This window comes from Rhodoblastus acidophilus (genome assembly GCF_900187365.1).
Lineage (GTDB): Bacteria > Pseudomonadota > Alphaproteobacteria > Rhizobiales > Beijerinckiaceae > Rhodoblastus > Rhodoblastus acidophilus.
In genome coordinates, this window is record NZ_FYDG01000004.1 from 1 (window position 1) to 348,697 (window position 348,697).

Here is a 348,697-nt window from a genome sequence, read left to right on the forward strand (position 1 = left end):
GATGGCGAAAGCTCAATTCGCCATCCTGTTCCCGGATCGGTTCAGCTTGGCATGAAAACGGAACCCGCCTTCACACGGAATTCCTGACAGTCTCCAAAAATCCCTTGCGGCGGCGCAAGTCCCCGAAGAATTCGCGCCACGCGTCCGTGTTGCGGTCGCCGCGCGCCCCCGTCAACCGGGAGACGCCGCCGAACCAGCCAGCAATCCGCCGTCGATATTCACCTCTGTTCCCGTCACGTAGGTCGCTTCGTCGGAAGCGAGAGTGACCGCGATCGCCGCGACCTCCTCGGGCATCCCAAACCGCTTCAGCGGCGTGTCGGCGACCAGCGCCCGCATCCTGGCCTCTCGATCGGGACCCGAGCCAAGCATCGGTTCCCAAATCGACGTCAGTATGGCCGCGGGGTGGATCGAGTTGCATCGAATCGTCCAGCCTTGCTGAGCGCAGTAGAGCGCCACCGTCTTGGTATGGTTGCGGATGGCCGCCTTCGATGAGGCATAGGCGCCGGCGAGCGGGATGCCGACCAGGCCGGAGCGCGACGAGATGTTGATGATCGAGCCGGCGCCTTTCCCCTTCATCGCGCCGATCGCGTAGCGACAGCCCAGAAACGTCCCGTCGAGATTGACCCGATGGACCTCCCGCCAGTCCGCGAGGCTGGCATGTTCAGGATCGTGGGCCGCCATGCCCTGTTCAAATCCTGTCACGCCGGCATTGTTGACCACAACGTCGGCCATGGGGACGCATCCGGCCAGCCGCAGCCAGTCGGCCTCCTCCCGCACGTCGAGCTTTTCAAAACGGCACCCGATTTCCGCAGCGGTCGCGGCGCCAGCGGTCTCGTCAAGATCGGTGACGATGACGCGCGCGCCTTCCTCATGGAAGCGGGCGGCGATCGCGCGGCCGATGCCTCGCGCGGCGCCGGTGACGACGCACGTCTTATTGTTCAGTCTTTGCATGATAGACTCGAAATGGATTCAGGTCGGCGGATGGCTCCGCTGGCGAATGTCTTGCCGCCTTAGCGGTGACGCTGGATCATTTCGAGAACTCCTGACGATGGACCTGTCTACGCAGATCCGGCGGGGCGGGCAACGCCGAATTGCCGCGAAGTTTGGAATCCCCGCGTGGAATGCCAGGGCCGTTTTTCCGTTTTCCATCCATTTCTATCGTTGCATCGAGCTCTTCCGCTCGCGCGCCACTTGGTTTGCGCCCGATGAGGTGCTATGAGCACCCGCCAACTCACCTCAACCGGCGCGACGCGATTTTCCGCGCACGGCGCCCAACCCGGAGCTGGCCTTGACCCAAATCCCCGTTTTGACCGAAGCCCTGACTTTCGACGACGTTCTGTTGCGTCCGGGCCATTCGGAGGTCATGCCCTCCGGCGTGATCATCAAGACGCGCCTGACGCGCGACATCACGCTCAACCTGCCGATCATCTCCTCCGCCATGGATACGGTGACGGAAGCGCGCCTCGCCATCGCTATGGCGCAGGCCGGCGGCCTCGGCGTCATCCACCGCAATCTCGAACCCGAATTGCAGGCCGAGGAAGTTCGCAAGGTCAAGCGCTATGAGAGCGGCATGGTGGTCAACCCCATCACCATTTACCCCGACGAGACGCTGGCCGACGCGCTCGCCCTGATGAAGCGCCATTCGATTTCCGGCATTCCCGTGGTGGAGCGCGGCGACAGCCTGCCGGGCAAGCTGGTCGGCATCGTCACCAACCGCGACGTGCGCTTCGCCGAAAATCCCGACCAGCCGATCTTCGAGCTGATGACGAAAAAGCTGGTGACGGTGGCCGAAGGCTTCGCCAAGGACGAGGCGCGCCGCCTGCTGCACCAGAACCGCATCGAAAAGCTGCTCGTCGTCGATGACGAATACCGCTGCGTCGGCCTCGTCACCGTCAAGGATATGGACAAAGCCACGCAATATCCGGAAGCCGCCAAGGATGAAGCCGGCCGGCTGCGGGTCGCCGCCGCCTCCACGGTGGGGGACAAGGGCTTTTCGCGGGCGGAAATGTTGATCGACGCCGGCGTGGACTGCGTCGTGATCGACACGGCGCACGGCCATTCGCAAAGCGTGCTGGATCAGGTCACGCGCATCAAGAAAATCTCCAACAGCGTCGGCGTGATCGCCGGCAATATCGCCACCGCCGAAGGCGCCAAGGCGCTGATCGACGCCGGCGCGGACGCCATCAAGGTCGGCATCGGCCCCGGCTCGATCTGCACCACCCGCATCGTCGCCGGCGTCGGCGTGCCGCAGCTCACCGCCGTGATGGAAGCCGCCAGCGAGGCGCGCAAGGCTGGCGTTCCCGTCATCGCCGATGGCGGCATCAAATATTCCGGCGATCTCGCCAAGGCCATCGCGGCGGGCGCCGAAGTGGTGATGATCGGCTCGCTGCTGGCCGGAACGGAGGAGGCGCCCGGCGAGGTGTTCCTCTACCAGGGCCGCTCGTTCAAGAGCTATCGCGGCATGGGTTCGGTCGGCGCGATGGCGCGCGGCTCGGCCGACCGCTATTTCCAGCAGGACGTGCGCGATTCGCTCAAGCTGGTGCCGGAAGGCATCGAGGGGCAGGTGCCCTATCGCGGCCCGGTCGGCCCGATCCTGCATCAGCTCGCCGGCGGCCTGCGCGCCGCCATGGGTTATGTCGGCGCGCCGAACATTCAGGAGTTCCAGCAGAAGGCGCGGTTCGTGCGCATCACCGGCGCGGGCCTGCGCGAGAGCCACGTCCACGACGTGGCGATCACCCGCGAAAGCCCGAACTATCCGACGGGGCTGTGAGCCGAATCGTCCTTGTGAGACATGGGCCGGTCGCATGCGACCGGCCTTTTTTGCCTGACCGCGAGCAATTCGTCGCGTTCTGCGCGGCTTATGAAAAATCGGGCCTCGCGCCGGGCGATCCGCAGCCGGGGCTCGCCGCGCTGTGCGAGGGGATGCGCCTTCTGGCCAGCCCGGCGCCGCGCGCGCGGCGATCGGCGTTGCGGCTCGCGCCGGAGGGCGATTGGCTGTTCGCGCCGATTTTCCGCGAGGAGGCGATGGTCCCTCCCGTTTTGCCGGGCCGCTGGCCGCTGCCGCTGTGGTTGGCCGCGGCGCGCGGGCGAGAATTGTGGTCAGGCGGGGCGGCGGCGCAACGCGAGGCGCTGCGGCGGCGCGCCGAACAGGCCGCGCGCATGCTCGCCGATCACGCGCCCTGCCTGCTGGTCGGGCATGGCTGGTTTAACCGCGCGCTCGGCGCGGCCTTGATCCGGCAGGGGTTCCGCGCCGACGGCCCCGCCCACGCGAGCGGGCCGTGGAGCGCGCGAGCCTATCGACCGGCCTGAGCGCGTCTGTTAAGACCCGCCGACCTGACCACGCCTCATCGCGGAAAGTGCGCATATGGCCACGATGGAAATCACCACCATGGCGGGCTGCCCGCTCATGTGTACATTCTGCCCGCAGGACGAGCTGAAGGCCGCCTATGGCAAGCTCAAGGACAAATATATGTCGCTTGAGACGTTCCAGACCCTGCTCGAAAAAATCCCCGCGCATGTCCGGATCGACTTTTCCGGCATGGCCGAACCCTGGGCCAATCCCAGGGCGACCGACATGGTGCGCGCGGCGCTGGAGCGCGGACGGCGCGTGGCGATCTACACCACGCTTTATGGAATCTCCGTCGAGGATTCGGCGTTGCTGACGCAGGATCTGCTGCCGCGTTTCGCCGCGCAGATTGAAGTCGTCTGCCTGCATCTTCCCGATGAATCCGGCAACATGCGCGGCTACAAAGGGTCCGACTCCTACCGCGCTGTTCTGAAGAATTTTCTCGACCTGCCGAACAACGGCTTTCCGGCCAAAACCCTTAACATCATGACCATGGACGGGTCGGGCCGCGTCCATCCCGATCTGCGCGACCTCGTTCCCGGCCTCGGCAAATGGACGGGACATTCGCGCGCCGGCAGCCTGGGCGAGGCGCAGGGCGAGAGGGTCGGCGCCAGCGCGACGCCGCGCAACGGTTTTGCGCTCGCCTGCGCCAGCACGCCGTTCTACGACCACAATGTCGTCCTGCCGAATGGCGACGTCGTGCTGTGCTGCATGGATTACGGCCTGCAGCATGTCATCGGCAATCTGCTGGACAGCGGCTATTACGATCTGTTCGCCGCGCCGGAACTGAACCGGCTGCGCGTCGAGAATCAGAAGCCCGGCTTTTCCGCCTGTTCGATCTGCAAGAGCTGCGACAATGTCGTCAACGCCGACGCGCCTGAGGCGCGCGAGATCAAGTTCCGCGACGTGCGCCGCTATTTCGGCCGCAAAATTTCCGCGCTGTTTGGCCGCGCCTGAAACCTGAACGCTTTTGCGCCGGCCGCGACTTCTGCTAGGAAGCCGCACGGCCTTGGCCGCAAATCCCGTTCGCAGCGCGGCGCCCCATGCACATCCTTCTGGTCCATAACGCCGTCATCCCCGTCTTCGCCTATGGCGGCACCGAGCGCGTCGTGTTCGACCTTGGCAAGGCGCTGACCCAACTCGGCCACAAGGTGACGTTTCTGGTTCGCCCGGGGTCGCATTGCGATTTCGCCGATGTGCTGCCGCTCGACCGGAAGAAACCGCTCAAGCCGCAGATTCCGCGCAATGTGGACATCGTCCATGTCCAGACCCTGCCGGAATTCGACGCCGACAATGACTTCGACCCGCCGTTCATCATGACCGAGCATGGCAACGCCACCACGGCGCCGACGCACCGCTTCCTCAATACCGTGTTCATCTCGAAGGATCAGGCGGCGAGGCACAATTCCGATCAATACGTCTATAACGGCCTCGACTGGGACGCCTATGGCCCGGTCGATTTCGCCCATCCGCGCAACGCCTATCACTTTCTCGCCAAGGCGGCGGCGCCGGAGAAGAACGTGCGCGGCGCCATCGACATCGCCCGCGCCGCCGGCGTGCGGCTGGAGGTGCTCGGCGGGCGCCGGCTCAATTTCAAGCGCGGCTTCCGGTTCACGCCCTGGCCCAGCATCGGCTTTCACGGCATGGTCGGCGGCGCGGAAAAGGCCCGCCTGCTCAACGAGTCGCGCGGCCTGATCTATCCGGTACGCTGGACCGAGCCGTTCGGCCTGGTGGTGATCGAAAGCCTGTATTTCGGCTGCCCGGTGTTTTCGACGCCCTATGGCTCGCTGCGCGAACTGGTGACCGAAGACGTCGGAATCGTCTCGACCTCGCAGGCTGAACTGGTCGCGGCGGTCAAGGCCAACGCCTTCGACCCGCGCCGCTGTCACGATTATGCGCGCGAAACTTTCAGCGCCCTGAACATGGCGAAAGGCTATCTCGAAAAATACGAGATCGTCGCCAACGGCGGCAAGCTGCACGCGCGCCAACCCTGGCTCACCGACAAGAGCACGGACATGCTGCCGTTCAACCCGTAATCGGATCCCGCATGATCTTCGACGGCTTCACCTTCTTCAACGAACTCGACATTCTCGAAATCCGCCTCCACGAAATGGCGCCCGTGGTCGACCGCTTCATTGTGGTCGAGGCGCGCCAGACGTTTCAGGGGGCGCCGAAGCCGCTGGCGTTCGAGGAGAACAAGGCGCGGTTCGAAAAATTCGCAGACAAGATCATCCATGTCGTCTGCGACTTTCCCGACGACGTTCGGAGCCTCTACCCGAAAGCGGAATCGGAACATTGGGCGCGCGAATATTTCCAGCGCGACCAGATCGCGCGCGGCCTCGCCGGCGCGAAGCCGGACGATCTCGTGATCGTCTCCGACGTCGATGAGATCATCAGCGCGGACAAGTTGCGCGATGCGCTGGCGCGGCGCCGCCCTCGCGAACTCACCGTGTTCGAAATGGCGTTTTACCGCTACGCGCTCAATCGGCGCATGAAGGGCGAGATGTGGGACCGCCCGCGCATGTTGGAGGTCCGGGATTTCACCACGGCGCAGGACGTGCGCAATCTCGTCTATTACGCCTCGTCATTCCTGAAAAAGATCGGGCTGTGGCAGGCCCACGCCCGCCGCCGCAACCGCCGCCGCTGCGGGATAGACTGCCCGATCCGCGCGGTGACCGACGCGGGCTGGCACATCTCCTCGCTTGGCGGCTGGCGGGATTATCGCGAGAAACTCGACGCCTTCGCCCATGTCGAGGAAAAGGCGAAGGCCGCCTATCTCGATGAACTGGCCTATCTCAAGCGTCTCGAAGACACGACGGAGGTCGTCCCGCTGGCGGCCATGCCGGCCTTCGTGCGGGAGAACCGCGAGAGATTCGCGCCTTACCTCGCCGCAGTTTAAGGAAACGCCCCATGCAGATTGTCGCCGGCCCGGACGAAACGCTCACCGTCGCCATCGTGCATTACAACACGCCGGATCTGACCGCGCGCTGCCTCGACTCGGCGCTCCGCGTGTTGCGCGCGGGCCTGCCCGGCGCCTTCAAGATCGTGGTGGTGGACAACCGCTCCGAGAATCATAATTTCGAAGCCCTCCGCGCCGCCGTCGCCAAACTCGACGCGCCCGAAGAACTCGTGTTGATCCGCAATTGCATCAACGCCGGTTTCGGCCTCGGCTGCATGATGGCGCTGAATCATTCCGCCGGCCGCTATATCGCCTTCGTCAACAGCGATACGCAATTTGACGGCGACTGTTTCTCGCCCCTGATCAAACATCTGGAGGCGAACCCCGACATTGGCGTGATCGGCGCGCAGCAACTGTCGGCGGCGGGCGAGCCGGTTCGGTCGTTCGGCTTCAACGAAAGCTTCCTCACCCGGCTGAAATTGCGCCGCAAGCACGATGTCTCCGTGGTCTCGCGCGCGCCGGTCGACGTCGATTATCTCTTTGGCGCCTTCATGCTGTTCCGCCGCGAGGCTTTCGCGCAATGCGGCGGCTTCGACCCGACCTTGTTCCTGTTCTACGAGGAAATGGACGTCTGCCAGCGCCTGCGCGCCGCCAGTTGGCGCGTGGTGTTCTTCCCCGGCGCCGCCTATCGCCATCTCGGCCAGGGCAGCGTGCGCGCCATCCCCGACACCAAGCCCGAATCAGACCTGTCGTTGTTCTACGTGCTGCGCAAGAACCAGGGTTTTTGGGCGTGGCGGCTGATGGCGCTGTCGAAACTGGTCTCCTATGGCCTGCGTGCGCCTTTTAACGCGCGCGCGCGGCTGCTGCTGCGCCGTCTGGTCGCCATGGGACCGCCGCAGGCGCTGTCGCTGCGCGCCCGCGAAACCTGCAATTTCGATTATGTGAATCGCTGAATCCGCCCGAAATCTGCTTTGCGGCGCGCATGTTCTCCTGTAGAGCGGACGCGCAAGGCCCATTCCAAGGCCAAAAGTAGATTGACTGAGGGTTCAGTTTCGTTTTGGCGATCGAATACCGTGCCGAAATTGACGGCCTGCGGATGGTCGCCGTCCTGCCCGTGGTGCTGTTCCACGCCGGCGTCTCCACGCTGCGCGGCGGATTCCTCGGCGTGGACGTGTTTTTCGTCATCAGCGGCTATCTGATCGTCAGCATCCTCGCGCGAGAGATCGCCCGCGGCGAATTTTCGCTGCTCCGCTTCTACGAACGCCGCGCCCGCCGCATCCTGCCGGCGCTCTATGGCGTCATTCTGGCCTGCGCGCCTTTCGCCTGGCTCTGGCTCTCACCGGCGGATTTCGTTCGCTTCGGCGAAAGCGTGGTCGCCACCGCGCTGTTCGGCTCGAATATCTATTTCAACGACAAGATCGGCTATTTCACGCCGGATGTCGAAACCTATCCGCTGATTCACACCTGGTCGCTCGGCGTCGAGGAGCAATTCTACGCCGTCGCGCCTGTGCTGCTGCTGCTGGCGTTCCGCTTCGGGCGGCGCGGCGCCTTCGCCATGCTGCTGGCGGCGACGCTGGCCAGTCTCGCCGCCGCGCAGGTCATGTCGGCGCGGGATGCGCAGGCGGATTTCTATCTGCCGCACTACCGGGCCTGGGAGTTGGGGCTGGGCGGGCTGATCGCCCTGGCGCCGCCCAAAGCGTTACTGCGCGGCCGGGCGTTCCGCGAAGGCGCGGCGCTGCTCGGCCTGCTGCTGCTGGTGGGCGCTTTTCTCGCCCTCGACCGGGACATGCGGATGCCGAACCTGTGGGCGCTCGCGCCGACCGGCGGCGCCGCCCTCATTATCGCTTTCGCGCGCGGCGACACCTGGGTCGGCCGGCTGTTGAGCCTGCGTCCGTGCGTCGCCGTCGGGGCGATCAGCTACAGCGTCTATCTCTGGCACCAGCCGCTGTTCGCCTTCGCGCGCGTCGTCAAGGATGGCGCGCCGCCCGCCCTGACAATGGCGGCGCTGACCATGCTGACCTTCCTCCTCGCCGCGCTCTCCTGGCGGTTCGTCGAACGGCCGTTTCGCGCCCGCTCCGGCTTGACCCGCCGCGCCGTCTTCGCCGGCGCCCTGGCTTGTGGGCTCGTTTTGGTCGCGGGCGGACGCATCGCCGCCATCGCGCATGGTTTTCCGGCGCGCTCGCCGGAATTCGCCGCCATCGCCGAATGGGAAAATCTTTACGCCCATCGCGCCATCGCGTGCCAATCGGACGCCCGCAAGCAGATCCCGCCGGAGCAAGCGTGCCTTTTCCCGGAAAACGGAGCTTCGCCGCATTATGCGCTGCTGGGCGACAGCCACGGCGGCATGTTCGCCGACGCCCTGGGCAAGGCGCTCGGCGCGCGCAGCGAAAGCCTGCTCGACCTGCGGTCCTCGGGCTGCCCGCCCATCCGCGGCCTCGTCTTTTCCGACAGCGCCCGCCGGACTTGCGCGGCTTTCAACGAACGCGTCTTCGCGCATCTGAGCCCGCGCGCCGATGTCGGCACATTGATCCTCGCGGCGCGCTGGGCGGTGGCCTTTGAAGGACAGCTCTCCGCGCCGCCGGGGCGCGAGGCTGACGGGCGCGCGCAGCCTGCGGACGCAAACGGCGTGCTGCTGCAACCGCCAGAATTATACGAAGCCTTGGGCGCGCTCTACCGCGCCCAGATTCAGGCTTGGCTAAACATGGGACGCCGAGTCGTCCTGGTCTATTCGACGCCGGAAGCGCCGTGGAACGTGCCCCGGCGCGTGGTTCACAACAGCTACGCCGGGCGTCCCTTCGGCCCGGCGCCGCTGTCGATCGGCTATGACGCCTATCTCGCCCGCGTGCGCAACGTCCATGCGCAGCTCGACCGAATCCCCGACCATCCCAACCTGTTGCGCGTCCGGCCGGAGGAGATTTTCTGCAACGGCGCCGCGCCCGGCGGCTGCGTTGTGGAGAGCGACGGCAAGCCGCTCTATTATGACGACAATCACCTTAACGACATCGGCGGCGCCATGCTCGCGGACGCCGTGGCCCAGGCGATGCGCGGTCGCGGATGGTGAGGCCGCCGGCGGGCCGCCCATAAAAACGCCGCCGAACATTCGGCGGCGGCGTGGCGCGCGCGAAAGTCCGGCTCACCAGTAATAATAATAATGGCGATGCCAATGACGGCGATAGTGCGGCCGATAGTAGTGGTGCGGGCGGTGATAGTAATGATGCCGGCGATAGCACGGACCCCAGTGCAGGAAGCGGCCGGTATAACGATTGTAGCAATAAAGCCGGGTCTTTTCGGTCAGGTCGGGCGCGGCGGTCTGTCCGGCCAGCGACGAAGCGGCGAGCGGGGCGGCTTGAACCGTTTGCGGGGTCAGGGCCGGCGCCGCGACGCCGAGCACCACGGCGAGCAATAAGAAACGAATGAGACGCATCGGGCAACTCCTTCGAAATCGGAGCGGCGTTGCTCGTCGCCCCGGCGCAATCTGCGCCCGGGCCGCGCTCAAGGCAAGCCGCGCGGGCCGACGATCGCGAGAGGAATGGTTGCGCGACGGGCGGCTTCGTGAAAAGACAAGCGTCCCTCCGCAGAGCCGCCCCATGCATCCGTCCGCCCGTATTTCCGCCGCCATCGAAATTCTCGAAGATCTTGAAACCCGCCGCCGTCCGGCCTCCGACGCCTTGAAGGACTGGGGGCTGTCGCACCGCTTCGCCGGCTCCAAGGATCGCGCCGCCATCGCCTCGCTGGTTTACGACGCGCTGCGCCGCCGCGCCGGCGCGCGCTATTTGATGCAGTCAGAGGCGCCGCGCGCGGAAATGATCGGCGCGCTGGCTTTGGCGCGCGACATGACCGCCGACGAGGTCGAAAGCCATTTCTCGGGCGTCGGTCACGCCCCCGCGCCGCTGACAGACGAGGAACGCGCTCACTTGCGCGCGAAGAATTTGGCGGACGCGCCCGACTGGGTTCTCGGCGATTATCCGGAATGGCTGGCGCCGCATTTCGCCCGCGCCTTCGGCGACGAGGCTGTGGCGGAGGGCAGGGCGCTCGCCGCCCGCGCGCCGCTCGATCTGCGCGTCAACGCGCTGAAGGCGACCCGGCCGGAAATGCTCGCCGAACTGGCGCATCTCGGCGCCCAGACCTGCCGCTTCGCCCCGTTCGGCCTGCGCATCGCCCAAGGCGCCGCCGGACGCGGCGCCGCGCTCGACGCCGAACCGGCCTACGCGCGCGGCATGGTGGAGATTCAGGACGAGGGCTCGCAGGTCGCCGCCGCTTTGTGCCGCGCCGCGCCCGGCGAAAAGGTTCTCGACCTCTGCGCCGGCGGCGGCGGCAAGACGCTGGCGCTCGCGGCGGCCATGGACAACCAGGGCGAGCTGTTCGCCACTGATTCCGATGGCCGCCGCCTCACGCCGATCTTCTCCCGCCTGGAACGCGCCGGCGTCAAGAATGTCACGGTGCGCGCGCCGCGCGGCAAGGCCGATCCCGTCGCCGATCTCGAGGGCGCCTGCGATCTGGTGGTGATCGACGCGCCCTGCACCGGGGTCGGAACCTGGCGGCGCAATCCCGACGCCAAATGGCGCACCCGCCCGGGCGCGCTGGAGCAGCGCCAGGCGGGGCAGGACGAGGTGTTGCGGCGCGGCGCCCGCCATGTTCGGCCCGGCGGCCGTCTCGTCTATGTCACCTGCTCGCTGCTCCGCGAGGAGAACGAGGACAGGCTGGCGGCCTTCCTCGGCGAAAACGCTGATTTCTCCTGCGAAAACGCGGCGGAAACCCTGAGCCGCGCGGGGCTGGAGGGGCTGGACGGCGCCGCTTCGCCGCACGGTCCCGGCCTCAGGCTGACCCCGGCGCGCCACGACGTCGATGGCTTCTTCGTGGCGTTGCTTCAGCGCAACGGCTGACGGGCGGCGCGCCGTTCTCCCTCTCAAGTGTCGCTGGACATCGGCGCGCGGCGCGGCCATAGTCCCGCGCGAAAGTTTCTCGGCCCGGCACAATTGGATTCGCGCGATGAAATGGCTCCTGCAGCTCTTCACCTGGTGGAACGAGCAGACCCTGTCCACTCGTATCCACACCTTTTTCCATGGCGAGCGCGTGGGCCAGGATGAGTTCGGCAACACCTATTACCGCTGGAAGAACGGCAAGATCGATCCGGCGCTCGGTTTTAATCGCCGCTGGGTCATCTTCAAGGGCGTCGCGGAAGGCTCCAAGGTTCCCCCGGGCTGGTACGGCTGGCTGCACTATCTGACCGATGAAACCCCGATCAGCGCGCCCTATACGCCGCGCCAATGGGAAAAACCCTATATCCCCAACCAAACCGGCACGCCGAATGCCTGGCGCCCGTCGGGATCGCCGCTCGCCGCTGGCGTGCGCCAGCCTGCGGGCGGCGATTATCAGGCCTGGTCGCCGGACGCCTGAGCAGGCGCCGCATGATGAAATCCCCCCGTTTCCGGGCGTCGCGTCCGGCGCTGACGCTGGCTTTCGGCCTGATCGCCGGACTGGCGGCGCGGGCCGACGAGATTCGCAATCCCACCGCCAATTTCGCCGGTCTCGACAAGATCACCGGCCGCATCATTTCTTTCGACGTCGCCATCGACGAAACGGTGCAGTTCGGCACGCTGCAGATCACGCCGCGCGTCTGCCTGACTCGGCCTCAGACGGAGGCGCCGTTGACCGAGAGCTTCGTCGAGGTCGATGACGTCGACGGCAAGAGCGAGCGGCGGATTTTTTCCGGCTGGATGTTTTCGGCCAGCCCGGGCCTGCATGGCGTCGAGCATCCCGTTTATGACGTGTGGCTGAAGGATTGCCGGGGCGGCAAGGACGTGATCGCCTCGCCGGCGCCGAACGCGGCGCCCAATCTCAACGCGCCGCCGCCGCCCAATGCGCAGCCCGCGCCGGCGCCCGGCCGCAAACCGCGCATTCTCAAGCCGCAGGAGCCGGAGGAGCCCAAGGTGGACGCGCCGCCGGCCTCCGATACCGGCCCGACGCCGCCGGCCGATCCCGCGCAGGGGCCGGTCGAGCTGACGCCGGCTCCGACCGTCGCCGCGCCCTTGCCGCCGCCGGTCGAGGTCGGGACGCCGCCCGGCGCCGCGCCGGGCTCGCCGGCCGCCGCTGCGCCTGGAGACCCGACGCAGCCCAAGCCGAAGAAACCGAAAAAGCCGAAGCCGAAACCGCAGGCGGAGCCCGGCGTCGAGCGGCTGCCCTTGCAGCCGCAGGAGCCACGCCGCGATCGGGATGGCTTTCCCAACATCCGCGACCTGTTCTGACAAGAACTGCGTAGCTTAGGGGCGGGCGCTGTCGCCGCCCTCCCGTTCCCCGCCGCCGCGCGCCAGTTCGAGAATGGCTTCGGCCGGCGCGTCAGCCGCCAGCGCGGCGAAATCGGCCGGGATTTGTAGCGCCGCGCGCAGCCGCCTGTGGTAGGCGGCGCGCGGAATCTCCACCGCGCCGAGGCTGGCGAGATGCGGCGTGATGAACTGGGTGTCGAGCAGGGTGAACCCGCCGCGCCTGAGCCGCGCCACCAGATAGGTCAGGCAGATTTTCGACGCGTCGGTCGCCCGGTGGAACATGCTTTCGCCCATGAAGGCGCCACCCAGCGCCACTCCATAAAGCCCGCCAACGAGTTCGTCGCCACGCCAGGCCTCGACGGTGTGGACGAAGCCCGCGTCGAACAAGGCCCCGTAAAGTTCGGCGATGCGGCGGTTGATCCAGGTTTTCTCCCGGCCCGGCTTGCTCTCGGCGCAACCCGCGAGCACGGCGGCGAAATCCGAATCGACGCGGATCTCGAACGCGCCCGCACGGATGGTTTTGGCGAGACTTTTCGAGACCTTGAAGCCGTCAAGCGGAAAAACGCCGCGCCGCTGCGGATCGTACCAGGACAGAGCCACGTCGTCGGCGTCGTCGGCCATGGGAAACAGCCCCGCCGCATAGGCGCGCAGCAGAACTTCGGGCGTGATCGCGTCGGATTTGGAAGTCATGGGTCCGATTGTGGGCGCCCGAGGCCTTCTGCGCAAGCGGCGCCGCGTCAGTCGGCCCGGCTGACGTGCCCGTCGAGAAAGATCAGCTTTTCGTTGAGGTCGACCCGCCAATAGACATAGGCGTCGGGCGCGCCCCAGGTCCGGCCGCGCCAGCGCGCGCCGAGCACGCTGTCGTCGTTGGCGCAGGGCGTCACTGTTTCAAACCCCTCCGCCGTCAAGGTTTCACGCAAAATCTCGCCGGGCGTCCCCAGCGGAAATTTTTCGCGCAAACGCAAGGCGAAGACCGAACTTGGCTGCGGTCCGCGCTTGCGGCGCGCGTCCTGCTCATAGATCGAGCGCGCCGGACAGGGCGCGCCCGAAAGCCCCTCGGCGGAGAGGCCGGCGATCAGCTCGGGGGCCGGTCGAACCGGGCGGCTCCAGCCCCACCAGCCGAGAGCGGCGGCGACAAGGATGAGGACGAGCGCCAGCCGCACGGCTTACTGCTCGAAATTATCCATGCCACCGGCGGCCAGGAATTTCTCTAGCCAATGGATGTCGTAGGCGCCGTCCTGGATTTCCGAATTGCGCACCAGGGCGCGGAACAGCGGCAGCGTGGTGTCGACGCCATCCACGATGAATTCGTCCAGCGCCCGGCGCAGGCGCATCAGCGCCTCGTTGCGGGTGCGGCCTTGCACGATCAGCTTGCCGACCATGGAATCATAGTTCGGCGGGATGACATAGCCTTGGTACGCCGCCGAATCGACGCGCACGCCCACGCCGCCCGGCGGGTGGTAGTACAGGATCCTTCCGGGCGAGGGCCGGAAGGTGGCGGGATGTTCGGCGTTGATGCGGCATTCGATCGAATGGCCGCGCAGGTCGAGGTCTTCCTGTTTGTAGGCGAGCGGCGAACCGCTGGCGATCTTGATCTGCTCGACAATCAGATCAAGGCCGGAGATCATTTCGGTGATCGGATGCTCCACCTGGATGCGGGTGTTCATCTCGATGAAATAGAACTCGCCGTTCTCGTAGAGAAACTCGATGGTGCCGGCGCCGGAATATTGCAGCTTGCGCATGGCGCTGGCGCAGATCTCGCCGATCCGGGTGCGCTGGTCCTGGTTGAGCGCCGGCGAGGGCGTCTCCTCCAGCACTTTCTGGTGGCGGCGCTGCAGCGAGCAATCGCGCTCGCCGATATGCACGGCGTTGCCGAGGCCGTCGCCGAGAATCTGGATCTCGATGTGGCGGGGCTTTTCCAGATATTTTTCCAGATAGACCGCGTCGTCGCCAAACGCCGCCTTGGCTTCGGTCCGCGCCGTGGCCAGAGCCTCGGACAAATCCGCCGCCGTGTGGGCGACCTTCATGCCGCGTCCGCCGCCGCCGGCCGCCGCCTTGACCAGCACGGGAAAGCCGATGCCCTCCGCGATCTTCATCGCCTCATCGTCGTCGGTGACGCCGCCTTCGGAGCCGGGCACGCAGGGGATGCCCAAGGCGCGCGCGGTGCGCTTGGCTTCGATCTTGTCGCCCATGATGCGGATATGATCCGCCTTCGGGCCGATGAAGACCACGCCGTGATCGGTGCAGATTTCGGCGAATTTGGCGTTTTCCGACAGGAAGCCGTAGCCGGGATGGATGGCGTCGGCGCCGGTGATTTCGCAGGCGGCGAGCAGAGCGGGAATGTTGAGATAGGAGTCGCGCGCCGCCGGCGGGCCGATGCAGACCGATTCATCGGCCAGCTTGACATGCATGGCCTCGGAATCGGCGGTCGAATGCACGGCGACGGTGGCGATGCCCAGCTCCTTCGCCGCGCGCAGAATGCGCAGGGCGATTTCGCCGCGGTTGGCGATGAGGATCTTTTCGAACATTTAGGCGATCACCATCAGCGGCTGGCCATATTCGACGGGCTGGGCGTCTTCGACCAGCAGGGCGGTGACGGTGCCGCTCTTGTGGGCGACAATGTCGTTGAAGGTTTTCATCGCCTCGACCAGCAGCACCTTCTGGCCCTCGGTCACATGCGCGCCCACCTCGATGAAGGGCTTCGAATCCGGGGAGGGGCGAAGATAGACGGTGCCGACCATCGGAGACTTCAGCACGTCGGCGTGGTCATGTTCGGGGGCGGCGGGGGCGGCGGACGCCGGCGCGGGCGCAGCGGCGGCCGGCGCGGCGGCGACATAGGTCGCGGCCGTGGCGACGGGGGCGGGCGCGTAGGCCTGCCGCGCGACGCGAATGCGCAGGTCGCCCCGCTCCACCTCGATCTCGCTCAAATCCGTCTCGCTCAGCAGCAAAGCAATTTCGCGGACCAGCCCGGCGTCGATCTCGGAGGAGGTGTCGCGGGCGGGTTTGGAGGCGGGGGTCTTGGGCATTCTGGCGAGGGCCTCTTGATTTTTAGGGGACATTTTTAGGGGACACGCGGCGCGACGGCGCATGAATCGCGCTTACGCTGTAGAACAAAGGCCGTATAGTCCTTTTGGGCGCCCAAAGGAAGGGGCGCGGCTCAAAACGGGCGCGCGACAGATTTGCCCGGCTCGTTCCCGCCGCCGCCTTGTTTTTGCAAGCGACCGGCACTAGGTTCCTCGGCAAAATTCAATTCGGAGGTCTGCGTCATGGGCGGCTTGTCATTGCCCCATCTCTTGCTTGCTGCTGTGGTCATTCTCATCCTGTTCGGCGGGAAGGGCAAGATTTCCGAGCTGATGGCGGATGTCGCCAAGGGCATCAAGAGCTTCAAGAAGGGGCTGAGCGACGACGATTCGGCGCCCAAGCCCGCCGATCCCGCGGCGCCGGCCAAGACGATCGATCATCAGACGCCGGCGCCGATCGACGCGGCTCGCGACCCTAACAAGATCGGCTGAAACGCTCGACCTGCGCTGTTCTGTCGCGGGGCGCTGGACGCCTGTTCTCTCCTGCCGGTTCTCCCTTGCGGCGAGACCCGGCGCCTCACCTTGCTAGAAGGGCGCCATGTTCGATTTCGATGTGGGCAAACTGCTGCTGATCGGCGTGGTGGCCCTGATCTTCATCCCGCCCAAGGACCTTCCCAGTGCGCTGCGGCAGTTTGGGCGGATGCTGGGCCAGGCGCGGCGCATGGCTTCGGATTTCCGCGCCCAGTTCGACGAAGCCATGCGCGAAGCGGACATGCGCGACCTCAAGGACGAATTTTCCGATCTCAAGCAGAAGGCGTCGATCGAGGGGACCATGAACCGCATCGCCGACATGATCGACCCGGAGAAAGCCAAGAGCGTCGAGGCCTCGCCGGCGGTCGCGCCGGAGCCGGCCCCCGCGCCGGAGCCGACGCCCATTCTTGAACCTGCGGAAAAACCGATGATCGAAAGCGCCGAACTGCCGCCGCATCCGACGGAAGCCAAATCATGACGAAATCCAGCCGATGACGGACTTCAGCGCATGACTCAGGCCGACATCGACGCCACCAAGGCGCCGCTCATCGAGCATCTCATCGAATTGCGCGCGCGGCTGATCAAGGCGCTGCTCGCCTTCGTCGTCGCGTTCATCGCCTGTTTCTGGGTCTCGCATCACATCTACAATATTCTGCTCGGCCCCTATGTCTCCGTGGTCGGTCCCGACAACGCCAAGCTGATCGCCACCCATTTTCTTGAACAGTTCTTCACGCAGTTAAAACTGTCCATGTTCGGCGCGGGTTTCATCGCCTTTCCGATCATGGCGCTGCAGCTTTACAAATTCGTGGCGCCCGGCCTTTACAGCCATGAACGCCGGGCGTTCGCGCCTTATCTGCTGGCGACCCCGTTGTTTTTCTTCCTGGGCGCGCTGCTGGTCTATTTCGTGGTCATGCCGTTTCTGATCAAATTTTCGGTCAGTTTCCAGCAATTGGGCGTGAAGGGCGAGGCGACCATCGAATTGCTGCCGAAAGTCAGCGAATATTTGTCGCTGATCATGACGCTGATCTTCGCCTTCGGCATCGCCTTCCAATTGCCGGTGATCCTGACCCTGCTCGGTCAGGCCGGGATCATCGACCGGAAATTTCTGACGGAAAAGCGGCGCTACGCCATCGTGCTGATCACGGTGGTCGCGGCTATCCTCACCCCGCCGGACCTGATTTCCATGATCGCGCTTGTCCTGCCCATGGCGCTGCTTTACGAAGGCGCGGTCTTGGCCGTCGGTCTGATCGAAAAGAATCGGGCCCGGGCCGACAACGAAATTTCCCAATAGCCCTCAGGGCGAGGCGGCGCGACGCGCCGCTCCGCGCCGGGGGCGGTCCCGGACCAGCCCGTACGAGCCCGCCATGCACGACATCAAGACCATCCGCGACGACCTCGCCGGCTTTCGCGCCGACCTCCTGCGACGCAAACCCGACGAGGCCGCCGCGGACGCCCTGATCGTCCGGCTGATCGAACGCGACGACGCCCGGAAAACCGCGATCCAGAAAGCCCAGGCCGCGCAGGAGCGCCGCAACGCCGCCTCCAAGGAGATCGGCGCGGCGATGAAGGCCAAGGACGCCGCGTTGGCCGACGAGCTCAAGGCCGAGGTCGCCGCGCTCAAGGACGGCATGGGCGCGCTGGAGGCCGAGGAGCGCGACGCCATTGCGGCGCTCGAAACCGAACTCGCCGCCATTCCCAACCGCCCGCTGCCCGAGGTTCCGTTCGGCGCGGATGAGAACGACAATCCCGAAATCCGCCGCGTCGGCGAACCTAAAAACTTCTCTTTCAAGCCGAAGGAGCATTTCGAGATCGGCGAAGCCTTGGGCCTGATGGATTTCGAGGCGGCCGCAAAACTGTCCGGCGCCCGGTTCACCGTGCTCAAGGGCAAACTCGCCCGTCTGGAGCGCGCGCTCGAACAATTCATGCTCGACCTGCACACGGACGTTCACGGCTATACCGAAGTCGCGCCGCCGCTGCTGGTGCGCGACCGCGCCATGTTCGGCACGGCGCAATTGCCGAAATTCCGCGACGATCAGTTCGCCGCGCTCAGCCTGGTCGAGGCGGAGCAGCATTTCGCCGCGAACGAACCGGGCGAACTCGATCATTTCTGGCTGATCCCGACAGCCGAAGTCCCGCTCACCAATCTCGTCCGCGAGCAGATTCTCGACGAGGCCAGCCTGCCGCTGCGCATGACGGCGGGTACGCCCTGCTTCCGCGCCGAGGCCGGGGCGGCGGGCCGCGACACGCGCGGCATGATCCGGCAGCACCAGTTCTCCAAGGTCGAGATGGTGTCGATCGCCACGCCGGAGCAATCTCAGGCCGAGCACGAGCGCATGACCGCTTGCGCCGAGGAAGTGCTGAAGCGGTTGGGTCTGCCTTATCGCGTCGTGCTGCTGTGCACCGGCGACATGGGCTTCGCCTCACAAAAGACCTATGACATCGAGGTCTGGCTGCCGGGACAGGATCGCTACCGCGAAATCTCATCCTGCTCGGTCTGCGGCGATTTCCAGGCGCGGCGCATGGGCGCCCGCTATCGCCCGGCCGAGGGCAAAAATACGCGCTACGTGCATACGCTGAACGGTTCGGGCGTGGCGGTCGGCCGCGCGCTGGTCGCGGTGCTGGAGAATTACCAGAACGAAGACGGCTCGGTGACCGTGCCGGAGGCGTTGCGGCCCTATATGGGCGGGCTGGAAACCATTTCGCGGGCGTAAACCGTCGGTCGTCGTGGCGCGTCCGGGGCGCGGGCCTGCTCCTGCGCTTTGCGGCGTTTCGCCTGGGCGATGACCACAAAGGCCAGCGCCATCAGCAGATAGACCAGCGTCTGGTTTTCGCGCTGCGACAGCGCCAGCCGGTAAAACTCATAGGCGAGCAGCGCGCAGCCGAGCGGCCCCGCCAGCGCCGCGCGGGGATCGCGGTCGCGCAGGTAGATCGTCAGGCAGGCGCAGGCCGTCAGCGCGAGCGCGCCGAAATAGCAGACGGCGCCGGGAAAGCCGGTCTCGACCAGCAGCGAAACCAGATAGGAATCGATGCTGCCCGGCGCGTCGGGCGAGGGCCGCCAGTCCACCACGATTCCGCCCAGCCCGAGCCCGTGACCAAACACGGGGCTGTCGAAAATATGCGGCCAGGCCATGTCCATCTGCTCGGATCGCGCCGCGGTGCTGCCGAGGGAATCGTCGCCGCCGAAGACGATATTGAACAGCCGCCGCGACGCGAAAACGGCGGAGAGCGCCGCGCCGCCGACAGCAAGCGCGCCAGCGGCGGCGATCGGACCGGCGAGGCCGTTCGGGCGCGCGCGCGCCAGCCGGATCGCCGCCAGCAGCGCCAACAGCGGCATCGAGATCAGGAAGCCGACCGCGCCGCCGCGCGATCCGCTCACGAACAGCGCGGCCATGGCGGCGAGGATGGTCGCCAGCCCGAGCGCACGGTCGCGTCCGGATTCGCCGTGCAGCGCCAAAAAGCCGCCGAGCGGCGCGCAAATCGCCGCGAATTCGCCGAAGGACAGCGGCGTGTTGTAGATCGACACGGCGCGGAACAAGCCGTTGCGCCAGGGATTGAACTCCATCAGCACGCGGACGCCGGGGTTGGCGTCGGCCATGGCGGCGAGCAGCCCGTGCGGCAGAATGTCGAGCGCGAAATTGCGCGCGGCGAGGAAATCCGCGACCCCAAGCGCGGCGACGGGCAGAGACAGCGCGGCGATCAGGCGGACCAGCGCGGCGGCTTCCGCCTCATCGGTGACGACCAGCACGCAGGCGAGAAAAGGCAGCCGCCAGGCGAAGGTGAGGTCGGCGAATTGCTGCGCGGAAACGGCAGGGTCTGGCGACGCCAGGATGGACGCCGCGGCCATGAGGTCGAAGCCGAGGCTCAACGCCAGCAGAAGCGGCGCGGCGGCGAGCGTCGAGAGCAGTTGGCGCCGCGCCCGCGCCGCCGTCGCCAGCCGCAGCAACGCCAGGGCGATCAGCGCCAGCAAGGCGATGCGCCGCAGCGAAATCCAGGGCAGACCGGGAACCTGCGCGGTGTAATAGGCCGGAATGCAAATCTGCGCCGCCGTCATGACCGTGAAAGCGGCGGCGAGCAGACGCGGCGAAACCAACTCCCGTTCAGGCATTAGCCACAACAGGATGGCGCAGGCCGGCAGCATCAGCGCCACGCTGGCCAGCGGCGGCGCCAGCGCGGCGGTCGCTCCCAGCAGGACGGCGTAGGCGGCGAGAATCGGGAAGGGCGCGGCTTTCGCTGTCATGGCGGCGCGCCCGCTCGTAAGGGAGACGCCGCGCCGCCGAACAGGGCGCGCGCGAAAAACCCGCCGGCCAGAGCCGCGCAGACGATGGCGCAAGCGGTTGTCGAGGAACCAAGAGGCAGGCAGGCCGCCAGCGTCAGGCCACAGGCGAGCGCGAGGGCGCGCAAGGAGTCGTGCGCCGCCGTTCCGAGCAGGGGCCGCGCCAGCTTGAAAGTGACCGCGAGCGCCAGCGCCTCGCCGCAGAGGCGGCCGATCAGCGCCGATTCGACTTGCGGTCGCGCCAGCATCAGCGCGGCGGACAGCAGCAGCGCGAGCAGGGTCGCGAGGTTGCCCAGCGCCACCAACCGGGTGCGCTGTTCGAGCAGTTGCAGCGAGGTGAAGGGCTCGGCGCGCGCGATGCGCAGCATGGCGGCGCCGCTGAGCAGCGCCAGGACTTCGGGCGTCGGGACGAAGCGCGCGCCGAACGCCAGGGCGATGCCGGCATTGGCGCAACCCAGCGCGCCGCAGGCGTAGAGCGCGCCCAGCGCCGGGGCGGCGCGCGCGATCAGCCGGATCGGCCCGGCGCGGCGCTCCCCGGCGTTGTAAAGCGCGGCCGCCGTCACCGCGCCCATCAGCCGTTGCGCCAGCGAAACCGGCACCAGCACCGCCAGCATGGCCACAGCATAAAGCCCCAGCGTCTCCGGCCCGAGCAGCGCGCCGACCAGCACGCGGTCGCCCTGGGCGGCCACGGCGAGGCCGAGTCCATTGGCCATCAGGGGCGCGCCGAAACGCAGCGCCTTGCGGAAGGCGGGGCCGGCGAGCGTCAGCCGATACGGCGCGCGGGCGACCAGATGGCTGGCGACGGTCTGCCCCAAAGCCAGGCCGCAAAGCGAGGCCGTCAGCGCGTCATGCCCGCCGCCGAGCGCCAGGGTCGCGATGAGCGCCAGCAGCGACAGGACCGCGCCGGCCAGTCCCGCGCGCAATTGCGGACCGAAGCGATAGTCGCGCTCGGCCACCCGCGGCGCCAGATGCTCGAAACCGCGAATCGCCAGTGGACCCGCCAATGCGGCGAAATCGCCGGCGCCGCCGGGCAGGCCGAACAGAGTGGCGGCGAGCGGGGCCAGCGCGAGGGCGCCCGCCGCCAGCAGCAGTCCGCGCAATACGAGCAGGCCATGCGCGCCGGCCAGCGCCGCGTCCAAATCCTCGCGCCGCTCCGCATAGACGTAGCGGTGAACCGCCATGTCGGTGACCTGATCGTAAAGCGCGTAGGCGGTCGCCAGCGCCGAAGCGAAGCCGAGTTCGCCCAGAGGCAGCGCGCGGCTGAGCAGCAGCATCCGCACAAACGGCACGGCGATCTCCAGCGCGGCGCTGGCGCCGAGCGTCGATCCCTTGCGCAGGGTCTGCCCCTCCATATCCGCCGCTCCTATGGCGCGCGGCGGACATAGGCGCCGGGGTCGACCGGCGCCACGCGCAGGCGGCCGTCGGCGTCGCGCTCCGGCGCGCCCTCTGCCGCGCCCGGCGGCGGGGCGGCGGCGAGATGCAGATCGACCAAGCCCGAGGCGGGGGCGAAGCGCCGGAACAGCGGCGCCAGCGGCGCGACGTTGTTGCCGCCGTCCGCCACCCGCGCCTGTTTCTGAACGCGGATCGGCTTGGCCGTCACATTGTGGTCGAGCGCGACATCAGCGTTTTCGATCACTATGGCGGTCGCGATATTGTTGCGCGCGATGGCCTCGCCGCGCACGGAATGATCGGCGGAATCGTGGATCATGATCCAGCTGTCCCGGCCGGGCCGGGTCGCCGCCAGCGTATTGTTGATCACCTTGGCGCCGCGCACGCCATAGAGCGCGATTCCGTGCCAGGCGTTGGTGGCGATGGCGTTATTCTGGACGGTGACGCCCTCCCACCGGTCGGTGAAGATGGACACGCCCTGCATCTCGTTATCCTCGGCCGGATTGAGATTGACGATCACATTGCCGTCGATGAGAATGTCGCGGTTGGTCGCGCCGTGCAGCGCCCAGCCCTGGATCGCATCGGGGTGCAGCGGTTCGGCCGGAGTATGGCGGCTGGCGGAAATATGATTGCGCCGGATGGTCACGCCGCTGGCGTGGAAATCGACGGCGTCATTGCCGAAGTCGTGGATGACATTGTCTTCGACCAGCGATTCGTCGCCGCCGACGTCCAGGGCGTTGCGCAGGTTGAAAAATTCGTTGCCTCGAAACAGCGCGCAGCGCGCCTGCGACACCAGCCCGTAATTTTTCGGCCGGGCCACCCAGTCCTCGGGGCGCCAGTCGGTGACGGTCTCGGCGGCGAAAAAGCGATTGGCGATGAAGGCGATATGGTCGCTGGGGCCGAGCGAGGCGTGCGAATCGGCCTCGACAATGGCGTTGGCCGGCCCGCTCTCGCCCGATCCCGCGGAAAAGGTCAGCCCGCGCAGCAGCCAATGCGAGGCGCCGGCGATCCACAGGCTGTGCAGCACGGGCGCCTGTCCCGGCGCGGCGGCGATGGAAATGAAGCGGTCGTTGACATAGCCGATCAGCTTGACGTCGCCATAAGCGCCGTTCGCCAGTTCGATGACGTCGCCGCCATGGATAGGGCCGTTCGCGGCCGGCTCCATGGCGAAGCCGCCGTCGGGCCGCCGCTTCAGGCGCGGCGCGGCGATCAGGCCGCGCGCGGGGTCGAGAACCTGGGCAAGGCTGCGCCACGGGCGTTGCGCCGACCCGTCGCCGTCGTCGGCGCCGCGCGCGGGATCGACATGGAACACCCGCCCGGTTTGCGCCGCCGGCGCATCGCAGACGGCCCATGCGGGAGCCCCGAGGAGCGTGGTCGCCGCCAACCAAAGAAGGACGAAGGCGGGAACCGTCCGTCTCATGGTCGCGCGTCCGCGTCGGGCTGACGCTCCCGCGCCAGCGCGGTCGCATAGGCGTCGGCGAGAATGCCCCATTTTCGGGTGACCACGCCCGAACGCAGAATTTGCGCGGGATTGCCAGCGACGATGCAGCCTGCCGGCACATCTTTCGTCACCACCGCGCCGGCGCCGACGACGCAGCCGTCGCCGATCCGCACGCCCGCCATCACAATGGCCCGGGCGCCGATGAAACAATGGCGGCCGATATAGGTGTCGGCGTGGAAATGACGCGAGAGGTCATGCGAGAAGACCACCGCGTCGAACGCGATCAGCGTTCCCTCGCCAATATGGACGCCACGCGGGTTGGTGTGATCGAGCTGAGCGCGCAGCGAAATCAGGCAGTCGCGGCCAATATCCATGCCGGCGCGGCGCAGCAGGCCCAACCGGGCCGCAATCACCGCGCGGCGCAACGCCAGCGCCAGTCTTTTCAAAGGCGAGGGCGGGACGCCATTGCGGCGCGCCGCCGGCGCGCGCTCCAGCGCATGGCTTTCGAGGCTCACCAAGACGTCATTCCTCTCCCCTCAGACCGCATTGCGCCCGCCCACCACCGCCGCCAAGGTGCGCAGCAGGATCGACAGGTCGAGCGCCAGGCTCCAGTGCCGCACGTACCAGAGGTCCAAATCGACCCTGCGGCGGATTTGCTCGACCGTGTGCGTCGGCCCGCGCGCGCCGTGAATTTGCGCCCAGCCGGTCAGGCCGGCCTTCACCTGCTGGCGCAGGGCGTAGTTTTCGACGCAGGCGGCGAAATCCCGGTCATGTTTCACCGCATGCGGCCTTGGCCCAACCAGCGACATGTCGCCGCGCAGCACGTTGACCAGTTGCGGCAGTTCGTCGAGGCTGGTTCGGCGCAACAGCGCGCCGATCCGGGTGACCCGCGGATCGCGGGCGCGCGCCTGCTCGACCGCCGCGCCGTCCTCGGCCACAGACATGGTGCGGAATTTCACGATGCGGAACGGCCGGCCGTTCAGACCGCCGCGCGTTTGCCGGAACAGCGCCGGCCCCGGGCTGTCCAGCCGGATCGCCAGGGCGATCGCCGCCATCAGCGGGGCCAGAAGGGTCAACGCCATCGCGGCGACGCACAGGTCGAGGCCGCGCTTGGCCGCGCGCTTCCATGCGCTGAACGCCTCGCGCCGGATCGCCGGCGGTTCGCGGCCGGCGACGGGCAGGCGCCGCGCCGCGCGCCCATTGACGCGGAGGGCCAGGCGGCCCGGCGTCGCGCGCGATCTCAGAACAGTCCCGGACATGTCGCTCACGGCTTGCTCCAGGTTAGGCTCGACTCGGTTCGGCTACTCGACGCTATTCGCAATTCATCCGTGCGCCCGCAGTGGCGCACACAAGGTTGTTATTTGAAGCTAGTTCAACCTTCCGTTGCGAATTGTTGCATTTGTTCCACTCCGGCACAGACCAAGCGGATAAATTGCTGATACTCATCAACGGAAAGGCGCGTCATGACGGAGGTGCTGGAGTTCGAACCGCGCGGCCGAGGCTGGGGCGAGGTCCAGGATTTCGCGCGGGACGAGGACGCGCAAAGGTCCGAGTTCGCCGGGCGGTTCTCGCCCCTGCTGGGCATGGTCGAGAGGCCCGTCGGCGGCGCCGCCGAAACCATCCGGTCGATTCGCGCAGCCTTGATGTCGGCGGGATTCGGGCGCGGCGGGCTGGCGCTTGTGGCGCCGCGCGGCGGGCAGGGGACGACGGTTTTGGCGGCCAATCTGGCGCTGGCCTTCGCGCAACTGGAGGTCAAGACTTTGCTGGTCGACGCCAATCTGCGCCGGCCGGGTCTCGGCGCCCTGTTCGGCGTTGCGGGGCCGCGCGCGGGGCTGGCCGAATGTTTGGCGCGGCGCGAGGCCGAACCGCCGCTGGTGCGCGGCCTCGCGCCGCATCTGGCGCTGCTGCCCGCCGGCGCGCCGCCGTCCAACCCTCAGGATCTGATCGCCTCCGTCACATTCGCCGGACTGACGGCGCGTTGGGCCGAGGCCTTCGACCTCGTGATTTATGATTCGCCGCCGGCGCTCGAATCCGCCGACGCCGCGCTGATCGCGGCGCGCGCGGGCGCGGCGATGATCACAGCGCGGCTCGATTCCGCCCGCTATGACGAGGTGCGCCGGGTCGGCGACGATCTGCGCGGGAATGGCTGCGTCATCGCGGGGGTGGTCGGCGCCGGCTTCGCCTGAGTTGGTCGAAGCGGACGGCGATCAGTGCCGGTGCAGCGCCGCCAGCCGCGCGCCGAGCCAGCGGCGCCACAAGGGAATTCGCGGCGGCGGGAAGACCGGCGCCGCCAGGGTTTCGGGGCGCGGCTCCAGCGGCGCGAAGGTGGTGGTCATCGCCGCGCCGACGCCCGCCAGCCCCGCCGCCTGGATGGCGAGCGTCAGTTCGGTGATGTGCAGCGTGAAGTCCGTCGGCGGAAAGGCGGGGCGGCCCTGTTCGATCGCCTCCGCCAGTTCTGCGACGCCCAACGTCTTGTCTTGATCGTTGATTTCCCGGCGCTTCAGCGCCGCCAGCAGACCAGCGGGAGTCCATTTCACACGCGGCCGCCGCCCGCCGTGCGGCAGGGGCGGGCTCAACAGCGGCAGGCCGCCAACGCCGAACAGCCCGCGCAATGCGCCCAGACGGCGCAGGCTGACGAATTTCCGCGCGTTGAGGCCGACATCGTCGAAAATTTCGAGAAAGACCGGGCTGCGGTAATGCCGGTAGCTGTCGAGGCTCAACATGCCGCGCGCGCCGATCACGCGCATCGAATGATCCGTCGGCGCGGAAATGCTAAAGGTCAGGCGCGCGACCATTCCCCCGGCGAAATTCAGGCAGGCCACGGAGAAGTCCGGCGTGTCCAGCGGCTCTGTGGTCTTGTCGGGCGCGATGACGCGCGAAAAGGCGGTGACGCTCGCCACCGGGCCGAACAGGGCGCACAGCCAGGCGAGATGATAGCCGGCGTGCTCCCATGTGCAGCCGGACTCATATTCCTCGCGCCAGGGCCAGGGCGCGCCGCTGCGGCTGCGCCAGCTTTCCGGCCGCATCAGCGGGATGACATTGTCGTCGAATTCGGCATAGGCGAGGCGCGGCGCGCCGATCAGGCCGTCGCGCAAAGCTCTCCAAAGCGTCTGCACGCTGTCGCTCAGCACGTTGCACGGCGCGCAGGACAGGCGCAGGCCGCGCGCCCGCGCCAGTTCGACCAGCGCGCGGGCGGAATCGAGATCGCCGGTCAGCGGCTTTTCCGAATAGACATGTTTGCCCGCCAGCAGCGCGGCGCGGGTCACCTCGAAATGGCTGTCGATGATGGTGAGATTGACCACCAGCGCGATGGCGGGATCGGCCAGCAGCGCCGCGTTGGAGTCATAGGCGTTGAGGCCGTAATAGCGCGCGGCCTGGCGCAGGCGGACGGGGTCGCGGTCGGCCAGTCCGGCGATCTCGAGGCCGGGATAGCGCGGCCATGTCGCCATATAATGGTCGAACACATAGCCGCAGCCGATGATCCCGACCTTCATCGCCCGGCCCCGCGCCACGTTTGGTCCGACCGCAACAGCTCCAGAAACCAGATCAGCCGGCGCCAGCGCAGCCGGAACAGCAGGGCGATGGCGGCGGCCTTCAGCCGCAGGCCGGAGATTTTGCGCGAGAACGCCAGCTTGAAGGCGTGAACGAAGGGCGAGGCGGCCACAGCCGCGAGATAACCGGCCCAGGCCAGCGCGCCCGGACGCTCGATCTGGCGCAGGCCGTGGATTTCCGCGACGACGCGCCGCGTCTTGCGCGCGAGGTCCGGCCAGTCGCGCCGCGCCGGATGGCCGACCACAACGGTTTCGTCGTAAACCAGTCGCAGCCCGAGCCGCACGGCGCGCTGGCTCCAGTCCTTGTCCTCCGGCACGCCGGAGCGGAACGGCCCGATCCGGTCGACATCGGCGCGGCGCGCGAACATGTTGCCCGCGCCGCAAAACCCTTGCCGGGTGTAGCGGCGGAAATCGAAGGCGAACACCGCCTCATAGGCTTCGGCCGGGGTGGGGCGCGCCGCGTCGGCGAACACCACGTCCACCTTGCCGGCGATGACGACGCCGTCGCGCAGCGCCCGAAGGCCGCGCTCGAGCCAGTCGGGCGCCGGGCGGCAGTCGGAATCGAGAAAGGCCAGACTGCGCCCGCGCGCCGCCGCGAGCGCGGCGTTGCGCGCATGGGCCGCCCCTTGCAGCGGCGCGGACGCCAGAACCACGTCCGGTCCGCAGGCCTCCGCCACGGCCGCCAGGCCGCAGGACGAGGCGTTGTCGGCGACGACGATCTCGAAATCGTCGCGCGGAAACGTCTGTCGGCGTAGCAGCGACAGGCACAGCCGCAGGTTTTCCAGATCGTTGTAGTGCGGGATGATCACCGAGGCGGCGGGGCTCACGCGCGCGCGCTCCCGAACGGCGGCGCGCCGGCGGGCGGCGAGAAATCGCCGGCCACGCCGAGCAGCGGCGCGCCGGCGGCCTCGGCGAGGTCCTCGGGGCGGCGGATGCGGCGGTCGAGCGCCTCGACGATCAGCGCCCCGAGCACGGCGAGGCCGAGGCCCGCGCCGCCCGCCAGCGCCAGGGCGGCGAGCGGCTTCGGGGCGGCCGGGTTGGCGGGCGGCGCGGCGCGGTCGATCACCGCGATATTGGAAAAGGACAGCTGGCTTTGCAGCCTGGCTTGGCTGGCGGCGCGCTGCAGCCGGTCGACCTCGTCTTGCTGAAACTGGATCTCGGCCCGCAATTGGGCGAGGCGGTCGCGCTGCGCCTGCACCCCAACCATGTCGCGCAAATTGTCCGCGTAGGTTTTCTCCATCCGCGCCACCCTGAGCATCTGCGCGGCGACGCGCTCGGCCAGCTTGGCGCGATAAGCGTCGGTCTGTTCGGCGATCTGTGCGCGCAGCGACTCGCGCAGCGCCTGTTTCTCGATCATTTTGGGATGCGAGGCGCCCGCCTCGGCCTTCAGCCGGGCGATGTCGGCTTCGGCGCTTGCAAGCGAGGCGCGCAATCCGACCAGCGTTTGCACATCGGGGTTCTGGGCGTCGTTGGCGCCCGCGCCCGGCGTCGCCAGCTGGCTTTGCAGCGCCACCAGTTCGGTCTTGGCGGCGGACAGCGCGTTGCCGATCGAGAGCAGGCGGTCGGCCTCCGAATCGTTGGCGCCGGGCGCCAGCAGCCGCGCCTCGGTCTGAAAACTCTCCAGCCGGCCGCGCGAGTCCGCAAGACGCGCGGCGGCCTTTTCGATCTGCGGCGCGAACCAGTCGGCGGCTTTCTGCGCCGACTGACCCTTGAGGGCGACGGCGGCGTCGATGAAGGCGGTCATGAACGCATTGGCGACCGTGGCGGCATGTTCGGGCATCGCGGCGCGAAAGCCGATGGTGAGCACGTTGGAGCCGGGCAGGAAGCGAACCTCCAGCCGTTCGAGCAGACGCTGCGCCGCGAACTGGCGGATGTCGGCGGCCGGCTGGCGCCAGACGCCGGAATAGGCGCGCTGGATCTCGGGGTCCCGGTCGAAATCCAGGCGGCGGACGACGTCGAGCGCGACCTGGTTGCTGCGCGCCAGCGCGGCGAGATTGCCCTGCACGATCAGCACGCTGCCGGGCGCAGGCCCGAGGCCGCTGACCGGATCGGCCGAGCTGGGGTCGATGCTGGCGACGGCGACCGCGTCATAGCGCGCCGGGGTTATCAGCAGCGCCGCGGCGGCGCCGCAAAGAGCGCAGCCCAATATCGCGGCGGCGAGGCGGAGGCGTTTGCGCAAGACGAGGAGAAACAGCGGCAGGCCCATGGGTTGCGCCTCAGAATAAGCGTTCGTTGACAATGATCGTGTCGTCGGCCTGCACCGTCTGGTCGAGGTCCGCCGGTTGCTCGGCGCCGTCCCGGCGAATCCTCAGGCCCCACGCATCGGAGCCGAGCGGCGCAAGGCCGCCCGCCAGCGCGATGGCCTGCCGAACAGTCAGCCCGGGACGGGCGAGCGCATATTGGCCGGGCTTGTTGACATAGCCGTAGAGATAAATGACGCGCGGCGGCTCGACGAAAACCGTGTCATTGTTGCCAAGCAGCGCTTGCGCGCCCTCGCGCCCTTCGAGCACGGCGCGCGCGTTGTAGCGCGCGATCCCTCGCGCGCGATGCACGACAATGTCCGAATCCGCCGCGTCCTCGCGCAGGCCGCCGGCGCGGGCCAGCGCCTGCGCCAGCGTGATCGGACGGTCGAGCGTGAAGGCGCCGGGCTGGCCGACCGCGCCGAGCACCGACACTTGCAGGCCGAAACTTTGCACCTCCACCGACACTTGCGGCGCGTTGACGAGGCCCTTGACCTTGAGCAGATCGGCGATCTGCGCGGCCAGCGCGCCCGTGGTGCGTCCGGCGGCGCGCAGCCGTCCGGCATAGGTCAGCGCCAAAGTGCCATCGGGCTCGATCCGCGCGGCGGCGGAAAACTCCGGCTGGCTCTGCACATTGATCTGCACGACGTCGTTGGTGTTGAGCAGGCGCCCGCCCGTCTTGGTCCATGCGGGCGCCGCCGCCAGGCTCGCCAGCAGCGCGCAGAAGTGAACGAGGCGGACGATGTGGCTCATGGCTCAATACGGCTTGAAGTCGACGCCGATCATGGCGACCGTGGTGGGGACGCGCCCGCCGGCCAGACGGCGCTCAACGCGTTGCACGCTGGCGCTGAGACTGGTGAAGGGCGTGAGTTGATAGACGGCCTTGCCGGCCACGGCGGTCAGCGTCGAGCCGCCATAAAGCCCGGCGGCGGGCGGCCCGCCTTCGAGCCGCAACCGCGCGACGCTCGCGGTGAAGGCGAGTTTCGCCGAGGCGCGCCAGCTGAGCGTGAGGCTCTGAGTTTCGGCGATCTGGGCGGCGGCGCGGATCGACACGGGCGGGCCGAGCGCGCGGCTCGCCGCGAGCACAGCGCGCCAGAGGTCGGACGGGGCGAAGACGAGTTCGGCGCCATAGGTTCCCACCTGACGCGGACGGCCGTCGCCGGGGCCGGGGGCCTGGCTCGCGCCGAGCGCGGCCCGCGCCTGCAAAGCAGACGAAAAGACGCGGCGATAAGCGGCTTCGAGGTCCGTCTTGTCGGCGTCGCGGGGCAGGGCGGACGCCTCCCGCCCTTCCAGAAAACGCGTCCGGGCGGCGCGGGCGAAGATTTCGGCGTGGTCGCGCGTCGAAACGTCGTAATCCAGCCCGAGCTTGCCATAAACGGCGTCGGCGTCGAGCGCGCGGGCGGCGAGAGCGGTATGCCGCCGGCTGGCGCCGCCGGCGGCGAACAGGGCGCCGAGCGCGCCGTAAAGCGCGCAACGGCCCTCCTGATCCACGCCGCGCAGCCGCAACGTGTCGAGGCCGGGGCCTGAGGCCTGCTCGGCCTCGGCCTGCTTGTCGCTGGCGGCGGCGGCCAGCCGCCCGGCGCAGTTGCGCCCGGCGCGCCAGTCCCAGCCGAGGTCGAATTGACGGTCGTGGCGAGAGGCGGATTTGTCGTCGAGAAAATCGGTCGCCGCGATCCGCGCCTGCGCGAAAAACCGTTGTGGACCGAGCGACAGGCGCCCAAGCGCGCCGACCTCCGTCCGCGAGACGGCGCTGGCCTTGGGCGTCCGTCCCGGCGCGCTGTTCAGGATGTTGTCGTTGAAGCCGCCAGACTGATGCAGGTCGAGCAGCACGGGCGAATCCGACCAGTTGAAGACGGGCAGCCAGGCCAGCGGATAGGCGGGCGAAGGCGCGGCGGCGAAAGGCCCGCGCGCGGCCGACGGATCGGGGGGCGGCTGGAGTGTGGACGCGACGGCCAGCGCCGGGGAAAATACGACGAAAGCGAAGGTCGCAATTCTCCCCCCGCCCTGCGCAGGCCTGCCGCGGTCCGCCCGGTTCAATATTTATTTCTCCAGCCGCCCGCGGAAAGCGGGGTCGTGGCGACAATGGCGAGCAAAAACTTAAACCGCGCAGCGACGCGCAATTGGCGCGAGGGCAACATTGTCGAGTCCTTTTTCTTCGTCATCGGCGGCTTGCGTGAAGGCGCGCAGCCGCTCGGGCCGGCGCGTGCTCGCCACCACCGCGCCGCCGGGGTTGCGCCGCAGCGCGCCCCTCAGCACGATGGCGATCTCCGATTCAGGCGCTCCGGCCCGCCGCGCCGCCGCGACATAGCCGTAGGTGAGTTGCGGCGGACATCCGCGCGCGATCAGCGGATCGGCCTGGCGCAGATCGAGACTGTCGGGGCATTGAATCACCGCAGCGAGGCCGGGCGCGCGGTCGAGAAAATCCAGAACGTCCCCCGCCCGCGTCGCGGCGAGACCGAAGGCGCCGATGCGGCCCTGCGCCGCCAGATCCTCCATCCAACGCAGCCATTCGTCGGCGGCGAGCAGGTCGATCCGGGGCGCGTGCAGCAGAAACAGATCGAGCCGCTCGCGGCCGAGGCGGCGCAGGCTCCCCTCCAGCGACAGCTTCGCCCGCGCCAGCGAAAAATCCGCCTGCGTCTTCGACAACGCCGGCGCCAGCTTGCCTGCGGCCTTGCGCAGGAAAATCGCCGCGCCGCAGCCATCCTCTCCACCCGGCGCGTAAAGGCCGACCTTGCTGGCGACGGTCAGATCGGGCCGCGCCCGCAACAGCGGGGCGAGATCGCGTTCGGCCATCCCGAAACCATAGGACGGCGCGACGTCGAAATGGCTGAAGCCGCAATCCGCCGCGGCGCGCAGCAGGCTTTGGCGCCGCCGCGCCCCGCCGGCGTTGAACAGGCGGGCGCAACCGAACGCAAAGCGGGACAGGCGCAGGCCGCAGCCGGGCAGGAGAATTTGGCGCATCGACCGCGACTATGACGCCGCCGCGCCCCCGCGCAACCAACCTTGCGCTTGCATCGCCGGCGACCGGCGCGGGGACGGACGGGTTCGTTCCGCCATGCGGGGTCTGCCGGGGAGTGCGCCGAAGCGCCAAGGCGCCTGCGCCCGGGTGATTCGGCCGGCGCATCCGTGCGAGACGCAAAAAAGCTCCGCTTGTGCATGGATGCAAGCGGCATGCGACGAATTGTGCATCGCCTGCCGCGCCTTAGGAAATACTCGCAAAAGATGTACACAACCAAATGATTGTATATCTTAAGTTGTAATTTTTAATTGACGCAACTGGATGGTCACCTTTTGCTGGCTTCACGCTGGCGTGGCTATGGCCCGCTCCCGATGGACTTAAAAATCCGGAGAAAACAACGTGTCTTCGACGCGAACGGGAAAGTCTTGCGTGATCGTGGTGGAAAACCTTCCGGTTCCCGCCGACCGCCGCGTGTGGCAGCAGGCGCTGGCCTTGCGCCGCGCCGGCCTCGACGTTTCAGTGATCTGCCCCGCCACCCCGGATCATCCGGCGCTGCACGAAATCCGCGACGGCGTCGAAATCCATCGCCACCCGCTGCCGTTGCGGGCGCGCGGGCGCTGGGGGTTCCTGCTGGAATATTCCAGCGCGCTGTTCCACCAGTTTCGCCTGCTTTTCCGCATTCACCGCCGGCGCGGCGTCGACGTGATCCAGGCTTGCAATCCGCCCGATCTGATCTTCCTCGCCGCCTTGCCGTTCCTGGCGCTCGGCGCCCGTTTCATCTTCGACCAGCACGATCTCTGCCCGGAGCTTTACGAGGCCAAGTTCGGCCGTCGCGGGCTGATTTACTGGCTGCTGCGGATCGCGGAGCGGCTCACCTACGCCTGCGCCCATGAAGTGATCACCGCCAATGACACGTTCCGCGACATCGCGCTGTCGCGCGGAGGCGTGGCGCCCGAGCGCGTCACGGCCGTCTATTCCTACCCGGATCGGAATTTCCCGAGCGGCGGCCCGGCGCCGCGCAAGCGCAAGAAATTCGTGCTGGGCTATCTCGGCGTGATCGGCGACCAGGACGGGGTCGACGGTCTGGTCCGGGCCGTGTTTCATCTCGTCCATGTCCGCCATTGCCGCGATTTCCGCGCGCTGGTGATCGGCGACGGGCCCGCGCTGGCGAGCGTGCGCGCCTTGGCGCAGGCGATGAACGTCGAGGACATGATCACCTTCACCGGCTTTCTCTGCGGCGAGACGCTGGCGGCGCATCTCGAAACCTTCGACATCGGCCTGATTCCCGATCCGCCCAATCCCTGCAACGACAAGATGAGCATGAACAAGGTGTTCGAATATTGCGCGCTGGGGATTCCCGTGGTCGCCTTTCCGCTGACGGAGACGCGCCGCCTGCTCGGCGCCGCCGGGGTTTACGCGCTGGGCGCCAATCCCGGCAATTTGGCGGATGCGGCGCTGGCGCTGATGCGCGACGAAGCCCTGAGGGCCGAACGCGCCGAGGCCGCGCGGCGCCGGTCGCTTGCTTTCGACTGGTCGCGCGAGGCGCGCAAATATGTCGGCGTCTATGGAAAATGCCTCGGCCTGCCGGAGGCGCAGGCGTTCGAGGATCGCCGCGCGGCGCCGGACGTCGCGATGCCGGACGCGCCCGCGCCATGAGCCGCGGCGTGGGCGCCGCCGCGGAGTCGGGAGCGGCGGAGCGGTTTCTCGGCGTTCAGATCCTGCGCGGGCTCGCCGCCGCGATGGTGGTGGTGTTCCACTTGGGCCGCATGGCGCAATTGCGCGCCGGCGCCGATGGCGCCGCAACGCTCGTCGGCGCCGCCGGCGTGGACTTGTTCTTCGTGATCAGCGGCTTCATCATGGCGCATACGACGCGGAACGGGCTGGCCCCCGGCGACTTCCTGCGCCGGCGATTGGCCCGCATCTTTCCGCTCTACGCGCTGGCGACGGCGCTGGCCTTCGCGCTGTCGTTCAAGACGACGGCGGGCGGCGGCGGCGAAACGCTGGCGCGGCTGGCGGCGAGCCTGGCGTTTTTCCCGACGTTCAGCCCAAAGGGCGAGATCGCCCCGGTGTTCGAGCCGGGCTGGACCCTGCAATATGAGGCCATGTTCTATGCCGCGCTCGCGCTGGCTTCGGCGCTTACGCCCCGGAATCGGCTGGTCCTGCTTGCGGCGATGCTGCTCGGGGCGGTCGGCGCCGGCGCGCTGCTTTCCCCGCGCGGCGCCGCATTGGCCTGCTGGACCAGCCCGTTGCTGCTGGAGTTTCTCGCCGGCTGCCTGATCGCGCGGCTGCACGACGCCGGCTTTGCGCCGCCGCCGCGCGTCGCCGCCGCGATGATCGCGCTCGGCGCCGGCCTGCTCTGCGCCGGGGCCGCGCTGGCGGCGGGCGCGCAGTTCACCCAGCATTGGCGCTGGCTGGTCTGGGGCGCCCCCGCCGCCGTCATCGTCGCCGGCGTGGTCGCGCTGGAGCGAACCGGCGTCTTCGCCCGGTTCGCTTCTTTCGCGCGGTGGGGCGACCGGTCCTATGCGCTTTATCTAACTCATCCCTTCGTGGCGTCCCTGGCGGGGCTGGCCTTGCGCGACGCCCATGGCGCCTATGCGCCGCCGGTCGCGCTCGCCGCCTTCGCGCTCAGCCTCGCGGTCGCGGCCGTGGTCCATGCGCGGATCGAACAGCCTTTGGCGCGGGCGTTCAGCCCGGGCGCGGCGGCCCGCGCCGTCCGCGTCGGGCCCGCGCGCGCTGCGGATCGCGTGAGCGTGCCGGATGAGCTTGGCGGGCAGGGAACTTTTTCGCGCCTGAAGTCTTTTCGATTGTGAAAGCTTCATCGTCGCCGCGCGGGTTCGACCCGGACGGCTCGAAATAACGCGGACAGGTGACCATGGAAGATGCGCGGCGCGTGTGGAACGCGGCCCTGCGAGAGCCGGAGGCCATTGCGCTTTTTCTCGATTTCGACGGCACGCTGGTCGAAATCGCCGAAACGCCCGAAGCCGCCAAGAGCCCGCCAGCGCTGCCCAGCCTGTTGGCGCGTCTGTCGCGCGGTTTGTCCGGCGCGCTGGCGCTGGTCAGCGGCCGCCCCATCGCCGATCTCGACCGCCGCCTCGCCCCGTTTCGCTGCGCCGCCGCCGGCGTTCACGGCGCCGAGTTCCGGCTCGACGCCGGCTCGGCCATCGCGATGCGGGCCGCGCCGCTCGATGCGCGCGTGCGCGGCGACGTGGCGAAACTGGCCGGGGACGACCCGCGCCTTCTGGTCGAGGACAAGGGCGGCGCCATCGCCGTGCATTACCGCCTCGCGGAGCATCTCGGGCCGGAACTTGAACGCCGGCTTGAAGATTATATCCGCGCCAGCGACGGGGACTTGATGGTGCAGCCGGGACGGAAGGTGTTCGAAGTCCTCGGCGGCGCGGTCTCCAAGGGCGACGCCGTCAGGCGTTTCATGAGCCAGCCGCCGTTCGCCGGGCGCCGCCCGCTGATGATCGGCGACGACCGCACCGACGTGTCCGCCTTTGAAGTTTGCGCCGCCCTTGGGGGCGCCGGCCTGCGCGTGGCCGGAGAATTTTTCGCGTCCGACGCGGCGGATTTCGCCTCGCCGGCCGAGGTTCGCCAATGGCTCGGCGCGCAGGCCGAGCTTTTTTTCGCGCCGGAGATCCGATGATGACCATCCGCCCCTCGCTCGATCTCGCCGTCATCGGCAATGGCAATATCGCTGCGCTGATCGACAAATCCGGTTCGTTGGTGTGGATGTGCTGGCCGCGCCTCGACGGGGATCCCGTGTTCTGCGCGCTGGTGGACGGCGAGACGCCCAACGACGGCTATTTCTCCATCGTTTTCGACGACGAGCAGACCAGCACGTTCGAACAGAGCTATTTGCGCAACACCGCCATCGTGCGCACCGTGGTCGCCTCCGACTCCGGCGCGGCTTTCTCCATCACCGATTTCGTACCGCGCTTCCTGCGCTATGACCGGATGTTCCATCCGCCGAGCGTCATCCGTATTGTCGAACCCCTGTCAGGCCTCTGCCGCATCCGCATCCGGTTGCGGCCGCGCATGTCGGCGGGCGCCTTGCGGCCGCGCCCGATCGTCGGCAGCAACCACATGCGCTTCGCCGCCGAGGGCGGCTCCATCCGGCTCTCCACCGATGCGCCGGTCTCCCATATCGTCACCGAGGGCGCGTTCATCCTGTCGCGCCCGATCACGCTGATCCTGCACGCCGACGAACCGCTGGCGGATTCCATTCCCCGCGTCGGGCGCGAATTTTTCGACAAGACCCAGGATTATTGGCAGGGCTGGGCGCGCCAGCTCAACGTGCCCTATGAATGGCAGGAGGAGGTGATCCGCGCCGCCATCACCCTGCAAATGTGCGCCTTCGAGGAATCGGGCGCGATTGTTGCGGCGCTCACCACCTCCATGCCCGAAGCGCCGGACGAGCAGCGCAACTGGGATTACCGCTTCTGCTGGATTCGCGACGCCTATTTCACCGTGCTGGCGCTGAACCGCGTCGGCGCCACCGCCACGATGGAGCGCTTCATTCATTACGTCACCAATGTCATCGCCATGGAGCGCGGCCCCAATCTCAAGCCCGTTTACGCCATTCTGCCGGAAATGCCGCTGGAGGAGCGCACCACCCCGCATTTGGCCGGCTATCGCGGCTATGGGCCGGTGCGCATCGGCAACGCCGCCGTCGATCAGATCCAGCACGACGTTTACGGCAGCGTGATCCTGGCGGCCTCGCAGATGTTTTTCGACGAGCGGTTGCCCACCAAGGGCGATGAGGCGCTGTTCGCCATGCTGGAGCCGCTGGGCATGCGGGCGCTGGCGCTGGCGCTGGTTCCCGACGCCGGCATCTGGGAATATCGCGACACGCTGTCCGTCCACACCTATTCCGCCGCGATGTGCTGGGTCGCCTGCGACCGCCTCGCCCGCATCGCACACAAGCTCGGCTTGCAGGACCGCGCCCAGCAATGGCGCAAGTCGGCGGACGGCTTGCGCGTGGAAATCCTGAACCGCGCCTGGAGCGAGGACGCCGGATGCTTTACCGGCCGGCTCGATTCCGACCATATCGACGCCAGTTCGCTGCTGCTGGCCGAACTGGGGCTGGTCAAGCCGGAGGATCCGCGCTTCATCGCCACGGTGGAGCGCATCGGCAATCTGCTCGGCGCCAAGGGCTATCTGTTCCGCTACGCCGCGCCCGACGATTTTGGCGAGCCGTCCACCGCCTTCACCATCTGCTCGTTCTGGTATGTCGAGGCGCTCGCGGCGATCGGCCGCCGCGACGAGGCCCGCGCCCTGTTCGAGAAGGTTCTGGCCCGCCGCAATCACGTCGGATTGTTGTCTGAGGATATTGACCCCGCCACCGGCGAACTCTGGGGCAACTTTCCCCAAACCTACTCGCTGGTCGGCATTATTTTGTGCGCCATGCGCCTGTCTAAAAATTGGGAGGAAGCGCGATGACCGACGCCGCGCCGCTGGCGGGATTGCGCCGGCAGATCGGTGGGGTGCTGAAAAGCCCGAAAGCCGTTTACGCTTCGCTCGCGGGCTTCGCCGGCGTGATCGTCGTTCTGGCCCTGAGCTCGCTGGCCTCGCTGATCGTCGACGGCTGGATTCAGCGCGACCTCGACCTGCGCTCCACCCTGATCTTCCGCTCGCTCGCCGACAAGGCGGCGCAGCCGGGCGCGGGCGAGCTTCAGGCGTTCAAGCAGCAAATGCAGAAAGCCGCCGACGAGGAGCGCATTTTCGGCCTCGCCTTCTGCACGCGCGACGGCGCGCTGGCGCTCGCCACGGCCGCCATGCCGCCTGCGCTCGATTGCGCGGAGTTCTCCGGTTCGAACGCCAATGAGGGGGTGACGCTCAAGATCGACAACGCGAAACTGCGCTTCAACCGCTTCGCGCTCACCCTGGGCGGAACGCCCGGCCAGTTGCTGGTCGCGCAAAACATCGACGAGGCCCGCAGCGGCCAGCGCGACGCCCTCACCTATGCGACGGCGGCGCTGGCGGCGGCGGCTTTTGGCTTCGGCTTCCTGGCGGTGGTGGTGACGGCGGCGTTGCGGCGCAGCTGGATGTCGTCGCTGCGCGGCGCCATCGCCGAAAGCATCCGCACGACCGAGCCGCCGGTCACCACCGGCCCGGCCGACCGGCGCATCAACGCCCTGCTGGGCGACCTGCGCGTGCGCCGCAAATTCGTCCACGGCATCTACGTGCGTTGGTCCCCCGAAAGCCTGCGCCAGCTTTTGCTCGACCAATTGCCCGACGCGCAGGTGATGATCGTCTCCAACCGCGAACCCTACATCCACAACCGCGAGAACGGCGAAATCAAGCTGCAGATCCCCGCGAGCGGCCTGGTCTCGGCGCTGGAGCCGGTGATGCGCGCCTGTCGCGGCGTGTGGATCGCCCATGGCGGCGGCTCGGCCGACCGAGAAACCGTGGACAAGAATTCGCGCCTGATGGTTCCGCCCGCCGATCCCACCTATGCGCTGCGCCGCGTCTGGCTGTCGGAGGAGGAGCAGGACGGCTATTATTACGGCCTCGCCAACGAGGGGCTGTGGCCGCTCTGCCACATCGCCTTCATCCGCCCGACCTTCCGCGAACAGGACTGGGCGATGTATCGCGCCGTCAACCAGCGCTTCGCCGATGTGGTGGTGGAGGAGGCGACCTGCGAAAACCCGATCGTGCTGGTGCAGGACTACCATTTCGCCCTGCTGCCGCGCATGATCCGCAAGGCCCTGCCCAAGGCGACGGTGGTGACGTTCTGGCACATTCCCTGGCCGAACGCTGAAACCTTCTCGATCTGCCCGTGGCGCGAGGAAATTCTCGACGGTCTGCTCGGCTCGTCGATTCTCGGTTTCCACACCCAGTTCCATTGCAACAATTTCTTCGATTCGGTCGACCGCTTCATCGAAAGCCGGATCGACCACGAGAATTCGCTGGTCTCGTTCGGCGGCCGCGAGACGCTGGTGCGGCCCTATCCGATCTCGATCGAATGGCCGCCGCGCGGGCTGTTGAACCAGCCCTCGGTCGAGCAATGCCGCATCAACGTGCGCGAACGCTTCGGCCTCGCGCCGGACACGCGGATTGCCGTGGGCGTCGAGCGTTTCGACTACACCAAGGGGATTCTCGACCGCATGCGCGCGGTCGACGACCTCCTGACCATGGCGCCGCAATGGCGCGGCAAGTTCGTGCTGATCCAGGTGGCGGCGCCGACCCGCTCCAAGCTCGACGCCTATGCGGCGCTCGAAGCCGAGGCGCGCAATCTGGCCGACGAGATCAACGCCAAATATGCGCGGGACAATTGGAGCCCGATCCTGCTGGTGGTGCGCCATCACGAGCCGACCGAAGTGTTCGAACTGTTCCGCGCCGCCGACGCCTGCGTGGTGTCGAGCCTGCATGACGGCATGAATCTGGTGGCGAAGGAATTCATCGCCGCCCGCGACGACGAGCGCGGCGTGCTGATCCTGTCGAGCTTCGCCGGGGCCGCCTACGAATTGCCGGAGGCGCTGATCGTCAATCCCTACGACACGCACCAGATGGCTAAGGCTTATGACAGGGCACTGACAATGAGCGAAGAAGAGCAGGCCGGGCGGATGCAGATCATGGTGGCGCAGATCAGCGAGCGCAACGTCTATCGCTGGGCGGCGCAAATGCTGTTCGACGCCTCATGGCTGCGGCGGCGCGAGAAGATCGTCCCCAGCGACAATCTGTGACGGCGCCGCCCAGGCGAGCAGCGCGGCCCGGCCACAGTTCGTCAGGCCGTACACCCCGCGCTCGACGCGCGCGAACCAGCCATAGACGTTGCGTTGCAGGATTTTCGCGGCGTCCGGCGCCAGGGATTTCAGGTCGCGCGGACGCTGCGGCGCGTCGGCCAAGGCGCGCGCCACGGCCAGCGCCTGCTGGCGATAGGCGGTCATCTGCGGTACGCGCGTCGAACCGCCAACGACAGGATCGCCGCGGCGGCGGCGATGCTCCTGAACGATGCGCGACCGCCGTTTGGCGTCGCGACGCGGTTTCCACGGCGCCGGCTCGACGAGCACCTCGACCCTGTCCCCGGCGAATACCGCAAGCAGGCCGAAGCCGAGCAGCCGGCACAGTTTTCGCACGCGAGAATCAGACTCGCGGCCACGCCCGCGCCGCGAGGCGGCCACCGCCAGCCAGACCTCGTCGCAGGCCGACGTCCGATCGACGCCCTGCAACACCAGTTCGAGCGTAAAACTTTGCTTCAGCTCGCCGATCACCACGCGCTCGGCGGCGTCGCCGCAAACCGCCACCATGTCGCAGCCGCACACCTCGCCCTTGACCTCAAATCCGAGACTTTCGAGATGGCGCTTGATCGGGAGATAGAGGTCGGTTTCCAAGGTCGGCTCCTGCGGGCGGGAGCAGACTGGCGAGACGCGGTTAACAAGACGTCAATCCGGTCCCCGCGCGACGAGCGCAGGGCGCGTTCCCGTCGCGGAGATGCTGCGCGGGCCGTGCAGGCCCGCGCAATGGACGTCAGCGCGGCGTGGCGCCGGCGTGGACGACGGTGCCGACATGCTCGCCGCGCAGGGCGGCGGTGATGCGGCCGGGAACCAGGCCGTTGACCACCTGCACGCGCTGCAGATGCCGCGCGTTCGGCATGACGTCGAGCAGGGCGCGGTCGATGGGCAGGGGGCCCTTGAGCGCGGCCAGCTCCGCCGCCGAGGTTTCCTTGATGAGCTTGGCCTCGGGGTTGACGGCGGGGTCGGCGTCGAACACCCCGTCGACATCCTCGACAATGGTGAGGCCGGCGGCGCCGAGGGCGTCGGCCACCAGGAAAGCGCCGACGTCGGCGCGATGCGTGGGCAGGCGCGAGGTCGGGAATTCGTGGTGGTGATAGGGCGGGAAGGCGCTGCCGACCAGGGCGCGCGCGGCGCCGAAATGGATCGACAACTGGTTGGCCACCGTCGGGTGCTCGACATAGGACACGCCGTCGGGCGCCAGCATGGACGCGAGAATATGGCCGTTCTGGCCGGCTTCGCTGGCGGCGAGCGGCGCCAGCGCGCCCACGGGCAGGCCGAGGTCGAGGCCCACGCCATAGAGATGCCGGGCGCGAACGCCGGCGCCGGTGAGGATCAGCAGCCGGTGCTCGGGCAGCAGTTTGCGCAGCTCCTCGACAACGGGCAGGATGGCCTGCGCGCCCCGGTCCATGATGGCGCGGCCGCCGATCTTGATGACCTGCAGCCAGGGCAGCAGACGGATCGGATTGCGGCCGGCGACGGGACGGGTCAGCTCGCTGTCGAGCAGGGTCTGGCGCGCAAGCGGCGAAGCCACATGCTTGATCGTGTTGGTCATGGCGTCCCCCTCAATTCGCGGTGATGATGGTGCCGACATGCTCGCCCGCGAGCGCGCGGGTGAGATTGCCGGGCGTGAGGCCGTTGATGACCTGCACCTCGCGCACATGGCGGGCGGCCTTGATCAGATCGAGCACGGGGAATTCCAGGATCGAATCGTGCAGGCCCTTGGCCTTCATCTCGTCGACGCTGATTTTCGGAATGAACACGGCGTTCTTGTCGGTCTTGGGATTGGCGGTGTAGAGGCCGTTTTCGTCCTTAACATAGATCATCTGCTTGCAGCCGAAGGTTTCGGAGAGCAGGAAGCAGCCGGCGTCGGTGCGATAGGGCGGGATCACCCCCTCGGCCGCCGGGCGCATCCACAGCTGGTAGGGCGGCATGCCGCTGAAGATCACCGCGTTGACCTGTTCGAGATAGAGCGGCACGGCGGACAGACCGGCGCCGTCCACCAGCGAAATCCCGTGTTTGGCGAGCAGATGGCCGAGCATGGCGGCGTTCTGGTCGGCCACCGAGGCGCCGAGTTGCGACAGCACGCCGGCCGGCAGGCCAAGGCCAGCGGCGATGGAATAGAGATGGCGGGCGCGGGTGCCGGCGCCGGTGCCGATCAGCAGCTTGTGATTCTTGCGAACGGCGACGATCTCGTCGACCAGCGGATAGAGTCCGGCGCGGCCGCGGTCGATCACGCTCTGGCCGCCGATCTTGATCACCGTGGCGTCGGGAAGAATACGATAATCCGCCGCTTTCTCGGCAGCTTCGAGAAGCTCGGGATCGGTGAGGGAGCGCTGCATCAGCAGGGCCTCCAGCTCCGTGGTCGTCTGGGTCATTTCAACCCTCCTTCTGGTCGCCGTGATGGGATGGGTGAGGGGGGCATAGCCGACAAGGGTGAACGCAGCAATATGAAGCGAGATTTCCGCGAATCAATACTGAGTGATTCCCGAGCGTTGCGCCTAAAAACTATGCAAAACGCTTCAAGATCAGCGGACTTGCTCATTTCAATGGATATGTAATCGCCGGTCCTGTTGCAAAATTGCATCGTATTTTGCTGAACTACCGCAATGTCCACTATGTTGTCACAATTCCTATTGAATCGCACTCGGGCCAAGCTCTAGACATTTCTCCTGAAATAACAGCGGCCCAGAGGTGTACGTTTTCGTACAATCTGGACGAAGGCGCCCCTTTGCTTTCGTCCCGGATTGTAAAGCAACGTCTCGTTCTTGACGCCGCAATACTTGGTCAAGGTCGGGATGGCGCAACACGCCCCTGTTTGTCTCGCATCTGCTGACGACGTCGGCCGCCCCGGCTCTTCGCCGCGCCTCGCGAAAAATTTTTAACCCTCTCGATAACCGGAGCCTCCCGATGGACACAAAAATCGCAACATTCGCGCTCGCGGGCGCACTGGCGGCGCCGCAGGCGGCCTTGGCGCAGGATGCGGGCGCCGTTTACAATCTCGGCGAAATCCACGTCACCGCGCCGGGCGAGACGCCGGACGACCGCGGCGTTCCCGTCGCCACGCCGACGACCCGGGCCGCCGCCAAGGTTCCGTTCCAGTCGGCGACGCCCGCGCCGATCGGCGGCGACACCATTTCCGCCGAAAAATTCGAGACGTTCGAGAAGGCCACGCTCGACAAGGCGGTGGAGCTGACCCCCGGCGTGATCGCCTATGACATGGCCGGTTCTCGCAACGAGCAGAACATCTATGTCCACGGCTTCGACCGCTGGCAGGTGCCGATCCTGCTCGACGGCGTGCGCATCTACCTGCCGGTGGACAATCGGCTCGATTTCGGCCGCTTCCTCACCAGCAATCTCGCGGAAGTCCAGATTTCCAAGGGCTACGCCTCGGTGCTCGACGGTCCCGGCGCGATGGGCGGCGAAATCAATCTGGTGACGCGCAAGCCCACCAAGGCGGTGGAAGGGGAGATCGGGACCGATTTCGATTTTTCACGCAGCGGCTGGTACACGGGTTCGCGCAGCTATGCCCGCGTCGGCACGAAACAGGACCTTTATTATCTGCAGGCGGCCGGCGCCTTCAACAATTCGCGCGGCTGGGAATTGCCCGACGCCTATGTCGGAAACGTCCATCAGGGCGAAGGCCTGCGCGGCAATTCCGCGGCGAAGGACAGGGACATCAACCTGAAAGCCGGTTACACGCCGAACGCCACAGACGAATATTCGATCAACTATCTGCGCCAGGAAGGCCAGAAGGGCGCGCCGTATAACGTGAGTCCCTACGGCTACTCGCCCTATACGTCGATGGCGCCGAAATACTGGACCTGGCCCTATTGGGACGTGCAGAGCCTCGCAGCGCTCACCCACACCCAGATCGATCCGACCGCCTATGTGAACACGAAAATCTTCTGGAACCGGTTCGACAACGCGCTGCGCCAGTATTCCGACGCGGCGCAAACCACGCAGAGCGATGGCAACGCCGGCAATTCCTCCTATCACGACTGGAGCCTCGGCGGCTCGGTCGAGGCCGGCAAGGACATTCTGCCCTGGGACACGCTGAAAGCCGCGCTGCACTATCGCCGCGACACCCATAACGAGCAATCTTTCGGCTTCACCAACCCGAAAACCGGCAAACCGGCCGGATGCGTCGCCAACACGCCCTGCTACGCCTCGCCGGTGATTAACGAATACGAGGACACGTATTCGGTCGCGCTGGAAAACACCGCCCATGTCTGGGACCATGTCGATCTGGTGCAGGGTTTCTCCTACGAATGGCGCAACACCCTGAAGGCGCAGGGTTTTAATGGCTCCAACGCGCCCTATGGCATGATCTACTACCCCAACAGCTATGCGGCGGCGCCCAACGGGCAAGTGGCGGCGATCTGGCGTTACAACGACACCGACAAGGTCTATCTGAGCTTCTCGGACCGCACCCGCTTCCCGACGCTGTTCGAGCGCTACAGCACCAAATTCGGCTACGCCATCGCCAACGCCAGTCTGCAGCCGGAGCGCGCCGCCAATGTCCAGCTCGGTTGGGAGGGCTATGTCGCGCAGCGCCTGAAGGTCGAGGCCGACGTTTACGGCAGCGACGTGCAGGACATGATCGGCACGGTGCAGAACATCCCGCTGCCCAATGGCAAGACCACCACGCAGAGTCAGAACATCGGCCATGGCCATATTCTCGGCGCCGACCTGAAGGCGGATTGGGCGGCGACCGACGATCTGGCGCTCGGCGGCCACGCCTCGCTGATCCATCGCTGGGTCAATTATTCCAAGGGCGTGACGGGGCAGTTGACCGGCGTGCCCGGCGTCGCCGCCTTCTTCTATGCGCAATGGCGGCCCCTGGCCAACGTGACGCTGACCCCCGACGTGCAGATCGCCGGACAGCGCTGGAGCAGCAATGCGGCGGGCAACGGCTATGTCCAGACCGGCGCCTATGCGCTGGTGAATTTCAAGGCGGAATGGCAGGCCTATGAGGGGCTGACCTTCACGGCCGGCGCCCGCAACCTCACCGACCGCCTCTATGTCCTGAGCGACGGCTATCCCGAGCCGGGCCGCACCTTCTATCTCGGCGCCCGCTACACGTTCTGATCGCTTCTTGTTGGCGCGCGGCGTTGTCGCGCGCCAATTTCTTTGGAGACCAAGAAAATGTTTGCAAGACTCTGCCTCGCTTCGGCCCTTTTGCTGCTGCCCGCCGCCGCGCAGGCGCAGGAGCCGAACGCCTGCGACAAGTTCAAATGGAGCGTGGCGCGCGAAAAAAGCTGGTTCGAGGCCGCGCCGCAAAAAGTCGCCTCGGGCGACGCCGCGCAGGTCGGCAAGGGCTATGCCGTCGCGCTCAAGCCGCTCGCTGAGACCGCTTTCGCCAAGACGCCGGCGCGGGCGCCCAAGCCTGAAACTTTCGCCGCGCTGCTGACGGTTCCGGCGATCGACAAGCCCGGCCTCTATGACATCACGCTGTCCGGCGAAGGCTGGATCGACGCGGTGCAGAACGGCGCGATCGCGCGGACGGTGGATTTCTCCGGCCTGGTCGGCTGCGCCGCCGTGCGCAAGAGCGTGCGCTACCAGCTGGAGAGCGGCCCGCTCACCGTGCAGATCAGCAATGTCGCGGGCGAGTCAGTCCTTCTCGCCATCGCGCCCGTCGAATGACCGGCGCGGGCGGATGAGCGGCAAGATCTTCAAACAAGATGAATTGTCGTGTTTCCGCCGATACCAACAAATTGTTAGGAGGCCGACGCGCACGACAGGCGTCGGCCTCCCGTTCACCACAACATGAAGTGTGAGTAAATAGCGGGTTCGCCTGTTGGCATGGAGTTTGCCGGGACTGATTGCGATTGTCGACCGCGTTTCCACGCGGCGCGGCGCGGGAGGAGCTTTCTCATGAACTCCAGAGCTTTCGAGTCGGCAAGGGCTTCCATTGTGGCGATCGGCGGCGCGGACAGCGCCGGCAAACGCGGCCTGATCGACGATTTTCTTCGACGGCGCCGCGCCGAGGGTCTGCGGGTGGTCGGCGTGGTCGAGGCGCGCGATCCCGGCGCAGAGGCCTGCGCCAGCCGCGCCGTCACCGATCTCGCCACCGGCGCCCGCATCGGCATTTCGCAAAATCTCGGGCCGGGCTCCACCGCCTGCGCGCTGGATCCGGGCGGTCTGGCGCTGGCCTGCGCCGCCGTGCAACGTTCGTTGCAGCAGGGCGCCGACCTCGTCGTGCTCAGCAAGTTCGGCAAGCTGGAGGCCGGCGGCGGCGGGTTGTGCGACGCCTTTTCCGCCGCGCTGGAGATCGGCGCGCCGGTGGTGACCACGCTGCATCCCGTCCTGCGCGAGGATTGGGCGCGTTTCGCCGGCGATCTCGCCGAGGAGATCGCGCCGGAGCCGCAGGCGCTCGAAAGCTGGTGGCGGGACGTGTCCCGCGCCGCGCGCGCCGCTTGAACGGAGGGAGCCATGCGACCGACCTCCGACCTCTACGCCTTCCAGAACCTCCGCCTCGCCGTGGTGATGGGAACCAACGAAATCGCCTCGGCAGTGGCGGTGAAGCTGACCGGCGCCGGCTATCGCGTCGTGATGGCGCATGACACGTTTCCGCCGGTGATCCGGCGCGGCATGGCGTTTCATGACGCGCTCTACGACGATCCGGTCGAGGTGGCCGGCGTGGTCGGCGAGCGCGCCGACGGGCTGCTGGCCATCGCCGCCGTGCTGGCGCAGCCGGCGCGGGTGGCGGTGACGCCGCTGTCGCTGATGGAGCTGCTGGCCTATCGCGCGGCGGACGTGCTGGTGGACGCCCGGATGCAGAAGACGCGGCTCACCCCGGATTTTCGCGGGCTGGCGCGCCTCACCATCGGCATGGGGCCGCGCTTCGCCGTCGGCGTGAATTGCGACATCGCCGTCGAAACCCGCCCGTCGCGCGCCGGCCTGCTGCTGACCGAGGGCGAGACCGATGCGCCCGATGGCGTGGCGCGGCGATTGGGCGGCGTCGGGCGCGAGCGTTTCGCCTATTCCGACCGCAGCGGCCTGTGGCGGACCCCGGTCGATATCGGCATGTGGGTTCCCAAGGCGTTCGTGGTCGGGCGCCATGACGGCATGCCGGTGGCGGCGCCCATCGAGGGCGTGGTGCGCGGCATGGCGCGCGACGGCGTCTACGCCCCGGCCGGGGTGAAGCTGGTCGAAATCGACCCGCGCGGACGCGACGCCTGCTGGACCGGACTCGACGAGCGCGGGCTGAGACTGGCCAACGCCTGTCTCCAGGCCATATCCGAGCGCCCGACGGTCGAGCGTCTCGTCGCTTTCGGGTGAAGCCCGTTCAGCCCTGCGGGCGGCGCCGCGCGGCGATCACCAGCGCGACCCCGCCGAGCACCAGCGCCGAGGCGCCGACCAGCCGCAGGCCCGGCGTCTCGCCGAGCAGGGCGGCGCCGCCGAGCGCGGCCAGAACGGGCGCGCTCAATTGCACGGTCGCGCCCTGCGCCGCCGTCAGCCCGCGCAGCGCGGCGTACCACAGGGCATAGCCCAACCCCGAGGCCGCCGCCCCCGACAGCAGCGCCAGCAGCAGCCCTTGCGGGGAGGCCGTCAGCGAGAATGGCGCGGCCAGGGCGAGCAAGGCGAGTCCCATCGGAACGGCGCGGAAAAAATTGCCGGCGGTGGCGGCGAGCGGATCGGCGCCGCCGCGCCCCAGCAGCGAATAGACGCCCCAGGCGACGCCCGCCGCCAGCATCAGCCCGGCGCCGAGCGGGGGCGGGGCGGCGGCGCCCGGCGCGAGCAGCCAGATCAGCCCGGCCAGGGCCAGCAGGAAACCGAGCGTCTGCCAGCGGGTGAAACGCTCGCCGCGCCACAGCCCCGCGCCGATCATGGTCGCCTGCACCGCGCCGAACAGCAGCAGCGCCCCGGTTCCGGCAGGCAGGCCGCGATAGGCCAGCGAAAAGCCCGCCGCATAGGCGAACAGCGCGAAAGCCGCGCGCCAGCTTCCCTGCGCCGCTCGAAGCTTGCCCGACAGCGCCAGCAGCAGCCAGAGCATGGCCGCGCCGGAGGCGAGGCGAACGAAGGTGAACGAGGCCGCATCCATGGCGCCGGCGGCCAGCGCGGCGCGGCAGAGCAGGGAGTTCGCCGCGAAGGCGACCATGGCGAGGGCGGTGAGGCCGAGGGTTTTGGCGTCGGGTCGGTGCGTTGCGCTCATGCGGCACCTTGCCGCAGCGCGCAAGCGCCCGCAAGCGCGGCGACTTATGCGGCCGAAGCCAGTTGGGGCTCTTCGCCGGTTTTGGGGGCGGGCGCCGCCCGACAGCGCCGCGACAGAGCGACGGCCCAGGCGTCGATCCGGCTGAATGGCCGCGCCAGCGCGAAAGTGGCGGCGACGGTCAGCAAGCCCGCCGCCAGCCCGGCGCCGGCGACGCCAAGCTTCGGGGCCAGCGCGATCAGAACGAACGAGCCCAGGCCCATCAGGATCGGCCAATGGACCAGATAGATCGGGAAGGACAGCCGCCCCAGCGCGACAAAGGCCGGCTTTGTCAGCAGGCGGCTCAACGGCGCCGAACAGGCGAGGCCGACGAAGATGAAGATCGCGCCATAGATTTTTTGCGGAAACGCCTGACAGGGCAGGCTGAACAGCGACAGGTCGCACAGCGCGCTTGTGACGGCGAAACGGCCGAACTCCGGGTATCGCCCGAACTCCTCTTGCACGCAGAGCAGGCCACCCAGCGTCAGCAGAGCGATGACCGCCGTGCTCGGCAGATAGGGCGCGCGCCCCGCCTTGCGCCGCGCCTGAAGCGCAAGGGCGAGCGCGTGTCCCGCCAGAAAGCAGATGAAATGCGACCGGAACATCAAGACGGCGAGAGCGCTGAGCCATAGCGGCCAGAATTTCACCTTGCGCGAGGCCAGGACCAGCCCCAGCACCAAAACCGAGCCCTGCAATTCCACGCTGAGCGACCACAACGGCGCGACATAGGCGTGACGGACCGATTCGGCGAAGCCGGGCGCCGCGAACGGATAGCTGCTGTCATAGCCCAGAAACAGCGGGTCGAGCGCCGCATCCTTGAGCCAATAGGCGAGACCGGCCGGCGGGCTCCAGACGTGGGTCAGCCAGTTCGAGCCGGTCAGGCGGCCTGCCTCCTGTTGCAGGCCGCCGAAGGCTAGCGCGAAGGGCGCCGCCAGCAGGCAGGCGCAAAAGGCCGGAATGAACAGCCGCACGACCCGCGCGCGCAGCGCGGCCAGCGGGCGGTCGGCCTGTCTCTGGAAGGCGAAGGTCAACACGAGGCCGCTGAGCACGAAGAATATATAGACGGCGCTATAACCGTCCCAGAGCAGGAACAGCGGCGAACCGTGCAGGATGCGCGCCCAGGCCGGTTCTGTCCCGAGAAACACCACAGCCGGGAAGAACGCGCTGAAAACATGCAGCAGCAGAACTTGCAGCGCCGCAAGGCCGCGAATCGATTCCAGATGCGTGAGACGGCCCGAGTCCGAACCGGCAAAATCCTGCGTCATGGCCGTCGCCGCTCCATGTTGACGGACGCAAGGGTAGCCCGGCAAATGTTAAGACTTGCGCCAGGGGGCGCGGAATCTTGCGGCGACGCCTTGCCAAACGCCCGTTTCTGAGCTAGACGCCCCCTCCATCCCACACGCGGACTTGTGCGTCCCTGCTTCAAGGCGGCGCTCCGGTGGCTGGAGGTCCAGCCCATCGTTCGCGGAGGTTCAACCGGAGAGAAATAATTATGGCGCTTCCCGACTTTTCCATGCGCGGCCTGCTCGAGTCCGGCGCTCATTTCGGTCACCAGGCTCATCGCTGGAACCCGAAAATGGCCCCCTTCATTTTCGGCGTGCGCAACAACATCCACGTCATCGACCTCGCCCAGACCGTGCCGTTGCTGCACCAGGCGCTGAAGGCGGTGTCCGACACCGTCGCCAAGGGCGGCCGCGTGCTGTTCGTCGGCACCAAGCGCCAGGCGCAGGAGCAGATCGCCGACGCCGCCAAGCGTTCCGCGCAGTACTACATCAACGCCCGCTGGCTCGGCGGCATGCTGACCAACTGGAAGACCATTTCGGCTTCCATTGCGCGTCTGCGGAAGATCGACGACCAGCTCAACTCCGGCGCCTCCGGCCTCACCAAGAAAGAGCGCCTGATGATGTCGCGCGAACGCGACAAGCTTGAGAAGGCTTTGGGCGGCATCAAGGACATGGGCGGCGTGCCGGACCTGATCTTCGTGATCGACACCAACAAGGAGCAGTTGGCGATCAAGGAAGCCGCGCGCCTCAACATTCCGGTCGCGGCCATCCTCGACACCAATTGCGACCCGGACGGCATCACCTATCCGATCCCGGGCAATGACGACGCCGGCCGCGCCATCGCGCTCTATTGCGACCTGTTCGCCCGCGCCGCGCTCGACGGCATTTCGCGCAGCCAGGGTTCGCTCGGCCTCGACATCGGCGCCTCCGAGGCTCCGCTGGCGGTCGAATTGCCGAGCGACGCCGTGCTGGCCTCGACCGACGTGTTCGAACTGCTGACCGCCCCGCGCGGCGCGCCGGACGATCTGTCCAAGCTCGCTGGCGTCGGCCCGCAGGTCGAGAAGAAGCTGAACGACGCCGGCCTGTTCCACTACTGGCAGTTCGCCGCCATGACGGAAGCGGACGCCGCCAAGGTCGACGCCGACCTCAAGCTCAACGGCCGCGTCGGCGGCTGGGTGAGCCAGGCCCGCGAACTCGTCGCCGCCTGACGCGCGACTTTTCGTCCCTGACGAAGTTTTGTACGGCGCGCCGAAATGGCGCGCCGTCTGTTTGATCGGCGCCCGGACGGCTTTCCGTCGAGAGCCGGCTGCAAGCGAAGCGACGGCCTGTCGCGGACGCTTCACGGATTTCCGTTTTCATGGCCGGGGCTCCAAGCCGATTCGGCCAAGCACAAGAGGATGACGTTCATGGCCAATATCACCGCCGCACTGGTGAAGGATCTGCGCGAGAAGACCGGGGCCGGTATGATGGACTGCAAGCAGGCGCTGAACGCGACCGAGGGCGACATCGAGGCCGCCGTCGATTGGCTGCGCAAGAAGGGCCTGTCCAAGGCGGCCAAGAAGTCCGACCGCGTCGCCGCCGAAGGTCTGGTCGGCATCGCCATCTCCGGGACCACCGGCGTCGTCGTCGAGGTGAATTCCGAGACCGACTTCGTCGCCCGCAACGAGGAATTCCAGGCGCTCGTCAAGACCATCGCGCTGGTCGCCGCCGAAAAGGGCGAGACCGAGGTCGAGACGCTGAAGGGCCAGCATTATCCGGGCGACGCCGGCACGGTGGCCGACGCCATCTCCAACGCCATCGCCACCATCGGCGAGAACATGACGCTGCGCCGCGCCGCTTCGCTCACCGTGTCGGACGGCGTGATCGGCCATTACCTGCACAACGCCATTGGCGAGGGCCTGGGCAAGATCGGCGTGCTCGTCGCGCTAGAATCGACCGGCGACAAGTCGGTGCTCGCCGACCTCGGCCGCAAGATCGCCATGCACGTCGCCGCGACCAATCCGGTGGCGCTGGATTCGACCGGCGTCGATCCGGCCACGCTGGAGCGCGAGAAGAACGTGCTGCGCGAGAAGAACGCCGGCAAGCCGGCCCATGTGCTGGAAAAGATCGTCGAGTCCGGCATGAAGACCTATTTCAAGGAAGTCACGCTGGTCGAGCAGGCGTACATTCATGACAGCGCCAAGACGGTTGGCCAGGCCGTCGCCGAAGCCGCCAAGACGGCCGGCGCCCCGGTCGCGCTCAAGGGCTTCGTGCGCTACGGCCTCGGCGAAGGCATCGAGAAGGCCGAAGCCGATTTCGCGGCGGAAGTCGCCGCGGCCGCTTCGGGCGCCTGAGCGTTTCCCGCGATCACATGACAAAGGGCGGCTCGCGCGAGCCGCCCTTTTTGTTTGGACGATGCGAGAGCGGGACGCCGCCCGTCATTGTTTACGTGCGTAAACAACCGCGAAATCGTCGCCGTACAGTCTGGTCCATTCGGGGCGCGTGGCTAAAACCTTGTTGAGCGGCACCGCCGGCGGCAGCAAAGTCCATTGGAAGCCGTAGCTGGCCACGCCCTCGTCGAAGGCGGCGGCGTCGCCCTCCACCATCCGGTCGTAGCGGAAGAAGAAGGCGTCGCCGAAAATGTCGAAACGGCCGTCGATGAAAGATTTGATCCCGGCGTAGATCAGCGGCCCGCCGAAGCTCAGTTCGTTGAGCACCGGCTTGGCGCGCAGCTCCTGGGGCAGGGCCGCGAGCGCCGACAGCGGCGCGGTCGGCGAATCCACCCGCGCGATCGGAACGAACAGGCGCAGCGCGACCATCAGCGCCATCAGCGCGAGGCCGCCGCGCCAGAGCAGGGCGTCGCGTCGCGGCTCCCCAATCTCGACGCGCGGAAAAACCTGCGCCAGCGGCCCCGCCAGCAGCAGCGGCGCGACGACGCCGAAAATCATCTGGTGCCGGCCGTGGTGCAGGGCCATGTGGATCAGGCCGAGCAGAACCAGCAGGCGCAGCGCCGGCAGCCGCACCGGGCGCAGCAGGGCGAGGCCGAGCAGCGCCAGCAGGGCCGGTTCGATCGGCTCGAAACGGTCGAAGGAGATCGCGCGCCATTCGATGATGTTCGGCAGCATCGTCATATGGGTGACCGCGAGCGGAAACAGGAAGATGTTGTAGCCCTGCGGATTGGCGAGACACGCCAGCGCCGCGCCCAGGCCGAACGCGGCCCAGCCGCCGAAAACCTTCAGCCGGTCGCGCGGTTGGGCCTCGATCAGCGCCTCCAGCGCGAACGGGCCGATCAGCGCCAGCCCGAGCAGGAAGCTCGCGTGCATGTTGGCCCAGAGCAGCATGGTCCCGGCCGCCCACAGCGGCGGCGCCCGGCCCGTCTCGCGCGCCGTCATCAATCGGTCCACCCAGAACGCCAGCAAAGCGAGGCCGAACAGATGCGGCCGAACCAGCAGGCTGGGGGCGATCAGGCAGAACGCCGTCAGCAGCAGCGCCAGCAGCGGCAGGCCGGCCAGGCCCGCGCGCAGCGCGCGGCGGGTGACGATCAGCAGCGCGCCGGCGACCAGCGCGCCGGTCAGCGCCGCCGCGCCGGACCAGCCCGCAAGCCGGAATGCGCCGGCCAACGCCAGTTCGGCCAGCCATTCATGGGCGTTCCAGAACGCGCCGGGCGCCGAGAAAGAGAAGACGTCGGTGGTCGGAACCGCGCGGTGGGTCAGCATCCACTGGCCTGCGGCGAGATGCCACCAGGTGTCGCCGTCATTGAGCACGGCCGGCGAAGCCAGCGTCGCCGCCAGCGCCAGTAGCGGCGCCAGTAGCGCGTAAACGGATGCGGGGAGGCTGCTTTGGGCGGCGGGGGCGGAGGCGGAGATCGACATGGCGTCAGGATGTCGTAAAGGAATTAACATTTGCCGTTCCGGGCCTGACGTTGCGTCGCCTTGCGCCGGAAAGGCGGGAAGCTTATGAAAGCGCCGCCTGGGCGGAGCGGCGTCCGGGCGATTCGCCGTGACCGCGCCGCGCGCCGGTCCGACGAACAGCGCGCCGCCAATTTGAAGCTTCGAGGACGTCATGGCTCCGCAGTCGCCGCAGTGGAAACGAGTGGTCGTCAAACTGTCCGGCGAAGCCTTGCAGGGCGGCCAGACCCACGGGCTCGACGGCCAGACCGTCGACCGGATCGCGGCAGATCTGGTGTCCGCGGCCGAACTCGGCGCCGAGATCGCCGTGGTCGTCGGCGGCGGCAATTTCTTTCGCGGCATCCAGGGCGCCGACAAGGGCATCGAGCGGGCGCGCGCCGATTCGATCGGCATGCTCGCCACCGTGATGAACGCCCTGGCGATGGAGCACGCCATCGAGAAGCTGGGCCAGCCCGCCCGCGCTCTGTCCGCCGTCGCCATGCCGACGCTGTGCCAGGCCTATTCGCGGCAGGCGGCGCTGCATCACCTCGGCAAGGGGCGAATCGTGATGCTGGCCGGCGGCACCGGCAATCCTTTCTTCACCACCGACACCGGCGCTGCGCTACGCGGCGCCGAACTGTCCTGCGACGCCATCATGAAGGCGACCCAAGTGGACGGAATCTACACCGCCGACCCCAAAAAGGACCCGACGGCGACGCGGTACGACAAACTGACGCATGACGAAGCCATCGCCAAGAACCTCGCGGTGATGGATACGGCGGCATTTGCCCTTGCGAGGGAGAACAGGATTCCGATAATCGTGTTCTCCATCTCGGAAGCCGGGGCCATACGCGCCGCGCTGGAGGGAAAGGGCAGGGCGACCGTCGTTCTGCCGGCCTGAACTTTTTTCGCGGAACCGGGGCGTTCCGCTCGGGGCCGGGTTGACGCGAGGCGCGCCGCAGCGGCCGCCTCGCCATCCGGCAAAAGGGGAAAACAATGTCTGCCGTATTCGACCTCGCCGACCTGAAACGCCGCATGCAAGGCGCCCTCGCCTCGCTGAAGCATGAACTTGGGGGGCTGCGCACCGGGCGCGCCTCGGCGGCCCTGCTCGAACCCGTCATGGTCGAAGCCTATGGCCAGGCCATGCCGCTTAACCAGGTCGCCACAGTTTCGGTTTCGGAAGCCCGCGCGCTGGCCGTGCAGGTTTGGGATAAAAGCATGGTCGGCGCCGTCGATCGCGCCATCCGCGACTCCAATCTCGGTCTCTCGCCGACCATCGAAGGCCAGATCCTGCGCATCCGCATTCCCGAGCTCAACGAGCAGCGCCGCAAGGAACTGGCCAAGATCGCCCATAAATATTCCGAGGAAGCCCGCGTCGCCGTGCGCCACGTTCGCCGCGACGGCATGGACATGCTGAAAAAGCTGGTCAAGGACAAGCTGATCAGCGAAGACGACCAAAAGGGGCATGAAACCGAGGTGCAGAAGGCCACCGACGCCGCGATCGGCGAGATCGACGCCGCGCTGGCGACCAAGGAAAAGGAAATCATGCAGGTTTAATAACCTTGCGACAGCGTGGCCCCGGCCGTTATGCTGACGGCATGGCGGCGGCGGGCGGACAGCTGGGCTTCGGACGGAACGGGATGAAGGACAAGCAGGCATCGATCGCCGAGGGCGCGTGCGGCCTTCCCGCGCCGTTGCACGTCGGCGTCATCATGGATGGCAACGGCCGCTGGGCCGCGCAGCGCGGCCTGCCGCGCTTCGAGGGGCATCGACGCGGGGTCGAGGCCTTGCGCCGCGCCGTGCGCGCGGCCGCCGATCTCGGCGTGCGCTATCTGACGGTCTACAGCTTCTCCAGCGAGAACTGGTCGCGCCCGCCAGCCGAAGTCTCGGAGCTGATGGGCCTGCTGAAATTCTTCATCCGCTCTGACCTGCGCGCGCTGGAGCAAGAGGGCGTGCGCGTGCGGGTGATCGGCGAGCGCGACAATCTCAAGCCCGACATCGTCGCCCTGCTCGACGAGGCGGAGGCGCGCACCCGCGCCAACACCAAGCTCGACCTGCTCGTCGCCTTCAACTATGGCTCGCGGCAGGAAATCGTCGCGGCGGCGCGCAGCCTCGCTCGCGACGTCGCGGAAGGCCGGATCGCGCCCGACGACATTGACGAAGCCCTGTTCGCCAGCCGGCTCGGCACGCGTTTCGCGCCCGACCCCGATCTCATCATTCGCACGTCTGGAGAAATGCGCCTGTCCAATTTCCTGATGTGGCAATCCGCCTATAGCGAACTGGTGTTCCTGCCGATCTACTGGCCCGACTTCGACCGCCAGGCGTTCCAGTCGGCGCTCGAAACCTTTCGCGCCCGCGAGCGGCGGTTTGGCGGCGTCGGCGATGCCGCCGAGCCTCAAGTGGCGTCCGCGTCATGACCGCGCCGCTGTCTTCGCGTCTCGCCGCGCTCAAGGCCGGCGGCGGCGGTTTCGCCGATCTCGGCTTGCGTGCGGCGTCGGCCCTGGTGCTGGTCGTCGCCGCCGTGGCCGCGCTCTATCGCGGCGGTCTGCCGTTCGGCCTGTTCTGGCTGGTCGCCGCCCTGGCCGCGCATTGGGAATGGGGCAATCTGATCGGCGGTCCGCTGCCTTGGAGCCGACGCATCGTCGGGGGCGCGGCGCTGGCGCTGGCCCTCGCCTTGCAAAGCCTCGGCCTGTCCGAGCTCGCCCTGTTGGCGCTGGCGCTGGCCGCCGCGTTCAACGCCTGGGCCGCGGGCGTCGGCTACCGCTTCCTGGCGGCGACCGGCGTGTTCTACTGCGGCGGTCTGCTGCTGGCGGTCACGGCCTTGCGCCAGCCGGACTTTTTCGGCGTCTGCGCCATCGGCTGGCTGTTCGCCGTTGTGTGGGGCACCGATGTGTGCGCCTATTTCGGCGGACGCTTCATCGGCGGCAAGAAACTGGCGCCGTCGATCTCGCCGGGCAAAACGTGGTCCGGCTTTCTGGTCGGCGTCGGCTGCGGCGCCGTTCTCGGCGCCTTTGTCGCCGCGTTCTGGCCGGATGTGCGCGCCCCCTTCTTCCCGGTCCTGCTGCTCGGGCTGGCGGCCGGCGCGCTGGCGCAGGTCGGCGACCTGTTCGAGTCCTGGCTCAAGCGCCGCGCCAATGTAAAAGACTCCAGCCGGCTGATTCCGGGCCATGGCGGGGTGATGGACCGGCTCGACGGGTTCATTTTCGCGGCGATCTTCGCCGCCTTGTTCGGCCTGTCGCGCGTGGCGCTGCAGGGTTGGCCCAGCGCCGCCGCCGGGCTGTTCTTCTGGTCTTGATTCAAGAGTTTATCCCATGTCCCTCGCGCTTGCTCCCACGCCCAAACCCAAAAAGCTCAACATTCTCGGCGCCACCGGCTCCATCGGCCGCTCCGCCGAGGCGGTGATCCTCGGCGCGCCCGGGCGGTTCGAAGTCGGCGCCGTGGCGAGCGGCCGCGACGCCAAGAATTTGGCGCGAGTCGCAAAAAGCCTGGGGGCGCGTTTCGCGGCGGTGGCCGACGAGGCGTCCTACGCCGAACTCAAGGCGGAACTGTCGGGTTCGGGCATCGAATGCGGCGCTGGCCCGCAGGCGCTGGAGCAGGCGGCGGTCGCGCCGGCTGATCTGGTGGTCGGCGCCATCGCCGGGGCCGCCGGGGTCAAGCCGACTCACGCCGCCCTGGTCGCCGGCCTCGACGTGGCGCTGGCCAACAAGGAATGCCTGGTCTGCGCCGGCGACGCTTTTATGCGCACAGCCCGGAAGAAGGGCGTCAAGGTGCTTCCGATGGATTCGGAGCACAACGCCATTTTCCAGGCGCTCGGCGGCGAACCCATGGAAAATGTCGAAACCATGTGGCTGACCGCCTCGGGCGGCCCGTTTCGCACCTGGAGCGCGGAGAAGATCGCCGCAGCCACGCCGGAACAGGCGCTGGCCCATCCGAACTGGGCGATGGGTCCCAAGGTCACGGTGGATTCCGCCAGCTTGATGAACAAGGGCCTCGAACTGATCGAGGCGCTGCACATTTTCTCGATTCCGGCGGAAAAGCTCGCTGTGGTCGTGCATCCGCAGAGCATCGTCCACGGCATGGTGTCGTTCGCCGACGGCGCCGTGACCGCCGGCATGGCCAATCCGGATATGAAGGCGCCGATCGCGCATTGCCTCGCCTGGCCGGAGCGAGTCGCCACCAGCGTGCGCCGGCTCGATCTCGCCAGCCTGGGAACCCTCACGTTCGAAAAGCCCGATCTCGAACGCTTTCCGGCGCTGCGCGTGGCCATGGCCGCGCTGCGCGCCGGCGGCGTCATGCCCACCGTCATGAACGCCGCCAACGAAATCATGGTTGCGGCTTTTCTTAATAAACAGATTGGTTTCAATGACATAGCGCGTGAAGTTGAAGCGGTGTGCGAGGAATTTGCTCGTCACAACGCGACGGCGGCGCCTGCGGATATTGAGGAAGCGCTCGCCGTTGACCATATTGTGCGAGAAAGTTCTCGCAGCCGGATCGCAGGGGTTGGCCGTTAACGTCCGATCCGGCATTGTTAAGCAGTTGGTAACCATGCCCCGCGCGCCCTGCGCCGAGGGGGGAGTGTTGATATGCCGCTGCTCGATTCGATCTGGATGCTGATCGTGACTTATCTCGCGCCTTTCATCTTCGTGCTCAGCCTGGTGGTGTTCTTCCACGAACTCGGACACTTCCTCGTCGGGCGCGCGTGCGGCATCAAGGTGGACGCCTTCTCGCTCGGCTTCGGGCCGGAACTCGCCCATTACACCGACCGGCGCGGCACGCGATGGCGGTTGGCGCTGCTGCCGCTCGGCGGCTATGTGAAATTCCACGGCGACGCCAATGGGGCCAGCGCGGCGGATTTCAGCGCCGTCGAGGCTATGTCGGCCGAGGAGCGCGCGGTGACCTTCGCCGCGCAGTCGGTGGGCAAGCGCGCCGCCACGGTGGCCGCAGGCCCGATCGCCAATTTCATCCTGGCGCTGGCGATCTTCACCGCCATGTTCTACGTCCAGGGCCGCGACGTGCTGCTGCCGCGCGTCGACAATCTGATCGACGGCGGCCGGGCGGTGGCCGCCGGCTTCCAGAAGGGCGACGTGGTCACCGCCATCGACGGCCGCAAGATCGAATCCTTCGGCGAGATGCAGCGCATTGTCACCGCTGGCGGCGACGTCACGATGAAATTCGCCATTCTGCGCGACGGGCGGCCGATCGAGCTGACAGCCACGCCGGAACGCCGCGAAATCAAGACGGCCTTCGGGCCGGAGCGCATTGGCGTGCTCGGCATTTCCTCCTCTGGCGCGCCGGAAAACTGGAGCAAGAAACATTTCAGCCTGCCGGGCGCGGCGGTCGAGGCGGGGCGCGAGAGTTGGTATGTGGTTTCGCGCACGGGCTCATATCTCGGCGGCCTGGTGGTCGGCCGCGAGTCGCCGCAGCAATTGTCCGGCCCGATCCGAATCGCCGAAGTGTCTGGCGAGGTGGCGAAATCCGGCTTCTGGCCGCTGATGAATCTTGCGGCCATGCTGTCGATCTCGATCGGCCTGCTCAATCTTCTGCCGGTGCCGCTGCTCGACGGCGGCCATCTGCTCTATTACGTCGCCGAGGGCCTGCGCGGCCGGGCGCTGACCGAGCGGGTGCAGGAGTTGGGCTTCCGCTTCGGCATGGCTTTCGTCGCCGGCTTGATGATCATCGCCACCTATAACGACGTGGCGCGCCTGACCATGCAATGGTTGAATTTAGGCTGATTCCGCCCCCCCGAACGCAAAGGCGCCTGCCGCGCGGACTTAACACATTCTTCACCATGTTTAACGCCCGTCGCGCCTTTTGCGGCGGGCTTTTTCGTCGGTTTGCCCCGGAAAAGCCGGAAAAACGTGGCTCTTAGGCCACGGCGCGGCAAAAAAGTTGGAAGCGCCGCCTTTCGGATTTGCAGGAAACCTTAAACCTTGTAGAAGCAGAGTCACGTGGCTTCGCTGGGACTGTGGTGTTCCATCGAGTTCTATTTATCGCCGGGTTTCGCCGGCGGCCGGAGCGGACGGGGTCCTCCCGAAAGCGACGGTGAAGTTTCAAGGGCCGGGTTTTCATGAAGTTTCGCCAAGCTCTCCTCGGTCGGTCCGCCGCAGCGGCCATTCTGGCAGCCGGTCTTTCGGCATCTTCGGCCGCGTTGGCTGAATCGATCGTCGTCCAGGGCAATCATCGCGTCGATTCGGAGACCATCCGCTCCTATTTCATCGGCGGCGACGCCAATGAAGGCGTGAAGAAGCTCTACGAAACCGGCTATTTCTCCGATGTGAAGATCAGCCGCTCCGGCGGCTCGCTGGTCGTGCACGTCGTCGAGAACAGCCAGCAGATCAATCACGTTGTGTTCGTCGGCAACAGCAAGGTCAAAGCGGAGGACCTGGAAAAGGAAGTCCGCCTGCGCTCCGGCGGGGCGTACAGCGATTCCTCCGCTCAGGCCGACGTGCGGCGTATCGCCGACATCTACCGGCGCGCCGGGCGTAGCGCCGCCAAGGTCAGCTACCGCACCGTGACCGTGCCGAACGGCACCGTCGATGTGGTCTATGACATCGAGGAAGGCGACAAGACCGGCGTCAAGGAGATTCGGTTCTCCGGCAATCAGGCGTTCTCGACCTCGAAGTTGGTCGGGATGATGGAAACCACGGAGATGAACTATCTCTCCTGGCTGAAATCCTCGGACGTCTACGATCCCGACCGCATCGCCAAGGACGCGGAAGTCATTCGCCGCTATTACCTGAAGAACGGCTATGCCGATTTCCACGTCACCGGCGTGGACGCCACCTATGATCCGGCGGCGGGCGGCTATGTCATCACCATTTCGGTGGAGGAGGGGCTTCCCTACACGGTGAGCTCCGCCACGGTGGAATCGCATCTGCGCGGCGTTGACGCCTCGGCGCTCGAAGGCGATCTGCGCATTCACGCCGGCGATCTCTACAATGGCGATCAGGTGGACAAGACCATCGAGGCGATGACGCGTGAGGTCGGCCGACTCGGCTACGCCTTCACCAACATCCGCCCGCGCGGCGACAAGAACCCGGCCGATCACACGGTGGCGCTGGCGTTCGTCGCCGAAGACGGTCCGCGCGTCTATATCGAGCGGATCAACATTCACGGCAACAGCACCACGCGCGACTATGTCATCCGGCGCGAATTCGACATCGGCGAGGGCGACGCCTACAACAAGACGCTGATCGACAAGGCGGAAAAGCGCCTGAACGCGCTCGGCTTCTTCAAGAAGGTCAAGATCGCCAACGAGCAGGGCTCCTCCTCCGACCGCGTCGTTCTCGACGTCGATGTCGAAGAGCAGAGCACGGGTTCGTTCTCGATCTCGGGCGGTTACTCGACCACCGAAGGTTTTCTGGCGGAAGTGTCGGTGTCGCAGTCCAACTTCCTGGGCCGTGGCGAATATATCCGCACCGCCGTGTCGGTTGGCCAGTACGCCAAGGGCATCGAGCTGAACTATACCGAGCCCTTCTTCCTCGATCAGCGCCTGGCCGCGGGCTTCGACGCCTATAGCAAGGTCAGCGAGGCTTCGACCTGGCAGTATTACAACAATTGGGTGACCGGCGGCACGCTGCGCCTGGGCATTCCGATCACGGACGAGATCACGTTCGCGCCGCGCTATACCGGCTATTTCTCGCGGTTGACGATCCCGAACAAGTCCAACATGCAGTATAACGACTGCGGCAATACGTCCCTCTATAATGCGGACAATAAATATATTGCTGGATCAGATGGGAACCAGTACACCTGTCTGACCAACGGCGAAGCTTCGCTCGCGTTGAAGCAGGCGCAGGGCAACTGGATCACCTCGATGGTCGGCTATACGCTGTCCTATAACGATCTGGATAACCTCCGCGATCCGCATGAGGGCTTCAGCGCCAATATCAAGCAGGATTTCGCGGGCGTTGGCGGCGATTCCAAGTTCATCCGCACCACCGGCGATCTGCGCTACTACCACGAACTCTATTTCGACAACGTGGTTGGCATCGCGCGCGTCCAGGGCGGCAACATCACCGCTTGGGGCAACGACAAGCTGCGCGTGGTCGATAACTTCAACCTCGGCAATTCGCTGGTGCGCGGCTTCGCGCCGGGCGGCATTGGCCCGCGCGACGTGACCGACACGACCAGCAGCAACGCCGGCAACGCGTTGGGCGGCACCAATTATTATGGCGCGTCGCTGGAAGTGCAGACCCCGATCTGGGGCATTCCCAAGGACCTCGGCCTGAAGCTCGCCGTCTTCGCCGACGCCGGCACGCTGCTGGGCTACAAGGGCGCGACGAATTTCAGCGCCCTCACCGGCAACAACTATGGTTGCGGCGGAACCAAGATTCCGAGCGGCTCGGTCAATGGCGTGAACCAGCCGACGACTCAGGCCTCCTGCATCACCGTCGGCGGCGACAATGGCATGATCCGGTCTTCGGTCGGCGTCGGCTTGATCTGGGCCTCGCCGATGGGTCCGATCCGCTTCAACTACGCCTTCGCCACCTCCAAGGCCAAGGAAGACGTGCTGCAGCAGTTCAGCTTCTCCGGCGGAACCAGCTTCTGATCCGCCAGGAACCAGCTTAAAAGGGCGCGGCCTGAGCCGCGCCTTTTTTGTTCAGGATCGTCAAATGGATGCGCTAAAATTCTTCCGCCGCGCGGTGGAGCCCAGCCTCGCCGATATCGTCGCCTGGACCGGCGCCAAGGCGCCCGAGGGCGCCGACCTCGCGATGAAAATCGTCGATGTGGCGCCGCTCGACAAGGCCCGGTCTGGCGACCTCGCCTTTCTCGACAATCCCAAATATGTGGGGCAGTTGGAGAAAACCCGCGCCAGCGCCGTGCTGATCGGCGCCAAACATGCGGACAAGACCCCGGCGGGCGTCATTCCCCTGGTCGTCGGCGAGCCCTATCGCGCCTGCGCGCTGGTCAGCGCCAAGATCTATCCCGAAGCGACGCGGCCCGGTTCGCTGTTCGACGGCGCCGGCGTCGAGCCGGGCGCCAATGTTCACCAGACCGCGCGGTTGGAATCAGGCGTGACGGTTGATCCCGGCGCGGTGATCGGCCCTCGCGCGGAAATCGGCGCGGGCACGGTGATCCACCCCAATGCGGTGATCGGGCCGGACGTGCGCATCGGCCGCAATTGCGTGATCGGCGCCAATTCCAGCGTGCTCAATGCGCTGATCGGCGACGACGTCATCATTCATCCCGGCGTGCGCATCGGCCAGGACGGGTTCGGGTTCGCCATGAGCCCGCGCGGCCATTTGAAAGTGCCGCAGATCGGCCGCGTCATCATTCAGGATCACGTCGAGATCGGCGCCAACACGACCATCGACCGCGGCGCCAACCGCGACACGTTGATCGGGGAGGGCGCGAAAATCGACAATCTCGTCCAGATCGCCCATAACGTGTCGATCGGACGCCATTGCGTGATCGTGAGTCAGGTCGGCATTTCCGGTTCGACCGAAATCAGCGATTTTGTGGTGGTGGCGGGGCAGGCGGGCATCACCGGCCATCTCAAGATCGGCATGGGCGCGCAGATCGGCGCGCAGGCGGGCGTGATGGCCGATGTGCCGCCCGGCGCGAAAATGGGCGGCTCGCCGGCGCGCAACGCGCGCGAGTGGCTGAAGTCCGTCGCCTGGGTCGACAATATGATGAAGAAGGGCCACGGAGAGCCGAAAGCCTGACGGCCATTGGTCGCAGCCCCCAGATTAACGCTGGCCTCGACATAAATCTGTCGCTAAAGCTGGCGACATCTTCGCACAAACATCCGGACAGCAACGGAATGACGACGGTCTCGCTCGAAACAATCGATATTCAACGGCTGATGCAATTGTTGCCGCATCGCTATCCGTTCCTGCTGGTCGACCGCATTCTCGAAGCGCGCGGCGACGAATTCGGCATCGGCATCAAGAACGTCACTATCAACGAGCCGCAGTTCACCGGGCATTTCCCGGAAAAGCCGGTTTTCCCCGGCGTGCTGCTGATCGAGGCGATGGCGCAGACCGCCGGCGCGCTCTGCGTCCACAACAAGCTCGGCGGGGAAAAGCCGCCGCTGGTCTATTTCATGACCATCGACAAGGCCAAGTTCCGCAAGCCGGTGACGCCCGGCGATCGCGTCGAATTCCACATGACGAAAATCAACCAGCGGCGTAACATTTGGTGGTACAAGGGCGAGGCCAAGGTCGACGGCGCGCTGGTGGCCGAGGCGGAGATCTCCGCCATGATCATGACCGACGGCAAGGCGTAACATGGCGATTCATCCCTCCGCTATTGTCGAGGACGGCGCCAGGCTTGGCGCCGATGTCGAAATCGGCCCGTTCTGTCATATCGGCCCGCAGGTCGAACTCGGCGACGGCGTGAAATTGAAATCGCACGTCGTGATCGCCGGCCGCACCCGGATCGGCGCCCGCACGCGCATCTTCCCGTTCGCCTCGATCGGCCACGAGCCGCAGGATCTGAAATATCGCGGCGAGGACTCGACTCTCTCGGTGGGCGCGGATTGCCTGATCCGCGAAGGCGTGACCATGAACCCCGGCACCGCCGGCGGGCGCATGGCGACCATTGTCGGCGACCGCTGCGCCTTCCTGGCCAATTCGCATGTCGGCCATGACTGCATCATCGGCAGCGACTGCATTTTTTCGAACAACGCCATGATCGCCGGCCATGTCAGCATCGCCGATTTCGTGATCTGCGGCGGCGGCTCGGCGGTGGTGCAATTCGCCCGCATCGGCGCTCACGCCTTCGTCAGCGGCATGACCGGCATTCCCGCCGATCTCATTCCCTACGGGCACGCCTTCGGCAATCGCGGCTATCTCACCGGTCTGAACTTGATCGGCCTGAAGCGGCGCAATTTCACCCGCGAGCAGATCCACGAGTTGCGCCGCGCCTATCGCGCCCTGTTCGCGCCGGAAGGCACGTTGAAGGAGCGCGTCGAGGACGTCGCGGAGGAATTCGCCGGCAATCGCGAGGTCGAGGAGATCCTGGCCTTCATCCGCGAGGGCGGCGACAAGCAGATTTGCGTCCCGCAGGCGGACCCCAAGGAATGAGCGAAGCCGTCGCGCTGGTCTGCGGCGGCGGCGCTTTCCCAATCGTCGCCGCCCGCGCCGTCCAGGCGCGGGGCGAACACGCGTTTCTGCTCGGCTTGCGCGGGATCGCCAGCGCCGAAATCGAGCAATTTCCCCATGTCTGGCTCGGCATCGGGCAACTCGGCCGCGCCTTCGACGAAATCTTCTCACGCGACATCAAGCGCGTCTGTTTCATCGGCGGCCTGAAACGGCCTGAATTCACCGATCTCCGGCTCGACTGGGGCGGCATCAAACGAATCCCCGATATCGTGAAGTTTTTGAAGGGCGGCGACGATCATGCGCTCAAGGGCGTGATCAAACTGTTCGAGAGCGAGGGGCTGGAAGTCGTCGGCGTTGATTCCTTCGCGCCGGAACTGCTGGCCGCGCAGGGCGATATGGCCGGAACCTTTCCGGCCGATCTCGCCGACGACCTGGCTTTCGCCCGCAAGTTCCTGAGCGATCTCTCGGCTTACGATTGCGGACAGGCCGTCGTGGTCGCCCATGGCCGCGTGATCGCGGTCGAGGCGGTCGAGGGCACCGACGCCATGCTGGCGCGCGTGGCGCATTTGCGCGAGATCGGCCGCTTCAGGGCCAAGGGCGGCCTGCTGGTGAAGGCGCCCAAGCGCGGCCAGGACCCGCGCGTCGATCTGCCGGCCATCGGCCCAGATACCCTGCGCAACGCCGAGACGGCGGCGCTGCGCGGCGTTGCTGTGGCCGCCGGCGGCGTGCTGATGCTCGACCGCGCCGGGCTGGCGGCGCAGGCGGCGCGGGCGGGCCTGTTCCTGCACGGATTTGCGGAGACGCCATGAACTATTTCATCGTCACCGGCGAGCCCTCCGGCGACGCGCTCGGCGCCAAGCTGTTGGCCGCCCTGCGCGCCCGCGACCCCGAGGCGGTCTTCGCGGGGGTTGGCGGCGAGGCCATGGCGCGCGCCGGCTTCGCCAGCCTGTTCCCGCTGGCCGATATTTCGGTCATGGGCATCTTGCCGGTGCTGCGGCGCCTGCCGACCGTGCTGCGCCGCATCGACGAGACGGCGCGCGCGGTGGTGGCGTCGCGGCCGGACGTGCTGGTGCTGATCGACAGTCCCGACTTCACCCACCGCGTCGCGAAAAAGGCGCGCAAGGCGCTGCCAGACCTGAAAGTGGTCGATTACGTCAGCCCGACGGTGTGGGCGTGGCGGCCCGGCCGCGCGAAAAAGATGCGCAAAATCATCGACCTCGTGCTGGCGGTGCTGCCGTTCGAGCCGGCGGCGCATCAGCGGCTCGGCGGGCCGAAATGTATCTATGTCGGGCATTCGCTGGTCGAGCGGGTCGAGGATTTGCACGGCGACGAGTCCGCGCGTGCGAACGGCCCGGTGCTGGTGCTGCCGGGCTCGCGGCGTTCGGTGGTGGCGCGCATGGGGCCGGCGTTCCGCGATGCGCTGGCGCGGCTCAAGGCGCTGCGGCCCGAGTTGGAGTTCGTGCTGCCGGTCGCCGGCCCGGTCGAGGCGGTGGTGCGCGCCGAGGTGGCGCGTTGGCCGGTTCAGCCGCGCATCGTCGTGGGCGAGGCGGAGCGATACGCCGCCTTTCGCGGCGCGGGCGCGGCGCTAGCCGCATCCGGCACGGTGACGCTGGAGCTGGCGCTGTCGGGAACCCCGACCATCGTGGCGTATAAAGTGCCGAAGCTGGAGGAATTCATCGGCCGGCGGCTGATTCAGGTTCCCACCATCGTGCTGCCGAACCTGATCCTCGGCGAGAACGCTTTTCCCGAATATTTGCAGGACGAGGCCGACGGCCAGACGCTGGCGCGGGCCGTCGCGGCGCTGCTCGATGACGGGCCGGAGCGGCGCCGGCAGGTCGAGGCCTTGGCGAAACTGTCGGACAAAATGCTGCTGCCGGGCGGCCAGACGCCCAGCGGCGCAGCGGCCGACGCCATTATCGCGCTGGCGGGCGGGGGGAAGCCGCCTCAAGCCGGATAAACGCCACCTGGAAGGTGACGTCGAATGGCCCGGAATGGGCCGCCAGCGCCTTGCGCAGGGCCGGGGCGGGCAGGGGCCGCCCGCCGGGGGCGCCTGTATGGGCGCCGGATTTTTTCAGGCTGCGCGCGAACGCCAGCGCGCTGTCGAAGCGGGCGGGGAAGGCGGCTAATTCGGCGCCGGGGAAACTGGCCGGGAACGGCCACAGCGAATCCTCAAGCCCGGCCTTGTGGAGAAAACTCCGCCACTCCTGCAGCGATCCCTGCACGGGAACCGCCACATGCAGTTCGCCCCCCGGCGCCAGCAGTCCGCGCCAGCGCGCCAGGGCGGCGACGGGGTCGGCCAGCCAGTGCAGCGCCATGCTCGACAGGATCAAATCGTAACGCGCCGCGCCGGAATAGGCGGCGGCGTCGGCCTGGATTGTCTCGACATCGGGGAATTTCGCCTTGAGCCGCGCCAGCATGTGGGGCGCGGCGTCGAGCGCGGCGATATGCGCTTGGGACCAGTTCGCGCGCGCGAAGCCGGTGACATGACCGGTGCCCGCGCCAATATCGAGAACGGTTTTCGGCGCCCGCGCGAAATCGGCCGCCGCCCGCGCCACCAAAGCGCGCGCGACCGCGCTCTGAACCTCGGTCCAGGCGTCATAGCTCTCCGCCGCGGCGTCGAAAGCGGCGACGATCTTTTGCTCACCAGCCATGATGGCGCAAGAAATCCCTGATTTTTTCGGCGCAAAAGGCCGGGTCGGTCCAGGGCAGGCCATGGCCGCCCGTCTCCCGCACAAAAAGTTCGCCGCCGCTTTGCGCCAATTCGCGCGCCGCGTCCAGAGGAACGAGCGGATCGTCCTCGGCGGCGAGCACCAGCGTGGGGATGGCCTCGGCGCGAACGTCCAGAGTTTCCAGAAACGCCAGTCCCTTCGCCAGCGCCCCGGCGTCGGGAGCCGGGCAGGGACCGCCGCCATGCCGCGCCCGGAAACCGGCGACGCATTCCGCTGGATCGCGCGCCAGCGCCCGCCCCAGAGCCCGCAATTCGGCTGGGCGCACGCAGCCGCGCCCGGCGCCGTCGCGCACGAAGCGGCGAAACGCGGCGATCGCGACGACGCCGGCCCAATCCTGGCGCTGCGACAGCCCCCAGCCCAGCCCAGCCGAATGTCCCACCAGCACGTCGCCGGGCCGGGCGTCGGGACACGCCGCCGCGCCGAAATAGCCGAGGTCGGCGCGAACCTGCGGCCAATCGGCCAAAAGCGGCGCCAGCGCGTCGAAACTTTCCGGCCCGAACCCCCAGCCGTGAACGAAATACAGCCTCATCGGCCGCCGCATTCGATCAGGGCGTCGGCCAGCGCCGCAATGTCCGCCGCGCTATGGGCGGCGGACAGCGACAGGCGCAGCCGGGCCGTTCCCGGCGGCACGGTGGGCGGGCGGATGGCGGCGACGAGAAAGCCGCGCTCGTCCAGTTGCGCCGCAAGGTCGAGCGTTTCGGTCTCGCCGCCGATCAGCACTGGCACGATCTGGCTGGCGCTGGCGCCGCAGTCGAACCCGGCGCCGCGCAGCCGGATGCGCAAATCTTCGGCGGCGGCCAGCAGCGCCGCCCGTTCGGCCGCCAGCTTGGGCGCGAGATCGAGCGCGGCCGTCATGGCGCCGAGCACGGCGGGCGGAACGCCGGTGCTGTAGATCAGCCCGCCGCAGCGGTTGATCAGGAATTCGCGCAACACGCGCGGCAGCGCCAGATAGGAGCCGTACCCGCCGAGCGCCTTGCCGAACGTGCCCATGGCCACATCGACGCCTTCGGAAAAATCCTCGCACAGGCCATAGCCGCGCGAGCCGAACACGCCGGTCGCATGAGCTTCATCGACATAAAGCAAAGCGTCAAATTGTTTCGCCAAATGACTGATTTGCCAGAGATCCGCCAAATCGCCGTCCATGCCGAACACGCTTTCGGTCACAACGAGGCAAAACTCGCCCCGGGACGTGCGCGCGCGAAGGAGGTCTTCGAGATGGCCGTAATCGTTGTGGCGGAACCGCATCAGCCGGGCGCCGGACAGCTGTGCGCCCTGCAGCAGGGAATGATGCGCCAGCCGGTCGGCCAGCACGGTCACGGGCCGTCCGGCCACCTCGGGGTCGGCGAGGGCGGCCAGAGCGGTCAGATTGGTCTGGTAGCCGGACGCGAGCACCAGGGCGCTCTCTTGCCGCTTGGCCTCGGCGATCTTCTTCTCTAGTTCGACGAAGGCGGGATGGTCGCCCGTCACCAGCCGCGAAGCGGCGACGCCGGCGCCGAACAGCTCCAGATAAGCGCGACTCGTCGCGATCAATGCCGGATGCAGGCTCAGTCCGAGATAGTCGTTGCCGGCGAAATTGATGAGCTTGCGGCCGTCGCGGAAAATCCGCCCGTCGGGCGCGAGCGCGGCGCTTCTCAGCGTGCGCAGACGGTTCTGCGCCGCGCGCTCCGCGCAATAATTACGATAAGGGTCAACTTTTGCCATTTTCCCGCAGTCTGATATGAAAGCGCATCGAAAAACGCCAGCCGTCCTTGCAACGGCCCGGCCGACACGAGACCGATATGAACGCGCAGCCGACCTTTACCGAAAAAGCCCCGATTCGCCACGACTGGACGCTCGAAGAAATCGAGGCCCTGTTCGCCCTTCCCTTGCTCGACCTCGTGCATCGCGCGCAAACGGTCCATCGTCAATATCACGACCAAACCGTGCAACTCGCCAGCCTGTTGTCGATCAAGACCGGCGGGTGCGCCGAAGATTGCCATTATTGCCCGCAAAGCGCGCATTTCTCCAAGCAGACGGGGCTGGTGAAGGAAACCCAGCTCGACGTCGATTATGTGCTGGGGCGCGCCAAAATGGCCAGGGAGGCCGGCGCCACCCGCTTCTGCATGGGCGCGGCCTGGCGTTCCGTCCGCGACGGAGCCGAATTCGACGCCGTGCTCGACATGGTGCGCGGCGTGCGCGCGCTGAACATGGAGGCTTGCGTAACCCTGGGCATGTTGCAGCCGCATCAGGCCAAGCGCCTCGCGGACGCTGGCCTGACCAGCTACAACCACAATCTCGACACCTCGCCGGAATTTTATGGCGAGATCATCACCACCCGCACCTACCAGGACCGCCTGGATACGCTGAACCTCGTTCGCGCGGAGGGCATCGGCATTTGCTGCGGCGGCATTATCGGCATGGGCGAAAGCCAGCTCGACCGGGCGTCGTTGATCCGCGAATTGACCAAAATGACCCCGCATCCGGACAGCGTGCCGATCAACGGGCTGGTGGCCGTGCGCGGCACGCCGCTGGAGGGCCGCCAGCAGGTGGACGCGTTCGAGATGGTGCGGATGATCGCCGTCGCCCGCATCACCATGCCGCAGTCGCGGGTGCGCCTGTCGGCCGGCCGCTCGGAAATGACCGCCGAGGGGCAGGCTTTGTGCTTCATGGCCGGCGCCAATTCGATCTTCTACGGCGAAAAGCTGCTCACCACCGACAATAACGATGCGCTGGCCGATCGTGAGCTGATCGAGAAGCTGGGCCTGCGCCCGGAGGAGATCGAGGAGCGTTCAGCCCATTACGATCTCGACAGCAACGAGCAGATCGCCGAGGTCAACGCCGCCAGCTGATCCCGCTCGATGGTGAAAGCCGGCGTGAGATAGACGATATCGCCGAAGGGGCGGATCCAAAAACCCCTTTCGGCGAATTCATGCCGGAGGCGCGGCGCGTCCAGGCTTGCGAGCTGAACCGCGCCGATCGCGCCCTTGACCCGCACATCCACCACGCCGGGCAAGCCGCGGCAGGGCTCCAGCCCCTCGCGCAATTGCGCCTCAATGGCCGCCACCTGCTCCAGCCGCGGCTCGGTCTCGAACAGGTCGAGCGAGGCGTTGGCGGCGGCGCAGGCCAGCGGATTGGCCATATAGGTCGGCCCGTGCATCAGGGCCTTGGCCGGATCGTCCGACAGAAAAGCCTTGTACACATGCGGCCGCGCCAGCGTCGCCGCCAGCGTCACGGCGCCGCCGGTCAGCCCCTTGCCGACGCAGAGAATGTCGGGGACCACCCCAGCCTGTTCGCAGGCGAAGAATGTGCCGGTGCGGCCAAAACCCACGAAAATTTCGTCGGCTATCAGCAAAACCTCATGTTTTGCACAAAGTTCGGCGACGCGCCGCAGCGTGGCCGCGTCATGCATTTTCATACCGCCGGCGCCTTGCACCAGCGGTTCGATCAGCACGGCCGCGACATGGTCTTTTTCGCGCGCCAGCAGCGCGTCGAACTGTTGCGCGCTGGCGTCGTCCACCGGCATTTCCGCCAGGATCTGCTTCGGCAGATAATCCTTGAACAGGGCGTGCATGGATTCGTCGGGATCGCACACCGCCATGCAGGCCATGGTGTCGCCGTGATAGCCATAACGGAACGACACCATGCGGCTGCGGCCGGCGAAGCCGCGATTGAGCCAATATTGCACCGCCATTTTCATCGCGACTTCCACGGCGACGGAGCCGCTGTCGACGAAAAACACTTTTGAGAGGTCGCCCGGCGCCTTGTCGGCGAGCCGCGCCGCCAGCCGCAGCGCCGGCTCATGCACGAGCCCGCCGAACATCACATGCGGCATGGTCTCAAGCTGCGCCCGCATGGACGCGATAATGTGCGGATGATTGTAGCCGTGGCAGGCCGTCCACCACGAGGCGATCCCGTCGATCAGTTCGCGCCCGTCGGCCAGCGCGATCACCGAGCCGGATGTCGAGGCCGCCTGCAAGGGCTGGCGGCAGTTGAGCATCTGGGTGTAGGGAAGCCAGATATGTTCGAGCAGATTTTCCATTGGGGGCAGCTTTGCGGCGTTATTTCATCACTTCGACCGGCACCGGGGTCGGCAAGACGTTCACGACTTGCGCGTTGATCCGACAGGCGCGGGGCCTTGGCAAAAGAGTCGTGGCGACCAAACCGCTTATTTCCGGTTTCGACAAGACGAAAATCGAGGAAAGCGACACCGGGGCGATCCTGGCGGCGCTCGGAGAGCCGCCCTCCGACGAAACCGTCGCCCGCATCTCGCCCTGGCGGTTCTCCGCGCCGCTCGCGCCCAATATGGCGGCGGCGGCCGAGGGAACGGCGGTGGATTGCGGCGGCCTGTTCGCCCACAGCCGCGCCTTTCTGGCCCAACACGCCGATGTGGCGCTGATCGAGGGCGTCGGCGGCGTGATGGTCCCGCTCGACGCGCGCACGACCGTGCTGGACTGGATCGCCGCCTGCGCCATTCCCGCGATCCTGGTGGTCGGCGATTATCTGGGAACCATCAGCCACACGCTGACCGCGCTGGAAGTGCTGAAAATGCGCGGCGTTCCCGTCGCGGCGGTGGTGATCAGCGCGGGCGAGGGCGCCGAGGTTCCGTTCGCGGCCACCTGCGACGATCTCGCCGCCCGCGTGGCGCCGATCCCGGTGCTGCCGCTGCCGCGCGGCGCCACTGGCGCCGAACTCGCGGGGCTGGTGACGTAATCATCGCCACAGGCCGCAACCTTCGAAGGGCTGGGAACTTCGCCAACATCAAGGCGTTGCGTGCCCGCGTCGGGGACGGTCCCGAGGCCTGGCGATTCGAAGGAGTTCCCATGAAGACTATGGCGTTATTGGCGGCCGCTGCGATCGCGGCGGCCTCGCTCACCACCGCCGCCCAGGCGCTGCCGGCCACGCCGGGCGCTTCCGCGCCGAACGACGCCATCGTTCAGGTCAAACACAAGAAGCACAAGACCCACAAGAAGTCCAAGACCACGGACGATCAGGGCGGCGGATCGGGAATGTCCGGCGACAAGAAGGGCATGTAGCGGCCCGGAAGGCGGCTGAGGAGGCGCGTGGATCGCGCCTCCGGTCCCGTCTAGTCCACGTCCTCGACGCTGTCCGGCCCGCCGCCATTGACGCGCTGAGCCAGCGCCGCCTCCATGAAGGCGTCGAGATCGCCGTCGAGCACTTCGTCCGGCGTGCCCGAGACCACGCCGGTGCGCAGATCCTTGACCATCTGGTAGGGCTGCAGCACGTAGGAGCGGATCTGGTGGCCCCAGCCCACCTCCGTCTTGCCGGCGTTGAGCTTGTCGGTCTCGGCCTGGCGCCGCTCCAATTCCTGCTCGTACAAGCGGGCGCGCAACATGTTCCAGGCGGTGGCCCGGTTTTTGTGCTGCGACCGCTCCATCTGGCAGGACACCACGATGCCCGTGGGGATGTGGGTGATGCGCACGGCCGAATCGGTCTTGTTGATGTGCTGGCCGCCCGCGCCGGAGGCGCGATACGTGTCGATGCGGCAGTCGCTTTCGTTGATCTGAATGTCGATGCGGTCGTCGACGACCGGATAGACCCAGGCCGACGCGAAGGACGTATGGCGGCGCGCGTTGGAATCGAACGGAGAAATGCGCACAAGGCGGTGCACGCCCGATTCGGTCTTGGCCCAGCCGTGGGCGTTATGCCCCTTGATCAGCAGCGTGGCCGACTTGATGCCCGCCTCGTCGCCGGACGTCTCCTCGATCAGTTCGACCTTGAATTTGCGGCGTTCGGCCCAGCGCGTGTACATGCGCAGCAGCATCCGCGCCCAATCGCAGCTTTCGGTGCCGCCGGCGCCGGAATGGACTTCAAGATAGGTGTCGTTGGCGTCCGCCTCGCCCGAAAGCAAGGCTTCGACCTGACGGCGCTCGGCTTCCTTCTTGATGGCCTTCAGCTGCTCGACGCCTTCATCCTGCGCGGACTCGTCGTCCTCCATCTCGCCGAGTTCGATCAGCGTGACGGCGTCGTCGAGTTCCGTTTCGAACTTTTTCAGCGTCCCCAGCCGGTCTTCCAACTCGGTGCGCTCGCGCATCAGGCCTTGGGCGGCTTCGGCGTCGTTCCAGAAATCGGGGTGTTCGGATTTGGCGTTCAGTTCCGCGAGGCGGCGAGTCGATTGATCGACGTCAAAGATGCCTCCTCAGCAGCCCGACTGACTGCTTGATCTCTTCTATGAGCGACACGGCTTCCGCGCGCATGGCGATTTCCCATCGTAAATGAGCGAGAGCCGTTCATAGGCGGCGAAACGCGCGCTGTAAAGCGCGCGATGCGTTCCACGACAGGCGCGGAGCCGGGACGATCAGATCTTACGGACCACCGCGAGGAATTCGCGCACGACGCCGGAGACGCGGCCGGTCTCCGCATCCATGCGCGCCAGCGCGCCAATGGCTTCCTGGGCGGCGGACAGCGTTTCCTCGGCGGAGTTGGACACGCCCGAGATGTTCCGCGACACGGCGCCTGCGCCGTCGGAGGCCTGCTGCACGCTATGGGCGATATTGGCGGTCGAGGCGGATTGCTCCTCCACGGCGGCGGCGATCACTGCGGCGATATGGCTCAGTTCGCCGATTCGGCTGTTGACCTGGTCCATGGCGAGCACGGCCTCGCGCGTCGCCGCCTGCACGCCGTTGATCTGGGCCCCGATCTCCTCGGTCGCCTTGGCGGTCTGGCTGGCGAGATGCTTGACTTCGCTGGCGACGACGGCGAAGCCGCGCCCGGCCTCGCCGGCGCGCGCCGCCTCGATGGTGGCGTTGAGCGCGAGCAGGTTGGTCTGGCTGGCGATGGCGTTGATCATGTTGACGATTTCGCCGATGCGCGCCGAACTTTCGGCGAGGCCCTGCACCTTGGCGCTGGCGCCGTTGGCGTCGCCGGTGGCGAGATCGCTGAACTTCCGCGCCTGTTCGACCTGGGTGGCGATCTCGCGAATCGCGCCGGTCAATTCGTCGGCGGCCTGCGCGACGCTGTGCACGTTGCCGGCGGTCTCCGTGGTGGCCCCGGAAACGTCGGCGGCGCGATCGCGCGTGCGCTCGGCCTCCGAGGCCAGTTTGCGCGCCGTGTCGGCGATGCTGGTCGCCACCTGTTTCACGGCGCCGAGAATGCCGGATATGTCGCGGTCGAACCGGTCCATCACCGAATTCATCTCCTTGTCGCGCGCCTGCCGCCGGCTTTCGCGCTCAGACAAATCGATGATGCTGGAATAGACCACGTTCGGGTTGGCGCGCGAACGCACCAGCGTGACCTGGGCGAGAAAACTCTCGCCGTTGGCGCGCTTGTGGGTCCATTCGAACCGATGCGATCCCTTTTGCCTGGCCTCGCCGGTCAGGCGCTGGGCCTTGGAGGACGACGCTTCGCCGTCGGGCTGCATGGCCGGCGAAATGTCTTCCGGCGTGCAGGAGGCGAGTTCGTTCCGGCTGGCGAATCCGAAGGTGCGGACGGCGGCGTCGTTGCAGGAGACGAAGCGCGCGCCTTGCATCACCAGAATCGGATCCGGCGTGGCGTTGAAGAAATCGCGCTCGATGTCGGCGGTCGGGTCATTTGCCTTGCGAAACAGCGCGCCCATGTGGTCTCCCATTCCATACGTGAGCGCCGCCTCAAGCGAGCGCGATCCGATGGAGCACAACCTGAACGCGAACGGTTAACAATGTCTGAATCAAGGCGATCTTGATCGTAACGATCAACAGCTTGCGGATGATGCGGAACCGCTCAGTACAGGCCGCCGGTGCCGCCGCCCACCTGGTTGTCGTTGGCCGGCGCATCATTGCGCTGTCCGCCGCCGCCTTCATAGGAATCCGGCGGCGCCGTGCCCGGCTTGAAGGCTTCCAGGATCGAGCCCTGGCCCGAGGCGCGCGCGCCGCTCTTCGGATCGACCGAAATCAGCTTGATGCCCGGCGGCACGCGGAACGGCGCGTCGGGCTTGTTGGCCAGCGCCATTTTCATGAAATCGCGGAAGATCGGCGCGGCATAGGTGGCCGCCTGGGCGGAATCGCCCATGGAGCGCGGCTTGTCGTAGCCGAGGAATACGCCGACCGCGAGATCCGGCGAATAGCCGATGAACCAGAGATCCTTGGCCTCATTGGTGGTGCCGGTCTTGCCGGCGAGATGACGGCCCAGTTCCTTGAGGCTGACGCCCGTTCCGCGCTGGATCACGCCCTCCATGATCGAGGTGATCTGGTAGGCAGTGAGCGGGTCGAGCACCTGTTCGCTCTTGTCCACGAGCTTGGGCTCGTTGTCGGGCGAGAATCGGTCCGCGTCGCAGCCGAGGCATTCGCGCTCGTCGTGCCGGTAGATGGTGTGGCCCCAGCGGTCCTGAATGCGGTCGATCAGCGTCGCCTTGATCTGCTTGCCGCCATTGGCGAGCATGGAATAGGCGCTGACCATGCGGATGACCGTGGTTTCGCCCGCGCCGAGCGACATGGAGAGCAGCGGCGCCATATTGTCGTAAATGCCGAAGCGCCGCGCCGTCTCGGCGATCAGCGGCATGCCGATGTCGCGCGCGAGCCGCACGGTCATCAGGTTCTTGGAATGCTCGATGCCATAGCGCAGCGTGTGCGAGCCGTAGTGGCCCGACTCGAAGTTTTCCGGGCGCCACACCGATCCGTCGGGCTGCGCGATTTCGATCGGCTCGTCCTGCAGCACGGAGGAGGGCGTGTAGCCGTTGTCGAGCGCCGTCGCGTAGACGAAGGGCTTGAAGGAGGAGCCGGGCTGGCGCTGCGCCTGGGTGGCGCGGTTGAACACGGACTGGTCGAACGAGAAGCCGCCGACCATGGCGAAGACGCGGCCGGTGAACGGGTCCATCGCCACGATGGCGCCGGAGATTTCCGGGATCTGGCGCAGCCGGACCTGACCGGGGCGGCCGTCGATCGGCTCGACGAAGATCACGTCGCCGACCGTGAAGGCCTGCCGCAGTTTTTTGCGCAAGAAGCGGGCGTTGTCGGCGGAGAGGGTGGCGATCTCGCGGGCGCGGGCGACTTCGCCGGACTTTTCCCTCGCCGGCTGCAGGCCGACGCGCAGCCCGGAATCGCTCACGTCCAGCACCACGGCGAGGCGCCAGGGCGTGACATCGCCTAGCGGCGGCACCTCGGCGAGCGCCGGGCCCCAGTCGCCGCCAATGTTGATCTGCTTGTAAGGGCCGCGATAGCCGTGGGCCTCGTCGAAGCGCACGAGGCCGTCGACCAGCGCCTTGCGCGCCATCAACTGCATTTTCGGATCGAGCGTGGTGCGCACCGACAAGCCGCCCTCGTAGAGCTTGCGGTCGCCGTAACGGTCGTAAAGCTCGCGGCGCACCTCTTCCACGAAATAGCCGGCCGCGAAGGAATTGGCGGAGACGCTGCGCGGGTTGACCACCAGCGGCTCGGCCTTGGCCGCCTCGCCGTCGGCGCGCGACACATAGCCATTCTCCATCATGCGATTGAGAACGTAATTGCGGCGGTCGACGGCGGCGTCGTGGTTGCGCCAGGGATTGTAATTGTTGGGCGCTTTCGGCAAGCCGGCGAGATAGGCGGCCTCCGCCAGCGTCAATTCCTGCACCGACTTATCGAAATAGTTCAGCGCGGCCGCGGCTATGCCATAAGATCCAAGCCCGAGATTGATCTTGTTGAGATAAAGCTCGAGGATCTTTTCCTTGCTGTAGGTCTGCTCGATGCGGACCGACAGCAGCGCCTCCTGGATCTTGCGCTCCATCGAACGCTCGGGAGTCAACAGGAAGTTCTTGGCCACCTGTTGGGTGATGGTCGAGGCGCCCTGCATGCGCTTGTTGCCTTCGACGAGCACCTTCACCGCGCGCAACATGCCTTCCGGGTCGATGCCGTTGTGGGTGTAGAAATTCTTGTCCTCGGCCGAGATGAACGCTTCCTTCACCAGCTTCGGAATGGCGTTGGCGGGAATGTAGAGGCGGCGCTCATGCGCGTATTCCGCGACGACGGAGCCGTCGGCGGCGTGAACGCGGGTCATCACCGGCGGCTCGTAATCCTTGAGCTGGGTGTGGTCGGGCAGGTCCTTGGAGAAGGTATAGACGGCCGCGCCGACGCCGACCGCGGCGACAATGAAGACGATCGCGCCCGCCGCGAAAAGAAAAGCGAAAAAGCGGGCGAACATGCGCATCCAACATCCCCTTCAACAACACGACCCGGCCACGGGCTGCTCGGCAAAGCATGGACCTGACGCCCCGGCGTATAGCATCGCCGGCTCCCGCCGGCCATGCGAAAATCGCCGGAACGTCCGACCGAAGCGTCTGGATCGCAGCAATCGCCCCGCTTTGTGTCGCTTTGAGGGCGAGGGGGCGCCCAAGCGTCAGGGCATACGCGGCTCGGCCGGCGCCGATTGCACAGCCGCCGCGTCGACCCTTTGGGCCGGCTGCGCGGCGGTCGCGGCGGAATCGCTTTGCCCGTCGCCTTGCGCCGTTCCCTCGGAGCGGCTGCGGAAGAAATCGTCGATCGCCAGCGCGGCCTGGGCTGCGGCTTTCTCGCGCCATTGCGGGGAGGCGAGGTCGGCGGCGTCCTGCGGGCTGGAGAGATAGCCAAGCTCCATCAGCACCGAGGGCACGTCCGGCGCCTTGAGCACGACGAAGCCGGCGAAGCGCCGGGGATTCTTGTTGAGCGTGGCCGCCATCTTCCAGCGTTCGCTGACATATTTGGCGAAAATATTTGAATAGGCGCGGGTTTCCCGCCGCGTGAGATCGAACAGGATGTCGTTGACCTCGCCGGACTGCTCCTGCGCCTCCTGCCCGGCGGCCGAATCCGCCTTATTCTCGCTCTCGGCCACTCGCGCGGCCTCCGCGTCCGAGGCGCGTTCTGAAACGGTATAAACGGTCGCGCCATGCACGCCGTCCGAGCCGCCGCGCAACGAATCGGCGTGCAGCGAGACAAACAGCGCGGCCCCGAGCTTGCGGGCGATTCGCACCCGCTCCTGCAACGGCACGAACCTGTCGTCCTCGCGGGTGAAGGCGACGCGATAGCGGCCGCTGGCGCGCAGCGGCGCCGCCATCGCCCTGGCGAAATCGAGCACGACGTTCTTTTCGACGGCGTTGCGGCCCCTCGCGCCCGCGTCGACGCCGCCATGGCCGGGATCGAGCACGATCAGCGGCTTTTGCGCTTCGGCCGCGCCGAGGGGAATGGCGGCGGTGGCGTCGGCCTGTTCCATCTGCGCCCGCGCGTCCTGCGCCTGCCGGTCGGCCCCGGCGTGGGCGGCGGCGCGGAAGGCGGCGGCGTCGGTCGGCTTGATCGCCAGCGTCAGAGCCGCCGCGCCGTTGGTCTGGATGCAGGAGGCGGAAACTTCGGAAGGGCCTGGCAAATCGACGACAATGCGCGACTTGCCCGGCGCCAGCCGCCCAAATCTATACGAAAGGGCCGGGGGCTCGGCCGCCTGCGGTTCGCGACTGGCGCGGGCGTGCGCGCGGCCGTGAGGCTGATTCGCCGCCACGCGTTTATTGGCCGCCGCGCCCTGGCTCGGATCGATCAGGAACCGGACCTCGGGCAGGTCGGCCACAGCCCGGGCGGGCTGGTCGAGCACATAGGCCTGATGCGCCACACAGGCGTTCAGCGTGAAGATCAGCCGGGTCTCCCGCCCGGCGTTTTCGACGCGGACATCGTAGGCGACGACGGCGTCCTGCGGCGGCGACGGTTCGCCCCGCGCCGCGCCGGCGATCACGGCGGACGCGAACAGGCCGGCGGCGATGGCGTGAGGGAGTTTCGGCGAAAACGACAAGGCTCTGACCATCCAAATGGAGGGGACATCCAACGCAACAACGGGCCCAAGTCAGAGCATGAAAGAATTAACAACCTTTAACGAAGCTTGCGCAAGCTTGCACGGCCTTCGCGGCAGGGGACGCGAGAACTTGCCAACGCCGAATGTGACGATTAAATAAGAAGGGTTCGTCGGCGCGAGGCAAAGAGTCGCAGCGCCGAACTCGAATGGGTTTCCCGTCGCGCAGGCGTCCCGGCATGGCCGGAGACATTCCACGAGACGGAGGGTTTTTGTGCGCGAATGCGATGGAGGCGTCGTTTGCGCGGCGCGAACAACCCGAAGCGTTAAATCTTCCGCCCGCGGCCGGCACGGACCGTTGGGCGCGGAACTCGAAATTGCTCCGCTGTCAGGGCCTTTTGCAAGGCTGAGGCGCGGAAGTTTGCAAAGGTTTGCACGTGGCGACGCCAAACCTTCGGCGCGGGGACCCGTCCCGCTCGAAGACAGAATCCGGAGAAGGTCCGCGCGCTTCGCTGCGCCGCGCCGTTCTGCGGTTTGGCGCGCCGCGCGCTGATGCGCCAGACTGCCCTTCACGGTCCCGCACCGGGAGCCGCGCTTCATTCGTGAAGCCCGGAGCCGCACCGGGACGATTTTCTTCGTCAACATCCAATAGCATGGCGCGCCAGTATGGGCGCGGCGCCGCGCGCGCGGCGGGACCGGACGGCTCGCAAAGTTTGAGCCCCGTCCTGCGCGCAAGCCAAGCGGCCAGCCTGAGCGGCGCCATGGAATCAAGAGTTCGCAATGGCAAACAAAATGCTGATCGACGCCTCCCACCCCGAAGAGACTCGGGTGGTGGTGCTGCGAGGGAATAGGGTCGAGGAATTCGATTTCGAATCCGCCGCCAGGAAACAGCTGCGCGGAAATATTTATCTGGCCAAGGTCACGCGGGTCGAACCCTCGCTGCAGGCCGCTTTCGTCGAATATGGCGGCAATCGCCATGGCTTTCTCGCCTTCAGCGAAATTCACCCGGATTACTATCAGATCCCGCATGCGGACCGTCAGGCCCTGATCGAAGAGGAATCCCGCGCCCATCGTGAGGAAGACGAGGAGGAGAGCCCGCGCCGCCGCAGCCGCCGCAGCCGTCGCGGCTCCGAAAAGCGCCGCAACGACGATCGGGTGACCGGCGAGGCCCAAGAGGCCGGCGACGTTCAAGAGGCCGGCGACGTTCAAGAGGCCGGCGACGTTCAAGAGGCCGGCGACGTTCAAGAGGCCGGCGAGGTCCAAGAGGTCGACGAGGGTCACGAGGTCGAAGAGGTTTTGGAGGCCGAGGCCGGCGCCGCCGAAGCGGCCGAGGCCGACGTAACGGAATCAGAAGGTCTGGAGCAGGACGTCGCGGCCGCCGCGCATGAATTCGTCGCCGCCGTCGAACCGGCGCAGGAACAGGACGAGGCCGCCGCAGTCGACGCCCCCGCTCCGGTCGAAGCGGCGTCCGAAATCGAGGAAGCTGCGCCGGGCGAAACCGCAACGGCGTCTGACGCTTATGTCGAGGCCGAGACGGACGCGAAGGCTGAAGTCTCAGAGAGCGAGTCGGCTCCGGCCGTCGATGACCCGGCCGCTGACGGCCATCGCCGGTTCCAGGATCCCGAAGGCTTCGCCGTCGTTGACGGAGATGACGAGCCTGCGGCGGATCTTGGCGCCGAGGATGACGATGACGCGTCCGAGCACGCCGCGCTGGCCGCCGCCGATGTCGAGGACGCCGAAGGCGACCGGGAGCATGGCGATCACGACCACACGGACCGTTATCATTCCGACCATTATCATGCGGACCATGACCACGGCGACCACGAGGAAGACGAGGTCGTCGAGCAACTGGGCGGCGATGCTATGGACGAGACGCCCTATCGCGCGCCCCGCCTGCGCCGCCAGTACAAGATTCAGGAAGTCATCAAGCGCCGCCAGGTGCTGCTGATTCAGGTCGTCAAGGAAGAGCGCGGCAACAAGGGCGCGGCGCTGACCACCTATCTGTCGCTGGCCGGGCGCTATTCGGTGCTGATGCCCAACACCGCGCGCGGCGGCGGCATTTCCCGCAAGATCACCGACGCTGGCGACCGCAAGCGTCTCAAGGAAATCGCCGGCGAGCTGGAGGTGCCCGAAGGCATGGGCGTCATCCTGCGCACGGCGGGCGCCGCCCGCACCAAGCAGGAAATCCAGCGCGACTTCGAATATCTGATGCGCATGTGGGAGAAGGTGCGCGAGCTCACCCTGTCCTCCAGCGCTCCGGCCCTCGTCTATGAGGAGGGCTCGCTGATCAAGCGCGCCATCCGCGATCTCTACAACAAGGAGATCGACGAGGTGATGGTGGCGGGTGAGCCCGGCTATCGCGAGGCGCGCGATTTCATGCGCCTGCTGATGCCGAGCCATGTCAAGAACGTGGTCGCCTATCGCGATCCCCAGCCGATCTTCGCCAAATGGGGCGCGGAATCGCAACTCGACGCGCTGTTCCACAATCAGGTGACGCTGCGCTCGGGCGGCTATATCGTCATCAACCAGACCGAAGCTTTGGTCGCCATCGACGTGAACTCGGGCCGCTCCACCCGCGAGCACAATATCGAGGACACCGCGCTGCGCACCAATCTGGAGGCGTCCGACGAGGTCGCCCGCCAGTTGCGCCTGCGCGATCTCGCCGGCCTCATCGTGGTCGATTTCATCGACATGGAGGAGAGCCGCAACAATCGCGCCGTCGAGCGCCGGCTCAAGGAGGCGCTGAAGGACGACCGCGCCCGCATCCAGGTCGGCCGCATTTCGCATTTCGGCCTGCTGGAAATGTCGCGCCAGCGCATCCGCACCGGCGTTCTGGAAGGCTCGTCCGTGGTGTGCCCGCATTGCGCCGGCGTCGGCACTGTGCGCAGCACCTCCTCCGTCGCGGTCCATGTGATGCGCGTGCTGGAGGATGCGCTGATCAAGAGCGCGACCCACAATGTCATCCTGCGCACCCGCACCGACATCGCCCTGTACATTCTGAACCAGAAGCGCGCGCTGCTGCGGTTGATCGAGGAGCGGTTCGGCGTCTCCGTGACGGTTGAAGCCGACGACAGCTTGGCCGGCGGCGCCTATCACGCTCTGGAGCGCGGCGAACCCGTCGATCCCGTTCGCCGTTACGACCCGCGCCGCCCGTTGGAGGAGGCCGAGCCGATCGGCGAGGCTGAAACCGAGGCTGAGTTCGACGAAGAGATTCAGGCTGAAACCTCCGAGCCGGAAGCCGAGGGCGAGGATCGCGACGAGGCCGAAAGCCGCCGTCGCCGCCGTCGCCGTCGTGGACGCGGCCGCAGCTTTGAGCGCGAACCCGCGATCGACCCGGCCGCGCCGCAGCCGTCCGATGAGGGCCTCAACCTGATGGCGACGATCGGCGGCGACCTGATGTCGCCGGCGGAGCCGCAGCCTGAGGGCGATGAGCAAACCGAGGAAGGCCGTTCGGAAGGTCGCCGAGGCCGGGGTCGCTGGCGTCGGCGCGGTCGCGGCCGCAACGGCGAATTCACCGATTTCTCGGGCGATTGGCGCCCGAGCGCGGCGGAAGGCGGCGAAGGCGAGGCGGTTGAATCCGCCTCCGTCGAAGGAGAGATTGCGGAGGTCGCCGCTGGCGAACCGACGCCGCTCGCGCCGTCCGAGTTTGAGGCCCAGCAGGCCGAGGCGCCCGCGCCGACGGAGGTCGAGGCCTTCGCCGCCGCCGAGCCGGAACAGATCGCGGCGCCTGCGCCGACTGCTGAGCCTGCACAGACTGCGGCGCCGGCTGAGTCCGAGTCTACGCCGGTTGGCGACAGCCAGGACGCGCCGGCTGAGCTGGCCGCGCCCGAACCCGTGGTCGAGGAACGGCCGGCCCAGCCGGAACTGCCGGTGATCACCACCGCCGATCCCGCCGCGCCCAAGCGCTCCGGCTGGTGGTCGCGCGCCAAGGCCAGCCTGTCAGGCAAGTAAAATCAAAACGGGCCGCGAAAGCGGCCCGTTTCATTTGGGTTTGAATTTTAGGCTGACAGGTCGGCGTCGAAGGCCCGGGCCGGGTCGATCTTCACTCCACGCGGCGCCCGAGCGCCTTCACCGCCAGTTCGGTGCGGCTGCGGGCGTTGAGCTTCTCCAGGATACGGCTGACGTAGTTTTTCACCGTGCCTTCGGCCAGCTTGAGCTGCACGGCGATTTCCTTGTTGCCTTTTCCGGCGACGATGAATTGCAGAATTTCATTCTCGCGCTCCGTCAGCGCCTCGCTCTGGTCGGGCTTTTCGTTGGCCGGCGCCGGGATGCGGCGCACGCGGCGGAACTCGTCGAGCAGCTTGCGCGCCACATTGGGCGCCAGCCGCGACTGGCCGCGCGACACGGCGCGGATGGTTTCGAGAATTTCCTCCTCCTCGGCGTCCTTGAGCAGATAGGCCTGGGCGCCCGCGCAAATGGCGTCGAAGATCAAATCGTCGCTGTCGAAGGTCGTGAGGATGATCACCTGCGCGTCCGGGCAATCCTTGACGATCTGGCGCGTCGCCGCAATGCCGTTGAGCCGGGGCATTTGAATGTCCATCAGCACGATGTCGGGTTGCCAGCGCCGCGCCGCCTGCACCGCCTCGGCGCCGTCGCAGGCTTGAGCGACGATCTCAAGGTCGGTCTCCAACGCCAGCATGGCGGTGAAGGCGCGACGGATCAGGGGTTGATCCTCCGCGATCAAAATGCGGATGCGTTCATCCTGCACCAGTCTTTGTCTCCGAGTCATCGGGCTGAAAACGATCTTCGCGGAACCACACGCCTGCGGACTTCAGTCCGCGAGAAAAAAAGCATGTGGAACCAGCAAAACTTGGGGGAAAATTTAGCCCTTTTGCGGCCATAATGCAATTTACAGTCATTTCAGCTACGTAAGCAAGTATACCGCAGCAATTTTGACGAATCGGACGCGTCGGCGCGCCATTCCTCTACGTTAGATCGTAGGTTGCGCGTGCGGCGGCCGGCGCTTCGACCACGATCCGGGCGCCGCCGCCCGGCCGCGACTCCAGGCTGAAGCGCGCGCCGATCATTTCGGCGCGTTCGCGCATGCCGACCAGGCCGTAATGTCCTTCCGGCGCCCGGTCCGGCTCAAAGCCACGGCCGTCGTCGGCGATTTCGAGGCTGGCGCCGCCGTCGCGGTCTGCGGTCAGGCGAAGACTGACGAGACTCGCCTGCGCGTGCAATTCCGCATTGCGCAACGCCTCCTCGGCGATCTGAAGGAAGGTTTCGGCGACATCGGGATCGGGCGTCGTCGCCCGCGCGTCGAGATCGACCCGCACATGCAGGCCGGTGTGTTCGCCAAAACGTCGCGCCAGCGTCTCCAGAGCGGCGGCCAGACCTTCCGGTTGCAGCGGCCGCGCCCGCAGGTCGGCGATGGCCGCGCGCGCCCGGGCCAGTCCGTCGCGCACCGCCTGCTCGGCGAACCCCAGCTCCTCCACCAGCCGCGACGACGCATCGGATCCGGCGGTCTTGCGGATCAGACGGATCTGCGGGGCGAGCGCCACCAGCGAATGCACCAGCGTGTCATGGAGCGCGTGGGCGATGCGCAGGCGCTCGCGGATCACCGCGTTGGCGCGCGCCTCCTCGGCCCGGGCGCTGGCCTCGGCCCGCAGCCGGCGCAAATCGGTGACGTCGCGGCCGACCGCCTGATATTCCGCGCCGGCGCCCACCCAATGCGCGCGCCACCAGATCCAGACCGTTTCGCCGCCCACGCGCAAGGCGTGCTCGAAGGAGATCGCGGCGTCGTTCCGCAGTCGCTCCGTCCAGAACTCCGGTTCCGAAGACTGCAACAGATCGTCCACCGGGCGGCCGATCATTTCGCCCTCGGCGAGGTCAAACATTCGCCGCGCCGCCGGATTGACGAAGGTGATGCGCAGATCCCGTCCAAGCCGCAGCACGAGGTCGCCGTCATTCTCGACAATGTCGCGGTAGAGCGCCGCCTGCTCGCGCAGAACCCGGCCCGCCGCCTCCGCCTGTCCGGCGAGAATTTGCGCGCGGCGGCGTTCGTGGGCGAGCTGGCGCTCGAAGTCGAGCATGCCGCAGTCCGCGCAGGCGTAGATCAGAAAGTCGCCGCCGTCGGGGTCGCACACGACGGTGAGGGCGAAGGGCGTTTCAGCCGGCGGCAGCCGCAGGCCCGGAAGGTCGATCCGCTGGCGCGCGCCCGCGCGCAACGCCGCCAGTTCGGCGTCCAGCCCGAAGAAAACCGCGCTGTCGACGAGCGGCGCTCCGACCGGCGGCAGCCAGTTCAACAACCGGCCCTCGACGACGCGCAGCCGCAGATCGGCGCCGGCTCTGGCGAAGCCGAACAGCCCCATGGCGAGCGCCGGCGTGAAATCGGCGGGATGCGTCACATGCGCCCCTCTGGACCGAAATGTCGGCGCGGAGCCGTCAAAATTTCTGCTGAACGCGAACGCGGCCGGACCATTCGGTCGAGGTGGTCCAATGTTCGCCGGAATTGGCCGGGTTCGGAGCGCCCGGAATTTCCGTCTTGCCCACGGTGTAGGAAATCTCGCCGCCGATCATGAGATTTTTCAAGGGCGTCCATACCAGATTTCCGCCGACCGTGGTCTCGTGATAGTCGCCGGCCCCGGCGACCCCGGTGTGACTGTTTCGCACCGCGTCGGGATAGCTCATCCCGAACACGCTGGCGAACAGCGAGGAGGAGACGTTTGGAGACCAAAAATGCTTCAGCGCGGCGACCAGAGCGTAGCCGCTGGACTTGTCGCAGCGCCCGAACGGCTGCGCCGCGAACACGCAATCGTAATCATAGGCGCCGAGGCCCTGCGCCGTGGTGAGGCGCGGGCTGGAGCCGGCGCGGTTGAAATCGCCGAACGTGCTCTGGGTGTCGCCGGCGATATAGGCCGTCGCGCCGCGGGCGTAGGTCGCCTGCAGGATCATGGCGTCGGCGTCGGAGAGGCTGGGCAGGTTGACCTTGAGGCCGCCCTGGGCGGCGAAACCCCATTGCGACGACGAGGCGTCCGGCTGGCCCGGCGCGACCGAGGCCGGCGCGGCGTAGCGCGTGCGCAGTTGATGCGCGGCGGCGCTGATCTGCGCCTGGCCGAACGGGCTTTCGACCCGGACCGCGCCGACGAGATCCGGCGCGCCGCCGTTCTCGTAGCCCGAGTTGGCGAACGGGCTGACCGCTTGGCCGACCGCGCCCCGCCGCTCGGCGCCGTTTTCGACCGACACGATGGCGGTGACCCCCGGCGTCGGCGCGAAAGCGTAGGACAGCAGTTCGGACCGGGCGTTGGAGCCGCGCAGCGCGACGAAATTCCAGGCGTCGGCGTAGAAGTCGAAGGCCGATTGCGCCCGGCCCGCGGTCCAGCCCGCGAAGGTCAGATAGGCGACGTCGAGCCGGCTGAGATTGGTCCAGTTCGACGGGTTGGCGCCGCCGTTATAGCCCGCCATGCCGCTGACATAGGCCGACACCAGCCCGGCGTCGGTCGGCAGCCGGGCGGTGACGGTCAGGCCCACCGCGAAGGCGCCGCCCAACGCGGCAGGCGGCCGCGGCGGCGGCGTGAAGGGCAGCGCCGCGCCGGCTGGAATGCGCGGCCAGCTCGGCAGGCCGCGCAGTTCAAGCTGGCCGGCGGCGCCGCCGCCGATCGCCAGACACAGATCCGATCCGGGAATGGCGAAATAGGAGTCCCCATAGGCGTTGCAAACGCGGGCGTAGCCCTGGGGCGCTTCCGAACCGACCGGAACCGAAGCGGCGGAAACGCTGGCCGCGGAGGCGGGATTCGCCGTCGAAGTCGCAGAGGCGCGCTCCGCCGCATGCGCCGGCAGCGCAGCGAGCGGCAGGCTCAAAACAGCGGCGATCTTGCGAGTCGACGCGAACCCCATCGGCAACCTTTCCATCCTTCCCCATAGAGGAGGCACCTGCCCAATTATAGCACGATTGGAACATTTCACCGCGCGACGTCAGGCGACAACCCGTTCTTCATCATCGTGTTGCGCTTCCGCCACAACCACGGCGGTCATATTGGCGATGCCGCGCGCGGTGACCGAAGGCGTGAGAATATGAGCCGGTTTGGCGGCGCCCAGCAGGATCGGCCCCACGGGCAGGGCGTCGGCCATCATCTTGGTCATCTGATAGGCGATGTTGGCGGCGGACAGATTGGGCATGATCAGGATATTGGCCACGCCCTTGAGCCGCGAGTTGGGGAAGACGCGCAGGCGCTTGATCTCGGACAGCGCGCTGTCGGCCTTCATTTCGCCGTCGACTTCGAGCTCCGGCGCCTCCCGGCGCAAAATGTCGAGGGCGGCGCGCATTTTCGCCGCCGAGGGCGAATCCTCCGAGCCGAAATCGGAATCCGACACCAGCGCGATCTTTGGGGTGATGCCGAAGCGGAGGGCGTGCGCGGCGCACAGCACGGCGGATTCTGCGATTTCGGCGGCGGTGGGGTCGCGGCGCACATGGGTGTCGGCGATGAAGAAGGCGCCCTTGTTGGTGATCATCAGGCTCATGGCGGAGAAGTCCGACATGCCCGGCGCCAGGCCGATGATGTCGCGCAGATTGCCGAGGCGCTCGGCGTAGCGCCCTTCAAGACCGCACAACAGGCCGTCGGCCTCGCCGCGGGCCAGCGCCAGCGCGCCGATCACCGTATTGTTGGTGCGCACCAGCGTGCGGGCGAGATCGGGATTGATGCCGCGCCGCCCGGCGATGGAGACGAGCGAGGAGACATAGTCCTTGTAGCGGCGGTCGTTCTGGGGGTCGATCAGCTCAAAATCGCGATCGATTTCAATCGCCAGCCCGAACTTTTTCAGGTGTTTCTCCACCACCGCGCGGCGCCCGATCAGGATCGGTCGGGCGATGGCCTCTTCGACCACCGACTGCACGGCGCGCAGCACGCGCTCGTCCTCGCCCTCGCAATAGACCACGCGGCGCGGGCTGGCCTTGGCCGCCTGCATCAGCGGCTTCATGATGAAGCCGGAGCGGAACACGGCGCCTTCCAGCTTGGCGTGATAGGCGTCGAAATCGGTGATCGGATGACGGGCGACGCCGCTCGCCGCCGCCGCTCGCGCCACGGCGGGGGCGATGCGCAGGATCAGGCGCGGGTCGAACGGCGAGGGAATCAGGCTGGCCTTGCCGAAAGCCGGCGCGACGCCGCCGGCGGCGCGGGCCACCACTTCCGAGGGCGGCTCCTGGGCGAGCGCAGCGATGGCCTCGACCGCCGCCAGCTTCATCGCCTCGTTGATGGCGGTGGCGCCAACGTCGAGCGCGCCCCGGAAAATATAGGGGAAACACAGGACGTTATTGACTTGGTTTGGATAATCCGAACGCCCTGTGCACAGCACCGCGTCGGGCCGCACCGCCAGCGCCTCCTCGGGGAGGATTTCCGGGTGCGGATTGGCCAGCGCGAGGATCAGCGGCGTGGCCGCCATATTTCGCACCATTTCCGGCTTGAGCACGCCGCCGGCCGACAGGCCGAGGAACACGTCGGCGCCGGGAATCACCTCCGCCAGGGTTCGCGCGGGGGTGTCTTGCGCAAAAGTTTCCTTGAGCGGGTCCATCAGGTCGTTGCGGCCCTTGTAAACCACGCCGGCGAGATCGGTGACGAAGATGTTTTCGCGCCGGGCGCCGAGCGCCACCAGCAGGGTCAGGCAGGCGAGCGCCGCCGCGCCCGCGCCGGAGGAGACGATTTTGGCGTCCTCTATGCGCTTGCCGGCGAGCGTCAGCCCGTTGGTCACGGCGGCGCCGACGATGATGGCGGTGCCATGCTGGTCGTCATGGAACACCGGAATCGACAATTTCTCCCGCAACCGGCGCTCGACCTCGAAACATTCGGGCGCCTTGATGTCCTCGAGATTGATCCCGCCGAAGGTCGGCTCCAGCGCGGCGATCGCCTCGACCAGCTTGTCGACGTTTTTCTCGTTGAGTTCGATGTCGAACACGTCGATGCCGGCGAATTTCTTGAACAGGACCGCCTTGCCCTCCATCACTGGCTTGGCGGCGAGCGGTCCGATGTCGCCCAATCCCAGAACGGCGGTGCCGTTGGTCACCACGGCGACGAGGTTCTGGCGGGAGGTGTAGAGCCCGGCCTTGTCGGGATCGGCGGCGATCTCCAGGCAGGGCGCGGCGACGCCCGGCGAATAGGCCAAGGCGAGGTCGCGCTGGTTGCCCAGCGGCTTGGTCGCACGAATCTCCAGTTTTCCGGGGCGCGGATGCGAGTGATAGACGAGCGCGCCGGATTGCAGGTCGGATGACAGACTCTCGCTCATGGAGGCTCCCTCGCGGTGGTTTGTATGAATGGGCGCGGCGATTCGATGCTCCAGCCGGGCAGTTCATATATGCGACGTGACGCCGCAGCGCCATGGCCGCCTCCGCCCAAGATGACGGCAGGCGCCGAACCTTTGGGGTTTTCGCCCGGGACGACCGGGCGTAGACTGCCCCCAGGCGACAAAGAAAAAGCAACAAAGGATTACAGGGCGATGGTCGAGATTGTGACGCGGGACCAGTTGAAACAGGGCTTGGCGGAAGGAAAGATTTTGCTGCTCGACGTGCGCGAGCCCAATGAATTCGCCGCCGGCCACATTCCCGGCGCGGTCAATTTTCCGCTTTCCACTTTCGATCCGGCGCGACTCCCGCACGAAGACGGCAAGAAGATCGTGTTCTCCTGCCGCTCCGGCCAGCGCACGCAGCGCGCCATCGAGATGGCGCGCCTGGGAGGGCGCAGCGACGCCGACACCCATTACGCCGGCTCGATGAACGATTGGCTGGCGGCCGGCGAGCCCGTGGCGACCTAGCGCGAAAAGAACGCGGCGGGACGGCGCTTCAAGCGGCGGAGGACGCCGCCGCCGTCCGGCGCATCTGTCTCAGCGTTTCGCGCAGGCCGGGCAGGTCAATTGGCTTGATGAAAACCTGCGCGATCTCGATCCCGATGTCCTGGGCGATCTTGCGGGTGTCTTCGATCAATTGTTTCGACGCGCCAGTGACGATCAGCACCTTCGCGTCTGGGCAGGTCTCCACGATCATGTGAAGCAAGTCGGCGCCGAGCCCGTCGGTCAGGCCGAGATCGACGGTGACGCAATCGAACGGTCGCCGATCCAGACGCGCCTGCGAAAAACGGGCCTCGGCCTCGGTCACCGAACAGGCTTCCATCGTCTCGTGTCCGGCCTGCACTGCGGTTTTCGCGATCAGGCGACGCTGGATGAGATCGTCGTCGATCACCAGGGCGCGTGTGACGCGGGCGGAATCGTCGGCTGAATTCATGTCGGGGCGCTCTCAGGCTGCGAGGATCTTGGCGACGTGCGAACGGGCTTCGTCCAGGGCGGCGCGCGCGGCTAGGCCGAGCGTTTCCACATACGGCGCGTCCTCGCGCCCGGCGGCCGCTTCCAGTTCCCGCGCAATGGCGGCGAGACGGGCCAGCCCCAGGCTCGCGGCGGAGCTTTTCAGCGCATGCGCCTGCCGGCCCGGTTCGCGCAATTCGCCCTTGCGAAGTTCGGCTTCCAGGATTTCAAGCCGCGCCGAGGCGTCGGTCATGAAATCGCTCAACAGGACGCGGGCGTCCGCGCCGCCGACCTCGGCGCCCAGCAGCGCGAACGACTCGAAGGCGAAAGCGGGCGCCTCCGGCTCGGCTCCGGACGCCTCGCCCGGCGGCGGCGCGGCGGTTTGCACCATGCCGATCGCCCGAGCCGCCATCTCGCGCAGCGGGCCGCCGCGATAAGGCTTGGCGAGAAAATCGTTCATTCCCGCCGCGCGGCAGCGGTCGCGGTCCTCCTGGAAGGCGCCGGCGGTCAGCGCCACGATCGGCGTGGCGCCGAACGGCGGGGGCAGGGCGCGGATGGCGCGCGTCGCCTCCAGCCCGGTCATGTTGGGCATATGCACGTCCATCAAAATCAGGTCGAACGCTTCGCGCGAGGCCGCAGCCAGCGCCTCGGCGCCGTCGCAGGCCTCGACCACACGGGCGCCGGTGCGAGCCAATATGGTCTGGGCGATGGCGCGGTTGGTGGGATTGTCCTCGGCGAGCAGGATCGAGCGGCCGCTTAAGTTGTGCGGACTCTCGCTGTCGGGGGCGGGCGGCGCGAACACCATCCGCACCGGCTCCGGTAGGTCGGCGGGCGCGCCGGGCAGGGCGGTCGGACGCTCCGCCGTCTCGGTCGGTTCGATCGCGGCCTCCGCCGAAGCTGGCGCGAAGGGCGCGCGCAAGGTGAAGGCGCTGCCCTGGCCAAGGGCGCTGTCCACGGCGATGTCGCCGCCCATCTGGCGGGCGAGGCGGCGCGAAATGGCCAGCCCGAGGCCCGTGCCGCCGAAACGGCGGGCGATGGACGTGTCGGCCTGCCAGAATTCGGTGAAGAGCTTGTTGCGAACCTCCTCGCTCATGCCCGGCCCGGTGTCGCGCACGGTGAACGAAATCTCGCGGCGACCGTCCTCATGCGGCGGCGTGGCGGCGACTTCGACCTTCACGCCGCCGCTTTCCGTGAACTTGATGGCGTTGGAGAGGAGATTGAGCAGGATTTGGCGGAGCCGCGCCGCGTCGCCTTCGACCCGCGGCGGCAGGTCGCCATTGATCCGCAGGTCGAGGTCCAGCCCCTTGTCGGCCGCCTGCTGGGCCATCAGCGCCACGGCGTTGCGCGCCGTCGCCTCGGGATCGAACACGCGGCTCTCCATCGAGAACTTGTTGGCCTCAAGCTTGGAAAAATCGAGAACGTCGTTGATCACCCGCTGCAAATGCTCGCCGCAGCGGGCGATGATCGCCACGGATTCGCGTTGCGGCGGCGGCAAATCCTGTTCGAGCAAGTGATCGGCCAGCGCCACCACGCCGATCAGCGGCGTGCGGATCTCGTGGCTCATGGCGGCGCAAAAATCGCTCTTGGCGCGGGAGGCTTCGCGGGCCTCGTCGCGCGCCTGACGCATTTCCGCCGTGCGCGCCGCCACCTCGGCCTCCACCGCATAGCGCCGGTCGACCAGCCAGACGATATTACCGGCGAGAAACAGCCAGGCGACCAGCAGAACTTCCGGCAACCGCCCGGTCTCCCGGCGCACGAATTCGGGCGTGGCGACCGCCTCGACCAGCCAGGGACGGCCTCCGATCCGCAGCAGGCGCGAGGTCGCCACGCCGCCCGCGCGCGCGGCGGATTTGGCGGGATAGAGCAGCGCCTCGCCGGGTTCGGCGGCGAGGTCGCGGATCGAGAGGGTGAGATCGGCGCGTCCTTCGCCGACCCCGGCGTAGCGTTTGACGACGTCGCCGATGCGAAACACGCCGAGCGCCAAACCGCGCAACCGATCCGAGTCGTCGAAAGCGGGAAAAATCACCAGGAAGCCGATTTCGTCGCGGGAGTCCTGAAGCAGGGTGATCCGGCCGGTCGTTTGCGGCGCGCGGGTGGAGATGGCTGCCTCGATGGCTGTGAGGCGGGCCGGATCGGAGGCCAGATCGAAGCCCAAAACCGTTTCATGGCCGGTGCGCGGCTCGATCATGGTCACCGGATAATGCCGGGCGCGCTCGCGCGCCGCCATCATGCCCTGCGCGTCGGGTTCGCTGATGCGAAAGCCGGGAACCTGCGCGGCGAGGGCCGCCTCGAACCGCGCGCGGTCGGCGTTCTCGACCACCTGCACCCATTCGAAGGCGTACACCCCCGCGCCGGACGCGAGCAGGGGCGCGGTGAATTTCTGGAACTTTTCCCGCGTGGGGTCATGGACGGCGGTGAAGAACGAGGCGATCGACTGAACCGATCCGACCGTGGTCAGCAGGCCGGTTTCGAACGCCGTGATGCGCTCGCCGGCGACACGCTCGAACGTGACCTGGACCCGGCTGGTTTCGGCCTGATCGCCCACCCGATAGGCGAAGACGGCGGCCACCAGCCCGATCAGGACCACGGCGAAAATCGCCAGGCCGCGCCGGCTCTGCGCGTTCGGAGGCATGTCGCTCATCATCGAGGCTCGGTCGGCCCGCGCCGTCCCTGTCCGCCAACGCCGCCTTGATGTCGGCCTTCGGCCTCTGTCGCTCAGGGGCCGCCCCGGCGTGCGGAAGCCGGGCCGGCGTGATGCCGGGAGGCGCAAGATGCCCGCCGTCGCTTAACGCGAGCTTGATGTGACGCTCTTCTCCGACGTCGCGCGTATGGGAATGAAGCTCACGGTTAAGCAGGCCTTCGCTCAGCCGCGCGATTTCCGCGGTTTCTTCACGCGGACGGCGCGCGGCCGCGTCAGGCCGGGGGCTGGTAGCTCAAAACCCGGTCGGTCGGGAAATCGTAAAGCTTTCCGGTCTCCGTCCAGTCGGGGGCGCAGAGCGCGACGAGTTTGGGCGCCAGGTCTTCCGGCGTCTTCAACGTGTTCGGATCCTCGCCCGGCATGGCGTTGGCGCGCATTTTGGTGCGCAGGGGACCGGGATTGACCAGCATGGCCCTCACGGCGGAAATATTTTCCGTTTCGGCCGCATAGGCGCGCACCATGGCCTCCAGCGCCGCCTTGGACGCCGCATAGGGGCCCCAATAGGCGCGAACCTTTTGCGCCACGCCGGATGACAAGGCCACCACGCGACCGGCGTCCGAGGCCTTGAGCAGCATGTCGAGCGAGCGCAGCAAGCGTTGGTTGGCGGTGACGTTGATGGCGAACACCTGCTCCCACTTGTCGGGATCGCAATGGGAAATGGGCGTGAGCGGGCCGAGGATGCCGGCGTTGGCCACGAAAATATCGAGCCGGCCCCAACGCTCGTGCAAGGCCGCGCCGAGCCGGTCGAGCGCCTCGAAATCCTTGATGTCGGCGGGGACGAGCGTCGCTTCGCCGCCGGCCGCGCGGATGGCGTCGTCGAGTTCCTCCAGCGCGCCCTGGGTGCGGGCCAGCGCCACCACATGGGCGCCGCGCCCGGCCAGTTCCAGCGCGACCGCGCGACCGATGCCCCGGGACGCGCCAGTGACGAGCGCGACCCGCCCGGCGAGAGGCAAAGCGTCTGACATGATGAACTCCATTGATCGGGCTTTCGGAAAATCAGCCGGTTTCGGCCAGAAGCGAAAGCTGCGCCTTGATATCCGCGCCCTTGAGGTCGGTGAGCGCGGTGGGGTAATCGCCCGTAAAACAATGGTCAGTGAATTGCGGCCGCAGCGGATTGCGCGCGCCGACGCCCATGGCCTTGTAGATGCCGTCCACCGACAGGAACGCCAGCGTGTCCGCGCCGATCAGCTCGCGCATTTCCGCGAGCGAATGGGTGGCGGCGAGCAGTTTTTCCCGCACCGGCGTGTCGATGCCGTAATAATCGGGATGGGTGATCGGCGGCGAGGAAATGCGGAAATGCACCTCGCGGGCGCCGGCGTCGCGCATCATCTGGACGATTTTCACCGATGTCGTTCCGCGAACGATGGAATCGTCGAGCAGGACGATGCGCTTGCCCTCGACCACCGCGCGATTGGCCGAGTGCTTCATGCGCACGCCCAGTTCGCGGATGGACTGGGTCGGCTGAATGAAGGTGCGCCCGACATAATGGTTGCGGATGATGCCAAGCTCGAACGGAATGCCCGACGCCTGGGAATAGCCGATGGCCGCCGGCACGCCGGAATCCGGCACAGGCACCACCACGTCGGCTTCAATCGGGTTCTCATGGGCGAGTTGCGCGCCCATCCGCTTGCGGATGTTGTAAACTGAGCGGCCGTGCACCATGGAATCCGGCCGCGCGAAATAGATGTATTCGAAGATGCAGGGGCGTTCCGACTGGTGCGGGAACGGCCTGATGCTCTCCACGCCGTCTTCGGAAATCACCACGATCTCGCCATTGGCGACATCGCGCACGAATGTCGCGCCGATAATGTCGAGCGCGCAGGTTTCCGAGGCGAGAATGTAATGGCCGTCGAGCTGGCCCAGCACCAGCGGACGAATGCCCAGAGGATCGCGCGCGCCAATCAGCTTCTTGTTGGACAGGGCGACGAAGGCGTAGGCGCCCTCGATCTGGCGCAGCGCCTCGATGAAGCGCTCGACGATCTGGTGTTTGCGGCTGCGGGCGACCAGATGCAGGATCACCTCGGTGTCCGAGGTCGACTGATAGATCGCGCCGGAGCGGATCAGGTCGCGCCGGATGGTCAGCGCATTGGTGAGATTGCCGTTGTGCGCCACGGCGAAACCGCCGGAATCCAGTTCCGCGAACAGCGGCTGGACATTGCGCAGGATGGTTTCGCCGGTGGTGGAATATCGGACGTGGCCGATGGCGCGGTCGCCGGGCAGGCGCTGGATGGTGGAGGCCTTGGAGAAGGCGTCGCCCACCATGCCCATGCGGCGCTCGGAATTGAAGCGGGCGCCGTCGTAGGTGACGATGCCGGCGGCTTCCTGACCGCGATGCTGCAGGGCGTGAAGGCCGAGCGCGGTGACCGCGGCGGCCTCGGGATGACCGAAGATACCGAACACGCCGCATTCCTCGCGCAGACGGTCCGCGTTCATGTCATCGTCGTCAAGCTCGGAACAATTTGGCATGGCGGCGCTCTCGACGCGCGCCGGCTTGCGGCGCGCGAAATGGGTTCAAAGGCGCAGAGCGCCCCTCACGAGCCCGGGGTTGAATTTGGAGGTTCAATAGACCGCAATAAGCAAAATAGGAAGGGGTCACAAAAAATTCATCCCCCGAAGCCCGCAGACAAATTGACGCTCACCGGCCGCCGCGCGTCAGCGAGTCCAGCCGGTTGCGGTCCAGACCGCCATCCGCTTTCGGCTCGGGCTTGGCTTGCGGCTTGGCTCCGGGCGCGGCCGGCGACGGCGTGGCGGGCGCGTCCTTGGGCTCGGCGTCGGAATCGGGCGCGGGCGTCTCCTCGGTGGCGGCCGGCTTGGGTTTCTTGAACTTGCTGATCAGGCCGTCGGGATCGTCCGGCAGCAGGGCGAGCAACTGGTCGCTGGCGGTTTTCAGCAGCGGCAGGCTCTTGGAATTGGCGAGCCAGTCTTTTTTCACGCCGGCCGCCTTGTCGGCGCCGGTGACCGCGTCCGGCGCGAGCCAGTTGAGAAAGATGAAGGCGATGGCGCAGAGCAGCACGCCGCGCCCCAGGCCGAACAGGAAGCCCAGCGATCGGTCGAGCGCGCCAATCTTGGAGTCGAGAATGGCGTCGGACATGCGGATCGTGATGATCGACACCAGAATCAGCACGATGAAGAAGATCGAGGCGCCGGCGATATAGGGCCGCAGCGTCTCCTTGGCGATAAAGACGGGCGAGCCGGGATCGGCCAGTTTCGGCACCAGCGCGGGATAGAGATAGATGGCGGCGGCGGCGGCGGCGCCCCATGAAAGAATCGCCATGACCTCGCGGGTGAACCCGCGCAGCATGGCCAGAAGCGCCGAAATCACAATAACGGCCAGAACGATCAGGTCGAGATAGGATGGCATCGGCGCCTCGGTCAGCAAGCGAATCCGCGCAACACGCGCCGGGCGCTTATAGCCAAAGCGCCGCGCGGCGTCGACTCGGGTAGGGGGCGAATTCGCGCGCAGGGCGTGCGCGTCACCGCACGAGCTTCGGAATCGACGGGGCGTTGCTCCATTTATCGGTCGAGCAGGTCGCCGTGAGGCTGAAGAAATAGTCGCGCGTGCCGCTCGCGGTCGTGTTGGAATCTTCCCATTCATATTCCGTCGCCACGCTTTGGCCGGCGTTGGCGGCGTAGCAGGGAAAGGCGCTGAGCAGGCCGATCTTGGTGTTCGACGGTTGCTCGACGCCATTGATGAAGAGATATTGCGAATAGGTCGCGCTATTGGTCGAAATCGTCTTGGAATAGCTGCTGAGCGTGCTGGAGCCCTGCACGGCGTTGGTGGAGCAGCCGACGTTTTCGTAGATCGTGCCCGATGACGAATAGACCGAGTTGTAAAAACTCTGATTTGCGTCGGAGGGAATTTTATTGGCGGTCGCGTAATAATATTGGTTGAGCGGACATTGCTGGTTGGCGACATCCATCGTCAGGTACAGATCATAATAGGGGGTGTTGAACACGATGTTGTTGCTGGCCGTATTGACCTTGGCGCCGATCGAGGCGGCCGCGGTCGTGTTCCAGGATGTGGTCACCACGCCGACGCCGGTGTCGCTGACGCCGCTGGTCGGGAAATAGGGAACAGTGGACTTGGGAATGGCCACCATGCTGGTGTTGGTCACCCGGTAGGTCCAGGTTCCCACAGCGACCGCCGAAGCGGTGGCGGACGGCTTCACCCACAGCCGGATGACCTTGTAGTACCAGCCCTTGGCGTAGCGGAACTGGAAGGTGATGCTTTGCGGCGTCGCGGGATGCGTCAGAATCGCCGTCGAGGTCAGGTTCAAATTGATCGAATTGACCCCGATGAGCGACAGCAGGCCGGTCGGAATGGAAGCGCCGACCGTCGCGGTGACGCCGCCATCCGAATTGGTGACGAAAGTGGCGGCGGCGCCGGCGATCGTCACGCCGTTCGTGGTGGCGTTGGCCAGGAAATTGGTGGAGGCGGTCGCGGATGACGTTGAGACCGCCTGCAAGGCGGCGCTGTCCAGCGCGGTCTGCAGCATGCTTTTGACTTTCAGCGCGCGCCCGTAGTCCACAGCAGCGCCCGACAATATCATCAGCGGCAAAATGGCGAAGGCGAATGTAATCGCGACATTCGCCTTGCGGTCGTCAAGAAAACGGTTCAGCAGCGGCTGAAAAGGCGAGAGAGCGGACATTCGGACCATCCTTGTTCCAACATCTGATTGGATACAAAAGATAATTTTCCGAATGCTTACGCGGCGTAATGCAATTTTTATCAACGTAAGGCGCACGCCGTCCGCGCACGCCCGGCTCCGCGCGCCAAGAGGCTGTTTTACATAACCTTACGTCAATGACAGAATGGCGGGAGGGCGCGGCGGTCGCGCGATTGTTTTTTCGGAGAGACGTCGCGTTAACGATCGGCCGGCGCGTTGGGCGCCTTGCGCCCGAGCGCCGCGATCTCGGCGATGGCTTCGCCAATATGGCGGATCGCGTTCATTCCCATTCCTTTCGGCGTCTCGCCCTTGGCCGATGCGCGCCCGTCGGCGCCCTGCGGCGCGACGGCGCGGGAAAAGCCGAGCTTTGACGCTTCCTTCAGCCGCAGGCCGGCATGGGGCACCGGCCGCACCGCCCCGGACAGGCCCACCTCGCCGAAAAACACCATGTCTTGCGGCAACACGGCGCCGACCAGCGAGGACACCAGGGCCGCCGCCGCCGCCAGATCCGCCGCCGGCTCGGCGATCTTCATGCCGCCGGCGACATTGAGATAAATGTCATGCTGTCCGAGTTTCACCCGGCCATGCGCTTCCAGCACCGCGACGAGCATGGACAGCCGGCTCGGGTCCCACCCGACCACCGCCCTGCGCGGCGTGCCCAGGGCGCTGGGGGCCACCAGCGCTTGGATTTCGACCAGAACGGGGCGCGTGCCTTCCATTCCCGCGAACACCGCCGCGCCTGCCGCCGAACCATCGCGGCCCGCCAAAAACAGCGCGGACGGATTGGCGACCTCAGTCAGGCCACCACCGGTCATTTCGAACACGCCGATCTCGTCGGTCGGGCCGAAGCGGTTTTTCACATTGCGCAGGATACGGAAATGGTGCGACCCGTCGCCCTCGAAGCTGGCGACCGCGTCCACCATATGCTCGACCACGCGCGGTCCGGCGATCTGACCGTCCTTGGTGACATGGCCGACAAGAATCACGCAGGCGCCGGAAAGCTTGGCGAAGCGGATCAGCGCCTGCGCTGCGCCGCGCACCTGGGTGACGGTGCCGGCGGTCGCGTCGGCCGTATCGGTCCACATGGTCTGGATCGAATCGATCACCACCAGGGCAGGGCGCCGGCCAGCCGACAAGGTGGCGATAATGTCTTCCACCGACGTTTCCGCCGCCAGCTCCACCGGCGCGTCGGCAAGACCGAGCCGCTCGGCGCGCAGCCGCACCTGCGCCGCCGCCTCCTCGCCGGAAATATACACGACGCGCTCGCCCTTTCGCGCCAGCATCGCGCAGGCCTGGATCAGCAGGGTGGACTTGCCGATGCCAGGTTCGCCGCCGATCAGCAGAACCGACCCCGGCACGAATCCGCCGCCGGTGACGCGATCCAGCTCCGCCAGGCCCGACAGGACGCGGGGCGCCGGCTTCGATTCGCCCGACAGGCCCTCAAGCGCGAAGATCCGCCCCTTCTTCGCCCCGCGCGCGGCGGCCGCGCCGATCCCGGAGGTGGGCGCCTCCTCGACGAAGGAATTCCATTCGCCACAGGCCTCGCATTTGCCTTGCCAGCGCGGCGACACGGCGCCGCAGGATTGGCAGATGAAATTCGAGCGGGCTTTGGCCAAGGCGAAGTTCCAGGATACGCAAAAAGAGAACAATTAAAGAACATAGGCGCGCAACGATGTCCAGCGCGATTTCGCGCCGCCACGCGCCTTGTCAGGCAAAGCGCAGGCTCACCCCAGCGTGGCCAGCCCCGGAAAGGTTTGGATCAGCCAAAACGACATATTTTGGACGCCGCCGGTGAGAAAGGCGAGGCCTGTCAGCACCAGCAGGCCGCCGACCGCGCGCTCGACCTTGCCGAAATGCGCCTTGAACCGGCGCAGAAAGCGGATGAACGGCTCCATCGCCAGCGCCGCCACAATGAAGGGAATGCCGAGGCCGAGCGAATAGACCGCCAGCAGGAAGGCGCCCTTGCCGACCGTGGCCTCCGATGAGGCCACCGCCAGAATGGCCGCCAGAATCGGCCCGATGCACGGCGTCCACCCGAATGCGAAAGCCAGGCCCATCACATAGGCGCCCCAAAGTCCCACCGGCTTTTCCACGGCGACGCGCTTTTCGCGATAGAGCACGCCGAGCTTGAACACGCCGAGAAAATGCAGGCCCATGCCGATGATGGCCACGCCGGCCGCCGCCGAGAGCAGCGGCAGGTTCTGCCGCACCGTTTGGCCGATAACCGAAGCCGTGGCGCCCAAGGCGACAAAGACCGTCGAAAAGCCTGCGACGAACAGCAGCGCCGCGAAAGTGGTGTCGCGAACGGCGCGGCGCGCGCCGCCCTCGGCCAGTTCCTCCAGGCTCGTCCCGGCGATATAGACGAGATAGGGCGGCGCCAGCGGCAGCACGCAGGGCGAGAGAAACGACAGCAGTCCCGCCAGAAGCGAGGCCGTAATGGTTACATGATCGGTCATCGCACACCTTTCCTGTTGGCCTTGATAAGCCATGCGCGCAGAATAGGGAATGTTTCACGTCGAGGCGTGCTCATGCGCAATCTCATCACCGATGTGCCCGGTCTTCTGATCGGCAACGCCGAAGACGCGACAATCGCCACCGGCGTCACGGCGTTGCTGTTCGACGCGCCGGCGATCGCCTCCGTGGCGGTGTCGGGCGGGGCGCCAGGGCTGCGCGACGCCGCCCTGCTCGAAGCCGACATGACCGTCGCGCGCGTGGACGCCCTCGTCCTGTCGGGCGGATCTGTCTACGGGCTCGATTCGATGGGCGGCGTGATTTCCGTTCTACGCGAGCGGGGCAGGGGCGTTGAAGTCGCCGGTCAGCTCGCGCCCATCGTTCCCGGCGCCATTCTGTTCGACCTCGCCAACGGCGGCGACAAGGATTTTTGGCGTGAGCCGGCCTATTGGCGGCTGGGCGCCGAAGCGGCCGGCGCGGCCTCGGGCGATTTCGCGCTAGGCTCGCACGGGGCGGGCTATGGCGCCACGCTGGCCGACCTGAAGGGCGGGCTTGGCTCGGCCTCCGCCATGACGGGCGACGGTTTTGTCGTCGGCGCGCTGGTGGCGGTCAATGCGGTGGGGCAGGCGACCATCGGCGACACGGCGCATTTCTGGGCGGCCCCATTCGAGCGCGACGGCGAATTCGGCGGTCGCGGCTGGCCGGCCGCGTTCGATCAGACTCTGCTTCAGATTCGCATGAAGGGCGCGGAGCCGCGCAACACCAATATCGCCATCGTCGCCACCGACGCCGAATTGACCAAGGCTCAGGCCAAGCGCGTCGCCATCATGGCGCAGGACGGCCTCGCGCGGGCCTTGCGCCCCGTTCACGCCGCCATGGATGGCGACACGGTTTTCGCCGCCGCCACAGGCTTTTCGGCGCGTGCGGTCGATCCGGTCGAGCTGACGCGGATCGGCGCGGCGGCGGCGGATTGTTTGGCCCGCGCCGTGGCGCGCGGCGTCCACGCGGCCCAGGCGCTGACTTTTCCCGGCGCCCTGCCGAGCTGGAAAGACAAATTCGACGGCTGATCGCTTTCCTTCCGCCCCGCTTGCGCTAAATAGACCTCATGCGAATTTCGGACTTGGACATTCTCATCGTTCCCGGCCTTGGCGGCTCGGGTCCCGACCATTGGCAGAACCGGTGGGGCCAAAAGCTTTCCACCGCGCGACTCGTCACCCAGGCCGATTGGGAACGGCCGCGGCGCGAGCCTTGGGTCAGCAACATCTTGCGCGAAATCGACGCGTCGACCCGGCCGGTGGTGCTGATTGGCCATAGCCTCGGCGCGCTGGCGGCGGCGAGCGCCCTTGCGGAGCATGGCCGGGCAGGCCAGGGGGGCGGCAAAGTCAAGGCGGCCTTCCTGGTGGCGCCGCCCGATTTGAGTGCGGCCGGCCTCGCCAGCTTTCCGATTGACTCCGCTTTCAAAGAAAAAGCGCCGCAAGCGGCGCTTCAAGTTCCCGGCGTTCTCGTTGCCAGCCGCAGCGACCCTTTCGCCGATTGGGCTTTCGCCGAACGGCTCGCTGACGTGTGGGCGCTGGACTTGGCCGACGCGGGCGACGCCGGCCATATCAACGCCGAGAGCGGTCACGGTCCCTGGCCAGAGGGATTAATGCGTCTGGCCGGGCTCTTCGCTAAAATCTGACCGTCACCGCAACCACGCCCCTCCGAAGATTTGGCGCCAACGAGATAAAATCTCGTTGGCCATTTCTCCTGGGGCGCGGCATGTTCTTGCGCCGGCTGTCCAGCGCGATAAAACCATGCCTTGTATGCCACTCAATGAATCGTGCAGCAAAACCACCAGGACATGCCGACCGTATGGCCGATGCGCGCCGTGACCGCTTTCGAGCGCCAATCGCGACACGCTTGCCTGCCTGACGATTGCCAAGTCTTGCTCAAGAGCGCATCGGCGTCGTTGACCTGAGTCAAAACGCGAAAAGCCGCCCAAACGGGCGGCTTTTGCTTGCTGAATCGCGCGAGGGCGATGAATCAGCGCGAGTAGAATTCGATAACCAGGTTCGGCTCCATCAAGACCGCGTAGGGCACTTCGCTCGGCAGCGGAATGCGGGTCATCTTGGCGGTCATCTTGGAATGATCGACCTCGTAATAATCCGGTACGTCACGCTCGGCGAGCGCCACGGATTCCAGAACGGTCACGAGCTGGCGCGACGCTTCCTTCACCTCGATCACATCGCCGGGCTTGACCAGATAGGAGGCGATGTTGACGCGGCGGCCGTTGACCTTGACGTGGCCATGATTCACGAACTGGCGCGCGGCGAACACGGTCGGCACGAATTTGGCGCGATAGACCACGGCGTCGAGACGACGCTCCAGCAGGCCGATCATGTTGTCGCCCGAGTCGCCCTTCATGCGGATGGCTTCGGCGTAATACTTGCGGAACTGCTTTTCCGAAATGTTGCCGTAATAGCCCTTGAGCTTCTGCTTGGCCTTGAGCTGGGTGCCGAAGTCGGAGAGCTTGCCCTTGCGGCGCTGGCCATGCTGGCCGGGGCCATATTCGCGCTTGTTGACCGGGCTCTTCGGGCGGCCCCAGATGTTCTGGCCCATGCGGCGGTCGATTTTATATTTGGCTTCTGAACGCTTGGTCATAAGGTCCTCAGTGTCGTATACGCGAAGACCTTCCGCACGCCCCTCGGGGCGCGGCGACGAAAGCGATCCTCGCGTTCGGCGTAAACGCCGGCGGAGATCGCGCCCTCCTCTGCTTCCTGGGAAGCCGACAGACCACTCACCGGATCGGGAACGGTCACGGGTGCGAAAAACTTTCCCGTTGGCCAGGGCCTGCGGGAGAGAGGCCGCTTGGTACCGCAGGCGGGCGGGGGCGTCAAGGGCGTGCGACACGTTTACGACGCCTGCCGCCAGGGCTATGGTCCACCCATGCCTTCAGCTCCTTCCGTTCTCATTGACCTCGACGGCACGCTGGTCGACTCCCAGCCGGGCATCATCGCCAGTTGCGAAGCGACGCTGCGCGCGCTGGGCCATTCCGGCGAAGCGCCGGACATCCAGCGTTTCATCGGCCCGCCGCTCGAAGAAATGATCACGGCGCTGCTGCAAGCGCGCGGCGACGATCGCGTCGTCGAGGGCGTGGCTGCCTATCGAAGCTATTATGGCGAGACCGGACTTTACGGCGCCACGCCCTATCCGGGAATTCCCGAGGCTCTGCGAACCATCGCTCGAACGGACGCGCGCCTGTTCGTCGCCACCTCGAAGCGCCAGGATTTCGCGCGACGCATCCTCGACAATCTAAAGCTGGCCGATGTCTTCGTTGACATTTACGGCTCGATTCCCGGCGGCGCGCTGGACCAGAAGCCGGAGTTGCTCGCCCATATCGTCGCCGAGCAGCGCCTCGATCCGGCGCGCGCGGTCATGGTCGGCGACCGTCGTTACGACATCGCCGGCGCCCGCGCGAATAACATGCGCGCCCTGGGCGTGCTCTGGGGCTATGGCGCCCGCGCGGAGCTGGAAGACGCCGGCGCCGATGGTTTGGTGAAGCGCCCCGGCGACCTCGCCGAGGCCGCGCTGGCGATGGTGAAAGGATAGGTCATGGCGGAGATTTCCGGCGGATGCCTGTGCGGCGCTTTGCGCTATCAATTGCGGGCGGCGCCGCCGAAAATCTCGGTCTGCCATTGCACACATTGCCAGAAAAGTTCGGGCTCGGCCTTTTCCGTCAATCTGCTGACGCCCGAAGCCGATATCGCCTTCACCGGCGAAATGGCGCTCTATGAGGATCACGCCGACAGCGGCAACATCCTCAAACGCTATTTCTGTCCGCGCTGCGGCTCGCAGCTGGGCAGCCACAATATGCTGCGTCCCGGCATGTTCATCCTGCGCGCCGGCACGCTCGACGATACCAAGGCGCTCGAGCGCGTGGCGCTGCAGTGCTGGACGCGCTCTCGCCAGCCTTGGGTCCGGCTGATCTGCGACGCGCCGGAGTTTTTGGAGGCGCCCAAAATCTGATATTTTTGGCGGCGCCGACGAAAAAGCGCTAAAGCGGGGCATGATCGCCGCTTCGATTCGCGCGAAAATTCTGGTTTTCGATTCCGGCCTCGGCGGGTTGACCGTGCTGCGCGCCCTGATGAAGCAGCGCCCCGACGCCGATTTCGTCTATGCCGCCGACGACCTCGGCTTTCCCTATGGCCCACGCCCGGAGGCCGAAGTCGTCGCCTTGGTGACGCGGGCGATGGAGCGGCTGATCGCCGCGGACAAGCCGGATTGCATCGTCATCGCCTGCAACACCGCCTCCACTCTGGTGCTGCCGCATTTGCGGGCGAAATGGCCCATTCCCTTCGTCGGCACCGTGCCCGCCATCAAGCCGGCGGCGGAATTTTCATCGACCCGGCTGATCTCGATCCTCGCCACGCCCGGCACCGTGTCGCGCGACTACACGCGCAAACTGGTCGAAAAATTCGCTCGCCATTGCGACGTGACGCTGGTCGGCGCGAAAAAGCTCGCGCCTCTCGCCGAAGCCTTCATGCACGGCGAACAGCTCGACGATAATGAAATCGCGGCGGAAATCGCTCCCTGTTTTGTCGCCGACGGCGCGCGAAAAACCGACTGCGTGGTGCTCGCCTGCACCCATTATCCGTTGCTGTGCGAAAAATTCGTGCGCCTCGCGCCCTGGCCGGTGCATTGGATCGACCCGGCGCCGGCCATCGCGCGCCGCGCCGATCACGTCTTGCGCGACAAATTTCCGGCGGGGCGCGGCGGCGGCGGGTTTACCTTTCGCTACACCAGCGGAGCGGCGCCAGGAGAAAAACTGCTGGCGGCGCTGAACGCGTTCCTGCCGGCGCGCCCCATTGAGACGGGGGCGGACATGCGCGCCGAAGCCTCCGCGCCGGCGAAATGAAGATAGTTTCGCGCGCAAGGCCGGAACGTCATTGGCGTCTCCGGCGCAGTCGAGGAGGACGATTTGGGCGAAAAACCCCTGCATGAAACCATCGCCGACGCGGATTTCGCCCGTCGCCGCGCCGAGGCGCGCGCAAGGCTCGACGCGCTCGATCCCGCCAAGAACGGCGGCGGCGATCCCTTCCGCCGCGACTGGTTCGCCGCCGTCTACGCCCTGGCCGAGGGCGACGCCGCCAAGGTGCCATGGGGCAATCTGGCGCCGCACCCCTTGTTGGCGGATTGGCTGGCGACGCGCCGGCTTGACGGGATGCGCGCGCTCGACATTGGCGGCGGGCTTGGCGACAATGCCGCCGCCTTGGCCGGGCAGGGGGCGCGTGTAACAAGTTTTGATCTGGTCGCCGACGCCGTGGCCTGGGCGAACAAGCGCTTTCCAGCCCTCGACTTTCAAACCGCCGACCTGTTCGCGGCTCCGCCGGACTGGGCGGAAGCCTTCGATTTCGTCAACGAGATTTACACCTTGCAAGCGTTGCCGGCAGGGCTGCTGCCGCAGGCGCGACAAGCCATCGCGGGTTTCCTCAAGCCGGGCGGAAAGCTGCTGGTCGTCGCCCGAGCGCGCGAGGACGATCAAACGATCGAAGGGCCGCCGTGGCCCCTATGTCGCAGCGACCTGCTGGCGTTCGAGCGCTTCGGGCTCCAACTGGAGACGCTGGAGGACATCCCACCCGGCGCCACGCCGAGCCGCCACTGGCGCGCTCTATTCGGAAAGATCCGATAGGTTGGCCGACATGTTGCGCAGCAGCGCGAAGAATCGCTCGGAGTCCGCCGCGCTGAGGCCTTGCGACGCGCGCTCATTAACCGCTTGAGCCTCGGCTATCAGCGGCGACTGGAGAGCGCGGCCCTTGTCGGTGAGGCCAATCAGCACCTGGCGCCGGTTGCCCGGGTCGGGCGAAAAACTCACCAGCCCGTCGCGCTCCATACGCTTGAGCGTATTTGCAACGGTTGGTTGCTCGATGTCCAGCCGCCGCGCGATTTCCGACTGGGTGATTCCCTCCTGCTCCCAAAGCACCAGCAGGATGGGAAACTGGCCAAGCGCGACGCCATGGCGATTCAATCTCCGGTCGAGCGCCCGGGCGAACAATCGCCCGAGCAGATTGACAGCATAACCGAGGCTCTCTTCCCGGCGAAACCCGCTCTCGGTCGTCATGCGCCCCTCATTGCGCCGCCTGGCGTCGAAATAAGACCGGCTTATAGAGGCCGAGCGCGATCGCGGCCAGCGCCAGGCTGACATTGGCGGCTCCAAATCCATCTTCGGTGAGAAGCGCACCGCTGAGGGCGTCGCCGAATTCGCCCGCCTTGGCCAGGGCGAGCGCGCGGACGCCGGCGGGAACCACAAAGGCCGCCGTGTTGATCAGAATGAGCCCCGCAGCGCCGACATGGGCCGCCAGCCAGCCAATCTTGAACGGCGACACACGGGCCGACGCGCTCATGCCGACGCCAGAAATCAGCAGCAAGCCGAGGCCGGGCAGGGTCAACAGGCGAGTGGCCTGAACAATCTGCGCGCGCGCGGCGACAAAGGCGGCGTCGCCCGGCGTTCCGGCCAGCGCCCCGGCGACGATATGGCCGAAAATGCTGCCGAGAAACAAAGTGAGACCGAGAAGGTGAAGGAACTTGCAGAAACGATACATGGGTCCGCTCCTATGTCTGGTAGACATAGCAAGCTATAGCAGGCGAAAGCTTTGATAGCAAGCTATGATTCAGTCCGAAATGTCCGAGTCTTCACGGTTCTTGGCTTCATCCCACAGCGCGTCCATCTCGGCGAGGCTGACCTCGCCAAGCTTTTTTCCTGCTTGTTCAAGCTTTTCTTCAATATATCCGAAGCGCCGCTCAAACTTCTGATTGGTGGCGCGCAGGGCGGCGTCCGGATCGGCTTTCACATGGCGGGCGAGATTGGCGACGGCGAACAACACGTCGCCAATCTCCTCGGCGACATGTCTGCGATCGTCACGCGACAGCGCTTCCTCGACCTCGTCGCATTCCTCCCGGATTTTCGCCAGAACCAGGCGCGCGTCGTTCCAGTCGAAACCGACCTTCGAGGCCTTGTCTTGCAGTTTGACGGCGCGAGCGAGGGCAGGCAGGGCGGTGGGAACGTCGGCCAGAAAACCCCGCCGCGGCTGTTCCGGCAAACCGGCGGCGCGGCGCCGTTCGGCCTTCTCCGCCTTCTCTTGCGCCTTGATTTCGGCCCAGATGCTTTCGACGGCTTCAGGCGTGCGCTGTTCCGGCGCGCCGAACACATGGGGATGGCGGCGAATCAGCTTCTCATTGATCGCCTGCACCACGCCGCCAAAATCGAACAGACCGCGCTCCTCGGCCATGCAGGCGTGAAACGCCACCTGCAGCAGCAGGTCGCCCAGCTCGTCGCGCAGATCGACGAAATCGTCGCGCTCGATGGCGTCCACCACCTCGCAGGCTTCTTCGATCGCATAAGGCGCAATGGAGCGAAAATCCTGCGCCAAATCCCAGGCGCAGCCAATGTCCGGCGTACGCAGCCGCGCCATGATTTCGAGCAGGCGGGAGATGTCGCGGGTCGGTTCCATGCAAGCCCCAAACTGCAGTGCAAACGAAAAGAGCAGGGCGTTTCCGCCCTGCTCTTTTCTTAATGGATCGCCATGCGATCCGTAACCCCTCGCATCAAGCGAGCGAGATCGCCACGGCCTCACGGCCCTTCTGCGTATCGACCACTTTCATGGTGACCGGTTGGCCCTCGGCGAGGCCCTGGATTCCGGCGGAGCCAAGAATGGAAATATGGACGAAGACGTCCTTACCACCGTCGCTGGCCTGCACGAAGCCGAAGCCCTTGGCGCCGTCGAACCATTTGACCGCGCCCTGGACTTCCACGGCGTTGGACAGGTCAGGCTGGCGGCGCGCCGGACGCGGCGAATCGCCAAAGGAGCGCTGCGGAGCGCGCTCGGCGGCGCCCGCGGTGTCGACCTCAATCACGCGCGTGACCTGCTGGCCCTTGACGCCATTGGCGACAAGCACCTTGAGCTTGGCGCCCGGAGGCACGTTCTCGAAGCCGGCCTGCTGCAGCGCGCCAATGTGGAGGAAGGCGTCGCCCGCGCCGTTGGAGAGTTCGACGAAACCGAAACCCTTGTCGGTCTTGAACCATTTGACCACGGCGTCGACCGAATTGCCCACGGGAGCTGACGGGGGCGGCGGCGCGAAATCGCCAAAACCGCCGCCCATGGGCTGACGGTCGAAGGTCTGGCGGGGCTGGCGAAATTGCCGCGGGCTGTCGAATGAGGGCCCATCGTCATCGAAACCGCGCTTCCTGGGGCCCCGGAAATCTTTACCTTTGCTCATGTCCGCCTATTTAACTCCGCCTCATTTCAAAATGGCGCGGGGCCTTCATTCGCCCATACGCCTAATGGCCCTGCGGCTTGATGACCGAAGGGAACCGCCAGCAGATGGTTGTGTGATTTTTTTCAAGTCCAAAGCCCGCGCGTTCATCATTTAACAGCAAACGGGCAATTCTGGCTATGGGTAATTTCGCGGAATCACACCATATCATGGCGAAATTTCGCGCTTCACGGATTACCGTTACGGAAGCGCTGACGGGCGGGGGCGCGCTGCGCGGAGCTCGCCTACGCTTCCGCAACGCCAAATTCGCTGACGTTTGCCTGGATCGGAGCGGGGACGACGGCGCGAGCGGCTAAAGCGTCAGGAAATCGGCGATGGCCTTGCTGATATCGCTGTCAATTTGGTCTTGGTCGAGGCCGCGCGATTTCAGCGCCGTCTTGGAGGCGAGAAGCGAATGATCGCCCCCCTCGACGACATGGAGGGCGTTCGGAGCCGTCATGCGCTGACGGACGCCCTCAAGCAGATCCAGAGGGCAGAGCCTGTCCTTCGTTCCCTGGACGAACAGAATCGGCGTGCGAAGCGCTAAAAGAACTTCGTCGCGCAGATTCGCTCGATTTCCTGCGCCGCAAAGCGGGTATCCGAGGCAGACGACCGCCGGGACGCGTTCGGTCAGGGCGACGTGGCAACCGACCCGACCGCCCATGCTCTTGCCGATCAGCACAATCGGCCCGGCATGGTTTTCCCGCAGTCTCGCCAAGGCCGCCCGATGCCTTTCCATGAGCTTCGGAAGACGATCGGGGCTTTTCCGGCCTTCAAGCGCGTAGGAATAATCGAAGGGGACGACGGTCCCGATAGGCTCCAGCATTTTGCGAAAGGCCTGCATGCGCGGATGAGTCGTCGGCGCGCCGGCGCCGGGCGCAAGCAGGAAGGCGATGTCTGGTTTGGTCATGACTCGTCTCTACCAACTTTCAGGTGGCTGATCATGCTTTAGCCTGTTACCGGAGCGCAGATCATCATGTTGAGAGGAGTCCAATTTGAGCGTCGCCTTCGCTAAGGAAGACAGTGCGGAAACCGCGTCCGAGACCTTGCTGCCCGACCGCCCGATTTCGCCTCATCCAAACATTGTGACGCCAGCGGGATTGAAAGCGCTTGAACTTCAGCTCGAACAGGCTCGCGCCGCGTATGAGACGGCGCTGAAAATCGACGACGTGAACGAACGGCGACGGCAAACCGGCATTCCTTTGCGAGATATGCGCTATTTTGCGGCGAGAGTTCGGAGCGCCCAGGTCATGACCGAACCTACCTCAACCGAAACCGTCGCTTTTGGCAGCACGGTGGCGTTTCGGCGCCAGGATGGGCGCGTGCAGCGCTATCGCATCGTGGGCGAGGACGAAGCCGACCCGAAGTCCGGCTCGATTTCCTTCGTTTCGCCCGTGGCGAGACTGCTGATGGGCAAAGCCGTTGGCGATGAGGTCGGCGCATCCGGCCAAGAACTTGAAATCGTCTTGATCTCCTGAGCGCATCATCCGCGCGCGGCATCGAGCGAAACTGAAGCCCGAAGCGCCTCGACGCTTGCTGGAATTTAGCGAGGCGCGTTTTGGATAAAGTGCGCGGGCGAGCGCCCCAGGACTGACTATAGGTCAGGTAGGACTGCCACGTGTGATCAGCGGCGGCTACGAGACGTCATTGTCGGCGCTCTTGTCGAAAGCTGAGCAATCCTGCGTCCAGAGACAACGATCCAGCCATCAGTCTCAAGACGCTCGCGCCTCACCCCGTGGAGATCTTAGGAGAACGAACCTAAGGCAGCGGCCCGACAGGGGAGACCTACGCCCTACCGAATTTCGCATAATCAATATTATGGAACTAGCAGAGATTGCGACGCGCCCCTTTAGGCGCGGCCGCTCAACACGGCGAACCTCCATGCCTTGAAACTGCAATCCACGTCGGAAAATCCTACCTCCTCAAGCCATTGCAACTGCAGCCCGACCGGCGCGCACACATCGTAGCTCATGCGCTGCAGCGCCTTTTCGACTTCGGGCTCTGGAACGCCCAGCCTCCTGATCTGCTCCAGCCAGAGCCGCGCATAACGCGCGTCGGCCGTCGGGGTCGGCCCCGCGACCTGTTCGGCGTTCACGAACAGGCCGCCCGGCTTAAGCGCCGCACGAACGCGCCGGTACAGGCCACGCTTCGCCTCGTCTGGCAGATGATGAATCGCCAGCGACGAGACCACCACATCCCAGCCGCCGCCGAGATCTGCGCCGGTCATGTCGGCGATGCGATAGTCGATGCTGTCGAGGCCTGCAAAACGCGCGCGCGCTTGGTCGAGCATGGCGGCCGAGCCATCCAGCAGGCACAGACGGCCGACGGGCTGCTGCGCCAGAATCATCGAGGAAAACAGCCCGGTGCCGGCGCCGAGATCGAGCACGTCGATCGCCTGGGCGCTGCGGCCTTCCGCGATCAGCGTGAGGGCCGCGCCATAAAACGCGTCGAAACACGGGATCAGGCGGCGGCGCTGTACATCGTAGTTTTCGGCGTCGCGGCTGAACAGCGCGGACGCCGGCGCATCGGGCATGGTCATGCTATCGCTTTCCTTTTTCATGGCGATCCGTTCCGAGGTTATCCTGGCGCGAATCACGCCACGTCGACGCAAGAGGCAGGCGGCGCGGTTTTTGCTTCAGATCGTCCGCCCGCTGGGAGCCGCCATGACCGTCGTTTTACCCGACACGCTCAAACGTTTCATCTGGGATTTCCAATCTGTCGTCGAACTGGCGGAAAACCCGCGCGAACTGCTGGTCATCGGCGGCGACGTGTTCCGCCGCGCGCTGGACGCCCCGGATCTGGCGCCCCCCGCCTTCGCCGCGGCCAACCCCTCGGAGCCGCAGCTCTACCAGCTCTACGCCGACGCGCTGGCGCGATTCGCCGTGGCGATTCTGGCGCTGGCGCCGAATCAGGAGGGTCCGGTTCTGCCGGGGGCAGGGTGGCGGCTGGCCGGCCTGCTGTCGGGCGCCGCGATCCGGCGCAGCGAGGGCGGCGCCGAGGCGCGGCTGGCCCAGGGCCAGATGGAAACCGCGCGGGCCGGTGGAGGCGCCGCGCAATATTCCAACGACTCGCCTGACCGCCCCGCCCTGCTCCTGCTCGCCTTCGACGCGGCCGACCTCGCCGCGCCCGCCGCGCCGAGCTTCGCCAACGGCCCGGACAATCCGCCCTTCGACATTTTCACCATCCAGACCCGAATCGAGGCGTAAATAGCCCGCACACTCGCCGCCGCCCAACGCGCCCTGGCCTGAGGAAATGGCCGGGCGCGCCCGGCCATCCCCATTATTTCTTGTGCTTGCGCGTCATCACGTCGATCGCTGTGACCGCCTCCGACGTGTCGAGCCAGGCTTCGGCGCGCTCCTCGGTCTTGAATTCCTTGCCCAGACCGAGCCCGTCGGCGGCCTCCGGCAGATGCAGCAAGCACGCCCATTTGCATTGGGTTTCTGTTCGATCGTCACCTTGGATTCCGCCATTTCACCCTCCGATTTGGCGTTTGCGTCCTGCGAATGTCGCAACGTCAGCATTGCGACAATCCGCCCCGCGCGGCTGGCAGGGTTGGCGCCCCCGAGGCGAGTCCGGGAACCATGGCGGCGGCGCGACGTTGGGGCGCATCGCTCCCGAAAAGGAATCCGCATGTGGCGGAGGGTCCACTGATTGTCGGCGCAGGCCCGACGGGCCTGGCGGCGGCCTTGTTCCTGGCCGAAAAAGGCGTGAAAGCGCGGCTGATCGACGCCGCCCCGGCGCCGGAACAGCAATCGCGGGCGCTCGCCATCAACACGCGCACGCTCGACCTGCTGGCGCCGAGCGGCGTCGCCAACGCGCTCGAATCCGAAGGCCGTCGCCTGCGCGGCGTGCGCTTTTATCAGGAATGGACCGAGGTCGCGGAACTGCGGTTTCGCGAGCGCCGCATGATCGCCCTGCCCCAGACCCGCACGGAAGCGATCCTGCGCGCGGCGCTGGCGCGCCATGGACTCGTCCCCGAGCGCGGCGTGCGCTTCGAGGCGCTGGCGCAGGACGGCGTCGGCGTCGTAGCGACTTTGGCGCATGAGGACGGCCAGCGCGAAAAGGCGCGGGCGCCGATCCTGCTCGGCGCCGACGGCGCGCACAGCCGGGTGCGCGCCGCGCTCGGAATCGGCTTTCCCGGTTCCGCCGTTCCGGAAGCCTGGCCGTTGTGCGACATCGCCCTCGACACGCCGCTCGGCCCGGACGTCGCGCATGTCTGCTTCCAGAAGCGCGGGCTGATCTTCATGCTGGCGCTGGCGCCGGGGGTGTGGCGGGCGTTCGGCAACCTGCCCGACCTGCTCGACCGCCTGCCGCCGGGAACCCGGCCCGGCGCAACGCTGTGGCGCTCGTCGTTCCACATCAGCCATCGCATCGCCATCCGCGAAGTTCGCGGCCGCGTCGCGCTCGCCGGCGACGCCGCGCATCTTCATTCGCCGGTGGGGGCGCGCGGCATGAATCTCGGCATCGAAGACGCCTATGTGTTCGCGGCCTGCGCGGCGGAGGCGCTGGCCGGGCGCCCCGGACGGCTGGACGAGTACGGCCGCCTGCGCCGCCTGACGCACGAACAGGTGGTCGGGCGGGTGAGGGCGCTGACCACTTTCGCGCGCGGCCGCCCCGCCCCGCTCGGGGCGTTGCGGCCCTGGCTGCTGCCGCTGGCGCTGCGATGCCCGCCGCTCGCCCGCGCGCTGCGCGACACGCTGACCGGGCTGGACCACCCGGCGCGCGCGCATTGAAGCGCGCGCTCGCGAATGTTACATCGCCTTCATGCTGCAGAATCAATATTATTCCGGGCCGCCCAGCGATCATTTCGACGGACGCTTCTTCAATCTCGCGCCCGCGACGCCGGACAAGCAGGTGGCGGAAATCAAGCGCTGGCGCAAAGCCTTGAATCCCCGCCCCTGGCCGGCCGACATTGTCGTGCCGAGCGTCACGCCCGAGGCCCGCAGCGAGGCGACGCGGCTGACCTTCGTCGGCCACGCCACCGTGCTGATCCAGACGCGCGGGCTGAACCTGCTGACCGACCCGTTCTGGTCGACCCGCGCCAGCCCCGTGCCGTTCGTCGGCCCCAAGCGCGCCTGCCCGCCCGCGGTCGCCTTGGACGCCCTGCCCCCGATCGACGTGATCCTGCTCAGCCACAACCATTACGACCATTGCGACATGGCCACGCTGCGGCGGCTGGTGAAGCGCGATGCGCCGCTGATCGTCACCCCGTTCGGCAACGACGCCATCGTGCGCCGCGCCCTGCCCGCCGCGCGCGTGACGGCGCTGGACTGGTGGGACGATGTGAATCTGCGCGGCGAGGTCGGCGCGACGCTGGTTCCGGCGCAACATTGGTCGTCGCGCTCCCTCAGCGACCGGCGCATGGCGCTGTGGGGCGGGTTTTATGTGCGCGCCGGGGCGGAAACGATCTATTTCGCCGGCGACACCGGCTATGGCGACGGAACCCTGTTCAAGACGATCCGCGCCCGCGTCGGCGCGCCGGACGTGGCGCTGCTCCCCATCGGCGCCTATGAGCCGCGCTGGTTCATGGCCGACCAGCATGTCGCGCCGGAGGAAGCGGTGATGATCTTTCAGGATCTGGAGGCGGTTCGCGCCTTCGGCATCCATTGGGGCGTGATCCAGCTCACCGACGAAGGCCGCGACGAGCCGCGCGAGGAACTGGCCAAGGCCCTCGCCACGCAAAAGATCGCGCCGGAGCTTTTTGTGGCGGCGCCGCCGGGGTTTGTGTGGCAGGCGGGCTGACGCCGGCGAAAGTGAAAGCCCAGAGGCGGGACTTGACAAAGCGGCGGGTTTTGTTCCTGTTATGTTCCACGTGAAACCGGGACGACTAACAGGCTGAATCCCAACGACTTTTGATGCCTCACGCGCACGTCCGCCGAGGCGCACCGGCTGCGCAACCAAACGATTGTTCGTGCAAAAATTGACGCATTTCGCTCGTTTTTTCACACAAAAATGCAGAAAACCGCGCGTTTTCGATCACTTTTTGCAAATTCGATTCTACCGGAAGTGGAATTTCGCCAAAATCCACGCTGCGCGCCCTATTCTCGGAATACCAAAAACAGACATCGCGAGTCCGCCCTCCTCAATGCGCTGATCAAAGGCCGCGCGAGGGGGCGGAAACGCGCGCCGTCGCCTCTCATGCAGCCAGAGGGGAAAACGAGAAGCGAAATCCGTAGCTCACCAGTTTGACGCTTGGCACAACGCGCGCGGCGGACAGAGCGCGGGCGTCGAAATCGGGCGCAATCAGAATCCCCCGGACGGATTCGTTCGTTTCCGCGAGAATGTCCCCCATATAGGCCAGCAATTGCGCCACCGCGTCGCGCGGCGCCTTGACCGCCTTCAGTTCGATGACGACCCACGCTCCCGACGAGTCTTTGGCGAGAATGTCGATCCGGCCGGAGGCGACGGCCTTTTCCGCGCCGCCATCAGCAATCACCAGACCCGCTTCGAGCTGGGAGATTTCCTTGTGCAACGCCGCTTGCAGGTCGCGCTCCATTGAAAAGGTGCGGTCGCCCTCGGCGAGCAAATCGACCGCATCGGATGCTGGCGTGGAAACTTCAATGCGTGCGGACTCGAGTTCGAAGTCCTGCCGGAAACGCGCATATTTCTGGACCGCCGCTTTATAGGACGCGAGATTATTCCGCACGTCGCCATTGATCGTCAGTCTTGAAGGATTCGGCCTGTTCCTTCTCTGGTCTTCCGACGAATAGGCCAGTTCTTCGAGCAGGCTTTGGAGTTCATCCTGGTCATAGAGGCTGTCCATGTCGCCATAAACAGCCTCAACCCGCTTGAGTTCAGACAGTTTGGTCCGCCACGTCGCCTCAGAAGGAACAGCGCGGCGGAGCCAGTCTCTGTAACTCGGGTGCATGCCTTATTCCCATTCGATCGTGCCCGGCGGCTTCGACGTCACGTCATAGACCACGCGGTTGACGCCCTTGACCTCGTTGATGATGCGGGTGGCGGTGCGGCCGAGAAACGCCATGTCATAGGGGAAGAAGTCGGCGGTCATGCCGTCCACGGAAGTCACGGCGCGCAAGGCGCACACATGATCATAGGTGCGGCCGTCGCCCATCACGCCGACGGTGCGCACCGGCAGCAGCACGGCGAACGCCTGCCAGATCACGTCATACAGCCCGGCCTTGCGGATCTCGTCGAGATAGATGGCGTCGGCTTTGCGCAGAATGTCGAGCTTTTCGCGGGTGACGCCGCCGGGGCAGCGGATGGCGAGGCCGGGGCCGGGGAACGGATGCCGCCCGACGAACGCCTCGGGCAGGCCGAGTTCGCGGCCCAGCGCGCGGACTTCGTCTTTAAAGAGTTCGCGCAGCGGCTCGACCAGCTTCATGTTCATGCGCGCGGGCAGGCCGCCGACATTGTGGTGGCTCTTGATGGTGACCGACGGGCCGCCGGTGAAGCTGACGCTCTCGATCACGTCGGGATACAGCGTGCCCTGCGCCAGAAATTCCGGGGCGCCCTTGCCGTCCGCCGCGATTTTTTTCGCTTCGGCTTCAAACGTCTCGATGAACAGCCGGCCGATGGTCTTGCGCTTGGTTTCGGGATCGGACTCGCCTTCCAGCGCGCCGATGAACAGATCCTGCGCCTGAACGTGGACCAGCGGAATGTTGTAATGGTCGCGGAACAGCCGCACCACTTCTTCCGCCTCGCCCATGCGCAGCAGGCCGTGATCGACGAACACGCAGGTGACGCGCTCGCCGATGGCCTCGTGGATCAGCACGGCGGCGACCGCCGAATCCACGCCGCCGGACAGGCCGCACAGCACCCGGCCCTGCCCCACCTGCGCGCGGATCGACTTGATCGCCTCGCCGCGGAACGCCGCCATGGTCCAGTCGGATTTCAGCCGGGCGACTTTTTGCACGAAATTGGCCAGCAGCCTGGCGCCGTCGGGCGTGTGGGCCACTTCGGGATGGAACTGGGTGGTGAAGATCTTGCGCTTTTCGTCGGAGGCGACGGCGAGCGGGGCGTTCTCGCTGCGCGCCTTGACGGTGAACCCTTCGGGCAGACGGGTCACGCGGTCGCCATGGCTCATCCAGACCTGATAGCGCCCGCCCTTCTCCCACAGCCCGTCGAACAGCGCGCTGTCCTCGATCACCTCGACCTCGGCGCGGCCGAATTCGGCGGCGTGGCCGCCCTCGACCGCCCCGCCCATCTGGGCGGCGATAGTCTGCTGGCCGTAGCAGATCGCCAGGATCGGCAGGCCGGATTTGAGGATGTTTTCGGGCGCGCGCGGCGAGCCTTTTTCGGTGACCGAGGCCGGGCCGCCCGAGAGAATGACCGCGCCGGGCCGAATGGCGTCGAACGCCTTTTCCGCCGACTGGAACGGCACGATTTCGCAATAGACGCCGGCCTCGCGCACGCGGCGCGCGATCAGCTGAGTGACCTGCGATCCGAAATCGACAATGAGGGCTTTGTCGTGGCGCCGGAGAATATCGTCGTGCAGGTCGGTCATGTCGGTCCCTTGCGCGGCGCGCCGGCGCAATTTGCGCCGCTCGCGCCCAGTTTTGGCTGGTTGCGCATGGGATTAAGCGAAAGGCGCGCGCCGTGCAAGTTGGCGCAGATGAAGGCAAGCTTAACCTTAGGGAACCCGATGCGCGCGCGGACTGTATTTGTGCGGCGCACAATAAATGCTCGAGCTACAGCTGATACAAATCAATTTTTTTGTCATGATTGCTCCTGCGACACATAGACAAGGGAATTTTCTTCGACTAACTTGAAAAAACCGTCGGGGAGACGGTCGCAGCCGGAAAATCGGCGCGGAGCTCGTGTCCAAGTCGTGGGAGGACGTCAAACAGCAAGACTATGCGCCGGCATTTATCTCGGGGAGAGAACAGCTTCGGCATAGTCCGCTTTTTGGCAGGACAAGGCAGGCAGAGCGGAAAAGCGACGAGCTTTTCCGCTCTTTCATTTTAAACTTTACGCCAGCGCTTTACGAACGCGCGCCCGCTCAACCGGGTTCCCCGTCGCGGGTCCAATTGTCTTTCACCTGCGCGAGATAATCGTCGTAACGCCCCGCGGATATGGCTTCGCGCGCGCCAGCCATCAGATCCTGATAATAGGCCAGATTGACCCAGGTCAGCAGCATCATCCCCAAAATTTCCTGGCAGCGGACGAGGTGGTGCAGATAGGCGCGGGAATAGTCGCGCGCCGCCGGGCAGGAGCTGGTCGGGTCGAGCGGGCGCGGGTCCTCGGCGTGGCGGGCGTTTTTCAGGTTGAGCTTGCCCCAGCGGGTATAGGCGAGGCCGTGGCGCCCGGCGCGGGTCGGCATGACGCAATCGAACATGTCGATGCCGCGCTTGACCGATTGCAGCAGGTCGTCGGGCGTCCCCACCCCCATCAGATAATGCGGCTTGTGCTCGGGCAGGTGCGGCATCACCGTCTCGATCATGGCGAGCATCACCTCCTGCGGCTCGCCCACCGCGAGGCCGCCGACCGCCATGCCGCCGAAATCCATGTCCGCGAGCGCCCGCGCGCTCTCGATGCGCAGGTCGCGCTCCGCCCCGCCCTGCACGATGCCGAAACAGGCGCGGCCGGGCTGTTCGCCGAACGCCTTGCGCGAGCGCTCGGCCCAGCGCAGGCTGAGCCGCATGGCGCGCTCGGCCTCCTCATGCGAGCAGGGCAGCTTGACGCATTCGTCGAACTGCATCTGGATGTCCGAGCCGAGCAGGCGCTGGATCTCCATCGACCGCTCCGGCGTCAACTGATGCCGCGAGCCGTCGATATGCGACTGGAACGTCACGCCGTTCTCGTCGAGCTTGCGCAGTTTCGCCAGCGACATCACCTGGAAGCCGCCGGAATCGGTGAGGATGTTGTGCGGCCAGTTCATGAACTTGTGCAGCCCGCCGAGTTCGGCGACGCGCTCGGCGCCGGGGCGCAACATCAGATGATAGACATTGCCGAGCACGACGTCGGCGCCGAGTTCGCGCACCTGGCCGGGATACATGGCCTTCACCGTCGCCGCCGTGCCGACCGGCATGAAAGCCGGGGTGCGGATCGCGCCGCGCGGCGTCGAAATTTCGCCAAGGCGGGCGCCGCCGTCGCGGGCGCGCAGGGTGAAGCGGAAGTCGTCGGTCAAGGCTTTGTCTCGGATCAGGGGCGAAGGCCCGGCACAAGGCCGGCGCCGCCCGCTTTTGTCAAGGCCGCCCGCCCCCGGCCGCGCGCGCCAGCAGGTCGAAGGTCAGCAGCGTGAAGGCGCGCTTGTCGAGATTGAAGATCGCCTGCTCGCGCGAGTCGCGTTCGAGCCGCTCCCAGGCCTCGGCATAGGGCGCGACCGCGCGCGGGCCGAGATCCCGCTTGGCCCGCACCTCCGCGCCGAGCCAGCCGAACGCCGCCGACAGCAGCGCCTCGAAGGCGGTTTCGTCGCCCGCCGCCGCATCCGCTATTCCATGAACCAGCGGCCAGTCGATGCGCGGCAGCAGCGACAGGGCGCGCGCCACCTGCGCGTCGAAGCGGGCGTCGGCGGCCGACAGCAGCCGCAGCGCCTCGCGCGGGGCGCCCTCGGCCCGCGCGCAGGCGCTCGCGAGTTCGGCGTCTCCCGCCTTGATTCCTGAGGCGTCGAGCGCGGCGCGCACGGCGGCGCGCAGATCGTCTCCGTCCAGCGGGTGCAGCATCAGCCGGCGGCAGCGCGAGCGAATCGTCGGCAGGATGCGGCCCGGCTGGTGCGCCACCAGCAGGAACAGGCTGCGCGGCGGCGGCTCCTCGATCATCTTCAGCAGAGCGTTGGCGCTGGCGGCGTTGAGATCGTCGGCGGAATCGACCAGCGCCATGCGCCAGCCGCCGCCGCCCGCCGCCTGCTCGAACAGATGCAGCATTTTCCGCACGTCCTCGACGGCGATGCGGGTGAAATGTTTTTTGGTCTTGTCGTTCCAGCCGCGCCGCAGCAAGGCGAGATCGCCGTAGGCGAGATTGGAGATTTTGCGCGCGACGGGATGGTCGGGATCGACGTCGAGCGTCGCGGCCCCGGCGACCTCGGGCGCGGCCGGGTCGGGATGGACGGCGAGAAAGCGCGCCAGCCGCCAGGCCAGCGTCGCCTTGCCAATGCCCTGCGGTCCGCCGAGAATGAACGCCTGCGGCATGCGTCCGCTGCGAAACGCCTCCAGCAGCGCGGCCTCGGCTTTGACGTGGCCGAACAGGCGGAACGTGTCGCGGGGATGCGGGGCCGGCTCGAAGCGGTCGCTTTCCGGCGGCGCCTCCTCCTGCCTGCCCCTCACGTCGCCAGCCCGACCGGGACGGCGCGTTCGCGCTGGCGGAATTTTTCGGCGATGGCCCGCCAGATCGCCGCCGCCACCCAGGTTTCCGATTGCGTGGCGTCGATCAGCCGGCAGCGGTCGGGATCGTCGCTGGCGATGTCGCGGAATTTCTGCCGCAGCAGATGGTGGAAGGAATCGGCCTCGCTCTCGAACCGGTCGGCGCCCAGTTCGCCGCGACGCTGGCGGGCGCGGGCCAGCCCGACCTCCGGCGCGAGATCGAGAATGAAGGTGAGGTCGGGCCGGCAGCCGGCGAGAGTCGTCGTCTCCAGCGCCTCCAGCACCTTCTCGTCCACCTCGCCGCGCGCGCCCTGATAGGCGCGGGTCGAATCGGCGAAACGGTCGCACAGCACCACCGCCCCGCGCGCGATGGCCGGGGCGATCACCCGGTCGATATGGTCGATTCGGGCGGCTGAAAACAGCACGGCTTCGCCCAGCGGCCCGAATTGTTTGGCCTTTCCGCCCAGGATAAAGGCGCGCAGCCGCTCGGCCAGATCGGTGCCGCCGGGCTCGCGGGTCACCACCAGCTCGCGCGCGTAATCGCGCAGCCGGCCGCCGAGTATGCGAATCTGGGTCGATTTCCCGGCCCCCTCCCCGCCTTCGAAGGTGATGAAAAGACCTGTGCCCACGCGCGCCTTGCCCTTTGAGTGAGCGTGTCTCATAACGCGAAAAAACCGCCCGGGGTAGTCGTCACGGTGGCGCCTTTCGGCCCCGAGGTCGGTTATGCCTCAAATCCATCCTTTATCGCGCGATCTTTTGATGTCCCAAAACCCCTCTTCTTGCGCGCTGGTCTGGTTTCGCGAAGATTTGCGCCTCGGCGACAATCCGGCGCTCGCGGCGGCCGTCGCCACCGGCCTGCCGCTGCTCTGCCTCTATATAGATGAAGACGGGACCGCCGACCTGCGCCCGCTGGGACGGGCGGCGCGCTGGCGGCTCGACCGCGCCCTGGCGGCGCTCGAAGCCGATCTCGCCCGCTTCGGCGGCAAGCTGCGCTATCTGCGCGGCCCGGCCGAGTCGCTGCTGCCGGAGCTGGCGCAGGCGGCGGGCGCGACGCATCTTGCGTTCAACCGGCGCCACGGCGGCGTCGAGCGCGCCGTCGACGCGCGGCTGATCGAAACGCTCGCCGGCCAGGGTCTGAAGGTCGAAAGCTTCAACAGCGCCCTGCTGATCGAACCGTCGCAGATCGCCACGCGGCCGGGCGGCTATTTCAAGGTGTTCACGCCGTTCTGGCGCGCGGTGCGCGACCGGCTGCTCGCCGCCGAACCGGGCCTGGCGCCGGAGCGGATCTCCTTCGCCGACTGGCCGGGCGCGCTGCCGCAGGTTTCCCGCGAGTCGCTGGCGCTGTCGCCCTCGCGCCCGAACTGGGCCGAACATTTCCTGGAGCCGGACGCGGGCGAGGCCGGCGCCCTGGCGCGGCTGCATCGCTTCATCGACGCCAAGCTCGATGGTTACGAAACCATGCGCGACCGCGTCGATTGCGACGCCGCCTCCAAACTGTCGGCGCATCTGCATTTCGGGGAAATTTCGCCGCGCCAGATCGTCGATGCGGTGCGCGGACGGCCGGCGGAGAAATTTTTGATCGAACTGTGCTGGCGCGAATTTTCGATCCACCTGCTCCACGCCCGGCCCGACCTGTCCTGGCGCAATTTCAACGCCCGGTTCGACCATTTCCCCTATCGCGCCGATCCCGAGGCGCTGGAGGCGTGGAAGCGCGGGCGCACCGGCTATCCGATCGTGGACGCGGCGATGCGCCAGCTTTGGCGCACGGGATTCCTCGCCAACCGGGCGCGGATGGTCGCGGCCTCGTTCCTGACCAAACATTTGCTGATCGACTGGCGCGAGGGCGAGGCCTGGTTCTGGGACACGCTGACCGACGCCGACGAGGCCAATAACGCCGTGTCCTGGCAATGGGTCGCCGGCAGCGGCCCCGACGCCGCGCCGTTCTTCCGCATCTTCAACCCGGTGCTGCAAGGCGAGAAGTTCGACCCCGACGGCGATTACGTCCGTACCCATTGCCCGGAGCTTGCCCGGCTGCCGACCCGCTACATTCACCGCCCCTGGAGCGCGCCGGCCGACGTGCTGGCGGCGGCCGGCGTCGAGATCGGCCGCAACTGGCCGGCGCCGATCGTCGAGCACGATTTCGCGCGCCGGCGGGCGCTCGACGCCTTCGGCTCGATCGCGACCTCGGGCGCCTGACCCCCGGAAATCCAAGGGTTTGCCGGGGAGAAGGCCGCGGTTGGCGCCTTTTCGATCTGTGCCCGCGGCGCAACAGAACGCCGTTTTCGCGCGCATTCTGACCGCCGAGCCATTGTTTAGCTTAAATTGCTGCTAAATAAGCTACGCGCCCCAGTTCGACCCCGCCTTGGGGCGGGTGGCGGCGGGAGCAGGCATGACACTGATCGAGCGTTACATTTTCCGCGTCGCCGGCGCGGCCTTCCTCGCCACTGTGGGCGTGCTGACGGCCGTGATCTGGCTGACGCAGGCTTTGCACGATCTCGACCTGATCACCTCCAAGGGCCAGTCGGCGCTGAAATTCCTCACCATCACCGGCATGTGGATTCCCTCGCTGTTCATGGTGATCGCGCCGATCGCTTTGTTCATCGCCGTGATGTTCTCGCTCAACAAGCTCAACGGCGACAGCGAGCTGGTGGTGACCGCCGCCTCCGGCCTGTCGCCGCTCGGCCTGCTGCGTCCCTATTTGGCGCTGATCGTGGCGGTGGCCGGCCTGTGCGCCCTGGTGTCGCTGTGGATCATGCCATCGAGTTTTCAGGTGATGCGCGACGCCTGGACCGAGGTGAAATCCGATTTCCTGACCCGCATCGTGCGTCCCGGCCAGTTCAACACGCTGGAAAGCGGGCTGGTTTTCCACTACCGGGATCGCGGCCCCGGCGGCGAATTGCGCGGCGTGTTCATGCTCGACCGCCGCGATTCCAACGAGTTGAGCGTCTATCTCGCTGAAAACGGCATCATCGCCAAGATCGACGGCAAGTCCTATATCGTGTTGCAGACCGGCACGATCCAGAAGCAGGACAAGGGCGCCGTCCCGGCGATGGTGACCTTCGATTCCTATGCGCTCGATTTGTCCAATTTCGGCTCGAAGCTCTATGGCGGCCCGCTCAAGCCGCGCGAACGCTCCACCTGGGATCTGCTGAACTACGACGTGTCCGATCCCTACACCCGCGACAATATCGGGCGATTCCGCGCCGATCTGCATGAGCGGTTCGTCTCGCCGCTCTATGCGCTGGCCATGGGCCTGATCGCCTTCGCCGCGCTGGGCACGCCGCGCACCACCCGGCAGACGCGGGGCTTGGCCATCGGCGGCGCCACCCTGATCGCCGTGCTGCTGCGAGTCGGGGGATTCGGCGTCGCCGGCGCCCTGGCGCGCGGCCCGGACGCCGTGCCCTTCGCCTACGCCCTGCCGCTGCTGGGCATGGTCGGCGCGGGCCTCTACGCATTCCGCTCCGCTCTGGTCCCGCTGTTGCGCGGCGGCCGTTTCGTTCCGGCGGAGGCGCGATGATCGGCCGCACGCTCGGAGTCTATCTCGCCAAGCGGTTTCTGCAGAGCCTGGCCGTGATCTTCTTCACCATTTTCGGCCTGATCTACATGGCCGATTTTGTGGAAATGCTGCGCCGCGCCGGCGACGTGCCGAACACGCCGGTGTCGATCGTGCTGCTGGTGTGCCTGATGCGCACGCCCTCGATCGCCGAGCAGGTGCTGCCCTTCGCCACTTTGTTCGGCGCCATGGCCGCCTTCATCAACCTCACACGCAAGCTGGAGCTGGTGGTGGCCCGCGCCGCCGGCGTTTCGGTCTGGCAGTTTCTCGCCCCGCCGCTGGTCGCGGCGCTGGGCCTGGGCGCCGTGGTGGTGATGCTGTTCAGCCCCGGCGCGGCGCTGATGAAGGCGAAGGCCGACGAGATCGAGGCGGGCATTTTCAGGACGCAGGTGTCGATGCAGGATTCGAACCTGTGGCTTCGCCAGCGCGGCCGCGACCAGCAGTCGATCCTGCGCGCCGACGTGGCGGCCGAATCCGGCTTGCGCCTGTCGGGCGTGACTGTTTATGTCTTTGACTTGAAGGGCCGATTCGTCGAGCGCGTCGACGCCGAGCAGGCGCGGCTCATTCCGGGAGAATGGGAGTTGAAGACGGCTCTCGTCACCGCCCCGGCGGTCGATCCGAGACGTGTGGAAATTTACCATCTTGGAACGAATCTTTTGCCCACGCAGGTGGCGCAGAGTTTCGTTGCGCCCGAAACTGTGCCTTTCTGGTCGCTGCCGCGACTCGCGGCTGACACAGAGGCGGTCGGGTTGGATTCGGTGGGGTATCGCTTGCGTTTTCAACAGCTTATCGCCCTGCCCTCGCTGCTTGCGGCCATGGTGCTGATCGCGGCGTGTTTCTCGTTAAAATTGTCTCGAATGGGCGGAATCGGCCTGATGGTGCTGGGTGGCGTCGGCGCTGGCTTCGTGCTTTATGTATCCTCTAAACTGGTCTCCGATCTGGGCGGAGCGGGCATGCTGAGCGCGCCCGTCGCAGCCTGGACCCCGGCGATCATCGCGAATTTGTTGGGCGGATTGACTCTCTTGAATCGTGAGGACGGCTGATGGCCAAAATCGCCTTCGGCTCCAACCCTGCCCTCGGGCTGATGACGGGGGGACGCGAGTCCCTGCGCCCGTCCTCCTTCGGCCTCGCGCATCGCCGCGTGTCTTGCCGCGTGTCTTGGCTGGCGCTCGTCCTGGCGCTGGGCGGCGCGCTGTGCGCGCCGTGGTCCGACGCCCAGGCGCAGACCCTGAACGAACGATTCGCCGCCGCGAACAACAGCGGCGACAAGACGCCGATGAACGTCGACGCCAACAAGGTCACGTACAACGACCGCGACCATACGGTGGTCGCCACCGGCGACGTCCAGATCTACTACAAGAAGAAGACGCTGGAGGCCGACAAGGTCACCTATTACCGCGACACCGGGCGGGTGCTGGCCGAAGGCTCGGTCAAGCTCACCGATTCCGACGGGTCGGTCACCCATGCCGACCGGATGGAGCTGTCGGGCGACTTCAAGCGCGGTTTCGTCGATTCGGCGCGGTCCGACAGCAACGACCGCACCCACATGACCTCGACGCGCACCGAGAAGCTCGACGAGGAAACCACCGTCTTCGAAAAAGGCGCCTACACCGCCTGCGACACCTGCGCCGATCATCCCGAGCGCGCCCCGGTCTGGCGCCTGCGCGCGCAAAAAATCGTCCACAAGAACGCCGAGCAGCGCCTCTATTACGAGAACGCCACCTTCGAGCTGTTCGGCCTGCCGATGGTCTGGTTCCCGTTCCTGTCGACGCCCGACCCGAGCGTGACCCGCGCCTCCGGCTTCCTCGCGCCGCATCTGTCCTATAACGCGACCACCACCGGCTTCGGCGTGGGACAGCCGTATTTCTGGGTGATCTCGCCCGACAAGGACGTGACCGTCACGCCCTATTACTATGGCAACCAAGGCTTCCGCGGCGACGTGGAATACCGGCAGCGGCTCGACAACGGCTATTTCACCCTCGATCTCACCGGCATCCACCAGAACAACCCGTCGGTGTTCGCCGGCTGGCCCTATGGCGCCGAGAAGACCCGCACCGATCGCGGCATGGTGCAGTCGCAGGGCGTGATCTGGCTCAACCAGAGCTGGAAGTTCGGCTGGGATATCGCCCGCGCCTCCGACAAGTGGTTCAACAACGATTACGCCATCGGCAACAGCACGCTGAACGGCAATTTCTTCCGCGAGAACTCGTCCACGGTCTATCTGACCGGCCAGGGCGACCGCGGCTATTTCGACCTGCGCGGCTATTCGTTCCAGGGCCTCGCCAATACCGACTACCAGCCGCAGCTCGCCGCCGTCTGGCCGATTCTCGACTACAACAAGACCATCTCGCTCGACCCCGCCAAAACCTGGGGCATCGGCGGCGAGGTCGAGATCGACGCCAATTTCACCCGCTCGACCGCCGATCTCGCCTCCTACCAGCAGATCGGCTCCTACCAGTTCGATTCGCGCTACGGCATGTTCGCGGTCTGCCGCGCCACCGGGACCACGCAAGCCTACAGCCAGTCCAACTGCCTGCTGCGCGGCATCGGCGGCGAATATGACAGCGCCACCCTGCAACTGTCGTGGAAGCGCAAGTTCATCGACCCGTTGGGCGAGGTCTGGACGCCCTTCACCTTCGCGCGCGCCAACGTCAACTATCTCAACGCCCGCGTGAACGGTGGGGTCGCGTTCGGCTCCGACACGGTCCTCAATTCCGACCAGCAGAATTTTCTCAGCCACAACGACCAGTTCGGCGGCTACATCACGCCGGGCGCCGGTCTGGAATGGCGCTATCCGCTGCTGACCAAGACCCCGATCGGCGAAATGGTGGTCGAGCCGATCGCGCAGATCATCGCGCGGCCGAACGGCCAGCCGACCAACAACATGGTCAATCTCGACGCCCAAAGCCTGGTGTTCGACGATTCGAACCTGTTCGAATGGAACAAATATTCCGGCTATGACCGGTTCGAGACCGGCGTGCGCGCCAATTACGGCGCCCAGTTCACCTATGACCTGCACGATTATGGCTACGCCAGCGCGCTGGTCGGCCAGTCGGCGCAGGTGGCCGGCGTCAATTCCTACGCCACGCCCGACGCCGCCAATATCGGCCTCAGCTCCGGGCTGGACAAGCCGCAGTCCGATTACGTCACGCGACTCGCCTACGCCCCCAGCGCGAATTACAGCTTCGTCGCCAAGGCGCGGTTCGACGAGAGCGACTGGTCGATGCGCCGCCTCGACGTCCAGGGCCGCGCCAAATACGGGCCGCTGGGTTTTGGCGTGAACTACGCCAATTACACGGCGCAGCCGATCATCGGCTATAACGAGCGCCGCGAGGGCCTGGGCGTGAACACGCGCTACGATGTGTTCCAGAATTATTTCGTCCAGGGCGACATCACCTGGGATCTCGGCCGCCACAATTACAACGGCGTCACCTATCTGGTGAACGGACAAACCTCTTATGCGCCGGCGGCGCCGCTGTTCGCCATCGCCACCTGGGGCGCGGGCATTGGCTATCAGGACGAATGTCTGAAACTCGGCCTGAATTACCGCGACTCGATCTCGGACGGCTACGGCTACCCGCCCACCTACGCCCGCAACAAATCGGTGGTGTTCACCCTCGAACTGCGCACGCTCGGCGACATCAGGGCGCCGTTCTCGCTGACGCCCTCGGTGATCCAGGACGGCGTCCGCACGCAGTAAGGCGCCGTCCGAACTTGGTGAGACGGCGTCCGCGCCCAGTAAGACGGCGCGGCGCAATTGATTTTTCCGCCCGCTCCTGAGAGAAAGGGCGGAAAAATCCTGATGGGAAGACAATGGCGCGTTCAAAACTGATCGGCGGGGCGATGCTCGCCCTCTCCATGGCCTGTTGCGGCGTCGGCGCCGCCCAGGCGCAATCCATTGTGGCGACGATCAATGGCGATCCCGTCACCACCCAGGACCTCGCCAACCGCGAGAAGGTGTTGCGGGCGCTCGGCCTGCCGTCTTCCGGCTCGGACGCCATGGAGAGCCTGATCAAGTCGCGCGTCGAGGCCGACGAGATCAATAAATTCGGCATCCGGGTCAAGAGCGACGAACTCGGCCCGACCTATTATTATTTCGGCGAGCGCGCCCACACCTCGGCGCAGGCGATCCAGCAGCGCCTCGCCCACTCCGGCGCCGACAGCAAGCACGTCGAGAATTTCCTGCAAATTCACCAGGCCTTCACGATTTACGCCCGCGCGCGCAACCGCGCCGTCGAGGTGAGCGAGAAGGACATCGACGCCGAACTGGCGCGCGACCCCAAACTGGCGGGCGAATTGAGCTACACCATCCGCCAGGTGGTGGTGACGGTTCCGCCGTCGGGCGGCGTGGCCGGGCTGCAGCAGGCCGCCAAGGAAATGGCCGACCTCAAAACCCGCTTCACCGATTGCGCCTCGGGCGTGAAAATGGCCAGCGCCTCGCCCAATGTGGTGGTGCGCGAGCCGGTCACCCGCACGACGTCCGCGCTCGGCGACCAGCTGGCGGATCTGCTCAACAAGACGCCGGTCGGCCATCTCACCGCCCCGAGCCGCGATTCCGCCGGTCTGGTGGCGCTGGCCCTGTGCGAAAAGACCAAGGCCAAGGGCGACGCCGCGCGCGAGCAGGCCTCGCAGCGCATTCTCGCCCGCAAGATCGCCGCCGACGCCGAAAACCTCTACAAGGAGCTGCGCGCCACGGCGGTGATCGTCAAGAAGTGACCGCCGCCGCGCCCCTCTGCCTGACGCAGGGCGATCCTTCGGGAATCGGCCCCGATCTCGCCTTGGCGCTGCACGCCGGGCTTGCCGGTCTGCCTCCATTCTTCCTGCTGGCCGACCCCGACCTGCTGCGCCGCCGCGCCGCCCAGCTCAGGCTCAACGTGGCCATCGCCGAATGTGAGCCGGAGCAGGCGCGCGGGCTGTTCCCGCACGCCCTGCCGGTGGTTCCGCTGCGCCATCGCGCGCGCGGCGCCCCGGGCGCGCCCGACCCCGCCGACGCGCCGGCGACCGTCGAGTCGATCGAGCGCGCCGTCGATTATCTGGCGCAGGGCCGCGCCCGCGCCATGGTGACCAATCCGATCGCCAAATCCGTGCTCTACGCCGCCGGCTTCGAGCATCCCGGCCACACCGAATTTCTGGGCGAGCTGGCGGCGGCCAAGTTCGGCCGGCCCGTCCGCCCGGTGATGATGATCTGGTCGCGCGAGCTGGCGGTGGTTCCCGCCACCATCCACATTCCCCTCAGCGCCGTCGCCGCCGTGCTGCGCGAAGACGATCTGGTCGAAATCGGCCGCATCGTCGCGGCGGCGCTGGCGCACGATTTCGGCGTCGCCGCGCCGCGCCTGGCGTTTTGCGGCCTCAACCCCCATGCCGGCGAGAATGGGGCGATGGGCCGCGAGGACATCGACATCGTCGCCCCTGCGGTCGCGCGTCTGGCCGCCGAAGGCGTTGACGCGCGCGGCCCGCTGCCGGCCGACACGATGTTCCACGCCGAGGCGCGCGCGGGCTATGACGCGGCGATCGGCATGTATCACGATCAGGTGCTGATCCCGGCGAAAACCCTGGCGTTCGACACCGGCGTCAATGTCACGCTCGGCCTGCCGTTCATCCGCACCTCGCCCGATCACGGCACGGCTTTTTCCCTCGCCGGAACGCTTCGCGCGCGCACCTCGAGTCTGGCCGAGGCGATCCTGTTGGCTGACCGCATGGCCCGCGCGCGAGCCGGCGCATGACCGATCTGCCGCCTCTGCGCGAAGTCGTCGCGAAATATGAGCTGGCGGCGAAAAAGTCGCTCGGCCAGAATTTTCTGTTCGACCTCAATCTCACCGGCCGCATCGCCCGCGCCGCCGGCCCGCTCGACGCGGCGACGGTCATCGAAATCGGCCCCGGTCCCGGCGGCCTCACCCGCGCCCTGCTGACTCATGGCGCGAAAAAGGTGATCGCGGTGGAGCGCGACGACCGCTGCCTCGCCGCGCTGGCGGACGTCTCCGCCGCTTTTCCGGGCCGGCTCGACCTCATTCCCGGCGACGCGATGGCGCTGGATTATCCGGCGTTTCTGGCGGCGCGCGGCGCGACCGGCCCGATCAGAATTTGCGCCAACCTGCCCTATAATATCGGCACGCAATTGCTGGTCGGCTGGCTGACGCAAAAGACCTGGCCGCCGTTCTACGACCGCATGGTGCTGATGTTCCAGCGCGAAGTGGCCGAGCGGATCGTCGCCGGGCCGCAGCGCCGCGCCGATTACGGACGGCTGGGCGTGCTCGCCAACTGGCGCTGCGAGACCAAAATCCTGTTCGACGTGCCGCCCGCCGCCTTCACGCCGCCGCCCAAGGTGACGTCGTCGGTGGTCGAACTGCGCCCGCGTGAAAAACCGCTCGACTGCGACGCGGCGGCGCTGGAGCGCGTCACCGCCGCCGCCTTCGGCCAGCGGCGCAAAATGCTGCGGCAGGCGCTCAAAGGCCTGGGCGTCGATCCGCTCGCGCTGCTGGAGGCGGCGGGCATCGAGCCGACCCGCCGCGCCGAGGAAGTCCCGGTCGAAGGATTTGTGGCGCTGGCGCGGGTCTTGGCCGGCCGCTGAGCCGGTTCAGGCGGCGTCGACCAGTTCGGTCAGCCGCCCGACCAGCAGGCGCTCCCAGATATGCCCGGCGGCGGAGCTGAAATGCGCCGGCTGGAACCAGATGAACTCCGGATAGGGGCGCGGCGTCAGCAGGACGCGCGTCGTCACGCCGGCGACGACCTGCTCGCTCTCGTCGAACGCGGGATGCGCGCCATTGACGGCGAACAGCGTGGCGGGCCGGCCGCCGCGCAAGGCGGAAATGGCCTCGGCCAGCGCCGCGACCAGATCGGGCCGGTGGGCGTTTTCCGAGTAGAAGAAGAACAGACAGCTTTCGGCTTGGGTCGCCTCGCGGAAGGCGGCGACGCGGCGACGGTAGCGTTCGGTGAATTTGCGAAAGCCGTCCTGCGCCCATTCAGGACCCACTTCATGGTTCCAGAACACGCCGTCGGCTTCATTGACGGGGTAGCGCAGGTCCTCGCGATAGGCGACGCCCGCCATGTCGAGATAGGCCGCGAAATCGCCCTGCAGATGTTTGAGCACGGCCCGGCCGGCGTGTACGGCGAGGTCGAACGGCATGGTCGGCTCGCCCATCAGGCGCGACGGCTTGAACCCCCATTTGGTCGACAGCGTGCGCGGCAGGCAGCTTTCGCCGATGGAGACGATGCGCGGCCCGCCCGCGCGCATGTGGCGGAACATGCGGTGGATCGTCAGGTCGGCGATATAGGACATCACCTGGAAATCGCCGTCGCCCGGCCGCAGCATGGCCTCCTCGAAGCGGCGGCGGATGCTGGCGATGTCGCTCGGCGACAGATGCAGCTTGTAGGAACTGTACCAATTGGCCAGCTCCGGCGAGACCTTGTCGGGCGCGCGCACGGCGCCGTCGAATTCATCGGAGTCGCCGCCGGCCTTCCAGGCCAGATATTTCCGCGACAGCCGGTCGAACAGGGCCAGCGTGCGGATCGGCGCCGGCGCGGCGGCGGTGAGGGCGTCCTCCGGGAAGCCGGCGGCGGCCAACGCGACGGTCACGCCGGCTCCGCCAGCAGCGCCGCCACGAAATCGCCCATGCCGGCGGCGATGCGCGGACGGCGCAGCCGCTCGGCGCGCACGATGGCGGCGAGATCGTCGAATGTCTGCTGAATATCGTCGTTGACCAGCACGTAATCGTAATCGGTCCAGCGGCTGATTTCGTGGCGGGCGGCGTCGAGGCGCTTTTCGATGGTTTCGGCGCTGTCCTCGGCGCGGCGCTCCAGCCGCGCCCGCAATTCGCGCATCGAGGGCGGCAGGATGAAGATGGTCACGACGTCGCGCGGCGCCTTCTCGCGCACCTGGCGCGCGCCCTGATAGTCGATGTCGAACAGCACGTCGCGGCCCTGCGACAGCCGCTCCTCCACCCATTTGCGCGGCGTGCCGTAGAAATTGCCGTGGACCTCGGCATGTTCGAGCAGGTCGTCGGAATCGCGCAGGCGGCGGAACTCGTCCGCGTCGATGAAATGATAATGGATGCCGTCGGCCTCGCTGCTGCGGCGCTTGCGCGTGGTGACGGAGATCGACAGCTTCAGGTCGAGTTCCGGCCGCTGCAACAGCATCCGGGTCAAGGTGGTCTTGCCGGCTCCCGACGGCGAAGACAGGATCAGCATCAATCCGCGACGGGCGTTTTCCATGGTCATCACTCGATATTCTGCGCCTGCTCGCGCAATTGCTCGACCTCGACTTTCAGATCAAGACCGATGGCGGTGAGTGCGGAGTCGTTCGACTTGGCGCAGAGCGTGTTGGTTTCCCGCCCGAATTCCTGGGCGAGAAAGTCCAGGCGCCGACCGACGGCCCCGCCGCCGGCCAGCAGCTTGCGCGCCGCCGCGACATGGGAATACAGCCGGTCCAGCTCTTCGCGAATGTCGGCCTTGGCCGCCAGCAGGATCGCCTCCTGGTGCAGCCGCGCCTCGTCGAAGCGGCCGAGTTCGCTCAATTGCGCCAGCGCGGCGCGCAGCCGTTCCTTCACGGCCTCGGGCTTGCGCGCCGGGCAATCGTCGGCGGCGCGCGTCAGCCGCTCGATGGCGTCGAGCCGGGCGCCGAACACATCGCGCAACGCCGCGCCCTCGGCGGCGCGCATCGCCGCGAGATCGACCAGCGCCGCTTCGAGGCCGCGCAGCATCGCCGCCTGCGACTCGACAAGAGCCGCCTCGTCCTCGTCGCCCTCGCCGGTTTCGATCACGCCGCGCAGCGCCAACAACCCGTCGAGCGTCGCCGGCCCGACGTTTTTGGCGAGCGGAACGGCGGCGACGAGTTCCAGCAACTGGCCCAGCAATTCGCGGTTGATGCGCGGCGCGACGGCGGCGGCCTCGCGCGTGACCGAGAGGTTGGCCTGGCAGGCGCCGCGCACGACCGTCTTGGCGATCAGCCCGCGCGCCGGCAGGTCGAGCGCGTCGAAGCCGGGCGGCAGCCGCAGCCGCAGGTCCAAACCCTTGGAATTGACGGTCTTGATTTCCCAGGTCCAACGAAACGGCGCGGCGTGGCCGGATTGGCGGGCGAAGCCGGTCATGCTGGCGAGGGTCATGGAGCGTCCGGGATTCGAGGGCGATGCGCCTGCCATAATCCAGGTCGGCGGCGAAATAAACCCGCCGCGCCGCCCAATCCCGCTCAGGCTCTGTTATCCTTGAAAATTCATTTCCCGTTCTTGCCAAAGGGCGAGGTCGCGTCCACCGTTTTGGGGCTGTTGAGGTCCCAGCTCTTGTCGAGCAGCGGATCGAGCGCGGTGCCGGCGGAGGCGTCGAAAATGCGCGGCTTGCCGTTGGGCGCCATCGCGCCGGGCTGCGGCGCCGGCGAATAGGCCATGGACGACGCGTCCACCGGTTCGGCGGGGCCGTCCAGCACGGCGGCGGCGGAGGCGCGTTTCGGCGCGGCGGACTGCGCGGGATCGTCGGCGGGACCGTCGAGCAGGTTTTCCGCCCGGGTCACGCCGCCCATTTGCGCATCGGCCAAGGCGTCGCCGCCATCTTCGATGCGCGGCGCCACGCCGCGCGACAGGCCGAGGTCGCCAATGCGCTGCGGCGCCGGGGGCGCATCGGGCAGGCCCGGCGCGAGACGCGACAGCGCGCCGGCGTCGCGCCGCAAACTGGGCCTGACGTCGCGCGAATCGGCGAAGATCGCCGGCAGCGCGCCATAGGGCCGATGGAGCAATTCGCCGCGCTCGTCGCGCTTGACCTTGGGGTCGAGCCCGCGCCAGCGCTGCACGTTCTTGTTATGCGCGTCCAGCGTCTCGGCGAACACATGGCCGCCGGTCCCGTCCGCTACGAAATAAAGATCCGCCGTCCGCGAGGGGTTGGCCACCGCCTCCAGCGCGGCGCGGCCGGGATTGGCGATCGGGCCGGGCGGCAGGCCGTCGATGACATAAGTGTTGTAGCGCGTGCGCGATTCCAGATCGTCGCGCGTCAGATTGTGGCCGAGCGCGCCCTGCCCGCCGACCAGGCCATAAACCACGGTCGGATCGGATTGCAGCCGCATGTGCTTGCGCAGCCGATTGAGGAACACCGAGGCGACGCGCGGCCGTTCGTCGGCGCGTCCCGTCTCCTTCTCGACGATCGAGGCCAGCGTCACCATTTCGGTGGGCGAGGTCAGCGGCAGGTCGGAACTGCGCCGCTTCCAGATCTCGTCGACCAAAGCCCGCTGGTCGCGCGCCATCTTCTGCAGCAATTTGTCGCGGGTGTCGCCGCGCTGGAATTTATACGTTTCGGGCAGCAGCGCGCCCTCGCGCGGAATTTCGCGCACGTCGCCGTTCAGCGCCTCGTCCGAGCGCAGCTTCTCGACGATCTGTTGGCTGGTGAGACCCTCGGGAATGGTCAACTGGTGCAGGATGGCACGGCCCTGGACGATCTCGTCAATGGCCTCCTGCAGCGAACCGCCCTGTTTGAACAGATATTCGCCGGCCTTCAGCTTGCCGCGCAGCCCCTCGATCGACAGTACGACCGCGAAGGACAAGCGGCTGTCGATCACGCCCTGATCGACCAGAATTTGCGAGATTTCGTCGGCGTCGGAGCCGGGCGGAATCACCACCACCCGATCCGCCGTCAGCGGGCCGGGCGCGCGGGCGCCGCGACTGGCCATCACCACGCCAATGCCGGCGATCACCGCGACCACCAGCAGGAAGGTCATGACGCCGGACACCGCCGCGAGAATCCCCGGACGCTTCTTCTTGCGGGGCGGCGGCGGCGGGCTGTCCGGCCCCGGATTTTGGCTCGGGCTCTGGGCCTGGAGCCGCGCGGCGGCTTCGCGCGAGCGGGGCGCAACCGGCGGGGCGCTTTCGCCCGGCCCGTCATCGCTCAGGGGAGTACCGTTTTCGCTCATTCCGAACCTACGCTCTACCGGCTTGAGCCGGCAGAATAGCACAGTCGTTGGTTAATGTGGCGAAAACGAGGGCGCCTCATGCCTCGTATCGTCTCAGCACCAGCGAGGCGTTGGTCCCGCCGAATCCGAAGGAATTCGACAGCGCCACGTCGATTTTGCGCTTGCGCGGCGTGTGCGGCGCCAGGTCGATCGCGGTCTCGAAAGCGGGATTGTCGAGATTGAGCGTCGCCGGCGCCACCTGGTCGCGAATCGCCAGGATGGAGAAAATCGCCTCCACCGCGCCGGCCGCGCCGAGCAGGTGGCCGACCGAACTCTTGGTCGAGGACATGGTGATTTTCGACGCGGCTTCGCCGACCACGCGCTCGACGGCGCGCAATTCGATGCCGTCGGCCATGGTCGAGGTGCCGTGCGCGTTGACATAGTCGAGGTCGGCGGCGGTGATGCCGGCGCGCTTGAGGGCGGCCTGCATGCAGCGGTAGGCGCCGTCGCCGTCCTCCGACGGGGCGGTGATGTGATAGGCGTCGCCCGACATGCCGTAGCCGGTCACTTCGGCGTAAATTCTCGCGCCGCGCCGCTTGGCGTGTTCAAGTTCTTCGAGCACGACGCAGCCGGCGCCCTCGCCCATCACGAAACCGTCGCGGTCGCGGTCATAGGGGCGCGAGGCCGCCGTGGGCCTGTCGTTGAAGGACGTGGCCAGCGCCTTGCAGGCGCAGAACCCGGCGATGCCGATCCGGTTGAGCGCCGATTCGGCGCCGCCGGCCACCATCACCTCGGCGTCGCCGAGCATGATCAGGCGGGACGCGTCGCCAATGGCGTGGCTGCCGGTCGAGCAGGCGGTGACCACCGCGTGATTCGGGCCTTTCAGCCCATGTTCGATCGAGACATGGCCGCCGATCAGATTGATCAGGCGCCCCGGCACGAAGAAGGGCGACACGCGGCGCGGCCCCTTTTCCTGCAACAGCAGCGAGGTCTCGTTGATGCCGCCCAGGCCGCCGATGCCGGAGCCGATGAGGACGCCGGTTTCGATCTGATCCTGATAGGTCTTGGGCGCCCAGTCGGCGTCCTTGAGGGCCTGGCGGGCGGCGGCGACCCCGAAAATGATGAAATCGTCGACCTTGCGCTGTTCCTTGGGCTCCATCCATTCGTCGGCGTTGAACGCGTCCGAATTGGCCTTTTCCCGGCCCGGACGCGGCACCTGCATGCCGACCTGGCACGCGAGGTCCGAAATCTCGAAACCCTCGATGCGGCCGGCGCCGCTTTCGCCAGCAAGAAGGCGCTTCCAGCTTTGCTCCACGCCGCAGGCCAGCGGCGAAACCATGCCCAATCCCGTAACGACGACCCTGCGCATTGCTCCCTCGGAAATTTCTGTGCCGCTGCGGCGAGCGCAGGCGAAAGCGGCGTCAAACGCCATTCGCGCGCGAGCGGTTCGGCCGTCGCGCGCGAGGTGTAACCTAGCGAGGCGTCAACCCGATCAGGCCTTGGCCGTGGCCTTTTCCAGGAACTTCACCGCATCGCCGACGGTCACGATGCCCTCGGCCGATTCGTCGGGGATTTCCACGCCGAATTCTTCCTCGAAGGCCATGACCAGTTCGACGGTGTCGAGCGAATCGGCGCCCAGATCGTCGATGAAATTGGCGCTGTCGACCACCTTGTCGGCGTCCACGCCGAGGTGTTCGATGACAATCTTTTTCACGCGCTCGGCGACATCGCTCATTTTTAGCTTCCCTGTTGTACTCTAGGCTTGGGTCGCGCCAGGCTTCGCCGGGCGCGGGGACGGACGGGTTCTTGGACGCGAATTCCAGGCGGCCGAGCAGTTTTGGCGGCTGAACGCGGTTTCACGCTGGAACGCACAAACGCAGGCTTGCTAACATACTTCCGCTAGGATTGCGAGGCCCCTTCACCCGATTGACGCCGCAGCTTTCGCCGCAGCGTAACTCTTTCAAATCATGGCCATTCCGCCGTTGACATGCAAGGTCTGGCCGGTCACGTAACCGGCCTCGTCGCTAGCCAGATAGACGCAGGCCGCCGCAATGTCGTCGCCCTTGCCCATCGAACCGGCGGGAATCGCGCCCAAAATGGACTCTTTCTGCTTGTCGTTGAGCACATCGGTCATCGGGCTGGCGATGAAGCCGGGGGCCACGCAGTTGACCGTGATGCCGCGCGCGGCGATCTCGGCGGCCAGCGCCTTGCTCATGCCGATCAGGCCCGCCTTGGAGGCGCAATAGTTCGCCTGGCCGGGATTGCCGGTGACGCCCACCACCGAAGTGATGTTGATGATGCGGCCATGCCGGCGCTTCATCATGCCCTTGACCGCGGCGCGGCACAGGCGGAAGGCCGATTCGAGGTTGACGGTGAGGACGGTGGACCAGTCCTCGTCCTTCATGCGCATGAACAGGCCGTCGCGGGTCACGCCGGCGTTGTTGACGAGAATGTCGAGCGGCGCGCCGGCGGCCGCCTCGGCCTCGGGAATCAGCTTCTCGACCGCCTCGGCCTCGGACAGGTTGCAGGGAGCCACAAACACGCGGTCGCCCAGCTCCGCCGCCAGCTTGTCGAGCGCCTCGCGGCGGGTGCCGGACAGAACGACCTTGGCGCCCTGCCGGTGCAGCGCGCGGGCGATCGACGCGCCGAGACCGCCGGAAGCCCCGGTGACCAGCGCGACGCGATTGTTCAGATCAAACATGAAAAACTCTCCCCAAGCCTATGTCAGGCTGAAATTCTCAACCTCAGACGGCGCGCTGACATTTAGCGCGCGCGCGCCCTCGGCCGTGCGCTTGACCAGGCCGGCCAGCACCTTGCCGGCGCCGACTTCCACGAAAAGATCCACGCCCGCCTTGTGCATAAAACCCATGCACTCGCGCCAGCGCACCGCGCCACAGACCTGGGCCACCAGCAATTTGCGAATCTCGTCCGGGTCGGACACCGGCGCCGCCGTCACATTGGCCACCACCTCGACCACCGGCCTGGCGATTTTGGTTTCGGCCAGCGCCGCCTGCATGGCTTCGGCCGCCGGCTGCATCAGCGCGCAATGGAACGGCGCCGACACCGGCAGCAGCATGGCGCGCTTGATCCCATGCGCCTTGGCGATCTCGATGGCCGCCTCGACCGCCTGTTTGGCGCCGGACACCACGATCTGGCCGCCGCCATTGTCATTGGCCACCTGGCACAAGGCGCCGGTCGCGGCCTTGGCCTCCTCTGAAATCTTTTCCGCCAGCTCCGGCTCGGAGCCGAGCAGGGCCGCCATGGCGCCCTCGCCCACCGGAACCGCCTTCTGCATGGCCGAGCCACGCAGGCGCAGCAGGCGCGCGGCGTCCGCCACGTTCAGGGCGCCGGCGGCGGCGAGCGCGGAATATTCGCCCAGCGAATGGCCGGCGACATAGCGGGCGTCGCGGGCGAGATCGACGCCCTTCTCGCTTTGCAGCGCCCGCAGCGCCGCCAGCGACACCGCCATCAGCGCCGGCTGGGCGTTGGCGGTGAGCTGCAATTGCGCGGCCTCGCCCTCGAACATCAGGGCGGACAGCTTCTCGCCCAGCGCTTCGTCCACCTCCTCGAACACCGCGCGCGAGGCGGCGAAGGTCTCGGACAGGGCCTTGCCCATGCCTATGGCCTGGGAACCCTGGCCGGGGAAGACGAATGCGACGGACATCGACGACTCTCCTGGACGCCTCTAACGGAACGCGGGCATTTGGCGCCCGCGCCTGCGCCTGTCAAGGCGCGAGCGCCGCGGCGTTCGGCCACATAAGCTGCGCCGTATACGCAATCTTCACGCATGACCCACAAATTGTGGGAATGGATGGCGCCCGGTCATGAGGACCCGGCGCCGCGATGGAGCTTCTCCCGGCCCTTCCCGCTTCATGTCAGAAGTCTGGACGCCCCCAACGCGTGGAACCGTCCAGCGGCATGATCGACATGTTCAAATTCTCCAGCCGCTCCACCCCCGACCGGGATCTCGACCTGCCGGTTTACCGGGCGCTGATCGTGTCGCTGTTCCAGGGCGCAGCGCGCAACGCAGCCAATGTGTTCGCCTATGCGCTGTTCGCCGCCTTCATGATCGTTCGCGCCGGCGACCCCGCCATCAAGGCCAGCGGCGCGTTGCTGATGATGGCGAGTTTTCTGCGCATCGCGATCGAAATGTCCTGCCGCGGCGAGGTCGGCGGCGACGGCGCGCGGCTCAGGACGGCGGAGGCGGTGGAAGTCAAGGAACGGCGCTATATCGTCGCCAACGGCCTGTTCGCCCTGGCCCTGGCGCTGGTGCAATGGTGCGTGCTGGTCCTGCCGGGCGGGGAGCCGTTCCGGCTCATCACGCTGGCGGGCGTGCTGGTTTTCCTCATCAGCGCGCCGGGCCGCGCCTGCGGTTCGCCGCGCGCCGTGGCGTTGCAGACCACGCTGATCAACGCGAGCTTCTGCGCCGCCATGCTGGCGACCGGCGGCGAGACTTCCTATTTCGCCATCCTGCTGAGCCTGGCCGTGTTCCGCCACCAGCGCGATTCGACGCGCGCCCTGCATCAGACCATGCTCACCATGCTGCTGGCGCAGCGGGCCGCCGAGGATCTCGCCAACAGATTCGACACGGCGCTGAATAATATGGCGCGCGGGCTGGTGATGCTCGACCGCGACGGCCGGGTGCGGGTCGTCAACCAGATTTTCGCCACGATGTTCAGCCTTACGGCCCCCGCCGGCGAGCGGCGGGTGGCGGACGTGATCGCCGAATCCATCGGGCCGATGCTGAACGCCGACGAAAGCCCCGAGGCGATGGCGGCGTTTTTCGCCGGCGAAGACGGCGCCGAGCGGCAGGCCCGCCTCGCCGACGGCCGCATTCTGGCGTTCTCGCGCCAGCCGATGCCGCAAGGATCGGTGATCACCGTCGCCGACGTGACCGCCGAATACGAGACCGAACAGAACATTCAGCGCATGGCGCGGTTCGATCCCGTCACCGGGCTGCCCAATCGCGCCCATTTCGCCGAACGGCTCGCCGCGGCGATCACGGCGGCCGGCGCCGACGGCTTCAGCCTGCTGGCGGTGGATCTCGACCGTTTCAAGGAGGTCAACGACGCCTATGGGCATCATGTCGGCGATCTCCTGCTGGCCGAGGCGGCGGCGCGGATGCGGGCGGTGGTCGACCGGCTCGGCCTGGTCGCCCGCTTTGGCGGCGACGAATTCATGGTGCTGCTCGACGCCGCCCAGCGCAGCGCCATCGGTCAGATTTGCGCCGGTCTGGTGCGCGCCGTTAGCGCGCCCTACGAGCTGGAAGGCAAGAGCGTGCGCATCGGCGCCAGCCTCGGCGCCGCGCTGTTCCCCGAGAACGCGCCCGACCGCAAGGCCGCCACCCTGCTCCAGGCCGCCGACATGGCCCTTTACGACGCCAAAGGCTCCGGGCGCGGCGCCGTCAAGTTCTTCGTCGAGGATATGGCGCTCGCCGTGCGCCGCCGCCGCCAGCTCGGCGCCGCGCTGCGCGACGCCCTGGGCCACGGCCAGCTCACGCTGGCATATCAACCCATCGTCGATATCCGCACCCGCCGCGTGACGGCGGTCGAGGCGCTGCTGCGCTGGCGCCACCCGAAATTCGGCGCGGTCTCGCCGTCGGAATTCATTCCCATCGCCGAGGAGACCGGGTCTATCGTCGAGATCGGCGCCTTCGTGCTGAACCGCGCCTGCCGCGACGCGACCAACTGGCCGGCGCATGTGCGCGTCGCCGTGAATCTCTCGGCCTTGCAGTTCGAACGCGGCGACCTCGAAGCCACGGTCCGCAGGGCGCTGGCCGAAAGCGGCCTGCCCGCCGAGCGGCTGGAGCTGGAAATCACCGAAACCATCCTGATCGGCAACCATGCCGAGGTGATGGCCAAGCTGAACCGCCTCACCGCCCTGGGCGCCCAGATCGCGCTCGACGATTTCGGCACCGGCTATTCCTCGCTCAGCTATCTCAACGACTTCACCTTCAACAAGGTGAAGGTCGACCAGAGTTTTGTGCGCGACATGAAGACGGTGGGCGGCTCCAAGGCGGCCAGCATCATCCGCGCCGTCAACGCCATCGGCGCCGACCTCAACATGACCGTGGTCGCGGAGGGCGTGGAAAGCGCCGAGCAGCTGCAAGCCCTCAGCGCCTTGGGCGTGGACGGCGCCCAGGGCTATTATTTCAGCGCGCCGGCCCCCGCCGAGGAGATCGGCGTTCTGCTGCTGAAGGAACTGGCGGAAACAAGGACGCCGCTGGCCCCGGAGCGCCAGCGGACCGCGTGAAGAAAAACCCGGCGTGAGGGCCGGGTCGAGTTCTGCGTTTCGCGTTTTTGCCGGCGGCCCGGCGGGCATCCAGGGCCGGGAGCGCCGGAGGTCTCGCGCCGCCGGATCGGGGGGCCGGCCGCGCCCGCCCGATCGGCCAGGAACTCCCGACCTCCTCACGACGGCGGATGGCCCCTGCCCGCGTCGGGGCGCGGGCAGGGGCGAGAGAACTCAGTACTTGGCGACGACCGGCGCGGAGTCGAACGGCTGGCCCCACTTGTAGATCAAGGCGCCGAGGACCTGATGCGAGGTCACCTCGATCCGGTCGTTCACGAACGTGCCGTAGTTGTAGTAGCCGCCGCGGCCGAGATCGACATAGCGATATTCGATGCGGCCGATCCAGGTCGGCGTGAACGCATAGTCGAGGCCGGCGCCGATCGTCCAGCCGGTGCGCGAGGTGGTGTAGTTCGGCGAATCGGCGAAGCTCTGGCCGTAATAACGCACTTCGTTGTCGCCGAAGGCCACGCCGCCCGCGACATACAGCAAGGCGCGATCCCAAGCCGAGAGGCCGAGGCGGCCGCGGATGGCGGCGGCGTAGTTGGACTTGTAGCGGGTGCTGTAAACCTGCGTGCCGTTATAAGTGTAGGCGCGGTTTCCGCCGAGAACGGCGGCGGCGTCGCCTTCGAGACCGATCACCAGATTGCTGATGCCGAAGCTGCTGGTCTGCCAGTTATAGCCGATCAAGCCGCCGACGAGGCCGGCGTCCTGATCGAGGCCGGTGTTGCTGTAGCTGTAATGCGTGCGACGGAAATCGCCGCCGCCTTCCACACCGATATAGAGGCCGGTCCAGGTGAAGACGGGCGCGGGCGGAACGTAGGCCGGCGCGGGCGCAGCCTTGGTCGAGGGCAGGTCGGCGGCGAGCGCGGAGCCCGCCATCGCGCCCAGGGCGACCGTCGAGAGAAGAAACTTGCGCATGGAAAACCTTTCCGTGATGCTTATTAGAACGCGACGTGTTGGCGCATTCTATACTTGGAGCTAACCCTAGGAGTCGGCGGTTCGCAAGCGATGCTCAACGCTATTTGCTGGCCTGTTGCTTTTGCATCTCAGCGTTTTCCCTTAGCCGTTACATGGAGATTTCACGCCTCCTCGGGGAACTTCAATCAAAGCCTTGTGCAACCTGCTGACGCGCTGCGATAATGTCTGGCCCTGCCTTCTAGGTGAAACTACGGATGCTCTCGCGCCGCGCCTCGGCGTTTTTTTCCCCCTCGCTGGCCGCCGCACGCCTGAAGCGGGGCGTCCCTGCGCCCGTTCCGGCGCAAATAGGGTTGCAATCGCCGCCGATTCCCCTATAAGCGCGGCTTCATCCTTCGGCCGGGGGCTGAACGGAAGGCCTGTCGGCAGGTCTCGCCTTTTGGGGCGAACCATCTTCCCGTGTTCCCGCCTTCGAACAAGAACCTGTCGGGCCTTTCTCCAGGCTCGAAGGGCTCCGCGCCGAGGAATGAGGCAAAAGAGAAAGGTATTCCACATGGCTCTTTACGAGCACATCTACCTTGCTCGCCAGGATCTCACCGCCCAGCAGGTCGAGGCCCTTAACGAGCAGTTCAAGACCATCGTCGCCAATCTCGGCGGCACGGTCGGCAAGGTCGAATATTGGGGCGTCAAGTCCCTCGCCTACCGGATCCAGAAGAACCGCAAGGCGCACTTCACCCTGATCAACGTCGACGCCCCCCCCGCCGCCCTGGCCGAAGCCGAGCGTCAGTGGTCGATCAACGAAGACGTTCTCCGCCATCTGACCATCAAGGTCGAAGCGCTGGAAGACGGCCCGTCGGCCATGCTGCGCAAGCGTGACGAAGACGACCGCGGCGATCGTGGCGATCGTGGCGATCGCGGCCCCCGCATTCCGGGCGGCCGCCCGCCGCGTCCGCGCCGTGAAGACGCTGCTGAAGGAGGAGCTTTCTGATGTCCACCGCCGCCGGCGCCCGCCGCCCCTTCTTCCGTCGTCGCAAGACCTGCCCCTTCTCCGGCCCGAACGCGCCGAAGATCGACTACAAGGACACCCGCCTGCTGTCGCGCTACATTTCCGAGCGCGGCAAGATCGTCCCCTCGCGCATCACCGCCGTCTCGGCGAAGAAGCAGCGCGAGCTGGCGCAGGCCATCAAGCGCGCCCGCTTCCTGGGCCTGCTGCCTTACGTGATCGTTTGATCGCGGATTAACCGAAACGACATTCGGGCGCCGGACGAGCCGGCGTCCGATAGCTGGGGCGGGCGAAGCCGATCTTCGACCCGCCTCTAACCGGCGAAAACCGGGACAGCGCAGGATATGAACGACAACAAGCCCCCGATCGACTGGTCCGACCGCCTGGTCGGCTTTGGCGCCGGCCTTTCGAGCGCCCTGATCTTCGCCGCCTCGACGCGGGGGACCGGGCTCGCCATCGCGCTGGCCTATGTCTGCGTGCTGCCGCTGCTGATCGGCGCCGCGGGCTTTTCCGTCGCCGCCGCCGCCGCGGGCGCCGCCGCGGGCGGCCTGTTCCTCGGTCTCGCCGGCGAACCGCTGCTCGGCTTTTCCTTCTGCCTCGGCTTCGCCCTGCCCGGCGCCCTGCTCGGCCTGCTGGCGCGCTGGACCTATCGCCGCAAATCGCCCGAACCCACCCTCCTCCCCGCCCGCCTGTCGCCGGGCGCGCTGCTCGCCGGCGCGGTGGTGTTGGCGACGCTGAGCGCCTGGACGCTCGCCGGCGGGCTGATCTGGAGCTCGGGCGGCTTCGACAGGGCGTTTGACGCCGCGTTGCAGGAATATGGTCCCGCTCTCGACAAGGCGCTGACCAAATTCGCCCGAATCGCGCCGCAGATCGACCTGGACATGGTCAAAAGGGTCGCCGTGCTCGGCTTTCCCGCCGCCGTCGCCGCCTCGCAGACGCTGCTGCTGACCTTCAATCTCTGGCTCGCCGCCCGCGCCGTGGACATTTCCGGCCGGCTTGGCCAGCCCTGGCCGCCGCTGCCGGAAACCACCGCGCTGCCGCGCTGGTTCGGCCTCGCTTTCCTCGGCGCGCTGGCGCTGTGTTTCGTCAACGCCCGCACAGCCGTGTTCGCCGGCGCCTTCGCCTCCGCCTCGGGCCTCGCCCTGGCGATGCAGGGGCTGGCCTGCGCCCACGCGCTGACGCGCGGCCATTCCTCGCGCGGCGGCTGGCTGGCGACGGTTTACGCGGTGGCGCTGGTCGGCGTCACCGTCGCGCCGCCGCTGCTGCTGCTGTTCGTGCTGTTCGGACTCGCCGAGTCCGCCCTGTCCCTGCGCGCCCGCAAGGCGCGCGCCAAACCTGAAAAGAAAACCGGAGAGTCAAATGGAAGTGATCCTGCTTGAACGCGTGGCCAAGCTCGGCCAGATGGGCGAAATCGTGCGCGTGCGCGACGGCTACGCCCGCAATTTCCTGCTGCCGCGCGGCAAGGCTTTGCGCGCCACGGAAAACAACAAGACGCATTTCGACGGCCAGCGCGCCCAGCTTGAGGCCCGCAACCTCGAGCGCAAGTCGGAAGCGGCCGCCGTCGGCGAGAAGCTGAACGGGCAGGTGTTTGTGATCATGCGCCAGGCGGGCGAAGCCGGCCATCTCTATGGCTCGGTGACCCCGCGCGACATCGCCGATGCGGCGACCGCCGGCGGCTTCACCGTCGAGCGTCACCAGATCGAGCTGAACACGCCGATCAAGACCCTCGGCCTGCACAAGGTGCCGGTGCATCTGCACCCGGAACTCGACATCACGATTGAAGTGAACGTGGCTCGTTCGGCCGACGAGGCCGAGCGTCAGGCCAAGGGCGAAGAGGCCGTTGTGCGCGAGGAAACCTCGCTGGCCGACCTCGGCCTGGAAGTCGGCGCGGCGCTGGCGGAAGCCGGCCCCGACGTCGAGCTTTGATCTTCGGGTTTCATCCGATCAGAACGGGGCGCTCGGCGCCCCGTTTTTTTGAGTCGTTTCGGCGGTGCCGCTGACGGAGCCTTGGTCCCGGCGCCTGGGCGTATTGCGCGGAACCCTTTTCATCCGGCCCTGCTTACGGCATCGTCGGCAAAAAGGGAGACGTTCATGAAACTGCTGCGTTACGGAGCAACCGGCCAGGAAAAGCCCGGCCTTCTCGATTCGGATGGCCACATCCGCGACCTCTCGGGCGTGATTCCCGATCTCGGGCCGGCGCAGATTTCGCCCGAAGGCCTGGAAACCCTCGCGGCGGTCGATCCGCGCGACCTGCCGACGGTCGAGGGCGCGCCGCGCCTCGGCCCGCCCCTTGCCGGAATCGGCCAAATCCACGCCATCGGCCTCAACTATCGCAACCACGCCCGCGAAGCCGGCATGGCGATTCCCGACGAGCCGATTCTGTTCACCAAGGCCACCTCCTGCCTGTCGGGGCCGGACGACGACATCGTCATCCCGCGCGGCGCGCAAACCGTGGACTGGGAGGTCGAACTGGGCGTGGTGATCGGAACCGCCGCCTATCAGGTCGAGGAGGCGCAGGCGCTGGAGCATGTCGCCGGCTATCTCACGGCGAACGACGTGTCGGAGCGCGACCATCAGATCCGGCGCGGCGGCCAATGGGTCAAGGGCAAGAGCGCGCCGGGCTTCGGCCCGCTCGGCCCCTGGCTGGTGACGAAGGACGAAGTTCCCGATCCGCAAAATCTCGCGGTGAAGCTGGCGGTCAACGGCGAGATTCGCCAGGACGGCCATACCTCCGACATGATCTTCTCGGTCGCCCGGATCGTCGCCCATGTCAGCGCCTTCCTGCGGCTGATGCCCGGCGACGTGATTCTCACCGGCACGCCGGCCGGGGTCGGCATGGGGATGAAGCCGCCGGTCTATCTGCAACCGGGCGATCAAGTTACGGTGGAGGTCGAAGGTTTGGGCGTCCAGCGCCAGCAGGTGCGGAACCAATAGCGAACGGACTCTTTCGACACCATATTGCAAGCGGATTCGACTCGGAAAATCGGGAGCCTGTGAATCACGGGGGCTGTGGTTTCGGGCTTAACGATTCATTTTCCCTTTCGGCTGCGACCATGGCAAAACAGCAATCCGCCGGTCCTATCCGGCGACCACACCATGATAATCTGACTTGCGCGATTCGCGCCGGGCGGCCCTCCGCCCGGCCAGATGGGGGTTTTGCCGATGGCGGCGCTGGAAAAAGTTTATGATCGCGCTCTCGTTCCGGCCTCGGACGCGAGTTTCCGCAGCCCTCCGGCCAATATCGAGGCGGAGCAGGCGCTGCTCGGCGCCATTCTGGTCAACAACGACGCCTTCGACCGCGTGTCCGACTTCCTCAAGCCGGAACATTTTTCCGAGGAGCTGCACCGGCGCATTTACGAAATCGCGGGACAGCTGATTCGCGCCGGCAAGCTGGCGACCCCGGTGACGCTCAAGACGTTTTTGGGCGATTTCGACCTCGGCGGCGCCATGACCGCGCCGCAATATCTGGCGCGGCTGGCGGCGGAAGCCACCACCATCATCAATGCCGTGGATTACGGCCACGCCATCCACGACCTCGCCGTGCGCCGCGAGCTGATTCGCATCGGCGAGGAGGTGGTCAACACCGCCTATGAAGCCGATGTGGACACGGCGCCGCGCGCGCAGATCGAGGAAGCCGAGCGCAAGCTCTACGCCATCGCCGAAACCGGCCGCTACGAGGGCGGCTTCCACAAATTCTCCGAGGCCCTCACCGCCGCCGTGGACATGGCGGCCAAGGCGTGGGAGCGCGAGGGCGGGCTGTCCGGCGTCTCCACCGGGATGCGCGACCTCGACCGCATGATGGGCGGGTTGCAGCCCTCCGACCTGATCATCGTGGCGGGACGCCCCGGCATGGGCAAGACCGCGCTCGCCACCAACATCGCCTTCAACGTCGCCAAGGCGTATCGGGGCGAAACCCATGACGACGGCCGCGTCGAAACGGTCAACGGCGGCGTCTGCGGCTTCTTCTCGCTGGAAATGTCGTCGGAGCAATTGGCTACGCGTATCATCGCCGAGCAGGCGCAGGTGCCGGGCTACAAGATCCGGCGCGGCGACATCACCGAGGGCGAATTCCACCGCATTTCCGGCGCCGCCCGCGACATGCAGTCGATTCCTTTCTACATCGACCATACCGGCGGCATTTCCATCGCCCAGCTCACCGCCCGCGCCCGCCGCCTGAAACGCCAGCGCGGCCTCGATCTGCTGGTGGTGGACTACCTGCAACTGCTGTCCGGCTCGAAAAACCGTTCCGACAACCGCGTGCAGGAGCTGACCGAGATCACCACGGGCATGAAGGCGCTGGCCAAGGAATTGAACGTGCCGATCATCGCCCTGTCGCAATTGTCGCGTCAGGTGGAGGCGCGCGACGACAAGCGGCCGCAATTGTCCGACCTGCGCGAATCCGGCTCGATCGAGCAGGACGCCGACGTGGTCATCTTCGTCTATCGCGAGGAATATTACCTGAAGAACAAGCAGCCGCGCGAAGGCACCCCGGAATTCCAGACCTGGATGGCGGAAATGGAGCGCGCGCACGGCAAAGCGGAAGTCATCATTGGCAAACAGCGCCATGGACCGACCGGAACGGTGGAACTCGCGTTCGAAGGCGAGTATACGCGGTTCAGCGATCTGGCGACGGACGACCATCTGCCGGCGCATATGTGAGGTTGATCGAAATGCCCGAACTTGCCCTCCCCGCCGAAGACCGGGCCGATGGACGGGACAAGAGCCGGGCGGTCCTCACCGTCGATCTCAGCGCGCTGGCGCAAAACTGGCGCGTGCTGAAGCGCCGCGCCGGCGACGCCGCCTGCGCCGCCGTGGTCAAGGCCGACGCCTATGGCCTGGGACTGGCGCCGGTGGCGAAAAAACTGCTGGCGACCGGCTGCGGCCATTTCTTCGTCGCCCACCTGTCCGAAGCGGAGTCGTTAAGGGCGATCACGCCGAACGCGCGGATTTTCGCGCTCAACGGCCTGCCGCCGGGCTCGGCGGCGCTGTTCGCCCGCAAGGATCTCTATCCGGTGCTCGGTTCGCTGCCGGAAATCGAGGAATGGGCGGCGTTCTGCCGCGCCGAAGGCCACAAATTCGGCGCAGCGCTGCACATCGACACCGGCATGAACCGGCTCGGCCTCGCCAAGGCGGATTTTCCGGCGGCGCTGAACCTGCTCGACGCCTTCGCACCCAAGCTGATCATGAGCCATTTCGTTTCGGCGGAGGACGCCTCGGCGCCGCGCAACCGCGCGCAGATCGAGCGGTTCGAACAGGCCTGCGCCCTCTTTCCGGCGATGCCCGCGAGTCTCAGCAATTCCTCCGGCATGTATCTGGCGGAGGCGCCGTTCTTCGACCTCACCCGGCCCGGCTATGCGCTCTACGGCGGCAATCCGACGCCCGGCAGCGACAATCCGATGCGGCGGGTGGTTTCGCTCGAAGCCTTCATCCTGCAGGTGCGCGACATCCGCGCCGGCGAGGCCGCCGGCTACAACGCCCGCTGGACCGCGCCGTCGCGGCGGCGGCTGGCGACGATCGGGCTCGGCTACGCCGACGGCTTCCTGCGCTCGGCCTCCTGCGGCGAGATCGGCGCCGAAGTGTTCGCCGGCGGCGCGTTCTGCCCGGTGGTCGGGCGCATTTCGATGGATCTGAGCATCATCGACATCACCGAGGCCGCGCCGCTGCAACGCGGCGACCGCGTCGAAATTCTCGGCGACGCCATTTGCATCGACGATCTCGGCCGCTGGTCCGGGACCATCGGCTATGAAATCCTCACCGATCTCGGCCGCCGCCACAAACGGGTTTATGTCGGCGGCTGAGACTGAGTTGCCCGCTCAGTCGCGCTCGATGCGGATGACCTGCGGCTTTTCGGCGATATGGCCGTCGGCGACAATGGCCGCCAGCGCCTCGCGCACGCTGGTCTCCGTGGTCGCGTAGGTCACCAGCACCACGGGAACCACGCTGTCGTCGGACCCGGGGCGGCGCTGCACGATGCTTTCCAGCGAAATGTCGCGCTCGGCCATGCGCTGGGCGATCGCCGCCGCCGCGCCAATGTGGTTGCGCGCGGAGAGACGAATGTAGTAGCCGCCCTCGTGGCGCTGCATCGGCGACTTTTCCGCCGCCGCCAGATGCGCGACCGGCAGGCCGAACGGCGCGGAGCGAATGCCGCGCGCGATATCGGCGATGTCGGCGACCACGGCCGAAGCCGTGGCCATGCCGCCGGCGCCGGGGCCGACCAGCGTCAGTTCGTTCACCGCGTCGGCGTCCACCGTCACCGCATTGGTCACGCCCATCACCTGAGCGATGGGCGAGGACAGCGGCGCCATGGTCGGATGCACGCGCTGCTCGACGCCATGTTCGGTGCGCTGCGCCACGCCCAGCAGCTTGATCCGGAAGCCGAGTTCCGCCGCCGCCTTGATGTCGGCCAGCGAAATGTCCTGAATGCCCTCGATCGAAATATTGTCGGCGTCGAGTTTTACGCCAAACGCCAGCGAGGCCAGGATGGCCAGCTTGTGCGCGGTGTCGAAGCCGCCGATGTCGAAGGTCGGGTCGGCCTCGGCGTAGCCCAGTTTCTGCGCGTCGGCGAGACATTCGGCGAAGGACAGCCCCTCCAGCTCCATGCGCGAGAGAATGTAATTGCAGGTGCCGTTGAGAATGCCATAGACGCGGGCGACGCTGTTGCCGGCCAGTCCCTCGCGCAGGGTTTTGACGATGGGTATGCCGCCGGCCACCGAGGCCTCGAAGGCGAGCGCCGCATGGGTCTGCTCCGCCAGTTGCGCCAGCTCCAGCCCGTGCTTGGCCAGCAGCGCCTTGTTGGCGGTCACCACCGATTTGCCGGCCTGCAGCGCGGCGGTGACGCTGGCGCGCGCCGCGCCCTCCTCGCCGCCGATCAGTTCGACGAACACGTCAATGTCTTCCGAGCGGGCCAGCGCGACCGGATCGGCGAAAAACGCCGCGCCGGACAGATCGACGCCGCGGTCGCGGCCGGGATCGCGCGCGGAAACGCCGGCGATCCTGATGGCGCGGCCGGTGCGCGCGGCGAGATCCTTCGCCTGAGCGCCGAGCAGGCGCGCGACGCTCGCTCCCACCGTACCGAGCCCCGCAATGCCGACGCGCAAAACCTTATCCATTGTCGCACCCCTTTTTTCGGCTTTTGCCCTATTTCGGGGGGCCGATCAATGCGCGGCGGAACTAAACCGGCGATTGCGCCAGCGGACGCTCCATCCGATAGGCTTCCGCGAAGGTGCGGAAAGCCGGCAGGTGACATTCGCGCGAGGTCAGCATCAGCCGCTCGAAAATCGCCGCGATCGCCGGATAGCCGGCGACTTTGGGCGACAAATCCTCGGCATAGAGCCGGGCGTTGCGGATCTCCGCCTGCATCGCCGCCTCGCAGGCGCCGGCCAGCGTATCCGGCGCGCTGGCGGCGAGTTCGGCGCTGTCCAGATGCTGATTGGGCGGCGCCTTGAGGCCATAGGCGTCGAGGATGGCGGTCAGGACGGCGGCGTGGCGCGCCTCGGCCTCGACGATTTCGGAAAACGGCAGCGCATGGGGAAACTTGCGCAGGATGGCGCGATAAAAAGCCTGGGCGCGATATTCGTCATCGAGGGCGGCGAACACGGCGTCGCGGGCCTCCGGGGACAAGGGTTCGCTCGGGACGCCAAGGCTCGGCGGACGGGCGTCCCCCTTGCATCCCCACCAACCGTGACCGCCCGCGTGACCGCATCGCATCGGGGCCTCCCAAAAAGGGCGGCGCCCGCCGCGTCGAATGTTCCGCGGCAGGGCGCCGGATGTCCTGCGATCAGATAAAAACCGCTCCGCTCGAGCGTCAACACTTCTTAAGTCTGGCCGGATGCGATGAAACGCCGCAACCGCCGCGCGAGACTCACGCCGTTTCGCCCAAAAAGCGCCGCGCCTGCCCGGCGGCGTAGACGTCGGTCATGCCCGCGATGTAATCGGCGACCACCCGCGCCCGCCCCGCCTCGTCGCGCGCCTGAGCCTGGCCTGCCCAAGGCTCGGACATATCTTCCGGCCGCGCCAGGAAATGCGCGAACAGGCCGCGCACGATTCGCTGCGCCTTCTTCCACACCGGCAGCACCGCGCTGTGGCGGTACATGCGGGTGAACAGGAATTCGCGCAGGATTTGCAGGTCGCGCCATTTGGCCGCGGAAAAGGCGATCACCGGCGCGCCGGCGCCCGCGATGGCGGCGGGGCTGTCGGGCTGGAGCCTTGCCAGCCGGGCCGCGCTTTCGGCGAACACGTCCTCGACCAGATGCGTGATCACCCGCCGCGTCAATTCGTGGATCAATCGCGACCGCTCCAGGCCGGGATAACGCGCCGCGATCTCGTCCAGCAGGGCGGCGGTGAACGGCACCTCGCGCAGATCGTCGGGCGCGAACAGGCCGGCGCGCAGCCCGTCGTCGATGTCATGGGCGTTATAGGCGATGTCGTCGGCCAGCGCCGCGCATTGCGCCTCGGCGCTGGCGAATTCCTCAAGCCTTAGATCAACAACCCCGTTGAACTCCATGATATAGGCGCTAATTCCACTTCGCTCATAACGTGAAGTCGGCCCGCCGTCCGGCCGCAGCAGCGGGCCATTGTGCTTGACCAGCCCCTCCAGCGTCTCGGCGCAGAGATTGAGCCCGTCCCACTCGGCGTAGCGGCGCTCCAGCTTGGTGACGATGCGCAGCGTCTGGGCGTTGTGGTCGAAGCCGCCGAACGCCGCCATGCACTCGTCGAGCACCTCCTCGCCGGCGTGGCCGAAACAGGCGTGGCCCAGGTCATGGCCGAGCGCGGTGGTCTCCGCCAGATCCTCGTCGAGCCGCAGGCCGCGCGCCAGGGCGCGGGCGATCTGCCCCACCTCCATCGTATGGGTGAGCCGGGTGCGGAAATGGTCGCCTTCGAGCGCGACGAACACCTGCGTCTTGTGGGCGAGGCGGCGGAAGGCGGTGGAATGGATGATGCGGTCGCGGTCGCGCTGGAAATCGCCGCGCGTGGGCGAGGCCGGCTCGGGAAACAGCCGGCCCCGGCTGCGGCGCCAGTCCAAAGCGAAAGGGGCGAGCGCGAACACGGGCGGGGCGAAGGACAAGGCGCGACCTTAAAGTCGGGGACGAAACAGCTCCGTTTAAACGAAAATCGCCGGCTTTGCATTGACCGCATCGCCGGGAGGACTATTTTCGCATCAGAGGAGAATTTTGCATGACAGATGCGGATTCAAGCGCGGTCGTCGCCACCGAGGCGGCGAAGAAGCGGGTGGCGGAAATTCTGCGCGGCGAGGCCGATGGCTCCTGGCTGCGCGTGTCCGTCAGCGGCGGCGGCTGCTCGGGTTTTCAATATTGCTTCGACATCGCCCCGCAGGCCGAGGCCGACGACCTGATCCTCGCCCAGGACGAGGCGCGCATCGCCGTCGATTCGGTCGCGCTCGACTTTCTCAAGGGCGCGAAGATCGACTTTGTCGACGATCTGATGGGCTCCTCCTTCCGGGTGGAGAATCCCAACGCCACCGCCTCCTGCGGCTGCGGTTCGAGCTTCGCGGTCTGACACGTTGACGCGTCGAAATCCGGCGCAAACGACAATGGGAATGGCATGAGGGCGCCGAATTCCATCGATTTCTGGCGCGGCTACGCCCTTATCACCATCTTCATCACGCATGTGCCCGGCAATATTTTCGAGCGCTACACGCTGCGCGAATATTCGCTGTCGGACTCGGCCGAACTGTTCGTGTTCCTGGCCGGGGTGTCGCTGCGCTTCGTGGTCGATTCGCTGGCCAAACAGCCGCTGGCCGTCGCGCTCTACCGGCTCGGCGGCCGGGCGCTGACCATTTATTTCGCGCAACTGATCATCACCTTCCTGGCCATCGCCATTCTCGCCGGCGCGGCCACGCTGCTCGACCAGCCGTATATCCTGCAATGGCACAATGCGGCGGCCGTGTTCGACGATCCCGTCGAGGCGCATATCGGCCTGATCGCGTTGCGCTATCAGCTCGGCTATTTCAACATCCTGCCGCTCTATGTGGTGCTGATGGCCTCGGCGCCGACGCTGGCGGTGATTCACCGCCTCACGCCCTGGCTGGTGCTGCCGCTGTCGCTGACGCTCTATCTCTACACCATCGCCACCGGCTTCAACCTGCCGACCTGGCCGGTGGAGGGCAACTGGTTCTTCTCGCCCTCGGCCTGGCAGTTCATTTTCGTGCTGGGCTTCCTGTTTTCCGGGCCGAACGGCTATTACGCCCGGATGTCGCCGCGGGTGAAAAACGTGCTGTTCGTGGCGGCGGGCCTGCAAACCGCGCTGGGCGCCGCCATCGCGATCGGCGACGTCTCGCCCGATCCGGCCAACCTGCCCGACCCCAAACTGTTCTTCGTCTTCGACAAGACCTATCTGTCGCCGGCGCGGGCGATTCATTGTCTGGCGCTGGCCTGTTTCTTTGGCGGCGCCTTCACCTATATTCAGCGTTACGCCGGGTTTTTGGCGAAGTTCTTTTCAATGCTCGGGCGTAATTCGCTCAATGTGTTCTGCGTCGCCTCGCTGCTCAGTCTGTGCGGGCAGGTCGCGCGTTACGCGTTTAACGGGCGTTGGGAAATCGATTGGCTCGTGCTAGGTGTGGGCGCGGCGGGTTTGGGCTTCACGGCATGGTTGACCGAATGGCGGCAAAGACATGGCGGGCGCGCAAAAAGCGTTCCCGCGCCGGAAAAATAGCGCTCTGCCTGGTCGCGCTCTGTTGCGTCGCGGGGCAGCCTTCCCATGCGGAAGACCGTTGCGAGCCCGTCAGCGGAAGCCTCGCCTCTCCCGCGCCCCTGCCCTTCGTCACGGCGGCGCTGGCGCGTCCCGACAAGAAATTGCGGCTGCTGGTGATCGGCGGCGCGGTGGGCCGCGGCGCGCGCCGCTCCTATCCGGCGACGCTGGAGAGCCTGCTGGAAAAGGCGCTGACCGGCATCGACGTGATCGTGGTCAACCGCCCGATGTCCGGCGAGACCGCCGGCGACGCGCTGGAGCGCATCCGCACCGAATTCGCGTTGCAGCACCCGGATTTGCTGATCTGGCAGGTCGGCGGCAACGACGCTTTGGCCCATGTCGATCCCGAGGCCTACGAACACAGCCTGACCGACGGCGTGCGCTGGACCAAGGAAGCCGACGCCGACGTGCTGCTGGTCGGCTTCGAGACCAATCCATGGCTGCACGATCAGGCCGAGGTCGAGGCGATTCGCGATGCGACGCGCAAGGTCGCCGCCGCGCAGAACGTGTTCTACATTCGCCGCGCCGACGCGGTGCAGGTCGCCGCCCGCGCCAAGTCCCGCGCCGATCAGGGCGACAATCCGCTGCCGGTCGAAACCGGCGGCGAGTGCCTCGCCGCCCAGGTGGCGCAGGCGCTGGCCGCCAATCTCGTGTTGCGCCGCACCCGCCCCGCCCCGCTCATCGAGCCGTGACCATGGCGCAGCAGGACACGTTCGCCTTCCTCAGGGACGCGCTGGCCGCCGAGGCCGGGGTCGGCGGCCCGGCCGAGGTCGAGGTCAAGGAGACCCATGTCTCCATCGTGCTGCTCGCCGGCGACCTCGTGTTCAAGCTCAAGCGCGCCGTGCTGTTCCCCTATCTGGATTTCTCCACGCCGGACAAGCGCGAGGCCGCCTGCCGCGCCGAAGTCGCGCTGAACGCCCGCGCCGCGCCCGGCCTGTATCTCGGCCTGCGCGCGATCACCCGCGAGGGCGACGGACTGGCCTTCGACGGGCCGGGCGAGCGGGTCGATTGCATTGTGGTGATGCGCCGCTTCCGCGAATCCGACCTGTTCGACGTGATGGCGCGCGAGCGGCGGCTCGAACCCGCCCATATCGAGGCGCTGGCGGAGACGATCGCGCGCTTTCACGCCAGCGCCGAGCGTTTTCCCGACGCCGAGGGCGCCGCCGCCATGACGCATCTGCTCGACCTCAACGACGAGAGTTTCGAGGGCTGCCACCTGTTCGCGTCGGCCGATGTCGCGCGGCTCGAAGGCAAGTTCCGCGACGAACTGGCGCGGATCGCCCCGCTGCTCGACGCCCGCGCGGCGCGCGGCTTCGTGCGGCTGTGCCATGGCGACCTCTACCTGCGCAACATCTGCCTGTTCCGGGGCAAGCCCACCCTGTTCGACTGCATCGAGTTCGACGAGGCGCTGGCCCGGATCGACGTGCTCTACGACGTCGCCTTCACGCTGATGGATCTGTGGCTGTGCGGCCGCCACGACCTCGCCAACCTGCTTTACAACCGCTACGCCAGCGCGCTGTTCCGCACCCTGCCCGACCTGCCCGCCAAGATCCGCGACGGCTATGCGTCGCTGCCGTTTTTCATGGCGCTGCGCGCCGCCATCCGCGCCCATATCGCCAGCGGACAGGCGCGCACCGGCCATGGCGGCTGCGTCAGGGAGCACGAGGACGAGGCGCGGGCCTATTTCCAGCTCGCCGAGGATCTGCTGTCGCCGCGCCCGCGCATGCTGGTGGTGATCGGCGGCCTCAGCGGCTCCGGCAAATCGACGCTGGCCGCGAAAATCGCCGCCGAGCTTGGCCCGGCGCCGGGCGCGCGCTCGCTCAATTCGGACCGCACCCGCAAGGCCATGCACAAGCTGCCGCCCGGCGACCGGCTGCCGCCCGAAGCTTACGCCATGAACATCACCGCCGCCGTCTATCTGCGGCTGCTGTCGCGCGCGCTCGACGCCCTTAACCAGGGCCGCGCGGTGGTGATCGACGCGGTTTATGCGGCGCAGGAGGAGCGCGACGCCGTGGAGAAGCTGGCGCGCGACGCCGGCGCGCCCTTCCTTGGTTTGTGGCTGGACGCCGAACCCGACGTGTTGCGCCAGCGCGTGCGCGAGCGCCCCAAAGGCGCCTCCGACGCCGACGAAAGCGTGCTGGACGCGCAATTGCAGCGGCCGCTCGGCCAGATTTTCTGGAGACGGCTGGATTCGTCGCAGCCGGATCTGGCCGGCCGCGCGCTGGCGCTGGCGCGCGACGTCCTGGCCGCTTACGAACGTCAGATGTAGGTTTTTTTGTCGCGGCGGCAGGCCGCGCAGGATTTGGCGAAGGCGGCGCTGACCTCGGTGTCGAAATGAAAGCGCGGGGCCACCCGGGAGAGTTGCTCGACGGCGGCGACCAGTTGCTCCCGCACATGGGCCAATTGCGGCGTGTCCGCGCCATAGCTTTCCAGATCGGACAAGGCGAACAACAGCTTGATCAAGGCCTGCTCCGCGACCGACTCCAGACTCTCTCCCATCGCGCCCAACTCCAGACCAAACTCACGCGCATTGTCAATGTCTCCCCACCATTGTGCAGAGCACAACCAACCCGCAAGTTGCATCGCCGCGCGCAAGCGTCAGGGTTTCCCCCTCTAAAACAATTTATTAGCAATCAAGGCGCCGGCGGGCCACGGACGGCGCGGGCCGAAACGGCCGGAATCGCGCGCGCCGGCCGACCGGAGACGCGCGACGCCAACAGATTGTTTTTGATTGAATTTTTATCGAATAGCCCCGCCGGCCGCGCTGCGGCGCCAACGGCGGGACGATGCCCCGGCGGAGCGGGCGACGAAGGCGGCGCGCGGCCAGGGCGCGTTAACGATGCTCCGCGCTCATTCCATGGCTGCTGCGCGCAAAATGCATATCATCACCGCCCGCGCCGGCTTGTCGGCGGGATTGCGGATCAGATGCGGGCGGTCGGCGCGGTAGCGCAATGTGTCGCCCGTGACCGCCGATTCCGTCTCGCCCCCGGATTCCACGCGCAATTCGCCTTCCAGCACGGTCAGCGATTCCATCGCGCCGCGCTGGTGGGCGTCCGAGGCCAGCACGCCGCCCGGCTCGGCGAAAAAGTCGTACCATTGCAGCCAGTCGATGGTTTTGCTCCAGCCGGTGATCACCAGCCGGCACTTGCCGTCGTCGGACACCAGCAGCGGCGTGTCGTTGCGCGAGATCTTCTCGATGAACGCCGAGTCCTCGTCCTCGCGCAAAACCTGCTCGATGCTGACGTCGAGCGCCTGCGCCAGCCGCCACAGCGTCACCAGGGTCGGATTGGTCTCGTTGCGCTCGATCTGGCTGATGATGGACTTGGCGACGCCCGACTGGTCGGACAATTCCGACAGCGACAGGTTCGACGCCTTGCGCAGGCGCTGCACGGTCTTGCCGAGCTGCCCGGCCAGAGCCACGGCGCCCGCCTCCAGAACCTTCTGCTTGTCCTTGCCTTCGACGCCCATCGCGACGACGCGCCCCGTTCGGAATTCTAAACGATTTTGTTTGAAATAACGAATTTTCGACGGCTTTGAAAGCCCTTTCGCCACCGTCTTGCGCGCGAAGAATCGGCGCCGGCTGCGCGAAAAGGCGGCGGCGTCAGGCCCGCTCGGGCGTTTTGCGCGACGAGCGCAGCGCCAGCAGGCCGGCGGCGGCGATGGCCGCAGCGCCGAGCAGCACGGCGCGCGAGGGCGCCTCGCCGTCGATGGCGAGGCTGGCGAGCAGCGCCCAGACCATGGCGAGATAATCGAAGGCGGCGAGCAGCGAGGCGTCGGCGTAGCGGTAGGACGAGGTGGCGAGGATTTGCGCCGCCCCGCCCGCCACCCCGGCGCCGGCCAGGCCGATCCAGGCGCGGGCGTCGGGCGCGACATAGGCGCTTCCCAGCGCCGGAAACACAGGCGCCGCCGCCAGAGTCAGGGCGCCGAAGAATACGCAGGAGCAGGTGAAGTAGAACACGATGGCGCCCGTGGTTTCGAGTTGAGCGAGGCGGCGCGTCTGCACGATGGACAGCGCCGCGCACAGCGCCCCGATCAGGGCGACGCCGGCCCCGTACCGCATGTTCCCGTCAAAACCCGCGCCAAAGCCGAGATGTTCCGACAGCATGACCACCACGCCGACAAAACCGATCGCTACCGCCAGCCAGCGCGAGGCCTGCACGCGCTCGCGCAACGCCAGCCCGGCGATCAGGGTGACGAAAATCGGATAGGCGTAGAAATAGGCGGTGGCGTCGGCGAGCGGCAGCAGCGCCAGCGCGGTGAAATTGCAGAACATGCCGGCGACGCCGGACAGGCCGCGCCCGAGATGGCCGAGCGGCCGCGTGGTCCGCCAGGCGCCCGACAGCGCCCCGCTGGCCGCCAGCCAGGCCAGCAGCACGGCCAGCGCGACAAGGGAACGATAGAACACGATCTCCGCCACCGGCACGGTCGGGGCCGCCGCGCGCACCCCCAGCGCCATGGCGGTGAAGGCCAGGGTGGAGAGCGTCTTCAGGAAGATTCCCTTGAGCATGGCCGGCGAATGACAGCTTTGTCATCGGGACGCAACAATTGACTGGCAGCAGGAAGCGATTTCTTAATAGACGGAAAGGCCAGATCATGAGCGCCATTCTGAACCGGACCGACGAGGAGGCGGAGCCCAAACGCTACCGCACCCTGTTCATTTCCGACGTGCATCTCGGCACGCGCGGATGCCAGGCCGATCTGCTGCTCGATTTCTTCAAGCACAATGAATCCGAGGAGCTGATCCTCGTCGGCGACATCATCGACGGCTGGCGCCTCAAGGGCGGCTGGTATTGGCCGCAGGCCCACAACGACGTGATGCAGAAACTGCTGCGCAAGGTGCGCAAGGGCACCCGCGTGGTGTTCGTGCCCGGCAATCACGACGAATTCGCCCGCGATTTCGTCGGGCTGGAATTCGGCGGCGTCGAGGTCGAGGACCACATCCTGCACAAGACCGCCGACGGCAAAACCTTCCTGGTCGTCCACGGCGACCAGTTCGACGTGGTGGTGCGCCACGCCCGCTGGCTCGCCCATCTCGGCGACTGGGCCTATGATTTCGCCATCTGGGTCAATTGCTGGTTCAACCGCGCCCGCCGCAAGTTTGGCTTGCCCTATTGGTCGTTCTCGCAATGGGCCAAGCTCAAGGTCAAGGACGCCGTCAATTTCATCGGCGCCTTCGAGGAGACGCTGGCGGCGGAAGCGCGCAAGCGCGGCGTCGACGGCATCGTCTGCGGCCACATCCACCATGCCGTGATCCGCGAGATCGACGGAATCACCTATGTCAACACCGGCGATTTCGTCGAATCCTGCACCGCCATCGCCGAGCATTTCGACGGAACGCTGGAGCTGATCCAGTGGAAATCGCTGGAAAGCGAGCGCGGCGAAACCGCCGCCCGCACGGGCGCCGCGCTGCTGACGGCGCAGAGGGTCGCGGCGGAATAGTCCGGCGCGGCGGGCGCCCGGCGGTTTACGCCTGCCGGGCGGCGTGAGATTGACAAATTGCCGTGGCACGATGCGGCGTCATCCCATGAGGCCCGCCCATGAAGCATGTGTTGTTCCTGTGCACCGGCAATTACTATCGCAGCCGGTACGCGGAAGAAGTGTTCAACTTTCTCGCGCCGCAAACCTGCCCGGACTGGACCGCCCTGTCGCGCGGAGTCGCGGTCGATCTGGGATCCGGCAATATCGGGCCGATTTCGCGCGCCGCGGCGCAGGCGCTGCGGGCGCGGGGCCTCGCCTTCGACCGCGAATCCGCCCGCCTGCCCCGGCAAGTGGCGGTCGAGGATCTCGACGCCGCCGATCATATCGTCGCGCTGAAGCTGGCCGAGCACATGCCGCTGATCCAGGCGCGGTTCGCCGCCTGGACGGACAAGGCCGCGCCCGGCCGGATCGAATACTGGCATATCCACGACATAGATTACGCGCCGCCCGAGGTCGCCCTGCCGCAGATCGAGGCGCATGTGGCGGATTTGCTGACGCGGCTCGCCGCGCCGCGCCCGGCGGATCAGTTCGCGGTCACACGCTGAACTGGCTCAGCGCCTCCTCCGACACCGGCGCGATCGCCACCGATTCGCCGCAGCCGCACGAGGCGGTTTCGTTGGGATTCTTGAAGGTGAAGGCGGCCGAGAGTTTCGACGTCTCGAAATCCATCTGGGCGCCGATCAGGAACAGCACGGCCTTGGGGTCGATCAGCACTTTCGCCCCCTTGTCCTCGACCAGGATTTCGCCGGGTTTGTGGTCCTGCGCCATTTCCACCGTATAGGACATGCCGGCGCAGCCGCCGTTCTTGACCCCGACCCGCAGGCCAAGAGCGTCGCCGCCGGCCTTTTCGACAAGGGTTTTCACCCGCGCCGCGGCGGCGTCGGTCAGTTCCATCACGGGGCGTCCGGCCATGGTGTGCTCCAATTGCGCTTCATGGCGAATATAGGGACAAGCGGCGGCGTTTGAAAGCCGCCGCGCGCATTGACTTCCCCTGCGGGCGCGCCCAAAACAGCCCTTCCAACGAGGCTGTCATGACATCCGTTTCCGTCACGCTGATCGACAATTACGATTCTTTCACCTTCAATCTCGTGCATTACTTCGGCGCGCTTGGCGCCGATGTGAAGGTGGTGCGCAACGACCAGACCAGCGTCGAGCAGGTCATCGGCGAGAATCCGGATTGTCTGGTGTTGTCGCCCGGCCCCTGCACCCCGCGCGAGGCCGGCATCTGCCTCGACCTGATCCGCGCCGCCTGCGAGAAAATTCCGCTGTTCGGCGTCTGCCTCGGCCATCAGGCCATCGGCGAGGTGTTCGGCGGCGAGGTGGTGCGCGCGCCGCAGCCGATCCACGGCAAGGTCGCCGAGATTTATCATAAAAGCGAAACCGTGTTCCATGGCCTGCCCGCGCCGTTCAAGGCCACCCGCTACCATTCGCTGGTGGTGCGGCGCGAGACGCTGCCGACCGAACTCGCGGTGACCGCGACCACCGCCGACGGCCTGATCATGGGCCTGTCGCACATCACCCATCCCGTGCATGGCGTGCAGTTCCACCCCGAAAGCATCGCCTCCGAGCACGGCCACGCCCTGTTGAAGAACTTCCTCGATCTGGCGCAGAAGTGGAACGCCGCGCGGCGACGGAAATAAGCGGGAGACGGCCATGGAGGCGTTCAAGCCCTTTCTCGCCCGGATCGCCGAACGCGCCCCGCTCTCCCGCGCCGAGGCCGAAGACGCGTTCGGCCTGATCCTGTCCGGCGAAACGACGCCGGCGCAGATCGGCGCCTTCCTGATGGGCCTGCGCGTGCGCGGCGAAACCATGGATGAGCTGACCGGCGCGGTCTCCGCCATGCGCGCGCGCATGGCGCGCGTGTCCGCCCCCGAGGGCGCCATCGACGTGGTCGGCACCGGCGGCGACGGGGCGCAGACGTATAATATCTCCACGCTCGCCGCGATTGTGGTGGCCGCCTGCGGCGTGCCCGTCGCCAAGCACGGCAACCGCGCCGCCAGCTCGTTCTCCGGCGCCTCCGACGTGCTGACGGGTTTGGGCGTGCGCATCGGCATCCCGCCCGACGTGGTGGAGAAATGCCTGCGCGAGGTCAACATCGGCTTCATGACGGCGCAGGCGCATCATCCCGCCATGGCGGCGGTGGCGCCGATCCGCAAGGAGCTGGGCGTGCGCACCCTGTTCAACCTGCTGGGGCCGCTGTCCAATCCCGCCGGCGTCACGCGCGCGCTGATCGGCGTCGCCGACGCCCGCTGGATGGACTATATCGCGCAGACGCTCGATGCGCTCGGCTCGGAAAAGGTGTGGGTCGCCCACGGCGCCGACGGGCTCGACGAAATCACCACCACCGCGCCGACGGAGATCCTCGAACTGGACCACGGCCGCATCCGGCGTTTCGTGATCACGCCCGAGGAGGCCGGCCTGCCGCGCGCGACGCTGGAAGACCTGCGCGGCGGCGATCCCGCTTATAACGCCGCCGCCCTGCGCGCCGTGCTCAACGGGGCCAAAAACGCCTATCGCGACATCGCCGTGCTCAACGCCGCCGCCGCGCTGACGGTCGCCGGCAAGGCCGAGGGGCTGAAAGACGGCGCGCGGCTGGCGGAAGCGGCTCTGGACAGCGGTAAAGCACATGATACGCTGGAAAATCTGATCAGGACCAGCAAAGAGGCCTAAAGCATTTTCAAGCGAAACGGGCGCCGGTTCGCGGGAAGAAAATGCGCTAAAATAAAAATCTACAGCCAGTTCGAGGAAACATGGGGTCCAATTCCGACATTTTGCGCAAGATCGAGGCCTACAAGCGGACCGAGATTTCGGAAGCCAAGGTGCGGGTGCCGCTGGCGACGCTTGAGCGCAAGCTGCGCGACGTCGACCCGCCGCGCGGCTTCGTGCGCGCCTTGCGCGACAAGGTGGCGGCGGACATGCCGGCGCTGATCGCCGAGGTGAAAAAGGCCAGCCCCTCCAAGGGGTTGATTCGCAAGGATTTCGACCCGCCTGTCCACGCCCGCGCCTATGAGGCCAATGGCGCGGCCTGTCTGTCCGTCCTCACCGACGGCCCCTCGTTCCAGGGCAAGCTCGACGATCTCACCGCCGCGCGCTCGGCTGTGCGCCTGCCCGCCCTGCGAAAAGATTTCCTGTTCGACCCCTATCAGGTCTATCAGGCCCGCGCCGCCGGCGCCGATTGCGTGCTGATCATCATGGCCTGCGTCAGCGACAGCGAGGCCAAGGCGCTCAACGCCGCCGCCCACGACCTCAACATGGACGTGCTGGCCGAAGCGCATGACGAGGCCGAACTCGACCGCGCGCTGGGGCTGGAGACGCCGCTGGTCGGCATCAACAACCGCAATCTGCGCGACTTCACCGTCTCGATCGAAGTCAGCGAACGGCTCAGCCAGCGCGTGCCGCGCGAAAAGCTGTTGGTGGCGGAAAGCGGCATCGGCTCGCACGACGACATCGTGCGCCTGCGCAAGGCCGGCGTGAACGTGTTTCTGGTGGGCGAGACGCTGATGCGTCAGGCCGACGTCGGCGCCGCCACCCGCGCCCTGCTGACCGGCGAGGCCAAGCCGTCGGCATGACGGAAAAGCTCACCCACCTGAACGAGGCGGGCGAGGCGCGCATGGTCGATGTCTCCGGCAAGGACCGCACGGCCCGCGAGGCCGTGGCGGAAGGCTGCGTGGTCATGGCGCCCGCGACGCTGGACCTGTGCCTGTCCGGCCAGGCGAAAAAAGGCGACGTGTTCGCAACCGCGCGCATCGCCGGCATTTTCGCCGCCAAGAAGACCCATGAACTGATCCCGCTGTGCCATCCGCTGCTGCTGTCCAAGGTCGAGGTTGACGTTGCGGCGGACGCCGCCTTGCCCGGCCTGCGCGTGACGGCGCGCGCACGGGTTCTGGGCGAAACCGGCGTGGAGATGGAGGCGCTGACCGCCGTCTCGGTCGCCTGCCTGACCATCTACGACATGCTCAAGGCGGCGGACCGGGCCATGCGAATCGAGGCTGTGCGCCTCCTGTTGAAAAGCGGTGGAAAATCTGGGGATTTCCGCGCCGACAGTCCCTCTCCCGGCTAGCCGAACGAGGGCGCGCGCCAAGACTTTCATGGAGATGTGAAATGGCCGACAAAAAACCTCTCCTCTCCGTCGAAGACGCCCTGGCCGCGATCCTCGCCAGCGCCTCCGGCCCGCTGGACGTCGAGGACGTCCCGCTCGCCGCCGCCTTCGGCCGCACGCTGGCGCGTGATCTTCCGGCCTTGCGCACACAGCCTCCCAAGCCGCTATCGGCCATGGACGGTTACGCGCTGCGCGCCGAAGACGCCGGCAAGGGCGCCTTAAACGTCATCGGCGAATCCTCGGCCGGCGCCGGTTTCGCCGGCGTGTGCGGCCCCGGCGAGGCCGTGCGGATTTTTACCGGCGCGCCGATGCCGGAGGGCGCTGACAGCGTGCTGATACAAGAGGAGGCGGCGCGCGACGGCGAGAACGTCGCCGCGCGGACCAAGGTGACGCCCGGCAAGAACGTGCGCCGCGCCGGCATAGATTTCCGCGAGGGCGAGACCATTTTGCGCGCGGGGCGGCGGCTTTCGCCCGCCGACGTCGCCCTCGCCGCCTCAGCCGATCATCCAACCCTGCCTGTCGCGCGCGCGCCGCGCATCGCGGTTTTGTCGACCGGCGACGAACTGGCGCCGCCGGGCGAGCCGCGCGGCCCCGACCAGATCGTCGCCTCCAACGCCTATGCCGTGCTCGGCCTGATCGCGGCCTGCGGCGGCGCGGCGCTCGATCTCGGGGTGGCGCCCGACCAGCCCGAGGCGATCGAAGCCGCCATCCGCAAGGCGCTCGACGCCGGCGTCGACGTGCTCGTCACCATCGGCGGCGCCTCGGTCGGCGACCGCGATTTCGTGCGCGGGGCGCTGGAGGCCGAGGGCATGGCGCTGGAATTCTGGAAGATCAATATGAAGCCGGGCAAGCCGCTGATTCACGGCCAGATCGGCAAGACCGTCGTGCTGGGGCTTCCGGGCAATCCGGTCTCGGCGGTGGTGTGCGGCGAGCTTTTCCTCAAACCGCTGATCCGCGCCCTGTGCGGCGATGCGGCGGGCGCGGCGCACCGGATCGAGCCCGCCCGCGCCGGGGCCGATATGAAACCCAATGGCCCGCGCCGCGAATATGTGCGGGCGACTCTCGCCTGGACCGAGGCGGGCCAACTGGAGGCCACGCCGCACAAGGACCAGGATTCCTCGTTGAATTCGGTGCTGGCGCGGTCACAGGCGCTGATCCTGCGCGACGCGCAGGCACCGGCGCTGGCCAAGGGCGAGCCAGTGCGCATCCTAAGGCTGACAGAGTCCTTATAAGGTCGCGAGATAGGCCGCGCGCGCCTCCGACGGCTTCAGTCCGCGCGGCGCGAAAATATCGCGGTCGAGAAAATAGCCGGTGAGGCGCAAGGCGTCGCGGATCTGCTCCACTTCGGCGGCCAACTCCGGCCCCTCCCGTAAAAAGGCCGGCAGCGGCAGCAATCGCGCCGCCCAGGGCGCGCCGGCCTCGCGGCTGACGGCGCGGCCGCTTTTCGGCGAAACATAGATCAAATCTTCGGTCGCGCCGGTGGCGGCGCAGCGTTCGAGATCGAGCCCGAAGCCCAGATCCGCCAGCAGGGCGAGTTCGAAGCGCACGAACAGGTTGGGCGCCACAGGATCGGTCAGATTCGCCAGCAGCGCCGCCGCCATGTCGAACAGGTGGGCGTGGGGATCGCGTTCCGGCAACAGCCGCAACATGCCGCACAGCCAGTTCACGCCATGCAGGGCGCGGACGTCGCACATCAGCAAATGGGTGCGCAACGCCAGCGGCTCCACGACGAAGGCGCCGATATGCTCCTCCAGCCGCGCCCGCCAGGTGACGGCGACCTCATTGCCGGGCTGCAACACCGGCTGCATGGTTTTCGAGCGCCCGGAGCGGACCACGCCGACATGCCGACCATGATCCCGCGTCGCCACTTCCAGAATGACGCTGGTCTCGCCATGCTTTTTCACGCCCAGCACCAGGGCGCGCTCGGACCATTCCATTGCGAGCCTCGACCTGCTCCCTCCACCCGTAAAGGGGGAGAGGGAGAAGTCCCGTCACTTCTTCGGAAAGTCCAGCCCCATCATGCGGTAACGCTCGGGGTCGTCGCCCCAGTTTTCGCGCACTTTCACGAACAGGAACAGGTGGACGTTCTGCTCCGCCGCCTCGATGATCTCCTTGCGCGCCGCCTGCCCGATCGACTTGATCGTCTTGCCGCCCTCGCCGATCACGATCTTCTTCTGGCCCTCGCGGGTGACGTAAATCGTCTGCTCGACGCGCGCGGAGCCGTCGGGCATGTCCTTCCACAATTCGGTCTCGACCGTGGACTGGTACGGCAGCTCGTCGTGCAGCCGCTCGAACAGTTTCTCGCGGGTGATTTCCGCCGCCAGCGAGCGCAGCGGCGCATCGGACACCTGATCCTCGGGATAAAGCCAGGGACTCTCGGGCATGAAGCCGGAGAGCTTTTTCAGAAACGTCTCGGTGCCATGGCCCTTGAGGGCGGAAATCATGAAGGTGTCGACGAAATTGGCCCTGGCGTTGAGGTCGGCGGCCAGCCCCAACAGCTTTTCGTGCGCGATCGTGTCGATCTTGTTGAGCACCAGGATTTTTGGCGCCTTGATCTCGCCGATACGGGCGAAAATCGCCTCGTTCTCCTCATCCAACCCTTTTCGCACGTCCACCAGCAGGCAGACAACGTCGGCGTCGCCCGCCCCGCCCCAGGCCGACGTCACCATGGCGCGGTCGAGCCGCCGCTTCGGCGAGAAAATGCCGGGCGTGTCGACGAAGATGATCTGGGTCTGCTCCTGCAGCGCGATGCCGCGCACCAGCGCCCGCGTGGTCTGCACCTTGCGCGAGACGATCGAGACCTTGGCCCCGACCAGCTGGTTCATCAAAGTGGATTTTCCGGCGTTGGGCGCGCCGATCAGGGCGGCGAAGCCGCAGCGGGTTTCTGTCATGTCAGGTCCGTCACCCCTTCGCGGGCGAGAAAATTCTGCGCCGCCGCCTGTTCCGCGGCGCGTTTCGAGCCGCCGCGCGCCTCCACCGGATCAAAGCCCGGGATGGTCACGGCGATGACGAACACCGGCGCATGATCCGGCCCCGACCGCGCGGCCAGCTTGTACAGCGGCGGCGTCAGGCCGCGCGCCTGCGCCCATTCTTGCAGCATGGTCTTGGGATCGCGCAAGGGCCGGGTGGGATTGCGCAATTTTTCGATGAAGGCGCGCTCGACCAAAGCCTGGGCGGCGGGGAAGCCGCCATCGAGATAGACCGCGCCGATGATGGATTCGCAGATGTCGCCGAGCAGGGCCGACTTCTTCTTGCCGCCGTTCTGGGCCTCGCCGTCGCCCAGCCGCAGAAAATCGCCGGCGCCCCATTCGCGGGCGATGTCGGCGCAGGTTTCCTTGCGCACGAGAACGGCCAGCCGGCGCGAAAGTTCGCCCTCCTCCGCCTCGGGGAAATGCGCGCACAGCAGAGACGCGATCACGAGGCCGAGCACGCGGTCGCCCAAAAACTCCAGCCGCTGGTAACAGTCGGTGCGGCGCAGCGTCGGCGACGGCGCCAGCGCGCTGATATGGGTGAGCGCGCGGACCAGTTGCGACCGGTCGGCGAAAACGTGGCCGATGCGCGCCTCGAGATCGGCGAGATCGCCGGCGACCGCCTTCGTGCTCATCTGACCGCGTGGAACATGCGGTTGAGACGCAGCGTCCACGGCCAGCGCCAGAATTCATAGGCCGCCGCGCCCTCGCCGACCGAGAAGAAGGTCACTTCCGCGCGTCCTTCGAGATTTTCGAACGGCACGTAGCCGACGCCGCCCTGGTCCGGCGGCACGCGCGAATCGGTGGAATTGTCGCGATTGTCGCCCATCATGAAAAAATGGTTCGGCGGCACGACGAACGGCCCGGCGTTGTCGTTAAAACCGTCGTCGCCCTGGATTTCGATGATCGTGTGCTCGACGCCGCCCGGCAGCGTCTCCTTGTAGGTCGGCACGGCGCCGAAATGGCCGTAGAGATCGTCGGTCTGCACCTTGTCGATCGGATCGCGCGGCACGAGTTCGTCGTTGATGTAGAGACGGCCGCGCTTGATCTCGATCTTTTCGCCGGGCAGGCCGATCACGCGCTTGATATAGTCGGTTTCATTGTCGCGCGGCAGCTTGAACACCACGATATCGCCGCGCTTGGGCGGCGAGGAGAGCACGCGCCCCTTGAACAAAGGCGGCCCGAACGGGAAGGAATAGCGCGAATAGCCGTAGGAATATTTCGACACGAACAGATAATCGCCGATTTCCAGCGTCGGGATCATCGAGCCCGAGGGAATGTTGAACGGCTGGAACAGAAAGGTGCGGACCACCAGCGCGATGGCCAGCGCCTGGAGAATGACGACGACGGTCTCGCCGAGGCCTTCGGGTTCGGTCTTCTTCACGGCATGCGGCGCCGAATCGTCGGTCATGGTCTTGCTCATGTTGATCCTGTGGCCGCCGGTATTGCGGGTTTTTCAGGGGAAACGCAAGGCGCCACCGCCTCGATCAGGACTTGCGCCTGGGCGTAGGGATATTCATCGGTCAAAGTCAGATGGATATGGGGCGTCGCCCCGGCCGGCGCCAAGCGCGCGCACAAATCGGCCAGACGCGCCGCCGCCGCGCCCTGCAGCACCACGCCGGGCTTGCCCGCCGCGTCATTGACCACGCCGATGTCGTGAAACCACACGCCGCGCGCCAGGCCGGTGCCGAGCGCCTTGGCGCAGGCCTCCTTGGCGGCGAACCTTTTCGCATAGGTTTCGGCGCGCCGCGCCCGCCCGTCGGCCTTGTCGCGCTCGACCTGGGTGAAACAGCGGCGGGCGAAGCGATCGCCATATTTCTCGAGCGTGCGCTCGATCCGCCGGATGTCGCAAAGATCGATCCCGACGCCGAGAATCATGCGCCGCGCGCTCCCCCAACACCTTGAGCCACGCCTTGGGCCACGCCTTGGGCCACGCCTTGCGCGATGGCCGAGATCATCCGCCGGATCGACGCCTCCAGGCCGATGAAGACGGCCTCGCCGATCAGGAAATGGCCGATGTTCAATTCGGCGATCTGCGGCAGGGCGGCGATGGTGGTCGCGCTGTCGAAATCGAGGCCGTGGCCGGCGTGACATTCCAGCCCGAGCTTTTCGCAGGACGCCGCCGCCGCGCGCAGCCGGGCGAATTCGGCCTCGGCCTTGCCCGGATCGCCCAGCGCCAGCGCATTGCACCACGCCCCCGTGTGCAGTTCGACCACGGGAGCCTTGATCTCGACCGCCGCCTGCAACGCCTCCGGCGAGGGCTCGACGAACAGCGACACCCGCACGCCGCCGCGTTTCAACTCATCGACGAAGGGAATCAGGTGTTTCTTGCCGCCGATCACGTCGAGGCCGCCCTCGGTGGTGCGCTCGGTGCGCTTTTCCGGCACCAGGCAGCAGGCGTGCGGCTTGATCCGCAGGGCGATGTCGAGCATTTGCTCGGTCGCCGCCATTTCGAAATTGAGCGGCGTCGGCAGTTCGCGCAGCCGGCGCATGTCCTCGTCGCCGATATGCCGGCGATCCTCGCGCAAATGGGCGGTGATCCCGTCCGCCCCGGCGACAATGGCCATTTGCGCCGCGCGCACCGGATCGGGAACGAAACCGCCGCGCGCGTTGCGCAGGGTGGCGACATGATCGACATTGACACCCAGCCGGATCTTCCTTGCGCCCATCACCGCACCCCTTCCGTCCGTCTTGCGCCGCATCCGGCGCGCATTGGCGTTTTCCGCGCGTGTCATAGGACGGACCGGCCGGATCGACAACGCGCCTTTTCCATGCCCGCGCCGAAACCGGGGCGCCGGCGCGGCGCGCGCCCTCCCCGCGCCGGTTAGCAGTGCTTAAGTTTTGTCGGTCTCGGCTCGGGGTTTGCCCCACGGTAATGCCCACAAGTTGAGGCGAAACTGAAGCCATAGCATGATAATATTCATCGAAAATCATCGACAGGCGGACGACACCGTCATGAAATCAATTGATTTGCTTGTCGGCTCAAGAATTCGCGAGAGAAGGTTTCAGGCGCGCCTGTCGCTCGACGGGCTGGCCTCGCGCATCGGCCTCAACGCCGTCCTTTTGCTACGCTACGAAAAGGGCGAAGCGCGCGTTCCCGCGCCGGTGATGATGAAACTTTGCAACGCGCTCGGCGCGCGCGCCGCCGATTTCTTCGAGCCGAAACCGAACGATCCCGCCCCGCTCCTGCGCCTGACGCCCGACCCGGCTCCGACCCCGGCGCGAGGCCAGCAGCAAGCCCAGCCGCAAGCCCAGCCTCTTCCGCCTCCGCGGCCGCGCGACCGGCGCCTTGCGGCGTCGCTCGACCGGCTGGCCCGCGCCGAGCGCGGCGTCCGGTTGCAGGAACGGCTGATCGCGCGTCAGGCCGGGCTGGTCGAACAGCTTGAACGCGACGGCGACGCCGATCTCGCCCGAATCGGGCGCAGCCTGCTGTCGCTGTTCGAGGCGACCCGCGCGCTGTCGATCCGCGACCGCAACCGTCTTCAGGCGGAAATGGCGGGCCACGCCGGCGCCCTGGCTTCCACGGCCGAGACGCCGCCGCCGCCGGCCTGACGCGTCAGCCGATCACCCGCTCGACCCGGTGCACCATCGGCAGCGCGCGCACGCGCGACACGATGTCGGTCAGATGTTTCAGGTCGAACACTTCCAGTTCAAAGATCATTTCGCGGAAGTCCGGCGACAATTTGTTGAAGGTGACTTCGTCAATATTGCCGCCGGAATCGCCGATCAGGCTGGCGACGGCGCCGAGACTGCCCGGCTCGTTGATCGCGGCCACGACGATCTTGGCGGGAAACAGCTCCGGCGCGCCCTCGAGATCCCAGCGCACGTCGAGCCAGCGTTCGGGCTGGTCGTCGAACTGCGCCAGCGCCGAGGACTGGATCGGATAAATGGTGACGCCCTCGCCGGGCGTGAGAATGCCGACGATGCGGTCGCCCGGCACGGCGCCGCCGTCCGGGGCGAAACTCACCGGCAGGTCGCCGCGCAGGCCGCGGATCGGCAGGGCGTGGCCGGTCGCGCCGGGCGCCTTGAACTGCATGCCCGCCGCCTTCTGCATCTTGAACCAGCCGGGATCGGGCCGCAGCGGCGCCGTCGCCTTGCGCTCCTCCTTGAAGTCGGGATAGACGGCCTTGACGACGTCGCCGGAGAACATTTCGCCGCGCCCGACCGCCGCCAGCACGTCCTCGACCTGCGCGCGGGCGAGGCGCGGCAGCGCCATCTTCAGCTTGTCGTCGGAAAAAGCTTTTCCCGCGCGCTCGAAGGCGCGCAGCACGATCTGGCGGCCGAGGCCGGCGTATTGCGCCCGCACCGCCTCGCGCGAGGCGCGGCGGATGGCGGCGCGGGCCTTGCCGGTCACGGCGATGCTCTCCCAGGCCGCGGGCGGGGTCTGGGTTTCGGCGCGGATGATCTCGACCTCGTCGCCATTGGCGAGCGGCGCCAGCAAGGGCGCGAGGCGGCCGTTGATCTTCACGCCGACCGCCGAATTGCCGACGCTGGTGTGGACCGCATAGGCGAAATCGATCGGCGTCGCCCCGCGCGGCAGGGCGATCAGCCGCCCCTTGGGCGTGAAGCAGAACACCTGATCGTGGAACAGCTCCAGCCGTGTGTGCTCCAGAAACTCCTCGGGACTGTCGCCCTCGGCCAGCATGTCGATGGTGCGCTTCAGCCATTGATAGGCGCTGCTTTCATGCGACAGCACGGGCTCGGAACCCTTGCGGTCCTTGTAGAAGGCGTGCGCCGCAATGCCGTTGCGGGCGATGTCGTGCATTTCCTCGGTGCGGACCTGCAGCTCGACGCGCTGGCGCCCCGGCCCGACCACGGTGGTGTGCACCGACCTGTAATCGTTCTGCTTCGGCGTCGAGATATAGTCCTTGAACCGTCCGGGCACGGCCGGCCATTTGGTGTGGACCACGCCGATCACCCGATAGCAGTCCTCCACGCTGTCCACCACGACGCGGAAGCCGAAAATGTCCGACAATTGCTCGAAGGCGACGGATTTGCGCTCCATTTTTGCCCAGACCGAATAGGGCTGCTTCTGCCGCCCGCGCACCACGGCGTTGATGCCGCGCTTGCGCAGCTCCTCGGTCAGTTCGACCTCAATGGCGCCGATCAGCTCGCTGTTCTCGTTGCGCAGATCGGCCAGCCGCGTCGAAACCAGCGCGAAGGCTTCGGGATTGAGGTGCTTGAACGACAGGTTCTCCAGCTCGTCGCGCATCAGCTGCATGCCCATGCGGCCCGCGAGCGGAGCGTAAATGTCCAGGGTTTCCTGAGCGATGCGAGCGCGCTTTTCCGGCTTGACGAAATGCAGCGTGCGCATGTTGTGCAGCCGGTCGGCCAGCTTGACCAGCAGCACCCGCACGTCCTCGGAGATGGCCAGCAGCAGCTTGCGAAAATTCTCGGCCTGCTCGGCCTTTTTCGACACGAGGTCGAGTTTCTTGAGCTTGGTGAGGCCATCGACCAGCGCGCCGATCTCCGGCCCGAACAGCGAGTCGATCTCGTCGCGGGTGGCGGCGGTGTCCTCGATCGTGTCATGCAGCACGGCGGCGACGATGGTGGCGTCGTCGAGTTTCAGCTCGGTGAGGATGGCGGCGACTTCGAGGGGATGGGTGAAATACGGGTCGCCGGACGCGCGCGTCTGCGCGCCATGGGCGCGCATGGCGTAGACGTAGGCGCGGTTGAGCAGATCCTCGTTGGCGTTGGGATTATATTTGCGCACGCGATCGACGAGTTCGTACTGCCGCATCATTTGAGGAAAATTCTCCGGGATTCCCAAATCGTAGCGAGAGCGGACGGCCTCTCCAAGAAAAAAAGGCGGGGATCGCGCCGCGATCCCCGCCGTAAAGCGAGCAGGCCGACAATCCGCGACGGATTACTCCGCGTCGTCCTCGGTTTCGGCCGGGGGCACCAGGCCTTCGAGGCCGCGCAGCAGATCTTCCTCGGTCATGCGGTCGAACTGCACGTCGCCGGCGAGATCGCTGGTGGGCGTGACCAGAGCGGGAACGACTTCCGCCTCCGGCTCGTCCACCTCGACGTGCTTCTGCAGCGAGTGGATGAAGTCTTCCTTCAAATCTTCGGGAGCGATGGTCGAATCGGCGATCTCGCGCAGGGCCACGACCGGATTTTTGTCATTATCGCGCGGCACGCTGATCTGCGAACCGGAGGAGATCATGCGCGCGCGATGGCTGGCGAGCAAAACGAGATCAAATCGATTGTCGACTTTGTCGATGCAATCCTCGACAGTGACGCGAGCCATGCTGGCGCTCCTCGGAATGAAAGGGAAATGGGGACTCCCTGCTCTGTTAGAGAACGCGCGGCGAGAAAGCAAGTTCTATTGTCGTTCCGCCCCGGCGCCAGGTCCCGCCGCCCTGTCCCGCCCCGCGGCGGCTGCAACCTCGCGATTGCGGCGGCGCGACAGTTAAGAATTCGGTTCCGAATGACGTTTTGTCAGGTCTTGTCAGTTAAAAATTTTTTCTAAATAAAGAGGAACCATGCGAAGAAATTATTCGTTCGTTTTCTTGTTCAGCGATTTGACGGCGGCTAAGGCCTGCTTCAGACTACAACCACAAGGCGACATGACGTCGCACCGCGTGGACCAAAAAAGCCGGCGACGGCAACATCAAGAACTCTATCGCGGTTTGCCTTTCGCGCCTTTTGACATTAGTCACGTTTTTTGACGCGGTGACGACTGACTGCGGGCATTGGCCCCACAAAAATCGGAAACGGAAACTCATAATGGCTGACCAGGAACGCATAGCCCTATTTATTGACGGCGCCAATCTGTATGCGACCGCTAAATCCTTGGGCTTTGATATCGACTACAAGCGCCTGCTGAAGGAATTCCAGGGCAAAGGCCGGCTGCTGCGCGCTTTTTACTATACGGCTCTTGTTGAAGATCAGGAATATTCCTCGATCCGACCGCTGATCGACTGGCTTGACTATAATGGCTATGCCGTCGTGACCAAGCCGGCCAAAGAATTCGTCGATGCGCTTGGCCGTCGCAAGGTCAAGGGCAACATGGATATCGAACTGGCGGTCGACGCCATGGAGATGGCCGACCACATCGACCATATGGTGCTGTTCTCCGGCGACGGCGATTTCCGCTCGCTGGTCGAGGCCGTGCAGCGCAAGGGCGTGCGCGTGTCCGTTCTGTCCACCATCACCACGCAACCGCCGATGGTGGCCGACGAATTGCGCCGTCAGGCCGATGAATTCGTCGATCTCGTGCATCTCGCCAACAAGATCGGCCGCGACCCGTCCGAGCGCACCGACCGCATGCAACGCTTCCAGGAACGCCGCCCCGCCGCGCCGATTCCGACCCATCCGCACGAGGAAACCGCTCAAGACTGACCGGCCCTCTTGTGAACGCATCTCCGGCGAAGGCGGGCGTCTGCCCCCAAAAGCAGCCCGCCTCGCCCAAATCCGATTGCCCGCTCTGCCCGCGCCTCGCCGAATTTCGCGCGGAAAATCGTCGCGCCCTGCCCGGCGGCCATAACGCGCCCGTGCCCAGCTTCGGCGGGCTGGACTCCCCCCTGCTCATCGTCGGCCTCGCGCCGGGCCTGCGCGGCGCCAATTTCACCGGGCGGCCGTTCACAGGCGATTACGCCGGCGACCTGCTCTACGCTACCCTGTTGCGTTTCGGGCTGGCTCACGGCGTTTACGCGGCCCGAGCCACGGATTCATTGCAGCTTTTTCATTGCAGAATTACAAACGCCGTGCGCTGCGTTCCGCCCCAGAACAAGCCCACGCCGCAGGAAATCGCAACCTGCCGTTGCTTCCTCGCGGATGAGGCCGCGGCCATGCCGAACCTGCGCGCCTTGCTCTGTCTCGGGCGCATTGCGCACGACAGCGCGGTCAAAGCGCTCGGGCTGCGCGCCAAGGACGCGCCCTTCGGCCATGGCGCGGCCCATAGTATTTCCGATCGCCTTACACTTTACGACAGCTATCACTGCTCGCGCTACAACACCAATACCGGCGTCCTCACGCCGGAGATGTTTTACGCGGTCTTCGCGCGGATTGTGGCAGATCTTGAGCGCGCGGGCGCGCGGACCGCTGTCGCGCCCACGCCGGCCTGATCCGCCGGTTTCGCCGCGCCGAAAACGCCTCTATGGTCGCGGTCGTGACTCAAGATCTCAAACCCCGCCCCGCCCGCACGCGCGACGCCGCCGCGCTGCTCCTGATCGACGGTAAGGGCGCGCGCGCCCGCGTATTGCTGGGCAAGCGGCATCCCGGATTGAAATTCATGCCGGGGAAATATGTGTTTCCCGGCGGCCGGCTGGAGCGCGGCGACCGCGCCATGACCGTCGCCGGCCCGCTCGATTCGCGCGACGAGGCGCGGCTGATGGCGGGCTGCGCCGCCAGGGGCGAGGATTTCGCCCGCGCGCTGGCGCTGGCCGCCATCCGCGAATGTTTCGAGGAGACCGGCCTCGCCTTGGGCGTCGCCGATTACGGCGGCCCCGGCCGCGCCCCCGCCTGCTGGCAAGCCTACGGCGCGCAGGGGCTGCTGCCCGATCTCGGCGGCCTGCATTTCGCGGCGCGCGCCATCACGCCGCCGATGTTCCCCCGGCGCTTCGACGCGCGATTCTTCCTCGCCGACGCGCAAAACATCGCCGCGCAGGTCGAGGGCGTCTGCCATGCGGACGCCGAGCTGACCGAACTGGTCTGGGCGCCGCTCGATGAGGCGGAAAGCTACGACATGGCCGCTATTTCTTTGATGGTGCTGCGCGAAGCGCGGGCGCGGATCGACGCCGGCCTCAGCCGATTCGCGCCGGTGGCGCATCTGCGGCGCCGCCGGGGCGCGTGGCGGCGCGATTTGCTGTAACGGGCGCCGGGGGGCATAAGGCGGCGCATGTTTTCCGCCTTCGACTCCCAAACCCGCAAATCCCTCGCCGCCGCCATCGCCTGCGTCTCCACGGTCGGCGTCGGCCTGTCGCTGGTGATTCCCCTGCTGGCGCTGCGGCTCGAAGCCGCCGGATTGCCCGCGCATGACAATGGCGCGCAAGTCGCCGTCTCCGGCCTCGCCACCTTGCTCGGGGCGCCGGTCGCCCCCTCGCTGGCCCGCCGATTCGGCCTGAGAGCCACGCTCGGCGCGGCCATCGCGCTGGCGGTGGCCGCGATCGGCGCTTTCGCGGCCACCGACGATCCCCGCATCTGGCTGGGGATTCGGCTGGTGTTCGGCCTGGCGCTGACGACGCTGTTCGTGCTGAGCGAATATTGGATCAGCGCGGCGGCGCCGCGCGGCCAGCGCGGCCTCGTGCTCGGCCTTTACGCCACCTTCCTGGCGCTCGGCTTCGCCCTCGGCCCGGCCCTGCTCAGCGTGACCGGAGTCAACGGCCTGCCGCCCTACGTCGTCGCCGCCGCGCTGATGGCCGCCGGCGGGCTGCCGGTGATCTGGGCGGGCGACGCCGCCGCCGAATTCGACGCCGGCTCCACCGGCCGCCCGAAACTCGCGCCGGTGTTCCGCGCCGCGCCGGCGGCCGTGCTCGCCGCTTTCGCCTATGGCTGCGTCGAAACCGGTCTGACCGGCCTGCTGCCGGTGTTCGGCCTGCGCGCCGGCTTTTCCCAGGAATGGGCCACGTTTCAGCTCACGCTGTTCGCGCTCGGCAATGTGGTGTTTCCCGTGCCGATCGGCCTGATCGCCGACCGGACCAGCAAGATTCGCCTGCTCGGCTGGTTCAGCGTGGTCGGCCTGATCGGCGCGCTGATTCTGCCCGGCCTCGCCGCGCAGCGCGAGGTTTACGCGGTCGCCCTGTTCGTCTGGGGCGGCGTCACCGGCGGGCTGTACACGGTCGGCCTCGCCGCGCTGGCGGAGAAGTTCCACGGGCCGAAACTCGCCGCCGCCAACGCCGCCTATGTGATGATGTATGCGCTGGGCATGGTGGTCGGCCCGCTGGCGCTGGGATTGGGCCTCGATTTCGCCCCCCACGGCCTGTTCGACGCGCTGGGCGTGTTGTTCGTCGGCTATCTCATTGTCATCCTCGTCATGCACGGGCCATTCGCCGATAAAACTTGACACGGAAGCGTGTTTGGCTATGTTGCGCCCACGAATTCGGGCCGGAGCAATCCGGCCCCTTTGTTTCCATCGGCCTCCGCCTGATTCTAGGCGCCGCGCCACGGAGCAACGCCCGCTCTTCGCCGCAGGCCCGAGCCTGTGACGAAAAGTCCGGCGCCACCGGGTTTCGCCAGCCTAGCTGGCGTCGACAACAGGGAATATATCCATGGCCAAGGCCGCCACGATCAAGATCAAGCTGCTGTCGACCGCCGACACCGGCTATTTCTACGTCACCGAGAAGAACGCCCGCACCAAGACCGACAAGCTGGCGTTCAAGAAATACGACCCCGTCGCGCGCAAGCACGTCGAGTTCAAGGAAACCAAGATCAAGTAAGATCTGGCTTCGTCAGTCGAAAGCCGCCTTCGGGCGGCTTTTTTATTGCCCGGACGTCAGGGAGCGAATCCCTCGAACACGATCTGGTCGGCATGGCGCAACACCTGCGCCGCCTGCGCCGCGCTGCGCACCGTCCAGCTGATCACCGGCATCTGCGCGCAGGCGCGGGCCAGCTCGCACACGGCGTTGGGCAGATCGCCGCAGCGCCAGGACAGGAAGTCCGGGCGCGTCTCGCCGGCGTGGACGAACCGGGCCAGCCTGTCCTTCGCCTCCGGCGCCAGCGCCGCGAAATCCTCGTCCTCCTCGTAATCCGCCTGCGCCACCACGCCCAGCGGCCAGACGGCCGTCCCGGCGCGCAGCGCGGCGATCAGGGCGGGGTCGAAGCTTTTCAGCGCCACCGGGCCGTCATAGCCCGCCAGCGCCGCCTGGGTGGCGCGGGCGAGCGAGAGATCGCCGTCGAAATCGCTTTTCAGCTCCAGAATCAGCGGCGTCGCGCCCTGCGCCGCGCGCAGGAACGCCGCCAGCGTCGGAATCGGCGTCCCGTCCGCCAGCCGCAGCCCCGCCAGATCGGCGGCGTCGCGGCGCCGGAACGCCCCCTCGGCGCCGGTGAGGCGCGCGAGATCGTCGTCATGAAACACGAAAATCTCGCCATCCCGCGACAGCCGAATGTCCGCCTCGACGCCATAGCCCCGCGCGAGCGCGGGGCGCAGGGCGGCGAGGGAGTTTTCGGGCTTGTCGCGGTCGTGCAGACCGCGATGGGCGATCGGACGGGCGGTCAGCCAGTCCGGCGCGGTCACGGCAGAATCTCGAAGATCGCCTCGACCTCGACGCAGGCGCCGAGCGGCAATTGGGCCACGCCGACGGTCGAGCGCGCATGCGCGCCCTTCTCGCCCAGCGCCGCGCCGATCAGGTCCGAGGCGCCGTTCATCACCAGAGCGAGCCGGGTGTAATCCTCGGCGCCGCGAATGAAGCCGCCGAGCCGGACGCAGGCGGCGATCCGGTCGAGATCGCCGATCTGGGCGCGGACCTGCGCCAGCACGTTGACGGCGCACAGAGCGGCGGCCTGCTTGGCGACGGATTCCTCGACCTCGGCGCCGACGCGGCCGACATGCCCCTCGTTCAGCGATCCATCGGCGCCGAACGGCAATTGCCCGGAAACGAACAGCATCGCGCCGCTGCGCACGGCTGGAACGTAATTCGCCACGGGCGCGGCCGGCGTCGGCAAGACGAATCCAAGATTGGCGAGTCGGCGTTCGACTTCGCTGGCGATCTGACCCATGACCATTTCCTTCAAAAGTTCCATTGTGACTGGACGAGAGCGCAATTTCGCCAAATATTGACGTCATTGCACTAAAGCGTCGAAAGCGACACAAGCCAATGACAATTTTGCGACGCCACCGGGAGAGACCATCGATGCGATTGACCGCCCGCCTGCTGCTGGGCCTGATGGCCTGCGGCGCGGCCCAAACCGCCGCGCGCGCCGAACCGCCGCCCCCCAGCCTCGCCAGCCATCGCGCGCTCTACCAATTGCGCATGGCCGACGCGACGGGAACCAAGGCCCCGGCGGCGGCCGACGGCATGATCTCCTACCGGTTTTCCTCCGATTGCGATTTTTACGCCCAGACCCTGCGCCAGGCGATCGACATGCAGCCGCAGGAAGGCGCCCGCCAGGTCAGCGAGAGCCGCATCAGCACCTATGAGGACGGGCGCGGCCAGGATTTCCGCTTCGCCACCAATGAAACGGGATCGCGCGGCGAGGAGGTGGAAGGACGCGCCCAGCGCGGCAAGGACGCGCTCGCCATCGCGCTGAGTTCGCCGCATCCGCAGAAGATGAGCGCCGATTCGACCGTGCTGTTTCCCACCCAGCATATCGCCCAGTTGATCCAGGCCGCCGAACGCGGCGACAAGATTCTGCTGGCGCGCGTCTTCGACGGCTCGGCCGATGGCCGCAAGATTTTCAACGTCACCGCCGTCATCGGCGCCCCCCGCAGGACGGCCGACTCGGACCATGCCGCCGCCGCGCCGCAATTGCGCGGCCTGCGGCGCTGGCCGGTGGCGCTGTCTTATTTCGCCGAGGGCGCGCGCGACAGCCTGCCCGACTACGTGCTGAGCTACGATCTCTACGAAAACGGCGTTTCGACCAATCTGCGCCTCGACTATGGCGATTACGCCCTGGTCGGCGAGTTGGAGCGGATCGAATTCCCGCCGCCGGCGCGCTGCCACAAGTAGCGCCCGGGTTCAGCCGGCGGCGCGCTCCGCAGGGCGCCGCCCCGCCTCCACTTCCGCGATGAAGCGCGGCGCCTCGTCCTGCGGAATCGGCCGGCTGAACAAAAAGCCCTGCACCACGTTGCAGCCGAACTTGCGCAGCAGGTCGAACTGCTCGGAGGTTTCCACGCCCTCGGTCACGCATTGCAGCTTGAGATTGCCGATCAGGCCGATCAGGCTCTTGACGATGTCGCGGGCGACGCCGTTGCCGTGCATTTCCTGAATGAAGCTGCGGTCGATCTTGATCTTGTCGAGCGGCAGCCGGTGGATATAGGCGAGGCTGGAATAGCCGGTGCCGAAATCGTCGAGCGAGATTTTCAGGCCGAGCCGCTTGAGCATGGCCAGCGCCGCCTCGGCCTTGACGAAATCGGTGAGCAGCGACGTTTCGGTCACCTCGATGTCGATGCGCGAGGTCTTGACGCCGCTGGCTTCGATGATGGCGACGATCTGCGTCAGGGCGCGCGGCGACAGCAGGTCGCGCGCGGAAAGGTTCAAGCTGACGCCGACATAATCGGGCCAGCTTCGCGCCGCTTTCAGCGCCTTGCGCAGCACGGTGCGGGTCAGGGCGTGGATGATCTCGCTGCGCTCGGCCACCGGCACGAACAGGTTGGGCGAGACCGCGCCCAACTCCGGCGAGTTCCAGCGCGCCAGCGCCTCGAACGAGACGATGGTCTGCTCGACCGCATCGAACAGCGGCTGAAATTCGAGCTGGATCTCCTGCTCCAGATTGGCGCGCCGCAGGCACTGCTCGATCTGGGCGATCATCCGCATGTTGGTTTCATGTTCCGGCGTGAACAGCACGGCCTCGCCGCGATGATTCTGCTTGGCGTGATAGAGCGCGAAATCCGCCCGCTCATAAAGCTGCTGCGCGTCGCGGGCCTCCTCGGGAAAACGCGCGAAGCCGATCGAGCACGACAGCGCCGCCGCCGCGTCGTCGATGCGCACGGGCGCCTTGAGCGCGGCGCAGATCCGCGCGCCCAGCGCGGCCATTTCGGCTTCCGCCTTGCGGCCCGTGAACAGCACGGCGAATTCGTCGCCGCCGAGCCGCGCCACCACGGCTCCTTCGCGCTCCAGCATCCGCAGCCTTTCGGCGCATTCGCACAGCGCCTTGTCGCCGAGGGCGTGGCCATAAAGGTCGTTGACCGGCTTGAACCCATCGAGATCGACGACGCCCATCGCCAGCGCGCCCGCCTCCGGCCCCCGGGCGATTTCCTCCGCGACCCGCGCGAAAAAGGCGCGGCGATTCGCCAGCCCCGTCAGCGCGTCGGCCTCGGCGAGGCGCCGGTTGTCTTCGGCCAGGCGCGAGGCCTTGGCGCGCGCGGCCACCAGCGCTTCGAAATCGCGCGAGGCCCCGTTCACGGACAAGAACAGCGCCAGCAGCACCAGCAGAAGGTTGGCGCCTTCGAGCAGGGAGGTCGAATCGCCCGCGGTCATCAGCAGCCAGGCGAAACCCGGCAGGCCCATGCCGCCAATCAGCAGCGCCGTCTTGGGCAGTTGCGCCAGCGCGAAAATCGCGAACATGCCGGTGACCGCCAGCGCGTAGATAATGGCGCTGCGCTGCGCGGGATCGACGTGCAGGTAAAGCGCTGTGACCCACACGACATAAACCAGCGTGAAGCCGGCCGAGCAAAGGTTGACGCGGCGCAGGACGCGGCCCGCGTCGCCCTCGCCGACCGGATGGGCCGCCCGCCGCGTCCAGCCCAGCGCCGCCAGCGCGCCGCCCAGCATGAGCGCCACCGGCGCCGCCAGCGCCAGAGGCAGCGGCGCGGATTGCAGCGCGATCGCCGCCAGCGCCAGCGCATTGCCGGCGACCACCAGGGCGAGGAGGGGAATTTGCCGAACCAGCGCAGCCAGACGGGCGCGGTTGAGCTCATGAATCGGGGCGATCCGGGAATCGCGCCCTTCGGTCGCAGAAAACTGGAAATACATGACGTTCAACTCACGAGCCCGCGCGGAAAGCGCCATCAGCAAGTGATTAAAATTTTATGCGAAAGGTCTTAACCTTGCGTTACCTTAGGTAATCGCGAGCAATGCTCAAGCTCAAGTGTAAAATAAAACACGCCTCCCGCCGGGTCGGCGGGAGGCGTTTTCATCCGCCTTACAACGGAATGTTGTCGTGCTTCTTCCAGGGATTCTCCAGCTCCTTGTTGCGGAGCATGGCCAGCGCGCGCGAAATCCGGCGGCGCGTGCCATGGGGCTGGATCACCTCGTCGATATAGCCGCGTTCGGCGGCGACGAAGGGCGACAGGAAGCGGTCCTCATATTCGCGGGTGCGCTCGGCGATCTTGGCGGCATCGCCCATATCCTGACGGAAGATGATCTCGACCGCGCCCTTGGCGCCCATCACGGCGATCTGCGCGCTCGGCCAGGCGTAGTTGACGTCGCCGCGCAGGTGCTTGGAGGCCATCACGTCATAGGCGCCGCCGAACGCCTTGCGGGTGATGATGGTGATCTTCGGCACGGTGGCCTCGGCATAGGCGAACAGCAGCTTGGCGCCATGCTTGATGAGGCCGCCATATTCCTGCGCGGTGCCGGGCAGGAAGCCGGGCACGTCGACGAAGGTGACGATCGGAATGTTGAAGGCGTCGCAGAAGCGCACGAAGCGCGCCGCCTTGCGAGAGGCGTCGGAATCGAGCACGCCGGCCAGCACCATCGGCTGGTTGCCGACGAAGCCGACGGTGCGGCCGTCGATGCGGCCGAAGCCGACCACGATATTCTTGGCGTGAGCCTCCTGAATCTCGAAGAAGTCGCCCTCGTCGGCGATTTTCGTGATCAGTTCCTTGATGTCGTAGGGCTTGTTGGGATTATCGGGGATCAGCGTGTCGAGCGACATGTCGATCCGGTCGCAATCGTCGAAGGTCGGCCATTCCGGCACTTCGTCGGTGTTGGACGCGGGCAGGAAGTCGATCAGGCGGCGCATCTGCAGCAGGGCCTGCAGATCGTTGTCATAGGCCTTGTCGGCGATGGACGATTTGGTGGCGTGCACCGAGGCGCCGCCGAGTTCTTCCGCCGTCACGGTTTCGTTGGTGACGGTCTTCACCACGTCCGGACCGGTCACGAACATATAAGACGTGTCCTTGACCATGAAGATGAAGTCGGTCATCGCCGGCGAATAGACGTCGCCGCCCGCGCACGGCCCCATGATCACCGAAATCTGCGGAATCACGCCGGAGGCCAGCACGTTGCGCTGGAACACCTCGCCATAGCCGCCAAGCGCGGCCACGCCCTCCTGGATGCGGGCGCCGCCGGCGTCGAACAGGCCGATGATCGGCGCGCGGTTGCGCAGCGCCATATCCTGGATCTTGATGATCTTTTGCGCGTGGGTCTCAGACAGCGAGCCGCCGAGGACCGTAAAATCCTTGGCGAACACGTAGACCACGCGGCCGTTGATCGTGCCCCAGCCGACGACCACGCCGTCGCCGGGAATCTTCTCGCCCTTGTCCATGCCGAAATCGACGCAGCGATGCTGCACGAACATGTCGAATTCTTCGAAGGACCCGTGGTCGAGCAGCATTTCGATGCGCTCGCGGGCGGTCAGCTTGCCGCGCTTGTGCTGGGCGTCGATGCGTCGCTGGCCCCCGCCGAGTCGGGCGCCCTGGCGGCGTTCGGCGAGAGCTTCGATGATATGTTTCATGAGGCCATTCCGGTCTTGGCGGCATTGCCGCGAAAGAAGAAAATCGGGCGGGGTTTACCACGGGTCGCCGGTCACCGGAACAGGCAAGATGACGCTTGGATGAACGCCTTTTGGCTAATGCCGGGGCGTTCTGCATCACGTAAGGCGCCCATCGGCGCGCCCGAACCGGGACAAGCGGACGCACGGAAACCGGGGCGTCACCCCAGCGCGGCGTACATCTCGTAAGCGGCGCGCATGTCGCGCAAGCGGAGCGCCCGCCGCGCCAGCGCCTCCTCGTCGGCGCCCCAGAGCCGCATCTGGTGGTCTTCGTCCACATGCGCCGCCGCCCAGGCGTCGTCGAATTTCGCGCCGCCCCGCGCCAGCGCCAGGGCGATCAGCACGGATCCGGTCAGCGCCGTCATCTCGTATAGGGCGGTGAGGCGGAAGGCGCCGTCCGGCCTTTGCGCCTCGCCGTCGATCGCCTGGGCGACGGCGGCGACCGACGCCTCCGGCTGGGCGACGAACATGACGCCCTCGGCTAAATGAAATCGCGCGCCCAAAACCTGTTCGGCGAAGTCGAGCATCGGCGTCCAGGCGGCGTTCTGGGCCGCCACCAGCGCGTCCGGTTCGCCGGCGCGATAGCAGACGAGATCGGACCCGGCGAATTTGGCGATTTCCGCCGCCACGGCGGCCATTTGCGCGGCGACGCCGTCGAGCGCGGTATTGGCCATGCGGGTCAGCGGCATGGTCGCGGGGTCGATCGACTCGCCCTGCCCGCGCCATTCGGCGGCGACCGCCTCGGCCAGCGTCGCCGTCGGCAGCACCAGAGCCGCGCGGGACGGGGTGCGCACCGGCTTGCCGTCGAGCGCCAGCCCGAAACCGCGCTCCGCCTCGGCGATGGCCACGTCGGCGTAAAATCTTTTCGGCAACGGACGCTTCATCTCGCGCTGCGCCGCCTTGACCGGATTGCGCTCCTCGTCGGCGACGAAAAGCGCGGAGAGATCGTCACGCATGGAAGAACTCATTGCAGAAACGCGTCCAGCTTCGCCGACAATTCGTCCACGTTGTGGACCAGAACCTGCGCGCCCGCGGGGCGCAGCTTTTCATGCGAATGATAGCCCCAGCAGACGCCGATGCAATGGGCGCCGGCGCGGCGCCCCATCATCATGTCGAAGGTGGTGTCGCCGACCATGCAGGCGTCCTTGACCTCGAGTCCGGTCTCGCGCAGCGCGCGCTCGAACATTTCCGGCGCGGGCTTGGACAGGGCGTCGTCGGCGGTCTGCACCGTGGCGAACAGGCCATGCCAGTTCTGCCGGTCGAACAGCTTTTGCACGCCGGCCCGGCTCTTGCCGGTGGCGATTCCCAGCTTGCAGTCGGGCCGCTCCGCCAACCGGCGCAGCAGCGTCTCGACGCCAGGATAGATTTTATCGTCCTCCGGCGCGGCCTGGGCGCGCAATTCGCTGTAGGCGGCCTTGTAGGCGGCGGCCAGCGTCACCGCCGGCCCCTGGCCGTGGGTGAGTTCGACAAAGGCTTCGCGCAGCGACAGGCCGACCACCGAAAGCGCGCGCTCGCGGCTGGGCGGCTCGAAGTTATGAGCGGCGAACGCGCGCCGCTGCGCCTCGACAATGAAATTCTGGCTGTCCACCAAAGTGCCGTCGATATCGAACATGACCAGCTTCATCGCGGCGACTCCTTGTAGACGCTTCCTGCAGGCGATTCCGGCGCGACTATAGAGGCGGGCGCCGGTTTCGCCAATTCCGACATAGGCTTAGAAACTGCGGGCCTCACGCGGGCGTTATCCGGCTCCGGGAGCTTGACGGGCTGGCGGCGAGGAGTCATCCCTTTGCGTCCTGATAGGGAAACAAACTGGGCCAGACCCGGTGGAGGAAACGTCGATGACGAGCGTGTCGCAAGCCGGCAAACCGGCTTTGGTCTCCTATTTGCCCTGGGCGGCGGTGGCGCTGCTGGGCGCCTTCGCGCTGGGTACGGTGGCGCTGCATCGCGGCGAGAGCATCAATGCGCTCTGGCTGGTGACGGCGGCGATCTGCACCTACCTGATCGCCTATCGCTTCTACAGCCTGTTCATCGCCCGTTACGCCCTCAGGCTCGACGACGGCCGCCCGACCCCGGCGGTGCGCCACAATGACGGGCTCGACTACGTCCCCACCGACAAATACGTGCTGTTCGGCCACCATTTCGCGGCCATCGCCGGCGCCGGCCCGCTGGTCGGCCCGGTGCTCGCGGCGCAGATGGGCTATGTGCCGGGAACGCTGTGGCTGCTGGCCGGCGTGGTGTTCGCCGGCGCGGTGCAGGACTTCACCGTGCTGTTCCTCTCCACCCGCCGCGACGGCCGTTCGCTCGGCGACATGATCAAGACGGAAATGGGCGTGACCGCCGGCCTGATCGCGCAATTCGGCGTGCTCGCCATCATGATCATCCTGCTGGCGGTGCTGGCGCTGGTGGTGGTCAAGGCGCTCGCCGGCAGCCCCTGGGGCACCTTCACGGTGTTCTCCACCCTGCCCACCGCGCTGCTGATGGGCGTGTACAACCGCTTCATCCGCCCCGGCCGCATCGCGGAAATGTCGATGATCGGCTTCGTGCTGCTGATCGGCGGCATTCTGTACGGCCAGACCGTCGCGGAAAGCCCGACGCTGGCGCCGCTGTTCACCTTCAAGGGCGAGACGCTGGCGCTGATCCTGATCGGCTATGGCTTCGTCGCCTCGGTGCTGCCGGTCTGGCTGCTGCTGGCCCCGCGCGACTATCTCTCGACCTTCCTGAAAATCGGCACGATCTTCGCGCTGGCGATCGGCATCGCGCTGGTCATGCCGACGCTGAAAATGCCGGCGGTGACGCAGTTCATCGACGGAACGGGGCCGGTGTTCAAGGGCGCGATGTTCCCGTTCCTGTTCATCACCATCGCCTGCGGCGCCGTCTCCGGCTTCCATGCGCTGATCGCCTCGGGCACCACGCCGAAAATGGCCATGCGCGAATCGGAGCTGCGCTTCATCGGCTACGGCGGCATGTTGATGGAGAGCTTTGTCGGCATTATGGCGCTGATCGCCGCCACGGCGCTGGAGCCGGGCGTCTATTTCGCCATGAACGCGCCGGCGGGCGTGATCGGCGCCGACGCCGCCAAGGCGGCTTCGGTGATCTCCGGCTGGGGCTTCGTCGTCACCCCGGACATGCTGACCCAGGCCGCCAAGGACGTGGGCGAAAGCACAATTCTTTCGCGCGCGGGCGGCGCTCCGACGCTGGCCGTCGGCATGGCCGAAATCCTTGCCGGCTTCCTCGGCGGCTCGGCGATGAAGGCGTTCTGGTATCATTTCGCCATCCTGTTCGAGGCCCTGTTCATCCTGACCACGGTGGACGCCGGCACCCGCGTCGCCCGCTTCATGATCCAGGATCTCACCGGCCATTTCGTGCCGTTCATGTCGCGCACCCGTAATTGGGCGGCGAACCTGATCGCGACCGCGCTGGCCGTGGCGATGTGGGGTTATTTCCTGTATCAGGGCGTGGTGGATCCGCTCGGCGGCATCAACACCTTGTGGCCGCTGTTCGGCATCGCCAACCAGATGCTGGCGGCGATCGCGCTGATCCTGTGCACGGCGGCTTTGTTCAAGATGAAGCGCGACCAGTACGCCTGGATCACGCTGCTGCCGACCTTCTGGCTGCTGATCTGCACGCTGACCGCCGGCTGGCAAAAGCTGTTCGACAGCAACCCCGCCATCGGCTTCCTGGCGCAGGCGGATAAATTCGCGACCGCCGCCGCTCAGGGCAAGGTGCTGGCGCCGGCCAAGACCGTCGAAGACATGGCCCGCGTGGTGAACAACGCCTATGTCGACGCCGGCCTGACCGCCATCTTCATGGTGGTGGTGCTGGCCATGATCGTCTCGGGCGTGGCGACCGTGTTCAAGGCGCGCTCCAACCCCAATGTCACCACCAAGGAGGTCGGCGATGCTGGACTGTTGCCCTCCAAAGCTTAGGAACTTCGGCAAGGCCCTGCGCCAGACGGCCGCGCTGATGTGCGGCCAACCCGACTACGACGCCTATGTCGCCCATGTCGCCCGGACTCATCCGGGCGTCGACCCCATGAGCCGCACGGAATTTTTCCGCAACCGGGAAGACCGGCGGTTCGGAGTGGGCAACAATGCGGGCTTCAGGTGCTGCTGAGATTTCGCCCGCTCAACTCCGAGCGGGCGACAATCGTCCTTCGTCGTCAATGAGGATCAGCCGCGCGGGCGCGTCCGCGCCCCAGGTCCACAGCACGAGATTGAGATCGTCCCCGGTTGAGCCGGGGGCGAAACTGCGGACGAGCAGGCCGCAATAACCCGCCTTGTTCAGCCGGCCTGCGAACGTCTGGCCGCGCGCCTCGCCCGTTTTCATTTCATCGCGCCATGTCGACGCCGCCAGCGTTTCCGGCGTCATGCCCTCGCACGCCAGCGCGGCGAGGTCGCGCGTGTCGAAAATGCTTTCGATGTCCGCCTCGAAGCAAACCAGCGTGGTCGGCTGCAGCGCGCCGACCTGATTGGCCTCGCGCAACGCCGTCAGCGGCGACAGCGACATATAGAGCGCCGGAACGCTCTTGGCGTTGAACCGGCCGCCGAAGCGCGCGGCGCCCGCGCCCGACAGCGGCTCTTTCGCGTAAATCGGATTCAGCGCCCGATACAGCTTGCCGCGATAATGCAGCCCTCCGCTCACGCGTGGACGCCGGCGTCCACGGCGTCGATATAGTCGAGCACGTCTTCGGCGCGGCCGTCGCGCACCAACTGCATGGCGGTCTGGCTCGAAAAGCCGGGAAGCGGCTCGGAGCGATACCAGGCGTAGGCCAGCAGCGCCGAACCGAAGCGCGGCTCGACCTTGTTCAAGATTTCGACCATTTCGCGCAGGCGACGCTGCGTTTTGTCCGAGCGGACGCGGTCGGCGCGTTGCACGGCGTCGCGGCCGAGGCCGGCGGTGCGGGCGATCTCGGCGCTGGTGGTCAGCAATGTGTCCGCGATTTTTCGCGGGGCGAAATAGCCGTTGTCAGCATACTGGGCGAGGCCCATGGGCGCATACTCCGCAAACTCTGACACAATATAGCGTCAAGAGTTGCGTGATTCAACGCGACGCCGAGGCCAACGCCCCTCCCCGCGCACGGGAAGAGGGAGAAGCGCCTCCCTCACCCGAACTTGTTGTTGCGTGGGAAATTCTTTGGCGGCAACCGGCCGGCGTCGGCGCGCGTGCCCAGCCATTCGGTCAGCGCGTCCTTGGCGACATTGTGAACGCGGCCCGCCGAATCCGTCCACGACAGGCCGTCGTCGAGCGCGAACGTCTTGAGGTCCGAGAGACCGCCGTCCTTGTAGCGTTGCAGCCGCACCCCCTTGCCGCGCGTCATCTCGGGAATTTCCGAAACCGGGAAGCACAGCAGTTTTCTATTCTCGCCCATCGCCGCGACCGTGTCGCCCTCGACGGGAACGATGAAGCGCGCGGTCGCCCCCGCCTCGACATTGAGCAGCATCTTGCCCTTGCGGGTGTTGGCGATCATGTCGTTCTCGGCGGCGACGAAACCGCGCCCGTCGCTCGACGCCACCAGCATCTTGCCGTCGGGCTTGTGCACGAACACGGCGGCGACATCGGCGCCGTCGTCAATATCCGCCAGCAGGCGAATCGGCTCGCCCGCGCCGCGCCCACCCGGCAATTTCGACGCGTCCAGCGTGAAAATCTTGCCGTCGCTCGACAGCACCATGATCTTGGACACCGTCTCGGCGAAGAACGACACCAGCAGGCCATCGTCGCCCTTGTATTGCAGGTTGGCCAGATCCGACACCTGCCCTTTTAGCGCCCGGATCCACCCTTTTTGGGTCACGACCACCGTGACCGGCTCGCGCTCGACCAGCACGTCGGTCAGGTCGAAATTCTCCGCCACCGCCGGCGGCGCCTCGAACGTGGTGCGGCGCTTGCCGAGGGCGGTCAGCGGCCCCCATTTCTTCTTCATCTCGCGGATTTGCGCGACGATCGCCTTCCACTGGCGCGGCTCCTCGCCGACCAGCAGCTCCAGCTCGCCCTTTTCGCGGGTGAGTTCGGCGTGCTCGTTGCGCAGCTCCATTTCCTCCAGCCGGCGCAAGCTGCGCAGGCGGGTGTCGAGGATGTAATTGGCCTGGTTGTCGGTGAGATCGAACGCCGCCTTCAGCACATCCTTGGGCTCGTCCTCCTCGCGGATGATGCGGATCACCTCATCGAGATTGAGGAAGGCGACGATCATTCCGGCCAGCACTTCGAGCCGGCGCTCGATCTCGCCCAGCCGATGCCGCGACCGCCGCAGCAGCACGTCGCGGCGATGGTCGAGCCATTGCCGCAGCGCCTCCGGCAGCGACAAAACTCGTGGCGTCACGCCGTCCACGAGCACGTTCATGTTCATCGCAAAGCGGGCCTCAAGCTCGCTCATGCGGAACAGGCTCTCCATCAACACATTGGGCTCGACGCTGCGCGAACGCGGCTCCAGCACGACGCGCACGTCGTCGGTCGATTCGTCGCGCACGTCGGCGAGCAGCGGCAGCTTCTTCTCGTTGACCAGCTCGGCCAGCTTCTCGATCAGCCGCGATTTCTGCACGCCATAGGGAATTTCGGTGACGACCGCGTTCCAGGCGCCGCGATTGCCCTCCTCCTTCACCCAGCGCGAGCGGATGCGGAAGGAGCCGCGCCCGGTCGCATAGGTTTCGATGATCGACTCGCGCGAATCGACCACGATGCCGCCGGTGGGAAAGTCCGGCCCCTGCACGAAGTTGCAGAGATCGCGCGCGGTCGCCACAGGATTGGAGATGAGATAGAGCGCGGCGTCGAGCAGTTCCGCGACATTATGCGGCGGAATCGAGGTCGCCATGCCCACGGCGATGCCCTGCGCGCCATTGGCCAGCAGATTCGGGAAGGCGGCGGGCAGCACCACCGGCTCCTTGGCGTCGCCGGAATAATTGTCGCGGAAGTCGATGGCGTCTTCGTCGATGCCTTCGAGCAGCGCGCGGGCCACCTCGGTCATGCGCGCTTCGGTGTAGCGGTAGGCGGCGGCGCCGTCGCCGTCGATATTGCCGAAATTGCCCTGCCCGTCCACCAGCGGAAAGCGCGAGGAAAAATCCTGCGCCAGCCGCACCAGCGCGTCATAGATCGCCTGATCGCCATGGGGATGGAACGAACCCATCACGTCGCCGACGATCTTCGCGCATTTCTTGAACGACGCCCCGGGATCGAGCCGCAGAATGTGCATGCCATAGAGAATGCGGCGATGCACCGGCTTCAAACCATCGCGCGCGTCCGGCAGGGCGCGCCCCATAATGGTCGAAAGCGCATAGGCGAGATAGCGCTCTTCCAACGCGTCGCGCAGGTTGACGGACTGGTTGATCTCGCTGGGCGGCGGAATATGAGCGCGGGCCATGGGCTCCAGATTTTGTTGAAGGCGTGACTTCCGTCCCGGACGAACTGAGCGGGATTGTCTCATCGCACGTCTAGTGCAGCCGGCGCTTCAGTTCAAGTTCGCGCTTCGTTCCAGCTTAAAATTTAATCGAGCTTGTTGCCGATCCGCACTAGCCGTAGCCAATTGGTCGGAATAGAAAACGGAACGCTTCGCAGTTGCGAAGGTTCTTTGAGCACCGCTGTCGTGCGGTTTGCCTTGAACTTGACCTTGACATATTCGCAGAGGGTCTGATGAAGATTTCGAAAGCGCTCACGCCGGCAGTGGTCCTGCTGACGTTCGGCGTCGGTCTTGGCTTGACTTTTTTCACCTCGCAGGGCTCGGCCACGGCCGAAACCAGCGCGGGTTCCTCGGGCAAATTTGACGCTCGCGTCAACACCCTGGCTCTGGACGGCTCGGCGATCTGCGAGGATCGCGAGGTGGAAATGGACGAGGGCTATGCGCTGACCCGCAAGGAAAAGCGCCGCGTCTGCCATTAAAGTCGCGTCCGATAAAACACTTCGAAAAGCGGCCCTTCGGGGCCGCTTTTGATTCCGGGCGCCTGAGTCGGCCCGTCCCGTTCGGAACGCGGCGCCAAAAAGCAAACGGCGAGGCCTTTCATGGGACCTCGCCGTTCATTTTTTCCCGCACCGTGTCTCGCGGTCTGGGGGAAATTCTATGTCCTGAGCCGGGGCGTCACAGCCCCGCCAAAAACCCGGTGGGATCAACCGGCTTGTGGCCTTTGCGCAGCTCGAAATGCAGCTGCGGCGACGACACATTGCCGCTCTGGCCGGACAGCGCGATGGTCTGGCCGCGCTTGACCGTGTCGCCGCGCTTCACGTTGATCGAGCCATTGTTGGCGTAGACGCTGTCGAAGCCGTTGGGATGGTGGATCAGCACCAGATTGCCGTAGCCCTTCAACTCGCTGCCGGCATAGGTGACCACGCCCGATTCGGCCGCCTTCACCGCCGTGCCTTCGGGCACCGCGATATTGATGCCGTCATTGCCGCCCGAAGTGTAGCCGGTGATCACGCGGCCGCGCGCGGGCCAGCGGAATTCCGGATTGGAGCCGTCGGTGGCCGGCGTGGTGCGCGCCACAGCGTCTTCTTCAGGCGCCGCCGTCGGCTGTTTGGACGCGGCGGCGACGGGGACCTGCGCAGGGACGGGCGCCGGCGCGGCTTCCGCGAGCTTGGCGACCGGCTGGGCCGCGGCCTGCTGCTGCAGCTTGGCCTGGGCTTTCTGCGCCAGCTTTTCGGCGCGGGCGGCGTCGGCGGTCTTTTTCGCGTCGGCGGCGGCGGCGAGCTTCGCGGCGGCGCCGGTCTTGCCGACATCGGCGGCGGCGGTCTTGCCGGCGTCGGCGGCCGTCTGGGCGTCCTGCGCCTTGCGCTTCTCAATGGAGGACGCGGCCTCCCGCATGGCGGCGGCGCGCGCCTCGGCGAGCTGCGCCTTGCGGTCGGCGGCGGGATCGAGCCGGGGCTTCGCCGGAGCGGCGACCTGCTCGCTTTCCTCCTGAACCAGAGATTTCGGGCCGGGCTGCATCACCATGCGCGGCTCGCCGCGAGTCGGCGCGGGCTCGGCCCGGGTCGGCGCCGGCGCGGCCATGGCGGGTTCGACCGGGCGCGGCGGCTCGGCCCGGGCCACGCGCGGCGCCGGGGCGCCCGACGCTTCGGCGCGGTGATTGGCGTTGTAAACGGGGATGGTCAGCCGGGAGCCGGGCTGCACCTGCGCCGCGCTGCTGTAGCCGTTCAACTGCAACAGGGTGTCGGTCGGCACGCCATAACGATTGGCGATCGCCTTGGCGCTCTCGCCCTGCGCGACCACCACGGGAACGCCGCCCTCGACCGTCCAGCCGCCGACGCGCGCTGCAACCGCGCGCGGAGAGGGCGCCGGAGCCGCGGCTTGCGGCGGGGCGACCGGACGCGACGAATACGCCGGCGCGGAGGCGGCCTGACCGGGCGGCGGCAAGGGCTGCGACGAAATCGGCGCCGGCGCGCTCAAGGAGCGGCTCGGCATCGGGAGCGGGGCCGGGCGCGAGGAAGCGGCGCGCGGCGCGCGCGACCGGCGCGAATCAACGGGATCGGCGGACTGCCCGGACTCGTCGAAGGTGCGGAAGGTTTCGGAAAAGAACCCGCCCTCCTCGGCCTGCGGCGCGGCGGAGCTCGCGCCGGCGGGCGGCAGCGTGGTCCCGGTCGGGGAACGGTCGTAGCGCGAGGTGGAGGCTTTGAACGGATTGCCGAGCGGATCGTCAAGCCGAGACGAGTCCGCGCAGCCCGACAGGCCCAGGACCGCCACGCCGGCCAACAATAGGCCGCATTCTTTCCGCTTCAGCGCATGAACCATGACGCAACTCACCAAACCCGACACCAACAAGTGGATTTAACGCCACGGGGGTTAAAGGAGCGTTTAAGATGAATCGTCATTCATCAGGGAGCCGGCGCGCAGATGTAAATCAGCCCTAAAAAAGGCTTTCAGCGGCCGGAATAGAGCCCTTGCAGCAGGTTTTGCGCTCGGCACGGCCCCAGCGAGACGATTTCGATCCGGTCGCCCGCGCCGCGCCGGTAAATCAGCCGCTCCATCTTGTCCTGCGCCGCGCCGGCGCCGGCGCGGGCCGCCATCAGCGCCCCGCCCTCCCCCAGCGCGCCCAGCAATGACGGCGGCGGCGCCTCGACGGCGGCGTGGACGACGATGCGGTCGAACAGCCCGAGTTCGGGCGAAATATCGGCGCCGTCGGCCCAGATCACCGCGACATTGTCGATGCGCAGACGTTCGAGTCGTTCACGCGCCGATTTGGCGAGAACATCGAAACATTCGACGCTGACGACCGTATCGACCAGCGCCGAAAGCACCGCGGCGGACCAGCCCGAGCCTGTCCCCACCTCCAGCACGCGCATGTGCGCTGCGACGCCGAGCGCCGCCAAAGCCAGGGCCAATTCCGACGGGCTTTCGATGGTCTGGCCGCAAGGCAGCGGCAAGGCGATGTCGCGCAACGCGAGTTCGATCTGATGCGGGCCGACGAAATTCTCGCGCGGCGCCGACTCCATGGCGCGCAACAGGCTGAGATCGTTGAATCCCTTGGAGCGCAGCCGCAACAGCAATTGCGCGGCCGCCAGCTTCCGCGCCTCTACGCGCGCCTGGGCGGCGGCCGAGGGGAATGGCGGCTTGTAGGCCAAGGTCGAAGCGTCCTCAGCCGAACAGGCTGGCGAAATGGACCAGCGCCGGCTCGTCGGTCAGATCGAGCCGCAGCGGCGTAACCGAGATGCGGTCATGGGCCACGGCTTCGAGATCGGTGCCGGCGCCGGCCACGAAACTCGGGCGCTCGAAGGCGATCCAGTAATACGGGTTGCCCCGGCCGTCGCGGCGCCCCTCGATCTTCATCAACTCCTGCTCGCGCCGGCCCTGCCGCGCCAGCGACACGCCCTTCACCTCGGAAGGGTCGCAGGCCGGGAAATTCAGGTTCATCAGCACGCCCGGCGGGAAGCCGCGCGCCACGATCTTTTGGATCAACCCGGCGGCGTGGGTTTCGGCGCAATCCCAGAACGAATTTTCGCCCGCGTAGCATTGCGACAGGGCGATGGAGGGAAAGCCCAGCAACGTGCCTTCCATCGCGCCGGCGATCGTGCCGGAATAGGTGACGTCCTCGGCGACATTCTGGCCGCGATTGACGCCGGACAGGATCAGATCGGGCGGATTGTCCACCATGATCTTGCGCACGCCCATGATGATGCAGTCGGTCGGCGTGCCTTTGACCGCGAAATGATTGTCGCAAACCTTGCGCAGGCGCAGCGGATCGGACAGCGACAGCGAATGCGCGACGCCGGATTGGTCGCTTTCAGGCGCCACCACCACGACCTCGTCTCCAACCTGTCTGGCGATCCGCTCCAGCACGGCCAGGCCGGGGGCGTGAACGCCGTCGTCATTGGTGATGAGAATGCGCATGAGACCGCCCGCGATTCGAAAGGGATTTGGGCGTTTATAAGCCTGTCCGGCCGGCGCGCACAGCCCCCGCCCGCCCTACCGAAACGGCAGGCGCTAAACCAGCTCCACTTCGGCCACGCCGGGCAAGGTCTTGATCGCGTTCGACACCGCCGGATTGATCGCATACTTGCCCGGCAGCTTGACCTCGACTTCGCGCGAATCCTCGTCGAGGCGCAGCAGCAGCGTCACCTCGCCCTCCGGCCGGCCTTTCAACTGCTCCGCCAGCGCCGGCAGAGCGGCGCCGTCGCGCAGCGCGATTCGCAATCCCTTCTGGATGCGCGCCGCCGCCTCGTCGAGTTTTTCCACCAGCGTGATGCGGGCGCGGACATCGTCGCCGTCGAGCCGCGCATCCAGCGTCACCAGCACGCAGGCGCCTTTTTCCAGCAATTCGCGGAACTGGTTCAGCCCCTCCTGGAACAGAATGGCCTCATATTGGCCGGAGGCGTCGGACAGGGTGACGATGCCCATCTTGTTGCCGGATTTGGTGCGGCGCTCGGCGCGGTCGAGCACGGTGGCGGCGAGACGGTCGGCCGACGCCCCCTGCTTCACCGCGCGCGAAAAGCTGGCCCAGTTGCGCACCCGCAGCTTTTGCAGCACCGCCTGATAGGAATCGAGCGGATGGCCCGACAGGAAGAAGCCGATGGCGTCGAATTCGTGCTTCAACCGCTCCTCGGCCGACCAATTGTCCCATTTATTCAGGCGCAACGGCTCGGGCTCGCCGCCGCCGAACAAAGCATTCTGGCCGGCGCGGGCCTCGTCCTGCGCCACATTGGCGTGGGCCAGCACCTTCTCCATGCTGGCGAAGGCTTTGGCGCGGTCGCGTTCCAATTCGTCGAAGGCGCCGGCCGCCGCCAGGCTTTCCAGCACTTTCTTGTTGACCTCGCGGGGGTTCAGCCGCTGGGCCATTTCCGCCAGGCTGACGAATTTGTCGCCGCCCCTGGCGGCGACCAGCGCCGCCGCCTGCCCCTCGCCCACGCCCTTCACCGCCGACAACGCATAGCGGATGGTCAGCGCGCCTTCCGCGTCTGGATGCACCTCGAAATCGACGCCGGAATAATTGATCGACGGCGGCTCCACCTTGACGCCAAGCCTCATGCACTCGTTGCGGAATTCCGCGAGCTTGTCGGTGTTGCTCTTGTCGAGCGTCATCGACGCCGCCATGAACTCCACGGGGTGATTGGCCTTGCACCACGCGGTCTGGTAGGCGACCAAGGCGTAAGCCGCCGCATGGCTCTTGTTGAAACCGTAGTCGGCGAATTTGGCGAGCAGGTCGAAGATTTCGTCGGCCTTGGCGTGGTCCAGCCCGCCGGACACCGCGCCCTCGACGAAGCGGACGCGCTGCTTGTCCATCTCCGCCTTGATCTTCTTGCCCATGGCGCGGCGCAGCATGTCGGCCTCGCCGAGCGAATAGCCGGACAGGATCTGCGCGATCTGCATCACCTGCTCCTGGTAGATGATGACGCCGAACGTCTCCTTGAGCACACATTCGATTTTTGGATGGATGTAGTCGGCGTCCTGCTCGCCGAGCTTCACCGCGCAATAAGTGGGAATGTTGGCCATCGGGCCGGGTCGGTACAGCGCCACCAGCGCCACAATGTCCTCGAAACGGTCGGCGCGCATTTCGGCGAGCGCCTTCCTCATGCCCGCGCTTTCCAGCTGGAACACGCCGACGGTCTCGCCGCGCCCGAGCATTTCGTAAGTCTTGACGTCGTCGAGCGGAATTTTCGACAGGTCCAGCTCGATCCCGCGCAGTTTCAGCAAATTGACGCAGGTGGCCAGGGTGGTGAGGGTCTTCAGGCCCAAAAAGTCGAATTTGACCAGACCGGCCGGCTCGACCCATTTCATGTTGAACTGGGTCGCCGGCATGTCGGACTTGGGGTCCTGGTACAGCGGCACCAGCCGGTCGAGCGGCCGGTCGCCGATCACCACGCCCGCCGCATGGGTCGAGGCGTTGGAATACAGGCCTTCGAGCTTTTCCGAAATCTCCAGCAGTTTGGCGACCTTGGAATCCCGTTCCGCCTCCTCCTGCAGGCGCGGCTCGGATTCGATCGCCTGTTTCAGCGTCACCGGCGCGGCGGGGTTCTGCGGCACCATTTTGGCGAGCTTGTCGACCTGCCCGAGCGGCATTTCGAGCACGCGCCCGACATTGCGCAACACGCCGCGCGCCAAAAACGAACCAAAGGTGATGATCTGGGCGACGCGGTCCTTGCCATAGCGCCGCTGCACATAACCGATCACCTCTTCCCGCCGCGTCTGGCAGAAGTCGATGTCGAAGTCGGGCATCGACACGCGTTCGGGGTTGAGAAAGCGCTCGAACAGCAGCGAGAAGCGCATCGGATCGAGATCGGTGATGGTCAGCGAATAGGCCACCAGCGAGCCTGCGCCGGAGCCGCGCCCGGGACCCACGGGAATCCCCTGCGATTTCGCCCATTTGATGAAGTCCGACACGATCAGGAAGTAGCCGGGAAACTTCATCTTCTCGATGATCGACAGCTCGAATTCGAGCCTTTTGTCATAATCCTCCGGCGTCTGGCCCGGCGCCAGCCCATGGGCGTCGAGCCGCGCCTTCAAGCCGGCGATGGCCTGGGCGCGCAATTCGGCGGCCTCGTCGGTCCCCTCGGTGAAATTCGGCAGGATCGGCCCGCGCGTCTTCGGGCGAAAGGCGCAGCGCAGCGCGATCTCGACGGTGGCGCGGGTCGCCTCGGGCAGATCGGCGAACAGCTCCAGCATTTCCGCGCGGGTCTTGAAGCGATGTTCCGGCGTCAGTTTTCTGCGATTGTCGTCGGAGACCAGCGCGCCTTCGGCGATGCACAGCAGCGCGTCATGGGCGTCATAGTCGGATTTGGCGGCGAAATAAGGCTCGTTGGTCGCCACCAGCGGCAGGTCGCGGCGATAGGCGCAATCGAGCAGCAGCGGCTCGACCTGTTTTTCGCGCGCGGTGCCGTGACGTTGCAACTCGATATAGAGCCGGCGCGGAAAAATGTCGGACAGCGCGTCGAGCCGCGCCGCGGCGGCCTCGTCCTTGTGCAGGACGAAGGCGCGGTCGAGCGGGCCGGACGGGCCGCCGGTCAGGGCGATCAGGCCCTCGTTCGACTCGCGCAGCTGCGCCAGCGTGATATGGGCGACGTCGCCGGGATCGACCCCGGTCCAGGCCGAGGACACCAGCTTCATCAAGTTGAGATAGCCGGCCTCGTCCATCGCCAGCAGCACCAGATTGCCCAGCGAGGCGTCGCCGGCGAGCGGCTCGCCGGGAACGCGCAGGCTTTCGGCGTCAGCGAAATCCACCGCGAGCTGGACGCCGGGGATCGGCTGCAAGCCCTCCTTCGAGCCCTTCTCCGCGAATTCCAGCGCGCCGAATAGATTGTTGGTGTCGGTGATGGCGAGCGCCGGCTGGCCGTCCGCCAAAGCGAGCTTCAGCAGTTTCGCCAGCGGCAAGGCGCCTTCGCGCAACGAAAACGACGTGTGCGCATGAAGGTGGACGAAGCCGACTTTTTCGATTACCTCATCGAGCGGCGACGTCATGTCCCAATCTCCATCCAAACCTCAGGTTGCAGAGAGCGCGGCCCGCGCGGTCGCCCAGCGATTTTGCGCCCATGCTGGGACGGAACAATACGTTCCTGCAACGGTCGTGTTTCGTTCCCGTCACGATTTGATCAGGATCAATTTTTTTATCCAGACGACGAGACGCTGGCAATACAGAGTCTTGCGACGGATCGCCCATGTGGACAACTCCGCCGTTTCTGTGGATGAGCTTAAGGCAGGACGGACGCGCAAGGTTAATGGAATAACAAGGACGAACGCGCCAGCGTGCCAAAATGAGCCAGCGCGACGGCGAGGGCGCGGGTTGCATTTTACTCAAGTTCAACCAGCAATCCATTGCGCAACGTCCAGCGCCGGTCCATGCGCCCCGCCAGTTCGAGATTATGCGTTGCGATCAGCGCCGCGAGGCCGGTCGCGCGGACCAGGGTCATGAGCGCGGAAAACACCTTTTCCGCCGTTTCCGGGTCGAGATTGCCGGTCGGCTCGTCCGCCAGCAACAGCGCGGGCGCGTTGGCCACCGCCCGCGCGATGGCGACGCGCTGCTGTTCGCCGCCGGAGAGTTCGGAGGGGCGGTGATGGGCGCGGGGCGACAGCCCCAGATAATCCAGCAATTCCATCGCCCGTTCGCGCGCCTCGGCCTTGTTCAGGCCGGCGATCAACTGCGGCGTCATGACGTTTTCGAGCGCGGTGAATTCCGGCAGCAGGTGATGGAACTGATAGACGAAGCCGATGCGGTCGCGGCGCAAGGCCGTGCGGGCGCGGTCGTCGAGGCCCGAGGCGTCCCAGCCGTCGATCGCCACGGCGCCGCCGTCCGGGCGCTCCAGCAAACCGGCGATGTGCAGCAGGGTGGACTTGCCGGCGCCGGACGGGGCGACCAGCGCCACCGCCTGCCCCGGCCAAAGCTGACCGTTGACCCCGCGCAGGATTTCGAGAAAGCCGTCGCCCTCGGAATAGCGGCGCGTCACGCCCGAGAGGGTCAGGACCGGAATCGGCTCATTCATGGCGCAAAGCCTCCACCGGGTCGAGCCGGGCCGCGCGCCAGGCGGGATAAAGCGTGGCGACGAAGGACAGGCCCAGCGTCAGGAAGGCCACCGCGATCACCTCGTGACGCTCGACCACGGTCGGCAATTGCGACAGGCCGAAATAATATTGCGCCGGGAACAGGTTGAGGCTGAAGGCGCGGTTGAGGAACTGCCGGACGCCGTCGAGATGCAGCGCCAGCGGCACGCCCAGCCCGACGCCGAGCGTCACGCCGATCAGGCCGATGGCCACGCCGGTGAGAATGAAAATCCGCAGCACCGCCCAGCGCGTCGCGCCCATGGTGCGGAGGATGGCGATGTCGCGGGTCTTGTCCTTCACCAGCAGAATCAGCCCCTGCACGATCAGCAGCGCCGCCACGGCGACAATAATGGCCAGGATCAGGAAAATCGCCTGACTCTCGACCTTGAGCACGTCGAAGAACCCTTTGTTGCGCTGGCGCCAGTCGGTGAGGATGTTGGGCCGTTCGATGGCGGCCTCGATCTTCATGCGCAGGTCGTCCATCTTCTCGGGATCGGCGGCGAATCCCTCGATCACGCTGACCTCGCCCTCTTTATTGAAGAAGACCTGCGCCTCCTCCAGCGGCATATAGACGAACAGCTGGTCGAAATCCGACAGGCCGAACTGGAAGATCGCCTTGACCGGATAGGCTTTCATGCGCGGCGTGACCCCGAACGGGGTCTGCGCGCCCTTGGCCGTCAAAATGGAAACCGTGTCGCCGACGCGCACGCCGAGATTGTCGGCCATGCGCTGGCCGATGGCGAGGCCGCCGGACGCGTCGAAGCCTTCGAGCGTGCCCTGGCGGATATTGCCCTCGATGCCGGGCAGCCGCTTCAGATCCTCCCCCGACACGCCGCGCACCAGGGCGCCGGTCTGCTGGGTCGGCGAAGAAATGCCGGCCGGACTCTCGACCATGGGAATGGCGCGACGCACGCCCGGAACCGCCTCGAGTTTGGCGGCGACCTCCTTGTAGTCGGTCATGGGCGTGTCGATCGGCTGGAGGAAGAAATGGCCGTTCACGCCGATGATCTTGCCGACCAGTTCGGCGCGCATGCCGTTCATCACCGCCATCACCACGATCAGCGACATGACGCCGACGGTGATGCCGGTGACGGACAGCCCGGCGATCGCCGACGGCAGGAAACGGTGCCGCCGCGCCCGCATGTAGCGCAGCGCGAGCATGCGTTCATAGGCCCCGAAAGGCTTGGCCCCGTCGCGGCCAAATAATGTGTTCAGCAAGCGGATCATCGCGCCCCGGTCTCTTCAGCTTCGCGCGAGTTAGGCGAGAATTGCGGGCAAAAGAAGACTCTTCTTTCCTCGATTCGCGCCACGCGGACAATGGCGCAAAACCTTTAGCGATTTATACCGGCATTTTAGATTTTTCCCCAACGCAGCGGCAATCCGGGCCTGCGACAAAGCGGACAGCTTGATTTTCAAGGCGTTCGCGCCAGTTACGGGAAGCCGCTCATGTCCGACCTCCACCTGCAGGAAATCGCCCGCCTGCCGCTCGACCAGCGCGCTGCGCATATCGCGCAATTGTTCGCGGAAGGGATCAGCGAGGCGCCGCCGGCCCCCGCGGCCGCGAAACAGACCGACCTCGGACGGTTCGCGCGGCGAATCGCCTATTGGATGCGGCCCGACCGGCTGCCGCTGGCGCTGCGGGCGCTCGCCGCCATGGCCGGCCGGAAATTCCTGCACACCGTTCCCGCCTCGCGCCCGCGCGCCGACGGATTCTGCGGCGTCGCGCCGATCCCCAACGGCGAGGCAGCGATGGATTTTTACGCCCAGGGCCTGTGTTTCGACGCCCTGCCCGGCTTCGTCGCCCTGTGGTCGCCGCCCTGGCGCGCCATCGTCAGGCCGGCCGCGAGCCTGCGGCTGCCCGACGCCGGCGCCGCCGATGCCGGCGAAACGCGGTTCGACCGCGACTTCGTCCGCCTGCTCGACCTGTGCGAGGCCCAGGCGACCGGCGCCGGGCGCAAACCCGCCTGCCCAGCCGCCCTCAAGGAACTTTACGCCCATGGCCTCGCTCATTGCGTGGAATGGCGCGCGGGCGGCGACACGCGGGCGGCGCTGGTCGGCGTCGTCGTCGGCGGCGTTTTCACGGTCGAGGGCTTTTTCGCCAATGACCGCGCCGATCTCGGCCAAGCCGTGGCGGCGCTGGCGCGGCGTCTGGCGGCGTTGAACTTCGCCGCGCTCGACTTCCGCGGCCCCTCGCCGCAACTGCGCGGCCTGCCGATCGAATTGACCAGCCGCGAAAATTTCGTCGCGCTGCTGACGCAGCCGAGCGCCGTGCGCGCGGGCCGCTGGCGCAACCCCGAAACGCCGACGCAGCAGCAGGCGGCGGCGTAACGCGCCCCTCCGTTGCGCGACAAGAGCAGGACACATTCGGAGAATGCAATTGAAGCCGCGGGGCGCGGACCTTTATACCCCTGAGGCCGCCATGGTCCGCTAGCGGCGCCAGACGCCCCCCGGAGCCTCGTCATGATCGCCGCCCTCGCCGGTATCTTTCTCTGTCAGCTGCTGGGCGAAAGCCTGTGCCGCTTTTTCGCCCTGCCCCTGCCCGGCCCCGTGGTCGGCATGGGGCTACTGTTCTTCTTCCTGCTCATTCGCGGCGGCCAGGGCGAAAAAGCCGTGCCGAAGCCGCTCGCCGCCGTGTCCGACCAATTGCTCGGCCATTTGTCGCTGCTGTTCGTGCCGGCCGCCGTGGGCGTGATGCGTTATTTCGACGTGCTCTCGCAATATGCGCTGCTGCTCACGGTGACGCTGGTGGTTTCGACCACGCTCACGCTCGCCGCCACCGCCCTGACCTTCCAGCTGCTGACCAAGAAATCATGATCGACAATCTGCTCGCCCACGAGGCCGACCTCTGGGTCTATCTCGCCTCCAGCCCCCTGCTGTGGCTGACGCTGACGCTGATCGCCTATGTGCTCGCCGACCGCATTTCGATCGCCGCCAACCGCCATCCCGCCGTCAATCTGGTCGCCATCGCCGCGGCCCTGATCATTGTCGCGCTGAAACTCACCGGCGCCAGCTACGAAACCTATTTCGCCGGCGCGCAATTCATCCATTTCCTGCTGGGGCCGGCGACGGTCGCGCTGGCCATCCCGCTCTATCGCCATTGGGCGCAGGTGCGGGCCTGCGCCCTGCCCATCCTGGCCTCGCTCGCCGTCGGCGCGCTGGTCGCCATCTTCTCGGCGGCGCTGCTGGCCCGGCTGATGGGCGGCGACAACCTGCTGATCGCTTCGCTGGCGCCGAAGTCGGTGACCTCGCCCATCGCCATGAGCCTGTCGGAACATATGGGCGGCGCGCCCTTCCTAACGACATGCCTTGTGATCATCACCGGCGTGCTCGGGGCGCTGATCCTGACCCCGCTGATGCGGCTGCTGCGCATCCGCGATTCGGCCGCCATCGGCATGGCCGCGGGCGTGGCGTCGCACGGCATCGGGACGGCGCGCGCCTTCCATGTCGATTCGGTCGCGGGCGCGTTCGGCGGCATCGGCATGGGCCTCAACGGCGCCTTCACCAGCGTGATTCTGCCGCTTCTGCGGCCTTTGCTGGGCCTGTAGGACGCAACCGCCGACCGCCTAATCGACCTTGGGGCGAAAAGTAAAGGAAATCTTAGCGGGGATGGAAATCCATCCCCAGAATCCCCAACTTGTAGGGCCGGTTGATAACTCACCCACAATATCTTGACGACATCGGCGGGCCGTCCTACCATTATTCATCATTGCTTGAAGACACGGTTTTCGCATGGGTTCGCCCGCTGCGAGGCCGATGACGCGTCTGGCGCGTCTCTTCAAGCGAAGCGTTCAGATCGGTCGCGTTCTCCGCGCGTCGCCGGGGGATTCCCGGCGCGAACGGTTGCGCGCGTCCGGCGTTCCACTCCAGTGCCAAATTCAGGCGGGATCATCCATGCGGATCGAGCGGCATTACACCAAGACAGGCCAGTCTCCCTATCAGACCATCGAGTTCCGGGAGACCAAGAGCGAGATCCGCAATCCCGACGGCTCCACCGTCTTCTCCCAGACCGGCATCGAAACCCCGGCCGCCTGGAGCCAGGTGGCCTGCGACGTGCTCGCGCAAAAATATTTCCGCAAGGCCGGCGTCCCCGCCCGGCTGAAGAAGGTGGAAGAAACCTCCATCCCCTCCTTCCTGTGGCGTTCGGTTCCCGACGAGGCGGCGCTGGCGCAACTGCCGGAAAAGCAGCGTTTCGGCGGCGAAACCTCGGCGAAACAAGTGTTCGACCGTCTCGCCGGCGCCTGGACCTATTGGGGTTATAAAGGCGGCTATTTCGACTCCGAGGACGACGCCCAGGCGTTTTTCGACGAAATGCGCTACATGCTGGCCCGCCAGATCGCCGCGCCGAACTCGCCGCAATGGTTCAACACCGGCCTGCACTGGGCCTATGGCGTGGACGGCCCCGGCCAAGGCCATTTCTATGTCGATCACGAGACCGGCGTCCTGACCGCCTCGGCCTCGGCCTATGAGCATCCCCAGCCCCACGCCTGCTTCATCCAGTCGGTGAAGGACGACCTCGTCAACGAGGGCGGCATCATGGATCTGTGGGTGCGCGAGGCGCGCCTGTTCAAATACGGCTCGGGCACCGGCGCGAACTTCTCCTCGCTGCGCGCGGAAAACGAGCGCCTGTCCGGCGGCGGCAAGTCCTCCGGCCTGATGTCGTTCTTAAAAATCGGCGACCGCGCCGCGGGCGCGATCAAGTCCGGCGGCACCACGCGGCGCGCGGCGAAAATGGTGGTGGTGGACGCCGACCACCCGGATATCGAAGCGTTTATCGACTGGAAGGTGCGCGAGGAAGAAAAGGTCGCGGCCCTGGTCGCCGGCTCCAAATCGCTGCGCAAGCACATGAAGGCCGTGTTCAAGGCTGCGGTGAATTGCGAAGGCCCCGGCGACGATTGCTTCAACCCGGAAAAGAACCCGGCGCTGAAGCGCGAAATCAAGCTGGCCCGCCGCGCCAACTGCCCCGACAGCTTCATCAACCGCGTGCTGCAATACGCCCGCCAGGGCTACACCGATTTCGACCTGGTCGAATATAACACCGACTGGGATTCCGAGGCGTATCTGACCGTCTCCGGCCAGAATTCCAACAACAGCGTCCGCATCACCGACGCTTTCCTCCGCGCGGTCGAGCAGGACGGAAACTGGGATCTGATCCGCCGCACCGACGGCAAGGTGGCGCGCACGCTGAGCGCCGCCGACCTCTGGGACAAGATCGGCTACGCCGCCTGGGCCTCGGCCGATCCCGGCCTGCAGTTCCACACCACGATCAACGACTGGCACACCTGCCCCGGCGGCGGCGAGATTCGCGCCTCCAATCCGTGCTCGGAATATATGTTCCTCGACGACACGGCCTGTAACTTGGCCTCGCTGAACCTGCTGCAGTTCCGCGATCCCGAGACCAAACAGTTCGACGTCGCCGCCTACGAGCACGCCGTGCGCCTTTGGACCGTCGTGCTGGAAATCTCCGTGCTGATGGCGCAATTCCCGTCGCGCGAAATCGCCCAGCTTTCCTACGACTATCGCACCCTCGGCCTCGGCTTCGCCAATATCGGCGGGCTCTTGATGTCGTCGGGCCTCGCCTATGATTCCGACGCGGGCCGCAGCCTGTGCGGCGCGCTGTCGGCGATCATGACCGGCGTGTGCTACGCCACCTCCGCCGAAATGGCCGGACAGCTCGGCGCCTTCGCGCGTTATTCCGGCAACGCCGCCCCGATGCTGCGGGTGATCCGCAACCACCGGCGCGCCGCCCATGGCGCGAGCAGCGGCTATGAAGGCCTCGCGGTCAATCCGGTCCCGCTCGACGCCGCCTCCTGCCCCGACCCACGCCTGATCGACCACGCCCGCAAGGCCTGGGACCGCGCGCTGGCGCTGGGCGAAAAGCACGGCTATCGCAACGCGCAGGTGTCCGTCGTCGCCCCCACCGGCACGATCGGCCTGGTGATGGATTGCGACACAACCGGCATCGAACCGGACTTCGCCCTGGTCAAATTCAAGAAGCTGGCCGGCGGCGGCTACTTCAAGATCATCAACCGCGCCGTTCCCGAAGGCCTTCGCGCCCTCGGCTATACGGAAGCGGAGATCGCGGAAATCGAGGTGTTCGCGGTCGGCCACGGCAATCTTGCCCAGGCGCCGAGCGTCAACCCGACCACGCTCAAGGCCAAAGGTTTTGGCGACGCCCAGCTCGCCGCGCTTGAAAAGAGCCTCGGCGGAGCGTTCGACATCAAGTTCGCCTTCAACAAATTCGTGTTGGGCGCGGAATTTTTGACGACCACGCTAAAAGTCCCTCAGGAAAAGCTGGACGATCCCAGCTTCGAGCTTCTTCCGTTCCTCGGCTTTTCCAAGGCCGAGATCGAGGCCGCCAACATCCACGTTTGCGGCGCGATGACGGTGGAAGGCGCGCCGCATCTCAAGCTCGAGCACTATGCGGTGTTCGACTGCGCCAATCCCTGCGGCCGCACCGGCAAGCGCTATTTGTCGGTCGAAAGCCACATCCGCATGATGGCGGCGTCGCAGCCGTTCATTTCCGGCGCGATCTCGAAAACCATCAACATGCCCAACGACGCCAGCGTCGAGGATTGCAAGAACGCGTATCTGCTGTCCTGGCGCCTCGCGCTCAAAGCCAACGCGCTCTATCGCGACGGCTCGAAACTGTCGCAGCCGCTGAACTCGCAGCTGATCGCCGATGAGGACGACGAGGACGACGACGCCCTGGAAGCGTTTATGGCGCAGAGCCAGCCGGCCCGCGCCACCCAGGTGGCCGAGCGCATCGTCGAGCGCGTGATCGAGCGTGTGGAACGCCGTCGCGAGCGTGAAAAGCTGCCCGACCGGCGCAAGGGCTACACCCAAAAAGCGGTGGTCGGCGGCCACAAGGTCTATCTGCGCACCGGCGAATACCAGGACGGCCGCATCGGCGAGATCTTCATCGACATGCACAAGGAAGGCGCCGCCTTCCGCAGCCTGATGAACAATTTCGCCATCGCCATCTCGGTCGGCCTGCAATATGGCGTGCCGCTGGAGGAATATGTCGACGCCTTCACCTTCACCCGCTTCGAGCCGGCGGGATTCGTGCAGGGCAATGACGCCATCAAGAACGCGACGTCGATCCTCGACTATGTGTTCCGCGAACTGGCGATCTCCTATCTCGGCCGCACCGACCTCGCCCATGTCGATCCCTCCGACATCGGCGCCACGGCGATGGGCGCCGGCGACGACCAGAGCCGCGCGCCGCAAGCGCAGCCCAACCAGACCCAGCGTTACGTTTCGCGCGGCTTCGTCCGCAACAAGACCGACAAGCTGATGCTGGTGCGCACCGACCGCCCGATGGAAAAGCCGGCGACGGTGGCGGTTGCGACCAAAGGCGCGACGGCGCTGAAGCCCGACGCCCTGGTCGAGCCGACGGCCCCGAGCCTGATGGACACGCTGACCTGGACGCCGCCGACAAGAGACGATGACGCCGGTGACGATCCTACATCGGGCGGCCTCGCCTACTCTAGAAAGACGCCTGTTTCATCTGACTCGCGCAGAGCAGAAGCACGGATGAAGGGATACGTTGGAGAGGCGTGTGGCGAGTGCGGAAATTTCACGCTAGTGCGCAACGGCACCTGCCTAAAGTGCGAGACATGCGGATCAACGACGGGCTGCTCCTGATGGAGAGCCCCCAATTGTCGTTTTGAACGTGGTTTTTCCGCAAAACCCCGTTTTCCTTCCGCAAATTTGAATCTGGTTTTTCCGTAAACCAGCTAAAAGACTGAAAAATAAAGAAAACCCGGCAGAGCAATCTGCCGGGTTTTACGCGTGCACCTATCACCGCCAACAACGCCCAATGTTGGGGCAAACAATCGCAAAGACGCAAAAAATCCGAAGAATGATTTCTTGCGTCTTTCAAACCCACAAATGATCACAAAAACACAAACATCGCCGACATGCGAACGGGGAGCAAAGACTGCCGCATTTAATGTTTGCCAAATCGAAGGTTGACTCAAAAATGATCAAAGACGCAGACGATGATGAACGACGTTTCCAGGAATTCATGGCACTCTCGGAAAAAGAGAAAGATGAACTTCTCGTTTCATAAGTAATGAAATTGAATTCATGGATGCCACGGCGTCTTCCGACGAAATTAAAGCGTTTGCATTGAAAAAAGGCGACGTTATCATCACAAAGGACTCAGAGGACCCTTCTGACATCGGAATCCCCTCCCTAGTAATCAATGATATGCCGGGAGTTGTCTGTGGCTATCACCTTACTATCATACGTTCATCTGATTTCGATACAGCCAGAATATTGCATCGCATTTTTGAATCGCACCCAACAAAGGCGCACTTCTTTATAGAAGCGCCAGGAATAACCAGATATGGGCTAGGTCAAGACGCCATAGGCAATGTTCCTATCAACCTACCTCCATCAGAAGCGCGAAAATCAATCGCGGACCGAATTGAACGGGAAGTCATCCGTATAGACGCACTAATTTCAAAAAAAACACGCTTCCTTGAAATATTGAAAGAGAAGCGCCAAACGCTCATAACACATGCAATTACAAAGGGGACCGACCCTAACACACCTATGAAAGATTCCGATAATACATGGACATCCAAGGTTCCACAACACTGGAAATCTATAAAATTCTGTAGAATTGCAAGAGTTACCGAGGGTTTAGTAGATCCGCGCAATGAACCTTACTGCTCCATGGTGCTTATTGCCCCCAATCACATAGAAAGCTCGACTGGTAAACTGATTAACCTAGAGACTGCATTACAACAAAATGCAGAAAGCGGAAAATATATATGCCGAAAAGGCAATGTCATTTATTCAAAAATTCGCCCTGCTTTGGCAAAAGTCACCATTGCACCCTGTGACGGATTATGCAGTGCTGATATGTACCCATTAGAATGCACAAATTTAGCCACCGAAAAGTGGCTATATTATTTAATGCTGTCTAAACCATTCACTGCATGGGCTATTCTTGAGTCCGACCGAGTCGCAATGCCTAAAATAAATCGAGAATCATTGTCAGAACTTCAGGTGTTATTACCGCCAAAAGTCGAACAAATTCAAATTGCCGAATACATCGATGCAGCCATCCCACGAATAGACGCGCTTGCAACAAAAACTCAACGCAGCATCGAATTGCTCAAGGAGCGGCGCTCAGCCTTCATAACAGCTGCCGTCACCGGCCAAATCGACATTCGGAATGCCTTATGAGCAACACTGCCCATCAAGAGAAACACTTCGAGGACTACATCGTCTCGAAGCTCAAGGCGCAAGGCTGGCTGGTCGGCACCACGTCCGGCTATGACACTGAACGAGCTCTCTATGCCGACGACCTGATAGGCTGGCTGCAGGACACCCAGCCGGAGAAATGGGACAAACTTGTCCAGGGCAACGGCGAGAAGGCGCGCGATGTCCTGATGGATCGCTTGGCCAAGGTTATGGAAGATCGCGGCATCATGGACGTGCTGCGCAACGGCTTCCAGATCGCTGGATGCGGCCAGATAGACATCTCCGAGGCAGCGCCCGAGGACAAGCGCAACAAGGACGTGCTGAAGCGCTACGCCGCCAACCGACTGCGCGTCGTGCCGCAGCTGAAGTACCACCCCACGCGCAACCTCGCGATCGACCTGGTGCTGTTCATCAATGGCATTCCGGTCGCCACCATCGAGATCAAGACCGACTTCACCCAGTCAGCCGATCTGGCGGTGGAGCAATACAAGACCGATCGCCTGCCGGTCGATCCGAAAACAAAGCGCCGTGAGCCCCTGCTGACCTTCAAGCGCGGCGCCGTTGTGCATTTTGCCATGTCCGAGACCGAAATCCGGATGACGACCAAGCTCGACGGCGAAAACACGTTCTTCCTGCCCTTCAACCAGGGCAACAATGGCCGCGCAGGCAATGCGCCGCGCGACGACGGCGAATACCGCGTCGCCTATTTCTGGGAGCAGATCTGCCAGCGCGACTCCTGGCTGCGCATCTTCCATAGCTTCGTTTACGTCGAGAAGAAGGACGTCGTCGACCTGAAGGGCAACTGGTCGAAGAAGGAAACGCTGATCTTCCCACGCTACCACCAATGGGCTGCGGTCAACGCCATGATCGCCGACGCCAAGACCAACGGCGCAGGCATGCAGTACCTCTGCGAGCACAGCGCCGGCTCCGGCAAAACCAGCACCATCGCCTGGACGGCGCACGACCTGATCAAGCTGCGCAGCGACGACGGCGAGGCCATTTTCAGCAGCGTGGTGATCGTCACCGACCGCACGGTCCTCGACGGACAGCTGCAGGACGCCGTCAAGCAGATCGACCACCAGTTTGGCGTCATCGCCGCCATTGACCGCCAGAAATCCTCGGAGTCGAAGAGTAAGCAGCTAGCCAAAGCCCTGCTCAGCAACACGCCGATCATCATCGTGACCATCCAGACCTTCCCCTATGCGCTGGAGGCAATCGTCACGGTGGACGCGCTCAAGGGCAAAAACTTCGCCGTCATCATCGACGAGGCTCACGCGTCCCAGACAGGAACCGTCGCGGCAAAACTGCAAGCAGCGCTGGCGATCGGCGGCCAAGGCGGCATGGGCGACCTGACGATCGAAGAGCTGCTGAAAAAAATGCAGGAATCGCGCGCCCGCGCGCAGAACATCAGCCATTTCGCGTTCACCGCGACGCCGAAGCATTCAACCATGATGCTGTTCGGACGCCCTGCGGATCCGAAGAAGCCCGCCAGCGACGACAACAAGCCTCAGGCGTTCCACCGATACACGATGCGCCAGGCGATCGACGAGGTCTTCATCCGCGATGTGCTGGAAGGCTACGTGCCCTACCAGACCGCCTTCAACATCGCCAAGAAGGTCGATGACGACAAGCGCGTCACGGGCAAAAAAGCCAAGAAAAAGCTCGCGGAATGGATGGCGCTCCATCCCACCAACGTCGTCCAAAAGGTGCAGTTCATTGTCGAGCACTTCGCCCGGAGCGTCGCCCACCTGCTGGGTGGCAGGGCCAAGGCAATGGTCGTCACCAGCTCGCGCGCCGCGGCCATCCGATACAAGAAGGGATTCGACGCCTACATCGCCAAGCACCCCGAGCACGCTGGCATCCGTTCGCTGGTCGCATTCTCAGGATCACTCACCGGCAAGCAGGTGATGCACAATGATGACCCGCAGCTAGCGAAGGACACCTTCGTGGTCGATGAGGCCGCAGAGTTCACCGAAATCAGCATGAATCCTGAGATCGCAGGCCAGGATCTGGCCACGGCATTCAAGCGACCGGAATACCGCGTGATGATAGTCGCGGACAAGTTTCAGACCGGCTTTGACCAGCCCATGCTCGTGGCGATGTACATCGATAAAAAAATCGCCAACGATGTCGAGATCGTTCAGACCCTCTCGCGCCTCAACCGCATAGCTCCCGGCAAGGACCAGACCTTCGTAATCGACTTCGTCAACGATCCCAAGACGGTCAAGGCTGCGTTCCTAAAATACGACGCAGGCGCCCAGATCGACGAGATTCAAGACCCCAACGTCGTCTACGAGATCAAGAGCGCGCTGGACGATCAGCCGATCTACCAAGACGACGACCTCGAAGCCTTCAAGCAAGCGCGCTTCAGGAGCATACAAGACTTCGCCAAGGCGCAGGACCCACAGCACAAGGCGCTGTACGCCGCCACGGAGAGGCCGACCAACGTCTTCAACAACCAGATGAAAATGCTGCGCGAAGCCGTCGAGAAGTGGGAAGGTGAATTCGAAAAAGCCCGGAAGAAGGGCGCCGACGACGCCATGAAAGCCGCTGACCACCAGCGCCAGGACTATGCCGAGCGGGTAAAGCAGCTGCTACAATTCAAAAACGGACTCGGGCGATTCTGCCGAACCTACGCCTACGTCGCCCAACTTCTCGACTTCGGCGACCCAGAGCTGGAAAACTTCGCCGCCTTCGCCAAGCTGCTACAAAAGCGCCTTAACGGCGAGCCTTCGGAAAACATCGACCTGAAAGGCTTGGTCCTGACTGGCTTCGACATCAAACTCAAAGCCGAGGAGCACATAGAGGATGACAAGCCGCCCGTCCTAAAGCCCATCGGGCCTGGCGGAAAAACAGTGACGGTCGATGAGGTCGGTTATCTCAAGGAGATCATCGACCGCCTGAACAGGCTGTTCGGCGAGACGACACCTCTGAGCGATCAGGTCGCGCTCGTAAACCACGTCGTGGACATCACCCGTGAGAACGACACTGTGGTCGCGCAGGTGATGAATAACCCACGCGAACAGGCGCTCAAGGGCAACCTACCCGGCGCTGTGCAGCAGGCAGTCGTACGCGCCTTCTCGTCGCATAGGACATTGGCGGAGATCGTCCTGAAGTCGGACCGGCAAGCCATGGATGCGCTCACCCATCTGATCTATGAACTGGTCAAGGACGGCAAGAAGATCGACCTAACCGACCTAAATGTCTAGTCACATGCAGCACACACAAAATTTCTAACAAGAATGTAAAATTTGACGATGACAAACCGAATCCGATACGGCGCTAAGGTTCTTAGGCTTCATAAAGCCATTTCAGCGCCGCAGTTTGAGGTTAAAACCGTTCTAACGAATGATCCGTTCGTGTATGTAGATCTATGGTTGCGGCGAAATCATAAAGATGAAGCTCTATTCTATTGGCGTCAGGCTCACGAATTCTATAAGGCATCAATAGGGCTGCCGATAGAATCAGCGCCACTCGTGCTTTACTATTGCTTTATGAATGCTGCCAAAGCCTTACTATCTGCAAAGGGCCAACAATTTTCTCCACACCACGGAGTTTCACGCCATCAGATGCGCGGCCCGAATGCAAAGGTAGTCCTGAGCAACGAAGGCATTGCCATCAAACCGGCGGGCATCGTTCCTGCCCTAAGCGTGTATTTTTCAGAGCAAGAGACAAGACAGCAACATAGCTTGGAGGATGTGCTTTATAATCTCGCCTACATACACAGAACATACTGCCTGAGCTATCCGCGAAAGCCAGAGCGTTTTCTACCGCTCAAAGATTTGAGCTTCATTAGAGACGCGAATAACGAAGTTAGATTTTTTGCCAGACCGGTTGATGAAGCCAATTGGACCCAGTTCAAAAAGAACCTGCCGCAGGAGTTGGCTGCAAATCCAGACGGCAGCAAGAGCCTAGTTTCAAGCGGTCACGTCGTTTGGGCAACGCAAAATGCTCCCACAACAGCCGAACTTGACAGCCTCAGACAATTGAGCGCCACCTTACGAAAAGTGATTCACTATATAAATGGCGCGAACGCACTATGGTACGTGAAGTTAAAACATAAGACCTCCATAGGCAGGCAGTCAATAACATTAACGCTAGCCGCGATGCACAGATTAAGCGAAATATGCAGGTATCGCCCTGATGAATTGCTCTCATTCTTAAATGGACAAAAGAACTGGCTCCTGAGCGAATTCTTGAGCACATCAAGAACTCAGTTCATAGATGAAATCGCCTGCGAAATGACCGGCCAACAAATAATGATACCTAACGTCCGCATCCCGAGCTAGATCATGAAAATGGAAATATATATAGCATGCGGACTTACGCACGTACCGCAAGCTGTATTCTCTGAATATGTTAGCTTCATACATGGAATTGCAAGTCAATTACGTGCGCTGGCGCATATCAAAGCTGTGAAATACGCGCTCGTTGACAGTGACTCGCAACTTAAGACCAAGCCATACACGGAGCGCGCAACGCTATGCTACGCCTGGGACAGGCAGATGGTAGAACAAGCCGACCTCATTGTCGCCGATGCCAGCTTCCCTTCGACGGGCCTTGGAGTTGAACTCCAGATAGCTGAAGCAGCCGGAAAACCAGTAATCCTTTTCATCGGAGACTATGGAACAAATCGAGTTAAGAGCCAACATTATGTAAACCCGGACAAAACTGAACACGACCTGCAAGTCGGCGAAGGTATCGTCTCGTTAATGGCGCTAGGCATACCTGCAATACGTAATATTATCAAATATACAGATTCCGAAAGCGCCATGAATGAACTCATCGACGCGGTGAACTTATACCAGCGATAAGGGCGCTGAATGAGGGGCTTGACAGGCATGCTGTCAGCAACCTCAACGACCTCTATTATCGTCATCTGATGTGATTACACCGGAAATCAAGCTTTAAGTAAAACAGCGGTTCAGATATTGAGGCGCGGTGTCGTAGGGCAACGATGGATGCGCTGACAAATCTAATCTACGAATTCATCCGAGATGATAAAAAAATCGAACTAAATAAAGATTTGTGATCGGGCATCAGTAGACAAAACCAAATTTTTCTTAAAAAATTAAATTCCCAAAAACTTAAAGGGCGAATGAAATGACCGATGTGTATCAAGAACAAGTGAAATGTCCAAAATGCGGCGGAACCGTCGTATTGCCCACGGACAAACCCACAGATGACACTCCTGTGAAGTGCGCAGACTGCAATCAATCACTGGGAACATTCGGTGAGTTTATTTCCAATATGAAGAAAAGAATAGCCGAAGAAATAGGCAATGCAATTAAAGGCTGCGAAAATATGTCATTAAAAAATTAGTTCAGGCAATTATCTCTTTTCGTCAATGGCGAAATATAAATATTTTGCCATTGATATTTATCAATCTTCAATAAATAATTTATAAGATAAATTCGTCTCATTTCCAGCGAAGTCTCAGCTTTTTGATCGAAGGGCCGCCTCATCCGCAGCGATCGACGCTTCCAGCAAGCGCGAGAGACGCTGCAGGGGAGACGGCGACGATTCCACCATCGCCAGCAAGTTCCTCTTGCTGGCAACCTCCTTGCGATCTTCGGCGGCCACCGCCGCCGCCAGCAGGACAGCGATATCACGTGATCTCGCAACACCCGTGCGAAGGGGAATGGAACTGAATTCGTTGCGTCTGAGCGCCAGGTCCAGAATCATGAATTCGGCGACGAGCAAATGAACGGAATAGATACGTCCGGCCATGAGAACGTGCGCGGCCTCCACCTCTGGAGACATCTCAACGCCGTCCGCATCCCACTTGTAATGTTGAATCATTGGAATTGACCTCTCGGGGACATCGCCGGAAAAAAATATTTCAAGGGGATCAGCGGAGTTTCGCGCGAGCGCCAGCAAGGCGGTAATGATCGGCGCGGATAGAGGCTTCCAGCAGGACCGGCAGCAAGGCAGTCTCACCGAGGAGCGGCTCACGGTCCTGAAAAATCAGCTCTTTGAAATCCAGGTCGGCAAACGTCTCGGACGGCAGCGCAGCGATGAGCATGCGAACCATGTCGATGCTGAGAGCAACGCCCGCGAGCGCCCGTGGCGAAAGCTTTGGCGAGGGCGTGGCCAAGACGGCGCGAAGGCTGGTGATTTCGCCTGCAAGTCCGTGGATATCCGTCGGCCTACCAGCGATATATTCATGCGCCGTCTGAGCTTCGGACGACATGTGAACAACGCCGCCGCGACGATAAATGTGCAACTTCGCCATTTTGACCCCCGACGATAATTCCGCAACGGCGGCGCCACGCAGCGCCGCCACCAACACTCAGCGGCGATGACGTTCGCGGGAGGTGATGCGCTCGATCGCGGGCGCAGGGGCAGACGGATAGTGGCGAGGCGCATACACGGCGGACGCGAGCCACGCCTTCTCAGCCTCAAGCTGGCTCTCTTCGAGTTCGCGCCACCAGAAGCACTCGCGGGGATTCCAGAAATATCCCCGCTCCTTCAAGTACGTCTTGAGGTCATAGTGCGCGCCAATGGCGGAGACCCGCCACGTCGTGCGACCAGCCGCGGCGACAAGCTCGGCAAGCGCCGTCTGGTCTTGATGCCGCTGCATCAGGAGAACGATCACGGCGTCCACGTCGGCGCCAGCACGATGCGCCTTGTCCGAGAACAACCGGGATTGCATGAGCAGCGATCCCAGGCCGCGCCCGTCAAAGCCGCGCTCAGCCCAGCGAATTTCCCTGCAGCTGCAAGCCCATGGCAGGTTTCTGAGCAGCGGAAAGCGCTTCTCGAACACCCGCCGATCAAACAGCGCGTTGTGGCTAACGACAAGCGTCGCCTGGGAAACGATATCCATAACCGCAGCGGCGTCGATGACCTTGCCGTGTAGGTCTGCGTCGTTAAGGCCGGTAAGCTTCTGAATTTCCGAAGAAAGAGGCTCGCCCGGATCTTCGAGCCACGAACGGGGCTCGCCCAGGGCGACCACCCGGAACTCCTCGTCATACCAGACCGCCCGGAGCGCCAGCTCGACGATGCTGCAGCGATCCGGGTCAAGCCCTGTGGTCTCGGCGTCGAGCACGACCACGCATTGCAGCGAAAAATCCGCCGGAATGTCCACGACCGGAATGGCCGACAGGTCAACACGGCGCAGGACGCGATAATCGCCAGTTTTTTCGAGAACTTCGATGACTTCATCATGATCGGACATTTACGCAGCCCTTTCACATGCGGCTGGAAAAACCCCGGAAAAACGCTCAGATGTTCTATATATGTCCCAACAAGCGGCGCAGTTCTCCCGCGGGTGTTGTCCAGGGCGTCAGGCGACCAGCCACCCGGTCCGCCGTTCGCATGGGGCAAATTTGTTCGACCTCTGTTCGGATTTCTAGGGAAAATCCAGGATCAAAAGCATTTTTTAAACGGGCCGCCCGATGATGCCGGCTTGATAGCAATCCGCGCGCCAAAACAGCGTGGAAGCCGGGAATTCAAGTAATGCCCACTGATAACAGATGGAAATTTCCAGATATTAACGATTTTGCGGCTTGGCCGGCATTCATGGATAACAACCCATTGCCTGAAACATGGGAAGAAACACTGGGCTCATGGAGCGAGATATTCGCTGCAAATCCGCCAGCAAGCCTCATCAAAATGATGATTACGGCAAGGTCATTCGGTGATGGTCGCCTTAGAATCAAGAACTACATCGACAAAGCGGTCAAACTGACCATCCATCGCGCCGTGCGCTACAGGGTCAGGATCATACAGATGAACCGCCGCATGGATGTCATCGAAGACGCCATAAAACAAATCGAGGATAAAATTCTATTTCTGGATGAAGACAGCAATGAATGGACCAACATTGTATTTTATAATCAAATAAGATTCCGCGTCGCTGACGCCGTTAACAAAATCAACAAAATCCCGAACTTTGCCGAATATCTCCCCGATATGCACGAATTCCGTCTGGATAACGCAGAACACCTGCCCAAAGCATTCCGCGACGCAATAGCAGCCATGCCTCCAGCCTTAAAGGAAGCATATGAGGAGCTGATAACCGGCAAGGAAGATCCGAACATCAGTTGCGAAGCGCGCAAAAAGCGAAAGCAGCGCCTGCGGAAACATTTCGAAAGCCATATATTGGACAGCGGATTCGCAACCGCACTCGACGAAGACGATGACGAGACAGAGATCTACGTTGACATCAAGGATCACAACCCCAATGGCGCAGCCATCGCCATGTGCCTGATGGCGTTCAGCGCGAACTTTGAAACACAGCCGTCCGACGCCGACACCGAAAAATGGTGCGCGAAATTCCCCGAATTTGCGTCTGAAATCCGCGCCCACGCCAAGGCCATGGAAATTCTCGCGGCGCCAGACGAATAACTCGACTGAGGAAAGTGACACTCCTAGAATAAACTGCCGCAGCAAAATCGATAAATTACATAAGCGGCAGCGATCACTGAGGATCACTTATAATAATAGCCCCGGAGACGACGTCCATGCCGCCAAGCTCGCTGGCGGCATGGACGAACACTACGCCCGCCTTAGTAAATGCGGTGCGTATAGCGAGATCAGTCGCGTCCGCGCGACGATTGCAGTCGCGATCCTCGGCCCGCTTCACTGTCCGAACACCAAGATTTGATTCCCTGGTAAGATCAGCCTGAGACCAGCCGGCCAATGCCCGTGCGGCACGTATCAGCGCGCTTGAAAGATGCTCCATGCATGGAACGTAACGCGCAGCATCACCTCAGTGGCGCATGCAATCATCTTGCTCACCGAAAAATCTGTGTTAATTTTTTTAAAAAAGGCACCTCAGAGGCCATAATCGAAGAGCCACTCGATCTTAATCTGGACAAAACGCGAACATCGAGTCCGTAAAAAAATTCAAAGCCCCAATGTCCCCTTCGGCAGTGAAACACGGATAAGGGACTCATTTGCAAAGCCTTAGATCAGGAGGGATTCAATGCCGCCGTAGCACCACACCCCAACGAAAACGCGCGATCCGAAGACCGCGCGCTCGAAGGGGATCGACATCGAACTGCTGCACAAGCCTAGGAACTTCCAGCAGATCGACCAAAATCCTTAAGTAAAGTATCGCACAAACCCGCTTGATTTTCAAGGGTGGGTAAAGCGCGCACGTCTGTTCGAGCGCAAGAGTCCCAGTATCGCCGCGCACAGCACCGCCAGGCGGAAAGCTTAAGCTTTCCGCCGATCGCCGACGCTTGCCCGGACAGTATCCATGCGCCCGAAAACACACGCAATTTCAAACAGTACAACGAAGCTTAAACTTTGCAACAGCGTCGCCACCAGATGGGGGCGACCATGACGACCACAGTCAACACAGACACAAGGTTCGACGACCCGCTGGACGAATTCTGGCGCGAACCGCTCCCTTCGGTCGCATCGCGCAAATTCAGCATGAAAGCGCGCAGGACAGGCCGCTCCACCATACCGGCAATCGTGGGAATTCCGCGCTATGTGCGGAAAGTCCAATGTGAAAGCCTCCTGGAGAGCAATTGTGCGATAGTGCTGCTGGCGCGCCGCGACGTCATCAATCTGGTGGAGCAGCTGCCGCCAGTCGCCTATTTCGACGAAGTCGAGCAAAAGTGGAAAAAGCACCACTTCGACTTCCTGGCCCAACTCACTGACGGTTCAAGGATCGCTATCGCTGTGCGATCAGCTGCGCGTGCGCAAGAGGTCCGCGCCGTCGTCGAGGCTATAGCGGCGCAGGGCTGCGCGCTCGCCGACGGATACGCCGTCGTCACCGACGCCGATTTGCCCATAAATCTGGTCAGGAATTCAGAGCTCATCCTGGCGGTGCGGCGCGACCATGACCGGTCAGCCGACGAGAAAATCCGCGACATCGTCACAACGTTACACGGCACGACAACCATCGAAATGCTGGTTGCCGCCAGCGGGCTGGAGGGCAAGGGATTCCGCGCCGTTGTCCGCATGATCGACGAGGGCGAACTCGAGATCGCCCGCGACACACTGATCGACTACCCAGCGACCGTGCGCCGCCCCGCAACTGGGAGGGCGGCAGCATGAAGGGCAAAGCTCTCGTCTCCTACCTGCCGAAACCACCTGCAGTTCAGCCAGTTCCGGTAATCCGCGAACACTACGGTCCGTATGACCGCATTGGCATAGGCATCGGTCTCAAAGGAGAAAACGCCGGAATTTACTACCGGTGCGTCTCCAGTTCCACCATCGGGCACTCCCTCGAGCGCCTCGACGGCACAAAGATGGTGGAAAGCTTCACACACGAAGACATCGCAGAAATTAAGAAAAGCGGTGGATATCTCTACGATAAAGATCACTTTGCGCCTGAGACGGCGACGATACGCTTACGGACAGGCGGGTTGTACTTTGAAGACCTCCACAGAAATCGCCAAAACCGTGCAATACTCAAGCAGATAATCTGCGACGGACTGCAGCATCTGATAAAGGCGAAAATAATCGGAAAATCTGATGACGGCATCCAGCGTGGATTGAAGCTCATTTTCGAAACCAGGGGCAGCGAACTCGACAAGCTTGCGATGAAAAAATGCAAAGATCGAGAAGGTTACCACCGCTGGATTCCCTGCAGCAAAACAGTGCGCCAATGGCTAAGGAATTACCAGGACGCAGACTGCAACGTACTTGGAATCATCGACGCCTACCGTTACGGACCGCAGCCGTCGCCGCTTGACCAGGAAGTCCAGCAGATCCTGTTCGGAATGTCGCTGAAATACGCCAGCACCAGCAGGCTGAGCGTCGCTGACATATTCCGGAAAATGAAATCGGTCATCAAGCGGATCAACAAGACACGAACGAAGCAAAACCTGCCTCCCCTAGGATGTCCAGACTACAACACACTCAACGCGCGTATTGAAGCCAACGGCGCATTCTACAATTTTGCCGGACGCGAAGGGCCGGATGAAGCCCGCAAGCATTTCGCGCTTGTTATGGGCGGCGTTACAATAACCCGGATTGGTGAACGCTGGGAAATGGACTTTTGGGAGGTCCACATCATCATATGGCTTCGCCATGGACAACTATGGAAATACCTTTCGCCGGAACAGAAGGACGAAATCGATCGAGGGCGATGGCGTTTATGCCTGGCCATTGATTGCGCAAGCCAAGTGATTGTTGGCGCACACATGGCGCCGACAGAGACAGCCGCAGCGGCAATAGCCACGCTCGAAATGGGAATGATCGACAAGAGCGCATACGCCGTCGCCGCCGGAGCGAGATCGACATGGCGTTTCCACGCAGGCTGCGAGAAACTCGCGACGGACCAGGGAAGCGCCTTTTTATCCAACAATTTCAAAGACGCGTGCGCGCGCCTCGGCATCAAGTCGGACAATCCGCCCGCCGCCGTGCCGATCCTGCGCGGCAAGATCGAGCGGATTTTCCGCACGATCGACATCCAGGCGTTTTGCCGCCTCGTTGGACGGACGTTCGAAAATGTCACCAAGCGCAACAACACCGAACAAGACCTAACGGCACTGACGATCGGGCAGCTGGCGACCATCCTGGTGCTCTACCTCGTCGACGTCTATCACAACGAGGGACACGAAGGCTTGGGCGGTGAAACACCCGCCAACGCCTGGAATAGGCTCGAAAGGGAACGCGGCGTTCTGCCAGCGCCAGACATGCACCGTCGACGCAACGCATGCGGCATCAGACTCACCCGCAAGGTGAACAAAGAAGGGGTCCGAGTCCTCAACAACTTCTACAACAACAGGATCCTGAACGAATATTTCCGTCAGGTTGGCGACGGCACGGAAGTCGACGTGATCGCTGACCGTCGCGACCTCGGCTGGATATCCGTCCGTCTCGGCGCGAGAGGCTTCGCCAACATCCCTTGCATCACCAAAGAGATGCAGGGCGTCAGCATGGTGACATGGATTGCCACGTGCAAGGTTCTGCGCGACCAGTTCAAGTCCCAGAACATTCCGTCAGAGGAGATCGCCCTCGATGCGCTCGACCGCATTGAGGAAATCGGCGAGGCCGCCAGGCTGGAGCATTCAATCGCGTGCCCGATCATTACGCCTGATGTCGTGGACAGGCACGAAAGAATGGTCGAAATCCCCTGGAAATCTCGCGACGCCGCGCTGAGCAACCCGATCGCCGGTGGCGACATCCTCGCTCGCGCCATCACGCCCAGTCCGCCTGGAAGCTACACAGCGTCGCCCATACCGGAACCCACGCCACCTGCGCCGCGGCCAACGCCGCAGGAGCGGATCGACTTCGACCCGGAGACTGGCGAAATCACCCCTTCACCCAGCCAGGAGGACAACGATGACGATGAACTGCCTGAAGGATGGAACATCGAGGACTGAAAGGAAACATAATGGACCAGAATACACCAGATCCAGATCGAATACGCACGATCATGCGCGACCTGCGCATGAAATACATCAAATCACCGCGCGACGAAAAGCTGCAGGAAATATTTCAGTGGCTGGTCGGGCGCGGCAGCCTTCGCCAGATGCCCAATCAAATAGCCAACGGCGCGAGACTCGCGGAGGGACGCGCCGTGGCGGTGTCCGGCTACAGCGGCGAAGGGAAAACAACGGCGATCGGACGCATATTTGCCAACAACCCGAACCTGCCGGACTTCGGACAGCCGTCCTGCAAGGTCGTCTGCGTCACCACCCCAGCGCCCTGCACGCTCAAGACGCTTGGGCGCGCCATCCTGCGAGCGCTGGGATATCCGCTCAACGCGGACAGAAAGGAACATGAAATCTGGGAGATGGTCCACGCCCGACTGGCGCAGATGGGAACGCAGATCATCTTCATAGACGAGCTTCAAAACGTGACGTCCATCGCCAAGAAGGACGAGGCGACACGCATCAGAGACACGCTGAAATCGCTGATGAACTCGCCGGAACATCCGGTCTGCCTGATGTTCTCGGGCTTGCCGGAAATCGAACGGTTTCTCACGGAAGACGAACAGGTCGCACGGCGCACGCGCTTCGTGAAATTCGAAACCATCAACGAATCCAATGCGGCAGTCATCAAGGCCATCATCAAGAGCTACACGAACGTTGCAGCTCTGGCCGTCACCTTCGGCGACAAGCTCGCAGAGCGGCTCATCCACGCCTCCAACGGAAGGTTCGGCGTCATCATCGAGATGACGCTCGAGGCGATCGAAATTGCCCTCGAGGCCGGCGCAACGGAACTGACGCGCGAGCACTTCGCCACCGCCTATGTATGGCGGACAGGAAATGCCGCGCCAGCGAACCCCTTCGTCGCTGACAACTGGCGAGCGATCAATTCCCGCCGTGTGCACCTCAGAGATGTGTTTGACGGCCACGAGGATCAGGAAGCGCAAGCCACCAAGAAAACTTCCAGAAGAAGAAGATGAGACAATGCAACAGCTTTGCCCAACACTGACGCCCGGAATCGACGAAACACCAATAAGCTTCGCGTCGCGCTTGGCGCACCTTCACAATATCCACCATCTGCGCCGCTTCTGCACAGACCTCGGCCTGCCCTTTCAGGGCATCGCCGACGGCGACCCCGTCGCCATAGGAATGCTCGCAAGGGTTTCTGGAGCCGACGAACAGCAGCTTCAGGCCAACGCCTTCGTGCGCGACGGTACGGATTACCGCATCCGCGGCCAAAAGCTGATCAAATCCACCTGCGCGCTGACCCACATCCGGATCTGCCCGCTATGTGCGGCGGAAGACATCAGGACTTTCGGTCTGGCGCCCGAGATCGCCATCTACGACCGCCTGCAATGGAAAATCACGTCGATCCGCACCTGCGTGAACCATAGCGTCGCGTTGGAACACCTCGGCGTGGAGGACAAGACCAACTCCGTGCACCATTTCGCCGGCGCCATAGCATCTCGGCTCCCCCAGATCAGCGCGCTCGAACCGATCGCCCGCGACGCATCCGGGCTCGAACATTACCTGGTCGGACGCCTCAACGGCCTGGCCAGCGCCATACCCTTCCTGGACAGCATGGAGTTCCACGCCGCGGCAAAAACCTGTGAGATGATCGGCGCCATCGCGACCAGCGGACGACATGTGGCCGTGAGCAGCTTCTCGGAAGACGACTGGCGAAGCGCGGGCCAGGCAGGATTTGAAATCGCCAAGGGCGGAGAAGATTCCATCCGCGCCTTCCTGCAGGAATTGCAGCGCACCTTCACGCCGAGAGCTGGCGTCGCCCATGACGGACCCCAGGGCGTATACGACCAACTGTACAAATGGGCGGAGTTTTCAGCCCAAAGCAGCGACTTCGACGCCTTCCGCGCAATTTTCCACCAGCACATTGTCAGAACCATGCCGATCAGCGCTGGCGAAACCCTGCTGGGCAGGATCGTGGAAGAACGCCAGGTGCATTCAATCAGGACGGCGGCGAAGAAATTTCAGGTCCACCCCAAGCGCCTGAGAAAGATCCTCGCCATCAAGGGGCTGATCCCAGCAAACCACGAAGGGCTTCACGACAACCACCTCATGATGGACGCCGAAGCAGTCCAGAAGCTCTACGATGACGGCGTGCTCACCGGACTGACACGAAAGGACACGGAGGACTATATCGGCGCTGGACGTGTCCAGACAAAGGTCATGGTCGACGCCGGCATCCTCGTTCCGGCGATTGCGACCAGCGACATAGGCGACCAGGGCGGATGGAGCTCATTCCCGACCAGGACTCTCGACGCCTTCCTCGCGCGGCTGATGCAAGACGCCGTGCCTGTGGCAACCGCAGGCGAAGAACAATTCGACATTCCAGCGGCGGCGAAACGCGCCAACTGCTCAGCCGCCGAAATCGTCCGCATGATCCTGGACAGGAAGCTGAACTGGGTGGGCAGACTGACGACGAAGGACAAATATATGTCCGTCCTCGTCGACCTGCAGGAAGTCAAGGCGAAGACGCAAAACCTGCAGCCCCTCGACGGCCTCACGGCGCAACAGGTTCAGCAGGCGCTGAAGACGACACACGCAGTCGTACGCGCGCTGATCGACGAGGGAATTCTGCGACAGGAGAAACACATCCATCCAGTCAACCGCTGCCCAGTCATGATTACGCCCCACGCCGAATTCAAATCATTTCAGGAGACCTACGTATCGCTGACTGAATTGGCAAAAAAAGCAGACACCCACCCACTGACATTGAAAAAGCTCTTGTATGAAATGGATATTGACCCAGCGATCGACCCAAAAAGGGTTCACGCGACCTTCTATGAAAGAAGCAAAGTACAGGAGCATGAGTGAAACGCGATATCGTGTTCGCGGCGCTCGCCGCAGCAACTGGCATAAATCTCGCCGAGGCGGTGAGCATCAGCGTAAAGGCAACCACCCTCTGGAAAGCGCCTCACCGCGGACGTGGACAAATCATGCGGTCAAATTTTATCCGCGTCATTTTCAATCGACGAAATTATTTTTATTGACATAAAACAACTGATGCGGAACACTTTTTTATACCAAAACATAAGCGATCAGAAACGCAATGAAACAATACAAACAATTCGCCGCAATAGCCGTTATGAGCTACCTCGCAATTAATCCCGCAAGATCAGAGACACTCGCAATCGGACCTACAAAATGCTTTTCTTCAATAGAGGAATTGCTCAATGCGGAAATCAATAAGAATGGCGTAAAGATAAATAACTTTAATATGGAACGAGGGAACTCGCTGTTTTCGCGAAATATGAAATCTTTCCACTTTTCTGCGTCTGGCGTAAATCGTACAGACAAGGATGTCCATTTAGACATTCAATTAGTTGGTTATCGCCAAAACAACGATTTCGCATTCATTATTGTTGCAAAACCAATGATGAGCATACTCAGTGCTGGAAAAAACGAAGAGATATCTGGAGATTCATTCGAAGGCAACAACCCAGTAACGGAATTGTCGAAGGTGTGCATACGGGTGATTGGCGATTTCTAATATCACATAATTTTCTCTCAACACTATCAAAATCAATAAATGTTCAACAAGCGATAACAAAGGAAAAAACAATGACTCAATATCAAATCTCTGTGCCTCTAAAAAGCGTCGGAACAGCATACCTTTTATGGTTGTTTTTCGGGTTTTTAGGAGCCCACAAATTCTATTTAAACAGGCCAGGATGGGGAATAATATATATTTTTACGTTCGGCTTTTTCTTAATCGGACTGATACTCGACTTGTTCACAATGTCATATCATGTGCGCATTGCCTCAGGAGGGCTGTTTAGAAATCAATATTCACTTTTCAAAATAAGCGCCCGATTTCCCCTGGTTAAGGAATCTGCCAAATGAAAATGCCGATCTATCTCTCATGCTTGGTTTTAGCAGCAGTAACATCTTTCTGGTCTACACATGTCTATGCCGAACAATAACACCGCATTGCGAATAAACCATATGTAATTGGAAGCTGGGCTGTACTAACACGAACAGACCCAATCACCGATGATAAATCCGTCGCAGTACAAACACCGCTCAACGCGAATGCAGGCCCATACTTAAGAATAGACTGTGAGCATGAAAAGCCATACTTAACATTTGGCATACCAGGCATAACGTGGAACCCAAACGAATTACTAACTGTTTCACTAAGGATCGACCATGGGAATGTTATAACGTCCAAATACGTAACCATAGGAACGCTTGGGCGAATAGCTGCAAATCTTTCTAGAGAAACATATGAAAAAATACAAAATGCAAAATTAATATCAGCATTTATTGAACGTGACGATGGGTATAATTGGACTTTAGAACTGCCAGTAATGCAAACGCAAGAAGCAATGAAGCCGATGCTAGAGGCTTGCCCCATAAGTTCAGCGGTATCAATCAAAGATATAATCAAAAACCAAAATCAACCACCGCAAAATGGGACTGGCTCAATCCAGTCTAAATGATATTAACGACTAACAATTTCAGCGGGAAGGAACAGGATCCGCGCGAACTACTCTCAAAACGCAAACATTTCAAAAAGCAGCGAAGACAGAATAACCAGTCGAATGTATAATGTACGACCATCGCGATCCTGATTTACACTATTGTACCAAGCGGTACCGCCATGACGCTGACGCTGCGTCACTTATCTCAAGCGGAGCCGCTGAAGGGCGCAGCGACTGAATCCAATGAGCTAGACTAAAGCGCGCCAACGACAAAGATCCACCAGCGCGAGCCCCACATGAACGAGTGAATCGCCTGCGCAGGAAATTTTAGCCTCATTGCCCCAGGAAAACATACCTAATTGTGAACTTTTTCGCTTCAGCTCGGCTTGAAACGCGCTATCATTTTTTGCGCCTCAGCCGCGCCAAGGCTTGATTCAAAAGACATAATTGCGAGGTAAAACAATGTATTCCAGGGGATCGGAGTGGCGCGAATGGGATTTGCACATTCATACACCCGCATCATTCCACTGGAATGGTGAGCATTTTGGAGCCGACGCTGCCCGGAACGCTCAGTTGGTCGACGAGATGATTGGCGCGCTGAACGATGCGCGGCCAATTGCATTTTCGATAATGGATTATTGGAACTTCGAAGGATGGTTCGCCCTACAAAGGCGTCGGCGGGAGCAAGGTTCTCCAGAGCTAACAAAGACCGTCTTTCCTGGAATAGAGCTACGACTCGCCGCGCCTATTGAAGGGCGCCTCAATGCGCACGTTCTCTTCTCAGACAAGATTAGCGACCAGCATCTAAAGGATTTCCTATCGCGTTTAAAGTTAGAGCTGACCAACCAGCCACTTTCCCGTGACGCGCTTATAGGATATGCGCGGCAAGTCGGAGACGATATATTAGCTACACATGGTTTTGACAAAAGCACAATCATCGGAAACGAGGCCGAAGCATACAAAGCTGGGTGCACCATTGCCGAGATAAACGTTGATTCCTACAAGGAGGCAATCCGCCTCGTGCCCGACTCGCAGGCAGTCGGTTTCATGCCCTTCTCGACCAATGACGGGCTTCAATCCGTCAAGTGGTCAAGGCACTACGCATACGTACTCGGGCTATTCCAATGTTCGCCAATCTTCGAAACCCGAAAGCCTGAGCAATGGGCGGCCTTCGCGGGCATAGAGACGCAAGAGAACAAAGCCTGGTTCGCCAATTTTCAGGCCGCCCTCAAGGGAATTCCACGACTGGCGGTTTCGGGTAGCGACGCGCACTGTTTCCGAGGAAATGGCACCAATGACAAACGCGGCTATGGCGATTTTCCGTCGGGGAAGCGCACATGGATCAAGGCCGACCCAACCTGGAAGGGCTTGCTGCAAGCGCTCAAGGAACCTGCGAAGCGTTCATACATCGGGGAGCAGCCGCCAAAGCTGGACCGCATCAAGCAGAACAAAACTTTTTATATCGACTGCGTAAGCGTTCGGAAAGCTGACAACAGCACGATTCAAGATGCATGGCTTGATGGAGTAAAAATCCCACTTAATCCAGACTTGGTTGCAATCATTGGAAACAAGGGAAGCGGAAAGAGCGCCCTCGCAGATATCATCGCATTGCTCGGAAACTCACAGCAGAGCATTCACTTCTCCTTTTTGAAGAAGGATCGTTTCCGCGGGAAGGCCGGAGAGCCAGCCAGACAGTTCATAGGTGAGCTATCATGGCTCGCCGGTGATCCCAGCACCATGCCTCTAGCAGATGACCCATCGGTAGACCGGGTCGAACTTGTGCGATACATCCCGCAAGGTCGTTTCGAGGCCCTGTGCAACGATCATGTGTCAGGAAAAACCGACCGGTTTGAAAAGGAACTCCGAGGCGTCATCTTTTCACACGTACCTGCCAGCATCCGCTTGGACGCACTTGATTTCGATCAACTCATTGAAAAGCAAGAGAGTGTCTTCCGAGCTCGGATCAACGAGCTTCGAAAGTCGTTGCGGGCCCTCAACCAGCAGATCGTGGAAACAGAAGACCAACTTCACCCAAAGGTCAAAAAGAACATCGAAGAACTGATCAGACTAAAGATAGGCGAATACGAAGGGCAAAAGGCGTTAGAGCCTACTGCGGTTAATCCACCTGCGGAAGAGCTAAGCCCAGAACAAGCCGTGGCTAGTTCACGACTTGCAGAAATATCCGCACGACTGGAAGAGCTTGAGGTTGGATACAAGGCCACCAATCCGGCGCACCAGCTGATTAAAAAGAAACAAAGGTCTATCAGGAGCATCAATGATAGGCTTGCGTTGGTCGAAAGACAATTTAAAGAATTTACAAATGAGATCGCCAACGACCTGAGCATTATTGGCGTTAACACGAGCGATTTAATCACGCTTTCAATAAACCGAACGCTACTTAATAGCCATCAAGAAGCGCTCAGTTTGGAAGACGAAACTATATCTAAAACCGTTAAGGATATTGGCGAAGAGCAATTCAAGTTGATCGAGGAGCGAAAGTGTCTCGCGGAAAAGTTGAACGAACCACAGAAGCAATATCAAGTTTATGTACAGGCAGTGAAAGAATGGAAAGCTGCCTTGGAGGCAATAGACGGTTCAGAAACTGAGCCGGATAGCCTTAGAGGTCTGCGGAGGCGCCTGACTCAGATAGACAAACTGGGAGACTTCCTTACAGACAAAAAGGCAGAAAGGCTGGAGATTACACGACAACTTTTCGGCGTTCTCGACGAACAGCGCAAAGCGCGCGAAGAGCTATTCGCGCCATTGCAGGAGTTGATTCAAACCAACTCCCTCATCCGCGATCATTATAAGCTCCAATTCCAATCTAAGCTTCTAGGCTCGCCAGAAACGGTCGCCTCACAGCTATTCAGTGGAATTAAACAACTTAGAGGTGAAATCCGCGGCGAAGATGAAAGCTTTGCAGCCGTGAGAACACGGTTTGAGAAATACCAGTTCGACTCTGCCGACGACTGCGTCGCTTTCGCATCTGAAATAGCCACACTCCTTGAGGAAAGCGCTGACGGGCAGAACCATATTCCCGGAATACGCACCATCATGCGCAAGGACAAAGAGCCGGCAGACGTATATAGCTACATCTTTGGCCTACAATATCTAGAACCAAAATACACATTGCTCTTCCAGGATACGCAAATTGAGCAGCTGTCACCTGGGCAGCGCGGTGCTTTGCTTCTGATTTTCTACCTGCTGGTCGACAAAGGACGCAATCCCATTGTGCTGGATCAGCCAGAAGAAAACCTCGACAACGAGACCGTCGTAAGCCTGCTGGTTCCGGTTCTGAACGAGGCAAAGAAAACACGCCAAATCATCATGGTGACCCACAATCCGAACCTCGCAGTCGTGTGCGACGCCGAACAAATCATCCATGCAACATTCGATCGGAAAAATGGCGCACGAATCTCATACCATTCCGGCTCAATCGAAAATCAGACAATAAACAAAGCTGTCGTTGATGTGCTTGAAGGAACCAAAATCGCCTTCGACAACAGAGGGCAGAAATATCACTGATAATCCAATGGCAAGCCATTGGGAGGTATTAAATGAAATGGTACTGGAACACACGAAAAGGCACTGTTTGGATTGTGCCAAGACAGGATTTGGGCAGCATAAGGTATCATGTTGTTTATGACGACGAGGCGCTCGGTAGTTACCACTCTCCTCAACAAGCCGCCGACGACGTCGCTGGCGGACACACGTTCGGACCCAGCAATGGAGTCGATCTCGGTTCGCTGGGAATATCCAACAACATCGCGGACTGGCAACACACGAACTGAGACTCAATCCAGCAGATCGCCCTGCTGGATTATTTTTTCAATTTAGGGAAAAACCAGATTCAAATTCAGGGAAAAACCGAGTCCGATCGGAATGGTTAAACCTCTGATTTATGATTGCGATGCAGGAAAAACCAAACTCAAAGCGACACCAATGTCTGTGGGCAGAACGATAATTCCTCCGCAATGGAAGCATATTCCCACGCAGACGGAATGAATATTCTGCTCACACAGTAAAAACAATGAATTAGGCGACATGCGAGCGAGGTGTTCCCCGCTCGCAGCAGCGGGCGGCTGGCAATGCCAGTCGCCCAAGTCGCAGAAGGAACAAAGTAAGATCGATTTGGCCGTCGCTCATGCAGCGATGGCAAAAGAAAACCGAGGCCGACAGAGTCGACCTCGGTTACCGCGGGAAGGCCAAAGGCCGCGCGGGGCGAAGAGGCGAACCTCTCCTGTATCGGCAAAATCAGGTTAGCGGGATTCGTGCCTCCGAGTCGATGAGCCTTTGGCATCATCACAGGAGAAATTTCAAAATGGCATGGCCACGCAACCTTTACACTGGACCGGGCGGTGGAGCCTACACCGGCCCGGGAGGAGGTCTGTACACTGGACCGGGTGGTGGAGCTTACACTGGACCGGGAGGCGGCATGTATACTGGTCCCGGCGGAGGAATGTACGCGGGGCCGGGTGGAGGAATTTACTCCGGCCCCGGCGGCGGCCTTTATACGGGTCCGGGCGGCGGTCTCTACACAGGTCCCGGCGGTGGCCTTTATACAGGACCGGGAGGAGGGCTTTATACTGGTCCCGGCGGCGGTATGTACAATGGACCGGGTGACTATAAAGCGAAGACCCCGCCATGGTATGTGTTGGTCGCCGTACTTCGCCAGAAAGGCATGCACAAATACGCCGACCTCATCGAGAAATATCTCAAAGGGCGGAAGGCATAAGGCCGAAGTAAAGGAAAGCGGAAATCGCTTCCGCTTGCGGCAAACCGGGTGGCTGGCAATGTCAGCCGCCCGAGTGAGCAGGAACAAAGAGGTGTTGAAGCGATCGCAACTTTTAGCGAAGATTTGGCGGCTGAGTTGGAGCTTCAACAAGGCGTCTGAGAGGTCTAACCCACGGGAATAGCGCCAGAAAACTCCACGTCAACACGGCCTGGATTTAGTTCTTGCCAAAGTTCATGCTGTGTTCTAAACTGAACAAATGCGAAACATGCAGCTCATAGGCGTCGAGCCGGAATCTGAGGCGACTTCGATCGCCCAGGCGGCTCCGTGCGCCCTTCCCGGAGTCTGCAAGACGACCTGATGTCGGGAGGGCGCCAGCGCGGTCCCCTCCCATGCAAAATCTCGCCAGCGATGTCGTGTTGGAACCTGCCGGATGCTCCGTTCGGCGGGTTTTTCGTGTCGTTTCAGCAACGCGGTCTTGGCAATTCAAGCGATTTTGGCGGCAGCTGAAAATTTTTTCGATTCCTCGCCAGACCAATAGAATCCGGACGCCGCGGTCACAGTCATGGTCAAGCTGGAGTTCCGATCGACTCGCATCTCGCCGCTGGCTGTTGCAACGTGAGCTTGTCAACAGCGAATCACCCCAGCCGCAACAGAGGCCGCCTTGAACTAGACCAGAAATGAAAAGGGACGTCCCGAACTTCGACCTTCGGAGCGTCCCCAATCTCTTCAAACCGCCCGCCGAATCCTACCAAGACAAAACGGGCGACTCTCTGCATCCCGGCTTCCGCCGAGTGGGATGATCTTGCTTGCGTCGACCCGAAAACGCAAGAACAAAGATCCTCCTCCTTGCGGCGCCGGTCAAACGGACCGACGCGAATGTCTCCTTTACCAAGCAGCGCCGACTTGGACGCCGACAACGGCGCCTTCCGGTCGCCCGCGCCGTCGAGCGCCTCGCGCCTGCCGCCGAAGCCGTCGGAGAACCAGCGATTTTCCGGGCGGGTCCGCTTTGTCGCCGGTCTCGATCCGCACGTCGTTCACTGCGAGTCCATCCTCGAATGGAAGGCGGCGCTCGTCTTGCTCGCCATGCCCGACGCCTTGGATATATTCGAGCAGCCGCCGGCGGTCGAATACGTCGACCAGCATGGCGAGATCCATCACCACACTTTCGATTTCATGCTGCATCTGCGCGACGGAACCCGGCTCGCCATCATGGTCAAGCCGGCGGAAATCGCCGCTCGGAAAGGAATTTACGATCTCGTCAAGCTGATCGCGCTTCAGGTTTCGATGGATTTCGCCGACGGCGTGCTGCTGATCACCGACGAGGACTGCGACCGGGATACGGTCCACGACGCCGTCCTGATCGACGACATGCGCCGCCACGACGACCCGGAGGCGGATGCCGCCGTTCGCGGCATCGTTGCGGACCTCGTCGGGGAGCCGACGATCCAATGCCTGGTTGACGCCACTGGCCTCGGCCCGCGCGCGTTCGGCGCCGTCGTGCGTCTGATCGGCGACGGCGTGCTTCAGGTGATGAACTCGCGGCGCATCCGCCACGGCGCCCGTGTGCGTCGGACCGGCGCCCCGTTCAGGGATTCGCCGCCATGAACGTGCATTCCCCCGGCGGCTCCGCGCCCGTTCGCATCTGGAAATTCGACAAGGACGACCTGATCGGCATCGGCAGGCATGACTTTTCCCTCGTCGAGTCGACGCCGGAAGGGCACGTTCTCGCGCGCCTCGACAACCCGTCGATCACGCAGAATGTCTCCCACGCCGACATCGAGCGCTGGCGCGGAACCACCGGATTCCGCCACGTCCCCAACCACTTCTCGGCGGAGAAGCAGAAGGCGCTCGCCAAGGGCGACATCTCCTATCTTTCCGACCTGCCCGCCAAGGTGCAGTCCACGATCCTGTGGAAGTGGGAGTTCTGTCGGCGCTTCCTCGAAATGGAGCAATTGAAGGCGGCAAGCCGCTCGGACGACGGTCTTGGCCGGGCCATCGACGCCATCCATGCGGTCGTGTCGAAGATGGACATCGGCAGGAAGATTGTGCCTGAGAAGAAGAACAGGCTGGGCATCGTCATGGCCGAGGCGACTGTCGTCGAGCGCAAGAAGCCTTGCGCCGCGACCGTGCGCGACTGGCTGATCAGGCTCGAAGGCTACGGCTTCGACCTGCGGGTTTTGCGCGACGGTCGCTACAGGAGCGGCAACAGGAACGGTCTCGACCCCGACGTCAAGGCGTTGCTCGACAACGCCATCAATGGCGTCTGCGGCGCGACCGACGAGCGCCGCGTTCCGGTCGCGAGAATCGTCGAAAATCTCGCCGTCGCGCTTAGGAAGGAGAACGCGAACAGGGCGTCTGACGACCAGCTGTCGCGCCCCTGCGACAAGACGATCTCGAACCACGCCAGAAAACTCCCACAGTTCCTGCGCTATGCGGGGCGGCACGGCATCGACGCCGCGAGGAAGCGCTATCCCGCGAACTCGTCGGGCATCGACGTCACGCGCCCGCTCCAGCGCGTCGAGATCGACGAGTGGCGCGTGCCCCTGCACGTTCTCCTGACGTGGACCGGCGCATGGAACGACCTGACCGACAAGAAAAAGAAGAAGTTGAAGCGGGTTCGCGTGTGGGTCTGCGTCGCCATTGACGTGGCGACCCGTTGCATTCTCGGCATGCGTCTCAGCGAGACCGTGGCTTCCACCAACTCCATGGCGGTGCTGGAGATGATGGTCGGCGACAAGACCGACATGGCGCTCGCCGTCGGCGCGAAGACGCCGTGGGACATGTTCGGGCGCCCGCACCAGATCGCCAGCGACTGGGGCGGATCGCTGGTCTCGCGGCGCGTCGTGGCTGCGATCATGGACCTTCAGGTCGCCTCGTTGCAGCCGCCGCGTGGCTGTCCGAGCCTGCGCGCACACATCGAGCGCGTCTTCAGGACTGTCGGAACGCAGCTGATTTCCCGCTTCACCGGGCAGACCTTCGCCAACGTTGTCGCCAAGGCCGGATACGACAGCGAGAAGCGCGCCAGCCTGACCGTTGCGGAACTTTGCCGCTGCCTCGTTCTGTACGTGGTCGACGTCTATCACAACCTGCCGCACGACGGGTTGGGCGGCGAGACGCCGCGCGAGGCTTGGCTGCGCCTGACCAAGAATTTTCCTATCGCGCCACCGCCCGACATGGACGCCGCACGCGCGATCTTCGGCGAGCATCTCGCCAAGCCGCTCGGCCCGAATGGCGTCGAGTTCGCCGGCATCCCCTACCAGTCGCCGGAATTGCAGCAGCTCTTCCGCGACAAGGGCAAGATCGACGTGGAGATGCGCGTCCACCTGAAGGACTTGCGCCGCGCCAGCGTGCTGATCGACGGCGCGTGGCGCCCGGCGCCATGCATAATCTTCGACGAGGACAGGCTGAAGCAGTCTCTGTCGCTCGGCCAATGGAAGGCCGTCGCCGGCAAGCTGAACCGGGAATATCCCGGCGGCAGGGGCTTGGACAACGACATCGTCCTCAACGCCATCAAGGAGATCCAGCGCGTCAGCGAGGACGCTGTCAGGCTCCGGGGAATCGGCTCCACCATCCCCAGCGAGAAGGCCATCGCTCGCGCCGAAAGGGACATCATGCTCGGCTTCACCATGCCGCCCGCCGACGCCGACTGGCCTGATCGCGAGCCCGTCGCACCGAAGGATTTCAGGTCGCGCGTCGTGCCGACCGGAAGCGGCGGTGCGCCTTCGCCTGCCGCGCCGAGTACCGGCGCCTCCAGCCGCACCATCAGGACCGAGAAGGACTAGCCATGCCCGACGACCAGAACACCCAAGGCAAGCCGGACACGCTGGCCCTTCTTAGCCTCTCGCAGTCCGAGGACGACATGAGGCGGTTGGGCGTGCTCGCCGACGTCTATTCCCTCTACTTCGCCTTCGGCCATCGTGACGACCCCTTGAGGGCCGAACTGGACCGCATGATCGGGCGCCTTCTGATGCGAATCTCCGGTCTTCTGCCGCCAGAGGCCGCCGACAGGTTGGACACGAGATGCCTGGTTCTGACGGGCGCTTCCGGCGCGGGCAAGAGCGCGGCTCTGGGGCGCATGTTCCTCAAGCACCCGTCGTTCCCCGGATTCGGCGTCGCCGGTTCGGGATGCCCAGCCGTCAGGGTGCGGGTCCGGGGCGGCTGCACCCACGGCAGCCTCGCGCGCGCCCTGCTCCGCGCCCTCGACTATCCGATCATCGTCGCGAGGAAGGACGCCGAGACCCTGTGGGAGATGGCGCGCGAGCGCGTCCGAATGATGGACGTTCGGGTGATCTATTTCGACGAGTTCCAGAACGTGATCGAAACCGCCAACGTCGACGAGGTCCAGAAGATGCTGAATAGCCTCAAGACCTTCCTGAACCACGAAACCCACCCGGTCCTGCTGGTCCTCTCCGGCCTGCCCTCAATCGTTCCGTTTCTAGAAATCGACACGCAGGTCTTCCGGCGCAGCGTGTTCATCCGGTTCCAGCCGCTCGATGCTGACGACCTTCCGTTGCTGTCCAAGATCGTCGGCGATCTCGCCAAGGCGGCCAATTTGCGCGTGGACATCCCGAAGATGGCCGGATTTCTGCCGCGCCTGATGCATGCCTCTCTGTTCCAACTCGGCACCTCCGTCGAACTCGCCTGCGAGGCGGCGGAACAGGCGTTGATGGTTGGAGGCGATACGCTGGAAGTCGGCCATTTCGCCGCCGGCTTCGCGCGCCGCACCGGAAACGCCGACGAGGCCAACCCCTTCCTCGCCAAGGACTACCACCTGATCGACTGCTCCCGCGTCCACCGGAAGGCGGTCATCGCCCCGGACGATGACGACGAGATGGACAAGCGCCGCCGGATGCGCCGGAAGATGCGAGCGACGAAGTGACCGTCGGCAAGCTCCATCCGCGCGTGCCCCTCGGGCGCGACGAGTCGGCGACATCGTTCCTGTCGCGGCTGGCGCGGTGCAACGGCGTAGACTCCGCTCGCAGGCTCTGTCTCGACGTGGGGCTGGATTTTCAGGGCGTGGTCGACGGGCGCGGCGACGCCCTGTCGGCGCTGGCTTGGATGGCGGACGCGGCGCAGGAAAACGTCGTCGCCGGCGCCATCGTGCGCGAGGGAGACGCCATTTTTCGGCTGCGGGACGAAAGGCTGCTGAAGCCCGCCCTGCGCCGGGACAAGCTTCACGTTTGCCCGGCCTGCCTGAGTGACGACATCGCGGCATCAGGCCGCGCGCCGGAGGTTGCCGCCTATGGGCGGGTCCATTGGCTTCTGGGCGCGATCCGCACCTGCCCCGTACACGAGATGGCGCTGGTCGATGCCGTTGCCGGCGCCACTCCCAGCAAGCTGCACGACTTCGCGCTGCTGATGGCGCCGGCGGTTGCGGACCTCGACGGTCTGGCCGAACACGCGGCGCGTCGTGCGCCGTCCTCCCTCGAAACCTATCTCCTCGACCGGCTGGCAGGCGTCGTGGGCAGGTCTCCATGGCTCGACGGTCTGGAATTCTATGCCGCCGCCAAGACTTGCGAGATGGTCGGCGCCGTCGCCGTTCATGGGCGCACGCCGAACTTGAAGCTCCTGACCGACGACGAGTGGCGCGAGGCTGGCGCCATCGGCTTCGGGATTGCGGCGGGCGGCGAGACGAGCATTCGCGAGTTCCTCGCCGACCTTCAGGCGACGTTCTCCTATGGGCGCGGCGGAAACGATGGGCCGCAGGCCACTTTCGGGCGGCTCTTTCAGTGGATTGCCTTCGGCGCCGAGGACACCTCCTTCGACCCGGTGCGCGACGTGGTGCGGCGCCATGTCTGCGAGACGACCCCGGTCGGCCCCGGCGATGTCGTTCTCGGCCAGCCGGTCGAGCGCCGCCGCATTCATTCGATCCGTTCCGCGTCTCTGGAGATCGGCGCGCATCCGAAGCGCCTCCGCAAGCTGCTCGCCGCCAAGGCGCTGATCGCCGACGACCATCAGAGCAGGCCGGACAACCTCGTCCTGTTCGACGCCGAAGCCGCGCGCGACGCAATGGAGGCCGCCGTCGGACTGTCATTGAAGGAGGTCGAGAGCTACCTCAACGCCGGGCGCGTGCAGGCGAGACTGCTGGCCGAGCACGGCTTCATCAGGCCTCTCGTGGCGGCGGGAGCGCCGGGAATCGGCGAAAACGCATTTTCCAGGGCGGAACTCGACGCGTTCCTGGATCGCCTGCTCGACGGGGCCGAGCCAATGGTCGAGGCGGTCGAGCCGATGGCGGACATTCCATGGGCGGCCAAGCGGGCGTGCTGCTCGGCAGCCGAGGTCGTCCGGCTGATCCTTGATCGTCGCCTTACTCGTGTTGGCCGTCTGGAGGGTGCCGGGGGCTACATGTCGGTCCTTGTCGATGTCGAGGAGATCAGGCGCCACGTCTGCGGCCCGGCGCTGGAGGGGCTGACGGGCCGCGACCTCATGCGCGAGTTGCGGACCAACAACCGCGTCGTCAGCGCCCTGATCGCCGCCGGGAAGCTGCGGGCGACGCGGGCCGTGAACCCGGTCAACCGCTGCCCGGTCGATGTCGTTACGTGCGAGGAACTCGACAGGTTCAGGCGCGAGTATGTCTCGCTGACGGAGATGTCCGAGGCGCTTGGGCGCCACAGGCGCGGCGTGATCGCCATGATGGAGGAGCGCGGCGTCAGGCCCGCGCTCGACAGGGAGGCGTTCGGAGCAACGTTCTATCGGCGGGCGGAGGTGGAATGATCTGCACCCCATAGGCATTGACGTACAAGCGAACCGTGGCGAATGCGGCATCGCAGCGCGATCGCCCGCACCTTTACCGTTCAAGCTTTGACAACGATGGAAAACCGCACATTATGACCGTCAAGGCGATGCGTAAGGTTCGCAGAAAGAAGGTGAAAAAAATGCTCAACGGAGCTGATATCCAGTGGGAAGAACCCCATCAAGTAAAAAACCGGACATTTCAAATTGTCGTTTACATCGATCCGTCGCTTCCGAATTCAACCTGCGTTGAGGCATTCGAGAACGGAAAAGAAGTCATCTACACCCTGGCACCGGGCCTCTCCCAGCGTGAACGCCATCTGATAGATCACACCACAGGGTCTTCTTATTTCAAGAAATTCGGCACAGCTGGTCTGTTCGACTTGATCGAAGACATAAAATCGCGGCTCGATAAATACGCATAATCTCAACATAAAAGAGCGTTAAGGCGCATTTGTCGGACGACACCCGCCAAAATATCTTATGCGTGCGCCGTTTCAGTAGCCCGACTGCGGGTTAAGCGGCGCCGCCTCGGCCACCAATGCGCTGACGCGGTTCTGTGCAGGCGGGCCATTTCCTATGATCTTGCTGGCGTAAAGTGCGGCACCGAGCACAAGGGCGCCAACAATGGCGATCTGAGTCATACGCATAGTCATCTGAGACCTCTTCACGGCGCATAAACCACATCGGGCCGCAATGGTTGCGGCGCCGGTTGACGAGCGTTTGAGTTCAGGCTGCGCGCCGGACCTCCAATTCGCCATGGTCTTCGCAGAGAAATATTCGTTCTGTTTGCGAATGGATTAGCGGTCGGAAGAGGTCGAAAATTGACAGTTTTGCGTAGGTTTTTTCGTTCTGGCTACAATGTCAGAACCTATCGATCACCTGGTAAAGGCCGTCTTTGAAGACGACATAATTATACTCGCGAACAGTGTAAGGAAATCTCTTGGTCAAGAACACGAGCTTGCAATTTCACCGTTGCAAGCACTGCGATGGTTTGAAAGTATAGCAATACCACAAAAAGGGCTCCTAAAAGTGAACACCTTTAGCGCGCCGAAAGGAACGCCTCCGGCGCGCGTAAAATACGACCCGTTGCGAATGTTTATTGATTCAGACAGCTATCAATAAGCGAAAGACTATCGAGATCCAGACTCACATGAAATCATTGCTCATGAAATTGGGCACATGCTTCTTCATGACAAAACAGCAAAAGCCTTTTCTGCTGCTGATGCCGAGCGGCTTCCATCAATTCCAAAAGAACAAAGCGCAGAATGGCAAGCTGACCGATTTTGCGATCATTATCTTCTACCAATCAAGTTTGTCGAATCATTAAATTTTGACGCCCATTTAATCGTCAATCAATGCAATGTACCGCACCGAATAGCTTTGCGTCAGATCATAAACGCACAACGTATACTCAAAGTCGGCACTTCAAATTATCAGACATAAAATACATAAATTTACCCACCCCCTTACAACTTCCATTTGAGACATCTTTTTCCAGAAAGAGACAAAAAAACATTAGAAAACCGCAAGACGGCACACTTCCTTCTCAAGGGAATACTAAAATAATGAAGACCCCCTTACTCAGATAGGGCGCCATCCCCTCTCCCCGCGAGCGGGGAGAGGGTTAGGGTGAGGGGGGCTCCGGCGCTCGCCTCGCCCCATCCACGTCCGCCCGCCAAACCGGCGCAGACCGCTCAAATCGCAGATCCCCCTCACCCCCGCCCTCTCCCCGCGCGCGGGGAGAGGGTGCGCAAACGTCGCAAGGCTCGACGGGATTGATGGCGACACACCCGCTCATTGACGGCGAAGCGCACGCCTAATCAAAGCGCAGCCGACGCGCCGCCGCGTGGACGGCCTCTCGCCCCCTCCCAAACCCCGTCGCTCTGGAACACAACCACAGCGGCGCGCGTTGAAAAACAATAGTTTGGGAGGACTCTATGACAAACAACATGTCGAACCGCGCCGCCATCGCCACCCTGATCTACATGATGGTCCAGGCGGTCGTCTTCGGCGTCGGAATGGTGCTGCTCATGGCGACGCCGCTGGCCAACATCGCCATGACCCTGATGCCCTATGTCGTCGCGGCCTCGCTGATCGCCTCGGCCCCGCTGGCGTGGTGGATCGCGCCCTATGCGCGCGCCTCGCACGAACGGTTGCTGAATGCGCGGGAGCCCGGCCGTTCGGTCGATGACCAACCGGCGCGCGGCTACCACGGGAGCCGGCCGCAAGGCTGACCCCGCCGTCCCACGGGCGAAAATGCAAGAGATCCCGACCGCAAGTCGGGATTTTGCATTTTTGACGCTAAGCCGCGCCCCCGCCCGCCCCAGGCGCCCGCCGCCATTTCCAGCAAAGCCGGCCCCTCCCCGCCCGTCGTCCCCACACCCGCGCCCAGCCCACTCGAGACCGTGCTTGACTAACCAGTCAGTCATTCTAAAATGCCGGCCTGTCCCCGTTGCGGGCGATTGGCGCTTCCGCCATCCTTCTCGACGCGAAGCCATCCCAAGCTTGCCGAACGGGGCCGCACAGCACGGGAGCCGACGCCATGAAGCCGCGCGTCATTGTCATTGTTGTCATCCTTGCCCTTCTGGCCGGCGGCGGCTGGTGGTGGAGCCGGCGCGGCCCCGCCGAAGGGCCGCTCGTCCTGCAGGGCAATGTCGAGGTCCGTCAGGTCAATCTCGGCTTCAAGGTCGCCGGCCGCATCGCGCAATTGCTCGTGGACGAAGGCGACCATGTCGTCGCCGGCCAGAAGCTCGCCGCCCTCGATAAAATCTATTTCGAGGACACGCTGCGGCAATTGCGGGCGCAGCGCGACCAGTCCGCCGCCAATCTGGCCAAGATGATCGCCGGCAACCGGCCCGAGGAAATCGCCCAGGCCGAAGCCCTGGTCTCCGAGCGCGAGGCCACGCTCGCCAATATGAAGCTCACCGCCGAGCGGGCGCAAAAACTGTTCACCACCGCCGCGGGCACTCAGAAAACCTATGACGACGCCACCATGGCGGCGCGGCAGGCGGAGGCGCAGCGCGAATCGGCGCGGCAGGCGCTCAATCTGATGAAGGCCGGCTTCCGCAAGGAAGACATTGATCTCGCGCGCGGCCAGCTCGCCGAACGCGAAGCCGCCATCGGCATCGCCGAACGCCAGCTGGCCGACGCCGACCTGATCGCGCCCGGCCCCGGCATCGTCCTGAGCCGGGTGCGCGAAGCCGGCGCCATCGTCAACGGCGGCGAAACCGTCTTCATCGTGAGCCTGACCACCCCGGTCTGGGTGCGCACCTATGTGTCCGAACTCGAACTCGGCCGCATCAAGCCCGGCCAGCCGGTCGATCTGCGGCTGGATGCGCCGCAGGCCAAGCCGATGACGGGCCGGATCGGCTTCATCTCGACCACGGCGGAATTCACGCCCAAAACGGTGGAAACCCGCGAATTGCGCACCGCCCTGGTCTATCGCGTCCGCATCGTCGCCGACGATCCCGACGGGGTGCTGCGCCAGGGCATGCCGGTCACGGCGACGGTCAACGCGGCCGGGCCGGACGGCCCCCGCCTGTCGGAAAGCGCGCGGCCATGACCGACGCCCTGGTCGTCATCACGGCGCTGGAAAAGTCGTTCGGGGCGGGGCCGCCGGCGATCCAGAACCTGACGACCACGATCAAGCCCGGCCAGGTCACCGGGCTGGTCGGGCCGGACGGCGCCGGCAAGACCACGCTGATGCGGCTGATGGCCGCCCTGCTCAAGCCAAGCGCCGGCCGCATAGAAACCTGCGGCTTCGACACTGTGGCCCGCGCGGCGGACATCCGCGACGTGATCGGCTACATGCCGCAACGCTTCGGCCTCTACGAAGATCTGACTGTCCTCGAAAATCTCACCCTCTACGCCGATTTGCGCGGCGTGCTCGGGCAGGCCCGCACGGACACGTTCGAGCGGCTGCTCGCCTTCACCGATCTCGCCCGCTTCACCGGCCGGCTCGCGGGCGCGCTGTCGGGCGGCATGAAGCAGAAGCTTGGCCTCGCCTGCGCCATGCTGCGCTCGCCGCGCCTGCTGCTGCTCGACGAGCCGAGCGTCGGCGTCGATCCGATCTCCCGGCGCGAACTGTGGCGCATGGTTTATGCGCTGATCGCCGAGGGTGTCGGCGTGGTCTGGAGCACCGCCTATCTCGACGAGGCCGAGAACTGCGCCGAGGTCATCGTCATGAACGGCGGGCGCGTGCTGTACCAGGGCGACCCCAAGGCCATGACCGCCACAATGGCGGGCCGGGTGTTCCACGCCCGCGGCGCCGGGGCGGAACGCCGCGAGGCGCTGGCCCGCGCGCTGACGCGGCCCGACATTGTCGATGGCGTGCTGCAGGGCGAGGCGATTCGCCTCGTCACCGCCGAGGGCGCCCCCGCGCCGCAGCCCGAAAACCTCGGCGCCGCCGCCCCGGTCGAAATCGTCGCCGCCGCCCCGCGCTTCGAGGACGCTTTCGTCGCCTTGCTCGGCGGTCAGGCCAAACACGCCTTGTCGGTCGCCGCGCGCGCGCCAATGGACGACAGCGGCGCCCTGCCGGTGGAGGCGCGCGCGCTGACGCGCCGGTTCGGCGATTTCACCGCCGCCGATTCCATCACGTTTCAGATCAAGCGCGGCGAAATCTTCGGCCTGCTCGGGCCGAACGGCGCCGGCAAGTCCACCACGTTCAAGATGATGTGCGGCCTGCTGCGCCCGACCGAAGGCACGGCGCTGGTCGATGGCCTCGACCTCTACAAAGCCTCGTCGGCGGCGCGCGGGCGACTCGGCTATATGGCGCAGAAATTCTCGCTCTATGGCGATCTCAGCGTGCGGCAGAATCTCGAATTTTTCGCCGGCGCTTACGGCCTGTCCGGCGCCCGGCGCCGCGAGGCGGTGGCGCGGGTCGTCGAGGCGTTCGACCTCAAGCCGCATCTCGATGAAAACGCCGGCGGCCTGCCGCTGGGCTTCAAGCAGCGGCTGGCGCTGTCGGCGGCGATCATGCACGAACCGCCCGTGCTGTTCCTCGACGAGCCGACCTCGGGCGTCGATCCGCTCACCCGCCGCGAATTCTGGGCCACGATCAACGCCATGGTGGGGCGCGGCGTCACCGTGATGGTGACCACCCATTTCATGGACGAAGCCGAATATTGCGACCGGATCGCCCTGATCTATCGCGGTCGCGCCATCGCCGTGGGTACGCCGGAGGCGCTGCAAGCCCGCGTCCGCTCGCCCGAAATCCCCGCCCCCACGCTGGAAGACGCGTTTGTCGCCCTGGTGGAGGAGAGCGACAAACCGAGGGCGGCGGCATGAGCGACACATCCTCGCTGCAGGCGCGCTGGCGGCGCATAAGGGCGCTGACCATCAAGGAAACCTTGCAAGTCTCGCGCGACCCGTCCAGCTTCGTCGTCGCCTTCGTGCTGCCGGCGCTGCTGCTGTTCCTGTTCGGCTTCGGCATTTCCTTCGACGCCACCCGGCTGAAGGTCGGGCTGACGCTGGAGGAGCCGACGCCCGCCGCGCGTGAATTCCTGATCTCACTCAGCAACACCCGCTATTTCGAGGTGCGCCAGTCCGCCGACCGCCGCGCCTTCCTCGACGACCTGTCGGCGGGCAAGCTCAATGCGGTGATCGTGCTGGCGGGCGATTTCGCCCAGCGGCTCGGCCGCGGCGACACGGCGGCGATCCAGGTGGTCACCGACGGCAGCGACCCCAACACCGCCGCCCTCGTCAACGGCTATGTGCAGGGCGCGTGGCGGACGTGGGAGGCGCAGCGCGGCCTGGGCGCCGCGGGACCGCCGGGCCAGATCGACGTCCAGACCCGCGTCTGGTTCAACCCCGAGCTGGAAAGTCGCCGCTTCCTGGTGCCCGGCTCGATCTCGCTGATCCAGATGATGATCGGCTCGCTGCTGACGGCGCTGGTGGTGTCGCGCGAGTGGGAGCGCGGCACGATGGAGGCGCTGCTGGCGACCCCCGTCGGCGTGCTGGAGTTCATTCTCGGCAAGCTCGCGCCCAATTTCATTCTGGGCATGTGCGCCATGGGCGTGTGCGTGCTGGCGTCGCTGTTCGTGTTCGACATTCCGTTGCGCGGATCGCTGCTCGCCCTCACCGCCTTCACCGCCATCTTCCTCATCGTGGCGCTGAGTCTCGGCCTGCTGATCTCGACGGTGGCGCGCACGCAATTCCTGGCGAGTCAGATGGCCATGATGGTCGCCTTCCTGCCCGGCCTCTATTTCTCCGGCTTCCTGTTCGAAGTCGCCAGCATGCCCGCCCCCTTGCGCGCCTTCGCGCGCGTGGTGCCCGCCTATTATTACGTGCCGGGGCTGCAGACCATTTTCCTCGCCGGCGACATCTGGGCGGTGATTCTGCCGGCCAGCGCCATCCTGCTGGGCATGTCGGCGCTGCTGTTCACCCTCACCGCGCGCAAGACGCGCCAGACGCTGGATTGAAGCCATGATCTGGACGCGCCTGTCCGCCCTCGTCGTCAAGGAACTGCTCGCGGCCTTCCGCGATCCCAAGGCGCGCGTCGCCCTGATCGCGCCGCCGCTGATTCAATTGGTCCTGTTCGCCTTCGCCGCCACGATGGAAGTCACCAACGTCCCCGTCGGCGTGGTCAATCAGGATTGGGGCGCGCAGTCGGCGCAACTCATCAGCCGATTCGAACGCGCCTCGGCCTTTTCCGAAATCCGCCGCTACGCCAGCGAGAGCGAGGCGCGCGCGGCGGTGGATCGGCAGGAGGTGATGGCGGTGGTGCAGATCGACCAGGAATTTTCGCGCAAGATGGCGGCGGGCGAGACGCCGAGCGTGCTGCTGGTGCTCGACGGCCGCAAATCCAACAGCGCCCAGCTGGTGAACTCCTATCTCACCACCATCATCACCCAGTTCGGGACCGATTCGCTGGCGGGAAGCGCGCAGGACCCGGCGAGCGCGCTGGTCGATCGCAGCTGGTACAATCCGAATCGCGAATATCGCAACGCCATGGTGCCGATTCTGATCGCGACCCTGCCGATGACCATGGTGCTGATGATCGTGGGCATGTCGGTGGCGCGCGAGCGCGAACTCGGCACGTTCGAGCAATTGCTGGTGTCGCCGCTGCAGCCGTTCGAAATTATCATCGGCAAGGCCGTGCCCGGCATGATCATCGGCATGGCGCAATGCGCCGTGCTGGCGCTGATCGTGATTGTGCTGTTCGGCATCCCCCTGCTCGGCTCGCCGCTGGCGCTGTTTTTCAGCCTGTTCGTGTTTCTCATCGCCGTGATCGGCATCGCCCTGTTCATTTCGTCGCTGGTTTCGACCCAGCAGCAGGCGATGATGGGCATAATGGTGGTGATGATGCCGGCGATGATGCTGTCCGGCTTTTCCTCGCCGGTGCAGAACATGCCGGACTGGCTGCAGCCGGTCTCGCTGATGAATCCGCTGACCCACATTCTGGTGATCGTGCGCGGGCTGTTCCTGCGCGACATGCCGATCTGGCTGGTGGCGCAGCGAATCTGGCCGATGGCGCTGGTGGCGGTCGCGACCATGTCGGCGGCGACCTGGATGTTCCGGCGTACGATCCAGTAAATTCCGACCGGCGAAGCGGAAGCGCCAGACGTTTCCAAGTCGCGCCGAAGTCGCGCGTAAATTGCGGCGGCTTGCGCCGACAATCCGGCGCAGCCGGATTAAGTTTTACTGTGTTGAGAAGGTGGCTCCCTGAGCAGGACTCGAACCTGCGACCCAGCGATTAACAGTCGCTTGCTCTACCGGCTGAGCTATCAGGGATCACGTTGCGCGGTGAATTGCGTATAGCAGCGTGAAATCGGATTGAAAACCCCCCCAGCGAACTTTTCGCGACAGAAATGAGAAAGTGGTCCGAACGCACAAACACCAGCTTGCGGCGACAGCGGTTCTGCTGCTATAGGCCTTGCATCGTCCAGCGCGAAGCGCGCTCGGCGGCCTCGTGGCGGAGTGGCTACGCAGAGGACTGCAAATCCTTGCACCCCGGTTCGATTCCGGGCGAGGCCTCCAAAAATCCTTCAATCAGCATCCAGACTCGTGCAAAATCAGCCTGCTAGGCTTGGTTTTGCTGGGACCGCTTGTCCGCTTGCGTTTGAGGGCGGGTGTTCAAATGCGAGAAATCGGCTGGATGTGGCCCGCCGGGCCTGCCCAGCCTATTTCGCCGGCCTTCGCCGCCGTGTCGGCCATGCGCCCACGGGCGCGACCGGCGTCGCTTGGGGTCACGCCGCCTGCGCGGTCGAGACGAAGGCGGCGACATTCTTGTGCAAATGCGCGGCTTCCTGCTCCAATTCCCTCACAATGTTCCGCACTTCAAACGTCTCGTCGCGCGAGGCGGCGATCGCTTGCGCCACATGGGCGGCGCTGACCGTCACTTCCTCCGAACTCGACGCCGCCAGCTGAACATTTCGGGCGATCTCCTGAGTCGCGGCGCGCTGCTGCTCGATCACGCCCGCAATGGACGACGACACCCGATTGACCCGCTCGATGGTGGCGTCGACCTCGTTGATCGCGGCGATCACCTGACCGGACGCTTCGGTGACGGCGTGGATATGGCTGGCGATTTCCTCGGTGGCGCGCGCGGTTTGGCCCGCCAGCGTCTTGACCTCGGAGGCGACGACGGCGAAGCCGCGGCCCGCGTCGCCCGCGCGCGCCGCCTCGATGGTGGCGTTCAGCGCCAGCAGGTTGGTCTGACCGGCGATGTCGTTGATCAGGCCGATCACGGCGCGAATCTTCTCCGAGGCGCCCGACAGGTTCTTGACCAGATTCTGCGCCTGCCGCATTTCGCTGGACGCGGCGGACGTGATCTCGGACGCCTCGATCACGCTGTTGGCGATCTCGCCGATCGACGTCGCCAATTGATCGGCGGAACGGGCGGCGAGTTGCACGGTGGCCGCGGCCTGCTGCGCCGATTCCGCGATGGCCGTGGCTTGACTGGCGGCGGCGTCGGTCTGGTCGGCGATCCGGCAGGCGCTGCCCTCGGTTCGCTTGATCTGGCCGCCAAGCGCGGCGATGGCCTCGTGCATGTTTTTTGTGAAGGCGGCGCTGCTTTCGCTCTTGGCGCTGGCGTCCTGCATTTCCCTTTCGTGCCGGCGCCTGACTTCCCGTTGCGCCTCGGCGGCTTGCGCGGCGGCCTCGCGATAACGTGCGGCGGCGACGGCGAGCTGGCCGATTTCGTCGCGGCTGCGGATGTCGGGAATCGCCGTGTCGAACCGCCCGTTCTGAATGGCGTCGAGCGCGTGGACGATTTTGACAATTGGGCGGGTGATCGAGCGGACGACCACCAACGCGATGATCAGGCCGACCAGGGCGGCCGCCAGCGAGACGCCCAGGCGCTCAAAGACGACGGCGCGGTATCCCTTGACGCGGGCTTCAAGCAATTGCTGCATCGCGTCGTCGAGCTTGGGCAGCGCGGTGAGAATGCGGCTCTCCACGTCCGGCTCCAGCGCCAGAATGGCGGCGACGTCATGGGCTTTCGCGGCCTCCGCCAGTTGGGGCAGCAGCTTGACGATCGGCTCGATGGTCGGGCCGAGCGCCTCGCGCAGCGCGCCATCCGCATTGCCATTGACCGCCCGGCTCCAATCGTTGGCGAAACTGACGGCGGCCGAGGCGAGACTCGTGCTCGCCACGGCGAATTCGATGGTCGCCGCCTCCGATTTGCTCTGTTGCAGCGCCCGGGCGGCGCCGACGAGTTCGGTGGAGCGTTGCAGGATCGCCTGGGTCTGGTTGACCAGAAGGTCGCCGACGAAATAGGCGTCGGCCTCGGGATCCAGCGTGATGTTGGAATTGTCCGACGCCGCGGTGATCGCTTCCAGCAATTTCGGCAGCGCCGCGTCATAGCGATGCGACCTGAGCGCGTCCACAATGTCCCGGCTCAGGCGCGTCAACCCCAAACGTCCCTGATCCTGCTCCTCCGCCTTGAGGATCGCCGCCGCCGACCCCGAGCTTTCCTCCGCCAGCGCCGAGGCGAACCCTTGCTGAAGCGCGCGCAAATAGGTCACGCCCGCCATTTCCTTTTGGGTGAACTGGATCAGCGAATCCTTCTCGATCACCACAAAATACAAAAGAAATACAAGGGGAACGACAAGGATCGCCAATGCCGAAAACAGCTTGTGCGACAAGGACAGGTTCTGCATTGGCATGACGCGTATTCCGCTAGCGTTCAATGTAAGCGCAACCTTAACTTGCAGCATTACGGTTAAGGAAGCCTTGATGAAAAGTCTAACCGCTTGACGTTACAGCATGAAGGCGCTCGGACCGCGCAAGCCCGCCGGCGCGATCACGCCGCTTTGCCGGGCGCCCGCACCGCGACGGGCAGCAGCTCGGCGAACGGCCGGGGCCGGCTGAACAGATAGCCCTGAATATGATGGATGCCGCGATTGGTGAGGATCGCCAGTTGTTCTTCCGACTCGACGCCTTCGACCACCAGCGACAAGTTGAGGCGTTCGGCGAGCTGGGTGATCGCTGTAATGACCGCCAGCGATTTGGGATTGTGCATGTCGCTGACGAAGGCGCGGTCGATCTTGATCTTGTCGAACGGAAATTTGTTCAGATAGCTCAAGCTGGAATAGCCTGAGCCGAAATCGTCGAGGCAAAGCCGCACGCCCAGGCGCCTCAGATCGTCGAACACCACGCAGGTGGCTTCCGCGTCGCGGATCAGGATGGCCTCGGTCACTTCCACTTCCAGCCGGTCGGGCGCCAACCCGGCCGCCGCCAGCGTGCGCGCGATCAGCGCGACCACGTCGCAACGCCGGAACTGAACCGGCGAAAAATTCACGGCGACGCGGATGTCGTCCGGCCAGACCGTCGCATCCCGACAGGCGCGCTCGACGACCCATTCGCCGATTTCCACGATCAGCCCCGTCTCCTCCGCGATCGGAATGAACGCATCCGGCGAGATCAGGCCGCGGGTCGGATGCCGCCAGCGCAACAGCGCCTCGAATGTGTGGACGCGATTGTCGCGGACATCGACGATGGGCTGGTAGAACAGCTCCAGCTCGTTCTTGACGATCGCCGCGCGCAGGTCGCATTCGATCTGGCGCCGCTGCATCGCCTCCACCTGCATCGACAGGTCGAAATGGCGGAAGCAGCAGCGGCCCAGCGACTTGGAGCGGTAGAGGGCGATGTCGGCGCATTTGACGATGGCTTCGGCGGTGGCCGCGTCGCGGGGGAACGAAGCCGTGCCGATGCTGGCGCCGATCACGACGCTGTGCCGGTCGATCTGATAGGGGGCGCTGATCGCATCGATCAGGCGATGGCAGACCTCGTCGAGTTCGGACGGCGCGATGGTGGGGGCGAGGATGACGCCAAACTCGTCGCCGCCGAAACGCGCCACCAGACCGGCCTCCCCGACCGTCGCCTTCAAACGATCCGCCACCTGGCACAGCAGCCGGTCGCCGGCGGGATGCCCCAGCGAATCGTTGACCTCCTTGAACGCGTCGAGATCGAGAATCAGCAGCGAAAACGTGCGCTTGCCGTTGCCGCACATTTCGATGGACGCGGCGAGCTGGTCGCGGAAGTGGAAACGATTGGACAGCCCGGTCAAAGCGTCGAACATCGCCAGGCGCTCGATTTTCTGCGACGCGCGCCGGGCGGCGGTGACGTCGTCGATCACGATCAGGCGGCCGCCGTCGTCCATCTGGTGGCAACGAATCTCGAACTGGCGCTCGCCAAGCTCCGCGACGAAGGGCGTCGGGAACGGCGCCTCGAACAGCCGGCCGAACTGGGTCATGAAAGCGGCGCGGTCCTGGTCGACAAGCTTGGCGCTCGCGGCGATTTCCTCAGCCAGCCGGCGGATGCTTTGGCCGCTCAAATCTGTCTCGATGCCGAAAAACGCCGGCAGGCGATCATTGACGATGGTCAACACGCCGTTCTCATCGGCCATGCAGATGCCCAGCGGCATATTGTTCATCGCCACGTCGTAACGCCGCTTCTGCCGGGTGGCGTTGCGGCGCCGCAGCAGCATGATCGCGACCAGCGCGCCAATCGCCACGGTCGCGGCGGGAACCGTCTGCTGCATCGCCAACCGGACGCGCCGGCCGATGGTCCAGGACGTGCGCATGGCGGCGGCGTTGGCGAGCATGTCCTGGCTCAGGCGCTGCACGTCGGCCAGCATGTTCTGGCGGTTCACGACGGTCGCCCGGTCGTTGGCCTGGATGATCGCGGCCTTGGGAGAGACCTCCAGGCACAGTTTCGCCGTGTCCGCCTGATAGGCGATGAACTCGTCAATGCGCAGGGACAGCCGCGCCTTGTCGGACGCGGACATTTCGGCGCCGACCCTGGACAACAGCGAGGTCCGGGACTCCGCGACCTTGCGGAGGTCGCGCTGCAACTCGATCGACCTGTCGCGCGCGGCGGCCGCATCCTCGGCGAGCAGCACCGCCATGACCTGCGCCGCCGTCTTTTGCACGTCCTGGGCGAGGCCGTTGGCTTCGATCGCGACTTCGAAGTCGTCCACGATGGCCTGCGACTGCCGCCATTCGAGATCGGCGAGATAGACCGCCGCCGCCGATAGCGCCGCCGCGAGGAGGAACGACAGGCCGACAACGGCCGTGATCTTGGTTTGAACAGCGAGGCGCATCCGGGGAGACTCTGAACGCAGATGACGAACGGCCTCTACCGCTAGTTGCATCCTCTTTCATAAAGATTAACCCAGAGATTTCCGGTCCAATCGGATCAAGTGTTTGGTAAATCGTCAAAAAAACTTCATATTATCATAAGGGCCGCCTGTCGCCGCCACACGCAGGACGCGCCGGCGTCAAAGCTTGGCCCGCGCGGCGAGCCCGAATCCCGCGGACGCAACGCCTCAAAACTTCCGCTCCGATGGTCAACAGACGACGCTGCGGCCGGTTGTCACACTGTTGCAACAATACAACCGTCAGGGCGCATTCCATGACGTTACGTAATTTTCTGATGCAAATGATCCTTTTTGGCGCCACTTGTGGGTTGTCTGAGGCCTTACGTAGCGACAGATTCGTGTTTATCCGGTTCGTGACTCTACGTATTTTGGGCGGATTTTCTTTCGCTTGGCCCAGCAATGACTGACTGTTAGAGGCCAAAAAATGCGACTTCTTACCCTTGCCAGCATTACCCTTGCGTCACTTGCAGGTTCCGCCCTCGCCGCCGACCTGCCTTCGAGCAAGGCGGCGCCCCTGCTGGCGCCCGCGCCGACCGCGGACTGGACCGGCTTCTATATCGGCGCGAACGTCGGTTACGGCGGCGACACGTTCGACTATCCGGTCAATGTGGCGCGCGTCGGCTCCGGCTCGGCGCACCTCACCTCCGGCGGCGTGCTCGGCGGCGGTCAGGTCGGTTACAACAAGCAGTTCGGCTCTTACCTGCTCGGCCTTGAAGCCGACATCCAGGGAACCGACGTCAAGGCGGAACTCGGCGCCGGCGGCGCCGTGGGCGGCACGACGTTCGACGGCAAGGCCGGATCGAGCCTCGATTATTTCGGCACGGTGCGCGGCCGTCTCGGCTATCTCGCGACCAGCAACATCCTGGTCTATGCGACCGGCGGTTTCGCCTATGGCGGCCTGAATTCCTACGCCAAGGGCTCCATCGCCGGCGTCGGCTCGGCCTCCCTCACCAAGGACAGCGACCTGACCGGCTGGACCGTCGGCGGCGGCGCGGAACTCGCGCTCAACCCGCAGTGGAGCGTCAAGGGCGAATATCTCTACGCCGATCTCGGCAAGGCCACCCTGGCGTCGGGCAATATTCTCGGCACGTCCGCCAGCCTGTCCGTCAAGCCGACCGTGAATGTGTTCCGCATCGGCCTGAACTACAAGCTCGACGCCTTCGACGTCGCGTCGGTCATCGCCAAATACTGATCGCAGCCGCGATCGCCTCAACAAAGATCCCGGCCGTTCAGGCCGGGATTTTTTTTGACCCACGCCGTCTCGCGCCTGGTTCCGGCCCGCCCCGCGTGCGACGGCCGCAACCGGCCGGGTCTTTTCTCCGCCTTGTGATCAAAGTTTAGTTGATTATTTTTATAGACAAGATAATTTTTGTAATCGCGTAGGCGCTGGCCGCCGGCGCCTCGCCTCGCCCAAGCGAGACGCCGATGACCGAGATTTTGATTCAAGGACTGCCCAGATGGACCGCATTGATCTGCAGATTTTGAAAATCCTTCAGGACGACGCCACCGTGACCGTCGCCGAAATCTCGTCGCGAGTCGCGCTTTCGGCGACGCCCTGCTGGAAGCGCATCCAGAAGATGGAAACGCTCGGGATTTTGAAAAAGCGGGTCGCCCTGCTCTGCGCGCCCAAAGTCGGCCTTGGGCTGACGGTGCATATTTCCATCCAGGCCGGCGATCATTCAAGCGAAAAGCTCGACGATTTCGTCCGCGCGGTCCAGGCCATGCCGGAAGTGCTGGAGTTCAGCCGTCTCGCGGGCGAGGTCGATTATGCGCTGAAGGTGGTGACGTCGGACATTTCCGCCTACGACGATTTTTACAAGCGCCTCACCGCCATCATGCCGCTGCGCAATGTGACGTCGCATTTCGAATTGCAGAAGATCAAGTCGACGACCGCCCTGCCGCTCGATCTGGCCGCAGGCGCGGCGCCCGAGATTCGCGAATCGTTCGGCCGCCCCGTCGAGCGGGTGGTCGCGTTGCGGCCAGTCTGAGCGCGAATCGCCCGCCGCGCGATCGCCTGCGACCAAGGGTCGCTGGGCGCTTCCAAAAGATATATCTTGTTGAGATAGGTCTTAAGAGCTATCTAACGATATATCTTTTAGGGAGGCGCGGCCTTGGAACACCTGGAATGCGCGGGAGGCGGTCCCGGCTGCGGCCGGGGACGCGGTTTTGGCTGGCGCGGCGGGCGCGGCGGCGGCATGGGGGGCGGCGGCGGCGAATTCCGCGTCGGACGCATGCTGGCGCAGGGCGACCTCAAGCTGATCGCGCTGGCGCTGATCGCGCAGCAGCCGCGACACGGCTACGACATCATCAAGGCGCTGGAAGAACGAACCGGCGGCCTCTACGCGCCGAGTCCAGGCGTGGTCTATCCGACTCTCACCTATCTCGAAGAGGTGGGGCATGTGACCTCGCAGACGGAGGGCGCCAAAAAGCTCTACGCCATTACGGCGGAGGGCCGCGCCTTTCTCGATGACAACCGCGCCCTCGCCGAAGCCGTGCTGGACCGGCTCGCCGCTTTTGGCGCCCGCGCGCTGGCGACACAGGTCCAGGAGGACGCCGCCCCCTCCTCCGGTCTGCCGCCGCTGGTCGAGGCGGCGCTGGTCAATCTGCGCGCCGCCGCCGCGAAAAAACTCGCCGACGATACCGAGGCCGAAGCCGAGATCGTCGCCGTCCTCGCCCGCGCCGCCAGTCACATTCGCAAGGCAGGAGACTGAAATGACCGCCATTCCCATGGACGACCCCAACCGCAGGGATTTGCTCCTGATCGCCACCGGGGCCACGGCCGCGCTCGGCGCGGCGGCGACCGCCTGGCCGCTGATCGCGCAGATGAGCCCCACTTCCGCCACGGTGGCGGCCGGCGCGCCGCTGCTGATCGACCTTTCCGCCATTCCGGTCGGCGGCTCGATTCAGGTGTTCTGGCGCGGCAAGCCCGTGTTCATCAATCACCGCAGCGCGGAGGAGATCGCCGCCGCCCGCGCCGACGATGGCGTGATCGACCCGCAGCCCGACGCCGAGCGCGTCAAGCTCGGCCACGAGCAATGGCTGGTGGTGAACGGAACCTGCACCCATCTTGGCTGCATACCGGCCAATCACGAAGGCGATTATGGCGGCTGGTTCTGCCACTGCCACGGCTCGCAATACGACAATTCCGGCCGCGTGCGCAAAGGGCCGGCGCCCAAGAATCTCGCCCTCGTGCCGTACAAATTCCTCTCGGACGCGCAACTCCAGATCGGCGACGCGTGAACAGTGTTAAATTTTTGATTGGAAGGGATAAAAATGCATATCGCCGTCGCCAGCCAGGATTTTGAACATGTCACCGGCCATGCCGGAATGGCGCGCCGCTTCATCGTGTTCGCCGCTGAGCCGGGCGCTCCGCCGCACGAGGTGAAGCGGATCGAACTGCCGCAGGAGCAGACCATCCATTCGGCCGACCCGGACGCCAGCCATCCGCTCGATGAAGTCGAGGTTTTGATCGCGGGCAGCGCCGGCGGCGGCTTCGTCAACCGCATGGCGCAGCGCGGCGTGATGACCGTCATCACCGCCCAAACCGACCCGGCCCAAGCTGTCGCCGATTATCTCTCGGGCAAGCTCGCCGCGCCGGCGCCCCACGACCACAGTCAGGACCACGACGAATCCGAAGCGGGCGGCTGCTGCTGCGGCGCCGAGGCGCACTGACCTCCAAGGCGGCGTCGAGCCTCGCACGGCGCCGCATCCTGCCCCCCTCAGACGACGCGCGACATTTCCGCGTTCACGCCTGCGGTCTTGACGATATAAGGAATGAGATCCTCGATATCCTGATTGAGAACCTCGTCATCGGCAGTTCGCATGGCCTCGACATATTCGGTCATTTTCTTGTCCTGATCCAGAATATGTCCCAATATCCATCGGTAAAGAAACGACTTGCAGGCGGCGAGCTCACGCTCGAGATGGCGGTCGCCCTTCGTCTCCGACGCCAGCTTTTCGACATATTGGATATAATCCAATAATTCGGAAAGCAGGCGTTCATGCAGTTTGCGATGCTCGTTGATGTGGGGAAAAGATGAGACCTCCTGAAGGATAGTCTCGCGGAAGAAATGTGCGCAGGTGACCCGATAGAGTTCGCGCAGGCAACTCGATATCTCACCCAGATCGCACCCAGGCGTTATCGCCCTGATGATGTAGTTTATTCTTCCGATGATGTTGCGATGATCAGCGTCAATGGCGGCGTGATCGATGCAAAACTCGTCCTTCCAGATAATTAACATTGTAACGATCCCCCCTTAAGAGGTCGATAAAGCCTAATATACTCCTTAAACGCGCCGAGCGCGACCAGAGTCTGCAACCCAGACTTGAAATATGCGCGCATGGAACGAGGAAGCCGCGATCGGGGTTGAAAGCGTAGGCGTTCGGCCAAGCCAGCCCAAGCCAAGCTAAGCAAAGACCGGGACAGATCGTTGCGCATGCTCGACAGCCACGCGAGGGCGGCCCAGCCCCTCGCCGCCGACCTTTTCGCCCCGCTGCGCCGGGCGTCGCCGGACACGGCTTTCGTCGTGGCGCAGATCGGGCAGTCGCTCGACGGCCGCGTCGCCACGGTCAGCGGCGATTCGCGCTACATCAACGGCCCCGCCGCGCTCGACCACCTGCACCGCCTCCGCGCCCATGTCGAGGCGGTGGTGGTCGGCGCCGAAACCATCCTCGCCGACGATCCCCAGCTCACGGTCCGCCGCGTCGCCGGGGTCAGTCCGGCGCGGGTGGTGATCGACCCGCATGGCCGCACCGGCGCCGCCCGCAAATGGCTTGCGGAGGATGGCGTGCGGCGCCTGATCGTCACCGCCGAGGGGGTGGCCGCGCCGGACGGCGCCGAATGTCTCGCCCTGCCCTGCGACCAGGGCCGCATCGCGCCGGCGGCGCTGGTTGCGGCGCTGTTCGCGCGCGGCTTTCGCCGCATATTGGTGGAGGGCGGCCCCCGCACCATCGCCGCCTTCATCGAGGCGCGCTGCCTCGACCGTCTGCACGCGCTGGTCGCGCCGGTGATCATCGGCTCGGGCCGGCCCGGCTTCCAGCTCCCGGTCGAACCCATCCTCTCTCGTGCGCTAAAACCCAAGGCGACGCCGCATCTGCTCGGCGACGGCGAAGTGCTGTTCGATTGCGACTTTTCCGCCTATCGCCGCAGATAAGGCGCGAGCGCGCCGGCCGGCGCGGCCTCCTCGGGGGGCGACAGCGCGCGCAGCACGGTCGGCGGCGCGCTTTCCTCCGCGCTGGCGCACAGCCGCGCCGTCACGAACAGCCGGCCGACGCGCGGCGAGGCCGAAGCGACCGCGAACAGCGGCGCCAGCGCATAGGCCGCCGTCAGCGGCAGCGTCCAAAGCGCCAGCCGCCACGACCCCGCCGCCGTCAGGCCGAACAGCAGGCCGCCGAAGGCGAGTTGCGGCGCGAACAGGCGCAGCGCCGCCGCGACGGTCACGCCATGGGCGTCGCGCGCCTGCGCGCCCCATTCCACCCGGCCAAGCAGCGGCGCCGCGATCATCCGAACGGCGACATCGAAGCCGGTCGCCGCGCCGATCACCAGCGAGGCGAGGCTCTCGACGCCGACGCTCGCCGCGAAGCGGAGCCGGCCGCCCTGCCGCGCCACCGCGCCGGGCGTCAGCGCAGTGTCGAGATAGCCGGCGAGCTTGGGCAGCAGGTTCAGGAACAGGAAGATCGACACGAAGCCGGCTGCGGCGGGGACCGACACGCTGTCGGCGCCGCCGTGCGAAACCATCAGCGCCGCCAGCAGCAGCGCGGCGGCCAGCGCGGGCGCGCGCAAATACATGCCGATCGCCCAGAGCAGATGAAACCGGCTCATCGGCGCGAGGCCGGGCAGGCGCAGCAGTTCGACATATTGCATGTTGCCGCGCCGCCAGCGCGCCTCGCGCCGCACGAAATCGACCAGCGTCGGCGGATTGTCCTCGTAACTGCCGGATTCCAGCGGCAACATGCGCGTCTCGTAGCCGGCGCGGCGCAGCAACGCCGCCTCGATCTGGTCGTGCGACAAAATGGCGGCGCCGCCCTTGAGCGGCGGCAGCTGGCAATGCCGGGCAAACGGCGCCACCCGCACCAGCGCGTTATGGCCCCAGAACGGAGCGCAATCGCCGGCCCACCAGGTCGCGCCGACCGTATAGGCGCGCATCCCCGCGCGCATGCCGAACTGGAAGATGCGGGCGAAAGCCGAGCGCGACGGCGCGCCGACGACCAGCGTCTGAATCAGCCCGAGTCGCGGCCAGGCCTCGCCGATGCGGACCAGCTTCACGATGGTTGCGCCATCCATCAGGCTGTCGGCGTCGAGCGGAATCATGAATTCGTAACCGGCGCCCCAGCGCGCGCAGAAATCGGCGATATTGCCCGCCTTGAAGCCGGCGTTCTCAGTGCGGCGGCGGTAATGGATGCGCCCTGGTTCGCGCGCGCAGGACAGCCAATGCGCGAATTCCAGCCGTTCGGCGGCGGCGATGGCGGGGTCGTCGCTGTCGCTCAAGATAAAGAAGTCGAAGGCGGCGGCGTCGGGCTGGGCGTCGAGGCTCGCCGCCACGGCGCGCAGCCGGGCGAAGGCGCGCGCGGAATCCTCGTTGCGGATGGTCATCAACACAGCGCTGCGCGTGCGCAGGCGCCCGGCGCTTCCGGCCAGCGCGAACGGCGCCGCCCGCCGCAGCATTTCGCCGGGCGCGCGCAGCAGCCAGAAGCCGAGGCCCGCATTGACCGCGCCGAGCACAGTCCAGGGCGCGGCCACGGCCAAGCAGATCACAAGGCCGACGCGCGCCGCTTCAAAACCGTTTCCGGCCAACAGGAAGCAAAGCCAGAGCAGAAGGCTCGCATACAGCCCAAGGCAAGCGAGCAGGACGCCGAAGCGGCGACGCCTCAATTCGGCGCGGCTCTGAATTCCGGCTGGCGTCAGCTCGGCTTTACCTTGCATCTTGGGTCCTCACGGGGTTGTGAACTTGGTTTCCGCGCGGAGAAACACAATAATAAAGGCCTCATGGTGGCCGAAACCGCAGTCAAATCCCGCAGCAGCCTGTTCGCCCGCGCGCTCTGGCAGGAGGAACGCGGGCGGCTCGCCCTGCGCCAGGAGGCGCTGACCGCGCCGACGGAGGCCGAGGCGCTGGTGAAAACCCTCTGGAGCGCCGTCAGTCGCGGCACGGAGCGGCTGGTGTTCGACGGGCGCGTTCCCGCCAGCCAATATGCGGTGATGCGCGCGCCGATGCAGCGCGGCGAGTTCCCCTTTCCGGTCCAATATGGCTATGCCGCCGTGGGCCGCGTCGAGGCCGGTCCGGTCGACTGGCTGGGCGCGACCGTGTTCTGCCTGCACCCGCACCAGGATCGTTTCGTCGCGCCGCTCGACGCCCTGCGTCGCACGCCTGCCGGCCTGCCGGCGCGGCGGGCGACGCTGGCCGCCAATATGGAGACGGCGCTGAACGCCTTGTGGGATTCCGGCGCCGGGCCGGGCGACCGCATCGTCATCATCGGCGCCGGCGTGGTGGGCCTGCTGACCGCCGCGCTGGCGGCGCGCCTGCCCGGCGCCGAAGTTTGCGTCGTCGATCCCGACGGCGCCCGCGCGGGCGTGGCGCAGCGGTTTGGCGCCGATTATCGCGCGCCAGCGGCCTGCGCCGCCTTCGCCGGGACCGCCGATTGCGTGTTCCACGCCAGCGGCGCGGCGGAGGGGCTGGCGCTGGCGCTCGATTGCGCCGGACTGGAGGCGACGATCATCGAAATGAGCTGGTATGGCGATTCCGCCGTGCCGGCGCCGCTCGGCGAGGCTTTTCATAGCCGCAGGCTTCGGCTTGTCTCGTCGCAGGTCGGCCATGTCGCGCCCTCGCGCCGCCCGCGCTGGAGCGCCGCGCGGCGGTTGGACAAGGCGCTGACGCTGCTGTGCGACGCGCGATTCGATGAACTGATCTCCGAGGAAGTGGATTTCACTGACGCGCCGGCCGCCGCCCCGCGCCTGTTCGGCCGAGGCGCGCCCGGCCTCGCCACCGTGCTGCGCTATTCCGACCCGTGAGGCCCGCCATGTACGCCGTCGAAGTCCGCGACCACATCATGATCGCCCATAGTTTTCGCGGCGAGCTGTTCGGGCCGGCGCAACGGCTGCATGGCGCCACCTTCATCGTCGATGTCGCGTTCTTCCGCGAGGAGCTGACCGACGACGGCGTAGTGGCGGACATTGGCCGGGCGCATGAGGCGCTGAAGGCGGCGCTGGCCCCGCTGGCCTATCGCAATCTCGACGATCTCGACCTGTTCAACGGGCGGCAAACGACGACGGAAGTGTTGGCGCGGCATATTTTCGACGCGCTGGCGGCGGCGACCCGTTCCGGCGCGCTCGGGCCGGGCGGCGAGGGCGTCGAGCGCATCCGCGTCACCCTGCACGAATCGCATTTGGCCCGCGCCTGGTTCGAGGGGCGCGTCGCCCTCTGATGCGGCGGGTCGTCTTCGCGATTCCCGGCGACCTCGCGACGGCGACCGGCGGCTACGCCTATGCCCGCCGCCTGATTCACGAATGGGCCGGCTTGGGGCTGGAGGTCGCGCATCTGCCGCTGCCGGGCGGCTTTCCCGCGCCGGATGCGGGCGAGATCGCGACGGCGGTCGCGGCGATGAACGCGGCCGCCGCGCCGGAGGACCTGTTGCTGATCGACGGGCTTGCGTGCGGGGCCTTGCCCGAATCGGCGCTGGCGCAGTTGCGGGCGCCTTTTGTGGCCCTGCATCATCATCCGCTTTGTTGCGAATCGGGCCTCGCGCCGCAGCAGGCGAAAAGGCTGTTCTCTTGCGAACGCGCCGCGCTGGCGCGGGCGCGGGCCGTGATCGCGACCAGCGCCCATAGCGCGGGCGTGCTGCGGCGCGATTTCGGCGTCGCCCACGAAAATCTGACCGTCGCGGAGCCGGGAACCGACCCGGCGCCGCGCGCGACGCCCGCGCCGGGCGCCCCGCTGCTGCTGGCAGTGGGCGCGCTCACGCCGCGAAAAGGTTTTGATCTGCTGGTGGAGGCGCTCGCCGGCTTGCGCGCGCTGGACTGGCGGCTGGAGATCGTCGGCTCGACTCAGCGCGACCCGGCGGCGGCGGCGCTCGAAGCCAGAATCGCGCGCCATGGACTGCAAGGCCGAATCGCGTTGCGAGGCGAGATCGGCGCGGCGAACCTCGCCGCCGCCTATGCGCGCAGCGCGCTGTTCGTGTCGGCCGCGCGCTACGAGGGCTATGGCATGGCGCTGGCGGAGGCGTTGGCGCGCGGGCTGCCGCTGGTGGCGTCGCGCGGCGGGGCGGCGCAAGACACCGTTCCCGACGCCGCCGCGCTCAAGGTCGCGCCCGGCGACGGCGCGGCCCTGCAAGGGGCGCTTGGGTGCGCGCTCACGGACAGCGCGCTGCGCAAGCGGCTGGCCGCAGCCTCCTGGGAGGCCGGCCAACGCCTGCCGCGCTGGCGCGATACGGCGATGACGGTCGCCGCGGCGCTGGGGCGATTGTGAGGCCAAACCCGGCGCCGAAGCCTGTGGAGAAACCGCCCCAATGAAAATTTCCGAAATCAAACGCTTGCCAGCCGCAATTCGATTTGTTACACGACCGCACCTACCGATTGCGCAGTTGACTTGCGCAATTCTTCGCGGCCATGGCGGAATTGGTAGACGCGCTAGCTTGAGGTGCTAGTCCTTTAACCGGGGTGGAGGTTCGAGTCCTCTTGGCCGCACCAATCTACAGTAAAAATGTGAGACGATTCCCCTGATGGGGGCCGCTCTCCTTGCATTACACTACGTCAGCACAGCGAGCCGACGCTTGCCGCCGTTCGATGGTCTTGCTGGCGAACGGTTCCGCGCGCGGCGCCCCCTTGCTCGACAATTCCAGGCCAGCCCGCATTGCTCCCGGCGGCGCCGGGAGCTTGTCCGGGCCGCGGGCCCGTCATGCCGAAAACAGGAAATCCTGCGATCGCAACGCCAACAGGCTGTGCACGGTGACATCGTCGCCGGACGCGAAGGTGATCGTGCTGGTGTGATTCGCCGTGTCGTAGGACGAAATGGCGAGCTGGCTAAAGTCCTTGATCGCCAGCGCGCTGACGTCAATGTGGTCGCGTCCCCAGGCCGATCCGCCGCCCTGGCCGAAATCCTCGATCACGTCATGGCCATTGTTGGCCTTGAACACGAACAGATCGCCGCCGCCGCGCGCGTTACCCTGAAGGATCCGGGCGTCGCCCCACATATCGTCATTGCCGGTTCCGCTGATCAGCGTGTCGCCGCCGCCGCGCGCGTCGCCGGACAGGGTCAGCGCGTCGCCGATGAGCACGCTCTCGAACGATCCGGCTGGACGCGACGCCGTCGCCAGGGGATCGTCGCCGCCGACGAGCGTGTCGTTCCCGCCGCGCGCCCGGAAGGTCAAGATTTCGGCGTCGCCGACCAGCGTGTTGAGCACGGCGGAAAAGTGCCTGAAATAGCTCGCGCCGGCGAGATGATCATTGCCGCCCCGGGCGTCGCCGGACATGGCCTGCGCGTCGCCGTAAACCTGCCCCACGCCGGCGACGGCCGCCGACACGCCCACATAGCGATCGTCGCCGCCGACGGCCCTGTCGGTCATGGCGCCCCCGGCGTCGCCGTAGAACACGGTCTTGCTGTCATCGCCAGCGTAAAAGACGTCGTCGCCGCCGTGCGCATGGCCGGAGATGGCGCCACGGGCGTCGCCGTAGAAAGTGACGTTGCTGTCCCTGGCGGAGTCGGCGAACACGTCATTGCCGCCGCGGGCGCGGTCGGTCATGTCGCCGCCCGCGTCGCCGCAGACCACGAAATTGTTCTGCAAGCCTTGCGCCGTGAACGTGTCGTCGCCGCCGCGCGCGTGGCCGGAGATGTTTTCGCCGGCGTCGCCGTAACATTTGGTGTTGGCGTCATGGCCGCCGAAGGTGAAAGAATCGTTCCCGCCCCTGGCCCGGTCTCGCAGGTCCGCGCCGGCGTCGCCGTACATATTGATCGGCTGGTTGAACAGATATGTCGCCGAATACGAGAAGACGTCGTTCCCGCCCTTCGCGCAATTGGAAAGACCGCCGCCGGCGTCGCCGTACATGTCGACCCGCAGCGTGTGGAACGACTGGAGATCGAAACTGAAAACATCGTCGCCGCCCCCCGCGCGCCCGGAGACGTTTCCTCCGGCGTCGCCGTACATGGCGAGCGTGACGAGACCGGTCGAGGATGAATCGGCGATCACCGCACGCAAACGGTCGGCGCCGCCCGTCGCGCGACCCGAGAGAACGCCGCCCGCGTCGCCGTAAAGGTTGACCGTGAATGGGAAGGCCGCCCCATTGGCGATGACGGCGCTCAGGGCGTCGTCGCCCCCGCGCGCCCGGTCGAGAATGTGACCGCCGGCGTCGCCATAGACGCTGCCGGATCCATAGGTGGTCAGCGTGTCGGCGCCGCCTGCGGCGCGGTCGCGCAGGTTTTCGCCCGCGTCGCCGTAGAGCGTATTGGCCGGATCGGCGCCGATGAGCGTTTGATCGCCGCCCCGATCGGTCCCTTGCAGCGCGCCCTTGGTATCCCCGTACAAAACCGCCATGGCTTCCTCCGTGATGAAAGCCTCGTTTTCAGCTCAACGGCGGGAAACTTGCAGAATTTAAATCAAAATAACACTGCGTGATTGCCGAATTTTAATCACGATTAAATGAGGATTTAACTTCCACTGTTAGCGTTACGTCAGTTCGCCGACAACGATGACCCCTGCGAGGCGCCTGCATGCTCCGGGGACAGCTTGCGATAGAACGCTTCCGTTTCCGAACTCCAGCCGGCCGGCGCCGGGCGCAGCTCGGGCGCCTTCGCGCCCGGCGCGAGATGGACGATCCGGAACCCTTCCGCTTTTAATGTGCGCAGCAGCGCCGGCAGCATGTCGGCGGTCTGGCCCTTGATGTCGTGCAGCAGCAGGATGCCCCTGCCCGCCTTGCGCAGCCGCGTCATCACCAGGTCCAGCTCGCGCTCGGGCGTCATCTTGTTCCAGTCGGAGGCCCATAGATCCGCGCCGAATACGGGCATCTGCCGCCGGTTCGCCGCCTCCAGCAGCGCGGGCGAATCGCCGAAGCCGGGAAAGCGCAGGAAATGCGAGGCCTTGCCGCCGGTGGCGGTCTGCACGGCGCGGTCGCCGCGCTCCATTTCCGCCAGCCCCGCCGCGAGGTCGAGCGCCCGCAGGCTCTTGGCCGGGTGCGACCAGGAATGGCTGCCGACGCTGTGGCCCTCGGCGATCTCGCGCCGCGCCAGTTCGGGCATGGCCTCGGCGTTGCGCCCGATCAGGAAGAACGTCGCCTTGACGCATTGCGCCGCCAACGCGTCGAGCACCTTGCGCGTCGTCGGCGCGGGGCCGTCGTCGAAGGTGAGGACCACTTCATGGTCCTCCAGCGCCAGGGTCTGCGGATAGGTTTTCAGGCCGACCTGCGGCGCCCCGCCGATTTCCAGCGTGCGCGACACGCCGAGCGCATCCGGGCCGCAGGACGGCGGGCGCGACTCAGGCCCCGCTTGCGCGGGAGACAGGCGCGAGAGCGCCAAAGACAGCAGAACGCCGCAAATTAACCGTTTTTTGACCGTCATAGATGAAATCCCGTACGGTCTTGCCGACGCGTGACGCGCGGAATGTTGAGCGCCGGAATAAGCGTTTTGCGTGGAAAATCAAGCCTTGCGCTGGACACGAGCACAAAACTGGTTTCAACTCGCGTCCATCAGGGTTAACGCGTCTTAACGACTTTTTGCTCTTTCAGGGATATTGTGCCCGCATGAACAATCTGTCGAAACACTTTGCGCATGGCATGTTGGCCGCCCTCGCCTTGGCGTTGGCAGGCTGCGGCGGCCCCTCGATCCTGTCGGACTCCTCCGGGAAGCTCTCGGGACAGCGGCCCGGCCATTACAAGGAAACCGAAGCGACCCGGATCGCCAAGGGCTTTCCGGTGCATGGCGTCGATGTTTCTAAATACCAGGGCAATGTCGACTGGATGGCCGTGGCCGAAGGCGGCGTGAATTTCGCCTATATCAAGGCCACAGAAGGCGGCGACCGGCTCGACCCCAAGTTTTTCCAGAATTGGCATGGCGCGAAAGCCGCGGGCCTGCCGCGCGGCGCCTATCATTTCGTCTATTGGTGCCGCCCCTGGCAGGAGGAAATGGCCTGGTTCGAGCGCAACGTGCCGCGCGATCCCGACGCGCTGCCGCCCGTGCTCGACGTCGAGGCGACGCCGACCTCGACAAGCTGCCCGCGCCGGCTGGAGAAGCAGCAGACGCTGCAGGAAATCCGCCAGATGCTGTCCGAGATGGAGCGCTATTACGGTAAGAAGCCGATCATCTACACCACGGTCGATTTCTACGAAGCGATGTTCTCGGACGGGGAAATGTCCAACTTCCCGATGTGGATCCGCTCGACCAAGCATCACCCTGCGGTGAGATACGGCGATCGCGCCTGGCATTTCTGGCAATACCAGTCCGACGCCTGGGTGCGCGGCATCCCGACGCGGGTGGACCGCAACGCCTTCTACGGCGACGAGAAGGACTGGCGGAACTGGCTGAAGACCAACAGCTTTGAATCGGCTTCCGCTCGGTAGTTTCCACGCTTGCGCAACCTTTGATCGATGTTAAGTTGCAAGACCGCCCTCCGCCGGGAGGGCGGTCTTGCAAATCAAATAAAAACAATTCGTTCATCGGGAGGAAGCCATGTCCAAGACGATCGGCGCCGCCGATCTCGCGGCGGCCGTGCAACGCGCCGTCGCTTCGCTCAAGATCAAACCCGAGCCCGTCACCGTGGGATTCGTTGCGCCGGAGACGCCCGGCGCAGTGGTCGCCGCCGACAAGCCGCGCGGCGCCCAGGCCAAGACGGCGAATCCGCGCGGCGCCGGCCCGAAGCCCGTCGCCGCAAGGCTGGTGGCCTAGAGCATAAAACCTTGCTCAATCAAGGCGTTCCCGTCCGGCATGGCTCCATGCCGGCGGGCGCCGGAGAGGCCGATCATGCCCTACGATGACGATCTTCTCTGCCCCGGCGCGCCGCCGTGGACGGAAGGGGCGGTGGTGTTCGGCGTGGTGTCCCGCGTCGCCGGACGGTTGCAGGTCGACTGGCTGGAGACGAAAACGCCGGCGACGCCGGACATTCTCGCGCTCACCGGCGACACGCCCCCGGCCAGCGTGCTGCGCACCGCCGCCAAATGCCCGGAATCCTGCTGCGCGCATTTCGACGGCGACGAATGCCAGCTCATCGGCCGCTTGGTGGCCGCGCTCGCGCCCGTCGCCAGCGCGCGCCTGCCCTGCCCCATCCGCGGCGAATGCCGCTGGTTCTGGCAGGAAGGCCTGGCGGCCTGCGGGCGCTGTTCGCAATTGGCGACCCAGGACGATCACGCCGACATCGCCTTGCGCGAGGCGGCGCGCCCGCGCTGACGGCGTCACGGCGCCGGCAAGATCGCCTGGGTCTTGCCGGCGAGCCAATAGGCGATCAGGCCGATCCATTCGCGCACGGCTGTTTCGGCGTTGCGCAGGGCCAGCGCGCCATCGCCGGGCGGGCGCCAGTCGTCGGCGGTTCCATAGGTGCGGAAATCGACCGGAAATGCGACCGGATCCATCCCCTGTGCGCGAAACGCCGCCATCGCGCGCGGCATGTGCCAGGCCGAGGTGACCAGCAGCCAGCGTTCCCCCGCGCCGGGATGGGCCAGCTCTTGCGTGAACACGGCGTTCTCGAACGTGTTGCGCGACCGGTCCTCGAACATCATCCGCTCATCCGGCACGCCCAGCTCGCGCCAGAGCTGGCGCGCCACATCGGCCTCCGGCGCGCCGGAGCGCAGCAGCGCGCCCGAACCGCCGGAAAACACCAGTTTCGCCTTGGGAAAAGCCCGCGCCAGCGCGGCGCCGGCGGTCATGCGCTCGGCGGCCTCGTTGAGCTGGATCTGGCCGCGCGCCTGCGTGATCCGCTCGTCCACGCCGCCGCCGAGAACGATGATTCCGTCGGGCGCCGCTTCTTCAAGCCGCAGCGCCGGAAAGCTCGCCTCCAGCGGCCGCAGCAGCGCCGCGCCGAGCGGCAGGAAGGTCATGACGGCGAGCAGGCCGAGGCCGGACGCGACCAAGCCCGCGCCGCCCCGCCCCCGCGCCAGAAGCCAAAGCCCGAAAGCCGCGACGAACAGGCTGAGATGCAGCGGCGAGGCGAGAAACCAGAAAATCTTCGAGGCGATGAAAAACATCGCCGCTCAATCCACGCGGGGGACGCCGAGTCGGTACACGCCGCGAAAATTCTCGGGATCGACCGGCTTTCCCTTGCGATAAATCACCAGCCGCCCCTCCAGCGCCAACGCCACCGCCTTGCGGCGGACGTCGGTGAGGTGGTTGCGCCAGCCGAGTTCATCCTCGCCGCGCTTTTCGGCGAAAGCCTTGGCGGCGTCGGTTGGACAAATGGATTTCTCCGGCCCTATGGCGCGGCACAGATCGAGAATCGTTTCAGACAAGTCGCTCATGTCGCCATTGGACCACGCGCGGCGCGGCGGTCAAGCGCCTGTTGACGCTGGCGCGCGGCTGGGCTCCAATCCGGGCGGAGGTCCGCCATGCCGCAGAACATCACCTTGGGCTACCAGCACATGCTCGACGAGGCGCTGGCCGCGATCCGCACCCTCACGATTGAGGAGGCGCGGGCGCTGCACGGCCGCGACGACGTGCTGTTCGTGGATCTGCGCGATCCCCGCGAACTGGAGCGCGAGGGGCGGATTCCCGGCGCCTTCCATTGCCCGCGCGGCATGCTGGAATTCTGGATCGACCCGGCCAGCCCCTACGCCAAGCCACAATTCCAGCAGGACAAGACATTTGTCTTCTTCTGCGCCGGCGGCTGGCGCTCGGCGCTGTCGGCGTTCCTGGCGCAGCGCATGGGACTGTCGCCGGTCGCCCATATCGACGGCGGTTTTTCGGCGTGGAAAAAATCCGGCGCCCCCGTCGAGGGCGGCAAGACCGACATGAATGCCGGCTAGCATGGCTGCAAGACGCCCGCCGGCGCACCAACATATGACGAGAGCCAAGGCATGAATCTCACCCTTTTCATAGGCAACAAGGCTTATTCCTCCTGGTCGGCGCGGCCCTGGCTGCTGATGACGGCGCTCGGCCTGCCCTTCACGGAGAAGGTCACGCCGCTTTACGAGGAGGGGTCTTCGGAAAAGATGCGCGCCGTGGCGCCGACCGCCAAGGTTCCGGTTCTGGTCGCCGACGGCTTCGCCATTTGGGATTCGCTGGCCATCGTGGAATATCTGCACGAAAAGTTTCCCCAGAAAAACGTCTGGCCGGGGCAAGCCGAAAAGCGGGCGCGCGCCCGTTCGCTCTGCGCCGAAATGCACGCCGGCTTCCAGGCGCTGCGGCAGGCCTGCCCGACCAATTTCCGCCGCGAGCCGCGCGCGACGCCGCTCGGCCTCGACGCCGCCGCGCGCGACAACCTCGCGCGGATCGACGCGATCTTCGCCGCCGCCGAAGGGCCGTTCCTGTTTGGCGACTACAGCGCCGCCGACGCCTATTTCACCCCCATCGCCAGCCGCATCGCCACCTACAGGCTGCCGCTGTCCGAACCGGCGCGCGCGACCTGCGAGGCCCTGCTCGCCCATCCCGCCTATGCGGCGTGGCGCGCCGGCGCCCTGAAGGAGGGCTGGACGATCGAACGCTGGGAAAATCTCTGATCCAGCCCTCACAGAACTGCGCGCAATTCGCTTTCTCCTGCTCGGCCGCAACCAACCGGAGGCCTCCATGGACGCACACCAGCGCAAGATCGACCCGTTGCAGAAGACGTGGGACCCCAACGACCGCATCGGCGACATGCTCAAGGGCAAGCGCGGTCTGGTGGTCGGCGTGGCCAACGAACATTCGATCGCCTTCGGCTGCGCCGCCAAGTTCCGGGGCTTCGGCGCCGAGTTGGCGCTGACCTATCTCAACGAAAAGGCCAAACCCTATATCCTGCCGCTGGCCGAGCAGATCGAGGCCAAGCTGCTGCTGCCGCTCGACGTCGAGCAGCCCGGCGAGTTGGAGCGCGTGTTCGCGGCCGTTGAGAGGGAATGGGGCAAGCTCGATTTCGTGCTGCATTCCATCGCCTTCGCGCCCAAGGGCGACCTGCACGGGCGGCTGGTCGACAGTTCGCGCGAGGGTTTTGAGCAGGCCATGCGCGTCTCCGTCCATTCCTTCATCGAAATGGCGCGGCTGGCCGAACCCTTGATGACCGACGGCGGCGTGCTGCTGACCATGAGCTATTACGGCGCGGAGAAAGTCGTCCATCATTACAACATGATGGGGCCGGTCAAGGCGGCGCTGGAAGCCACGACGCGCTATCTCGCCGCCGAACTGGCCGAAAAGCGCATCCGCGTCTATTCGCTGTCGCCCGGCCCGGTCCGCACCCGCGCCGCCGGCGGCATCGACGGGTTCGACGAACTGGTGAACATGGCGGAGACCCGCAGCCCCGGCAAACGGCTGGTGGACATCGCGGAAATCGGCCGCGTCGCGGCTTTTTTGGTCGGCGGCGCCTCGTCGGGCATGACCGGCGACACAATCTATGTGGACGCCGGCCTGCACATCATGGCCTGAGGCCCAAGGGCTTGTCGCCAAAGAGCGTGTCGCCAAAGGGCGCGTGGCCAAAGAGCGCGCGCCCGCCTATTCCGCGGCCAAGGCTATGGTCGGCTCGGTGGTGAAATCGCCCATTTCCATCAAGGCGATCTGCAAAAAAGCTTCGGCTTCGCGCAGGTGGTCGAGCGCACGTAAAATGGCTGGCCTGTCGCCCTCGGCGGAGACTTCCGCAAGAGCATAGCGCAAATTGATCGCCGCGATCTCCTTGAGCGCAATAATTTGACACATGGCGTCCTCCCTTAAATCTTGCATTCTTAGCCGGCCGTTTGGCCATTTTTCTTTGAAAAGAACACAAGACAAGACTTGGCGAAAATGACCCAAGTCATAGGCAAAGTTTAAGCATGAGCGCAACCATAGGTCAAGCAGGCTTCTCAGCGTCAATCTTTAGCATATCCGCCAATAACACGGCCATGTGAACGGCCTTGCGCTCGGCCCCGTCGGCGATCTGATGGCGGCAGGAAAATCCATCGGCCACCACCGCGTCTTCCGGCGCCGCCGCGCGCGCCGCCGGCAGCAGGGCCAACTCGGCCATCTGTCGCGCCGGTTCGAAATGCTCGGCCTCATAACCGAAAGCGCCGGCGCCGCCGCAGCAGCCGGTATCGAGGATTTCGACCGCCTGCCCCTCGATCAGCGCCAAAGTCTTCTTCAGCGCCTTCATCACGCCGAACGCCTTCTGGTGGCAATGGCCGTGGACGACGATCTTGCCGTCGCGCTTTTTCAGCGGCAGTTTCAACCCCTTGCGCTGAGCCTCGCGGGCGAGGAACTCCTCGAACAAATAGAGGTTCTTGTTGAGCCGGCTGACGTCGGCGCCCAGGCCCAAACTATAAAATTCGTCGCGCATCGACAGCAGGCAGGACGGCTCCAGCCCGATCACCGGCAGCCCCTTGTCGAAGGCCGGCGCCAGCGCCTTGAGGATGCGCTGCGCCTCGAACCGCGCCTTGTCCACCATGCCCATGGACAGATAGGTGCGGCCGCAGCACAGGCCGCGATGCGGCTCGGGATCGTCCGGCGCGGGCTTGGCGATGGTGACGCGATAGCCGCCGGCAACCAGCACTTTGATCGCGCTTTCGGCGATCAGCGGATCGAAATGGCGGGCGAACGTATCGACCAGCAAATAAACGTCGCCGCGTTCGCCGGAGCCTTGCGGCGGCGGATCGACAAACGGCTTTTTCGCGGGCGGCGGCAGCGGGCGTTTGGCGGTGAGGCCCAAGAATTTTTCGCCGGCCCAGGCCAGCGGCGGCAGCGCATTGCGGGCGCGGGCCAGCAAGCGCAGCAGACCGCGCCCGTGCGCCAGCCATTGCGGCAGGCCGCCCATCAGCCGATTGCGCAGGGGGATGCCGGCGATTTCGTTGCGCTGGGCCAAATATTCGGTCTTGATCAGCACCATGTCGACGGCGCTGGGACATTCCTTCTTGCAGGCCTTGCAGGACACGCACAGATCCATGGCCGCCGCCAGTTCCGGCGAAGCGAAGGCGTTGTCGCCATAATCGCCATTGAGGGCGGCCTTGAAGGCGGCGACGCGGGCTTCGGTCGAATGGGCGGGGTCGTGGGTGATGCGATAGGCCGGGCACATCACGCCCCGGCCGTCGCGCTGACATTCGCGATTGTGCATGCACACCGCCACCGCCTTGGCGTAATTGCCGCCGCGCGTGGGAATGCCCGAATAGGCGTCGCCAATGCCATACGTGTCGTAAGACGACCAGTCGAGATGCGTTTTCATTGGCGCCAATCAAGCAAGAACGACGCCATGGGCGCGCAATCGGGTTGCAACATGGACGAAATGCGACCAGATGGAGGGCGCGAAAACAGGGAAGACGCAATGTTCAACAACGACGACGTGATGGCCGTCCTGCGCGGCGTGGCGGGACCGGATGGGCGCACCCCGCTGCCCGAAACCGGCGCGATTTCCGGCGTGTCGATCCGTGACGGCAAGGTGTTCGTGTCGATTTCGGTCGATCCTCAGCAGGCCAGGAGCGCGGAACCGATGCGCGCCGCCGCCGAAGCCGCCCTGCGCCGCCTGCCGGGCGTGGCGGGCGCCAGCGTGGTGCTGACGGCCGAACGACCGCCGCAGCCAGCCGCCCCGCGCCAACCCGCGCACACCGCCTCGAAAGGCCCGGGACAAGAGGGCGTCAAGCGCGTGATCGCGGTGTCCTCCGGCAAGGGCGGCGTCGGCAAGTCCACCACCGCCGCCAATCTGGCCATCGGGCTGGCGCAGCTCGGGCTGAAGGTCGGGCTGCTCGACGCCGACGTGTTCGGCCCCTCCGTGCCGAAACTGTTCGCGCTGACCGAGCGGCCGGAGACGTCGGCCGACGGCAAGAGCATGATCCCGCTGGAGAAATACGGCGTGAAGCTGATGTCGATCGGCTTCCTGGTGCCCGAGGATCAGGCGGTGATCTGGCGCGGGCCGATGGTGATGTCGGCGATTTCGCAATTGCTGCGCGACGTGGCCTGGGGCGAACTCGACATTCTTGTCGTGGACATGCCGCCCGGCACCGGCGACGTGCAGTTGAGCCTGGCCCAGAACGCCAAGCTCTCCGGCGCGATTGTCGTTTCCACGCCGCAGGATCTGGCCCTGATCGACGCGCGGCGCGGCATCGCCATGTTCAATCAGGTCGATGTGCCGATTCTCGGCGTGTTCGAGAACATGTCCTATTTCCTGTGCCCGCATTGCGGCGGCCGCTCGGAGATTTTCGCCCATGGCGGCGCGCGGGCGTCCGCCGCGCAGGCCGGGGTTCCGTTCCTGGGCGAGGCCCCGCTCGACATGGCGATTCGCGAGGGTTCCGACGCCGGCCGCCCCGTCGTGGCGGTCGCGCCGGATTCGGCCCAGGCCGCGCCCTATCTGGCTCTCGCGGCCAAGGTGCGCGACGCGGTGGCGGCGGGCGAGACGCCGAAAGCGCCCAAGATCACCATTGGCTGAAACGCACAAGCGCTGCGGCTGAAACGCAAAAGCGCGGCGGGCCTCTACGGCCGGCCGCGCTCGGTTTTCGGAAAGGGACGAAACCGCTATTTGGTGGCGCGGCGCAGCATGTCCTGGAACCATTCGGCGTTGAGCTGGACCGGCTGCATCCACATTTTGAGCAGCGTTTCCGGCGTGAAATTCTCCAGCTGCTCCATCATGCGCCGCTCCATCACTTCCAGCGTGCGCTTCTGCATCGGCTCGAAATCCGGCAAGCCCATGAAGGCCCGCGCCTCGGCCGGCGTGCAGTCGATATCGACATTGATTTTCATGACGCCACCCTCACAGACCGCCTCTACATAAGCCTAACATGCGCAAACGCCATTCGTCGCCGGCCAAAAGCGCGAAAAAACTCAAATCGCGCCGGGATCGAAGGCGTTGATCGCCTCATGCCCCTGCGTGATGGCCAAGGCCAGCCCCTCGACCTGCGGCAGCACGTGCGCGAGATAATAGGCGCTGGCGGCGATCTTGCCGGTCAGCACGGCCGAGTCGCCGCCATCGAGCCGCGCCTTGGCCGCGCGGGCCTGCTTCTCCAGCAGGCAGGCGCCGACCACGATTCCCGCCAGCGTCAGCGCCGCCACGGCCGAGGCCGCGGTGCGTTCGGGATGGGCGGCGTGCGCATCGGCGATCCAGCCCACCACGGTCTCGAACGTGTTGAGCGCAGCGGCCAGTCCGGCGTGGTCGCCCACTTCGGCCCGGAAATCGGCGATCAGCGTTTTGGCGGCGGCGCCGCCGTCGCGGGCGATCTTGCGGCCGACGAAATCATTGGCCTGGATGCCGGTGGTGCCCTCGTAGATCGGGGTGATGCGGGCGTCGCGATAATGCTGGGCGGCGCCGGTTTCCTCGACAAAGCCCATGCCGCCATGCACCTGCACGCCGGTCGAGGCGATCAGCACCGAGCTTTCGGTGGAAAAACCCTTGACCACGGGCACCAGCAAATCGACCAGCGCCTGCGCCTTTTTGGCGATCGCCGGATCGGGCGATTTCGCGGCCACGTCCATCCGGCCCGCCGTAAAATAGGCGGTGGCGCGCAAACCTTCGACGCGGGCCTTCATGTCGAGCAACATGCGCTTGACGTCGGGGTGGTAGGCGATCGGCTTGCCGGCCTCGCAGCCAAGCGGGCGGCCCTGCACGCGGTCCAGCGCATAGCGATGCGCCTGCTGCATGGCGCGCTCGGCGATGGCCACGCCTTCAAGCCCGACGTTGAAGCGGGCGTGGTTCATCATGGTGAACATATATTCGAGGCCGCGATTGGCCTCGCCGACCAGATAGCCGATGGCGCCGCCCTTTTCGCCGAAGGACATCACCGCCGTCGGGCTGGCGTGAATGCCCAGCTTGTGCTCCAGCGAGGCGCAGACGAGATCGTTGCGGTCGCCGAGCGAGCCGTCGAGATTGACCAGGAATTTCGGGACGACGAACAGCGAAATGCCCTTCACCCCGGCCGGGGCGTCGGGAAGCCGCGCCAGCACCAGGTGAATGATGTTGCCGGCGACGTCGTGCTCGCCCCAGGTGATGAAAATCTTGGTGCCGGTGATGCGGTAATGGTCGCCTTCCGGCACGGCCTTGGTGCGGACGGCGGCGAGATCCGAGCCGGCCTGCGGCTCGGTCAGGTTCATCGTGCCGGTCCATTCGCCCGAGGTCATTTTCGGCAGATAAATGGCCTTTTGCGTGGCGGAGCCGTGATGCTCGATGGCCGAGATCGCGCCGACGGTCAGCATCTGGCACAGCGAAAACGCCAGATTGGACGCCGTCCACATTTCAATGACCGGCGTATTGACCAGTTGCGGCAGCCCCTGCCCGCCCCAGGCGGCCGAGGCCGGCATGGCGTGCCAGCCATTGTCGCAAAAGGCGGCGAATGCGGATTTCACTCCGTCCGGCGTGGTCACCACGCCGTCCTTGACCACGCATCCGGCCTTGTCGCCGGGCTGGTTCAACGGCGCCAGCACGTCGCCGGCGAATTTGGCGGCCTCCTCGAAAATCGCTTCAATGAGATCATCGCTGACCTCCTCATTGCCTGGCAGGGCGGCCACTTCATCCAGGCCGCCGACGGCGCGCAGGGTGAAGAGCATGTCGCGGACGGGCGCGCGATACTGAGTCATGATGGCGAAGTCCTTGAATTCGATGGAAACGTGCTTGGAATTTACTTGATCGCTTCGGCCGATTTAGCCTTTTCGCGCAAAACAAATTTCTGAATTTTTCCGGTCGATGTTTTTGGCAGCGGGCCGAAGACGAAAAATTTCGGCGCCTTGAACCGCGCCAGATGCGTGCGGCAATGTTCGAGAAGTTCCTCCTGGGTCGGCTCGGCCCCCTCGCGCAATTCGATGAAGGCGCAGGGGACTTCGCCCCATTTGTCGTCGGGCGTCGCCACCACCGCCGCCGCCAGCACGTCCTTGTGGCGGTAGAGCACATCCTCGACTTCCAGCGACGAAATGTTCTCGCCGCCGGAAATGATGATGTCCTTGGAGCGGTCCTTGATCTTCACGTAGCCGTCCGGCTCGATCACCGCCAGATCTCCGGTGCGGAACCAGCCGCCGGCGAAGCTTTCCTGCGTGGCGCGCAGGTTCTTCAGATAGCCCTTCATCACAATATTGCCGCGAAACACGATCTCGCCCATGGTCTGGCCGTCGTGCGGCACCGGCTTGAAGTCGACGAGATCGACCACGTCGATGTCTTCCTGCAACAAGCTGGTGACGCCCTGGCGGCCGTTCAGCTCGGCGCGGCGCGCCAACGGCTCGGAATCCCATTCCGCCTGTTTGGCGCAGACCGAAGCCGGACCATAGGTTTCGGTCAGGCCATAGACATGGGTGATGCGGATGCCGATCTTTTCCGCGCCCTCGATGATGGCGGCGGGCGGGGCCGCGCCGGCGATCAAGCCTTCCACCTTGTGGTCGATCCCCGCCTGGGTCGCCGGGTCGGCGTTGATCAACATGCCATAGACGATCGGCGCGCCGCACATATGCGTGACTTTTTCGGTGCGGATCAAATCGAACACGGCTTTGGGATCGACGCGGCGCAGGCAGACGTTGACGCCGACGTTGGCCGCCATGGTCCAGGGGAAGCACCAGCCGTTGCAATGAAACATCGGCAGGGTCCACAGATAGACCGCATGCGGCGGCATGCCCCAGGACACGATGTTGTTGACGCCGTTCAGATAGGCGCCGCGATGGTGATAGACCACGCCCTTGGGATTGCCGGTGGTGCCGGACGTGTAGTTGAGCGAAATGGCGTCCCATTCGTCGACGAGCTTTTCCGGCCGGAAGCTTTCGTCGCCCTCGGCCAGAAACGCCTCATAGTCGGTCGCGCCCAGGCGTTCGCCGCCCACATAGGTCGGATCGTCCACGTCGATGACCAGGGGTTGCGGCCCGGTCATCAATTTGAGCGCCTTGCCGATGATTTTGGAAAATTCGCGGTCGGTCAGCAGAACGCGGGCCTCGCCATGGTCGAGCATGAAGGCGATGGCCTCGGCGTCGAGCCGCGTGTTGAGCGTGTTCAGCACCGCGCCGGACATGGGAACGCCGAAATGCGCCTCGAACATGGCGGGCACATTGGGCAGCATGGCGGCGACCGTGTCGTTCTTGCCAATGCCGCGCCGCTGCAGCGCCGAGGCCAGCCGACGGCAGCGCGCCGCCGTCTGCTTCCAGGTGAAGCGGAGGTCGCCATAAACGACGGAGGGTTTGTCGGGAAATACAAAGGCGGCGCGATTGAGGAAACTGATCGGGGTCAGCGCGGCGAAATTGGCGTCGTTGCGATCAAGACCGATAGAAAATGCTTCGCTCATAAATCCTCCCTGCGCCGAAAATGACCGGCGTTTGCTCTTGCGGACAAACATTAAGCCTACCGCCCCCGGTGGCAAGCGGGGGCGGAATTGGTCTTTCGACGAGGCCGGGTCAGGCGGAGGCTGCGGCCGTCTCCGCGACGGCCGCCGCGCCGACGTCCAGGCGGCGGAACAGCAGGCCGAGCACGCGGTCGTCGTCATAGCCCTGGTCGCGGGGCGATCCGGTTTTCGGGCAGGTGAAGCGCAGGACGGTGGCGGCGCGCCCCTCGGGCGACAGCGGATCGCGGCGCGCCGGCAACACGCCGCGCGCGACGAATCCGCCGACCGGCAGGCGTTCGACCGCTACCGCGATCTCCCCGCCATCGACCTCGCCGCGCAGGCTCGGCGGCTCGGTCGGCGCATAAAATTTCAGGAAATGCAGGGTGAAAGGCCTGGGCGATTCGCGGCCGATCGGAAAATCGAACTGGAAATCCGCGTCTGGCCCGGTCCAGCGCATCGGCAGGCCATCGCCATTGCGCTCGAGGTGGTAGAAGCCGCGCGCGTCAAAATCCTGCTCCGCGTCGACCACCCATGTTTGCGGCGGCGGCTCCGGCGCCGAGGCGCCCGATTCCAGGTCCGCGATTCGCCGCTCGCACTGCGCCACCGTCTCATGCACCCGGGCGATTTCGGCGGCGATCGACCTCAACAGCTTGTCGGGCGAAGACCGATCGAGACGCTTGAGAACCTCCTCCACCAATGCAACGTCGCCTGCCATCACGTCTTGTCCAACTCCCGAGGGCGGCGCGGTCAAGCCGCGCCTTTTCTTTGCGGGAGCGTAGCCTATTCGCGACGCAACGAAAAGGCGCCCGTGAGGAACGGGCGCCTGAACATTTTACTTAACAAGGGATTACTCGGCCAGCTTCTCCGGCTCGGGCGCGCCCTTGTTCTTGCGGGAGCCGGCTTTTTTCGCCTCGATCTCCTTGTCGGGGCGCGGCAGAACCGGACCGTCGGGATAGACGAAGGCCAGTTCCGCGTCGACGCCTTCGCCGGACACCACGACCCGCACCGTGCCGCCGTGCTTGAGCCGGCCGAACAGCACCTCGTCGGCCAGCGGCGTCTTGATGTGGGTCTGGATGACGCGGGCCATCGGGCGGGCGCCCATGGCCTCGTCATAACCGCGCTCCACCAGCCAGGCGCGCGCTTCGTCGGACAGTTCGATCTGCACATGCCGGTCGGCGAGCTGCGCCTCCAGCTGCATCACGAACTTGTCCACCACCTTGGAGATGACTTCGGTCGGCAGGCGGCCGAAGGGCACCACGGCGTCGAGACGGTTGCGGAATTCCGGCGCGAACATGCGGTTGATCGCCTCGACATCGTCGCCCTCACGCTTGGAGCGCGTGAAGCCGAACGCCGCCTTGGCCATTTCCGTGGCGCCGGCGTTTGTGGTCATGATCAAAATGACGTTGCGGAAGCTGATCTGCTTGCCATTGTGATCGGTGAGCTTGCCGTGATCCATCACCTGCAACAGGATGTTGTAGAGATCCGGATGGGCCTTCTCGATTTCGTCGAGCAGCAGCACGCTGTGCGGATGCTGGTCGATGGCGTCGGTCAGCAGGCCGCCCTGTTCGAAGCCGACATAGCCGGGAGGCGCTCCGAGCAGGCGCGACACCGTGTGGCGCTCCATATATTCGGACATGTCGAACCGCACCATTTCGACGCCGAGCGCCTTGGCGAGCTGGTTGGCGACTTCCGTCTTGCCGACGCCGGTCGGGCCGGAGAACAGGTAGCAGCCAATCGGCTTCTCGCCGTCGCGCAAGCCGGCGCGAGCCAGCTTGATCGCGGAGGTGAGGGCCTTGATGGCGGTGTCCTGACCGTATACGACGCGGCTGAGCGAGGTCTCGAGGTTTTGCAGAACCTCGGCGTCGTCCTTCGACACGGTTTTCGGCGGGATGCGGGCCATGGTCGCCACCGTGGCCTCGATCTCCTTGACGCCGATGATGCGCTTGCGCTTGGCCTCGGTGGTGAGCATCTGCGAGGCGCCGGTCTCGTCGATCACGTCGATCGCCTTGTCCGGCAACTTGCGGTCATGGATGTAGCGGGCCGACAGCTCCACCGCCGCCTTGATGGCGTCGTTGGTGTAGCGCAGCTTGTGGAACTCCTCGAAATAGGGCTTGAGGCCCTTGAGGATTTCGATCGTGTCGGGGACGGTCGGCTCGTTGACGTCGATCTTCTGGAAGCGCCGGACCAGCGCCCGGTCCTTCTCGAAATACTGGCGGAATTCCTTGTAGGTGGTCGAGCCGATGCAGCGCAGGCCGCCCTGCGCCAGCGCGGGCTTGAGCAGGTTGGAGGCGTCCATCGAGCCGCCGGACGTGGCGCCGGCGCCGATCACCGTGTGGATTTCGTCGATGAACAGGATCGCCTTCTTGTGCTGCTCGATCTCCTTCATCACCTGCTTCAGGCGCTCCTCGAAGTCGCCGCGATAGCGAGTGCCGGCCAGCAGCGCGCCCATGTCGAGCGCATAGACGGTCGCGCCATGCAGCACTTCCGGGGTCTCGCCCTTCACGATCTTGCGCGCCAGACCCTCGGCGATGGCGGTCTTGCCGACGCCGGGATCGCCGACCAGCAGCGGGTTGTTCTTATGGCGACGACACAGCACCTGGATCGCGCGCAAAACCTCGGACTCGCGGCCGATCAATGGGTCGATGCGGCCGTCGCGCGCCTTGTTGTTGAGGTTGATGCAATAAGCCTCGAGCGCGGTTTCCTTCTTCTTGTCGTGATCCTTGCCGGGGTCGCTGGCGCGCTCGGTCTTTTCCTCGTCCTCGACGCCGCGCGGGCTCTTGGCGGCGTCGTTCATGCCGGGGCGCTTGGCGATGCCATGGCTGATGTAATTGACCGCGTCGTAACGGGTCATGTCCTGCTCCTGCAGGAAATAGGCGGCGTGGCTCTCGCGCTCGGCGAAAATAGCCACCAGCACATTGGCGCCCGTCACTTCCTCGCGGCCGGAGGACTGCACATGGATGACGGCGCGCTGGATCACCCGCTGGAAGCCGGAGGTCGGCTTGGGGTCCTCGTGCAGGTCCGTGGCGAGATTGGCGAGTTCGTGCTCGATGTAAGCCACCAGGCTCTTGCGCAACACGTCGAGATCGACGGAGCAGGCGCGCATCACCGCCGCCGCGTCGGAATCGTCGAGCAGGCTCAGCAGCAAATGTTCCAAAGTGGCGTATTCGTGCCGGCGCTCGGAGGCCGCCGCCAAGGCGCGATGAAGAGTCTGTTCGAGATTGCGCGAGAAGGACGGCATAGGCTGGACCTCACTTCTTTTCCATGACGCATTGCAGCGGATGCTGATGCTTGCGCGCGTGATCCATGACCTGCGTCACCTTGGTGTCGGCGACCTCATAGGTATAGACTCCGCATTCCCCAACGCCATTAGTATGGACTTGCCACATGATCCTCTCGGCGTCTTCGAGGGTCTTGTGGAAAAAGGTGCAGAGCACGCCGACCACGAACTCCATCGGCGTGTAGTCATCGTTCAGCAGCAGAACCCGATACATCGAGGGCCGCTGCGTCTGGGTCCGGGTCCGGGTGATCACGGCGGTGCCGGAACCGGCGCCGTCGCCCGGAGCTTTCTTGCCGCCGCGCGCCGCCTGGACCGGGAGACGCGAGAGCGGCGGCGCCCCGCCCCCCGATTGAGAGGACGCGGCCGGAAAGGCGGATTGGATCGGGGCCCGATCAACCTCAAACCGGTCGCACCCGCCCGGAACCCGGACGGCGCGGCTTGAACGGGTGGTCAGAACTGTCACGTTATTCCTCTCCAACACTCCAAACGCCAATTTCGTTTCCCGGGTCCAACGCGACCGCCGCGCTTTCGTGCTTGGGCCTCTCATGAACGGCGAGATCCACTTCGCCGTTTCACCCCTGACTTGCAATTTATGCGCCGCGCCGCGTCGCCGCCAGAGGCGCGCGGAAATTTTCGATCCGTATCGGCGCAAGCGGGCGCCTGAAGCATGGCGTCGCAGTCTTGTCCGAAACCGGAGGCGCGGCGGGCTGTCACAGAGGATGGGAGGCTGCCCAAGTTTTGAGCTTTCTGATTATGAAATGGGAAAACGGCAAAAACCCGGATGGGCCGACATCCCGCGCGACAACGCCAATTGAAACCAATGGAGCTGGGATACGAACAGGCGAAACAGGCCTGCGCGCAATAAAACGCCCGGCGCGGCGCAAGGCCGAACCGGACGTTGGAAAAATCTGCGCCGGAACTCGGCGGCGATCAGGCGGCGACGGTGGACTGAAGCTTGGACCAGACGCCTTCGACCGGCTTGTAGGCTTCCTTGGCGACGTTCGCGTAGAGCTCGCTGAGCTTGGTCGCCTGAGCGACGAAGCCTTCATAGGAGGCCTTCACATAATCCTGCTGCAGCGTCACGGCGTCTTCGAACTTGGACACGCCGAGCAGCTTCTCGACGAAAGCGGAGCTGTGTTCCAGAGTCTTCTTGGCGAAGTCGGTGTTTTCGGCGGCGATCGCCTGAAGCTGCTTGGAGACTTCAATGGCGGAAGCCTGCACGGCATCCAACTGTTCCTTGCTGGCCTTCTGGTATTCCTCGAAGTTGATAGCCATTTGGACACCTATTTTTCTGGCCGACACGGCGGCTGAAAGGAAGAGAACGCGCTCCCCGTGTTCCCTCGCGTTTTATATGCGCTGCACAAAAAAAGTCAATATTTGATTGTGCGCCGCACCATTAGCCAAGCTAAGACTTTGGTCGATGACTTATTAACCTTTTGTTCAGCAACCGCTTTAACGGGGAGGTAACCGCATTGGGGATAATTTGAAACAAGTTACCGCGCGGCCACTTGCTCGCGCACCTTGCGTCAGTACACGTCGGGATAGGTGTATGTTTAAGAGTTCCATCGGCGGCCCGCGCTTCGTATCCCGCGCGGCGATCTCCAGCCTCGTCATCGCGTTCGCCGTCAGCGCGATTTCCGTCCCTGCGGAAGCGCGCCATCATCATGGCGGCCATCGCGCGCATGCCAATTTGCACGTCCGTCCTCACGGCCATCACAAGCACGCCGCCGGCGTTCCCGGCACGGCGACCGCGGCCATCGCCGTGGACGGCGCCACCGGGCATGTGATCTGGGGCATGAACGAGCATGCGCCCCGCCATCCCGCCTCGGTCACCAAGGTTATGACGCTCTACCTGCTGTTCGAGCAGCTGGAAAAGGGCAAGCTGTCGCTCGACGACGAAATCCCGATTTCCGCCCATGCGGCGGCGCAGTCGCCCTCCAAGCTCGGCCTGCCTCCCGGCCGGACGATCCGCGTCGAGGACGCCATCAAGTCCATCGTCACCAAATCGGCCAATGACATCGCGGTCGCCGTGGCGGAAGCCATCGGCGGCACCGAGAGCGAATTCGCCGAGGAGATGACCCGCAAGGCCCATGCGCTCGGCATGACGCACACGCTCTATCGCAACGCCTCGGGCCTGCCGAACAACGAGCAGATCACCACGGCCTACGACCTGGCCATTCTCGGCCGCGACATCCAGGCGCGCTTCCCGCGCTATTACCGCTATTTCTCGCTGCACGAATTCGCCTGGCATGGCCAGCGCATCCACAACCACAACCACCTGATGGACCGGGTCGAGGGCATGGACGGCATCAAGACCGGCTATACCGCCGCCTCCGGCTTCAACCTGCTCAGCTCGGTCAAGCGCGACGGCCACTACTTGGTCAGCGTGGTGATGGGCGGCAAGAGCGCGCCCTCCCGCGACGCTTATATGGAGCGGCTGATCGAAACCCATCTCGACAAGGCCGGCGGACGCGGCGCGGTTCAGGTCGCCGACCGCGAGCCGGAATCCGAAGCGGACTCGGCGCCGCGCCGCGCCGAACCCGCGCCCGTCGCGCGGGCCGAGCCCAAGCCCGAGCGCAAGCCCGAACCCGCCGTCGCCGACAAGACCCCGGCCGAGCCGCCGCGCCTGCAGCTCGCCGCCGTGGTGCCGACGCCCCGCCCTGCCTATGTCGCCGCCGCCCCCGCGCCGGCCAAGCCGATTCCCGAGGAACGGATCAGCCGCGACGACCGCACCGCCACCGCGCCCCGCCCGGCGCTCGACGGCTCGACCCGCTCCGCCCAGGAGACGGCCGGCGCCGCCACCCCCGGCGGCATGCGCTGGATCGCCGGCTCCCCGCCCGCGATCAAGACCAAGCTCACCGCGCGCATCGAGCCCAAGCCCGCCGTCGCCGCGCTGGAGAGCGACAGCGTGGCCGCGAAGCCGAAGGAGGTCGCCTCGGAAAAGCCCAATGTGTCCGGCTGGACCATTCAGATCGGCGCCACCGACAACGCCGACAAGGCCGCCGCGCTGATCAAGAGCGCCAAGGAAAAGAGGTCGAGCCTGCTCGCCAGCGCGCGCGGCTATACCGAGGCGGTGCGCAAGGGCAAGGGCACGATGTATCGCGCCCGTTTCGCCGGACTTGAGGAGTCCCGCGCCGAAGCCGCGTGCAAAGCTTTGAAAAGTTCCGGGTTTTCCTGCTTCGCCACGCGCAACTGATCGGGGCGCGTCGGGGTTGAATTGGGAAGTTTGTCTTGGTGTCCGAGTGGGAGGTCGTCAGTTATGACGCCGCAAGAGCCTGTCCTTGGCCTGATTGAGCCGGGCCGCGTCATCCGTCGTCCCCCCGTGGTCGGGATGACGTTCCTTCATGAGCGCGCGATGCGCCCGGGAGATCTCCTCGGCGCTCGCCCCGCGTCGAAGTCCCAGCGTCTGATAAGCTTCCTCCTCGCTCATTTCGCCGACGCGGCCGGGGGGGGTGAACCCGCCCGCGTTCGCATCGTCCTGAGCTGCCGCGCGCCATCCGGGAAACCGGCGGTCGAAATAAGCCTCTAGCGCGAATAGGGTCTGCGGGTCGGACATCTGCAGGCCGTCGCGGTGGAGTTCGGCGCGAAAGGCCATGCATTCGGCCTTGGACATTTCCGACAGCTTCCAGCCGGAAAAACCGCCGGAGCGGATCTTGCCGTCGCGGACGCCGCGATCGTCAAACTCCAGATCCACGGCGGCGCCGGCGCTCTTGGCGAAGCTGGAGAAGGGCGCGTGCAGGCTTTTGCCGGCCGCCGTCATCAGCGCGGCCCCGGCCAGCGCCAGGGCCACGGCGAAATGGCCGCGCGCCAGCGCCAGCGCGGCGGCGCCCGCCGCCATCGCCGCCAGCGCCGGCCGCATCGCCAGGCCGATCCGCGCCGGCGAGGCGCGGCCCATTTCGCGCAGCACGAACAGCACGAGAATCAAGGCCAGAAGTCCGAACAGAAAAATGGTCGCCTCCACCGGAATGACGCGTCGGCCCGCGCCGACCGCTCGATATTGCGGCGCAAGATAGTCCTTCTCGCCCGCGCGCGCCAGCATGGACGCCCGCGCCAGCCCGGCGTAGAACGGCGCCATGCCTCTGCATCTCCTGAAACTTTGCGTTGGAATCGACTCCGTCGCCGAACTGCGCCGCTGGACTCTGTTGCGCGCGCAAAACAATCCGGGCGCGGTCCACGCCCATGTCACGCGCATGCGCCCGAACCGCGCCGAGGAATTGCTCGACGGCGGCTCGCTGTATTGGGTGATCAAGGGCCAGATCTGCGCGCGGCAAAAACTGGTGGGGCTGGAGGATTTCGCCGATTCCGACGGCGTGCGCCGCTGCGCGCTGCAACTCGACGACGAGGTGGTGGCGCTGGCGCCCCGCCCCTGCCGCCCCTTTCAGGGCTGGCGTTATCTGAAGCCGGAGGACGCGCCGCCCGATCTCGACGCCGGCGGCGCGGAAATGCCGGAAGACTTGCGCCGCCAGTTGAGCGAACTTGGCCTGCTGTGAACGGCGGAGTCAGCGCCGCCGGTAGATCGTTTCGGCGATTCCCTCGAAGGCGGCGGCGACATTCTCGCCGGATTTGGCGCTGGTGATCATGATCTGATCTTCCGGCAGGCCGAGCCGGTCGTGGGCGGCGAGATCCGGCCGGACGATGTCGGCCTTGTTGACGAGGCCGAGCACCGGGCGGCCCGGCGCCGCCTCGGCGAAACCGGCCGCGAGCGCGAACATTTTTTCGAGGGTCGGGGGCCGCGAGCTATCGGCCACGATCAGCGCGCCCGACGCGCCGGAAATATAGACCGACTTGAAAATGTGGTGGCCGAAGTCCCCGTCCGTATCCCACAGCAGCAGCTTGGCCCAGACGTCCTCGGGACGGCCGACCAGTTTCAGCTCATGGGTGAGAATATCGACGCCGATGGTGGTCTTGTAATCGGCGTCGAACTTGCCGAACACCAGACGCCGGGCGAGCGACGTCTTGCCGACGCCAATGTCGCCAAGCAGCATGACCTTCGCGGAAAATCTCATCGCGCCCCCGGCGACGCGCGTCTCCGAGCGAAGCGACGTCCGTTCGGCGAACGCCGGCTCACCGAACCGGCTCAAGCGTCTCGAAGGCGACGCGGCGGTTGTCCGCGCGGGCGTCGCCGCCCCGGTCGGTCACCGCATGTTCGTCGCCGCGCCCCACGGCCACCAGCCTATCCGCAGGCGCCCCGGCCTCGGTCAACAGCTTCGTCACCGCGACGGCTCGGGCCAGCGACAGCGCGTGGTTCTTGTCGGCGTTGCCGGTGGCATCGGTATAGCCGATCACGCGCAGCCGGCCGCCGGCCTTGAGCGCCTCGGCCAGCGCCGCCACTGTGGCGCGCGCCTGCTCCGGCGCCTTGAGCCGGGTTTCGTCGGCGAAAACGATCTGACTGGCGGCGGCGAGGCGCGCCAGCCGCGCCGCCGGAGCGTTTTCTTTGGCCTCGCGCTCGGCCCGCCAGGATTCGGCGGCGGCGAGCGCCGTCTGGGTCTTGGCCAGCGCCGTTTCAGTCTGCGACAGCGCCAACTCGGCATGGGCGAGGCGGGCCTCGAACGCCGCATGGGTCTGCGCCGCGCGAGCCTCCAGCGTGGCGACATGCGTCATCGCGCCGGTGTCGCCGCCGAGCCGCGTCACCCGCAGCTCCACCGTTTCAGGCGCCGCCGCGGGGGCCAGACTGTTGGCGAGCGCGTCGAGATCGGCGTCGGGCGGCGCGAGTCCACGCACCACCAGCTTGTCGTTCTCGCGCGAAACATCGAGCGGCCATCCCGACAGGTTTTGCGCCGCGCGCGCGGCGGCGAAGGCGGCGTCGATCCGGCGAGAGCGGAGCGCGTCGCTGACCGGGAGATAGAGCGCGCCGGCCAGCGCCGCAACGACCAGCCCGGCCAGAACATAGCGCGCCGCCGCCGAGGGCGGAGGCGCCGCCGGCGCCGAAAAAGTCTGCGCGATGCGGGCGAGATCCTGCGTGTCGAGCGGCTGCGCGCTCCCGATCAGGTCGAACAGCGCGCCGTCCATCCGGCGCTCGTCGGCGGCGTCGGGGACGCCGGAAAATTCCGCCGCCACCAGCATGCGGGCCGAGGCGCGCAGCAGCAGATGGCTCGGCCCCATGTCGAGCTGGCGCAATTCGCCATGCTCCCGCGCGAAAGCCTGGGCGGAAAACTGGCTGATCGCGGCGATCAGCCCGCTGACCAGCTCCGCCGAATCGTCGGCCTGACCGTCGGCGCGCCAGCTCGCCAGCAGCCTGCCGGTGTCGCGCTCCAGCGCCAGCAGCCGGACCACCTGAGGCCGGCGCGCGGCCTCCAGCAGCACCTCGCTCAACGGGCGCCGGGTCAGCCAGGCGCGCAGCCGCAGCTTCCACATCTGGCCCGACAGCAGCGAATCAATGCGCTTTTCGAGGCTTTCGGCCAGATCGCGGAAGGCGTTGGCGACGGCGGCGGCGACGAGGCGGCCGGTGATCGGATAGAGCGCGTCGACCATCATGTCGCGCGAATTGACGATTTCGCTGCGAATCGCCGCCACCACCAACGGAGCGATGGCGGAAGACAATTCGCGGTGCCGCTCGATCTCCGCCCGGCGCAGCGCGCCGGCGATGACCTGGGCGGTGGTCTGCTCGAAACGGGCGTCGTCGCCGATTTTCTGCGCGAACGATTCGCACTGGCTCTGCAGCGCGTCGATTCTCGCCTGTTCCGGCGCGAACAGCAGCCGTTTCAGCTTGCCGATGTCGGCGGGGGACTGGGTGCGTGCGGCTTCCATGTCAGCGTCCCCGATAGGTGGTGAAATTGCGCAGGGAATAGCTGATGGCGGCGCCAATCCCCCGTTCGCGCTTGTCTTCCTCGACGGCCTTTTCCAGCCGCGCCAGACGCGTCATCGCGTCGCCGTCCCACGCGGCGAGCGTCTGCTCCAGCCGCTCCATCCGGGGCGCCACGGCGCGCTCGCCCGCGCTGAGGGCGGCGAAGGTCCGCTCCAGCCGCGTATCGAGCGCGGTGACGAACTCGTCGCGGGTCCGCTCCAGCTTCTCGTCGAGATGCTTCAGCCCGGCGTCGGCGGCGCGCTTTTCCTCGCTGAGCGCGCCCAGGCCCTGGCTGAGGCGCGTGTCGTAGCGGTCGATCCGGCCTTCGAAGGCGGAGACGGCGCCGCTCAACCGGCCGACCCGGCCGTCAATCTGCGCGACTCGGGCGGCGGCGTCCGACACGCGCGCGTCGAACTGGGTTAACGCCGAATCGATTCGCGCCTGCAGCGCGTCGAACTGCGCCAGCCGGGCGTCGAGTTGCTCCAGGGCGACGTCGAGCTGGGCCTGTTTGGCGTCGAGCCGCGCCTGCCGGGCGTCGAGCTGAGCCATTGCGGCGTCGAGCCGGCCCTGTTTGGCGTCCAATTCGGCCTGTTGCGCCTCGATTTTTTCCAGCCGACCGTCGGATGCGCGCTTGTCCTCGCCGAACAGCAGTTCGCGCAATTCCTCGATTTCGGCGTCGGCGGCGGCCGGCGCGGCGCCGGTGGCAATGTCCGTCATGATCTGTTCCCGAGCAGGGCGCGCCGTTCGCGCTTAACGCTTTCTATTCCTGCTGCGCCCGCGCTCGCAAGAAGGGACGCGACGAAAGCTTCGCCGCGCCGCAAGTTTTTTTTAACTATACCTAGCGTCAGGTTCAGCGCGGAAAGAAATGATCCTTGTGCGTGGCCGTCGCGGCCCCGGAGTCATCCTTCACCGTAAACACCACGTCGACCGGCTGATCCGGAACCGAATCCGCCGGCGCCGTCACCGCCACGCGCAGCTCCAGCGTCTGGTCCGGGCCGACGGTCGCGCTGGCGCCCCCCTTGTCGTTGATGATCGACATTTGCAGGCGCGGCGCGCCCTCGACCGAGAGCGACACCTTGCGGTCGTTGGGCTGCTTGTTGAGCACGCGCACTGTGTAGCCGTTGCGCACGGCGCCGTCGGACATGGTCACCGCCAGCGGATTGCGGTCGTGCAGCACGTTGACGAACAGGTCCGAGCGGGTGCCGAGCTTAAACGCCATCAGCCCGACCACCGCCAGGATCATCACCGGATAGATCAGGGTGCGCGGCCGAATCGGCCGGTAGATCGGCGGCAGCTTTTCCGCGCGGCGCGCGATGTTGATGTCGGTGTCATAGGCGACCAGATTGCCGGGCCGGCCGATCTCCTTCATCACATTGTTGCAGGCGTCGATGCACAGCCCGCACTGGATGCAGCCGAGTTGCGAGCCATGGCGGATGTCGACGCCGGTCGGGCACACCGCGACGCACTGGCCGCAATCGATGCAATCGCCGGCCTTTTCGCCGCGCTCGTGGGCGTGTTCCGCCTTTTTCAGAGACATGCGCGGCTCGCCGCGGGTGCTCTCGTAGGAGACGTTGAGCGCCCATTCGTCGGTCATGGCGGCCTGGATGCGCGGCCAGGGACACATATAGACGCAGGTCTGCTCGCGCATGTGGCCGGCGAAGACGTAGGTGGTGAAGGTGAGGATGCCGACCCAGATATAGGCGACGGACGGCGCCGCGCCGGTGGCCAGTTGCTTCAGCAGCGTGGGCGCGTCGGCGAAATAGAGCACGAAGGCGCCGCCGGTCAGCAGCGCGATCAGCAGCCAGAGCGCATGCTTGGCGACGATCTCGCGGACGCGCGAAAAGGTCAGGCCCTTCTTGTCCTTCATCATGCGGGTGCGGCGGTCGCCCTCGATCCAGCGCTCGACGGCGAAGAACAGGTCGGTCCACACCGTCTGCCAGCACAAATAGCCGCACCAGACGCGACCCGCGATCGCGTTGAGCAGGAACAGGGTCATGGCGGCGACGATCAGCAGGCCGGTGAAATAATAGACTTCCTGCGGCCAGATCTCGATGAAGAAGAAGTAGAACCGCCGTCCGGGCATGTCGATCAGCACGGCCTGGTCCGGCAGGTTCGGACCGCGATCCCAGCGCAGGAACGGCATCAGGTAATAGACGCCGAGGCAGACGGCCATCAGCGCCCATTTGATGGTGCGAAACGCGCCGTGCGTCGCCTGCGGATAGACCTTCTTCTTGGCCTCGTAGAGCGGGCCGGTGATGACGGTTTCGTCTTCCATCGCAATGTCCTGACGCGCCTGCGCGAGAAGCCGGCGGGACTGTGCGCGCAGCCCGGTCCCCCCCGCATTGATCCCGCGCAGCATGTACGCCGTTTCAATGCGGATATCAACGAATTCGAATGTTATACCAATGACCGCCGAGGCGAGGCCTCAGGCGGCGGGACGCGCGGGATAGCCGGCCTCGGTGATGGCCTGCGCCAAAGCTTCGGGGTCGGGGCTGGCGGGGGTGACGCTGACGCGTTTGCTCGCCAGATCGACCTCGACCTGGGCGTGTGGCGCCTGAGCCTGAATCGCCTTGGTCACCCGCGCGGCGCACTTGCCGCAATTCATGCCTTCGACCAGAAAATTCGTTGCGCCGCTCGTGGTCATGCTTGCCTGCCTTTGGGTTACTCGGAGACTTTTCGTTTAAATGTTAACGAAAGAACAGTGTAAGAACTTACGTCAAGCGCCCCTGTGTATAAGTCTGATAACCCGGCTATATTGTCACAGCTTGGTCATTAAAGGAGAACAAAGCGGAACCATCGCGTCATCTTTTTCCTTTACTAGCCCGGTCATCATCATCACGCCTTGAACGTCCGCAACCGCAGCGCATTGCCGAGTACGAACAGGCTCGACAGCGCCATGGCCGCCGCGCCGAACGCCGGGTTCAACAGTACGCCGTTGACCGGATACAGAGCGCCCATCGCCACGGGAACCAGCAGGATATTATAGCCGAAGGCCCAGGCGAGATTTTGCTTGATGTTGCGCAGCACCGCCCGCGACAGCGCCACCGCCGTCGCGGCCTTTTCGGGGTTGGAGCCGACCAGCACCACTTCGGCGCTGTTGCGGGCGATTTCCGTTCCCGTCCCCATGGCGAGGCCGACGTCGGCCGCCGCCAGCGCCGGCGCATCGTTGACGCCGTCGCCGACGAACGCCACCGGCCCGTTCTTCGCGTAAGCCTGCAACGCCGCCACCTTGCCTTCGGGCTTGAGACCGGCGCCGATGTCCGACACGCCGATCCGCGCGCCGATCGCCCGCGCCGTCGCCTCGCGGTCGCCGGTGAGCATGACGGGCGCAACGCCCAAAGTTTTCAGCGCCGCCACCGCCGCCGCCGATTGCGGCCGCGGCGGATCGGCGAAGGCGAACAGGCCGGCCGCGACGCCGTCCACCGCGATATAGAACACGCTGGCGCCCTGCCCCGCCTGGGTCCGCTCCGTTTCCGCGAGCGCGGACGCATCGGCGCCAAGCGCCTGCATCAATTCCGTCGAGCCGACCGAGATCTTGCGCGCATCCACACGGCCGGACACGCCGAGCCCCGGCTCATAGGCGAAATCCGCGACCTCCGGGACAGACAGACCGCGCGCCTGCGCCGCCGCCAGCAGCGCGCGGGCCAGCGGATGTTCCGAGCGCGCCTCCACCGCCGCCGCGAGCGCGAGAATGTCGTTGTCCGCGAAGCCGGAGGCCGGGGCGATCTGGGCCAAAGCCGGCTGTCCCAGCGTCAGCGTGCCGGTTTTGTCGAACGCCAGCGTCTTGATCTCGGCGAGGCGCTGCAAGGCGTCGCCGCGCCGGAACAGGATGCCGAGTTCGGCGCCGCGTCCCGAGCCGGTCATCAGCGCGGCGGGCGTGGCCAGCCCCATGGCGCAGGGACAGGCGATGATCAGCACGTTGACCGCATTGACCAAAGCCAGCGCCAGGGCCGGCTGCGGCCCGAAAACCATCCAGAGCGTAAACGTGAGCGCCGCCAGAGCGAGCACGACCGGCACGAACACCGCCGTGACCTTGTCGGCCAAAGCCTGGATCGGCAGCTTGGCGCCCTGCGCGCTCTCGACCAGCCGCACAATGCCGGCCAGCGCCGTGCCCTCGCCGACCTTTTCGGCGCGCATCACGACAAAACCGGCCTGATTGACCGCGCCGCCCACCAGGGAATCGCCGGGCTTTTTCGCCACCGCAAGGCTCTCGCCGGTGATCAGGGATTCATCGACATGGCTGGCGCCTTCGACGACCACTCCATCGACCGGGATCGGCTCGCCCGGACGAATTTCGATGAGGTCGCCAACCTGCGCTTCCTCAACCGGCAGATCGACCGTCGCGCCGTCGCGGCGGATATGGGCGATTTTCGGCTGCAGCCGGGCGAGGCCAGCGATGGCCTCAGCCGCCCGCCCCCGCGCCCGCGATTCCAGCCAGCGCCCGAACAGGATGAAGGCGACGATGACGGCGGCGGATTCGAAATAGGAGTGGCGCGCGCCCTCCGGCAGCACGTCGGGCGCGAAGGTCGCCAGCAGCGAGTAGAGATAGGCCGCGCCCGCGCCCAGCGCCACCAGCGCGTTCATGTCGGGCGCGCCGCGCCGCAGCGAGCCGAAGCCCAGGGTGAAGAAGCGCCGGCCGGGGACCGCCAGCACAAAAGTGGTGAGCGCGGCGGCCAGCATCATCACGGCCTGATGGCCGAGCGCATGATGCGTCCACATTTCGAAAGCGGGCGACAGATGCGCGCCCATTTCCAGCGCGACCACCGGCGCGGCGCCCGCGACCGCCAGCAGCACGTTGCGGCGCAAAACGGCGGCTTCCGCCGCGCGGTCGGCCAGCGGGTTCTGCGCCTCGATCGGCGTGGGTTCGTAATCCTCGGCGCGGATCGCGGCGGCCAGGGTGGCGTAATCGACCGTTCCCGAAAGGGTTTCTACGGTGGCGCGATGGGTGGCGAGATTGGCGCTGGCCTTGAGCACGCCGGGCACTTTTTGCAGCGCCTTTTCGACATGGGCGACGCAGGCGCCGCACATCATGCCCTTGACGCCGATCTCGAACGTCTTGCGGCGCGGCTCGTAGCCCTCCGCCTCGACGCGCTTGGCCAGCGCGGCGAGGTCGGCCTCCGGCCCCAAATCCAGCTCGGCGCGTTCGGTGGCGAGATTGACGCGGGCGTCGCGCACGCCCGGCGCCGATTTCAGCGCCTTTTCGACATGGGCGACGCAGGAGGCGCAGGTCATGCCGCCGATGTCCAGCGTGCGGGTCGCTGATTTCGCGTGGATATTCATGCCGTCAATATGGACCCTCGCGGTGGGACTCGCCACGGCGCGGCGGCGAATTCCGCTTGCTTATCGGCAAAGCCGCGTCGCCTCGACCCATTCCCGGCAGCGCGCTTCCGGGTCGAGGTTGAGGGAAATGTCGGTCACCACCGCCGCGCTGTCGGCGCCCGCCTTAAAACAGTCCAGCGCGCGCACCGGCGTCAGCCCGCCAATGGCGACCAGCGGCAGGCCGCCGACTTTCTGTCGCCACAGGCCGAGCTTGTCGAAGCCTTGCGGCGCCCAGGGCATGTTCTTGAGCCGGGTCGGGAAGATGGGGCCGAGCGCGACATAATCCGGCTGCGCGGCCAGCGCGATGGCCAATTCGGCCTCGTCATGGGTGGAGATTCCGAGCTTGACGCCCGCCGCCTTGATCGCGGCGACGTCGGCGGCGGCCAGATCCACCTGGCCCAGATGGACGAAATCGCAGCCCAACTCCAGCGCGAGGCGCCAGTAATCGTTGACGATCAGCTGCGCGCCATGCGCCTTGCAGAGATCGCGGGCTTCCGCGATCTCCGCGCGCAGGCGCGCCTCATCCATGTTCTTGGCGCGCAACTGCACCAGTTTCACGCCGCACGGCAGCAGGCGGCGCAGCCAGCCGACGTGATCGGCGACCAGATAGAACGGGTCGAGCTTCATGTAAAAGCGCGCCCCAACACCGGCGTCGAAGGCTCGGCCATGTCGCGCGGCTCGATGGTCAGCGCCTTGTAGGCCGTGCGGCCCGCCTCGCAGGCCAGGGCGAAGGCGCGGGCCATGGCGACGGGGTCGCCGGCCTTGGCGATGGCCGTGTTGAGCAGCACCGCGTCGAAGCCGAGCTCGAACGCCTGCGACGCCTGCGACGGCGCGCCAAGCCCCGCGTCGATCACCAGGGGAATGTCGGGATAGCGCGCGCGCAACGCCCGCAGCCCGAACACATTGTTGAGGCCCCGGCCCGAGCCGATCGGCGCGGCCCAGGGCATCAGCACCCGGCAGCCGGCCTCCACCAGCCGGTCGGCCAGCAGCAGGTCCTCGGTCATGTAGGGGAAGACTTCAAACCCCTCGTCGCAGAGGATGCGGGCGGCTTCGACCAGACCGAACGGATCGGGCGCGAGCAGGTCGTCGTCGCCGATCACCTCCAGCTTGATCCATTTGGTGGCGAACAGCTCGCGCGCCATATGGGCGGTGGTCACCGCCTCCTTCACCGTTCGGCAGCCGGCGGTGTTGGGCAGCACGCGCAGGCCGGTCTCGCGGATCAGGCCCCAAAACCCTTCGCCGGCGCGCGAACCGCCCGCCTCGCGCCGCAGCGAGACCGTGACGACTTCGGTCTTCGACGCGGCGAGGGCGTCGGCGAGAATGGCCGGCGAGGGATATTGCGACGTGCCGACCAGCAGCCGCGACTGCAGCGTGACGCCGTAGAAATTCAGGGGATCGTTCATCTCATCCTCCCTGCCTGGGGCTCAAGACTTCCACCTTGTCGCCCTCCTTCAACGCGCAAAAGTCCCGGTCTTTTGCGCGCACGAAAACCTCGTTGACCGCCGTGGCGACCAGGCCGGGATCATATTCCAGTTCGGCCAGAAGCGCGGCGAGCGTCGCCGCCCCCGCTTCAAGCTGTTCGCCGTTGACCGCGATCTTCATCCATCACCTCCGGGAAATGGGCGTCTTCCAACACAACGCGCGCCGCGCGGCTGGCCAGCGGCGGCGACAGCAAAAAGCCGTGGCGGTAGAGGCCGTTCAGGAACAGCCGGCGGCCCTCGCGGCGGATGCGCGGCAGATTGTCGGCGAAACTCGGCCGCACGTCCGAGCCGGTCTCGACGATTTCGGCCAGGGCGAAGGCGGGATTGAGCGCGAAGGCGGAATTGACCAGTTCGACCACGCTTTGCGCGGTGACGCGCGCCCGCTCCTCGTTCTCAACCATGGTGGCGCCGACCATGATGGTCCCGTCGGGACGCGGCACCAGATAGACCGGATGGCGCGGATGCACCATGCGCACGGGGCGGGTGAGGTTCAGGTCGGGGGCGCGGATGATGATCATCTCGCCCTTGACCCCGCGCAGGCCCGCCAGATCCGGCTTGGCGGCGAAGCCGCGGCAATCGAGCGTCCAGTCGGCGTCGTCAGCGAGCGTCGTCGCGTCCACGCCATAGCGGAGCGTGGCGTTGGGTTTCGCCGCCAGCGCCTCGGCCAGTTTCGCCAGCGCCTCGCGCGGGGCGAGATGCGCCTCCGCCTCGAAATAAAGGCCGAAATCGAAATTTTCCGCGAGATCGGGTTCGAGCGCGGCGATTCCCTCCCGGTCGAGCGTGACGAAATGGGTTGTGCGGCGGGAGAACTGAATCAGGTCGGGCCGGTCCCGGCGCGGCGCCACCACGAGGCTGCCGCGCTTTTCCGCCACCGGAAACGTCTCGGTCCAGAACTCCAGCGCCTCGGCGCCGAGCGTGGCGACGATCGGCTCGGTCGATTCGGCCTCGCACCACGGCGCGATCATGCCGCCGGCGTAATGCGAGCAGCCGCGCCCCGGCCCTTCGGCCTTTTCGACGATCTCCACGGCGATGTCGCGCCCGAGCGCCTCGGCCTGACGCAGCAGTTCGAACGCCGCCGTCAGCCCGGCCGCCCCGGCCCCGATGATTCTGATGAGCAAAACCCCAACCTCCCGCGTTTCCGGCGCGGAAAGGCTCGTGCTGGCGGATTCAGCCGGGTCGTTTCGCGCCATCCCTCCGCCAGTGCGAACTGGATCAGGTGTGAAGCCCCTCGGCTTCGTTGAGGGTCGCCGGGCCGACGCCTGCGCGCCGCCGCCAGCCTCTCAGCCCCCTGCCGGGGCTCCCCTTGGCTGGCTCGATATTTGGCCGCGTCGCGGCGGATCGTCAAGAGCGGACGTGGCGCCCGGCTTGCTTTAGATCAAGGACAACAAACTTAGAGTCTTTCTAACATCAACCGACCATGCTAATCGTGACATAAAAGAGGCGGACATGACGGCGCAAACCACAATCAGGGTCGGCACACCAGCGGCCAAACCAAGCTATGACTGGGTTAACGGGGCGCTTGCCCGTCTCGTGCGCGAGAAGCTGCGCGCCGCCGACCTGCGCCCGACGCGGCAAAGGGTCAGCATCGCCAGCCTGCTGTTCGTCGCGGGCGACCGCCACGTCACCGCCGAGCAGCTTTACGCCGAGGCGCAGGCGCTGAAAATGCCGCTGTCGCGCGCGACCGTTTACAACACGCTGCACCAGTTCGCCGACTCAGGCTTGTTGCGGGAAATCGCGCTGTATGGCGCCAAAGTCTGGTACGACACCAAGACCGGCTCGCATTGTCATTATTACGACGAGGACCACTCCGTGCTGTTCGACATGGAGCAGGACGTGACCCATCAATTGCAGATCAAGGCGCCGCCCGGCAAGCGAATCGTCGGCGTGGACGTGATCGTGCGGCTCGCCGACGACAATTGAGCCGACTCAGCCGGGGCCGGCCGCGCTGGCCTTGACGGCGTGGGTCTCCTCGCGCCCGGCCTGTTTGGCGGCCTGCTGAAGAATGCGGCGAAAGTCGTCGCGCTTCTGGTGAATCGACGCGATGGTCAGCCCGGCCGAGACTCCCAATCCGACCAGCGCCGCCTCGGACAATTGCAGGCTGGCCTCGATGGTTTCGGGCACGGCGTCGGTGGCGCCCAGGGCGTAAAGCCGACGGGCGTGCTCCTCGTCGCGGGCGCGCGACACGATCAGCACGTCGGGCCGGACCGCGCGGACGCGCTCGACAATCACATCAATGGTCTTGCGCGAACTGATGGTGACGATCACCCCAATCGCCTGGCTCAGACCGATGGCCTCCAGCACTTTGGGATCGGACGCGTCGCCGAAATAGACCAGCCGCCCGGCGCGGCGGTCGCGGGCCACGCTGACCGCGTCATGGTCGATTGAGACGAATTTCACGCCATGCTCGGCCAAGAGCGACGTCACCACTTTGCCGACCCGGCCATGACCGACCACGATGGCGCGCCGGTCGCCCGCCGCGGCCTGAAACATCAGGCTCGAATCGACCGGCGCGGGAGCGGCCGGTTTTTTCGGCAGCCGCCGCGCCGCCATAGCCAGCAACGGGGTCAGCGCCATGGTGACGGCGGCGGCGGCGAGGACGAGGCTGGCCGCCGGCGCCGGCAGCAGATGCAGCGCCACCGCCATGCCGATGCTGACGAAGGCGAATTCGCCGGCGGGCCCCAGCAGCAGCGCGGTTTCGAGGGCGACCCGCCAGGGCGCGCGGAACGCGGCGGCCAGACCGGCGAAAATCAGCGTCTTCAAGGCGATCAGCCCCAGCACGACGCCAATCAGCGCCACCGGCTCGCGCAGGAATTCGCGGAAATCGATCTTCATGCCCACGGTGAAGAAGAACACGCCGAGCAACAGGCCCTTGAACGGCTCGATGGCGACTTCGATGGCCTTGCCATAGGCCGTTTCCGCCAGCATCAGCGCGATGACGAAGGCGCCGAGCGCCATGGACAGGCCCGCCGCGTGCGCCAGCAGCCCGGCGCCGATGATCACGAAAAGGGCCGCGGCGATGAACAACTCGGTCGACCGCGACGTCGCCACCAGCTGGAACATCGGCCGCAGCAGGAATCGTCCGAACAGGACGATGGCCCCGATGGCGACGCCCGCCTTCGCCAGCGCGATGCCGATGCTGGCGAGCACCGACTCGCCGCCGCCGTCGCCGGCGATCGAAATGAACACGATGACCGGAATGACCGCGAGATCCTGCGCCAGCAGCACCGCGAAGCTCAGGCGCCCCACGCCCGAGGTCAGACGGCCCTGCCCCGCCAGCAGTTCCAGCACGATCGCCGTCGAGGACAGCGCAAGGCTGAACCCAAGGATGGCCGCCGGCGTGGGCGCCAGCCCCGCCGTCACGCCGACGCCGGTCAGCGCCGCGCCGCTGACGATCACCTGCAGGCCGCCCAGCCCGAACACCAGCCGGCGCAAGGTGACGAGCCGCTTGATCGACAGCTCCAGCCCGATCAGGAACAGAAGGAACACCACGCCCAGCTCGCCCAGCTCGGCGACGCTGTTCGGGTTGACCACCGTGAACCAGTAGAGAAACGGAAAATTTCCGATCTGCGAGCCTAGCCCGAGCGGACCGAGCGCCGCGCCGGCGCCGAGATAGCTGAGGATCGGGCTGACGCCCCAGCGGCGCAGCGCCGGCACGATGATTCCGGCGACGCCCAGCACCACCAGAATATCGCTGTAAACCTCAATCGTGTTTGTCTCGCCCAACGCGTCGCCCCGCTGATTCGTTCGCATCGACCTTATCAAGGCCGCCCGCGGTTTTCGCGCGCAGGGCGACCGCAGACCGCGAGACGAACGCGCTAGAACGCGTTCTTTCCGGTCAGCACGACAAAGGGCGTCTTCAGCAGAATGCCAAGATCCAGCCAGACCGACCAGTGTTCGATATAGTGCAGGTCGTGCGCGACGCGCTGCTCGATCTTCTCGACCGTATCGGTTTCGCCGCGCCAGCCGTTGATCTGCGCCCAGCCGGTGATGCCCGGCTTGACGCGATGACGCGCGAAATAATTGGCCACCACCGCCTCGTACGCCTGTCCGGCGGCGGAGCATTTCAGCGCGTGCGGACGCGGGCCGACCAGCGACAATTCGCCGCGCAACACGTTGAACAATTGCGGCAATTCATCGAGCGAGGTGCGGCGGATGAAGCCCCCGAACGGCGTCACGCGCGAATCGCCGCGCTTGACCTGATGGGCCGCCGAATAGTCGCACTGGTCGACATACATCGAGCGGAACTTGTAAACGCCGAATTCCTCGTTGTTGAAGCCGTAGCGCTTCTGCACGAACAGGATCGGGCCGCGCGAGGACAGTTTCACCCCCAGCGCCACCGCCGTCAGCACCGGCGACAGCGCCACGATCAGCGCCAGCGCCGCGCAGCGGTCGAACATCGCCTTGAGCGCGACCTCCCAGTCCTTCAAAGGCTTGTCGAAAGCCGGCAGGAACGGCACGTCGCCAATGAAATTATAGGCGCGGTCGCGCAGGCGCAGCTTGCTGCCCAGCGCGGAAATGCGCACGTCCACCGGCAGCGCCCACAGCTTTTGCAGAATGTGCAGAATCCGACGCTCCGCCGTCAGCGGAAAGGCGATGATCAGCAGGTCCACCCGGGCGTTGCGGCAGAAGCTTTCGAGGTCGTCGAAGGTTCCGAGCAGGCGGTAGCGGCCCAGCGCATCGGGCAGGCGCGTGGGATTGCGGTCGTCGAAAACGCCGAGGATTTCCAGCGCGCCCTTGCCGGACTCCTCCAGGCGGCGAATGGTTTCGAGCGCCTGCTCGCCGCCGCCGACGATCACGGTGCGGCGGGCCAGCGCGCCCCGGCGCGTCCACGCCCGCAGCAGCGGCGCAAGGACCGCGCGCGACGCCACCGTGGCGCTGACGCCCCAGGCGAACCAGTCCAGGCTCCACTGCCGCAGAAAAGCCGTCCGTTCAAAGCCGGAGATCACGCAATCGGCGTCCCAGATGGCGACGGCGAGCGCGAAGGCGAGCGCCAGATTCATGGCCTGGCGGGGAAAATCGGCCAGCGCGCGGATCGTATACGTCCAGCGCGCCTGCAAGGTGAACAATCCCACGGCGGTCGCCAGGGCCACGCCCCAGATCAGCAAAGTCGGCTCCGGCGCATCGCCGCCCAGGGCGCGCATGTGCGACAGAACGCCAGCCCCCACGAAAGCGCATAAATCGAACAGCAGCGTCGCGCCGATGATCGCCGGCTGGGAAATGGCGCGCGGCGCGGGCGCGTCCTGCTGCGCGGCTTCGACCGCGGCCCGGCGCGCCAGGGCGCGCAGATCGGCGAAATAGAATTCAGCCTTGCCGCGCGCGCCATCCGGCGGGCCATCGAACTCGGGAAACGACGGTTGCGGCAGACTCATGGCTAAATCCGAACAGCCGCGCGACGGCGCCCTGCGGCCGGCGCGCTGGAAAACGGACGAAACCTACTGAGGGAAAGTAAATTTTTTCGTCGCGGCGGCGCCGCTGATCTCTTAACTCACCGCGAGAATCACGTGATTGGCGTCGAACTCCGCGGCCGCCCGCCCGCCCGGCTCCAGCCGCAGCGCCTCGACGGTTTCGCGCGGCGTCACCACGTAAAGCGTCTTGCCATGCCCGATGTCGAGGTGAATTTCGCTGTTGCGCTCCGCGTCGGTGCGCGCCTTCACCTCGCCGACGAAGTGATTGCGCCCGACCTCGGCGCGCTCGACCGGCGCAAGACGGATGAACGAGGACTTGACCAGCGCCAGCGCCCGGCGCCCCGGCGCGAGTTGCAGATCGTCGGTGGCCTCATTGGTGACGATGGCGTGGATCTGCTGGTCGAGCGCGACGCTCAACGTCACCTCGACATCGACCGGCCAGCGCCGCACCGCCGTGACTTCGGTCTGAAACACGTTTCGCGCGCTCACCCGGGCGCCGACGGTCCAGAGCAGCGCCTCCTCCTGGCCCTCAAGCCCCTCTTCGGCGATGAGGTTCGAGATGCGCGACAGCTTTTCCTCAAGCCGGTGAAAGGTGGCGATCAGGCGCAGCCCCTCCGGCGTCACTTCGGCGCCGCCGCCGGAGCGGCCGCCGGGCCGGGTGTGGAACGCCGGCGTCGGCAACAGATTGTTGACCGCGTTCACCGAATCCCAGGCCGTCTTGTAGCTGAAGCCCGTGGCCTTGGCCGCCTTGGCGATGCTGCCGAATTCCGCGACCTTCTCCAGCAGCTTGATGCGGTCGCGCCCCACCAGGAAGCGCCCGCCGCCATGCAGCGCCAACAATGCGTCGATCTTGTTTTCCGTCATGCGCCCAAGGCCCTGTCGCGTCGCGCGATCCCTATTGCCTAGCACGATTCCGACCCATGACGGAAATTGTTCCACGATCGGCGCACGACCGCCCTCCCGGCGCAGGACCGGCCTTTTTCCGCGTTTTTGCAGGGCCTTGATAAGTTTTGTTACGCTACCGTCATTTATCGGGCGTTGCGTAAAGACGCGCGAAACTTTTTGGTCCTACACCTGTCCCGCGCAGACGGCCAAGCTCTGGCTGTCCTCCGTGATTTCAACTGGGGCGAAATATGCGATTGCTCAAATCTTTTCTCTGTGACGATTCCGGCGCGACGGCTATCGAATACGGCTTGATCGCCGCGTTGATTTCGGTTGTCGCCATTGCGACGCTGACCACCGTCGGCACCAAGCTGAATGCAAAATTCGTGAGAATTTCGAACGGCCTCAACTGAGCCGGAACCGCCGCCGCGCGGGTCCCGAACCCTCACAGAGTCAAACCTTGGGCGCGCGCCTCGCGGGGCGCGCGTTTTCGTTTTTATTTTTCGCCCAAGCGAGGGCCGAATTCGCGGCCGCGCCCACCCCCGTTCGCGCGCGAAGGCTTCGGGATCGGGGCGCGCGCGCCATTTTCCAAGGCCTTGGCGCCGCCAAACTTTTCAGTTGACGGCGTAAAAAAAAGTGGCAGTATTCATGTATTGCAGCCTCGATTGAAAGACGTGCGAAGCCGCTTTCAAGATGAGGTCAGCGCCCAGGGCTACGAACCCGACCGGCCGCAATGAACTGATCGTTCCCCGCAAGCTTGGTTTCGAGACTTAAAACGCCACGGATCCCTTGCGTATCGACCCTCTGACCTGGAGCCCCGATCCACTTGGCGTGGACGCGGCTGGAAAGATGGAACGGGAGCATGCCTCCACCGCAGTACACATCCAACTTTGGCCCTTGATGGGCGAAATGCACGCAAATCTTGCGCGCTTCGAGGATATGCAGCTAATCGAAGGGAGTAGCAGATCAGAAAGCCCAACGTAGCCCATACGCGGTTAAAAGCCGCATAAGTTTCTGATTTTTATCGGAATTCGCCATTGAGCGAATATAGGCCCCGTTCGCAGCATGCGACGGGGCCGTCGCTTTTTCAGAGGGCGTCTTGGGTTGGTTGCGCAGCGACGAAACGCTGGCGTGGACTTCCATGGACACAGTCGCCAAGCCCCTGCCCGGCCCAAGCATCCTGCCACAATCGACGCCCCATCCAGCGTCCGCGCCCGTCGCAAAGCGAACCGCGGCGGGATGGATCGCGTGGCCGCCGCCCCTGGAGGGCAGAGGCAATTCCCGACCACGCCAACCCCATTAATACTTCATTAAACCGCTGAATACTTCCAAGACCGGCTTCAGACGCCAAAAATCTGATCGGCGCGCGCTTCGAAGGCGGACGAAAACTTGCGAAACGCGGCGTCGAACATGCCGCCCATCAGCGTCGCCAACATGCGGTTGCGGAATTCATAAGCGATGAAGAATTCCACCCGACAGGCGCCGGGACCGGCCTCCGCGAATGTCCAGCGGTTTTCCAGATGGCTGAACGGCCCATCGACATAGGTGACGTCAATGCGGCGCGCCGCGCGGTTCAGCACGACGCGGCTGGTGAAGCGCTCGCGGACGGCCTTGTAGCCGACCTCCATTTCCGAGACGAACGCCTCGGTTCCGTCCGAATTCTGGAAGCGGCGCTTGATCCTGATGTTGACGCACAGCGGCACGAATTGGGGGTAGGATTCGACGTCGGCCACCAGATCGAACATCTGCTCGGGCGCGTGTTTCACCACATGGCTGGTGCGGAACGAAGGCATGTCAGGCGTCCTCTCCCCGCCGTTTCGCGCGCAGCCTGGCGAAATCCTCGCCGGCGTGATGCGAGGAGCGGGTCAGCGGCGAGGCCGAGACCAGCAGAAACCCCTTGGAATAGGCGACGGTTTCATAGGCCTTGAACGCGTCGGGCGTCACGAATTCCTTGACCGGAAAGTGTTTTTTGGTCGGCTGCAGGTATTGGCCGATGGTGAGAAAATCGACGTCGGCCGAGCGCATGTCGTCCATCAGTTGCAGCACTTCGTTGCGGGTCTCGCCCAGGCCCACCATGATGCCGGACTTGGTGAAAATCTCCGGATCGAGTTCCTTCGCCTTTTGCAGCAGGCGCAGCGAGTGGAAATAGCGCGCGCCCGGCCGCACGTCGAGATAGTTGGACGGCACGGTTTCAAGATTATGGTTGAACACATCCGGCTTGGCCGCCACAACAATTTCGAGCGCGCCGGGCTTGCGCAGGAAGTCGGGGGTCAGCACTTCGATGGTGGTGTCGGGGCTGAGACGGCGGATGGCGGCGATGGTGGCGGCGAAATGCGCGGCGCCGCCATCGGCGAGATCGTCGCGATCGACCGAAGTGACCACCACATGCCGCAGGCCGAGTTTCGCGGTGGCTTCGCCGATATGCGCGGGCTCGGCGGGGTCGAGCGCATGGGGCAGGCCGGTGGCGACATTGCAGAAGGCGCAGGCGCGGGTGCAGATTTCGCCCATGATCATGAAGGTGGCGTGCTTCCGGTCCCAACACTCGCCCTGATTTGGGCAATTGGCCTCCTCGCACACCGTGGCCAGCTTGTTGGCCTTGAGGATGGAGCGGGTTTCGGCCCACCCGGCCGAACCGGGCGCCTTGACGCGAATCCAGTCCGGCTTGCGCGCCACCGGCTGATCCGGCCGATGGGCTTTTTCGGGATGGCGCGGGCGCTCGTCGCCTCCGTTCGGGGCATCTTTGCGCGGGTCGGAATTGAGCAGGTCGATCACGACAGGCATGGTGCAAGGTTCCGTTGTCATTCTGTCATGCGCGGCCAAGGTCATTCTGTCAAATGGCTCAATTGATTGGCGGCGGCTCGAACGACACGCGGTCGAGCCCGGCCTCCAGCGCGACGCGCAGTTCGGCCAGCGCCTCCCCGGCGCTCATCTCGGTTTCCTGCGCATAGACCTGCGCCACCTGCATCGCCAGTTCGGCCAGCAGGCGGCCCCACATGTCCGGTTGCTCGAAGGCGCGCTGCATCGAAAGCGTCAACGCGCCATTGCAGATGAACAAACGCAGGATTTCGGCCCCGCCATGTTCTTCGACATCAGGAGGCACGGACAATTCGATCTTTTCGTGCGACATCAACTTTCCTTTGCGCGCAACCGATGCGACGCGCTCGCCAGGGCGCCGCACGCTAAAGCATGATCCCGAAAATCGGCAAAGCGGTTTTCGGACAAGATCACGCTCAAACAAACGCTCTCAAGCCTGTTTGGCGAACTCCGGTCGGCCGGACAGACTCCAGATTCCTGTTTTCACTTATGTTCTTCATGTGAATAGACATCCGCTTCGCTTGAAACCGCTGTGGAGGACGGCCTCCAGCGCCGCCAGCACATCGCCCAGCTGCGGCCGCGCCATCTCCTCCAGATTGGCCGCATAGGGCGCGGGAACATCCTTCGCCGTCACACGGCGAACCGGGGCGCGCAGCTTTTCGAACGCCTCCTCCATCAGCCGCGCGGCGATTTCGGCGCCAATGCCGCCCCGGGGCCAGCCCTCCTCGACCACCACGCAGCGGCCCGTCCGGCCCACGGACTCGAGCACACAGCCCATGTCGAGCGGCCGCAACGTCCGTAAATCCACCACCTCGACATTGACGCCCCGCCCCGCCAATTGTTCCGCCGCCTGCAAAGCCAAAGCGACGCCCCGCGAAAACGCCACCAGCGTCGCATCCTCGCCCCGCCGCGCGATCGCGGCGACGCCGATGTCCACCAGGGCTTCGGGGTCGTCAGGCGCGTCGAACGATTCGCCGTAAAGACGTTCGTGTTCGAGGAAGACCACGGGGTTGGGATCGCGGATCGCCGCCTTGAGCAGCCCCTTGGCGTCGGCGGCGGTATAGGGCGCCACCACCTTGAGGCCGGGCACATGGGCGAACCAGGCGGCGTAATCCTGGGCGTGCTGGGCGCCGACGCGGGCGCTCGCCCCGTTCGGCCCCCGGAACACGATGGGGCAATTCAGCGCGCCGCCGGACATGTAAAGGGTTTTCGCCGCCGAATTGACGATGTGGTCGAGCGCCTGCAGCACGAAATTGAACGACATGAATTCGATCACCGGCTTCAAGCCGGCGAAAGCCGCGCCGACGCCGAGACCGGCGAAAGCGTGTTCGACAATGGGCGCGTCCACCACCCGTTTGGGGCCGAATTCTTCCAGCAACCCCTGCGTGACCCTGAAACTGCCCTGATAGGCGCCGATCTCCTCGCCGAGCAGGAAGACGTCGGGGTCCCTGCGCATTTCCTCGGCCAGCGCCTGACGCAAGGCTTCGCGCACGGTGAGACGCGGCCGCGCGCGCTCGGGCGCCGTTTTGGCCTTGGCCGTCGGCGCGGCGGCGGGCGCCGGCCGCGGCGCCGGCGCGATGGCGGCGATGGGGGCGCCCACCGCGACATTTTCGCCCTCGGCGGCGAGGCGCCGCAGCAGCACGCCGCTTTCGGCCGCCTCGACCTCCATGGTCGCCTTGTCCGTCTCGACTTCGGCGAGAATGTCGCCGGCCGCCACGGCCGCGCCCTCCTCCACCAGCCAGCGGACCAGCGTTCCCGACTTCATCTTCGGCGACAGGGCGGGCATCAGCACATGGGTGGCGGGGGCGGTCATGAGGCCATCACAGCAGAATATCGGTCATGAGATCGGCGCGGACCGGCTCGGCGCCGCGCGAGGCGGCTTCGGCGGCGTCGGCGACCCGCATGCGGATTTCGGCGTCCATCCGCCGCAACTCGGCCTCCCCGGCGAGGCCGGCGTCGAGGATTTCGGTGCGCAGCCGCTCGATCGGATCGGGCGCGGGCGCGAGCTTCTTGTCGCCGCCGCGATATTTGCCGGGTTCGGCTTCGGAATGGCCGCGATAGCGCTGGGTGCGCATTTCCAGCAGCGTCGGGCCATGGCCGGCGCGCGCCCATTCCAGCGCCCGCGCGCCGGCGTCGCGCACCGAGGCCAGGCACATGCCGTCGACCTCCTCGCCGGGGATGCGGAACGCCGCGCCACGGTCGGCCAAAGCCGGGCGGTTCCAGTCGTCGCCGCGATTGTTCTCGATCACATAGACGATGGGCAGCGACCAGCGATGCGCCATCGCCAGGCTCTCCGCGAACTGGCCCTGATCGGCGGCGCCGTCGCCCAAAAAGGTCATGCACACCTTGCCGTCGCCGCGATAGGCGCTGGCGAAGGCCAGCCCGGTTCCGATCGAGGCCTGGGCGGCGACAATGCCGTGGCCGCCGTAAAAATCCAGTTCGGGGGCGAACATGTGGATCGAGCCGCCCTTGCCGCGCGACAGGCCGTCGCGGCGCCCGGCCAGTTCGGCCATGACGGCGGCCGGATCGGCGCCGGCGGCGAGCAGATGGCCGTGCATGCGATAGGAGGCGATGAAAGGATCGCCCGGCCGGGCCGCCTGCCTCATGCCCAGCGCGATGGCCTCCTGGCCGATGCACAAATGGCAGAATCCGCCGATCAGGCCCATGGCGAACATTTGCCCGGCCCGTTCCTCGAAACGGCGAATGAACAGCATGGCGCGCAAGCTCGACAGCAGGTCGCTCGCCATGAATTCCGCCCGCCGGTCGCCTGCGTGCGGTTGCGTCGCCATTTTGCCTCCTGAAACGGCGTCGAATCCTTGCGGAAGCCTAGCAGAAGCGCCGAGAAAGGCGAGAGGCCCTCAGCGGCGCGTGGTGGAGCCGGTGGTCTCGCCGCTGACCGGGGCGAGGAAGATCATCAGGTCGTTCTTGCCGACGTGATCGAGCAGGGTGCGGGCCTGTTCGTCGAGCAGGTCGCGGTCGATTTCCGGCCCGCGCAACAGGGCGATGCGGTTGCGCCAATAGTCTTCCTCGGCGCGGACGGCCCTCAGCTTGGTGTCGATGGCCGCCATTTCCTTGCGGGTCGCCGCATCAGCCTCCAGGCCGCGCTGGCCGCGCGCCGCCTGCCAGATGAAATACGACCCCACCACGCCGGAAAAGACGTAGAAGGCCAAGGGGATAAGAATGGCGGCGAGACGCGTGCGGACAACCATGGCGCATCCTCGCGTCTTTTGGTGAAGCGCGCGTTAACGCCGGGCGGCGCCAAAGTTGAAACTTTGACCGAAGCCCGGGGCGATTGTTCCATCGTGCGACGATCCGCCCCGGATTCCGCTCAAAAGGAGAGTCCGCCATGGCCAGTCTGGGATTTTCGGTCGAACGCAAAGCGCCCGCTCCCCGTCGCGGCGACGCGCGCCTGCGTCGGTCGCCGCGCCGCGAGGAGAACGACGGCCGCTTCGTTTTGGGGATGATCGCGCTCGGCCTGTCGCTGCTCGCCGCCGGGGCCTGGCACGACCAGGCGCGCCTCGTTCTCGCACGGGTCGCCGGACTTTTCTGACCGGCGCGCGGCGTCAGAAGCCGCGCCGACGTGCGAGATGCGACGGAATCGCCAACCCCGCGCCAATGGCGCCAAGCGTGAAGATGAAGCGCAGCATCGCCTGAAGCGAAGGCAGGATGGCGGCCTCGGCGTTGACCGCCTCGGACGCCGAAATGGTGAAGAAACCCAGCAGCGCCTCGTTGAGAAACGCGCCGGGCACCATGGGGATGCAGCCCGCCAGCGCGATGGCCTGCGCCGCCGCGCCAAGGCCGCGCAGACCGATCAGGGCGACGCTGGCGGTCGCCAGCGCAGCAACGAAGGTGGCGCCTTCGAGAGTCCAATGCGCGTCGAGGCCCAGCGTGCGAACGGCCAGCGCGAACGCCCCAGCGCCGGCGCAAAGCGCCAGGCTGCGCGGGCCGAAATTGAACAAGACGCCAAAGCCGGCCGCCGCGAGGCCGCCGAAAAACGCCTGATGCAGGACGATGCGCGCCTGGGCGGCCAGATCGATCATGCGCCCGCTCGCAAAAGGCCCTGCGCGCACCAGATTCCCGTGGCGGCGAAGACCATCATCATGCCCACCGCGACCGCCCGCGCGCTGCCGACGGTCGGATAGCCCTCCATGATGTCGGTCTGGGCGTTGGTCGCGGGAACGCCGGGCACCAGCAGCAGACTCGCCGCGATGGTCGCCATGTCGACGCTGGCCGAGCCGAGCAGGCGCGCGCCCCAGCCCCCGATCGAACCGGCCACGAAGGCGACCAGGGCCGAGATGACGAAAGGATTGACGCCCCGCACCACCAGCCGGCGCCGCATGTCCTGCCCGATCGTCCCGCCGAGCAGGACAGCGGCGAAGGCCGGCCCGTCGACGCCAAGCAGGCGTCCGAACGCGGCGCAGGCGCCCCCCGTCGCCAGCGCCACCAGCCAAACGGGGTGACGCGGCGTTTCGCGGATCAGGCGATCCAGATCGCCGTTGACCGAGGCGACCGTTCCGCCTTTTTCCGCCACGCGCGCGGCCAGCGCGCGCACGGCCATGTCAAGCCGATGATTGACGCCGTGGCCGCCGACCGAGATCATGCGCGTGATGGTGGTCTGTTCGGCTGAGACCGTCAGCCCGATCGAGGCATAGCCGACGCGCACGCCGATAATGCCGGCGCCCAGCCCGCGCGCCGTCATCGTCACCCCCAGACGGGTGACGCTGACGCTCGCGCCGCATTCCATCAGCGCGCGTCCGACGCGCAAGGCGGCGTTGGCGATCCGTTCAAGATCGCGATGACGCATGCGGACCGGGTCCGCATCGTCCTCGTCCAACTCGTCCCGCACCCCCGACACGCGGCGATGGACGGTCTTAGGCCAGCGCCTTCAGCGCGGCGCGGCCGGCGTAAACCGCCTGATTGCCCAACTCCTCCTCGATGCGGATGAGCTGGTTGTACTTGGCCATGCGGTCGGAGCGGGCCAGCGAGCCCGTCTTGATCTGGCCGCAGTTCGTCGCCACCGCGAGATCGGCGATGGTGGAATCTTCCGTCTCGCCCGAGCGATGCGACATCACGGCGGTGTAGCCGGCGCGATGGGCCATGTCGACGGCGGCCAGGGTCTCGGTGAGCGAGCCGATCTGGTTGACCTTGATCAGGACCGAATTGGCCACGCCCTTCTTGATGCCCTCGCTGAGGATGCTGGTGTTGGTGACGAAAATGTCGTCGCCGACGATCTGCACCTTGCCGCCGATCAGATCCGTGGTGATCTTCCAGCCTTCCCAGTCCTGCTCGGCGTTGCCGTCCTCGATGGTGACGATCGGATAGGCGTCCACGAGCTTTTTCAGATAATCCGCCTGCTGCTGGATCGAGCGGACCACGCCCTCGCCTTCATAATGATAGGCGCCGTCCTTGAAGAACTCGCTGGAGGCGGCGTCGAGGCCGAGCGCGACGTCCTGGCCGGGCTTGAAGCCCGCCGTCTCGATGGCCTTCATCACAAAGTCGAGCGCGGCTTCCGCCGACGGCAGGTTGGGGGCGAAGCCGCCCTCGTCGCCGACATTGGTGTTGTGTCCGGCCTTCTTCAGCGCGGATTTCAGGGTGTGGAACACTTCCGCGCCCCAGCGCACCGCTTCGCGGATCGAGTCGGCCCCGATCGGCATGATCATGAATTCCTGGAAATCAATGGGATTGTCGGCATGGGCGCCGCCATTGATGATGTTCATCATCGGGGTCGGCAGCACGCGCGCCTGGGTTCCCCCGACATAACGGTAGAGCGGCAGGCCGGCGGCGTCGGCGGCGGCCTTGGCCACAGCCAGGGACACGCCGAGGATGGCGTTGGCGCCGAGGCGGGCCTTGTTCGGCGTGCCGTCCAGCTCGATCATGGCGGTGTCGATGGCGACCTGATCTTCGGCGTCGAGGCCGGACACGGCGTCGAAAATCTCGCCGTTGACGGATTCGACGGCTTTCAACACGCCCTTGCCGAGGAAGCGGGACTTGTCGCCGTCGCGCAATTCCACGGCCTCGCGGGTTCCGGTCGAGGCGCCCGACGGCACGGCGGCGCGGCCGAACGAACCGTCGTCCAGGGTCACGTCGACTTCGACCGTGGGATTGCCGCGCGAGTCGAGGATTTCGCGGGCGGCAATGTCGATAATCTCGGTCATTTTGTTTCCCCTGGGATGTTCCGTTCCGCGCGTCATAGGCGAATTACGTGAAAGAAAAAAGAGGGCGGAACCACGCAGGCGACCAAATTCCTTGCGGGAGGCCGCAACCGTCCTCTATTGCTGCGCCAAAGAGGTTCCCATGGTCCAGACACATGAAGGCGCCGGCCTGCTCGGCGTGCAGACGCGGGCGCCGCAAAGCCCCGATGAGGCCCGGCTTGACCGCGTGCCCAATCCGCATCCGGACGCGCTCTATCTCGCGCGGTTCACGCAGCCGGAGTTCACCTCGCTGTGCCCGGTGACGGGACAGCCCGATTTCGCACATCTTGTCATAGATTATGTTCCCGATAAATATCTTGTCGAATCAAAATCTTTGAAGCTGTATCTCACGTCATATCGCAACCACGGCGCCTTTCACGAGGCCTGCACGATCCGCATCGCCAAAGACTTGGTGAGCGCGCTGGCGCCGCGCTGGCTGCGCATCGGCGGCTATTGGTATCCGCGCGGCGGGATGCCCATCGACGTGTTCTGGCAGACGGGCGAACCGCCCAAGGGCCTGTGGTTGCCGGACCAGGGCGCGCCGAGCTATCGCGGCCGGGGGTGACGGCGCGCCCGCCCCGCCGTTTACATCATGGCGAGCGCGCGGATCGGCACACTTTATACCGGCGTGACGTCGAATCTGGCCCGACGGGGGGGCGGGCGCGAAAGCCGGGTTTGCGCGACGGTACGGCTGCAAGTTGCTGGTGTTTTATGAGTTCCATGAACTGATAACCGACGCGATCGCGCGAGAAAAGCAGATCAAGGCCGGCAGCCAGGCGAAAAAACTGGCGCTGATCGAAGGCATGAATCCCGGTTGGAAGGATTTATATGAAGACCTGTACGGCTGACGTGTTGCAGCACGATAGACCGTTCACTCCCCCATCCTTCCACCGTCATTGCGAGCGAGGCAATCCCGGTCCATCCACCTACTGAAAGCCTGTTGTATTCGCTCGATCTTATAACATTCGCCGCTTGCGGGATTTCTGGATCGCTTCGCTCCGCTTGCAATGGCGGCCCAGAGGTGGCGTAGCAGCTTGAACGATCCGCTCTCGCCTCACAGCCTGTGCCGTAGCGCCGTCTCCTCCAGCAGCGCCGCAACGTCCTTCTCTGCGGAAGCCAGCGCCTCGGCGTCCTTGCAGCGCAGCACGATCTGGTTGACGAACCGGCCGTCCTGCAGGCGCGGATAGGAGCCGATCGACACGCTCGGATGCTTCTTCGCCAGCGCGCCCAAACCCTCGCCGTACGCGCCCTCCGGCAGGCCGTGGGCGTCGAGCGTGGCCGAAATCATCGGCGTCCCGCGCGTCAGCTTGGGCGCGACGCCGTCCAGCATCGCCTGCATGATGAACGGCACGCCCGCCATCACGATCACATTGCCGATCCAGAACCCCGGCGCCTTGGACACCGGATTCTCCACCAGCTCCGCGCCATGGGGGATGCGCGCCATGCGGCGGCGGGCGGCGTTCAAATCCTCGGGCTTGATCCGCTCCAGCAGCAGTTTTACCGCACGGGGGTCTTCCGAAATCTCCACGCCGAACGCCTTGGCCACCGCGTCCGCCGTAATGTCGTCGTGGGTCGGGCCGATGCCGCCGGTGGTGAACAGGTAATCGTATTTCTCGCGCAGAGCGTTGATCGCCGCGACGATCTCGTCTTCCTCGTCCCCCACCACGCGGATTTCGCGGGTATCCACGCCGATCTGCGTGAGATAATGCGCGATATAGCCGCTGTTGGCGTCTTTCGTGCGGCCTGACAGGATTTCGTCGCCGATCACCAGCACGGCCGCCGTCACGTGTTCGCTCATGAATCATCTCGCTGATAGAAAAGATAGGATCGGCTGCGCCCGATTTTCTTGTAGCCGCGCGAATCGAGCAGTCCCCGCAGGTCGGCGTCCCACTTGCCCGGCGAAAACGCCAGAACCAGCGCGCGCGGCCACAAATGCTTCGGCTCCTGGGTGAGAAACGGCTCCAGCGCCAAATCCTCGGCGCCCTCGATGTCGAGCTTCAACAGGTCGATGGCCTGAAAGCCCTCCTCGCGGGCCAGCGTCGCCAGCGAACGCGCGGCCACCCGGATCTGGCCGCCGCCGCCCTCGACATTGACCATGCGAATCGAGCTTTCCGACAAGTCATAGGGGTTGAAGAACAGCACCGCCTCGGCTTCGGCGTCGGCCACGGCGCAGTCCAGCGCCTTGACGGAGGGCACGTCGTTCTGGCGCAGGTTGAACACCATGCGCTCGAACAGGGTCGGATTGGCCTCGACCGCCAGGATTCGGGCGCCCGGCCCCGCGCGCAGGGCGACCATCAGGCTGGTCGCGCCGCAGCCGGCGCCAATGTCCACGAAGTTCATTTCCGAGCGGATCTGCGCCGCGACAAAAGCGCGCTCGTCGCGGTCGACATATTGCGGGGTGAACAGCAGCCGCTTCTCGCAGGCGTCGTTATAAGGATAGAGCCGCATATGCGCGGCGAGCGGCTCGACCGTCACATCCATCGGCGCGGCCCGCAGCCGCCGCAGCCCGATTCCGCGCGCGATCAGCGCGGCGCGCTGCGCCAGCCAATGCGTGCCGGCGTTCTGGGTGAAATCCAGCAGCCGCCGCATCAAGCCGCGCGGGCGGTAGGCGCCGAAAGGCGAACTGTCATTTTTTGACGCGGCCAACATGCGTCTGTTCTAGCAGCCGAACCGGCCAAGTCCAACCGCAACGCGTTCCCCACGGCCTTGCGCGCTCCGGCAAAACGTCTAAATCTGGCGCAAGACGAACAGAACAAGACGAACAGACGCGGCGACGCCGCTGGAGTCCCCATGACCTTTATCGAAGCCGAAGCCGAACCCCGGCGCAAGAGCGGCCAGATCCGCCTGCATGGACCGGAGGCCTTCGAGGGCATGCGCAATGCGGGCCGCTTGGCCGCCGAGGCGCTCGACCTGATGGCCGAAGCCGCCAAGCCCGGCGCCACCACCAACGCGCTCGACAAGCTCGCCTATGAATACGCCATGGACCACGGCGCCTATCCGGCGCCGCTCGATTACCGCGGCTATCGCAAGTCGATCTGCACCTCGATCAACCATGTCGTGTGCCACGGCATTCCCGACGACAAGCCGCTGCGCGACGGCGACGTCGTCAATATCGACGTCACCTACATTCTCGACGGCTGGCACGGCGATTCGAGCCGCATGTACTGCATCGGCGAGGTTCCGCGCCGGGCGCAGCGGCTGATCGAAGTCACGTATGAGGCGCTGATGCGCGGCATCGCCGTGGTGCGGCCCGGCGCCACCACCGGCGACATCGGCCACGCCATCCAGACCTTCGCGGAGGGCGAACGCTGCTCGGTGGTGCGGGAATTCTGCGGCCACGGCCTGGGCCGGCTGTTCCACGACGAACCCAACATCCTGCACTACGGGGAGAAGGGCCAGGGCGTGCCGCTGCGCGAGGGCATGTTCTTCACCATCGAGCCGATGATCAACCTCGGCAAGGCGCCGGTGAAGATCCTGTCCGACGGCTGGACCGCCGTCACCCGCGACCGCTCGCTGTCCGCGCAGTTCGAGCACGCCATCGGCGTGACCGCCGAGGGCTGCGAGATTTTCACCCTCTCGCCCAAGGGATTGAACTGCCCGCCCTATGAGGCCGCAGGATGAGCGAGGGTCCGGCGCCAGACAATCTGAACGCCGGGCATCGCGAGCGCCTGCGCGAGCGTTTCCTTCAGGGCGGGGCCGACGCCCTGCCCGACTACGAATTGCTGGAATTGCTGCTGTTTCGCGCCATTCCCCGACGCGACGTCAAGCCGATCGCCAAGGCGCTGCTGCAGCGGTTCGGTTCGTTCGCCGAAGTGATCGCCGCCGCGCCGGCTCGGCTCAAGGAAGTGGACTATGTCGGCGATTCCGTGGTCGCGGAGCTGAAGATCGTCGAGGCGGCCGCGCTGCGGCTGTCGCGCGAGAGCATGAAGAAAAAGCTCACGCTCGGGTCGTTCGCGCAGGTGCTGGACTATTGCCGCTCGGCCATGGCGTTCCGTGAGACCGAGGAATTCCGTGTGCTGTTCCTCGACAAGAAGAACGGCTTGCTGGCCGACGAAGTGCAGGGCCGCGGCACGGTGGACCACACCCCGGTCTATCCGCGCGAGATCGTGCGGCGCGCGCTGGAGCTGAACGCCAGCGCGGTGATCCTGGTGCATAACCACCCTTCCGGCGATCCCACCCCGTCGCAGGCCGACATCATGATGACGGACACCATCGTCAGCGTCGCCAAGCCGCTCGGCGTCTCCGTTCACGACCACCTGATCATCGGCCGCAACGGCCACGCGAGTTTTCGCGCGCTCAAATTGTTCTGAGGCCTCATGTCCCGCATGCAGATCGGCGCCCGCGAGGTGAATTTCCAACTGTCCGGACCGGAGGACGCGCCGGTCCTGATTCTGGCGCATCCGCTCGGCGCCAGCTTGAACGTCTGGGAGCAGGTCTCCGCCGACTTGCGCGACCGGCTGCAAATTCTCGCCTTTGACGCGCGCGGGCACGGCGGCAGCTGGAAACCGCAAGGCCCCTATTCTCTCGACGATCTCGGCGGCGACCTGCTGCGCCTGCTCGACGCGCTGGCCATCGAGCGGGCGCATTTCTGCGGCCTGTCGATGGGCGGGCTGATCGGGCAATGGCTGCTGGTTCATGCGCCGCGCAAGCTGAACAAGCTGATTCTCGCCAATACGGCGGCGCATCTGCCGGACGCCGCCGCCTGGGACGCGCGCATCGCGGCGGTGGCGGAAGCGGGCGTCGCGGCGCTGACGCCGTCGATCCTGCCGCGCTGGTTGAGCGCGCCCTTCCGCGAGGCGCATCCCGAAGTGGCGGCGGCGATCGCCGCCCAACTCGACGGCTGCGACGCCGGCGGTTACTCCGGCTGCTGCGCCGCGCTGAAAGACGCCGATTTCCGCGAGATTCTGCCGGTCGCGGCGCAGGCGGCGGAAAAGGACATTCTCGTCGTCGTCGGCGAGGCCGACGGCTCGACGCCCCCCTCGATGGGCGAGGCGCTGGCCGCCGCCTGCGGCGCGCGCGTCGCGCGTCTGGAGGCGGCGCATCTCTCCTGCGTCGAGGACGCGCCGGGTTTCGCGGCGCTGCTGCGCGACTTTCTCTGATCGCGCGGCGCCCGCCGCCAAAAAAATCAGCCGTTGAGTTCGCGCAGGGCGCCCAGCGCCTCGGCGAGCGCCTCCTGCAACTGGCGCGAGTCCATCGCCCGCATCAGGCCGGCGCGGGCGCTGTGTTCGTAGTTTTCCGCCGCCTTGGCCACGGCGAAGGCGCCGACCGCCCGCGCGGAGCCTTTCAGCTTATGCGCCAGATCGGCGCGGATGGAGTGATCCGAACCCGATTCCAGCGTCGTCAGCTTGCCTCCGATATGGTTGGCCTGGCGTTCGAACAGCGCGAGCACCTCATGCTCCAGCGCGCGATCGCCCATGGTCTGGCGCGAGAGATGCACAAGATCGAAGGGGCAGGACGGAGGCGGTCGGTTCTGTTCATCATGCGCAAGACTCATCGCCGTAACCGCCATGTTCAACTCCCAAATGACGCGAATTCGGCGCCAAAGGCGCCCTGGACCGCTAGAAACTTTCGCGAGAAAGGACGCATTAAGTACGATCCACAGATTTCCAAGCGCGTTAACGTGACCGTTAAAACTTGATAAAAGCCTTATTTTCCAGCGTGGAGTGCGGCTTTCGCGCAACGTGGTGAATGTTCCGTTAACGACGTTTTGAAATCCGTGAACTGCTCAGGTTTTCAAGCGATGCGCCGCAGCGTAGAGTGCGGCTTGGTTAACTGCCGCAATCCGCGCGTCCTCACCGTCGCGCGGGCAGGGAGAGTGCGGCGGATTTTAAAAGGTTAGTTTCATGTCCAATCCCAGCACGGCTCAGGATCCGGCGGCGGCGGCCCTCACGGCGATAGAGGACGCGCTCAAGCTGCAACCCGAACCCGATGGCGCGCAAGACGCCAAGCCGGCGGCCGAGGCCAAGGAGCCTGCCAAGCTGGAGTTCGGACTGCCCACGCCGCGACCGCTCGAACCGCGCGCCGAAGCCGCGGACGACCGAGGCCGACCCGATTCTGAACGCGCGCCCCTGTCGCCGGGCAGCGCCCCCGCCAACGACGACCGAGCCTCCGTCGGCCAATTGCTGCAGAGCATGCAGGTCAAGCCCGATTCGACCTCGATCACCGTCGCCGTGCTGGCCTCCGCGCTCTGGGCGGGCTTGTGGATCGGCTACGCCATCTTCACCCGGGGAGAGGTGTTCGCGGGCAATGTGTTCAATCCCGCCGCCGCCCTGGCCGTGTTCGCGCTGATCGGGCCGGTCGTCTTCTTCATCGCCATGGGACTGGTGCTGCGCCGGTCGCAGGAAATGCGCCTGACCGCCCGCTCGATGGCTGAGGCGGCGATTCGCCTCGCCGAACCGGAAACTTTCGCCACCGAGCATGTGGTGACCCTGAGCCAGGCCATTCGCCGCGAAGTCGCTTCGATGGGCGACGGCATCGAGCGCGCCCTGTCCCGCGCCAGCGAACTGGAGACGATGGTCCGCTCCGAAGTCGCCTCGCTGGAGCGCACCTATGGCGAGAACGAGCGCCGCATCCGCGTGCTGCTCAATGAATTGTCGAGCGAGCGCGAATCCATCGTCGTTAACGCCGACCGCGTCTCCACCGCCCTGACTTCGGCGCAGACCGCGCTGACCAGCGAACTGGAGAACGCCACGGCGGCGCTGACCGCCCTGCTCGACCAGACCGGCGACCGCATCGGCGGCGCGCTGGAGACGCGCGGACAGGACGTGCAGAACGCTTTCGCCGAATCGGGCGAGAAGCTGATGGCGGATCTGGAAATGCGCGCCCAGTCCCTGCTGCGGAGATTCCAGGAGTACGGGACGGAGACGACGCAGGCGATCGACGCGCGCTCGAACGCCGCCGACTCCGCCCTGCGCCAGGTTTCGGAGGATTTCCTCGCCCGGATTCACGAAAAGACCGGCCTGCTCGCCAGCGAGCTGAACGCGCATGGCGAACGGCTCGCCGAGCTGGTCGGGTCGCGTGGCGGCGAATTCGCCGCCGCCAGCCAGGCGGCGCTGACCGAGCTGACCGCCCGGGTCGAGGCCCTGCATGCGGCCGTCGGAGAAACCGCCCAACGGACGGTCGAGGATTTCGGCGCGCATGTCGAGAGCATGGGCCAGACCTATGCGGCGATCAGCGCGCAGACCGTGGAAGGCGTCGCCGGCCACGCGCAGTCGCTGCGCGACAATTTCGTGGTCGCGGCGGACGAAACCCTCGCCGCCTTCGCCGGCCACACCCAAGCCTTCAACGAAACCTTCGCCCGCGCCGCCGGCGAGACCATCGAAGCCGTCGCCGGCCAGACCGAAGCGTTGCGCGCGGCGGTCGACGGCTCCACCCGCGAGGCGGTGGAAACCATTTCGGCCCGGACCGAGGCGCTGTGCGCCACCGTCGAGGGCTCGACGCGCGGCGTGGCCGACGCCATCCTCGGCCAGACCGAGACCCTGCGCGGCGCTGTGGAAAGCGCGGCGCGCGAAGCCGCCGAAACCATTTCGACCCGGACCGAGACGCTATGCGCCACGGTGGACGGCGCGACCCGCGCGGCCGCCGAGACCATTGTCGTGCAGACCGAGGCGTTGCGCGCCTCCGTTGACGGCTCGACCCGCGAAGCCGCCGAATTGCTGGCGGCCCGCACCGAGGCGCTGCGCGCCGCCGTCGACAGCTCGACGCGCGACGCCGCCGAGACCCTCGCCGCCAAGACCGACGAGCTGAACACGCATTTCGCGCGGGTGTCGGCCGAAACCGCGAACACCCTCTCCGCCCAGACCGGACGGATCGAACAGGCGTTCCAGGAGCACGCGCAGCAGATCGAATCGAGCGTCGGCGCCGCCGCCAGCCAGACCCTCACCGCCTTCGCCGACCAGACCAACGCGTTCCACGCCCAGTTCGGCGCCGCCGCCGGCGACACGCTGGCGGCCTTCGCCGGCCACGCCGAAGCCTTCCACGAACAGTTCGGGACCACGGCGCAGCACACGATCGAAGCCATCGCCGGCCATGGCGAGCGGCTCGAACATATGGTCGCCGCCGCGACCCAGGACCAGCTGACCGCCCTGGTCAGCCACACCCAAACCTTCCAGGATCAGTTCAACGCCGCCGCGCAGCAAGTGGCGGACAGCCTGGAGAACCGCGGCGAGCTGCTTGGAAACACGGTCGCGTCCGTCGCCCGGTCGTTCGAGGATCAGCTCGGCGCCGCCGCCCAGCAGACGGTGGAGGCGATTTCCGGCCACAGCGAACACCTCGAAGCCACGGTGGCCGCCGTCACCCAGGGGCATCTGGCGGCGCTCACCAGCCAGACCGAGACCTTCCAGGACAAGTTCGGCGAGCTTCAGGCGCAGTTCGGCGCTTCGGCCCAGCAGACCGTCGAGGCCATCGCCGGCCAGGGCGAAAAGCTGGAGGCCACGGTCGCCGCCGTCACCCAGGGCCATCTCACCGCGCTCACCAGCCACACCCAGACCTTCCAGGACAAGTTCGGCGAACTGCAGGCGCAGTTCGGCGCGTCGGCCCAGCAGACCGTCGAGGCCATCGCCGGCCAGGGCGAAAAGTTGGAGGCCACGGTCGCCGCCGTCACTCAAGGCCATCTCACCGCGCTCACCAGCCACACCCAGAGCTTCGAGGCGCGCTTCGGCGACGCCGCCCGCCATACGGTCGAAGTCATCTCCAGCCAGGGCGAGCAACTGGAGGCCACGGTCGCCGCGGTCACCCAGACCCATCTCTCCGCGCTCACCAGCCACACCGAGGGCTTCCAGACCCAGTTCGGCGACACCGCCCGCCAGGCGGTCGAAGCCATCTCCAACCAGGGCGAGCAACTGGAGGCCGCGATCGCCGCCGTCTCCCAGAGCCATCTCACGGCGCTCGCCAGCCACACCGACGCCTTCACCGGCCAGTTCGGACAGCTCCAGACGCAATTTACCGTTTCGGCCCAGCAAGCGACGGAGGCCATCGCCACGCAGGGCGAGCGGCTTGAAACCGCCGTGGCCGGGCTCGCCGCCCAGCAGACGGCCGCGCTCGCCAGCCACGCCGAAGGCTTCCAGGCCCAGTTCGCGCAGGCGACCAGCGGCGTGATCACCGACGCCGAACAACGCGCCGCGCAGTTGCGCGACGCGCTCGAAGCGACCACGCGCGCCGTCGGCGAGACCCTCACCGACAACACCATCTCCGCGCAGGCGCATTTCGAAGCCACCGCCGAAAGCACGCTCAACGCCTTCCTGGCGCAGACGCAGACGCTCGACGCCAATTTCGCCGCGAATGCGACGGACGCCTCCGAATCCATCGCGGCCCGTCTCGGCGAGGCGCAGACGCGCTTCGCCCAGACCGCCACCGAGGCGGTGGCGGCGATCGGCGTCCACGGCGACCGCGTCAACGAAACCCTGTCGGAGCGGCTCGACGTGTTCGAGCGGACGCTGTCGCGCGGCGGCGAGGAAGCGGCCAACAGCATCGGCCAGCACGCCGAGCGGCTGGCGCAGCAGATCGCCGGCAGCCTGCAGACCTTCGAGGCGCGGGTCGAGACCGGCGTCACCGAGGCGCACACCCGCCTCGGCCAGCACGCCGAGCGCCTCAACGCCGATTTCGTGGCGCAGCTCGCCGCGCTGGAGAACCTGCTGCGGAACGGTGGAGAAAGCTCCGCCGATCACATCCGCGCCCAGACCGCGGCGCTGCGCGACGCGCTCGCCGACAACCTGCGCGCCTTCGAGGCCGTGCTGGTCGAGCATGGCGCCGGCGCGGTGGAGCGCATCGGCGCCCATTCGCAGCAGCTTGGCGCGGCCATCGCGGAACGTCTGTCGCTGGTCGAAACCACGCTGGGCGCCCATGGCGCGGCCTTCGACGCGCGCCTCGGCGAACGCGCCCAGGCCATGGCCGAGTTGCTGGCCCAGCAGCTCGAACGCTTTGAACTGACCGCCTCCACCCAGGCGCTCCAGCTCGTCGAGAGCGTGGACAGCCTGATGGAGAAGGCCGAGACCGGACTGTCGGCGCGCTCGCGCCAGATCAACGACGCGCTGGCGGGCCGCGCCATCGACATCGCCAAAGTGCTCGGCGAAGGCGGCCGCGAGGTCGGCCGGGCGCTCGACTCCAAGGCGCGCGAACTCGACGACATCATCCTCCGCCGCTCCACCTCGCTCACCGAGAACCTCGCCGCCAAGGCCCAGGAGATCGACGCGACGCTCGGCCTCCGCGCCGAGGAGATCGCGTCCCATCTCGGCGGCCATATCGGCCAGTTCGAGGAGAAGGTGGTCAACCGGCTCGCCGCCGTCGGCAACGAGGTGTGGACGCGCGCCGAGGAAATTGACGCGACCCTGTTCGCCCGCTCCACCCAGATGGTGGACACGCTCGGCGGCCAGATCGGCCGGTTCGAGGACAAGGTGGTCGGCCGCCTGACCGCCGCGGGCCGCGAGGTCTGGACCAAGACCGGCGAAATCGACTCGGTCCTGTCGGCCCGCGCCAAGCAGATCGCCACCCAGTTCGGCGCCCATGTCGAGGCGTTCGAGACCTCGGTGGTCGCCCGCGCCGACGAGGCCGCCGGCAAGATCGCGGCCAAGGCCGGCGAGGCCGAGGCGGCGATCGCCGCCCGCTCCGGCGAGATCGTCGCCCATCTCGGCGCCCATGTCGAAGCGTTCGAGGACAAGGTGGTCGCCCGCGCCGACGAGGCCGCCAGGAAGATTTCCGCCGAGGCCGGCGTCGTCGAGGCGACGCTGACCACCCGTTCCGAGCAGGTCGTGGCGCATCTGGCCGCGCATGTCGAAGCGTTCGAGGACAAGGTGGTCCTGGGCGCCGACGAGGCCGCCAGGAAGATCGCGACCCAGGCGAAACTGGCCGAAGCCGCGCTGGCGGAACGCTCGGGCGAACTCGCCGCTCATCTCGACGCGCATGTCGAGGCGTTCGAGACCAAGGTGGTCACGCGCGTCGGCGAGGCCGCCGACAAGATCGCCGCCAAGGCCGACGAGACCGAAGCCGCCCTCGCCGCCCGCTCCGGCGAGATCGTCGCCCATCTGGGCGCCCATGTGGAGGCGTTCGAGGAGAAGGTCGTCATCCGCGCCGAGGCCGCCGCCAACAAGATCGCCGCCAAGGCTGGCGCGGCCGAAGCGGCGCTTGGCGCCCGCTCGGTGGAAATCTCCGCCCATCTCGGCGCCCATGTCGGCGCCTTTGAGGAGAAGGTCTCCGCCCGCGCCGCCGAGGCGGCCGACATGATCGCCGCCAAGGCCAACGAGGCGGGCGTGGCCCTGATCGCCCGGTCCGAGCGGGTCGCCGGTCAGATCGGCGCCCAGGTCGAGGCGTTCGAGGACCGGGTCTCCGCCGGCGCCGACGCGGCCGCCGGCAAGATCGCCGCCAGGGCCAACGAGGCCGAGGCGGCGCTGGCCGCCCGCTCCGCCGAAATCGCCGCTCATCTCGGCGCCCATGTCGAAGCCTTCGAGGACAAGGTGGTCGCCCGCGCCGACGAGGCCGCCGGCAAGATCGCCGCCAGCGCCAGCGAGGCCGAGGCGGCGCTGGCCGCCCGCTCCGCTGAAATCGCCGCTCATCTCGGCGCCCATGTCGAAGCCTTCGAGGACAAGGTGGTCGCCCGCGCCGACGAAGCCGCCGGCAAGATCGCCGCCAAGGCCAACGAGGCCGAAGCGGCGCTGGCCGCCCGCTCCGCCGAGATCGCCGCCCATCTCGGCGGCCATGTCGAAGCCTTCGAGACCAAGGTGGTTGCCCGCGCCGACGAGGCCGCCGGCAAGATCGCCGCCAGCGCCAGCGAAGCCGAGGCGGCGCTGGCCGCCCGCTCCGCCGAGATCGCCGCCCGTCTCGGCGGCCATGTCGAGGCCTTCGAGGAGAAGGTGGTCACGCGCGCCGACGCGGCCGTGGGCCGCATCGCCGCCAAGGCCGACAAGGTCGACCAGGTGCTGTCGCTGCGCTCCGAACAGGTTTCGGCGCATCTTGGCGGCCATGTCGGGCTGTTCGAGGACAAGGTGGTCAACCGCGTCGCCGAAGTGGTCGAGAAGGTCGCCGCCCGCGCCGACGAACTCGACCAGAGCCTGCGCGCGCGCGCCGAGCAGATCGCCGACGGGCTCGCCGGCCAGATCAGCGTGTTCGAGGACAAGACCGGCCTGTTCGAGGAGAAGGTCATCGGCCGCCTCGGCGAAGTCGGCGAGGAGATCGACCGCCGCGTGGCGACGCTCGCCGCCACGCTGGAAGGCGGCGGCCGCAACCTGGCGGAGGATCTGCGTCAGCGCACCGAGGCGCTGCACGACTGGTACGACACGCGCGGCGTCAAGCTTGTCGAGCTTCTGGAGGAGCGTGGCGGCGAAGTGGCCGAGCGCATCGCCGCCTTCAGCCAGACCGCGGTCGGCGTGCTGCATGAACGCTCGGATGAGCTGATCGGCGAACTCGGCCGCAAGCAGGACGAGATGACGGCGGCGATCACCGAGATCAACAGCCGCATCAAGAAAGACGTCGTGGGGCTGGTGGACGCCATGGCCCAGTCGCATCGCGCCCTGCTCGGCGCGGTCGACAAGGCCGAAGGCAGCCTGCTGCGCTATGATACGCAGCTGGGCGAACGCCTCGGCGCCTTCACCGGAGCGATCGACGCTCTCGACGGCGAAATCGACCGGCTCGACAAGTCGGCCCGCCAGGGCGCGGACTCGCTGGCGCAATCGGCGCGCGGCATCAACGCGCAGAGCGCTGGACTGGTCGAATCGCTGGACGAGATGCGCAAGTCGCAAGCGGTGATCGACGAGGCGCTCGACGAGCGGCTGCAGAGCTTGCAGAACCTCTATAATGAGACGCAGAAGCGTCAGGAGGCTTTCGAGCAGCGCCTGGAGCGCTACACCGCCGCGATCGGCAAGACGCTGAACGACGCCGAGGGCAAGGCCCGCGAGGTCGGCGGCTTCCTCACCGACGTCACCTCGGCCACGGCGGGGGCGCTGACCAGCCAGTTCGACGCGCTGCGCGACGCCGCCGCGCGCGAGCGGGAAACCGCCTCGGCGACGCTGACCAGCGCCTACGAGCAGAACATGAGCGAGCTGAACCATATGTTCGCCCAGTCCACCGAGCGGTACAAGGCGGTGGCGCAGGAGCTGCGCGGCATGAGCGCGGAAATCCAGCGCGAGCTGGAAGCCACGCGGCAGGAGCTGCGGCGCGGCGCGCTGGAGCTGCCGCGCGAGACGTCGGAACAGGCTGCGGCCATGCGCCGGGTGGTCGCCGACCAGATCAAGGCGCTCAACGAGCTGACCGACATCGTCGCCCGCTCCGGCCGCGCCCTGGACATCGCCGAGGCCCCCGCCCGCATCGAGCCGCCGCGCGCCAGCCGGCCGGCGCCCGCCCAGGCGCCGCGCTATGACGTGCGTCCGCCGGCGCAGCGCCCGGCGGCGGGCGGCGAGGCCAACGGCTGGATGAGCAACCTGCTCGCCCGCGCCTCGCAGGAGGACGCGCCCCGTCGGGGCAAGGCCTCCGGGGCCGATCTCGACACGCTCTCGGCCGACATCGCCCGCATGGTGGACGAAGCGGCGCTGTCGCAGGCCTGGGAACGCTACCGGCGCGGCGAGCGCGGCGTGTTCGACCGTCGGCTCTATACCGGCGCCGGCGCGAAAACGTTCGAGGAAGTGCGCCGCCGCTACGCCAATGAAGCGGAGTTCCGCCAGACGGTCGACCGTTATGCGCAGGAGTTCGAGCGGCTGCTGGCGGAAGTCGACCGCGAGGATCGCGACGGCATGCTGACGCGCTCCTACCTGACATCGGAGACGGGTAAGGTTTACACCCTGCTCGCCCACGCGGCGGGCCGGCTGAACTAAGCCCAAGCCAACAACTGAGCCCAAGCCAACAGCAAACGCCCGGCGAAAGCCGGGCGTTTTCGTTCGATCGGAATTTGAGACGCCTAGGGACCACCCACAAACGCGGCGGCGTTTGAATTACTGGCTCGAGGCCACCTTCTGCCGCAGATCGACGCTCAACTGGCTTTCCGCGCGATCGCCGAGCAAGGCCCGGTACATCTGCAGGTTTTCGACCACGCGCTGAACGTAGTTGCGCGTCTCGGTAAAGGGAATCCGCTCGATCCAGTCCACCGGATCGACGGCGCGGTCGCGCGGGTCGCCATAGGCGCCGATCCATTGCGCGACATTGCCGCCGCCGGCATTGTAGGCGGCGAAGGCCAGGATGTGCGAACCCTTGTATTCGTTCAGCAGTTCGCCCAGGTGATACGCGCCGAGCTGCGCGTTGAAGGCGGCGTCGCCGCGCAGCCGCGCCTCGTCATAGGCGACGCCCGCGCGTTTGGCGACGCCGCGCGCCGTCGGCTCCATCATCTGCATCAGGCCCATGGCGCCGACGCCGGAGCGCGCGGTCGGCTTGAAGGCGCTCTCCTGCCGCGCGATCGCCAGCACAATCGCGCGCGGCGCCGAAGTCTCGGCCAGCGGCCGGAAATCCGGCGCGCCGTCGATCGGCCACGCCAGCGTGGGCAGCTTGACGCCATGGCTCAAAGCCGATTTGCCGGCGAGCAGCTCCAGATGCGGGTCGTCCTGGGCGGCGAGAATTGTCGCCAGGGCGGCCATTTGCTCGGCCGGCAGGCTGGCGCTGGCGTCGAGCGCCAATTGCCGCGCCGTGTCCTTCTCGCCAAGGGCGAACAGCAATTCTGCGGCGCGCACCGGTTCGGCCCGCGCATCGCCCGTGGCTGGCGCGGGCGGGGGCGCCAGCGCCAGCGGCTCGTCGCCGAACCGCGCGCGCGCCAACTGGCCGTAATACGTCTCGCTGTCGCGCGCCGCCTGCGCATACAGGCCCCGAGCGTCGCCGCCGCGCGCCTCCTCGGCCCGGCCGCGCCAATAGGCGGCGCGCGCCACGCTCGCGGGCGTGTGGGCGATTCGCGCCATCGTCTCGAAATGCGGCGCGGCCAGCGCGGGATCGTTCAGGAAGCGCAGGGCGATCCAGCCGGCGTGAAACTCCGCCTCCAGCCGCGCTTCCTCGCTGGCGGCGGCATGGCCGGCGGCGATCTTGTAGGCGCGGGAGGCGTCGCCGGCGTCGAGCAGCTTGCGCGCCAGCAACCGGCGTTCGACCCACCACTCGTCGGCGCTTTGCGCCTCGGCGGCGGGCGCTACCGCGAGCATCATCTTCACCGCTTCGTCGATCTTGCCGGCCTTGCGCAGCGCGTGGATGCGCGCGAACTGCAAAATGGCGGCGTCGCGGTCGACGGCGGATAGTTTCGCGGTCGCCTTGGGCAAGGGCGTTCCGTCGGCGACCGCCGTGGCGGCGCGCAGCAGCAGGTCGCCGTCCTTGCCGGCCAGAACGGCGGCGCGGGCGGCGGCGGGCTTCTGTTCGCGCAGCCACAGCCGTCCCGCGCGATAAAGGTGATCGTCGCGGGTCAGCCGCGAACCGAAATGTTTGAGGAGGCGTTTTTCCAGCGCGGGAGTCAGGTCCGCCGTGCGCCAAAGCGCGCGGGCTTGCTCCAAACTCGCCGAATCGTCCCCGTCCAGCAGCGCCTGCGCCAGCAGGCCGGCCGGCCCGGTCGGCGGCCAGGCCGCGAGATAGGCGCGCGCGCGTTCGGGATGCAACTCCTCGGCGCCGGCCAGTTCCTCGGCGTGGCGACGCAGGGCGGCGGACGGCCAATCGGGATGCGCCGCGAGAAAATCGCGATGACGCGCCAGACCGGCTTCGGCGGGCTTGGCGCGCAGGAACACCCATTCCGCAGCAGCGCGAACCAGCGGATCGCGGGTCGCCAGCGCGGCGTCGCCGCCCTTGCCGTCGCCATCGTGATAGTGGCGCAGCGCTTCCGCCACGCCGGAAAGATCATGAGAAGCCGCCATCGCCTGCGCGGACGGAACATTTTCCAGCGCGCCGGGTTGGAGCGCGGCGGTCCCGTCCGCGCTCTGACCGTTGGACCCCGGAGCCGCGGAGGGCGGCGCGCGCAGCGCAAGGGTCGGCGGCGGACCGCGCCAAACGGTCGACAGCAAGGCCGGCACGGCGACGCCGACCGACAAGGCCGTCACGGACAAAGCCGTCAGTTTCAACACCCGCGCTTTTCGCATTCTTGCTTTCAGCCCTCCTGCGCGCAAGCCTGAGCGCGCGAGGTTAACAAAGCTCTAACAGCGCAAATCCCCTTTTCGCGGGGCCTCGCAAGGTCTATGACGGGGGCTTAAGGTTGAAAAACGGCGCGGTTGAGGCGCGCTTTTCTCTAGATGGATGCGATCATGGCCGAGGCGAGCAGACTGCGAGGATGGATGACGGCGCTGGTGACGCCCTTCAAGGACGGCGCCGTGGACAAAGCCGCCTTTCGCGCGCTGATCGACTGGCAGATCGAGAGCGGAATTCACGGGCTGGTGCCAGTCGGCACCACCGGCGAGAGCCCGACCCTGTCGCACGAAGAACACAAGCAGGTGGTGGAGATCGCCGTGGCGCAGGCGGCCGGCCGCGTGCCGGTGATCGCCGGCGCCGGCTCCAACAATACGGCTGAGGCGGTGGACCTCGCCCGCCACGCCGAGCAGGCCGGCGCCGACGCGGTTCTGGTGGTGACGCCCTATTACAACAAGCCCAACCAGGAAGGGCTGTTCCAGCATTTCAAGGCGATCGACGCGGCCATCGGCCTGCCCATCGTGATCTACAACATCCCGCCGCGCTGCGTGATCGACATGTCGATCGACACGATGAAGCGGTGCCGCGACGAGTTGCGCAACATTGTCGGGGTCAAGGACGCGACCGGCAACCTCGCCCGCGTCTCCACCCAGCGCGCCGCACTCGGCCCGGATTTCATCCAGTTCTCGGCGGAGGACATGACGGCTTTGGCCAGCCTCGCCGCCGGCGGCCACGGCTGCATTTCCGTGGTCTCCAACATCGCGCCGGCCCTGTGCGCGCAAATGATGAATGCCGCGGCGGCGGGCGATTTCGCCAAGGCTTTGACGATCCAGGACAAGCTGGTGCCGCTGCATGGCGCCACGTTCCTGGAGGCGGGCGTGACCGGCGCCAAGACCGGCCTGAGCTTTCTCGGCAAGGCGCGCGAGGAGGTCCGGTTGCCGCTGGTGCCCTCCACCGAAAAGACCCGCGAGGCCATCAAGGCGGCGATGAATTTCGCCGGGCTACTGGACGGTTGATACTTGGCTGAAAAACCCAACAGCAATTTCAAGGTGGTCGCCGACAATCGCAAGGCGCGCTACCATTATGAGATCGGCGAGACGTATGAAGCCGGTCTTGTGCTCACTGGTACGGAGGTCAAGAGCCTTCGCACCGGGCGGTCGACTATCGCCGAATCCTACGCCAGCGTGGACAACGCCGGCGAGATCTGGCTGATCAACGCCAATATCCCCGAATATCATTCGGGCAACCGCTTCAATCACGAGCCGAAGCGGCATCGCAAGCTGCTGCTGAAGCAACGCGAGATCGCCAAATTGTCGCAGGGCGTCGCGCGTGAGGGCATGACCATCGTGCCGCTCAAACTGTTCTTCAACGAAAAAGGCCGCGCCAAGCTGGAAATCGCGCTGGCCAAGGGCAAGCAGCTCCACGACAAGCGCGAAACCGAAAAACAACGCGACTGGAATCGCGAAAAGAGCCGATTGATGAAGCAGCGCGATTAGCGCATAGTCGCGAGAACATAATTTCCATCATGCATTTGATTGGAACGGCTCGCGGGAGCGGCGCGTGGACGGCGAATTGCAAAGCCAGTTTTTGCTCTCCTCCGACGGCTTGCTGCTTCACACCCTCACGCTCGGCCAGCCCAACGACCTCGCGGCGGTGGTTTGCCTGCCGGGCCTGACCCGGCCGGCGCGCGATTTCATGATTCTGGCGCTGCACCTGCATCGCGCCGAGGGCCGGCGCGTCATCCTGATCGATTATCGCGGCCGCGGCGGCTCGGACTGGGATCCCGACTGGACCCATTACAGCCTTCCCGTCGAGCACGGCGACGTGTTGCGCGTGCTCGACGCCCTCAACGTGCGCAAGGCGATCTTTGTCGGCCTGTCGCGCGGCGGACTGCATGCCTTGATGGTGTGCAAACACCGGCCCGAGAGCGTCGTCGGCCTAGTGCTCAACGATATCGGTCCGCAAATCGAGCCACAGGGCCTCGTTCGAATCAAGGACTATATCGGGCGACTGCCGCTGATCCGCACCGCCGACGAGGCCGTCGTCCATTTCAAGGGGCTGATGGGGGAGCATTTTCCCGCTGTCAGCGACGAGGACTGGCGCTTTTACGCCAGCAATTCGCTCAATCACACGCCGGAGCGGATGCGCCTGTCCTATGATCCGCAATTGGCGCGGATCATGGATTCATTCGATCCGACCGCGCCCATGCCCGATCTCTGGGAGGATTATGTGGCGGTGCGCGCGCCGATCCTGGCGCTGCGCGGCGAAAACTCCGATTTGCTCTCGCCCGAGGGCCACGCGGAAATGGCGCGGCGCAACCCGCTTTGCCAGTTGCACGTGGTTCCCGGTCAGGGCCACGCGCCACTGCTCATCGACACGCCGACGCTTGATCGCATCGCCGTGTTCATCCGCAAGATCGGCAGTTAAAAGCATTTTCAAGCGAAGCGGAAACCGGTTCGCGTGAAGAAAACGCGTTAAAACAGAAAACTAGGCCTGACGAACGCCAGAAAGAGGCGTGGAGCCGAGCGGGGTCTTGAACTGGCCCGAGAGCGCGTCGCCGTCGGCGGTCACATCGAAGCCGATGTTGAAACTGCCCATGGGCGTCGGCACTTTGGCGCGGAACTCGGCGGAATCGCCGGCCACTTGCAAGTCGGTGAGCGGAACCTCTCCGGCCGAGGAGCCCAGCCCGCCGCTGCCGTCCGCCTCAATGCGCAGGGTTGGCGTCTGAACGCCAAACGGCGTTTCAAGCGTCAATTTCCAGCTTCCAACTATGGCCATGAGCCGTCCTTTCCGAGATGACCGCGCAAGACCGCGCGACTCATCCATCATAAGGCCGACTCACGATGATCGCCAGAGCCGTTCGTTTATCTGTGAACTATTTTGCGGAAAAACACCTTTGCGCCGGGCGCCTCAGCGCCCGGCGATCCGCGAGCAGGAACCACCCGCCGCCGAGAATTCGTAGCGGTCGCCGCAGGCATAGGCCGTGGGCGGCACATGCGAGCGCTCGAACAGGTCGTAACCTTCCTTCAAATTATGCCAGAAGCCCGACCAGTCCGCATGCGGCGCGCCGCTGTCGAGGAAGGCGAGGATCGAACCGCCGCTATTGCCATTCTCGCGGGCGATCGCTTCTTCCGTCATGCGGAAGGGGAAGATATGCACCGGCACTTCTTTCTGGCCGCTGGCCAGCGCCGAGGCCACGAAGCCGTAGATCTCGTCGATTCCGGCGTTGGTCATAGCGAAACAGCCGACCGACTTGCAATCGCCGTGCACCATGATCTTGTTGCCGGTATAGCCGTGACGGCGGTCGTAGGCGTTGGGATAGCCGACGTCGAAGGCCAGGTGATAGGCCGAATGCGGGTTGAGCTGCTTGGCCGACACCGAATAGAAGCCTTCAGGCGACTGGTAATCGGCATAAGCCAGTTTCGGGCCGAGCTTTCCCGACCATTTGCAGATCGGATAGCTCTTGTAGAGCGCGAAGCGGTCGCCGTTCTTCATCCACAATTCCAGCGCGCCCTCGCGCTTGAAAATACGGACATAAACCTGCGCGCCCTTCTTGAAGCCGCCGGTCGGCTCAGGGAAAACCGGAGCCGCTTCCGGCTGCGGAGCCATCGCGCCGTTGGAGTCGCCGACCGAGGCCGACACCGCCGCCAGCGCATTGGCGATATTGGGGAAACCGCCTTCCGACTGCGGCGCGGGCTGCGCTGCGGCCGGCTGCGACGCCGCCGGTTGGGCTGCGGCCGCCTTGGCGGCGGGCTTGGCCGCGACAGGCGGCTGCGGCGCTTGCGGCAGAACCGCGGCTTGCGGCGCCGGCTGAAGACCGGGAGTCGATTGCGGACCAGCGCCCATCGGCAGGGCGACCGGAACCAGCGAGGCCACCTGCGCCGCAGCGGGCAGCGCGGCGAGACCGGCGGGACGGCGCGGCGGCGTCGGCACGCCGTCGACCGGAACCGGACGCTCCGCGAATTTCGGCAGCGGAATCACTTCGGGAATCGGGCCGAGATCGTCGAGCGGGGCCGGCTTGGCCGGCGTTTCGGCGGCGGCCTGCGCGCCGGGCGCCGGCAGCAGCGGCGGAACCTCGGCGACCGGAGCGCCGCGCAATTCAAGGGAACCAGCGGCGGGGTCGGCCTCTGCGAACAGCGAGCGCGCATCTTCGGAAGCGACGCTCACGCTGATCGCGGCGTCGTCACGCGCCGGCTCGGACGCGGGCGCCTCAGCGACGGGCTTGGAAACGGACGGCTCCTCGGCGAGCGTCGCGCCGGTGGGGACAGCGGCGTTCGATGGGGTCGCGCCGCGCAAATCACTCGCGGGCGTTTCAGTCGCAGCGACGGCTTGGGCGGGTTCGGCGGGGGCCTGAACATTCTGCGAAAGGCGGGACTCGGAAGGGTCATCGCGGCGGATGGCCGCCTCGTAAGAGAGCCAGGCTCCGAGGCAAAGCGTCGCCGCAGAAGCCGACGCAAGCGTCAAGAAGCGGGTCCATTTCCTATGCATCACGGCCAAAGCCTTTCTTGGGCGGCTTACGCAATAGACGAAAAATCCATAGAGCGAAAGCCGCCGCGTTGCATGCGATCACAATGACGTTAACAGGAAATAAAGCATTTCAGCCTTGCGCCGGGCGTTTTAGCGCGAATCGAGCCCTGCGGCAGGCGTGCATTTTTTTGACGCGCGTGATATTTTCGCAACACTTTCAGGGGATGCCGATCAGCTTGTGCGTCTGCAGGCTGAGTCGCCAGCGCGGATGCAGCAGACAATATTCGACGGCGAGGCGGGTATTCTCGTCGCGCTCGGGTCCGTCCATCGGCTGCAGGAAAAAATGCTCGAACTCCAGCGATTCGAATTGCTCCGGCTCGGCCCATTTTTGCGGAAACACCAGCTTCAGCTCCTGCCCGGCCCGCACCCGCAACGGCGCGCCCGCCTTGGGGCTGACGCACAGCCAGTCGACGCCCTCCGGCGCGGGAACCGTGCCGTTGCTTTCGACCGCGGTGAAAAAGCCGCGCGCCCGCACCGCCTCCAGCAGCGGTTCGTCCAGTTGCAGCAGCGGTTCGCCGCCGGTGAACACCACGAAGCGGTCCGCGTCGCCGCCGACCCAGATCCCGGCGATCAGGTCGGCGAGAGCTTCGGCCTCGTATTTGCCGCCATTTTCGCCATCGGTTCCGACGAAATCGGTGTCGCAGAAGCGGCAGACCGACATCTCCCGATCGGCCTCGCGGCCGCTCCACAGATTGCAGCCCGCGAATCGGCAGAACACGGCGGCGCGGCCGGCGTGGCCGCCCTCGCCCTGCAGGGTGAGAAAGAGTTCCTTGACGCTATAGGCCATGGGCCGGACTTAAACCTCCGCCGGAAACGCGCCGGCGAAAGCCGTGCGGGACAGATCGCGTCGCGCATTGGGCTTTTCAAGCGCCTGTTTTTCCGGCGGCAGCCGCGCCGCGTCGCCGCGCCGCCCCACCGCCACGATCACCTCCAACTTGAGGCTGTCCGGTGCCTTTACGGCGGCGCGCGCCTTGTCGCGGTCGAAGCCCGCCATCGCGCGGGTGCTCCAGCCGAGCAGCGCCGCCTGAAAGGCCAGGCTGGCCCAGGCGGCGCCCGTGTCGAACGAGGCCGACCCCAGCGACACCGGCGACTCATGGCCCGGCGGGGTGAATTCCGCCTTGCTGGCCGCCACGATCAGCGCGGAGGCCTCGCGCGCCCAGGGCCGGTTGTTTTCCGACAGGGCGGCGACCAGCGCGTCGAAGCCGGCTTCGCCCTTGCGGGCGTAAACGAAGCGCCAGGGCTGGGAATTATAGGCCGAAGGGGCGTAGCGCGCCGCCTCCAGCAGGGCGAACAGCACGTTTTCGGGAATCGGCTCGCCAGTCATGGCCCGCGCCGACCAGCGATGCAGGAACAGCGCGGACACCGGCGTCTCCACGAGGCGGTCGCCCGCAAGCGAGACAAGATGAACAAGGGACGTGTCGATTTCGGTCATTGCGGAGAGTCCGTAAGGGGCGTTTCGCCGCCAATTATCGGCTTTTCCCCGGGGATCAAGCGGAAAACATCAAAACCGCGTTTTGGGGCGCCAAATGGACGCAGTTTCGTTTATGTTTCGGTCGCACCGGCCGCATGCGGTCCAATCGACAACAATCGGTAACGCGGAGTCTCGCCCTTGAACGCGCTTTTCGTCGGCCATTCCTATATCGACATGACCATGCTCACCGATGTCATGCCTTCGGGCGACGACAAGGAAGTGGCGAAGGATTTCGCCGTTTCGTTCGGGGGCAACGCCGTCACCGCCGCCTTCGCCTGCGCCAAGCTCGGCATCCCCAGCGACCTGCTCACCACCATTTCCGACGACTGGCTCGGCCAGATGTTCATGATGATGGCGCAGCGCTACAATGTGTCGGTCTATCCGCGCAAGGTCGCGCGCTGCTCGCTGTCCTTCGTGCTGCCCAAGGCGGGCAAGCGCGCGATTCTGCGCGCCCGCGACAACGCCTATCTGCGGCCGTTCATGAAGCTCGACGTGTCCTGCTACACCGCCGTGCATCTCGACGGCCACCAGCATGACGCGGCGCTCTACTACGCCAAGGCGGCGCGCGAGGCCGGCGTGCTCGTCTCGCTCGACGGCGGCGGCGTGCGCGCCAATACCGAAGAGGTGCTGCACTATACCGACGTCGCCGTGGTCGCCGAGGCGTTCTGCAAGGAAATCAAGCTCTCGGCCAAGGAAACGCTGCAATATCTGCACGAGCGCGGCGTGAAGGTCGCCGCCGTGACGGAAGGCGAGCACGGCATGATCTGGAGCGAGGAGGACGGCCACGTCCAGCATCTCGCCGCGCTGCGCGTGCCCGACGAGAAAGTCATCGACACCTCCGGCGCGGGCGACGTGTTCCACGGCGCCTATCTCGCCTCCTACCTGCGTTCGCCCTCCTCGCCCTGGGCGGTGCATTTCGACTTCGCCCGCGCCGCCTCGGCCCACAAGGTGCAGCATCTCGGCAACGAGGCGGGCCTGCCGAGCGAGGAGGACATTCTCACGGCGCGACGGGAGTTCGGGGGCGCGCGGTGAACTTTTCGCGCGCGGCCAGACGCGTGCTGGCCGCCTGCGGGTTGATCGCATGCGCCAGCCCGGCGCTGGCGTGGTTCGATGAGGGCCACGAGACCATCGCGGCGGCGGCCTATAGTCAGCTCACGCCCGACGCGCGCGAAGCCGCCGGGCGCCTGCTCCGACTCAACCCGGATTACGCCGCCTGGACCGCGGGCGCGGCCGATTCGGAGCGCGACCGCATCGCCTTCGTCCACGCGGCCACCTGGGCCGACGACATCAAGCGCCGCGAGGATTTCGCGCGCGGCTCCCTCGGCGGCGACGGCGCCCACGCCGTCGACAATATCGGCTATGCCGACAGGCGGATGCACGCCTATTGGCATTATATGGACCTGCCGTTCTCCGGCGACGGTTCGCCGACGCGGCCCGCCGAATCGCCCAACGCCCTGACGCAAATTCGCGCCTTCGCGGCGACGCTGCGCTCCAACGCGCCCGATTCGGTCAAATCCTACGATCTGGTCTGGCTGGAGCATCTGGTCGGCGACGCGCATCAGCCGCTGCATGCGACCTCCCGCTTTTCGCGCCGGCTACCCGCCGGCGACAATGGCGGCAACCAGGAGCGCATCTGCCGCGCCTTCGTCTGCGGCCTGAAACTGCACGCCTTCTGGGACAGTTTGCTCGGCGATTCCAACGCGCCGCGCGACGCCATCGCCGCCGCCGCGCGGCTGCCCGCGCCCGATCCGGCCCGCGCGGCGGAAACCGATCCGCAGGTCTGGTTCGAGGAGAGCGCCGGACTGGCGCGTGAAGCCGTTTATACGGCGGCGATTGGCGATGGCGAGGGGCCGTTCGACATCGACGCGGCCTATCAGGCCAACGCCAAGGCCGTGGCGCGCGACCAGGCGGCGCTGGCGGCCGCCCGTTTGGCCCATATGCTCAACGCGGCGCTTGCGAAATGACGCGGCTTGATCGACCCTTGCACGCCGCCATCTATGGATTGCGACCGACACTTTATTGAAAGGAAGCGGATCATGAAGCGATTCGTTTGCGCCGCCCTGCTGACGCTCTGCGCCGGCGCCGTTCAGGCGGAGACCTGCGCGCAAAAAATTTCGCGTCTGGAAAAACGGATTCACCGGGAGCCGGCCACGACGTCGGGCGTCTCGCTGCCCGAAAGCACCGACGCCAAGCTGCATCATCAGCCGACGATGGAAAGCATCGCCAAGGCGAAGCAGCAAAGCGACGCCGACACGCTCGACGACGCCCGCCTGCTCGACGCCGAGGGCAAGGAAAAAGCCTGCCGGACCAAGATCAAGCCGCTGGAGCGGTGAACGCTCGCGCCAGTCTGCCGCCGGTCGTCGGCGCGCGCACGCCGGTGGAGCCCGGAAAGGTCAGCGGCAGGCCCTCGACCGAGCGCACCGCCAGATAGGCGAAGGCCTGGGCCTCGATCGCCTGCGAATCCCAGCCGAAATCCTCGGCGCGCCGCACCGGGCGCGGCGCACGGCGACGCAGCGCCTCGACCAGCGCCGGATTGCGCGCGCCGCCGCCGCACAACACGAGCGTTTCCGGCGGGCGCGGGGCGAAGGCCAGCGCCGACAGGATTCCCTCGGCGGTGAAGGCGCAGAGCGTGGCCGCAGCGTCCTCGATCGACAGAGCCGCGACCGGGGCGGCGTCGAACGCGTTGCGGTCGAGCGACTTGGGCGGCGGCGCCGCGAAATAGGGATGCGCGAGCAAGGCTTTGAGCGCCGCCGCGTCCACGCGCCCGGCCAGGGCCGCCGCGCCGTCTTCGTCCATCGCCCTGCCCGTGCGCGCAAACATGAGATCGTCGATCAGCGCGTTGCCCGGGCCGACATCGCAGGCCAGCGGCGATTCGCCGGGCGCGCAGAACGTGACATTGGCCACCCCGCCGATGTTGACGAACAGCATGGGCGCGCCGAAGCCGGAGCTTTCCGCCAGCGCCGCGTGAAAGGCGGGAACCAGCGGCGCCCCCTGCCCGCCCCGTGCGAGATCGGCGGCGCGCATGTCGTAAACCACGTCGATGCCGCTTTGCCGCGCCAGCGCGGCGCCGTCGCCGAGCTGCACCGTCAGGCCCTGTTCGGGGCGGTGCAGCACGGTCTGGCCGTGAAAGCCGATCAGGTCGATGGCGTCGGCCGACAGCTGTTGATCCGCGAGAAATTTTCGCACCGCCTCCAGATGCCGCTGCGTGATCAGCGCCTCGGCCTCCGCCAGCGGCCCCGGCCGTTCGTCGCGGCGCGTCAGGCCAACGGCCGCCGCGACGGCGGCGCGCAAAACGGCGCGGTCGGCCTCCGAGAAAGCAAAACTCGCCGTGGGGCCGAAGGTCAGCGCCGCCCGGCCGTCCGTCTCCAGCAAAGCCAGATCGACGCCGTCCATCGAAGTGCCAGACATGGCGCCCAGCGCCCGAAAGATTTTCGGCATGGTGTTCCCCCGCAGGCCTTTCCCCAACTCGGGCCGGCGCTTAACTTGGCTGTACGAAACGCTCTTCAATTTTGCGTGTTATTGTTTCCAGAATCGCTTGGCGAGGGAAGCCCATGATCGAACTTTTCTACTGGCCGACGCCCAACGGACACAAGATCACGATTTTTCTGGAGGAAGCAGGCCTCGATTACGAAATTCGGCCCGTCAACATCGGCGCCGGCGACCAATTCAAGCCGGATTTTCTGAAAATCGCGCCCAACAACCGCATGCCCGCCATCATCGACCATGACCCGCTCGATCACCAGGGTCCGCTAAACCTGTTCGAATCGGGCGCCATTCTGGAATATCTGGCCGAGAAGACCGGCGAATTTCTTCCGGCCGAACGGCGCCACAAATTCGCGGCGCTGCAATGGCTTTACTGGCAGATGGGCGGGCTGGGGCCAATGGCCGGCCAGAACCACCATTTCTCGCAATATGCGCCGGAGAAAATCCCTTACGCCATCGAGCGTTACGTGAAGGAGACCAACCGGCTCTACGGCGTGCTCGACCGCCAGTTGGAAAAGACCGGCGCCTATGTCGCCGGCGATTATTCCATCGCCGACATGGCGTGCTATCCCTGGATCGTTCCGTGGAAGAACCAGGGCCAGACGCTCGACGAATTCCCGCATCTCAAGCGCTGGTTCGACGCCATCCGCGCCCGCCCGGCCGTGCAGCGCGCCTATGCGCTCGGGCTGAAATACCGGCCCGAGAACGCCACGATGAGCGACGACGACAAGAAGGTGCTGTTCGGCCAGACCGCGGGGCATGTTCCGCGCTAGAACCGGAGCAGGCCGAGCCCGGCGACCCCGGTGACGATCAGGTAGAGCGCCACGATATAATTGAGCAGGCGCGGCGCGATCAGGATCAGCACGCCGGCGAGCAGGGCCAGCCCCGGTTGCAGATGCGCGGTCGAAAGGGTCATGTGACAACTCCAGTCAAAATTCGCTCGCCGAAAAATCGGGCGCCGATGGGTAAAACCTAACGGCGTCTGGCGCGTTCCTGCAACAGTCTGGATTTCCGGGAACAGCCTTGACCGCAACCGCACCGACCAGCCAGGGCCGCATTGTCACCGATGTGCCGGCGCGGTTGGACCGCCTGCCCTGGAGCCCCTTTCATCGACTGGTGATCGCCGCGCTGGGGATCACCTGGGTTCTCGACGGGCTGGAGGTGACGCTGGCGGGGTCGGTGGCCGGCGCGCTGCGGGCCAGCCCGGCGCTGCATTTCGGCGACGCCGACATCGGCATAGCCGGCAGCGCCTATCTCTCCGGCGCGGTGCTGGGCGCGCTGTTTTTCGGCTGGCTCACCGACCGGATGGGGCGGCGCAAGCTGTTCTTCATCACCCTTGCCCTCTATCTCACCGCCACCGCCTGCGCCGGGCTTTCCTGGGACGGGCTGAGTTTCTTCGTGTTCCGCTTTCTGACCGGCGCGGGAATCGGCGGTGAATATGCCGCGATCAACTCGACCATTCAGGAACTGGTGCCGGCGCGCTATCGCGGCTTCACCGATCTCGTCGTGAACGGCGGCTTCTGGCTCGGGGCGGCGCTGGGCGCGCTGGTCGCGGCGCTGCTGCTCAACCCGGCGCTGATCGACCCGGAACTCGGCTGGCGCCTCGCCTTTCTGACCGGCGCCGCCTTGGGCGTGATCGTGGTGTTCATGCGGATGTGGCTGCCGGAAAGTCCGCGCTGGCTGGCGCTGCATGGCCGCGCCGGGGAGGCGGACGCCGTGGTGACGGAGATCGAGGACGGCTTCCGGAAGGCCGGCTTCACCCTCACCGCGCCCGACCCCAAGGCGACACTGGCGCTGCGCCCGATGCACGACGGCGCGGTGCGGCGCGCGCTCGACACGCTGTTTCGGGTTTATCCGCGCCGCACATTGGTGGGGCTGACGCTGATGGCGGCGCAGGCGTTTTTCTACAACGCCATTTTCTTCACCTACGCCTTGGTGCTCGCCAATTATTATGCGGTGCCCTCCGATCAGATCGGCTGGCATATTCTGCCGTTCGCCCTCACCAATTTTCTCGGTCCGCTGCTGCTCGGGCGGCTGTTCGACCTTTGGGGACGCCGCAAGATGCTGGCGCTCACCTATGGCGCGTCGGGCGCGCTGCTGCTGATCTGGGCCAGCCTGTTCGAGGGCGGGTTGCTGACGGCGACCACCCAGACCATCGGCTGGATGACGGTGTTCTTCTTCGCCTCGCCCGCCGCCAGCGCCGCCTATCTGACGGTCGCCGAAACTTTTCCGCTGGAAATCCGCGCTTTGGCCATCGCCCTGTTCTATGCGGCGGCCACCGCCATCGGCGGCGTCGCCGCGCCCTATCTGTTCGGACGTCTGGTGGAGGAGAGTTCTCGGACCAGCCTGTTCATCGGCTATCTGTTCGCCGCCGCCCTGATGCTCGTCGCCGCAGTTGTCGCCTGGCTGTTCGCCGTGGACGCGGAAGGCAAGTCGCTTGAGGAGGTCGCGCCGCCGCTGTCGCGCGAGCCCTGACCGACGATCTGGCGCAATTGCAAACAGTCCGAAGGGAACTGTTCGCTGCGACCAAAAACAACAGTCGCCTCGGCTTCGGTTTTGATGTATATCATTGATAACGACATCCCTTCGATCTCAGACGCGAGAAGCCGCCATGAGTGAGCCTGTCCTGCGCCTTGCCGTTTTGCTGGCCATTTTCTTCAGCTGCCTGGCCGCCATCGAACTGGCGATTTATCTGTCGATCGCGGTGTTCAAACTGCCTCTGCTGGCGCTGGTTCCGATCGCGGCCGTGCTGGCGTTCCTGATCTTCGTGGGACGCCGCAACCTGTTGCGAACCCATCGGCGCTTCCTGGACAGCGCGGAATGACGCGCTCTCCTCTTTCCCTGTAAGGGTGAAGCGAACAGCCGAATGACGGTGCGCCAGAGGATGCCGCGTTGTACTTGAAACGCGTCGCCGCTGGCGTTTCTATTCCGGCCCGGCCGTTTCCTGAACCGGCCGGGGTCTGTCGGGGTCCGTAATCTAGCCTCCGATCACGCTGGTGATCACCTGCCCGCCCCTGTTGACGGTCAGCCGCCACACATAGGGCTGCTGCGCCGCCGCGCGGTCGAGATCGCGCGTGGCGGCGATCTTGGTGCCATTCACGCTCATGATGATGTCGCCCTTCTTGAAGCCGACCACGGCCGCCGGCGTATTGTCGGCGACATCGACCACCGCCACGCCTTCCTTGGCGTTGGGAATGGAAAACTCCTCAATGGTGGCCGGCGAAATGTTCACCACCGTCGCGCCCGCGAACGGCGATTCACCCTTGATCCTGATCTGGTCGCGCGCCGGCTTTTCCGGCGCAGCGATCAGCGCCAGCGGCACCACCACGCTCTTGCCCTCACGGCGCACCGACAGCGAAGCCGTGCCGCCAATCGCCTTGGCGCCGAGCCGGTAGCCAACGCCGCCCGCGTCCGCCGCCTCCTGGCCGTCCACAGCGACGATCACGTCGCCCTGTTTCAGCCCGCCCTCGGCGGCGGGGCCGCGCGGATCGACCTCCGTCACCAGCGCGCCAGCCGGGCGATCCAGCCCGACGCTTTCCGCCAGCTCCCGGGTGAGATTTTGCAGGCTGGCGCCAAGCCAGGGACGGCGCACCTCCTTGCCGCCATTCTTGGCCGCCGCCACGACATTTTTCACCATATTGACGGGAATGGCGAAGCCGATGCCGACCGAGCCGCCGCTCTGCGAGAAAATCGCCGAATTGACGCCGATCAGCCGGCCGTTCATGTCGATCAGCGCGCCGCCGGAATTGCCGGGATTGATGGCGGCGTCGGTCTGGATGAAGAAACCATAGTCGTTGATGCCGATCTGGGTGCGCGCCAGCGCCGACACAATGCCCTGAGTCACCGTCTGCCCCACGCCGAAAGGATCGCCAATGGCGAGCGTGAGGTCGCCGACCTCCAGCGCGTCGCTGTCGCCCATCTCCAGCACAGGAAACGCCTTTTCGTCGGATTTGATGCGCAGGATGGCGAGGTCGGAGCGCGGATCGCGCAGCACGATCTCGGCGGGAAATTCCCGCCGGTCGGCCAAGGCCACCTTGACGCTGGTCATGCCCTCGATAACGTGGTGGTTGGTGACGACAAGGCCGGTGGGATCGACAATCACGCCGGAGCCGAGCGATTGCGCGGTCTGAGCGCCCGGCTGCTGGCCGAAGAAGCGCTGGAAGATCGGATCGTCGAAAATGGGATTGCGCGGCTGCCGCTCGACCCGCTGCGCATAGACATTGACCACGGCCGGCGCGGCCTTTTTCACCACGGGAGCGAAACTCAGCGCGACTTCGGCGCGCGAGCCGGGCGCCTGCTTGAACAGTTGCGCCTCCGCCGGCGGCGCCAGCCGCGACACGGCCAGGACCGAGGCGGCGACGATAAAAGCGACGAGGACAAGGGCGGCGGACAACTTTCGGATCATGCGAATCCCCTCAGGCTGTCGCAAATATAGAAATCGAAAGCCGGCGCAAAAAGGGCCAAGCCGAAGCGCGTTTCCGCAAACAAAAAGGGCGGCCAAGCCGGCCGCCCCTCGCCTTCGCGTTTAACGCTAATTATTCCGCGGCTTCGACGACGATCTGCCCCGAATCCTTGCCCTTGGCGGTCACGTCGCGGTCGACGAACTCAATCACGGCCATGGCGGCGTTGTCGCCGTAGCGGAAGCCGGCCTTGAGCACGCGCGTATAACCGCCGTTGCGGTCCTTGTAGCGCGGGCCAAGCACGCTGAACAGCTTGGCGACCAGCTCGACGTCCTTGATCTGCGCGATGGCCTGACGGCGGGCGTGCAGGTCGCCGCGCTTGGCGAGCGTCACCAGCTTCTCGGCCACGGGACGCAGGTCCTTGGCCTTGGGCAGCGTGGTGCTGATCTGCTCATGCTTGATCAGCGCCTGGCAGAGATTCGAGAACATCGCCTTGCGATGCTCGGCGGTGCGGTTGAAACGCCGCTTGGAACGACCATGATACATGTTGGCTCTCCATGTTGATTAGGGCCGCCGTGCCAAGGAACGGCCCTTCCGTGCTTTGCCCGATTGGCCGGGCGGTGATTCCCTCTCCCCGCGCGCGGGGAGAGGGAGAAGAGGTTGAAGCCTCAATAATGTTCTTCGAACCGCTTGGCGAGTTCGTCGATGTTCTCCGGCGGCCAGCCCGACACTTCCATGCCGAGATGCAGCCCCATCTGCGCCAGCACTTCCTTGATTTCGTTCAAGGACTTGCGGCCGAAGTTCGGCGTGCGCAGCATTTCGGCTTCGGTCTTCTGGATGAGGTCGCCGATATAAACGATGTTGTCATTCTTGAGGCAGTTGGCCGAACGGACCGACAGTTCCAGTTCGTCGACTTTCTTGAGCAGCGCCGGGTTGAAGGCGAGTTCCGGAATGGCCGGGGACGCTTCTTCCCGCTTCGGCTCTTCGAAATTGACGAAGACGTTGAGCTGATCCTGCAGGATGCGCGCGGCGAAAGCCAGCGCGTCATCGGGGGTCAACGAACCGTTGGTCTCGATCTGCAAGGTGAGCTTGTCATAGTCGAGCACCTGGCCCTCGCGGGTCGGCTCGACCTTGTACGACACCTTCTTCACCGGCGAATAGATCGAATCGACCGGGATCAGGCCGATCGGGGCGTCTTCCGCGCGGTTGCGGTCAGCCGGGACATAACCCTTGCCGGTATTGACGGTGAATTCCATGCGGATTTCCGCGCCCTCGTCGAGGGTGCACAGCGCCAGCTGCGGGTTGAGCACGGCGATGTCGCCGGTCACGCCGATATCGCCGGCATAGACCACGCCCGGACCCTGCTTCTTCAGGGTCATGCGCTTCGGGCCTTCGCCCTGCATCTTGATGGCGACGTCCTTGATGTTGAGGATGATGTCGGTCACATCCTCGCGCACGCCGGGAATGGAGGAAAACTCATGAAGCACGCCGTCGATGTGGACGGAGGTGATGGCGGCGCCTTGCAGCGACGACAGCAGGATGCGGCGCAGGGCGTTGCCGAGCGTCAGGCCGAAGCCGCGCTCGAGCGGCTCGGCGACCACGGTCGCCAGACGCTTGGGATCTTCGCCGGGCGTGACATTCAGTTTGTTCGGCTTGATCAGCTCTTGCCAATTCTTCTGGATCATTTTCGCCTCTTCCTCGGACCGCGGCATATCGGTTCGTCAACCATGGCCTTTGGTCCGGATACGGAAAAACCCACGCCCACCCCGTCGGGAGGGCGCGGGACCTGTCAAATAGATATAATCAGACGCGGCGACGCTTGCGAGGGCGGCAGCCGTTGTGCGGGATCGGGGTCACGTCGCGGATCGAGGTGACGGTGAAGCCGGCGGCCTGCAGCGCGCGCAGCGCCGACTCACGGCCAGAGCCGGGACCGGAGACTTCGACCTCAACCGTGCGCATGCCGTGTTCCGAGGCCTTGCGGGCGGCGTCTTCGGCGGCCATCTGCGCGGCGTAGGGAGTCGACTTGCGCGAGCCCTTGAAGCCCATCGTGCCCGACGACGACCAGGAAATGGTGTTGCCCTGCGCGTCGGCGATGGTGATCATCGTGTTGTTGAACGACGAATGCACATGCGCGACGCCGGACGCGATGTTCTTGCGTTCCCTGCGGCGAACGCGGGTGTTGTTGTCCTTGGCCATTGTTATTCAGTCCTTCTGGCGCGCCCGTAATGCCAGGCGCTCGGGTTTTTGCGGGCTTCCCGATTAGGGAAGCCCGCCAATCTCGAGGCGGCGAAGCCCCGAAAAAATTACTTCTTCTTGCCGGCGATCGGCTTCGCCTTGCCCTTGCGGGTGCGGGCGTTGGTGTGGGTGCGCTGACCGCGGACCGGCAACTGGCGGCGATGGCGCAGGCCGCGATAGCAGCCGAGATCCATCAGGCGCTTGATGTTCATCGCGACTTCGCGGCGCAGGTCGCCTTCCACCATGTAATCGCGGTCGATGGTTTCGCGAATCTGCAGCACTTCGGCGTCCGAAAGCTGGTTGACGCGACGATCGGCGGAGATGCTGACCTTTTCGCAGATTTCCTCGGCCTTCTTCGGGCCGATGCCGTGGATGTACTGCAACGCGATGATCACACGCTTGTTGGTCGGGATATTGACGCCAGCTATACGAGCCATTTTCACTGCTCCATGTGAAGGGCTTGCGCCCGGAACCCCGCGTCCGGTGGAGGCCGGCCCCTGCGGGTAGAAAAACAACGCTCCCGCCGTGCAGCAGGAGCGTTGTTGAGGAAGGTTTCGCTTAGACCGATTCCGACGCGCCGTCAACCGGCGCGCGAAATCAGTGCGCCAGCAACGCGTCCAACTGCTTGGTCACCTCGTCAATCGGCGCCATGCCGTCGACGGTGCGCAACTCGCCAATGCCCTTGTAATAATCGGACACCGGCGCGGTCTGCTGGTGATACTGCGCCAGCCGCTTCTTGAACGCGTCCGGATTGTCGTCGGCGCGCACAGTCCCGCCGGCGGCAAGCGTCTCGCGGGCGCGGTTCTCAATGCGCGACAACAGCACGCCGTCGTCGACCAGAAGCTCGATCACCGCCGACAAATCCTTGCCCTTGGCCTTGAGCAGCTTGGTCAACGCCTCGGCCTGCGCGACAGTGCGCGGGAAGCCGTCGAGAATGAAGCCCTTGGCGCAATCCGGCGCGTCGATGCGGTCGGCGATGATGCCGATCACGATCTCGTCGGAGACAAGACCGCCGGATTCCATCACCGCCTTCGCCTGAAGGCCGATCGGCGTTCCCGCCTTGACCGCCGCGCGCAGCATGTCGCCGGTGGAAAGCTGCGGAATGCCGTACTTCTGTTCCAGCCGCGCCGACTGGGTGCCTTTGCCGGCCCCCGGCGGTCCGAGCAGAATCAGCCTCATTTCTTTCTCCCCCTGAGCTTGGCCTTCTTCACCAGCCCCTCATATTGCTGCGCTTGGAGATGGCCATGGATCTGCGCAACCGTGTCCATGGTCACGCTGACCACGATCAACAGGGACGTGCCGCCGAAATAGAACGGCAAGGCGAATTGCGAAATAAGCATTTCCGGCAACAGGCAGATGATCGCCAGATAAGCGGCGCCCAGCACGGTCACGCGGGTCAGCACGTGATCGATATATTGCGCCGTGCGCTCGCCCGGACGAATGCCGGGAATGAAGCCGCCATGCTTCTTGAGATTGTCCGCCGTCTCCGTGGGATCGAACACGATGGCGGTATAGAAGAAGGCGAAGAACACGATCATGCCGATGTAGAAGGCGATGTAAAGCGGCCGGCCGTGACCGAGATAAGTGGCCAGCAGGCCCCAGATGCCCCCGGCCCCGCTGCTCTCCGCAAGATTGGAAATCGTGATCGGCAGCAGCAGCAGCGACGAGGCGAAGATCGGCGGAATCACGCCGGCCGTGTTGAGCTTGAGCGGCAGGAACGACGTCTGGCCCTCATAGACCCGGTTGCCCTGCTGACGCTTGGGATAAGTGATCAGCAGCCGCCGCTGGGCGCGCTCCATATAGACGATGAAGGCGATCACGCCCAAGGACATCGCGCCGACGCCGACCAGCACCAGCGGCGAGATCGCCCCCTGGCGCGACAATTCCAGCGTGTTGGCGATAGCCGAGGGGAATGCGGCGACGATGCCGGCGAAAATGATCAGCGAGGAGCCGTTGCCGATGCCGCGCGAAGTGATCTGCTCGCCGAGCCACATCAAAAACAGCACGCCGCCCGTCAGGGTGATCACGGTCGAGGCGCGGAAGAACCAGCCCGGTTCGGTGACCACGCCGTTCTGGCTCTCAAGCCCCATGGCGATGCCGTAGGCCTGGAACACAGCCAGCGCCACCGTCAGGTAGCGCGTGTACTGGTTCATCACCTTGCGGCCCTGCTCGCCCTCCTTCTTGAGGGCGGCGAGCGTCGGGATGACCGAACTCATCAACTGGACGATGATCGAAGCCGAAATGTACGGCATGATGTTCAGCGCGAAAATGGCCATGCGCTGCACGGCGCCGCCCGCGAACATGTTGAACAGCTCGAGCACGCCCTGCTGCTTGCCGTGGAAACTCGCCTCGAACACAGCGGGGTCGATGCCCGGCAGCGGAATATAGGTTCCGAGGCGATAAACGATCAGGGCGCCGAGGGTGAACCAGATCCGCTTCTTGAGCTCTTCGGCCTTGCCGAAAGCGGAGAAGTTGATGTTAGCCGCAAGCTGTTCAGCTGCCGAAGCCATTGAAATCTGCTCCAAATGCGCGATGTCAGCGCATCAGTTTGCGAAAACGGGGCCGGACCCTATTGAGTCCCGCCCCGTAATTAATCGTTCAGGCCGGCAAAATCACGCGCAATCGCGCCTTTGCCGCAGAAAAATCACGCTTCGGCCGCGGCGAGCAGCCGCACCGAACCGCCAGCCTTTTCGATCGCCGCGATCGCCGACTTGGAGGCGGCGGCGACTTCGAACGTCAGCTTGGCCGTGATTTCGCCATTGCCGAGGATCTTCACGCCATCGCCCGCCTTGGAGATCACGCCGGCGGCCAAGAGGGCTTCGAGCGTAACCGGCGCCGAGGCGTCGAGCTTGCCCGCTTCCACAGCCTGCTGAATGCGGCCGAGGTTGACCTCGTTGTAATCCGTCGAGAAGGGATTCCAGAAGCCGCGCTTGGGCAGACGACGATGCAGAGGCATCTGGCCGCCTTCAAAACCCTTGATGGCGACGCCGGTGCGGGCCTTCTGACCCTTGACGCCGCGACCCGCGGTCTTGCCCTTGCCGGAGCCGATGCCGCGACCGACGCGCATGCGGTTCTTGGTCGAACCGGGATTGTCGGAGATGCCGTTGAGCTTCACCATGGCTGCTCTCCTCAATCTTCGACGCGCACGAGGTGCGCGACTTTGGCGATCTGGCCCCGAATCGAAGGGGTGTCTTTCAACACCGCCTTGCGGCCGATCTTGTTAAGCTTCAGGCCGACGAGAGTCGCGCGCTGGTCGGCGGGACGGCCGATCGGGCTCTTGGTCTGAACGACCGTGACAGTCTTGTCCGTCATGATCCTTCTCCTCAGCCTTCAGCCGTGCCGTCTTCGCCGCCGGGGCGACGCGACTGCAGCACGGACACTTTCAGACCGCGACGGGCGGCGACCGAACGAGGCGAATCTTCCGCCTTGAGCGCGTCGAACGTGGCGCGAATCATGTTGTACGGGTTGGACGAGCCCTGCGACTTCGCCACGACGTCATGGACGCCGAGCGATTCGAACACGGCGCGCATCGGGCCGCCCGCAATGATTCCCGTACCGGCGGGCGCCGCGCGCAAAACGACGCGACCGGCGCCGTGGCGGCCGTTGACGTCATGATGCAGGGTGCGGCCCTCGCGCAGCGGCACGCGGATCAGCGCGCGCTTGGCGGATTCGGTGGCCTTGCGGATGGCTTCCGGCACTTCGCGCGCCTTGCCGTGACCAAAGCCCACGCGACCCTTCTGGTCGCCGACGACGACGAGCGCGGCGAAACCGAAGCGGCGGCCGCCCTTCACAACCTTGGCGACGCGATTGATGTGGACCAGGCGATCCACAAATTCGCTGTCGCGCTCTTCATCCTTGCGATCGCGACCGCGACCGCCTTGTTCTTCACGAGCCATTTGTTTTTCCGTCACTTGCGCGGAGAGTCCGGTTCGACCTCCGCTCGCTGGGTCGCTCCCGATACGGGAGCTTCTCACAAACGTCAATCCCGGAGCGCGAATTTCGCGTTCCGGGATCGGTTTGAAACTTCAAACCACACGCGACAACGCTTGCGCGTTGCGCGGGCGATCAGAACTTCAGGCCGCCTTCGCGCGCGCCGTCGGCCAGCGCCTTGACGCGACCGTGGTACATATACGCGCCGCGATCGAACACGACCTCGGTGACGCCGGCGGCGAGAGCGCGCTCAGCGACCAGCTTGCCGATCGCCTTGGCGGCGTCGACGTCAGCCCCGGTCTTGAGGCCTTCGCGCTGCGTCTTCTCGATGGAAGACGCGGCGGCGAGGGTCGCGCCCTTCTCGTCGTCGATGATCTGAGCGTAGATCTGCTTCGAGGAGCGGAACACGGACAGACGGGGCTTGCCGTAAGCGCGGGCGCGAAGCGTGCGGCGGACGCGCGCCTTGCGGCGATCGGTGGTATCGTTAGCCATGATACGCGGTCCTTACTTCTTCTTGCCTTCCTTGCGGAAGATAAATTCGCCTTCGTACTTGACGCCCTTGCCCTTGTAGGGTTCGGGGCCGCGGTACTCGCGGATCTCCGCGGCGATCTGACCGATCTGCTGCTTGTTGATCCCGGCGATGGTGATTTCGGTCGGCTTCGGGCAAGCGATGGTGACGCCAGCCGGAATCGGATAGTTGATGTCGTGGCTGTAGCCGAGCGACAGCTGGAGGTTCTTGCCAGCGACAGCGGCTTTGTAGCCGACGCCGGTGATTTCCAGCTTCTTCTCGAAACCCTTGGTGACGCCGACGACCAGATTGTTGATCTGGGAGCGGGCGGTGCCCCACAAAGCGCGGGCGCGCTTGGTTTCGTGACGCGGATCGACCTTGATGCCTTCCGGCTTCATTTCGACATGCACATCGTCATGAACGACAAAGGACAGTTCGCCCTTGGCGCCCTTGACGCTGACAGTCTGACCCTCAACCTTGGCGGTGACGCCGGCCGGAACCACAACGGGCTTCTTACCGATACGAGACATTTGATTCTCCTCTCGGCTCAGAAGACGGTGGCGAGGACTTCGCCGCCGACATTGGCTTCGCGCGCGGCATGATCCGCGAGGACGCCCTTCGGGGTCGAAATGATGGCGATGCCCAGGCCGTTGGCGACGCGCGGAAGCTTGTCGACGGCGGCATAGACGCGACGGCCCGGCTTTGACACGCGCGTAATTTCCCGGATGACCGGAGCGCCGTCAAAATACTTGAGCTCGATCTCGAAATCGGTGCGGCCGTTGCCGTACTCGGTCACGGAATAACCGCGGATAAAACCTTCGTCCTTGAGCACGTCGAGGACGTGGGCGCGCAGGCGGGAGCCCGGCGTCGAGACGGAGGACTTGCGACGCATCTGCGCATTGCGGATGCGGGTGAGCAGATCGCCCACAGGATCGTTGATCGCCATGACGGTCTCCTTACCAGCTCGACTTGACCAGGCCCGGGATCAAACCCTTGGAGCCCAATTCGCGCAGAGCGATACGCGACATTTTCAGCTTGCGGTTATAGGCGCGCGGACGACCCGTCACTTCGCAGCGGTTACGCACGCGATTGATGCAGGAGTTGCGCGGCACTTCAGCGAGCTTGAGAGTCGCTTCGAAACGCTCTTCCACGGTCAAGGAGCGATCCTTGGCGATCGCCCGGAGACGCGCGCGCTTGCCGGCCTTGTCGGCGGCGAGCTTTGCGCGCTTCTTGTTGTTGTTGATAGCGCTTTTCTTAGCCATGAGTTACCTCTGGTCTCCGCGTCTGAGCCTTGCGGCTCACTGCCGGAACGGGAAGTTGAAGGCGCGCAGGAGAGCGCGGGCTTCGTCGTCGGTCTTGGCCGTGGTGCAGACGATCACGTCCATACCCAGAACCGTATCGACCTTGTCGTAATCGATTTCCGGGAACACGATGTGCTCCTTGATGCCCATGGCGTAGTTGCCGCGGCCGTCGAACGACTTCGGATTCAGGCCGCGGAAATCTCGAACGCGCGGCAGCGCGACCGTGATGAAGCGGTCCAGGAATTCGTACATGCGGGTCTTGCGCAAAGTCACCTTGGCGCCGATCGGCATGTTCTCGCGCACCTTGAAGGTCGAGATCGCCTTGCGCGCGCGGGTGATCACCGGCTTTTGACCGGCGATGAGCGCCAGATCGCCAGCGGCCAGCGTCACCTTCTTGGTGTCGTTGACGGCGTCGCCCACGCCCATGTTCAGCACGATCTTCTCGATGACCGGCACTTCGTTCGGATTCTTGTAACCGAACTCTTCGATCATCTTGGCGCGCACGACTTCATCGTAGTGCTTGCGCAAGCGCGCGACATAGCCCTCGGGAATAGCGGACACGGCGCCGGCGGCGGCGACATTCTCGGAGCCCTTGGACTTCTTCTCGGCGGCCTTGTCGGCGCCCTTCTTGGGGGATTTGGCCTCAGCCATCGATCAGTTCTCCCGAACGCTTGGCGAAACGGACCTTGCGGCCGTCCTCGAGAATCTTGAAGCCGACGCGAGTCGCAGCGCCGTCCTTGGGATCGGCGATCGCGATGTTCGACAGCTGGATCGGGGCTTCCTTGGTGATGATGCCGCCTTCCTGGCCCTGGGTCTGCTTCTGGTGACGCTTCACCGTATTGACGCCAGACACCACGGCGCGGCCTTCCTTGGGAAGAACCAGCGTGACTTCACCCTTGCGGCCCTTGTCGCGGCCGGCGATCACGACGACCTTGTCGCCTTTCTTGATCTTGGCGGCCATTACAACACCTCAGGAGCGAGAGAGATGATCTTCATGTGATTCTTGGCGCGCAATTCGCGCGGCACCGGTCCGAAGATGCGGGTGCCCACCGGCTCTTTCTGATTGTTGATCAGAACGGCCGCATTGCTGTCGAAACGAATCACCGAGCCGTCGGCGCGCTTGATGTCCTTGGCGGTGCGAACGACCACCGCCTTCATCACGTCGCCCTTTTTCACACGGCCGCGCGGAATCGCTTCCTTGACCGAAACAACGATAATATCGCCAACGCCTGCATACTTGCGCTTGGAGCCTCCAAGCACCTTGATGCACATCACACGACGCGCGCCCGAATTATCGGCCACGTCGAGGGCGGTCTGCATCTGAATCATGGCTACGAGCCTTTCTGTCAGATCGGTTTCCGACGCGGGGTCTCCCGGCCGGACTACGCCTGGGTTACGGCAAAAGCCGCGATCCGCTTGCGCGGAGGTTTGTTTCCCTCAAATCAATGCGCCGGAAGCTCACGACCGGTTTCCCCTATGGGAGCGACCGTGACCCGGCGCAGTGCTTTGAGTTGAGGAAGCAGAAGCGCTTCCTCGTTCATTTTTCCGAAAAAATCAAGCCTTGTTTTCGTTCGGCAGAACGATCCAGCACTTGAGCTTCGAAATCGGCCGGGTCTCCTCGATGAACACCGAGTCCCCCACCTTGTAGGCGCCCGCCTCGTCATGCGCGTGATAGTGCTTGGTGCGGCGGACGGTCTTCTTGAGCAGCGGATGGGTGAAGCGGCGCTCCACCTTAACCACTACAGTCTTTTCCTGCTTGTCGGAGACGACAACGCCCTGGAGAATGCGCTTCGGCATATTGGTTTCGCCCCTATTACTTGGCCTGGTCGCGCTTTTGCGCGGCCAGGGTTTTCACGCGGGCGACGTCGCGGCGGACGACGCGGACGCGCGACGTGTTCTCGAGCTGATTCGTCGCCTTCTGGAAGCGCAGGTTGAACTGCTCTTTCTTCAGCTTGAGCAATTCGTCAGCCAGTTGGTCATCAGTCATCGCCTTGAGGTCGTTCAGGCGGCTATCTTGCTTGGACATCCTGCCCTCCTTTACTCGGCGATGCGTTCGATGAAGCGCGTCTTGATCGGCAGCTTGGCCGCGGCAAGGGCGAAAGCTTCACGCGCGAGGGTCTGCGGCACGCCGTCGACCTCGAACATGATGCGGCCCGGAGCGACGCGCGCGCACCAGAATTCCGGCGCGCCCTTACCTTTACCCATACGGACTTCGGTAGGCTTGCTGGAGACCGGCAGGTCGGGGAACACCCGGATCCACACGCGGCCGGCGCGCTTCATATGACGCGTCAGCGCGCGGCGGGCCGCTTCGATCTGACGGGCGGTGATGCGCTCGGGTTCGAGAGCCTTCAGGCCATATTGACCGAAAGCCAGTTCAAAGCCGCCTTTGGAGACGCCCTTGATGCGGCCCTTGAAGGCCTTGCGGAATCGTGTGCGCTTGGGTTGCAGCATGGGTCAAACTCACAAAGGTTCAGGCGCGAGGTTCGCGCGGCTGGCGCGGACCGCGACGCTCGCCGTCGCGGTCGCGGCGCTCGCGACGCTCGCCGTGATGATCGTGGCCGCCCGCCTCATTGGCGTGACGCTCGGTGGCCATCGGATCGTGCTCGAGGATTTCGCCCTTGAAGATCCAGACCTTGATGCCGCAGGTGCCGTAAGCCGTATGCGCGGTGGCGACGCCGTAATCGACATTGGCGCGCAGCGTGTGCAACGGAACGCGACCTTCGCGATACCATTCCAGGCGCGCGATTTCCGCGCCGCCGAGACGGCCCGAGCAGTTGATGCGGATGCCTTCGGCGCCCAGACGCATGGCCGACTGCACGGCCCGCTTCATGGCGCGGCGGAAAGCGACGCGGCGCTCGAGCTGCTGGGCGATCGAATCCGCCACCAGGGTGGCGTCGACTTCCGGCTTGCGAACTTCGACGATGTTGATCGCAACTTCGCTGGTGGTCAGCTTGGCGACAAGCTTGCGCACCTTGTCGATGTCGGCGCCCTTCTTGCCGATCACCACGCCCGGACGGGCGGAATGAACGGTGACGCGGCACTTCTTGTGCGGACGCTCGATGACGATCTTCGAAACCGCCGCCTGCTTCAGCGCCTTCATCAGGGCTTCGCGGATGGCGAAATCCTCATGAAGCAACCGGCCGTATTCGCCCTTGTTGGCGAACCAGCGGCTGTCCCAGGTGCGGTTGATGCCGAGGCGCAGGCCGATCGGATTGACTTTCTGTCCCATCGTTCTCTCCTCAGGCCGTCGCTTGAATTTCGCGGACGATGATCGTCAGATTCGCGAACGGCTTCTCGACGCGACCCGCGCGACCGCGGGCGCGGGCGTGGAAACGCTTCATGACCAGCGCCTTGCCGACATAGGCTTCGGCGACGACCAGATCGTCCACGTCGAGATCGTGGTTGTTCTCGGCGTTGGCGATGGCGCTTTCCAGCGCCTTCTTCACGTCGACGGCGATGCGCTTCTCGGAGAAGGTCAGGTCGGCCAGCGCGCGATCCACCTTCTTGCCGCGAATCAGCTGAGCCACCAGGTTCAGCTTCTGCGGCGAGACGCGGATCATGCGCATCACGGCCTTCGCCTCATTTTCCTTGAGGGCGCGGGGGTTCTTTTCCTGCGACATGTCAGCCCCTCTTCGCCTTCTTGTCCGCGGCGTGGCCGTGGAAGGTGCGGGTCGGCGAGAACTCGCCGAACTTGTGGCCGATCATGTCTTCGGTGACGTTCACCGGCACATGCTTGTGGCCGTTGTAGACGCCGAAGGTCAGGCCGACAAACTGCGGCAGGATGGTCGAACGGCGGCTCCAGGTCTTGATGACTTCGGAGCGTTTCGCGGAAGAAGCAACTTCCGCCTTTTTCAGGAGGTATCCGTCTACGAACGGACCTTTCCAGATCGAGCGCGACATCAGGGTCAGCCCTTCTTCTTCTTCGCCTTGTGACGCGAGGTCACAATGAACTTGGTGGTGAACTTGTTGGAGCGGGTCTTCTTGCCCTTGGTCGGCTTGCCCCACGGCGTGACCGGATGGCGGCCGCCCGAGGTGCGGCCTTCGCCGCCGCCGTGCGGGTGATCGACCGGGTTCATGACGACGCCGCGGTTATGCGGACGACGGCCCAACCAACGCTGGCGACCGGCCTTGCCGATCGAGGTGTTCATGTGGTCCGGGTTCGACACCGCGCCCACCGTCGCATAGCACTGGCCATGGACCAGACGCTGCTCGCCGGAGTTCAGGCGGACGATGACATAGCCCTGGTCGCGACCCACGATCTGAGCGTAGGAGCCGGCCGAGCGGGCGATGGCGCCGCCCTTGCCGATCTTCAGCTCGACATTGTGGACGATGGTGCCGACCGGGATCGCCGCCAGCGGCATGGCGTTGCCAGGCTTGACGTCGACCTGCGGGCCCGCAACCACCGTGTCGCCGGCGGACAAACGCTGCGGCGCGATGATGTAGGCCTGCTCGCCGTCCTCATAGGAAATGAGGGCGATGAACGAGGTGCGGTTCGGATCGTACTCGATCCGCTCGACCTTGGCCGCGCCTTCCTTGCGACGCTTGAAGTCCACCAGGCGATAAGCCTGCTTGTGGCCGCCGCCGCGGAAGCGGACGGTGATGCGGCCATTGTTGTTACGGCCGCCGGCGGACGACTGTCCTTCGGTCAGCTTCTTAACCGGCTTGCCCTTGTAGAGCTCGCTGCGGTCGACGATCACGAGCTGACGAAGGCTCGGCGTGATCGGCTTGAACGTTTTAAGAGCCATTTGCCTCTACCTCGATCCAGCTCAGAGCCCGGTGGTCACGTCGATCTTCTGGCCATCAGCCAGAGTGACCACCGCGTTCTTGACGTCGGAACGCACACCGCGCATTCCCTTAAAGACCTTCTTCTTGCCCTTGCGGAGCAAAGTGTTCACGGCCTCGACCTTCACGTCGAACAGGCGTTCGACGGCGGCCTTGATCTGGTGCTTGGTCGCATCGATGCGAACCTTGAACACCACTTTGTTCTGTTCGGACGCGATAGTCGCTTTCTCGGTGATCACCGGAGCGACGATGACGTCGTAGTGGCGCGGGTCAACGCTGCTCATTTGAATCGCGCCTCCAGCGCATCGATCGCCGCCTTGGTCAGCACCAGCTTCTCGCGGCGGAGAATGTCGTACACATTGATGCCCTGGACCGGCAGCACGTCGATCTGGGGAATGTTGCGCGCGGCGCGGGCGAAGTTCGCGTTCAGCTCGGCGCCGTCGATGATCAGCGCGTTGGTGAGGCCGATCTTGGCGAAGTTCGCCTTCAGCGCGGCGGTCTTCGGCGCGTCGGCGTTGGCCGCCTCGATCACGATGAGCGAGCCGTCCTTGACCTTGGCCGACAGGGCGTGCTTCAGCGCCAGGGCGCGGACCTTCTTGGGAAGATCATGGGCGTGCGAGCGCACGACCGGACCGAAGGCGCGACCGCCGCCACGGAACTGCGGCACGCGGGCGGAGCCGTGACGGGCCGAACCCGTGCCCTTCTGCTTGTACATCTTCTTGCCGGTGCGGGCGATCTCCGCGCGGTTCTTGACCGCATGGGTGCCGGCGCGGCGCTTGGCGAGCTGATAGCGCACCATGCGGGCGATCAGGTCTTCGCGCGGCTCCAGGCCGAAGATGGCGTCGTCGAGGTCGAGCGCGCCATTGGCGGCGCCTTCGAGAGTGGTGATGTCGAACTTCATCGATTAAGCCTCCGAAGCCGGGGTTTCGGGAGCGGCTTCCGCCGCGGCGGCTTCCACGATGCGGAACTTGCCGGGCTTCGGAGCCTCGGCAGGCAGCGCCTTCTTGACGGCGTCGCGGATGAAGATCCAGTTGCCGGCGTGACCGGGAACGGAACCTTCAACCAGCACCAGGCCGCGCTCCACGTCGAGCGAAACGACGCGCAGATTCTGCGTCGTCACGCGCTCGCAGCCCATATGGCCGGCCATCTTCTTGTTCTTAAACGTCTTGCCGGGGTCCTGACGACCGCCGGTCGAACCGTGCGAACGGTGGGAGACGGACACGCCGTGGGTGGCGCGCAAACCGCCAAAGTTCCAGCGCTTCATCGGGCCGGCAAAGCCCTTACCGGTGGTGGTGCCGGTGACGTCGACGAACTGGCCGACGATGAAGTGATCGGCGGTGATTTCCGCGCCGACCGGCAGCAGGGCGTCCTCGTCCACGCGGAACTCGGCGAGCTTCAGCTTCGGCTCCACATTGGCCTGAGCGAAGCGGCCGCGCTCGGCCTTGGAGACATTCTTCACCTTCGCGCGGCCGATGCCGAGCTGAAGAGCGGTGTAGCCGTTCTTCTCCAGGGTGCGCTGGGCGACGACCTGAACGCCGTCGAGTTTCAAGACCGTGACCGGCACATGTTCCCCGCTGTCCGTGAAGACGCGGGTCATGCCGACTTTCTGTGCGATGACGCCTGACCGCATGTTTCTCTTTCCTTAAGGGCGCGTACGAGGTCCCCGTTAGGGGACCTGCAGAGGCGCCGCGAGACGTCATGAAGACGTCTCAGACTCACATTATCGCTCTAAAGGAGAGCTTGGTTTTCAAGTTCACGCCGAAGGCGGGAACTCAGAGCTTGATCTCGACGTCCACGCCAGCGGCGAGGTCGAGTTTCATCAGCGCATCGACCGTTTGAGGGGTCGGATCGACAATGTCAAGCACCCGCTTGTGCGTACGGATCTCAAATTGCTCGCGCGACTTCTTGTCCACGTGGGGCGAACGGTTCACGGTGAACTTTTCGATCCGCGTCGGAAGGGGAATCGGGCCACGCACCTGAGCGCCAGTGCGCTTGGCGGTGGAGACGATTTCCTTCGTCGAAGTGTCCAGAATCCGATGATCGAACGCCTTGAGGCGGATCCGGATGTTTTGTCCGTTCATTTTCTGATCCTCTGAGCGAATCAGTGCGGGCTGACGGGCAGCCCGCACCTAACGCAATCCGCCGAAAATTATTCGATGATTTGGGCGACGACGCCGGCGCCGACGGTGCGGCCGCCTTCACGGATGGCGAAGCGCAGCTTCTCTTCCATCGCGATCGGAACGATCAGCGACACGTCCATCGAAATGTTGTCGCCCGGCAT

The 348,697-nt window shown here is 65.5% G+C and carries 332 protein-coding genes, 3 tRNA genes and 1 pseudogene; 157 read left to right on the forward strand and 179 right to left on the reverse strand.

The genetic code is table 11. The annotated features are described in order from the left end of the window. Window positions 1-171: 171 nt before the first annotated feature. Window positions 172-951, reverse strand: coding sequence for an SDR family oxidoreductase (locus CFB24_RS10005; protein WP_088520480.1), 780 nt, complete (start codon window positions 949-951; stop codon window positions 172-174). A 337-nt stretch (window positions 952-1,288) separates the two neighbouring features. Between CFB24_RS10005 and guaB the strand changes: the two genes are divergently transcribed. From guaB to CFB24_RS10040, 7 genes are all read left to right on the forward strand, one after another. Continuing rightward, entirely contained in the window at window positions 1,289-2,770 is a 1,482-nt protein-coding gene (gene guaB / locus CFB24_RS10010) for an IMP dehydrogenase (RefSeq protein WP_244593143.1), read from the forward strand. 50 nt (window positions 2,771-2,820) lie between these two features. Beyond that, window positions 2,821-3,309 (forward strand): hypothetical protein, encoded by a 489-nt coding sequence (locus CFB24_RS10015; protein ID WP_088520482.1) that lies wholly within the window; start codon window positions 2,821-2,823, stop codon window positions 3,307-3,309. 55 nt (window positions 3,310-3,364) lie between these two features. After that, entirely contained in the window at window positions 3,365-4,303 is a 939-nt protein-coding gene (locus tag CFB24_RS10020; protein ID WP_088520483.1) for a radical SAM/SPASM domain-containing protein, read from the forward strand. An 86-nt stretch (window positions 4,304-4,389) separates the two neighbouring features. Further along, window positions 4,390-5,382 carry a glycosyltransferase gene (locus tag CFB24_RS10025; protein ID WP_088520484.1) on the forward strand — a complete coding sequence of 331 codons (993 nt, stop codon included), beginning with the start codon at window positions 4,390-4,392 and terminating at the stop codon, window positions 5,380-5,382. 11 nt (window positions 5,383-5,393) lie between these two features. Continuing rightward, window positions 5,394-6,245, forward strand: a complete 852-nt coding sequence (locus CFB24_RS10030; RefSeq protein WP_088520485.1) for a glycosyltransferase family 17 protein — start codon at window positions 5,394-5,396, stop codon at window positions 6,243-6,245. Window positions 6,246-6,256: 11 nt separating this feature from the next. Further along, the gene (locus CFB24_RS10035) at window positions 6,257-7,198 is read left to right on the forward strand and encodes a glycosyltransferase family 2 protein (protein ID WP_088520486.1); all 942 of its coding nucleotides are present in this window, start codon (window positions 6,257-6,259) and stop codon (window positions 7,196-7,198) included. Between the two features lie 104 nt (window positions 7,199-7,302). Continuing rightward, a complete protein-coding gene (locus CFB24_RS10040) occupies window positions 7,303-9,306 on the forward strand; it encodes an acyltransferase family protein (RefSeq protein ID WP_088520487.1) in 2,004 nt (667 codons plus the stop codon). Between the two features lie 72 nt (window positions 9,307-9,378). Here the strand turns inward: CFB24_RS10040 and CFB24_RS10045 are convergent, their stop codons facing one another. Beyond that, window positions 9,379-9,669: a hypothetical protein gene (locus CFB24_RS10045; protein ID WP_088520488.1), complete on the reverse strand. Its 291-nt coding sequence runs from the start codon at window positions 9,667-9,669 to the stop codon at window positions 9,379-9,381. Window positions 9,670-9,832: 163 nt separating this feature from the next. Between CFB24_RS10045 and CFB24_RS10050 the strand changes: the two genes are divergently transcribed. The 3 genes from CFB24_RS10050 to CFB24_RS10060 all read left to right on the forward strand — a co-directional run bounded on the left by CFB24_RS10050 (window position 9,833) and on the right by CFB24_RS10060 (window position 12,490). Then, window positions 9,833-11,128, forward strand: coding sequence for an RsmB/NOP family class I SAM-dependent RNA methyltransferase (locus tag CFB24_RS10050; protein ID WP_088520489.1), 1,296 nt, complete (start codon window positions 9,833-9,835; stop codon window positions 11,126-11,128). 106 nt (window positions 11,129-11,234) lie between these two features. Next, window positions 11,235-11,642 carry an NADH:ubiquinone oxidoreductase subunit NDUFA12 gene (locus CFB24_RS10055; RefSeq protein ID WP_088520490.1) on the forward strand — a complete coding sequence of 136 codons (408 nt, stop codon included), beginning with the start codon at window positions 11,235-11,237 and terminating at the stop codon, window positions 11,640-11,642. Window positions 11,643-11,656: 14 nt separating this feature from the next. Continuing rightward, window positions 11,657-12,490, forward strand: coding sequence for a DUF2155 domain-containing protein (locus CFB24_RS10060; protein ID WP_088520766.1), 834 nt, complete (start codon window positions 11,657-11,659; stop codon window positions 12,488-12,490). A gap of 15 nt (window positions 12,491-12,505) precedes the next feature. Here CFB24_RS10060 and aat read toward each other — a convergent pair whose 3' ends face one another. From aat to accB, 4 genes are read right to left on the reverse strand one after another with little or no spacing between them, the layout of a single operon-like run. After that, window positions 12,506-13,198 (reverse strand): leucyl/phenylalanyl-tRNA--protein transferase, encoded by a 693-nt coding sequence (gene aat / locus CFB24_RS10065; RefSeq protein ID WP_088520491.1) that lies wholly within the window; start codon window positions 13,196-13,198, stop codon window positions 12,506-12,508. Between the two features lie 47 nt (window positions 13,199-13,245). Then, on the reverse strand, window positions 13,246-13,671 hold the full coding sequence (locus tag CFB24_RS10070) for a hypothetical protein (protein ID WP_088520492.1): 426 nt from the start codon (window positions 13,669-13,671) through the stop codon (window positions 13,246-13,248). Between the two features lie 3 nt (window positions 13,672-13,674). Continuing rightward, complete coding sequence (gene accC, locus CFB24_RS10075) at window positions 13,675-15,036, reverse strand: acetyl-CoA carboxylase biotin carboxylase subunit (RefSeq protein ID WP_088520493.1); 1,362 nt, start codon at window positions 15,034-15,036, stop codon at window positions 13,675-13,677. Then, the gene (accB, locus tag CFB24_RS10080; protein ID WP_088520494.1) at window positions 15,037-15,534 is read right to left on the reverse strand and encodes an acetyl-CoA carboxylase biotin carboxyl carrier protein; all 498 of its coding nucleotides are present in this window, start codon (window positions 15,532-15,534) and stop codon (window positions 15,037-15,039) included. A gap of 240 nt (window positions 15,535-15,774) precedes the next feature. Between accB and CFB24_RS10085 the strand changes: the two genes are divergently transcribed. The 4 genes from CFB24_RS10085 to serS all read left to right on the forward strand — a co-directional run bounded on the left by CFB24_RS10085 (window position 15,775) and on the right by serS (window position 18,770). After that, window positions 15,775-16,020, forward strand: a complete 246-nt coding sequence (locus CFB24_RS10085) for a twin-arginine translocase TatA/TatE family subunit (RefSeq protein WP_088520495.1) — start codon at window positions 15,775-15,777, stop codon at window positions 16,018-16,020. 106 nt (window positions 16,021-16,126) lie between these two features. After that, complete coding sequence (tatB, locus tag CFB24_RS10090) at window positions 16,127-16,537, forward strand: Sec-independent protein translocase protein TatB (protein WP_088520496.1); 411 nt, start codon at window positions 16,127-16,129, stop codon at window positions 16,535-16,537. Between the two features lie 30 nt (window positions 16,538-16,567). Continuing rightward, complete coding sequence (gene tatC / locus CFB24_RS10095) at window positions 16,568-17,350, forward strand: twin-arginine translocase subunit TatC (protein WP_088520497.1); 783 nt, start codon at window positions 16,568-16,570, stop codon at window positions 17,348-17,350. Window positions 17,351-17,423: 73 nt separating this feature from the next. Next, the gene (serS, locus tag CFB24_RS10100) at window positions 17,424-18,770 is read left to right on the forward strand and encodes a serine--tRNA ligase (RefSeq protein ID WP_088520498.1); all 1,347 of its coding nucleotides are present in this window, start codon (window positions 17,424-17,426) and stop codon (window positions 18,768-18,770) included. Here serS and CFB24_RS10105 read toward each other — a convergent pair. Genes CFB24_RS10105 through CFB24_RS10125 form a run of 5 tightly spaced genes read right to left on the reverse strand, consistent with a single transcriptional unit; the run spans window position 18,734 to window position 24,421 of the window. After that, a complete protein-coding gene (locus tag CFB24_RS10105; protein WP_088520499.1) occupies window positions 18,734-20,296 on the reverse strand; it encodes an O-antigen ligase family protein in 1,563 nt (520 codons plus the stop codon). The genes serS and CFB24_RS10105 overlap by 37 nt on opposite strands. Continuing rightward, a complete protein-coding gene (locus tag CFB24_RS10110; RefSeq protein WP_088520500.1) occupies window positions 20,293-21,684 on the reverse strand; it encodes an oligosaccharide flippase family protein in 1,392 nt (463 codons plus the stop codon). Before CFB24_RS10110 ends, CFB24_RS10105 begins: the two co-directional genes overlap by 4 nt. A gap of 11 nt (window positions 21,685-21,695) precedes the next feature. Next, a complete protein-coding gene (locus CFB24_RS10115) occupies window positions 21,696-23,141 on the reverse strand; it encodes a right-handed parallel beta-helix repeat-containing protein (RefSeq protein ID WP_158255176.1) in 1,446 nt (481 codons plus the stop codon). Then, complete coding sequence (locus CFB24_RS10120; protein WP_244593145.1) at window positions 23,138-23,677, reverse strand: acyltransferase; 540 nt, start codon at window positions 23,675-23,677, stop codon at window positions 23,138-23,140. Before CFB24_RS10120 ends, CFB24_RS10115 begins: the two co-directional genes overlap by 4 nt. Window positions 23,678-23,698: 21 nt before the next feature. Further along, entirely contained in the window at window positions 23,699-24,421 is a 723-nt protein-coding gene (locus tag CFB24_RS10125; RefSeq protein WP_088520503.1) for an exopolysaccharide biosynthesis polyprenyl glycosylphosphotransferase, read from the reverse strand. 204 nt (window positions 24,422-24,625) lie between these two features. On the opposite strand from CFB24_RS10125, the gene CFB24_RS10130 reads away from it, so the two are divergent. Further along, complete coding sequence (locus tag CFB24_RS10130) at window positions 24,626-25,348, forward strand: cellulose synthase operon protein YhjQ/BcsQ (RefSeq protein ID WP_088520504.1); 723 nt, start codon at window positions 24,626-24,628, stop codon at window positions 25,346-25,348. 21 nt (window positions 25,349-25,369) lie between these two features. Here the strand turns inward: CFB24_RS10130 and CFB24_RS10135 are convergent, their stop codons facing one another. The 6 genes from CFB24_RS10135 to CFB24_RS10155 are packed head-to-tail and all read right to left on the reverse strand — an operon-like array spanning window position 25,370 to window position 31,914. Next, window positions 25,370-26,656, reverse strand: coding sequence for a Gfo/Idh/MocA family protein (locus CFB24_RS10135; RefSeq protein ID WP_141098416.1), 1,287 nt, complete (start codon window positions 26,654-26,656; stop codon window positions 25,370-25,372). Next, window positions 26,653-27,540 carry a glycosyltransferase family 2 protein gene (locus tag CFB24_RS22525; protein WP_141098417.1) on the reverse strand — a complete coding sequence of 296 codons (888 nt, stop codon included), beginning with the start codon at window positions 27,538-27,540 and terminating at the stop codon, window positions 26,653-26,655. Before CFB24_RS22525 ends, CFB24_RS10135 begins: the two co-directional genes overlap by 4 nt. Beyond that, the gene (locus CFB24_RS22530; RefSeq protein WP_141098418.1) at window positions 27,537-28,919 is read right to left on the reverse strand and encodes a GumC family protein; all 1,383 of its coding nucleotides are present in this window, start codon (window positions 28,917-28,919) and stop codon (window positions 27,537-27,539) included. The genes CFB24_RS22525 and CFB24_RS22530 overlap by 4 nt, the downstream gene beginning before the upstream one ends. Before the next feature lie 10 nt (window positions 28,920-28,929). After that, window positions 28,930-29,706: a polysaccharide biosynthesis/export family protein gene (locus tag CFB24_RS10145; protein ID WP_088520507.1), complete on the reverse strand. Its 777-nt coding sequence runs from the start codon at window positions 29,704-29,706 to the stop codon at window positions 28,930-28,932. 3 nt (window positions 29,707-29,709) lie between these two features. Beyond that, window positions 29,710-30,990 carry a hypothetical protein gene (locus CFB24_RS10150; RefSeq protein ID WP_088520508.1) on the reverse strand — a complete coding sequence of 427 codons (1,281 nt, stop codon included), beginning with the start codon at window positions 30,988-30,990 and terminating at the stop codon, window positions 29,710-29,712. A gap of 60 nt (window positions 30,991-31,050) precedes the next feature. Next, complete coding sequence (locus CFB24_RS10155) at window positions 31,051-31,914, reverse strand: aldo/keto reductase (protein WP_088520509.1); 864 nt, start codon at window positions 31,912-31,914, stop codon at window positions 31,051-31,053. A gap of 397 nt (window positions 31,915-32,311) precedes the next feature. Here CFB24_RS10155 and CFB24_RS10160 point away from each other — a divergent pair, with 397 nt between their 5' ends. The 5 genes from CFB24_RS10160 (at window position 32,312) to CFB24_RS10180 (ending at window position 39,600) form a co-directional block, all read left to right on the forward strand. Beyond that, complete coding sequence (locus CFB24_RS10160; RefSeq protein ID WP_244593142.1) at window positions 32,312-33,568, forward strand: glycosyltransferase family 4 protein; 1,257 nt, start codon at window positions 32,312-32,314, stop codon at window positions 33,566-33,568. Further along, window positions 33,565-34,722, forward strand: coding sequence for an acyltransferase family protein (locus tag CFB24_RS10165; protein WP_158255175.1), 1,158 nt, complete (start codon window positions 33,565-33,567; stop codon window positions 34,720-34,722). Before CFB24_RS10160 ends, CFB24_RS10165 begins: the two co-directional genes overlap by 4 nt. Window positions 34,723-34,784: 62 nt before the next feature. After that, complete coding sequence (gene otsB / locus CFB24_RS10170; protein WP_111390636.1) at window positions 34,785-35,558, forward strand: trehalose-phosphatase; 774 nt, start codon at window positions 34,785-34,787, stop codon at window positions 35,556-35,558. Next, on the forward strand, window positions 35,558-37,354 hold the full coding sequence (locus CFB24_RS10175) for a glycoside hydrolase family 15 protein (RefSeq protein ID WP_206605448.1): 1,797 nt from the start codon (window positions 35,558-35,560) through the stop codon (window positions 37,352-37,354). Before otsB ends, CFB24_RS10175 begins: the two co-directional genes overlap by 1 nt. Further along, window positions 37,351-39,600, forward strand: coding sequence for an alpha,alpha-trehalose-phosphate synthase (UDP-forming) (locus CFB24_RS10180; protein WP_088520512.1), 2,250 nt, complete (start codon window positions 37,351-37,353; stop codon window positions 39,598-39,600). Before CFB24_RS10175 ends, CFB24_RS10180 begins: the two co-directional genes overlap by 4 nt. Here the strand turns inward: CFB24_RS10180 and CFB24_RS10185 are convergent. The 3 genes from CFB24_RS10185 to CFB24_RS10195 form a co-directional block, all read right to left on the reverse strand. Beyond that, window positions 39,553-40,248, reverse strand: a complete 696-nt coding sequence (locus tag CFB24_RS10185) for a DUF2161 domain-containing phosphodiesterase (protein WP_088520513.1) — start codon at window positions 40,246-40,248, stop codon at window positions 39,553-39,555. The genes CFB24_RS10180 and CFB24_RS10185 overlap by 48 nt on opposite strands. Before the next feature lie 136 nt (window positions 40,249-40,384). After that, entirely contained in the window at window positions 40,385-41,203 is an 819-nt protein-coding gene (locus CFB24_RS10190) for an amino acid kinase family protein (protein ID WP_088520514.1), read from the reverse strand. A gap of 10 nt (window positions 41,204-41,213) precedes the next feature. Beyond that, window positions 41,214-42,026, reverse strand: coding sequence for an amino acid kinase family protein (locus CFB24_RS10195; protein ID WP_088520515.1), 813 nt, complete (start codon window positions 42,024-42,026; stop codon window positions 41,214-41,216). 532 nt (window positions 42,027-42,558) lie between these two features. Here CFB24_RS10195 and CFB24_RS10200 point away from each other — a divergent pair. The 4 genes from CFB24_RS10200 to CFB24_RS10215 all read left to right on the forward strand — a co-directional run bounded on the left by CFB24_RS10200 (window position 42,559) and on the right by CFB24_RS10215 (window position 46,932). Further along, window positions 42,559-44,739 carry a TonB-dependent receptor plug domain-containing protein gene (locus tag CFB24_RS10200; protein WP_088520516.1) on the forward strand — a complete coding sequence of 727 codons (2,181 nt, stop codon included), beginning with the start codon at window positions 42,559-42,561 and terminating at the stop codon, window positions 44,737-44,739. A 57-nt stretch (window positions 44,740-44,796) separates the two neighbouring features. Then, window positions 44,797-45,294 (forward strand): hypothetical protein, encoded by a 498-nt coding sequence (locus tag CFB24_RS10205; protein WP_141098419.1) that lies wholly within the window; start codon window positions 44,797-44,799, stop codon window positions 45,292-45,294. Between the two features lie 231 nt (window positions 45,295-45,525). Continuing rightward, the gene (locus CFB24_RS10210; RefSeq protein WP_158255174.1) at window positions 45,526-46,071 is read left to right on the forward strand and encodes a DUF2478 domain-containing protein; all 546 of its coding nucleotides are present in this window, start codon (window positions 45,526-45,528) and stop codon (window positions 46,069-46,071) included. A 12-nt stretch (window positions 46,072-46,083) separates the two neighbouring features. Next, the gene (locus CFB24_RS10215) at window positions 46,084-46,932 is read left to right on the forward strand and encodes a xanthine dehydrogenase (protein WP_088520519.1); all 849 of its coding nucleotides are present in this window, start codon (window positions 46,084-46,086) and stop codon (window positions 46,930-46,932) included. 7 nt (window positions 46,933-46,939) lie between these two features. Here CFB24_RS10215 and CFB24_RS10220 read toward each other — a convergent pair whose 3' ends face one another. Together CFB24_RS10220 and CFB24_RS10225 are read right to left on the reverse strand one after the other, a co-directional pair. Then, a complete protein-coding gene (locus CFB24_RS10220) occupies window positions 46,940-47,806 on the reverse strand; it encodes a DMT family transporter (protein ID WP_088520520.1) in 867 nt (288 codons plus the stop codon). A gap of 44 nt (window positions 47,807-47,850) precedes the next feature. After that, window positions 47,851-49,107, reverse strand: a complete 1,257-nt coding sequence (locus CFB24_RS10225; protein ID WP_088520521.1) for an acyltransferase family protein — start codon at window positions 49,105-49,107, stop codon at window positions 47,851-47,853. A gap of 227 nt (window positions 49,108-49,334) precedes the next feature. On the opposite strand from CFB24_RS10225, the gene CFB24_RS10230 reads away from it, so the two are divergent. Together CFB24_RS10230 and tsf are read left to right on the forward strand one after the other, a co-directional pair. After that, complete coding sequence (locus CFB24_RS10230; RefSeq protein WP_088520522.1) at window positions 49,335-50,333, forward strand: 30S ribosomal protein S2; 999 nt, start codon at window positions 49,335-49,337, stop codon at window positions 50,331-50,333. 198 nt (window positions 50,334-50,531) lie between these two features. After that, window positions 50,532-51,458: a translation elongation factor Ts gene (tsf, locus tag CFB24_RS10235; RefSeq protein ID WP_088520769.1), complete on the forward strand. Its 927-nt coding sequence runs from the start codon at window positions 50,532-50,534 to the stop codon at window positions 51,456-51,458. An 84-nt stretch (window positions 51,459-51,542) separates the two neighbouring features. Here tsf and CFB24_RS10240 read toward each other — a convergent pair whose 3' ends face one another. Further along, window positions 51,543-52,976, reverse strand: a complete 1,434-nt coding sequence (locus CFB24_RS10240) for a hypothetical protein (protein ID WP_141098420.1) — start codon at window positions 52,974-52,976, stop codon at window positions 51,543-51,545. 190 nt (window positions 52,977-53,166) lie between these two features. On the opposite strand from CFB24_RS10240, the gene pyrH reads away from it, so the two are divergent. The 12 genes from pyrH (at window position 53,167) to lpxB (ending at window position 65,996) form a co-directional block, all read left to right on the forward strand. After that, window positions 53,167-53,892 carry a UMP kinase gene (pyrH, locus tag CFB24_RS10245; protein ID WP_088520524.1) on the forward strand — a complete coding sequence of 242 codons (726 nt, stop codon included), beginning with the start codon at window positions 53,167-53,169 and terminating at the stop codon, window positions 53,890-53,892. A gap of 95 nt (window positions 53,893-53,987) precedes the next feature. After that, complete coding sequence (gene frr, locus CFB24_RS10250) at window positions 53,988-54,548, forward strand: ribosome recycling factor (RefSeq protein ID WP_088520525.1); 561 nt, start codon at window positions 53,988-53,990, stop codon at window positions 54,546-54,548. A gap of 83 nt (window positions 54,549-54,631) precedes the next feature. Continuing rightward, window positions 54,632-55,408: an isoprenyl transferase gene (locus CFB24_RS10255; RefSeq protein WP_088520770.1), complete on the forward strand. Its 777-nt coding sequence runs from the start codon at window positions 54,632-54,634 to the stop codon at window positions 55,406-55,408. After that, on the forward strand, window positions 55,405-56,286 hold the full coding sequence (locus CFB24_RS10260) for a phosphatidate cytidylyltransferase (RefSeq protein ID WP_088520526.1): 882 nt from the start codon (window positions 55,405-55,407) through the stop codon (window positions 56,284-56,286). Before CFB24_RS10255 ends, CFB24_RS10260 begins: the two co-directional genes overlap by 4 nt. 16 nt (window positions 56,287-56,302) lie before the next feature. Next, on the forward strand, window positions 56,303-57,502 hold the full coding sequence (dxr, locus tag CFB24_RS10265) for a 1-deoxy-D-xylulose-5-phosphate reductoisomerase (RefSeq protein ID WP_088520527.1): 1,200 nt from the start codon (window positions 56,303-56,305) through the stop codon (window positions 57,500-57,502). 72 nt (window positions 57,503-57,574) lie between these two features. After that, complete coding sequence (locus CFB24_RS10270; RefSeq protein ID WP_244593141.1) at window positions 57,575-58,723, forward strand: M50 family metallopeptidase; 1,149 nt, start codon at window positions 57,575-57,577, stop codon at window positions 58,721-58,723. A 335-nt stretch (window positions 58,724-59,058) separates the two neighbouring features. Beyond that, entirely contained in the window at window positions 59,059-61,542 is a 2,484-nt protein-coding gene (gene bamA, locus CFB24_RS10275) for an outer membrane protein assembly factor BamA (RefSeq protein WP_088520528.1), read from the forward strand. Between the two features lie 64 nt (window positions 61,543-61,606). After that, window positions 61,607-62,659, forward strand: a complete 1,053-nt coding sequence (gene lpxD / locus CFB24_RS10280; protein ID WP_088520529.1) for a UDP-3-O-(3-hydroxymyristoyl)glucosamine N-acyltransferase — start codon at window positions 61,607-61,609, stop codon at window positions 62,657-62,659. A gap of 98 nt (window positions 62,660-62,757) precedes the next feature. Then, window positions 62,758-63,222 (forward strand): 3-hydroxyacyl-ACP dehydratase FabZ, encoded by a 465-nt coding sequence (fabZ, locus tag CFB24_RS10285; RefSeq protein ID WP_088520530.1) that lies wholly within the window; start codon window positions 62,758-62,760, stop codon window positions 63,220-63,222. Window position 63,223: 1 nt separating this feature from the next. Next, on the forward strand, window positions 63,224-64,021 hold the full coding sequence (gene lpxA, locus CFB24_RS10290; RefSeq protein WP_088520531.1) for an acyl-ACP--UDP-N-acetylglucosamine O-acyltransferase: 798 nt from the start codon (window positions 63,224-63,226) through the stop codon (window positions 64,019-64,021). Next, window positions 64,018-64,848: an LpxI family protein gene (locus CFB24_RS10295; protein WP_088520532.1), complete on the forward strand. Its 831-nt coding sequence runs from the start codon at window positions 64,018-64,020 to the stop codon at window positions 64,846-64,848. Before lpxA ends, CFB24_RS10295 begins: the two co-directional genes overlap by 4 nt. Beyond that, complete coding sequence (gene lpxB / locus CFB24_RS10300; protein ID WP_088520533.1) at window positions 64,845-65,996, forward strand: lipid-A-disaccharide synthase; 1,152 nt, start codon at window positions 64,845-64,847, stop codon at window positions 65,994-65,996. Before CFB24_RS10295 ends, lpxB begins: the two co-directional genes overlap by 4 nt. On the opposite strand, the gene CFB24_RS10305 is transcribed toward lpxB, so the two are convergent. From CFB24_RS10305 to CFB24_RS10310, 3 genes are read right to left on the reverse strand one after another with little or no spacing between them, the layout of a single operon-like run. Then, window positions 65,953-66,690 carry a methyltransferase domain-containing protein gene (locus CFB24_RS10305; protein ID WP_158255173.1) on the reverse strand — a complete coding sequence of 246 codons (738 nt, stop codon included), beginning with the start codon at window positions 66,688-66,690 and terminating at the stop codon, window positions 65,953-65,955. The two genes, lpxB and CFB24_RS10305, sit on opposite strands and share 44 nt — an antisense overlap. After that, window positions 66,680-67,297 carry an alpha/beta fold hydrolase gene (locus CFB24_RS22535; RefSeq protein WP_158255172.1) on the reverse strand — a complete coding sequence of 206 codons (618 nt, stop codon included), beginning with the start codon at window positions 67,295-67,297 and terminating at the stop codon, window positions 66,680-66,682. Before CFB24_RS22535 ends, CFB24_RS10305 begins: the two co-directional genes overlap by 11 nt. Next, window positions 67,294-68,469, reverse strand: a complete 1,176-nt coding sequence (locus tag CFB24_RS10310; RefSeq protein WP_088520535.1) for an aminotransferase class I/II-fold pyridoxal phosphate-dependent enzyme — start codon at window positions 68,467-68,469, stop codon at window positions 67,294-67,296. Before CFB24_RS10310 ends, CFB24_RS22535 begins: the two co-directional genes overlap by 4 nt. A gap of 77 nt (window positions 68,470-68,546) precedes the next feature. On the opposite strand from CFB24_RS10310, the gene bioB reads away from it, so the two are divergent. Then, window positions 68,547-69,596 (forward strand): biotin synthase BioB, encoded by a 1,050-nt coding sequence (gene bioB, locus CFB24_RS10315; RefSeq protein WP_088520536.1) that lies wholly within the window; start codon window positions 68,547-68,549, stop codon window positions 69,594-69,596. Here bioB and CFB24_RS10320 read toward each other — a convergent pair. Beyond that, window positions 69,545-70,786: an adenosylmethionine--8-amino-7-oxononanoate transaminase gene (locus CFB24_RS10320; protein WP_088520537.1), complete on the reverse strand. Its 1,242-nt coding sequence runs from the start codon at window positions 70,784-70,786 to the stop codon at window positions 69,545-69,547. The two genes, bioB and CFB24_RS10320, sit on opposite strands and share 52 nt — an antisense overlap. A gap of 11 nt (window positions 70,787-70,797) precedes the next feature. Here CFB24_RS10320 and bioD point away from each other — a divergent pair, with 11 nt between their 5' ends. Together bioD and CFB24_RS10330 are read left to right on the forward strand one after the other, a co-directional pair. After that, entirely contained in the window at window positions 70,798-71,457 is a 660-nt protein-coding gene (bioD, locus tag CFB24_RS10325; protein ID WP_088520538.1) for a dethiobiotin synthase, read from the forward strand. A gap of 110 nt (window positions 71,458-71,567) precedes the next feature. Beyond that, on the forward strand, window positions 71,568-71,780 hold the full coding sequence (locus CFB24_RS10330) for a hypothetical protein (protein WP_141098421.1): 213 nt from the start codon (window positions 71,568-71,570) through the stop codon (window positions 71,778-71,780). 50 nt (window positions 71,781-71,830) lie between these two features. On the opposite strand, the gene prfB is transcribed toward CFB24_RS10330, so the two are convergent. From prfB to CFB24_RS10350, 4 genes are all read right to left on the reverse strand, one after another. After that, a protein-coding gene (prfB, locus tag CFB24_RS10335; RefSeq protein ID WP_096335412.1) for a peptide chain release factor 2 occupies window positions 71,831-72,962 on the reverse strand; the annotation gives its coding sequence in 2 pieces (ribosomal slippage) (window positions 71,831-72,892 and window positions 72,894-72,962; 1,131 coding nt in all). A 101-nt stretch (window positions 72,963-73,063) separates the two neighbouring features. Then, window positions 73,064-74,320, reverse strand: coding sequence for a methyl-accepting chemotaxis protein (locus tag CFB24_RS10340; protein WP_158255171.1), 1,257 nt, complete (start codon window positions 74,318-74,320; stop codon window positions 73,064-73,066). Between the two features lie 143 nt (window positions 74,321-74,463). Then, on the reverse strand, window positions 74,464-76,860 hold the full coding sequence (locus CFB24_RS10345) for a penicillin-binding protein 1A (protein WP_088520542.1): 2,397 nt from the start codon (window positions 76,858-76,860) through the stop codon (window positions 74,464-74,466). A gap of 189 nt (window positions 76,861-77,049) precedes the next feature. Then, window positions 77,050-78,462 (reverse strand): N-acetylmuramoyl-L-alanine amidase, encoded by a 1,413-nt coding sequence (locus CFB24_RS10350; RefSeq protein WP_104469642.1) that lies wholly within the window; start codon window positions 78,460-78,462, stop codon window positions 77,050-77,052. A 777-nt stretch (window positions 78,463-79,239) separates the two neighbouring features. Between CFB24_RS10350 and CFB24_RS10355 the strand changes: the two genes are divergently transcribed. Then, window positions 79,240-82,410 carry an Rne/Rng family ribonuclease gene (locus CFB24_RS10355; protein WP_088520544.1) on the forward strand — a complete coding sequence of 1,057 codons (3,171 nt, stop codon included), beginning with the start codon at window positions 79,240-79,242 and terminating at the stop codon, window positions 82,408-82,410. Between the two features lie 91 nt (window positions 82,411-82,501). Here CFB24_RS10355 and CFB24_RS10360 read toward each other — a convergent pair whose 3' ends face one another. From CFB24_RS10360 to CFB24_RS10375, 4 genes are all read right to left on the reverse strand, one after another. After that, entirely contained in the window at window positions 82,502-83,167 is a 666-nt protein-coding gene (locus tag CFB24_RS10360) for a response regulator (RefSeq protein ID WP_244593139.1), read from the reverse strand. A gap of 217 nt (window positions 83,168-83,384) precedes the next feature. Beyond that, window positions 83,385-84,806, reverse strand: coding sequence for a sensor histidine kinase (locus tag CFB24_RS10365; RefSeq protein WP_088520546.1), 1,422 nt, complete (start codon window positions 84,804-84,806; stop codon window positions 83,385-83,387). Window positions 84,807-84,843: 37 nt separating this feature from the next. Beyond that, window positions 84,844-86,295 carry a porin gene (locus CFB24_RS10370; RefSeq protein WP_158255170.1) on the reverse strand — a complete coding sequence of 484 codons (1,452 nt, stop codon included), beginning with the start codon at window positions 86,293-86,295 and terminating at the stop codon, window positions 84,844-84,846. 78 nt (window positions 86,296-86,373) lie between these two features. Further along, on the reverse strand, window positions 86,374-88,674 hold the full coding sequence (locus CFB24_RS10375; RefSeq protein ID WP_088520548.1) for an NADP-dependent malic enzyme: 2,301 nt from the start codon (window positions 88,672-88,674) through the stop codon (window positions 86,374-86,376). Between the two features lie 210 nt (window positions 88,675-88,884). Between CFB24_RS10375 and CFB24_RS10380 the strand changes: the two genes are divergently transcribed. Further along, window positions 88,885-89,199 carry a rhodanese-like domain-containing protein gene (locus CFB24_RS10380; protein ID WP_088520549.1) on the forward strand — a complete coding sequence of 105 codons (315 nt, stop codon included), beginning with the start codon at window positions 88,885-88,887 and terminating at the stop codon, window positions 89,197-89,199. A gap of 28 nt (window positions 89,200-89,227) precedes the next feature. On the opposite strand, the gene CFB24_RS10385 is transcribed toward CFB24_RS10380, so the two are convergent. From CFB24_RS10385 to CFB24_RS10420, 8 genes are all read right to left on the reverse strand, one after another. Further along, window positions 89,228-89,665: a response regulator gene (locus CFB24_RS10385; protein WP_088520550.1), complete on the reverse strand. Its 438-nt coding sequence runs from the start codon at window positions 89,663-89,665 to the stop codon at window positions 89,228-89,230. 12 nt (window positions 89,666-89,677) lie between these two features. Continuing rightward, the gene (locus CFB24_RS10390; RefSeq protein ID WP_158255169.1) at window positions 89,678-92,323 is read right to left on the reverse strand and encodes a CHASE domain-containing protein; all 2,646 of its coding nucleotides are present in this window, start codon (window positions 92,321-92,323) and stop codon (window positions 89,678-89,680) included. Window positions 92,324-92,595: 272 nt separating this feature from the next. Next, window positions 92,596-93,345, reverse strand: a complete 750-nt coding sequence (locus CFB24_RS10395; protein ID WP_088520772.1) for an SDR family NAD(P)-dependent oxidoreductase — start codon at window positions 93,343-93,345, stop codon at window positions 92,596-92,598. Window positions 93,346-93,376: 31 nt separating this feature from the next. Then, entirely contained in the window at window positions 93,377-94,846 is a 1,470-nt protein-coding gene (gene purF / locus CFB24_RS10400; protein WP_088520552.1) for an amidophosphoribosyltransferase, read from the reverse strand. Window positions 94,847-95,015: 169 nt separating this feature from the next. Beyond that, on the reverse strand, window positions 95,016-95,741 hold the full coding sequence (locus tag CFB24_RS10405) for a CvpA family protein (protein WP_088520773.1): 726 nt from the start codon (window positions 95,739-95,741) through the stop codon (window positions 95,016-95,018). Between the two features lie 112 nt (window positions 95,742-95,853). Beyond that, on the reverse strand, window positions 95,854-97,029 hold the full coding sequence (locus CFB24_RS10410; RefSeq protein ID WP_158255168.1) for a TadE/TadG family type IV pilus assembly protein: 1,176 nt from the start codon (window positions 97,027-97,029) through the stop codon (window positions 95,854-95,856). 215 nt (window positions 97,030-97,244) lie between these two features. Continuing rightward, window positions 97,245-98,663, reverse strand: coding sequence for a DNA repair protein RadA (gene radA, locus CFB24_RS10415; protein ID WP_088520554.1), 1,419 nt, complete (start codon window positions 98,661-98,663; stop codon window positions 97,245-97,247). A 108-nt stretch (window positions 98,664-98,771) separates the two neighbouring features. Then, window positions 98,772-99,503, reverse strand: coding sequence for a cytochrome c biogenesis CcdA family protein (locus tag CFB24_RS10420; RefSeq protein ID WP_088520555.1), 732 nt, complete (start codon window positions 99,501-99,503; stop codon window positions 98,772-98,774). Window positions 99,504-99,575: 72 nt separating this feature from the next. On the opposite strand from CFB24_RS10420, the gene CFB24_RS10425 reads away from it, so the two are divergent. Both CFB24_RS10425 and CFB24_RS10430 read left to right on the forward strand, forming a co-directional pair. Continuing rightward, the gene (locus tag CFB24_RS10425) at window positions 99,576-100,565 is read left to right on the forward strand and encodes a P1 family peptidase (RefSeq protein ID WP_088520556.1); all 990 of its coding nucleotides are present in this window, start codon (window positions 99,576-99,578) and stop codon (window positions 100,563-100,565) included. Between the two features lie 38 nt (window positions 100,566-100,603). Then, window positions 100,604-101,176, forward strand: a complete 573-nt coding sequence (locus CFB24_RS10430) for an RBBP9/YdeN family alpha/beta hydrolase (RefSeq protein WP_088520557.1) — start codon at window positions 100,604-100,606, stop codon at window positions 101,174-101,176. A gap of 344 nt (window positions 101,177-101,520) precedes the next feature. Here the strand turns inward: CFB24_RS10430 and rpsD are convergent, their stop codons facing one another. Then, window positions 101,521-102,138 carry a 30S ribosomal protein S4 gene (gene rpsD, locus CFB24_RS10435; protein ID WP_088520558.1) on the reverse strand — a complete coding sequence of 206 codons (618 nt, stop codon included), beginning with the start codon at window positions 102,136-102,138 and terminating at the stop codon, window positions 101,521-101,523. Between the two features lie 285 nt (window positions 102,139-102,423). Here rpsD and CFB24_RS10440 point away from each other — a divergent pair, with 285 nt between their 5' ends. The 4 genes from CFB24_RS10440 (at window position 102,424) to CFB24_RS10455 (ending at window position 105,166) form a co-directional block, all read left to right on the forward strand. After that, on the forward strand, window positions 102,424-103,086 hold the full coding sequence (locus CFB24_RS10440) for an HAD hydrolase-like protein (RefSeq protein WP_088520559.1): 663 nt from the start codon (window positions 102,424-102,426) through the stop codon (window positions 103,084-103,086). Window positions 103,087-103,089: 3 nt separating this feature from the next. After that, window positions 103,090-103,503 (forward strand): GFA family protein, encoded by a 414-nt coding sequence (locus tag CFB24_RS10445; RefSeq protein WP_088520560.1) that lies wholly within the window; start codon window positions 103,090-103,092, stop codon window positions 103,501-103,503. 40 nt (window positions 103,504-103,543) lie between these two features. Further along, window positions 103,544-104,392, forward strand: coding sequence for a glutamate racemase (gene murI / locus CFB24_RS10450; protein ID WP_088520561.1), 849 nt, complete (start codon window positions 103,544-103,546; stop codon window positions 104,390-104,392). 63 nt (window positions 104,393-104,455) lie between these two features. Continuing rightward, on the forward strand, window positions 104,456-105,166 hold the full coding sequence (locus CFB24_RS10455; RefSeq protein ID WP_244593138.1) for a class I SAM-dependent methyltransferase: 711 nt from the start codon (window positions 104,456-104,458) through the stop codon (window positions 105,164-105,166). Here the strand turns inward: CFB24_RS10455 and CFB24_RS10460 are convergent. From CFB24_RS10460 to CFB24_RS10480, 5 genes are all read right to left on the reverse strand, one after another. Then, complete coding sequence (locus tag CFB24_RS10460) at window positions 105,146-105,595, reverse strand: MarR family winged helix-turn-helix transcriptional regulator (protein WP_088520562.1); 450 nt, start codon at window positions 105,593-105,595, stop codon at window positions 105,146-105,148. The genes CFB24_RS10455 and CFB24_RS10460 overlap by 21 nt on opposite strands. 7 nt (window positions 105,596-105,602) lie before the next feature. Beyond that, window positions 105,603-106,076, reverse strand: a complete 474-nt coding sequence (locus CFB24_RS10465) for a DUF2269 family protein (RefSeq protein WP_088520563.1) — start codon at window positions 106,074-106,076, stop codon at window positions 105,603-105,605. Window positions 106,077-106,145: 69 nt separating this feature from the next. Beyond that, on the reverse strand, window positions 106,146-106,985 hold the full coding sequence (gene mazG / locus CFB24_RS10470; RefSeq protein ID WP_088520564.1) for a nucleoside triphosphate pyrophosphohydrolase: 840 nt from the start codon (window positions 106,983-106,985) through the stop codon (window positions 106,146-106,148). Between the two features lie 94 nt (window positions 106,986-107,079). Further along, window positions 107,080-107,751 carry a cold-shock protein gene (locus CFB24_RS23935; RefSeq protein ID WP_088520565.1) on the reverse strand — a complete coding sequence of 224 codons (672 nt, stop codon included), beginning with the start codon at window positions 107,749-107,751 and terminating at the stop codon, window positions 107,080-107,082. A gap of 349 nt (window positions 107,752-108,100) precedes the next feature. After that, a complete protein-coding gene (locus CFB24_RS10480) occupies window positions 108,101-108,697 on the reverse strand; it encodes an alpha/beta hydrolase family protein (protein WP_088520566.1) in 597 nt (198 codons plus the stop codon). Between the two features lie 85 nt (window positions 108,698-108,782). On the opposite strand from CFB24_RS10480, the gene greA reads away from it, so the two are divergent. Further along, window positions 108,783-109,265, forward strand: a complete 483-nt coding sequence (gene greA / locus CFB24_RS10485) for a transcription elongation factor GreA (protein ID WP_088520567.1) — start codon at window positions 108,783-108,785, stop codon at window positions 109,263-109,265. A 371-nt stretch (window positions 109,266-109,636) separates the two neighbouring features. Here greA and CFB24_RS10490 read toward each other — a convergent pair whose 3' ends face one another. Continuing rightward, window positions 109,637-110,326 carry a class I SAM-dependent methyltransferase gene (locus tag CFB24_RS10490; protein ID WP_088520775.1) on the reverse strand — a complete coding sequence of 230 codons (690 nt, stop codon included), beginning with the start codon at window positions 110,324-110,326 and terminating at the stop codon, window positions 109,637-109,639. A 124-nt stretch (window positions 110,327-110,450) separates the two neighbouring features. Between CFB24_RS10490 and CFB24_RS10495 the strand changes: the two genes are divergently transcribed. Next, complete coding sequence (locus CFB24_RS10495; protein WP_141098422.1) at window positions 110,451-110,993, forward strand: hypothetical protein; 543 nt, start codon at window positions 110,451-110,453, stop codon at window positions 110,991-110,993. A 73-nt stretch (window positions 110,994-111,066) separates the two neighbouring features. Here the strand turns inward: CFB24_RS10495 and CFB24_RS10500 are convergent, their stop codons facing one another. Continuing rightward, window positions 111,067-111,204 (reverse strand): hypothetical protein, encoded by a 138-nt coding sequence (locus CFB24_RS10500; protein WP_244593136.1) that lies wholly within the window; start codon window positions 111,202-111,204, stop codon window positions 111,067-111,069. A gap of 215 nt (window positions 111,205-111,419) precedes the next feature. Between CFB24_RS10500 and CFB24_RS10505 the strand changes: the two genes are divergently transcribed. Further along, window positions 111,420-112,520 (forward strand): FAD-dependent oxidoreductase, encoded by a 1,101-nt coding sequence (locus CFB24_RS10505; RefSeq protein WP_158255167.1) that lies wholly within the window; start codon window positions 111,420-111,422, stop codon window positions 112,518-112,520. 31 nt (window positions 112,521-112,551) lie between these two features. After that, a complete protein-coding gene (locus tag CFB24_RS10510) occupies window positions 112,552-113,529 on the forward strand; it encodes an MBL fold metallo-hydrolase (RefSeq protein ID WP_206605447.1) in 978 nt (325 codons plus the stop codon). A 394-nt stretch (window positions 113,530-113,923) separates the two neighbouring features. Here CFB24_RS10510 and CFB24_RS10515 read toward each other — a convergent pair whose 3' ends face one another. From CFB24_RS10515 to tmk, 5 genes are all read right to left on the reverse strand, one after another. Next, the gene (locus CFB24_RS10515; protein ID WP_158255166.1) at window positions 113,924-114,550 is read right to left on the reverse strand and encodes an endonuclease NucS domain-containing protein; all 627 of its coding nucleotides are present in this window, start codon (window positions 114,548-114,550) and stop codon (window positions 113,924-113,926) included. 108 nt (window positions 114,551-114,658) lie between these two features. Continuing rightward, complete coding sequence (gene guaA / locus CFB24_RS10520) at window positions 114,659-116,251, reverse strand: glutamine-hydrolyzing GMP synthase (protein ID WP_088520571.1); 1,593 nt, start codon at window positions 116,249-116,251, stop codon at window positions 114,659-114,661. A 495-nt stretch (window positions 116,252-116,746) separates the two neighbouring features. Beyond that, window positions 116,747-117,874: a tRNA guanosine(34) transglycosylase Tgt gene (gene tgt, locus CFB24_RS10525; protein ID WP_088520572.1), complete on the reverse strand. Its 1,128-nt coding sequence runs from the start codon at window positions 117,872-117,874 to the stop codon at window positions 116,747-116,749. 58 nt (window positions 117,875-117,932) lie between these two features. Continuing rightward, window positions 117,933-119,009 (reverse strand): DNA polymerase III subunit delta', encoded by a 1,077-nt coding sequence (locus CFB24_RS10530; RefSeq protein ID WP_088520573.1) that lies wholly within the window; start codon window positions 119,007-119,009, stop codon window positions 117,933-117,935. Then, entirely contained in the window at window positions 119,006-119,674 is a 669-nt protein-coding gene (gene tmk, locus CFB24_RS10535) for a dTMP kinase (RefSeq protein ID WP_425332079.1), read from the reverse strand. Before tmk ends, CFB24_RS10530 begins: the two co-directional genes overlap by 4 nt. A 130-nt stretch (window positions 119,675-119,804) precedes the next feature. Between tmk and CFB24_RS10540 the strand changes: the two genes are divergently transcribed. The 7 genes from CFB24_RS10540 (at window position 119,805) to rsmA (ending at window position 129,166) form a co-directional block, all read left to right on the forward strand. Further along, window positions 119,805-121,241 carry a cryptochrome/photolyase family protein gene (locus CFB24_RS10540; RefSeq protein ID WP_176440430.1) on the forward strand — a complete coding sequence of 479 codons (1,437 nt, stop codon included), beginning with the start codon at window positions 119,805-119,807 and terminating at the stop codon, window positions 121,239-121,241. A 193-nt stretch (window positions 121,242-121,434) separates the two neighbouring features. Beyond that, the gene (gene lptF, locus CFB24_RS10545) at window positions 121,435-122,562 is read left to right on the forward strand and encodes an LPS export ABC transporter permease LptF (protein WP_088520575.1); all 1,128 of its coding nucleotides are present in this window, start codon (window positions 121,435-121,437) and stop codon (window positions 122,560-122,562) included. Further along, window positions 122,559-123,641: an LPS export ABC transporter permease LptG gene (gene lptG / locus CFB24_RS10550; protein WP_088520576.1), complete on the forward strand. Its 1,083-nt coding sequence runs from the start codon at window positions 122,559-122,561 to the stop codon at window positions 123,639-123,641. The genes lptF and lptG overlap by 4 nt, the downstream gene beginning before the upstream one ends. Next, window positions 123,641-126,298: an LPS-assembly protein LptD gene (locus CFB24_RS10555; protein ID WP_244593135.1), complete on the forward strand. Its 2,658-nt coding sequence runs from the start codon at window positions 123,641-123,643 to the stop codon at window positions 126,296-126,298. The genes lptG and CFB24_RS10555 overlap by 1 nt, the downstream gene beginning before the upstream one ends. A gap of 113 nt (window positions 126,299-126,411) precedes the next feature. After that, on the forward strand, window positions 126,412-127,314 hold the full coding sequence (locus CFB24_RS10560; protein WP_088520577.1) for a SurA N-terminal domain-containing protein: 903 nt from the start codon (window positions 126,412-126,414) through the stop codon (window positions 127,312-127,314). Beyond that, window positions 127,311-128,321: a 4-hydroxythreonine-4-phosphate dehydrogenase PdxA gene (pdxA, locus tag CFB24_RS10565; protein ID WP_088520578.1), complete on the forward strand. Its 1,011-nt coding sequence runs from the start codon at window positions 127,311-127,313 to the stop codon at window positions 128,319-128,321. The genes CFB24_RS10560 and pdxA overlap by 4 nt, the downstream gene beginning before the upstream one ends. Further along, window positions 128,318-129,166 (forward strand): 16S rRNA (adenine(1518)-N(6)/adenine(1519)-N(6))-dimethyltransferase RsmA, encoded by an 849-nt coding sequence (rsmA, locus tag CFB24_RS10570; RefSeq protein WP_088520579.1) that lies wholly within the window; start codon window positions 128,318-128,320, stop codon window positions 129,164-129,166. The genes pdxA and rsmA overlap by 4 nt, the downstream gene beginning before the upstream one ends. A gap of 6 nt (window positions 129,167-129,172) precedes the next feature. Here rsmA and CFB24_RS10575 read toward each other — a convergent pair whose 3' ends face one another. The 8 genes from CFB24_RS10575 to fabD form a co-directional block, all read right to left on the reverse strand. Next, on the reverse strand, window positions 129,173-130,171 hold the full coding sequence (locus tag CFB24_RS10575) for a hypothetical protein (RefSeq protein WP_088520580.1): 999 nt from the start codon (window positions 130,169-130,171) through the stop codon (window positions 129,173-129,175). Then, window positions 130,168-130,812, reverse strand: a complete 645-nt coding sequence (gene gmk / locus CFB24_RS10580; RefSeq protein ID WP_244593134.1) for a guanylate kinase — start codon at window positions 130,810-130,812, stop codon at window positions 130,168-130,170. Before gmk ends, CFB24_RS10575 begins: the two co-directional genes overlap by 4 nt. Next, window positions 130,812-131,696 carry a YicC/YloC family endoribonuclease gene (locus CFB24_RS10585; RefSeq protein WP_088520581.1) on the reverse strand — a complete coding sequence of 295 codons (885 nt, stop codon included), beginning with the start codon at window positions 131,694-131,696 and terminating at the stop codon, window positions 130,812-130,814. The genes gmk and CFB24_RS10585 overlap by 1 nt, the downstream gene beginning before the upstream one ends. A 107-nt stretch (window positions 131,697-131,803) precedes the next feature. Further along, window positions 131,804-133,483, reverse strand: coding sequence for an endolytic transglycosylase MltG (gene mltG / locus CFB24_RS10590; protein ID WP_088520582.1), 1,680 nt, complete (start codon window positions 133,481-133,483; stop codon window positions 131,804-131,806). A gap of 76 nt (window positions 133,484-133,559) precedes the next feature. Further along, window positions 133,560-134,831, reverse strand: a complete 1,272-nt coding sequence (gene fabF / locus CFB24_RS10595; protein WP_088520583.1) for a beta-ketoacyl-ACP synthase II — start codon at window positions 134,829-134,831, stop codon at window positions 133,560-133,562. Between the two features lie 123 nt (window positions 134,832-134,954). Next, the gene (locus tag CFB24_RS10600) at window positions 134,955-135,197 is read right to left on the reverse strand and encodes an acyl carrier protein (protein ID WP_088520584.1); all 243 of its coding nucleotides are present in this window, start codon (window positions 135,195-135,197) and stop codon (window positions 134,955-134,957) included. Window positions 135,198-135,422: 225 nt separating this feature from the next. Beyond that, window positions 135,423-136,163 (reverse strand): 3-oxoacyl-[acyl-carrier-protein] reductase, encoded by a 741-nt coding sequence (fabG, locus tag CFB24_RS10605; protein ID WP_088520585.1) that lies wholly within the window; start codon window positions 136,161-136,163, stop codon window positions 135,423-135,425. 18 nt (window positions 136,164-136,181) lie between these two features. Continuing rightward, the gene (fabD, locus tag CFB24_RS10610) at window positions 136,182-137,126 is read right to left on the reverse strand and encodes an ACP S-malonyltransferase (RefSeq protein ID WP_088520586.1); all 945 of its coding nucleotides are present in this window, start codon (window positions 137,124-137,126) and stop codon (window positions 136,182-136,184) included. Window positions 137,127-137,380: 254 nt separating this feature from the next. Here fabD and CFB24_RS10615 point away from each other — a divergent pair, with 254 nt between their 5' ends. Beyond that, window positions 137,381-139,714 (forward strand): putative bifunctional diguanylate cyclase/phosphodiesterase, encoded by a 2,334-nt coding sequence (locus CFB24_RS10615; RefSeq protein ID WP_158255165.1) that lies wholly within the window; start codon window positions 137,381-137,383, stop codon window positions 139,712-139,714. 210 nt (window positions 139,715-139,924) lie between these two features. On the opposite strand, the gene CFB24_RS10620 is transcribed toward CFB24_RS10615, so the two are convergent. Beyond that, on the reverse strand, window positions 139,925-140,668 hold the full coding sequence (locus CFB24_RS10620) for an outer membrane protein (RefSeq protein ID WP_088520588.1): 744 nt from the start codon (window positions 140,666-140,668) through the stop codon (window positions 139,925-139,927). Window positions 140,669-141,218: 550 nt separating this feature from the next. Between CFB24_RS10620 and rpsF the strand changes: the two genes are divergently transcribed. From rpsF to alr, 7 genes are all read left to right on the forward strand, one after another. After that, window positions 141,219-141,653, forward strand: a complete 435-nt coding sequence (gene rpsF, locus CFB24_RS10625; RefSeq protein WP_088520589.1) for a 30S ribosomal protein S6 — start codon at window positions 141,219-141,221, stop codon at window positions 141,651-141,653. After that, entirely contained in the window at window positions 141,653-141,895 is a 243-nt protein-coding gene (gene rpsR / locus CFB24_RS10630) for a 30S ribosomal protein S18 (RefSeq protein ID WP_088520590.1), read from the forward strand. The genes rpsF and rpsR overlap by 1 nt, the downstream gene beginning before the upstream one ends. A gap of 117 nt (window positions 141,896-142,012) precedes the next feature. After that, complete coding sequence (locus CFB24_RS10635; RefSeq protein WP_088520591.1) at window positions 142,013-143,047, forward strand: DUF2232 domain-containing protein; 1,035 nt, start codon at window positions 142,013-142,015, stop codon at window positions 143,045-143,047. After that, the gene (rplI, locus tag CFB24_RS10640; RefSeq protein ID WP_088520592.1) at window positions 143,028-143,594 is read left to right on the forward strand and encodes a 50S ribosomal protein L9; all 567 of its coding nucleotides are present in this window, start codon (window positions 143,028-143,030) and stop codon (window positions 143,592-143,594) included. Before CFB24_RS10635 ends, rplI begins: the two co-directional genes overlap by 20 nt. Before the next feature lie 165 nt (window positions 143,595-143,759). Next, the gene (locus CFB24_RS10645; protein WP_088520593.1) at window positions 143,760-144,602 is read left to right on the forward strand and encodes a fumarylacetoacetate hydrolase family protein; all 843 of its coding nucleotides are present in this window, start codon (window positions 143,760-143,762) and stop codon (window positions 144,600-144,602) included. 228 nt (window positions 144,603-144,830) lie between these two features. After that, window positions 144,831-146,327, forward strand: a complete 1,497-nt coding sequence (locus CFB24_RS10650) for a replicative DNA helicase (RefSeq protein ID WP_088520594.1) — start codon at window positions 144,831-144,833, stop codon at window positions 146,325-146,327. Window positions 146,328-146,338: 11 nt separating this feature from the next. Then, window positions 146,339-147,466 (forward strand): alanine racemase, encoded by a 1,128-nt coding sequence (gene alr, locus CFB24_RS10655; RefSeq protein ID WP_088520780.1) that lies wholly within the window; start codon window positions 146,339-146,341, stop codon window positions 147,464-147,466. A 15-nt stretch (window positions 147,467-147,481) separates the two neighbouring features. Here alr and CFB24_RS10660 read toward each other — a convergent pair whose 3' ends face one another. From CFB24_RS10660 to CFB24_RS10670, 3 genes are all read right to left on the reverse strand, one after another. Next, complete coding sequence (locus CFB24_RS10660; protein WP_088520595.1) at window positions 147,482-148,777, reverse strand: homoserine dehydrogenase; 1,296 nt, start codon at window positions 148,775-148,777, stop codon at window positions 147,482-147,484. A 61-nt stretch (window positions 148,778-148,838) separates the two neighbouring features. Then, window positions 148,839-149,288 carry a ferritin-like domain-containing protein gene (locus CFB24_RS10665; RefSeq protein ID WP_088520596.1) on the reverse strand — a complete coding sequence of 150 codons (450 nt, stop codon included), beginning with the start codon at window positions 149,286-149,288 and terminating at the stop codon, window positions 148,839-148,841. A gap of 241 nt (window positions 149,289-149,529) precedes the next feature. Then, a complete protein-coding gene (locus CFB24_RS10670; protein ID WP_088520597.1) occupies window positions 149,530-150,732 on the reverse strand; it encodes a deoxyguanosinetriphosphate triphosphohydrolase in 1,203 nt (400 codons plus the stop codon). Between the two features lie 110 nt (window positions 150,733-150,842). Here CFB24_RS10670 and CFB24_RS10675 point away from each other — a divergent pair, with 110 nt between their 5' ends. From CFB24_RS10675 to CFB24_RS10690, 4 genes are read left to right on the forward strand one after another with little or no spacing between them, the layout of a single operon-like run. Continuing rightward, the gene (locus CFB24_RS10675; protein ID WP_088520598.1) at window positions 150,843-151,184 is read left to right on the forward strand and encodes a HesB/IscA family protein; all 342 of its coding nucleotides are present in this window, start codon (window positions 150,843-150,845) and stop codon (window positions 151,182-151,184) included. A gap of 45 nt (window positions 151,185-151,229) precedes the next feature. Next, a complete protein-coding gene (locus CFB24_RS10680; protein WP_088520599.1) occupies window positions 151,230-152,339 on the forward strand; it encodes an OpgC family protein in 1,110 nt (369 codons plus the stop codon). After that, window positions 152,285-153,067: an SGNH/GDSL hydrolase family protein gene (locus CFB24_RS10685; RefSeq protein WP_158255164.1), complete on the forward strand. Its 783-nt coding sequence runs from the start codon at window positions 152,285-152,287 to the stop codon at window positions 153,065-153,067. The genes CFB24_RS10680 and CFB24_RS10685 overlap by 55 nt, the downstream gene beginning before the upstream one ends. Before the next feature lie 2 nt (window positions 153,068-153,069). Continuing rightward, a complete protein-coding gene (locus CFB24_RS10690) occupies window positions 153,070-154,644 on the forward strand; it encodes a bifunctional aminoglycoside phosphotransferase/ATP-binding protein (RefSeq protein WP_088520601.1) in 1,575 nt (524 codons plus the stop codon). On the opposite strand, the gene CFB24_RS10695 is transcribed toward CFB24_RS10690, so the two are convergent. The 3 genes from CFB24_RS10695 to CFB24_RS10705 all read right to left on the reverse strand — a co-directional run bounded on the left by CFB24_RS10695 (window position 154,635) and on the right by CFB24_RS10705 (window position 156,882). Further along, window positions 154,635-154,874 carry a hypothetical protein gene (locus CFB24_RS10695; RefSeq protein ID WP_088520602.1) on the reverse strand — a complete coding sequence of 80 codons (240 nt, stop codon included), beginning with the start codon at window positions 154,872-154,874 and terminating at the stop codon, window positions 154,635-154,637. The genes CFB24_RS10690 and CFB24_RS10695 overlap by 10 nt on opposite strands. A gap of 351 nt (window positions 154,875-155,225) precedes the next feature. Then, on the reverse strand, window positions 155,226-155,843 hold the full coding sequence (locus CFB24_RS10700; protein ID WP_088520603.1) for a helix-turn-helix domain-containing protein: 618 nt from the start codon (window positions 155,841-155,843) through the stop codon (window positions 155,226-155,228). A 133-nt stretch (window positions 155,844-155,976) separates the two neighbouring features. Further along, a complete protein-coding gene (locus CFB24_RS10705; RefSeq protein WP_088520604.1) occupies window positions 155,977-156,882 on the reverse strand; it encodes a DMT family transporter in 906 nt (301 codons plus the stop codon). Window positions 156,883-156,968: 86 nt separating this feature from the next. On the opposite strand from CFB24_RS10705, the gene CFB24_RS10710 reads away from it, so the two are divergent. Together CFB24_RS10710 and CFB24_RS10715 are read left to right on the forward strand one after the other, a co-directional pair. Then, window positions 156,969-157,814 carry a UDP-2,3-diacylglucosamine diphosphatase gene (locus tag CFB24_RS10710; RefSeq protein WP_088520605.1) on the forward strand — a complete coding sequence of 282 codons (846 nt, stop codon included), beginning with the start codon at window positions 156,969-156,971 and terminating at the stop codon, window positions 157,812-157,814. Window positions 157,815-157,912: 98 nt separating this feature from the next. Next, window positions 157,913-158,398 (forward strand): arsenate reductase/protein-tyrosine-phosphatase family protein, encoded by a 486-nt coding sequence (locus CFB24_RS10715; RefSeq protein ID WP_088520606.1) that lies wholly within the window; start codon window positions 157,913-157,915, stop codon window positions 158,396-158,398. On the opposite strand, the gene CFB24_RS10720 is transcribed toward CFB24_RS10715, so the two are convergent. After that, window positions 158,388-158,765 (reverse strand): HesB/IscA family protein, encoded by a 378-nt coding sequence (locus CFB24_RS10720; protein WP_088520607.1) that lies wholly within the window; start codon window positions 158,763-158,765, stop codon window positions 158,388-158,390. The genes CFB24_RS10715 and CFB24_RS10720 overlap by 11 nt on opposite strands. A gap of 119 nt (window positions 158,766-158,884) precedes the next feature. Between CFB24_RS10720 and CFB24_RS10725 the strand changes: the two genes are divergently transcribed. The 5 genes from CFB24_RS10725 (at window position 158,885) to CFB24_RS10745 (ending at window position 163,184) form a co-directional block, all read left to right on the forward strand. Beyond that, window positions 158,885-159,493: an anthranilate synthase component II gene (locus CFB24_RS10725; RefSeq protein WP_088520781.1), complete on the forward strand. Its 609-nt coding sequence runs from the start codon at window positions 158,885-158,887 to the stop codon at window positions 159,491-159,493. Window positions 159,494-159,506: 13 nt separating this feature from the next. Beyond that, window positions 159,507-160,523 (forward strand): anthranilate phosphoribosyltransferase, encoded by a 1,017-nt coding sequence (gene trpD, locus CFB24_RS10730; protein WP_088520608.1) that lies wholly within the window; start codon window positions 159,507-159,509, stop codon window positions 160,521-160,523. 80 nt (window positions 160,524-160,603) lie between these two features. Beyond that, complete coding sequence (gene trpC, locus CFB24_RS10735) at window positions 160,604-161,422, forward strand: indole-3-glycerol phosphate synthase TrpC (RefSeq protein WP_088520609.1); 819 nt, start codon at window positions 160,604-160,606, stop codon at window positions 161,420-161,422. After that, on the forward strand, window positions 161,419-161,913 hold the full coding sequence (gene moaC, locus CFB24_RS10740) for a cyclic pyranopterin monophosphate synthase MoaC (protein WP_088520610.1): 495 nt from the start codon (window positions 161,419-161,421) through the stop codon (window positions 161,911-161,913). Before trpC ends, moaC begins: the two co-directional genes overlap by 4 nt. A gap of 41 nt (window positions 161,914-161,954) precedes the next feature. Next, window positions 161,955-163,184 carry a molybdopterin molybdotransferase MoeA gene (locus CFB24_RS10745; protein WP_088520611.1) on the forward strand — a complete coding sequence of 410 codons (1,230 nt, stop codon included), beginning with the start codon at window positions 161,955-161,957 and terminating at the stop codon, window positions 163,182-163,184. Here CFB24_RS10745 and recO read toward each other — a convergent pair. Genes recO through CFB24_RS10775 form a run of 6 tightly spaced genes read right to left on the reverse strand, consistent with a single transcriptional unit; the run spans window position 163,179 to window position 167,590 of the window. Continuing rightward, on the reverse strand, window positions 163,179-163,889 hold the full coding sequence (gene recO, locus CFB24_RS10750) for a DNA repair protein RecO (protein ID WP_104469641.1): 711 nt from the start codon (window positions 163,887-163,889) through the stop codon (window positions 163,179-163,181). The two genes, CFB24_RS10745 and recO, sit on opposite strands and share 6 nt — an antisense overlap. 54 nt (window positions 163,890-163,943) lie before the next feature. Continuing rightward, a complete protein-coding gene (era, locus tag CFB24_RS10755) occupies window positions 163,944-164,843 on the reverse strand; it encodes a GTPase Era (protein WP_088520612.1) in 900 nt (299 codons plus the stop codon). Then, window positions 164,840-165,556, reverse strand: coding sequence for a ribonuclease III (gene rnc, locus CFB24_RS10760; RefSeq protein ID WP_088520613.1), 717 nt, complete (start codon window positions 165,554-165,556; stop codon window positions 164,840-164,842). The genes era and rnc overlap by 4 nt, the downstream gene beginning before the upstream one ends. Continuing rightward, window positions 165,553-166,332, reverse strand: coding sequence for a signal peptidase I (gene lepB, locus CFB24_RS10765; protein ID WP_088520782.1), 780 nt, complete (start codon window positions 166,330-166,332; stop codon window positions 165,553-165,555). Before lepB ends, rnc begins: the two co-directional genes overlap by 4 nt. 8 nt (window positions 166,333-166,340) lie before the next feature. Then, window positions 166,341-166,799 carry a holo-ACP synthase gene (acpS, locus tag CFB24_RS10770; RefSeq protein WP_088520614.1) on the reverse strand — a complete coding sequence of 153 codons (459 nt, stop codon included), beginning with the start codon at window positions 166,797-166,799 and terminating at the stop codon, window positions 166,341-166,343. Then, entirely contained in the window at window positions 166,796-167,590 is a 795-nt protein-coding gene (locus CFB24_RS10775) for a pyridoxine 5'-phosphate synthase (protein WP_088520615.1), read from the reverse strand. The genes acpS and CFB24_RS10775 overlap by 4 nt, the downstream gene beginning before the upstream one ends. Window positions 167,591-167,876: 286 nt before the next feature. Here CFB24_RS10775 and CFB24_RS10780 point away from each other — a divergent pair, with 286 nt between their 5' ends. Further along, entirely contained in the window at window positions 167,877-168,473 is a 597-nt protein-coding gene (locus CFB24_RS10780; protein ID WP_158255163.1) for a helix-turn-helix domain-containing protein, read from the forward strand. Window positions 168,474-168,477: 4 nt separating this feature from the next. On the opposite strand, the gene CFB24_RS10785 is transcribed toward CFB24_RS10780, so the two are convergent. Then, window positions 168,478-170,664, reverse strand: a complete 2,187-nt coding sequence (locus CFB24_RS10785; RefSeq protein ID WP_088520617.1) for a RelA/SpoT family protein — start codon at window positions 170,662-170,664, stop codon at window positions 168,478-168,480. 123 nt (window positions 170,665-170,787) lie between these two features. Continuing rightward, complete coding sequence (rpoZ, locus tag CFB24_RS10790) at window positions 170,788-171,171, reverse strand: DNA-directed RNA polymerase subunit omega (RefSeq protein WP_088520618.1); 384 nt, start codon at window positions 171,169-171,171, stop codon at window positions 170,788-170,790. A 479-nt stretch (window positions 171,172-171,650) separates the two neighbouring features. Between rpoZ and CFB24_RS10795 the strand changes: the two genes are divergently transcribed. From CFB24_RS10795 to rpmG, 5 genes are all read left to right on the forward strand, one after another. Further along, window positions 171,651-172,265, forward strand: a complete 615-nt coding sequence (locus CFB24_RS10795; RefSeq protein ID WP_088520619.1) for a LabA-like NYN domain-containing protein — start codon at window positions 171,651-171,653, stop codon at window positions 172,263-172,265. A gap of 11 nt (window positions 172,266-172,276) precedes the next feature. Next, window positions 172,277-172,990, forward strand: coding sequence for a uracil-DNA glycosylase (locus CFB24_RS10800; protein WP_088520620.1), 714 nt, complete (start codon window positions 172,277-172,279; stop codon window positions 172,988-172,990). 44 nt (window positions 172,991-173,034) lie between these two features. Then, a complete protein-coding gene (locus tag CFB24_RS10805) occupies window positions 173,035-173,736 on the forward strand; it encodes an NUDIX hydrolase (RefSeq protein ID WP_244593133.1) in 702 nt (233 codons plus the stop codon). Between the two features lie 27 nt (window positions 173,737-173,763). After that, complete coding sequence (locus CFB24_RS10810; RefSeq protein WP_088520622.1) at window positions 173,764-174,927, forward strand: MFS transporter; 1,164 nt, start codon at window positions 173,764-173,766, stop codon at window positions 174,925-174,927. Window positions 174,928-175,132: 205 nt separating this feature from the next. Beyond that, entirely contained in the window at window positions 175,133-175,300 is a 168-nt protein-coding gene (rpmG, locus tag CFB24_RS10815; protein WP_088520623.1) for a 50S ribosomal protein L33, read from the forward strand. Window positions 175,301-175,356: 56 nt separating this feature from the next. Here rpmG and CFB24_RS10820 read toward each other — a convergent pair whose 3' ends face one another. Next, a complete protein-coding gene (locus tag CFB24_RS10820; RefSeq protein WP_088520624.1) occupies window positions 175,357-176,097 on the reverse strand; it encodes a glycerophosphodiester phosphodiesterase family protein in 741 nt (246 codons plus the stop codon). Then, window positions 176,094-176,579 carry a RidA family protein gene (locus CFB24_RS10825; protein ID WP_088520783.1) on the reverse strand — a complete coding sequence of 162 codons (486 nt, stop codon included), beginning with the start codon at window positions 176,577-176,579 and terminating at the stop codon, window positions 176,094-176,096. Before CFB24_RS10825 ends, CFB24_RS10820 begins: the two co-directional genes overlap by 4 nt. A 134-nt stretch (window positions 176,580-176,713) precedes the next feature. Between CFB24_RS10825 and CFB24_RS10830 the strand changes: the two genes are divergently transcribed. Further along, the gene (locus CFB24_RS10830) at window positions 176,714-177,529 is read left to right on the forward strand and encodes an EipB family protein (RefSeq protein WP_158255162.1); all 816 of its coding nucleotides are present in this window, start codon (window positions 176,714-176,716) and stop codon (window positions 177,527-177,529) included. A 9-nt stretch (window positions 177,530-177,538) separates the two neighbouring features. Here the strand turns inward: CFB24_RS10830 and CFB24_RS10835 are convergent, their stop codons facing one another. The 4 genes from CFB24_RS10835 to CFB24_RS10850 form a co-directional block, all read right to left on the reverse strand. After that, window positions 177,539-179,494 (reverse strand): putative bifunctional diguanylate cyclase/phosphodiesterase, encoded by a 1,956-nt coding sequence (locus CFB24_RS10835; protein ID WP_088520626.1) that lies wholly within the window; start codon window positions 179,492-179,494, stop codon window positions 177,539-177,541. A gap of 169 nt (window positions 179,495-179,663) precedes the next feature. Then, window positions 179,664-181,199: an acyl-CoA carboxylase subunit beta gene (locus CFB24_RS10840; RefSeq protein ID WP_088520627.1), complete on the reverse strand. Its 1,536-nt coding sequence runs from the start codon at window positions 181,197-181,199 to the stop codon at window positions 179,664-179,666. Window positions 181,200-181,396: 197 nt separating this feature from the next. Next, window positions 181,397-182,191 (reverse strand): ATP12 family chaperone protein, encoded by a 795-nt coding sequence (locus CFB24_RS10845; protein WP_088520628.1) that lies wholly within the window; start codon window positions 182,189-182,191, stop codon window positions 181,397-181,399. Between the two features lie 8 nt (window positions 182,192-182,199). Then, the gene (locus tag CFB24_RS10850; RefSeq protein WP_088520629.1) at window positions 182,200-182,859 is read right to left on the reverse strand and encodes an HAD-IA family hydrolase; all 660 of its coding nucleotides are present in this window, start codon (window positions 182,857-182,859) and stop codon (window positions 182,200-182,202) included. A 214-nt stretch (window positions 182,860-183,073) separates the two neighbouring features. On the opposite strand from CFB24_RS10850, the gene CFB24_RS10855 reads away from it, so the two are divergent. Continuing rightward, the gene (locus CFB24_RS10855; RefSeq protein ID WP_088520784.1) at window positions 183,074-185,161 is read left to right on the forward strand and encodes a carbon starvation CstA family protein; all 2,088 of its coding nucleotides are present in this window, start codon (window positions 183,074-183,076) and stop codon (window positions 185,159-185,161) included. Then, the gene (locus CFB24_RS10860; protein WP_088520630.1) at window positions 185,133-185,348 is read left to right on the forward strand and encodes a YbdD/YjiX family protein; all 216 of its coding nucleotides are present in this window, start codon (window positions 185,133-185,135) and stop codon (window positions 185,346-185,348) included. The genes CFB24_RS10855 and CFB24_RS10860 overlap by 29 nt, the downstream gene beginning before the upstream one ends. 12 nt (window positions 185,349-185,360) lie before the next feature. On the opposite strand, the gene CFB24_RS10865 is transcribed toward CFB24_RS10860, so the two are convergent. From CFB24_RS10865 to parC, 3 genes are all read right to left on the reverse strand, one after another. Further along, window positions 185,361-185,864, reverse strand: a complete 504-nt coding sequence (locus CFB24_RS10865; RefSeq protein ID WP_088520785.1) for an RES family NAD+ phosphorylase — start codon at window positions 185,862-185,864, stop codon at window positions 185,361-185,363. An 8-nt stretch (window positions 185,865-185,872) separates the two neighbouring features. Then, window positions 185,873-186,223 (reverse strand): antitoxin Xre/MbcA/ParS toxin-binding domain-containing protein, encoded by a 351-nt coding sequence (locus CFB24_RS10870; RefSeq protein WP_088520631.1) that lies wholly within the window; start codon window positions 186,221-186,223, stop codon window positions 185,873-185,875. A 113-nt stretch (window positions 186,224-186,336) separates the two neighbouring features. Beyond that, window positions 186,337-188,583, reverse strand: a complete 2,247-nt coding sequence (gene parC, locus CFB24_RS10875; protein WP_088520632.1) for a DNA topoisomerase IV subunit A — start codon at window positions 188,581-188,583, stop codon at window positions 186,337-186,339. 269 nt (window positions 188,584-188,852) lie between these two features. Here parC and CFB24_RS10880 point away from each other — a divergent pair, with 269 nt between their 5' ends. Beyond that, window positions 188,853-189,098: a hypothetical protein gene (locus tag CFB24_RS10880; protein ID WP_088520633.1), complete on the forward strand. Its 246-nt coding sequence runs from the start codon at window positions 188,853-188,855 to the stop codon at window positions 189,096-189,098. A gap of 196 nt (window positions 189,099-189,294) precedes the next feature. Here CFB24_RS10880 and CFB24_RS10885 read toward each other — a convergent pair whose 3' ends face one another. The 6 genes from CFB24_RS10885 to CFB24_RS10910 form a co-directional block, all read right to left on the reverse strand. Then, window positions 189,295-190,938, reverse strand: coding sequence for a LysM peptidoglycan-binding domain-containing M23 family metallopeptidase (locus tag CFB24_RS10885; RefSeq protein WP_088520634.1), 1,644 nt, complete (start codon window positions 190,936-190,938; stop codon window positions 189,295-189,297). Between the two features lie 128 nt (window positions 190,939-191,066). Next, window positions 191,067-191,768 (reverse strand): protein-L-isoaspartate O-methyltransferase family protein, encoded by a 702-nt coding sequence (locus CFB24_RS10890; RefSeq protein WP_158255161.1) that lies wholly within the window; start codon window positions 191,766-191,768, stop codon window positions 191,067-191,069. Window positions 191,769-191,781: 13 nt separating this feature from the next. Further along, window positions 191,782-192,534 carry a 5'/3'-nucleotidase SurE gene (surE, locus tag CFB24_RS10895; protein WP_088520636.1) on the reverse strand — a complete coding sequence of 251 codons (753 nt, stop codon included), beginning with the start codon at window positions 192,532-192,534 and terminating at the stop codon, window positions 191,782-191,784. A 93-nt stretch (window positions 192,535-192,627) separates the two neighbouring features. Further along, window positions 192,628-196,095: a DNA polymerase III subunit alpha gene (dnaE, locus tag CFB24_RS10900; RefSeq protein ID WP_088520637.1), complete on the reverse strand. Its 3,468-nt coding sequence runs from the start codon at window positions 196,093-196,095 to the stop codon at window positions 192,628-192,630. Between the two features lie 329 nt (window positions 196,096-196,424). Then, a complete protein-coding gene (locus CFB24_RS10905; protein ID WP_088520638.1) occupies window positions 196,425-197,114 on the reverse strand; it encodes an ABC transporter ATP-binding protein in 690 nt (229 codons plus the stop codon). Then, window positions 197,107-198,399, reverse strand: a complete 1,293-nt coding sequence (locus CFB24_RS10910; protein ID WP_088520639.1) for a lipoprotein-releasing ABC transporter permease subunit — start codon at window positions 198,397-198,399, stop codon at window positions 197,107-197,109. Before CFB24_RS10910 ends, CFB24_RS10905 begins: the two co-directional genes overlap by 8 nt. 219 nt (window positions 198,400-198,618) lie before the next feature. On the opposite strand from CFB24_RS10910, the gene CFB24_RS10915 reads away from it, so the two are divergent. From CFB24_RS10915 to CFB24_RS22540, 9 genes are all read left to right on the forward strand, one after another. Further along, window positions 198,619-199,500: a hypothetical protein gene (locus CFB24_RS10915; protein ID WP_088520640.1), complete on the forward strand. Its 882-nt coding sequence runs from the start codon at window positions 198,619-198,621 to the stop codon at window positions 199,498-199,500. Between the two features lie 132 nt (window positions 199,501-199,632). Continuing rightward, window positions 199,633-199,986: a CidA/LrgA family protein gene (locus CFB24_RS10920; RefSeq protein WP_088520641.1), complete on the forward strand. Its 354-nt coding sequence runs from the start codon at window positions 199,633-199,635 to the stop codon at window positions 199,984-199,986. Further along, window positions 199,983-200,717 carry an LrgB family protein gene (locus tag CFB24_RS10925; protein ID WP_088520642.1) on the forward strand — a complete coding sequence of 245 codons (735 nt, stop codon included), beginning with the start codon at window positions 199,983-199,985 and terminating at the stop codon, window positions 200,715-200,717. The genes CFB24_RS10920 and CFB24_RS10925 overlap by 4 nt, the downstream gene beginning before the upstream one ends. A gap of 346 nt (window positions 200,718-201,063) precedes the next feature. Continuing rightward, window positions 201,064-204,816, forward strand: a complete 3,753-nt coding sequence (locus CFB24_RS10930) for a vitamin B12-dependent ribonucleotide reductase (protein WP_088520643.1) — start codon at window positions 201,064-201,066, stop codon at window positions 204,814-204,816. A gap of 444 nt (window positions 204,817-205,260) precedes the next feature. After that, the gene (locus tag CFB24_RS10935; RefSeq protein ID WP_088520644.1) at window positions 205,261-206,370 is read left to right on the forward strand and encodes a restriction endonuclease subunit S; all 1,110 of its coding nucleotides are present in this window, start codon (window positions 205,261-205,263) and stop codon (window positions 206,368-206,370) included. Further along, window positions 206,367-209,597: a type I restriction endonuclease subunit R gene (locus CFB24_RS10940; protein WP_088520645.1), complete on the forward strand. Its 3,231-nt coding sequence runs from the start codon at window positions 206,367-206,369 to the stop codon at window positions 209,595-209,597. The genes CFB24_RS10935 and CFB24_RS10940 overlap by 4 nt, the downstream gene beginning before the upstream one ends. A gap of 48 nt (window positions 209,598-209,645) precedes the next feature. Continuing rightward, window positions 209,646-210,677 (forward strand): YaaC family protein, encoded by a 1,032-nt coding sequence (locus tag CFB24_RS10945; RefSeq protein ID WP_088520646.1) that lies wholly within the window; start codon window positions 209,646-209,648, stop codon window positions 210,675-210,677. Window positions 210,678-210,680: 3 nt separating this feature from the next. Then, entirely contained in the window at window positions 210,681-211,202 is a 522-nt protein-coding gene (locus CFB24_RS10950) for a nucleoside 2-deoxyribosyltransferase (RefSeq protein ID WP_088520647.1), read from the forward strand. A gap of 289 nt (window positions 211,203-211,491) precedes the next feature. Next, a complete protein-coding gene (locus CFB24_RS22540) occupies window positions 211,492-211,710 on the forward strand; it encodes an ECs_2282 family putative zinc-binding protein (RefSeq protein ID WP_141098425.1) in 219 nt (72 codons plus the stop codon). A 114-nt stretch (window positions 211,711-211,824) separates the two neighbouring features. Here the strand turns inward: CFB24_RS22540 and CFB24_RS10955 are convergent, their stop codons facing one another. The 3 genes from CFB24_RS10955 to CFB24_RS10965 are packed head-to-tail and all read right to left on the reverse strand — an operon-like array spanning window position 211,825 to window position 213,565. After that, window positions 211,825-212,190 (reverse strand): hypothetical protein, encoded by a 366-nt coding sequence (locus CFB24_RS10955; RefSeq protein ID WP_088520648.1) that lies wholly within the window; start codon window positions 212,188-212,190, stop codon window positions 211,825-211,827. Window positions 212,191-212,239: 49 nt separating this feature from the next. After that, window positions 212,240-212,623 carry a hypothetical protein gene (locus tag CFB24_RS10960; protein WP_141098426.1) on the reverse strand — a complete coding sequence of 128 codons (384 nt, stop codon included), beginning with the start codon at window positions 212,621-212,623 and terminating at the stop codon, window positions 212,240-212,242. 57 nt (window positions 212,624-212,680) lie between these two features. After that, complete coding sequence (locus CFB24_RS10965; protein WP_088520650.1) at window positions 212,681-213,565, reverse strand: 3'-5' exonuclease; 885 nt, start codon at window positions 213,563-213,565, stop codon at window positions 212,681-212,683. A gap of 281 nt (window positions 213,566-213,846) precedes the next feature. On the opposite strand from CFB24_RS10965, the gene CFB24_RS10970 reads away from it, so the two are divergent. The 15 genes from CFB24_RS10970 (at window position 213,847) to CFB24_RS11035 (ending at window position 235,063) form a co-directional block, all read left to right on the forward strand. Further along, complete coding sequence (locus CFB24_RS10970; protein WP_141098427.1) at window positions 213,847-214,737, forward strand: hypothetical protein; 891 nt, start codon at window positions 213,847-213,849, stop codon at window positions 214,735-214,737. A gap of 939 nt (window positions 214,738-215,676) precedes the next feature. After that, complete coding sequence (locus CFB24_RS10980) at window positions 215,677-216,402, forward strand: PDDEXK family nuclease (protein ID WP_141098428.1); 726 nt, start codon at window positions 215,677-215,679, stop codon at window positions 216,400-216,402. Further along, the gene (locus tag CFB24_RS10985; RefSeq protein WP_088520653.1) at window positions 216,399-218,678 is read left to right on the forward strand and encodes a Mu transposase C-terminal domain-containing protein; all 2,280 of its coding nucleotides are present in this window, start codon (window positions 216,399-216,401) and stop codon (window positions 218,676-218,678) included. Before CFB24_RS10980 ends, CFB24_RS10985 begins: the two co-directional genes overlap by 4 nt. Window positions 218,679-218,689: 11 nt before the next feature. Beyond that, the gene (locus CFB24_RS10990; protein WP_158255160.1) at window positions 218,690-219,706 is read left to right on the forward strand and encodes a TniB family NTP-binding protein; all 1,017 of its coding nucleotides are present in this window, start codon (window positions 218,690-218,692) and stop codon (window positions 219,704-219,706) included. Between the two features lie 4 nt (window positions 219,707-219,710). Further along, entirely contained in the window at window positions 219,711-221,561 is a 1,851-nt protein-coding gene (locus CFB24_RS10995; RefSeq protein WP_158255159.1) for a TniQ family protein, read from the forward strand. After that, window positions 221,558-221,737 (forward strand): hypothetical protein, encoded by a 180-nt coding sequence (locus CFB24_RS22545; RefSeq protein WP_141098429.1) that lies wholly within the window; start codon window positions 221,558-221,560, stop codon window positions 221,735-221,737. The genes CFB24_RS10995 and CFB24_RS22545 overlap by 4 nt, the downstream gene beginning before the upstream one ends. Window positions 221,738-221,796: 59 nt before the next feature. After that, the gene (locus tag CFB24_RS22550) at window positions 221,797-222,237 is read left to right on the forward strand and encodes a hypothetical protein (RefSeq protein ID WP_141098430.1); all 441 of its coding nucleotides are present in this window, start codon (window positions 221,797-221,799) and stop codon (window positions 222,235-222,237) included. 71 nt (window positions 222,238-222,308) lie between these two features. Then, window positions 222,309-222,590, forward strand: a complete 282-nt coding sequence (locus CFB24_RS24080) for a TM2 domain-containing protein (protein WP_088520656.1) — start codon at window positions 222,309-222,311, stop codon at window positions 222,588-222,590. A gap of 1,043 nt (window positions 222,591-223,633) precedes the next feature. Next, a complete protein-coding gene (locus tag CFB24_RS11005; RefSeq protein WP_088520657.1) occupies window positions 223,634-226,696 on the forward strand; it encodes a TrlF family AAA-like ATPase in 3,063 nt (1,020 codons plus the stop codon). Window positions 226,697-226,728: 32 nt separating this feature from the next. Further along, window positions 226,729-226,962: a hypothetical protein gene (locus CFB24_RS22555; protein WP_141098431.1), complete on the forward strand. Its 234-nt coding sequence runs from the start codon at window positions 226,729-226,731 to the stop codon at window positions 226,960-226,962. A gap of 1,847 nt (window positions 226,963-228,809) precedes the next feature. Further along, a complete protein-coding gene (locus CFB24_RS11015; RefSeq protein ID WP_088520658.1) occupies window positions 228,810-229,511 on the forward strand; it encodes a PDDEXK family nuclease in 702 nt (233 codons plus the stop codon). Continuing rightward, window positions 229,508-231,688 (forward strand): DDE-type integrase/transposase/recombinase, encoded by a 2,181-nt coding sequence (locus CFB24_RS11020; RefSeq protein WP_088520659.1) that lies wholly within the window; start codon window positions 229,508-229,510, stop codon window positions 231,686-231,688. Before CFB24_RS11015 ends, CFB24_RS11020 begins: the two co-directional genes overlap by 4 nt. 92 nt (window positions 231,689-231,780) lie before the next feature. After that, window positions 231,781-232,785, forward strand: coding sequence for a TniB family NTP-binding protein (locus CFB24_RS11025; RefSeq protein ID WP_210190740.1), 1,005 nt, complete (start codon window positions 231,781-231,783; stop codon window positions 232,783-232,785). Further along, entirely contained in the window at window positions 232,782-234,620 is a 1,839-nt protein-coding gene (locus tag CFB24_RS11030) for a TniQ family protein (RefSeq protein ID WP_088520661.1), read from the forward strand. Before CFB24_RS11025 ends, CFB24_RS11030 begins: the two co-directional genes overlap by 4 nt. A 35-nt stretch (window positions 234,621-234,655) precedes the next feature. Continuing rightward, on the forward strand, window positions 234,656-235,063 hold the full coding sequence (locus CFB24_RS11035; RefSeq protein ID WP_141098432.1) for a hypothetical protein: 408 nt from the start codon (window positions 234,656-234,658) through the stop codon (window positions 235,061-235,063). 72 nt (window positions 235,064-235,135) lie between these two features. On the opposite strand, the gene CFB24_RS23055 is transcribed toward CFB24_RS11035, so the two are convergent. Then, window positions 235,136-235,282 carry a hypothetical protein gene (locus tag CFB24_RS23055; RefSeq protein WP_158255158.1) on the reverse strand — a complete coding sequence of 49 codons (147 nt, stop codon included), beginning with the start codon at window positions 235,280-235,282 and terminating at the stop codon, window positions 235,136-235,138. Window positions 235,283-235,820: 538 nt separating this feature from the next. On the opposite strand from CFB24_RS23055, the gene CFB24_RS22560 reads away from it, so the two are divergent. From CFB24_RS22560 to CFB24_RS11060, 6 genes are all read left to right on the forward strand, one after another. After that, window positions 235,821-236,084 (forward strand): hypothetical protein, encoded by a 264-nt coding sequence (locus tag CFB24_RS22560; protein ID WP_111390628.1) that lies wholly within the window; start codon window positions 235,821-235,823, stop codon window positions 236,082-236,084. Between the two features lie 494 nt (window positions 236,085-236,578). Then, complete coding sequence (locus CFB24_RS11040; RefSeq protein WP_244593132.1) at window positions 236,579-236,875, forward strand: hypothetical protein; 297 nt, start codon at window positions 236,579-236,581, stop codon at window positions 236,873-236,875. Window positions 236,876-237,183: 308 nt separating this feature from the next. Further along, window positions 237,184-238,203, forward strand: a complete 1,020-nt coding sequence (locus CFB24_RS11045) for an HlyD family secretion protein (RefSeq protein WP_088520663.1) — start codon at window positions 237,184-237,186, stop codon at window positions 238,201-238,203. Continuing rightward, entirely contained in the window at window positions 238,200-239,927 is a 1,728-nt protein-coding gene (locus CFB24_RS11050) for an ATP-binding cassette domain-containing protein (protein ID WP_088520664.1), read from the forward strand. The genes CFB24_RS11045 and CFB24_RS11050 overlap by 4 nt, the downstream gene beginning before the upstream one ends. Continuing rightward, a complete protein-coding gene (locus CFB24_RS11055; protein ID WP_088520665.1) occupies window positions 239,924-241,060 on the forward strand; it encodes an ABC transporter permease in 1,137 nt (378 codons plus the stop codon). Before CFB24_RS11050 ends, CFB24_RS11055 begins: the two co-directional genes overlap by 4 nt. A 4-nt stretch (window positions 241,061-241,064) precedes the next feature. Continuing rightward, window positions 241,065-242,174: an ABC transporter permease gene (locus CFB24_RS11060; RefSeq protein ID WP_088520666.1), complete on the forward strand. Its 1,110-nt coding sequence runs from the start codon at window positions 241,065-241,067 to the stop codon at window positions 242,172-242,174. Between the two features lie 122 nt (window positions 242,175-242,296). On the opposite strand, the gene CFB24_RS11065 is transcribed toward CFB24_RS11060, so the two are convergent. After that, window positions 242,297-242,372, reverse strand: a tRNA-Asn gene (locus CFB24_RS11065). A 172-nt stretch (window positions 242,373-242,544) separates the two neighbouring features. Between CFB24_RS11065 and CFB24_RS11070 the strand changes: the two genes are divergently transcribed. Continuing rightward, window positions 242,545-242,618, forward strand: a tRNA-Cys gene (locus CFB24_RS11070). 209 nt (window positions 242,619-242,827) lie between these two features. Here CFB24_RS11070 and CFB24_RS11075 read toward each other — a convergent pair. Together CFB24_RS11075 and CFB24_RS11080 are read right to left on the reverse strand one after the other, a co-directional pair. Beyond that, window positions 242,828-244,747: a methyl-accepting chemotaxis protein gene (locus tag CFB24_RS11075; protein WP_158255232.1), complete on the reverse strand. Its 1,920-nt coding sequence runs from the start codon at window positions 244,745-244,747 to the stop codon at window positions 242,828-242,830. 137 nt (window positions 244,748-244,884) lie between these two features. Continuing rightward, window positions 244,885-247,185, reverse strand: a complete 2,301-nt coding sequence (locus tag CFB24_RS11080) for a putative bifunctional diguanylate cyclase/phosphodiesterase (protein ID WP_158255233.1) — start codon at window positions 247,183-247,185, stop codon at window positions 244,885-244,887. A gap of 481 nt (window positions 247,186-247,666) precedes the next feature. On the opposite strand from CFB24_RS11080, the gene CFB24_RS11085 reads away from it, so the two are divergent. The 5 genes from CFB24_RS11085 to CFB24_RS11105 all read left to right on the forward strand — a co-directional run bounded on the left by CFB24_RS11085 (window position 247,667) and on the right by CFB24_RS11105 (window position 250,914). Beyond that, window positions 247,667-248,434: an outer membrane protein gene (locus CFB24_RS11085; RefSeq protein WP_088520669.1), complete on the forward strand. Its 768-nt coding sequence runs from the start codon at window positions 247,667-247,669 to the stop codon at window positions 248,432-248,434. A gap of 265 nt (window positions 248,435-248,699) precedes the next feature. Further along, window positions 248,700-249,230, forward strand: coding sequence for an Lrp/AsnC family transcriptional regulator (locus CFB24_RS11090; protein ID WP_088520670.1), 531 nt, complete (start codon window positions 248,700-248,702; stop codon window positions 249,228-249,230). 123 nt (window positions 249,231-249,353) lie between these two features. Continuing rightward, window positions 249,354-249,953 carry a PadR family transcriptional regulator gene (locus tag CFB24_RS11095; protein ID WP_425332077.1) on the forward strand — a complete coding sequence of 200 codons (600 nt, stop codon included), beginning with the start codon at window positions 249,354-249,356 and terminating at the stop codon, window positions 249,951-249,953. Between the two features lies 1 nt (window position 249,954). Beyond that, window positions 249,955-250,482: a ubiquinol-cytochrome c reductase iron-sulfur subunit gene (gene petA / locus CFB24_RS11100; protein ID WP_088520671.1), complete on the forward strand. Its 528-nt coding sequence runs from the start codon at window positions 249,955-249,957 to the stop codon at window positions 250,480-250,482. A gap of 33 nt (window positions 250,483-250,515) precedes the next feature. After that, window positions 250,516-250,914 (forward strand): NifB/NifX family molybdenum-iron cluster-binding protein, encoded by a 399-nt coding sequence (locus CFB24_RS11105; RefSeq protein WP_088520672.1) that lies wholly within the window; start codon window positions 250,516-250,518, stop codon window positions 250,912-250,914. Between the two features lie 47 nt (window positions 250,915-250,961). Here the strand turns inward: CFB24_RS11105 and CFB24_RS11110 are convergent, their stop codons facing one another. After that, window positions 250,962-251,483: a bacteriohemerythrin gene (locus CFB24_RS11110; protein WP_088520673.1), complete on the reverse strand. Its 522-nt coding sequence runs from the start codon at window positions 251,481-251,483 to the stop codon at window positions 250,962-250,964. Window positions 251,484-251,678: 195 nt separating this feature from the next. On the opposite strand from CFB24_RS11110, the gene CFB24_RS11115 reads away from it, so the two are divergent. Beyond that, complete coding sequence (locus CFB24_RS11115; protein ID WP_088520674.1) at window positions 251,679-252,395, forward strand: RibD family protein; 717 nt, start codon at window positions 251,679-251,681, stop codon at window positions 252,393-252,395. Here CFB24_RS11115 and mdoH read toward each other — a convergent pair. Continuing rightward, complete coding sequence (gene mdoH / locus CFB24_RS11120; protein ID WP_088520675.1) at window positions 252,380-254,164, reverse strand: glucans biosynthesis glucosyltransferase MdoH; 1,785 nt, start codon at window positions 254,162-254,164, stop codon at window positions 252,380-252,382. The two genes, CFB24_RS11115 and mdoH, sit on opposite strands and share 16 nt — an antisense overlap. Before the next feature lie 63 nt (window positions 254,165-254,227). Here mdoH and CFB24_RS11125 point away from each other — a divergent pair, with 63 nt between their 5' ends. The 4 genes from CFB24_RS11125 to CFB24_RS11140 all read left to right on the forward strand — a co-directional run bounded on the left by CFB24_RS11125 (window position 254,228) and on the right by CFB24_RS11140 (window position 256,921). Beyond that, the gene (locus CFB24_RS11125) at window positions 254,228-255,247 is read left to right on the forward strand and encodes a zinc-dependent alcohol dehydrogenase (RefSeq protein WP_244593216.1); all 1,020 of its coding nucleotides are present in this window, start codon (window positions 254,228-254,230) and stop codon (window positions 255,245-255,247) included. Window positions 255,248-255,255: 8 nt separating this feature from the next. Beyond that, entirely contained in the window at window positions 255,256-255,660 is a 405-nt protein-coding gene (locus CFB24_RS11130) for a 6-pyruvoyl trahydropterin synthase family protein (RefSeq protein ID WP_088520676.1), read from the forward strand. After that, window positions 255,660-256,700, forward strand: coding sequence for a glycosyltransferase family 4 protein (locus tag CFB24_RS11135; RefSeq protein WP_088520677.1), 1,041 nt, complete (start codon window positions 255,660-255,662; stop codon window positions 256,698-256,700). The genes CFB24_RS11130 and CFB24_RS11135 overlap by 1 nt, the downstream gene beginning before the upstream one ends. Window positions 256,701-256,834: 134 nt before the next feature. After that, window positions 256,835-256,921, forward strand: a tRNA-Leu gene (locus CFB24_RS11140). A gap of 206 nt (window positions 256,922-257,127) precedes the next feature. On the opposite strand, the gene CFB24_RS11145 is transcribed toward CFB24_RS11140, so the two are convergent. Together CFB24_RS11145 and CFB24_RS11150 are read right to left on the reverse strand one after the other, a co-directional pair. Then, window positions 257,128-258,762: an autotransporter outer membrane beta-barrel domain-containing protein gene (locus CFB24_RS11145; RefSeq protein WP_088520678.1), complete on the reverse strand. Its 1,635-nt coding sequence runs from the start codon at window positions 258,760-258,762 to the stop codon at window positions 257,128-257,130. A 137-nt stretch (window positions 258,763-258,899) separates the two neighbouring features. Next, window positions 258,900-259,781 (reverse strand): polysaccharide deacetylase family protein, encoded by an 882-nt coding sequence (locus tag CFB24_RS11150; RefSeq protein WP_088520679.1) that lies wholly within the window; start codon window positions 259,779-259,781, stop codon window positions 258,900-258,902. Between the two features lie 182 nt (window positions 259,782-259,963). On the opposite strand from CFB24_RS11150, the gene CFB24_RS11155 reads away from it, so the two are divergent. The 3 genes from CFB24_RS11155 to CFB24_RS11165 all read left to right on the forward strand — a co-directional run bounded on the left by CFB24_RS11155 (window position 259,964) and on the right by CFB24_RS11165 (window position 261,602). Then, window positions 259,964-260,779: a glycoside hydrolase family 25 protein gene (locus tag CFB24_RS11155; RefSeq protein ID WP_088520680.1), complete on the forward strand. Its 816-nt coding sequence runs from the start codon at window positions 259,964-259,966 to the stop codon at window positions 260,777-260,779. Between the two features lie 109 nt (window positions 260,780-260,888). Beyond that, window positions 260,889-261,104 (forward strand): hypothetical protein, encoded by a 216-nt coding sequence (locus CFB24_RS11160; protein WP_088520681.1) that lies wholly within the window; start codon window positions 260,889-260,891, stop codon window positions 261,102-261,104. Window positions 261,105-261,179: 75 nt separating this feature from the next. Further along, the gene (locus CFB24_RS11165) at window positions 261,180-261,602 is read left to right on the forward strand and encodes a nitrogen fixation protein (protein ID WP_088520682.1); all 423 of its coding nucleotides are present in this window, start codon (window positions 261,180-261,182) and stop codon (window positions 261,600-261,602) included. A 5-nt stretch (window positions 261,603-261,607) separates the two neighbouring features. On the opposite strand, the gene CFB24_RS11170 is transcribed toward CFB24_RS11165, so the two are convergent. Beyond that, window positions 261,608-262,396, reverse strand: coding sequence for a YdcF family protein (locus tag CFB24_RS11170; RefSeq protein WP_088520683.1), 789 nt, complete (start codon window positions 262,394-262,396; stop codon window positions 261,608-261,610). Between the two features lie 6 nt (window positions 262,397-262,402). Continuing rightward, window positions 262,403-262,666, reverse strand: coding sequence for a DUF3253 domain-containing protein (locus CFB24_RS11175; protein WP_088520684.1), 264 nt, complete (start codon window positions 262,664-262,666; stop codon window positions 262,403-262,405). A gap of 87 nt (window positions 262,667-262,753) precedes the next feature. Here CFB24_RS11175 and CFB24_RS11180 point away from each other — a divergent pair, with 87 nt between their 5' ends. From CFB24_RS11180 to fabI, 3 genes are all read left to right on the forward strand, one after another. Continuing rightward, window positions 262,754-263,170: a rhodanese-like domain-containing protein gene (locus tag CFB24_RS11180; protein ID WP_088520685.1), complete on the forward strand. Its 417-nt coding sequence runs from the start codon at window positions 262,754-262,756 to the stop codon at window positions 263,168-263,170. Between the two features lie 51 nt (window positions 263,171-263,221). Beyond that, window positions 263,222-263,863 carry a glutathione S-transferase family protein gene (locus CFB24_RS11185; protein ID WP_088520686.1) on the forward strand — a complete coding sequence of 214 codons (642 nt, stop codon included), beginning with the start codon at window positions 263,222-263,224 and terminating at the stop codon, window positions 263,861-263,863. Window positions 263,864-263,930: 67 nt separating this feature from the next. Further along, a complete protein-coding gene (gene fabI / locus CFB24_RS11190) occupies window positions 263,931-264,758 on the forward strand; it encodes an enoyl-ACP reductase FabI (protein ID WP_088520687.1) in 828 nt (275 codons plus the stop codon). A gap of 66 nt (window positions 264,759-264,824) precedes the next feature. Here the strand turns inward: fabI and CFB24_RS11195 are convergent, their stop codons facing one another. Further along, the gene (locus CFB24_RS11195; protein WP_088520688.1) at window positions 264,825-265,025 is read right to left on the reverse strand and encodes a hypothetical protein; all 201 of its coding nucleotides are present in this window, start codon (window positions 265,023-265,025) and stop codon (window positions 264,825-264,827) included. A 130-nt stretch (window positions 265,026-265,155) separates the two neighbouring features. Next, window positions 265,156-266,517, reverse strand: a complete 1,362-nt coding sequence (locus CFB24_RS11200; protein ID WP_088520689.1) for a (Fe-S)-binding protein — start codon at window positions 266,515-266,517, stop codon at window positions 265,156-265,158. A 99-nt stretch (window positions 266,518-266,616) separates the two neighbouring features. Between CFB24_RS11200 and CFB24_RS11205 the strand changes: the two genes are divergently transcribed. Beyond that, window positions 266,617-267,714 carry an Mrp/NBP35 family ATP-binding protein gene (locus CFB24_RS11205; RefSeq protein WP_088520690.1) on the forward strand — a complete coding sequence of 366 codons (1,098 nt, stop codon included), beginning with the start codon at window positions 266,617-266,619 and terminating at the stop codon, window positions 267,712-267,714. A gap of 86 nt (window positions 267,715-267,800) precedes the next feature. Here the strand turns inward: CFB24_RS11205 and CFB24_RS11210 are convergent, their stop codons facing one another. The 7 genes from CFB24_RS11210 to CFB24_RS11240 all read right to left on the reverse strand — a co-directional run bounded on the left by CFB24_RS11210 (window position 267,801) and on the right by CFB24_RS11240 (window position 276,119). Next, window positions 267,801-268,025, reverse strand: a complete 225-nt coding sequence (locus CFB24_RS11210; protein ID WP_088520691.1) for a DUF6489 family protein — start codon at window positions 268,023-268,025, stop codon at window positions 267,801-267,803. Window positions 268,026-268,106: 81 nt separating this feature from the next. Next, a complete protein-coding gene (locus CFB24_RS11215; RefSeq protein ID WP_088520692.1) occupies window positions 268,107-269,852 on the reverse strand; it encodes an acyl-CoA dehydrogenase in 1,746 nt (581 codons plus the stop codon). Between the two features lie 41 nt (window positions 269,853-269,893). After that, window positions 269,894-271,531, reverse strand: coding sequence for an acyl-CoA synthetase (locus CFB24_RS11220; protein ID WP_088520693.1), 1,638 nt, complete (start codon window positions 271,529-271,531; stop codon window positions 269,894-269,896). Window positions 271,532-271,640: 109 nt separating this feature from the next. Continuing rightward, window positions 271,641-272,282 carry a hypothetical protein gene (locus CFB24_RS11225; RefSeq protein WP_141098433.1) on the reverse strand — a complete coding sequence of 214 codons (642 nt, stop codon included), beginning with the start codon at window positions 272,280-272,282 and terminating at the stop codon, window positions 271,641-271,643. Window positions 272,283-272,414: 132 nt separating this feature from the next. After that, window positions 272,415-274,805: an ATP-dependent Clp protease ATP-binding subunit ClpA gene (gene clpA / locus CFB24_RS11230; RefSeq protein ID WP_088520695.1), complete on the reverse strand. Its 2,391-nt coding sequence runs from the start codon at window positions 274,803-274,805 to the stop codon at window positions 272,415-272,417. Between the two features lie 10 nt (window positions 274,806-274,815). Next, the gene (clpS, locus tag CFB24_RS11235; protein ID WP_088520789.1) at window positions 274,816-275,226 is read right to left on the reverse strand and encodes an ATP-dependent Clp protease adapter ClpS; all 411 of its coding nucleotides are present in this window, start codon (window positions 275,224-275,226) and stop codon (window positions 274,816-274,818) included. Between the two features lie 548 nt (window positions 275,227-275,774). Beyond that, window positions 275,775-276,119 (reverse strand): phasin family protein, encoded by a 345-nt coding sequence (locus tag CFB24_RS11240; protein ID WP_088520696.1) that lies wholly within the window; start codon window positions 276,117-276,119, stop codon window positions 275,775-275,777. Window positions 276,120-276,393: 274 nt separating this feature from the next. Between CFB24_RS11240 and CFB24_RS11245 the strand changes: the two genes are divergently transcribed. Continuing rightward, complete coding sequence (locus CFB24_RS11245) at window positions 276,394-278,040, forward strand: serine hydrolase (RefSeq protein WP_088520697.1); 1,647 nt, start codon at window positions 276,394-276,396, stop codon at window positions 278,038-278,040. Between the two features lie 57 nt (window positions 278,041-278,097). On the opposite strand, the gene CFB24_RS11250 is transcribed toward CFB24_RS11245, so the two are convergent. Continuing rightward, window positions 278,098-278,919 (reverse strand): DnaJ domain-containing protein, encoded by an 822-nt coding sequence (locus CFB24_RS11250; RefSeq protein WP_088520698.1) that lies wholly within the window; start codon window positions 278,917-278,919, stop codon window positions 278,098-278,100. On the opposite strand from CFB24_RS11250, the gene CFB24_RS11255 reads away from it, so the two are divergent. Beyond that, entirely contained in the window at window positions 278,918-279,334 is a 417-nt protein-coding gene (locus CFB24_RS11255) for a DUF1489 family protein (protein WP_088520699.1), read from the forward strand. The two genes, CFB24_RS11250 and CFB24_RS11255, sit on opposite strands and share 2 nt — an antisense overlap. Before the next feature lie 9 nt (window positions 279,335-279,343). On the opposite strand, the gene CFB24_RS11260 is transcribed toward CFB24_RS11255, so the two are convergent. The 10 genes from CFB24_RS11260 to CFB24_RS11305 form a co-directional block, all read right to left on the reverse strand. Beyond that, on the reverse strand, window positions 279,344-279,850 hold the full coding sequence (locus CFB24_RS11260) for a Rab family GTPase (protein WP_088520790.1): 507 nt from the start codon (window positions 279,848-279,850) through the stop codon (window positions 279,344-279,346). Between the two features lie 58 nt (window positions 279,851-279,908). After that, window positions 279,909-281,591, reverse strand: a complete 1,683-nt coding sequence (locus CFB24_RS11265; protein ID WP_088520700.1) for an OmpA family protein — start codon at window positions 281,589-281,591, stop codon at window positions 279,909-279,911. Between the two features lies 1 nt (window position 281,592). Then, window positions 281,593-282,345, reverse strand: coding sequence for a coiled-coil domain-containing protein (locus CFB24_RS11270; RefSeq protein ID WP_088520701.1), 753 nt, complete (start codon window positions 282,343-282,345; stop codon window positions 281,593-281,595). Window positions 282,346-282,478: 133 nt separating this feature from the next. Continuing rightward, a complete protein-coding gene (ccoG, locus tag CFB24_RS11275; RefSeq protein ID WP_088520791.1) occupies window positions 282,479-283,903 on the reverse strand; it encodes a cytochrome c oxidase accessory protein CcoG in 1,425 nt (474 codons plus the stop codon). Between the two features lie 150 nt (window positions 283,904-284,053). After that, entirely contained in the window at window positions 284,054-284,272 is a 219-nt protein-coding gene (locus CFB24_RS11280) for a heavy-metal-associated domain-containing protein (protein ID WP_088520702.1), read from the reverse strand. 191 nt (window positions 284,273-284,463) lie between these two features. Beyond that, window positions 284,464-286,944: a heavy metal translocating P-type ATPase gene (locus CFB24_RS11285; RefSeq protein WP_338064181.1), complete on the reverse strand. Its 2,481-nt coding sequence runs from the start codon at window positions 286,942-286,944 to the stop codon at window positions 284,464-284,466. Window positions 286,945-286,968: 24 nt separating this feature from the next. Continuing rightward, window positions 286,969-287,574, reverse strand: coding sequence for a thiamine phosphate synthase (locus CFB24_RS11290; protein WP_088520704.1), 606 nt, complete (start codon window positions 287,572-287,574; stop codon window positions 286,969-286,971). After that, the gene (locus CFB24_RS11295) at window positions 287,571-288,350 is read right to left on the reverse strand and encodes a thiazole synthase (RefSeq protein ID WP_088520705.1); all 780 of its coding nucleotides are present in this window, start codon (window positions 288,348-288,350) and stop codon (window positions 287,571-287,573) included. Before CFB24_RS11295 ends, CFB24_RS11290 begins: the two co-directional genes overlap by 4 nt. A gap of 1 nt (window position 288,351) precedes the next feature. Further along, on the reverse strand, window positions 288,352-288,549 hold the full coding sequence (thiS, locus tag CFB24_RS11300) for a sulfur carrier protein ThiS (protein WP_088520706.1): 198 nt from the start codon (window positions 288,547-288,549) through the stop codon (window positions 288,352-288,354). After that, window positions 288,518-289,546, reverse strand: coding sequence for an FAD-dependent oxidoreductase (locus CFB24_RS11305; RefSeq protein ID WP_088520792.1), 1,029 nt, complete (start codon window positions 289,544-289,546; stop codon window positions 288,518-288,520). The genes thiS and CFB24_RS11305 overlap by 32 nt, the downstream gene beginning before the upstream one ends. A gap of 328 nt (window positions 289,547-289,874) precedes the next feature. Here CFB24_RS11305 and irrA point away from each other — a divergent pair, with 328 nt between their 5' ends. Next, entirely contained in the window at window positions 289,875-290,348 is a 474-nt protein-coding gene (gene irrA, locus CFB24_RS11310) for an iron response transcriptional regulator IrrA (protein ID WP_088520707.1), read from the forward strand. Between the two features lie 6 nt (window positions 290,349-290,354). Here the strand turns inward: irrA and CFB24_RS11315 are convergent, their stop codons facing one another. The 3 genes from CFB24_RS11315 to CFB24_RS11325 form a co-directional block, all read right to left on the reverse strand. Then, window positions 290,355-292,178 carry a cation:proton antiporter domain-containing protein gene (locus tag CFB24_RS11315; protein ID WP_088520708.1) on the reverse strand — a complete coding sequence of 608 codons (1,824 nt, stop codon included), beginning with the start codon at window positions 292,176-292,178 and terminating at the stop codon, window positions 290,355-290,357. Between the two features lie 65 nt (window positions 292,179-292,243). Further along, window positions 292,244-293,797 (reverse strand): undecaprenyl-phosphate glucose phosphotransferase, encoded by a 1,554-nt coding sequence (locus CFB24_RS11320; protein ID WP_088520709.1) that lies wholly within the window; start codon window positions 293,795-293,797, stop codon window positions 292,244-292,246. Window positions 293,798-293,908: 111 nt separating this feature from the next. Next, window positions 293,909-294,697 (reverse strand): TOBE domain-containing protein, encoded by a 789-nt coding sequence (locus CFB24_RS11325; protein ID WP_088520710.1) that lies wholly within the window; start codon window positions 294,695-294,697, stop codon window positions 293,909-293,911. Window positions 294,698-294,966: 269 nt separating this feature from the next. On the opposite strand from CFB24_RS11325, the gene CFB24_RS11330 reads away from it, so the two are divergent. Beyond that, window positions 294,967-295,128 carry a Flp family type IVb pilin gene (locus CFB24_RS11330; RefSeq protein WP_088520711.1) on the forward strand — a complete coding sequence of 54 codons (162 nt, stop codon included), beginning with the start codon at window positions 294,967-294,969 and terminating at the stop codon, window positions 295,126-295,128. Window positions 295,129-296,055: 927 nt separating this feature from the next. On the opposite strand, the gene CFB24_RS11335 is transcribed toward CFB24_RS11330, so the two are convergent. The 6 genes from CFB24_RS11335 to CFB24_RS11360 form a co-directional block, all read right to left on the reverse strand. Beyond that, complete coding sequence (locus tag CFB24_RS11335; RefSeq protein WP_088520712.1) at window positions 296,056-296,508, reverse strand: type II toxin-antitoxin system RatA family toxin; 453 nt, start codon at window positions 296,506-296,508, stop codon at window positions 296,056-296,058. 1 nt (window position 296,509) lies between these two features. Then, the gene (lipA, locus tag CFB24_RS11340) at window positions 296,510-297,496 is read right to left on the reverse strand and encodes a lipoyl synthase (RefSeq protein ID WP_088520713.1); all 987 of its coding nucleotides are present in this window, start codon (window positions 297,494-297,496) and stop codon (window positions 296,510-296,512) included. A 58-nt stretch (window positions 297,497-297,554) separates the two neighbouring features. Then, window positions 297,555-297,842, reverse strand: a complete 288-nt coding sequence (locus tag CFB24_RS11345; RefSeq protein WP_088520714.1) for a DUF5076 domain-containing protein — start codon at window positions 297,840-297,842, stop codon at window positions 297,555-297,557. A 183-nt stretch (window positions 297,843-298,025) separates the two neighbouring features. Beyond that, on the reverse strand, window positions 298,026-299,342 hold the full coding sequence (locus CFB24_RS11350) for a pyruvate dehydrogenase complex E1 component subunit beta (protein WP_088520715.1): 1,317 nt from the start codon (window positions 299,340-299,342) through the stop codon (window positions 298,026-298,028). 7 nt (window positions 299,343-299,349) lie between these two features. After that, the gene (locus tag CFB24_RS11355; RefSeq protein ID WP_088520716.1) at window positions 299,350-300,318 is read right to left on the reverse strand and encodes a thiamine pyrophosphate-dependent enzyme; all 969 of its coding nucleotides are present in this window, start codon (window positions 300,316-300,318) and stop codon (window positions 299,350-299,352) included. Between the two features lie 69 nt (window positions 300,319-300,387). Then, complete coding sequence (locus CFB24_RS11360; RefSeq protein ID WP_088520717.1) at window positions 300,388-300,738, reverse strand: FtsB family cell division protein; 351 nt, start codon at window positions 300,736-300,738, stop codon at window positions 300,388-300,390. A gap of 137 nt (window positions 300,739-300,875) precedes the next feature. Here CFB24_RS11360 and CFB24_RS11365 point away from each other — a divergent pair, with 137 nt between their 5' ends. Beyond that, entirely contained in the window at window positions 300,876-301,079 is a 204-nt protein-coding gene (locus tag CFB24_RS11365; RefSeq protein ID WP_088520718.1) for a hypothetical protein, read from the forward strand. Window positions 301,080-301,092: 13 nt separating this feature from the next. On the opposite strand, the gene CFB24_RS11370 is transcribed toward CFB24_RS11365, so the two are convergent. The 3 genes from CFB24_RS11370 to eno all read right to left on the reverse strand — a co-directional run bounded on the left by CFB24_RS11370 (window position 301,093) and on the right by eno (window position 303,684). Further along, on the reverse strand, window positions 301,093-301,569 hold the full coding sequence (locus CFB24_RS11370; protein ID WP_088520719.1) for a threonine/serine exporter family protein: 477 nt from the start codon (window positions 301,567-301,569) through the stop codon (window positions 301,093-301,095). Next, the gene (locus CFB24_RS11375; protein ID WP_088520793.1) at window positions 301,566-302,333 is read right to left on the reverse strand and encodes a threonine/serine exporter family protein; all 768 of its coding nucleotides are present in this window, start codon (window positions 302,331-302,333) and stop codon (window positions 301,566-301,568) included. Before CFB24_RS11375 ends, CFB24_RS11370 begins: the two co-directional genes overlap by 4 nt. A gap of 67 nt (window positions 302,334-302,400) precedes the next feature. Beyond that, the gene (gene eno / locus CFB24_RS11380; protein WP_088520794.1) at window positions 302,401-303,684 is read right to left on the reverse strand and encodes a phosphopyruvate hydratase; all 1,284 of its coding nucleotides are present in this window, start codon (window positions 303,682-303,684) and stop codon (window positions 302,401-302,403) included. Between the two features lie 139 nt (window positions 303,685-303,823). Here eno and queF point away from each other — a divergent pair, with 139 nt between their 5' ends. After that, window positions 303,824-304,285, forward strand: coding sequence for a preQ(1) synthase (gene queF / locus CFB24_RS11385; RefSeq protein WP_088520720.1), 462 nt, complete (start codon window positions 303,824-303,826; stop codon window positions 304,283-304,285). 27 nt (window positions 304,286-304,312) lie between these two features. Continuing rightward, a pseudogene (locus CFB24_RS11390) lies at window positions 304,313-304,568 on the forward strand (GIY-YIG nuclease family protein). Between the two features lie 206 nt (window positions 304,569-304,774). On the opposite strand, the gene CFB24_RS11395 reads toward CFB24_RS11390, so the two are convergent. After that, window positions 304,775-305,518, reverse strand: coding sequence for a competence/damage-inducible protein A (locus CFB24_RS11395; RefSeq protein WP_088520721.1), 744 nt, complete (start codon window positions 305,516-305,518; stop codon window positions 304,775-304,777). Beyond that, on the reverse strand, window positions 305,515-306,369 hold the full coding sequence (locus CFB24_RS11400; RefSeq protein ID WP_088520722.1) for an FkbM family methyltransferase: 855 nt from the start codon (window positions 306,367-306,369) through the stop codon (window positions 305,515-305,517). Before CFB24_RS11400 ends, CFB24_RS11395 begins: the two co-directional genes overlap by 4 nt. 141 nt (window positions 306,370-306,510) lie before the next feature. Here CFB24_RS11400 and map point away from each other — a divergent pair, with 141 nt between their 5' ends. The 3 genes from map to CFB24_RS11415 are packed head-to-tail and all read left to right on the forward strand — an operon-like array spanning window position 306,511 to window position 308,819. Beyond that, on the forward strand, window positions 306,511-307,341 hold the full coding sequence (gene map, locus CFB24_RS11405; RefSeq protein WP_088520723.1) for a type I methionyl aminopeptidase: 831 nt from the start codon (window positions 306,511-306,513) through the stop codon (window positions 307,339-307,341). Beyond that, a complete protein-coding gene (gene radC / locus CFB24_RS11410; protein ID WP_088520724.1) occupies window positions 307,338-308,030 on the forward strand; it encodes a RadC family protein in 693 nt (230 codons plus the stop codon). The genes map and radC overlap by 4 nt, the downstream gene beginning before the upstream one ends. A 6-nt stretch (window positions 308,031-308,036) precedes the next feature. After that, entirely contained in the window at window positions 308,037-308,819 is a 783-nt protein-coding gene (locus tag CFB24_RS11415; RefSeq protein WP_088520725.1) for an alpha/beta fold hydrolase, read from the forward strand. A gap of 26 nt (window positions 308,820-308,845) precedes the next feature. Here CFB24_RS11415 and CFB24_RS11420 read toward each other — a convergent pair whose 3' ends face one another. Beyond that, on the reverse strand, window positions 308,846-309,229 hold the full coding sequence (locus tag CFB24_RS11420) for an Hpt domain-containing protein (RefSeq protein WP_244593217.1): 384 nt from the start codon (window positions 309,227-309,229) through the stop codon (window positions 308,846-308,848). 334 nt (window positions 309,230-309,563) lie between these two features. On the opposite strand from CFB24_RS11420, the gene CFB24_RS11425 reads away from it, so the two are divergent. After that, window positions 309,564-317,516 carry an apolipoprotein A-IV repeat region-like domain-containing protein gene (locus tag CFB24_RS11425; RefSeq protein ID WP_088520726.1) on the forward strand — a complete coding sequence of 2,651 codons (7,953 nt, stop codon included), beginning with the start codon at window positions 309,564-309,566 and terminating at the stop codon, window positions 317,514-317,516. A gap of 117 nt (window positions 317,517-317,633) precedes the next feature. On the opposite strand, the gene CFB24_RS11430 is transcribed toward CFB24_RS11425, so the two are convergent. Next, on the reverse strand, window positions 317,634-319,736 hold the full coding sequence (locus CFB24_RS11430; RefSeq protein WP_088520727.1) for a lytic transglycosylase domain-containing protein: 2,103 nt from the start codon (window positions 319,734-319,736) through the stop codon (window positions 317,634-317,636). A gap of 162 nt (window positions 319,737-319,898) precedes the next feature. On the opposite strand from CFB24_RS11430, the gene dapA reads away from it, so the two are divergent. The 3 genes from dapA to CFB24_RS11445 all read left to right on the forward strand — a co-directional run bounded on the left by dapA (window position 319,899) and on the right by CFB24_RS11445 (window position 322,206). Continuing rightward, window positions 319,899-320,795 (forward strand): 4-hydroxy-tetrahydrodipicolinate synthase, encoded by an 897-nt coding sequence (dapA, locus tag CFB24_RS11435; RefSeq protein WP_088520796.1) that lies wholly within the window; start codon window positions 319,899-319,901, stop codon window positions 320,793-320,795. Window positions 320,796-320,798: 3 nt separating this feature from the next. Continuing rightward, window positions 320,799-321,275 (forward strand): SsrA-binding protein SmpB, encoded by a 477-nt coding sequence (gene smpB / locus CFB24_RS11440; RefSeq protein WP_088520728.1) that lies wholly within the window; start codon window positions 320,799-320,801, stop codon window positions 321,273-321,275. Between the two features lie 64 nt (window positions 321,276-321,339). Beyond that, a complete protein-coding gene (locus CFB24_RS11445; protein ID WP_088520729.1) occupies window positions 321,340-322,206 on the forward strand; it encodes an alpha/beta fold hydrolase in 867 nt (288 codons plus the stop codon). 60 nt (window positions 322,207-322,266) lie between these two features. On the opposite strand, the gene CFB24_RS11450 is transcribed toward CFB24_RS11445, so the two are convergent. The 4 genes from CFB24_RS11450 to CFB24_RS11465 all read right to left on the reverse strand — a co-directional run bounded on the left by CFB24_RS11450 (window position 322,267) and on the right by CFB24_RS11465 (window position 325,738). Next, window positions 322,267-322,557 (reverse strand): hypothetical protein, encoded by a 291-nt coding sequence (locus CFB24_RS11450; RefSeq protein WP_088520730.1) that lies wholly within the window; start codon window positions 322,555-322,557, stop codon window positions 322,267-322,269. A gap of 132 nt (window positions 322,558-322,689) precedes the next feature. Continuing rightward, a complete protein-coding gene (locus CFB24_RS11455) occupies window positions 322,690-324,243 on the reverse strand; it encodes a L,D-transpeptidase family protein (RefSeq protein ID WP_141098434.1) in 1,554 nt (517 codons plus the stop codon). Window positions 324,244-324,463: 220 nt separating this feature from the next. Continuing rightward, entirely contained in the window at window positions 324,464-325,093 is a 630-nt protein-coding gene (gene queE, locus CFB24_RS11460) for a 7-carboxy-7-deazaguanine synthase (RefSeq protein WP_088520732.1), read from the reverse strand. Window positions 325,094-325,102: 9 nt separating this feature from the next. Then, window positions 325,103-325,738, reverse strand: a complete 636-nt coding sequence (locus CFB24_RS11465) for a nitroreductase family protein (RefSeq protein WP_088520733.1) — start codon at window positions 325,736-325,738, stop codon at window positions 325,103-325,105. A gap of 177 nt (window positions 325,739-325,915) precedes the next feature. Between CFB24_RS11465 and CFB24_RS11470 the strand changes: the two genes are divergently transcribed. The 3 genes from CFB24_RS11470 to CFB24_RS11480 all read left to right on the forward strand — a co-directional run bounded on the left by CFB24_RS11470 (window position 325,916) and on the right by CFB24_RS11480 (window position 328,110). Continuing rightward, on the forward strand, window positions 325,916-326,809 hold the full coding sequence (locus CFB24_RS11470; protein WP_088520734.1) for a PfkB family carbohydrate kinase: 894 nt from the start codon (window positions 325,916-325,918) through the stop codon (window positions 326,807-326,809). After that, window positions 326,806-327,741, forward strand: a complete 936-nt coding sequence (locus tag CFB24_RS11475; protein WP_244593218.1) for a S1/P1 nuclease — start codon at window positions 326,806-326,808, stop codon at window positions 327,739-327,741. The genes CFB24_RS11470 and CFB24_RS11475 overlap by 4 nt, the downstream gene beginning before the upstream one ends. A 72-nt stretch (window positions 327,742-327,813) precedes the next feature. Continuing rightward, window positions 327,814-328,110, forward strand: coding sequence for a hypothetical protein (locus tag CFB24_RS11480; RefSeq protein ID WP_088520735.1), 297 nt, complete (start codon window positions 327,814-327,816; stop codon window positions 328,108-328,110). Here CFB24_RS11480 and CFB24_RS11485 read toward each other — a convergent pair. Continuing rightward, a complete protein-coding gene (locus CFB24_RS11485) occupies window positions 328,091-329,215 on the reverse strand; it encodes an anhydro-N-acetylmuramic acid kinase (RefSeq protein ID WP_088520736.1) in 1,125 nt (374 codons plus the stop codon). The genes CFB24_RS11480 and CFB24_RS11485 overlap by 20 nt on opposite strands. Before the next feature lie 113 nt (window positions 329,216-329,328). On the opposite strand from CFB24_RS11485, the gene CFB24_RS11490 reads away from it, so the two are divergent. Next, window positions 329,329-330,033 (forward strand): glutathione S-transferase N-terminal domain-containing protein, encoded by a 705-nt coding sequence (locus CFB24_RS11490; protein WP_088520737.1) that lies wholly within the window; start codon window positions 329,329-329,331, stop codon window positions 330,031-330,033. Here CFB24_RS11490 and CFB24_RS11495 read toward each other — a convergent pair. Further along, window positions 330,030-330,176: a DUF3096 domain-containing protein gene (locus tag CFB24_RS11495; protein ID WP_088520738.1), complete on the reverse strand. Its 147-nt coding sequence runs from the start codon at window positions 330,174-330,176 to the stop codon at window positions 330,030-330,032. The genes CFB24_RS11490 and CFB24_RS11495 overlap by 4 nt on opposite strands. A gap of 107 nt (window positions 330,177-330,283) precedes the next feature. Between CFB24_RS11495 and CFB24_RS11500 the strand changes: the two genes are divergently transcribed. Together CFB24_RS11500 and CFB24_RS11505 are read left to right on the forward strand one after the other, a co-directional pair. Next, a complete protein-coding gene (locus CFB24_RS11500; RefSeq protein ID WP_244593219.1) occupies window positions 330,284-331,735 on the forward strand; it encodes an MFS transporter in 1,452 nt (483 codons plus the stop codon). A gap of 136 nt (window positions 331,736-331,871) precedes the next feature. Continuing rightward, entirely contained in the window at window positions 331,872-332,084 is a 213-nt protein-coding gene (locus CFB24_RS11505) for a hypothetical protein (protein ID WP_088520740.1), read from the forward strand. 153 nt (window positions 332,085-332,237) lie between these two features. Here CFB24_RS11505 and CFB24_RS11510 read toward each other — a convergent pair whose 3' ends face one another. The 29 genes from CFB24_RS11510 to CFB24_RS11650 form a co-directional block, all read right to left on the reverse strand. Further along, window positions 332,238-333,665, reverse strand: coding sequence for a DegQ family serine endoprotease (locus CFB24_RS11510; RefSeq protein ID WP_176440433.1), 1,428 nt, complete (start codon window positions 333,663-333,665; stop codon window positions 332,238-332,240). A 130-nt stretch (window positions 333,666-333,795) separates the two neighbouring features. Beyond that, window positions 333,796-334,206: a 50S ribosomal protein L17 gene (gene rplQ / locus CFB24_RS11515; protein WP_088520741.1), complete on the reverse strand. Its 411-nt coding sequence runs from the start codon at window positions 334,204-334,206 to the stop codon at window positions 333,796-333,798. Between the two features lie 122 nt (window positions 334,207-334,328). Further along, window positions 334,329-335,372, reverse strand: a complete 1,044-nt coding sequence (locus tag CFB24_RS11520) for a DNA-directed RNA polymerase subunit alpha (protein WP_425332132.1) — start codon at window positions 335,370-335,372, stop codon at window positions 334,329-334,331. Window positions 335,373-335,463: 91 nt separating this feature from the next. Beyond that, window positions 335,464-335,856: a 30S ribosomal protein S11 gene (rpsK, locus tag CFB24_RS11525; RefSeq protein WP_088520742.1), complete on the reverse strand. Its 393-nt coding sequence runs from the start codon at window positions 335,854-335,856 to the stop codon at window positions 335,464-335,466. A 107-nt stretch (window positions 335,857-335,963) separates the two neighbouring features. Next, a complete protein-coding gene (gene rpsM / locus CFB24_RS11530) occupies window positions 335,964-336,332 on the reverse strand; it encodes a 30S ribosomal protein S13 (RefSeq protein ID WP_088520743.1) in 369 nt (122 codons plus the stop codon). 160 nt (window positions 336,333-336,492) lie between these two features. Continuing rightward, window positions 336,493-337,074 carry an adenylate kinase gene (locus CFB24_RS11535; protein ID WP_088520744.1) on the reverse strand — a complete coding sequence of 194 codons (582 nt, stop codon included), beginning with the start codon at window positions 337,072-337,074 and terminating at the stop codon, window positions 336,493-336,495. Beyond that, the gene (secY, locus tag CFB24_RS11540) at window positions 337,071-338,405 is read right to left on the reverse strand and encodes a preprotein translocase subunit SecY (RefSeq protein WP_088520745.1); all 1,335 of its coding nucleotides are present in this window, start codon (window positions 338,403-338,405) and stop codon (window positions 337,071-337,073) included. Before secY ends, CFB24_RS11535 begins: the two co-directional genes overlap by 4 nt. Before the next feature lie 134 nt (window positions 338,406-338,539). Beyond that, window positions 338,540-339,010, reverse strand: a complete 471-nt coding sequence (rplO, locus tag CFB24_RS11545) for a 50S ribosomal protein L15 (RefSeq protein WP_088520800.1) — start codon at window positions 339,008-339,010, stop codon at window positions 338,540-338,542. A gap of 14 nt (window positions 339,011-339,024) precedes the next feature. Next, entirely contained in the window at window positions 339,025-339,207 is a 183-nt protein-coding gene (rpmD, locus tag CFB24_RS11550; protein WP_088520746.1) for a 50S ribosomal protein L30, read from the reverse strand. A gap of 11 nt (window positions 339,208-339,218) precedes the next feature. Then, complete coding sequence (gene rpsE, locus CFB24_RS11555) at window positions 339,219-339,791, reverse strand: 30S ribosomal protein S5 (protein WP_088520747.1); 573 nt, start codon at window positions 339,789-339,791, stop codon at window positions 339,219-339,221. A gap of 169 nt (window positions 339,792-339,960) precedes the next feature. Beyond that, on the reverse strand, window positions 339,961-340,317 hold the full coding sequence (rplR, locus tag CFB24_RS11560) for a 50S ribosomal protein L18 (protein ID WP_088520748.1): 357 nt from the start codon (window positions 340,315-340,317) through the stop codon (window positions 339,961-339,963). 12 nt (window positions 340,318-340,329) lie between these two features. Next, a complete protein-coding gene (rplF, locus tag CFB24_RS11565) occupies window positions 340,330-340,863 on the reverse strand; it encodes a 50S ribosomal protein L6 (RefSeq protein WP_088520749.1) in 534 nt (177 codons plus the stop codon). A 17-nt stretch (window positions 340,864-340,880) separates the two neighbouring features. Then, complete coding sequence (gene rpsH, locus CFB24_RS11570) at window positions 340,881-341,279, reverse strand: 30S ribosomal protein S8 (RefSeq protein WP_088520750.1); 399 nt, start codon at window positions 341,277-341,279, stop codon at window positions 340,881-340,883. 10 nt (window positions 341,280-341,289) lie between these two features. Beyond that, window positions 341,290-341,595, reverse strand: coding sequence for a 30S ribosomal protein S14 (rpsN, locus tag CFB24_RS11575; protein ID WP_088520751.1), 306 nt, complete (start codon window positions 341,593-341,595; stop codon window positions 341,290-341,292). Between the two features lie 36 nt (window positions 341,596-341,631). Further along, window positions 341,632-342,285 (reverse strand): 50S ribosomal protein L5, encoded by a 654-nt coding sequence (gene rplE / locus CFB24_RS11580; protein ID WP_088520752.1) that lies wholly within the window; start codon window positions 342,283-342,285, stop codon window positions 341,632-341,634. After that, a complete protein-coding gene (rplX, locus tag CFB24_RS11585; protein WP_088520753.1) occupies window positions 342,278-342,595 on the reverse strand; it encodes a 50S ribosomal protein L24 in 318 nt (105 codons plus the stop codon). The genes rplE and rplX overlap by 8 nt, the downstream gene beginning before the upstream one ends. Next, complete coding sequence (gene rplN / locus CFB24_RS11590; protein ID WP_088520754.1) at window positions 342,595-342,963, reverse strand: 50S ribosomal protein L14; 369 nt, start codon at window positions 342,961-342,963, stop codon at window positions 342,595-342,597. Before rplN ends, rplX begins: the two co-directional genes overlap by 1 nt. Before the next feature lie 225 nt (window positions 342,964-343,188). Next, on the reverse strand, window positions 343,189-343,431 hold the full coding sequence (rpsQ, locus tag CFB24_RS11595) for a 30S ribosomal protein S17 (protein WP_088520755.1): 243 nt from the start codon (window positions 343,429-343,431) through the stop codon (window positions 343,189-343,191). A gap of 16 nt (window positions 343,432-343,447) precedes the next feature. After that, complete coding sequence (rpmC, locus tag CFB24_RS11600; RefSeq protein ID WP_088520756.1) at window positions 343,448-343,660, reverse strand: 50S ribosomal protein L29; 213 nt, start codon at window positions 343,658-343,660, stop codon at window positions 343,448-343,450. An 11-nt stretch (window positions 343,661-343,671) separates the two neighbouring features. Next, the gene (gene rplP, locus CFB24_RS11605; RefSeq protein ID WP_088520757.1) at window positions 343,672-344,085 is read right to left on the reverse strand and encodes a 50S ribosomal protein L16; all 414 of its coding nucleotides are present in this window, start codon (window positions 344,083-344,085) and stop codon (window positions 343,672-343,674) included. A 19-nt stretch (window positions 344,086-344,104) separates the two neighbouring features. Beyond that, entirely contained in the window at window positions 344,105-344,863 is a 759-nt protein-coding gene (gene rpsC / locus CFB24_RS11610; RefSeq protein WP_088520758.1) for a 30S ribosomal protein S3, read from the reverse strand. Between the two features lie 10 nt (window positions 344,864-344,873). Next, window positions 344,874-345,254, reverse strand: a complete 381-nt coding sequence (gene rplV, locus CFB24_RS11615; protein ID WP_088520759.1) for a 50S ribosomal protein L22 — start codon at window positions 345,252-345,254, stop codon at window positions 344,874-344,876. 1 nt (window position 345,255) lies between these two features. Further along, complete coding sequence (gene rpsS / locus CFB24_RS11620; protein WP_088520760.1) at window positions 345,256-345,534, reverse strand: 30S ribosomal protein S19; 279 nt, start codon at window positions 345,532-345,534, stop codon at window positions 345,256-345,258. A 5-nt stretch (window positions 345,535-345,539) separates the two neighbouring features. Beyond that, on the reverse strand, window positions 345,540-346,379 hold the full coding sequence (rplB, locus tag CFB24_RS11625; RefSeq protein WP_088520761.1) for a 50S ribosomal protein L2: 840 nt from the start codon (window positions 346,377-346,379) through the stop codon (window positions 345,540-345,542). A 21-nt stretch (window positions 346,380-346,400) separates the two neighbouring features. Beyond that, on the reverse strand, window positions 346,401-346,700 hold the full coding sequence (locus CFB24_RS11630; protein ID WP_088520762.1) for a 50S ribosomal protein L23: 300 nt from the start codon (window positions 346,698-346,700) through the stop codon (window positions 346,401-346,403). Beyond that, the gene (gene rplD / locus CFB24_RS11635) at window positions 346,697-347,317 is read right to left on the reverse strand and encodes a 50S ribosomal protein L4 (RefSeq protein ID WP_088520763.1); all 621 of its coding nucleotides are present in this window, start codon (window positions 347,315-347,317) and stop codon (window positions 346,697-346,699) included. Before rplD ends, CFB24_RS11630 begins: the two co-directional genes overlap by 4 nt. A 3-nt stretch (window positions 347,318-347,320) precedes the next feature. After that, window positions 347,321-348,046 (reverse strand): 50S ribosomal protein L3, encoded by a 726-nt coding sequence (gene rplC / locus CFB24_RS11640; protein WP_088520764.1) that lies wholly within the window; start codon window positions 348,044-348,046, stop codon window positions 347,321-347,323. Between the two features lie 142 nt (window positions 348,047-348,188). Then, window positions 348,189-348,497 carry a 30S ribosomal protein S10 gene (rpsJ, locus tag CFB24_RS11645; protein ID WP_085773755.1) on the reverse strand — a complete coding sequence of 103 codons (309 nt, stop codon included), beginning with the start codon at window positions 348,495-348,497 and terminating at the stop codon, window positions 348,189-348,191. Window positions 348,498-348,565: 68 nt separating this feature from the next. Next, window positions 348,566-348,697: EF-Tu C-terminal domain-related protein (locus CFB24_RS11650; protein WP_088520765.1), on the reverse strand; the 132-nt coding region annotated here is incomplete at its 5' end.

Bases quoted from the DNA above. Each gene is read 5' to 3' on its own strand.
- CFB24_RS11160 (WP_088520681.1), top strand. From the start codon at position 260,889: ATGTCCAAGACGATCGGCGCCGCCGATCTCGCGGCGGCCGTGCAACGC.
- guaA (WP_088520571.1), bottom strand. From the start codon at position 116,251: ATGACCGACCTGCACGACGATATTCTCCGGCGCCACGACAAAGCCCTC.
- murI (WP_088520561.1), top strand. From the start codon at position 103,544: ATGATCGCCGCTTCGATTCGCGCGAAAATTCTGGTTTTCGATTCCGGC.
- CFB24_RS10935 (WP_088520644.1), top strand. From the start codon at position 205,261: ATGGATGCCACGGCGTCTTCCGACGAAATTAAAGCGTTTGCATTGAAA.
- CFB24_RS11330 (WP_088520711.1), top strand. From the start codon at position 294,967: ATGCGATTGCTCAAATCTTTTCTCTGTGACGATTCCGGCGCGACGGCT.
- CFB24_RS10985 (WP_088520653.1), top strand. From the start codon at position 216,399: ATGAAGGGCAAAGCTCTCGTCTCCTACCTGCCGAAACCACCTGCAGTT.
- dapA (WP_088520796.1), top strand. From the start codon at position 319,899: ATGGCCGAGGCGAGCAGACTGCGAGGATGGATGACGGCGCTGGTGACG.
- rpsS (WP_088520760.1), bottom strand. From the start codon at position 345,534: ATGTCGCGCTCGATCTGGAAAGGTCCGTTCGTAGACGGATACCTCCTG.
- CFB24_RS10045 (WP_088520488.1), bottom strand. From the start codon at position 9,669: ATGCGTCTCATTCGTTTCTTATTGCTCGCCGTGGTGCTCGGCGTCGCG.
- CFB24_RS10810 (WP_088520622.1), top strand. From the start codon at position 173,764: ATGTTTTCCGCCTTCGACTCCCAAACCCGCAAATCCCTCGCCGCCGCC.
- rplR (WP_088520748.1), bottom strand. From the start codon at position 340,317: ATGGCTAACGATACCACCGATCGCCGCAAGGCGCGCGTCCGCCGCACG.
- CFB24_RS10060 (WP_088520766.1), top strand. From the start codon at position 11,657: ATGAAATCCCCCCGTTTCCGGGCGTCGCGTCCGGCGCTGACGCTGGCT.
- CFB24_RS10055 (WP_088520490.1), top strand. From the start codon at position 11,235: ATGAAATGGCTCCTGCAGCTCTTCACCTGGTGGAACGAGCAGACCCTG.
- CFB24_RS10745 (WP_088520611.1), top strand. From the start codon at position 161,955: ATGGCCGACAAAAAACCTCTCCTCTCCGTCGAAGACGCCCTGGCCGCG.
- CFB24_RS10145 (WP_088520507.1), bottom strand. From the start codon at position 29,706: ATGAGCCACATCGTCCGCCTCGTTCACTTCTGCGCGCTGCTGGCGAGC.
- CFB24_RS11210 (WP_088520691.1), bottom strand. From the start codon at position 268,025: ATGAAAATCAATGTCGATATCGACTGCACGCCGGCCGAGGCGCGGGCC.
- CFB24_RS23935 (WP_088520565.1), bottom strand. From the start codon at position 107,751: ATGAGCAAAGGTAAAGATTTCCGGGGCCCCAGGAAGCGCGGTTTCGAT.
- CFB24_RS10775 (WP_088520615.1), bottom strand. From the start codon at position 167,590: ATGGGCGCAAGGAAGATCCGGCTGGGTGTCAATGTCGATCATGTCGCC.
- CFB24_RS11165 (WP_088520682.1), top strand. From the start codon at position 261,180: ATGCCCTACGATGACGATCTTCTCTGCCCCGGCGCGCCGCCGTGGACG.
- CFB24_RS10255 (WP_088520770.1), top strand. From the start codon at position 54,632: ATGAAGGACAAGCAGGCATCGATCGCCGAGGGCGCGTGCGGCCTTCCC.
- lptG (WP_088520576.1), top strand. From the start codon at position 122,559: ATGATCGGCCGCACGCTCGGAGTCTATCTCGCCAAGCGGTTTCTGCAG.
- CFB24_RS10130 (WP_088520504.1), top strand. From the start codon at position 24,626: ATGACGGAGGTGCTGGAGTTCGAACCGCGCGGCCGAGGCTGGGGCGAG.
- CFB24_RS11420 (WP_244593217.1), bottom strand. From the start codon at position 309,229: ATGGCGGTTACGGCGATGAGTCTTGCGCATGATGAACAGAACCGACCG.
- CFB24_RS11020 (WP_088520659.1), top strand. From the start codon at position 229,508: ATGAACGTGCATTCCCCCGGCGGCTCCGCGCCCGTTCGCATCTGGAAA.
- CFB24_RS11220 (WP_088520693.1), bottom strand. From the start codon at position 271,531: ATGAGCGAAGCATTTTCTATCGGTCTTGATCGCAACGACGCCAATTTC.
- CFB24_RS10960 (WP_141098426.1), bottom strand. From the start codon at position 212,623: ATGGCGAAGTTGCACATTTATCGTCGCGGCGGCGTTGTTCACATGTCG.
- CFB24_RS11050 (WP_088520664.1), top strand. From the start codon at position 238,200: ATGACCGACGCCCTGGTCGTCATCACGGCGCTGGAAAAGTCGTTCGGG.
- alr (WP_088520780.1), top strand. From the start codon at position 146,339: ATGCCCGAACTTGCCCTCCCCGCCGAAGACCGGGCCGATGGACGGGAC.
- CFB24_RS11080 (WP_158255233.1), bottom strand. From the start codon at position 247,185: ATGCGCCTCGCTGTTCAAACCAAGATCACGGCCGTTGTCGGCCTGTCG.
- moaC (WP_088520610.1), top strand. From the start codon at position 161,419: ATGACGGAAAAGCTCACCCACCTGAACGAGGCGGGCGAGGCGCGCATG.
- rpoZ (WP_088520618.1), bottom strand. From the start codon at position 171,171: ATGGCTCGCGTCACTGTCGAGGATTGCATCGACAAAGTCGACAATCGA.
- rpsH (WP_088520750.1), bottom strand. From the start codon at position 341,279: ATGGCGATCAACGATCCTGTGGGCGATCTGCTCACCCGCATCCGCAAT.
- rplD (WP_088520763.1), bottom strand. From the start codon at position 347,317: ATGAAGTTCGACATCACCACTCTCGAAGGCGCCGCCAATGGCGCGCTC.
- fabG (WP_088520585.1), bottom strand. From the start codon at position 136,163: ATGTTTGATCTGAACAATCGCGTCGCGCTGGTCACCGGGGCTTCCGGC.
- CFB24_RS11060 (WP_088520666.1), top strand. From the start codon at position 241,065: ATGATCTGGACGCGCCTGTCCGCCCTCGTCGTCAAGGAACTGCTCGCG.
- frr (WP_088520525.1), top strand. From the start codon at position 53,988: ATGTCTGCCGTATTCGACCTCGCCGACCTGAAACGCCGCATGCAAGGC.
- CFB24_RS10440 (WP_088520559.1), top strand. From the start codon at position 102,424: ATGCCTTCAGCTCCTTCCGTTCTCATTGACCTCGACGGCACGCTGGTC.
- CFB24_RS11215 (WP_088520692.1), bottom strand. From the start codon at position 269,852: ATGACTCAGTATCGCGCGCCCGTCCGCGACATGCTCTTCACCCTGCGC.
- bioB (WP_088520536.1), top strand. From the start codon at position 68,547: ATGAACGCGCAGCCGACCTTTACCGAAAAAGCCCCGATTCGCCACGAC.
- lipA (WP_088520713.1), bottom strand. From the start codon at position 297,496: ATGCCTGTCGTGATCGACCTGCTCAATTCCGACCCGCGCAAAGATGCC.
- tatB (WP_088520496.1), top strand. From the start codon at position 16,127: ATGTTCGATTTCGATGTGGGCAAACTGCTGCTGATCGGCGTGGTGGCC.
- CFB24_RS10035 (WP_088520486.1), top strand. From the start codon at position 6,257: ATGCAGATTGTCGCCGGCCCGGACGAAACGCTCACCGTCGCCATCGTG.
- rpsE (WP_088520747.1), bottom strand. From the start codon at position 339,791: ATGGCTCGTGAAGAACAAGGCGGTCGCGGTCGCGATCGCAAGGATGAA.
- rplV (WP_088520759.1), bottom strand. From the start codon at position 345,254: ATGTCGCAGGAAAAGAACCCCCGCGCCCTCAAGGAAAATGAGGCGAAG.
- trpC (WP_088520609.1), top strand. From the start codon at position 160,604: ATGGGGTCCAATTCCGACATTTTGCGCAAGATCGAGGCCTACAAGCGG.
- CFB24_RS10660 (WP_088520595.1), bottom strand. From the start codon at position 148,777: ATGGATAAGGTTTTGCGCGTCGGCATTGCGGGGCTCGGTACGGTGGGA.
- CFB24_RS10700 (WP_088520603.1), bottom strand. From the start codon at position 155,843: ATGGGCGTCGAAGGCAAGGACAAGCAGAAGGTTCTGGAGGCGGGCGCC.
- gmk (WP_244593134.1), bottom strand. From the start codon at position 130,812: ATGACCATGGAAAACGCCCGTCGCGGATTGATGCTGATCCTGTCTTCG.
- tatC (WP_088520497.1), top strand. From the start codon at position 16,568: ATGACTCAGGCCGACATCGACGCCACCAAGGCGCCGCTCATCGAGCAT.
- rpsN (WP_088520751.1), bottom strand. From the start codon at position 341,595: ATGGCTAAGAAAAGCGCTATCAACAACAACAAGAAGCGCGCAAAGCTC.
- CFB24_RS11495 (WP_088520738.1), bottom strand. From the start codon at position 330,176: ATGACCCTTTCGACCGCGCATCTGCAACCGGGGCTGGCCCTGCTCGCC.
- CFB24_RS10310 (WP_088520535.1), bottom strand. From the start codon at position 68,469: ATGGCAAAAGTTGACCCTTATCGTAATTATTGCGCGGAGCGCGCGGCG.
- CFB24_RS10995 (WP_158255159.1), top strand. From the start codon at position 219,711: ATGCAACAGCTTTGCCCAACACTGACGCCCGGAATCGACGAAACACCA.
- CFB24_RS11185 (WP_088520686.1), top strand. From the start codon at position 263,222: ATGAATCTCACCCTTTTCATAGGCAACAAGGCTTATTCCTCCTGGTCG.
- acpS (WP_088520614.1), bottom strand. From the start codon at position 166,799: ATGATTCTCGGCGTCGGGATCGATCTTTGCGACATCCGGCGGATCGAG.
- CFB24_RS10850 (WP_088520629.1), bottom strand. From the start codon at position 182,859: ATGAAGCTGGTCATGTTCGATATCGACGGCACTTTGGTGGACAGCCAG.
- CFB24_RS10240 (WP_141098420.1), bottom strand. From the start codon at position 52,976: ATGTCGATCTCCGCCTCCGCCCCCGCCGCCCAAAGCAGCCTCCCCGCA.
- rplQ (WP_088520741.1), bottom strand. From the start codon at position 334,206: ATGTATCATGGTCGTTCCAAGCGGCGTTTCAACCGCACCGCCGAGCAT.
- CFB24_RS11535 (WP_088520744.1), bottom strand. From the start codon at position 337,074: ATGAGGCTGATTCTGCTCGGACCGCCGGGGGCCGGCAAAGGCACCCAG.
- rpmD (WP_088520746.1), bottom strand. From the start codon at position 339,207: ATGACGGACAAGACTGTCACGGTCGTTCAGACCAAGAGCCCGATCGGC.
- otsB (WP_111390636.1), top strand. From the start codon at position 34,785: ATGGAAGATGCGCGGCGCGTGTGGAACGCGGCCCTGCGAGAGCCGGAG.
- CFB24_RS10965 (WP_088520650.1), bottom strand. From the start codon at position 213,565: ATGTCCGATCATGATGAAGTCATCGAAGTTCTCGAAAAAACTGGCGAT.
- aat (WP_088520491.1), bottom strand. From the start codon at position 13,198: ATGACTTCCAAATCCGACGCGATCACGCCCGAAGTTCTGCTGCGCGCC.
- CFB24_RS10515 (WP_158255166.1), bottom strand. From the start codon at position 114,550: ATGGACAGCCTCTATGACCAGGATGAACTCCAAAGCCTGCTCGAAGAA.
- CFB24_RS10420 (WP_088520555.1), bottom strand. From the start codon at position 99,503: ATGACCGATCATGTAACCATTACGGCCTCGCTTCTGGCGGGACTGCTG.
- petA (WP_088520671.1), top strand. From the start codon at position 249,955: ATGACCGCCATTCCCATGGACGACCCCAACCGCAGGGATTTGCTCCTG.
- recO (WP_104469641.1), bottom strand. From the start codon at position 163,889: ATGGAATGGTCCGAGCGCGCCCTGGTGCTGGGCGTGAAAAAGCATGGC.
- parC (WP_088520632.1), bottom strand. From the start codon at position 188,583: ATGGCCCGCGCTCATATTCCGCCGCCCAGCGAGATCAACCAGTCCGTC.
- CFB24_RS11345 (WP_088520714.1), bottom strand. From the start codon at position 297,842: ATGTCGCACGAAAAGATCGAATTGTCCGTGCCTCCTGATGTCGAAGAA.
- CFB24_RS10105 (WP_088520499.1), bottom strand. From the start codon at position 20,296: ATGACAGCGAAAGCCGCGCCCTTCCCGATTCTCGCCGCCTACGCCGTC.
- lpxD (WP_088520529.1), top strand. From the start codon at position 61,607: ATGGATGCGCTAAAATTCTTCCGCCGCGCGGTGGAGCCCAGCCTCGCC.
- accC (WP_088520493.1), bottom strand. From the start codon at position 15,036: ATGTTCGAAAAGATCCTCATCGCCAACCGCGGCGAAATCGCCCTGCGC.
- rpsQ (WP_088520755.1), bottom strand. From the start codon at position 343,431: ATGCCGAAGCGCATTCTCCAGGGCGTTGTCGTCTCCGACAAGCAGGAA.
- CFB24_RS10705 (WP_088520604.1), bottom strand. From the start codon at position 156,882: ATGCTCAAGGGAATCTTCCTGAAGACGCTCTCCACCCTGGCCTTCACC.
- secY (WP_088520745.1), bottom strand. From the start codon at position 338,405: ATGGCTTCGGCAGCTGAACAGCTTGCGGCTAACATCAACTTCTCCGCT.
- queE (WP_088520732.1), bottom strand. From the start codon at position 325,093: ATGGCCTATAGCGTCAAGGAACTCTTTCTCACCCTGCAGGGCGAGGGC.
- CFB24_RS11335 (WP_088520712.1), bottom strand. From the start codon at position 296,508: ATGCCTTCGTTCCGCACCAGCCATGTGGTGAAACACGCGCCCGAGCAG.
- CFB24_RS10135 (WP_141098416.1), bottom strand. From the start codon at position 26,656: ATGAAGGTCGGGATCATCGGCTGCGGCTATGTGTTCGACCATTATATG.
- rplP (WP_088520757.1), bottom strand. From the start codon at position 344,085: ATGCTGCAACCCAAGCGCACACGATTCCGCAAGGCCTTCAAGGGCCGC.
- rpsJ (WP_085773755.1), bottom strand. From the start codon at position 348,497: ATGAACGGACAAAACATCCGGATCCGCCTCAAGGCGTTCGATCATCGG.
- CFB24_RS10915 (WP_088520640.1), top strand. From the start codon at position 198,619: ATGTCCGACCTCCACCTGCAGGAAATCGCCCGCCTGCCGCTCGACCAG.
- eno (WP_088520794.1), bottom strand. From the start codon at position 303,684: ATGACCGAGATTATCGACATTGCCGCCCGCGAAATCCTCGACTCGCGC.
- CFB24_RS10125 (WP_088520503.1), bottom strand. From the start codon at position 24,421: ATGTCCGGGACTGTTCTGAGATCGCGCGCGACGCCGGGCCGCCTGGCC.
- fabF (WP_088520583.1), bottom strand. From the start codon at position 134,831: ATGCGCAGGGTCGTCGTTACGGGATTGGGCATGGTTTCGCCGCTGGCC.
- CFB24_RS10050 (WP_088520489.1), top strand. From the start codon at position 9,833: ATGCATCCGTCCGCCCGTATTTCCGCCGCCATCGAAATTCTCGAAGAT.
- rpmC (WP_088520756.1), bottom strand. From the start codon at position 343,660: ATGTCCAAGCAAGATAGCCGCCTGAACGACCTCAAGGCGATGACTGAT.
- CFB24_RS10330 (WP_141098421.1), top strand. From the start codon at position 71,568: ATGAAGACTATGGCGTTATTGGCGGCCGCTGCGATCGCGGCGGCCTCG.
- CFB24_RS10410 (WP_158255168.1), bottom strand. From the start codon at position 97,029: ATGTCCGCTCTCTCGCCTTTTCAGCCGCTGCTGAACCGTTTTCTTGAC.
- CFB24_RS10585 (WP_088520581.1), bottom strand. From the start codon at position 131,696: ATGACCCTCGCCAGCATGACCGGCTTCGCCCGCCAATCCGGCCACGCC.
- pyrH (WP_088520524.1), top strand. From the start codon at position 53,167: ATGGCTCCGCAGTCGCCGCAGTGGAAACGAGTGGTCGTCAAACTGTCC.
- CFB24_RS10560 (WP_088520577.1), top strand. From the start codon at position 126,412: ATGGCGCGTTCAAAACTGATCGGCGGGGCGATGCTCGCCCTCTCCATG.
- CFB24_RS11260 (WP_088520790.1), bottom strand. From the start codon at position 279,850: ATGAGATTTTCCGCGAAGGTCATGCTGCTTGGCGACATTGGCGTCGGC.
- CFB24_RS10445 (WP_088520560.1), top strand. From the start codon at position 103,090: ATGGCGGAGATTTCCGGCGGATGCCTGTGCGGCGCTTTGCGCTATCAA.
- bamA (WP_088520528.1), top strand. From the start codon at position 59,059: ATGAAGTTTCGCCAAGCTCTCCTCGGTCGGTCCGCCGCAGCGGCCATT.
- CFB24_RS10405 (WP_088520773.1), bottom strand. From the start codon at position 95,741: ATGCCATCCTATCTCGACCTGATCGTTCTGGCCGTTATTGTGATTTCG.
- CFB24_RS10845 (WP_088520628.1), bottom strand. From the start codon at position 182,191: ATGCGTGACGATCTCTCCGCGCTTTTCGTCGCCGACGAGGAGCGCAAT.
- CFB24_RS10885 (WP_088520634.1), bottom strand. From the start codon at position 190,938: ATGGTTCATGCGCTGAAGCGGAAAGAATGCGGCCTATTGTTGGCCGGC.
- CFB24_RS22550 (WP_141098430.1), top strand. From the start codon at position 221,797: ATGAAACAATACAAACAATTCGCCGCAATAGCCGTTATGAGCTACCTC.
- CFB24_RS11430 (WP_088520727.1), bottom strand. From the start codon at position 319,736: ATGCGAAAAGCGCGGGTGTTGAAACTGACGGCTTTGTCCGTGACGGCC.
- CFB24_RS11170 (WP_088520683.1), bottom strand. From the start codon at position 262,396: ATGTTTTTCATCGCCTCGAAGATTTTCTGGTTTCTCGCCTCGCCGCTG.
- lpxB (WP_088520533.1), top strand. From the start codon at position 64,845: ATGAACTATTTCATCGTCACCGGCGAGCCCTCCGGCGACGCGCTCGGC.
- CFB24_RS10025 (WP_088520484.1), top strand. From the start codon at position 4,390: ATGCACATCCTTCTGGTCCATAACGCCGTCATCCCCGTCTTCGCCTAT.
- CFB24_RS11480 (WP_088520735.1), top strand. From the start codon at position 327,814: ATGAAGCGATTCGTTTGCGCCGCCCTGCTGACGCTCTGCGCCGGCGCC.
- CFB24_RS10395 (WP_088520772.1), bottom strand. From the start codon at position 93,345: ATGTCAGACGCTTTGCCTCTCGCCGGGCGGGTCGCGCTCGTCACTGGC.
- CFB24_RS10780 (WP_158255163.1), top strand. From the start codon at position 167,877: ATGAAATCAATTGATTTGCTTGTCGGCTCAAGAATTCGCGAGAGAAGG.
- CFB24_RS22530 (WP_141098418.1), bottom strand. From the start codon at position 28,919: ATGGGCCTGCCGCTGTTTCTCCTCGTCTTGCGCAAACGCCTCCGCCTC.
- CFB24_RS10830 (WP_158255162.1), top strand. From the start codon at position 176,714: ATGCGATTGACCGCCCGCCTGCTGCTGGGCCTGATGGCCTGCGGCGCG.
- CFB24_RS10555 (WP_244593135.1), top strand. From the start codon at position 123,641: ATGGCCAAAATCGCCTTCGGCTCCAACCCTGCCCTCGGGCTGATGACG.
- CFB24_RS10920 (WP_088520641.1), top strand. From the start codon at position 199,633: ATGATCGCCGCCCTCGCCGGTATCTTTCTCTGTCAGCTGCTGGGCGAA.
- CFB24_RS10510 (WP_206605447.1), top strand. From the start codon at position 112,552: ATGCTGCAGAATCAATATTATTCCGGGCCGCCCAGCGATCATTTCGAC.
- CFB24_RS10950 (WP_088520647.1), top strand. From the start codon at position 210,681: ATGAAAATGGAAATATATATAGCATGCGGACTTACGCACGTACCGCAA.
- CFB24_RS10205 (WP_141098419.1), top strand. From the start codon at position 44,797: ATGTTTGCAAGACTCTGCCTCGCTTCGGCCCTTTTGCTGCTGCCCGCC.
- mdoH (WP_088520675.1), bottom strand. From the start codon at position 254,164: ATGCAAGGTAAAGCCGAGCTGACGCCAGCCGGAATTCAGAGCCGCGCC.
- CFB24_RS11115 (WP_088520674.1), top strand. From the start codon at position 251,679: ATGCTCGACAGCCACGCGAGGGCGGCCCAGCCCCTCGCCGCCGACCTT.
- CFB24_RS10970 (WP_141098427.1), top strand. From the start codon at position 213,847: ATGCCCACTGATAACAGATGGAAATTTCCAGATATTAACGATTTTGCG.
- rplE (WP_088520752.1), bottom strand. From the start codon at position 342,285: ATGGCTGAGGCCAAATCCCCCAAGAAGGGCGCCGACAAGGCCGCCGAG.
- CFB24_RS24080 (WP_088520656.1), top strand. From the start codon at position 222,309: ATGACTCAATATCAAATCTCTGTGCCTCTAAAAAGCGTCGGAACAGCA.
- CFB24_RS11485 (WP_088520736.1), bottom strand. From the start codon at position 329,215: ATGCCGAAAATCTTTCGGGCGCTGGGCGCCATGTCTGGCACTTCGATG.
- CFB24_RS10260 (WP_088520526.1), top strand. From the start codon at position 55,405: ATGACCGCGCCGCTGTCTTCGCGTCTCGCCGCGCTCAAGGCCGGCGGC.
- CFB24_RS10465 (WP_088520563.1), bottom strand. From the start codon at position 106,076: ATGTATCGTTTCTGCAAGTTCCTTCACCTTCTCGGTCTCACTTTGTTT.
- clpA (WP_088520695.1), bottom strand. From the start codon at position 274,805: ATGCCGTCCTTCTCGCGCAATCTCGAACAGACTCTTCATCGCGCCTTG.
- CFB24_RS10225 (WP_088520521.1), bottom strand. From the start codon at position 49,107: ATGACGCAGGATTTTGCCGGTTCGGACTCGGGCCGTCTCACGCATCTG.
- CFB24_RS11425 (WP_088520726.1), top strand. From the start codon at position 309,564: ATGTCCAATCCCAGCACGGCTCAGGATCCGGCGGCGGCGGCCCTCACG.
- CFB24_RS10905 (WP_088520638.1), bottom strand. From the start codon at position 197,114: ATGAATGAGCCGATTCCGGTCCTGACCCTCTCGGGCGTGACGCGCCGC.
- fabZ (WP_088520530.1), top strand. From the start codon at position 62,758: ATGACGACGGTCTCGCTCGAAACAATCGATATTCAACGGCTGATGCAA.
- CFB24_RS10460 (WP_088520562.1), bottom strand. From the start codon at position 105,595: ATGACGACCGAGAGCGGGTTTCGCCGGGAAGAGAGCCTCGGTTATGCT.
- rplC (WP_088520764.1), bottom strand. From the start codon at position 348,046: ATGCGGTCAGGCGTCATCGCACAGAAAGTCGGCATGACCCGCGTCTTC.
- CFB24_RS11255 (WP_088520699.1), top strand. From the start codon at position 278,918: ATGCCTCTGCATCTCCTGAAACTTTGCGTTGGAATCGACTCCGTCGCC.
- CFB24_RS11280 (WP_088520702.1), bottom strand. From the start codon at position 284,272: ATGACCACGAGCGGCGCAACGAATTTTCTGGTCGAAGGCATGAATTGC.
- CFB24_RS10930 (WP_088520643.1), top strand. From the start codon at position 201,064: ATGCGGATCGAGCGGCATTACACCAAGACAGGCCAGTCTCCCTATCAG.
- CFB24_RS10295 (WP_088520532.1), top strand. From the start codon at position 64,018: ATGAGCGAAGCCGTCGCGCTGGTCTGCGGCGGCGGCGCTTTCCCAATC.
- CFB24_RS11450 (WP_088520730.1), bottom strand. From the start codon at position 322,557: ATGGCCATAGTTGGAAGCTGGAAATTGACGCTTGAAACGCCGTTTGGC.
- CFB24_RS11510 (WP_176440433.1), bottom strand. From the start codon at position 333,665: ATGATCCGAAAGTTGTCCGCCGCCCTTGTCCTCGTCGCTTTTATCGTC.
- CFB24_RS11225 (WP_141098433.1), bottom strand. From the start codon at position 272,282: ATGGCAGGCGACGTTGCATTGGTGGAGGAGGTTCTCAAGCGTCTCGAT.
- CFB24_RS10880 (WP_088520633.1), top strand. From the start codon at position 188,853: ATGAAGATTTCGAAAGCGCTCACGCCGGCAGTGGTCCTGCTGACGTTC.
- queF (WP_088520720.1), top strand. From the start codon at position 303,824: ATGGTCCAGACACATGAAGGCGCCGGCCTGCTCGGCGTGCAGACGCGG.
- CFB24_RS11630 (WP_088520762.1), bottom strand. From the start codon at position 346,700: ATGAGCAGCGTTGACCCGCGCCACTACGACGTCATCGTCGCTCCGGTG.
- CFB24_RS11240 (WP_088520696.1), bottom strand. From the start codon at position 276,119: ATGGCTATCAACTTCGAGGAATACCAGAAGGCCAGCAAGGAACAGTTG.
- CFB24_RS11205 (WP_088520690.1), top strand. From the start codon at position 266,617: ATGTTCAACAACGACGACGTGATGGCCGTCCTGCGCGGCGTGGCGGGA.
- CFB24_RS11320 (WP_088520709.1), bottom strand. From the start codon at position 293,797: ATGAGTCTGCCGCAACCGTCGTTTCCCGAGTTCGATGGCCCGCCGGAT.
- CFB24_RS10725 (WP_088520781.1), top strand. From the start codon at position 158,885: ATGACATCCGTTTCCGTCACGCTGATCGACAATTACGATTCTTTCACC.
- CFB24_RS11490 (WP_088520737.1), top strand. From the start codon at position 329,329: ATGATCGAACTTTTCTACTGGCCGACGCCCAACGGACACAAGATCACG.
- trpD (WP_088520608.1), top strand. From the start codon at position 159,507: ATGGAGGCGTTCAAGCCCTTTCTCGCCCGGATCGCCGAACGCGCCCCG.
- CFB24_RS11250 (WP_088520698.1), bottom strand. From the start codon at position 278,919: ATGGCGCCGTTCTACGCCGGGCTGGCGCGGGCGTCCATGCTGGCGCGC.
- rpsK (WP_088520742.1), bottom strand. From the start codon at position 335,856: ATGGCCAAGGACAACAACACCCGCGTTCGCCGCAGGGAACGCAAGAAC.
- mazG (WP_088520564.1), bottom strand. From the start codon at position 106,985: ATGGAACCGACCCGCGACATCTCCCGCCTGCTCGAAATCATGGCGCGG.
- CFB24_RS11245 (WP_088520697.1), top strand. From the start codon at position 276,394: ATGTTTAAGAGTTCCATCGGCGGCCCGCGCTTCGTATCCCGCGCGGCG.
- CFB24_RS10680 (WP_088520599.1), top strand. From the start codon at position 151,230: ATGAGGGCGCCGAATTCCATCGATTTCTGGCGCGGCTACGCCCTTATC.
- CFB24_RS11315 (WP_088520708.1), bottom strand. From the start codon at position 292,178: ATGCGAACGAATCAGCGGGGCGACGCGTTGGGCGAGACAAACACGATT.
- CFB24_RS10085 (WP_088520495.1), top strand. From the start codon at position 15,775: ATGGGCGGCTTGTCATTGCCCCATCTCTTGCTTGCTGCTGTGGTCATT.
- CFB24_RS10155 (WP_088520509.1), bottom strand. From the start codon at position 31,914: ATGCGCCAAATTCTCCTGCCCGGCTGCGGCCTGCGCCTGTCCCGCTTT.
- CFB24_RS10825 (WP_088520783.1), bottom strand. From the start codon at position 176,579: ATGGGTCAGATCGCCAGCGAAGTCGAACGCCGACTCGCCAATCTTGGA.
- CFB24_RS11055 (WP_088520665.1), top strand. From the start codon at position 239,924: ATGAGCGACACATCCTCGCTGCAGGCGCGCTGGCGGCGCATAAGGGCG.
- rplI (WP_088520592.1), top strand. From the start codon at position 143,028: ATGGAAGTGATCCTGCTTGAACGCGTGGCCAAGCTCGGCCAGATGGGC.
- CFB24_RS11135 (WP_088520677.1), top strand. From the start codon at position 255,660: ATGCGGCGGGTCGTCTTCGCGATTCCCGGCGACCTCGCGACGGCGACC.
- CFB24_RS10115 (WP_158255176.1), bottom strand. From the start codon at position 23,141: ATGAGACGGACGGTTCCCGCCTTCGTCCTTCTTTGGTTGGCGGCGACC.
- CFB24_RS10190 (WP_088520514.1), bottom strand. From the start codon at position 41,203: ATGACCAACACGATCAAGCATGTGGCTTCGCCGCTTGCGCGCCAGACC.
- CFB24_RS10910 (WP_088520639.1), bottom strand. From the start codon at position 198,399: ATGATCCGCTTGCTGAACACATTATTTGGCCGCGACGGGGCCAAGCCT.
- mltG (WP_088520582.1), bottom strand. From the start codon at position 133,483: ATGAGCGAAAACGGTACTCCCCTGAGCGATGACGGGCCGGGCGAAAGC.
- CFB24_RS11075 (WP_158255232.1), bottom strand. From the start codon at position 244,747: ATGCCAATGCAGAACCTGTCCTTGTCGCACAAGCTGTTTTCGGCATTG.
- CFB24_RS10305 (WP_158255173.1), bottom strand. From the start codon at position 66,690: ATGGCTGGTGAGCAAAAGATCGTCGCCGCTTTCGACGCCGCGGCGGAG.
- CFB24_RS22555 (WP_141098431.1), top strand. From the start codon at position 226,729: ATGAAATGGTACTGGAACACACGAAAAGGCACTGTTTGGATTGTGCCA.
- CFB24_RS11295 (WP_088520705.1), bottom strand. From the start codon at position 288,350: ATGAACGATCCCCTGAATTTCTACGGCGTCACGCTGCAGTCGCGGCTG.
- CFB24_RS11290 (WP_088520704.1), bottom strand. From the start codon at position 287,574: ATGAAGCTCGACCCGTTCTATCTGGTCGCCGATCACGTCGGCTGGCTG.
- rpsM (WP_088520743.1), bottom strand. From the start codon at position 336,332: ATGGCTCGTATAGCTGGCGTCAATATCCCGACCAACAAGCGTGTGATC.
- CFB24_RS11265 (WP_088520700.1), bottom strand. From the start codon at position 281,591: ATGGAAGCCGCACGCACCCAGTCCCCCGCCGACATCGGCAAGCTGAAA.
- CFB24_RS10340 (WP_158255171.1), bottom strand. From the start codon at position 74,320: ATGGGCGCGCTGTTTCGCAAGGCAAATGACCCGACCGCCGACATCGAG.
- CFB24_RS10480 (WP_088520566.1), bottom strand. From the start codon at position 108,697: ATGACCAAACCAGACATCGCCTTCCTGCTTGCGCCCGGCGCCGGCGCG.
- CFB24_RS10355 (WP_088520544.1), top strand. From the start codon at position 79,240: ATGGCAAACAAAATGCTGATCGACGCCTCCCACCCCGAAGAGACTCGG.
- CFB24_RS10495 (WP_141098422.1), top strand. From the start codon at position 110,451: ATGACCGTCGTTTTACCCGACACGCTCAAACGTTTCATCTGGGATTTC.
- CFB24_RS11150 (WP_088520679.1), bottom strand. From the start codon at position 259,781: ATGACGGTCAAAAAACGGTTAATTTGCGGCGTTCTGCTGTCTTTGGCG.
- surE (WP_088520636.1), bottom strand. From the start codon at position 192,534: ATGCGCATTCTCATCACCAATGACGACGGCGTTCACGCCCCCGGCCTG.
- CFB24_RS10005 (WP_088520480.1), bottom strand. From the start codon at position 951: ATGCAAAGACTGAACAATAAGACGTGCGTCGTCACCGGCGCCGCGCGA.
- purF (WP_088520552.1), bottom strand. From the start codon at position 94,846: ATGCCAAATTGTTCCGAGCTTGACGACGATGACATGAACGCGGACCGT.
- CFB24_RS11105 (WP_088520672.1), top strand. From the start codon at position 250,516: ATGCATATCGCCGTCGCCAGCCAGGATTTTGAACATGTCACCGGCCAT.
- CFB24_RS11270 (WP_088520701.1), bottom strand. From the start codon at position 282,345: ATGACGGACATTGCCACCGGCGCCGCGCCGGCCGCCGCCGACGCCGAA.
- CFB24_RS11465 (WP_088520733.1), bottom strand. From the start codon at position 325,738: ATGACCGAAATCGACACGTCCCTTGTTCATCTTGTCTCGCTTGCGGGC.
- rpsD (WP_088520558.1), bottom strand. From the start codon at position 102,138: ATGACCAAGCGTTCAGAAGCCAAATATAAAATCGACCGCCGCATGGGC.
- CFB24_RS10540 (WP_176440430.1), top strand. From the start codon at position 119,805: ATGTCCCAAAACCCCTCTTCTTGCGCGCTGGTCTGGTTTCGCGAAGAT.
- lptF (WP_088520575.1), top strand. From the start codon at position 121,435: ATGACACTGATCGAGCGTTACATTTTCCGCGTCGCCGGCGCGGCCTTC.
- fabD (WP_088520586.1), bottom strand. From the start codon at position 137,126: ATGTCCGTCGCATTCGTCTTCCCCGGCCAGGGTTCCCAGGCCATAGGC.
- CFB24_RS11090 (WP_088520670.1), top strand. From the start codon at position 248,700: ATGGACCGCATTGATCTGCAGATTTTGAAAATCCTTCAGGACGACGCC.
- CFB24_RS11365 (WP_088520718.1), top strand. From the start codon at position 300,876: ATGGCCAGTCTGGGATTTTCGGTCGAACGCAAAGCGCCCGCTCCCCGT.
- radC (WP_088520724.1), top strand. From the start codon at position 307,338: ATGAGCGAGGGTCCGGCGCCAGACAATCTGAACGCCGGGCATCGCGAG.
- CFB24_RS11130 (WP_088520676.1), top strand. From the start codon at position 255,256: ATGTACGCCGTCGAAGTCCGCGACCACATCATGATCGCCCATAGTTTT.
- CFB24_RS11180 (WP_088520685.1), top strand. From the start codon at position 262,754: ATGCCGCAGAACATCACCTTGGGCTACCAGCACATGCTCGACGAGGCG.
- CFB24_RS11200 (WP_088520689.1), bottom strand. From the start codon at position 266,517: ATGAAAACGCATCTCGACTGGTCGTCTTACGACACGTATGGCATTGGC.
- rpsF (WP_088520589.1), top strand. From the start codon at position 141,219: ATGGCTCTTTACGAGCACATCTACCTTGCTCGCCAGGATCTCACCGCC.
- rnc (WP_088520613.1), bottom strand. From the start codon at position 165,556: ATGAGCACGAAGGCGGTCGCCGGCGATCTCGCCGATCTCGAGGCGCGC.
- CFB24_RS10980 (WP_141098428.1), top strand. From the start codon at position 215,677: ATGACGACCACAGTCAACACAGACACAAGGTTCGACGACCCGCTGGAC.
- CFB24_RS11085 (WP_088520669.1), top strand. From the start codon at position 247,667: ATGCGACTTCTTACCCTTGCCAGCATTACCCTTGCGTCACTTGCAGGT.
- rplN (WP_088520754.1), bottom strand. From the start codon at position 342,963: ATGATTCAGATGCAGACCGCCCTCGACGTGGCCGATAATTCGGGCGCG.
- CFB24_RS11325 (WP_088520710.1), bottom strand. From the start codon at position 294,697: ATGACGGAAAACAAGATCGACGCATTGTTGGCGCTGCATGGCGGCGGG.
- CFB24_RS23055 (WP_158255158.1), bottom strand. From the start codon at position 235,282: ATGACTCAGATCGCCATTGTTGGCGCCCTTGTGCTCGGTGCCGCACTT.
- rsmA (WP_088520579.1), top strand. From the start codon at position 128,318: ATGACCGATCTGCCGCCTCTGCGCGAAGTCGTCGCGAAATATGAGCTG.
- CFB24_RS10110 (WP_088520500.1), bottom strand. From the start codon at position 21,684: ATGGAGGGGCAGACCCTGCGCAAGGGATCGACGCTCGGCGCCAGCGCC.
- lepB (WP_088520782.1), bottom strand. From the start codon at position 166,332: ATGACCGACGATTCGGCGCCGCATGCCGTGAAGAAGACCGAACCCGAA.
- map (WP_088520723.1), top strand. From the start codon at position 306,511: ATGACCTTTATCGAAGCCGAAGCCGAACCCCGGCGCAAGAGCGGCCAG.
- CFB24_RS10835 (WP_088520626.1), bottom strand. From the start codon at position 179,494: ATGTATTTCCAGTTTTCTGCGACCGAAGGGCGCGATTCCCGGATCGCC.
- rpsC (WP_088520758.1), bottom strand. From the start codon at position 344,863: ATGGGACAGAAAGTCAATCCGATCGGCCTGCGCCTCGGCATCAACCGC.
- CFB24_RS10650 (WP_088520594.1), top strand. From the start codon at position 144,831: ATGGCGGCGCTGGAAAAAGTTTATGATCGCGCTCTCGTTCCGGCCTCG.
- CFB24_RS10215 (WP_088520519.1), top strand. From the start codon at position 46,084: ATGCGACCGACCTCCGACCTCTACGCCTTCCAGAACCTCCGCCTCGCC.
- CFB24_RS10030 (WP_088520485.1), top strand. From the start codon at position 5,394: ATGATCTTCGACGGCTTCACCTTCTTCAACGAACTCGACATTCTCGAA.
- era (WP_088520612.1), bottom strand. From the start codon at position 164,843: ATGACAGAAACCCGCTGCGGCTTCGCCGCCCTGATCGGCGCGCCCAAC.
- CFB24_RS11360 (WP_088520717.1), bottom strand. From the start codon at position 300,738: ATGGTTGTCCGCACGCGTCTCGCCGCCATTCTTATCCCCTTGGCCTTC.
- fabI (WP_088520687.1), top strand. From the start codon at position 263,931: ATGGACGCACACCAGCGCAAGATCGACCCGTTGCAGAAGACGTGGGAC.
- CFB24_RS10345 (WP_088520542.1), bottom strand. From the start codon at position 76,860: ATGCGCATGTTCGCCCGCTTTTTCGCTTTTCTTTTCGCGGCGGGCGCG.
- CFB24_RS10990 (WP_158255160.1), top strand. From the start codon at position 218,690: ATGGACCAGAATACACCAGATCCAGATCGAATACGCACGATCATGCGC.
- CFB24_RS22535 (WP_158255172.1), bottom strand. From the start codon at position 67,297: ATGAGGCTGTATTTCGTTCACGGCTGGGGGTTCGGGCCGGAAAGTTTC.
- rplX (WP_088520753.1), bottom strand. From the start codon at position 342,595: ATGGCCGCCAAGATCAAGAAAGGCGACAAGGTCGTCGTGATCGCCGGC.
- CFB24_RS10695 (WP_088520602.1), bottom strand. From the start codon at position 154,874: ATGGGAGAGAGTCTGGAGTCGGTCGCGGAGCAGGCCTTGATCAAGCTG.
- CFB24_RS10220 (WP_088520520.1), bottom strand. From the start codon at position 47,806: ATGAGCGCAACGCACCGACCCGACGCCAAAACCCTCGGCCTCACCGCC.
- thiS (WP_088520706.1), bottom strand. From the start codon at position 288,549: ATGAAGATCGCGGTCAACGGCGAACAGCTTGAAGCGGGGGCGGCGACG.
- CFB24_RS10380 (WP_088520549.1), top strand. From the start codon at position 88,885: ATGGTCGAGATTGTGACGCGGGACCAGTTGAAACAGGGCTTGGCGGAA.
- CFB24_RS11520 (WP_425332132.1), bottom strand. From the start codon at position 335,372: ATGCCGCGGTCCGAGGAAGAGGCGAAAATGATCCAGAAGAATTGGCAA.
- CFB24_RS10370 (WP_158255170.1), bottom strand. From the start codon at position 86,295: ATGGGGTTCGCGTCGACTCGCAAGATCGCCGCTGTTTTGAGCCTGCCG.
- CFB24_RS22560 (WP_111390628.1), top strand. From the start codon at position 235,821: ATGCTTCTTCATGACAAAACAGCAAAAGCCTTTTCTGCTGCTGATGCC.
- rpsR (WP_088520590.1), top strand. From the start codon at position 141,653: ATGTCCACCGCCGCCGGCGCCCGCCGCCCCTTCTTCCGTCGTCGCAAG.
- CFB24_RS11415 (WP_088520725.1), top strand. From the start codon at position 308,037: ATGTCCCGCATGCAGATCGGCGCCCGCGAGGTGAATTTCCAACTGTCC.
- CFB24_RS11370 (WP_088520719.1), bottom strand. From the start codon at position 301,569: ATGATCGATCTGGCCGCCCAGGCGCGCATCGTCCTGCATCAGGCGTTT.
- CFB24_RS11125 (WP_244593216.1), top strand. From the start codon at position 254,228: ATGGTGGCCGAAACCGCAGTCAAATCCCGCAGCAGCCTGTTCGCCCGC.
- CFB24_RS11040 (WP_244593132.1), top strand. From the start codon at position 236,579: ATGACAAACAACATGTCGAACCGCGCCGCCATCGCCACCCTGATCTAC.
- CFB24_RS10715 (WP_088520606.1), top strand. From the start codon at position 157,913: ATGAAGCATGTGTTGTTCCTGTGCACCGGCAATTACTATCGCAGCCGG.
- CFB24_RS10385 (WP_088520550.1), bottom strand. From the start codon at position 89,665: ATGAATTCAGCCGACGATTCCGCCCGCGTCACACGCGCCCTGGTGATC.
- CFB24_RS10635 (WP_088520591.1), top strand. From the start codon at position 142,013: ATGAACGACAACAAGCCCCCGATCGACTGGTCCGACCGCCTGGTCGGC.
- CFB24_RS11355 (WP_088520716.1), bottom strand. From the start codon at position 300,318: ATGGCGACGCAACCGCACGCAGGCGACCGGCGGGCGGAATTCATGGCG.
- CFB24_RS10390 (WP_158255169.1), bottom strand. From the start codon at position 92,323: ATGAGCGACATGCCTCCGAACGCGCAGAGCCGGCGCGGCCTGGCGATT.
- CFB24_RS10645 (WP_088520593.1), top strand. From the start codon at position 143,760: ATGAAACTGCTGCGTTACGGAGCAACCGGCCAGGAAAAGCCCGGCCTT.
- CFB24_RS10430 (WP_088520557.1), top strand. From the start codon at position 100,604: ATGCGAATTTCGGACTTGGACATTCTCATCGTTCCCGGCCTTGGCGGC.
- CFB24_RS10795 (WP_088520619.1), top strand. From the start codon at position 171,651: ATGGCTGACCAGGAACGCATAGCCCTATTTATTGACGGCGCCAATCTG.
- CFB24_RS10200 (WP_088520516.1), top strand. From the start codon at position 42,559: ATGGACACAAAAATCGCAACATTCGCGCTCGCGGGCGCACTGGCGGCG.
- dnaE (WP_088520637.1), bottom strand. From the start codon at position 196,095: ATGACGTCGCCGCTCGATGAGGTAATCGAAAAAGTCGGCTTCGTCCAC.
- CFB24_RS10940 (WP_088520645.1), top strand. From the start codon at position 206,367: ATGAGCAACACTGCCCATCAAGAGAAACACTTCGAGGACTACATCGTC.
- CFB24_RS10490 (WP_088520775.1), bottom strand. From the start codon at position 110,326: ATGACCATGCCCGATGCGCCGGCGTCCGCGCTGTTCAGCCGCGACGCC.
- CFB24_RS11375 (WP_088520793.1), bottom strand. From the start codon at position 302,333: ATGCGTCATCGCGATCTTGAACGGATCGCCAACGCCGCCTTGCGCGTC.
- CFB24_RS10320 (WP_088520537.1), bottom strand. From the start codon at position 70,786: ATGGAAAATCTGCTCGAACATATCTGGCTTCCCTACACCCAGATGCTC.
- CFB24_RS10955 (WP_088520648.1), bottom strand. From the start codon at position 212,190: ATGATTCAACATTACAAGTGGGATGCGGACGGCGTTGAGATGTCTCCA.
- rpmG (WP_088520623.1), top strand. From the start codon at position 175,133: ATGGCCAAGGCCGCCACGATCAAGATCAAGCTGCTGTCGACCGCCGAC.
- CFB24_RS11505 (WP_088520740.1), top strand. From the start codon at position 331,872: ATGAGTGAGCCTGTCCTGCGCCTTGCCGTTTTGCTGGCCATTTTCTTC.
- CFB24_RS10925 (WP_088520642.1), top strand. From the start codon at position 199,983: ATGATCGACAATCTGCTCGCCCACGAGGCCGACCTCTGGGTCTATCTC.
- rplF (WP_088520749.1), bottom strand. From the start codon at position 340,863: ATGTCTCGTATCGGTAAGAAGCCCGTTGTGGTTCCGGCCGGCGTCACC.
- CFB24_RS10425 (WP_088520556.1), top strand. From the start codon at position 99,576: ATGCGCAATCTCATCACCGATGTGCCCGGTCTTCTGATCGGCAACGCC.
- CFB24_RS11395 (WP_088520721.1), bottom strand. From the start codon at position 305,518: ATGAGCGAACACGTGACGGCGGCCGTGCTGGTGATCGGCGACGAAATC.
- CFB24_RS10840 (WP_088520627.1), bottom strand. From the start codon at position 181,199: ATGAAACATATCATCGAAGCTCTCGCCGAACGCCGCCAGGGCGCCCGA.
- serS (WP_088520498.1), top strand. From the start codon at position 17,424: ATGCACGACATCAAGACCATCCGCGACGACCTCGCCGGCTTTCGCGCC.
- ccoG (WP_088520791.1), bottom strand. From the start codon at position 283,903: ATGGAAGACGAAACCGTCATCACCGGCCCGCTCTACGAGGCCAAGAAG.
- CFB24_RS10945 (WP_088520646.1), top strand. From the start codon at position 209,646: ATGACAAACCGAATCCGATACGGCGCTAAGGTTCTTAGGCTTCATAAA.
- CFB24_RS10710 (WP_088520605.1), top strand. From the start codon at position 156,969: ATGAGCGCCATTCTGAACCGGACCGACGAGGAGGCGGAGCCCAAACGC.
- rplB (WP_088520761.1), bottom strand. From the start codon at position 346,379: ATGGCTCTTAAAACGTTCAAGCCGATCACGCCGAGCCTTCGTCAGCTC.
- CFB24_RS11005 (WP_088520657.1), top strand. From the start codon at position 223,634: ATGTATTCCAGGGGATCGGAGTGGCGCGAATGGGATTTGCACATTCAT.
- CFB24_RS10690 (WP_088520601.1), top strand. From the start codon at position 153,070: ATGGCGCAGCAGGACACGTTCGCCTTCCTCAGGGACGCGCTGGCCGCC.
- CFB24_RS10870 (WP_088520631.1), bottom strand. From the start codon at position 186,223: ATGGGCCTCGCCCAGTATGCTGACAACGGCTATTTCGCCCCGCGAAAA.
- CFB24_RS11045 (WP_088520663.1), top strand. From the start codon at position 237,184: ATGAAGCCGCGCGTCATTGTCATTGTTGTCATCCTTGCCCTTCTGGCC.
- CFB24_RS10785 (WP_088520617.1), bottom strand. From the start codon at position 170,664: ATGATGCGGCAGTACGAACTCGTCGATCGCGTGCGCAAATATAATCCC.
- CFB24_RS10180 (WP_088520512.1), top strand. From the start codon at position 37,351: ATGACCGACGCCGCGCCGCTGGCGGGATTGCGCCGGCAGATCGGTGGG.
- CFB24_RS10210 (WP_158255174.1), top strand. From the start codon at position 45,526: ATGAACTCCAGAGCTTTCGAGTCGGCAAGGGCTTCCATTGTGGCGATC.
- CFB24_RS11350 (WP_088520715.1), bottom strand. From the start codon at position 299,342: ATGACCGCCCCCGCCACCCATGTGCTGATGCCCGCCCTGTCGCCGAAG.
- irrA (WP_088520707.1), top strand. From the start codon at position 289,875: ATGACGGCGCAAACCACAATCAGGGTCGGCACACCAGCGGCCAAACCA.
- CFB24_RS11155 (WP_088520680.1), top strand. From the start codon at position 259,964: ATGAACAATCTGTCGAAACACTTTGCGCATGGCATGTTGGCCGCCCTC.
- lpxA (WP_088520531.1), top strand. From the start codon at position 63,224: ATGGCGATTCATCCCTCCGCTATTGTCGAGGACGGCGCCAGGCTTGGC.
- CFB24_RS10855 (WP_088520784.1), top strand. From the start codon at position 183,074: ATGACGAGCGTGTCGCAAGCCGGCAAACCGGCTTTGGTCTCCTATTTG.
- CFB24_RS10230 (WP_088520522.1), top strand. From the start codon at position 49,335: ATGGCGCTTCCCGACTTTTCCATGCGCGGCCTGCTCGAGTCCGGCGCT.
- CFB24_RS10195 (WP_088520515.1), bottom strand. From the start codon at position 42,026: ATGACCCAGACGACCACGGAGCTGGAGGCCCTGCTGATGCAGCGCTCC.
- CFB24_RS10860 (WP_088520630.1), top strand. From the start codon at position 185,133: ATGCTGGACTGTTGCCCTCCAAAGCTTAGGAACTTCGGCAAGGCCCTG.
- CFB24_RS11400 (WP_088520722.1), bottom strand. From the start codon at position 306,369: ATGTTGGCCGCGTCAAAAAATGACAGTTCGCCTTTCGGCGCCTACCGC.
- tsf (WP_088520769.1), top strand. From the start codon at position 50,532: ATGGCCAATATCACCGCCGCACTGGTGAAGGATCTGCGCGAGAAGACC.
- CFB24_RS11110 (WP_088520673.1), bottom strand. From the start codon at position 251,483: ATGTTAATTATCTGGAAGGACGAGTTTTGCATCGATCACGCCGCCATT.
- CFB24_RS10270 (WP_244593141.1), top strand. From the start codon at position 57,575: ATGCCGCTGCTCGATTCGATCTGGATGCTGATCGTGACTTATCTCGCG.
- CFB24_RS10685 (WP_158255164.1), top strand. From the start codon at position 152,285: ATGGCGGCAAAGACATGGCGGGCGCGCAAAAAGCGTTCCCGCGCCGGA.
- CFB24_RS10020 (WP_088520483.1), top strand. From the start codon at position 3,365: ATGGCCACGATGGAAATCACCACCATGGCGGGCTGCCCGCTCATGTGT.
- CFB24_RS10375 (WP_088520548.1), bottom strand. From the start codon at position 88,674: ATGAGCGAGAGTCTGTCATCCGACCTGCAATCCGGCGCGCTCGTCTAT.
- CFB24_RS10620 (WP_088520588.1), bottom strand. From the start codon at position 140,668: ATGCGCAAGTTTCTTCTCTCGACGGTCGCCCTGGGCGCGATGGCGGGC.
- CFB24_RS22540 (WP_141098425.1), top strand. From the start codon at position 211,492: ATGACCGATGTGTATCAAGAACAAGTGAAATGTCCAAAATGCGGCGGA.
- CFB24_RS10165 (WP_158255175.1), top strand. From the start codon at position 33,565: ATGAGCCGCGGCGTGGGCGCCGCCGCGGAGTCGGGAGCGGCGGAGCGG.
- CFB24_RS11195 (WP_088520688.1), bottom strand. From the start codon at position 265,025: ATGTGTCAAATTATTGCGCTCAAGGAGATCGCGGCGATCAATTTGCGC.
- CFB24_RS10615 (WP_158255165.1), top strand. From the start codon at position 137,381: ATGATCGACATGTTCAAATTCTCCAGCCGCTCCACCCCCGACCGGGAT.
- CFB24_RS10175 (WP_206605448.1), top strand. From the start codon at position 35,558: ATGACCATCCGCCCCTCGCTCGATCTCGCCGTCATCGGCAATGGCAAT.
- CFB24_RS10675 (WP_088520598.1), top strand. From the start codon at position 150,843: ATGACAGATGCGGATTCAAGCGCGGTCGTCGCCACCGAGGCGGCGAAG.
- CFB24_RS10720 (WP_088520607.1), bottom strand. From the start codon at position 158,765: ATGGCCGGACGCCCCGTGATGGAACTGACCGACGCCGCCGCGGCGCGG.
- CFB24_RS11145 (WP_088520678.1), bottom strand. From the start codon at position 258,762: ATGGCGGTTTTGTACGGGGATACCAAGGGCGCGCTGCAAGGGACCGAT.
- accB (WP_088520494.1), bottom strand. From the start codon at position 15,534: ATGCCCAAGACCCCCGCCTCCAAACCCGCCCGCGACACCTCCTCCGAG.
- CFB24_RS10600 (WP_088520584.1), bottom strand. From the start codon at position 135,197: ATGAGCGATGTCGCCGAGCGCGTGAAAAAGATTGTCATCGAACACCTC.
- dxr (WP_088520527.1), top strand. From the start codon at position 56,303: ATGTCCCTCGCGCTTGCTCCCACGCCCAAACCCAAAAAGCTCAACATT.
- CFB24_RS11175 (WP_088520684.1), bottom strand. From the start codon at position 262,666: ATGAGCGACTTGTCTGAAACGATTCTCGATCTGTGCCGCGCCATAGGG.